437 protein-coding genes, 4 tRNA genes, 3 pseudogenes and 2 riboswitches (2 of these 446 cut by a window edge) are annotated in these 455,780 nt (G+C 57.8%); of the genes and pseudogenes, 236 read left to right on the top strand and 208 right to left on the bottom strand.

Annotated features, from left to right (window positions below):
* The 4 genes from C7534_RS02850 to C7534_RS02835 form a co-directional block, all read left to right on the top strand.
* Window positions 1–1,198: the 3' portion of a nuclease domain-containing protein gene (locus C7534_RS02850; protein WP_109784923.1), read on the top strand. The gene continues 407 nt to the left of window position 1, outside the view; the window shows 1,198 of its 1,605 coding nt (coding positions 408–1,605); the start codon falls outside the window, past its left edge; the stop codon is at window positions 1,196–1,198.
* Between the two features lie 116 nt (window positions 1,199–1,314).
* The gene (locus C7534_RS02845; protein ID WP_109784922.1) at window positions 1,315–2,664 is read left to right on the top strand and encodes an RES family NAD+ phosphorylase; all 1,350 of its coding nucleotides are present in this window, start codon (window positions 1,315–1,317) and stop codon (window positions 2,662–2,664) included.
* A 115-nt stretch (window positions 2,665–2,779) separates the two neighbouring features.
* The gene (locus C7534_RS02840; protein ID WP_256594736.1) at window positions 2,780–4,441 is read left to right on the top strand and encodes an ATP-dependent nuclease; all 1,662 of its coding nucleotides are present in this window, start codon (window positions 2,780–2,782) and stop codon (window positions 4,439–4,441) included.
* A complete protein-coding gene (locus tag C7534_RS02835; protein ID WP_109784920.1) occupies window positions 4,434–5,498 on the top strand; it encodes a UvrD-helicase domain-containing protein in 1,065 nt (354 codons plus the stop codon). The genes C7534_RS02840 and C7534_RS02835 overlap by 8 nt, the downstream gene beginning before the upstream one ends.
* Window positions 5,499–5,578: 80 nt before the next feature.
* Here the strand turns inward: C7534_RS02835 and C7534_RS02830 are convergent, their stop codons facing one another.
* The 4 genes from C7534_RS02830 to C7534_RS32790 form a co-directional block, all read right to left on the bottom strand.
* Window positions 5,579–6,529 (bottom strand): hypothetical protein, encoded by a 951-nt coding sequence (locus C7534_RS02830; RefSeq protein WP_109784919.1) that lies wholly within the window; start codon window positions 6,527–6,529, stop codon window positions 5,579–5,581.
* Between the two features lie 196 nt (window positions 6,530–6,725).
* Window positions 6,726–7,862: a GapS4b family protein gene (gene gapS4b / locus C7534_RS02825; RefSeq protein WP_109784918.1), complete on the bottom strand. Its 1,137-nt coding sequence runs from the start codon at window positions 7,860–7,862 to the stop codon at window positions 6,726–6,728.
* A gap of 4 nt (window positions 7,863–7,866) precedes the next feature.
* The gene (gene gapS4a, locus C7534_RS02820; protein WP_109784917.1) at window positions 7,867–8,790 is read right to left on the bottom strand and encodes a GapS4a family protein; all 924 of its coding nucleotides are present in this window, start codon (window positions 8,788–8,790) and stop codon (window positions 7,867–7,869) included.
* Between the two features lie 170 nt (window positions 8,791–8,960).
* The gene (locus tag C7534_RS32790; RefSeq protein ID WP_256594732.1) at window positions 8,961–9,455 is read right to left on the bottom strand and encodes a DMT family transporter; all 495 of its coding nucleotides are present in this window, start codon (window positions 9,453–9,455) and stop codon (window positions 8,961–8,963) included.
* A 158-nt stretch (window positions 9,456–9,613) separates the two neighbouring features.
* Between C7534_RS32790 and C7534_RS02810 the strand changes: the two genes are divergently transcribed.
* The 3 genes from C7534_RS02810 to C7534_RS32270 all read left to right on the top strand — a co-directional run bounded on the left by C7534_RS02810 (window position 9,614) and on the right by C7534_RS32270 (window position 11,649).
* Entirely contained in the window at window positions 9,614–9,994 is a 381-nt protein-coding gene (locus tag C7534_RS02810; protein WP_256594731.1) for a hypothetical protein, read from the top strand.
* Window positions 9,995–10,151: 157 nt separating this feature from the next.
* Entirely contained in the window at window positions 10,152–11,027 is an 876-nt protein-coding gene (locus C7534_RS02805) for a hypothetical protein (RefSeq protein ID WP_109784916.1), read from the top strand.
* 235 nt (window positions 11,028–11,262) lie between these two features.
* Window positions 11,263–11,649, top strand: coding sequence for a hypothetical protein (locus tag C7534_RS32270; protein WP_146206151.1), 387 nt, complete (start codon window positions 11,263–11,265; stop codon window positions 11,647–11,649).
* A gap of 34 nt (window positions 11,650–11,683) precedes the next feature.
* On the opposite strand, the gene C7534_RS02795 is transcribed toward C7534_RS32270, so the two are convergent.
* Window positions 11,684–12,697 (bottom strand): tyrosine-type recombinase/integrase, encoded by a 1,014-nt coding sequence (locus tag C7534_RS02795; RefSeq protein ID WP_109784914.1) that lies wholly within the window; start codon window positions 12,695–12,697, stop codon window positions 11,684–11,686.
* A 196-nt stretch (window positions 12,698–12,893) separates the two neighbouring features.
* On the opposite strand from C7534_RS02795, the gene C7534_RS02790 reads away from it, so the two are divergent.
* Window positions 12,894–13,928 carry a DNA-binding protein gene (locus C7534_RS02790; protein WP_109784913.1) on the top strand — a complete coding sequence of 345 codons (1,035 nt, stop codon included), beginning with the start codon at window positions 12,894–12,896 and terminating at the stop codon, window positions 13,926–13,928.
* A gap of 465 nt (window positions 13,929–14,393) precedes the next feature.
* Here the strand turns inward: C7534_RS02790 and C7534_RS02785 are convergent, their stop codons facing one another.
* Both C7534_RS02785 and C7534_RS02780 read right to left on the bottom strand, forming a co-directional pair.
* Window positions 14,394–17,015 carry an AAA family ATPase gene (locus tag C7534_RS02785; RefSeq protein ID WP_109784912.1) on the bottom strand — a complete coding sequence of 874 codons (2,622 nt, stop codon included), beginning with the start codon at window positions 17,013–17,015 and terminating at the stop codon, window positions 14,394–14,396.
* Between the two features lie 507 nt (window positions 17,016–17,522).
* Window positions 17,523–18,008: a helix-turn-helix domain-containing protein gene (locus C7534_RS02780; RefSeq protein WP_109784911.1), complete on the bottom strand. Its 486-nt coding sequence runs from the start codon at window positions 18,006–18,008 to the stop codon at window positions 17,523–17,525.
* Window positions 18,009–18,208: 200 nt separating this feature from the next.
* Here C7534_RS02780 and C7534_RS02775 point away from each other — a divergent pair, with 200 nt between their 5' ends.
* The 4 genes from C7534_RS02775 (at window position 18,209) to C7534_RS02755 (ending at window position 20,825) form a co-directional block, all read left to right on the top strand.
* Window positions 18,209–18,940, top strand: a complete 732-nt coding sequence (locus C7534_RS02775) for a metallophosphoesterase (RefSeq protein ID WP_109784971.1) — start codon at window positions 18,209–18,211, stop codon at window positions 18,938–18,940.
* 76 nt (window positions 18,941–19,016) lie between these two features.
* Entirely contained in the window at window positions 19,017–19,379 is a 363-nt protein-coding gene (locus C7534_RS02770) for a hypothetical protein (protein WP_109784910.1), read from the top strand.
* Window positions 19,380–19,497: 118 nt separating this feature from the next.
* A complete protein-coding gene (locus C7534_RS02765; RefSeq protein WP_109784909.1) occupies window positions 19,498–19,938 on the top strand; it encodes a DUF6957 family protein in 441 nt (146 codons plus the stop codon).
* A gap of 539 nt (window positions 19,939–20,477) precedes the next feature.
* Window positions 20,478–20,825 (top strand): hypothetical protein, encoded by a 348-nt coding sequence (locus tag C7534_RS02755; protein ID WP_109784907.1) that lies wholly within the window; start codon window positions 20,478–20,480, stop codon window positions 20,823–20,825.
* Between the two features lie 195 nt (window positions 20,826–21,020).
* Here the strand turns inward: C7534_RS02755 and C7534_RS02750 are convergent, their stop codons facing one another.
* Window positions 21,021–21,425 carry a hypothetical protein gene (locus C7534_RS02750; protein ID WP_109784906.1) on the bottom strand — a complete coding sequence of 135 codons (405 nt, stop codon included), beginning with the start codon at window positions 21,423–21,425 and terminating at the stop codon, window positions 21,021–21,023.
* Between the two features lie 555 nt (window positions 21,426–21,980).
* Between C7534_RS02750 and C7534_RS02745 the strand changes: the two genes are divergently transcribed.
* Window positions 21,981–22,328: a hypothetical protein gene (locus C7534_RS02745; protein WP_109784905.1), complete on the top strand. Its 348-nt coding sequence runs from the start codon at window positions 21,981–21,983 to the stop codon at window positions 22,326–22,328.
* Window positions 22,329–23,006: 678 nt separating this feature from the next.
* Window positions 23,007–23,933: a hypothetical protein gene (locus C7534_RS02740; protein WP_109784904.1), complete on the top strand. Its 927-nt coding sequence runs from the start codon at window positions 23,007–23,009 to the stop codon at window positions 23,931–23,933.
* Window positions 23,934–24,057: 124 nt separating this feature from the next.
* On the opposite strand, the pseudogene C7534_RS02735 reads toward C7534_RS02740, so the two are convergent.
* The 7 genes and pseudogenes from C7534_RS02735 to C7534_RS32260 form a co-directional block, all read right to left on the bottom strand.
* Window positions 24,058–24,312: pseudogene (locus C7534_RS02735) on the bottom strand (dihydrodipicolinate synthase family protein); the annotation flags it as partial.
* Window positions 24,313–24,696: 384 nt separating this feature from the next.
* The gene (locus tag C7534_RS02730; RefSeq protein WP_109784902.1) at window positions 24,697–25,776 is read right to left on the bottom strand and encodes a hypothetical protein; all 1,080 of its coding nucleotides are present in this window, start codon (window positions 25,774–25,776) and stop codon (window positions 24,697–24,699) included.
* Between the two features lie 1,361 nt (window positions 25,777–27,137).
* A complete protein-coding gene (locus C7534_RS02720) occupies window positions 27,138–28,451 on the bottom strand; it encodes a hypothetical protein (protein ID WP_109784900.1) in 1,314 nt (437 codons plus the stop codon).
* Window positions 28,452–28,898: 447 nt separating this feature from the next.
* Window positions 28,899–29,537, bottom strand: coding sequence for a hypothetical protein (locus tag C7534_RS32265; RefSeq protein WP_146206150.1), 639 nt, complete (start codon window positions 29,535–29,537; stop codon window positions 28,899–28,901).
* A gap of 324 nt (window positions 29,538–29,861) precedes the next feature.
* A complete protein-coding gene (locus C7534_RS02710; RefSeq protein ID WP_109784898.1) occupies window positions 29,862–30,197 on the bottom strand; it encodes a hypothetical protein in 336 nt (111 codons plus the stop codon).
* Window positions 30,198–30,480: 283 nt separating this feature from the next.
* Window positions 30,481–31,587: a hypothetical protein gene (locus tag C7534_RS02705; protein ID WP_109784897.1), complete on the bottom strand. Its 1,107-nt coding sequence runs from the start codon at window positions 31,585–31,587 to the stop codon at window positions 30,481–30,483.
* Entirely contained in the window at window positions 31,587–31,991 is a 405-nt protein-coding gene (locus tag C7534_RS32260) for a hypothetical protein (protein ID WP_146206149.1), read from the bottom strand. The genes C7534_RS02705 and C7534_RS32260 overlap by 1 nt, the downstream gene beginning before the upstream one ends.
* A 1,021-nt stretch (window positions 31,992–33,012) precedes the next feature.
* Between C7534_RS32260 and C7534_RS02695 the strand changes: the two genes are divergently transcribed.
* The gene (locus C7534_RS02695; RefSeq protein WP_109784895.1) at window positions 33,013–33,255 is read left to right on the top strand and encodes a hypothetical protein; all 243 of its coding nucleotides are present in this window, start codon (window positions 33,013–33,015) and stop codon (window positions 33,253–33,255) included.
* A 133-nt stretch (window positions 33,256–33,388) separates the two neighbouring features.
* Here the strand turns inward: C7534_RS02695 and C7534_RS02690 are convergent, their stop codons facing one another.
* The 3 genes and pseudogenes from C7534_RS02690 to C7534_RS02680 all read right to left on the bottom strand — a co-directional run.
* Window positions 33,389–33,820 (bottom strand): hypothetical protein, encoded by a 432-nt coding sequence (locus C7534_RS02690; RefSeq protein ID WP_146206148.1) that lies wholly within the window; start codon window positions 33,818–33,820, stop codon window positions 33,389–33,391.
* Window positions 33,821–33,904: 84 nt separating this feature from the next.
* Window positions 33,905–34,462 (bottom strand): lipocalin family protein, encoded by a 558-nt coding sequence (locus C7534_RS02685; protein ID WP_109784893.1) that lies wholly within the window; start codon window positions 34,460–34,462, stop codon window positions 33,905–33,907.
* A gap of 128 nt (window positions 34,463–34,590) precedes the next feature.
* Window positions 34,591–34,752 (bottom strand): annotated as a pseudogene (locus tag C7534_RS02680) (DUF4113 domain-containing protein); the annotation flags it as partial.
* 218 nt (window positions 34,753–34,970) lie between these two features.
* On the opposite strand from C7534_RS02680, the gene C7534_RS02675 reads away from it, so the two are divergent.
* Both C7534_RS02675 and C7534_RS02670 read left to right on the top strand, forming a co-directional pair.
* Window positions 34,971–35,270 (top strand): hypothetical protein, encoded by a 300-nt coding sequence (locus C7534_RS02675; RefSeq protein WP_109784891.1) that lies wholly within the window; start codon window positions 34,971–34,973, stop codon window positions 35,268–35,270.
* Between the two features lie 168 nt (window positions 35,271–35,438).
* Window positions 35,439–35,804 carry a histone-like nucleoid-structuring protein, MvaT/MvaU family gene (locus tag C7534_RS02670; RefSeq protein WP_109784890.1) on the top strand — a complete coding sequence of 122 codons (366 nt, stop codon included), beginning with the start codon at window positions 35,439–35,441 and terminating at the stop codon, window positions 35,802–35,804.
* A gap of 210 nt (window positions 35,805–36,014) precedes the next feature.
* Here the strand turns inward: C7534_RS02670 and C7534_RS02665 are convergent, their stop codons facing one another.
* A complete protein-coding gene (locus C7534_RS02665) occupies window positions 36,015–36,602 on the bottom strand; it encodes an NADPH-dependent F420 reductase (RefSeq protein ID WP_109784889.1) in 588 nt (195 codons plus the stop codon).
* Window positions 36,603–36,644: 42 nt separating this feature from the next.
* Window positions 36,645–37,253 carry an FMN-dependent NADH-azoreductase gene (locus C7534_RS02660; protein ID WP_083366169.1) on the bottom strand — a complete coding sequence of 203 codons (609 nt, stop codon included), beginning with the start codon at window positions 37,251–37,253 and terminating at the stop codon, window positions 36,645–36,647.
* A gap of 121 nt (window positions 37,254–37,374) precedes the next feature.
* Here C7534_RS02660 and C7534_RS02655 point away from each other — a divergent pair, with 121 nt between their 5' ends.
* On the top strand, window positions 37,375–38,274 hold the full coding sequence (locus C7534_RS02655) for a LysR family transcriptional regulator (RefSeq protein WP_083366168.1): 900 nt from the start codon (window positions 37,375–37,377) through the stop codon (window positions 38,272–38,274).
* Here the strand turns inward: C7534_RS02655 and C7534_RS02650 are convergent.
* Window positions 38,271–39,071, bottom strand: coding sequence for an ABC transporter ATP-binding protein (locus tag C7534_RS02650; RefSeq protein ID WP_109784888.1), 801 nt, complete (start codon window positions 39,069–39,071; stop codon window positions 38,271–38,273). The genes C7534_RS02655 and C7534_RS02650 overlap by 4 nt on opposite strands.
* Window positions 39,068–39,577: an iron chelate uptake ABC transporter family permease subunit gene (locus C7534_RS32785; RefSeq protein ID WP_109784887.1), complete on the bottom strand. Its 510-nt coding sequence runs from the start codon at window positions 39,575–39,577 to the stop codon at window positions 39,068–39,070. The genes C7534_RS02650 and C7534_RS32785 overlap by 4 nt, the downstream gene beginning before the upstream one ends.
* A gap of 78 nt (window positions 39,578–39,655) precedes the next feature.
* Between C7534_RS32785 and C7534_RS02640 the strand changes: the two genes are divergently transcribed.
* The 13 genes from C7534_RS02640 to C7534_RS02575 all read left to right on the top strand — a co-directional run bounded on the left by C7534_RS02640 (window position 39,656) and on the right by C7534_RS02575 (window position 54,344).
* The gene (locus tag C7534_RS02640) at window positions 39,656–40,171 is read left to right on the top strand and encodes an Hcp family type VI secretion system effector (protein ID WP_007919523.1); all 516 of its coding nucleotides are present in this window, start codon (window positions 39,656–39,658) and stop codon (window positions 40,169–40,171) included.
* 128 nt (window positions 40,172–40,299) lie between these two features.
* A complete protein-coding gene (locus C7534_RS02635) occupies window positions 40,300–43,206 on the top strand; it encodes a type VI secretion system Vgr family protein (RefSeq protein ID WP_109784886.1) in 2,907 nt (968 codons plus the stop codon).
* Complete coding sequence (locus tag C7534_RS02630; RefSeq protein WP_109784885.1) at window positions 43,203–47,909, top strand: RHS repeat-associated core domain-containing protein; 4,707 nt, start codon at window positions 43,203–43,205, stop codon at window positions 47,907–47,909. The genes C7534_RS02635 and C7534_RS02630 overlap by 4 nt, the downstream gene beginning before the upstream one ends.
* 16 nt (window positions 47,910–47,925) lie before the next feature.
* Window positions 47,926–48,540, top strand: a complete 615-nt coding sequence (locus C7534_RS02625) for an Imm43 family immunity protein (RefSeq protein WP_109784884.1) — start codon at window positions 47,926–47,928, stop codon at window positions 48,538–48,540.
* A 13-nt stretch (window positions 48,541–48,553) separates the two neighbouring features.
* Window positions 48,554–48,949, top strand: a complete 396-nt coding sequence (locus C7534_RS02620; protein ID WP_109784883.1) for a hypothetical protein — start codon at window positions 48,554–48,556, stop codon at window positions 48,947–48,949.
* 5 nt (window positions 48,950–48,954) lie between these two features.
* Window positions 48,955–49,419 (top strand): DUF4265 domain-containing protein, encoded by a 465-nt coding sequence (locus C7534_RS02615; protein WP_109784882.1) that lies wholly within the window; start codon window positions 48,955–48,957, stop codon window positions 49,417–49,419.
* A gap of 113 nt (window positions 49,420–49,532) precedes the next feature.
* Window positions 49,533–49,811, top strand: coding sequence for an immunity protein Imm33 domain-containing protein (locus C7534_RS02610; protein ID WP_109784881.1), 279 nt, complete (start codon window positions 49,533–49,535; stop codon window positions 49,809–49,811).
* Between the two features lie 21 nt (window positions 49,812–49,832).
* On the top strand, window positions 49,833–50,096 hold the full coding sequence (locus C7534_RS02605; protein ID WP_011333757.1) for a PAAR domain-containing protein: 264 nt from the start codon (window positions 49,833–49,835) through the stop codon (window positions 50,094–50,096).
* A 139-nt stretch (window positions 50,097–50,235) separates the two neighbouring features.
* Entirely contained in the window at window positions 50,236–51,231 is a 996-nt protein-coding gene (locus C7534_RS32255; protein ID WP_146206147.1) for an ankyrin repeat domain-containing protein, read from the top strand.
* A 53-nt stretch (window positions 51,232–51,284) separates the two neighbouring features.
* Window positions 51,285–51,680, top strand: coding sequence for a hypothetical protein (locus C7534_RS02595; RefSeq protein WP_109784879.1), 396 nt, complete (start codon window positions 51,285–51,287; stop codon window positions 51,678–51,680).
* 1,000 nt (window positions 51,681–52,680) lie between these two features.
* Complete coding sequence (locus C7534_RS02585) at window positions 52,681–53,298, top strand: Imm43 family immunity protein (protein ID WP_109784878.1); 618 nt, start codon at window positions 52,681–52,683, stop codon at window positions 53,296–53,298.
* A 31-nt stretch (window positions 53,299–53,329) separates the two neighbouring features.
* Window positions 53,330–53,593 carry a PAAR domain-containing protein gene (locus C7534_RS02580; protein ID WP_109784877.1) on the top strand — a complete coding sequence of 88 codons (264 nt, stop codon included), beginning with the start codon at window positions 53,330–53,332 and terminating at the stop codon, window positions 53,591–53,593.
* A 172-nt stretch (window positions 53,594–53,765) separates the two neighbouring features.
* The gene (locus C7534_RS02575) at window positions 53,766–54,344 is read left to right on the top strand and encodes a transglutaminase domain-containing protein (RefSeq protein ID WP_109784876.1); all 579 of its coding nucleotides are present in this window, start codon (window positions 53,766–53,768) and stop codon (window positions 54,342–54,344) included.
* A gap of 145 nt (window positions 54,345–54,489) precedes the next feature.
* Here the strand turns inward: C7534_RS02575 and C7534_RS02570 are convergent, their stop codons facing one another.
* The 4 genes from C7534_RS02570 to C7534_RS02555 all read right to left on the bottom strand — a co-directional run bounded on the left by C7534_RS02570 (window position 54,490) and on the right by C7534_RS02555 (window position 57,935).
* Complete coding sequence (locus C7534_RS02570; protein ID WP_109784875.1) at window positions 54,490–55,224, bottom strand: NADPH-dependent F420 reductase; 735 nt, start codon at window positions 55,222–55,224, stop codon at window positions 54,490–54,492.
* Window positions 55,225–55,443: 219 nt separating this feature from the next.
* Window positions 55,444–56,190, bottom strand: a complete 747-nt coding sequence (locus C7534_RS02565) for an NADPH-dependent F420 reductase (protein ID WP_109784874.1) — start codon at window positions 56,188–56,190, stop codon at window positions 55,444–55,446.
* A gap of 187 nt (window positions 56,191–56,377) precedes the next feature.
* The gene (locus C7534_RS02560) at window positions 56,378–56,743 is read right to left on the bottom strand and encodes a MarR family winged helix-turn-helix transcriptional regulator (protein ID WP_256594746.1); all 366 of its coding nucleotides are present in this window, start codon (window positions 56,741–56,743) and stop codon (window positions 56,378–56,380) included.
* Between the two features lie 433 nt (window positions 56,744–57,176).
* Complete coding sequence (locus tag C7534_RS02555; RefSeq protein ID WP_109784872.1) at window positions 57,177–57,935, bottom strand: SDR family oxidoreductase; 759 nt, start codon at window positions 57,933–57,935, stop codon at window positions 57,177–57,179.
* 99 nt (window positions 57,936–58,034) lie between these two features.
* Here C7534_RS02555 and C7534_RS02550 point away from each other — a divergent pair, with 99 nt between their 5' ends.
* Window positions 58,035–58,625 carry a TetR/AcrR family transcriptional regulator gene (locus C7534_RS02550; RefSeq protein WP_177412210.1) on the top strand — a complete coding sequence of 197 codons (591 nt, stop codon included), beginning with the start codon at window positions 58,035–58,037 and terminating at the stop codon, window positions 58,623–58,625.
* A 154-nt stretch (window positions 58,626–58,779) separates the two neighbouring features.
* On the opposite strand, the gene C7534_RS02545 is transcribed toward C7534_RS02550, so the two are convergent.
* The 4 genes from C7534_RS02545 to C7534_RS02530 form a co-directional block, all read right to left on the bottom strand.
* Window positions 58,780–59,766: a 2-hydroxyacid dehydrogenase gene (locus C7534_RS02545; protein WP_109784871.1), complete on the bottom strand. Its 987-nt coding sequence runs from the start codon at window positions 59,764–59,766 to the stop codon at window positions 58,780–58,782.
* Window positions 59,767–59,792: 26 nt separating this feature from the next.
* Window positions 59,793–60,665: an isocitrate lyase/PEP mutase family protein gene (locus C7534_RS02540; protein WP_109784870.1), complete on the bottom strand. Its 873-nt coding sequence runs from the start codon at window positions 60,663–60,665 to the stop codon at window positions 59,793–59,795.
* A gap of 119 nt (window positions 60,666–60,784) precedes the next feature.
* Entirely contained in the window at window positions 60,785–62,092 is a 1,308-nt protein-coding gene (gene dctA, locus C7534_RS02535) for a C4-dicarboxylate transporter DctA (RefSeq protein ID WP_109784869.1), read from the bottom strand.
* A gap of 102 nt (window positions 62,093–62,194) precedes the next feature.
* Window positions 62,195–63,364 carry a mandelate racemase/muconate lactonizing enzyme family protein gene (locus C7534_RS02530; protein WP_109784868.1) on the bottom strand — a complete coding sequence of 390 codons (1,170 nt, stop codon included), beginning with the start codon at window positions 63,362–63,364 and terminating at the stop codon, window positions 62,195–62,197.
* 99 nt (window positions 63,365–63,463) lie between these two features.
* Between C7534_RS02530 and C7534_RS02525 the strand changes: the two genes are divergently transcribed.
* From C7534_RS02525 to C7534_RS02505, 5 genes are all read left to right on the top strand, one after another.
* Window positions 63,464–64,357 (top strand): LysR family transcriptional regulator, encoded by an 894-nt coding sequence (locus tag C7534_RS02525; protein ID WP_109784867.1) that lies wholly within the window; start codon window positions 63,464–63,466, stop codon window positions 64,355–64,357.
* 126 nt (window positions 64,358–64,483) lie between these two features.
* Window positions 64,484–64,849 (top strand): histone-like nucleoid-structuring protein, MvaT/MvaU family, encoded by a 366-nt coding sequence (locus tag C7534_RS02520; protein WP_109784866.1) that lies wholly within the window; start codon window positions 64,484–64,486, stop codon window positions 64,847–64,849.
* Window positions 64,850–65,777: 928 nt separating this feature from the next.
* Entirely contained in the window at window positions 65,778–67,013 is a 1,236-nt protein-coding gene (locus C7534_RS02515) for an MFS transporter (protein ID WP_109784865.1), read from the top strand.
* 194 nt (window positions 67,014–67,207) lie between these two features.
* Window positions 67,208–67,849: a DUF4573 domain-containing protein gene (locus C7534_RS02510; protein WP_109784864.1), complete on the top strand. Its 642-nt coding sequence runs from the start codon at window positions 67,208–67,210 to the stop codon at window positions 67,847–67,849.
* A gap of 93 nt (window positions 67,850–67,942) precedes the next feature.
* Window positions 67,943–68,644 (top strand): hypothetical protein, encoded by a 702-nt coding sequence (locus C7534_RS02505; protein WP_109784863.1) that lies wholly within the window; start codon window positions 67,943–67,945, stop codon window positions 68,642–68,644.
* 130 nt (window positions 68,645–68,774) lie between these two features.
* Here C7534_RS02505 and C7534_RS02500 read toward each other — a convergent pair whose 3' ends face one another.
* Window positions 68,775–68,984, bottom strand: a complete 210-nt coding sequence (locus C7534_RS02500; protein WP_109784862.1) for a hypothetical protein — start codon at window positions 68,982–68,984, stop codon at window positions 68,775–68,777.
* Window positions 68,985–69,035: 51 nt separating this feature from the next.
* The gene (locus C7534_RS02495; RefSeq protein WP_109784861.1) at window positions 69,036–70,097 is read right to left on the bottom strand and encodes an SDR family oxidoreductase; all 1,062 of its coding nucleotides are present in this window, start codon (window positions 70,095–70,097) and stop codon (window positions 69,036–69,038) included.
* Between the two features lie 332 nt (window positions 70,098–70,429).
* Here C7534_RS02495 and C7534_RS02490 point away from each other — a divergent pair, with 332 nt between their 5' ends.
* Window positions 70,430–70,618, top strand: coding sequence for a hypothetical protein (locus C7534_RS02490; RefSeq protein WP_109784860.1), 189 nt, complete (start codon window positions 70,430–70,432; stop codon window positions 70,616–70,618).
* Between the two features lie 219 nt (window positions 70,619–70,837).
* Here C7534_RS02490 and C7534_RS02480 read toward each other — a convergent pair whose 3' ends face one another.
* Both C7534_RS02480 and C7534_RS02475 read right to left on the bottom strand, forming a co-directional pair.
* Window positions 70,838–71,029, bottom strand: a complete 192-nt coding sequence (locus C7534_RS02480; RefSeq protein ID WP_109784858.1) for an antitoxin Xre/MbcA/ParS toxin-binding domain-containing protein — start codon at window positions 71,027–71,029, stop codon at window positions 70,838–70,840.
* A 35-nt stretch (window positions 71,030–71,064) separates the two neighbouring features.
* Window positions 71,065–71,583, bottom strand: coding sequence for a hypothetical protein (locus C7534_RS02475; RefSeq protein ID WP_109784857.1), 519 nt, complete (start codon window positions 71,581–71,583; stop codon window positions 71,065–71,067).
* Window positions 71,584–71,706: 123 nt separating this feature from the next.
* Between C7534_RS02475 and C7534_RS02470 the strand changes: the two genes are divergently transcribed.
* From C7534_RS02470 to C7534_RS02440, 7 genes are all read left to right on the top strand, one after another.
* A complete protein-coding gene (locus C7534_RS02470) occupies window positions 71,707–72,015 on the top strand; it encodes a helix-turn-helix domain-containing protein (RefSeq protein ID WP_109784856.1) in 309 nt (102 codons plus the stop codon).
* 430 nt (window positions 72,016–72,445) lie between these two features.
* Entirely contained in the window at window positions 72,446–73,021 is a 576-nt protein-coding gene (locus C7534_RS02465) for an AAA family ATPase (RefSeq protein WP_335739946.1), read from the top strand.
* A 3-nt stretch (window positions 73,022–73,024) separates the two neighbouring features.
* A complete protein-coding gene (locus tag C7534_RS02460) occupies window positions 73,025–74,704 on the top strand; it encodes an adenylosuccinate synthetase (RefSeq protein WP_109784854.1) in 1,680 nt (559 codons plus the stop codon).
* 3 nt (window positions 74,705–74,707) lie between these two features.
* The gene (locus C7534_RS02455; protein ID WP_109784853.1) at window positions 74,708–75,358 is read left to right on the top strand and encodes a DUF7002 family protein; all 651 of its coding nucleotides are present in this window, start codon (window positions 74,708–74,710) and stop codon (window positions 75,356–75,358) included.
* 21 nt (window positions 75,359–75,379) lie between these two features.
* Complete coding sequence (locus C7534_RS02450; protein ID WP_109784852.1) at window positions 75,380–75,841, top strand: NUDIX hydrolase; 462 nt, start codon at window positions 75,380–75,382, stop codon at window positions 75,839–75,841.
* A 959-nt stretch (window positions 75,842–76,800) separates the two neighbouring features.
* Complete coding sequence (locus tag C7534_RS02445; RefSeq protein ID WP_109784851.1) at window positions 76,801–78,555, top strand: patatin-like phospholipase family protein; 1,755 nt, start codon at window positions 76,801–76,803, stop codon at window positions 78,553–78,555.
* Window positions 78,546–79,064, top strand: a complete 519-nt coding sequence (locus C7534_RS02440; RefSeq protein WP_109784850.1) for a hypothetical protein — start codon at window positions 78,546–78,548, stop codon at window positions 79,062–79,064. Before C7534_RS02445 ends, C7534_RS02440 begins: the two co-directional genes overlap by 10 nt.
* Window positions 79,065–79,714: 650 nt before the next feature.
* Here C7534_RS02440 and C7534_RS02430 read toward each other — a convergent pair.
* Together C7534_RS02430 and C7534_RS02420 are read right to left on the bottom strand one after the other, a co-directional pair.
* Window positions 79,715–80,701 (bottom strand): AAA family ATPase, encoded by a 987-nt coding sequence (locus tag C7534_RS02430; protein ID WP_109784849.1) that lies wholly within the window; start codon window positions 80,699–80,701, stop codon window positions 79,715–79,717.
* Between the two features lie 678 nt (window positions 80,702–81,379).
* Window positions 81,380–82,117: a hypothetical protein gene (locus tag C7534_RS02420; protein WP_109784847.1), complete on the bottom strand. Its 738-nt coding sequence runs from the start codon at window positions 82,115–82,117 to the stop codon at window positions 81,380–81,382.
* An 885-nt stretch (window positions 82,118–83,002) separates the two neighbouring features.
* Between C7534_RS02420 and C7534_RS02415 the strand changes: the two genes are divergently transcribed.
* Together C7534_RS02415 and C7534_RS02410 are read left to right on the top strand one after the other, a co-directional pair.
* Window positions 83,003–84,070 carry an AAA family ATPase gene (locus tag C7534_RS02415; RefSeq protein ID WP_109784846.1) on the top strand — a complete coding sequence of 356 codons (1,068 nt, stop codon included), beginning with the start codon at window positions 83,003–83,005 and terminating at the stop codon, window positions 84,068–84,070.
* A gap of 525 nt (window positions 84,071–84,595) precedes the next feature.
* Window positions 84,596–84,916: a hypothetical protein gene (locus tag C7534_RS02410; protein WP_256594721.1), complete on the top strand. Its 321-nt coding sequence runs from the start codon at window positions 84,596–84,598 to the stop codon at window positions 84,914–84,916.
* A 348-nt stretch (window positions 84,917–85,264) separates the two neighbouring features.
* Here C7534_RS02410 and C7534_RS02405 read toward each other — a convergent pair whose 3' ends face one another.
* Entirely contained in the window at window positions 85,265–85,729 is a 465-nt protein-coding gene (locus tag C7534_RS02405; protein ID WP_109784845.1) for a hypothetical protein, read from the bottom strand.
* A gap of 196 nt (window positions 85,730–85,925) precedes the next feature.
* Here C7534_RS02405 and C7534_RS02400 point away from each other — a divergent pair, with 196 nt between their 5' ends.
* The 3 genes from C7534_RS02400 to C7534_RS32775 all read left to right on the top strand — a co-directional run bounded on the left by C7534_RS02400 (window position 85,926) and on the right by C7534_RS32775 (window position 88,412).
* Window positions 85,926–86,903, top strand: coding sequence for a 5'-nucleotidase (locus C7534_RS02400; RefSeq protein ID WP_109784844.1), 978 nt, complete (start codon window positions 85,926–85,928; stop codon window positions 86,901–86,903).
* 99 nt (window positions 86,904–87,002) lie between these two features.
* On the top strand, window positions 87,003–87,659 hold the full coding sequence (locus C7534_RS02395; RefSeq protein ID WP_109784843.1) for a DUF3223 domain-containing protein: 657 nt from the start codon (window positions 87,003–87,005) through the stop codon (window positions 87,657–87,659).
* 618 nt (window positions 87,660–88,277) lie between these two features.
* Entirely contained in the window at window positions 88,278–88,412 is a 135-nt protein-coding gene (locus C7534_RS32775) for a hypothetical protein (RefSeq protein WP_335739947.1), read from the top strand.
* A 488-nt stretch (window positions 88,413–88,900) separates the two neighbouring features.
* Here C7534_RS32775 and C7534_RS32250 read toward each other — a convergent pair whose 3' ends face one another.
* Window positions 88,901–90,613, bottom strand: coding sequence for a hypothetical protein (locus C7534_RS32250; protein WP_218278068.1), 1,713 nt, complete (start codon window positions 90,611–90,613; stop codon window positions 88,901–88,903).
* Between the two features lie 898 nt (window positions 90,614–91,511).
* Window positions 91,512–92,021, bottom strand: a complete 510-nt coding sequence (locus C7534_RS02380; protein ID WP_109784841.1) for a cupin domain-containing protein — start codon at window positions 92,019–92,021, stop codon at window positions 91,512–91,514.
* Between the two features lie 212 nt (window positions 92,022–92,233).
* Here C7534_RS02380 and C7534_RS02375 point away from each other — a divergent pair, with 212 nt between their 5' ends.
* The 7 genes from C7534_RS02375 to ppk2 all read left to right on the top strand — a co-directional run bounded on the left by C7534_RS02375 (window position 92,234) and on the right by ppk2 (window position 98,576).
* Window positions 92,234–92,842 carry a trimeric intracellular cation channel family protein gene (locus C7534_RS02375; protein WP_109784840.1) on the top strand — a complete coding sequence of 203 codons (609 nt, stop codon included), beginning with the start codon at window positions 92,234–92,236 and terminating at the stop codon, window positions 92,840–92,842.
* 152 nt (window positions 92,843–92,994) lie between these two features.
* Window positions 92,995–94,026, top strand: a complete 1,032-nt coding sequence (ahr, locus tag C7534_RS02370) for an NADPH-dependent aldehyde reductase Ahr (protein WP_109784839.1) — start codon at window positions 92,995–92,997, stop codon at window positions 94,024–94,026.
* Between the two features lie 142 nt (window positions 94,027–94,168).
* A complete protein-coding gene (locus C7534_RS32245; RefSeq protein WP_146206145.1) occupies window positions 94,169–94,405 on the top strand; it encodes a hypothetical protein in 237 nt (78 codons plus the stop codon).
* The gene (locus tag C7534_RS02365; protein ID WP_109784838.1) at window positions 94,398–94,769 is read left to right on the top strand and encodes a DUF3302 domain-containing protein; all 372 of its coding nucleotides are present in this window, start codon (window positions 94,398–94,400) and stop codon (window positions 94,767–94,769) included. Before C7534_RS32245 ends, C7534_RS02365 begins: the two co-directional genes overlap by 8 nt.
* Before the next feature lie 3 nt (window positions 94,770–94,772).
* A complete protein-coding gene (locus C7534_RS02360) occupies window positions 94,773–95,732 on the top strand; it encodes an HlyD family secretion protein (RefSeq protein WP_109784837.1) in 960 nt (319 codons plus the stop codon).
* A 165-nt stretch (window positions 95,733–95,897) separates the two neighbouring features.
* Window positions 95,898–97,610, top strand: a complete 1,713-nt coding sequence (locus tag C7534_RS02355; protein WP_109784836.1) for a SulP family inorganic anion transporter — start codon at window positions 95,898–95,900, stop codon at window positions 97,608–97,610.
* Window positions 97,611–97,757: 147 nt separating this feature from the next.
* Window positions 97,758–98,576: a polyphosphate kinase 2 gene (gene ppk2, locus C7534_RS02350; protein ID WP_109784835.1), complete on the top strand. Its 819-nt coding sequence runs from the start codon at window positions 97,758–97,760 to the stop codon at window positions 98,574–98,576.
* A 22-nt stretch (window positions 98,577–98,598) separates the two neighbouring features.
* Here the strand turns inward: ppk2 and C7534_RS02345 are convergent, their stop codons facing one another.
* Entirely contained in the window at window positions 98,599–98,952 is a 354-nt protein-coding gene (locus tag C7534_RS02345; protein WP_046027279.1) for a potassium channel family protein, read from the bottom strand.
* Window positions 98,953–99,064: 112 nt separating this feature from the next.
* Between C7534_RS02345 and potE the strand changes: the two genes are divergently transcribed.
* From potE to C7534_RS02330, 3 genes are read left to right on the top strand one after another with little or no spacing between them, the layout of a single operon-like run.
* Window positions 99,065–100,405: a putrescine-ornithine antiporter gene (gene potE / locus C7534_RS02340; protein WP_046027280.1), complete on the top strand. Its 1,341-nt coding sequence runs from the start codon at window positions 99,065–99,067 to the stop codon at window positions 100,403–100,405.
* 48 nt (window positions 100,406–100,453) lie between these two features.
* Window positions 100,454–101,359, top strand: coding sequence for an amino acid ABC transporter substrate-binding protein (locus C7534_RS02335; protein ID WP_109784834.1), 906 nt, complete (start codon window positions 100,454–100,456; stop codon window positions 101,357–101,359).
* Between the two features lie 42 nt (window positions 101,360–101,401).
* Entirely contained in the window at window positions 101,402–101,590 is a 189-nt protein-coding gene (locus C7534_RS02330; RefSeq protein ID WP_046027282.1) for a hypothetical protein, read from the top strand.
* A 21-nt stretch (window positions 101,591–101,611) separates the two neighbouring features.
* On the opposite strand, the gene C7534_RS32490 is transcribed toward C7534_RS02330, so the two are convergent.
* The 4 genes from C7534_RS32490 to C7534_RS02315 all read right to left on the bottom strand — a co-directional run bounded on the left by C7534_RS32490 (window position 101,612) and on the right by C7534_RS02315 (window position 105,929).
* The gene (locus tag C7534_RS32490; RefSeq protein ID WP_158283913.1) at window positions 101,612–101,770 is read right to left on the bottom strand and encodes a hypothetical protein; all 159 of its coding nucleotides are present in this window, start codon (window positions 101,768–101,770) and stop codon (window positions 101,612–101,614) included.
* Between the two features lie 31 nt (window positions 101,771–101,801).
* Complete coding sequence (locus tag C7534_RS02325; protein ID WP_109784833.1) at window positions 101,802–103,412, bottom strand: mechanosensitive ion channel family protein; 1,611 nt, start codon at window positions 103,410–103,412, stop codon at window positions 101,802–101,804.
* A 266-nt stretch (window positions 103,413–103,678) separates the two neighbouring features.
* A complete protein-coding gene (locus tag C7534_RS02320) occupies window positions 103,679–103,879 on the bottom strand; it encodes a YbdD/YjiX family protein (RefSeq protein ID WP_046027284.1) in 201 nt (66 codons plus the stop codon).
* Window positions 103,869–105,929 (bottom strand): carbon starvation CstA family protein, encoded by a 2,061-nt coding sequence (locus C7534_RS02315; protein WP_046027285.1) that lies wholly within the window; start codon window positions 105,927–105,929, stop codon window positions 103,869–103,871. Before C7534_RS02315 ends, C7534_RS02320 begins: the two co-directional genes overlap by 11 nt.
* A gap of 387 nt (window positions 105,930–106,316) precedes the next feature.
* Between C7534_RS02315 and C7534_RS02310 the strand changes: the two genes are divergently transcribed.
* From C7534_RS02310 to C7534_RS02290, 5 genes are all read left to right on the top strand, one after another.
* Window positions 106,317–107,684, top strand: a complete 1,368-nt coding sequence (locus tag C7534_RS02310) for a cache domain-containing protein (protein WP_109784832.1) — start codon at window positions 106,317–106,319, stop codon at window positions 107,682–107,684.
* A gap of 33 nt (window positions 107,685–107,717) precedes the next feature.
* The gene (locus C7534_RS02305) at window positions 107,718–108,350 is read left to right on the top strand and encodes a response regulator (RefSeq protein WP_046027287.1); all 633 of its coding nucleotides are present in this window, start codon (window positions 107,718–107,720) and stop codon (window positions 108,348–108,350) included.
* Window positions 108,351–108,427: 77 nt separating this feature from the next.
* Window positions 108,428–109,984, top strand: a complete 1,557-nt coding sequence (locus tag C7534_RS02300) for an efflux transporter outer membrane subunit (protein ID WP_109784831.1) — start codon at window positions 108,428–108,430, stop codon at window positions 109,982–109,984.
* Window positions 109,977–111,104: an HlyD family secretion protein gene (locus C7534_RS02295; RefSeq protein ID WP_109784830.1), complete on the top strand. Its 1,128-nt coding sequence runs from the start codon at window positions 109,977–109,979 to the stop codon at window positions 111,102–111,104. Before C7534_RS02300 ends, C7534_RS02295 begins: the two co-directional genes overlap by 8 nt.
* Window positions 111,094–112,128 (top strand): DUF2955 domain-containing protein, encoded by a 1,035-nt coding sequence (locus tag C7534_RS02290; protein WP_109784829.1) that lies wholly within the window; start codon window positions 111,094–111,096, stop codon window positions 112,126–112,128. Before C7534_RS02295 ends, C7534_RS02290 begins: the two co-directional genes overlap by 11 nt.
* Here the strand turns inward: C7534_RS02290 and C7534_RS02285 are convergent.
* Complete coding sequence (locus tag C7534_RS02285) at window positions 112,113–112,568, bottom strand: YMGG-like glycine zipper-containing protein (RefSeq protein ID WP_109784968.1); 456 nt, start codon at window positions 112,566–112,568, stop codon at window positions 112,113–112,115. The two genes, C7534_RS02290 and C7534_RS02285, sit on opposite strands and share 16 nt — an antisense overlap.
* Window positions 112,569–112,772: 204 nt before the next feature.
* Between C7534_RS02285 and C7534_RS02280 the strand changes: the two genes are divergently transcribed.
* Complete coding sequence (locus C7534_RS02280; protein WP_109784828.1) at window positions 112,773–115,163, top strand: DUF3772 domain-containing protein; 2,391 nt, start codon at window positions 112,773–112,775, stop codon at window positions 115,161–115,163.
* Here C7534_RS02280 and C7534_RS02275 read toward each other — a convergent pair whose 3' ends face one another.
* Window positions 115,164–116,072 (bottom strand): helix-turn-helix domain-containing protein, encoded by a 909-nt coding sequence (locus tag C7534_RS02275; RefSeq protein WP_109784827.1) that lies wholly within the window; start codon window positions 116,070–116,072, stop codon window positions 115,164–115,166.
* A gap of 161 nt (window positions 116,073–116,233) precedes the next feature.
* Between C7534_RS02275 and C7534_RS02270 the strand changes: the two genes are divergently transcribed.
* The 3 genes from C7534_RS02270 to C7534_RS02260 all read left to right on the top strand — a co-directional run bounded on the left by C7534_RS02270 (window position 116,234) and on the right by C7534_RS02260 (window position 120,123).
* Window positions 116,234–117,592 carry a glutamine synthetase family protein gene (locus C7534_RS02270; protein ID WP_077430177.1) on the top strand — a complete coding sequence of 453 codons (1,359 nt, stop codon included), beginning with the start codon at window positions 116,234–116,236 and terminating at the stop codon, window positions 117,590–117,592.
* A gap of 144 nt (window positions 117,593–117,736) precedes the next feature.
* Complete coding sequence (locus C7534_RS02265) at window positions 117,737–118,825, top strand: polyamine ABC transporter substrate-binding protein (protein WP_109784826.1); 1,089 nt, start codon at window positions 117,737–117,739, stop codon at window positions 118,823–118,825.
* A complete protein-coding gene (locus tag C7534_RS02260; protein WP_046027295.1) occupies window positions 118,822–120,123 on the top strand; it encodes an NAD(P)/FAD-dependent oxidoreductase in 1,302 nt (433 codons plus the stop codon). The genes C7534_RS02265 and C7534_RS02260 overlap by 4 nt, the downstream gene beginning before the upstream one ends.
* Before the next feature lie 30 nt (window positions 120,124–120,153).
* Here the strand turns inward: C7534_RS02260 and C7534_RS02255 are convergent, their stop codons facing one another.
* Both C7534_RS02255 and C7534_RS02250 read right to left on the bottom strand, forming a co-directional pair.
* On the bottom strand, window positions 120,154–120,546 hold the full coding sequence (locus C7534_RS02255) for a tautomerase family protein (RefSeq protein ID WP_109784825.1): 393 nt from the start codon (window positions 120,544–120,546) through the stop codon (window positions 120,154–120,156).
* 41 nt (window positions 120,547–120,587) lie between these two features.
* Window positions 120,588–121,508, bottom strand: a complete 921-nt coding sequence (locus tag C7534_RS02250) for a DMT family transporter (RefSeq protein WP_109784824.1) — start codon at window positions 121,506–121,508, stop codon at window positions 120,588–120,590.
* A gap of 98 nt (window positions 121,509–121,606) precedes the next feature.
* On the opposite strand from C7534_RS02250, the gene C7534_RS02245 reads away from it, so the two are divergent.
* On the top strand, window positions 121,607–122,512 hold the full coding sequence (locus C7534_RS02245) for a LysR substrate-binding domain-containing protein (RefSeq protein ID WP_109784823.1): 906 nt from the start codon (window positions 121,607–121,609) through the stop codon (window positions 122,510–122,512).
* A gap of 4 nt (window positions 122,513–122,516) precedes the next feature.
* Here the strand turns inward: C7534_RS02245 and C7534_RS02240 are convergent, their stop codons facing one another.
* Window positions 122,517–122,996 (bottom strand): VOC family protein, encoded by a 480-nt coding sequence (locus C7534_RS02240; RefSeq protein WP_109784822.1) that lies wholly within the window; start codon window positions 122,994–122,996, stop codon window positions 122,517–122,519.
* 485 nt (window positions 122,997–123,481) lie between these two features.
* Between C7534_RS02240 and C7534_RS02235 the strand changes: the two genes are divergently transcribed.
* A complete protein-coding gene (locus C7534_RS02235; protein ID WP_109784821.1) occupies window positions 123,482–123,844 on the top strand; it encodes a DUF6124 family protein in 363 nt (120 codons plus the stop codon).
* Between the two features lie 131 nt (window positions 123,845–123,975).
* On the opposite strand, the gene C7534_RS02230 is transcribed toward C7534_RS02235, so the two are convergent.
* Window positions 123,976–124,602: a dihydrofolate reductase family protein gene (locus C7534_RS02230; protein ID WP_109784820.1), complete on the bottom strand. Its 627-nt coding sequence runs from the start codon at window positions 124,600–124,602 to the stop codon at window positions 123,976–123,978.
* 270 nt (window positions 124,603–124,872) lie between these two features.
* Here C7534_RS02230 and C7534_RS02225 point away from each other — a divergent pair, with 270 nt between their 5' ends.
* The 4 genes from C7534_RS02225 to C7534_RS02210 are packed head-to-tail and all read left to right on the top strand — an operon-like array spanning window position 124,873 to window position 128,354.
* Entirely contained in the window at window positions 124,873–125,469 is a 597-nt protein-coding gene (locus tag C7534_RS02225; RefSeq protein ID WP_109784819.1) for a paraquat-inducible protein A, read from the top strand.
* The gene (locus C7534_RS02220) at window positions 125,466–126,122 is read left to right on the top strand and encodes a paraquat-inducible protein A (RefSeq protein WP_109784818.1); all 657 of its coding nucleotides are present in this window, start codon (window positions 125,466–125,468) and stop codon (window positions 126,120–126,122) included. The genes C7534_RS02225 and C7534_RS02220 overlap by 4 nt, the downstream gene beginning before the upstream one ends.
* Window positions 126,103–127,764, top strand: coding sequence for a PqiB family protein (locus C7534_RS02215; protein ID WP_046027304.1), 1,662 nt, complete (start codon window positions 126,103–126,105; stop codon window positions 127,762–127,764). The genes C7534_RS02220 and C7534_RS02215 overlap by 20 nt, the downstream gene beginning before the upstream one ends.
* A gap of 29 nt (window positions 127,765–127,793) precedes the next feature.
* A complete protein-coding gene (locus C7534_RS02210; protein ID WP_077430185.1) occupies window positions 127,794–128,354 on the top strand; it encodes a PqiC family protein in 561 nt (186 codons plus the stop codon).
* Window positions 128,355–128,360: 6 nt separating this feature from the next.
* Here C7534_RS02210 and C7534_RS32770 read toward each other — a convergent pair.
* Window positions 128,361–128,540: pseudogene (locus tag C7534_RS32770) on the bottom strand (two-component sensor histidine kinase); the annotation flags it as partial.
* A 299-nt stretch (window positions 128,541–128,839) separates the two neighbouring features.
* Between C7534_RS32770 and C7534_RS02200 the strand changes: the two are divergent.
* From C7534_RS02200 to C7534_RS02175, 6 genes are all read left to right on the top strand, one after another.
* Window positions 128,840–129,514, top strand: coding sequence for a histidine phosphatase family protein (locus C7534_RS02200; RefSeq protein ID WP_109784817.1), 675 nt, complete (start codon window positions 128,840–128,842; stop codon window positions 129,512–129,514).
* A 309-nt stretch (window positions 129,515–129,823) separates the two neighbouring features.
* The gene (gene arnT, locus C7534_RS02195) at window positions 129,824–131,587 is read left to right on the top strand and encodes a lipid IV(A) 4-amino-4-deoxy-L-arabinosyltransferase (protein ID WP_109784816.1); all 1,764 of its coding nucleotides are present in this window, start codon (window positions 129,824–129,826) and stop codon (window positions 131,585–131,587) included.
* The gene (locus C7534_RS02190) at window positions 131,584–133,140 is read left to right on the top strand and encodes an ArnT family glycosyltransferase (protein WP_109784815.1); all 1,557 of its coding nucleotides are present in this window, start codon (window positions 131,584–131,586) and stop codon (window positions 133,138–133,140) included. Before arnT (C7534_RS02195) ends, C7534_RS02190 begins: the two co-directional genes overlap by 4 nt.
* Before the next feature lie 352 nt (window positions 133,141–133,492).
* Complete coding sequence (locus C7534_RS02185; RefSeq protein WP_109784814.1) at window positions 133,493–134,506, top strand: iron ABC transporter substrate-binding protein; 1,014 nt, start codon at window positions 133,493–133,495, stop codon at window positions 134,504–134,506.
* Between the two features lie 3 nt (window positions 134,507–134,509).
* Window positions 134,510–136,108 carry an ABC transporter permease gene (locus C7534_RS02180; RefSeq protein ID WP_109784813.1) on the top strand — a complete coding sequence of 533 codons (1,599 nt, stop codon included), beginning with the start codon at window positions 134,510–134,512 and terminating at the stop codon, window positions 136,106–136,108.
* Window positions 136,105–137,175, top strand: coding sequence for an ABC transporter ATP-binding protein (locus C7534_RS02175; RefSeq protein ID WP_109784812.1), 1,071 nt, complete (start codon window positions 136,105–136,107; stop codon window positions 137,173–137,175). Before C7534_RS02180 ends, C7534_RS02175 begins: the two co-directional genes overlap by 4 nt.
* A 10-nt stretch (window positions 137,176–137,185) precedes the next feature.
* Here C7534_RS02175 and C7534_RS02170 read toward each other — a convergent pair whose 3' ends face one another.
* Complete coding sequence (locus C7534_RS02170) at window positions 137,186–138,124, bottom strand: site-specific integrase (protein WP_408980989.1); 939 nt, start codon at window positions 138,122–138,124, stop codon at window positions 137,186–137,188.
* A 382-nt stretch (window positions 138,125–138,506) separates the two neighbouring features.
* Between C7534_RS02170 and arnB the strand changes: the two genes are divergently transcribed.
* The 13 genes from arnB (at window position 138,507) to C7534_RS02105 (ending at window position 153,424) form a co-directional block, all read left to right on the top strand.
* Window positions 138,507–139,655: a UDP-4-amino-4-deoxy-L-arabinose aminotransferase gene (gene arnB, locus C7534_RS02165; RefSeq protein WP_109784810.1), complete on the top strand. Its 1,149-nt coding sequence runs from the start codon at window positions 138,507–138,509 to the stop codon at window positions 139,653–139,655.
* Window positions 139,652–140,671: an undecaprenyl-phosphate 4-deoxy-4-formamido-L-arabinose transferase gene (gene arnC, locus C7534_RS02160; protein ID WP_109784809.1), complete on the top strand. Its 1,020-nt coding sequence runs from the start codon at window positions 139,652–139,654 to the stop codon at window positions 140,669–140,671. The genes arnB and arnC overlap by 4 nt, the downstream gene beginning before the upstream one ends.
* Window positions 140,668–142,659, top strand: coding sequence for a bifunctional UDP-4-amino-4-deoxy-L-arabinose formyltransferase/UDP-glucuronic acid oxidase ArnA (arnA, locus tag C7534_RS02155; protein WP_109784808.1), 1,992 nt, complete (start codon window positions 140,668–140,670; stop codon window positions 142,657–142,659). The genes arnC and arnA overlap by 4 nt, the downstream gene beginning before the upstream one ends.
* The gene (gene arnD / locus C7534_RS02150; protein ID WP_109784807.1) at window positions 142,659–143,543 is read left to right on the top strand and encodes a 4-deoxy-4-formamido-L-arabinose-phosphoundecaprenol deformylase; all 885 of its coding nucleotides are present in this window, start codon (window positions 142,659–142,661) and stop codon (window positions 143,541–143,543) included. The genes arnA and arnD overlap by 1 nt, the downstream gene beginning before the upstream one ends.
* Window positions 143,540–145,186 (top strand): lipid IV(A) 4-amino-4-deoxy-L-arabinosyltransferase, encoded by a 1,647-nt coding sequence (gene arnT, locus C7534_RS02145; protein WP_109784806.1) that lies wholly within the window; start codon window positions 143,540–143,542, stop codon window positions 145,184–145,186. The genes arnD and arnT (C7534_RS02145) overlap by 4 nt, the downstream gene beginning before the upstream one ends.
* Window positions 145,183–145,527, top strand: a complete 345-nt coding sequence (gene arnE / locus C7534_RS02140; RefSeq protein WP_109784805.1) for a 4-amino-4-deoxy-L-arabinose-phosphoundecaprenol flippase subunit ArnE — start codon at window positions 145,183–145,185, stop codon at window positions 145,525–145,527. The genes arnT (C7534_RS02145) and arnE overlap by 4 nt, the downstream gene beginning before the upstream one ends.
* The gene (arnF, locus tag C7534_RS02135) at window positions 145,524–145,925 is read left to right on the top strand and encodes a 4-amino-4-deoxy-L-arabinose-phosphoundecaprenol flippase subunit ArnF (protein WP_109784804.1); all 402 of its coding nucleotides are present in this window, start codon (window positions 145,524–145,526) and stop codon (window positions 145,923–145,925) included. The genes arnE and arnF overlap by 4 nt, the downstream gene beginning before the upstream one ends.
* A complete protein-coding gene (locus C7534_RS02130; RefSeq protein WP_109784803.1) occupies window positions 145,922–147,301 on the top strand; it encodes a UDP-glucose dehydrogenase family protein in 1,380 nt (459 codons plus the stop codon). Before arnF ends, C7534_RS02130 begins: the two co-directional genes overlap by 4 nt.
* A gap of 5 nt (window positions 147,302–147,306) precedes the next feature.
* A complete protein-coding gene (locus C7534_RS02125) occupies window positions 147,307–148,890 on the top strand; it encodes an ArnT family glycosyltransferase (RefSeq protein WP_109784802.1) in 1,584 nt (527 codons plus the stop codon).
* Between the two features lie 92 nt (window positions 148,891–148,982).
* Window positions 148,983–150,161 (top strand): MFS transporter, encoded by a 1,179-nt coding sequence (locus C7534_RS02120; protein WP_109784801.1) that lies wholly within the window; start codon window positions 148,983–148,985, stop codon window positions 150,159–150,161.
* Window positions 150,162–150,322: 161 nt separating this feature from the next.
* Window positions 150,323–151,030 carry an HPP family protein gene (locus tag C7534_RS02115; protein WP_109784800.1) on the top strand — a complete coding sequence of 236 codons (708 nt, stop codon included), beginning with the start codon at window positions 150,323–150,325 and terminating at the stop codon, window positions 151,028–151,030.
* A gap of 132 nt (window positions 151,031–151,162) precedes the next feature.
* Complete coding sequence (locus C7534_RS02110; RefSeq protein ID WP_109784799.1) at window positions 151,163–152,269, top strand: enoyl-CoA hydratase/isomerase family protein; 1,107 nt, start codon at window positions 151,163–151,165, stop codon at window positions 152,267–152,269.
* A 3-nt stretch (window positions 152,270–152,272) separates the two neighbouring features.
* Window positions 152,273–153,424 (top strand): acyl-CoA dehydrogenase family protein, encoded by a 1,152-nt coding sequence (locus C7534_RS02105; protein ID WP_077430194.1) that lies wholly within the window; start codon window positions 152,273–152,275, stop codon window positions 153,422–153,424.
* Window positions 153,425–153,510: 86 nt separating this feature from the next.
* Here C7534_RS02105 and C7534_RS02100 read toward each other — a convergent pair whose 3' ends face one another.
* The 6 genes from C7534_RS02100 to C7534_RS02075 all read right to left on the bottom strand — a co-directional run bounded on the left by C7534_RS02100 (window position 153,511) and on the right by C7534_RS02075 (window position 160,515).
* The gene (locus C7534_RS02100) at window positions 153,511–154,284 is read right to left on the bottom strand and encodes an enoyl-CoA hydratase (RefSeq protein WP_077430195.1); all 774 of its coding nucleotides are present in this window, start codon (window positions 154,282–154,284) and stop codon (window positions 153,511–153,513) included.
* A 13-nt stretch (window positions 154,285–154,297) separates the two neighbouring features.
* Window positions 154,298–155,425, bottom strand: coding sequence for an acyl-CoA dehydrogenase (locus C7534_RS02095; RefSeq protein ID WP_046027328.1), 1,128 nt, complete (start codon window positions 155,423–155,425; stop codon window positions 154,298–154,300).
* 174 nt (window positions 155,426–155,599) lie between these two features.
* Complete coding sequence (locus tag C7534_RS02090; RefSeq protein ID WP_109784798.1) at window positions 155,600–156,793, bottom strand: acetyl-CoA C-acyltransferase; 1,194 nt, start codon at window positions 156,791–156,793, stop codon at window positions 155,600–155,602.
* A gap of 11 nt (window positions 156,794–156,804) precedes the next feature.
* Entirely contained in the window at window positions 156,805–157,566 is a 762-nt protein-coding gene (locus tag C7534_RS02085; RefSeq protein ID WP_109784797.1) for an SDR family NAD(P)-dependent oxidoreductase, read from the bottom strand.
* Window positions 157,567–157,582: 16 nt separating this feature from the next.
* Window positions 157,583–159,247, bottom strand: a complete 1,665-nt coding sequence (locus C7534_RS02080; RefSeq protein WP_109784796.1) for an AMP-binding protein — start codon at window positions 159,245–159,247, stop codon at window positions 157,583–157,585.
* A 251-nt stretch (window positions 159,248–159,498) separates the two neighbouring features.
* Window positions 159,499–160,515 carry an AraC family transcriptional regulator gene (locus C7534_RS02075; protein WP_109784967.1) on the bottom strand — a complete coding sequence of 339 codons (1,017 nt, stop codon included), beginning with the start codon at window positions 160,513–160,515 and terminating at the stop codon, window positions 159,499–159,501.
* 275 nt (window positions 160,516–160,790) lie between these two features.
* On the opposite strand from C7534_RS02075, the gene efeU reads away from it, so the two are divergent.
* The 5 genes from efeU to C7534_RS02050 all read left to right on the top strand — a co-directional run bounded on the left by efeU (window position 160,791) and on the right by C7534_RS02050 (window position 166,406).
* The gene (gene efeU, locus C7534_RS02070) at window positions 160,791–161,630 is read left to right on the top strand and encodes an iron uptake transporter permease EfeU (protein ID WP_077430197.1); all 840 of its coding nucleotides are present in this window, start codon (window positions 160,791–160,793) and stop codon (window positions 161,628–161,630) included.
* 8 nt (window positions 161,631–161,638) lie between these two features.
* Entirely contained in the window at window positions 161,639–162,835 is a 1,197-nt protein-coding gene (gene efeO, locus C7534_RS02065) for an iron uptake system protein EfeO (RefSeq protein ID WP_109784795.1), read from the top strand.
* A gap of 17 nt (window positions 162,836–162,852) precedes the next feature.
* A complete protein-coding gene (gene efeB, locus C7534_RS02060) occupies window positions 162,853–164,136 on the top strand; it encodes an iron uptake transporter deferrochelatase/peroxidase subunit (RefSeq protein WP_109784794.1) in 1,284 nt (427 codons plus the stop codon).
* A gap of 23 nt (window positions 164,137–164,159) precedes the next feature.
* On the top strand, window positions 164,160–164,984 hold the full coding sequence (efeO, locus tag C7534_RS02055; RefSeq protein WP_109784793.1) for an iron uptake system protein EfeO: 825 nt from the start codon (window positions 164,160–164,162) through the stop codon (window positions 164,982–164,984).
* 207 nt (window positions 164,985–165,191) lie between these two features.
* Window positions 165,192–166,406, top strand: a complete 1,215-nt coding sequence (locus C7534_RS02050; protein WP_109784792.1) for an MFS transporter — start codon at window positions 165,192–165,194, stop codon at window positions 166,404–166,406.
* On the opposite strand, the gene pssA is transcribed toward C7534_RS02050, so the two are convergent.
* The gene (gene pssA / locus C7534_RS02045) at window positions 166,363–167,706 is read right to left on the bottom strand and encodes a CDP-diacylglycerol--serine O-phosphatidyltransferase (RefSeq protein ID WP_046027337.1); all 1,344 of its coding nucleotides are present in this window, start codon (window positions 167,704–167,706) and stop codon (window positions 166,363–166,365) included. The two genes, C7534_RS02050 and pssA, sit on opposite strands and share 44 nt — an antisense overlap.
* A 248-nt stretch (window positions 167,707–167,954) precedes the next feature.
* Here pssA and C7534_RS02040 point away from each other — a divergent pair, with 248 nt between their 5' ends.
* Both C7534_RS02040 and C7534_RS02035 read left to right on the top strand, forming a co-directional pair.
* The gene (locus C7534_RS02040; protein WP_109784791.1) at window positions 167,955–168,518 is read left to right on the top strand and encodes a TetR/AcrR family transcriptional regulator; all 564 of its coding nucleotides are present in this window, start codon (window positions 167,955–167,957) and stop codon (window positions 168,516–168,518) included.
* 57 nt (window positions 168,519–168,575) lie between these two features.
* Window positions 168,576–169,052 (top strand): nuclear transport factor 2 family protein, encoded by a 477-nt coding sequence (locus C7534_RS02035; protein ID WP_096511704.1) that lies wholly within the window; start codon window positions 168,576–168,578, stop codon window positions 169,050–169,052.
* 116 nt (window positions 169,053–169,168) lie between these two features.
* Here the strand turns inward: C7534_RS02035 and sfnG are convergent, their stop codons facing one another.
* Window positions 169,169–170,263: a dimethylsulfone monooxygenase SfnG gene (gene sfnG, locus C7534_RS02030; protein ID WP_109784790.1), complete on the bottom strand. Its 1,095-nt coding sequence runs from the start codon at window positions 170,261–170,263 to the stop codon at window positions 169,169–169,171.
* Between the two features lie 268 nt (window positions 170,264–170,531).
* On the opposite strand from sfnG, the gene C7534_RS02025 reads away from it, so the two are divergent.
* Entirely contained in the window at window positions 170,532–171,311 is a 780-nt protein-coding gene (locus C7534_RS02025) for a TSUP family transporter (RefSeq protein ID WP_109784789.1), read from the top strand.
* Here the strand turns inward: C7534_RS02025 and nudC are convergent.
* The 3 genes from nudC to C7534_RS02010 all read right to left on the bottom strand — a co-directional run bounded on the left by nudC (window position 171,279) and on the right by C7534_RS02010 (window position 173,860).
* Window positions 171,279–172,109, bottom strand: coding sequence for an NAD(+) diphosphatase (gene nudC / locus C7534_RS02020; RefSeq protein WP_109784788.1), 831 nt, complete (start codon window positions 172,107–172,109; stop codon window positions 171,279–171,281). The two genes, C7534_RS02025 and nudC, sit on opposite strands and share 33 nt — an antisense overlap.
* Before the next feature lie 6 nt (window positions 172,110–172,115).
* Window positions 172,116–172,928 (bottom strand): crotonase/enoyl-CoA hydratase family protein, encoded by an 813-nt coding sequence (locus tag C7534_RS02015; protein ID WP_109784787.1) that lies wholly within the window; start codon window positions 172,926–172,928, stop codon window positions 172,116–172,118.
* Window positions 172,929–173,089: 161 nt separating this feature from the next.
* On the bottom strand, window positions 173,090–173,860 hold the full coding sequence (locus C7534_RS02010; protein ID WP_109784786.1) for a class I SAM-dependent methyltransferase: 771 nt from the start codon (window positions 173,858–173,860) through the stop codon (window positions 173,090–173,092).
* Between the two features lie 159 nt (window positions 173,861–174,019).
* Between C7534_RS02010 and C7534_RS02005 the strand changes: the two genes are divergently transcribed.
* The 3 genes from C7534_RS02005 to C7534_RS01995 all read left to right on the top strand — a co-directional run bounded on the left by C7534_RS02005 (window position 174,020) and on the right by C7534_RS01995 (window position 175,878).
* Window positions 174,020–174,562, top strand: a complete 543-nt coding sequence (locus C7534_RS02005) for a tetratricopeptide repeat protein (protein ID WP_046027345.1) — start codon at window positions 174,020–174,022, stop codon at window positions 174,560–174,562.
* A 66-nt stretch (window positions 174,563–174,628) separates the two neighbouring features.
* Window positions 174,629–175,114 carry a sigma-70 family RNA polymerase sigma factor gene (locus tag C7534_RS02000; RefSeq protein WP_080942989.1) on the top strand — a complete coding sequence of 162 codons (486 nt, stop codon included), beginning with the start codon at window positions 174,629–174,631 and terminating at the stop codon, window positions 175,112–175,114.
* Window positions 175,111–175,878, top strand: coding sequence for an anti-sigma factor family protein (locus C7534_RS01995; protein ID WP_109784785.1), 768 nt, complete (start codon window positions 175,111–175,113; stop codon window positions 175,876–175,878). Before C7534_RS02000 ends, C7534_RS01995 begins: the two co-directional genes overlap by 4 nt.
* A 220-nt stretch (window positions 175,879–176,098) precedes the next feature.
* Here the strand turns inward: C7534_RS01995 and C7534_RS01990 are convergent, their stop codons facing one another.
* The gene (locus C7534_RS01990; protein WP_046027347.1) at window positions 176,099–177,400 is read right to left on the bottom strand and encodes an ATP-binding protein; all 1,302 of its coding nucleotides are present in this window, start codon (window positions 177,398–177,400) and stop codon (window positions 176,099–176,101) included.
* A 4-nt stretch (window positions 177,401–177,404) separates the two neighbouring features.
* A complete protein-coding gene (locus C7534_RS01985; protein ID WP_109784784.1) occupies window positions 177,405–178,106 on the bottom strand; it encodes a response regulator transcription factor in 702 nt (233 codons plus the stop codon).
* Window positions 178,107–178,328: 222 nt separating this feature from the next.
* Between C7534_RS01985 and C7534_RS01980 the strand changes: the two genes are divergently transcribed.
* From C7534_RS01980 to C7534_RS32240, 6 genes are all read left to right on the top strand, one after another.
* Window positions 178,329–179,486: an efflux RND transporter periplasmic adaptor subunit gene (locus C7534_RS01980; RefSeq protein ID WP_109784783.1), complete on the top strand. Its 1,158-nt coding sequence runs from the start codon at window positions 178,329–178,331 to the stop codon at window positions 179,484–179,486.
* 15 nt (window positions 179,487–179,501) lie between these two features.
* A complete protein-coding gene (locus C7534_RS01975; RefSeq protein WP_109784782.1) occupies window positions 179,502–182,591 on the top strand; it encodes an efflux RND transporter permease subunit in 3,090 nt (1,029 codons plus the stop codon).
* Between the two features lie 344 nt (window positions 182,592–182,935).
* Entirely contained in the window at window positions 182,936–183,571 is a 636-nt protein-coding gene (locus C7534_RS01965) for a DUF1345 domain-containing protein (protein WP_109784780.1), read from the top strand.
* 76 nt (window positions 183,572–183,647) lie between these two features.
* Window positions 183,648–184,487, top strand: a complete 840-nt coding sequence (locus C7534_RS01960; RefSeq protein WP_109784779.1) for an AraC family transcriptional regulator — start codon at window positions 183,648–183,650, stop codon at window positions 184,485–184,487.
* A gap of 51 nt (window positions 184,488–184,538) precedes the next feature.
* A complete protein-coding gene (locus tag C7534_RS01955) occupies window positions 184,539–185,156 on the top strand; it encodes a LysE family translocator (RefSeq protein WP_109784778.1) in 618 nt (205 codons plus the stop codon).
* 212 nt (window positions 185,157–185,368) lie between these two features.
* Entirely contained in the window at window positions 185,369–185,860 is a 492-nt protein-coding gene (locus C7534_RS32240) for a hypothetical protein (protein ID WP_146206144.1), read from the top strand.
* Between the two features lie 276 nt (window positions 185,861–186,136).
* On the opposite strand, the gene C7534_RS01950 is transcribed toward C7534_RS32240, so the two are convergent.
* The 7 genes from C7534_RS01950 to C7534_RS01915 form a co-directional block, all read right to left on the bottom strand.
* Entirely contained in the window at window positions 186,137–188,380 is a 2,244-nt protein-coding gene (locus C7534_RS01950; protein WP_109784777.1) for an autotransporter outer membrane beta-barrel domain-containing protein, read from the bottom strand.
* 227 nt (window positions 188,381–188,607) lie between these two features.
* On the bottom strand, window positions 188,608–190,599 hold the full coding sequence (locus C7534_RS01945; RefSeq protein ID WP_109784776.1) for a hypothetical protein: 1,992 nt from the start codon (window positions 190,597–190,599) through the stop codon (window positions 188,608–188,610).
* Window positions 190,600–190,701: 102 nt separating this feature from the next.
* Window positions 190,702–191,508, bottom strand: a complete 807-nt coding sequence (locus C7534_RS01940; protein WP_109784775.1) for a hypothetical protein — start codon at window positions 191,506–191,508, stop codon at window positions 190,702–190,704.
* 444 nt (window positions 191,509–191,952) lie between these two features.
* The gene (locus tag C7534_RS01935) at window positions 191,953–193,140 is read right to left on the bottom strand and encodes a pyridoxal phosphate-dependent aminotransferase (RefSeq protein ID WP_109784774.1); all 1,188 of its coding nucleotides are present in this window, start codon (window positions 193,138–193,140) and stop codon (window positions 191,953–191,955) included.
* 43 nt (window positions 193,141–193,183) lie between these two features.
* A complete protein-coding gene (locus C7534_RS01930) occupies window positions 193,184–194,809 on the bottom strand; it encodes a methyl-accepting chemotaxis protein (RefSeq protein WP_109784773.1) in 1,626 nt (541 codons plus the stop codon).
* Between the two features lie 312 nt (window positions 194,810–195,121).
* Window positions 195,122–196,258, bottom strand: a complete 1,137-nt coding sequence (locus C7534_RS01925; RefSeq protein WP_109784772.1) for a glycerate kinase — start codon at window positions 196,256–196,258, stop codon at window positions 195,122–195,124.
* A gap of 279 nt (window positions 196,259–196,537) precedes the next feature.
* Window positions 196,538–197,650: a sugar diacid recognition domain-containing protein gene (locus tag C7534_RS01915; RefSeq protein ID WP_109784770.1), complete on the bottom strand. Its 1,113-nt coding sequence runs from the start codon at window positions 197,648–197,650 to the stop codon at window positions 196,538–196,540.
* Between the two features lie 168 nt (window positions 197,651–197,818).
* Here C7534_RS01915 and C7534_RS01910 point away from each other — a divergent pair, with 168 nt between their 5' ends.
* A complete protein-coding gene (locus C7534_RS01910) occupies window positions 197,819–199,129 on the top strand; it encodes an MFS transporter (RefSeq protein WP_109784769.1) in 1,311 nt (436 codons plus the stop codon).
* A gap of 227 nt (window positions 199,130–199,356) precedes the next feature.
* Here C7534_RS01910 and C7534_RS01905 read toward each other — a convergent pair whose 3' ends face one another.
* Window positions 199,357–199,722 (bottom strand): DUF6124 family protein, encoded by a 366-nt coding sequence (locus C7534_RS01905; RefSeq protein ID WP_109784768.1) that lies wholly within the window; start codon window positions 199,720–199,722, stop codon window positions 199,357–199,359.
* Window positions 199,723–200,179: 457 nt separating this feature from the next.
* Here C7534_RS01905 and C7534_RS01900 point away from each other — a divergent pair, with 457 nt between their 5' ends.
* Complete coding sequence (locus C7534_RS01900) at window positions 200,180–201,193, top strand: aldo/keto reductase (protein ID WP_109784767.1); 1,014 nt, start codon at window positions 200,180–200,182, stop codon at window positions 201,191–201,193.
* Between the two features lie 194 nt (window positions 201,194–201,387).
* Entirely contained in the window at window positions 201,388–202,275 is an 888-nt protein-coding gene (rarD, locus tag C7534_RS01895) for an EamA family transporter RarD (RefSeq protein ID WP_109784766.1), read from the top strand.
* Between the two features lie 53 nt (window positions 202,276–202,328).
* On the opposite strand, the gene hppD is transcribed toward rarD, so the two are convergent.
* A complete protein-coding gene (gene hppD, locus C7534_RS01890) occupies window positions 202,329–203,405 on the bottom strand; it encodes a 4-hydroxyphenylpyruvate dioxygenase (protein WP_046027366.1) in 1,077 nt (358 codons plus the stop codon).
* A 249-nt stretch (window positions 203,406–203,654) separates the two neighbouring features.
* Window positions 203,655–204,593 (bottom strand): DMT family transporter, encoded by a 939-nt coding sequence (locus C7534_RS01885; RefSeq protein WP_109784765.1) that lies wholly within the window; start codon window positions 204,591–204,593, stop codon window positions 203,655–203,657.
* Between the two features lie 77 nt (window positions 204,594–204,670).
* Here C7534_RS01885 and C7534_RS01880 point away from each other — a divergent pair, with 77 nt between their 5' ends.
* The 3 genes from C7534_RS01880 (at window position 204,671) to C7534_RS01870 (ending at window position 207,794) form a co-directional block, all read left to right on the top strand.
* Window positions 204,671–205,543: a LysR family transcriptional regulator gene (locus C7534_RS01880; protein WP_109784764.1), complete on the top strand. Its 873-nt coding sequence runs from the start codon at window positions 204,671–204,673 to the stop codon at window positions 205,541–205,543.
* 115 nt (window positions 205,544–205,658) lie between these two features.
* Window positions 205,659–207,194 carry an EAL domain-containing protein gene (locus C7534_RS01875; RefSeq protein ID WP_109784763.1) on the top strand — a complete coding sequence of 512 codons (1,536 nt, stop codon included), beginning with the start codon at window positions 205,659–205,661 and terminating at the stop codon, window positions 207,192–207,194.
* Between the two features lie 234 nt (window positions 207,195–207,428).
* Window positions 207,429–207,794 carry a histone-like nucleoid-structuring protein, MvaT/MvaU family gene (locus tag C7534_RS01870; RefSeq protein WP_046027370.1) on the top strand — a complete coding sequence of 122 codons (366 nt, stop codon included), beginning with the start codon at window positions 207,429–207,431 and terminating at the stop codon, window positions 207,792–207,794.
* Window positions 207,795–207,970: 176 nt separating this feature from the next.
* Here the strand turns inward: C7534_RS01870 and C7534_RS01865 are convergent, their stop codons facing one another.
* Window positions 207,971–208,495, bottom strand: coding sequence for a DUF4946 domain-containing protein (locus C7534_RS01865; protein ID WP_109784762.1), 525 nt, complete (start codon window positions 208,493–208,495; stop codon window positions 207,971–207,973).
* Between the two features lie 146 nt (window positions 208,496–208,641).
* Between C7534_RS01865 and gloA the strand changes: the two genes are divergently transcribed.
* Window positions 208,642–209,163 (top strand): lactoylglutathione lyase, encoded by a 522-nt coding sequence (gene gloA, locus C7534_RS01860; RefSeq protein WP_109784761.1) that lies wholly within the window; start codon window positions 208,642–208,644, stop codon window positions 209,161–209,163.
* 71 nt (window positions 209,164–209,234) lie between these two features.
* On the opposite strand, the gene ahpF is transcribed toward gloA, so the two are convergent.
* The 3 genes from ahpF to C7534_RS01845 all read right to left on the bottom strand — a co-directional run bounded on the left by ahpF (window position 209,235) and on the right by C7534_RS01845 (window position 212,592).
* Complete coding sequence (gene ahpF / locus C7534_RS01855; protein ID WP_109784760.1) at window positions 209,235–210,800, bottom strand: alkyl hydroperoxide reductase subunit F; 1,566 nt, start codon at window positions 210,798–210,800, stop codon at window positions 209,235–209,237.
* Between the two features lie 139 nt (window positions 210,801–210,939).
* Window positions 210,940–211,503, bottom strand: coding sequence for an alkyl hydroperoxide reductase subunit C (ahpC, locus tag C7534_RS01850; RefSeq protein ID WP_007975937.1), 564 nt, complete (start codon window positions 211,501–211,503; stop codon window positions 210,940–210,942).
* Window positions 211,504–211,653: 150 nt separating this feature from the next.
* Window positions 211,654–212,592: a site-specific integrase gene (locus C7534_RS01845; protein WP_109784759.1), complete on the bottom strand. Its 939-nt coding sequence runs from the start codon at window positions 212,590–212,592 to the stop codon at window positions 211,654–211,656.
* Window positions 212,593–212,769: 177 nt separating this feature from the next.
* Here C7534_RS01845 and C7534_RS01840 point away from each other — a divergent pair, with 177 nt between their 5' ends.
* Window positions 212,770–213,780 (top strand): DNA-binding protein, encoded by a 1,011-nt coding sequence (locus C7534_RS01840; protein WP_109784758.1) that lies wholly within the window; start codon window positions 212,770–212,772, stop codon window positions 213,778–213,780.
* Here C7534_RS01840 and gorA read toward each other — a convergent pair.
* Together gorA and galU are read right to left on the bottom strand one after the other, a co-directional pair.
* On the bottom strand, window positions 213,777–215,135 hold the full coding sequence (gene gorA, locus C7534_RS01835; RefSeq protein ID WP_109784757.1) for a glutathione-disulfide reductase: 1,359 nt from the start codon (window positions 215,133–215,135) through the stop codon (window positions 213,777–213,779). The genes C7534_RS01840 and gorA overlap by 4 nt on opposite strands.
* Before the next feature lie 130 nt (window positions 215,136–215,265).
* Complete coding sequence (galU, locus tag C7534_RS01830) at window positions 215,266–216,105, bottom strand: UTP--glucose-1-phosphate uridylyltransferase GalU (RefSeq protein WP_046027377.1); 840 nt, start codon at window positions 216,103–216,105, stop codon at window positions 215,266–215,268.
* 281 nt (window positions 216,106–216,386) lie between these two features.
* Here galU and C7534_RS01825 point away from each other — a divergent pair, with 281 nt between their 5' ends.
* The gene (locus tag C7534_RS01825; protein ID WP_109784756.1) at window positions 216,387–216,578 is read left to right on the top strand and encodes a hypothetical protein; all 192 of its coding nucleotides are present in this window, start codon (window positions 216,387–216,389) and stop codon (window positions 216,576–216,578) included.
* 138 nt (window positions 216,579–216,716) lie between these two features.
* On the top strand, window positions 216,717–216,998 hold the full coding sequence (locus C7534_RS01820) for a hypothetical protein (protein WP_109784755.1): 282 nt from the start codon (window positions 216,717–216,719) through the stop codon (window positions 216,996–216,998).
* Between the two features lie 10 nt (window positions 216,999–217,008).
* Here C7534_RS01820 and C7534_RS01815 read toward each other — a convergent pair whose 3' ends face one another.
* Window positions 217,009–217,239 carry a hypothetical protein gene (locus C7534_RS01815; protein ID WP_046027380.1) on the bottom strand — a complete coding sequence of 77 codons (231 nt, stop codon included), beginning with the start codon at window positions 217,237–217,239 and terminating at the stop codon, window positions 217,009–217,011.
* 75 nt (window positions 217,240–217,314) lie between these two features.
* Window positions 217,315–217,671: a hypothetical protein gene (locus C7534_RS01810; protein ID WP_109784754.1), complete on the bottom strand. Its 357-nt coding sequence runs from the start codon at window positions 217,669–217,671 to the stop codon at window positions 217,315–217,317.
* Window positions 217,672–217,883: 212 nt separating this feature from the next.
* Between C7534_RS01810 and C7534_RS01805 the strand changes: the two genes are divergently transcribed.
* The 5 genes from C7534_RS01805 (at window position 217,884) to ada (ending at window position 221,008) form a co-directional block, all read left to right on the top strand.
* The gene (locus C7534_RS01805) at window positions 217,884–218,186 is read left to right on the top strand and encodes a DUF1883 domain-containing protein (protein WP_008065357.1); all 303 of its coding nucleotides are present in this window, start codon (window positions 217,884–217,886) and stop codon (window positions 218,184–218,186) included.
* 29 nt (window positions 218,187–218,215) lie between these two features.
* On the top strand, window positions 218,216–218,392 hold the full coding sequence (locus C7534_RS32485) for a hypothetical protein (RefSeq protein WP_158283912.1): 177 nt from the start codon (window positions 218,216–218,218) through the stop codon (window positions 218,390–218,392).
* Window positions 218,393–218,518: 126 nt separating this feature from the next.
* Window positions 218,519–219,187, top strand: coding sequence for a 2OG-Fe(II) oxygenase (locus C7534_RS01800; protein WP_109784753.1), 669 nt, complete (start codon window positions 218,519–218,521; stop codon window positions 219,185–219,187).
* A gap of 3 nt (window positions 219,188–219,190) precedes the next feature.
* Window positions 219,191–219,856, top strand: a complete 666-nt coding sequence (gene alkB / locus C7534_RS01795) for a DNA oxidative demethylase AlkB (RefSeq protein WP_109784752.1) — start codon at window positions 219,191–219,193, stop codon at window positions 219,854–219,856.
* An 87-nt stretch (window positions 219,857–219,943) separates the two neighbouring features.
* Window positions 219,944–221,008 (top strand): bifunctional DNA-binding transcriptional regulator/O6-methylguanine-DNA methyltransferase Ada, encoded by a 1,065-nt coding sequence (gene ada / locus C7534_RS01790; RefSeq protein ID WP_109784751.1) that lies wholly within the window; start codon window positions 219,944–219,946, stop codon window positions 221,006–221,008.
* On the opposite strand, the gene acuI is transcribed toward ada, so the two are convergent.
* Window positions 221,009–221,992 carry an acrylyl-CoA reductase (NADPH) gene (gene acuI, locus C7534_RS01785; RefSeq protein ID WP_109784750.1) on the bottom strand — a complete coding sequence of 328 codons (984 nt, stop codon included), beginning with the start codon at window positions 221,990–221,992 and terminating at the stop codon, window positions 221,009–221,011.
* 176 nt (window positions 221,993–222,168) lie between these two features.
* Here acuI and C7534_RS01780 point away from each other — a divergent pair, with 176 nt between their 5' ends.
* From C7534_RS01780 to C7534_RS01740, 9 genes are all read left to right on the top strand, one after another.
* Window positions 222,169–224,619: an autotransporter gene (locus C7534_RS01780; protein ID WP_109784749.1), complete on the top strand. Its 2,451-nt coding sequence runs from the start codon at window positions 222,169–222,171 to the stop codon at window positions 224,617–224,619.
* A 111-nt stretch (window positions 224,620–224,730) separates the two neighbouring features.
* A complete protein-coding gene (locus tag C7534_RS01775; RefSeq protein ID WP_109784748.1) occupies window positions 224,731–225,795 on the top strand; it encodes an NAD(P)H-dependent flavin oxidoreductase in 1,065 nt (354 codons plus the stop codon).
* Window positions 225,796–225,944: 149 nt separating this feature from the next.
* A complete protein-coding gene (gene modA / locus C7534_RS01770) occupies window positions 225,945–226,712 on the top strand; it encodes a molybdate ABC transporter substrate-binding protein (protein ID WP_109784747.1) in 768 nt (255 codons plus the stop codon).
* Window positions 226,713–227,393, top strand: coding sequence for a molybdate ABC transporter permease subunit (gene modB, locus C7534_RS01765; protein ID WP_109784746.1), 681 nt, complete (start codon window positions 226,713–226,715; stop codon window positions 227,391–227,393).
* A gap of 3 nt (window positions 227,394–227,396) precedes the next feature.
* On the top strand, window positions 227,397–228,476 hold the full coding sequence (gene modC, locus C7534_RS01760) for a molybdenum ABC transporter ATP-binding protein (RefSeq protein WP_109784745.1): 1,080 nt from the start codon (window positions 227,397–227,399) through the stop codon (window positions 228,474–228,476).
* A 77-nt stretch (window positions 228,477–228,553) separates the two neighbouring features.
* Window positions 228,554–229,594 carry a DNA topoisomerase IB gene (locus C7534_RS01755; RefSeq protein ID WP_109784744.1) on the top strand — a complete coding sequence of 347 codons (1,041 nt, stop codon included), beginning with the start codon at window positions 228,554–228,556 and terminating at the stop codon, window positions 229,592–229,594.
* Between the two features lie 72 nt (window positions 229,595–229,666).
* Window positions 229,667–229,888 carry a hypothetical protein gene (locus C7534_RS01750; RefSeq protein ID WP_046027392.1) on the top strand — a complete coding sequence of 74 codons (222 nt, stop codon included), beginning with the start codon at window positions 229,667–229,669 and terminating at the stop codon, window positions 229,886–229,888.
* A 132-nt stretch (window positions 229,889–230,020) separates the two neighbouring features.
* Window positions 230,021–230,251: a hypothetical protein gene (locus C7534_RS01745; RefSeq protein ID WP_007946177.1), complete on the top strand. Its 231-nt coding sequence runs from the start codon at window positions 230,021–230,023 to the stop codon at window positions 230,249–230,251.
* A gap of 205 nt (window positions 230,252–230,456) precedes the next feature.
* The gene (locus tag C7534_RS01740) at window positions 230,457–230,741 is read left to right on the top strand and encodes a hypothetical protein (protein WP_046027393.1); all 285 of its coding nucleotides are present in this window, start codon (window positions 230,457–230,459) and stop codon (window positions 230,739–230,741) included.
* A gap of 5 nt (window positions 230,742–230,746) precedes the next feature.
* On the opposite strand, the gene C7534_RS01735 is transcribed toward C7534_RS01740, so the two are convergent.
* Window positions 230,747–231,442, bottom strand: coding sequence for a TetR/AcrR family transcriptional regulator (locus tag C7534_RS01735; RefSeq protein WP_109784743.1), 696 nt, complete (start codon window positions 231,440–231,442; stop codon window positions 230,747–230,749).
* A gap of 178 nt (window positions 231,443–231,620) precedes the next feature.
* Between C7534_RS01735 and C7534_RS01730 the strand changes: the two genes are divergently transcribed.
* From C7534_RS01730 to C7534_RS01715, 4 genes are all read left to right on the top strand, one after another.
* Window positions 231,621–232,457, top strand: a complete 837-nt coding sequence (locus C7534_RS01730) for an NAD(P)H-binding protein (protein ID WP_109784742.1) — start codon at window positions 231,621–231,623, stop codon at window positions 232,455–232,457.
* 249 nt (window positions 232,458–232,706) lie between these two features.
* Window positions 232,707–234,491: a DUF1538 domain-containing protein gene (locus C7534_RS01725; protein WP_109784741.1), complete on the top strand. Its 1,785-nt coding sequence runs from the start codon at window positions 232,707–232,709 to the stop codon at window positions 234,489–234,491.
* Window positions 234,488–234,850, top strand: coding sequence for a P-II family nitrogen regulator (locus C7534_RS01720; protein WP_077430220.1), 363 nt, complete (start codon window positions 234,488–234,490; stop codon window positions 234,848–234,850). The genes C7534_RS01725 and C7534_RS01720 overlap by 4 nt, the downstream gene beginning before the upstream one ends.
* On the top strand, window positions 234,847–235,212 hold the full coding sequence (locus tag C7534_RS01715) for a hypothetical protein (RefSeq protein WP_109784740.1): 366 nt from the start codon (window positions 234,847–234,849) through the stop codon (window positions 235,210–235,212). The genes C7534_RS01720 and C7534_RS01715 overlap by 4 nt, the downstream gene beginning before the upstream one ends.
* 37 nt (window positions 235,213–235,249) lie before the next feature.
* On the opposite strand, the gene C7534_RS01710 is transcribed toward C7534_RS01715, so the two are convergent.
* The 5 genes from C7534_RS01710 to C7534_RS01690 form a co-directional block, all read right to left on the bottom strand.
* The gene (locus C7534_RS01710) at window positions 235,250–236,569 is read right to left on the bottom strand and encodes an outer membrane protein transport protein (protein WP_046027399.1); all 1,320 of its coding nucleotides are present in this window, start codon (window positions 236,567–236,569) and stop codon (window positions 235,250–235,252) included.
* A 163-nt stretch (window positions 236,570–236,732) separates the two neighbouring features.
* On the bottom strand, window positions 236,733–238,634 hold the full coding sequence (locus tag C7534_RS01705; RefSeq protein ID WP_109784739.1) for an acyl-CoA synthetase: 1,902 nt from the start codon (window positions 238,632–238,634) through the stop codon (window positions 236,733–236,735).
* Window positions 238,634–239,590 carry a fumarylacetoacetate hydrolase family protein gene (locus C7534_RS01700; RefSeq protein ID WP_109784738.1) on the bottom strand — a complete coding sequence of 319 codons (957 nt, stop codon included), beginning with the start codon at window positions 239,588–239,590 and terminating at the stop codon, window positions 238,634–238,636. Before C7534_RS01700 ends, C7534_RS01705 begins: the two co-directional genes overlap by 1 nt.
* Window positions 239,591–239,765: 175 nt before the next feature.
* Window positions 239,766–240,857 (bottom strand): VOC family protein, encoded by a 1,092-nt coding sequence (locus C7534_RS01695; RefSeq protein WP_109784737.1) that lies wholly within the window; start codon window positions 240,855–240,857, stop codon window positions 239,766–239,768.
* Between the two features lie 85 nt (window positions 240,858–240,942).
* Window positions 240,943–241,557: a TetR/AcrR family transcriptional regulator gene (locus C7534_RS01690; RefSeq protein WP_046027403.1), complete on the bottom strand. Its 615-nt coding sequence runs from the start codon at window positions 241,555–241,557 to the stop codon at window positions 240,943–240,945.
* A gap of 229 nt (window positions 241,558–241,786) precedes the next feature.
* Between C7534_RS01690 and C7534_RS01685 the strand changes: the two genes are divergently transcribed.
* Complete coding sequence (locus C7534_RS01685; protein ID WP_109784736.1) at window positions 241,787–243,052, top strand: NADH:flavin oxidoreductase/NADH oxidase family protein; 1,266 nt, start codon at window positions 241,787–241,789, stop codon at window positions 243,050–243,052.
* Here C7534_RS01685 and C7534_RS01680 read toward each other — a convergent pair.
* Together C7534_RS01680 and mhpA are read right to left on the bottom strand one after the other, a co-directional pair.
* Entirely contained in the window at window positions 243,041–243,688 is a 648-nt protein-coding gene (locus tag C7534_RS01680) for a TetR/AcrR family transcriptional regulator (RefSeq protein WP_046027405.1), read from the bottom strand. The genes C7534_RS01685 and C7534_RS01680 overlap by 12 nt on opposite strands.
* 2 nt (window positions 243,689–243,690) lie before the next feature.
* Window positions 243,691–245,349: a bifunctional 3-(3-hydroxy-phenyl)propionate/3-hydroxycinnamic acid hydroxylase MhpA gene (gene mhpA / locus C7534_RS01675; protein ID WP_109784735.1), complete on the bottom strand. Its 1,659-nt coding sequence runs from the start codon at window positions 245,347–245,349 to the stop codon at window positions 243,691–243,693.
* A gap of 360 nt (window positions 245,350–245,709) precedes the next feature.
* Here mhpA and C7534_RS01670 point away from each other — a divergent pair, with 360 nt between their 5' ends.
* The gene (locus tag C7534_RS01670; protein ID WP_109784734.1) at window positions 245,710–248,601 is read left to right on the top strand and encodes an ATP-binding protein; all 2,892 of its coding nucleotides are present in this window, start codon (window positions 245,710–245,712) and stop codon (window positions 248,599–248,601) included.
* On the opposite strand, the gene C7534_RS01665 is transcribed toward C7534_RS01670, so the two are convergent.
* Window positions 248,598–249,434: a hypothetical protein gene (locus C7534_RS01665; RefSeq protein WP_109784733.1), complete on the bottom strand. Its 837-nt coding sequence runs from the start codon at window positions 249,432–249,434 to the stop codon at window positions 248,598–248,600. The two genes, C7534_RS01670 and C7534_RS01665, sit on opposite strands and share 4 nt — an antisense overlap.
* A 234-nt stretch (window positions 249,435–249,668) precedes the next feature.
* Between C7534_RS01665 and C7534_RS01660 the strand changes: the two genes are divergently transcribed.
* The 4 genes from C7534_RS01660 (at window position 249,669) to C7534_RS01645 (ending at window position 255,766) form a co-directional block, all read left to right on the top strand.
* The gene (locus tag C7534_RS01660) at window positions 249,669–249,884 is read left to right on the top strand and encodes a hypothetical protein (RefSeq protein WP_077430226.1); all 216 of its coding nucleotides are present in this window, start codon (window positions 249,669–249,671) and stop codon (window positions 249,882–249,884) included.
* A 117-nt stretch (window positions 249,885–250,001) separates the two neighbouring features.
* Window positions 250,002–251,531 (top strand): TolC family protein, encoded by a 1,530-nt coding sequence (locus C7534_RS01655; RefSeq protein ID WP_109784732.1) that lies wholly within the window; start codon window positions 250,002–250,004, stop codon window positions 251,529–251,531.
* A gap of 30 nt (window positions 251,532–251,561) precedes the next feature.
* The gene (locus tag C7534_RS01650; protein WP_109784731.1) at window positions 251,562–252,674 is read left to right on the top strand and encodes an efflux RND transporter periplasmic adaptor subunit; all 1,113 of its coding nucleotides are present in this window, start codon (window positions 251,562–251,564) and stop codon (window positions 252,672–252,674) included.
* The gene (locus C7534_RS01645; RefSeq protein WP_109784730.1) at window positions 252,671–255,766 is read left to right on the top strand and encodes an efflux RND transporter permease subunit; all 3,096 of its coding nucleotides are present in this window, start codon (window positions 252,671–252,673) and stop codon (window positions 255,764–255,766) included. The genes C7534_RS01650 and C7534_RS01645 overlap by 4 nt, the downstream gene beginning before the upstream one ends.
* A gap of 418 nt (window positions 255,767–256,184) precedes the next feature.
* On the opposite strand, the gene C7534_RS01635 is transcribed toward C7534_RS01645, so the two are convergent.
* The 11 genes from C7534_RS01635 to C7534_RS01585 all read right to left on the bottom strand — a co-directional run bounded on the left by C7534_RS01635 (window position 256,185) and on the right by C7534_RS01585 (window position 265,166).
* Window positions 256,185–256,271, bottom strand: a tRNA-Leu gene (locus C7534_RS01635).
* Window positions 256,272–256,466: 195 nt separating this feature from the next.
* Window positions 256,467–256,540 (bottom strand) — tRNA-Cys (locus tag C7534_RS01630).
* A 232-nt stretch (window positions 256,541–256,772) separates the two neighbouring features.
* Window positions 256,773–257,213: a CBS domain-containing protein gene (locus C7534_RS01625; RefSeq protein ID WP_109784729.1), complete on the bottom strand. Its 441-nt coding sequence runs from the start codon at window positions 257,211–257,213 to the stop codon at window positions 256,773–256,775.
* A 39-nt stretch (window positions 257,214–257,252) separates the two neighbouring features.
* A complete protein-coding gene (gene nirD, locus C7534_RS01620; RefSeq protein WP_109784728.1) occupies window positions 257,253–257,630 on the bottom strand; it encodes a nitrite reductase small subunit NirD in 378 nt (125 codons plus the stop codon).
* Complete coding sequence (gene nirB, locus C7534_RS01615) at window positions 257,630–260,191, bottom strand: nitrite reductase large subunit NirB (RefSeq protein WP_109784727.1); 2,562 nt, start codon at window positions 260,189–260,191, stop codon at window positions 257,630–257,632. Before nirB ends, nirD begins: the two co-directional genes overlap by 1 nt.
* 445 nt (window positions 260,192–260,636) lie before the next feature.
* Window positions 260,637–260,712, bottom strand: a tRNA-Gly gene (locus tag C7534_RS01610).
* A gap of 63 nt (window positions 260,713–260,775) precedes the next feature.
* Window positions 260,776–261,336 (bottom strand): CDP-diacylglycerol--glycerol-3-phosphate 3-phosphatidyltransferase, encoded by a 561-nt coding sequence (gene pgsA, locus C7534_RS01605; RefSeq protein ID WP_046027416.1) that lies wholly within the window; start codon window positions 261,334–261,336, stop codon window positions 260,776–260,778.
* A 32-nt stretch (window positions 261,337–261,368) separates the two neighbouring features.
* A complete protein-coding gene (uvrC, locus tag C7534_RS01600; protein WP_109784726.1) occupies window positions 261,369–263,192 on the bottom strand; it encodes an excinuclease ABC subunit UvrC in 1,824 nt (607 codons plus the stop codon).
* Window positions 263,193–263,194: 2 nt separating this feature from the next.
* Entirely contained in the window at window positions 263,195–263,836 is a 642-nt protein-coding gene (gene gacA / locus C7534_RS01595) for a response regulator transcription factor GacA (RefSeq protein WP_008015884.1), read from the bottom strand.
* 127 nt (window positions 263,837–263,963) lie between these two features.
* Window positions 263,964–264,407, bottom strand: a complete 444-nt coding sequence (locus tag C7534_RS01590) for a GNAT family N-acetyltransferase (protein ID WP_109784725.1) — start codon at window positions 264,405–264,407, stop codon at window positions 263,964–263,966.
* Window positions 264,408–265,166: a carbon-nitrogen hydrolase family protein gene (locus C7534_RS01585; protein WP_109784724.1), complete on the bottom strand. Its 759-nt coding sequence runs from the start codon at window positions 265,164–265,166 to the stop codon at window positions 264,408–264,410.
* A gap of 162 nt (window positions 265,167–265,328) precedes the next feature.
* Here C7534_RS01585 and C7534_RS32760 point away from each other — a divergent pair, with 162 nt between their 5' ends.
* The 14 genes from C7534_RS32760 to C7534_RS01520 all read left to right on the top strand — a co-directional run bounded on the left by C7534_RS32760 (window position 265,329) and on the right by C7534_RS01520 (window position 283,388).
* Window positions 265,329–265,457, top strand: a complete 129-nt coding sequence (locus tag C7534_RS32760; protein ID WP_256594684.1) for a hypothetical protein — start codon at window positions 265,329–265,331, stop codon at window positions 265,455–265,457.
* A 336-nt stretch (window positions 265,458–265,793) separates the two neighbouring features.
* Window positions 265,794–266,873, top strand: coding sequence for a 3-deoxy-7-phosphoheptulonate synthase (locus C7534_RS01580; protein WP_109784723.1), 1,080 nt, complete (start codon window positions 265,794–265,796; stop codon window positions 266,871–266,873).
* A 410-nt stretch (window positions 266,874–267,283) separates the two neighbouring features.
* The gene (locus C7534_RS01575) at window positions 267,284–268,165 is read left to right on the top strand and encodes a lipase family alpha/beta hydrolase (RefSeq protein WP_109784722.1); all 882 of its coding nucleotides are present in this window, start codon (window positions 267,284–267,286) and stop codon (window positions 268,163–268,165) included.
* A 90-nt stretch (window positions 268,166–268,255) separates the two neighbouring features.
* A complete protein-coding gene (locus tag C7534_RS01570; RefSeq protein WP_046027422.1) occupies window positions 268,256–268,537 on the top strand; it encodes a peptidylprolyl isomerase in 282 nt (93 codons plus the stop codon).
* Window positions 268,538–268,673: 136 nt separating this feature from the next.
* Window positions 268,674–270,539, top strand: coding sequence for an extracellular solute-binding protein (locus tag C7534_RS01565; RefSeq protein WP_109784721.1), 1,866 nt, complete (start codon window positions 268,674–268,676; stop codon window positions 270,537–270,539).
* Entirely contained in the window at window positions 270,539–271,600 is a 1,062-nt protein-coding gene (locus C7534_RS01560) for a microcin C ABC transporter permease YejB (RefSeq protein ID WP_109784720.1), read from the top strand. Before C7534_RS01565 ends, C7534_RS01560 begins: the two co-directional genes overlap by 1 nt.
* Window positions 271,600–272,622, top strand: a complete 1,023-nt coding sequence (locus C7534_RS01555; RefSeq protein ID WP_046027425.1) for an ABC transporter permease — start codon at window positions 271,600–271,602, stop codon at window positions 272,620–272,622. The genes C7534_RS01560 and C7534_RS01555 overlap by 1 nt, the downstream gene beginning before the upstream one ends.
* A 14-nt stretch (window positions 272,623–272,636) precedes the next feature.
* Window positions 272,637–274,211 carry an ABC transporter ATP-binding protein gene (locus C7534_RS01550; protein ID WP_046027426.1) on the top strand — a complete coding sequence of 525 codons (1,575 nt, stop codon included), beginning with the start codon at window positions 272,637–272,639 and terminating at the stop codon, window positions 274,209–274,211.
* A gap of 147 nt (window positions 274,212–274,358) precedes the next feature.
* Window positions 274,359–275,774 (top strand): sigma-54 interaction domain-containing protein, encoded by a 1,416-nt coding sequence (locus tag C7534_RS01545; protein ID WP_109784719.1) that lies wholly within the window; start codon window positions 274,359–274,361, stop codon window positions 275,772–275,774.
* Between the two features lie 286 nt (window positions 275,775–276,060).
* Window positions 276,061–277,452, top strand: coding sequence for a GntP family permease (locus C7534_RS01540; protein ID WP_046027428.1), 1,392 nt, complete (start codon window positions 276,061–276,063; stop codon window positions 277,450–277,452).
* A gap of 7 nt (window positions 277,453–277,459) precedes the next feature.
* The gene (gene hbdH, locus C7534_RS01535) at window positions 277,460–278,233 is read left to right on the top strand and encodes a 3-hydroxybutyrate dehydrogenase (protein WP_077430237.1); all 774 of its coding nucleotides are present in this window, start codon (window positions 277,460–277,462) and stop codon (window positions 278,231–278,233) included.
* Window positions 278,234–278,365: 132 nt separating this feature from the next.
* Window positions 278,366–280,321: an acetoacetate--CoA ligase gene (locus C7534_RS01530; protein ID WP_109784718.1), complete on the top strand. Its 1,956-nt coding sequence runs from the start codon at window positions 278,366–278,368 to the stop codon at window positions 280,319–280,321.
* A gap of 188 nt (window positions 280,322–280,509) precedes the next feature.
* The gene (locus C7534_RS01525; protein WP_046027431.1) at window positions 280,510–283,047 is read left to right on the top strand and encodes a PAS domain-containing hybrid sensor histidine kinase/response regulator; all 2,538 of its coding nucleotides are present in this window, start codon (window positions 280,510–280,512) and stop codon (window positions 283,045–283,047) included.
* A gap of 65 nt (window positions 283,048–283,112) precedes the next feature.
* On the top strand, window positions 283,113–283,388 hold the full coding sequence (locus tag C7534_RS01520) for a peptidylprolyl isomerase (protein WP_007898282.1): 276 nt from the start codon (window positions 283,113–283,115) through the stop codon (window positions 283,386–283,388).
* A gap of 122 nt (window positions 283,389–283,510) precedes the next feature.
* Here the strand turns inward: C7534_RS01520 and C7534_RS01515 are convergent, their stop codons facing one another.
* From C7534_RS01515 to C7534_RS01465, 10 genes are all read right to left on the bottom strand, one after another.
* Entirely contained in the window at window positions 283,511–284,443 is a 933-nt protein-coding gene (locus tag C7534_RS01515) for a sugar kinase (RefSeq protein ID WP_077430240.1), read from the bottom strand.
* Window positions 284,444–284,574: 131 nt separating this feature from the next.
* Entirely contained in the window at window positions 284,575–285,792 is a 1,218-nt protein-coding gene (locus C7534_RS01510) for an amino acid deaminase (RefSeq protein WP_109784717.1), read from the bottom strand.
* A 39-nt stretch (window positions 285,793–285,831) separates the two neighbouring features.
* Entirely contained in the window at window positions 285,832–286,596 is a 765-nt protein-coding gene (locus tag C7534_RS01505) for an IclR family transcriptional regulator (RefSeq protein WP_077430241.1), read from the bottom strand.
* A gap of 157 nt (window positions 286,597–286,753) precedes the next feature.
* On the bottom strand, window positions 286,754–287,143 hold the full coding sequence (locus tag C7534_RS01500; protein ID WP_046027435.1) for a RidA family protein: 390 nt from the start codon (window positions 287,141–287,143) through the stop codon (window positions 286,754–286,756).
* 44 nt (window positions 287,144–287,187) lie between these two features.
* Window positions 287,188–287,979 (bottom strand): amino acid ABC transporter ATP-binding protein, encoded by a 792-nt coding sequence (locus C7534_RS01495; protein ID WP_109784716.1) that lies wholly within the window; start codon window positions 287,977–287,979, stop codon window positions 287,188–287,190.
* Entirely contained in the window at window positions 287,976–288,638 is a 663-nt protein-coding gene (locus tag C7534_RS01490; protein WP_109784715.1) for an amino acid ABC transporter permease, read from the bottom strand. Before C7534_RS01490 ends, C7534_RS01495 begins: the two co-directional genes overlap by 4 nt.
* Window positions 288,639–288,646: 8 nt before the next feature.
* The gene (locus tag C7534_RS01485) at window positions 288,647–289,309 is read right to left on the bottom strand and encodes an amino acid ABC transporter permease (RefSeq protein ID WP_109784714.1); all 663 of its coding nucleotides are present in this window, start codon (window positions 289,307–289,309) and stop codon (window positions 288,647–288,649) included.
* Between the two features lie 52 nt (window positions 289,310–289,361).
* Window positions 289,362–290,210 (bottom strand): transporter substrate-binding domain-containing protein, encoded by an 849-nt coding sequence (locus tag C7534_RS01480; protein WP_077430243.1) that lies wholly within the window; start codon window positions 290,208–290,210, stop codon window positions 289,362–289,364.
* Window positions 290,211–290,624: 414 nt separating this feature from the next.
* Entirely contained in the window at window positions 290,625–290,906 is a 282-nt protein-coding gene (locus C7534_RS01470) for a type II toxin-antitoxin system RelE family toxin (protein WP_077430244.1), read from the bottom strand.
* Window positions 290,896–291,144: a type II toxin-antitoxin system Phd/YefM family antitoxin gene (locus C7534_RS01465; protein WP_046027440.1), complete on the bottom strand. Its 249-nt coding sequence runs from the start codon at window positions 291,142–291,144 to the stop codon at window positions 290,896–290,898. Before C7534_RS01465 ends, C7534_RS01470 begins: the two co-directional genes overlap by 11 nt.
* A 332-nt stretch (window positions 291,145–291,476) precedes the next feature.
* Between C7534_RS01465 and C7534_RS01460 the strand changes: the two genes are divergently transcribed.
* Complete coding sequence (locus tag C7534_RS01460) at window positions 291,477–291,920, top strand: thioredoxin family protein (protein ID WP_109784713.1); 444 nt, start codon at window positions 291,477–291,479, stop codon at window positions 291,918–291,920.
* 66 nt (window positions 291,921–291,986) lie between these two features.
* Here the strand turns inward: C7534_RS01460 and C7534_RS01455 are convergent, their stop codons facing one another.
* Complete coding sequence (locus tag C7534_RS01455) at window positions 291,987–292,853, bottom strand: LysR family transcriptional regulator (protein WP_109784712.1); 867 nt, start codon at window positions 292,851–292,853, stop codon at window positions 291,987–291,989.
* Between the two features lie 103 nt (window positions 292,854–292,956).
* Here C7534_RS01455 and C7534_RS01450 point away from each other — a divergent pair, with 103 nt between their 5' ends.
* Both C7534_RS01450 and C7534_RS01445 read left to right on the top strand, forming a co-directional pair.
* The gene (locus tag C7534_RS01450; protein WP_109784711.1) at window positions 292,957–294,504 is read left to right on the top strand and encodes an MFS transporter; all 1,548 of its coding nucleotides are present in this window, start codon (window positions 292,957–292,959) and stop codon (window positions 294,502–294,504) included.
* Window positions 294,505–294,567: 63 nt separating this feature from the next.
* Window positions 294,568–294,825 carry a DUF2790 domain-containing protein gene (locus tag C7534_RS01445; protein WP_046027444.1) on the top strand — a complete coding sequence of 86 codons (258 nt, stop codon included), beginning with the start codon at window positions 294,568–294,570 and terminating at the stop codon, window positions 294,823–294,825.
* Here C7534_RS01445 and C7534_RS01440 read toward each other — a convergent pair.
* Window positions 294,816–295,226, bottom strand: coding sequence for a MerR family transcriptional regulator (locus C7534_RS01440; RefSeq protein WP_046027445.1), 411 nt, complete (start codon window positions 295,224–295,226; stop codon window positions 294,816–294,818). The two genes, C7534_RS01445 and C7534_RS01440, sit on opposite strands and share 10 nt — an antisense overlap.
* A 77-nt stretch (window positions 295,227–295,303) precedes the next feature.
* Between C7534_RS01440 and C7534_RS01435 the strand changes: the two genes are divergently transcribed.
* Entirely contained in the window at window positions 295,304–296,527 is a 1,224-nt protein-coding gene (locus C7534_RS01435) for an NADH:flavin oxidoreductase/NADH oxidase family protein (protein ID WP_046027446.1), read from the top strand.
* A 128-nt stretch (window positions 296,528–296,655) separates the two neighbouring features.
* Entirely contained in the window at window positions 296,656–297,720 is a 1,065-nt protein-coding gene (locus tag C7534_RS01430) for a ComEC/Rec2 family competence protein (protein ID WP_109784710.1), read from the top strand.
* A 59-nt stretch (window positions 297,721–297,779) separates the two neighbouring features.
* Here C7534_RS01430 and C7534_RS01425 read toward each other — a convergent pair whose 3' ends face one another.
* From C7534_RS01425 to cobW, 4 genes are all read right to left on the bottom strand, one after another.
* Window positions 297,780–298,472 (bottom strand): vWA domain-containing protein, encoded by a 693-nt coding sequence (locus C7534_RS01425; RefSeq protein WP_223524853.1) that lies wholly within the window; start codon window positions 298,470–298,472, stop codon window positions 297,780–297,782.
* Window positions 298,454–299,452 (bottom strand): ATP-binding protein, encoded by a 999-nt coding sequence (locus tag C7534_RS01420; RefSeq protein ID WP_109784709.1) that lies wholly within the window; start codon window positions 299,450–299,452, stop codon window positions 298,454–298,456. Before C7534_RS01420 ends, C7534_RS01425 begins: the two co-directional genes overlap by 19 nt.
* Before the next feature lie 142 nt (window positions 299,453–299,594).
* Window positions 299,595–303,452 (bottom strand): cobaltochelatase subunit CobN, encoded by a 3,858-nt coding sequence (cobN, locus tag C7534_RS01415; RefSeq protein ID WP_109784708.1) that lies wholly within the window; start codon window positions 303,450–303,452, stop codon window positions 299,595–299,597.
* Between the two features lie 3 nt (window positions 303,453–303,455).
* Window positions 303,456–304,523 (bottom strand): cobalamin biosynthesis protein CobW, encoded by a 1,068-nt coding sequence (cobW, locus tag C7534_RS01410; RefSeq protein ID WP_046027450.1) that lies wholly within the window; start codon window positions 304,521–304,523, stop codon window positions 303,456–303,458.
* A 103-nt stretch (window positions 304,524–304,626) separates the two neighbouring features.
* Window positions 304,627–304,838: riboswitch (cobalamin riboswitch) on the bottom strand.
* A gap of 177 nt (window positions 304,839–305,015) precedes the next feature.
* A riboswitch (cobalamin riboswitch) is annotated at window positions 305,016–305,243 on the top strand.
* A 122-nt stretch (window positions 305,244–305,365) separates the two neighbouring features.
* Here cobW and C7534_RS01405 point away from each other — a divergent pair.
* The 4 genes from C7534_RS01405 (at window position 305,366) to cobM (ending at window position 307,518) form a co-directional block, all read left to right on the top strand.
* Window positions 305,366–305,560, top strand: coding sequence for a CbtB domain-containing protein (locus C7534_RS01405; protein ID WP_046027452.1), 195 nt, complete (start codon window positions 305,366–305,368; stop codon window positions 305,558–305,560).
* Window positions 305,561–305,571: 11 nt separating this feature from the next.
* The gene (locus C7534_RS01400; RefSeq protein ID WP_077430253.1) at window positions 305,572–306,279 is read left to right on the top strand and encodes a CbtA family protein; all 708 of its coding nucleotides are present in this window, start codon (window positions 305,572–305,574) and stop codon (window positions 306,277–306,279) included.
* Window positions 306,276–306,689, top strand: coding sequence for a cobalamin biosynthesis protein (locus tag C7534_RS01395; protein WP_109784707.1), 414 nt, complete (start codon window positions 306,276–306,278; stop codon window positions 306,687–306,689). The genes C7534_RS01400 and C7534_RS01395 overlap by 4 nt, the downstream gene beginning before the upstream one ends.
* Window positions 306,690–306,771: 82 nt before the next feature.
* Window positions 306,772–307,518 carry a precorrin-4 C(11)-methyltransferase gene (gene cobM, locus C7534_RS01390; protein WP_109784706.1) on the top strand — a complete coding sequence of 249 codons (747 nt, stop codon included), beginning with the start codon at window positions 306,772–306,774 and terminating at the stop codon, window positions 307,516–307,518.
* Between the two features lie 170 nt (window positions 307,519–307,688).
* Here the strand turns inward: cobM and nfuA are convergent, their stop codons facing one another.
* Together nfuA and C7534_RS01375 are read right to left on the bottom strand one after the other, a co-directional pair.
* Window positions 307,689–308,273, bottom strand: coding sequence for a Fe-S biogenesis protein NfuA (gene nfuA / locus C7534_RS01385; RefSeq protein WP_046027456.1), 585 nt, complete (start codon window positions 308,271–308,273; stop codon window positions 307,689–307,691).
* Window positions 308,274–308,470: 197 nt separating this feature from the next.
* Window positions 308,471–310,768, bottom strand: a complete 2,298-nt coding sequence (locus tag C7534_RS01375) for a fatty acid cis/trans isomerase (RefSeq protein ID WP_109784705.1) — start codon at window positions 310,766–310,768, stop codon at window positions 308,471–308,473.
* Between the two features lie 155 nt (window positions 310,769–310,923).
* Between C7534_RS01375 and metH the strand changes: the two genes are divergently transcribed.
* Together metH and C7534_RS01365 are read left to right on the top strand one after the other, a co-directional pair.
* On the top strand, window positions 310,924–314,634 hold the full coding sequence (metH, locus tag C7534_RS01370) for a methionine synthase (protein ID WP_109784704.1): 3,711 nt from the start codon (window positions 310,924–310,926) through the stop codon (window positions 314,632–314,634).
* Window positions 314,635–314,764: 130 nt separating this feature from the next.
* Window positions 314,765–314,983 carry a DUF2970 domain-containing protein gene (locus C7534_RS01365; protein WP_046027459.1) on the top strand — a complete coding sequence of 73 codons (219 nt, stop codon included), beginning with the start codon at window positions 314,765–314,767 and terminating at the stop codon, window positions 314,981–314,983.
* Here C7534_RS01365 and C7534_RS01360 read toward each other — a convergent pair.
* Window positions 314,980–316,053, bottom strand: coding sequence for an ABC transporter substrate-binding protein (locus C7534_RS01360; RefSeq protein ID WP_046027460.1), 1,074 nt, complete (start codon window positions 316,051–316,053; stop codon window positions 314,980–314,982). The two genes, C7534_RS01365 and C7534_RS01360, sit on opposite strands and share 4 nt — an antisense overlap.
* Before the next feature lie 524 nt (window positions 316,054–316,577).
* Between C7534_RS01360 and C7534_RS01355 the strand changes: the two genes are divergently transcribed.
* Together C7534_RS01355 and C7534_RS01350 are read left to right on the top strand one after the other, a co-directional pair.
* Window positions 316,578–318,236 carry a nitrite/sulfite reductase gene (locus C7534_RS01355; protein ID WP_046027461.1) on the top strand — a complete coding sequence of 553 codons (1,659 nt, stop codon included), beginning with the start codon at window positions 316,578–316,580 and terminating at the stop codon, window positions 318,234–318,236.
* Window positions 318,220–318,714: a DUF934 domain-containing protein gene (locus C7534_RS01350; protein WP_046027462.1), complete on the top strand. Its 495-nt coding sequence runs from the start codon at window positions 318,220–318,222 to the stop codon at window positions 318,712–318,714. The genes C7534_RS01355 and C7534_RS01350 overlap by 17 nt, the downstream gene beginning before the upstream one ends.
* Before the next feature lie 52 nt (window positions 318,715–318,766).
* Here C7534_RS01350 and C7534_RS01345 read toward each other — a convergent pair whose 3' ends face one another.
* Both C7534_RS01345 and sohB read right to left on the bottom strand, forming a co-directional pair.
* Window positions 318,767–322,519 (bottom strand): dermonecrotic toxin domain-containing protein, encoded by a 3,753-nt coding sequence (locus tag C7534_RS01345; RefSeq protein WP_109784703.1) that lies wholly within the window; start codon window positions 322,517–322,519, stop codon window positions 318,767–318,769.
* Window positions 322,520–322,706: 187 nt separating this feature from the next.
* Window positions 322,707–323,729 (bottom strand): protease SohB, encoded by a 1,023-nt coding sequence (gene sohB, locus C7534_RS01340; RefSeq protein WP_046027464.1) that lies wholly within the window; start codon window positions 323,727–323,729, stop codon window positions 322,707–322,709.
* A 203-nt stretch (window positions 323,730–323,932) separates the two neighbouring features.
* Between sohB and C7534_RS01335 the strand changes: the two genes are divergently transcribed.
* From C7534_RS01335 to C7534_RS01310, 6 genes are all read left to right on the top strand, one after another.
* Window positions 323,933–324,643 (top strand): histidine phosphatase family protein, encoded by a 711-nt coding sequence (locus tag C7534_RS01335; protein WP_109784702.1) that lies wholly within the window; start codon window positions 323,933–323,935, stop codon window positions 324,641–324,643.
* A gap of 64 nt (window positions 324,644–324,707) precedes the next feature.
* Window positions 324,708–325,022 (top strand): SCP2 sterol-binding domain-containing protein, encoded by a 315-nt coding sequence (locus tag C7534_RS01330; protein ID WP_007976511.1) that lies wholly within the window; start codon window positions 324,708–324,710, stop codon window positions 325,020–325,022.
* 294 nt (window positions 325,023–325,316) lie between these two features.
* A complete protein-coding gene (locus C7534_RS01325) occupies window positions 325,317–327,164 on the top strand; it encodes an amidohydrolase (protein ID WP_109784966.1) in 1,848 nt (615 codons plus the stop codon).
* 64 nt (window positions 327,165–327,228) lie between these two features.
* Window positions 327,229–328,092, top strand: coding sequence for a LysR family transcriptional regulator (locus C7534_RS01320; RefSeq protein WP_046027466.1), 864 nt, complete (start codon window positions 327,229–327,231; stop codon window positions 328,090–328,092).
* A gap of 99 nt (window positions 328,093–328,191) precedes the next feature.
* Window positions 328,192–329,337 (top strand): sterol desaturase/SRPBCC family protein, encoded by a 1,146-nt coding sequence (locus tag C7534_RS01315; protein WP_077430257.1) that lies wholly within the window; start codon window positions 328,192–328,194, stop codon window positions 329,335–329,337.
* Entirely contained in the window at window positions 329,334–330,422 is a 1,089-nt protein-coding gene (locus tag C7534_RS01310; protein WP_046027468.1) for an SMP-30/gluconolactonase/LRE family protein, read from the top strand. Before C7534_RS01315 ends, C7534_RS01310 begins: the two co-directional genes overlap by 4 nt.
* 117 nt (window positions 330,423–330,539) lie before the next feature.
* Here the strand turns inward: C7534_RS01310 and C7534_RS01305 are convergent, their stop codons facing one another.
* From C7534_RS01305 to C7534_RS01270, 8 genes are all read right to left on the bottom strand, one after another.
* The gene (locus C7534_RS01305; RefSeq protein WP_046027469.1) at window positions 330,540–330,722 is read right to left on the bottom strand and encodes a hypothetical protein; all 183 of its coding nucleotides are present in this window, start codon (window positions 330,720–330,722) and stop codon (window positions 330,540–330,542) included.
* A 109-nt stretch (window positions 330,723–330,831) separates the two neighbouring features.
* The gene (locus C7534_RS01300) at window positions 330,832–331,074 is read right to left on the bottom strand and encodes a DUF465 domain-containing protein (protein ID WP_046027470.1); all 243 of its coding nucleotides are present in this window, start codon (window positions 331,072–331,074) and stop codon (window positions 330,832–330,834) included.
* A gap of 157 nt (window positions 331,075–331,231) precedes the next feature.
* Complete coding sequence (locus C7534_RS01295; protein WP_109784701.1) at window positions 331,232–333,343, bottom strand: hybrid sensor histidine kinase/response regulator; 2,112 nt, start codon at window positions 333,341–333,343, stop codon at window positions 331,232–331,234.
* Between the two features lie 128 nt (window positions 333,344–333,471).
* Window positions 333,472–336,549, bottom strand: coding sequence for an error-prone DNA polymerase (locus tag C7534_RS01290; RefSeq protein WP_109784700.1), 3,078 nt, complete (start codon window positions 336,547–336,549; stop codon window positions 333,472–333,474).
* Entirely contained in the window at window positions 336,546–337,961 is a 1,416-nt protein-coding gene (locus C7534_RS01285; RefSeq protein WP_109784699.1) for a Y-family DNA polymerase, read from the bottom strand. The genes C7534_RS01290 and C7534_RS01285 overlap by 4 nt, the downstream gene beginning before the upstream one ends.
* Window positions 337,962–337,968: 7 nt before the next feature.
* Complete coding sequence (gene imuA, locus C7534_RS01280; protein WP_109784698.1) at window positions 337,969–338,586, bottom strand: translesion DNA synthesis-associated protein ImuA; 618 nt, start codon at window positions 338,584–338,586, stop codon at window positions 337,969–337,971.
* Window positions 338,586–339,203, bottom strand: a complete 618-nt coding sequence (gene lexA, locus C7534_RS01275) for a transcriptional repressor LexA (RefSeq protein ID WP_109784697.1) — start codon at window positions 339,201–339,203, stop codon at window positions 338,586–338,588. Before lexA ends, imuA begins: the two co-directional genes overlap by 1 nt.
* A gap of 176 nt (window positions 339,204–339,379) precedes the next feature.
* Window positions 339,380–340,312 carry a LysR family transcriptional regulator gene (locus C7534_RS01270; RefSeq protein WP_046027480.1) on the bottom strand — a complete coding sequence of 311 codons (933 nt, stop codon included), beginning with the start codon at window positions 340,310–340,312 and terminating at the stop codon, window positions 339,380–339,382.
* A 103-nt stretch (window positions 340,313–340,415) separates the two neighbouring features.
* On the opposite strand from C7534_RS01270, the gene C7534_RS01265 reads away from it, so the two are divergent.
* Window positions 340,416–342,158: an amidohydrolase gene (locus C7534_RS01265; protein WP_109784696.1), complete on the top strand. Its 1,743-nt coding sequence runs from the start codon at window positions 340,416–340,418 to the stop codon at window positions 342,156–342,158.
* Between the two features lie 109 nt (window positions 342,159–342,267).
* Window positions 342,268–343,005, top strand: a complete 738-nt coding sequence (locus C7534_RS01260; RefSeq protein ID WP_109784695.1) for a TorF family putative porin — start codon at window positions 342,268–342,270, stop codon at window positions 343,003–343,005.
* A 106-nt stretch (window positions 343,006–343,111) separates the two neighbouring features.
* Here C7534_RS01260 and C7534_RS01250 read toward each other — a convergent pair whose 3' ends face one another.
* The 11 genes from C7534_RS01250 to C7534_RS01195 form a co-directional block, all read right to left on the bottom strand.
* Complete coding sequence (locus C7534_RS01250) at window positions 343,112–343,405, bottom strand: DUF971 domain-containing protein (protein ID WP_046027484.1); 294 nt, start codon at window positions 343,403–343,405, stop codon at window positions 343,112–343,114.
* Window positions 343,402–344,364, bottom strand: a complete 963-nt coding sequence (locus C7534_RS01245; RefSeq protein WP_109784694.1) for a HEAT repeat domain-containing protein — start codon at window positions 344,362–344,364, stop codon at window positions 343,402–343,404. Before C7534_RS01245 ends, C7534_RS01250 begins: the two co-directional genes overlap by 4 nt.
* Entirely contained in the window at window positions 344,361–345,209 is an 849-nt protein-coding gene (locus tag C7534_RS01240) for an ABC transporter ATP-binding protein (RefSeq protein WP_109784693.1), read from the bottom strand. The genes C7534_RS01245 and C7534_RS01240 overlap by 4 nt, the downstream gene beginning before the upstream one ends.
* The gene (locus C7534_RS01235) at window positions 345,209–345,991 is read right to left on the bottom strand and encodes an ABC transporter permease (protein WP_109784692.1); all 783 of its coding nucleotides are present in this window, start codon (window positions 345,989–345,991) and stop codon (window positions 345,209–345,211) included. The genes C7534_RS01240 and C7534_RS01235 overlap by 1 nt, the downstream gene beginning before the upstream one ends.
* 136 nt (window positions 345,992–346,127) lie before the next feature.
* The gene (locus C7534_RS01230) at window positions 346,128–347,552 is read right to left on the bottom strand and encodes an ABC transporter substrate-binding protein (RefSeq protein WP_177412208.1); all 1,425 of its coding nucleotides are present in this window, start codon (window positions 347,550–347,552) and stop codon (window positions 346,128–346,130) included.
* A gap of 216 nt (window positions 347,553–347,768) precedes the next feature.
* Window positions 347,769–348,014 (bottom strand): 4Fe-4S dicluster domain-containing protein, encoded by a 246-nt coding sequence (locus tag C7534_RS01225; RefSeq protein WP_007946457.1) that lies wholly within the window; start codon window positions 348,012–348,014, stop codon window positions 347,769–347,771.
* Window positions 348,015–348,039: 25 nt separating this feature from the next.
* The gene (locus tag C7534_RS01220; protein WP_109784690.1) at window positions 348,040–349,785 is read right to left on the bottom strand and encodes a fumarate reductase/succinate dehydrogenase flavoprotein subunit; all 1,746 of its coding nucleotides are present in this window, start codon (window positions 349,783–349,785) and stop codon (window positions 348,040–348,042) included.
* Window positions 349,782–350,534, bottom strand: coding sequence for a GntR family transcriptional regulator (locus C7534_RS01215; protein WP_109784689.1), 753 nt, complete (start codon window positions 350,532–350,534; stop codon window positions 349,782–349,784). Before C7534_RS01215 ends, C7534_RS01220 begins: the two co-directional genes overlap by 4 nt.
* A gap of 269 nt (window positions 350,535–350,803) precedes the next feature.
* Entirely contained in the window at window positions 350,804–351,772 is a 969-nt protein-coding gene (locus C7534_RS01210; RefSeq protein ID WP_077430260.1) for a Gfo/Idh/MocA family protein, read from the bottom strand.
* 16 nt (window positions 351,773–351,788) lie between these two features.
* Window positions 351,789–352,676, bottom strand: coding sequence for a Dyp-type peroxidase (locus C7534_RS01205; protein WP_046027496.1), 888 nt, complete (start codon window positions 352,674–352,676; stop codon window positions 351,789–351,791).
* Window positions 352,677–352,880: 204 nt separating this feature from the next.
* Window positions 352,881–353,927, bottom strand: coding sequence for an AraC family transcriptional regulator (locus C7534_RS01195; RefSeq protein ID WP_109784688.1), 1,047 nt, complete (start codon window positions 353,925–353,927; stop codon window positions 352,881–352,883).
* A 208-nt stretch (window positions 353,928–354,135) separates the two neighbouring features.
* On the opposite strand from C7534_RS01195, the gene C7534_RS01190 reads away from it, so the two are divergent.
* A complete protein-coding gene (locus C7534_RS01190) occupies window positions 354,136–355,080 on the top strand; it encodes a SphA family protein (RefSeq protein ID WP_046027499.1) in 945 nt (314 codons plus the stop codon).
* Window positions 355,081–355,230: 150 nt separating this feature from the next.
* On the opposite strand, the gene C7534_RS01185 is transcribed toward C7534_RS01190, so the two are convergent.
* From C7534_RS01185 to C7534_RS01175, 3 genes are all read right to left on the bottom strand, one after another.
* Window positions 355,231–356,439: a DSD1 family PLP-dependent enzyme gene (locus C7534_RS01185; RefSeq protein WP_177412214.1), complete on the bottom strand. Its 1,209-nt coding sequence runs from the start codon at window positions 356,437–356,439 to the stop codon at window positions 355,231–355,233.
* Window positions 356,440–356,513: 74 nt separating this feature from the next.
* Window positions 356,514–357,908, bottom strand: coding sequence for a D-arabinono-1,4-lactone oxidase (locus tag C7534_RS01180; RefSeq protein ID WP_109784686.1), 1,395 nt, complete (start codon window positions 357,906–357,908; stop codon window positions 356,514–356,516).
* 19 nt (window positions 357,909–357,927) lie between these two features.
* Complete coding sequence (locus C7534_RS01175; RefSeq protein ID WP_109784685.1) at window positions 357,928–358,317, bottom strand: c-type cytochrome; 390 nt, start codon at window positions 358,315–358,317, stop codon at window positions 357,928–357,930.
* 267 nt (window positions 358,318–358,584) lie between these two features.
* Between C7534_RS01175 and C7534_RS01170 the strand changes: the two genes are divergently transcribed.
* Window positions 358,585–360,210 (top strand): NADP-dependent glyceraldehyde-3-phosphate dehydrogenase, encoded by a 1,626-nt coding sequence (locus C7534_RS01170; RefSeq protein ID WP_077430263.1) that lies wholly within the window; start codon window positions 358,585–358,587, stop codon window positions 360,208–360,210.
* 41 nt (window positions 360,211–360,251) lie between these two features.
* Window positions 360,252–361,295, top strand: coding sequence for an FUSC family protein (locus C7534_RS01165; protein WP_109784684.1), 1,044 nt, complete (start codon window positions 360,252–360,254; stop codon window positions 361,293–361,295).
* Between the two features lie 3 nt (window positions 361,296–361,298).
* Here the strand turns inward: C7534_RS01165 and C7534_RS01160 are convergent, their stop codons facing one another.
* The gene (locus C7534_RS01160; RefSeq protein WP_109784683.1) at window positions 361,299–362,192 is read right to left on the bottom strand and encodes a DMT family transporter; all 894 of its coding nucleotides are present in this window, start codon (window positions 362,190–362,192) and stop codon (window positions 361,299–361,301) included.
* 133 nt (window positions 362,193–362,325) lie between these two features.
* Between C7534_RS01160 and C7534_RS01155 the strand changes: the two genes are divergently transcribed.
* Both C7534_RS01155 and C7534_RS01150 read left to right on the top strand, forming a co-directional pair.
* Window positions 362,326–362,763 carry an Lrp/AsnC family transcriptional regulator gene (locus tag C7534_RS01155; RefSeq protein ID WP_046027511.1) on the top strand — a complete coding sequence of 146 codons (438 nt, stop codon included), beginning with the start codon at window positions 362,326–362,328 and terminating at the stop codon, window positions 362,761–362,763.
* Window positions 362,764–362,819: 56 nt separating this feature from the next.
* A complete protein-coding gene (locus tag C7534_RS01150; protein ID WP_109784682.1) occupies window positions 362,820–363,149 on the top strand; it encodes a YceK/YidQ family lipoprotein in 330 nt (109 codons plus the stop codon).
* 59 nt (window positions 363,150–363,208) lie between these two features.
* Here the strand turns inward: C7534_RS01150 and C7534_RS01145 are convergent, their stop codons facing one another.
* Entirely contained in the window at window positions 363,209–363,880 is a 672-nt protein-coding gene (locus C7534_RS01145) for a Bax inhibitor-1/YccA family protein (RefSeq protein ID WP_027923729.1), read from the bottom strand.
* Between the two features lie 123 nt (window positions 363,881–364,003).
* Here C7534_RS01145 and C7534_RS01140 point away from each other — a divergent pair.
* Window positions 364,004–364,091: transfer RNA gene (locus C7534_RS01140), tRNA-Ser, on the top strand.
* 108 nt (window positions 364,092–364,199) lie between these two features.
* On the opposite strand, the gene C7534_RS01135 is transcribed toward C7534_RS01140, so the two are convergent.
* Complete coding sequence (locus tag C7534_RS01135; RefSeq protein ID WP_109784681.1) at window positions 364,200–364,637, bottom strand: GFA family protein; 438 nt, start codon at window positions 364,635–364,637, stop codon at window positions 364,200–364,202.
* Window positions 364,638–364,672: 35 nt separating this feature from the next.
* A complete protein-coding gene (locus C7534_RS01130) occupies window positions 364,673–365,593 on the bottom strand; it encodes a LysR substrate-binding domain-containing protein (RefSeq protein WP_109784680.1) in 921 nt (306 codons plus the stop codon).
* Window positions 365,594–365,756: 163 nt separating this feature from the next.
* Here C7534_RS01130 and C7534_RS01125 point away from each other — a divergent pair, with 163 nt between their 5' ends.
* From C7534_RS01125 to yghU, 3 genes are all read left to right on the top strand, one after another.
* Complete coding sequence (locus C7534_RS01125) at window positions 365,757–366,425, top strand: type 1 glutamine amidotransferase domain-containing protein (protein WP_109784679.1); 669 nt, start codon at window positions 365,757–365,759, stop codon at window positions 366,423–366,425.
* Window positions 366,426–366,515: 90 nt separating this feature from the next.
* Window positions 366,516–366,818, top strand: coding sequence for a DUF1330 domain-containing protein (locus C7534_RS01120; protein WP_109784678.1), 303 nt, complete (start codon window positions 366,516–366,518; stop codon window positions 366,816–366,818).
* Window positions 366,819–366,914: 96 nt separating this feature from the next.
* Window positions 366,915–367,754: a glutathione-dependent disulfide-bond oxidoreductase gene (gene yghU, locus C7534_RS01115; RefSeq protein WP_109784677.1), complete on the top strand. Its 840-nt coding sequence runs from the start codon at window positions 366,915–366,917 to the stop codon at window positions 367,752–367,754.
* Window positions 367,755–367,958: 204 nt separating this feature from the next.
* Here the strand turns inward: yghU and C7534_RS01110 are convergent, their stop codons facing one another.
* The 4 genes from C7534_RS01110 to C7534_RS01095 all read right to left on the bottom strand — a co-directional run bounded on the left by C7534_RS01110 (window position 367,959) and on the right by C7534_RS01095 (window position 371,920).
* Window positions 367,959–368,864, bottom strand: a complete 906-nt coding sequence (locus tag C7534_RS01110) for an alkaline phosphatase family protein (protein WP_109784676.1) — start codon at window positions 368,862–368,864, stop codon at window positions 367,959–367,961.
* A gap of 57 nt (window positions 368,865–368,921) precedes the next feature.
* Entirely contained in the window at window positions 368,922–369,044 is a 123-nt protein-coding gene (locus C7534_RS32750; RefSeq protein WP_256594678.1) for a hypothetical protein, read from the bottom strand.
* Between the two features lie 66 nt (window positions 369,045–369,110).
* On the bottom strand, window positions 369,111–369,734 hold the full coding sequence (locus C7534_RS01100; protein WP_109784674.1) for an NIPSNAP family protein: 624 nt from the start codon (window positions 369,732–369,734) through the stop codon (window positions 369,111–369,113).
* 185 nt (window positions 369,735–369,919) lie between these two features.
* Window positions 369,920–371,920: a peptidase U32 family protein gene (locus C7534_RS01095; RefSeq protein WP_109784673.1), complete on the bottom strand. Its 2,001-nt coding sequence runs from the start codon at window positions 371,918–371,920 to the stop codon at window positions 369,920–369,922.
* 1,067 nt (window positions 371,921–372,987) lie between these two features.
* Here C7534_RS01095 and C7534_RS01085 point away from each other — a divergent pair.
* The 6 genes from C7534_RS01085 to C7534_RS01060 all read left to right on the top strand — a co-directional run bounded on the left by C7534_RS01085 (window position 372,988) and on the right by C7534_RS01060 (window position 376,999).
* A complete protein-coding gene (locus C7534_RS01085; RefSeq protein WP_109784671.1) occupies window positions 372,988–373,752 on the top strand; it encodes a COG4705 family protein in 765 nt (254 codons plus the stop codon).
* A gap of 27 nt (window positions 373,753–373,779) precedes the next feature.
* Window positions 373,780–374,217, top strand: a complete 438-nt coding sequence (locus C7534_RS01080; RefSeq protein WP_109784670.1) for a hypothetical protein — start codon at window positions 373,780–373,782, stop codon at window positions 374,215–374,217.
* 106 nt (window positions 374,218–374,323) lie between these two features.
* The gene (locus tag C7534_RS01075; protein WP_109784669.1) at window positions 374,324–374,989 is read left to right on the top strand and encodes a response regulator transcription factor; all 666 of its coding nucleotides are present in this window, start codon (window positions 374,324–374,326) and stop codon (window positions 374,987–374,989) included.
* Window positions 374,965–376,320, top strand: coding sequence for an ATP-binding protein (locus C7534_RS01070; protein ID WP_109784668.1), 1,356 nt, complete (start codon window positions 374,965–374,967; stop codon window positions 376,318–376,320). Before C7534_RS01075 ends, C7534_RS01070 begins: the two co-directional genes overlap by 25 nt.
* A gap of 119 nt (window positions 376,321–376,439) precedes the next feature.
* Complete coding sequence (locus C7534_RS01065; protein WP_046027520.1) at window positions 376,440–376,649, top strand: hypothetical protein; 210 nt, start codon at window positions 376,440–376,442, stop codon at window positions 376,647–376,649.
* A gap of 116 nt (window positions 376,650–376,765) precedes the next feature.
* Entirely contained in the window at window positions 376,766–376,999 is a 234-nt protein-coding gene (locus tag C7534_RS01060; protein ID WP_046027521.1) for a DUF6555 family protein, read from the top strand.
* 25 nt (window positions 377,000–377,024) lie between these two features.
* Here C7534_RS01060 and C7534_RS01055 read toward each other — a convergent pair whose 3' ends face one another.
* A complete protein-coding gene (locus tag C7534_RS01055) occupies window positions 377,025–377,360 on the bottom strand; it encodes a hypothetical protein (protein WP_046027522.1) in 336 nt (111 codons plus the stop codon).
* Between the two features lie 91 nt (window positions 377,361–377,451).
* Window positions 377,452–377,652, bottom strand: coding sequence for a hypothetical protein (locus C7534_RS01050; protein ID WP_109784965.1), 201 nt, complete (start codon window positions 377,650–377,652; stop codon window positions 377,452–377,454).
* A 173-nt stretch (window positions 377,653–377,825) separates the two neighbouring features.
* Between C7534_RS01050 and C7534_RS01045 the strand changes: the two genes are divergently transcribed.
* Together C7534_RS01045 and osmE are read left to right on the top strand one after the other, a co-directional pair.
* Window positions 377,826–378,065, top strand: coding sequence for a hypothetical protein (locus C7534_RS01045; protein WP_109784667.1), 240 nt, complete (start codon window positions 377,826–377,828; stop codon window positions 378,063–378,065).
* Between the two features lie 13 nt (window positions 378,066–378,078).
* Window positions 378,079–378,426, top strand: a complete 348-nt coding sequence (gene osmE, locus C7534_RS01040) for an osmotically-inducible lipoprotein OsmE (RefSeq protein WP_109784666.1) — start codon at window positions 378,079–378,081, stop codon at window positions 378,424–378,426.
* A 23-nt stretch (window positions 378,427–378,449) separates the two neighbouring features.
* Here the strand turns inward: osmE and C7534_RS01035 are convergent, their stop codons facing one another.
* Together C7534_RS01035 and C7534_RS01030 are read right to left on the bottom strand one after the other, a co-directional pair.
* Window positions 378,450–378,797 carry a hypothetical protein gene (locus C7534_RS01035; protein WP_109784665.1) on the bottom strand — a complete coding sequence of 116 codons (348 nt, stop codon included), beginning with the start codon at window positions 378,795–378,797 and terminating at the stop codon, window positions 378,450–378,452.
* A 117-nt stretch (window positions 378,798–378,914) separates the two neighbouring features.
* Window positions 378,915–379,112 (bottom strand): SPOR domain-containing protein, encoded by a 198-nt coding sequence (locus C7534_RS01030; protein ID WP_077430272.1) that lies wholly within the window; start codon window positions 379,110–379,112, stop codon window positions 378,915–378,917.
* 210 nt (window positions 379,113–379,322) lie between these two features.
* On the opposite strand from C7534_RS01030, the gene C7534_RS01025 reads away from it, so the two are divergent.
* Window positions 379,323–379,685: an NUDIX hydrolase gene (locus C7534_RS01025; RefSeq protein ID WP_046027530.1), complete on the top strand. Its 363-nt coding sequence runs from the start codon at window positions 379,323–379,325 to the stop codon at window positions 379,683–379,685.
* A gap of 6 nt (window positions 379,686–379,691) precedes the next feature.
* Here the strand turns inward: C7534_RS01025 and C7534_RS01020 are convergent, their stop codons facing one another.
* From C7534_RS01020 to C7534_RS00980, 9 genes are all read right to left on the bottom strand, one after another.
* Window positions 379,692–380,384 carry an alpha/beta hydrolase gene (locus C7534_RS01020; RefSeq protein WP_046027532.1) on the bottom strand — a complete coding sequence of 231 codons (693 nt, stop codon included), beginning with the start codon at window positions 380,382–380,384 and terminating at the stop codon, window positions 379,692–379,694.
* A 41-nt stretch (window positions 380,385–380,425) separates the two neighbouring features.
* Entirely contained in the window at window positions 380,426–381,199 is a 774-nt protein-coding gene (locus C7534_RS01015; protein WP_077430273.1) for a 1,6-dihydroxycyclohexa-2,4-diene-1-carboxylate dehydrogenase, read from the bottom strand.
* 7 nt (window positions 381,200–381,206) lie between these two features.
* On the bottom strand, window positions 381,207–382,220 hold the full coding sequence (benC, locus tag C7534_RS01010) for a benzoate 1,2-dioxygenase electron transfer component BenC (RefSeq protein WP_109784664.1): 1,014 nt from the start codon (window positions 382,218–382,220) through the stop codon (window positions 381,207–381,209).
* A gap of 10 nt (window positions 382,221–382,230) precedes the next feature.
* Complete coding sequence (gene benB, locus C7534_RS01005) at window positions 382,231–382,719, bottom strand: benzoate 1,2-dioxygenase small subunit (protein WP_109784663.1); 489 nt, start codon at window positions 382,717–382,719, stop codon at window positions 382,231–382,233.
* Window positions 382,716–384,080 (bottom strand): benzoate 1,2-dioxygenase large subunit, encoded by a 1,365-nt coding sequence (benA, locus tag C7534_RS01000; RefSeq protein WP_109784662.1) that lies wholly within the window; start codon window positions 384,078–384,080, stop codon window positions 382,716–382,718. Before benA ends, benB begins: the two co-directional genes overlap by 4 nt.
* A gap of 324 nt (window positions 384,081–384,404) precedes the next feature.
* A complete protein-coding gene (locus C7534_RS00995) occupies window positions 384,405–385,364 on the bottom strand; it encodes an AraC family transcriptional regulator (protein ID WP_109784661.1) in 960 nt (319 codons plus the stop codon).
* Between the two features lie 176 nt (window positions 385,365–385,540).
* Window positions 385,541–386,470: a catechol 1,2-dioxygenase gene (gene catA / locus C7534_RS00990; protein WP_109784660.1), complete on the bottom strand. Its 930-nt coding sequence runs from the start codon at window positions 386,468–386,470 to the stop codon at window positions 385,541–385,543.
* A 51-nt stretch (window positions 386,471–386,521) separates the two neighbouring features.
* On the bottom strand, window positions 386,522–386,812 hold the full coding sequence (gene catC, locus C7534_RS00985) for a muconolactone Delta-isomerase (RefSeq protein WP_077430274.1): 291 nt from the start codon (window positions 386,810–386,812) through the stop codon (window positions 386,522–386,524).
* Between the two features lie 9 nt (window positions 386,813–386,821).
* Window positions 386,822–387,970: a muconate cycloisomerase family protein gene (locus C7534_RS00980; RefSeq protein WP_177412207.1), complete on the bottom strand. Its 1,149-nt coding sequence runs from the start codon at window positions 387,968–387,970 to the stop codon at window positions 386,822–386,824.
* A gap of 127 nt (window positions 387,971–388,097) precedes the next feature.
* Here C7534_RS00980 and C7534_RS00975 point away from each other — a divergent pair, with 127 nt between their 5' ends.
* Complete coding sequence (locus tag C7534_RS00975; RefSeq protein ID WP_046027550.1) at window positions 388,098–388,988, top strand: LysR family transcriptional regulator; 891 nt, start codon at window positions 388,098–388,100, stop codon at window positions 388,986–388,988.
* On the opposite strand, the gene C7534_RS00970 is transcribed toward C7534_RS00975, so the two are convergent.
* A complete protein-coding gene (locus C7534_RS00970; RefSeq protein ID WP_109784659.1) occupies window positions 388,985–389,884 on the bottom strand; it encodes a polysaccharide deacetylase family protein in 900 nt (299 codons plus the stop codon). The two genes, C7534_RS00975 and C7534_RS00970, sit on opposite strands and share 4 nt — an antisense overlap.
* Before the next feature lie 142 nt (window positions 389,885–390,026).
* The gene (locus C7534_RS00965) at window positions 390,027–390,974 is read right to left on the bottom strand and encodes an ABC transporter substrate-binding protein (protein ID WP_109784658.1); all 948 of its coding nucleotides are present in this window, start codon (window positions 390,972–390,974) and stop codon (window positions 390,027–390,029) included.
* A 287-nt stretch (window positions 390,975–391,261) separates the two neighbouring features.
* Between C7534_RS00965 and C7534_RS00960 the strand changes: the two genes are divergently transcribed.
* The 5 genes from C7534_RS00960 to C7534_RS00940 all read left to right on the top strand — a co-directional run bounded on the left by C7534_RS00960 (window position 391,262) and on the right by C7534_RS00940 (window position 395,096).
* Window positions 391,262–392,248: an aliphatic sulfonate ABC transporter substrate-binding protein gene (locus C7534_RS00960; protein WP_046027554.1), complete on the top strand. Its 987-nt coding sequence runs from the start codon at window positions 391,262–391,264 to the stop codon at window positions 392,246–392,248.
* A 10-nt stretch (window positions 392,249–392,258) separates the two neighbouring features.
* Complete coding sequence (locus C7534_RS00955; protein WP_046027555.1) at window positions 392,259–393,101, top strand: ABC transporter permease; 843 nt, start codon at window positions 392,259–392,261, stop codon at window positions 393,099–393,101.
* A gap of 3 nt (window positions 393,102–393,104) precedes the next feature.
* Window positions 393,105–393,818: an ABC transporter ATP-binding protein gene (locus C7534_RS00950; protein WP_109784657.1), complete on the top strand. Its 714-nt coding sequence runs from the start codon at window positions 393,105–393,107 to the stop codon at window positions 393,816–393,818.
* Between the two features lie 50 nt (window positions 393,819–393,868).
* On the top strand, window positions 393,869–394,549 hold the full coding sequence (locus C7534_RS00945; RefSeq protein ID WP_109784656.1) for an SOS response-associated peptidase: 681 nt from the start codon (window positions 393,869–393,871) through the stop codon (window positions 394,547–394,549).
* Between the two features lie 274 nt (window positions 394,550–394,823).
* Window positions 394,824–395,096, top strand: a complete 273-nt coding sequence (locus C7534_RS00940; RefSeq protein ID WP_109784655.1) for a hypothetical protein — start codon at window positions 394,824–394,826, stop codon at window positions 395,094–395,096.
* Between the two features lie 408 nt (window positions 395,097–395,504).
* Here the strand turns inward: C7534_RS00940 and C7534_RS32580 are convergent, their stop codons facing one another.
* The 3 genes from C7534_RS32580 to C7534_RS00930 are packed head-to-tail and all read right to left on the bottom strand — an operon-like array spanning window position 395,505 to window position 396,729.
* Window positions 395,505–395,657, bottom strand: a complete 153-nt coding sequence (locus C7534_RS32580) for a hypothetical protein (protein ID WP_177412206.1) — start codon at window positions 395,655–395,657, stop codon at window positions 395,505–395,507.
* A gap of 59 nt (window positions 395,658–395,716) precedes the next feature.
* Window positions 395,717–396,028 carry an AzlD domain-containing protein gene (locus C7534_RS00935; RefSeq protein WP_175649005.1) on the bottom strand — a complete coding sequence of 104 codons (312 nt, stop codon included), beginning with the start codon at window positions 396,026–396,028 and terminating at the stop codon, window positions 395,717–395,719.
* Window positions 396,028–396,729 (bottom strand): AzlC family ABC transporter permease, encoded by a 702-nt coding sequence (locus tag C7534_RS00930; RefSeq protein WP_046027560.1) that lies wholly within the window; start codon window positions 396,727–396,729, stop codon window positions 396,028–396,030. The genes C7534_RS00935 and C7534_RS00930 overlap by 1 nt, the downstream gene beginning before the upstream one ends.
* 186 nt (window positions 396,730–396,915) lie before the next feature.
* On the opposite strand from C7534_RS00930, the gene C7534_RS00925 reads away from it, so the two are divergent.
* The 3 genes from C7534_RS00925 to C7534_RS00915 all read left to right on the top strand — a co-directional run bounded on the left by C7534_RS00925 (window position 396,916) and on the right by C7534_RS00915 (window position 399,238).
* Entirely contained in the window at window positions 396,916–397,848 is a 933-nt protein-coding gene (locus C7534_RS00925) for a sensor domain-containing diguanylate cyclase (protein ID WP_109784654.1), read from the top strand.
* A gap of 74 nt (window positions 397,849–397,922) precedes the next feature.
* Window positions 397,923–398,297 (top strand): DUF2784 domain-containing protein, encoded by a 375-nt coding sequence (locus C7534_RS00920; protein ID WP_109784653.1) that lies wholly within the window; start codon window positions 397,923–397,925, stop codon window positions 398,295–398,297.
* Window positions 398,298–398,320: 23 nt separating this feature from the next.
* Window positions 398,321–399,238 carry a LysR family transcriptional regulator gene (locus tag C7534_RS00915; protein ID WP_109784652.1) on the top strand — a complete coding sequence of 306 codons (918 nt, stop codon included), beginning with the start codon at window positions 398,321–398,323 and terminating at the stop codon, window positions 399,236–399,238.
* On the opposite strand, the gene C7534_RS00910 is transcribed toward C7534_RS00915, so the two are convergent.
* Window positions 399,214–400,818 carry a sensor domain-containing diguanylate cyclase gene (locus C7534_RS00910; RefSeq protein WP_046027568.1) on the bottom strand — a complete coding sequence of 535 codons (1,605 nt, stop codon included), beginning with the start codon at window positions 400,816–400,818 and terminating at the stop codon, window positions 399,214–399,216. The genes C7534_RS00915 and C7534_RS00910 overlap by 25 nt on opposite strands.
* Window positions 400,819–400,932: 114 nt before the next feature.
* Window positions 400,933–401,463, bottom strand: a complete 531-nt coding sequence (locus tag C7534_RS00905; protein ID WP_077430280.1) for a DUF3087 domain-containing protein — start codon at window positions 401,461–401,463, stop codon at window positions 400,933–400,935.
* A gap of 216 nt (window positions 401,464–401,679) precedes the next feature.
* Between C7534_RS00905 and ppnN the strand changes: the two genes are divergently transcribed.
* Entirely contained in the window at window positions 401,680–403,053 is a 1,374-nt protein-coding gene (gene ppnN / locus C7534_RS00900) for a nucleotide 5'-monophosphate nucleosidase PpnN (RefSeq protein WP_046027571.1), read from the top strand.
* 65 nt (window positions 403,054–403,118) lie between these two features.
* Here the strand turns inward: ppnN and C7534_RS00895 are convergent, their stop codons facing one another.
* Together C7534_RS00895 and C7534_RS00890 are read right to left on the bottom strand one after the other, a co-directional pair.
* Window positions 403,119–404,177, bottom strand: coding sequence for an alpha/beta fold hydrolase (locus C7534_RS00895; protein WP_109784651.1), 1,059 nt, complete (start codon window positions 404,175–404,177; stop codon window positions 403,119–403,121).
* A 54-nt stretch (window positions 404,178–404,231) separates the two neighbouring features.
* Entirely contained in the window at window positions 404,232–404,492 is a 261-nt protein-coding gene (locus C7534_RS00890) for a DUF2790 domain-containing protein (protein WP_109784650.1), read from the bottom strand.
* 213 nt (window positions 404,493–404,705) lie between these two features.
* On the opposite strand from C7534_RS00890, the gene C7534_RS00885 reads away from it, so the two are divergent.
* From C7534_RS00885 to C7534_RS00875, 3 genes are all read left to right on the top strand, one after another.
* Window positions 404,706–405,449 (top strand): response regulator, encoded by a 744-nt coding sequence (locus tag C7534_RS00885; RefSeq protein ID WP_109784649.1) that lies wholly within the window; start codon window positions 404,706–404,708, stop codon window positions 405,447–405,449.
* A gap of 146 nt (window positions 405,450–405,595) precedes the next feature.
* Entirely contained in the window at window positions 405,596–406,330 is a 735-nt protein-coding gene (locus C7534_RS00880) for a substrate-binding periplasmic protein (protein WP_109784648.1), read from the top strand.
* 107 nt (window positions 406,331–406,437) lie between these two features.
* Window positions 406,438–406,662, top strand: coding sequence for a hypothetical protein (locus C7534_RS00875; protein WP_046027583.1), 225 nt, complete (start codon window positions 406,438–406,440; stop codon window positions 406,660–406,662).
* A gap of 226 nt (window positions 406,663–406,888) precedes the next feature.
* Here the strand turns inward: C7534_RS00875 and C7534_RS00870 are convergent, their stop codons facing one another.
* The 3 genes from C7534_RS00870 to C7534_RS00860 form a co-directional block, all read right to left on the bottom strand.
* A complete protein-coding gene (locus C7534_RS00870; RefSeq protein WP_109784647.1) occupies window positions 406,889–408,313 on the bottom strand; it encodes an FAD/NAD(P)-binding protein in 1,425 nt (474 codons plus the stop codon).
* A 118-nt stretch (window positions 408,314–408,431) separates the two neighbouring features.
* Complete coding sequence (locus C7534_RS00865; RefSeq protein ID WP_109784963.1) at window positions 408,432–409,835, bottom strand: LLM class flavin-dependent oxidoreductase; 1,404 nt, start codon at window positions 409,833–409,835, stop codon at window positions 408,432–408,434.
* A 184-nt stretch (window positions 409,836–410,019) separates the two neighbouring features.
* The gene (locus C7534_RS00860) at window positions 410,020–410,583 is read right to left on the bottom strand and encodes a helix-turn-helix domain-containing protein (RefSeq protein WP_109784646.1); all 564 of its coding nucleotides are present in this window, start codon (window positions 410,581–410,583) and stop codon (window positions 410,020–410,022) included.
* On the opposite strand from C7534_RS00860, the gene C7534_RS00855 reads away from it, so the two are divergent.
* From C7534_RS00855 to C7534_RS00825, 7 genes are all read left to right on the top strand, one after another.
* Window positions 410,578–411,603, top strand: coding sequence for a DMT family transporter (locus tag C7534_RS00855; RefSeq protein ID WP_046027589.1), 1,026 nt, complete (start codon window positions 410,578–410,580; stop codon window positions 411,601–411,603). The two genes, C7534_RS00860 and C7534_RS00855, sit on opposite strands and share 6 nt — an antisense overlap.
* A gap of 269 nt (window positions 411,604–411,872) precedes the next feature.
* Window positions 411,873–414,791, top strand: coding sequence for a monovalent cation/H+ antiporter subunit A (locus tag C7534_RS00850; protein ID WP_046027592.1), 2,919 nt, complete (start codon window positions 411,873–411,875; stop codon window positions 414,789–414,791).
* Window positions 414,791–415,135, top strand: a complete 345-nt coding sequence (locus C7534_RS00845) for a Na+/H+ antiporter subunit C (protein ID WP_007944721.1) — start codon at window positions 414,791–414,793, stop codon at window positions 415,133–415,135. Before C7534_RS00850 ends, C7534_RS00845 begins: the two co-directional genes overlap by 1 nt.
* Window positions 415,132–416,817 (top strand): monovalent cation/H+ antiporter subunit D, encoded by a 1,686-nt coding sequence (locus C7534_RS00840; RefSeq protein ID WP_109784645.1) that lies wholly within the window; start codon window positions 415,132–415,134, stop codon window positions 416,815–416,817. The genes C7534_RS00845 and C7534_RS00840 overlap by 4 nt, the downstream gene beginning before the upstream one ends.
* Window positions 416,814–417,302, top strand: a complete 489-nt coding sequence (locus C7534_RS00835; protein ID WP_046027595.1) for a Na+/H+ antiporter subunit E — start codon at window positions 416,814–416,816, stop codon at window positions 417,300–417,302. The genes C7534_RS00840 and C7534_RS00835 overlap by 4 nt, the downstream gene beginning before the upstream one ends.
* The gene (locus tag C7534_RS00830; protein ID WP_046027596.1) at window positions 417,299–417,577 is read left to right on the top strand and encodes a K+/H+ antiporter subunit F; all 279 of its coding nucleotides are present in this window, start codon (window positions 417,299–417,301) and stop codon (window positions 417,575–417,577) included. The genes C7534_RS00835 and C7534_RS00830 overlap by 4 nt, the downstream gene beginning before the upstream one ends.
* Window positions 417,574–417,936 (top strand): Na+/H+ antiporter subunit G, encoded by a 363-nt coding sequence (locus C7534_RS00825; protein WP_046027597.1) that lies wholly within the window; start codon window positions 417,574–417,576, stop codon window positions 417,934–417,936. The genes C7534_RS00830 and C7534_RS00825 overlap by 4 nt, the downstream gene beginning before the upstream one ends.
* Before the next feature lie 57 nt (window positions 417,937–417,993).
* On the opposite strand, the gene C7534_RS00820 is transcribed toward C7534_RS00825, so the two are convergent.
* The 4 genes from C7534_RS00820 to C7534_RS00805 all read right to left on the bottom strand — a co-directional run bounded on the left by C7534_RS00820 (window position 417,994) and on the right by C7534_RS00805 (window position 420,303).
* Window positions 417,994–418,431, bottom strand: a complete 438-nt coding sequence (locus C7534_RS00820; RefSeq protein WP_046027599.1) for a DUF3995 domain-containing protein — start codon at window positions 418,429–418,431, stop codon at window positions 417,994–417,996.
* 85 nt (window positions 418,432–418,516) lie between these two features.
* Complete coding sequence (locus C7534_RS00815) at window positions 418,517–419,533, bottom strand: ABC transporter substrate-binding protein (protein ID WP_109784644.1); 1,017 nt, start codon at window positions 419,531–419,533, stop codon at window positions 418,517–418,519.
* Window positions 419,534–419,650: 117 nt separating this feature from the next.
* Window positions 419,651–419,854: a hypothetical protein gene (locus C7534_RS00810; RefSeq protein WP_046027603.1), complete on the bottom strand. Its 204-nt coding sequence runs from the start codon at window positions 419,852–419,854 to the stop codon at window positions 419,651–419,653.
* Window positions 419,854–420,303 carry a hypothetical protein gene (locus C7534_RS00805; protein ID WP_175648946.1) on the bottom strand — a complete coding sequence of 150 codons (450 nt, stop codon included), beginning with the start codon at window positions 420,301–420,303 and terminating at the stop codon, window positions 419,854–419,856. Before C7534_RS00805 ends, C7534_RS00810 begins: the two co-directional genes overlap by 1 nt.
* On the opposite strand from C7534_RS00805, the gene C7534_RS32740 reads away from it, so the two are divergent.
* The 4 genes from C7534_RS32740 (at window position 420,298) to C7534_RS00790 (ending at window position 421,741) form a co-directional block, all read left to right on the top strand.
* Window positions 420,298–420,429, top strand: a complete 132-nt coding sequence (locus C7534_RS32740) for a hypothetical protein (RefSeq protein ID WP_256594669.1) — start codon at window positions 420,298–420,300, stop codon at window positions 420,427–420,429. The genes C7534_RS00805 and C7534_RS32740 overlap by 6 nt on opposite strands.
* A 304-nt stretch (window positions 420,430–420,733) precedes the next feature.
* Complete coding sequence (locus tag C7534_RS32735) at window positions 420,734–420,982, top strand: hypothetical protein (protein ID WP_077430288.1); 249 nt, start codon at window positions 420,734–420,736, stop codon at window positions 420,980–420,982.
* A 158-nt stretch (window positions 420,983–421,140) separates the two neighbouring features.
* Complete coding sequence (locus C7534_RS00795) at window positions 421,141–421,371, top strand: hypothetical protein (RefSeq protein WP_046027605.1); 231 nt, start codon at window positions 421,141–421,143, stop codon at window positions 421,369–421,371.
* A gap of 130 nt (window positions 421,372–421,501) precedes the next feature.
* Complete coding sequence (locus tag C7534_RS00790; protein WP_046027606.1) at window positions 421,502–421,741, top strand: DUF2789 domain-containing protein; 240 nt, start codon at window positions 421,502–421,504, stop codon at window positions 421,739–421,741.
* Between the two features lie 9 nt (window positions 421,742–421,750).
* Here C7534_RS00790 and C7534_RS00785 read toward each other — a convergent pair whose 3' ends face one another.
* The 3 genes from C7534_RS00785 to C7534_RS00775 all read right to left on the bottom strand — a co-directional run bounded on the left by C7534_RS00785 (window position 421,751) and on the right by C7534_RS00775 (window position 424,282).
* Window positions 421,751–421,954: a hypothetical protein gene (locus C7534_RS00785; protein WP_046027607.1), complete on the bottom strand. Its 204-nt coding sequence runs from the start codon at window positions 421,952–421,954 to the stop codon at window positions 421,751–421,753.
* A 120-nt stretch (window positions 421,955–422,074) separates the two neighbouring features.
* Window positions 422,075–423,298 carry a methyl-accepting chemotaxis protein gene (locus C7534_RS00780; protein ID WP_442963195.1) on the bottom strand — a complete coding sequence of 408 codons (1,224 nt, stop codon included), beginning with the start codon at window positions 423,296–423,298 and terminating at the stop codon, window positions 422,075–422,077.
* Between the two features lie 579 nt (window positions 423,299–423,877).
* A complete protein-coding gene (locus C7534_RS00775; protein WP_007907888.1) occupies window positions 423,878–424,282 on the bottom strand; it encodes a TraR/DksA family transcriptional regulator in 405 nt (134 codons plus the stop codon).
* A 364-nt stretch (window positions 424,283–424,646) separates the two neighbouring features.
* Between C7534_RS00775 and C7534_RS00770 the strand changes: the two genes are divergently transcribed.
* The 3 genes from C7534_RS00770 (at window position 424,647) to cax (ending at window position 427,854) form a co-directional block, all read left to right on the top strand.
* A complete protein-coding gene (locus tag C7534_RS00770) occupies window positions 424,647–425,258 on the top strand; it encodes a glutathione S-transferase (protein ID WP_046027609.1) in 612 nt (203 codons plus the stop codon).
* 25 nt (window positions 425,259–425,283) lie between these two features.
* Window positions 425,284–426,387: a DNA alkylation repair protein gene (locus C7534_RS00765; protein ID WP_109784642.1), complete on the top strand. Its 1,104-nt coding sequence runs from the start codon at window positions 425,284–425,286 to the stop codon at window positions 426,385–426,387.
* 393 nt (window positions 426,388–426,780) lie between these two features.
* Window positions 426,781–427,854: a calcium/proton exchanger gene (cax, locus tag C7534_RS00755; protein WP_077430291.1), complete on the top strand. Its 1,074-nt coding sequence runs from the start codon at window positions 426,781–426,783 to the stop codon at window positions 427,852–427,854.
* 30 nt (window positions 427,855–427,884) lie between these two features.
* On the opposite strand, the gene C7534_RS32235 is transcribed toward cax, so the two are convergent.
* The 11 genes from C7534_RS32235 to C7534_RS00705 all read right to left on the bottom strand — a co-directional run bounded on the left by C7534_RS32235 (window position 427,885) and on the right by C7534_RS00705 (window position 434,804).
* Complete coding sequence (locus C7534_RS32235) at window positions 427,885–428,292, bottom strand: hypothetical protein (protein ID WP_146206142.1); 408 nt, start codon at window positions 428,290–428,292, stop codon at window positions 427,885–427,887.
* A 395-nt stretch (window positions 428,293–428,687) separates the two neighbouring features.
* Window positions 428,688–428,894 (bottom strand): co-regulatory protein PtrA N-terminal domain-containing protein, encoded by a 207-nt coding sequence (locus C7534_RS00750; RefSeq protein ID WP_109784641.1) that lies wholly within the window; start codon window positions 428,892–428,894, stop codon window positions 428,688–428,690.
* 395 nt (window positions 428,895–429,289) lie between these two features.
* Entirely contained in the window at window positions 429,290–429,544 is a 255-nt protein-coding gene (locus C7534_RS00745) for a DUF2790 domain-containing protein (RefSeq protein WP_109784640.1), read from the bottom strand.
* 142 nt (window positions 429,545–429,686) lie between these two features.
* Entirely contained in the window at window positions 429,687–430,265 is a 579-nt protein-coding gene (gene gfa, locus C7534_RS00740; RefSeq protein ID WP_046027614.1) for an S-(hydroxymethyl)glutathione synthase, read from the bottom strand.
* A gap of 377 nt (window positions 430,266–430,642) precedes the next feature.
* The gene (locus C7534_RS00735) at window positions 430,643–430,822 is read right to left on the bottom strand and encodes a DUF1289 domain-containing protein (protein WP_077430293.1); all 180 of its coding nucleotides are present in this window, start codon (window positions 430,820–430,822) and stop codon (window positions 430,643–430,645) included.
* 2 nt (window positions 430,823–430,824) lie between these two features.
* Window positions 430,825–431,196: a hypothetical protein gene (locus C7534_RS00730; protein ID WP_109784639.1), complete on the bottom strand. Its 372-nt coding sequence runs from the start codon at window positions 431,194–431,196 to the stop codon at window positions 430,825–430,827.
* A gap of 39 nt (window positions 431,197–431,235) precedes the next feature.
* On the bottom strand, window positions 431,236–432,153 hold the full coding sequence (dmeF, locus tag C7534_RS00725; protein ID WP_109784638.1) for a CDF family Co(II)/Ni(II) efflux transporter DmeF: 918 nt from the start codon (window positions 432,151–432,153) through the stop codon (window positions 431,236–431,238).
* Window positions 432,154–432,173: 20 nt separating this feature from the next.
* Window positions 432,174–432,449 (bottom strand): metal/formaldehyde-sensitive transcriptional repressor, encoded by a 276-nt coding sequence (locus tag C7534_RS00720; RefSeq protein ID WP_046027619.1) that lies wholly within the window; start codon window positions 432,447–432,449, stop codon window positions 432,174–432,176.
* A gap of 230 nt (window positions 432,450–432,679) precedes the next feature.
* Window positions 432,680–433,042, bottom strand: coding sequence for a DUF6124 family protein (locus C7534_RS00715; protein WP_077430296.1), 363 nt, complete (start codon window positions 433,040–433,042; stop codon window positions 432,680–432,682).
* 585 nt (window positions 433,043–433,627) lie between these two features.
* On the bottom strand, window positions 433,628–433,843 hold the full coding sequence (locus C7534_RS00710; RefSeq protein WP_046027629.1) for a DUF4287 domain-containing protein: 216 nt from the start codon (window positions 433,841–433,843) through the stop codon (window positions 433,628–433,630).
* A gap of 76 nt (window positions 433,844–433,919) precedes the next feature.
* A complete protein-coding gene (locus tag C7534_RS00705; RefSeq protein WP_109784637.1) occupies window positions 433,920–434,804 on the bottom strand; it encodes a LysR family transcriptional regulator in 885 nt (294 codons plus the stop codon).
* A 121-nt stretch (window positions 434,805–434,925) separates the two neighbouring features.
* Between C7534_RS00705 and C7534_RS00700 the strand changes: the two genes are divergently transcribed.
* Window positions 434,926–436,575, top strand: a complete 1,650-nt coding sequence (locus C7534_RS00700; RefSeq protein WP_109784636.1) for a GMC family oxidoreductase — start codon at window positions 434,926–434,928, stop codon at window positions 436,573–436,575.
* Between the two features lie 79 nt (window positions 436,576–436,654).
* The gene (locus C7534_RS00695) at window positions 436,655–438,277 is read left to right on the top strand and encodes an MFS transporter (RefSeq protein ID WP_109784635.1); all 1,623 of its coding nucleotides are present in this window, start codon (window positions 436,655–436,657) and stop codon (window positions 438,275–438,277) included.
* Between the two features lie 55 nt (window positions 438,278–438,332).
* On the opposite strand, the gene C7534_RS00690 is transcribed toward C7534_RS00695, so the two are convergent.
* The gene (locus C7534_RS00690; protein ID WP_046027635.1) at window positions 438,333–438,701 is read right to left on the bottom strand and encodes a DUF427 domain-containing protein; all 369 of its coding nucleotides are present in this window, start codon (window positions 438,699–438,701) and stop codon (window positions 438,333–438,335) included.
* Between the two features lie 281 nt (window positions 438,702–438,982).
* Between C7534_RS00690 and C7534_RS00685 the strand changes: the two genes are divergently transcribed.
* The 4 genes from C7534_RS00685 to C7534_RS00670 all read left to right on the top strand — a co-directional run bounded on the left by C7534_RS00685 (window position 438,983) and on the right by C7534_RS00670 (window position 442,873).
* Window positions 438,983–440,926: a DNA topoisomerase III gene (locus C7534_RS00685; RefSeq protein ID WP_109784634.1), complete on the top strand. Its 1,944-nt coding sequence runs from the start codon at window positions 438,983–438,985 to the stop codon at window positions 440,924–440,926.
* Between the two features lie 153 nt (window positions 440,927–441,079).
* Complete coding sequence (locus C7534_RS00680; protein ID WP_109784633.1) at window positions 441,080–441,583, top strand: GNAT family N-acetyltransferase; 504 nt, start codon at window positions 441,080–441,082, stop codon at window positions 441,581–441,583.
* Between the two features lie 518 nt (window positions 441,584–442,101).
* Complete coding sequence (locus C7534_RS00675; protein ID WP_077432160.1) at window positions 442,102–442,431, top strand: hypothetical protein; 330 nt, start codon at window positions 442,102–442,104, stop codon at window positions 442,429–442,431.
* A gap of 142 nt (window positions 442,432–442,573) precedes the next feature.
* A complete protein-coding gene (locus C7534_RS00670; RefSeq protein ID WP_109784632.1) occupies window positions 442,574–442,873 on the top strand; it encodes a hypothetical protein in 300 nt (99 codons plus the stop codon).
* Here C7534_RS00670 and cynR read toward each other — a convergent pair.
* Window positions 442,859–443,764, bottom strand: coding sequence for a transcriptional regulator CynR (cynR, locus tag C7534_RS00665; protein WP_109784631.1), 906 nt, complete (start codon window positions 443,762–443,764; stop codon window positions 442,859–442,861). The genes C7534_RS00670 and cynR overlap by 15 nt on opposite strands.
* Window positions 443,765–443,884: 120 nt before the next feature.
* Between cynR and cynS the strand changes: the two genes are divergently transcribed.
* Together cynS and C7534_RS00655 are read left to right on the top strand one after the other, a co-directional pair.
* Window positions 443,885–444,352 (top strand): cyanase, encoded by a 468-nt coding sequence (gene cynS, locus C7534_RS00660; RefSeq protein ID WP_109784630.1) that lies wholly within the window; start codon window positions 443,885–443,887, stop codon window positions 444,350–444,352.
* Between the two features lie 144 nt (window positions 444,353–444,496).
* Window positions 444,497–445,156 (top strand): carbonic anhydrase, encoded by a 660-nt coding sequence (locus C7534_RS00655; RefSeq protein WP_109784629.1) that lies wholly within the window; start codon window positions 444,497–444,499, stop codon window positions 445,154–445,156.
* 60 nt (window positions 445,157–445,216) lie between these two features.
* On the opposite strand, the gene C7534_RS00650 is transcribed toward C7534_RS00655, so the two are convergent.
* Window positions 445,217–445,552 carry a BON domain-containing protein gene (locus tag C7534_RS00650; RefSeq protein WP_046027647.1) on the bottom strand — a complete coding sequence of 112 codons (336 nt, stop codon included), beginning with the start codon at window positions 445,550–445,552 and terminating at the stop codon, window positions 445,217–445,219.
* A gap of 58 nt (window positions 445,553–445,610) precedes the next feature.
* Complete coding sequence (locus tag C7534_RS00645) at window positions 445,611–447,113, bottom strand: aldehyde dehydrogenase family protein (RefSeq protein WP_109784628.1); 1,503 nt, start codon at window positions 447,111–447,113, stop codon at window positions 445,611–445,613.
* Between the two features lie 282 nt (window positions 447,114–447,395).
* Here C7534_RS00645 and C7534_RS00640 point away from each other — a divergent pair, with 282 nt between their 5' ends.
* The 3 genes from C7534_RS00640 to C7534_RS00630 are packed head-to-tail and all read left to right on the top strand — an operon-like array spanning window position 447,396 to window position 448,911.
* On the top strand, window positions 447,396–447,584 hold the full coding sequence (locus C7534_RS00640) for a hypothetical protein (protein WP_109784962.1): 189 nt from the start codon (window positions 447,396–447,398) through the stop codon (window positions 447,582–447,584).
* A 57-nt stretch (window positions 447,585–447,641) separates the two neighbouring features.
* On the top strand, window positions 447,642–448,157 hold the full coding sequence (locus C7534_RS00635; protein ID WP_046027652.1) for an HvfX family Cu-binding RiPP maturation protein: 516 nt from the start codon (window positions 447,642–447,644) through the stop codon (window positions 448,155–448,157).
* A gap of 55 nt (window positions 448,158–448,212) precedes the next feature.
* On the top strand, window positions 448,213–448,911 hold the full coding sequence (locus C7534_RS00630; protein ID WP_077430308.1) for a dienelactone hydrolase family protein: 699 nt from the start codon (window positions 448,213–448,215) through the stop codon (window positions 448,909–448,911).
* Window positions 448,912–448,964: 53 nt separating this feature from the next.
* Here C7534_RS00630 and C7534_RS00625 read toward each other — a convergent pair whose 3' ends face one another.
* The 6 genes from C7534_RS00625 to C7534_RS00600 all read right to left on the bottom strand — a co-directional run.
* Entirely contained in the window at window positions 448,965–449,327 is a 363-nt protein-coding gene (locus tag C7534_RS00625; RefSeq protein WP_046027655.1) for a copper-binding protein, read from the bottom strand.
* A complete protein-coding gene (locus C7534_RS00620; RefSeq protein WP_109784627.1) occupies window positions 449,324–452,482 on the bottom strand; it encodes an efflux RND transporter permease subunit in 3,159 nt (1,052 codons plus the stop codon). The genes C7534_RS00625 and C7534_RS00620 overlap by 4 nt, the downstream gene beginning before the upstream one ends.
* Window positions 452,479–453,699, bottom strand: coding sequence for an efflux RND transporter periplasmic adaptor subunit (locus tag C7534_RS00615; RefSeq protein WP_109784626.1), 1,221 nt, complete (start codon window positions 453,697–453,699; stop codon window positions 452,479–452,481). Before C7534_RS00615 ends, C7534_RS00620 begins: the two co-directional genes overlap by 4 nt.
* A complete protein-coding gene (locus C7534_RS00610; RefSeq protein ID WP_109784625.1) occupies window positions 453,696–454,952 on the bottom strand; it encodes a TolC family protein in 1,257 nt (418 codons plus the stop codon). Before C7534_RS00610 ends, C7534_RS00615 begins: the two co-directional genes overlap by 4 nt.
* Window positions 454,953–455,047: 95 nt before the next feature.
* A complete protein-coding gene (locus C7534_RS00605) occupies window positions 455,048–455,389 on the bottom strand; it encodes a hypothetical protein (protein WP_077430312.1) in 342 nt (113 codons plus the stop codon).
* A gap of 111 nt (window positions 455,390–455,500) precedes the next feature.
* On the bottom strand, window positions 455,501–455,780 hold the final stretch of the coding sequence (locus C7534_RS00600) for a nitrilase-related carbon-nitrogen hydrolase (RefSeq protein ID WP_109784624.1). 689 nt of this gene lie beyond the right edge of the window; only the last 280 of its 969 coding nucleotides appear in the window; its start codon lies beyond the right edge, outside the window; its stop codon occupies window positions 455,501–455,503.

The following is a 455,780-nucleotide window of genomic DNA, read 5'->3' as shown; positions in this document are numbered from 1 at the left end:
TTTGCAGTATGCGAGGCTGAGGCGCTATGGGGATCGGCTTCACCGCGCGCTCAAACAGATATCTCAGCGGCCGTTAACAACCTTGAAGAGCGATCGCACGTCGGTGAGTGCCCACACGGTCAAGCGGTTGGACTTCGCATCCGTGCATAAGGCACTCAGAGGGCCGACGGGACAGGCACTCTTGCATCCTGCTAGCACTCAGCGTCCGGCCTTGAATACTGTTCGCTTTGAGGTCAGCAGATCTTACGAGGAAGAGGACAATCCGGCCAATCAGGCCATTGGACTTGTTCTCTTCGATCTCCTTAGACGTTGTCGACAGGTGGTGAGGGGGCTTCAGCATGCAGCTGCCACTGAAGTGGTCTGCGATACCCGATCAGCGTTAACGCCAAGGCTCGTACGTCGAATCGCGTTCACCGAGTCGTTTGCTCGCAAGCTTGAACGGCTTCAACGAGCGAGACCTTTCTGCATCGTGACTGCCAGGCGTCTATCGGCTGCTGGATTGAATGCGATCTCTGCTCACCCTGCATACGCGCGAGCTTATCGGTTTGGTTGGTACGCGTTGCGTTCAGGTTGGTTTGGAAAGGATCCTGATGAGACGCTGTGGGTCAGCCCAACATGGGAGATTTATGAGCGGTGGTGCTTTGTGACGGTAGTCTCACAGCTGCAACGTCAGTTTCCTGAACTCGTCTGGAGTCGTGAATATCGATCGGTGGGTTTAAAAGAAATCGTGTGGCGGGGAATAGCGGCTGATGTGACCGTTGAGGCGTGTTACCAAGTCCGATGCCCAGCGATTGATCAACCTGCGCATCGCGGTTTTCAAAGCTTATCGCGAGAGCGATATCCGGACATCGTCGTGACGTTGGACTCGCCTTCGGCGAAGCGCTTCTTGGTTTTCGACGCGAAGTATCGCAGCGCCCGCGCCAGCGTCCTGGATGCAATGGAGTCAGCGCACATTTATCACGACAGTCTCCGGTGGAAGGGCATCAAGCCTGACGTTTCATTGCTGCTGATACCTAGGGCAGACAAAGTAACGGCGCTTGTCAGCCCGACCTACCATGCGGACTATGGGGTCGGAGCTTGGCAAATCGGGGCTGAATCAGAAGGGGAGGCACTGGGGATCGAGCTCAAACGTATTCTGAGTGCAATACCAATCGCGGCCGCTCCGGCGCGTACAATTGCAACTGGAACGGCGAAGTAATCGATTGCGTCCCCGGTAGCGCTCAACTCGCTGACGATCCCGCAACCCGAAATAAAGTCTTCGGCTCCCGGCGTATTGGTTGGCGAGGCCATCGTTCACAGGAAAATGGAGAATCCATGAGTAAGCTGGTATGCGTCGAATGCCTCTGTGACAGCTACTTGCAGGCGAGTTTTGCCGACAACGATGTCGACGAATGCGACTACTGCAACGAGGAGCGGCCGGTCGTACCGCTTGAAGAGCTGGTTCAGGAGCTCGAAGAAGCAATTAAGGCGTCATTTACCTATGCTGAGCAACCCCCTGCAGTTATTCATCATGGATACCCTGAGTTGGGGCATTCGATCTTTGATGTGCTACAAATCGTGCTCGGGGCTGATGACATGGATTTACTCAGCGATCTTGAAGAGGAGCTACGGGAGCAGTGGAGCGAGTGCGAAGATGATGACCCGTTCTTCATTGAACAGACGTATGCATCCTCGCAGCTGACTTCAGACTGGGCTCAGATGCAACGAAGTCTTCAGTTCGAATCCAGGTTGGTAAATCCCGCAGTGGGTCGGGTACTGGAGAAGATATTTTCTGGGATAGAGGAGCTTCACACCGCGAGCGAACCACGTTCAGCGATCACCCTTGCAGGCCCAGGCCAATGCCTCACTGCCTTCCAGCGGGCAAGAAAATTTGAGGACGAGGAGGGTATGTCTGCTGCTTTAATGCATCCTGAGAAGTATCTCGGCCCGACACCGAGAGGTAAAGGATCGGCAGGTCGAATGAACGCCGCAGGTATATCCGTTTTCTATGGCGCAACTGATGATCAGACGGCCATAGCAGAGGTTCGTCCGCCTGTTGGCAGTTGGGTTGTCACAGCCACCTTCGAGGTCATTCGGCCGTTGCGACTGTTGAACCTCGGTGACCTAGGTGGAATTCGCCCAGACGCCAATCTCAGCTACTTTGACCCAGTGCGCCAGGAGCAAGCCGAACGCTGCGCATTTCTTCGTGAACTGCAGCAACAAATGCTCATGCCAGTAATGCCTGAGAGCGCAGATCAGGGTTACTTGATAACCCAGGCGATCGCCGATTACCTTGCGACCAACGAAACCCTTAACTTGGACGGGATCCTCTTTCCATCTGTTCAGGTGCCCAAAGATGCATCGCCAGGTCTGAACGCCATCCTGTTTCATAAGGCCAGCGGGGTCGAGAAAACTGAGGATGAAGATGAACTTGATCAGGTGAGCCTGTGGGAGTCGGACGAAGATCAATGGATTTTCTACCCGCAGATCTGGGAGGGCAGCCCGCCTACCGAAGAGTCAGCCCGTGGCTTCATGGGTGATATACATGCGCCCGAGGCCAGTCTGCGGCTCGCTAGAGGCGGCATTACAATCCATAAAATCCAAGGTGTGAGCTTCACATATAAGTCTGATCCAGTTCGCTACGAGCCCTGGTCAGACGGGACACGTCATTACGGGATTCGATAATTTTCAGCGTCACTTAACCCTGAATAACCGTAACTATTTAGTCATCGGTGATTCGCCGCGGTGCGACTAGGTAAAGTGAGATCGACAGGTACAACCATTCGCCTATAGCATCCTAGTGGCATTGACTGAAACCGCCAATAAACCTGTATTTTTCGCCAAGGGAATGACGATCATGATCACCAGGATTCACATCCGCGGCTATCGCATCTACAAGGATTTCAACCTTCTCCCCAACCCCAAAATGAACATTTTGGTGGGCGGCAACGATGCGGGTAAATCAACCTTGATGGAAGCGGTCTCGCTGGCCCTGAACGGCCGGATCGGCGGTCGCAGCGTTCTCGAAGAATTGAACCCGCACTGGTTCAACACCGAGCTCGTTCAAGAGTTTGTAGCGCAACGAACCGCCGGCAAGAAACCCGCACTGCCTGAAATCCTGATCGAACTTTACCTTCGCGATGACGATGAATTGCAGGTGCTCTGTGGTGCCGTGAACACAGCCGTGCCAACTCATGCATGCCCGGGCGTCTTCTTGAGGATCTACCCCAACGAAGAGTATCAGGACATGCTGGATGACTGGCTAAAGGCACCCAATGCTCTGCTGCCCGTTGAGTACTACACGTGCGAATGGCGATCGTTCGCTGACCGGGAGCTAACCAAGCGCCCACGGGTACTGTCGGTGGCAACCATCGATTCCAGGACAGTCAAGTCCTCAGCAGGTGTGGACTATCACCTGCGTCAGATTCTGAGCGATCACTTGGAGACCACCGAGAAAGCTGAGATCTCGTTGGGCTTTCGTACGGTGAAAGCGTCGATGACTGAGGGGGCTCTGGCGACAGTGAATACACGGTTCGCGACATTGGGTGCATCTTTGCTGGCGGAGCCCATGGCATTGGCTATGGATCAGACGTCCCGCACGTCCTGGGAAAGCGTTATTACCCCTCACGTCGACAACGTGCCCTTCTCGATGGCCGGCCAGGGACAGCAGGCTGCGATCAAAATATCGCTCGCAATGAAGCGGCACTCGGCCAAAGTAAAGATCGTCATGATCGAAGAGCCGGAGAATCATCTCTCTCATACCAGCCTGTCGACGCTTCTTGACCGTGTGGAGAAGCTTGCATCTGATGACCAACAATTGTTTGTTTCCACGCACAGCACATACGTGCTGAATCGCCTTGGCCTAAATTCCCTGCACCTGCTGAATCGGAATCATGCCTCGAAGATCACTGTCCTTGATCCCGGCACCGTCCGGTACTTCCAGCGCCTGCCAGGTTACGACACGCTCCGCCTCGTTTTGGCTAAAAAGGTTGTCTTGGTGGAAGGGCCCTCTGACGAAATCATTTTCGAAAGGGTGTTCAACGACATTCATCGGTTAACACCCATGGCTGCCGGTGTCGATGTCATCAGTATGCGGGGGCTTGCGCTGGCCCGCTGTCTGGAGCTTTGTGCTGCCGTTGATAAGCCGGTCGCTGTGATGCGGGATAACGACGGCATTGAGCCGGCTGAACTTCGAGTGCCTGTCGAGAAGTGGCTGGACGGCAAGAAGCGAGAGCTTTTCATTGGCAAAGTGAGTGATGGCCGTACCCTCGAACCGCAAATGATCATAGCGAACGGTGAAGCTCATCTACGGGATGTGCTTGGGATCACGCCAAAAGCCGACCTTGTGACCTGGATGACACGAGAAAAGACTGAGGGAGCTTTGCTCATCGCTGAGTCCCCGAAAGCCCTAACCGCCCCGAATTACATGAAGGAAGCGGCGGAGTTCATCCAGAATGCCTAACCATTTAACGCTCGCAGTAGCTGGCGGACGAAAGACGCAGGGCCTTGTCGATTATTGCGGGAAAGCGACTGATCGAAAGATCGCTGTTCTGACCTTCACCCAGACGAACCAGCAAGAGATCAGGTCGCGCTTGGCAAGTCAGGCAGGCGACTGCAACACGCTGGAGGTTATGGGCTGGTACACCTTCCTGCTTCGTCATTTTGCCCAGCCTTTCCTGCGGTTCAAATTACCAAAAGATCGGGTCAAGGGCTTCGACTTCGAAGGGCGACCGTTCCAGTTTGCCAAAGGCAAAAGCAGGTTCATGGACTCAGGAAATCGGGTGTACGCCTGCGAACTCGGCAAGCTTGCCTTTGAGCTCATGGAGGCGACGCCGGCGCTCCTGCGAAGGCTCGAGTGCATTTACGACGAGATACTGATCGATGAAGTCCAAGATCTAGCCAGCTTCGATTGGGAAATCCTGGAAGTGCTGCTCGGCTCTAAAATCGATGTGCGGATGGTGGGAGATGTCAGGCAGGCTGTTTTGTCTACAAACCCCCGAGGCCAGAAGAACAAGAAATTTGGGTACGCCGCGTCGCTTGAATGGTTTAGAGATAGAGAGGCTAAGGGGTTACTCACCATTGCCTACGCGACCATCACCTACCGATGCAGAGCCGAGATTGCGACGTTTTCCGATAACATCTTTGACGCCACGTGGGGCTTCCCCGGCACTACCTCGGAGAACCTCGATGAGACTGAGCACGATGGCGTGTTCCTTCTCCATACGCAGCATGTCGATGAGTACGTCGGCCGATATAGACCGCAGTGCCTAAGGCATTCGGTCAGCTCGGCGAAGCACCTCAATCTGGATTTTCAGAACTTCAAAGGGGTGAAGGGTGCGACATTTGACCGAGTATTGCTCGCACCCACCGCCAACATCGAAAGCTTCATTAAGAAGGGCACACCTTTGGAAGCCACGGCTGCAGCAGCGTTTTATGTCGCGGCGACGCGAGCTCGACAAAGTCTGGCCATCGTTATCGACAAGGTTGGTATCTCCACGCTGCCGGTATGGGCTCCATAGCCTTAAAAATTGACGAGCTGGGGGTTCGCCAGGTTCTGCAGGACGTTGCAGAGCCGTCCGTGGCCGCGGGGTGAGACTCCCTACATATCGTATCTGGATGGTAGGGGGCAGTCGTAGTTAACATCGATCATGTCGAGATTCTTCAGATCGAAGTTTGCGTAGTCACGTTCATTCGACGTCCGTATTGCGGGTTGGCCGTAGAGAAACACGAACGCTGTCGGCTTGTCCTTCTCGGCGATCTTGGAAAGCCGCACTGCCATCAGGTTTTTGAGCTTGTAGTTTTCTATGAACGCGTCGGAGACGAAGCATGAGGTGATCAGGCTGTCTTCTCCTCGCTTGAAATTCTTTTTGAATTTAATACGGTAGCCATTATTGGCTTTCGTGCGGTCAACATATGCCCAGCCGTAGTAAATGATGGGGTGGTCGGGCAGGTCGTCCAGATCCTGCTCCCAGATGCATTTGAAGATGCTGGCGTAGGGCACGTCCTGCCCGGCAATGTTCAACCGCCGGAACTCAAGGGTCTCATCGCAACGGTATCGGATGTATCTGCTGACTACAGATCGAACCGAGTAAATGGGCCCGACTATGCCTGATTCCCCTAGCTTCGAGGTGTAGGGAAGGGTGCTTCTCGCACGCTTTTTCGCTATATGGACGTCCGCGTCAGGCTCGACCGAATGCTCGTCATAGTAGGAGGCAGGTCGCTCGAGCTTGAAGACGTCGACAATGGATTGGTCAACTGTTCTGCGTTCCTGCCCATCCAGTTCAACGGGCTCGAGCTCCAATTCGACAGGGGCGCCGTTGGCAATGCCACACGCTTCACTATGAGCACCGTAGACCTTGAAGTGCGGGACGACCCTCATGTTCTGGACGTCTTTGTCCAGATTCGCGCAGGTGACTTGGGCGGAGCAGTCAGCAGCCGGACATACGAATGCGCGCTTGTTTGTAATCACCCCTGACCAGAACAGATCGTAGGCGCGATCAGGGTCGACAAAATCGTCAGCCTCAATGCTGTAGGCCACATCCAATGACATAATTCACCAAGTCCTTTTGAGCTTTCTGAAAAGTGGTCGTTAGTATCGGCTATTGCCTCGTTAGTGAGCCAGAGTCTTGATGCGTGACCATGATCTAATGAATTCAGCAGGGACGTGGGCGGGTAGTCGCTACTCAGCGGAGGACGGCTAGCTCCTCACACTCCACCGGACAACAATGCCTCCGCTCAGACCAAGACTACGGGGCAACCGCACCGCGGGCAGGAATCGAGAGGGTCTTGAAGGTCTCGATTTTCTCGGATTCCAACTCCTTCAGTATCGTTTCCTTGGCGTCGTTCTTGTCGATAGACCTGCCCGTGTTATCAAAGCTGATCTGCTTGATCCTCAATTCAATCTCACTGTCTTTTTTCTGGGCCGCAGAAAATTCTGGGAAGCCAAGCGAGATCACGCAATCACCATCGAGGCCCGAGGTACTGAATCGGAATTTGGCATCGATCCTGTGCAGGAACAGGCTCGGGCGATAAGACACATCTGAAAGAAAGTCAGAGTGCTCAAGGCTGAAGCCCTTCAAGTCTAAGTTTCGAATCTTTTCCTTCATCCAGTCCAGGGCTGCCGGGAGGAGGATGTCTGGATCGGGGGAAATCCCGATATCGACGACCTCCTTAAAGGACAGTGCGATCAATTTGCTGTGCTGCGTGAGCCCTAACAGGTAATTGAACCTGTTCTGGTTGGTAAAATCGCAGAAACGAATCGAGGTTGCCTGCTCAGTTTCACTGATTTGCTTGACCGATTTGAAATGTGAAATTAGATGTCTCGACATCGCCTTGTTGGTTGTCTTCGTTTCCGGCGCAGTGTGCGTGAAGATCAGGATGAGCTCGTCCTGAGCCTTGTTTTTCTTGATCTCAATAGAGCCTTTGAAATTTTTGTGCGAGTCAGCCCAGCTTTTGGAGCGGTCAATCCGTTCCAGCAGGTAGTCCATCCGGATCGTGTCGAGGTCTTTGTTGACTGGATAGAACTCTGGCGTTCCCAAGACCTTGAAATTCACGAAGTCTAGATCCAGCAGCTTGTTGACATTTATGAGGGTAGGTATCGCATCCAGCAGGGTATCCTCACCTTGCCACTTGATTGTCTGGGTGGTGATCTTGGGGTTGTCTTCCTTGGTCGTGTAGGCGAGCTGAAGCTTACAAAACTCGCTGGGGCGAATCAGGGACAGGGTAAGGGCTGGGATGGAATGCTCTTTCTCTGAGCTGCTGATGAACACGCCTCGACTCTTCAGAACCGTTTTGATATCGCCAGCCCCGATGTAAGGCTGAGCCAGATAGGTGCGAAGCGCCTCACCTTGGGGAAGGATAGAGTCAATATTCTGATTACTCACTGCATCATCCCCTGAAATCGGCTTGATAGGATTCAAATTCGACGATTGAAGCGAACTCCTTGTTCGCGATCGAGAGCTTTGCGATGTCTGCAATTTCCTCATGATCTACGTAGTTGTAGTCAGGGAACGCGAGGGCCACCTTGTCGGGAAATTCCATGGCGATATCCATCGAAAACCCGATCAAGCGTTTTACCGCTTCGATGCTGAAGGGATCCTGGCAGCAGATGAGCAGCGATTTCCTTTCGTGCTCCTGGATGAAGAATGGGATCAAGCCACTGTTGAGGTATTCGGGAGGCAGTATCGTCCCGTTTGTGACCCTCTCTATGGGGCTCACGTTTTTCCCGGTGGACGGGTAGAGGAAGCGAACATTTTCTGCACCGAAGCGATTTTTTGCGTACGTGATGGTATCGAACAGGAAGCTCGCTCGGTGATTATCAATCACGTAGATCGTGCCGTAATTTGCGTTGTCCAGATTCCGCGAACCTGCGACCTGGCTGACCACGTCTGCGTCTGCGTCCGATGCGGCGCTGAACCAGCAAAGGATGCCTGCAATCGACTGACCACTCGCGCTTGGATAGCCTAGGTTCACCGATCTTTTCAAAGGTGAGCGGTTGAAGCATTCGACTGTCGTGGCAAGGTCGGAGAAATGGTCTTTGAATATTGTGCCAGGTGAAGTCGGGTAGGGGCCGGATGTGAATTTCGAAGAAATGACGAGGTGCTTGAGGACGCCATCTTCCAGTGGGGATAGGCAGCTGAAGACAAAATCGGCGCCATGAGTTTTTCTGGGATTGCCGGTTGTGCTGTGGGGGACAGGTTTGACGCAGTCGAACTCGTGTCCCTTGAGTGCTGCCTTCCAACCTATCAAGTTGAGCAGCGACTCAGTGATGTTTTCACCGCGCTCGCCCAGTTTCTTTGACCATTCGCCCATCACACGTCCCTTGAATAATGAATGTCTTGCAACCCTATGCCGCCAGAACGCTACGGAGGTTGAGGGATCATGTCTAGTGGCAATTTGTCAGCAAATCGACGATGGATTGTCTGGTTCCAGCGATAATGGCTAACCAGCAAGCTGATTCGGGTATCTTGCGCAGGCCTCCTCTAGCGCGGGCCAGTGCGCGTTCCCAGGTGCTCTGGCGAACCCCGAGTCCGATCCGTGCTGAGGCAAACATTTGGATTTTGATATCGAAAGGCAAATTTGGTCGCTCGCGGCCCAGGTCTACGGCGCAAGTCTTGAGTCAATGCGGATGTGTTCGGTGTCCCTTCCGTCGACGTGATCACGGATCTGAACTTTAACAAAGTGGTTGCGCGAAGCGGTCGCGTTACAGAGCTCAATACTACCCCCATGATCACAACCGCGGCGCCGATGACTTTGTCGGGTGTTAAGGCCTCATGCATGACTAGGCAGCCAAGTGCAATAGCACCTACTGGGCAGAGGGAGTAGGGCATCACTTTGTTCACCAGCAGTTTCTTGAGCAAGCCGTACCACAGTGAATAAGCCAAAAGTGATGATCCGACTGCGCTGTAGACCACACCGCAGGTTCGCCATTTGCAAAACGCGGTAAGCCTACAAATAGCGATCCTTGCAAGTGGCATCAATTTCGCCCGTTCCCCGCCGGCCCGCAGAAATTTGTATGGGGATGTGGATCATCTGCTGGGCTACCCGCGATAAGGTCGCCCAATGCCCGCAGTACACTTAAATTGGTGATAATGCAGGTTGCTCCGCGCAGTGGAGTCTACGAATCAGGAGCAGGATGATTATGGATCAAGGGATACTTCGCTCTCAGGGTGATTTTCCGAATAAACGCACGGTTGAGTACGCGACCGTCCTCGTTGACCTTGCGCACAAGCGGCTACCCGCAAATCTCCAGAATCCCCACTATGAGGATGATGACCTTGTCGCAGGGCTGTATGTATCTCCTGCAGGCCGGTTGACGTTCAACATCATGTACCTTGATGACCTCGCGCCGGCAGAGGAATTTGCGGCCCACATGGATCGCGTCTTTTCGGCTCGCAGCTACGCAGGGCGCTATGCCCTGAGAGTCGAGATCACGACAACCACGCAGACGGTTACTGCGACCAAAATGCGGGCCCCCTGCTCGGCTGCGGTGAGAAAACTGCTTGGAAGCCTCTAGGACTTGGCATACGACTCTAAGCCTTGTTAAGCCGCCGATACTGGGCGGTTACCTTAGAGCTCGGGCCCGATAGAATGAGCCCCATCCTTATCCCCCATCGCAGTGCCTCCAGAGCTGGTGCTTTTGGCAAAGCGACTTTCCAGAAGAAGGTATTTCCTTGTCCATACCCGCACTGTTCAAATCGAGGTCACAGCGGCGCCTGTTCCTGGGGTTTTCGATCAGTCTGACTGCGGTCTGCTCTGCAGGGACTTTCTTGATTGCCGCTCAGGCCGGAGAGCCCAAATGGTTCTGGTCAACGTTCAACGACTTTCTAGGCGCGATGGTCGCCAGCGGCGCCTTTGCAATTTTCTCTATGCTTTTTATTGAGTTTTTCCTCGACCCTGACACCGCTCATGAGCTGATCGTGGTTCCGCCGAAGGACATTGAGCATCAATTGCTGAGAATCGCGAGAGCCGCGAGTTCCTACAAAATCTATGTGCGTACCGGCAGATATTTTCGGAGCAAGGTTCTCCCGGAGCTTGTAGCAAAGGCTAGAGCCAGCAGACGTCCTATGACTCTTGAAATCGTCCTTCTTGATTTCCGGGACGAGCACCTATGTGAGAGGTACGCGCAGTTCCGCAAAGAGTGCTCCTTCGACAGCAAGCTTTGGAGTCCAGCCAGCGTACGTGCAGAGATACTGGCCACAGTGCACGCGGCGCTACAGGTCGCACGGGACAATCCGACACTTATGAATGTTGCTCTATACCTGAGCGATCGCCTTTCGACATTCAGAATTGAGGGGAGCCCCGAAGAAATTCTGGTGACCAGAGAAGATCCTAAGGACTCAGCCTATCGATACGACAGTGGCCAGCCTGAACATGCCGCGTATCTCACCGAGTTTCAGTGGATCCGGGATACGGCCATCCCCTTGAGCCTACCGTCTGGTGCCACGGACGATAGCTTGCTTAGGACTCTTTTCTGCTCATCAGTAACGCCCCAGGACGTTGAAAGTGCCGAAATGGCTCTGAAAGGCAAAGCACCGTATGGACGCTGAGTACGACCTAACCTCGGCGGAGTTAGCACTGTGGGAACTGCCAGAAGCTGCGGTGCTCGCTCACCTACGGAGCGCCATCCAAACCACGCCCATGACTTGCCTGCGGCACCCCCATGGTTTCTTCGTAATGCTGTTGAACAGAACTCCACAAGAGGAGTGGCGCGTGCATCTCTGGCCTGAAGGGGAGAGGATCATCTCCGGAATGCCCGCACGCATACACACTCATGAGAGTCACGTGAATAGCCGTCTCTTGAAAGGAAAGCTTACCAACGTCAACTACCACGTTCGAGAGGTAAGCACAGGAGGCCACCCACTGTATGAGGTTTCATATCGTGGTGACAAATATGTCAAAGGCACGACCAACCTGCTGCGTCGAACGGGCACCCGGCTGCACCTCGAGGAAGCGACACGGCTCGAATTGATTGCAGGTGACCGCTACATGGTCGAGCGGCATACCTTCCATGAAGCGATCGTACCTGCCAACGAGGTCACCATCACTTTGATTTGTCTGCATGGTCATGAGGCTGGGCTCGTCAAAGTGGTGGGCGTCGATGGTCACCCTGAAGAGATTCAGTTTGAGCGCACCGATGTTCACCCTCATGACCTGCTGTACGCTTTTTAATCCGCCCATGCACAAGTGCCAAAATCAGCACTTTTCAAATCTGCTGCTGTTCGCGCTTCTTGGGCTCGGCTCCGCGCTTGACCCCATCCGGCGCGGCCTGATGCGAAGCCTCCAATCGCGAGGGGGCAGCGCGCGCAGCCAAACCGCCAAACGACATACCGGCATCCACATACCGCAGCGCCGACTTCATATCCTTCCATCCCACATAGCTCATCAGCCCTTTGATATCCCAGCCATTGGCCGACGCCCAGGTTGCAAAGCCCCGACGCATCGAGTGAGTGCTGTAAAGCTCTTCGGGCAGTCCGGTCTCCTTGAAGATCCGGCGCAACATTGGAATTAGGCTATGAGGTTGGATGGCCTTGTCCGCAAGATTCCCCCATCGATCCAGGCGACGGAAGACAGGGCCCTTCGCGAGGCCTGCAACGGTAATCCAGTTGATATATGCCTCCACCGGGCAGAGCATCGTCAGCGCTGGCGTTTGGAAGGTCGTCCCTTCATGCTGGCGATCACCCTTGGTGTGAGCCAAGAAAAACGTGATGCCTTCACCGCTATGGGCTTTGGTGTTTTCTACCGTGAGCCTGGCCAGTTCATCCCCGCGGAACCCACGCCAGAATCCGATCAGCACTAGTGCCACCGAGCGGCGGTGGCGTAGGAGCGTTTTGTAGTCACCCCGATCGAGCGCGGCAGCCGCTTCTGCTTCCAACCATGTCACGGCTTTCTCGAGATGCGTGAGTAGGAGAGGGGCTGCCTGCTTGATCTGGGCGGGGTGAACTACCCGAATGCCCTTGATCATTTGGCGCACATTAGGTGTCTTGGTCGGATCTGGAAATCCCTGGGTAATGTGCCACTGCGCTAGCGCGGCCAGCCGCTGCTTTAGCGTGCTGATCGCATGCTTGTCAGCGTACTCGGCCAGATATCGAACGATGCAGTCCCCGGTGGTGGGCAGGTAGCCGCCCCACGTCACCTCGAAGTGCTCGATCGCTGCTCGGTAACTTTTGCGGGTGTTCTCCCTAGTGCCCGCCTTGAGGTACCGGTCGGCCTTGTCCATCGCCTTTTGCCTTCAAAATCTGAGTGATTCCAGCATTCCACACTTTAAGCGAGAGCTAAAAGCCTTTTTGAGGATAAAGAAGCCATAAGTCTCCATTATTTGCTCATAGAAATTGAAATTTTGTGACTACTTTCGTTACCTATTGTAATATGTAATTACATAAAACGTTATACGCTACGATATCGTAGGAGGCGGCATGGCACGCGGCGGTATCAACAAGGCAATCGTCCAGATAGCGCGAAACGCGCTGATCGCGCGGGGTGTAAATCCCAGCATCAACGCTGTGCGCGTCGAGCTTGGAAATACTGGCTCGATGACAACTATTGCCCGGTATCTAGGTGAGCTCGGAAAAGGGGAGTCGCGCCCAAAGGAGCGCCGCGAACGCTTGAGCGACGAGCTCACCGGGCTAGTCGGCCAATTGGTGGATCGATTGCTGGAAGAAGGTGCCGAAGAGGTGGCCGAGGCGCGAGCTGAGCTCGATAAACACCGAGCATCAGTCGATGAACAGCTGGCGCAGGCACAAGCTGCCATGGCGGATTTGCAGCGCCGGCACGATAGCCTTCAGGCCGCCCTCGGCGTCCAAGCAAGTGAATTGAGCACGAGCCAAAGCAGCTTGCAGTCTGAGCTCACGCGCAACGCTCGTCTGAGCCAGAGCTGTGCTGATCTCGAAATACGGGTACATGAGAAGGATGAGCAGATTCGCTCGCTGGAAGAAAAGCACCTGCATGCCCGTGACGCACTTGAGCACTACCGCACAGCCGTGAAGGATCAGCGCGAACAAGAACAGCGCCGGCATGAAGGCCAACTCCAGCAAATCCAGGTTGAGCATCGTCAGTTGCAACAGACTCTGTCGGTGAAACAGGACGACCTCAGCCGCCTGAATCGTGACAACGAGCGCCTGCTTAGCGACTCCCGCCAACAGGCCAAGGTAATGGCCACCCAAGACAACACCATCGCGCGACTGACCAGTGATCTCAATGCCTTGGCCATCGCGTCAGCTAGAGAAGAGGGGGCCAAAGAGCAGCTTATCGATCAGCTTGCCCAATCCCGCGAAGAATCCGCCTCTCTTCGCGAATCCGCCAGCCAGGCCGATGCACGAGCTAGGAATACGCAGGTGCTGCTGGAAACGACTCAGAGCGAGATCGAACAGTTGCGACATGAGCTGAAGCAACTTCAACATGAAACCAATCCATCACGGAGCGAACGAGCAGATGGTCAACGCCAAGAGTGATATGCGTAGGGATGAATCACGCGTTGCTGGATTTCGGGATGCCCTTCAGCGGCTCAGGGAATATGCGATTGCTGGACATCTGCAGCTACGGGGAAAGCGGTGCTCTGGTGAATACCTTTCGAAGGACGGAGCTGTGGCGAGTTTGCGCGAGAGATAAATCGACAATCATCGTGTCTGTTATGCCAGCCCCGATGCCAGTTAATACCCTCGGAATAACTTGGTAAGCCCTGTTCCCCAGGTAGGCGCAATCACAACGTCCATGTCGTGCTCGTTCATGACTGCTCGATCTCGGGTTGTATGAATTGCTTGAAAATAGGGCGGGGCTCGCAATCTACGTCTGAAGCAATTGCAAAGTCATCCGCTGGCTGAAAATCCAGGCGGTTACTTCATTGCATCAGCATTACCATTCTATGCCCTCAGCGAGCTTCTCTCTGATGTCCGGCACCAGAAGCGCCAAGTAGAGATTCACGGGCAAGAGGGGGCACCCGATTTCCTGGCGCGATTCGTCGCAGTACTGCGAGTTTCGATTTGGGTGCGCCATGTGTCCAAGGCCTGAATATCAGACAACAGTTCATCTGGATCCGGTACCGCTACGCCACCAACCATTGCCTTGTCATGAGCATAGTTGGAGCACTTGCTCATCCCGGCAGATACCTGCACATAATCATTGTCATCCACGGTGACTTCAGACAGACGCTGGGTTTCTATGCCTTTGCGGAATCGTAGAACAACGCGTCGTAAAAGCACTTCCTCGACGGCACGCTCCCATGCCATTCGAAGGAGGACGTATGCCTCGACGGTATGCTTGCGGTGCTCTTCCTCTTCACCCTGTCTGAACAGCTTCGCTATGTGTTGGTGGCGAGCCTTGAGCGATCCGATGCGCCCAGTCGTATTTTTGCCCTCAAAGGGCAATTCCGGTGTTGCGACACCATAACCTTCTGCACGCTGAGCGATGCTTTGCGTCAGCGCGGTTACGCCGGCCGAATCTGCTTGTTCCGCCAGAATGCAAAGAAAGTAGATGTCGTGCGTGAAAACCACTACCTGTCTGTGCGCTGCTTCTCTTACTAACCTAGCAGCAACACGCTCTCGACGCTGGTGATCCAGAGAGGAAACTGGATCATCCAAGATGATGCCTCCTGTGCTTTCACTCAGACCTACCTCAGCTAAAAACGACGCTAACGCAATGGCTCGCTGTTCACCTTCACTGAGTAAGTCTTTTGGATTTCGGCTCTGAGGCAGTTCCAGCTTGAGCTTATGCAGCATTTTTCCACGCCCTGATCGACTCTGGAGGGCAACCTGGAGACCTCCCACACCTAGCGCTTTGAACTCGGCATTAAGAGCGTCCTGGAGTGACGTGGATATTACGGTCTCACCAATCTGAGTGGCTTTGGTTGAGATGGAATTTGTCCGAAGCGCGGTGATGCATTTGGCCAAAATGGCCGTGTGGGTCATCCGGGAAATGGCGTTTATGACTGCGTCTTTTACCTTGCTCAGCAGCACGCGTGCTTCCAGTTCCGCGTACGTCTGCTGAAGTTGAATTCTTGCCACCTCGTCGGACGCCTGCTCAAGGTTGAGAGCTTGTTGATTGAGTTGGTTCACCAGTGCCTGTAATCCAGATGAGGGATTTGAAGGGGGAGGCGCGATACCTGTCCAGTTGTTGGACTTCACAGCGTCAACCAATTGGTCACGACGCTCCCCTAATGCACGCTCATATTCCCGACAGTCCGCCGCGACCTTTGGAGCCAGTACCTGGATTTCCGCATGCGTGGCCTCATCGAGTCCAATCGTCACATCCAGTATCGTAAGCGGTGTGTATTTCTCAACCATTGCTTTACGGCGGGCGCGCGACGTTTTTTCAGCTTCTTGTTGGATGAACTCCTCAAAGCGAGCCAGTCGCGCGGCGCCATCATTGAGGGTTTGTTGGCAGAGTGGACATGGGCTGTTCGGATCGAGCGATACGAAGTCCTGCCCTGGGTGGGATTCGAGAGCGAATTTACGAGCTGCGTCGAAAAGCTCCCGCCACGCATCTCCACCAGTGCCTGGTAGTAGGTTTTGCTGTTCTTTGAATTTTTTGGCGGCGAGTTCGGCCGCCGATTTTGCTAGGAGATAGCTCTCAACCGATTGCTTGAGGTCTTTTTCAAAATCCTGGTCAACCTGTAGCGATTTGTTCAAGGCAGTGCCGGCAACCCCAGATATACGTTGCGCCAGTCGCCTGATCTGGTTGGCTTTTTCTTTGGGATTATTTTCCTGAAGACTTTTTCCAATGGTTGTGTGCTGGGTGAGCTCGTCATCTGAAACGGTGCCGAGCGTTTGAACAGCGCTTGGATTGGTCTTCGCAGAAAGGGCAGCGATCATCCTTCCGACTTCCGTCTGGCCTTGCATCGGTGAGTAAGCGGAGAGGTCAACGGAGTACTGTTTTTGCTCCTGCTCAATCGCAGTTTTCAACTGTTGCTGCAGCGCGGCGAGTCGTTCGAAAACATCCAGGCCGTGAGGGACATAGGAGTAGTCAGCTTCGTTAACCAGGTATGCGTTTGCACAGCGAGAGTCAAAAATTGAAAGACTGGATAGTTCTGGCGGAGCAGGGTGGTTATCAATCCACATCACATCGCTACTGACACCATTTATGCTAATGCTAAAGGTGGCACGAGCATTAGCATCCGCTGGAAGTGGTTTATTTGCGTTCGGGTAGATGCTTTCTGTCTGATCCCGTGCTCGACATGCTCGTTTCAGTACGCGGGAGTACCCTGACTTACCTGAGCCATTCCCCCCGTAGATCACTGTCAGTCCCTGAGGCGCGAATGTCAGGCTGTGTTCTGATGCGATTGCGTTGACGTTCACCAGGTTTTTTACGGCATGCAGTTCGATGTGAGTAGTGGGCTTTATCTCCGCAGGAATCTGATCCTCACTCAGGGGCGAGGCTATACGTCCCTCCGGATCAGTGATTCCATAAGCCGACTTGAGAAGGGCGAGTACATCCTCAAAATCCTGTTGCGTTACAGTCTCCTGTCCCAGCAAGCGTCTCACACAATCCCCTTGCCAGGCAGGCAAGCCTTTTGACCACATCAATACTTCCTGAAGAACAGTCATGGAGCCTCCTTCTCGTGCCAGTGCATCCAGTTAGAAGGCGCCACCTATTTTTCGATGTGCGCGACTAGCGGGGTGCGGGAAGAGGGCTTCGCCACGCGCGTTCACAGCCTGCTCCGCATGGTTTTGGAGTGTAGCTGGCCAAAATGATGTCGCGTTGCGATTTCAGAGTTACGCAGGAGCGAATAAAAACTGAAAGATGAAGGGCATGAAAATGCTTATTTATGCATTCTCTTCACGCCCTCGAATCCAGTCATGGTAAGGAACAAACATTGAGCCGGATTATCGAACTTCGTTTCGAGCGCAATGCAAAAGGGGATCATGGCCAATCGCGGCAGCGCCACTCAGGTGGTCGACTTGAAGAGGCGCAAAGCCATTCCCAGACTGAACGGCTTACGAGTCCACCTGATTCTTGGGGGGAGTGAGTTACAACATGGAGCTGAAAGATCGAGTCCCTTGCGTATGCTCAGGGTCAGGGCTCGTATCAATAAGCTCCTAAGCGTGTTCACTTCATATTTTAGACTTCCCGTCCTGATCCGTCATTTTCCAAAGGTCATGAACCGTGGACTTTGGAAGCCCCAGCTTCTCCATCGTCGCTTTTTGCGTGAGACCTGCTCGCTTGCACTCTTGGACGGCGGCCATCTTGCGTAGCTGTTCACTGGCGCGCGATTTGAGTACACCGCTTTCCATACTCTCGGTCAGTTTCTTCGTACCGCCCATACTCTCGAATTCAGCGAGTTCTTTCTGAACTCGCTGAAGGACATCGGATGGCGAGACGTTATCGCGTGTTGCTACACACAGGGCAAGCAACGTAACGGGATCAAATTGAAGCGCCTTCGAAAGCTTTTCGAACTTGTTCAGCGTTGGTGATGATCTTGCATTTTCGATTTGCCAGAAGTGTTTGCGATCACTGACATCTCCCAGATCCTGCTGAGATAAGCCTCGTAACGCCCGAGCAGTCCGTAGTACGGCCGCAAACCCTTTGCTTAAGGACATCAGAGTCTCTCGAAAAACGAGGATGTAGCCATGTTGCTCAGTCCGGCGCGACGGTATATAGTCCTCCTGCCGGATTTTCCGGTAGGTCTACCAAGCTGTACAAACAAAGCAACAGCATCTGCGACTACTTCGCTGGCACGCATGTCCATACGCTGATACTGACCTTATCAATTTAGCTGTAAATCGAGATCAGGCCATTGATTAAACTTCACGTGCTGTCAGATCTGCACAGCGAATTTTCGTCCTATCAGCCCCTATCCAATGGCTATGACCTGGTGATCCTGGCCGGTGACATAGACTTGAAAGGACGGGGAGTGGAGTGGGCGAATGAGACGTTTGATTGCCCTGTAATTTACGTGTGTGGAAATCATGAGTTTTATAGAGGACACATAGATCACACCCTCCACAAGATGAGGGACGCCGCCTTGCCGCACGTTCACGTCCTGGAAAACGAGACCTTTATTTGGAATCAAACGCGGTTCCTTTGCACCACTGGCTGGACTGATTTTTCCTCGACTGAAAACGTGGCTGCGGCTACCCAAACAGCATGGGATTGGATGAATGATTTTCGTGTCATTCGCACTGGAGAAAACTATCGCCGGCTGCGCCCGTCCGACCTCATCAGCAGGAATCACGATTCCTTCGCTTGGCTGTCCAAGGAGCTCGGTGAGCCCTTCGATGGCAACACTGTCGTCGTGACGCACCACGCACCTATACCCGAAGTAATGGGAGATAAACATGAGGGGCATCTGATCGCTGCTTACTCAAACCGTTGGCACGCGCTTCTGGATAAAGCGGATCTATGGATTTTTGGGCATACACACCGCGCGGTTGATATCACGATGGGTAGATGTCGGGTGGTTTCGAATCCTCGAGGTTATCCAGGTGAGCGGACGGGTTTCAACCACGGCTTTGTAATTGATTTTCCGTGAGAAGCTTCACTCCACTGGAGAGTTATGGGGTTTTGGCGCAGCTTTGTGTTGATAGTTGAAGAGGGCTGGGAGATGTATGGAGCAGACAACGAAGCACGATCGTCAGCTGACAGTTCAAGCGAGCTACTTGATGACTGAGCGACAGCTCGTATCGTCTCTTCCGGCAGAGGTCGCGGCGGCGATGGAAAAGGAGTTTGGTGTGAGCATCACGGCGTTCCTCTTCGCAGCCGTCGACAGTCCACCCGTCATCATGGGAACAATTTATGGCGATACCACGGGCCGTTTCCGAGAGGGTGCGAGTATGCGAACGTCTCGCATAACGGGCGTCACCTTCATTGACGGTTATGCATTATTCCAAACCGTGGCAGGTAGCAGATACGTGATCGTCAGTTGGGCGTTTGGCGGCGGCAATCTCTACATGAATCGCATCTATCACTGAGCGAACTGCGGTACGGATACGCGGATCGAAAAGACTCTCGGGCTCTCCAGATGGCAACGGGTATAGGGAAAAAAATCCCTGTCTGGTACTCATGGGAAGAGCAGGTTAAAGCGAAATTATGAATACAAGCGTTACGGATATAGACCTGCTAGGCGATCTACTTTTTGGGCCTGCGCAGCCTCTTAGTGGATCAAATCTGAGCAACGATGAGTTGATCGAACTAGCCGCCGAGAGCTTCACAGAAAAGCCATTTTGCATCGTCAGACGATGGATGATTTTGGATGTGATGCTCCCAGAGTTTCAGGAGCGAGACATCAAAGCTCAGGGGCTTGAGGCAACGCGTTTGTACGCTCAATCATCTGAGTTCGACAGCGAAAACACTTACCTGCCTGGCGACAGCATTCTCAGTGATTTCCAATGTGAATTTGATGGCTTCATTTTTGAAAGCAAACACAGGATCTTCATCTTGACCGGCCGAGGCGCGCGCAAGCATGTGAGTTTGCCCACTGTCGAGGCATTGGCCGTTGACATAATGCGAGCAGAGAAAACCTATGGTTGAAGATCTATTGCCGATCCTGCGCGATCGCTATCCGGAGTTTTTCTCCCACGCACCCCTGCGCGAGATCGGATGTCTGCCAGGCTGGCGGGGTTTGCTAGATGAACTGTGTGGCGCGCTGACAACCTACCTGAAAGCTCACCCCGAGGTGCCTCAAGTGCGGGCGCGTCAGGTGAAGGAAAAGTTCGGGGGATTGCGGTTTTATTACTCGGGTGGTGATGCGACGTGCCGTGAGTTGATCGCTCGTGCAGAAGAAAGGTCGTTGGCTACCTGCGAGGTCTGTGGTCGGGCCGGGATGTTAGGAGGGGAGGACTGGCTCCGTGTCCGGTGCCTTGAGCACGTCAATTGGTTACCGCCAAGCGACTGCGCATGAACTTTCGGAAAGCTCCTTGTTGAATCCATGAAAACAGACCTTTGGGACACTGTGAATTCGCCTTCGCCAAGCATTGAACTTCACGACATCGTTCGGCCCAGTATGCCTTCTCACTCATTTCAATCTCTTGCCGAGATGTTGTGTATCGATGAAGAAAGGAAGGAATTTGATGTATAGGGAACGTGATTTAGCCATTTGGTGCTCAGTGTATGAGACATGCGGTGCCAATGAATTTGTGCGTTTGGTTGAAGAGGCGGTCGCCACCTACAGCCGTGTACCCATCTATGATTGGCCGACCCGAGTTGACGTATCCGAACTCGGGTTACCATGCGCTCAGGTATTGCAAAAGGTAGTGAGCGGTCGAGATTTATGTGCAAGCATTTCAGATAACTACATCGAGATCGGATCCCGCCTGACGAACCATCTTTCTCAGCACCTGCAACGGCATCTGGTGGACAATGAGATGGCTACCGACGACATGAAGGAGGATCAATTGTTCAGAGATTTAGGTCTATAGCAGAGCCGCTTGCTGACGCGTAGCCACACCTTCGATCCAATTTTGGTCATGCATGGCATGTACTTCAGTTCGCATCTGGAGGCTCAGCTAAAGCAGCCTTGCACTGCCAAGTCAGGTCGGCTTCCAAGACTCATTTTTTGGGTGCGACAGGCTGGCGGAGAGGAGGGGATGGTCACTCCAGAAAGCTAGCGGAAATTAGCAGAACCGGTGAGCCTCTAAACGCTTCATGTCTCGAACCCAGGTTCTCAGAAAACGACGCCAGTCATGGGCAAAGCTTCCTTCCGGAAAACGCTCAGCAATTGCATTGGCCGCTTCGAATCTGGTTCGCCAAACTTCCGGTATGTGCTGGTCTAAAACGATTACAAAGTGGTGCCCGTCGCTGCTTTCGTACGGCGTTTCCGGCACAAAGTCCCTCAACTCCTCGATTGTCATAAGCGCAGCAGCCCCATGAGATTGTTCGAGGTCTTGTCGATCAATTTCATCGAGAATGCTTAGGTGTAGTTTTGCGCGATCATCACCTGGTCGCAAGTCCTCCAGCCCCCACAAAGCGGCCCGCCTTGCACGCTCACGCTGCCACAGACTTTTCAAATCAATCGCCATCAAGTTTTCCTTAATACATCCACGTTCTGCACCGCGTCATCGGCAGGTGTGATTTCAACTGCTGCCACATCCTTCCTAGACGACCTGCGACGCTTCAACAGGGGGAGTAATTGTACGCTGTTAGATGTGTTGATCTGAACGCACACATTGCGCAATCTCCAAACAAAACGAGCGTGGAGGCCGTCGTGACTGCGTGAGGGTCGAGTCAAGAAAAATATATTTTCGAAGCGCCCCTTGAAAAATTTTTCGAGCGACGGATCTTTATATTTGAGGACAACAAAAAAGCAGCGATCTCAGCGCCCCACCTACCGGCGATCCTGCTGAGGGAACGGTGTGGGTTTTTTGCTTATTCAGTGCTTCTGCTTTTGGCCTTTTCTTGCCATTTATCCTGCTGACGCTGATGTGTGACTGCCCTGTGGGCGTAGCAAAGTCGGCACTTAGCGGCGTAAGCCGCTGCTATCCAGTTTGATTTCAAACAACGAGTCATTTTTTTAAAAAATACCCGTGTCGGACAAATTCGTGCGAGTCAGTCCGCAGATCAACTGGAGAGAGTAGATGGAAGACGAGATTGAGTTTAAGGTTTGGCTCTCGGCGCAGCAGGCATGTAGCAAGGTGTCGTTTGCGCGACTGCTTGAAGAGGCGGTCGCCAGCTTCAAGAGAGCCCCGGGGCTTGATCCTATCGTGCGGCTGCACGCGTCGGTGATCGGTGCTGAGAGCATCAGAATGCTACGTGATGTTCTGGAACGTTCTGATATCGATGCGGGCCCATTTGCGTCCCATGTTGAGCTTAGGTCTCGCCTGAGAATGCATTTACGCGATCATCTGCAATCGTACCTGATGAAGATCGGCCTTGCTTCTGACGCGATGAAAGCGGATCAGTTGGAACGGGATATGGGGCTGTAGGGCGGGGGCAGATACCATCAGCAGAGCATCAATCAGCCTCCGACAACTGGGATTCCGAAAATATGGTAAACGGCAAAGGGCTGTTAGTGCCTCAGTCTGATTGTTCGCAAAAAAAACCGTTAACTGATGTTTGAGTCGCTTAACGGTATCGATTTCGTGGCTCATCGCTGCGTGAATTAGTTGCCGGTGGCAGCGTCTAGAGGCAGCCAAAACTGGCTGTTTTCGGCCAGTAGGAGTCATTCGGTGATGACATCAAACCGTCGAGACGCGCCCACAAAGTCGGATGCGATTCCCTTTATCTTCATGAGGCGTTAAGGATGCACCATGACTCTCTGGAACTGAACACCTAGCTCAGCAACTTGAAGCCAAGACTAAAAAGGTTAATGACGTTCACTCCGTGGTTGCAGCGGCGAAACTGAGAGAGTCTGAATTAATACAGAAGCTCGCGAGCGCTGAAGTTGAACTTAAATTTTTTCACACAGAAAGCCAAGCGACTATCGCGGTTAGTAGCCTTAGTAGATTCAGCAGTTCGAGCAGTTTAATGGAGTGCATTTTCAAGTAGTCACTTAAGGACAGATTGTCATGACGAATTAGATAGCCACTGGGTTTGATTATTGAATTCTCGCTGCCGTCATGAGATGATTGCGAGCGCCCGAAGACAGTATATCGAGACCAGGCATGACGATAGTCGCATTCCATTATACCAGTGATGATTTATTTGCCATTTCAGATGGCTTGATCAGCAGAGGCGACGCCCGCGTCACAGAAGAAAACAAGAAAATTCTTTCATTTAAAACATGCTATAAAATTCCTAAAATCTCGCTAGGAAGGTTAAACTATTTTTCCGAGTATCTTGGTGGAGATTTCTATTTGGCTTATGCAGGGAACTATACATTAATATCAAATATTGTGAATGAGTTTACCGCCATAACCTCAAGGAAATTAGTGCTTTATCGCGATCAGGTTAGCGGTGCGCCCACGGTATACCAGCGCGAGGACGAAGGAGAGGGGCTTCGCAGCAGATCTTATTGGGATGACTTCAATTTTACCGATAGCGAGCTAGTTCCTGTCACGATCAATTTCCTGGCAAACATATTAGAGCGCGTAATGAGATCCTGTGCTCAGGATTTTGCTAGAAATGCAATGCAAAATCCCGACGTTGAGTTAATCCTTTTCGGCGAACAGATAGTACATTATCGTAGAAGCACTGGTGCACAAGTACTCAAGTGCAAGGGGCTTTCTGATGGAGCGCCGACCATAGAGCGTTTTTCCGTTATGCCCTGGAGTCTTGTGTGCATAGGGGATCCAGTAGTAATTCCGGAAGCTGTCTCTGCCATTGAAAGAGACTCAGAGTTTACCGTTCCAATTTCAGTGATAAATGAGTCTGGCATACAGTTCGAGAAAGAGCAGGCGGAGAGTCTTCACGTTTTTTTGAGGAAGCGCCTCAATGTCATCAAGAAAAACATCATTCCCTTAATCTTGAAAAATGCAGGATCTATAGGCGGCAGCTGTACAATTGCTCAGTCTGGTTGGGCTTCAAGAGTTGAAATGACCACTTTTAAGAATGAACAGCTTGAGTTTGAGCTCTCAAAGTTATTGGACTAATTCGACGTTAAAGATATATAAACTAATTTTTTGTTGTACTCGGCGTGAAGGTGTGAAAGTTTTGGTAATGAAGCGCAGGCTGCCATGGCTACGTGTTTATGAGCGTCCAAATGGCTCACCGGCCCAGTTGAGGGAGGGCATTTCCCGAGAGTCCCATGGTGACTTGGCTCGGGTGGGCGACTTCCAGCACAGCATCGAGAACCTCGACCTGGTCATCCTTGCTCATCGCCGCGGCTTCGCCAGTGGTACCGCATACGACCAGACCTCTCACACCTTCATTCAGGAGCCTCTTCGCTAAGCCTTGAAGGGCCTCGAAATCGACCTGATCCGAATGAAAGGGTGTAACCAGCGCAACCCAGATACCGTGGAAATTAGACATGCATTACTCCTCAGGAAGACCGATTAGGCGATGTCAGAGGAGGGGGGGATCAAGCGGGGAGGAGACCTAGCGCTGTCTGTCCTGTCAGCTCATCTGAAGGGGCAGCACCCCGGTCGAACAAGCGACTGTTTCTTGGATTTCTTGGCAATGGACACGCATGCCTGGGCGGGTAGGCCCCTGGCAGAAAGCATGCGGTCAGTAGTGAGAATCATGACTGATCCGTTGCGAAGATGTGTCATCGGATAATGCGCAGAGCTACAATACTTATTCAATGGGGGCGCTCTGAATCAGGGCGTGCCGTGCTGGAAGCCACTGCCCTGAGTCGAGCATACCCAGTATGTTGATACGGATACGCTCACGCCCTTGATCGAGAGGGGTAATGCCTTAGAAATGTTCATTTCTGAAGGGGGCTTTGATATGCGTGAGAATTTTCAATGCAGTGGCGTTCCCGTTACCGGCGTATCCCAATAGTATTTGGAAAGCCAATTTTGCAGGCTCATGGCTGAGGCCGACCTGGATTGAGTCCAGGTCATTCTCGAACGAGGTCTTTTGGGCGGCAAAAATTATTAGACAGCGGAGGCCATCCCTAATTATTTCTCTTAATGTTACCTCTATATCGCAGGATATCCCTGTCACCGATTCGGTTGAGCCGTGAGCAATCAAATTCCGAAGTTTCTTTCCCTTCTCTGCATCGTCTAAGAAGATTGCGATAGAAGCGGTGTTGGCGGTGCACGCGACCAAGGACGCAGCCTTACCTATACTAATCCTTGGTTTGGGCCTACTCTGCTTCCGATACTCGCCAAAAGTTGCTTCTAAGGCCGAAAACAAAAAAGCCAACTTCTCATCGTGCTCAAGGGAGTAGCCGTAGGAGCGGTCGAAGCTTCTGATGGCCAAACCAATAGTTGGATCATCAGTTACTTCATGCGCAGTCAAAGCTTCGATCATGACAGGCAGCAAAGACAGCGTCTTTGCGTCTAGCATATATTTATTTTTCAGATTGGCTTCAATCAGGCCTCTACCGTAGGTTCCGATGTGGCGCAGATTTCTGTCCTTCTTCCTGACGTACTGCACAGAAGAGGAAGGGTCTATGATCGTCCCTTCTTTGAGCAGTCTTAAGGCAGAAGTAAAGGCCTGAACGCTCTTCTTTTTTTGTAGAAGTATTGAATCAAGCTCGAATTTTAGCGGGATTTCCTTCGAAACTCGGCATGTAAGAAAGGTATGTAGGCCATGATCAAATTCAATTTTAAGCCGCGATGCCTCATCCGAACGCTCGAATAGCACCCATTGCATCCATGTAAATCTTTCAAGATGAATATCATTCAAAATAATCGGCATTTTAAATGGAATCTGCAAGCCTGGTATATGTATAGCGCAAAAAGCATCACTTGACTGCATTTCTCTATACCATTCTTCCTCCATGCTTCCGCTGGGAAAGATAGCAGGGGATATCGAATACTCAGCCATTTTGCAAATCCTTAGTCCAAGCTAGCACGGAGTTCGTCTAGAGCGATTTCAAAGTCTTGGCGCAATCTAAGGGAGGATAGGGCTGCCAAAGCTGACTTGCACAGTATTTGCCTTGCGTAATCGTACCACTGCGCATCAGTAAGCGACGTCTGCGACAAACTGACCTTCCAGTTCCGTCCATGAAGTGCATCGCTGCGCAGGCTGTACAGCTGCTCAATGTTGGATTTAAGGTGGGCGGAATTGCTCTCGGAGGCTGATAATAATTTGCATATACGGTTGGTGAACGTCGCGGTTATCCCGGATAAAACATTCTTTAACAAGAGACCCTCTAGTGCGATGACGCAGCTAACGATTCCGTCAATTGCGTGAAAGTCATCCGTTGCTGTCGATGTGAGTGTTCTCACCACTTGCTTGAATCCAGGGAATTCCAGCAGCCCCCTAGAGTCTTTGACAAGAGGGACTAGGGTAGCTGCCTCCTGTATCAAGGATGAGTCAACTAGTAATCTCTTAGGGCCATGAACAACGGCGGCCCGATCGAATATCCCTATGCACCGGCTAATGGATTTTCCAGATTTTGTATAACTTATCGACTTGCTCGGGGCCGGGATATTTGCACCAGTTGAAAGTACCATGGCAAGGTAAAGGTCCTGCATATCTCTGCGTGCATCTTCGCCAGAGTCTCGACTAGGTAAATTTTCCCAGACGAAAAATACAGGGGCAGTCCTCTCAAATGCGTAGCGAACATTGTGGGCCGCCTCGTTATCAAGCGACTCCCATTCCGAGTAGGTAAGGCTACGTATTACTCCTGTTAGGTACGGAATTTTAATCGCTGGCTCGACCAGGCCAATATAGGGGAGGTGCGCATAAAACCAGTTGAAATCGGATGACTTAATCCCTATGCCAAACATGCAATATGATTCCTCACAGGCCGCACTTCCATTCGCTTCTATACTCAATAGGTGGCGAAAAATAGGATTGTACCTTAGCACATCCGATATGAGCACCTAGGGTCGAACGCTTTCTAGGGAGTGGCAATCTATTTGAGCATGGTTGTTCTGGGCCAATAACCACCTCACATAATTAACTGACTGTCCTCTTCGGGGTGGAAACAGCCGGTCACCACTGACTGCTATCGATCCCAAGCGGACACCGATTCAAGGTTCTGTGGCTCGTACCGGCCTCGTCGCTGGCAAGGCGGCTCCCAAAGAAATACCATTTGACTCCAAAACTACGCTGCATCTTTGGGGGACGAGCTTGTTGGCGATGGCCGCGGAGCGGACCCGGCATCCTATTGTCCGCTTGGGGTCGATGCGCAGCGAGAAAGGCTTTGTATTCAAAATATTTAGATACCTCCCAATATCTCAGAAAAGATCAATGATGCTGTCAGCGCACCGACGTGCGTCATAGCTGATTTGACGATTGCCGCTGATATCCCCGATCTCATCTACAGTGGCCACCACGAACTCCTGGATAATTTTCTCTAGCGCTTCTTGCAGCGGTAATTCCTTGTTGAACGAAGCAAGCGTGCGCAGTTGTCTCATTTCGAGCTCATCGTCTGCTAGTTCGCCCTTCATGTTGCTCATCAAAACTCTAATGTAGAAGGCAAAGGTAAGTTGATCAGTGTTGTTTCCCATCGCTTCAGCGAGATGCAGCAGTTTGGCTAGTAGACTCCGGGAGCTAGTTGAGTTGTCCAGTGAGAGGAGCGCCTGGACACCTTCGCTCAGCGTGTAGGTTATCAGCCTCGGATCTACACGTCGGTTGGCTAGCTCAAGCCGGAGGTAGGTGATGCTGTAGATCAGAAACTCCATTGTGGCCACGTCGTTCATTAGGCCAATAACCTGGTTTCGATCGATGTAATCTTTCCTCAACCGCAGTACTGTCTTGGCCAAGAAGCCTTGGACCTCTCTTCGTAGCGCAGCAGATTTGCTGGACTTGTTATCGCTCAATACATCGCCGATGAAGTTGAACACGATGCTCACGTCTTTATCCGTCTGGATCGAGGTGATCAAATTGTCCTTTGGCCAGCGGCGAAATCGGGATGAGCTTTTCTCGTCGTCTACCGAAGCAGTGGCTGTCGGTTGTTCAGTCACGACTTCCACGCTTTCAAGCTCCACGATGGCTTCAGTCTGCTCGGGCGGGCGGGCGTGGAGCTGGGGGCTGGCTTCGATTAGTTCAGCGACGGCAGGTGTTCTTTGGGAGGCGGGTTTAGGGGAAGGCGAGATTTCAGCAGTCTGATCGGCAGGCACCGCAGCAGGCGTGATGATAGGCTCCGGTTTAACGGCATGTTTTGCTAGCTGCAAGTATTGTTCGACACTATCAAACAGGTGGACCAGCGTACCTCCCGAAGGCTGTGTTAGTTTAATCACCTGCCGCTCGTTAATGTAGAGCGTTGAGGTCATTAAGCTTTTCTTGACGAAGAGTGAGGATACCTTCGAAAGGGCATAGCGGAAGGGGTCACAGAAGTTTTCCTTCCCGCAGATCTCGTTCGCAGTGATGATGACGCCTACTTTTGCGTTACCAAAAACCGTCTCATCGATAAGCAATTGGATGTCGTCATATTTGACATCTGGGCAGTACGAAGCGATAGCGTTGTAAGCTTTGTCACGAGGTATGTGCGGCTTTTTGTGAATTTTTTCCGCGCGACCCAGTTCGCCAATAAACTCTAACATCGACATGTGCATGACTCCCTTCATATCCTGATTGCGCATAGACACTAGGCGCCGCGCATGAGTGGCCACATGCTACTATGCGCATTCACTGGATCCAAGCTAGAAGTATCCTTACTGAGAGCTTCATTCGTGAACGCCCGCCCAACTCAACAAGCGTGAATGAGGTCGGCATCCACTGATGCGGCAGCGACCGATCTCGCTCATCCGCTGTGTCGGCCAGCCGCGTCAGAACATTGAATCGCTCCTGATTTCGTCAACAATGAATGACCGCTATTGGCCGTTTGTAGCCCCTTACGACATGCAGGGATTCGACCCAAAGCTGACGGTGGCGACAGGCAACAATCGGCCAGTGATCTTCACACCCTCCGGGTGTTAAGCGGACACTAAAGCTCAGGCTAAGGGGCGCTATGCATACGTCGCGCAGCGTCCCTGGGAGCAAAAGGTTAGCAGCTATTACAGAAGTCCCCATTCAGTCCTGAACACCACATTCACACTGATGATCCTATCAGTGATCAGCGTTGCGAGCTTTGCCTCTAGCGCCGCAGTGAAGGTGGCAGTGAACGCGCTACCAGCAGCACTTCCGCCTGTTGCTATTGCCGCAGTAAGTGCGGCAATAGCACCTACGACAGCCGGGTCACGTAGAGCGATTTCTATCTGCTGCTCAATGTCGACTGGGTTTGCAATCGTGACGGTAAGCACTGGCTCGACACGTATCACCTCAGTACGGTATGCGTGTCCGCAGCACCATTTGTCCCAAGGTGTAATAGAGCACCACTTTACGCAATCAGCAGTAATTCTCGGTGGAGTTAAGGGATCGACCCAGCGACCGAGCGATCTCTCGTAGTAGGCGCGAGATTCAGCTGCGATCCGAACTTTATGTGCATAGAGGTTCAGCACGTCATCCTGACTCCCATGGACGTTAATTACGCCTTGAGATGAAGACTCTGTGACCTTTTCCAGGTCCAGGATAGCCGGCGATAGTTGACGAACTTGAACGGCATGGTCTCCATTCGAGTCAGAAACTACAACGGAGGCGAGCTCCTCGGTCGCGGGAAAGCTTGTATTGGCCACAAAGGGCGCAAGCGCTGGCAAGACGAAACCAGAGGGAGAATCGCTATAGAACGTATGAGTTGGAGGGTAAACTGCGAGGGGTGACCGTGCGAAGTAATTCCTGTAGCCATACGTTGGATTTTCACCTAAGCAATAAGGTGAGCAGTGTTGAAGATTTGGAGTGCGTCATAATTGGCGCTACCGAGGGATTTTGAACTCATGAACTCTCTCCTTCATTAGATAGCGCCGCATGCCGGGTTCATTGAGGTGGCGCAAAACTCAAGGTATCAAAGGCCAAAACTCAGCCGCCGTTTTGCCATCGCGAAACGAAGGCAAAACGGTTGATTGGAATAGCTGGTTAGGAATTTACAAAGTGAGATCTTTGGCTGTGCCCGCCATTGCCTCAACAGAGTTGTTAGCAGAGTGAATACGTACCCCTTGTACGTAAGACGGAGGGTCAGCCCAATTGACATACGCCGTAACAGGGGAGATAACTTGGTTGCTAATACCTGGCGGTGGGTCTGCAATAAAGTCAAAGTCTTGTATACCGTCAGTAGGGAAATCTATATAGAAACGGGGTTCTAGGCGAGGATTGCTCCATCCTGCTGTGGCCACTACGCCATCGGCTTTGATGTTCCACTGTGGCGGTGAAGACTTAAGAATGGCAATTCTCGCTGTTCCAGCTTTGAGGATAATTGACATGTTTTCTCTCCGATAACAGGCGCCGAAAATTGCCCCTCGGCGTGTGGGCTTTATGCCTTTCCATCAATAGACGATACCAGCCGCTTAATAGTTTTCGTTGTCTGCATCTGTTAGCGCTTCTTGCTCGCGCTTAACTCCCTGTTTGCGCATCGGTGTTGCGCCAGAAACACGACACAGGCGAGGAGTAAAGGTGGTATGACTTTTCGCTGCATTCGGCAGTCTAGCAGCGCGTACAAGTTCCGCTATTGACCGATTTCTGCCCGATACAAAGGGCCTCAAACAACTAAGAACGAAACGATGGATCTTCTCCTCGAAAAAACCAGTCATCCAGATAACAATAATCTGTAGGGTTTCGACAGTAACCATCCAAATACTTGATATCCTTCAATAGACCTATAATCGTAGCACAGTTTTCCGGGCAAACTTTCATCACGTTTTGATTTGGGAAAACAGCCGTTGCAACACGGTCGAATTTTTTATGCAGGATAAATTTTACAAATTCAGTTTTCGCACGCAAGCTTTGCATTATAAAAAAAGAGTGTTCTACACTTGCATCATCTAATATGTAACTATCGCCATTCGCCTCGCGTCGTACGTAACCACGTCCCACGACACCTAACCTTTTCGATATGTAATTAACAGCATGTAACGCTTGACGCTTATGGTTGCTAGTTTGCGTTAACATCACCCTTATTTCTCCTGGGTGAAAAAAATTCCGCCCCGAAATTGTTGATAAGGTGCTGGCCGCTCCCTCACTAAGGCGCACAAGGTGTGCATCGTTAGCGTGGAATGACTCCCAAAATGGTTGACCGTTAAAGGAACTGAGAACTTCACTGATATCAAAGACAGGAAGTGCCAACCCACGCCGGTCATAAACTAACAGATCATCAGTCTCGCGTAGATTATGTAACTCAACAAACTCTCGGCTGCCAATAAACTGGGATCGTTTTTCCCATTGATCAAATATTGTCGGGTTGTGAACCGATCCCTCGGCCCAAAATTCAGCATATCGGGAGGCAATAGAAAGACTCCACATTCCTTTGGGGGTCAAGCCAAGGTTGTCCATGCATATTGCTTGGCCACACTGAGGATTCAAGCCTCCCACACCATGGCGCACTAGCAGAAACTCATAGTATTGTGTGTATAGTACTCCCCATTTATGCAGGATTTCACAAAGAAACTCGGGGTTGATTTTTTCAAGAATTCGCACCCGGCTGTGCCTTATAGAATCGGTGGAGTGGTCATGAAACTTTAGAAACTCTCGTCTAACATCATCAATTCGGCTGATGTTCAACGAGAGCTTCAGCGCCTCCACATCTGCGAGAAATATCGCCCGCTCGTTTTTGAAATGGGGCTCTTGTTTGTTAAAAATACCATGAAACACATTCATTATCGGGTAGGCCAATGCCAGCCACACCAATCTCGGGTTGGCTTATATGTAAAGCCATCAAAGCCACCCTTTAATTCGATAGGCTGCGCAGGTTTTTGGTCAGCGATAAAGTTGCCGGCTAGTTCTTCGAAAACGCGTTCATAGACCTCCCCAATATCGCCTGTAAAGGTTATGTTGACAATTTCATGCGCTCGCCCTTCAAATTCGATATATTTACCTGTTGGGTTTACAGAGTCGATGGCCGTTTTAGGAATGCTGAGCTTGTGATTGGGTCGAATGGAATTTTCATTGCAAGGATATACGTCAACCTCAGCAGCTATCGCGCCTGTAGATACCACATAAGAAAAAGCGGTTTTACTTTGATCAGATAGAAAATCATCTAGTTTTTTTGGAGCGGTTGTCATGATGGTTGCCCTCAAAAATGTTGAGTAATTGCAAAGGCAACGCTAGATGTAATTCGTTAGATGTCAAGTCGACAGCATCCGCGCGATGTTCTCGCCTCCTAGCATGGTGGTGGAAGTGGCAGTCGCGGCGCAATTGTGGTTGCGTTATTTGTCAAGATGTCGCGTTAGAATCAATTGAAATATCATAATTCGCGTCTCTCTATAAAGCCCGCCCTCATGAATTGCATTTCATAAAGTTGTTTTAGGGGCGAGTCATATAGTTGAATTATCTACAGAAACGACAACAAGTATGTTGAAATTCAGCGTTACAATTGGCGCACTTGGGGAGCGAGCTATATCGATACCGGACATTCGTGAGCAGCGCCACTTGATCGGTAAGCGCATGGGTTGAACGGCTACCCATGGCATTGCGCAGGCAAAACGGTTGGCTAAACGTCTGTAAAAGGCTAGGGGTAGAGGACAGCTATCAGCCGAAAGCAGACCGGTCTTGAGCGTCTGCGTATGGCCGAAAGTTGTCTCAGAAATAGTCCGGCCTCGTGCAGAGTTTTTTAATGTGACAATCATGAATCCTCGCGGGCCGCACCACAGAGTCTTGCTCGTTTGGACATTTTGAAGCACTCTTCTGCCCCTGATGTTTTGAATGGACATTGATATGAATCAAACTTATTTGCACGGACACTGGGGGATATTCAAGAACCCCGCAGCGCAGGAGCCTATTGGGATTCTGATCGATGGAGCTGGGGTGCCTATCTCTCCAGGAGGGCCGATTTTCAGGTTGGCGGGCGATCACCTGGTAGACCCGCAAGGGGTGAGCGGAGCGCTCGCACCATTCCGGACAGTGGAATGGATAGTTAACCATGGTCAGAATGACCAGACCTATGTACTGAAACGGATTGGTTAGTTAGCCATACAAATCCAGCCCCGCGCTGGTTGTTTTGCCTCTGGAGCTAGCGGCTCTGTGTTCGGGCTGTTACGTTGATAGCTTGTCGGCAGTGGCCGGCAGACATAAGGAGTATCATCAATGAAGGTGAAGGATCTCATCAATCAGTTACAAAAGCTGGATCCGAATCTGCAGGTCCTTGCTGCTTGCGAAGATGAAGGCGTGGTAGTACAAGGCTATGTCGTGCGCCCCTTTGAAGTCACTGAAGTCTCTTCAGTCAGCGTTGAAATAGACTCGGACGACGAAGGTCGTCGCACCATGTGTTCAGTCCCAGTAGAGGATGGCCAGAAGTTTGCGGTCATCGAGATCACATCTGTTTTCTGATTCCGGATCTATGCAACGAAAACCCACTGATATGTTTTGTTGTTTCAGTTGGGCATGAAAAAACGTCGCCTGCGATTTGCTGTTTGCGCGTGCATGCCAAACGTGGGCGATTCCAAGCCCGCACCCATATTTATTAAGGCCAGGATTTGCATAGAGTTATAGGGGAGGGAGTCGCAGGCACGCTTTCCATGAGAGCCTTCACACTTTGGATGATTAGGCTGCCCAGTTGCCTGGTGTTGAATTGGTTGCCATTTGAATTAACAAGCGAGATGTTGAGACCTTTCGCCATTTCTCTCAGGGCTGGTTTTGTCGGTTGTATCGGTTGGCCGTCCCGGAATACAGCAATGGTGCCGGTCTCAAGCTCTCGTATGACATATCCGTAGTAGCTAACCTGGTTGACTGTCACCAGTTCGCTCTGAGGTTTCAATCTTTTCAAAAGGCGGCTCAATGGGATTGAGCGTTTTCCCTGGGTATCTGCGCTCATCATCAAAAGTGCATCCTGAAGAGATGCATCGAGCAGCGTTTCAACCTCCATGTCATCCGTATTGATTCGCAGAATAACCACCCTGTCCACCTCGGAAAGTGACCGAGGGTTGAAGGATATGTGACCTGTATGATCCATCTTTGCAGGATTAAGTAGCCTTGCCGACTAAGGCTTGGTCGGATCTGCCGAACGCCAGATCAGTTTGCTGGTGTCATACCCTTGTTGCTGAGCAATCTTTACCAGCTGTTCACGGTTGACGCCGTTAATTTCAGAGGCGCGTGAAAGCACCCACAGATATTCCCGGTTCGGGTGACCGACCAATGCGAACTGGTAGGCGGGGTCGTGGTAAAGCACCCAATACTCACCTTTGGTTATTCTCGGTGCGATTCGGCTGAACCAGTTATCAAATTGCACCCAGAGCTTGTCTGTCTTGCCTGGCTGCTGCGATTCGGCAATTCCGCTTACCTCTTTCCATTCGCCATCCTGTTCCCTGCAACGATTGGTGACGTCAATGCGGCCATCATCACGCAGACCGTACTGCGCTTCTGACTGTTGGCAATTGCGCTGAAAGAACATAGGTAATCTCGCCTGCTCGTACCAGGTGCCCTGGTATTTCTGCAGGTCGACTTGCATGGTGGTGGGAGGGGGCTCCTGGCGCGAGCCTGCGCACCCAGCCAGTGCCACACCCAAAAAGGAAAGCAGAACGATCTTGCGTATCGACATAGAGACCTCCAGGTTGTCAGAAGAAACGCACATGTCATTGGAGGTAGGGTGAGCGGGAAAAGTGCTATCGATTTGCAGTCGATACGATGGCCCGCTCATGTAAGTTGCCGTGCGCTTTCAACGACCTCTTACTTGGCCATTACCATCCACAGCTGATCAACCTTCGTCGTGTAGCTCTGACTCATCAACTCGCGGCGCATCGCCCAGTCAGGCGCCGCCGGCACGCTAGCTAACCGAACAACGCCCTTTCCCCAGCGGTCATTGATCACATCCAGTACGCTCACGACCTTAAGGTTTTTCCATGCGCGCCCATCTGAATGTAGAAGCAGTCAGATTAGTCATGGAATCCCCGTCGTCTATTTGTACTTTCCGGCCTCAATCGTTGATTCTCCCACCTCCATCCGGGACGTATTTCACCACTCTCTAGCCGGGTGAACTGCCGGCAGTTGGAACGACCCCCTGTACCCTGAAGTCTACCTGTAACTGTTTATAGGTAAGGTACAGAGCAATGGATAAGACAATCACAGTCGATCAACTGGCTACCACCGACCTAAGATCAATCAACGAGATATGGCTCGGCGAGACTCATACCCAGCTATGTCTTTGGCGTGGCGAACAAGTCTTCACCCACGAGATGATGAGCGAGGGCACCCACGATCAGAATGTCAGACGCTTGTGCTTGCAGTTGGTCAACCCTGACGATCAAGCCGCAGTTGCCAGCGTTGAGTTGATCGTGCGCGAACAGCTAAAAAATATGGGGAAGGAGGGCGAGTTTTATCCGGCAGAGGAGGCGGATACTCATCAATAAGAAAAGGAGCATCGGCCATTTACAAGTCATCAACCCAAGACCTGTTGTCGCTCGGAAACTGATATTTATATCGGTTGGCCGGGTGAAATACCTCAGGCGCAACTACCTGTAAGTGCGGGCCATGATTTATGGTGTAACCTTCTAGTCTCACTCCCATCGAGAATTGTTATGTCAAAACTCGCAGAATTCCGCCAGCTCGAAAAACACCTAGCTGAACAGCTGCAAGCACTCGAAGCCCTCAAGGGCGACGCAGGCCTTAAGAAAGAAATCGAATTCGAAACGAAGCTGCGCGATTTGCTCGCAAAATACAGCTACAGCCTTAAGGACGTGATCAATCTGCTTGATCCACAAGCCGGCCGTCGCGCTCCTGCCGTCGAGTCCAAAGTCGGCAGTCGCAAGCCTCGCCAGTTGAAGGTTTATAAAAATCCTCACACTGGTGAAGTCGTCGAAACCAAGGGTGGCAATCACAAAACGCTTAAAGATTGGAAAACGAAGCACGGCGCCGCGACTGTTGAGTCTTGGCTGACCAAGTGATTTTGGTTGAGTACAAAAGGGCCCGAGAGAGCCCTTTTTTATGGCGCAAATCACGGATGAGCGTGATACCACAACTTTTTCAAGGTAGTGAAACCGATGACTTAGGTGTGTACCAGACCCGTCTATCGAGCGTCTTTCTTAGACTACCTCCTCATGCTTAGTGCAACCCCACAGGTAGTTGCTCATGGCACATGAACCACAGCCGTCGAATCATTGATATTTGATGATGTTTTGCAGGATGAGTGGGCCGCCCAAGCCCAGCAGCTTTCCACCTTCATCAATCTCACCCAGTGATATCGGGGCAAAGCCCAACTGATCTACCAGTTGGGTAACGGTCGTGTTGGCTTCCTGATTTCGGCTCCAAACAAACATCACTTGCCGCCCTCCATCGTTCGCAGGATCCTTGGCTAACAGTGCCGCAGGGAGCTGATTGAAGGTTTTCACCACCCTCGCGCCAACAAAAGCGGTTGCGACGACGTCAGTGGAAGCGCGGTCGCCAAGTTCCTGAGGCGGCACGCCATAAGTGTTCATGGCATCGATGACGATCCTGTTCTTCCAGTTCGCGAATCGCTGGCCAATCTCTCGATGAGCGCCGAAAGGAATGGCGAGAATGACGATGTCTGCTTCCAGAGCCTGTTCAAGAGGCTGCGCCGTCACGGTGTTGCCCAATTCATTGATGAGCGGCGCGAGGCTTATTGGATCTCGGGTGTTAGCGATTGCGACGGGAATGCCGTTACGGGCGAATTGGCGGGCGAGGGCGGTGCCGACCTTGCCGGAACCGATGATGGAGTAAGTCATGCTCAAGTCCTCTATTGCGGGAAAAGGAAGTGCGGGTTGTGATCAGCCGGTGATGGCAGCGATATCTTCGAGAGCTTTAGCGATGGCGGCATCTTTGACCTGCGCATTGATAGCCAAGCCCTCAGCACGAATAACCTTCGTATCGCTGATACCCAGGAACCCCAGCAACCCGATCAGGTAGGTCTCTTGATGTTCCAAAGGCGCCGCAGGACTACCAGAGGAATACACGCCACCGCGAGAAGACGCGATGTAGGCCTGTTTGTTTTTCAACAGGCCTGCGGGGCCTTTGTCGGTGTATTGGAAGGTTTTGCCGACCAATGAGATTCGGTCAATCCACGCTTTAAGCGGAGTAGGGATCGTGAGGTTGTACATGGGCGTGCCGATGACAACGACGTCCGATTCGAGCAGTTCTTGCAGATACGCAGTGCCTTTGTAGAGATCTTCCGTGAGCATTGCATCGTCACTTCCCGCACCCTGCCAAGCGGCCAGATGCTTGCCGGAAAGGTGCAGGGCCGGGTCGAGCGCGAGATCTCGGTAGATCACATTGCTGTCAGGATGCAGGGCCTTCAACCGTCCAACAATGTTTGAGGACAACTGGCGACTCACTGAAGCGGCGCCGAGAATGCTGGAGTCGAGATGGAGAATTTGCATGGTTAAGTCACCTTTATCGTGTGGATTGAACGTCACGAGAACGATGAACTTTGAGGCTGCATCTGAATAGACGGTATATTGAGATGTAAAGTATCTGCCAATGAGATGGCTGGAGAATGAAATGCTCGATGGCGTATCGCTCGATCAACTGCGAACCTTTATCGCTGCGGTGGATGAAGGCAGTTTCTCGGCAGCAGCTAGAAAGCTAAACCGGGTTCAATCAGCCGTCAGTGGTTGGGTCGGAAGCCTGGAGGATCAGATTGGGGTCGTACTGTTCGACCGCTCTGGACGATTCCCCAAACTGACGCCTCAAGGCGCGCTATTACTCACGGATGCACGCAACATCGTCTCTGGAGTGGACACTTTGAAGGCACGGGCCAAACTCATGGCATCGGGCCTTGAGCCAGAGTTGTCGGTGGTGGTGGACGTATTTTTCCCCACCTCGGCAATTACCGCCGTGGTCAAAGAGTTCGCCGAACGTTTCCCGCTGACTCGATTGAAAATGTTTGTAGAAGGGCTAGGGGCAGGTTATCAACCGATATTGGATGGCCGTTGTAGCCTGGGTGTCCTGGCCACGCTGCCAATCAACTTTCCCTCCTTATCCAGCGAGCGAATTGGTGAGTTTTCACTGGTGATGGTGGCCGCCGCTAATCATCCGCTGTCCAGCCTGACGGGAAAATTATCCAAACGTGAATTGGCAAAGCACATCCAGCTGGTGCTGACAGACCGTTCGGAAATGCTGGGAGGGCAGGATTATGGCGTGATGTCGCCATTGACGTGGCGCTTGGCCGATCTATCGACCAAGTACGCGTTCCTGAAAGATGGTGTTGGCTGGGGCAGCATGCCGTTGCATATGATTGAACAAGACCTAGCGGCAGGCACATTAGTGATGCTGGATGTCGAGAGCATCCCCAGAGAAGGGGTAAAGATCGATTTTTCTGCAGTTCACTCGACCAATACATTGCCCGGGCCGGCAGGGCGCTGGCTGATTGATCGCATCAAGATCAGCCCGCTCAATTAGTATTGGCTGCCAACCTCGTTCGCAATCACAGACACCGGGTAGATCGCGGTGAATGCGCCGGCATCGACGCTCAGCGCCCTGCAATCAACCCCATACACCTGCGCGAGATTTTCTGGGGTTAATGTGGTTCTCGTTGGGCCGCAGCAATGCACGATGCCCTGATCAAGCATGAGCGTGTCGTCGGCGTATCGACTGGCCAGATTCATGTCATGGAAGATCGCCAGCGTGACGATTTTGTGCGTGCGTGTGTACTCGCTTACGGCATCAAGAATCTGCAATTGATTGGCCAGATCCAATGCCGATGTGGGCTCGTCCAGCAGGAGCAATTGCGGACTGCGAACGAGCGCAAGGGCAAGGGAAATCATCTGTCGTTCGCCCCCGGAAAGTCGCCCTGGCTGGCTCTCGGCGAAACGTTGCAATCCCATTAGCTCAAGCAGTTCGGCTGCCTTGTATCGCGCCTCTGCGCTGGTCTTCCAACTGCGCGCACTGCCTTGCTGAGCGAGTAGCAAGAGCTCGTAGGTGGACAGTCGTACGTCGAGATTTGCGAGATCCTGCGCGACGTAGCCAATCATCCTTGCGCGGGTGGCAGGAGACATCCCCAATAATGCCGTACCGTTGATGCTGGCAAAACCGAAAGCAGGCACCAGTCCGCACAATCCTTTCATGAAGGTCGACTTTCCCGCGCCGTTTGCACCCAGCAACGCCATTGTGTGGCCGGCGGCAACGTGCACGTTCAGTCCCTTGAGAATGGGCTTGCCGCGCAAAGTTACCCGGTAGTCGGAGGTAGAGAAACTCATCGGGACGTCAGCCTCCGGTCGCGCAGGATAAGAATGATGAAGAACGGCAGACCGATCAGTGAGGTGACCATGCCGATGGGTAACACGGCACCAGGGACGATCAATTTGCTTGCCAGAGAGGCCAGGGTCACGAAGATGATCCCGCAGGCAATGGTCACGCCGATGGTGAAGCGCTGATCCTCGCCCACCAGCAGTCTGGCCACATGCGGCGCGACAAGGCCCACAAAGCCGATCACACCCACCACCGATGTGACAGCGCCCGCCAGCAGCGCCGCCAGTACCAACATTTGAAAGTGCGCAACTTCTTGCGCACTTGCTCCTAAGATTTCGCTCGATAAACCGCTACAACCCAAGTAGATCGTAGTCTCCAGCCAAGTGCGCAACTTCTTGCACACCACTGCGCAACTTCTTGCGCACTTTTCGATTTTTTTCTGTGGATTTATCTCAGCACCTGCGAGGAAAACGCTCGCAAGCCCCGGTTTATAAGGCCCGAAAAAAGTTGGCATGTAATTTGATGGTAAATGGCCGCTTCTTAGGTGGTTTCACCTATGACTCACCCACTGATTCAGCAAGGAGAGCATCCCATGGCAACACCAGCGTACATGTCGGTTACCGGCGAAAAACAAGGCCTTATCACTGCCGGCGCCTTCACCGCCGACTCCGTTGGCAACACCTACCAGGAAGGCCACGAAGACCAGGTTATGGTTCAGGCTTTCAGCCACGACGTAATCATCCCGCGTGACCCACAATCCGGTCAGCCAACCGGTCAGCGCGTTCACAAGCCAGTTGTGATCACCAAGGTCTACGACAAGGCTTCGCCTCTGCTGCAAGCAGCTCTGACCTCCGGCGAGCGCATGAGCGAAATCGTTATCCAGTGGTTCCGTACTTCGGCTCAAGGTACTCAAGAGCACTACTACACCACCAAGCTGGAAGACGCGATCATCGTCGCCATCAACAACAAAATGCACAACTGCCAAGATCCAGGTAACTCGCACTTCACCCACCTTGAAGAAGTGCAGTTCACCTACCGCAAAATCACCTGGACTCACGAAGTATCCGGTACTTCGGGTTCCGATGACTGGCGTGCTCCAGTCGTTTAATCGCGGCTGATGGTTTTACTGCCTCGGCCGGTTTCGCCGGTCGAGGCACACTCACTACTTAAAGAATTTTTCGCCAATAGCCCTTCAACGGGCTGTTGCGCGTCGCAGCATTGCGCGAGGAACAAGGGATGTTCTCACCGGCCAACCAGCCTCATTTCAATCTGACCGTCGATGGCATCGACAGCGACTTTCAAGTGCTGTCGTTCACCGGTCGTGAGGCCCTCAACACCCCCTTCGAGTTCGAGCTGGAACTGGTCAGCGAAAAGGCTGCGATCAACCTCGAAAGCGTGCTGCACAAACTGGCGTTTCTTCAGCTGTCGCCGACCGGTACCGGCATTCACGGGCTGGTCTACAGCATCGCTCAGGGCGAGGCCGGCAAGCGTCTGACGCGCTACAAGATCTCCCTGCGCCCGCAACTGGCGTACCTCGTGCACCGGGTCAATCAGCGGATCTTCCAGCAGATGACCGTGCAGCAGATCATCAGCAAGGTGTTGGAAGAACACGGCATCCTCGCCAGCGATTATCACTTCCAGCTCAGCGCGATTTACCCCGAGCGCATCTACTGTGTGCAGTACGACGAGTCGGATCTCGACTTCATCCAGCGCCTGTGCGAGGAGGAGGGGATTCACTACCACTTTCAGCACACCGCCAGCGGCCACAAACTCATCTTCGGTGATGACCAGACGGTGTTCCCCAAACTGGCGCCCGTGGCCTATCAGCAAGACTCCGGGCTGGTCGCGGACAAACCGGTGGTCAAGCGTTTCGGCCTGCGTCTGGCCACCCGCACCAGCCGTACCACACGGCGCGATTACGACTTCGTCAAACCGAAGATCGAGCTGGAAAGCGATGCCAAAAGCAGCGCCCAACCAGATCTTGAGGACTACGACTACCCGGGCCGTTTCGTGGATCGCGACCGTGGCAAGCACCTGGCCAATCGGGCACTGGAACGTCATCGTAGCGATTATCGACTCGCCGAAGGCAACAGCGATCAGCCTATCCTGGTCAGCGGGCATTTCCTCGCCCTGACCGAACACGCCAATCCGACGTGGAATGACCTGTGGCTGCTCACCGAAATCTTCCACGAAGGCAAGCAGCCGCAGGTGCTGGAAGAGTCGGTGACCAGCGACACCACTGACCTGAAGGACGATTTCCACCAGGGCTATCGCAACCGCTTCAGCGCGATCCCGTGGGACGTCCCCTACCGTCCGCCGCTCGATCACCCGAAACCGAAAGTCCTCGGCACGCAAAGCGCCGTGGTCTGCGGCCCGGAAGGCGAGGAGATCTATTGCGATCAGTACGGCCGCGTAAAGGTGCAGTTCTTCTGGGATCGCGAGGGTAAGCACGACGACATGACCAGTTGCTGGATGCGCGTGGCATCCAACTGGGCGGCCGAGACCTTCGGCTCGATCAACATTCCACGGGTCGGCATGGAAGTGCTGATCACCTTTTTGGAAGGTGATCCCGATCAGCCGCTGATCACCGGTTGCCTTTACCACGGCGCGAATTTGCCGCCGTATAAGCTGCCGGACTTCAAGACCCTGGCCACGGTCAAGAGCAAGGAATACAAGGGCAGCCGCGCCAACGAACTGAGGATCGATGACACCACCAGCGAGATCAGCATCGCGTTGCGCAGTGATCACGGCGCGAGTGCGATCAACCTCGGCTACCTGACCCATCCGCGCCCGAGCGGCGGTCAGCCGCGCGGTGAAGGTTTTGAGTTAAGAACCGATCGCCATGGCGCGGTGCGTGCGGCGGCCGGTCTGCTGATCACCACCGAACCACGCCCGAACGAATCCAAGCACCACAAGGATCTGCCGGAAACCGCTGAACGCCTGGCCACGGCCAGCGATCAGCAGGACGGATTCGCCGTTCAAGCCAAAGAGCTTCAAGCACAAGAGGCCGGTGATCAGGACGACGTCGCCAAAGCGCTGCACGCCCAGCATCAAGGCGTGCTGGGCTCGGGCCCGGCGAACATGACAGCCAACGAATTCCCTGAATTCACCGAGCCGCATCTGGTGCTCGCCAGCCCGGCCGGCATCGCTCTGACCACGCCACGCTCCAGCCACATCGCCACTGGCGAACACTTGGCATTGAGCAGCACCGGCCACACCAGTCTCTCCATCGGCAAACGCCTGCTGGCCAGCGCCAGTCGCGGCATGCGCCTGTTCGTGCAGAGCATGGGCTGGCGTCTGGTCGCGGCCTCCGGCGACATCGATGTGCGCGCACTGAAGGACAGCATCAACCTGCTGGCCAAACTCAACATCACTGCCAATGCCGACCGCATCACCATCACCGCGAAAACCGAACTTGTGATCCAGGGCGGCGGCAGCGCCACGACCTACAACGCCGGCGGCATCACCCACGCCACCAGCGGCCCGTACACTGCGCACGCGGCGAACTTCGCCTACACCGGGGCGAAAAGTCTGGCCGGCGTGTTCCCGGAACCGCCGAAACCGGGCAAGGGCAATCTGGAATTATTTAACCAGTACGCCGGGCGTCAGGGCATCAAGGAGGGCGATTACGAAGTCATCGACGCTTTGGGCAAAAGCATAAAGGGCAAGCTCGACGCCAAGGGTTTTGCCAGCGTCTCTGGCGCCGCACCGGGGCCAGCGCGCGTGTTGTTCGGCAAGGATCCGGCGGACACCTGGAGCGATGGCAGTTATATCGGCAAGCCGGAATGGCCTTTGAATCCGCCGGGGGCCGAAGACGTGCCGAGTCAGGTGCAGGCGATGGTCGCGCAGGTATTGCCAACGAAGAACTGGGACATGCTGGAGAAGGGCAAGGACATGGCACAAACAGGGATGAGTGCGGTGCAGACCGCGCAGGGCGCAATGCAAACGGCGCAGCAGGTCAAAGGCGCAGTGCAGGGCGGAGTGGCCGGGTTGCCGAAACTGGCGAGTGCCGCCATGCCGAGTGCGTCGGGGATCCTCGGGGCGGCGAGCAAGGCAGGCAAGTTGCCGGGTTTGCCGGCGCCAACGTTGCCTAAACCTTCGCTTAAAACCACTGGGCTGATTGCAAGTGAGATGCTGTCATGACTACCGCAAGCGCAACTCAAAACCGCGAGTCACAGGTCGCGATCGTACCGTTGAATCAGATTCAAGTAGCGGATGTCGGACGCGATGCTGCCAAATTCGATGCATGGCTGCAGGAAGTCAGTGGTGGTTATGTAACGCTTGAGCGGATCAAGTATTTCGCCGGAGCCCTGCCGGTAGTCGGCAATATCATGGCGCTGATCGATGTCTTGAATGACATCGCCGTTTTATCTCGGAGTGAAAAGCGTGATCCACTGGATTGGGTCAGCCTTGGCATCGACCTAATCGGTGTAATTCCTGTACCCGCGAATATGGCTGCCGCTCGGATGAGCCTTCGACCGACGCTTTATCTGGTAAGGCAGGAAATGAAGGTCGCTGGCAAGGCCCTCTTGGGCGATGCGTTGATCAACGTGATTGCCGGTCACTTGAACGCGACCATTGTTGGTGAGATTGATCACTTCGTTAAGACGGCTCAATCCTCCTTGCCGGATCTGCTGGATAAAGCTGGACAAAAAGGCGAAGAGTTCCTGACGCAGATCGCCAAGGGACTGAACGCTGTTGTCGATTCTGATCTTGATTCGGGTGTTGACCTCAATCGAGCAGAGAAGCGAATGAGCGGTGTGGGAGGACAACTTCTACACGATCCCGGCAAGGCCATCAGCAATATTTTCGATGCAGCCTGGGACGTCTATAAGGCGGCGGGGAAAGGCGTAGTCAACAGCGCTACAAAGCATCTGTTGCCTAACGAAGCCAAGAAACTGGTTCACGATCAGACAACCAAACTGGTCGCCATGGGGCCGGAATTACGGGCTCAGCTGAAAAAACTAAGCAACCCGAATATGCCGTTTTCTATCGGTGCGCTTCTGATCGTGTTGGCCAAGGCTGTCGAAGCATGGAATCTGCGTAACAGGCGAGGTGTTGCTGGTCACGTGAAGGTCGGCGGTACGAGCCAAGCCAAGCACCGGGCCGGAGAGGGTAGAACTGAAGTCAGGAAGACCGAAGTACCGCCGAAGAAAAAGCCTAATGCCGAAAAAAATGGTACCTGTCCAGGTACTTGCGACAGCATCAGCTTTGCAGTTGGTTCTGAAAGTATTGCTCACACGGACTTCAATTTGGCCGGCCCGTTCCCGATCGAATGGACGCGTATCTACAGCTCCGATTTGGGTTCTTATGACCAAGGCGACTTGGGGGCACGATGGATCACTTCATTCACAACACGATTCGACCTTGTCGACGGTGCCTTGCAGTTCCATGATGCGGACGGCCGCAGCCACGACTTTCCGTTGCCCAAAGTCGATCTGTTTCATTATGACGCCATTGAAAATCTCACTGTTATCCGGGTAAGTGACGACAAACTGTTGCTCTGCCGTGGTTTTGAACGCAAGGAAACCTACGTACGTAGTGGTCAGCGGTTTTTGCTGGTCGGCGTAGAGTTGCGAAGCGGTGCCGGCATCATGCTGCATTACGAATACCGCCATGGTGATCGGACGGTTCTGTCCGATCTGATTACTTACGAGGGGGATCTAAGCAAAGTACATCTGCATCTTGGGACAATGATTGATGAGCAAGGACGTTTGACCGGACTGTGGGAGATTCGTGACGGAGAACCTCTGCGTCAGCTGTGTTCTTACGCTTACGATTCGATGAGCGATCTAGTACAGGCACAAGATGAGAATGGTGCGGTTTGGAGTTATCAGTATCAACATCACCTGATCACCCGTTACACCGACCGCACTGGCCGGGGTATGAATTTGCAATGGCAGGGCTACGGTGTCGACGCCAAGGCTGTTCGCGAATGGGCTGACGACGGCAGCTTCGATACGCGCTTGGAATGGGATGAAAACATTCGTCTGGTATACGTCACTGACGCGCTCGGTCACGAAACTTGGCACTATTTTGACAGCCTTGGTTATACCTACCGCATCCGGCATGCAGATGATCGCTCAGATTGGTTTTTCCGCGATGACGCCAAAAACGTGATCCGTCACGTCCGTGCCGATGGTCGCTCGGATCGTTACAGCTATGACGAACGAAGCAACCTTCTTGAGCATATCCGTACCGATGACACGGTAGTGCACTTTGCCTACGACGATCACGATCAACTGATCAAGATCAGCGATGCCGAGGGGGGCCAGTGGACAAGAGCCTATGACGACTCAGGCAATCTTGTTGAGAGCGTCGATCCACTGGGTAACAAGACTGAATACGCTTACAACCTGGCCGGGATGCCAACCGCAGTCAAAGATGCCAACGGCAATGAAAAGAAACTTTCCTATAACACTTCCGGGCAACTGGTGGAGTACGTCGACTGTTCAGGCAAGACCAGTGCCTGGGAGTACAACGATCGCGGGCAAATGGTTTGCTTCACAGATGCCGCCGGTCAGAGCACCGAGTACGAGTACAAAGCCGGGCAACTGATACTGATCAAGCATCCGGACAAGACCGAAGAGCGTTTTGAGCGCGATGCGGAAGGCCGTTTGCTGGCTCATGTCGATGGTCTAGATCGTTGCACGACATGGAAGTACAACGTGGCAGGATTGATTGCCGAACGGGTTGATGCGCTGGAGCATGCCGTTCGTTATCGCTGGGACAAACTCGGTCGTCTGGTTACGTTGGAAAACGAGAATGAGCGACGCGCCCACTTTAACTATGATCCGGTAGGCCGCTTACTGGAAGAAACAGCCTTTGATGGGCACTCAACCCGGTACTTGTATGAACCCGAAACCGGTCGACTTGCGAAAATCTACAACGGAGAGCATTGCGTTGAGGTTCGCTTTGACTCAATGAATCGTTTGGTTGAACGTCGAGCCATTTTGGGTGAACAGCAGCAGAGCGAGACTTTCAATTACGACGGCAATAGCAAGCTGATCATGGCTTGCAATGCCGACAGCCGCTTGCAGTGGTTTCATGATCCAGCGGGCAACATACTGCGCGAACACCAACATTATCTGGGCCTGGAAAGCCCGATGGTCGCCGTATGGCAGCACGAGTACGATGCGCTCAATCAACGGGTTGCAACCGTTCGCCCCGATGGACACCGTGTCAGCTGGCTGACTTACGGTAGCGGACACTTACTGGGCTTGCGTCTGGACGATCATGAGTTGGCCGGTTTCGAGCGCGATGACTTACATCGTGAAGTCGCCCGTCACCAGGGTAACCGCCTGCTGCAAACGCAGAAATGGGATCCCGCCGGACGACTGCAAGAGCAGGTGCTGGTACATAGCGATGACAAATCCGTGCTGCTCAAGCGCGACTTCAAATACGATGCTGCCGGTCAATTGACGGATATCAATGATAGTCGTCGAGGCCCATTGTCCTATCGCTATGATCCTGTAGGTCGTTTAATCAGTGCCGTTACGCGGCTTGGAGTCGAAACCTTTGCTTTCGATCCAGCCGGCAACCTTCTGGACGAAAAAGCCTTTGATATCCGCAGGCCCCTGGATCAGGAGCCCGTGCGCAGCAAACTTCTCGATAACTTGTTGCGTGAGTACGCAGGCACGCACTATGAGTACGACGAGCGCGGAAATCAGGTCAAGCGTTGGAGTAATGGCAGTGTGTGCGAGATGCGATGGGATCTGTTTGATCGCCTGGTGCATTTCGAGGATGACCGTCTGGCAGTTGATTATGCCTACGACCCACTCGGTCGTCGCTTACACAAAAACTCCCGAGCGCACTATAAGCATCGTCCAGAGGCCGGATCTCTGTGGAATCGTAATGAACATGCACGCAAACAACGTGAGTATGGTTGCGGCTTCACGATGTTCGGTTGGGACGGTGACAATCTGGCGTGGGAGAGCAGTCCCGCTCAGCTGGATGGTGATACCGGACGCACTGTTCATTATGTTTTTGAGCCCGGCACATTCAATCCAGTGGTACAGGCGCTAAGTCACCAGCCTATTCGTTTGGTGCCTCAACCCACTTACGGTGATGTTTACACTCCGGACGAGGATCCACTGTGGAATCACGCGCCTGTTCCTCAACCGTTTGATGCAGTTGCTTGGTACCAATGCGATCACCTCGGCACACCACAGGAACTGACCGACCAGCAGGGTGAAATGGCATGGAGCGCACAGTACAAGGTGTGGGGACAAGCAATTGAACAACGCTCATCCTCGGCCCAGCGACAAGGGTTGAATAACCCGATCCGCTTCCAAGGCCAGTATCACGATCATGAGACTGGGCTGCATTACAACCGCCATCGGTACTACGACCCTGGCGTCGGTCGCTTCGTGTCTCGCGATCCAATCGGATACGCTGGCGGTATCAACTTCTATCAGTATGCGATCAGCCCGACCCAGTGGGTCGATCCGAGTGGACTGTGCAGTAGCACGCTCAATCGGGCATTGGGTGGCAAAGCCCATGACAAAATGCAGGCACATCACCTCATCCCCGAGGAAGTATGGGGACGGCAAGCAAGCTTCTTCTCGGACATCGGGATGGGCGGAGAGCGGGATAAAAAGGAAAACGGCCTGTTGATGCCTGACAGTGCGGATCAGGCTAAGAAAACCAAGCGCGTTTTTTACCATTGCGGCTCGCATGGTAAGGTCTATAGCCCGATGGTTAACAACATGGTAACGACCGTCAGGAGCAAATATGAGGCTGGTGTCATCGACGAAGCACAGGCGCGAACTCAGATATCCGCGATACAGACAAGATTAAGAGCAAGCCTTTCGGTGCCTGGCACAAAACAACGCCGACTTAGATAAGCAAGGAGAAGGGTTTATGGAATATTACGTGCTTTCTCAAAAGGAAGAACCTGGTTGCCCGGCTGGCTTCTTACAGGCAGATCTCTACGATAAATTTTACTCAGATACCAAAGGTGTCGAGCATGGTTTTTTTCCTTGGTATGCGGAGAAAATCCATTACAAAACACACACGCCCTATCCAGAAGGTATGGTGCTTATTTCTAAAGATAAGTTCTATGATTTCGATATACGCAGTGTGGCGCGTTTCTACATAGTCAGTGATGATTTCATGTCTGTTTGTAGCGAGCTAGACGTAGGTGTTACTGACGCTGTGCCTATTCAAGTGGTTTCCAAAGGTGGGGAAACTATTTCATCAAAAAGCTACAATGCCGTACTTTTTGAAGAGTTGGATGCGCGCTCGGAGACTGATCCTGCTTCTACTTTCATAGAAGAGGATGGGTTGATTTTCAGGTTCAAAAAATTGGTATTACCTCCCGACTTAAAGCGTGATCTGTTCAAATTCAAGGGGTTGATTTCAGGAAGTAATACACTTATTTGCTCGCGCATATTCAAAGAGCTTGCAAAAGATATTAAAGGAGTAAATTTTACGCCTTTGGAAAGCGTGCTTTGGTCGGCCATCAAGCCAATTTGAGTGTGAAGGATGGATGCGTTTGCAATCATCAGTGAATTCCGGGCAGCTGGCTTACGGACTGCGGGCCTACATGAAGGTCAAGCAGCTCGTCATTACGATTAACCAGCGTGATTCTCAGGCACTGCAACGCGATTTTGGGATTTCTACCGCAGTGGCTGACGAAATTTACGAAGCCATTGACGATTACTTTGATAGAGGTACAAAGGTTTCAATTTGTCCGGAGATGGAGGCTTTTGAGTCGCGTGGAAAGCAACGGCCGTTTGTTGATATTTACGAAACAGACGATGGTGTGCTTGGGTTGGAATGTATCCTTTTTGCTGACGGAGAACCCAGCGAAGCGATACTCCATTTGGAGGTATCGGAAACAGATCCGCAGCTTTCTCTTTATTATAAGTACATCGGTTCTTAAGCTTTATGCTGATTGATGTATTTGCAGGCACCAGCGACGAAGATCCAGTATTCGAGGAACTTCCGGCTCGTCAGTTGGGTATTGCAACCCATGAGCTGCTGTCCTCACCAGGTCTGGCGCTCAATATGGCCCGAGGAGACGTCATCTTCATCGAGGACAGAAGCACTCATGCGGTAGTTCTTGAGCGAGGCGGCAATTTCTGCATCCACATCTACGCTGACCATATCCCTGTTGAGGATATCGCCGGGCTTGAAAGCGATGTCGGATGCGACCTGGGTGGCACGCTGGATGGGGTGTTTCAGAGAAATCTATCGTTGGCCGTACCTGCGGGCAACGGGATGGACAAGATCAATGAGTTTTTTGATCGGTTTCGCGATAGAACCGGGACTCAATGGTATTACGCGAACATCTATCAAAATCTGGATGACGATGATGACGAGACGCTTTTGAACTGGTGGCCTGAAGACTGACGATCCCAAGTCCGCAATCGAATGGCATCGGATCGACAAGAAGGAGTGGCTGTGAGCGAACATGAACGGGCATATCCCAACGCCGCGCAGAGCGCGATCTGCGAAAGTACGGGATGGCAGTATTTCCACCCGAAGAGATGGTTGCTATCGCCATCGAGTCGCTGGGAAAAACACCTGTCTACGGCACCAGAGTGGAGCTACCGGAAGGGGGGGATGTCAGTTGGTTCAGTCACTGCGGCACGCATTCGACAGCGATAGATTTTTACCAGCCTATTTGTATTGAGCATTTACCCGAAATGCTACCGCTGGTTATGAAGTATCTATGTTTGCCCACGGGCGCAAAATTCATCATCGATATCCAAGGGTACGAAGACGTTTGGATGGCTGAGTAACTTGGTCAAAGGAGTGACAACATGAAAGACGCAATCCGCTTGGGCGACTCCACTACACACGGTGGCAAGGTGCTCGAAGCTTTCTCCCGAACCGACCTCAACGGCAAGCCGATTGCCGGGGTCGGTCACAAGGTTAGCTGCCCGTTGTGCAAGGGGATTTTCCCGATTGCAGAGGGTAGTAGCACCTACACCGTCGATGGCACGCCCATCGCGCTCGACGGCATGAAAACCGCCTGTGGTGCCGCGCTGATTGCCAGCGGCCCAAAAGGTGCGGTTGTCAGCTGAGTCCACATTTTGTGAATGGATTGCCTATCTCCATGGCACGGACTCCCGTCGTCCGTTCTAAGGCAATTGAAGCGTGAATGAAGTCGTTCTTTTAGCATTATCTGAATGTACCTGCTAACTACCCAATCATGAGTTTTATATGCTGAATTCAAATTCTGTTTTTAAACGCCTGTGGATTGCATGTGTTACAGGTGTTTGCTTCTGTAGCACGAACGTAGCGCAAGCGAAGCCAGTTGACGCCTATAAGCAATTGGATACCGCTGTGCTTCAATACGCGTATTCAAAAGAACAGAAAGACCTGGATAGCGTAAACAAACTTCTTGCGGAAGGCGCGAAACCTGACGCTCTTATTCTATGGCATGCAGCTTATTACAGGAGTCCAGTGCTGGTAGACCGGCTTCTCGAGTTTTCTATCGATGTCAATCAACCAATCAGCGATAACGGTGAAACAATACTGTTATCCATATTGGGGCATATGGGTGATCCAGAAGACATGAAGGACTCAATACCCATTGTGCGGAGCCTAATCAAAGCAGGTGCCGACACCAATGTAATTGCTCAAGGCGGAACCAATACCCCACTTATTGCAGCCGTGGGCATAGAAAATCCGTCGTCGGTCGAAGTAACAAAGTTGCTGCTGCAGGCTGGTGCCGACGCCCGGATGCTGACGCCTCAGGGCTTTTCTCCATTGATCGGCAAAGGTGCGAACAATCTGGAATTGATCAAGCTGTTGATCGCTGCTGGTACTGATCCCTATGGCGTCAGCAAGGTGGGTTCTACACCGCTGCATTATGTTTGCGAGCGTGCCTATGCACTGAACGATCAGCCGGATCCACAAGCTGCGCAGCGGATTGCGCTGCTGCACAAGGCTGGCACTTCCGTTGATGCTTTTGCACCTCAACAGCAGGCATGGCCTGTTGGCACTCCATTGCTGGAAAGTGCAATTCGTAGCAACACGGATTGCACGAAGGCTTTGCTGGCTGCCGGCGCCGATAAAGATGCACCGGCTTTTCCTCCGGAATATGTGGCACAAGACCCGAGTGTTAAAGGTCAGACCGTCCGTCAAAACATACTCAAATCAGTAAAAGATGTACCGGATTTGTATTCCGAATCCATTATCACGTTGTTCCAGTAAAAACAATCAAGCCAAACAGAGCTCAATGCTCCCTGAAATTTAAAGGAATAAATATGAAGATCGCTTCTTTGATTCTCGTCATGGCAGCAGCTTTCGGTACCTGCTCTCTCGCCCACGCCGAAGGACAGGATGCCGCCACCCTGAAAGGGGTGTACGACAACGGTCGTAACATGTCAGGCCTGATCAAAAGCTGTGTCGATAAGGGGATCCTGAAAGCAGACAGCGGCGAGAACGCCAACAAGATGGTTGCATTCGTTGGCAACATGCCTGGTGATTTCGATAAGCGTGACGGCGACAGGAACGAAGAGTTTGGCCGTAAGGGGGAAGTGTTGGTGAACGGGGAATACAAGAGCCTGGAAAGCAATTTGCCACCGAACCTCACTCTCAAACAATGGTGTGAGCAGGCTGATCAAGGTATGCGCCAAGGACTGAAGCGTATGGGGCTCTAACCTAGACAGTTCAGCTTTGAATGACGCTCGCTGATCCCGAGCGTTTTTCGCTAGTCCAAAAACGTAGAGATTTTTGTCGCATGCCGCTTTACAAAATTGCGGCAGGGGAGATGGCATCGTTTCTACGGGCGGCGCCCGGCTGATTATGTGACGGTAGGATAGCTTCTGAAGTAAACGTCTGGGGTGCCCGAGGTATTACTGGCATAACGCTGAGGAATGTGGCGTTACTCCAGCTGGTTATAATCATAATATGAGCTTTTTGAGGGGTTATGGAAGCAACGTTAGCTGACATCGATAGAGATGGCTGGGAGTTGGACGACGCCGAAGCCATCCACAATTAATTCCCTACAAGCTTCTGGCTCCCACCGAGAGATGCTAGACATAGCCTCCAAGCACAACAGCTTGTTAAGCTGATTTTTAGAATCGTTGCCACCGATGAGCGCGGAGCAGAAGAAGTCTGCGTCGAGCGCATGTGGGTTATCGTCAAGGGTCGAGTCGGAAATCTGTATATAGGGCAGCTCGATAACGCCCCTTATTGCACTGATAGGATTCAGGCTGGTATGGAGGTCTGCTTTCTGCCAAATCACGTTATCTATATTTATAACAGCGGCAACCATAGGGAAGGTTCGTAGGGAGTGCGCGCACCTAGGTAGGCATACCCACTAGCACTCATTCGCCAGCGGTATCGGTAGGCGCATGAGCACGCCCTTCTAGTATGTGTCCAGAATCAAGCCCAAGCCCAAGCCCAAGCCCAAGCCCAAGCGCGATGCGACAGCCCGCTGCACCTGAGCCACGAAACCAAACATCCTCACAGAAGCTCCCAGTCTATAAGCCAATGGTTGAAAATGTGGTCGAAAAGTTCGTGATGATTATGATCTGGCGATATCGATAATGCACAGGCTCGCTCCCAGATTTCAGCAATCCCATCCAGACTAAGAGCGAGTTTGTCTGTGTCTGGAACAAAACAACGTAAAGTTCGATGAATAGGGAGTTGTGCGTCATGAATTATTATGTGCTTTCTCAAAAGGAAGAATCTGGCTGTCCTATAGGGATTATCTATGCGGATCTCTTCGATAAGTTTTACCCCGATACGAAGGGCGTTGAGTTTGGTTTTTTTCCCTGGTATGCAGAAAAGGGGAAGCCCGGGCCGCGTACGCCTTTTCCGGAGGGCATGGTACTTATTTCTAAAGATAAGAACTATGATTTCGATATTCGTAGCGTTTCGCGTTTTTTTTACATAGTAAGTGATGAGTTTTTGGCTGCATGTCATCGTCTGAATGTGAGTATTTTTGATAGCGTTAAAATCGATGTGCTTTCTGAGACGGGGGAATCGATATCTTCGAAAAGCTACAATGCTGTACTATTTGAGGAGTTGGATGTTCGGTCTAATTCTGATCCGGCGTCCACGTTTGTAGAGGAAAATGGCAGGCCTGTTAGGTTCAAGAAACTGATCCTTTCGGATGACTGGAAGCTAGATCTTTTCAAATATAGGAGACTCATTTCAGGCAGCGATAGCTTGATCTGCTCTCAGGCTTTCAAGGATCTGGCAGAAAACTTCAAAGGCATAGCATTTACTCCATTGGAGACTGTTCTCTGGTCGGGGATAAGACGAATCTGAAAAGGCCAGTTTCTACATCAGGAGGATTAAGTTGAAAGACGCGATCAGACTAGGTGACTCCACCACACATGGTGGCAAGGTGCTCGAAGCCTTCTCCCGAACCGACCTCAACGGCAAGCCAATTGCCGGGGTCGGTCACAAGGTCAGTTGCCCGTTATGCAAGGGGATTTTCCCGATTGCCGAGGGCAGTAGCACCTATACCGTCGATGGCACGCCCATCGCGCTGGACGGTATGAAAACCGCGTGTGGAGCGGCGCTGATTGCCAGTGGCCCTAAAGGCGCTGTGATCAGCTGAATCTCTAAGCTCCGTATGGGTTTCAGTGCTCCGAGCGCGGGTTCCTTTCGTACTCTGCAGGGCGCGCGCTCCGTAACCCATTTTCAATCTCACAAGCCTGTTGACTGGTACCTGCTATTACAGAAGCAATGGTTGGTCAGAACGAATCCAAATGACCAGCACGGTCGAATAAATGCCCAAGGGATCCTTTGTGCCTTCAACTTTAGTAAACATTATTATTCGCGACCGTGGCGCGGAGGCCTATTCCGAGTACGCAGAGTTCCAAATTACCGATCCCGATGTAATCGTTAGCGCCGCTCGGCAAACTCTCGATTCGATCCCTCCATCATTTGGTTCTTGCGTCATGATCAGTGCTGGTTTCACTGCCATTCTCAAATCTCAAGGGATACCCGCAGTTGTCGTTCTCGGAGACCTACTGATTAACGGCCAGTATGCTTTCGAATGCAGGGGGAACATTCCAGGGGCGACCTACGAGGGAGAGTTTATGGACGCCAAGTGGGACGGTCACGCTTGGGTAATGCTCGCAGGTGTGCTCTGCGATCTATCGATCTTCCGAAGCGCCTACGCCACAAAAACGCCAAGCAACCTCAAAACATTCATCAGCCAGGAGTTCGGTGAGGGCAAGGGAGCACTGATGTGTCCCCACGACCGTTTGCCGGTCGGCATGGAGTTTGTGCCCAAATTTGCTCTCAATGACGCTCAGATTCTGGGGATTCTGGATGGTTTGTCCAGGCAAGCACTTGAGAGCTAAGTGACGAAGCTCGAGGTGGAATTCACGGCTGAGCTGGGAGCTGAGTACGGCTAGAACCTAAAAGCGACGCTGACTTCACTGCGAGGCTAGCTACGCGATCAATAAGGGTGGGACACTAGATTCAGATCCCACCTAATCCGAAAAGTCAGGCCGTCATTGCCCGGTTGGTGGCAACAATTTGCTCGTGAGTAAACTGACTACCGGGAGTCATAAACTTGGCAATGAGTGCTTCGCGGTTTTGAGGCGCCCGTGACTTGTCTGCCGCTTTCAATGCCAATTTGAGTTCCGGCAAGGTCAGCTCAGTGCAGTAAGCAGGTGTACCTGGTTGCTGGCGCCATGAGTCTTCAAGGGGGCCTGAGGCGAGCGCGATAAAGCCCGTATCCTCAACAAGATCCTGCGCGATTGTTTCAGCTCTGGTATCTCCCCCAGCTACGGGTATGGCTATGCGCGATGAAGAACCGGCTGGTTGACCTTTATCGGCAAGGGTCGCAGCCAGTAGGGCGTTCCATGCCTTAACAACTGGGTGACCAATCTGTTCGCTTACCCAAACGCTCTCAGGCTTGCCGTCGTCAACTTCTTTGATTGCCCCGTCGCGTCCCGGATAATAATTGGACGTGTCAATGACGACGGTTGTCTCCGGCACATTGCTCAAGGTCTGTTTGAGATCAGGGTAGCTTGCGAAGGGGATCGAGAGGATAACGACGTCTACCTCAGACACCGCCTCTTCCTTAGTAACCGCATTTACGCCGATTTCATTGGCAAGATCCTGAATGCTCTGCGGGCCCTTCGAGTTTGCCAGTTTAACTTCGTGACCGCCCGCCGCGAGCTTACGGGCAAGGGTAGCCCCAATGTTACCTGCGCCGATAATTCCGATTTTCATTTAAATAACTCCTCGCATGTAAGCAAGATCAAAGTAATTACGTGAATGACTGCTGCTGGTTCGCCTTAGCGTTCAGTTGCCAAACAGTTGTTGTGAAAACGCTGGCCATGTGTGAGAGATTGAAAACCCATCAAGTCGCTTTAGACTTTTAATAGTCCGCGCTTCATATGTCTCTGTGTTCTGATAAAAGTTCGTCGAAGTGCTGTTATGACGACTACTTCATCCATATATCAACTTCGAAAGCTGAACAATGTAGTCGCGGCTTGGATTTGTTCCGATTGTGCCAAACCTTTCTTCATACACCGCGAAGAAAAGATCTTGACGCTTTCGAGCGCGCGCCAGATCCGCGTCTGTCAGTGCCTGCGGCAGGGACTCAAGCGTTACCTCAGTGCAATAGCAAGGAGTGCCGCACTGTTGTCTCCAAGATTCTGCTAACGAGCCAGCATGGTAGGCATCGAATCCGGAATCCTCGACCAGTGACATCGTCACGACACGGTCGTGATCACGATCCGCAGCGATAGGGACGGCAATGCGATCCGGGTCGCCAGCAGGCCTGCCCGCTTCATTTAGTGACGCTGAGTAAATTGTGTTCCAAGCCTTTGCGAGTGGGCGGCCAATTTGTTCCGATGCCCAGACACTGTCAGGCTGACCATTCTCGATGGCTTCCAATCGCTCGTCGCGCGCCGGTATATAGTTGGATGTGTCGATGATTACGCTTTCTTCAGGAAGCTCGGCAAGAAGCGTTTTAAGATCCGGAATTCGGATAAAAGGGATCGATAGAATCACGACGTCGGCGCCAACCAAAGCTTCTTCTTTCGTGACCGCCAGCGCGCCTGTGGAAAGCACGTCAGCATTAACAGTATTTGGCCCACGGGAATTAGCGACCCTTACTGTATGGCCGGCAGCGCTGAGCAGTTTTGCCAGTGTTCCCCCGATAAATCCGCTACCAATAATTCCGATGTTCATAGAGATTCCTCATCTTTGAAGCTTAGGTGTGCATGACATGTGGATCTGCGCGGGGAGCTTCTCGGCAAGGCATCCCCTTCGCTAACTCTTCTACAAGCGCATCGTGGCTCTGTGCGCTTGTGTCTAATCTGCAACTGCCAACCCGCTGCTTAAGCTCTGCCGTTGCTAGCCGCTTCTAGGGCAGGTACTAAGTGGTAGTCGGTCGCGCCAGACCCTCAAGTGTGCACCGAAGCTCCTCAAGATCTTCTGACGTGAGCTGGCAAGCAGTTCTGATCTTGTCGGTGATGCTGCGAAGCTCATCCTCCATGGCACGGCTAGGTTCTGTGAGATCAATAAGCACTCGACGTTCATCGGAGGAATCGCGTGTGCGTGTAATCACTCCAGCAGCTTCAAGCCTCTTTAGTAGCGGCGTAAGCGTGCCGGTCTCCATGTCCAGGCGATCACATAAATCGCTCACAGAAAGAGGCGACCCGTTCAAAAGCTCCAACGTGACCAGGTACTGCGAGAAGGTGAGGCCAAGCGGTTCGAGAAACGGTTTGTGTAATCGAACCATCCGGTTCGCAGCTGCGTTGAGCGCGAAGGAGAGTTCTGTGGCTACGCTGCGTGGTGCCGAATGCATATATATCGTCTACTATTGTGTAGTGTGCTACATAAATTATGCGTAGACCCACCGTGTGTCAACAGCTTCCGAGGTTGGCGGCTTTTTTTCAGATGAAGTACCACTGCGCGGCTACTTGATAATTCGTTCTAAGAGAAGACGAATCTGCGCGCGCGAGGACGTCGAGTAGCTTGGATCTGGTGCCATGCGCGCGGATGGTTGGGTGGGTATAAGGCGGTGATCAGCTTGACGCGATTGAGTGACCAACTCTTTCTTAATTTCTCAGTACGTGCGTCTGAGCATGCCAAGCGAGACGCGGTTGCACCGCCAGGGGCGCAGATATGATCTGCCCCCCTGGATGGAATCAGGTGTACCCACGAGGTAAACGTTACTCTGCCGGTGGCTTGTATCCCGCGAGCATTTTCAAGACATCACCATGTGATCCGCTCGCTTCTGCAAATCGTAATGGCTTCGCGCGTTCGACGACGAGTTCAGGCGGGGTCGGAGAAATCTTGAGCAGTTCGAAGACTTCATCCAAAAACTCCTCCAAGGGCATAGCGTTTTCGTCGTTTTCCTGTCCAAGCAATGTGGTACGTACCCCTGGTGGCGCAAGCTCGATCACTTCGACGGACGAATCCTCAAGTTGCACTCGAAGACTTTGAGTGAATGAGTGAACTGCCGCTTTGGTTGCGCTGTAGGTCGGTGTAGCTGGCAACGGTACAAAGGCCAACGCCGAGCTGACATTCACTATCGTTGCACTGGGTTGCTTGATCAGGTGGGGAGTAAATGCGTACACCATGCGAATCGTGCCAAGTAAGTTCGTCGTCACGATATCTTCGGCTGTGCTCACGCTTTCCGGATCAGTCAGATCCTCCCAGAGCATGATCCCCGCGTTGTTTATGAGAACGTTCAGATTCGGATGGCTAATCGCAAGCGCTTCGCTACTGCGCTGGATGGATTGTGGGTCGGAGACGTCCAGCACTACTGATTCAATACCTGGATGTTCCGACGCGATCTTGTCGAGCAGAGCTTTGCGACGTCCCGCTATGATGACCTTGTTGCCGGCAGTATGAAGCCTAAGTGCCAGACCAAGGCCGATGCCTGAGGTGCCGCCAGTAATCAGAATCGTGTTGCCAGTGCTGTTCATAGTAAACTCCAGAAACGATGAATAAGCGGACAGTTGTCCACTTTCAAACCGTACCGGACAACTGTCCGTTTAGCAATGCAGTGAAGGGAAATTTTGTTCATGACTCACGATTTGGTGATGCGTTCTGACGCCAAGAAAAACCGGGAACGGATTCTGGAGGTCGCAGTGGTAGAGCTGACTAGCGATCCTGCCGTTGCGCTGAGTACGATTGCGAAGAAGGCAGGGGTAGGGCAGGGCACGTTCTATCGTCACTTCCCTACCAGGGAGAAGTTGGTATTCGAGGTTTATCAGTTCGAAATGCAGCAGGTGGCCACGTTGGCAGAGGAGCTGCTGGCGACCAAACCACCTAAGGAAGCCCTCCGAGAGTGGATGGACTGCCTCGCTGAATATGCAATGACAAAGGCAGGACTCGCTGCTGCGATCCAACAAGCTGCTTCCGTTTACGAGTTCCCAGGGAAGTCGGGATACGCTCCTGTCCAAGGAGCTGCCGAATTGCTTTTGAGGGCAAATGAGAAGGCAGGAACGATTCGTAGCGGGATTACAAACGACGACTTTTTTCTAGCCATCGCTGGAATATGGCAAATGGATGCCCAGAGCGAATGGCGCTTACGTCTCGCCAGATTGATGAATTTGGTGATGGATGGTCTGTGCGCTGGCAGCCCCGAAAACCTGAAAAAGAATAACGCCTAGCATCAAAATCAGGACACGCGTCGGCGAAAACAGGAAACGGAGCGCAATCGGCAAATCGTCGATCTTTTTTAGAGCGCTTAAGCTTGAGTAGGTGCCACAAGGTATAAGCCGCGATCCATCCTGCGCGGAGTCCATACTGCCAGCGTCCTTGTCGTCACTGCGTCCATCTGTGCCCTAGCCCGTGAGTATTCACGAGGTCTCTCGGTTGTCGTCCTTCGAGACCCGTAAGCAAATTTTCCAGTGCACACAGTGCCATCGCATTGCGTGTATCGCTTGTTGCAGAGCCGATATGAGGCACAGTGACAACGTTCTTCAATTTGAAAAGACCTGAACTCACAAGCGGTTCTTTCACGTAAACATCTAAACCCGCTGCTCGTATCGTTTTCTCCTCAAGCGCTTGGAAGAGTGCGTCCTGATCAACCACAGGGCCGCGAGAAACGTTAATCAAAATACTCTCCGGGCCCATCAACGCTAGCTCCTTACGTCCGATGAGGTTTCTCGTGCCGTCCGTCAACGGCACGACCGGACAGACAAAATGAGACTCGCTTAAAAGCTTCTCTTGCGGGACGAACCGCGCACCGAGTTCTCTCTCAAGCTGCGGTTTACGATTGTTGCCGCTATAGAGGATGTTCATGCCAAAACCGAAACGCCCTCTGCGTGCGATGGCCTCTCCAATTTTGCCTAAACCGATAATGCCCAAGGTCTTTCCATGCACATCGCATCCGAAGTGGGATGCTTCGATGGTCTTTGTCCAATTGCCGGCTTTCGTCCAAGCATCAAGCTCAGGGATGCGTCTCGCTGTGGCCAGGATCAGGGCGAAAGCCAGATCAGCGGTGGTTTCGTTCAAGACATCTGGCGTATTGGTCAACATGACCCCTCGGCCATTGAGATAGCTGAGGTCATAGTTGTCGTAGCCAACCGAAATGCTGGAAATGATCTCAAGGTTTTTAGCCGATGCGAGCTCTGCTTCACCTAGGCGCCGATTGCCGCCGATCAATCCATGAGCGCTGGGAATGGCATCTTCGAACTGAGCATCCATGTCACCAAGCTCTGGACGCATGACGATGATGTTGTACGTATCTTTGTAAGGCTCAAGCAGCGTGGGTGAGACGCGGCTGAAGGCCAGGATTGTCTTTTTCATGACGTTTTATTTCACCTGTTTCAAACTCAATTCGAATCGTGTTCTGACTTCAAATAGGTCTTTGCGCACTCTCGGTAATTGTCCGAGAGCGTGTATTTAGAAAGCAGCTCAGGGAGGGATGACTCGCTCCCCTCTGTGCTGCTCTGTTCGCGCAGCGCCTCGTAAGTCGCTTTGATTGCGGACAGATAGGGTGCATGCCCATTGACCACAATCCGCACGTTGGCTGCACTCAGTTTCCCAACATCGCTCAGAGCAGGATTTCCATAATTGATCAGCATGATCGGCACGCTGAGGTGTGCTGTGAGTGCTTCCAAGTGTTGGAAGTCTTTCACTCCGACGAGGCAAATCGCGTCGGCCCCGGCTTTTTCATAAGCCGTAGTGCGTGCAATGGAATCTTCCAAGGTGGTAACGGCCACATTCGTTCGGGCGATGATGCTGAGCGCATCATCTGAACGGGCAAACCGCGCAGCGTAAATCTTGCTCGCGGCTTCTTCCCTCTCGATAAGCACATGCGACTGATCGTCGTACTTGGCCGGGAGGTGGGTGTCTTCTAGGGTTAGGGCAGCGACACCGGCTTTCTGCAGCTCGGTCACTGTTCGCATTACATTCAGCGCGTTTCCGAATCCATGGTCAGCGTCACCAATGATTGGGATTTGGCTGGCTCGTCCGACTCTGGAAACCTGCTCGACATACTCATCCAGGGTGAGCAGTGCAATGTCCGGTGCCCCGAGCACCTGAAGCGAGGCGACGGAACCACCTTGAATAGCGACCTCAAAGCCAAGGTCGGAAGCCATACGAACCGAGATCGGATCGAATACGGAAGCAGCCAATTTGCAGACGGTACCCTGGAGTAAATCACCAAACGCCTTGCGCAGTTCATGATGTGATCGCTCAATCATTTTTGGCTCCATCAAATTCTTACAAGTGAATCATTGGTCTCATTCGATTTGGGCGAGACGTGGAAGGCACTACCGGTCATAACCGTTTCTAAGGCCATATGACCGGCTCCATTTGCAGATTATTTTTGCGCCAGCAATGCCTTCCTGGCCGCTTTTTCGTGTTTCATGGCGGCGATTTCACGCTCGCAGGCCTCGACATCGAACGAGTTATCCCACTTGGCAATGGCGATGGTGCCAATGCCGTTACCGATCAGGTTGGTCACGGCCCGTGCTTCGTTCAGGAATCGGTCAATGCCCAGTAGCAAGACGAGGCCCACCAGAGGAATGGAGTGGATGGTTGTTAGCGTTGCCGCAAGGGTTATGAACCCGGCACCTGCGACGCCAGCGGAACCTTTTGAGGTCAGCAGGAAGACGCCCAACAGAATCATCTGATCCATAAACGTCAGTGGCGTATTGGTTGCCTGTGCGATAAAAATCGCCGCCATGGTGAGGTAAATGCAGGTGCCATCTGCATTGAAAGCATATCCAGTGGGTAGCACCATGCCTACCACTGACTTCTTGCAGCCCAGCTTTTCAAGTTTCACCATCATTCGCGGAAGCACGGCTTCGGTTGAGCAGGTGCCAAGCGTGATGAGAATTTCATCTTTGAAATAACGAAGAAATTGCATCAGCGGCATGCCCGACCATCTGGCAACCGTACCCAGCACTACCACGATGAAAATCAAGGTGGTGATGTAGAGCGCGACCAGCAACTGGCCGAGCGACAGCAAGGTACCAATGCCGTACTTGCCTATAGTGAAAGCCATCCCGGCGCCGGCACCAACGGGAGCAAGGCGCATCACCATTGCCACGATCTTGAAAAGCCCTTGCAGAAACAAGTCGATGGTATTGATCAGCGGTTTGCTGGTTTCGCCCATCTGAACGAGGGCTACGCCCATCAATACCGAAATCAGAATGACCTGAAGCATGACGCCATTGGAGAATGCGCCAATGAAAGTGCTTGGGATGATATTGAGAAAGAAATCGATGGTTCCGCCCTGTTCCGTGGCGGCTTGGCTGTACTTGGCGATAGCGCTGGCATCGAGCGTGGTAGCGTTGATATTCATCCCAGCGCCTGGCTTTGCGATGTTGGCCACAATAAGGCCGATAACTAGCGCAATGGTGGAAAGGATTTCAAAGTAGAGCAGCGCCTTGACGCCGATCCGTCCGACCTCCTTGATGCTGCCCATCTTGGCGATACCAACCACGACGGTACCGAAAATAATAGGCGCCAACAGCATTTTGATTAGTTTGATAAAGCCATCGGCAAAAGGTTGAAGCTTGGCTCCGAATTGCGGTTCAAAGTGACCAATCGCAGCGCCGATGACGATGCCGATCAGCACCTGCACATATAGCTGGCTGTACCAGCGGGACTTGGAAATTTCCACGGAAGCACCTCATTTTATTTTTGTGATGGGCATGTGGTTTGGCGTCAGCGGGTGACGCCTGAGTCTGCGGTCTCTTTAAAAGAAACCGCAGATCGAGGTTGATCAGCCTTCGCCTAGCTCGCGCATGACTGCGTACAAGGCGGACTTGGCTTCGAAGCCAACACCTGGAATATCTGGCAGGCCGACATAACCATTTTCCACCTTGATTCCGTCGGCGAAGCCGCCGAAAGGCTGGAACACGTCAGGGTAAGATTCGTTGCCGCCGAGGTGCAGACCGGCTGCGATGTTCAGGGACATCTGGTGACCGCCGTGCGGTACTACGCGGCGGGAAGACCAGCCCATCTCTTCCATCACTTTCAAGGTGCGCATGTACTCCACGAGCCCGTACGACAGCGCACAGTCGAACTGGAGGAAGTCGCGATCCGGACGCATGCCGCCGTGACGCAGCAAGTTACGAGCGTCCTGGTGGGAAAACAGGTTTTCCCCGGTCGCCATGGGCAGTTCATAGTGATTGGCAAGCTCAGCCTGAAGTGCGTAATCGAGCGGGTCGCCGATCTCCTCGTACCAGAAGAGGTTGTACTTCTTGATGGCTTCCGCGTAAGCAATACCGGTCTGAAGATCGAAGCGTCCGTTGGCATCGACCGCCAGTCGGCGACCGTCCCCAACTACTTCGAGTACTGCTTCGATGCGACGGATATCTTCGTCCAGTGGCACCGCACCGATCTTCATTTTGACGACGTCGTAGCCACCATCCAGATAGCTCTGCATTTCTGCTTTGAGTTTGGTCTGGTCTTTGCTTGGGTAGTAGTAGCCACCTGCTGCGTAGACCCAAACTTTGTCATCGGCCACGCCGTTACGGTAACGATCAGCCAGCAGACGATAGAGAGGTTTGCCTTCGATCTTGGCGACGGCATCCCATACAGCCATGTCGATGGTGCCAACTGCTACTGAGCGCTCACCGTGACCACCAGGCTTTTCGTTGGTCATCAGGGCTTTCCAGATGGCAAACGGATCCAGGTTGTTGTTTTCATGATCGACGAGCGTGTCTGGATCAGCTTCGGTAATACGCGCCAGGAAGCGATCACGCATCAAAGCGCCTTGGCCATAACGACCGTTGGAGTTGAAACCGTAGCCGATGACAGGTTTGCCATCGCGAATCACATCCGTGATAACAGCGACGACCGAGCAGGTCATTTTGGAGAAATCGATATAGGCGTTGGCAATTGGGGAGGCAATAGAAACAGTTTTTTCACGGATGTCTACGATACGCATGACGGGTTCCTCTTGTTGTTTGTGACCCCACGTTATGCGTTGCGATGACACCCGCCCAATGCTATTAATGCCGCGCCCTATGCACAGGAGGCATGGCCCTTGGAACTCGTTTGGCTAGAGGATTTTTCAGCACTCGCGGAATACGGAAGCTTTGTTCGGGCGGCTGAAGCGCGCCACGTAACTCAGCCTGCCTTCAGTCGTAGAGTCCGTTCTTTGGAGAACTGGATGGGCGTCGAATTGTTCGTACGCACTCCCCAAGGAGCGACCTTAACCGAGGCTGGAAGACAGATTTTGCCTAGCGCTCAAGAGGCCGCCAGACGTTTGTACCGGATGCGGTCTGAGGCTCAGGAAGTGGCAGGGATGGCCGCAAAAACACTGCAATTTGCAGCCACTCATTCCTTGTCATTCACCTTCTTCCCAAGATGGTTGAGAAGTGCGGAAAATGGCGCACCGATAGATGCAGTACGCCTGCATTCAGACAGCATGGCTGTTTGCGAACAGATGCTAATTCACGGTCAAGTTGAGTTTCTGCTTTGCCACCGCCACCCAGATGTGCCGCCTTTGCTAGCCCCTGACCAGTTCACTGGAAAGAAGATTGGGGAGGATGTACTCGTTCCACTGGCGAGCCCCTCTGCCAATTTCGGCACCTCCCCTGAAACACTGCCTTACTTGGCCTACACGCACGAATCGGGCCTTGGCCGAATCGTCGCTCACCGACTCCATGGCAAAGAAGACTATCTTCATCTCAAGCCTCTTTTCAGCAGCCATCTTGCTGCCGTTCTGATGTCAATGGCATTGGAGAGCAAAGGGGTCGCCTGGTTGCCTAAAAGCCTGACGGAACAGGAAATGACAGATGGACGTCTTGTTAGGGCTCTCGACGAGAGCTGGGATATTCCTCTGGAAATCCATCTCACGCGTCCGACTGCCCCCATTAGCCCCGCAGCAGAGGAATTCTGGGCCAGAGTAGGCAACGATAAGGCGCGTTCTGTATGACACGTGGCGCTGCTCAATAGGAATATACGCGGCAAGGCAAATAAGTGGCTGCAGTTAGTTCAGCCCTGTAAATTCAAGATATGATTTTGGTATAACCTTCTCACACAACACATATCGAGAACTTTCATGTCCAAACTTGCCGAATTCCGCCAGCTCGAAAAACACCTCGCCGAACAGCTCCAAGCGCTCGAAGCCTTAAAGGGCGATGCCGGCCTCAAGAAAGAAATCGAATTCGAAACCAAATTGCGCGATTTGCTCGCAAAATACGGCTACAGCCTCAAGGATGTGATCAACCTGCTAGATCCACAAGCTGGCCGTCGCGCTCCAGCTGTCGAGTCCAAGGCAGGAAGCCGCAAGCCTCGTCAATTGAAGGTTTATAAAAATCCGAACACTGGTGAAGTCGTCGAAACCAAGGGCGGTAACCACAAAACGCTTAAAGATTGGAAAACGAAGCACGGCGCCGCGACTGTTGAGTCTTGGCTGACCAAGTGATCTTTGTTTGAGTAGAAGAAGGCCCTTCGACGCAAGGTTAAAGGGCCTGCAATAAGATGCTCGCATCTATGACGCGTGGACTGCTATTGATAATGGATCAGGCAAACGCTCCTTCCGAATCATTGGCTTTCTTGTCATCGAAAGAATCATCAGCGCACCTGCCACGAGTAACCCATTCTGCAATGCCGAATGCCCAATTTTAGCTACCTGTCGTCTTGATCACGTATCTGCTATAGCCGTCTTCCTTGAGAACGATGCGCAGAGCCTGGTTCATCTCAGCGCCGGCTCAACCTGCGTGGCTAGCTGTTTTGCAGAGGAATACCTACGTCTTGCGGCGTTGGCAGCAAGCGAAATGCCTCAATCACCACCGTCCGAGCGATGGCTATAAAACAAAAATGTGATGGATACCCTTGACCTCCACACCGCCGAGGTGCACGTCCCGACAGGAGCGGAACATTTTTCGTGGCGACTAGCGCGAAGCGAATTGCCGAACTCACGCGGATTTCTCCGCCGGCAGCACGGTGATGAAGGGCCTACGCCGAATATTGAGCTGCATGTTAAACCCGGCCCCCTGAGCTCGACCTGTGCCGAGTGCTTCTTTAGTCTCGCTGTAATAGCGTCTTGTCGTATCACGGGCAACATGCGCACGATCGTTGCGCCTAAACCAAAGCGCAATTCCAGTATTTTCGATTTAAAAATTGAATAGTTTAAGAGTGCACTGATTTGGAAAGTGCGCACCATTTCGAACCGTCCAGAAAATTTTCTGAATAGATCTGGGGCCGGCCCCTCAAAAAATAAGAGCTAAATTGGTGCGGAAAAAAATACTTTGACAGGGTGATCGGCGTTGTTACAAATTGCGCCGGGAACACATCGGGCTGAGCGATGTGTTTCGATTAGAATTACTCCCGATACCTAAGGAAGGGTAGATATGGCTGAAGCGCCTTTTGAATTAATTGCTGAAGTTAAAAGTTCTCCTAGATTGCCACTAGGTCAACTGATATTGGCAATGGGGCTGATTTTAGTTGGTGCAGGGCAGACACTTCTCTATGCATTACTGGGGCCGGCTGCTCGTCAGATTGGGCTGTCCGATGTCCAAACGGGATCTATCGTCGCCATCTCCGCCTTTATACTTACTTTCGCTTCGCCCATTTGGGGGAGGGTGATCGATCGTTCAGGAAGTCGTCTCGTTTATTTGCTCGGTATGTTCAGTTACGCTGTGGGCTCATTGTGCTTTGCATTGGTTTTAAATGCTGGGATGAATTTAGCTTTCTCCGCACTAAGTGTGTTGGGTCTTTTGATTTTTGTTCGTGTTATTTACGCATCGATGACTGCCGGAATTCATCCAGCAGCGATGGCAAGCATTGCGATGGTCACTCCGAAAGAAAAGCGTCCGGCGAAGATGGGCCTAATGTCCGCTTGTTTTGGGTTGGGGTCGACACTGGGGCCGCTTTTGGGCGCCGGCCTTGGAGGATACGGATTGCTGTGCCCGCTGTACGTTGTTGCAGCTCTCGCCTTTTTGAACGTCCTGTTAGGTATGTTTTTGCTAGACAGGCCAAATAGAAATTTTTCACCTGAAGTTGTTCATGAAACCAATGCATTGAACCTTTTCGATTCTAGAGTCATGGGAGGGTTACTGGCTACTGTTCTGGTTTATGTAGGCTTTTCAGCCCTGCAACAGTCTATCGCCTTTCATGTCCAAGACACATTGCACTTGAATGCAGCTGAAACTGTAAAACAAACAGGAGTTGTGGTGTTTGGGCTTGCCGTAGCAATGGTTGCAACTCAGTTATTTATAATCCAGTATTTTAAACCGGGCCCCCTCAAAGCAATTTCTATCGGTGGTGCACTTGCATTTACTGGTCTTGCATCAATCGCGCTTGGCGCTGTCACGATTGAGCAGATTACGGTGGGAGCGTCTCTCGCAGGGGCTGGATTTGCGTTCTTATTTCCCGGTCTTCAAGGAAGCCTTTCGAGCTCTGTAAAAGAGTCGGAGCAAGGAAGTGTTGCTGGACTTTCATTTGGGGCAGCGGCGCTGGGATACGTGATCGGCCCATTAATCGGGACGTCGCTTCTTGCCGTGGGTTATGGAGCCACATACTGGTGTGCCGCCATACTTGTATTGATTGGCGTGCTGATCGCTATGGTTAAAGTTCGTAGCTACTGAGGTTTATTCTAGATCGCTGTCTACCTAGGTCGCGCCATTATAGGTTGCGATAAAGCGTCACGTTGTTCTTGAGAATTATAATAAGAGGATGTGTGTCCAAATACTTGGGTGCCAAATCTGTAGCATAGGTGAAGTTGTAAGGATGTGACCGTAATAGCAAGCGTGCTCTTTACTTAATAAGGATATCTAAACTCATGCAATCTATTAGTTCGATTCAGAATGGCGGTTCCCTCGCAAGAAATTTTGAAGTTGTGATGCGAGCGGCGGAAACCAAGCCAGCCAAGACAGCGGCGGAAACTAAGCCAGCCAAGGCAGCGGCGGAAACCAAGCCAGCCAAGGCAGCGGCGGAGACCAAGCCAGCTAAGGCAGCGGCAGAGACCAAGCCAGCCAAGGCAGCGGCAGAGACCAAGCCAGCCAAGGCAGCGGCGGAAACCAAGCCGGCTAAGGCAGCGGCAGAGACCAAGCCGGCCAAGGCAGCGGCGGAGACAAAGCCAGCCAAGGCAGCGGCGGAGACCAAGCCCGCTAAGGCTGCGGCGGAGACCAAGCCAGCTAAGGCAGCGGCAGAGACCAAGCCAGCCAAGGCAGCGGCGGAAACCAAGCCCGCTAAGGCAGCGGCAGAGACCAAGCCGGCCAAGGCAGCGGCGGAGACAAAGCCAGCCAAGGCAGCGGCGGAGACCAAGCCGGCTAAAGCAGCGGCGGAAACCAAGCCAGCCAAGGCAGCGGCAGAAACCAAGCCGGCCAAGGCAGCGGCGGAGACCAAGCCTGCTAAGGCAGCGGCGGAAACCAAACCAGCAAAAGCTGCTGCTGAACTTATGTCGGCTCGCGTAGCCGCATAAGTAAGCTCTTACGAATATCCGAGTAAACCAATTGTCTTGAACTTGCGACACCGCGCAAGTTTTCTTGCGCGGGTTTTATTTCTGAGGTGGTGAATGTCCAAGAAGGCCCAGTTTTTGAGTGAGCGAGTAACTAAACTTAAGTTTTCATATGAGGCGCTTGAGCCTATTCGTGCCTTGTATAAGGATTTTCTAAATGATTGTCTACCAGATGATATTGATATCGGGATTAAGGCTCATGAGGATTATAGCAAGGAGTTTGAGGGTGTAAGCATGCGGTGGTATTTTGCAAAGTCTGAACGAGCTATAGCTCTATTTCGGGAGGTGCTAGATGGCTGCGAGCTCCACGTAGTGCGAAATATAGTGGGCGATAAGGCTGAAAAAATGAGAGTGCTTCAGGCAAACATTATTGAAATAACAGGAAGCTATCCTACAGGCAGATGGCACTCCGACTTCACAGATGAAGGCTTGAAATTAAATCAAAGTGCAACCGTGCTCACGCCGCTGTTAGATTTTAAACCTCATTTCGGGGGATTAGAAACAACCGCTGTGCTTCGAGGCGAGTCGCTGGATTTTGATGAGCGCTCGACAGTTCATACGTACTCTGAGGGCGAAGCTATATTATTTGATGGCACCGGAACAATCCATCGCACTCAGTCTTACAAGGCTAGTTCAGAGGACAGGAGGGTACTTGTATGCTGGCAACTCGGTGAGATTGACGAGACAATGATTCCTGTGTTTGAGCGTATTGGCGAAAAAAATGGTGACCCAATGTTTATGCATGAACATTCTGTCTAATATCCATAGGGTGGCGATAGGAAAACTTTTGATTTCGGTGTGTTCAGCTCGGAAATACTCCATATCGATGACTGCACCTTTGAAGCTCGGGAGCTATCCCTGCTCACCATCCCTTCGGGCAAAGCCTGGCTTAAGAGGATTTTTTAAGCCGGGCTAAACCCTGTTTGATGTGCCCGGCGTTCTCACCGATGCCCCACAAAGCGCCGCGAACATTGTCTCCAACCTCAGAGCTCCCCTGGGCTTCGACATGAAGCGTTAACTCCATCAACGCCGCCTCTAAGGCGAGCTGATTCTGATACATCCTTTCCAGCACGTCGGACAACGAGTATTCGCCTGCCATTTTCCTTCTCCTTTCCTTGGAATCTTCTGAGAAAACCTGTTCTGAAACGACCTAGGGTATCAAGCGCATTTCGCGTAGTTTGTCGAACACGTCGAAAAATGCCTGATCGCTCGCCTGGTAGGCAGTGAAGCCCATGGTGCGACTTTTCGACATATCCGTCACCACTTCGATTGGTCGACCGAGATCAGCATCGGTGTGCCATGGGGATATCAAGCGCCCGATATCCGACTCTTTCAAACCGTGTTCCGCAACCATTTGCCTCCACACGGTTTGGTCGTCAGCCATCTGCTTCTCAAGAGGGGAGAGTGAAGCGGGATAATCGGCGGCAGGTAAGTCGAAGTATTCGGCAATTCGGCTCCACATCCATTTCCAACGAAATACATCGCCATTGGTGACGTTGAATGCCTGGTTAGCTGCAGCCGGCGTGGTGGCCGCCCACAGTTGTTGTTTCGCCAACTGCCGGGCATCCGTCATATCGGTAAGGCTGTCCCACTGCACTCTTGATCCTGGAAACACAAAAGGGCGATTGGTTTGTTTGCAAATCGAGGCATAGACGGCGAGGGTGGTTGCCATGTTCATCGCGTTGCCTACGGCTACCCCGGTGACGGTATGCGGACGATGAACACTCCAGGTGAAGCCGTCTTTTTCAGCAGCGGCGAAGAGCTCATCCTCTTGGGCATAATAGAAATTCTCGACATCCAGGCGACCCTGCTCTTCGCGGAACGGTGTTTGCGGAAGGCTGCCTTTTCCGTACGCTTCGAACGGGCCGAGGTAGTGTTTCAGGCCAGTGACCAACGCTACATGCTCAACGCTCTTGGCCGGGCGAATAGCCGCGAGCACATTACGTACCATGGCGGCATTAACGCGAATGTTCTCGGCCTCCGTTGCTCGCCGTGACCATGTGGTAATGAACACGTGAGTGGGTTTCAAATCCGCCAGCGCCTGTTCCAGCGAAGCAGGATCTTGGAGGTCTGCCGCGACAGGTATTACGCCTTGCACTTGCGCCGGATGCCTCGATAGCGCGGCGACCTGCCACTTGTTGTCGATGAGTAACTGAGTGATGGCGCTGCCGACGATGCCGCTGGCGCCCACGACCAAAGCTGTCTGGGTCATACGTTTCTCCTGGATTTAGGTTTGGGAGTCCACCTAAGCAACAGAGGTTCAACCTGAACCGGATCCGCATTGGCAACGCTCTCTCCCAAGCAGGTCATCCGAATCGAATCGTCGCTTGGGCAACAGTGACGAAGTGAGCGTTTAGGTGGAGGGGGAGGATCTCTCCAGCCTGATGACCAGAGCACCTTTGAAATCTAGGTAGGCATAGCCTCGACGAACAGAAGAGGCGACGCCGCTCTGTGTCACTGCCGAGCGGAGCCGCGCATGCGCCGGCTGGCGTGGTATGAAGAAGTGAGGTTGTATCTCTGATCTCACACTGGCAGGAGGCCGACATGAGGTTGCAGAGCGATATTGATGCGCTAGCCGCGATCGAGGAGGACGCGAAAGCAATGCTAAAACGGGTAGGGCTGCCCGACGACGAACAGAAACTTGAGGTCGTCGTTTTCCTTCGACAAATAATCGACCTGGCGACCTACATGGAGTCGGCTGACCGATTCATTGAGACGCCAAGTATCGCTTGAGTGGCTCTGTTTGAATCAGGAATGGTTTGTCTCGTGTGTCCGCTTCTGTAGATGCGATAAAAGGGCGTCTCTCAGATCGAACAGTGCCTCGCGCAGTCGCCGATCTTCACGAGCATCGCCCGAATCCGGTTCGAATGTTTGCGCATGCCGAAGCAAAGCCTCGGCGTCGTTTGTGTTGAGATCAAACGTGATCATGTCGATCCTCGACGAAGGAGTGCATTAACTGGCGAACCCATGACTGAGCCTATCGAGTTCTGCTTTCACAACTCCATATCCCAATTGACTGTGAGCCAGTTGCAACCGAGAGCATTCACCTGTTTGTGCTGTCGGCTGGCTCAGCCAATGATCGGCTTTTTCTTTGTTGCCAAAGACAAGCTCGGCTTGGTGTTGAATCTGCTCGACGTTGTTCACTTTTGCTCCTGGCACTCTATTGCGACTCGTTCATCTCATTTGGCGGTAGAGGCGGAAGCAGGGGTCTTGGCGCAATATTCACGGAACGCCTTGATGCCGCGCGTGATGACCAATATTGGCTTAAACATATAGCGATAGCTGAGGAACAAATTCAGCGCGATCCAGGCTAGCTGGTAGGACGAACCGTGAAAGCTTCGGTGGTTGGCGCTGTTTGTCCAGAAACCGTAGGCAACAAAAATCGTAAATATGGCGACCGTTAAAGGAAAGATGCCGAGCCTCCCTAGGGATACGCCAATGAAGGGAATAGTAACCACCGAGCGAACAGGCTCTCCTGCCACTTGCATTGCCCAGATTCTGTAGACCTTATCCTTACCCAGCTGTGCTGTCACTCGAACGCGATCACCCGCCTTGACGTGAGCGTCCAGCACATCTGGGATTTCGATCGGTTCGAGTTTTTTGCCGTCGATTTTCCAGAAATGGTAGCTCACCATGTCGCCGCCGAAGCCGCGCGATTTCTCATCGAGCCGGCCGTCTACGATCTGCATTTCCTTCATCTTGAGTTCCTGTCCTTGCGTCGCTGAGTGATGGCAAAAGGATATTTCTTCCAAATACTAAGGAATACTTAGTATGCGGTCAAAGCAAATCTAAGAATCTCTTAGCCTTTCGGCGATGAGAAAATGGGTACGTTCGGCAAGCGTTTGAAAGAGGCGCGCAAGCTTAGGGGCTTTTCACAGGAGCGTTTGGGGATCGAGGCGGGCATTGAGCCGGCCACGGCGTCAGCGCGGATGTCTCAGTACGAAAAGGGCGTTCACCAGCCTGGGGAAAGCATCGTGAAGCAGATCGCTGCAGTCATGAATCTGCCGGTGCCGTATTTTTACTGCGAGGACGATGAGACGGCGCATCTGCTGCAGTGTTTTCATTGCTTGAAAAAAGGTGAGCGAAGGCAGGTGGTCGATTTGGTTGAAAGTCTTGCTCTGCGGAACTGATGTTCACGATCAGAAATTATTTGATGAGTAGCTTCTAGGCACTGTGTTGCGGCCATAAGTTTCTTGGATATCGATCACTCACATAGGCTATATGCGCGACTTGAGTTACGCTAAATCGTAATCAGCCAGGTTTCTCTCGCATTAACCGCAACCAGAATCCCCTTAAGCCTAGGCACCATTGAAATACCGATGGACTTGGGGAGTCGTGTGCTCTTGTCCGCTACATTCCGACTCCAGCAACTTTAGCGATTCTGAAGTTGAAGTGATGCAGGATGCGATCGCTGAGATTTGATCTCATTGTTAGCGATGAAAACGCTGAATCAGGGCTGATAAAGGATTGTTTTCCTGAAGCGTGAATCCTCCGCATGGGCTGCTCCTGCTCTGAGTGAAAAAAAACATATCAACGTAGCCGGGCCAGCTACGCTTTAGCGTGAAATTGAATTCGCAAGACAGGGATTGTCATCACGTGAAGCGACTACTTCTTTTGAGCGGCCCGATGGCCAGTGGCAAGACGTCAGTTTCTGTCTCGCTACAAGAACACCATGGGTTTGTTCCGATCAGTAGTGGCTCCTTTCTGCGGGCTCAGTTGGCTTCCCGGAATGAGCCACTTGATCGTCATAGCCTGCAAGAACTCGGTGACTCTCTCGACAGGGCAACTGACTTTTCTTGGCTCATAGAGTCTGTCGCAAGTCCGGCCATCGAAGCCCGGCCAGATGTTGATAACTGGCTCCTGGATGCAGTCCGAAAACCACGGCAAGTGGAGTTGTTGAAGCTCCGTTTCGGGGATGTGGTGAGGCACGTGCACATCGTCGCGCCAGAGTCTGTTCTGGAGCAGAGATACGCTGCGCGGGGCACAAGTCTTCTCGAAGAGTATCGGGTGAGCGTACTGCACCCTAACGAGCAGAGTGCTCGTTCGCTTGCAAATTTTGCGGACAAAGTTCTAGACACTCAACAGCACACCTCATCGGAAATTGCGGATCAGATAATGGGCATCTGGGAGAAGTAGCGCATGGAAACTCGGCAGATTGTAGTGATCAGTGGCAAGACCTGTAGCGGCAAGAGTGGATTAGCCAGTTTGTTGGAAAAGCAGTTTGGCTTCGCCGTGGTTTGTGATCGTCGAGCCATTGAAGATGCCGAGTGGCGCCTTCGAATGGATCAGCCGGACATTCTTGATCGGCGACGTGATTTGGATACGGCAGCGCACGAGCAGTGGATGCTTCTGAAAACTCAGGCGATGTGCGCGAGTGAGAACGATGACCGACCATTAGTCGTCGATCACTTGGATACGCTGGCACAGGTGCTGCAGTTTCGACAGGCTTTCGGTGCCAACCTGGTACATGTGCACCTCTATGCCAGCGATCCCACGCTTCAGGGGCGTTACGCGAAGCGTGTTGAAGGGCAAACAAGCCCTCCAGCCTATGAGGACGTGAATCAGCTCAAGGATCCGGTTGAGATCGAAGCGCTCAAGCAGGATGCAGACGTTCGCATCTACACCGAACGCTCAGATTCCGAAGACACATTGGTGCGGGTCGCCGCTCGCTTGCACCTCTTCACACCGCCTGAAATTCGATGCGTGGATGTTCTGATTGGCGGGCAGTACGGAAGCGAGGGCAAAGGCAATATCGTCGCTTACCTAGCTCGTGAGTACGATGTCATGGTTCGCGTCGGTGGCCCCAACGCTGGACACACCGTGGCGAGTGCCGTCGGTACGTTTACCTATCATCATCTTCCCTCAGGGTCGCGTGAAGTGACTGCACGGCTACTCCTTGGCCCAGGCATGACTATCAGGTTGCCGGGACTTTTGAAGGAGATTGAAGCCTGCGGTATCGGCGAAGACCGGTTGTTCATCGATCCTCAAGCCACCATTATTGAAGATGAAGACATCGAGACGGAGAAGGAGGGGCATCTGGTGTCAACCATCGCCTCTACTGGAAGCGGAAGTGGGGCAGCGGCTGCGCGGCGTATTATGAGCAGAGGTAAAGCGATAAGGCTCGCGCGGGATGTTGATGAGCTTCGCCCTTACGTGGGGATTCCAGGAAAATATCACGGATGCACATCAGACAGACTGGAGGAAGCCTACCGCAACGGTAACTCCATTCTTCTTGAAGGAACCCAGGGGAGCGGGCTGAGTATTTTCCACGGTGACTATCCCCATGTGACGTCCAGGGACACGAATGTTGCAGGATGCCTCGCTGAAGCGGGGATATCACCCAGCAGGATCCGCAAGATCCTTATGGTGATTCGACCTATGCCTATCCGCGTTGGCGATCCGGATGGGGATCAGGGACATACTTCCGGGCTGCTCAAGCATCCGACGACTTTCGATGAGATTGCAAAGTTTGCAGATCTCGAAGCGGACGCTTTGAATGCTGCCGAGAAAACCTCCACCACTCACCGTGACCGTAAAGTTGGTTGGTTTGAATGGGATCAGTTTCGCAAAGCCTGCGCGCTGAATGCCCCGACCGACATAGTTCTGACTTTTGCGGATTACCTCAAGTCGACGAATCGTAATGCTCGTCGGTTCGAGCAGCTTGATTCTGACACGATCAAATTCGTGGAGGAGCTTGAGCGAGTGTCTCAAGCGCCTGTCTCGCTGATCAACACTCGCTTTACCAGAGACCCGGATCCCAGCGATTTACGTTCGCTGATCGATCGGCGCAACTGGACGGCGCGCTCTGGCAGGAGATAACAGATGGATCTTAATAAGCTGATCGAGCTTTACCCTCGGGTTTACCATATGGCTGAGCGCGGAGCTTGGGACAGTATTCGTACCCATGGGCTGATGAGCGCCACGGCAGTCCTTGATCATCTCGCCATCGAAGGGGGCGACCGCGCCCGGTTCGAGAGCGAGCACCGCAATCAGAAAATGGACGTGAGGGCAGGGCACCCTTCCAACATTGTGCTTCGTGATCAGAAGCCCATGCCTGAGGGCAGATTGATACAAGCCCTCACGGATGGCACAACACCACGGCAGTGGTATGAGTTGATCAACCACAAGGTCTTCTTTTGGGCCGAGGAACAAAGGCTGCATCGTCTGCTCGGCGCTCGCGATTACCGCAGGCTCGAACACGATGTTCTGACGCTGGATTCGGCGACTTTCATTCCGGCGTATGCCGAAGCCATTTGGCTGTGCCATATGAACTCGGGCAATACCTGGCCTATGCCGCATCGTCGCGGTATAGATAGCTTCCGTAGAATTCCAGATTATCCTGCGAAGCGTTCAGGCAAACCGATCAAACCCGTGGTCGAGCTGGTTGTTGATTACGCCGTCCCCAACATTGCTGAGTATGTAGTGGAGGTTCGGCGGATGCAGGGCAGTGAGGTCTTGAAGGTCATTGGTTAGTGCTCATCCATCGGGGGATTCATGCCGCGACGCCGTTTAGCCGCTCGCATATTGTTGATCAGCCCGGCTCATCGATTGCTACTTTTCAAGATCAATTACAAGACCGGCGCTTTGGCAGGGATGAGCTACTGGGCGACACCTGGCGGACAACTCAGACGCGATGAGTCTTTTGAGGAGGCGGCAGTGCGCGAGCTCCGGGAAGAGACCGGTGTTGGTGTCCAATCCGTTGGCCCATGCATCGCACGCAGAGAGTTCTTATGGCAAATGCCCGATGGGGAGTCTGTGCTCGCGGTCGAGAACTACTACGTGGTGCATGCCGGCGCCGAGAAGTGCTCCTCTGCCGCATGGAGTGATCAGGAGCGCAGGGTCGTGTGTGAGGTGAGGTGGTGGTCGCAAACCGAACTGTCGAGGTGTGACGAGGATATTTACCCGCCGGATCTGACAAGTCTGTTCGCCGAGGCATTGCTCACCGGCGGCGGGTGAACCCAGCGAATCACCTCGGTCAGTCGATTTGCCTCAGGTTACCGGCCTGCGCTCGTAAAGCGTTGCAGCAGATCGCGGCATCCTCAACCTACCGCTAGCCTACTTTTATTGTGAGGATGACGAGACGGCTCATCTGCTCCAGTGTTTTCACTGCCTGAAAAAAGATGATCGAAAACAGGTGGTCGATTTGGCTGAGAGTCTTGCTTTCAATCACTGATGTCTGGATCGGATAGAAGTTTTGTAGTCACTTTACCCCCACGCTGGTGGGGCAAGCAGATCACCCTGCTTTCGGTCTGCCATTGTAGGAAATAACGCTGCCGCCGGCCTGATCTATGATCTGCACCTAACCGCTGACTGGAGTAACCCTGTTGAGTCGCAAAAAGGCGGTGTCACTGGGAGCGTGAGGGGCTTCAATCGGTGGTTGATAACGCAAGAAAGCATGCCGAAGCAGGTTGTCCAGACTTTACGGAGAGTGATCCTGCTACCTTCGACGCGGACTTTGTTATCAATAAAAAGCGAGAGGGACTGAGTGTCGCGCAGGCGCTTGAGGCACTGGTCGCATTCAAGCGCAGTCCCAGGTCATAAGCTCACTCGCTACTAGCTGTAGGCGCAGGTTGCCATGACATCCATTCTGAAGCCCAACGTGAACATTTACGAGCAACACACCATTCAATAACGCCCATGCGCGCAATGTGTCCAGCAACTGAGTCAAGTTATCTGTCGGCAGAATAGCTCCTTTGAACTTGGTCGAAATTTGACAGGGTAACGGAAGCGTTTTAGAGGTGGGATCCAATATTTTCTGGTTTTTCTGGAGCGCTGTGCTGACTGTCGATAGAATGATGGCTGTTTGATCTCAAAAAGACAGCTCCCTGGCTAACCATACAGCCATTTTTCGCGTACGCAGCAATCCCATGTACGCGCACCTTAAAATGCGTTAGCAAAAGGTAATCTCGTTCAAAATGGTTGATAAAAACGAAGTGCAACACAGCATCAAGGAAATTTTTCTGGTTATGCAGGGTGGCGGCGCCAAAGGTGTTGCCCATGCAGGTGGGCTCATCGCAATCGAAGAAGAGATGCTGAGTATTAAGGGGATCGCTGGCACATCTGCAGGCTCCATTGCAGCAGCGCTAGTGGCAGCAGGGTACACAGGAAAGGAACTCGCAGATCCGAAGGCTCAGAAGCACCTGTTTCTGCGTCCGCCCTTTGGAACAGAGGAGGGGAGTTTGCCCTACAGCAAGCCTACCCAGCTTTTCACTCCACTAGGATGGTTCGTCCTCAGAATTCTCAAAACTATTCCTGGTGTGCCCAATCGGATTTTATCTCCGTTTTCGAACAGGTGGGCGTTGTACTGCTGGTGGATTTTAATATTCGTGGTGTCTGCTGGTGCATTAGGTTGGATGACGCTTTACGAACCAAAAGCCCTACGAGCTCTTCCGGCAATCATCTGGCAAAGTCTAAAGTTCGCCGCACCTTGGCTTTTGCTCGGGCTGGTTTTTCTTTTCGTGTGGGGGTTATGGGGCATCACGTCGGTTAGAAATGTCCGCAAGATAATCGATCGGGTGATTGCAAAAAAGCTGTCGGATCGGCTTAAGCTCGCCGGAATCAATAAAGACTGCAACATTACCTTTGCAGACATGGATCTAGTTGGATGTCCGCCACTCAAAATCATTGCCACCAACACCGCTACGGAGAGTTTGGAGCTATTTTGTGCTGAGCGCACGCCTGATGTGGCGGTTGCGGATGCCGTGGCAGCGTCTATATGTCTTCCGATCATCTTCAAGCCCAAGAGACTAATTTTTACTCGTAGAACACCGTTTGCTGACTTGAAGATGAAGGGCAAATTTCTTGATGGTGGGCTTGTTTCGAATCTTCCCGCGTGGGCGCTGGATGAGGAACGGTTGCTGCATCCTGGTGTTCCGACGATCGCTTTGAGTCTGTCGCCGCCTGCGCCGGTCAATAACAAATTCTGGTTCGCAGCGCTTACGGGCACTGTGGTCAATGGTTCGAGCGAGGTACATACTCGCACGCCAAACAAAATTCTTACCGTTGCGCTGGAAACCAATGCGACCTTGCTGGATTTCGACATGCCGGCGACTTCAGTTTACGCAGAGGTGGCTGCAGCTCAAGCGAGGGTCACGAAAGAGCTTTCCGTAGCTCTTCGTGGCCCGGTGGTGTTGCAGCAGGCTGTCAGTGAGCTGCATAAAGAGCTCCAAGCTATTCTCGACGCTTTCAGAAATCATTTGTACTACCCCAATCCTGGGAAAGATCGAATCCGCATTGGTATTAGTGTTCAGCGGGGGAACTCGATGAAGACGCTTTCTACGGCATTCACGGCTGGCTATCGTAAGGCTGATCCTGATGGGGAGCTAACTGTGTTACTAAAGGATAGTCATGCAGGAGCGGCGTGGGCAGATGGCGCGGTTATCGTGGATGACTTTGGCAGCGGCACGGCTCCACGCTTCCCTGTCTCACCGCGAGCATGGTCTGCAAAAACCTGGTTGCTTTGTTTACCAGTGACTGGCGCGACGAAACCTGAGCAGAAGGCGCGCCCCATTGTCATCACGATAGATAGCAATGTTGCGTTCAATCGCGCTTCTCCTAATTTCAATCAGCACTATCGTGAATTTTGTACTTTCATTACGGCATTGGTAGAGGGCTATACTGAAAGCATGGATCTGGCGCAATACGCCCAGGGGGCAAACACATGGCTTTGAAAATAAGTTTTTCGGACGGGGTTATCAAAGAGGTCTCCGATGCGGAACTCGCTCGCATCGGTGAACAACTCAAAGGAGTTGTGTCAGAGAATTTTGGTAAAAGTCGGGTTCGAGACATGATCAGTGATGGGCTTGAGCTCCGTCGCTTAGGCGATGTGCTTGAATCGGATATTGGGGGGGATGAACGTAGAAGGCTTGAGGTAACGTTCTACTCCTTAGCCGATAAGATCCGGCGAGAAAGCCAAGAACTCGCTGACAGACAAGAACGCGAGAGTCGGCCTCAGTGGGTCATCAATGGCTCATACAAGGGGGCTGAGGTTATGAAGCCAGAGCAGCACAGAACTGCTGATGGCTCTGTTTGTTGGGTCATTGATAGCCCTAAATCGACTCGATTCCAAGGCGCGACCGCTTATAGAGACGAGTCGGGTAGGCTATTGGGCGGTGGCCATGTGAAGGTCAAGCAGGGACGTTTGAAGCCCGACCCTGATTCATTGGCCATGGATCGTTAACTCCAGATCGAGCACAGCGTCCAGTTAGACTCCAACATCTTCTGAATAAGGGCCTTAGGTTATACCTGAGGCTCTTTTTTTCTGATGGAGCATCAGGTCGTGACCAGTTGCTCGAAAATATTCAAGGCCAGGAAATCATCACATCCATCACGGATGCAATTGGGCAGGATTTTTTCATTCCATCCTTCGGCATCGATTACATCTATCGACGTGCCTCGGCGGAGGCTGCTGGGCACGTGCAGGGCCGCCTAGGATTGCTGGTGATCATTTCAATAAACTCCAGTATCTCCCTCACTACTGGTGAGGTGCTGCGCCCCGGCATTCTCTGTTTCAATTCGATTCGAAGACCGTCGTGGTTTTTGAGGTTAAACGAGCTAGTGAGACTGAGCGACAGACCTTTACCGAGCTTGTAGGTTGCACTCTTTCAACCTCCCAGCCTGTCATTTCGTCTGGTGTCAATCACCGCGCCACCTACGCACAAGCGTCTGCCGAAGACTGCTACCGTTCGACCAAGTCACCCTCAAGATTGCCAGAGCAAGATAGATGGTCTACCCATATACCGGTGGAAACCACGGTTCCTATGGTTTTTATTGGGCGATATTTTGCTTGGACGCATACCGTCATGGGGCTAACTACCGAGACGTCTGCCGTCAGTAAACACCTTCTGCCAGATCGAGCAGCTTGCTCAATGGGGCGGTTTTTACACTCTGCATGACATCGAAGCTGTCCATGACCCCGCCACCCAGCAATTCGAGCAGGTGCTCAAACAGCTTGTAGTGGTGGTGCTTCTGATCAAGGTTTTGCCAATCGCTAAGGGCGTCTTGGGGAAGTACAGCACTTGCAGATACAGATTGGGGGATGAAGAAGGGGCAGAACATGTCTGAGGTTACGTCAAAGCCATCAGCGCGCGCCGTACTGGCGAAATCCATGCTCATGAAGGATGGGCGGTGCAGAAGCTGCACCGGGGCATGGAATACATTGCTGTCGATGAAAGCCTTGAGAGACCAGTTATCCATGCTGCTGCTGAACTCGCCAGGTACTACGTAGATCGCGGGCCGGAACTGTCCCAGAAAACCTGTAGGATTCACCTGAAGCCGGTCTTCAGATTTTTCCGGGGTAAAGAATGAATCACGAGCGACGCCGTTGCTCACGTCCACGATTACTATTTCGCCAGCAACTGGCTTGTAGGCCAAAATCTCATCCAGACTGAGTTCAGGGCAATTAATGCGGAGTGCTTCCAGTCGATTTTTGGTCGTTCTACCGGCTCGAACAGATAGAGGGTAATCCGCATAGATGTAAGTGCTTTTCAAGCGTAGGGATTTCGCGATGACGGCGAGGTTCCTTGACACTGTGGTCTTGCCTACTCCGCCTTTCAAATTGCTCACCGCAATGACTAGCCCTTCGCTGGGGAGCCGCACCCTGACATCATCCTGAGTCATCAGCTTTGAGCGCACCAGCTCGGCGAGCCATCCCATCAAGAAAGGGTCAACCGGCCTCGTTCCACTGAGCCAACGACTGATCGTTTCGGGGGCCGTTCGTTTGCCGTCTTCCCGAAGCCCGCTGACCTTCTCGGCTAACGCAACGCCGCTGAGATCGAGATATTTCATGGCTCGCTTGAGCAACACCGCATTCATCATGAATGATCCTTGGTCATTTTTATGATTTAAAAGAATGACCATAGGTCAACATTTCAAATGCTGCCAGTCGATGATGGCTCCGTGCGGAATTAAGAGGATGCCGGCGAGGGGGGGGAGTGTGATTGCGGATTTTATGGCGGATTTGGGGGAAGCTTGGAGTCCATCAATGAATACCATCAGAGAGCACCACGTCGGCAAATTCGGTTAGGCTCCTGTAGCTGTTCAGCTTTACCGGCGATGCTGTGGGTGTTAACCCTCTCCGGGATTTCACGGATCAGAGATTCATCGGCGTATGAATGCCCTGTGAGGATGTGGCCGTTGCGGAAAGCCCATCAGGGCTTAGAAGGCGGGAAGCGGACTGGTGGCCTCTTGCGCAGGTTGGACAGGGTGACATCCACTTTCAGCGACGTGGTACGCGTGGACTTTACTTGGACTTTGCCTCCAATGATGGGCTTATGAAGTGTAATCAGGGTAAGCGTGCCGGTTTCCTGTTCGACCTCGACGAAGACGTCCCAACCATGCTTATCAGCACTGCTTTTATTGGCGGTCACTCCATCGACGGAGCAGAAGCCCATAAAAAATCTGATCACCCGCTCCTATATCACCGATAAAATCCTCTGGCTTTCCGTCTTTACCAATCTGCTTTCCTCATCTGAATCGCTGGCTGAGGGCTTCCTGCTATCCCAATCGCGTAATCCCATCGGAGCTATACAGTTCCTTTCGCTCTTGATCCTGTTTTCTGCGTAGTTGCGGATGAAAGACATAGTCCGATGGCAAGGGTTTAAGAATCGTGAAGGTCAGAAGGGGGACAGAAATGAGGGCTAAACACAGGTAAAATGGCTCTTGATATCCCTTGGTGAGCCACAGGATCAGCGTCTCAGTGCCAGACACATAGCCTGTCAAAATATTCGTTGTGGTCAACAGCAGCAATCCGATGATGAGAGTCGAAGCTTGTCGTTGATCGTTCAGTCTGCGGATCCAGAGGGCCTTCTTTTCACGATAGATCGCCATCAAGAAGTCATCGCTTGTGCGTAATGCTTCCGTGTGCAAATAGCCGATTGATACTTGGCTGGGCCCGGCGTCGGGTTCGCTAAAAGCGCTCAAAAGGAAATCAGGCGAAAATTCGAATATAAATTTCCTCAGAAGCTCATAAAACAGTGGGATGACGAACGACACGGTGAGGCCGAATCCTGCCACTGCCAAGAGGAGGGCGCCTATCGATTCCCATATTTGTGTGCTGCCCGTCGTAACCGACAGCAAATTCTTGTGAAGAATCCAAGCTAGCACCGCATCGGCATACAGGGCGATGTAGATCAACTGGATACCCCATTTGAACTCCCAGGCCTTTTCTATCAAGCCAATGGAGAAAGCTTGACCGGCATCGACCTTGCTTTTGCCTTGAGCTTCTTCTGTCATTCCAATCTCCTTTAGATATATACATGTTGATGGGTGGTTCATCAGGAACCCGCTGTGAGCGACGTGCTCGCTGGCGTTGGCGTCGTTTAGGGGCGAAGTGTAATCACTCCAAGCAATGGGGATTTCTCTGAAAGTAGGTGGTTGGGCGCTTCAATCGACCCATTTTATTATGCGGACAGAGGCGCGCAGGAAGAACGGTGTGAGCGCCAAAATCCCCACATGTTCTTCTTCGCTGCTGCGACGTTGATCTCTACAGCGTCTACGATCGCTGCAGTTGGATGGCAGCTGTCGGCCTCTAGCTGCGACAGAGTCCGCTTTAAAATTTTTCAGGCCATCGCAAACCTCTCTTAACTTGAGCCCAAAGCATTTTCACGAAGTCGTTTAGCGGCGCTACCGAGCGATAGCTTAGCGCATCGTAATTTGCTGCTCGAAAGCACATCATCTTGCCAGTGTTTGTAAAAATGAATGGCTGCCAGCATGCGACTCACTTCTAAGTTGCTATAACGTTAGCCCTTACTGCCATCGTGATCAGAGTTAATCGGTGCTCTTACAATCCACCAGCTCCTAGTCGGTGTCGAGCCGACACGAGTAGGATTTTCTCACTGACATTGAGAAATCGTGCACTCCACAATGGCCGCCCCGCAGATTTCAGTTTTGAACTCAACCGGAACTCTCCTTCGGAAAAATAGCCGGATGATGGGTCGTACCCGATAAATGTCCGGAATTATCTACGCATTCCTTCTCACCCAATTCTTCGTTAGGCTCGTTTGCGCTGCTTGACCTTAAGGCGAATGCCTAGATGGTTTTTGTCAATAGGAGGGCGCTTCATCTGTTCGCATGGCCATTGCAAGTATAGGCTTGGTAGAAATCTAGAGGGGCAAAGCAATGAGTGATGTGATTAAGCCAGAAGAATTAAAGGCACTGAGATTGTCGAGAGGTTTATCGATCAAAGATGCAGCAGATTCAGTGGGACGAGACTATCGAACTTGGCAGGGATATGAGGCGTCGAGTGATTCAGAATCTAGGATAAAAATAAAACCTGAAGTCCTTGGTAAGTTTTTCCGGGCTCACAAAATATTTTGGCCCTGCGCGAAAGTTATCAGTGTTACGGCATATAAGGGAGGTGTGGGGAAAACGCCGATTACGGTTGTTGTGGCTGCAGCATTTGCATCAAAGGGCTTTAAGGTAGCTGTCGTCACCAATGATCCAGTATTCCGTAGCTCCAGCGAGAGCGAAAAGGCACACATGAAGGCTTCTGGTAAAGTCGCAGGTTCAGTCGACTTCTACGATGAGGCTGATATCGTCATGTATCAAGGTGAAACGCAATCAATCAGAGCGGTGGTGGAAAAAAATCAGCAAGACCAATATCGCTCGGTTTTCAGCGATGATATTGAAAGGCTGGCTCGCAAGGAAGTTTCTGATATCGAGTTTGATAATCTGAAGAAAAACTATGATCTTGTTTTTCTGGATATTAATCATAGTCTTCCTCAGACTCTGATAAATTCCGACATAATCGCTTTGTTAGTCGATGCTGCCTGTCCTTTTTCTTGCGCGAGCTCAAAAAGATACTGCAACAAAATTAGAGAGTTGAATAACGGGTCGTTAGGGGGCGTGCATGTCTTGCTGACAAATTTCACCCCTATACCTAAGCTGTGCGGTCTAACCGATAAAGAAACTCCAGAGCTAGAAGAGATGTTGGGATTGCTGGTGTGGCGTTCAGAGTTTGCCGTGAAAAACTATAAAAGACTGAAGGGGTTGGAAGTACCATTTTTGCGTTCAAAATTCTCTTCTGAACATGAATACCATATCGATCAGTATGACGAAGGCCGATCTTTCGATGATTCGTTTGGTTATTTTGATACCGTTTTGGATATTGCTCCTGACTCACTCGCTGCGATCGAAGTTCATGATGTCGCTGAAGAGCTTGAGGGGCTTTTATGGTTGCAAGGCTGAATGTTTTTTTGCGCCAAACAGAAGTGAAAGTAGCAAGCCAGGTTTAAGTTTCCAAGGTGCGGTGCTGAATCACATCGACCCTGTGATGATTTGAATGTTCTGTCTTGAAGGGAAATGCAAATTTAGTTGCCTGCTGCGCGAGTGACCTAATCAAAAAATTAAGTCTTCAATCCCGCCTGCTCGGTTAGGACATTTTAGTCAGGTGAATCCCAATGCTGGCATTTCTTGTAAAAAGCTCAAATCCTTCAATGTGATCTGGAAGCCTGACGGTTTGCCGCTTGGCCCCCCCAACAGGATATGCGCAGGAAGATCATGAAGGCATGACTTGATTAGTAGTAAAAAATCGCTCATCTTGTGTCCGTCGAGCGATTTACCCCTATATATGGGGCTTGGCACCGTTCCCCATTAGGGTAGGTAAAATTCAGCGAGTGATCACGCAACGTCGCCAAACATACTGTTACCACTCGCTCTCGAAGCCAAACGGTTGAACAACCTGACTTCAGTGCGCGCATTACATCGAACTGCGTGCTGTCGCGTCAAATTAATGTGACACGCGGTTCGATGCGCGTATTTGGTCAGGCCATTAATCTCAAATATAAAGGTATGACCATGAGCATCAACGCTAAACAAACAAGCTCGTCTATTGCTTCCCTGGCCTCCGCCGTTCTGCGCGAGCCTACAGCTTCCGAGGCGGCTCTTGAGCTAGCTGGTTCGGCGCTCTCTCAAGCATCTCCTGATAAACAAACTGGTGAGCGTATGCAGGAACTCGCTGGTCAGATCCTGAGTGAGGAGGGTCACAGTGAAACCGTCTTGAGCTTGGCAGGTTCTGTTCTTTCTCAATCGTAATCCTGCGTGGTTTTAATCGCCCCGTCTTGTGCGGGGCGTTTTGTTTTCATTTTCTTCAATCGACCACGGGTGAAAGAGCGACTTAGATCTCTGACCCTAAAGCACCAAAGCGCGGCTGAGACCTCTGATCCCGAAACAGCAAGGCCCGGATGCAGAGTTCCGAGGAAAACCAAGAGACAAGAGGCAACACCTTTTCACAAGAGCACCATCCGGCAGAATTCGAATCCAAGTTTTTAGGATTTGCCAAAACCCTCTTCATCATCAATTTCGCCGCAGACTTTGGCTTCAGGGCGCCTGACAGGTTATCTCCGCTCTCAAGGGCGTTGCCGTCAACATCAGTACCTCCTTCTATTCGCCTACATGTTCAGTGCTCGCACGCCTGCGATTTCGAAGGGGTAATTTCTTCACGAAGTCGCGAAACATCATGTTGAACGAATCGAAACCAGGCCAATAATTTTTATTTTCCTCGTCGTCATAGTCATAACCGAGTGCAAGTGCTTGGTCTTGATAGCCCAATAGCGGCCAAATAAGGTTGAAACGCTCCCGCCAAGTTTCAGCTCGCACAAGAGCACAGGCAGTCTTCCAGTCCAATGACGCCAGATTTATCAACGCATCGGAAACGTTGCTTTCATGGATAATTTCGTCCCACTCATCTACGAGCGCTCGCATTTTGTCGAACACACATAATATCCATCCGATCGTTTGGAATTTACACTCGCGCACTGACTGCGGAACCTCACCTAAGTCATTAAAAACCACAAAAGCCATTTTGATATTTTCTGAATGTTCAACGTGAATGGAATAAGACTCCATTGCACAACTCCTTTTTTATTGTTGTATGAACAAACTAACAGGGTAGATTTTTACTTTGCAAGATACTTTCGCTTGACAAGCATCAAATGTTATATATAAAAGTAAATACTTGAATCCTGCGCGTTAGCGATAGGCTGCTTGAATGACACAGATTGACTTAACCCTGATAAACCTGTTTTTTAGTTGAGTGATAAGAATGCCCTATGACCTGGAAAACCGTTTGGTAATAGGCGTGGCTTCCAGCGCCGTTTTCGACTTGGTGGCATCGGATGCCGTGTTTCAGAGTCAAGGAGAGGAGGAGTACCGCAAATTTCAGCAAGAAAACCTTCACATCCCCCTTCCAAAAGGGATAGCTTTTCCCTTCATTAAGCGTTTGCTGTCGGTGAATGACTTGAGCGTTGATCCAGAGGATCCGCTAGTAGAGGTCATTCTTCTTTCGCGAAATGATCCTGACACCGGGCTGCGCGTACTGAAGACAATCGAGCACTACGGGCTTGGGATGACTAGGGCGATTTTCATGCAAGGAAAATCCCCTTACGAGTACATACCGGCACTGAATATCGCTCTGTTTTTGTCTGGTGACAAAAAAGACGTGGAGGCTGCTATTAAGGCGGGTTATCCCGCAGGGCAGGTGCTCGACTCAAAGTTCGAAGACGACGACGCTGACAAAACCCTGCGTATCGCATTCGACTTTGACGGCGTACTAGCCGGCGATGAATCCGAAACGATCATGCAGGCCTCTGGCCTGTCAGTGTTTCATGCCCATGAAGTGAAGAACGTCATGGAGCCGCATAACCCTGGGCCGTTGAAGGAGTTCATGGTGCGGATTTCCAAGATCCAATCGGTCGAGGAGAGGCATAAAAAGCAAAACCCGAAGTACGAAAACCGTATTCGCGTTTCGATCGTCACGGCGCGAAATGCGCCGTCTCATGAGCGTGCGATGAATACCCTCAAGAGTTGGGGCGTCATGGCCAACGACGCTTTCTTTCTGGGTGGCATCGAGAAAGGCAAAATTCTGGCCGTGTTGAAACCGCACATTTTCTTCGATGACCAATCCGGGCATCTTAAATCGACCAGCGCGGTTGCTCCGTCTGTACACGTTCCTTTCGGCATTACCAACAATGTTACAACAGAGGATGTGATCGCGACTGAGGCTGATCAGGCAGTGGTGTAAGGCAACGACCTGAGGTTTATTGCGACTCCTCTGACGGGGGCTGCCCGCAGCGTCTGTGATTGCGACTCGGATTTACCGATGAGGTAGGGAGACTTCTGAATGTTCTGGTTGGGGCCGTTTGAGTACAAATCCAAAAAAGAGCTGCTGGATCGACTCAAAGACTACCTGCATAGCGCACCAACAGGCGTAATCACCAACAAGCTCGCAGTCAAAAAAATGCACCTACTCATAGCAATGCATTCTGAGGCGAACAGAAAAATTGGTGTCGGCATTGACCACTTCAAGATCGTGAGAAGTGTTTTGGGAGCGGGTAGGGGGATCAAACTCGTTCGCACCGATGGCAGTGAAGAAGGCTTCTCCTATAAACGCTGCATTACCGGTGTCGTCCAATCGCCACATGGCAAGGTGTGTGAGGCATTGAGGTTTGTTGTGCGCTCTCAATTGATCGCGTTTCGTGACGCGCTCGGAATTCCGGTGATGTGCTCGGTGAAAGGGGCGATCATCACAGATCGAAAGAATTTACACATCGATCACAAGGAACCGTTCTGGATTCTGCTGGAGCGATTTTGTCACGATCGCCAGGTCGATCTGACCACTCTTGAAACGTACGCAAATGGAGAGAATTTGGCGTTGGTCAATCAGAAGGTGTCTTCAGAGTTTGAGGAGTACCATCGTCTGCATGCTGCGCTTCAGCCATTTTTGAAGGCAGCCAATGTAGGAGGGCGGAGTGGGGGCAATATGGGAGCAAGGGTGTAGCTGATACAGAAGCCAAGTTTAGATCTACACTCAAGAGCGACAAACTCCCAAATTATCTGTCAGCTCACGGCAAGCGAAGTAGATCCTTGGAGAAAAACATATGAAACTTTATTCAATGGTAATTGATCACTCACCTATCGACATCGTGCCTGCTGACCAGAACTCTGGATCCCAGCCATACTTGACGGTCATAACTGATCAATTAAGCGGGACTATTGTTTACGTAAGTATTACTTCACCCAAGACTCCGGCAGAGGGAAACGATAGCGATCCCGACCTATAGTATTTGCTACACCCGCGACAAGGACGGGGATCTCCAGCGCCCGCGCGCCACTGTACTCAGGCTTTTCAGCGCTCCTGGGTTAGATGAGCAGACAACTCTAAAGCCGGGTTACCTGGCCCCTGCCAAGCTGACATGGAACTGCCCAGGGTAGGTGTGTCGCGCGGGGCATGATTTGGTAGTCTCGATCTTCTCTAGAGATATCACGTGAAGCAACCGCGCGGCCGAAACTGGTGGCCAGCTGCTGCGCGTCAGATATCACGCCGCTCAAGCGATAGAACGACACCCTCGATCAATTACTCGACCATCGAAGTGTTCGCGCCTTCACTGACCAGCCGCTGCCTGAAGGCACGATCGAGACGCTCGTCGCATCCGCGCAGTCGGCTTCTACCTCCTCGAATCTGCAAGTTTTGGGTGTCGTGGGCTGTTCAGGCTGGCGAGCGCAAGAATCGGTTATCGGCCCTTGCAGGTAATCAGGCCTGCATTCGCCACGCGCCGCTGTTCGTCGTGTGGCTTGCTGACCTCTCCACGGTTTCAAGAATTGCCTTCCTTACCTGGAAAGCCTGTTGATGGAGACGATTGCCGCAGCCCTGGCCGCCCAGAATGCCGTGGTAGCACTTGAATCGCTCGGCCTCGGTAGTGTGTACATCGGTGTAATCCGCAGCGACATCGAGGGCATGCCAAAGAGCTGGAATTGCTCCCCAGGCCTATCCAGTTTTCGGGCTATGCGCTTGGTAACCGACCGAATAAACGGCCGGCAAAGGTGAAGTCGAGATTGCCACAGAGCGCTGTTCTTCATCACGAAACCTACTCGGCCGCCGGCGAGGAGGGCGCGCTCGCTGAATGCGATGAGCGCCTGAGTGCGTTCTATCAGCGTGATGGCAGGGGTCGAGGAGGGGACTTATCCGGTCATCCACTACCGATGGACGTCTTGCACGACTCTTTTAGCTATCCTGCAGACCTAGTCCATCAGACCAGAAAAAATATTAAGCTTGACCGATTCAATCACCAATAACGAATTATAAACGTTATAGCACCAGTCCATGATTCGGCCTGCCCGAATACCACTTTCTTTATCGCCGCCAGAGATTCGGAACGGAGTCCAATCCGGATTTGGCAGTACGCCCGGATCTCCGACGCCCAGCCTTGTCTGCGGATAGTTACCAGTCCAGCTCGAAGGCGGTGCGAGACAAAACTCGTAAAACTCCCGAGCATCAAGCGGGGTCAACGAGTAGAAGCTTTTGTGTTTGACACACACTGACCACAGTAGCAGTTTCTCAAGCGCTATCAGTTTTAACCGATCCGCACTACATGATCGGTATGCCCGAAGTATCTCTAAAGATTCCAGTGCTATCTTGCAGCAATTAGCTGGAAAACACCTTGATACATACGCTTGCCCCTGAGTCGTTGAAAAAAGGAGCACTTCTCTTTGTTGCATACCAAATAATGGAGGCGGGCGCTCCTGAGTATGATAACCCGTGTCCAGATCCGCAGAATCTTGGTGATGGACGGCCCTACGTGATTTCGAAACCTGCTTACGCTCCCAACTCAATCGGTACTGGCGCGAGCTTTCGCTTCCGGAGGGAGCGGGGGCAGGTGCAGGTGCAGGTGTATCAAGCTGACTGATACGAAAACCCACTGCTCGATCAAGTAGTTCGCTAGGAGAGCGTCCCACTCCCGGCATTTTGGGCAGTCTCCACATTAGTTTGTCGAGTAAGGCTTCCGTGAGTATTGGATCGCCATCGTCCAAGGAAGGTATGGAGCTCAAGCCCAGACCATTCCTGTATCTGATTATCGAGTCTATGAGGGCCTGGGGTATCGCGATGTTGTAGTCTCGCATATCACCTCGCATGGTGAAGTGCGGATCGCTAGAACCCATCGATGAAAAGCACGCCATTGAAAAGTGACTGCGCTCTGAGCGCCACTCTTTAAAGCTGAGGCGAAGGTGATAGCAGACCGAAAACACGAACAAACTACGCTCAGAAACCTTGCTGGCTGGCGTCAGGTTTGCGAGGTATTGAAGGTACTGTTGGGCTTGGGAGTCATCCTGGCCACTGAACGGCGCTCGCGGTGCTTTATAAAACTCGGAGCTCGATAGCCTGGGCTGTACACCCAAGTCCGAGCTTAAATACTTGAAGAATCGGTTAGTCACGTATCCACGTGCCGGATCTGCTATCGACTGTAAGAATGGCTTCCAGTCCTCGTTATGGCGTTCGGTACCTTTATCGATGACAAACCTTTCATTCCGGCCGCCAATCCAAGCCACCGGTGGCCGCGCGCAGAAGGCGCTGAATGCCCTTAGATCCGGTGCGGAAAATTCGCTCAGTGGCTTCCTTGCGATGCAAATCGCCCAGAGGACGAATTTTTCTAGGAAAACCACGATGCGAGATTTACTGCGTATAGAGGAAGGAAGGCTATCGGCATAGCGGCAAAAATGCTCGTAGGTTTCGACTGCGCCTGTTTCGGCTGGGAACAAGGCCAGGTACCCCAAGATCAGGGTCGCTTGGGATGTGGAGCGCTCATCGGCTTCGGCACGATGTGCGGTTTCACCACGGTTTGTGAGGATTGATCTCGGGAACACCTTTACGTCCTTGAAGGGGGGCCGTTTGGAACGATGCACCGGCACCAATGTAGCTAAGTCAGCAGATTTGGCAATCCGGGAGGACGAACGCATCGCGAGGCGCAATATTTTTCCGTTTTGGCTCCGACAGAGACGCCCAGACGCAGAAAATGCGCTTTTAAGAAAAGTAGGAATTTTAGTGGGTTAGGTGTGACAGAGATTGGAGTCGGAATATTTTTCCGTTTTAGTTTCGACATTTCAGAACGGGAAAAAACGAGGGATTTCGTCGGCCGAGCCTCTAAACGTTCCGTTTTGATACCGACAGTGGCCAGCCCGCATCTCTGGTATCAGATGAGCTGTCGGGAGCAACACGTTGAAGAGGGAGCGTTTCCGGTGATGCGACAGAACTCCGCTTTTGTTTCAACGTTTACAGTAGGCTCCTGTGTAAAAGCAGAGCCATAATCCAGCATTGGGCGTCGGACCGTAAATACCAGCTCTCAATGCATCCTCATTTAAAGCTGTTTATTGAGGGGCGTGCAGTAATTAACCGGAAAAAACGCCCAAACCATCGTCATTTTTTTAACGAATATTTCACCCTATGAAATTGGCTGCAAAGCCCTCCACGTAAGGGCTAGAGAGAAATTGGTGTTCATATATGAGCATCTAGATAACCGGAAAAAACCATTAATCAACCGGAAAAATCGACCGGAACTGATCGGAGTTACGTTGACAGCGTTGTGAATCTCACCATTTTCAGCCGTTGGTTCCGGCTAATAAACGACAACGTAGGCTGTGCTTCATGCGAAAAAATATTTTTATTAACAATTTCAATAACATAGGTGACGGTAGGCCTTTCCGATTAATTAGCGACACTGACAACCGAGGGGAAAGCGGACGCTAGGGATACGGACATAATCTACGATTTAACATAATATACATTACACGTAACAACGTATTTCAGGATTAGCCTCGTTGCCCACAGATTTTGCAGCGCCAATTCACCTCCAGCCATTCATCCGTGCGTGAGCCTTTCTATCAACATCGAATGCTCGGCAAACTGTTCGCTGAGCTTTTGCCGATCACCCATTTCCATATCCGCAAAATCAAACCCTGGCGACACCGCTTCGCTGATCAGACCAAATCCCGCCAATCCGTCCGTAAGCCGCGAAGCTTTCCAAACGCCGCCCGGTACAGTCAATTGCAAACATTCTCCCGCGATGACATCGCTGCCCATCGTGACGGTTGTCAGAGTGCCGTCCGGAAAAATGAGCGTGTACTCAATGGCATCGCCCAGATGGTAGTAATGAACAATGTCGGACTGGTTCAGGTGGAAATGGCCAACCGGGGAATCTCTCGTTAACAGGTAATAAATGGACGTCATCCGGTAACGCTGGCCACCGGTTGTTGTGACGAGACTCTGATCATCGGATTGATAGGTTCTGCGGTAGTAGCCTCCTTCTACATGAGGCTCCAGATCGAGCGCCGTGATGACCTCATTGATGCGGGGTGATTTTCGAGTCATGCTGGTAACTCTCCTCACTACATTTCGATAGATAACAACATAATCGCGTACGTTAGCTACATAACTCGACTAAATAGCTCTTTGGTTGAGCTAACAGAAAATCTCTGTCATCCCGGTTTCAGTCGTGGCGCTTATCCAGGCTCGAAAATGCGCAAACCCACTAGACTATCGCCATAGCTCACCTGATGGGCAACCTGAGAACGGAGTAACGGATGCTTTATTTTCAGCAAATGTTGGGCACCGCCGTGTTCGCCATTACCGGGTTGCTGGCTATCCAAAGAGTCGGTGTCGATCTGTTCGGAGCCGTGGTTTTGGGGATCATCACCGCTATTGGTGGTGGCACCCTTCGCGACCTGTTGCTCGATCAACCGATTTTCTGGTTTGCAGACTTCAACTACATCTGGGTCGCATTGGTTACCTCACTGGTGGCTTTTTTTCTCACCAATAGATTGCATAAACGCTATCAGCTGCTGCTGTATCTCGATGGTTTTGCGGCCGCGCTGTTCGCAATAGTTGCCACTGAAAAAGTGCTGTCTTTGCAGCTCGCGGCACCTTTGGCAGTAATGATGGGCTTGCTGACCAGCATTGGCGGCGGCATCGCCCGTGATGTGCTGGCTGGCAGGGCTTCGTTGTTAATGTCACGCGAGATATACGCCACGCCAATCCTGCTGGGGTGCATCCTGTACGTCTTGCTGCGCGATACATTCCCCACGATTCAAATCGCCGGCTGGATCGCCTTGATATTCACCTCAGGGTTCAGGTTTCTCGTCATTTACTACGGGCTCCAGATGCCTGCTTTTTTCTCTACCAAACAGGGATAAGCCGGGCCGATAGCGGTGTAGACACCCGGTTGCAGCCCCCTGCCCCACGCGTCTGCCCCACCCATCGCTAACCGGGACAACGCCAAACGACCCGCTACACTTGCCTGTCGACGCCGCGCCTCCCGAGCGGCCTCCTGATTTGGAGGTATCCCATGAGCGACAGCACCGAACTCACGACATTCACCGGCTGGGCCGCAACGACAGCAGGCGCTCCACTGGAACGCTATAGCTATGATCCCGGCCCACTGGGAAGCGATGAGGTAGAAGTCGCCGTGGAGTATTGCGGCGTCTGCCATTCCGACCAGTCGATGATCGACAACGAATGGGGTATCAGCCACTACCCGTTTATCCCCGGTCACGAGGTGGTCGGCCGTATTGTTCGCATGGGCCCACAGGTACGCGGCCTCGAAATGGGACAACGGGTGGGCATTGGCTGGTTCAAGGGCAGTTGCATGCATTGTTCTTCGTGTATCGAAGGCTCTCACCAGCTCTGCAACACGGCCAAACCGACCATCATCGGCAGCAACGGAGGCTTCGCCGACCGCCTGCGGTCACACTGGGCCTGGGCTCTGCCGATTCCGGACGCGCTCGACCCGGCCAAGGCCGGTCCATTGTTCTGCGCCGGCTCGACGGTGTTCAACCCGCTGGTGGAGTTTGGCGTCAAGCCCACTGACCGGGTCGGTGTGGTCGGGATCGGGGGCCTTGGTCACCTGGCATTGCGCTTTCTTAATGCCTGGGGCTGCGAGGTCACGGCTTTTACCTCATCGCTGAGCAAGCAGGATGAAGCCAAGCGCCTTGGTGCGCACAACGTCATTGCCTCTACCGACAGTAATGCCCTGAAATCCATTGCCGGGACCCTGGATTTTCTCCTGGTCAGTGCCAGCGCAGACCTCGATTGGGCGGCCATGCTCGCCACCTTGCGGGGTAAAGGTCGCCTGCATTTTGTGGGCATAGTGCCCAGCGCCATTCCAGTGCATGTGTTCGACCTGATTCCCAGGCAAAAGAGCCTGTCTGGCTCGCCGGTCGGTTCGCCCAGCAACACCGCGACCATGCTGGAATTCTGCGCGCGTCATCAGATCCTGCCGCAGGTCGAGGTGTTTGCGATGAGCCAGGTCAACGAGGCCATCGACCATCTGCGCAGTGGCAAGGCGCGTTACCGCGTCGTGCTGGATGCCAGTAAATGACAATTACTATCGGTCGCATAAAACGACCTAGAACACCGCAACAATTAAGAAGATCCTTTCAATAGCTCGCCTGCAGGCTCTGTCATTGGCCATGTGCCAAGGCAAGCCTGCATTCGCGGACAATTGAATTGCCGGAGTTGTTATGGTTTTTTTTGAACTGATTCCTTTTACGGTGCGTGTGCGTGTGCGTGTGCGTGCCGTCGCAGATGCATTGCGGCGCATCGACAAGTCCATCCAACCGCGCGCCAAACAATACGTGCCGGTGCACGCAGCGCTTCTTTATTTACTTTCAGCTTTCAGGACTGCCCGCACTCATAAAATCCGTGACTACACTGAGCCCAATACATTGCTCGTGCCCGGAGGCGTCCGTCATGCTTGATTATTTCGCATTAGGCCTGTTGTTTTTTGTCGGGTTTGTCCTGTTTTACGGGGTCATCGCACTGCACGACATTCCTTACGAAATCGCCGTGCACCGAAATCACCCGCACCAGGATGCGATCCATGCAACCGGTTGGGTCAGCCTGTTCACCCTGCATGCCCTTTGGCCATTTCTGTGGATCTGGGCGATGGCGTACCGGGACGATCGGGGCTGGGGATTTGGTGATGGCAAGTCGACGCAGGTCCATGTCGTTCGTCTGGAGGAACAGGTTGCTGCCCTGAACAATCGGATTGAGCAACTGGAAGCGGCGACACGTACTGCGGGGCACATCCCGGCGTCGGACAATCGCGGTGAGGGAATCTAAGCCATGGATCTATTGCTCGTTTTGACCTATGCGGCCATCTGCGTGGCCATTTTCAAGATTTTCCGCATACCGCTGAACAAATGGACGGTCCCTACCGCAGTGCTTGGCGGGATCCTGCTGGTTGGCGCATTGATTTTCACGATGAACTACAACCACCCCTACTCCGAGGTGGCGCGCTCGTACTTCGTTTCGGTTCCAGTGATTCCGGTAGTCACTGGCCAGGTGATCGAGGTACCCGTCAAAGGTAATGAACCTCTGGAAAAAGGTGATGTGCTGTTTCGAATCGACCCCGCCCCGTTCGAATACCGGGTCAAGTCCATCAAAGCACAGTTGCTCGCGGCAAAAGCTGATCGTGCTCGAATCACTGAGTTGATCAAGCGTAACTTCGCCACTCAACGTGAACTGGACATCGTTGTTGCTCGCTCCGACGATTTAGACGCACAGCTGTCTATTGCGCAGTATGAACTGGACAACACTGTCGTTCGGGCCCCCAGCAAAGGCTTCGTGACCCATGTTTCCTTGCGCACGGGCATGATGGCCACCAAGCTCCCCTTGCGCCCTTCAATGATATTCATCCCGGAAGAAGGGCATTACTTTTCAGCATGGATGCGTCAGAACAGCCTGTTGCGCTTGTCAGTCGGCGATGAAGCGGAAGTAGCCTTCGACGGCATTCCCGGCAAAGTGTTCGAGGGGCGGGTTCAGAGTGTTATCTCCGTCATTGCAGAAGGACAAGTACAACCCTCTGGAACGCTGGTCAGCTTTACCGGCTCACCGCCAGCAGGCCGGGTACCGGTCATTATCGAAATAACCGACCCCGACTATGCTCAATACAGCAAACAAGTACCTGGCGGTGCCTATGGGCAGGCGGCGCTTTACAGCACGCACTTTCACCATGTCGCGGTGATGCGCAAAATTTTGCTGCGCATGGCTGCCTGGATGAACTACATCTTCCCATTCCATTGAGGAATTGGTGACGCCCTCTTTCAACAGGGGGCGTCACCCTCCTCCGTCTAGCCCGCACCGACTATCTTTTTAGTTTCAGTGACTGCACGCCACTGTTTGGCCGGCGCGTGGGCAACTGAATCCGGATTTACCACTGCTTGAATTGAATGACCGTTGGAGCACTTCATGATTCAGCAACGTAGCGATCAGGATGATCGGCTTTCAGGATCCCCCTTTCGGCGGGCCGCGAGCGCCCTGTTGCCGGAATGGGTTGGCCACTATCGGCCGGCCTGGTTCAAGGGTGATGTCATCGCCGGGCTGACCGCCGCGGCCGTGGTTATTCCCAAGGCCCTGGCGTACGCCACCATTGCAGGCCTGCCCGTGCAGGTCGGCCTCTATACCGTGCTGGTACCGATGGCGATCTATGCCGTACTCGGCAGTTCGCGACCGCTCAGCGTCAGTACCACCACAACCCTGGCCATCCTGGTTGCCTCCGCACTAGGGCATATCAGCCCTTCCGGCGATACCGCCACGCTGGTGGTTGCCTCCGCCACCCTGGCCCTGATGGTCGGCGCCATATTGGTCCTGGCGGGGATGTTGCGCCTGGGTTTTGTAGCCAATTTCATTTCCGACCCGGTGCTGGTGGGTTTCAAGGCGGGCATCGGGATTGTCATCGTGCTCGACCAGTTGCCCAAGCTGCTGGGCATCCACATCGAAAAAGCCGGTTTTTTGCACAACGTACTCGCCACCTTTCAGGGGCTGGGGCACGCCTCTTTGCCGACAGCGGCAGTCGGTGTGTTCATGGTGCTGATCCTGATAGGCATGAAGCACTTTACCCCACGATTGCCAGCGCCCCTGATTGCGGTCGCGCTCGGAATCGCCGGCATGAGCCTGCTGAACCTGGAGCATTTTGGTGTGTCGGCAGTCGGTGTGGTGCCGATCGGGTTACCGGCATTGACACTGCCCGATTGGTCGATGGTGTCCGACCTCTGGCCTTCGGCGATGGGGATTGCACTCATGAGCTTTACCGAGACCATCGCGGCAGGCCGCGCATTTGCGCGCAGTGACGAGCCCGCCTTGCAACCCAATCGAGAACTGGTAGCGACAGGTTTTGCCAACGTCGGTGGCGCGTTTCTCGGAGCGATGGCCGCCGGCGGAGGAACCACCCAAACAGCCGTCAACCGCCTCGCCGGTGCGCAATCACAACTGGCGGGCCTGATCACTGCCGGGCTCGCATTGGGGACGTGCCTGCTGCTCGCACCCTTCATTGGTTTGATGCCCAATGCCACGCTCGCCGCCGTTGTGATTGTGTATTCGATAGGCCTGATCCAGCCTTCGGAATTTCGCGACATTCTTTCGATACGCCGCACAGAATTCATCTGGGCGATTGTGGCAATGGTCGGGGTCATGTTACTCGGCACGCTGCAGGGTATCGTCGTGGCGATCATCGTTTCGTTGCTGGCGCTGGCCTATCAGCTCTCGGACCCGCCCGTACACATACTGGGGCGTAAACCCGGCACCAACATCTATCGCCCGTCATCCGCCGAGACCGAAGACGATGAACATTTTGAGGGGTTGCTGCTGCTGCGGCCTGAAGGTCGCCTCTTCTTTGCCAACGCCGAACGTCTCGGTTCGAAAATTCGCTCGTTGATCGCAGAGGCAGCGCCCAGCGTCGTGATTCTCGATCTGCGCAGCGTTTTCGACCTGGAATACACCGCCTTGAAAATGCTCACGTCAGCCGAACAGCGCTTGCGAGAAAGAGGCATCTCGTTGTGGCTGGTGGGCATGAGCCCAAGCGTATCCACGATGGTTGTCCATGCTCCGCTGGGCCAGGCATTGGGCGACTCACGGGTGTTCCTGAATCTGGAGCAGGCCGTTGCGCATTATCAGAAACAGTAATTGCACGCCTGCCCGCAGGCGTGCCTTGCATCAACGGTGTCCTTGAGAAATTGAACTACCCTTTATCCCAAACCGTACCGGTTTAGCCGTGTATTGGCCGCCGGTGCCTAGCCGTATTCATGTGCATAAAGAGGTTGAAGTATTGCGATGAAAAAACAAAATCTTAAAGTAACCGACTCCGCAGATAAAGAAGCCGCCGGGCTGAGCCGCAAAGACTACGAGGCACAGCTGAAGACTCTGCATGTCGAACTGGTCAAATTGCAGCAGTGGGTCGTCGCCACCGGGGCCAAGGTCGTGGTGGTTTTCGAAGGTCGTGACGGCGCCGGCAAGGGCGGCACGATCAAGGCGCTGACCGAACGTGTCAGCCCTCGGGTGTTTCGTGTCGTGGCGTTGCCAGCACCGAACGAACGAGAAAAAAGCCAGATGTACCTGCAGCGCTACATGCCGCACTTCCCGGCGGCAGGTGAAGTCGTGATCTTCGACCGCAGTTGGTACAACCGTGCGGGCGTGGAGCGGGTCATGGGTTTTTGCGACAAAAAGCAGGTGTCTGACTTTTTTGTGCTCGCGCCCATGTTCGAACGCCTGCTGGTCAATTCCGGCGTCCTGCTCTTCAAGTATTGGCTGGAAGTCAGCCCTGATGAGCAGTCCCGTCGACTCAAGGAGCGCATCACCGACGGCCGCAAAATCTGGAAGCTATCGCCGATGGACATCAAGTCCTACAACCGCTGGGACGACTACACCCGGGCACGTGACGAGATGTTCGAGGCCACCGACACCGAGTGGGCGCCTTGGCATGTTGCTCGTTCGGAAGACAAAAAATCGGTACGGCTGAACCTGCTGACCCACTTGCTGAAAAACATCCCGTACAAAAAAATCAAGCAAGAGAAAGTCACGCTGCCGAAACGCAAAATCGGCAGCTACAAGCCGATCAATTATCAATTCAAGTACATCGCAGAACCGTTCTGACGGTTCTGCGCGATGTGGCAGCCTACTCCCTGGATTGAGGTTCGGATTGGGCTGCCTCAGCCGTTGCTTCAATGGCCCGGATACTCACCGCCGCAAATATCGCCGTCATCAAAACGCCGTGGAAACCCAGCACGATGGCAAGGACACGCGAGCTCGCGAGTTTGGGGGCCAGGTCACCGTAGCCGATGGTCAGGCCGGTCACGAAGGCAAAGTAGATGCCGTCAAACGCCCCCCATCCTTCCAGGTGGCTGATGACCAGACCGAGCACTATGATCATCGTCAGCAGTATGGAAAAAATCGGCCAGACAACACGGAAGTAAAACCACACAGCTTTGTAGAACTCTCGACGAACATGCTTGGCATGACTGATGTTCATGTAATGGCTCCAGAGGTTTAACGGATTTAAAAGCGTGGCGTACCGACACCCAACAGCTTGGCACAAGCGCCAGACTTCGGGGCATTGCGTGGTGTGAAGAAAGGAGTTTTCGATGGCCGACTCAAGCAAAAAAATGAGCCTTGTGGGGCTCACCACGTTGGTGATGGTCAACATGATGGGTTCGGGCATCATCATGCTGCCCACGAGCATGGCGCAACTGGGGGCCATTTCATTGCTGTCATGGATCGTCACGGCAGTCGGGTCCATGGCCATTGCTTACTGCTTTTCCCAATGCGGCATTTACTGTCAGCGCCCGGGCGGGTTGTCCGCGTACACCGAAGAAGCGCATGGCAAGTCTGGGTTCTTCCTCTGTTCGTATCTGTATTTTCTTTCATTGGCCATTGCCAACGTCGCCGTCGCCATTTCCGCCGTGGGTTACATGACCTCATTCTTGCCTTGGCTGGGCAGCGGCGCGATTCCCCTGTTCATCGGCACCGTGGGCTTGCTGTGGCTGACCACTTTCGCCAATTTCGGTGGCCCCGGCATCACCGGCAAGATCGGTGCGATTACCGTATGGGGGGTGATCATTCCAGTGGCGGGCTTGAGCATCATCGGCTGGTTCTGGTTCAAGCCAGAGGTACTGATTGCCGCCTGGAACCCGAACAATCTGTCCAACGCCGAGGCGATCAGCAGTGCGATTCCGTTGACCCTGTGGGCGTTTCTGGGCATGGAGTCCGCCGCGCAGGCCTCCGATGCGGTGGAAAATCCCAAGCGTAACGTGCCGCTGGCCTGCCTGTTTGGCACGCTGGGCGCTGCGGTGGTCTACGTGCTGTCGACGACCGTCATCCAGGGCATCATCCCCAACGCCGAACTCGCCAACTCTTCGGCGCCCTTCGCGCTGGTCTACGCGCAGATGTTCAATCCAACGGTCGGCAACATCATCATGGCGCTGGCGGTGATGGCGTGTGTTGGCTCGCTGCTGGGCTGGCAGTTCACCCTGGCCCAAACGGCGAAAATGACCGCCGACCAAGGAATGTTCCCGAAACTGTTCAGCAAGCTCAACGCCCACAATGCGCCCCTCCTGGGCATGCTGGCGTGTGGTGTGTTGCAGACGCTGATGGCCTTGTCGACCATTTCACCCAATGCCGCCGCGCAGTTCGGCAAACTGGTCAATCTTGCCGCCGTGACCAACCTGATTCCCTACGTGACGGCGCTGACCGGATTGCTGGTCATGATGTACAAGGCGCGGGTTTCGCCTGCGGTCTATATGCGCAATACGCCCGTGCTGCTGATCGCGGTCGCCTATTCGTTGTACGCCCTGCACTCATGTGGCAAGGACGCCGTGTTCGGCGGCGCGCTGGTCCTGGTGTTTGGATATCCGCTTTATGGCGTGCTTGCCAAGCGCTTTGCCAGGCTGTCCGCATCCGCTCAAACCGGGGTCGATAATCCTTAGTCCTGATTTTCTGCACGGAACTGACATCTGAACACGGGGAATCGGGACATGAACGTACAACGAATCAAAACCACAGCACTGCGGTTCGCCTGCCTGCTGATCCTCGTGCCGCCACTGGCCGGTGCCAACACCCTGGAGCGCGTACGTTCAAGCAATACGTTAACCCTCGGCTATCTGCCCGACTTCGCCCCTTTCAGCGTTAAGGTGGGCGACAAGGCCCAGGGGTATGCCATCGAGCTTTGCGACAAGATCGCCAACAAGGTCAAGGCTGAACTGGGTTTGCCCGAATTGCAGGTGCGCTACCTACCCGTCACCGTCGCCGACGAGACCAGTGCCGTCAGCTCGGGCAATGTCGATATCCTCTGCACGCCCACACCACCCACACTTGAGCGCCGCAAAACGGTCAGTTATTCGGTGCCGATCTACACAGCAGGCCTCTCGGCGGTGGTGCATCAGGATGCACCGGCGACGCTGCTGGAGGTGCTCGACGGTCGGGTCGCGCATACCGGGCCGACCTGGCGAGCCACCGTCAACCGTGGCCTGGCCAACCAGACCTACGTCACCCTGGCGGGAGGCGTCACCGAGGCGTGGATTCGTCAGCAGATGCGCATGCTCGGCGTGGTCGCCAAATTGATCACGGTCGACTCCGCCGCTGCGGGCCTCGAATTGATTGCCGAAGGCAAGGCCGATGCGATGTTCTCCGAGCGGATGATGCTCAAGAACCTCATCGACAACCAATACCCCACGGGTAATCTGGTCCTGCTGGAACGCATTTTCGAGTACGCCCCGACGGCCATGACCGTGGAGCGTGGCGATGAGGATTTCCGCCTGCTGGTCGATACCACGCTGAGCGAAATGTACCGATCCGGGGAGATTGAACAGGCGTACGATAAGCACTTGGGAGGCGCCAGCGACACGCACAGAAAGTTGTTCAAGATCTATGCCCTGCCCTAGCGCCCGGCAATACATACGGTCTCATGTTATTGGAGAACGGCTGTGATCAAGCACTTCATCCCTCCTGTCATGGTCGCCCTCCTCATCGCGATCAGTGGCGCCTCCTGCCATGACCATGAAAAAGACGACACCGTAAACGCGGAGCAACATCCGCCGTTTACCGATGGCAACGGCAAGTACATCCCGCGCGAGCAACTCCAGCCCTCGACGATGCCTCGGCCTCGAATGTAAAAGGGCTACCGCCCATCCAAATTAATGCCAACTGGCCATCAGGGGCAACTCTTCGTCGCGCTCAATAATCCGCCCCGCTCGCACCACGCGTTTCACGCTCAGTGATTCATGTGATCGTTTAACGTCCACGATGCGCAGACCATTGGCCGGGGTGTTCGCCGCCACTTGATGGGCCCGCACGACAATCCTGCCAACTCTCTTTCAGACGGTATCAAGGTTCCTTCGGTTCTTGCGCGGGCGCCGTAAACCACTTGTCTCTGGGCACCCATTTTTCATCTTTTGGATCGCCCAGATAATGCGGCGACATGATCTGTACGCCGTGTTCGTTGAACACATCCTGAATATTGGCGTGCAGCATGCTGAGCAACACCGCGCGAGGTCGAGACTGACTGGGAATGGCCTGTGCCACCAGGCGATACTCGGGATAAAAGTCCGACAGCGCGGTTTGAAACACCTGCGCCGGCGGCACTTCAAGGACACCGGGGGTGCGTCTGGCGGCTTCCAGCAACATGGCCTCGACTTGCCGCCATGGCGTGTCGTACCCAATGGTGACGACGGTATCGACCACATAACCCGGACCTTGCACGGTGCGCGAATAGTTCTTGGTGACCGTGCCGGTGATCATCGAATTGGGCACGGTCAGCACTTCGCCCAGGCCGGTGCGAATGCGTGTGGTGAACATACCCAGCTCGGTCACCGTGCCTTCATATTCGCCGATGCGCACGAACTCACCGGGGCGCAGCGTGCGCGTGTAGGTCAGGATCAACCCCGCCGCCGCCTGGCCAACCACGCTGGAAGCCCCCAGCGAAATCATCAGGCCGATCAGCACGGACAAGCCTTTGAAGGCATCGGTGCCAGCGCCCGGCAGATAGGGATAGGCCATGGCCAGGGCGAACAGCCAGATTGCCAGTGATGTGAGGCGCTGGGTCGGTTGCAGGGTCTCGGCGTTCAACCAACTGAGGGTGCCGGGGGCGGCCATGCGACGCAGAACCCGGCGACTGAATGCGGTTGCACCCCGAGCGATAAAGTAGATGGCCAGCGCCACACCCAGACCGGGTATGGCACCGACGATCCCTTGCAGCAGGTACTCGGCGACTTCCAGCAGATAGTTGTTGAGGCTTTCGCCCCATGGCCGGGTGTAGGGGAAACGCGACAGGACAAACCCCAGCCACTCATACGTGAGCAGCAACACGACTGCCCAGCGCAACACCTCCAGCAAACGGGTGACCAGCGGATACAGGTAATTGGCGTCGACCAGTTGGACGCGCCCTACTTTCAATGCCTGGGTATGCCGGTCCATCAGCTCGGGCAGTTTCATCATCATGCGACGGCGCAGAGATGCCATGCCCCAGAGCAGCACAACATAGATGACCGTGGCCAAAGCCCCCACGGCCGCGGACCGGAGTATCAACTGCAAGCTGCGTGCTTCCTGGGTTTCGGCCACCACCAGACGCAGCTTTGCCGCCGCACTGTCGGCAGCCTCCTGGACCGAGGTGAATTCCACGTTGTCGACATCGTGAGGAGCAACGATAAACGCCCGCCGGGCCCCTAATAACACCAGGTAACTGTTCTGTATCGGGCTGACGGTAACGCTCAGATCATCGGTCTCGCCCAGCGCGTCGCTGATCACGACTTTGGCGCGTTTGACCCGTGCGGCCGGGGCCTCACCCAGGATCGTCGCGCGAAACACCATGATGCTGCGGTTGGCCACTTTAAGTTCAGCGGGGGGATCTACCACGTTGGGCGCGTCTTCAGCCCACAAGAGCACCGACCAGAACATCCCGAATACAGCCATCAAAATCGCGAGCGAACTGCTGCGCATGTGTCACTTCCTTACGTCACAAATTCAGGACTGAGGTTCGTGTGGCAGCGTAGTTCAGCGATGAACGGTTGTCAGATTTGGGCTCAGGGCGGTTGTTGTGCTTGCCAGTTGCGCGGCAAGAGCCCGGTCCATTGTTTGAAATGACGGCTGAACACCGAAACATCGGCGTAACCCGGATTCAGCGTGAACGGTGCAATGGATGTTTATCCGCGACCATTAAAAAACCCGGCCTCATCGGCCGGGTTTTTTATGTACTCACGTCGCTATCAACAGCAGCGCGTCTGTCCGTTCCCTCCCCCGTAACGGGCTTCCTGGCGTTCCCTGAAGAACACTTCGTAGCTCATCACCGGTTTATCCGGGTGTTTGTTCTGCATGTGCTCGACGTAGGTGTCGTAATCCGGCATGCCGACCATCAGGCGTGCGGCCTGACCAAGGTACTTACCGAGGCGACTCAGGTCATTGAACATGCGGAATGGCCTGGAATGGCGCTTCTTTATCCGTGCGTTCCTTGGTGCCCCAGGCGGCAATACCCACCTTGAGTGCAAAGAACAGAATGCTGAAGACCACGAACAGGAACAGCGCCGTCAGCGTTGCGTTGGTGTAGGCGTTGTAGATCACATGTTGCATCTGATCAATGCTCTTGGCCGGGGCCAGTACCTGACCGTTGGCCAGTGCATCGCTGTACTTCTTGGCCAGCGCCAGGAAACCGATGGCCGGGTTGGCATCGAACAGCTTGATGAAGCCCGCCGTCACCGTACAGATCAACAGCCAGACCGCCGGCAACATGGTGACCCAGACATAACGCTGACGCTTCATTTTGATTAGCACAACGGTGGCCAACATCAGCGCAATACCGGCCAGCATCTGGTTGGAGATACCGAACAACGGCCACAACGTGTTGATGCCGCCCAGTGGATCGATCACGCCTTGGTAGAGCAAGTAACCCCACATCGCCACACAACCGGCGGTGGCGATCAGGTTGGCGGTCCAGGAATCCGTGCGTTTGAGCGCCGGAACGAAGGAGCCGAGCAAGTCCTGGAGCATGAAGCGACCGGCACGAGTCCCGGCGTCTACCGCGGTCAGGATGAACAGCGCTTCAAACAGGATCGCGAAGTGGTACCAGAACGCCATGGTGTTTTCACCCGGCAGAACATGGTGCAGGATCTGCGCAATACCGACCGCCAGGGTCGGCGCACCACCGGCACGGGCCAGGATGGTGGTTTCGCCGATGTCCTTGGCCACCGCTTGCAGCGCATCAGGGGTAATGGCAAAACCCCAGCTGCTGACGGTTTGAGCGACCGAGACAACATCTGCGCCGACCAATGCCGCCGGGCTGTTCATCGCAAAGTACACACCCGGCTCGATCACCGAAGCCGCAACCATGGCCATGATCGCCACGAAGGACTCCATCAACATGCCGCCGTAACCGATGTAACGGGCATGCCCTTCACTGGCCAACAACTTCGGCGTGGTGCCGGAAGCAATCAGCGCATGGAATCCCGAGACCGCGCCACAAGCGATGGTGATGAACAGGAACGGGAACAGACCGCCCTTCCATACCGGGCCGGTGCCGTCGATGAACTGGGTCAGCGCGGGCATTTTCAGCTCGGGCATGGTCACCAGAATGCCGATCGCGAGGGCGACGATGGTGCCGATTTTCAGGAAGGTCGACAGGTAGTCACGTGGGGCCAGAATCAGCCACACCGGCAACACCGCGGCCACAAAACCGTAGCCGATCAACATCCAGGTGATCTGGATGCCAGTAAAGGTAAAGGCCTTGGCCCAGACCGGGTCGGCGGCAATCTGCCCGCCCAGCCAGATCGAGCCCAGCAGCAGCAACACGCCGACCACGGAGATTTCACCGATGCGACCCGGGCGGATGTAGCGCATGTAGATGCCCATGAACATCGCGATCGGGATGGTCGCCATCACCGTGAAAATGCCCCACGGGCTCTCGGCCAGGGCCTTCACGACGATCAGCGCCAGCACCGCGAGGATGATGATCATGATCAGGAAGCAGCCAAACAGCGCGATGGTGCCGGGGATGCGACCCATTTCTTCACGGACCATATCGCCCAGGGACCGACCGTTGCGGCGGGTCGACATGAACAACACCATGAAGTCCTGAACGGCACCGGCAAACACCACGCCGGCGATCAGCCAGAGTGTACCGGGCAGGTAACCCATCTGTGCCGCCAGTACCGGCCCGACCAGAGGCCCCGCGCCGGCAATGGCCGCGAAGTGGTGACCGAACAACACGTGTTTATTGGTCGGCACGTAATCCAGGCCATCATTATTGATGACCGCGGGCGTGGCACGATTGGGGTCCAGTTGCATCACTTTGGTCGCGATGAACAAGCTGTAGTAGCGGTAGGCAACAAGGTAGATAGCGACGGCTGCGACTACGATCCAGAGGGCGTTGATCGCTTCGCCGCGGCGCAGGGCCACGACACTTAGCGCAATCGCTCCCAGAACAGCCACGGCAAACCAGGCGAGGTGTTTAGCCAGACGGGGCATAGCGTGTCTCCTGCCGACAGTCAGTGGACTGCGGCGGTAATTTTTATAATTGTGTCCGCGGTGCAGAGCTGGCCCAATATCCCCGCATGCCGTCTACAAATAAATCCGCGTTACTACGTATGTGGTTTCTACGTAGTTCTACGTAGATACCACTGATCCTCTGTAGGCGTGAGACCGGCTTGCCGGCGATAGCGGTGTATCAGGCGACATTGATGTTGGAGGGTAGATCGCTATCGCCGGCAAGCCGGTCTCACTCCTACAAGGGTTTGTATTTCAGCTGACACACCCAGGCCGTCAGTCATTCCGTCCAGCAGCGCTACTGGCCCAGCGTATCTTTGGCCTATGATGCCGGGCCTTCGCCTTCCCTCGGTCCGGTCAGGAGCCAAGATGCAGCTCAAACACAAAATCGTCGCGCTCGGGATTCTGCCGCTGGTATTGGCCATCGCGGTGATCTGCGCGCTGCTGATTTCGATGAACCGCCAACTTGGCGATCAACAGGCGCAGTTGATCGAAGACAGCATTCTGGCCAGCAAACGGGCCGAACTTAAAAACTACGTGGAAATGGCGCAAAGCCTGATCGCGCCGCTGTACGACGACGGCCACGGTGACGCGAACGCCCAGCAACAAGTGCTGGCAGAACTGCGCAAGCTCAGCTTCGGCATCAATGGCTATTTTTTCGTCTACGACCGCGAAGGTCGCAGCCTGATGCACGCGCGCCAGACCGAACTGGTGGGCAAATACCTGTGGGACATGAAAGACCCGCACGGTTTGCCGGTGATTCAGGCGCTGCTGAAAAGTGCACAATCGGGCGAAGGTTTTCAGCGCTACGCCTGGAACAAACCGTCCTCCGGCCAAGTGACCGACAAGCTCGCTTACGTGGTGATGCTGGACCGTTGGGGCTGGATGATCGGCACCGGTATTTACCTTGAAGACGTTGAGCGCGCCACGCAGCAGGCCCGCGACGAAGTGGCCATGGGTATTCGCAAAACCATGCTGGCGATTGCCGTCGTGGCACTGGTGGCGGTGCTGTTTGTGTTCGCCAGCGGCATGACACTGAACGTCAGCGAGCATCGCCTGGCGGATAAAAAGTTGCAGCGCCTGACCCAGCGTATCGTCAGCCTGCAGGAAGAAGAGCGGTCTCGGGTGTCCCGTGAGCTGCACGACGGTATCAGCCAGTTGCTGGTTTCAATCAAGTTTCGTTTCGAGCTGGCCAGCCATCTGCTGGAAAATGAACAGGGACATGACAAGGGTTTGAGCACGTTAAAGGACGCCACCGAACGCCTGGGCGAAGCCATCGGTGAGGTCCGCAGCCTCTCGCACGACTTGCGCTCTTCCTTGCTCGACACCTTGGGCCTGCGCGCGGCCATCGGCCAGCTCGCCGCCGAATTCGAGCAACGCAGCGGTCTCAAAGTGACTTACGACGACAATGAGTTCGATTGTCACCTGGTCGATGGCGCGGCGGTTGCGCTGTTCCGGATCGTGCAAGAAGGCCTGACCAATATCGAACGCCACGCCCAGGCGAAAAACGTGTCCATTACCCTGCTCGGCGCGGGAGAATCGGTACGACTGAGCGTGGTGGATGACGGCATCGGTTTCAACGTCGCCCGGGTCGAACGTCGCCACGCGGGCATCGGCTTGCGTAACATCCGTGAACGTGTCGAGCATTTTGGCGGTCGTTTCGAACTGATATCGATGCCCGGAAGAAGTGAGCTGGACGTGCTGCTGCCAATGAAAGCGCCCGCAACGAAACGCTGACTCACCCCCAGACAACAAGAGTGAATACCCGCGATGAACCTGCCCTACCCGATCCGCGTTGCCCTGGTCGACGATCACGCCCTGGTCCGAGACGGAATCAAAGCGCTGCTGGCGGTCATGGCGCCCCTGGAAGTGGTCGGCGAAGCCGAGAGTGGCGCGCAGGCCATCGAGATGGTCGGGCGCTGCCAGCCGGACTTGTTGCTGGTCGACATCAGCTTGCGCGACATGAACGGGCTGGAGCTGACGCGTGTGTTGCGCAGCCAATACCCGTCACTGAAGGTGCTGGTGCTGAGCATGTACGACAATAACGAATACGTGAGCGAATCCGTTCGTGCCGGTGCCAGCGGCTACGTCCTGAAAAACTCACCGTCGCGGGAAATCATTGCGGCCATCGAAGCCATTGCCAGCGGCGGCACGTTCTACAGCGCCGAAATCGCGCAGCGGCTGATCGCCGATAAAAGCTCGGACAACGAGCTGACGCCGCGCGAAAGCCAGGTGTTGTACAAAATGGCTCAGGGGCTTAACAACAAGGAAATGGCCCGCGAACTGGACATCAGCGTGCGCACGGTCGAAACCCATCGTTTGAGCATCCGCCGCAAACTCAACATCGACAAACCTGCGGCGCTGGTCAAGTACGCGATCGATCACGGGATTATTTCCCGGTAAGAAAAAGCCAACGCCGGCCTCGACAATGCGCTCGGGCGTCTATGCTCCAGAGAACTTTCTTGGCTGGACTCTGGACAATGCCTCCAAGCCGATCCCCTTCGACACGCCCGGCCCACCTCATCCTCCTGGCAGCTCTGGGCCTGAGCGGCTGCATTCGTCTGGGACCGGACTTCCAGCCGCCGGCTGAGGAGTGGAGCAAAACATGGGACTCCCCTGCCCTTGAGCAATCCAGCCAACGCGGCACCAATCCGGATCTGCGACAGTGGTGGCACATTTTCCGCGACCCGGTGCTCGATAAACTGATTACGCAAGCGGATGCCTACAACTCCAGCCTTAGAATCGCCGGGTTGAACGTCATGGAGTCCCGCGCCCAACTGGGCATTGCGCAAAGCGGGCTGTACCCGCAACTGCAGCAAGCCAGCGCCGACAGCTTGTACGTCAAGCGTCACCAATACGGTGGCAACAACCCCAAGGACAATAATTTCTGGCAACACAGTGCCGCGTTTGACATCGGCTGGGAGCTCGACTTCTGGGGGCGTTTCAGTCGCGCCATCGAGTCGGCCGATGCCAGTTATTTTGCCGCCCAGGCCAACTACGAAGACGTTCTGGTATTGGTGCGCGCCCAGGTGGCGGATGCCTACTTTTCATTGCGCACCACGGACGCCCGTTTGCGCGTCGCGCGTGAAAACGCCAAGCAGCAAAAACGCAATTTCGAGATCACCGAAAAACTGTTCAACAGCGGCCAGGATGCTGAACTCGATCTGCAACAGGCCAAAACCCAGTACTTGGGCACGCTGGCCACTATTCCCGGCCTGCTGGACCAATTGCAACGTACGCGCAACGCCTTGGCGGTGCTGATCGGGCAACCGCCGGGCACGTTGCCACAGGTGGTCGACAACGAAAGCCTGATCCCGCTGGTTGATCGCGCCGTGCTGCAAGATGTGCCCGCCACCCTGCTGCTGCGTCGACCTGATGTACGAGCGGCTGAACTGAACGTCGCGGCGCAAGGGGCGCTGATTGGCGTGGCCGAAAGCGATTTCTATCCGTCGCTGACGCTGCTCGGCAGCATTGTCTGGTCGACCGATACGCTCCATGGCACGTCCAGCAGCCTGGACCTGGTTGGTGGCCCCAGTCTGCGCTGGAATGTGTTCGATCACGGGCAGATCGCCAACAACGTGCGCGTCCAGGACGCGCGGTTGCAGCAGTTGATCGAAGCCTACCGCGACAAGGTACGCCAAGCCGCACGCGAGGCCGATGATGCGGCCAACGGCCTGATCCAGTCACTGGAGAGCGAACGCATCCTGCGCGACGCCGGAGGGGCTGCCGAACGTTCGCTGGTGCTGGCCAGCGTCCAATTCCGCGAAGGTTACGCTGACTTTCAGCGGGTGCTGGACGCTCAACGCGCGTTGCTCCAACAACAGGACAATTACCTGCTCGCACGCGGTAATGCAGTCAGCAATGTCATCGCCCTGTACAAGGCCTTGGGCGGCGGTTGGTACTCCGCCCTGCCCCGTGTGGACCCGGCCACCCGCCAGCTGATGGAAAAACGCACTGATTGGGGCAACATGCTGGATGAGCCCAACGCCGCGCTGCCCGCTTACCCGCTGCCTGACAAGGAAACTAGCCATGAGTGAAGCCTCGCAGCCCTCCCCCGTCACCGCCGAACCGGTGGCGGCCGACCCGGTTAAAAAAGGCATCAAGTGGGTGTTGATACTGATCATCCTGAGCCTGGTCTGGTACTTGCTGGCCGACCGTTTCACGCCGTATACGCAACAAGCGCGCGTGGGCGCGCTGGTGATCCCGGTGGCATCGGAGGTCGCGGGTCGGGTGATCCGCGTGAACGTCCACAACAATCAGACCGTCAAGGCCGGCGACGTACTCTTCGAAGTGGACCCGGCCCCCTTCAAGATTGCCGTCGACCGTGCCCGCGCCGACCTTGAAACAACACGCCGGCAATTAGGCGCCAGCACCGCGGGGATTGCCTCGGCGCAAGCGACTCTGCGCACCGCACAGGCCAATGAAACCAAGGCACGTCAGGAGAATCAGCGCCTTGAAGGGTTGTACCGTGAAGACCCGGGGACCATCTCCGTACGCGTGCTCGAAATGTCACGCACCACCCGCGACGCGGCAATCAGTCAAACCGCCGCTGCCCGCGCCGAAGTAGAACGTGCCAAAGAAACGGAAGGCGGCGGCGAAGACGTCAACGCAAAATTGCGCAGCGCCGCTACGACCCTGTCAAAAGCCGAACTGGACCTGTCCAACACGCAGACACGCGCGCGTTCGGCAGGGTTGATCACCGACCTGCGTACCGATGTCGGGCAATTCGCCTCGGCGGGCGGCCCGGTCATGACCCTGATCACCATTCAGGACATCTGGATCACGGCCGACATGACCGAGAACAACCTTGGTCATGTCGGGCCCGACACGCCGGTGTCCATTGTGCTCGATTCGATGCCAGGCGAAGTTTACTCGGGCCACGTACGTAGCGTCGGTTATGGCATCAGCGTCGGACAGCCGACCCCGCCCGGCACCTTGCCCGGCATTCAAAACAGCCGGGACTGGCTACGCCCCGCACAACGGTTCCCAGTGATTATCGAGTTTTCCCAGGAGTCTATGAGCGCGCTGCTTGGCAGCGGTGGCATTCGTGCCGGTGGGCAGGCTGAAGTCATGGCCTTTACCAGCGAAGGCAGTCTGCTCAACCCGCTTGGCCGGGTCTATTTACGCCTGATGAGCTGGCTGTCTTATGCCTACTAAGCGTACCCCACGGGAGCAGCGTGCCTTACGGCTGGCCACTGGCACGGCATTGTGCCTGGCGGTCAGTTTCGGCCTGGCGTTGCCCATTCCGTTTCTTGCGCCTGTGCTGTGCCTGTTGCTCCTGGCCTCGGTCAATCGACCGTTACCCTTCAAGGCCGCGATCGTTCTGGCACTGGTCGCGATGCTGACCACCGGCATCGGCCTGCTGCTCATCCCGATCCTGCGCTATTACCCGCTAAGCGGCGTACTGCTGGTCGCGGTCAGCCTGTTTTTGGTGTTCCGCTGGGGACTCAGTGGCGGCAATAACCTGATCGTGACGTTGCTGGTGATGGGCCTGACCATGATCTCGTCGGCAGGCGTCGCCGAGTTCGACGCGGCGGCAATGGTCATTGGCGCGCTGGTCAAGGGTTTGTTAATGGCGGTGATGGTGATTGCGATCAGTCATTGGATGTTCCCCGAACCTGCCAATGCGCCATCGCCCCCGGCCGCCCCACCACCGGTAGGTGAAGAAGCCAGTCGGATTGCGTTGCGAGCAACCTTGATTGTCTTGCCAACATTTCTACTGGCAATGATCGACCCGGCGAGCTACCTGCCGATCATTTTGAAAGCGGTCGGCCTGGGTCAGCAATGCAACACGACCAGCGCCCGCAATGCCGGTCGCGAACTGGTCGGCGCGACCTTGCTCGGCGGTTTGTTGGCCATCCTGTTTTGGTGCGCACTGAGCCTGTTTGTGCACCTGTGGATGTTCTTCCTGTGGACCCTGCTGTTCGGCCTGATACTGGCGCGCAAGCTGTATGCCCTGAGCCCGAGCCGGTTTGGCCCGGGATTGTGGCTCAACACCTTTATCACGTTGATTATCCTGCTGGGCCAGTCAGTGCAGGACAGCGCCTTGGGCAAAGACGTCTACACCGCCTTCGCCGTGCGCATGGGGCTGTTCATGGCCGTCACGTTGTACGCGTACCTGATGGTTCGGTTGCTTGACCGTCCAGTACAAACACAAGCTCAAGCTCAAGGGTTGACCTGATAGCCCTTGCCTTGCAGGCAACTGGTATAGGCCGTCGAGGTGGTGGAGGCACTGGTTTTCTCATTTTCCCGACGTTCCTGACGCTGACGCGAACCACCCACCACGACGCCCGCCGCTGCCGCACCTTTGGCCTGGTTTTGGCGATATTCCTGCTTCACCTCGCTGTTGGCGTTGTCATAAAACTCATCATGCTGACGTCCACGTACATCAGCCGCGGCGGCCCCGGCTGTGGCCCCCACTGCCGCCCCTTTGACCCTGCCACCGGAAGAGGACGTGCTAGTGGACGCCGTCTGACTGGCAGCCACGCTATGGCACTCGTTAATGTCCAACTGGGTTTGTTGCGAACTCTGGCCTTTGGTCGGCACTACGGTTTCAGCCCAGCCCTGGGCTGACGAAACCGACAATGCGACACACAGGCTGATGGAAGACAACGTATGCATGATCACCTCCTGTGCGGCACCGAGCAGACCGTTGACCACGGGCCCCGCACTTTATTGAGCATCTTGAAGTGTAGATCAGCCATCACACCCGCCTGCGGGTGATTGAGGTCGGTTGCGGCCGGCCAACATGAAACTTTTCGATCGTTTTGGCCTGATGACCTAACCTCAAGGGTTGAGTGAGCCACAACGGGGCCGGGCACGCCTATGCGTCATGCATTGATGTCAGCGATTTTCGTCGCGCTTACGCTGCTGCTGCAAAGTGGCGCCGCGCTGTCCGCCACCGATCCTCCGGCGTCTGCAGTCATTACACCAGACCCTGCGGCGTCAGAGGTGTCACCCTCCGCATTGCAAGACCTGCAACTGCGCCTGGACCAGATTAAACAGCAAGTTTCCTTGGCCAATAACGTCATCATGATGTTCGGCCTGCAGGATTCCGTTCAGTTGTTTATCAATGACGTGGACAGGCTGCAATCAGCGCTGCTTCCCGAACAAAAGCAATTGCAAGCCCAGCTGGATGTATTGAGCGGCCCCGTCTCGCTCGGCGGTGTCGCAGTAGAGAAATCGGATATCACCACGCAAAGAACCGATCTGACCGAGCAGAAGAAAAAAGTCGATTTCAGCCTGCAAACCCTGGCAGCACTCAGAGCCAGCGCCCTCGATCTGATGACTCAAATTGCCGGCATTCGGCGCAGTCTGCTGGAAAGCGAAGTCACCCTTCGCAGCGGCAGCATCCTGGGGCTGGAGTTCTGGCAGCCGTTGATTCACCCCAACAGGGAAGATCGCCTGCGACTCAGGGGATTCATTCAACAGGTCAGCGACACCCTCGCGGCCGCCTGGCAACCCGGCGAACGCCTGTCGGCTGTCCTGCTGATCATGCTCGCCCTGGCCATCTGGTCCTGGGGGCGCAAAGTGGCTGATCGCGGGCTGACCTGGATTTGCATCCATCGCATACCGGCCGGGCGATTGCGTCGAAGCACGCTGGCACTGGCTTCAGTCGTGGCGACATTGTTGACCGCCATCTGTGCAGTGCAATTGTTATTTTATGCGCTCACGCGACAACTGCCACTGTCACCGATGATCCAGAGCTTTGCCGAGGAGCTCGAAAGGCTCATTTACACCTGCGTCCTGATCACTGGTTTAAGCCGGGCATTGCTGGCGAACCAGCATCCCTCCTGGCGACTGCCCTCTATCTCCGACTCCGTTGCAAAGGCCATCAAACCCTATCCCAGGGTGTTGGCCGCAGCCTTGCTCGGACTGGTATCGGCGGCCCAGATCACCAACGTAACCGGCATGAGCTCCTCCGCAATACTCTTTGGGCGGGGCCTGATCGCGTTGGTGGTCACGTTGATTCTTGTCCTCTTGTTCCGTCGTGCCAGCCATGCGCGCCGGCTCGCGGTGGCCTCAGGAGACACCACTGAAACGGGCACCGCCGTTGCCGGTCTGATTTATACCTGCACCATTGTTGCGTTGGTTGTTTCGATGTTCGCCCTGCTGATCGGCTATGTCTCGCTGGCACGGTTCATCACCTACGAGCTGGTCTGGGGGTTCGTCATCTTGTCAGGCTTTTACATGTTGATTCAGTTGCTCAGGGACAGCTGTGAGTACCTGTTTTCGCCCAAGACGCCCAGTGGGAAGTCGATCAAGCAATTGCTCGGAATTGGCGATGTTCGCCTTGAGCAAATGTCGATTATCTTGTCCGGGGCCGGTCGCGCAGGCTTGCTGCTGTTGGCGGTCATTTCGCTGTTTGTCGGCGGGGTTGGCACCACACTCGAGCAACTGGTGACCCAAATGCTGTCCATTCTTGGCGGCGATGGTTTGCGCAAGCTGAACATCATTCCCGGCCATTTGCTCAATGCAATCCTGGCGCTGATGGTCGGTGTGTACCTGATTCGAGCCTTTCGCCGCTGGCTGGATGACGAGTTCCTGCCCAAAACCGCCATGGACCCCGGCATGTGCGCCTCGTTGAGCACACTGTTCGCCAACATCGGTTATGCGTTGGTGATTCTGCTGACGTTGTCGTCACTGGGCATCAAGTGGACCAACCTGGCCTGGATTGTCAGTGCCCTGTCGGTGGGGATCGGTTTTGGCTTGCAGGAAATCGTCAAGAATTTCGTCTCCGGCCTGATCCTGTTGACCGAGCGTCCGGTCAAGGTCGGCGATCTGATCAGCATCAGCGGCGTCGAAGGTGACATCCGCCGAATCAACGTCAGGGCCACCGAAATCCAACTCAGCGACCGCTCGATTGTCATCGTGCCCAATTCCCAATTGATCTCGCAAAACCTGCGCAACGTCACCCTGGGCGGCAGTGCGCAAGGGGTGGCGAGCCTCGAGTTGATGTTCCCGCTGGATATCGACCCGGAGCAGGTACAAAACCTGCTGTACGACTGTTATCGCGAGAACGAAACCATCCTCGAAAAACCGGCGGTCTATGTGCGATTCAGCAAACTGTCGCCCGACGGCATCACCTTGACCGTGACCGGTTACGTCGCCAGCCCGAGAATTGTCGGCATCACCAAAAGCGACTTGCTGTTCGAGATTCTGAAACGTTTGGGTGCGGCGGGCATTGAACTGGCCAAACCGTCGTCCCCGGCTTGATCAGCGCTGGCTGCCGCGCTTGAGTGTTTCGCTCGGAAGCTCTTTGAACAGCGCCCGGTAACTGCTGGAAAAACGCCCCAGATGCCAGAACGACCAATTCATCGCGACTTCGGCGACGGTGGTGTCGTTGGGTGTGCTGACCAGCAATTCACGGTGTGCGCTGTTGAGCCGGCGCAGGCGCAACCAGTGGGTCGGCGTCATCCCGGTGAAGGCCTTGAAGGCATGTTGCAATTGGCGCAACGGAACCCCGGCGACCTGGGATAGCTCGAGCAGGTTGAGGGTTTCTTCCGGGGTATCGGCCGCCCACTCGCCGATGCGTTTCATGATCGTGCGTTCTTCGGTGCGACGCTGCAAGCCACCCCGGTCAAGACAAACACAGGCGTTGTCGAGGATGTACAAACAGTCCTCCAGCAACTGCTGCGTCAGGGCTTCCTTGCTCGGCGGGTCGAGGGTTTCTGCCAGTCGGGTCAGCGTGCCGCTCAACCAGCGGCTGAACAACGCGTTCTGTCCCGAGTTCAGCGGCGACATGAACAACCCTTCCAGCCGCGCCACGTTCAAACCGTGTCGCTGAACGAAGTCGGGACCGAACACCACGGCGATTTCCTGGTAGTTCTCCGGGGTGATCCAGATGTTGCGGCTTTCGCCATTGAGCACGTACAGCGCGTTGTCACTGCGATCGAAACAGAACGCCAGTGAACCTTCGGGCGCGCTGAAATTCTGCTCGACCCGGGTGTTCATCTGCTCTTCGTAAATCTCCACCCCGTGCAAGTCGAGATAGCGCACTCGCCCGGCGAAATGCCCGGGGGACATCTGCTGATAGTGCTGGACCCAACCCGGTGTAGCGCGGATTTGCTCGGCGACATCTTCGGTGTTGAACGCTTGAACCTGTATCGGACTGGACGCTGACATGGGTGACCTTACGCACTCGTTTGGTGCGTTTTGGTGCTGCTTAAAGTGGATAGATGGAACTGCAAGGCTCGCCCAAGATAGTCGTCAACGCGTCACAGGGGAAGAGTCCGGTGGATGAAACCGCTCTCCCCGACGTTAATAAAACCAATAATGAGGTCTTTATGAATGCCCCTTTCGATCAGCTGTTCACTTGGCTGAAAGATCACAAGATTACCGAAGTCGAATGTGTGGTCAGCGACTTGACCGGCATTGCACGCGGCAAAATTGCACCCACCAACAAGTTCCTGCATGAGCGAGGCATGCGCCTGCCGGAAAGTGTGCTTTTGCAAACGGTAACCGGGGACTTTGTCGACGACGACATTTACTACGACCTGCTCGACCCGGCCGACATCGACATGGTTTGCAAGCCGGTGGCCGACGCGGTTTACGTGATCCCATGGGCCATCGAGCCCACCGCGATCGTGATCCATGACACTTTCGACAAGTTCGGCAACCCGATCGAACTGTCGCCGCGCAACGTGCTGAAGAAAGTGTTGCAGCTATACACCGACAAAGGCTGGAAGCCAATTGTCGCGCCGGAAATGGAGTTCTACCTGACCCAGCGCTGCGAAGACCCGGACTTGCCGCTCAAAGCACCGATGGGCCGTTCGGGCCGAGCTGAAAGTGGTCGTCAGTCTTTCTCCATCGACGCCGCCAACGAATTCGACCCGCTGTTCGAAGACGTCTACGACTGGTGTGAACTGCAAGGCCTGGACCTCGACACGCTGATCCACGAAGACGGCCCGGCGCAGATGGAAATCAACTTCCGTCACGGCGACGCGCTGGACCTGGCCGACCAGATCACCGTGTTCAAGCGCACCATGCGTGAGGCCGCACTCAAGCACAACGTCGCGGCGACTTTCATGGCCAAGCCGATTGGCGACGAGCCCGGCAGCGCCATGCACATTCACCAAAGCGTGGTCGACATCGCCACCGGCAAACCGATCTTCGCCGATGCCGACGGCACCATGAGCGAGCTGTTCCTGCACCACATCGGCGGCTTGCAAAAGTACATCCCTAAAGTGCTGCCGATGTTCGCGCCCAACGTGAACTCGTTCCGCCGCTTCCTGCCAGACACCTCGGCACCGGTCAACGTCGAGTGGGGCGAAGAAAACCGCACTGTCGGCCTGCGTGTGCCGACTTCGTCACCCGATGCCATGCGCGTGGAAAACCGCTTGCCGGGCGCCGACGCCAACCCTTATCTGGCGATTGCCGCCAGCCTGTTGTGCGGTTATTTGGGAATGGTCGAGCGCATCGAACCAAGTGCTGCGGTGCAAGGGCGCGCCTATGAACGTCGCAACCTGCGCCTGCCGATCACCATTGAAGACGCCCTGACCCAGATGGAAGAGTGCGAAACCATCGAACGTTACCTGGGCAACAAGTTTGTCCGCGGATACGTCGCGGTGAAGCGTGCGGAACACGAGAACTTCAAGCGGGTGATCAGTTCCTGGGAACGCGAGTTCCTGCTGCTTAGCGTTTAAAACAACAAAAATCCAACCACTGATCGTTCCCACGCTCTGCGTGGGAATGCCTCTAGGGACGCTCCGCGTTCCAATGGGACGCAGAGCGTCCCGGGCTGCATTCCCACGCAGAGCGAGGGAACGATCACTCCAAGAGGTGTCGATATGCGTCTATTGAAATCCGTGGTCCCGGTCGCGCTGGCCGTCCTGTTCAGCGCCGTTGCGCAGGCTCAGCCACAGGTCAGCGTCTATAACTGGACCGATTACATCGGCGAAACCACCCTCGCCGACTTCCAGGCCAAAACCGGAATCAAGGTGATCTACGACGTCTTCGACTCCAACGAAACCCTGGAAGGCAAATTGCTCGCAGGCCGCACTGGCTACGACGTGGTGGTGCCGTCCAACCACTTTCTGGCACGCCAGGTCAAAGCCGGCGCGTTCCTGAAGCTGGACCGAGAACAACTGCCGAATTTCAAGAACCTCGACCCGAAACTGTTGGCGTTGCTTGAGAAAAACGACCCTGGAAACGCGCACTCTGTGCCGTACCTGTGGGGCACCAACGGCATCGGCTACAACGTCGACAAGGTCAAGCAAGTGCTGGGCATCGATCACATCGATTCCTGGGAGGTCCTGTTCGAACCGGAAAACATCAAGAAACTCAGCCAGTGCGGCGTGTCGATGATGGACTCGGCCGATGAAGTGTTCCCGGCCGTCCTCAATTACATGGGCATGGACCCGCGCAGCGAAAACCCTGAAGACTTCAAAAAGGCCGAAGCCAAGCTGCTGAGCATCCGCCCTTACATCACCTACTTCCATTCTTCCAAGTACGTATCGGACCTGGCCAACGGTGATATTTGCGTGGCCTTCGGCTACTCCGGTGATGTGTTCCAGGCGGCCAACCGGGCCAAGGAAGCCAAGAATGGCGTGAACATCGCGTACGCCATTCCCAAGGAAGGCAGCAACCTGTGGTTCGACTTGCTGGCCGTTCCTGCCGACGCGAGCAATCCAAAAGAAGCCCATGCGTTCATCAACAACCTGCTGGACCCGCAAGTGATTGCCAAGGTCAGCGCTTCGGTCGGTTACGCCAACCCGAACCCGGCCGCCAAGCCGTTCATGGACCCGGAGCTGGTGAACAATCCTGAGGTGTACCCGCCACAGGAAGTCCTCGACAAGCTCTATATTTCCACCACTCCACCCCAGTCGATCATGCGTCTGATGACCCGTTCGTGGAGCAAAGTGAAGTCCAACAAATGAATCAGTACACCAACGAACACGCCCATTCCTACTACGCTGCATCGGCTAATAGCCTGACGCCGCGCCCGGCGCTGGCCGAGGCGCTGACCGCCGATGTCTGCGTGATCGGCGGCGGTTTTACCGGCGTCAATACTGCCATCGAACTGGCCCAGCGAGGGCTCTCGGTGATCCTGCTGGAGGCCCGTCGAATTGGCTGGGGCGCCAGTGGACGCAATGGCGGCCAGTTGATTCGCGGCATCGGCCACGACGTCAGCGGGTTCGCCCGGCATGTCGGCGCCGAAGGTGTACGTTATCTGGAACGCGCCGGAGTTGAATCGGTACAGGTCGTGGGCAATCGGATTCGCGAACACGGCATCGATTGCGACCTGCGCTGGGGCTTCTGCGAACTGGCCAACACCCCGGCGCAGTTCGCCGGGCTGAAGGCCGAACACGCGCAACTGATCGAATCGGGTTACGCCCATGAAACCCGCCTGGTCGAACCCGGGCAGATCCGCGAGCACGTCGTCAATTCCGGCGTATATGCCGGCGGCCTGGTGGACATGGGGTCGGGGCACTTGCACCCGTTGAACCTGGTCCTGGGCGAAGCGAAACTGGCGGAGTCGCTTGGTGTACGGATCTTTGAACAGAGCCCGGTGCTGGAGTTGATCCATGGCAGCACCGTGCAGGTTCGGTGTGCCGGCGGCACGGTACGCGCCGCCAGCCTGGTGCTGGCCTGCAACGCGCACCTGGAGGAACTCGAACCCAAGCTCAGCGGCAAGGTGCTTCCTGCGGGCAGTTACATCATCGCCACCGAGCCCCTGTCGAAGGACGCTGCCGCCCAACTGATCCCGCATAACGTCGCCCTGTGCGATCAGAAGGTCGGCCTGGATTATTACCGGCTCTCGGCGGACCGGCGCTTGCTGTTCGGCGGTGCCTGCCACTATTCCGGGCGCGATCCGGCAGACATTGCCGCCTACATGCGCCCGCAAATGCTGAAGGTATTTCCGCAATTGGCCAATGTGCGGATCGACTACCAATGGGGCGGCATGATCGGCATCTCGGCCAATCGCTTCCCCCAGGTCGGACGCTTGAGCCAGCATCCGAACGTGTTCTACGCCCAGGGCTACTCCGGCCATGGCCTGAACGTCACGCACTGGTGCGCCAAGCTCTTGGGCGAAGCCATCCACGCAGGCCACAGCCAAGGCTTCGACGTATTCAGCGCCGTGCCGCACATGACTTTCCCCGGTGGCCGCGCCCTGCGTTCGCCACTGCTGGCGCTGGGCATGCTGTGGTACCGGATGCGCGAAATGTTGGGTTGACGGCGTATGGCGAGGGGCCTGCCCCCTCCGTCAGTCCACCGGGGCGTATTGCATCTCGCCATTGCCGAACGACCAGTCCTCGCGCTTCACATCCACCACACTGATCCAGATATCTTCCTTGCGCAGCCCTGTCCTTGCATGAATGCCCTGGGCAATCGCCTGGTAAAACGCTTTCTTGACCGCAACGGTTCGTCCCGCATTCCAGGTCACTTGAATGAACACGATCCCCGGGGTGTAAGAAAGGCCCAGGTACCCGGCCGACGGATAAACCAGCTCATCCTTGCGGTGGCGATTGATGATCTGGAACTTGTCATGTTCGGGAACATTGGCCGTCTGGACCATGGCCTCGTAAACCACATCGCTGATGGCGGCGACGGTTTCTTCGGAGGTATCAGCGGCGACATCGATTCTGGCTAAAGGCATGGTGGTTTCCTGCTGGGTTGAGATTGGATTGGGCGAGGTTTTTAAAGCGGTTTTAAAGAAGACGCGGTGGCTATCGGGCGCGGCGCAGACTTCCCGACTTGCAGTACATAGACCCCGACGATGATGCACACCAGTGCCAGCACATCATGGGCCTGCAACGGCTCATGGATCAGCAATGCACCAATGCCCAGCGCCACGACGGGCGGAATGTAGGTGACACCCGCCGCTTTGAGCGCGCCGAGGTGCTGCACCAGAAAGTAATACAACAGGAACGCCACGCCGGTGCCGATGACCCCGAGCCCGAACACCAGCCCACTCAAGGCGACAGGCTCGTGCGCAATGCGCTCGATCCCGTGAAGGTCAGTGGTCAACAAAAGCACCAGGAGCGCCAGGCCGATCTGGTACGTGGACAACGCCAGCGGCGACAGATCCTTGTCCATCAGGAACCGTCTGGCGTAGACGAATGAACAGCCCAGGCTCAGCGAGCCGCCGACCATGTAAAGCACGCCACGGATATCAACGCCGTTGCCGGCGCTGTTCCAAGGCTGGGCGATGAGCAGCACACCGACAAAACCGATCATCAGGCCCGTCACCGTCAAGCGGTTGATCGGTTCCTGGCGCAAAAAAACAAATGCCGTCAAAAAGGCGAAGAGCGGAATCGCACCGCTGAGCATGCCGGCGATGCCGGAAGGAAGCAGCGCCGCGCCCTTGGCAAACGCCAGGTAATACACGGTGGTGGCGAGCAATGACATGACGAAGAAATGGTGCAAGTGGCGCCAATGAAACCAGCGCAACGCACGGCGTGACAGTGCCAGGACAAGGATCGGAAGAAAGCCGAAGAGCACCCGTAACAGTACAATCTGCATCGGCGTAATCACCTCGGCAGCCCACTTCATGAAAATGAAATTGGTGCCCCAGATCAACCCGAGCAAAGCAAAGGCAGGATAGACAAATTTGTTCATGATGAACCTCTGCACGGGGAGTTGTTGTGCGAAGGTAAGGGCTAGGACCGAACTGAACAACCGATTAAAAAACCCATATGGAGTAGAAAAACTTCAGTATGAACGATATGCCTCCCCTCAAGGCCCTGGTCGCGTTCGATGCCGCGATGAAACACGCCAGCTTTACCGAAGCGGCGGCGGAGCTGCATGTCACCCCGGGCGCCGTGGGGCAGCAGATCCAGAAGCTCGAAGAATGGCTGGGCACGCCGCTGTTCATCCGGTCTGTGCGGCAAGTCCAGCCGACTCAAGCCGCATTGAACTACTGGGCCGCCGTGCAACCCGCGTTGCTGCGGCTCCAGCAAGCCAGCAACGAGCTGCGCCTGAGCAATGTGAATGAAGTGTGGTTGTCCATGCCGCCGACGCTGGCAGCGAAATGGTTCGCGCCAAGAATGGCCGACTTCTTGAGTTTCAGGCCCGACATTTCCCTGCACCTGAGTGCATCGACGGCCTTGATCGACTTTGAGCGGGATCGGGTTGATCTGGCGATTCGCTACTTTGACGGCAACGATCCGTCGCTGGACTCAACCTTGCTGTATCGGGATGAAGCCCGGCTCTATTGTTCGCCCGACTATGCCCGGAAACTCAAGCTGAAAGGCCCCGAAGACCTGATGCGCGCCACACTCCTGCAAACCACCCTGCTCCCGCACTGGACGCCATGGTTCAAACGGTTCAGCCAATTGACCGACGCGCAGGTGGCTGGCATCCCCAGTCAACATTTCGACCAGTCCATTCTGGCCATTGAAACGGCACGGCATGGACAGGGGGTCGTACTGAGCAGTGCGGTCCTGACAGAGTTGGAAATGCGCAACGGCTCGCTGTGCGAACCCTTTGAAATGCGCCTGCCGGTGTCCAGAGGCTATTACCTGGTTCACCACCGTCAGGCTGTATTACGTCCAGCCGCTGCGGTATTGAAGAAGTGGTTGATTGATCGGGCCAGCGCAGAGCAATCAACCACGTTAACGTAACCCGTTAACGCCCCACCGCCGCTTCAATCGCCGCGATATCGATCTTGCCCATCTGCATCATGGCCTCGAACGCTCGCTTGGCCACCGCTTGATCAGGATGGGTGATCGCAGCCGTCAAGACACGCGGGGTGATCTGCCACGACAACCCCCACTTATCCTGGCACCACCCGCAGACATTTTCCGTGCCGCCGTTGCCGACAATCGCGTTCCACAGGCGATCCGTTTCGGCTTGGTCATCGGTGGCGACCTGAAACGAAAAGGCCTGGTTATGCCGGATCCCCGATCCGCCGTTCAGGCCGAGACAAGGGATACCCATCACCGTGAATTCAACCGTCAAGACATCGCCCTGCTTACCCGCCGGATAGTCGCCCGGCGCGCGGTGGACGGCCCCCACTGAACTGTCGGGAAACGTCCGGGCATAGAAGGTCGCAGCGTCCAGCGCGGTGCCGTCGTACCAGAGACAAATCGTGTTTTTGCTGATCATCTTGGTTCTCCTGGATTGGAACTCGAAGGTACATTTTAGCGCCGCAGAAGATTGCGACCGAGTGCGCGCCTCCCCGACAGCCTGCGTCCCGGCGCGAGATTCCCCTTCGTGTCGCTGACGCTTAAACAACGAAGTTCCCGCCTGTTTAAACGAAGCCTCCTGTTACCACCCGAAGGCTACAACGCCTTGCGTCATCGCCTACGGGTAAGACAGAATCCGCCGGCTTGTGCGTCTAGGGCACGGGTTCTATCGTGGCTGGGTCACTGAAAAACAGTGATCGGGTTTGGTAGCCCGGTATGTCCAGGCGCATAGCGCCACCTTTTACAGAGATCGTTTTTATCTCTGTTTTTTATGGTGGCCATGCGTAGGGCTCCCTCGGGAGCGCCGGGTTCCTGGACCGGTCTACCAACCTGTGCATGGCCACCACCTTTCGTTTGGTAGCAAAGGGTGATGGCTCCTCAATAGTTCTTCCAGGAGTTTCATCTATGTTCAAACCAACACCCAACCCACCGGACACCGATCCGGCATCGCCCTACGAATCCCTCGATTCGAAAAAACTCCACGAAGCGGCCGAACGCGCCCTCGACCACTACCTCAACCCGGCTGCCCAGATCATGGCCAGCACCCACGAACCCGAACCGATGTTCCTCGCCAACCCCAAGTACGACACCGAATCCCTGCTGGTCAACGCCAGCGAATCACTGGGTTCGGCCACCACCATGCTCAGCAATCTTGCGGCGCTACTGGACAACTCAAACCGCAAGACCCTGCTGGGGATCACCCAAGTGGTGATGTTGGGGGAATTGGCGGTGAATCAGGCGCTGGATAAGGTTGAACTGAAGGAATAAGCACGATCCTCTGTGGCGAAGAACGGGTTCGTCGCCACAGAGAGAGATGTAGCCTGTTCTGGCGGCTATCGGCCAGAAGTGGTTACCCAGCGGGAGGAACAAAAGACCGCGAACCCGCAAGCATGGCCAATCTATTCACCTTCATCGAACGTTCCAGTGCGTACCTCCCCGTCTCGCACATACCGCGTGATCAGCACACCGCTGGACGTAATTATCGAGTTCACCAATGTGAAGGCCTCAGGTTGCGCCGTGTCGTCGAACAAGCGCTTGCCGCGTCCCAGAACCACGGGAAACGTCATCAGCCGAAGTTCGTCGACCAACCCGGCGGCGAGCAGTTGATGCACCAGATTGCCGCTGCCCTGCGTCAACAGGTCAGCGCCGTCGCGGTGCTTGAGCGTGCGGATCGCGTCGACAAGGTTTCCTTGCAATGCATGACTGTTGTGCCAATCCAGCGTCTCGGGGCGATGCGTGGCTACATGCTTGGGGACGCTGTTGAACAGGCTGGCGATGTCATGACTGTTGGAGTCGGCAGGTCTGTGGGGCCAGTACGCCGCGAATATGTCGTAAGTGCGCCGCCCCAGCAGCAACTCGAACGGCTGCGAAAACAGATCCTGTATCGCCTGGCCGGAGACTTTGTCGGCGTAAGGCACGATCCAGCCACCGAAGCGGAATTCGCCACTGGTGTCTTCTTCCGGCCCGCCCGGCGCTTGCATAACGCCATCCAGACTCATGAATGCGGCAACGGTGAGCTTGCGCATGGTCTTCTCCCGGTGAGTTCTCGTACAGGGAATGCCTGAGATCGGTGCGATGCGACAGATTCATTCCCTGTTTGTTAGTCGAACAAGGCGCGGTGAAATCGACATCGTAATAGCGGTAAATATGGAGTTCGACGAATTCGCTGTCTCGCGTGGGCAGCTGTTTCATGGCCATTAAGCTCCATCGTATCGACTTTCGATTTGCTCAATTGCGAGTCACTTCTATATTGAGGAGGTGCTCTGAACTTCCTGCCCTTTGTTGAGCCTTGGCCCATGGCAACTACTGATCAGCTGATCATCTGCGAGCACTGCGACTGTGTGTATGAAAAAGTCACGCTCGCCAAACACCAGAAAACCCTGTGTACGTGCTGCGGCGGCGTGCTCCAGCGCTATAACGGACTGACAGTGGAGCAACGCCTGGCGTTGACCTTCGCCGCGTTGATGCTGTGGGTTTTCGCCAATTTTTATCCGGTCATGAGCATCAGCCTCAAAGGCTTGAAAAACAGTGCAACGCTCTGGGATTCAGTCCTGGCCCTGAGCATGGGACCGATCACCTTCATTGCGATGGTCGCGGCGATTGCGATGATCATCGCACCGATTTTCCAGCTGTTGTTGCTCATCTGGGTCCTGGGTTTTGCCCTCTCACACCGTCGTTCACCCGGTTTTAAATTCTGCATGCGCTGGCTGGAGGCCCTCAGGCCCTGGAGCATGCTGGAAGTCTGCCTGCTGGGTGCAATGGTGGCGGTCATCAAACTCGCCGGATTGCTGGACGTACTGCCCGGCATCGGCCTGTTTGCGCTTGCCGTGCTGAGCCTGATGATGATCCGCATCGCCGGGCGCGATATCCGTGAATTATGGGACATTCTATGAATACCCCTCCGGTCGCCAGCGAACTCAACCTGTGCCTGTGTCACAGCTGCGGCCTGGCCTGCGACATGACCGGCGAGCCGCATGAATGTGAGCGCTGCGGTGCGCCCCTGCATCGGCGCAAAACCAACTCGCTGAACCGCACGTGGGCCTACATGTTCACCGCCCTGGCGTTTTACGTCCCGGCCAATCTGTTGCCGGTGATGAACACCAAGATGGTCGGTAACGGTGCCGACAGCACGATCATGAGCGGCGTACTTGAGTTCTGGGAGGCCGGCGCGTGGGACATCGCCCTGATCATTTTCATCGCCAGCATCGCGGTGCCGGGCATCAAGTTTTTGGCCCTGACGTTCCTGCTGTTGTCCGTACACCGCGACAGCCAGTGGGCACTCAAGGAACGGTCGCAGCTGTACCGCTTTGTGGAGGTCATCGGTTACTGGTCAATGCTCGATGTGATCGTCGTGGCACTGGTGGCCTCCCTGGTGAAGTTTCAGGCCCTGGCCGACATCGAACCGCGCCCGGGCATCCTGTTTTTTGGTTTGGTGGTGGTGTTCACCATGCTGTCGGCGATGAGTTTCGACCCGCGCCTGATCTGGGATTCAACGCGGGAAAACCCACAAAACGAGGAGGTCATGGATGAAGTCGCAAGCCACTGAAGGGCCACAGGCCCCCGGACAGGCCCCAATCAAGACTGGCCGCAGCGTTTCACTGGTCTGGATCGTTCCGATTGTCGCGGTATTGGTGGGTATTTCCCTGGTCGTCCACAGCATCTTGCAGGAAGGCCCGACTATCACGGTTACGTTCAAGACCGGTGATGGCCTGACGGCCAACAAGACCGAGGTCAAATACCGCAACGTGATCATCGGCCAAGTCTCGGACGTAGAACTGAGCAACGACCAGAAGAGTGTCAACGCCACGATCAAACTGGCCAAGCAGGCCGAAAGCTTCACCCGTGAAGACTCGCAATTCTGGGTCGTGCGTCCGCGCATCGGTGCCGGCGGTGTCTCAGGGATCGATACATTGCTGTCCGGTGATTACATCGGCGCCGACATCGGCCAGGCCAATGGCCGCGCGAAAAACTTCAAGGGCCTGGAAAACCCGCCGGCGATCACCTATGGCGAACCCGGCAAGCGTTTCACCTTGCACACCCAGGACCTGGGCTCGCTGGACATTGGCTCGCCGGTTTACTACCGCAAGATTCCGGTTGGCCAAGTGGTGGCCTATGGATTGGACCCGGATGGCAAAGGGGTGAACATCGACTTGTTCATCCATGCACCCAATGACCAGTACGTCACCGAAAACACCCGTTTCTGGAACGCCAGCGGTATCGACGTAAGCGTGGGTGCCAACGGTTTTGCGGTCAAGACCGAATCCTTGTCCTCGATGTTGGTAGGCGGTATTGCCTTTCGCGCGCCGGAGTACAGCCCTAACGATAAACCTGCCGCCGAAGAATATGCCTACGAACTGTTCGAGGACCAGCAAAGCGCCCTCGCGCCACCGAATGGCAAGCCGCAATTCCTGGCCCTGCGTTTCGATCAGGCCATGCGCGGGCTCAAGGTCGATGCGCCGGTGGAATTCCTGGGCATGGAGATCGGCAAGGTGGTATCGGTCAATCTGGATTTCGACGCGCAAAAGCGCACGTTCCCGGTCAATGTCGGCATCGTGATCTACCCGCAGCGTTTGGGGCAGGCCCACACCAAAATGATCAAGGCGCTCAATCATGACCCCAATGACGAAGCGGCCAGCGTTCGGATGATTGGCTCGTTTATCGAAAACGGCCTGCGCGCCCAGGCCCGTACCGGCAATCTGTTGACCGGTCAGTTGTACATTTCCCTGGACTTCTACCCTAAAACCGAAAAAGTGGCCTTCGATCCAAACGCACGCCCGGTCATGATTCCGACGTTGCCGGGTAGCCTTGAGCAATTGCAGGAAAAACTGGAGGCCATGGTCGACAAACTCAACAAACTGCCAATCGATCGTATTGCCGGCAACCTCGACAGCAACCTCGTGGAACTGCGCAAAGGCTTGGCGCAATTCAATACCAAGACCCTGCCCGGTGTGAGCACCACCCTGTCGGACGTCAGCACGACCCTGCAATCGGCCAATACGACGATAAAGTCGGCCGGTTCCACCATCGCCGAAGACTCGCCGCAACGGGTACAACTGGGAGAAACACTGGATGAACTGGGGCGCGCGGCAAGAGCGTTGCGTCAGCTGGCGGATTATTTGAGCAGGCATCCAGAATCGCTGATTCGTGGACGACCCGAAAATGCCTCGGCTAAGGACCTGAAACAATGACCGCGCCGCAGAACAAAGGAGCACGACGTATGGGTTTTTCGCCGAAGATCACCTTGATCACTGCGCTGATGCTGCTGGCGGCCTGCCGCAGTGAACCGGTTCATTACCACACGCTGATGCCGCAGCAAACCGGGGGCGCGGCGCACAGTAACGGGATGTACATCGAGTTTGATGCTGTCAGTGTGCCGGCTCAGGTCGACCGGACGCAGATAGTCATTCGCCAGGGAAACAGTGGCCTGGTCCTGCTGGAAACCGACTGGTGGGGCGCATCACTGTCTGAGGAATTACAAAGCGCACTGGCGGCTCAACTGATCAACGCCAACCCCCCACGCAAATTGTCGTTGCGGGTGGAGGTGCAGCGCTTTGATTCTGTTCCCGGCCAGTACGGGCTGATCGAGGCGACCTGGCGCTTGCGGGGCATCGGTGAAGGCAATGTTTCATCACTCACCTGCCATAGCACTTTGCAAACGCCTTCGGCGACAAGTATCGAAGACCTGGTTGCCGCCCAGCAGAACAATGTCAAACGCCTGGCGGCCGTGATCGGCCAGGCGGCCAGGGGGTCGCAACAGAGTTGCCCGTCCTCCGGTTGAAACCGATTACGCCGGCTTAAGCTCAACGGTGAAACAGCAGCCGTTGGGCTCAAGGCTGCCGAGCGTCACTTGCCATTGCTGTCGGCTACAGATCCGCTGCACCTGCGAAAGCCCTGATCCCAAGCCCGCTCCCCGACTTTCATCGTCGGGTATGAAAGGCTGGAACATCGCATGACGTTTTTCTTCCTCGGCAAAGCAACTGCGGCACTTCTGTAACAAGTTTCACACCGTACTTGATATTGACTTTCAAATACTCCGCGCAACTAGTTAGTTTGTAATAATGTTGTAGATCATCACACTAGAAGCATTTGCCCTTCGATCATCTGCGCAAAATTTTCACATCCGTTTCACCACGTTCACACGCCTCAGCCTTTAACGTACCGCTCATCATCCAGGTTTAGTAAAACTTGATTTGAAATTCGTCAGTTTTTTCTGCGGCCAAAGCAGCCTTATGTCCGGTGTTGCGAACAGTCAAGGGTAAGAACATGCTCAAAACGGTATCACCTGCCACCTCAGCGCCACGCCAGGGTTCGCGCCTCACCCGAGTGGTTGCGATCTCGGGCTCACTGTTGGTGGCTGCTCTCGTGACAGGTTTTGTCATGTGGCACACCTCGCCGACAAATCTGGGAAGCGCCGACGCCCAGGCCCATGCCGAACTGCTCAAGCATTGGCAGGCCGGAGAAGTGGTGGTGTTGGTGCGACACGCCGAGCGCTGTGACCGGTCGAGCAACCCGTGCCTGGGTCCTGCCGACGGCATTACCCGCCATGGCAGCGAAACAGCTACGGCGGTAGGTAAAGGCTTTATGGGCCTGGGCATGGCGCAGACCGATGTACTTGCAAGCCCGGTGACCCGCACCCAACAAACAGCGCACGCCATGTTCGGCAAAGATGCTGTCGCCCAAGAATGGCTGGCCAGTTGTGGCACCGCACTGCGTAACGATGTGGTTGCGCACAAGGTTGCCCATCGCAACAGCGTGCTGGTGACGCACAGTGGCTGTATCAGCGACTTTGAAAAAGAGACAGGTTTCAAACACGCTGCCGACAGTGAATACACCAGTTCATTGTTCGTCAGCATCGATGCACAAGGGCAACTCAAGGTGTTGGGCATCCTGCAACCTGAAGACTGGCCCTCGCTGGCGACTGCAGCAGCACGCAAGTAACGACTCGCCAGCCGGCAGTAACAATGGAAGGTGAACGGTGCATTTTAAGTGCACCCATGGAACCTTCCTTAGTTAAGTGCCCGACAGTGAAAGTTAATCTTTCTCAATGGACAGCTGAACGCTAGTTCACCTTTATTTTCGATTTTGTCAGGAACCATTCAACCAAGGAGGCTGATAGTTCCAGATCAAAGAAATCACTTACTCCGGCTGTATTTGTGCCTTCGGGCAATTTATTCCAGTGCTGTGCTTTCGCAGGATTGCGCCGAGCCCTGCACTGAATTCGGTAACGTCTCTAAGTCAGGTCGAGTCATGACGTCCCAAAACAATCCGTTGCGACACCCGGTCGGGGCACAGTCCTACCGTTATACCGGCACTTCAAACGCCGCCAATCGCTGGATTGTGCCCGGTCTGGTTCTCGCCTTTGTGGTGTTCTACCTGCTGCCCTTGATGACCCACGGCCTGTGGATCCCCGACGAGCCCCGTTATGCCCAGATCAGCCAGGAAATGCTCCTGAGCGGCAACTGGGTCGCGCCGCACTTCATGGGCATTCGCTACTTCGAAAAGCCCATCGCCGGGTACTGGATGATTGCCATCGGCCAGGCGGTTTTTGGTGACAACCTGTTTGGTGTGCGCATTGCTTCGGCGCTCAGTACCGGGCTAAGTGTCTGGTTGACGTACCTGATCGCCCGCAGGCTTTGGAGCGACCCGCGCAAAAGCGCGGCCTGCGCGTTGCTGTACATGAGTTTCGGGCTGATTGCCGGCCAGGCCGGTTACGCCAACCTCGATCCGCAATTCACCTTCTGGGTCAACCTGAGCCTGGTTGCGCTGTGGTTTGCCCTCGACGGTCAAACCCCACGAAGCAAGGTGGGTGCCTGGGCGATGCTGGGGTTCGCCTGTGGCATGGGCTTCATGACCAAGGGCTTTCTGGCCTGGTTGTTACCCGTGTTGATCGCCCTGCCCTACATGCTTTGGCAACGGCGCATGGGTGAACTGGTGCGTTACGGTTCGTTGGCCGTGCTGGTGGCGGTGGTGGTGTGCTTGCCTTGGGTGCTCGCCATTCACCACCGGGAGCCGGACTTCTGGCGCTTTTTCTTCTGGAACGAACACGTGCGCCGGTTCGCCGCCGATGATGCACAGCATGCGCGGCCATGGTGGTTCTATCTGCCCTTGCTGGTGGTGTCGAGCCTGCCATGGGCGGCGTTGCTACCGACCACGTTCATCAACGCCTGGAAGCACAAACGCCAGCCTGTCGTCGGTTTCCTGCTGCTTTGGCTGCTGTTGCCACTGGCTTTCTTCAGTTTGAGCAGCGGCAAACTGCCGACCTACATCATGCCGTGCCTATTGCCGCTGGCCCTGCTGATGGGGCACACGGTCATGGAGCTCCTGAACCAAGGGCGAGCGCGGTCGCTTCGCATCAATGCGGCGATCAACATCACCGTGGGCACTGTTGCCCTGATCGCCCTGCTCTATCTTCAGGTTTCCAAAGAGATCTACGAAAACACCGAGATGTTCAGCCTGTCGCTGGCGTTCATCGTGTTGCTCGGCTGGATCATCAGCAATTCATTACAAGCCCTGCGTCCACTGACTTTTTGGGCGATGCCGGCGATCGGCATCTGGATATTGATTGCGTTGTTGCCAGCCGCCATGCCGGCACAGGTCGTCAACAGCAAGATGCCGGACCAGTTCATTGCCGAACACCTCGATGCATTGGGCAAAACCAGTTCTTTGCTCAGTAACGATCTCGGTGCGGCCTCCGCGTTGTCCTGGCGTTTGAAGCGCCCGCAAGTCGATCTGTTCAATACCATCGGCGAGCTGAAGTACGGTCTCGGCGACCCGGCCATGGCTTCGCGCAAAGTGCCCCTGGACAACGTCGATGAGTGGATGACCGAGGCGCGCAAAAAAGGCTCGGTCGGTGTGGTGATGCGGGTCAACAGTGTCGCGGAAATCGAAGAAGTCGAGCGGTTGCCTATCGATGGCAAACGCTATCAGCGTGGCAATCTGCAGATCCTGATTTTTCCGCAAACCAGCCCTGACAAAGTTTCGCCACCAGCACCGACTGGAAACCCGTCATGAAGTTCTTGGCCAGTGACAGGGGCCGGTTAACGCTCCTGCTGGGTGCAACCGCGTTGATGCTGTTGCTGGGGCTGGGGACCCGGGAGTTGTGGGGCGCGGAAACACGCTGGGCCAACATCGCCTTACAGATGCTGCAAAGCGGTGACTATATTGATCCCTACCTCAAGGGCGGGGCCTACTACGACAAACCCCTGCCCTCCTATTGGTTGATCACCGCCTCCGCCTGGTTGACGGGTGGCCTGGACCCTTGGTCGTTGCGCCTCTCGTCAGTGATTGCGGCGTGGCTGAGCGTGTGGCTGGTGTACCTGATCGGCGAACGGCTGTATCGCAAAGGTACCGGTTTGATTGCCGGCTGGATGCTGGCGACCACCTTCTATTTTATCTTCTGGGCACGGGTTGCCACGGCTGACATTCTCACGGTGTGCGGCGTACTGGCGGCGGTGTGGTGGTACTGGCGGGGGCCCGACGACACACGGTTCAGCCGCTACCTGGTGTTTTGCCTGCTGCTGTCCTTGACCTCACTGTTCAAAGGTTTGATCGGCTTCATCCTGCCAGGGTTGTTGTTATTGCCTCATCTGTTGCAGGAGGGTCGCTGGAAACGCCACCTCAATTGGCGGCTGTGTGCAGCCCTGTCGGTTGCCGGCGTTTTCTACATGACACCGTTCATGTTGTCGCATGTGTATGGCACACCGACCTATGGCGAAAGTGGCTTGGGCTTGGTGTTGCGCGAAAATGTCGTCCGGTTCTTCCAGCCGTTCGATAACATCGGGCCGATTTACACCTACCTGCTTTACCTTCCCGTCTACACCTTGCCATGGGCGCCGTTCTGGTTGTTGGCGCTGTGGGTCTCTGCACGCAACTGGCGCAGTGTCGAACCCAATACACGTTGGCTGATCTGGGGGCTGGGGCTGCTGATGCTGTTTTTCACCGCCAGCGGAAGTCGACGCAGCTACTACGTATTGCCCCTCGTGCCCTTCGCCCAGTTACTGGGGGCTTGGTGGATCACCCGGCGCATGGCCGAACGCAACGCCGACAGTGCGTTTGGCAGTCGCGGGTTGAAGATCGGTTTCGGGGTGAGCGCAGTCGTATTGATGACTGTGCTCGGCGTGCTGTACCCCTGGACTAACAGCGGTGGCGGCGTGGTGGATTTCGGTGAGACGGTCAAGTTTGAAGCCAGCAAGCGGGCGCCGTTGGAGCACTGGCGCATGGTGATGATCGACGTCGACAACAAAGTGCCGATGTACCTGCAAACCGGTGGCGCACCGTTCTATTACGTGCAGGAAACCGAGGACTTCCCTCGCTCCGGCAACACCGCGACACTGATGGCCTGGCTGGATAACGCCAGCGGCCAACACTGGAATCCGCAGCGCACCATTGTGGTCGCGCAGTACCACAAGGGTGATGCGCTGCCGCTGAACTACCTGAGTGCCGACCACCAGGTCATCACCACCACGCCCACCAACGGCGAGCGGATGTTCCACGCCCGAGAGGAACAGAGCGTGGCGTTTATTCCCGAGTCGTCCACGACGAAAACTGAAACGACCGGCCCCTAGGCGTCCGCCGGGCCACTGAGCTATCCTTTCGCCACCTTCTGGTGTGGAGCGGCCGCCCGTCACAATCGGGGCGATTGCTCAAATCCCGATACGGCTGGTGCCCCCCCCCCCAACATCGCGCTTGATCTGCCTGACCTTGATCGATGACATCGTTTGACATCGATCAAGGGCAAGGGGCCAAAGGAATGCTAACCTGAATGGAAATGACATGTATTAACGGTTTCTTTGACGTTTTTTTCTCATTTAGCGCTCTACATTCCCTGCCGACTCAAAGCATGCAAATGATTCGCATTGATTGACAGGTGAATCGGCGTGCATGACTTCTAAAAAAGAACAGGAGCAGCCCCCCAGAATGACGCCCTCGATCCCTTCGTTCCTCAAATCCGCACTGCTAAGCACTGCACTGCTGGCCGCCGGGCACGTGTATGCCGCTGATACCGCCGGTATCGTGGTCTACAACGCCCAACACGAAAGCCTGACCAAGGCCTGGGTCGAGGGTTTCACTCAGGAAACAGGGATCCCGGTCACCTTGCGCAACGGCGACGACACCGAGATGGGCAACCAGATCGTACAGGAAGGCGCCGCCTCCCCGGCCGATGTGTTCCTGACCGAAAACTCCCCGGCCATGGTGCTGGTCGACAAGGCCGGGCTCCTTGCTCCGGTAGCGCCGACCACGCTGGAACAAGTCGAATCAGCTTATCGTCCGGCGCATGGCAAATGGATCGGGATCGCCGCGCGCTCCACGGTGTTCGTGTACAACCCGAGCATGCTGCCTGAAGCCGATTTGCCCAAGTCGCTGATGGACCTCGCCGGGCCAAACTGGAAAGGCCGTTGGGGCGCGTCGCCGGCCGGCGCCGACTTCCAGGCCATCGTCGCCGCCGTGCTCGAACTCAAGGGCGAAGCAGCTACCCTCGAATGGCTTAAAGGGTTGAAAGCCAACGCCACGATTTATCGCGGCAACAGCGCCGTACTCAAGGCAGTCAATGCCGGCCAGGTCGACAGCGGCGTGATTTACCACTATTACAGCTACGGCGATCAGGCCAAGACCGGCGAAAACAGCAAGAACACCGCCCTGTACTACTTCAAACATAAAGACCCGGGTGCCTTTGTCAGTGTTTCCGGTGGCGGCGTTCTGGCCTCCAGCAAACACAAGGAAGAAGCACAGGCGTTCCTGAAATGGATCACCGGTAAAGAAGGCCAGAAAGTCCTCGAAACCGGTAAGTCGTTCGAGTACGCCGTGGGTAAAAACGCACCCTCCAACCCTAAACTGGTGCCTTTGCAGCAGCTGGACGCGCCAGCAGTCGATGCCTCAAAACTCGACAGCAAAAAAGCCGTGGAGCTGATGACTCAGGCGGGATTGCTCTAATTGATGCCAGAAACCCTGCCAGGGGGTGTCGCCACGGCGATGCCCTCGAACTTGCGACGACGCGCCCGTGGTGTCTTCGCAGGTCGCGGCGGCGCGTGGGTGATCAGTTTGTCCATACTGGTCTCGCTCCTGTCGCTGTTACCGATTGCCTTCGTACTCGGTGTGTCGATCCAGACAGGCTGGGCGGCCATCGTGCCGCTGGTCTTTCGACCTCGGGTCGCTGAATTACTGTTCAACACCGTGCTGCTGGTGCTGATCACTATTCCTTTATGCATCATGCTGGGCCTGGCGCTGGCCTGGCTGACAGAACGCACCAACCTGCCGGGTCGACGCGGGTGGTCGCTGCTGGCGACGGCGCCGCTGGCCGTACCGGCGTTCGTACACAGCTATGCGTGGGTGAGCCTGGTGCCACCGATACATGGGCTGTTTGCCGGCGTCCTGGTCTCGGTCATCGCCTACTTCCCGTTCCTGTACCTGCCAATCGCCGCCACCTTGCGCCGGCTCGACCCGGCCATCGAAGACGTCGCCGAATCGCTGGGGCTCAAGCCCTGGGCGGTGTTCTTTCGTGTGGTGCTGCCGCAACTGCGTCTGGCCATTTGTGGCGGAGCGTTGTTGGTGGGCCTGCACTTGCTGGCCGAATATGGCCTGTACGCGATGATTCGCTTCGACACCTTCACCACCGCGATCTTCGACCAGTTCAAATCCACCTTCAACGGCCCGGCCGCCAACATGCTGGCCAGTGTGCTGGCCCTGTGTTGCCTGGCGATGCTGACCGCCGAATCCGCCGCTCGCGGAACGGCGCGTTATGCCCGGGTGGGGTCGGGAAGCGCGCGCGCACAGCGGGTTGTGCGCTTGGGTTCGCTAGCCAAAACACTTGGCCTGCTGCTGCAAATCATCACCTGCACGCTGGCACTGGGTGTGCCGTTGATCACGCTGGGCAAGTGGCTGATGGCGGGCGGCACACAGGTCTGGGAACTGGACGAATTGATGCCGGCACTGCAACAGACATTGCAGCTTGGCGCGGCGGGCGCGGTTCTGACGACCTGCGCTGCGATTCCGATTGCCTGGCTGTCAATTCGCTCGCCGGGACGGTTGCAACGGGTACTGGAAAGCTGCAACTACATCACCAGTTCGTTGCCGGGGATTGTCGTCGCGCTGGCCCTGGTGACCGTCACAATCCACTTTGCGCGGCCGATTTACCAGACTACGATCACCGTGCTGCTGGCGTATTTGCTGATGTTCTTGCCTCGGGCGCTGGTGAGTTTGCGCGCGGGTATTGCCCAGGCGCCGGTAGAGCTGGAAAACATCGCGCGCAGCCTCGGCCGCTCGCCCGGTCGGGCCTTGTGGCTGATCACCTTGCGCCTGGCCGCACCGGGTGCCGCCGCTGGAGCAGCGCTGGTGTTTCTGGCGATTACCAATGAACTCACCGCCACCCTGTTGCTCGCGCCCAATGGGACGCGCACCCTGGCCACCGGTTTCTGGGCCATGACCAGCGAAATCGACTATGCCGCGGCTGCGCCCTATGCGCTGTTGATGATCCTGCTGTCACTTCCGTTGACCGGGCTTCTTTATCACCAATCCAAACGAACGGCTGGCCGATGAACGCACTTGAACTGCATGCCATTTCCAAGTCCTATGGCGACCAAAAGGCGCTGGAGAGCATCAACCTGTCGGTGCCCAACGGCAGCCGAACGGTGATTGTCGGCCCGTCCGGTTCAGGCAAAACCACCCTGTTGCGGATGATTGCCGGCTTCGAGTTCCCGGACACGGGCCGTCTTTCAATCAATGGCCAGACACTCGTCGACGACACCCACGAGGTGCCGGCCCATCAGCGCCTGATCGGCTACGTCCCCCAGGACGGTGCCCTGTTCCCGCACATGACCGTGGCCGCCAATATCGGTTTCGGCCTGTCGAAAAAGGGCCACGAAAAAAACGAACGCATCGCTGAACTGATGGACAGTGTGGCGCTGGACAAGAGCATGGCCAACCGTTGGCCCCACGAACTCTCCGGCGGCCAGCAGCAACGTGTGGCCCTGGCGCGGGCGTTAGCCCAGCAGCCACGCTTGATGCTGCTCGATGAGCCTTTTTCCGCCCTCGATACCGGTCTTCGAAGCGCCATGCGCAAGATGGTCGCCCGACTGTTGTCCGATGCCGGTGTCACCACCATCCTGGTCACTCATGACCAAAGCGAAGCGTTGTCATTTGCCGATCAACTGGCCGTGATGCGTGATGGCCGGCTCGTGCAGTCAGGCCACCCGCTGGATCTCTATCGCTACCCCGACGATGAGCAAACCGCGCTGTTTCTCGGGGATGCCGTGGTCATGCCTGCCAGAATCGAAGCCGGCTGGGCCCATTGCGACCTCGGCCGGATACCGGTGAACAACCACCGCAACAACAAATCGGCGCAAATCATGCTGCGCCCCGAGCAACTGCAACTCGTCAGCATCCATCCCAGCCCCGACGAAGTGGCCGGGTGCCGCGCCGTGGTCACCGACCGGGACTTCAGTGGCAATACCTGCACATTAACCGTGGAATTGCAGACCCCGGTCTTGGGGGAACAGTCGGGTCGGTCATTAACGGTACGCAGTTCAGGTATGTACGCGCCGCCTGCCGGCAGCGCGGTGCATGTCTCGACCATCGGCCATGCCCACGTGTTCAGCGAGTCGTAACCGGCCTGTTTTAAAGATCAAAGCGATCCACTGCGCGTCGCCGCTCGTTGTCGTCGCGCACATCGTAATTGGCGGTCGTCTGGATATTGCTGTGATGCGCCAGTTTCTGGGCAATGGACAAATCGTGCTCCTCGATCACGCGAGTGATGAATGAGCGCCGAAAATCATGCGGCATGATCTTCACACCCACCTCGGCACCGCGCTGGCGCGCAATGTAATAGATCGCATGCTTGGTCACGCGCTCGCGGGTGATATGGCTGCCACGCCGGATCCGATTGAACAGAAACGGGTCGTCCACTTCGCCCTCCTTGAGCTGTGAACGACGAAACGCCAGCCAGGCCTCCAGTTTGGTGAAGGCCCAGGCGGGTGCGTACTTGATCAATTGCTTGTTGCCCTTGGCGGTGACCCGCAGGCTGCGCTCGGCAAAATCGACCTGTGACAGGTCCAGGTTCACCGACTCCGACTTGCGCATGCCCGAACCGTACAAAATCCCGATGATCGCTGCGTCCCGCAACCCTTGTGGCCGGGGATCGGCGGCACACACCGCCATCAACTCCTGGATCAGCGTGCGCCGCAAGTTACGCCCCTGGGACAACCGGGTGCCGGCAATCCCTTTGACCGAGCGCATTTTCAGCAGATGCTCCTGACTGATCAGGCTCATACGCCACGCCTCGTTCATCACCCCGCGCACCGCGTTAACGTACAGCGATGATGTATTGGGGGCGTAGCCGTCTTCGCGCAACGCAGCCACTAGCGCAATGACATTTTCCGGCTGCAGCTGATGCCAGGGGATCTCCTCGATGTTCACGTCTTCGAAACCCAGGCGATCCGCGGCATCCTGCAAAACATATCGCATGGTCAACTGACTGGAGGGCGCGAGCCGGGCCAGGTACAGGGTCAACGGATTGGTCTTTGTAGCAACAGGATGGGTAACAGGTAAGTCAATCAAACGAAACGGCCTTGTGAAAACGATGCAGTAAAGCAACTAAGGGTTGAAATATCCTTCATCTAAAATGGAGACTTCCGTAGGACTTTCCCTCTAAAAACCGCGATGAACGGCACGAGTCTGAACAGTGCCTGTATGACGCTCAGATAAACGAATTGCCAACCGGGTTTTCATGTTCCTTTCACGAAAATGCGCATACCCTCAACGAGTCGCGACTGTCCCTCACAGGGCTCCAACGTGCCGACCGGAACAAAAAAAGTCAATTGATGCGGTTTATCACGCAGTTTCGGTAACTGATTGAAGCAGCTAATTTTTTATCGTCTACGCTTGCCTTGGATCCAACACATCCGGTATTTATGTCCGTTCATTTCAGCCCGAGGTGCCCATGAGTCAGGCGTTTCTCCCCTTCTCCCGCCCGAGTATCGGCGATGAAGAAATTGCAGCCGTAGAGCAAGTATTGCGCTCCGGCTGGATCACTACCGGGCCGAAAAACCAGCAATTGGAAGAGCAATTCGCCAACTATGTTGGCTGCCGGCATGCCGTTGCACTTTCTTCGGCCACCGGTGGCATGCACATCACCTTGCTGGCACTGGGCATTGGTCCGGGCGACGAAGTCATTACCCCGTCCCAGACATGGGTGTCCACCGCCAACATGATCTGCCTGCTGGGCGCCACGCCAGTGTTCGTCGACGTTGACCGCGACACACTGATGAGTGATGCCACCAGCATCGAGGCGGCCATCACCCCGCGCACCAAGGCCATCATTCCGGTGCACTACGCCGGCGCTGCCTTCGATCTCGACCCGCTCTATGCGTTGGCCGACAAACACGGTATCGCCGTCATCGAAGACGCCGCCCACGCCGCCGGCACCTTCTACAAAGGTCGACACGTCGGTTCGACAGGCACGGCCATCTTCTCGTTCCATGCTATCAAGAATATGACCTGCGCCGAGGGTGCGATGTTCGTCACCGACGACGAAGCGCTGGCCAGCCGGGTGCGCATGCTCAAGTTTCATGGCCTCGGCGTCGATGCTTACGACCGCATGACTCACGGCCGCAAACCTCAGGCACAGGTGATGGAGCCGGGTTTCAAATACAACCTGGCCGACATCAATGCCGCCATCGCACTGGTACAGCTGGAGCGCCTGGACGACATCAACGCCAAACGCACCGAACTGGCACGCACGTACCTGCAACGCCTGGAAGGCAGCGCCGTGCAGCCGCTCGCGGTGCCGACCTACCCGCAACAACACGCCTGGCACCTGTTCATCCTGCGCATCGATCCCGAGCGCTGCGGGCTGGACCGTGAAGCGTTCATGAAGGGTTTGCAGGAGCAAAACATCGGCACCGGCATCCACTTTATAGCCACACACCTGCACACGTATTATCGTCAGCGTTTCCCGAACATTTATTTGCCCAACACCGAATGGAACTCGGCGCGGCTATGTTCGATTCCCTTGTTCCCGGACATGACCAACGATGATGTCAATCGTGTGGTCGATGCCATTGAAAACGTTATGGACAGAGCTCAGTGAAACCTTACCCAATCAATTGCGTATCGGTTGTTATCCCGGTCTACAACGAGCAAGACAGCCTGCCCGAGTTGCTTCGACGTACTGAAGCGGCGTGTGAGCAGTTGCACCATGAATACGAAATCGTGTTGGTGGATGACGGCAGCCGCGACGATTCGGCGCAAATCCTCGAGGACGCTGCCAATCGCGAAGGCAGCAAAGTGGTCGCGGTCATTCTCAACCGCAACTATGGCCAACACGCGGCGATCATGGCGGGCTTCGAGCATTGCAAAGGTGATGTCGTCATCACCCTCGATGCCGACCTGCAAAACCCGCCTGAAGAAATTCCGCGACTGGTGGCCCAGGCCGAACTCGGTTATGACGTGGTCGCCACGGTGCGCAACAACCGTCAGGACTCGGCCCTGCGCCGCTGGCCTTCGAAGCTGATCAACCTCGCCGTTCAGCGCTCGACCGGCGTTGCCATGAGCGATTACGGCTGCATGCTGCGTGCTTACCGCCGCACCATCGTCGACGCGATGCTGGCCTGCCGCGAACGCAGCACCTTCATCCCGATCCTGGCCAACAGTTTTGCCCGGCACACCACGGAAATCCTGGTGATGCATGCCGAACGTGAACACGGCGAATCCAAGTACAGCCCCATGCGCCTGGTCAACCTGATGTTCGACCTGATTACCTGCATGACCACCACGCCATTGCGCCTGCTGAGCATCATCGGCTTCGCCATGGCCGGTCTGGGTGTGCTGTTTGCCATGACATTGATTTTCTTGCGCCTGGTGTTTGGCGCTGAATGGGCCGGCGACGGTTCGTTTGTACTGTTTGCCGTGCTGTTCGTGTTCACCGGTGGGCAATTCATCGGTATGGGACTGTTGGGCGAGTACCTGGGACGCATGTACAGCGATGTCCGTGCCCGCCCTCGTTTCTTTGTCGAAAAAGTCTTGCGCAGCCAACCCGCCGCGCCCGCCCCCGTTGTCACCGTTGACGGTCTCACTTCCACTTCTTCAGATCAGGTTCTCTCATGAGTGCAAAAGCTGTTGTCTTCGCCTACCACGATATTGGCTGTGCCGGTATCGAATCCCTGCTTGCGTCCGGCATTGAAATTGCCGCCGTGTTTACTCATGCCGATGATCCCAAAGAAAACGCCTTCTACGGTTCCGTTGCCCAGTTGTGTGCGCGAAAAGGCATCCCGGTTCATGCCCCTGAAGACGCCAACCATCCGCTGTGGATCGAGCGCATCGCCAAACTCGACCCGGATTACCTGTTCTCGTTCTACTACCGCAACCTGCTGACCGAACCGCTGCTGGCCACCGCCCGCAAAGGCGCATTCAACCTGCACGGTTCGTTGCTGCCAAGCTACCGTGGCCGCGCGCCGGCCAACTGGGTACTGGTGAACGGTGAGACCGAAACCGGCGTGACCTTGCACCGTATGGTCAAGCGCGCCGACGCAGGCGCGATCATCGCCCAGCAAAAAGTTGCCATCGAGCGCAGCGATACCGCCCTGACCCTGCACGGCAAGTTGCGCCTGGCCGCCACCGACTTGCTGCGCGACACCCTGCCCGCCTTGCTGCAAGGCAAAGTCACCGAAACGGCCCAGGACGAATCCAAAGCCACGGTGTTTGGTCGCCGCACACCTGCCGATGGCAAGCTGTTCTGGAAAAAGCCGGCAGAAGAACTGTTCAACCTGGTCCGCGCCGTGACCCAACCTTACCCGGGCGCTTTCTGCGACGTGGGCGAGCACAAGCTGATCGTCTGGAATGCTGAAGTAGCCAAGGGCAATGAAGGCCTGGCGCCGGGTCGCGTCATCAGCGTCGACCCTCTGCGCATCGCTTGCGGCGAAGACTCGCTGGTGATCACCGCCGGTCAGCGCAATGACAACGGTCTTTACCTGAGCGGCCCGCAACTGGCCAACGAATTGGGCCTGGTCGACGGCTCCGTACTGCGCGGTGCCGAATCCGGTCGTGCACCACGCCGTACCCGCGTGCTGATCCTGGGCGTCAACGGCTTCATCGGCAATCACTTGTCCGAGCGCCTGCTGCGTGACGACCGCTATGAGGTTTATGGCCTGGACATCGGCTCGGACGCTATCGAGCGCCTGCGCAGCCACCCGAACTTCCACTTCGTCGAAGGCGATATCAGCATTCACTCCGAGTGGATCGAGTATCACATCAAGAAGTGCGACGTGGTCCTGCCGCTGGTGGCGATTGCCACGCCAATCGAATACACCCGCAACCCGCTGCGCGTATTCGAACTGGACTTCGAAGAAAACCTGAAACTGGTTCGCTACTGCGTCAAATACAACAAGCGCGTGATCTTCCCGTCGACCTCGGAAGTCTATGGCATGTGCCAGGACCCGAACTTCGACGAAGACACCTCCAACCTCGTCGTCGGCCCGATCAACAAGCAACGCTGGATCTACTCGGTCTCCAAGCAACTGCTTGACCGCGTGATCTGGGCCTACGGCCAGAAAGGCCTGAACTTCACCCTGTTCCGTCCATTCAACTGGATGGGTCCACGTCTGGACCGTCTGGATTCGGCTCGTATCGGCAGCTCCCGCGCCATTACCCAGCTGATCCTGAACCTGGTGGAAGGCACGCCGATTCGCCTGTTCGACGGCGGCGAGCAAAAACGCTGCTTCACCGACATTGCTGACGGTGTTGAAGCGCTGGCACGCATCATCGACAACGACAACGATGTCTGCAACGGCCAGATCATCAACATCGGCAACCCGGAAAACGAGGCCAGCATCCGTCAACTGGGCGAAGAGCTGCTGCGTCAGTTCGAAGCTCACCCGCTGCGCAGCAACTTCCCTCCGTTCGCCGGTTTCCGCGACATCGAGAGCAAGGCGTTCTACGGCACCGGTTACCAGGACGTGTCCCACCGCAAACCGAGCATCGCCAACGCCAAGCGCCTGCTGGACTGGACGCCAACGGTGGAAATGAGCGAGACCATTGGCAACACGCTGGACTTCTTCCTGCGTGAAGCCATGCTCGAAATCGCGGACAAGCGTTAATGCAGGCAGGCCTTCGAATCGATGTCGACACCTACCGAGGCACCCGTGAGGGGGTGCCCCGGCTGCTGGAACTCCTCGATGAAGCGCAAGTCAAGGCGACGTTTTTCTTCAGTGTCGGACCGGACAACATGGGGCGCCACTTGTGGCGCCTGATCCGTCCGCAATTCCTCTGGAAAATGCTCCGTTCCAATGCTGCCGGGCTGTACGGCTGGGATATTTTGCTGGCCGGCACCGCCTGGCCAGGCAAACCGATCGGCCGTGACCTGGGGCATTTGATGCGCCAGGCCCAGGCTGCCGGGCATGAAGTCGGCCTGCACGCTTGGGATCACCATGGCTGGCAGGCCAACGCCGGACGCTGGAGCGACGCACAGTTGATCGAACAGATCCGCCGGGGCGTCGACACGCTCAGCGACATCCTTGGGCAAAAGGTCGACTGTTCAGCCGCTGCCGGTTGGCGCGCGGACGAGCGTGTGATCGAAGCCAAAGAGACGTTCGGCTTTCGCTACAACAGCGATTGTCGCGGACAGAGTCTGTTTCAGCCGATCCTGGCCGGTGGTGGTTTAGGTGCACCTCAGATACCGGTGGACTTGCCGACCTTCGACGAGGTGGTCGGCCCGACGGTCGCCGCCAATGACTTCAACGCCTTCATTCTTGATCGCTTTACCCCTGAACAACTCAATGTCTACACCATTCATGCAGAAGTAGAAGGGATTCTGATGGCCAACGATTTCCGTCAGCTGCTGGCCGATGCACGCCAGCGTGACATTCATTTCCAGCCCTTGGGCGATCTGCTCCCGGACGCTCTCAACACCTTGCCCACAGGACGTGTGCTACGTGGTGCCCTTGACGGCCGCGAAGGCTGGCTGGGAGTGCAAGGCGCATGAGCAAACGCTGGGCTCTTCCCCTATTGCTGGTCCTTTTCGCCTTGGCGTATCTGCTGCCACTGGGTACCCATGGCTTGTGGATTCCAGACGAAACCCGCTACGCGCAGATCAGTCAGGACATGCTCCTGAGCGGCAATTGGGTATCGCCGCATTTCATGAGCGTGCGCTATTTCGAAAAACCGGCGGCTGGTTACTGGATGATCGCTGCCAGCCAGGCGCTGTTTGGTCAGAACCTGTTTGGCGTTCGGTTTGCCTCGGCGCTGAGCATGGGCCTGAGCGTGTTGCTGTGTTTCCTGATCGCCCGCCGACTGTGGAACGATCCGCGCAAGAGTTTTGCCTGCGCACTGCTGTACATGAGTTTCAGCGTCATCGCCGGTCATGCCGGGTATGCCAACCTGGATCCGCAATTCACCTTTTGGGTCAACCTGAGCGTGGTCGGCCTGTGGTTTGCCCTGGACAGCGTCGGCCGTCAGCGGCTGTTCGGCTGGGCAGTTCTGGGACTGGCCTGCGGCATGGGCTTCATGACCAAGGGGTTCCTCGCCTGGTTGCTGCCGGTGCTGGTGGCCCTGCCCTACATGATTTGGCAAAAACGCTGGAAAGAACTGCTGATCTACGGCCCGGTTGCGATTGTCGTGGCCATTGTGGTGAGCCTGCCGTGGGTGTTGGCCGTTCACTCGCAGGAGCCCGATTACTGGCGGTTCTTCTTCTGGCACGAGCACATTCGCCGCTTTGCCGGCGACGACGCTCAACATAGCGAGCCGTGGTGGTACTACCTGCCGCTGTTGGTCGCCTTCAGCTTGCCGTGGGTGGCGCTGTTGCCATCGGCGTTGAAACAGGCGTGGCAAACCCGCCGCCAGGCCAGCATCGGTTTCCTGTTGCTGTGGATGGTCATTCCGCTGGTGTTTTTCAGCATCAGCAAAGGCAAATTGCCGAGTTACATACTGCCGTGCCTGCTGCCCTTGGCCCTGCTGCTGGGGAACGCACTGGCCGACCGATTGAAGCTGGAACAGGGTCGCCTGCTGGGCATCAACGGCTTGCTGAACCTGGTGCTGGGCCTGGTCACCCTGATTGCCCTGGTCTACCTGCAACTGAAAAAGCCGCTGTATGACCATGAACTGCACAACCTGGTGTTGGTGTTCATCGGTTTGATTGGCTGGATCATGGCCAACCTGCTGCAAGCCTTTAGACCGTTGCAATGCTGGGCCGCACCGGCATTTGGCAGTCTGCTGCTGATCGGTTTGATTCCGGCCGGCTTGCCCAATTCGGTGGTCGCCAACAAGACGCCCGACCAATTCATCCTCCATCACATGGATGAGCTGGCACAGACCGACAAACTGTTGAGCAACGATCTCGGCGCCGCTTCCGCGCTGGCCTGGCGCATGAAGCACCCGGACGTGGCGCTGTACAACACGATAGGCGAATTGAAATACGGTCTTGCCTACCCTGACTCGGCACAGAAGCTGGTCACTGTCGGCCAGGTTCAGCAGTGGATGAGCGACGCCCGCCGAAGCGGCTCGGTCGGTGTGGTCATGCGGGTGAAGGGTGACGAGGAATTGCAGGAAATCGATCTGTTGCCCAAGGACGGTAAACGCTATGAACAAGGCAACCTCGTCATTCTGATTTTCCCTAAGGAGGCACCGTGAGCCTGCTGTTGGTACTGGTTGCGTGCCTACTGACATGCCTGGGACAGATTGCTCAGAAATACGCCGTAGAGAGCTGGCGTGGCCAGACCTCGGGATGGGCCGACAAGCTGCGCTCGCCGTGGTTGTGGCTGGCGCTTGTCTCGTTGGGGTTGGGCTTGCTGGTTTGGCTGCTGGTGTTGCAGCGCCTTGAAGTCGGCATTGCCTACCCGATGCTCAGCCTCAACTTTGTGTTGGTCACGCTGGTCGCCCGTTTTGTTTTCCATGAAACGATCGACCGCCAGCACTGGTTCGGGGTGGCACTGGTGATCGGTGGCGTGGTTCTGCTGGGGCAACACGCATGAGCCTGCGTCGCGGAATCACCTTCGCCATGGGCAGCGTGCTGCTGGTCAGCGCCGCGCAATTGGGCATGCGCTGGAGCATGACGCGCCTGCCGTCTCCGGAAAACGTGTTGTCTTCCAGCATCGATCTGGTCGCGGTGGCGGTCGTGCTGAGCGCGATTGTGGCCTACGCCCTCTCGATGCTCTGCTGGCTGGCCGCCCTGCGTGACGTGCCGCTGGGCCGGGCCTATTCGCTGCTGAGCATCAGCTACGCGCTGGTGTACTTGCTGGCCGCCAGCCTGCCAGTGTTCAACGAATCATTCAGTCTTTCAAAGACCGTCGGGGTGGCTTTGGTCATGCTCGGGGTCATCGTCATTAACTCTCGTTCAGTTCGCGCGCCCGAAATCAGGAGTGCTTCATGAAAATCAGTGTATTTGGTAGTGGTTACGTTGGTCTGGTGCAAGCGGCCGTCCTGGCTGAAGTCGGCCACGACGTGGTCTGCATGGACATTGACGAGAAAAAAGTCGAATTGCTGCAACAAGGCCATGTCAGCATTTTCGAACCGGGGCTGGCCAGCCTGGTGCGCGAAAGCCTGGACGCCAAACGCCTACAATTCACCAGCGATGAAAAATTCGCCGTGCAACATGGCCAGGTCCTGTTCATTGCGGTGGGTACACCGTCCCAGGACGATGGCTCGGCGGACCTGAGCTACGTGATGTCGGTGGGCGATGCGGTAGCACGCCATCGCGAACAGCCGGCGATTCTGGTGGAGAAATCCACGGTACCGGTAGGCACCGGCGACGCATTGCGCGCGCATATCGACAAATGTCTTGCGAAGATCGGCCGCGATTTGCAGTTCGATATCGTCTCCAACCCCGAATTTCTCAAAGAAGGCTCGGCCGTGGCCGACTGCCGGCGCCCGGACCGGATCATCATTGGCTGTGAACGTGACGAAGTCCGCGAAGTCATGCGCGACCTCTATGCACCGTTCAACCGCAACCACGACCGTGTCATGTTCATGGACCTGCGCAGCGCCGAGCTGACCAAGTACGCCGCCAACTGCATGCTGGCGACCAAGATCAGCTTCATCAACCAGATCGCCGAACTGGCCGAGCACCTGGGCGCCGACATCGAATCGGTGCGCCTGGGCATCGGCGCCGACTCGCGTATCGGTTACCACTTCATCTACCCCGGCTGCGGTTATGGCGGTTCGTGTTTCCCCAAAGACATGCGCGCGCTGATTCACAGCGCCCAGGAAGCGCACTGTTCCAGCGACCTGCTGCAAGCGGTGGAAGCCATCAACGAGCGCCAGAAGCACAAGCTGTTCGAACGGGTCAAGGCGTTCTATCGCGGTGATCTGCGGGGCAAGACCTTTGCCGTATGGGGCCTGGCGTTCAAACCCAACACCGATGACATGCGCGATGCGCCGAGCCGGGTACTGCTGGAATCGCTATGGGCTGCGGGCGCCAATGTGCGTGCTTTCGACCCGGAAGCCATGCAGGAAACTCAAAAGCTCTATCCGAATGAATCGAAGCTGATGCTCATGGGCACGCCGGAATCGGTATTGACCGGTGCCGACGCACTGATCGTCTGCACCGAATGGCAACAGTTCAAGGCGCCAGACTTCGACCTGATCCAGCAGCGCCTGAACGCACCAGTGATTTTCGACGGCCGTAACCTGTACGACGCAGACCGTATGGCACGCAACGGCTTCAAGTACTTCCCGATGGGCCGTGGCGAATCGCGCAACCTGCCGATTCCGTATCAGCAATGGTCCAGCAACGCCGTGGACGCGTAATCGCCATGTACCCACGCATCCGCCAACAGTCCCTGGCGTTCGGGCTGTTGGCGCTGTTGTTGTTCTGTGCCGGGATGTCTCACCAGGCGGCCATCGGTTTCGATTCGCGCTTTGTGCTGTTCGCCCAGGAGATGCTGCGCAACGGGCCGTCGTTTTTTCCGACGACCTATGGCCAGCCCTATGCCGATTACTCGGGGCTGTCGACCGTGTTTATCTGGCTGCTTTCCTTGCCTTTCGGGCAGGTCAACAGCCTGAGCGCATGGCTCCCGAGCGCTATCGCCGCAGCGGTCATCGTGACATTGATGTACCGCCTGCTGGCGCCCTATTCCACGCGTTGGGCGGTGTTGAGCATCGCCATGATGCTGCTGACCTTCACCTTCATTACCGAAGCCCGGGCCGTGTCCCTGGACTTGATGCTCGCAGCGGTAGCGTTTGCGGTGTTTTATCTGGGCTACGCCGCCGATCATTTTGGCGCGCCGCGTCGATGGGTGCTGATCTTTGCCTTGCTGGCGCTGGGTTTCTGGATTCGCGGGCCTATCGGCCTGGTGATTCCCACCGGCGTGCTCTGCAGCTATTTCCTGCTCGATCGCCAATGGCGCAGACTGTTTGTCTTCGGTCTGTTGGCATCGGTCCTGCTGGTGGCCTGCATTGGCGTGTTGCTATGGCTGGCGGATGTCAGTGGTGGCCCGGCGTTTTTGCAGGAAGTGATTCGCATGCAGTTCACGGGACGCATGGACGGCACCGAAGGCTCCAACGACGCGCTGTATTACTTCACCAGCTCGGTAGGCAACTATGCCCTGGCGTGGCCCTTGGCCGTACTTGTGCTGATTGCCGTCGTGCTGTCACGCCCGAGGGAGGCTGGCCCGGCATTGCGCCTGGTGCAGTACTGCGTCGCGGCCGGGTTGATCGTGATGATCGGCCTTTCCGTGCCTCAGGCAAAAAAGGCCCGCTACCTGCTGCCGATGCTGCCCATGGCGGCGATTGTGGCGGCGTACCCGTTTCAGGTTGCTCATGGGCGCTTGTTCCATTGGTTGCGGGGGTTGATCCAGAGTCTTTGGTTGCTGATGCCTGGCCTTCTGATTATTGGCTTGGTTGTCTTGCAGCGAAAATTTCCTGACCAGGTTGCGCATCACCCTTCGCTGTTTGTCGTTCTTGGCTTGCTGCAAGTGGTTGCCCTGGTGGCACTCAAGCGCCCGCAATGGCGAGCGCAGACATTGGCGCTTTGTGCGGTTCTGGCACTGTGGTCGTTTTATATCCTGCAATTCGAGCCTGTCCAGCGACAGCTCTACGACACCCGGACGTTCAGTCGCGAGGTGTTTGAACAGGTGCAGAAGGATCCGGCGCCGCTGGTTATGCACGGCATGGGTAAAGACGCCAAGGCCATCAAGTTCATGGTCAACATCAAACAGGACCTGCATCCGGTTTTCACTGAGTCGCCTCAGGAACTGGAAAGCCTCAAGGGACCTGCGTGGTTGATGATGGACCTGAACGTCTATAAATCGCTGCAAGGCACTGCATTCGGTGCGTTGCCACCGGTGCTGAGCGGTCGATTCGACAAGAATGATTTTGTGCTGCTGCATTTACAGTGAGGATTTCAGGCAGTCGCGCAATCGCGAGACTGCTAAAGTAGCGCCGACGATCGAGCTGAAACCGGCTTGATCGAATAGGGATATTCATCACCGTGGTCGCTTACTCTCCGCTTGTTCGCCGTCTTTTGATCTGCTCGCTGACCATCGTTGTCAGCCGCGCCATCACCAGCCCCTTGCTCACGCTGTTTGTGAGCGACAAGCTTGGCCTCAACCAACAAGACGTTGGTTTGCTGCTGGGTATCGCCGTGTTCGTCGCCACCCTGCTCTCTCTTTACGGCGGCTACATCATCGATCGCTTCGAGAAGCGTCGATTGCTGATCCTCGCCATGCTCTCCAGCGCTGTCGGCCTGGTGCTGCTGACCTTTGCTGAAAACCTGTACCTGACCACCCTCACATTAATTGTCACCGAAACTGCATCATCGTTATTCCTGATCGGCTCGAAGGCGATCCTCAGCGACAACCTGCCCGTGGGCCAGCGCGCCAAGGCATTTTCCTTGAGCTATACGTTGACCAACATGGGTTACGCGGTCGGGCCGATGCTCGGTGTGTTGATCGCCAGCGTTTGTGCCAGCGCGCCATTCCTGATTGCGGCGGCCATCGCTTTTTTCAGCATGTTCTTGATGACCGGCATTGCGAAAGACCCGGGCACGGCTCCCCTCATCGGTCAGGCCCAGAGTTTCCTCAAGACGCTGGTCACCCTGAAAAACGATCGCACCCTGATCATGTTCACCGGGGGCTGCTTGCTCAGCACGGTAGTGCATGGCCGCTTTACCTTTTATCTGTCGCAGTACCTTCTGGCGACCAGCAACCCAAAGCACACCATGGAAATCATGGCCGCCCTGCTCGCCTGCAATGCCATCAGCGTGATCCTGCTGCAATACCAGATCGGCCGGTTCCTCAAGCGCGAGCAATTGCGCTACTGGATTGTCGGTGGCACTGGCCTGTTCATTGTCGGGTTGATTGGCTTCAGCCTGGCTGACAGTCTGGTGTCGTGGTGCGTGGCGATGTTCATCTTCACCCTCGGCGAAATAATCATTTACCCCGCCGAATTCCTCTTCGTCGACACCCTCGCCCCGGAAGAACTGCGCGGCAGCTATTACGGCGCGCAGAACCTCGCAGCGCTCGGCGGCGCGTTGAGCCCGGTGATCTGCGGTTTCCTGCTGATGCACACGCCCGCACCCACGATGTTCTATGCCCTGGGCGCATTGGCCGCGATGGGCGGCGGCCTGTGTTTCATGAGTGGGCGACGCGGCTCCATACTGCAAAATTAGTGCACTGAAAGCTCATTAATATGAATTTGTCAGTGCCGGGAATGCGCGGCAAACTGTGTCCCGTTCCTCCCCCAATAGTGGGAACAACTTCAAGGGCTTTCTGGGTATCCCAGCCAAGCCTTTTTTTTTGCTCACGTTTTTGTCTTCGGATTGATTTCATCATGTTCGCTCGCTGGTTGCCCGCCGCCATCAACACCCGCCCCTCCGAATGGAGCCGCGCCGCCATCGGCATGGCCCTTGGGACGATGCTCAGCGTCTGGTTGTGCGGTCAGGTATTCGGCATGGAGGTAGCACTGCATTTGATCGGACCACTGGGCGCATCGGCGGTGTTGTTGTTCGCCGTCTCCTCCGGCGCCCTCGCCCAGCCATGGTCGATTCTGGGCGGCTACTTGAGCGCCGGTGTCGTTTCGTTATTGGTTGCGCACGTGCTCGGTCGCACGCTGGGCAGTGCTTGCCTTGCGGCCGGCATGGCGCTGGTGTTGATGTGCTGGCTGCGTTGCCTGCACCCACCAGCCGGCGCATTGGCCTTGCTCCTGGTGTTGGCCGACCCGGCCACCATTACCATGGACTGGAAAGCCCTCGGCCCGGTGATGCTCGGCGCCTGCGCCATGCTGTTCTGCGCCCTGGCCTACAACAACCTGACGCGCATTCGCTACCCAAAACGCGCCGCCGAACCGGTAGCCGTATTACCCGCCGGCCCTCCGTCCATCGACAGCCAGGCCATCACCGCCCAGGATCTGAAACTGGCCTTGGCGGACATGGACGCGTTCATCGACGTCACGCCTGAAGACCTCGAACAGCTTATCCATGCCAGCGAGTTGCACGCCAAACGACGCAGTATCAGTGAAGTGTTTTCCAGTCGGCCTTAGATGCCTCCCATGCATTAATGCAAAGACGACCTGCATTATTCCGGGTTGTACAGGGCAAATTTGCACTGGTACGATCCGGGATCGCTCGCGTGCGAGCATCCTATAAAGAACAATAAAAGCAGGGAGTTAGTGATGACTGCTCAGGTTTCTTCTCCGGGGACTGGCTCCATGGACCCCACGCAAAATGAAGTGCTGGCCGAGGTTCGCAACCACATTGGCCACCTGACCCTCAATCGCCCCGCCGGCCTCAACGCCCTGACCCTGGACATGGTGCGCAACCTGCAACGTCAGCTCGACGCCTGGGCGCTGGATTCACAGGTGCACGCGGTGGTTTTGCGCGGTGCTGGTGAAAAGGCTTTCTGTGCCGGCGGCGATATTCGCTCGCTGTATGACAGCTTCAAAAGCGGCGACACGTTGCATCAGGATTTTTTCGTCGAGGAATACGCTCTCGACCTCGCCATCCACCATTACAGCAAACCCGTACTGGCCTTGATGGACGGCTTTGTCCTCGGTGGCGGCATGGGTCTGGTGCAAGGCGCCGATCTGCGAGTGGTCACCGAGAAAAGTCGCCTGGCGATGCCGGAAGTGGGCATCGGTTATTTCCCGGATGTCGGCGGCAGCTACTTCCTGCCACGCATTCCGGGCGAGCTGGGGATATACCTCGGTGTCAGCGGTGTGCAGATTCGCGCCGCCGACGCGCTCTATTGCGGTCTGGCCGACTGGTATCTGGACAGCGCCAAACTGGCGTTGCTGGACGAAAAGCTCGATCAACTGAAGTGGCACGACACGCCACTCAAAGACCTCCAAAACCTGCTGGCCACACTCGCCGTGCAGCAATTACCCGACGCGCCGCTAAAAGCTTTGCGTCCGGCCATCGACCATTTCTTCGCCCTGCCCGATGTGCCGAGTATTGTTGAGCAACTGCGTACAGTGACGTTTGCCGACAGCCATGAGTGGGCACTCACCACCACCGACCTGCTGGACAGCCGTTCGCCGCTGGCCATGGGCGTGACGCTGGAAATGCTGCGCCGTGGTCGGCACTTGAGTCTGGAAAACTGCTTCGCCCTTGAGCTGCACCTGGACCGTCAATGGTTCGAGCGCGGCGACCTGATCGAAGGCGTGCGCGCGTTGCTGATCGACAAAGACAAGAGCCCGCGCTGGAACCCGCCGACCTTGCAGGCGCTGGACGCCGAGCACGTCGCGAGTTTTTTCAGCGGGTTTGATGAGAGCGGGAACTGAGCCATGCACGATATCGAATTGAGTGAAGAGCAAGTCATGATCCGCGACATGGCCCGGGACTTTGCCCGTGGCGAAATCGCGCCCCACGCCCAGGCCTGGGAAAAGGCTGGCTGGATTGACGATGGCCTGGTGGCGAAGATGGGTGAACTGGGCCTGCTGGGCATGGTGGTGCCCGAAGAATGGGGCGGCACCTACGTCGACTACGTCGCCTACGCCTTGGCGGTGGAAGAGATTTCCGCTGGCGACGGCGCGACCGGTGCGCTGATGAGCATCCACAACTCGGTAGGCTGCGGGCCGGTCTTCAATTACGGCACTGAAGAACAGAAACAGACGTGGTTGCCGGATCTGGCCAGCGGCCAGGCCATTGGCTGCTTCTGCCTGACCGAACCGCAAGCCGGTTCCGAAGCGCACAACCTGCGCACCCGCGCCGAACTGCGCGACGGTCAGTGGGTGATCAACGGCGCCAAGCAATTTGTCAGCAACGGCAAGCGGGCGAAACTGGCGATTGTGTTTGCCGTAACTGACCCGGACCTGGGCAAACGCGGCATTTCGGCCTTTCTGGTGCCGACCGACACCGCCGGTTTCATCGTCGATCGCACCGAACACAAGATGGGCATTCGTGCCTCGGACACCTGCGCGGTCACCCTGAATAACTGCACCATCCCCGAAGCGAACCTGCTGGGCGAACGCGGCAAAGGCCTGGCCATTGCCCTGTCCAACCTCGAAGGCGGCCGCATCGGAATTGCCGCGCAAGCGTTGGGCATTGCTCGTGCGGCGTTTGAAGCGGCGCTGGCGTATTCGCGGGATCGGGTGCAGTTCGGCAAAACGATCAATGAACACCAGAGCATCGCCAACATGCTCGCCGACATGCACATGCAATTGAACGCCGCCCGGTTGATGATCCTGCACGCCGCACGCCTGCGCACGGCCGGCAAACCCTGCCTGTCGGAGGCGTCACAAGCCAAGCTGTTTGCGTCGGAAATAGCGGAAAAGGTCTGCTCGTCCGCCATTCAGATTCATGGCGGTTATGGCTACCTGGAAGACTATCCGGTGGAGAAGTACTACCGGGATGCGCGAATTACGCAGATCTACGAAGGGTCGAGCGAGATTCAGCGGATGGTGATCGCCCGCGAGCTCAAAAACTATCTAGTGTGAAGATGATCGTTCCCACGCTCTGCGTGGGAACGATCAAACCTGTGGGAGCCGGGCTTGCCCGCGATGGCGTCAGCGAAAACGCCGCATTACTTACCGACGAACTGCGCCTCACGCTTGGCAATAAACGCCGCCATCCCTTCTTTCTGATCCTGCGTCGCAAACGCTGCATGGAACACGCGACGCTCAAAGCGCACGCCTTCGGACAGGCTCACTTCAAACGCGCGGTTCACGCTTTCCTTGACCATCATTGCAATCGGCAGCGACTTCTTCGCGATCAGCGCCGCGACTTTCAGGGCTTCTTCCAACAGTTCATCCGCCGGAACGATCCGTGCGACGATCCCGCAACGCTCCGCTTCCACGGCATCGATCAAACGCCCGCTCAGGCACATTTCCATGGCCTTGGCCTTGCCCACTGCGCGAGTCAGGCGTTGAGTGCCGCCCATGCCTGGCAGCACGCCGAGGTTGATTTCCGGCTGACCAAATTTGGCGTTGTCGCCGGCCAGGATGAAGTCGCACATCAGCGCCAATTCACAGCCACCACCCAAGGCAAAACCATTGACCGCCGCGATGATCGGCTTGCGGCGGTTGGCCACGCGGTCGCTGTCGCTGAACAGGTCGTCGATGTAAATCTGCGGGTAGGTCAGCTCGGCCATTTCCTTGATGTCGGCACCGGCGGCGAAGGCTTTTTTCGAGCCGGTCAGCACGATGCAGCCGATGTTCGAATCGGCTTCCAGGCCATCGAGAGCGTGGTTCAGTTCACTGACGATCTGCGCATTCAACGCGTTCAGCGCTTGCGGACGGTTCAGGGTAATCAGGCCAACGCGACCGTGGGTTTCCAGCAAAATCGTTTCGTAGCTCACAGGGGACTCCTTCTCAAAGATTGCGCGAAATAACCATGCGCTGAATATCGCTGGTGCCTTCGTAGATCTGGCACACCCGCACGTCGCGGTAGATCCGCTCCAGCGGGAAGTCATTCAAGTAACCGTAACCGCCGAGGGTTTGCAACGCCGAAGAGCAGACTTTTTCAGCCATTTCCGAGGCAAACAGTTTGGCCATGGAGGCTTCGACCAGTGCCGGTTTGCCGCTGTCCCTCAAAGCCGCTGCGTAATGCACCATCTGCCGGGCCACGGCAATTTGCGTGGCCATGTCGGCAAGGCGGAACGCGACAGCCTGATGTTCGATGATCGGTTTGCCGAAACTCTCGCGCTCACGGGCGTAGTCGCGGGCCGCTTCGAACGCTGCACGGGCCATGCCCACCGATTGCGAGGCGATGCCGACACGGCCGCCTTCAAGGTTGGCCAGGGCGATTCGGTAACCTTCACCCTCCTCACCCAAGCGGTTGGCCACCGGCACTTTGACGTCTTCAAACAGAATCTGGCACGTGTCGGACGCGTGCTGGCCGAGTTTGTCTTCGACCCGGGCGACTTTATAGCCTGGCGAATCGGTCGGCACGATCAATGCGGTAATACCGCGCTTGCCGGCACTTGGATCAGTCACGGCAAACACAATCACCACCCCGGCGTTCTGCCCGGAGGTGATGAACTGTTTGCAGCCGTTGAGCACGTAGTGATCGCCTTCCAGGCGCGCACGGGTTTTCAGGCCGCTGGCGTCGGAACCGGCCTGCGGTTCGGTCAGGGCAAAGGCACCCAGCATCGCTCCGCTGGCCAGGGGCTTGAGGAAGCGCTCTTTCTGGTCGTCGTTGCCGTAGTGCAGGATCGGCACGCAACCGACCGAGTTGTGCACGCTCATGATGGTCGAGCAGGCGCCGTCGCCGGCCGCGATTTCTTCCAGGGCCATGGCGTAGGCCAGGTAACCGGTGTCGCAACCGCCCCACTGCTCAGGCACCAGCATGCCAAAGAAGCCCAGGTCGGCCATCTCAGCGATGGCCTCCTTGGGGAAGCGGTGTTCGCGGTCCCACTCGGCGGCGAACGGTTTCAGCCGTTCCTCGGCGAATTGCCGGGCCATGTCGCGAATTTGTTGTTGGTCGTCATTGGGAATCATGGCAAATCCTTAATATAAGCCCTGTAGGAGCAGAGCTTGCTCGCGATGGCGATTTCAAGGCCCCCATCGCCGGCAAGCCGCGCTCCTACGTTACTTCTATGCCACCTGCCCCGTAGGAGCTGAGCTTGCTCGCGATGGCGGCCTCAAAGTCCCCATCGCCGGCAAGCCGTGCTCCTACAACAGGCACTCAACAGCCATGGCCGTGGCTTCACCGCCGCCGATGCAGATCGCAGCAACGCCACGCTTCAGACCTTTCTGGCGCAGGGCCGAGAGCAAGGTCACCAGGATCCGTGCGCCGGATGCGCCGATCGGGTGGCCCAAGGCGCACGCGCCGCCGTGAACGTTGACCTTCTCGTGCGGGATTTCCAGTTTGGCCATCGTCACCAGACTGACCACGGCGAAGGCTTCGTTGACTTCGAACAGCTCAACTTCATCCAGCGACCAGCCGGTTTTCTTCATCAGTTTTTTGATCGCGCCCACCGGCGCCACCGGGAACAGGCCCGGCGTATCGGCAAACGCGGCATGGCCGTGAATCACTGCCAGCGGTTTCAGCCCTTGTTTCTCGGCATCGGAACGGCGCATCAGCACCAATGCCGCCGCGCCGTCGGAAATGGAACTGGAGTTCGCTGCCGTCACCGTACCGCCATCGCGGAACGCCGGTTTCAATGATGCGATTTTGTCCAGCTTGGCTTTCGGTGGCTGCTCATCGTTGCTGATCAGCACCTGTTCTTTACCGACCATCACCGACACCGGGACGATCTCGGCGTTGAAGCTGCCGTCCTTGATTGCCTGTTGCGCACGGGTGGTCGACGCGACCGCAAACGCGTCCTGCGCCTCGCGGGTGAAGCCGTTGGTTTCGGCGCAATCCTCGGCGAAGGTGCCCATCAAGCGGCCCTTGTCGTAGGCATCTTCCAGGCCGTCGAGGAACATGTGATCAAGCACCCGACCGTGGCCCATGCGGTAACCGCTACGTGCGCGGTCCAGCAGGTACGGCGCGTTGGACATGCTTTCCATGCCGCCCGCCACCACCACGTCGGCGCTACCGGCCACCAACATGTCGTGGGCCAGAATCGCCGCTTCCATGCCCGAACCGCACATTTTGTTCAGCGTGGTGCAACGGGTCGATTTATCCAGCCCGGCGCCCAGCGCGGCTTGACGCGCTGGCGCCTGACCGAGGCCTGCGGACAGAACGCAGCCGAACAGCACTTCTTCTACCGATTCGGCGTTGATGCCGGCGCGCTCGACCGCCGCGCGGATCGCGACAGCGCCGAGTTGCGGTGCGCTCAGGCTTTTCAGTTCGCCCTGAAAACCGCCCATCGGGGTGCGGACGGCGCTGACGATAACGATGGGATCGTTGGCAATAGTCATGACAAATCTCCTTACTTGGCGGCCATGCGCAAGGCGCCGTCGAGACGGATCACCTCGCCGTTGAGCATGCTGTTTTCAATGATATGCCGGACCAGCGCGGCGTACTCGCCAGGCTTGCCCAGACGCGGCGGGAATGGCACGCCAGCGGCCAGCGAATCGCGGACTTCCTGGGTCATGCCGGCCATCATCGGTGTTTCGAAAATGCCTGGGGCGATGGTCATCACGCGGATACCAAAGCGCGCCAGTTCACGGGCGGCTGGCAGAGTCAGGCTGACAATGGCGCCCTTGGACGCGGCATAAGCGGCCTGGCCAATCTGGCCGTCATACGCCGCTGCCGACGCGGTATTGATGATCACACCGCGCTCGCCATCGGCATCCGCCTCGGTTTCGGCGATAGCGGCAGATGCCAGGCGCAGCATGTTGAAGCTGCCGATCAGGTTGACGTTGATCACTTGGCTGAAACTGGCGAGCCCATGCGGGCCGTTCTTGCCAAGGATCTTCTCGCCGCGCACGATGCCAGCGCAATTGACCAGGCCGTTGAGACCGCCAAAGGCTTTGACCGTCGCCTGCACTGCGGCTTCGGCGGCGGCTTCGTTGCTGATGTCGGCCACCACACTTTGCGCACCAAGACGTTGAGCCTGAGCCGCTACAGCCTCGGCATTCATGTCCACCAGCATCACTTTGGCGCCAGCCGCGACCAGCATTTCAGCTGTTGCCGCACCCAGGCCGGAAGCACCGCCGGTGACGAGAAAAACCTTGTTTTCGATCTGCATCATTGTTTCCTTGGATTCAAGCTGAAACGTTCTTCGCGGCGGCCTCTTGAGCCTTGGCGATTTCCTGGTTGCGCAAGATAAAGCGCTGCAATTTGCCGCTTGGGGTTTTCGGCAACTCGCTGACAAATTCGATTTCACGGGGGTAAGAATGCGCCGCCAGACGCTTGCGCACGTGTTGGCGCAGTTCTTCGGCCAGCTCCGGCGTGGCGCGGTATTGCGAGCAAATCACCACGAAGGCTTTGACCAGCTCGGTACGCTCCGGATCGGGTTTGCCGACCACGGCGGCCTCGACCACAGCCGGGTGTTCGATCAACGCGCTTTCCACGTCGAACGGGCCGACGCGGTAGCCGGACGTGGTGATCACGTCATCGCTGCGACCGACGAAACTGATGCTGCCGTCAGGGTTCCATTCCACGGTATCGCCGCTCAGGTAATAGTCGCCGACGAACGCTTTGGTCGGCGCGCCTTCGTAACCGTTGAACCAGCACATCGGCGACTGGCTGCGGTCGATGGCCAAAATGCCCGGCTGACCCACACCCAGCTCTTTGTACGCTTCGTCCAGCACCACGATGCGGTGGCCGGGTGAAGCAAAACCGGCGGCGCCGACGTGCACGGGATGTTCCAGTGCGTGGTGGTTGCACAGGACCATACCCAGTTCGGTCTGGCCGTAATGGTCGTGAATCACCACGCCAAGGTTATCGGCGAACCAACGGATGACTTCCGGGTTCAGCGGCTCTCCGGCGCTGCTGACGATGCGCAGCTTGCCCTTGATCGACTTGGCAAACTCGTCGCCGCCCGCGATCAGCAGACGGTACGCGGTCGGTGATCCGGTGAGGTTGGTGATGCCGTACTTGTTGATCACCCGGCAGGTGCTTTCGAGGGTAAACGGGCCATCGTAGAAGGTGATCGGATGCCCCATCGCCATCGGCCCGGTGACCCCGAAATAGATGCCATAGGCCCAACCCGGGTCGGCGACGTTCCAGAACGCGTCTTCAGGGCGCAAATCCACGGCGTCGCGGGTGTAGCTCTGGAACGCGACGATGGCCTTGAGCGGCACCGACAGCGCTTTCGAGGGACCGGTGGTGCCCGAGGTGAACATCAGCAGGAACGGGTCTTCGCCGGTCAGCAGCACCGGTTCGCAGTCTGCGGAAAAATTGGCCAGTTCGGCCCAGAAACTGAAATCGCCCTGCACGATGCCCGTGCCTTTAGGGCCACCGACCGTGACGATGGTCGGGCAGTCGGCGACTTCCGCGAGTTTCGAGCGATTGACCGCGTCGGTCACCACCACTTTGGCACCCGAGCTGCCGAGACGGTGTTCAATGGCTTTGGGGCCGAAAGCGGTAAACAGTGGCTGATACACCGCGCCGATGCGCCAGGTGGCGAAGACGGTGATCAATAGTTCGATATTACGTGGCAGGAGGCCGGCGACCTTGTCGCCCTTTTTCACCCCTTGGGCCAGCAGGAAATTGGCAAACCGTGCCGCTTTGTCCTGCAAGTCAGTGAAGGTGTACGAAGCGCTGGCGCCATCGCGCCCTTCCCAGAACAGCGCAATGCGCCCCGGCAAGGCGTGCCGGTCGCAACACTCGACGCAGGCGTTGAGCGCTTGCAAGGAACCACTGAGTGCGGCATCGACGGTGTGCTGATAATTGAACTGTGATGTGGCAAACAAGTAATCGCGCATTGCCAGAATCCCTCGGTATTTTTATTAGGTTGGGGGAACCGTATAAACCAGAGAAATACTCGCTCCGTGCGTAGAACGGGGCAATGGTCAAAGCCTTCAGATTGCGTGACTGGTTTGGCCAAAACTCAAGAGGTGTGCCGCCTGGGCGCACGCTTTCGCGGGCAAGCCACGCTCCCACATTTGCAATGCACTCCCCTGTGGGAGCGTGGCTTGCCCGCGATGGCGTCAGTCGATCCAATATGGGGACCGGATCAGTGCGCCTCGTTAAGGATCAAACTCCGGTAATGCCCCGGATTGGACCCCGACCACTTGCGAAACGCCTTGTAGAACGAACTCGTATCGGCAAACCCCAGCCGGGCCGCAATCTCGGCGAAGCTGATGTTCGGCTCTGCCAGCCAAACGATCGCCAGTTCCTTGCGCACGCTGTCCTTGAGCCCTTGGTAGGTCTGCCCTTCTTCCGCCAGACGTCGGCGCAAGGTCGAGGCGGACATGTGCAGTTGCTGCGCCAACGGTTCGGTTTCCGGCCAATGTTCTGCGGGCAAGTGCCGCAAATTCTGTTTGATGCGGCTCGCCAGGCTCTCAGGATCACGGTACTTGACCAGAATATTGGCCGGCGCGTGCGCCAGGAAACGCTTGAGTTCTTCCGGGCTGCGCTTGATCGGCAAGTCCAGGCACTCAGCCGAGAAAATCATCCGCGTGCGCGGCCGGTCGAAGCGCAGGTTTTCGGAGAACATCACCTGATAGTCGCCGCAAAAATCCGGCGCCGGGCAGCGCAATTCGATGGCCAGGATTGGAATCCGCCGCCCCGCGAGCCAACAGGCAACGCCGTGAACGATCATCCAGTAGGTGAAATAAGTGAAGGCACGACGCGGATCCTGATCGTCTTCCGCCAGCACGATTTCGGCCAGGCTTTGCTGGCGAACCAGCTGCGCGGGCATGTTTTCAAGCATCAGCGACAGAAAACCCAGGCCCGAGGTCAGCCCAGCGGCCAGGCTCGGCTGGACCATCGAGCAACGACACAGAAACTCAAGACTGCCGGATTTGAGCTTGCGCGGGTCCATGCCAAAAAACTCATCGTCACCGCGTCGCGCCAGCAGGCGCCAGAGTCGCGCATAGGCCGTCGCCGGAACTCGCGCGTCAGGGGTTTGCAACCATGCCGGATCGATGCCGACCTTGTTCAACACCTCATCGGTGGCCTGGCCCGGGGCGCAGCTTTGCAACAGCGCTTCGCGCACCAGTTGAATGGAGATGGTGTCTTTTTCCGACATTGAGCGCGGTGAGCCCTGTTGTTTTTTGAGTGCGGGCATCTTACCGCAGCACGCTTGAGCAAAGGAGATCCTGTGGGAGCGGGCTTGCCCGCGAAAGCGGTGGATATGCCGACATATGTATCGAAGGTGACGGCGTCATCGCGGGCAAGCCCGCTCCCACAGTGATGTTCAGGGCTGTTCAGCTTAGGTTCAGGTAAATGTCAATTATTGGCATATGGGAATGAATGTCATTATGTTACAAATTAGCACCCTAACTAATTGTGTCCCGGTGCTGAATGCTCGTCCCTTTCCTGATCATGCTGCGCGAAGGCATCGAAGCCGCGTTGATCGTTGGCATCATCGCCAGCTACCTCAAGCAAACCGGCCGGGGTCAGTGGATGCCCGCGGTGTGGATCGGTGTGTTCCTCGCTGCGGCGTTGGCCCTGCTGGTGGGGGGTGGTCTGGAGCTGGTCAGCGCCGAATTCCCGCAGAAACAACAAGAGCTGTTTGAAGGCGTGATCGGTCTGCTGGCCGTCGGCATTCTCAGTTCGATGGTGTTCTGGATGCGCAAAGTGGCGCGCTCGATCAAACATTCGCTGCAGGCGTCCCTCGATCACGCGCTGGCCGGCTCCAGACACCAGGTCATCGCCCTGATCGCCATGGTGTTTTTCGCCGTGGCCCGGGAAGGCCTGGAGACGGTGTTCTTCCTGCTGGCGGTGTTCCAACAGAGCGAGGGCCCGGCCGCGCCCATTGGCGCCCTGCTCGGCCTGATCCTGGCCATCGCCGTCGGTTTCCTCATCTACAGCGGCAGCATGCGCCTGAACCTTGGTGCATTTTTCCGCTGGACCGGGTTGTTCATCCTGTTCGTGGCCGCCGGCATTCTCTCCAATTCGGTGCAGGCGCTGCATGAAGCCGGGCTATGGAATCACCTGCAAACCGTGCTGTTCGACTTCAGCGCAACGCTGCCGATGGACGGCCCGTTGGGCTCGGTGCTGGCGGGCATGTTCGGCTATCAGGACGCCCCAACGGTCAGCACCCTCGGTGCCTACCTGATTTATCTGGTAGTGGCGTTGGTGATGTTTTTCGTCCCGGCCCCCACGCCCGCCAAACAGCCTTCTTCCGTTTCCAGTCAGTAAGGGCCTTCATGTCAAAGCCTATTCCCACAGCCGGCCCGTCCCGGGCCTTGCGTTGGGCAGTGGCCGGTTCGGTGATCGTGATGATCGCCGCCGGTGGCCTGTTCTATTACGCCTCGAAAATGGCCGCCGCCAAGCGCCAGGCCAACCATGACGACGTGGTGGTCAACATTCACCCGCACAGCTGCGAGCCCAATGCGCTGACGGTCCCGGCCGGCCGCACCCGTTTTCGCATCGTCAATCGTTCCGACCGGGCCGTTGAATGGGAAATCCTCGACGGTGTGCTGGTGCTCGAAGAGCGCGAAAACATCGCGCCGGGCCTGAGCCAGGTGATCAACGCCAACCTGTTGCCCGGCGACTACACCATCACTTGCGGTTTGCTCAGCAACCCGCGCGGCACCTTGCACGTGACCCCGACCGAGGCGTCCGAGGCCGCCGCAAAAGCCAAACCGTCGATGGTCGCGTTCGTTGGTCCGTTGTCAGAGTTTCGCGTGTACCTGAGCACGCAAGGCACGGCGTTGATCAAAGCCGTTACCGCGCTTGAGCAAGCCATCGAGGTCGGCGACCTAAGCCAGGCGCAATCCTTGTATGCGCCGGCCCGCGCTGCGTATCAACGCATCGCCCCGGCCGCCCAGCGCTTGGCCGAGCTGGATAACGCGATCAATGCCCGCGCCGACTATTTCCAAAAACGCGAGCAGGACCCGGCCTTCGTCGGCTTCCATCGCCTGGAATATGCGCTGTTCCAGCAACGTAGCCTCGATGGTTTGGCCCCGGTTGCCCAACGTCTGACCGCTGACGTCACCACGCTCAAGCAGCAACTGCTGGCCGAACCGCTGCCGCCGGAGCAACTGGTGAGCATTGTGGTGCGCAACCTCAATACCCTCGCTGATGTACGTGCCAGCAGCGGTGAAGAAGAACGCTACAGCCACACCGACCTGAACGGTTTTGCCGCCAACCTCGACGTCGCCCGCAAAGTTGTCGACTTGCTGCGCCCGATGCTGAGCATATCCGCCGCCGATTTACTGCCCACGCTCGACAGCGCCATCGTCGCCTTCGACACCGAACTTAACGGCCTCAAGGTCAACGATGGTTACGCCCGCTACGACAGCGTCAGCGCCGAACAGCGCAAAAAAATCGCCGAAAAGGCTCAGGCACTGGCCGACGCCCTCGATGCCATCGATCCCGCGCTTGGCCTCTCCGGCCTGTAAGCAGAAGACTTGAACCCATGAATGACTCAGAGCAATTCAACCTCCAGCGTCGACGGATATTGATGGGCATGGGCGCGGCCGGCGTGGCGTTGAGCTGTCCGGTCATGGCCGCCAGCCCCGCGCAGGTCACTGAAGCGCCGAGCAGCGACAAGACTGAAGACCGCCACGAATTCCACGGCAAACACCAGGCTGGCATCGTCACCCCACGTCCGGCATCCGGCATGCTGGTGTCGTTTGATGTGCTGGCCACTGACCGAGCCGACCTCGAACGGCTGTTTCGCACCCTCAACGAGCGCATCGCGTTCTTGATGAAGGGCGGCCCGGTAACCCAGGTCGATCCGAAACTGCCGCCAGTGGATTCCGGGATTCTTGGCCCGGTGGTCACACCGGACAACCTGACCATCACTGTGTCGGTGGGCGAGTCGTTGTTCGACGAGCGTTTCGGTCTGGCCAGCGTCAAACCCAAGCGACTGGCGCGCATGGTCGGTTTCCCCAACGATGCACTGGAGGCTGACTGCTGCCACGGCGACCTGAGCCTGCAGTTCTGCTCCAACACTACCGACACCAACATCCACGCCCTGCGCGACATCGTTAAAAACCTGCCGGACTTGCTCCTGGTGCGCTGGAAACAGGAAGGCAGCGTGCCGCCGCAAGCTCCGGCGAAACCGGGTGTTCCGGCGCAGAGCGCGCGCAATTTCCTGGGTTTTCGCGACGGCTCGGCCAACCCTGACTCCAACGATGCCAACGTCATGGACCGCACCGTCTGGGTCCGGCCCGGCAGCGATGAACCAGGCTGGGCAACCCATGGCAGCTATCAAGCGGTGCGGATCATCCGCAATTTCGTTGAGCGCTGGGACCGTACGCCGTTGCAAGAACAGGAAAGCATCCTCGGACGGGTCAAAAGCACCGGTGCGCCCATGGGTGGCGCCCATGAAACCGAAGTCCCGGACTACGCCAAGGACCCGCAAGGCAAGCTGACCAGACTCGACGCGCACATCCGGCTGGCCAACCCGCGCACCGCCGCCACCCAAGCCAATCTGATCCTGCGCCGGCCGTTCAACTACTCCAATGGCGTGAACAAAAACGGCCAGCTCGACATGGGCTTGTTGTTCATCTGCTACCAGGCCGATCTGGAAAAAGGCTTTATCACCGTGCAAACCCGTCTGAACGGCGAGCCGCTGGAGGAATACCTGAAACCCGTCGGCGGCGGCTACTTCTTCACCCTGCCAGGTGTCACCAGCGACCAGGACTTCATCGGTCGCTCGCTGCTTCATGCCACATCCTCAACAACAACCGCCTGACAACTCCCAACACGGAACCGCCCATGAAAAAGTTGCCACTCGCTTTACTGCTGACCCTTGGCTTGCTCAACACTCCGCTTTCGGCGTTCGCGACCACAGCGCCGATGGACCTGGTGGGGCCGGTTTCGGACTATAAGATTTACGTCACAGAGCAACTGGACGAATTGGCCAGCCACACCCAACAGTTCACCGACGCGGTGAAAAAAGGTGATCTGGCCACCGCGCAAAAGCTCTACGCCCCGACCCGCGTTTACTACGAGTCGATCGAGCCGATTGCCGAGCTGTTCAGTGACCTGGACGCGTCCATCGATTCGCGCGTAGACGACCACGAAAAAGGCGTGAAAGCCGACGACTTCACTGGCTTCCACCGCATCGAGTACTCGCTGTTCTCGGAAAAAAGCACCCAAGGCCTGGGCGATTTGGCCGACGGCCTGAACAAAGACGTCAAGGACCTGCAAACCCGCGTGGCCGGCCTGACCTTCCCGCCTGAGAAAGTCGTCGGTGGCGCGGCGGCGCTGCTCGAAGAAGTCGCGGCCACCAAGATCTCCGGTGAAGAAGACCGTTACAGCCACACCGACCTCTATGACTTCCAGGGCAACGTCGACGGCGCGAAGAAAATCGTCGACCTGTTCCGTCCGCAGATCGAGAAGCAAGACGCGGCATTCATCGCCAAAGTCGACAAGAACTTCGCGACCGTGGACATGATTCTGGCCAAGTACAAGACCCAGGATGGCGGTTTCGAAACTTACGACCAGGTGAAAGAGAATGACCGTAAAGCGTTGGTTGGGCCGGTGAATACCTTGGCTGAAGACCTGTCGACGTTGCGCGGTAAACTGGGTTTGAACTGATCGTTTTCTAGCGTCTGAGCGGGCCCCATCGCGGGCAAGCCCGCTCCCACAGAGGATCTTCGGTGTTCACAAGATCTGTGGGAGCGGCGGTGCGACGATTCGACTTGCCCGCGATGGCATTATCACTGCCACCGATACTCCTCCTGCCTTGCACATAACCCGCGCTACTATCCCCGCACACTCTAAAAGCTCACGGACGACTCCCCCATGACCACCCCTGCCTTCGATCTGCGCCCATTGATGGTCGCGAACATGGCCTGTTCCATGTCGATGATGGCGTTCGTCTCGCTGATCGGCCCGATTGCCCGCGTGCTGGGCCTGGCCACCTGGCAGGCTGGTGCGGCGGTGACGGTGTCCGGGGTGATCTGGATGCTGCTCGCCCGCCCTTGGGGCCAGGCCAGTGACCGCTATGGTCGACGACGAATATTGCTGATCGCCACCGCTGGCTTCACCCTCGCCTATTGGGCCTTGTGCCTGTTCATCGATGCTTCGTTGCGATTTCTACCCTCGGCGCTGCTGGGGTTCATCGGCGTGATGATCGGGCGCGGTTTGATCGGTGTGTTCTATGCGGCGATTCCGGTGGGTGGCAACGCGCTGATCGCCGACAACATCGAACCGCAACACCGCGCTAAAGCCATGGCCGCCTTGGGTGCCGCCAATGCGTGCGGCCTTGTAATCGGCCCGGCCATCGCCGCATTGCTGTCACGCTTCAGTTTGAGCCTGCCGTTCTACGCCATGGCCGTCCTGCCGCTGCTGGCTTTTCTGGTGTTGCACTTCAAGCTCAAAGGGCAAGAACTGCACCTGCGCCAGGCGCCGCGCAAGGTACACCTGAACGATCCACGCCTGCGCCGTCCCATGGCTGTCGCGTTTGTCGCGATGCTGTGTGTGTCGATTGCGCAGATCACCGTCGGTTTTTTCGCCCTCGACCGCCTCGGCATGAGCCCGGCCGACGCCGCGCAAACAGCAGGCATCGCCCTGACCATGGTCGGTTTCGCGTTGATCTGTGCGCAATTGGTGGTGCGCAGACTCGATTGGCCGCCATTGCGGTTGATCCGCGCCGGGGCGCTGGTGGCATCAGCAGGATTTGCCGGCAGCATCCTCGCGAATACGGCGTGGGGGTTGTGGCTGTGCTTTTTCGTGTCGGCGGGCGGGATGGGCTTGATCTTCCCGTCTTTTGCCGCGTTGGCCGCCAATGCGGTCGAGGCCTCGGAGCAAGGCGCGACGGCGGGCACCATCGGCGCGGCACAAGGGTTCGGCGTGGTGATCGGGCCGTTGGCGGCCACTCTGATTTACGACCTCGAACCCCGCCTGCCCTATCTGGTGGCCGCGGCGTTACTGCTGTTGGTGGCTTTGTGGCCAAAGCCCCGCGAACTGGAGCTTACAAAATGCGATACAGCAGACGCTCGATCCGCACCCGACTGACGCGGGTGAGAAACTTGGCCACCGCCGGCGGGTAATCCAGCAGCGTTTCAAGGTCCTGGTATCGCTCGATTCGCTGGGTATTCTGGAAAATCTGCACCAGTTCGCCAGCGCGCGACTCAAGCAATTCGCCTTTCGGGTCATCGATCAGCAGTGCGTTTTCCAGGTCAAGACGGAACGCCCGCGGGTTGAGGTTGTTGCCGGTCAGCAAGGTGTAGCGCTGGTCGATCCACATGCCTTTGAGGTGATAGGTGTTGTCGCCATCACGCCACAAATGCAAGTTCAATTTGCCGCTGTCGATACTGTGCTGATGCTTTTTGGCAAAGCGTCGCAGGCTGATCTCGTAGAGATACGGCAACGCGGCGATCACCTTGAACGGCTCACTCGGCGGAATGTAGAAGTCGTTGGCGGTCTTGTCACCGACCACAATATCGATCTTCACGCCCCGGCCCAGCGCCCGGTTTATTTCCCGAGTCACCGCCAGTGGCAGGTTGAAGTACGGCGTGCAGATGGTCAGTTGGTGCTGGGCGCTGGCGATCAACTCGCAAATCACCCGATTCAATGGATTGTTCTTGCCTACACCGAGTAACGGACTGACGGATAAACCACCTTTTTCCGTGGTGCCCGCCGTGGTGTCGTACGCGGCATGCTTGAGGCGGCTGCGCAAGTCACCGATATCGTGGCGCAGGCTGCGAGTGGTCGGCAGGTTCGGCAAATCGAGGCGATGCACGGCCTTGGAAGCGATGAAACCGTGCTGGACAAGGTGTTGCATCGAATTGGCCAGCGCCTGGTTTTCCAGTACGTGATAACGGTCAAAGCGGTATTTGTCGAACTTGTGCAGGTACACGTTGTTCAGGCTCGCACCGCTATAAATCACACAGTCATCGATCACAAAGCCCTTCAAATGCAGCACGCCGAACAGCTCACGCGTCTGCACCGGCACGCCATACACCGGCACTTCACTTGCGTGGGTACGCGTCGCTTCCTGATACCAGGCCGAGTTGCCCGGTTGCTTGCCGGCACCAATCAAACCGCGTTGGGCGCGCAACCAGTCAACCACCACGACCACGTCCAGTTCCGGACGCGCCAGTTTGGCGGCGTGCAAGGCATCGAGGATTTCCTGGCCCGCTTCATCTTGTTGCAGATACAGCGCAACGATATAGATGCGCCGGGTCGCTTGGGCGATTTTCTCCAGCAGGCAGCGACGAAACCCGGCAGCGCCAGACAGGATGGTGACGGCATCGGCGGTCAGCGGAAAACTGCGCAGTTTGGGCAGCAGAGAGCGTTTGAAAAGCGACGGCATAGGGCTCGCAATGGGTCAATTCCGAATAGTCACAGAGCTTACACCATGGATCAGTTTGGGTCTTGTTACGGTCTGTAATGCCGCCTCAGTTCGCTCCCGCGCTCTGGGTGGGAATGGCTCCGCGTTCGCTTCTAAATGCGACGCGGAGCGTCACCGGATGCATTCTCACGCAGAGCGTGGGAACGATCTTTAAACAGGCGTAAAATTTTTTGTTGACCATGAAGAATGATCGTTCTACTGTTCAGCACATGAACAAAATAACCAGCAACGACACACGCGACATCATTCTGGATGTCACCGAAAAGTTGATCTACAAAAGTGGTATCGCTGCCACTGGCATGGATCTTCTGGTGAAAACCGCCGGCGTCTCCAGAAAAAGTATTTACCGCTACTTCACCAACAAGGAGGAGCTGACCGTTGCGGCCCTGCAACGGCGCGACGTGCGCTGGATGCACTGGTACCGGACGGAAGTCGGCATGGCCGAGACCCCGGCAGACCGGTTGCTGAACCTGTTTACCGTGCTCAAGGCCTGGTTCGCCTCGGAAGGCTTCCGTGGCTGCGCTTTCATTAACACCAGTGGTGAAACCGGCGACCCGCAAGACCCGGTTCGCCTGGTTGCCAAAGAACATAAACAGAAGCTGCTCGACTACGTGCGCGAGCTCTGTACCGAACATGGCGCTGCCGACGCGGAAACACTGGCCAAACAGCTGCTGATCCTGATCGACGGTGCCATTACCGTAGCGCTTGTGATGGGTGATCACAGTGCCGCCGATAATGCGCAATGCATGGCGCGAAAGTTATTGGACCTGTAACCACTTTATATAAGCCTGACAACTTGGTTTAACTTTACTTTTACTGGGAGACATTAAATGTCTAACGCAGAAGTTCGTCCGCCATTGCCGCCCTTTACCCGTGAATCAGCCATCGAAAAAGTTCGCCTGGCCGAAGACGGCTGGAACTCACGCGATCCGGAACGGGTGTCGCTGGCCTATACGCTGGACACCAAATGGCGTAACCGCGCCGAGTTCGCCTACAACCGTGAAGAAGCCAAGGGTTTCCTGACCCGCAAATGGGCCAAGGAACTGGATTATCGCCTGATCAAGGAACTCTGGGCCTTCACCGGCAACCGCATCGCCGTCCGTTACGCCTATGAATGGCACGACGACTCGGGCAACTGGTTCCGTTCCTACGGCAACGAAAACTGGGAGTTCGATGAGAACGGTTTGATGGCTAACCGGTTCGCCTGCATCAACGACCTGCCGATAAAGGAAAGCGACCGCAAATTCCACTGGCCGCTGGGGCGTCGGCCGGATGATCACCCGGGGTTGTCGGACCTCGGCCTTTAAGTTCACCTAAATCCAACTGTAGGAGCCGGGCTTGCCCGCGATGGCGATGTCACAAGCAACTGAAGTGTTGAATGTGATGCCGCCATCGCGGGCAAGCCCGGCTCCTACAGGGGGAATTATGCGGCTGCGGTGGCTGGCCTGGATTGGGCCTTGGCTTCTAGCTCGCGCACCAACGGCAACACGCGCTGGCCGAAATATTCCACCTCTTCCTGAAAATGTAGAAACGCCGCCAGCACAAGATCCACCCCGACCGCCTTCAATGCCACAATCCGCTCGGCAATCTGCTGCGGTGTGCCGATCAGATTGGTCTTGAAGCCATCGTTGTACTGCACCAGATCCTCGAACGTCGACTTCGCCCAATTGCCCTCGCCTTCCGGCGATGCCCTGCCCGCTTGTTTCGCCGCATCGCCAAAGGCGTTCACCGCGTCTGGATCAGCCTGATCGATGATCTGCGCCAGCACTGCTCGCGCTTCTTCTTCCGTGTCCCGGGCGATGACAAACGCATTGACTCCGATTTTTACCGAATGGTGGTTGGCGGTGGCTTTGGCCCGGATATCGTCTACTTGGGCCTTGATGCCTTCCGGCGTATTACCGTTGGTGAAGTACCAGTCCGAGACCCGCGCAGCCATGTCTCGCGCCGCGCGAGAACTGCCGCCCTGGAAGATTTCCGGTTGGCCCAAGGGCTTGGGTTTGAGGCTGTAGTTGTCGAAACGGTAGAAATCCCCGCGAAAGGTGAAATTGTCCTGGCTCCAGATGCCCTTGAGCGAGCGGATGAACTCTTCGGAACGGCGATAACGCTCATCGTGCTCCAGCCAGTGTTCGCCTATCGCTTGAAACTCACCTTTGAACCAACCGCTGACGATGTTCACCGCGACTCGCCCATGGGTCAGTTGATCGATTGTGGCCAACTGCTTGGCCGCCAGCGCCGGTTGCCAGGGACCTGGCAGGATTGCAGCGATCACTTTCAATGTGGTGGTGGCCGCGAGCAGCGCATGGCTGAAGGCGACCGACTCATGCTGGTATTCGGCGCCGTAACCGGCAGTAAAGCGAATCTGGGTGAGCGCGTATTCGAACCCGGCTGACTCGGCCAATTGCGCGAGTTTGCGGTTGTAGTCGATGCCCCAGTGGGTGCGTTGTTCGATTTTACTGACCACCAGCCCGCCGCTGACGTTCGGTACCCAGTAGGCAAATTTGACGGCTTGCTGACTCATTGGCGTGTCCTCGGGATTCAGGGATGTCCCATGGACAGAGCAGCAAGCGTGCCAGGGCTGAAATCGCGGGTTTGTCGGGATATTCGGGGGGATTTTACTGTTAGTCCACATCCTGTTTGTCGGCGGGCTGTTGGCTGAGCAACAGTTTTAGTGGCTGTAGCGCCTGCTAACGAAGCGGCCTGACGGCTCGCCGCTAAGTCCGGATATGGGTAAGATACCGGCCCTTCCCCGCAGCCCTTTCCTGCACCCCGCCGAATAAGCCGACTCCATGCCTTTCGAACTCAGCGTTGACCTCACTACCCTGGCCATTCTGGCCGTCGTTGCCTTCATTGCCGGCTTCATCGACGCGATTGCCGGCGGTGGCGGCCTGCTGACCACGCCGGCACTGCTGACCGCCGGCCTGCCACCGCACCTGGTGCTGGGCACCAACAAGTTGAGTTCGACGTTCGGCTCGGCCACCGCCAGTTTCACCTTCTACCGGCGCAAGCTGTTCCATCCCCGGCAGTGGGTGCATGCCATCGTCGGCACCCTGGTCGGCGCATTGACCGGCGCCATCGTCGCGCATTACTTGCCCGCCGAATGGCTGAACAAAATGCTGCCGGTGATCGTGTTCGCTTGCGGCCTGTACCTGTTGTTTGGCGGCACACCGAAAGCACCGTTGGACAGCGATGCACCGATCAAGAAAAAGTGGCAATCGACCCAAGGCTTCAGCCTCGGTTTCTACGACGGCGTGGCGGGTCCAGGCACAGGTGCATTCTGGACCGTCAGCAGTCTGCTGATGTACCCCATCGACCTGGTAAAGGCCAGCGGCGTGGCGCGCAGCATGAACTTCGTCAGCAACATTGCGGCGCTGTCGGTGTTTGTGTTTTCCGGGCAGGTGGACTGGATCATCGGCCTGAGCATGGGCCTGTCGGTGATGGTCGGCGCATTCTTTGGTGCTCGCACCGCCATCAGCGGCGGCGCGAAATTCATTCGGCCGGTGTTCATCACCGTGGTACTGGGCTTGACCGTGCGGTTAGCCTGGCAGCACTGGTTCAGCGAGGCCTAAGCGCCGCGCCACATAGACATCGATCAGGTAACGGGCAATCGAGCGCGACGCCGGCAACGGCGGCAGCGCGTGGACATTGAACCACTGGGCGTCTTCGATTTCGTCCTCCTGACAGACAATCTCGCCACCGGCGTACTCGGCATGGAAGCCGAGCATCATCGAGTGCGGGAACGGCCAGCACTGGCTGCCCAGGTACTGGATGTTCTTGACCTCGATGCGCACTTCTTCGCGCACCTCGCGAATCAGGCAGTCTTCTGCCGACTCCCCCGGCTCGGCAAACCCCGCCAACGTGCTGTAGACCCCGCTGACAAAGCGTGGCGAACGGGCCAGCAAGACTTCATCGCCACGGGTGACCAGCACGATCATGCTCGGCGAGATCCGTGGGTAATAGCGCAAATCACAGGGCTCGCAATACATCGCCCGCTCACGCGGAACCTGCGTTGCCGCCTGCCCACAGTTGCCGCAGAAGCGATGCTCGCGATACCAGGTGCCAATTTGCGCGGCATAGCCGAGCACCTTGTACACCGTGTGATCGCCTTCCAGCATGAACGCCCGCAGGCCTTTCCAGTTGCAACCCGGCACGTCGCTGTGACTGCGCAATTCCAGCAGATAGACCGGCTCGCCGTCGAGATGGCCAATGCCGTGCTCGGCGAGAATCGACAAGTCCTGACGCTTGAGCCACTCACGCGGGAACAGCGCGCCATTGTCATCGAACAGAAAACCTTCGGGGCTACGGGCCACAGCCCAGCCGCCGGGTAGATCGGTGTCCAGTACTGCGGTGGTCCAGCGTGAAGTCATTTTTAATCAATCCAGAAATTCGGGTTTCTGTTTGCTCATATGGGCGGCCATCGCCACGCGCAAGTCGGTGGATTGCAGCATGGCGGCGTTCCAGGTGGCGACATATTCGAGGCCGTCGTCAATACGATGGTCGCGCATGTAGCTGATCATTTCCTTGGTGCCGGTGACGGCAATCGGCGACTTTGCGGCGATCTCGCGGGCAATGCCCATCACGCCATCCAACAGGCTGGCGTTGTCGCTGTAGACGCGATTGACCAGGCCTATGTTACGCGCTTCGTCGGCGCCAAAAGTGCGACCAGTGTAAGCCAGTTCACGCAGCATGCCGTCACCGATGATGCGCGGCAAGCGTTGCAAGGTGCCAACGTCGGCGGCCATGCCGATGTCGATTTCCTTGATCGAGAATTGTGCGTCTTCGGCGGCGTAACGCATGTCACACGCGGCAATCAGATCAATTGCGCCGCCCAGGCAATAACCCTGGATAGCCGCCAGTACCGGCTTGCGGCAATTATCGACGGCATTGAAAGAGGCTTGCAGGGCGAGAATCTTGCGGCGCAGCAGGCGCGCGTTGCGGCCGACGTCCTTGCCCAGTTCATTGGCCACGCCGGCCAGCATCATCAGGTCGATACCGGAGGAAAAATGCTTGCCGGCGCCGCTAAGGACCACGACGCGCGCTTCATCGGTGTCGTCGATCCACTGGAAAATCTCGATGATTTCGCTCCAGAACGCGGCGTTCATCGAATTGATTTTTTCCGGGCGGTTGATCTGCACATGGGCGATGTTGTCGGCGAGTTCGACGGTGAACGCGGTGTACTGAGTCATGGCAGGGATCCTTTACCGGGCAAAAAAAAGAGGCCCGGACTATAACAAGGCATCAGGGTGGACAGTAAGGCAGTGGTTCGGCCAAAAGCGGGACTGGCTTCTGGATCGCCAGTGACTGGGTGGGCTTCATCGCGGGCAAGCCGAATCGTCGCACCGCCCGCTTAACTGGCCTTCACCACCACAAACGCCGCCGTCTCATACGGAACCGTCACCACCTCTCGTCCACGCAATTGCGGCTCTGAAGCAATCAACGCACGAATCTGCTCATCCACTTTCGCCCGCTGGGCCTGCGGCAACGCCGCAATAAAACTGGTGGAGCGCACCCGATTGAAGATCACATCCTCAGGCGACCCCGTGTGTCCATGGTTGAAGTGCTGCACCTGCAATGGCCCGAACGCGGGATGTGGAAACGCCCGGCGCCAGGCGCCGGTGTAATAACGCGGCGTATCGCCTTCCAGCGCGTTGACGATCGCATCCAGTTTCGGCACCCAACTGACCTTGGTATCGCGCAGGTTCCACACCAGCCCCAGCTTGCCGCCCGACTTCAGGACCCGGGCTATTTCGGTCAGCGCCCGGGCGTTGGCGAACCAGTGAAAGGCCTGGGCGCAGACCACCACGTCCACACACGCATCCGGTAGCGGCAAATCCGTAGCGGTGCCGTTGACCGCCAGCACTTCGGGATAGGCCTGGGACAGCTTCTCCAGCATCTGCGCCACCGGTTCCACGGCAATCACCTGCGCTCCGGTCGCCAGCAACCGGCCGGTGAACTTGCCGGTGCCGGCGCCCAGGTCCACCACGCTTTTGTCGGCGCTCAAGCCCAACGTACCCGCCAGCCAGTCAGCGACCGCTGGCGGGTAGTCCGGGCGGCCGCGCACATAGGTTTCGGCGCTGGTTTTATAGCCCGCCGTCGCGTGATGAACGTGGTCTGTCATGGCAGTTCTCCCGGTGGACAACGAATGCTGTCGAGCATAGCGCCAAGGTTTGAGCTTTCGTTGCAATGTTCTCCAGAAAGAAATGAATAATTGTTCACGCTGCGGTGTTTTCAATTCATCACCCCACATTATCGTGATTCAAACCCTGGAGCCTTGCCCATGAACGTGCGTTTTGCTGTTTTCACCGCCCCGCTGCTGCTTGCCGGTTGCCTGACGGCAGCATTGACCAGTTCGCTCGCCCAGGCCCATGGCGAAGAAGACGCACCCGCCAGGCCCAACTGCCCGAAAGGCCAGGTGTTCGACTCCAGATCGCAAAAATGCCTCAAGCAAACCAGCAACCTCGTGCCGGACGCCGACCGAACCAGCTACGCTTATCGTCTGGCCAAGGACGGACGCTACGAGGAAGCCTTGGCCCTGCTCGACACCCTGAAAGAGCCGAACACCGCCATCGCCTTGAACTATCGGGGCTACGCCACGCGTAAACTGGGGCGCACCGACGAAGGCATCGGTTACTACCTGCAATCGGTCAAACTTGACCCGCAGTATGCGAAAGTGCGCGAGTACCTCGGCGAAGCGTACGTGATCAAGGGTCGACTGGACCTGGCCCAGGAACAGTTGCAGCACATCAAATCGATTTGCGGCAACACCTGTGAGGAGTATCAGGACCTGGCCGAAGCCATCAACGACTCATCGAAAACCTGACAACCGAGATAGACGGAGTTCGTCATCGCCAACGATCAAGCAATCAGGGCCGAACTGGGCCAGCACTTGGCGCGTTTGTGGCGCTATGGCTTGTTGCTGTCCCGGCAACGGCATGTGGCCGAAGACCTGGTGCAGGCGACTTGCGTGCGGGCGCTTGAGCGTGCCGGGCAGTTTATCCCGGGTACGCGTATGGACCGCTGGTTGTTGAGCATTCTTCACTCGATCTGGCTCAACGAAGTGCGCAACCGGCGCGTGCGTCAGGGCCAGGGATTGGTGGATGCCGACAGTCACTTGTCGTTTGACGGCGAACACGCGGCGCAAACCCATGTGCTCGCCGCTCAAGTGATCCGGCGTGTCGACGCGTTGCCAGAAGCACAACGCGAAACGGTGTACCTGGCGTATGTCGAAGGTTTGGCGTATCGCGAAGTCGCCGAGGTGCTGCAAGTGCCCATCGGCACGGTCATGAGCCGGCTGGCCGCGGCACGGGTGAAACTGGCCGAGTATCCGCCGCTGCACGCGGTACCGAACCCTTCCACGGGAGAACGTCGATGAACGAGCGTGGCATACCGTCGGATGAGCAACTGGTGGCGTACCTCGACGATCAACTCGATATCGAGCAACGCAGTCGCATTGACGCGGCCATCGCCGAGGATTCGACGCTCAACCTGCGCCTGCAATGGCTGGCCCGCAGCTGCCTGCCGTTCAAGGAAGCCTATGCCGAACTGGGCCAACAGGCGCCCCTGGATCGCTTACAGTCGATGCTCGACACCTTGCCTTCCCCTGAACGCCCGTCGATGAATCGTCGCTGGTTTCTCGCGGCAGCTGCCGGGTTGGTGCTCAGCAGCGTGGTGGCGGACCGTTTGTTCCTGGGCTGGCAATTGAGTCAGGAAAAAACCAATTGGCGCGGCCTGGTGGCGGACTACATGTCGCTTTACGTGCCGCAAACGCTGGAGCACCTGCCCAGCGATGAAGCCAGCCAAAGTGCGCAACTGCGCATCATCGACACGCGCCTGGGCCTGAACCTGACGCCGGCCCAACTGGTCCTGCCAAGGTCCGAGTTCAAGCGCGCGCAAATCCTCGAATATGACGGCGTGCCCATTGCGCAGATTACGTACCTGGATCCGGTGCACGGCCCGATTGCCTTGTGCGCCACCCGCTCCAACAGCGGCAGTCGCCACCTCGCCCATGAGCGCCGGCACGACATGAACGTGGTTTATTGGGCGGACATGGAGCATGCCTGGATGCTGATCGGACACAACCCGGCAGCCGAGCTGGAGGGCATGGCCACCGTGTTGCGAACCCGGCTTGGCGCATAGTTTTGTAGCCGCTGCCGAGCCCGCGAGGCTGCATTCGCCGTAGCAGCTGTCGAGCCTGCGAGGCTGCGTCCGACTGCGAAGCAGTCGTAAATCAGACGGTGCGGTGCTTCATAAAGAATGCTTGTGCAGGTTTTACGACCGCTACGCGGCCGGACGCAGCCTCGCAGGCTCGACAGCTGCTACGGCAGACGCAACTTTGCGGGCTCGACAGCTGCTAAATTCAGGATTGGGTCGGCAACCACAAACGAAAGCGCGCGCCACCCAGCGGCGACAGTTCGACGGTCAGTGTGCCGCCCTGCGCTTCCAGTGCCCGACGGCTGATCGCCAGCCCCAGGCCGAACCCGCCCGTCGCCCGGTCCCGACTTCGGTCCAGTCGATAAAACGGCTCAAAGACCCGCTCGCGCTCGTCATCAGGAATGCCGATGCCGTCGTCATCGACCCAGATTTCACAGCCCTTGGTACAGACCTGAACGCCAATTTGAATGCGTTTTTCGCAATAGCGCATGGCATTGCGCAGCAGGTTCTGAATTGCGCGAGCGGTCAGGCGCGGGTCGAGCGTGAAGCGTTCGAGCTGGCCTTGAAGCAGGACGTCTATCACGATGTGCGGCGACTCCAGTTCTTCATCGACGCTCCCCAGGATGCTGTCGATAAACTCGTCCAGCGACACTTCAACCCGCTCTGGCAGGCGAGCCGGGTTTTGCAGGCGGCTGTAGGAAAGTAACTCCAACACCAATTCATCGAGTTCGCGGATGTGTGCCACCAGGCCTTGCAAGCGCTCGCGGCTGGCGGCGGGCAAGTCGTCGGACAGCGCCAGCGCCAGGCCAAAATCCAGGCGGGTCAGCGGCGTGCGCAGTTCGTGGGAGACCGCGTTGAGCAAGTCGCGCTGCTGGTTGAGCAGGCTTTCGATGTCGCCGGCCATGGTGTCGAAGACATTGGCCAGGCTGCCGATGTTGGAGTGTCGGGAAATCAGTGTGCGTTCGCTCAGGTGGCCTTTGCCGAAACGTTCGGCGGTGCCTTTGAGGCGTTCCAGATCGCGCCAGTGCGGACGCAACCATAGCAACAGGCACGCCAGCATGGTTGCCCCGATCAGAACGTTGATGCTCCAGTACAGCAAGCTGACGTCCATCGGGTCCGGCGGCACGATCATTTGCACCACTGTCTGCTCGTTCAGGGGGGCCACGGCGAGCGTGCGCCAGCCCCAGTCGCCGATGCGCACCACGTTCTCGCCGCGCTGCAGGCGTTCGCGCTCAAACAGGGTAAATTCGGGATCATCATTGCGTGTCAGAACGATGTGCAGCGGGGCAAACTCCTTGTCCATCTCGACCGCCAAGGCCGGCCACTGCGCGTCGGGCACCGCATGGAACTGTTTGACGATGAGGGTCTGCAAACCTCGCGAATAGTCGAGGTTGTAGGTGATAAAGCGTTCATGGAAGACCTTGACCACGATATCTGGCACCAGATAGATCGCCGCGCTGAAGGAGACGATGGTTACCAGGTACAGGCGAAACAGAATTCTGAACATCGTTTCAGCATTCCCACTCGGAACGGCTGAACAGATAACCCTTGCCCCAGACAGTCTTGATCTTGCGCGCCTCGCCGGCGTGGTCGTCGAATTTGCGCCGCAACTTGGAAATCGCCACGTCCACCGAACGGTCTGTGCCGTTGAATTCGATACCGCGCAAACGCTGCAGGATCTGGTCGCGGCTCAGCACTTCGCCAGCATGCCGGGCCAGCACCACCAGCAGGTTGTACTCGCCGCTGGACAGTTCAACCAATTGCTCGCGCCAGGTCACGGTGCGCTCGGACAGGTCAATGCACAGGTTGCCCATGAGGATGCGGTCGTTGGCGGTTTGTGGATCGGCAAGGCTGCTGCGGCGCAGCAATGTACGCACCCGGGCCAGCAAAACCCGGGGCTCGCAGGGCTTGGTGACGTAGTCGTCGGCGCCCATTTCCAGGCCCAGCACCTGATCGTGACTGTCGTCGCGGGCGGTGAGCATGAGGATCGGCAGCGTGGCCGAATCCGCCCGCAGCAAGCGGCAGACTTGCAGGCCATCGAGGCCCGGCAACATCAAGTCGAGGATCACCAGGTCCGGCGGATTGACCCGCGCGCGCTCACGTACGTGGTCGCCACGACTGATCACACTGACCGAGTAGCCGTTGCGTTCCAGGTAGCTGGCAATCAGTTCGGAGAGGGCGGTGTCGTCTTCGACCAGGAGGATGTTGGGCATGGGTGTTTCCAGAAAGTGCAGTGGCTACTGTTAAGGCCTCATCGCGGGCAAGCCCGCGATGACGGCGTAACAGTCGCAAAAAATATCAAGTCGCCAAGGATATACGCCCTCACGCCCGCCCGAGCAAAACCCTTACACAATTTCACACAGCACCAACAAAGCTTCACCGCTACCCTCGTCGGCGCCCCGTAGGATGCGGGTGGTCATTATTGGGGTATTTCCATGTCAAAGAATCTGTTTGCCACGCTCGGCGTGTTTGCGCTGGCGCTGACGCTGAGCGCCTGCGACAAGTCCTCCAACGCCGAAGAACAGGCGCCGCTGGCCACCGTGCGGATCGAAACCATCGAAGCCCGGCCGTTGTCGATCACCAGCGAATTGAGCGGGCGGATTGCCGCGCCACGGATTGCCGAAGTCCGTGCCCGAGTCGCCGGCGTCGTGTTGCAACGCACCTTCAATGAAGGCAGCGATGTGAAAAAAGGCGACGTGTTGTTTCGCATTGATCCCGCACCGTTCAAGGCCGACCTGGACAGCGCCGAAGCGGCATTGCGCAAGGCCGAGGCCAACGCCTTCCAGGCCCGGCTGCAAGAGCAGCGGTATGCACAATTGATCGAAGGCAACGCCATCAGCGGCCAGGACTACGACAACGCCCGCGCCAGCGTCCGGCAAACCGCGGCCGACGTGGCCGCCAACAAAGCCGCCGTGGAACGGGCGAAACTGAACCTCGGCTACGCCACCGTCACCGCGCCGATTTCCGGGCGGGTCGGCCGCGCACTGGTGACCGAGGGCGCCCTGGTCGGCCAGAACGAAACCACGCCAATGGCGCTGATTCAGCAGCTAAACCCTATTCATGCCGACCTGACCCAGTCGACCCGCGAACTCAACGACCTGCGCCGGGCCTTCCGCTCCGGCCAGTTGCAGCAAGTCGGACAGGGCCAGGCCAGAGCGACATTGATCCAGGACGACGGCAGTCTCTATCCGCTGCCGGGCAAGCTGTTGTTCACCGACATTACCGTGGACCCGGGCACGGGCCAGATCATCTTGCGCAGCGAGTTTCCCAACCCGGACCTCGATTTGCTGCCGGGCAGTTTTGTGCGTGTGCGCCTGGAGCAGGCGGTGAACCAACAAGGCATCAGCGTGCCGCAACGGGCGATCCAGCGTGACAGCGCCGGTATTGCTCAAGTGTGGCTACTCGACGCCGAGCAACGCGTGGGTCTGCAACCGGTTGAACTGGGCGCGGTGCAGAACGATCGCTGGATCGTCACCGGAGGTCTCAAGCCCGGCGACCGCATCGTCATCGAAGGCCTGCAACACGCGCGCCCCGGCGAGCAAGTCCAGATCGACAACACCCCTCTTCCACTTGCCCAGGTTTCTGGTCAGTAAGCAGGACGCTTTTTTATGCCGCAGTTCTTTATCGATCGCCCGGTGTTCGCCTGGGTGGTTGCCCTGTTCATCCTGTTGGCCGGTGCGCTGGCCATTCCGCAGTTGCCGGTGGCGCAGTACCCCGACGTCGCGCCACCGCAAATCGAAATCTATGCCACGTACCCGGGTGCCTCGGCGCAAACCGTGGACGAAAGCGTGGTCAGCCTGATCGAGGAGGAGCTCAACGGCGCTGATCACCTGCTGTATTTCGAATCCCAGAGCAGTCTCGGCAGCGCCACGATCAAGGCGACCTTTCAACCGGGCACCGATCCGGAAATGGCTCAGGTCGATGTGCAAAACCGCCTGAAAGTCGTGGAATCACGTCTGCCGCAAGCGGTAAACCAGCAAGGTTTGCAGGTGGAGAAAGTCTCCGCCGGTTTCCTGTTGCTGATCACCCTTACTTCCAGCGACGGCAAGCTCGACGACGTGGCGCTCAGCGATTACCTGGCGCGTAACGTGATGAACGAGATCAAGCGTCTGGACGGTGTCGGCAAGGCTCAGTTGTATGGTGCCGAACGGGCGATGCGCATCTGGATCGATCCGCAGAAACTGATCGGCTTCAACTTGACTCCAGCCGATGTCAACGCTGCCATCGTGGCGCAGAACGCTCAGGTATCGGCCGGCAGTATCGGCGACTTGCCGACCCGCGCCACCCAGGAAATCACCGCGACCATTCTGGTCAAAGGCCAATTGTCGACACCGCAAGAGTTCGCCGACATCGTCCTCAAGGCCAATCCCGACGGCTCCACCGTGCGCATCGGCGATGTGGCACGGGTCGAGATCGGCAGCCAGGACTACAACTTCTCCACCCGCCTGAACGGCAAACCGTCGACCGCCGTCAGCGTGCAATTGGCACCGGGGGCCAATGCCCTGAGCACGGCAACGCTGGTGCGGGCGAAGATGGATGAACTGTCGCGCTATTTCCCGGCCGGGGTGGAATACAAGATCCCGTACGACACTTCGCCTTTCGTCAAAGTCTCGATCACCAAAGTGGTCTACACCCTCGGCGAAGCGATGTTGCTGGTGTTTGCGGTGATGTTCCTGTTCCTGCAAAACATCCGCTACACACTGATCCCGACCCTGGTGGTGCCGGTCGCGTTGATGGGCACGTTTGCGACCATGCTGGCGCTGGGTTTCTCGATCAACGTGCTGACTATGTTCGGCATGGTGCTGGCCATCGGCATTCTGGTGGACGATGCCATTGTGGTGGTGGAAAACGTCGAGCGGATCATGGCCACCGAGGGCCTGTCACCCAAGGAAGCGACGCGCAAGGCAATGACACAGATCACCGGCGCAATTATCGGCATTACGCTGGTGCTGGTGGCGGTGTTTATTCCGATGGCGTTCATGCAAGGCTCGGTCGGGGTGATTTACCAGCAGTTCTCGTTGTCGATGGCCACGTCGATTTTGTTCTCCGCGTTCCTTGCGCTGACGTTGACCCCGGCGCTGTGTGCGACGTTGCTCAAGCCGATTGCCAAGGGTGAGCATCACGAAAAGACCGGCTTCTTCGGTGGGTTCAATCGTGGCTTCGAACGGTTGACCGAACGTTATCAAGGCTGGGTCGCCTATGCGTTGAAACGCACCGGTCGATACCTGCTGATCTATGGCGTGTTGCTGATCGGTCTGGGCGTTTGTTTCAGTCGTTTGCCCTCCTCGTTCCTGCCGGTTGAAGACCAGGGGTACACCATCACCGACATTCAATTGCCGCCGGGCGCGAGCAAGAACCGGACGGTGCAGGTTGTTGAGCAGATTGAAGCGCATAACGCCACGGAACCGGGCATTGGCGACAGCACGATCATTCTCGGCTTCAGTTTTTCTGGTAGCGGGCAGAACGCGGCGCTGGCGTTTTCCACGCTCAAGGATTGGTCTGAACGCAGCAGTGACGACTCGGCGACTTCGATTGCCGACCGGGCCAATATCGCGTTGAGCCAGATCAAGGACGCCGTGGCTTTTTCGGTGCTGCCACCACCGGTTGACGGCCTGGGCACCTCCAGCGGTTTCGAGTTCCGCTTGCAGGACCGTGGCGGTCTCGGCCACACCACACTGATGCAGGCGCGCAGTGAATTGCTCGCCGCCGCCGAGAAAAGTCCGATCCTGATGAACGTGCGTGAAAGCGCTCTGGCTGAAGCGCCGCAGGTGCAACTGGAAGTCGACCGCAAACAGGCCAACGCACTGGGCGTGTCCTTTGCTGACATCGGCAACCTGCTGTCCACCGCCGTCGGCTCGGCCTACATCAATGACTTCCCCAACCAGGGCCGAATGCAACGGGTGGTGGTTCAGGCTGAAGGCGATCAGCGCAGCCAAGTGGCTGATCTGCTGAAAATGCACGTGCGCAACGACGCCGGAAAAATGGTGCCGCTGTCGGCCTTCGTCCAGGCCAAATGGACCCAGGGCCCGGCGCAACTGACTCGCTACAACGGTTACCCGGCGGTGGCCATTTCCGGCGAACCGGCGCCGGGCCACAGTACCGGCGAAGCCATGGCTGAAATCGAGCGGCTGGTGGCACAAGGGCCGGCGGGATTGGGTCAGGAATGGACAGGGTTGTCATTGCAGGAACGTTTGTCCGGCAGCCAGGCGCCCATTCTGCTTGGGCTGTCGCTGCTGATCGTGTTCCTGTGCCTGGCGGCGCTATACGAGAGCTGGTCAATTCCGACGTCGGTATTGTTGGTGGTGCCGCTGGGCGTGCTCGGCGCGGTATTGGCGGTGACCTTTCGCGGCATGCCCAACGATGTGTTCTTCAAGGTGGGGTTGATTACCATCATCGGCCTGTCGGCGAAAAACGCGATTCTGATCATCGAGTTCGCCAAGAGCCTGTACGACGAAGGCCATGACCTGGTCGACGCCACGTTGCAAGCGGCGCGGTTGCGTCTGCGGCCGATCGTCATGACGTCGCTGGCGTTTATTCTCGGTGTGGTGCCGCTGGCGATTGCCACGGGAGCCAGCTCGGCAAGCCAGCAAGCGATCGGTACCGGGGTGATTGGCGGGATGATCACGGCGACGCTGGCGGTGGTGTTCGTGCCGGTGTTTTTTGTGGTGGTGATGAAGTTAGTGAAAGGACGTACATGACACGCCTGTAATGGATATTACGACATTAAAAAAACGATTTAATATCTGCCATATTTGACAGTATCGAACAAAACCAATCTTTAATCTGGCTCCTGTCTCGCACGAAGACACCCCCGTCTTATCGAATCGGGAGTCAGTCATGAAAAGACAGTCCAATTGCCAGGGCGACGTGCATCGTCAATGATGGCTCGACCATCACGATTGAAAACGGCCGGTTCTCGATCACCAACTGAATACCCACCTGACTCGTGCCAGCCCTTTTGATCCCCCCAAAAGACCGGGTGCCTGTAAAAGCGCATTGACCTGGGCTATGGTGCTGAAAAGCCCTGAAGCATCGAGCCTCCATGCCCTTCCTCACCCACACCCACCCTCGCCTGTCCGCCGCTACTACGCTCGGCATCGCTGTTGGCATTCTGGTGCCGGCCGATTCGATCATCAGCAAAATCCTCATTGGCTGGAATGTCGCGGTCTGGACCTACCTGATCCTGATGGTTTGGCTCGCCGCCCGCACCCAGTCGCCAGACGTCAAGCGCATTGCCGAGATCGAAGACGAGAACGCCGGGTTGGTGCTGTTCGTGGTGTGCATCGCCGCCATTGCCAGCCTGGCTGCCATTACTTTCGAACTGTCCGGCAACAAGGAAACCACTCACAAGCTGCTGCATTATGCTTTCACCGCAATGACCGTGATCGGTTCATGGCTGCTGATCGGGGTGATTTTCTGCCTGCATTACGCCCGCCTGTTCTACACCTGGAGCGGCAAAGGCCTGGCGCTGCGCTTCGCTGAAGGCCTGGAAAACCCCAATTACTGGGACTTCCTGTATTTCTCGTTCACCATCAGCGCGGCGGTGCAGACCTCCGATGTCGGCGTGGCCACGCGAGAGCTGCGCAAGATCGTGTTGGCGCAGTCGCTGATCGGTTTTCTGTTCAACACGGCGATTCTCGGGTTCTCGATCAACATTGCCGCGGGACTGTTCAACTGATCCGCGCACAAACGTTCTAGTCAGCCTCCTTGGTGCGGGCGTTAAATACGTCGGCAATCCGCCCCACAGGTGCCGCATGAATTCTCACAACTGGATCGACCTGGCCCAGGATGCCGACACCGGCATCGAGACCTTGCGTGCGCATTTCGAGGGCCATGCCTACGATCCGCATTGGCATGACAGCTATCTGGTGGGTGTCACCGAGCAAGGGGTTCAGCAATTCAACTGCCGGCGGGCGAAGCATCAGAGCACGCCGGGCAAGGTGTTTTTGCTTGAACCGGGTGATATCCACGACGGTGAAGCACCGACCGAGGAAGGTTTCACCTATCGCATGCTCTACCTCGACCCGCAGTGGCTTGAGCGCGAACTCAGTGCGGTCTTCGAAAATGCCCCCGACAACAGTCAATTGAGTTTCGCCAATACCCTGGCCAGTGATCCGCGACTGGCCCGCGCCACTAGCCTGGCCTTCCAGACCCTGCATGGCGGCGAACTGAAGATCGTGCGCCAGACTGCCCTCGACGGTTTGCTCGAACGCCTGACCAGCCACCTGCACTGGCGCACCCGCTATGGCGAGGATCCACGCCTGCCGCTGGTCGCGCAAAAAGCCCGGGAGTACTTGCACGCCAATGCCCAAGATGACATTGGTCTCGATCAACTGGCCGCCAGCACTGGCGTTGATCGTTTTCGTCTGACTCGCGCGTTCAAGGCTGCTTATGGCTTGGCACCCCACGCCTATCTGGTGCAATTGCGCCTGTCAAAGGCCCGGCGGATGCTTGCTAGCGGCTTGCAACCGGTGGCGGTGGCAATGGCATTGGGATTTGCCGACCAGAGTCATCTGGGCCGCTGGTTTGTTCGGGCGTATGGATTGACGCCCGCAATGTACCGCAAGCGCTGCTCAAATCTTCCAGACGCGTGACCTAATGCTTGTGAAGATCGACGCATCGATCATTCACGGGAGTTCAAAGTCATGTTTTCCACCTTCCCCACCCTGGTGCCGTTTTTACTGTTTGCGTTTGTCGCGTCTATTACACCGGGACCGACCAACATTTTAGTGCTGAGCAATAGTGTCCGTTATGGATTCAAGGCGTCGTTGCCAATCATCTTTGGTGCATGCTCTAGCGCAGCGCTCATCGTTCTACTGATGGGGTGTGGGTTTGGCGAGTCCTTGAGCCGGGTTCCACTTTTGCAAATGGCTATGCAGTGGATTGGCGTTGCATGGCTCAGTTATCTGGCCTGGCAGATTTTTCACTCACCGTCCGAAACATTCGATACTAGCGTCCACAGCAACCACCCGCGAACAAGTTTTTGGTCCGCAGTGGGCCTGCAATGGATTAATGCGAAAGCCTGGACAATGGCCATGGCGGTCGTCAGCGTATTTGCCGGCAGCGGTCCTGACCGTTTTAATCACGTCATATGTTTGAGTCTGGTGTTTTTTTTGGTGGCCCTGCCTTGCCTGAGCACTTGGGCGCTCCTGGGCTCGGGAATGGCGCAACTAGCTCATTCTACAAAAACGACACGCAGCTTCTATCGAATCATGGGTTTGTTGTTATTTGGTTCAACATGCTTGAGCGCATGGGTCGTCTAATTCAATTTACTGCCTTATAGCGTTAATATTTAAAATGCAGTGGCGATATACAAAAACACGAAAAATCAATATCAACCACATCAAAGCCCACTTTGTAAACTGTCAGAGTTGACAGTTTACAAAGCCACTTCGATAGAGGTTTCATAGAGTATCCCGACAGTCTTCCTCAGATAACGGGATACCCTCTTGCCATGACAGTGGAGATCGCATTGATGAGTATCTTGAAAAATAGTATTAAACAATCCGTGGCTGCCGGCTCCTGCATCGGAACAATTGGTTCGGGTGTACCATTTAACGCAGGTTTGGTGGAGTTATCGGAAGGAACCTTCCCATTACCACATGGCGAAGCTCACGTTATGTTTGCCAGGCAGCGAGCCCCTTCGCCGGATTATTCGACAAAAGAAATTAAATTATCATTTTCCAAGGGCCTTGCAGCCGGGCGTTACAATCTGACGCGAGGTGCGTCTGAGGCACGCATTACCTATTTAGACAACACTAATCCGGACAATCCGGTCATTTACACCCAAAACGCCGGTACCGCGCAATTGGAGTATGAAAACGGAGTTTTTTCCGGAGAAGTAAGTGTGCTTGTTGAAAATAACGACGATGACCAACCGAGAACGCTAAATATTTTGATCACGTTCTCGGCCAGCCGAAATACAGTTCGATCCAACCGTCGCCGTGCAGCGTTAGTAGCGGCTTGATAAAGGAAATCCATCATACCGGGTGCAAACAAACCGACGATGTCCCAACAAACGCTCCGACGTGTTCGGGGCGGTTGTTTTTTACTGAAAATAGCCGGTTTTTTTATCCAGACCGGAAACAGACGGGCCAGGCTGCGTGATTATCATAGACGTAAGTCATAACGAAAAATGCTCCGCATTTTTCAATACGGAGCATTTTTTAATTGTCAAACAGACAGCCAGGTTTTTACACAGTCCATACAGTTTGATTTTTATTAATCGTCTATCTGGCTTTATTTACCACGCATAACGGAATCCGATGTTGATCCCGAAAGGCTGCTCAAAGTTTCGTCCGGTGCTGTAATCGAAATCCGCATGCATATTTAACTGCTTGGTCATGGCGACCGCCACACCGGCCCCCAACTCAAGTCGATTGCCAGAAAGATCATTGTTAAAGACATTATTGTTCACTTGGACTTCATTATTTTTTGCGAATTCGTGGGCCCACGCAGCACGAAGATAAGGTTGCACCACACTTCCTTGTTCCATTGCAATATTTTTACCCGCAGTCAGCCCCACTTTGCCCAGCAAGGAACGGGTGGGATCCCCTTCAGCTTGCAAATCGTTGTCCAGAGAATAATCCTTTCCTTCAATGACTACGGCCGACCATTGAGTAAATGGCTCAAGGAAATTACCGTTGGCGAATTCAATATGTCGGCCGAACTCGACGGAACCGCCAAAGCCTGTATTGTCATAATTGCCCTGTGCCCGGGCCCCATCGCTCAAGCCGACTTTCGCGTCGTTTCGAAACCTGTTGGCCTTCAGGACGCCATCGAAGTAGTAACCGCTTTTTGCGTCCAGCCAAGTGGTGTAAGTACCGAGGTAGTAACTGCTCACAGTTCCCGATGTGCCAGCGTCCAGATTCAGGTCGGATTTGCTATGACCTGCCATCACACCCACTAACCATTGACCATCGCCCACCGGCAGCGGCGCATCGGCGCCCAAGGTGAAACCTTGTTGGGTTTGTTGGTAGCCAACCCCGGAGCCATCGGCAATGTTGTACTTGTTGCCATAGGCACGAATCCAGCCTCCCGATTGACCGCCATTGAAGCGCAACTCACCCATTCGAGTCCGTAACGAGGTCAGTTCACCATACCAAGAGGGCAACGCGGTGTTGAACAACGCAAGCACCGAACGGGCGCCAGGACTGACGGTGCGGTTGGTCGGGTCCAGAATCCAGTCGTCACCATTTTTCGCCAGGCTGTAGGAAAACGCCCCAAGGTCTACGGCCTTGTCGATGAAGAACTGCGCATCCCCTCCTGCTGTATGGACAACTCGAATGGGTTCACCTGCCGCCGGATCGACCCCACTGCTGGAAATCAACAGTTCATGCGTGCCCGTCGCGTTCCCCGTTACATTCAGCAGATCGGTCTGACCGGTGCTGAAATCTGTACCCATCACAAACCGGCCATTGCCCGAAAGGTTGGTGACATTCAATTGAAAGAAAGAATCGGCAGGCCCCATCACTACCGTACCGCCGTTGAGGGTCAAGTTGTTGACCTGACTGTCACCCACCAACACCCACTGGGAGCTGTCATTGATGGTTGTATTGGCGACATTTTCCAGACGCCCAGTCAATACCGAGTTGTTCTGCAAGGTCAGTTGAGTCGTGCTGCCCTGTTCCGTCACGATATTGCCATTCAATGTGCTGCCGTTCACCGTCATGGACGTATTGGCGCCGCCTCTGACATCGAGCAGTGTGTCGTTCCCCGCTAACAGCTGCGAATTACTCACCGTGATAGTTGCAGTTGTCGCACCAGCGTTGGCGAAATTCACCAGGATCGCCGAACCGGTTTTACCCTGGACAAGGGTGTTTTCGAGTTGCAGCGCAGCAGGTTGCACGACGTTAGGGTCGAGGTTGATGAGCACGCCGTTTTGCCCCCCGATAATGTTGCTGCCCGTGGCTGTAGCCTGCCCACTCAGTAAACGAAGCCCGTAACTTGTAATGGCGGTTCCTTGTACGGTTGAATTAACAAGGCCGAGTTTGGAGAACGCACTGGCCAGAACGCCCCCCGTAACACCGCTGATGGTGCTACCGGTGACGGCCACGTTGGAGCCGGTTTGGGTGCTGACATTGCGTACCGCCTGCAACCCCACGCTATTACCCGTAATCGTACTGTTGTCGATTGTGCCGGTGCTGTTGCTGAGTAAAACAGCGGCCAAACCACTGACGCCGGATACCGTTGCGCCGCTCAGATTAACGACAGAATTATTGCGCACCGAAATCTGTTGGGTATTGCTGCCCGAGTTAACATTGAGTGTTGAATTGTCAGAAATAATGCCAAGCGTTTGCGCGCCATTGACCGTCAATGTTGCATTCTGGCTGAGGTTCCAGCTTTCAGGCGTACCGCCATTGATCGTCACATTCCCGCCCACGACAGGAGCGGCTGTAGCAAACGACATGAAAACCACAGGAAGTGTTGTAATCAACCAAGACCACTGCGTTGCTTGTTCAGGGAGGAATGATGCTTTGTCGCGCATAGTAGACACCTGCCTTGATAAACTGGAAAGCTGGTACTGAGTCACCAACTTATTGGGGGGCGCTAGGCTATATGGAGGCGGCTCAACGATCTGTAGGATTTATCCTTTTATTGCCAGGATTAAGTCCGTTAGAATTCTCTCTATCCGTAAAAATTACGGCATGGCAACGCGAACCGCGAGTGATGTGCTTCCACTCGCGGCCCTGCGTATGTCTTTGTTACCCAGGTTTATGGATTCGCTTCTTCGCAGTATTGCCCTTCACTATTAGTCAACAGTACGCGGTGAACGGCCGGCAAAGAATCAGGCGTCACACCACCACCAGAAAGTGTAATAGTGTAAGTCAACTTGCCATCGGCGCGATTCGCCGGTCTGAAGTGGGTATTATAATCACCGATTTCTATGTCAACACCGTCATCAGGATATACACCCGAAATAACATGATCGACGGTGACTTCAGTCCCTGGGATCAGAACTGGTGGTGAGTCAGCAGTATAGGCCGCCCACTTCAACGTAATAGTTTCACCGTCAACCGTATAGGCACTTTTCGGTACATTCACCATCAGGTTTCGCCGGAGCGTTCCGTCACCGCCAAAGTTCAATGTCGGGCAGCCAATCCGTCGCAGCGGACCTGCAAGGCCCAAAACCAAAGGCATCGGTGTTTCAATCAAATTGGCCTGAACATCGATATCCTTGGGAGGAGACCCCATCGAGTTGGGTCCCGTTAGCGTATACAGCACCCAATGTAGAATTTTTGTTCCGTTTGAGTGGCCGAGTATTGTTGCCCATGGCAACGTTGTTTGAAGGGTTGTGCCTTCCTGCCCATTTGTTAACTCAAGGGTGTCTATTCGTTCATTGTCATAATAGACATCAATTAAAATTCCTTCTTCCGTGGCGGGCGCGTCATAAAGATCAATGAAAATGGTGGCATCTTCACCATAATCTTCATCAAGAATTTGATCGACGTTTCCGTTTGCCGACTCCAGCCTCGGAGCATCAAGTAAAATATTGACAGGATCCGGTTCACCGGGATTGATCGGACCTGGATAAGAAATATCGACATTGATATTTATATCACTCTCTGCAATTTTACGAGCCCCTCTAAACATTTTATAGCTGATGTTCGTCACCACATCTCCATCAGTGACGCCATACACTTTTTTAATGACATCGAACTCAACGTCCCATACTAACGCAGTATTGATCCCTACTCTTTCCTCGCTAAGTTCCTCCGTGCCCCAAAAGGCGATAATCGTGTCCCCCGGCGCGTTGGATGTCGGTACTGTAATCTCAATTTGTACACCCACCCGGCAATCGGCGAGATCGATCCGGTCATCTCCACCAACACCACTTGCCAGCGGCACCAATGGCGGCAATATCGTGGTTGGATCACCAAGGAATTTTACTGTCCGTCTCGCCGGGTTTGATCGTTTGCTCCGATTCGTCGCCAAATCGGTCACGGTATAAACCATCGTATTTACGCCCTCTTCGGAGCCTGAAAATTTATCGATCGGAATAGTGACCGAAAAATTCGAAGGCAATGGACCTTCGAATGCAGGCAGGTCTCGATCGATATCTGGAGCCAGCCCCCAGTAAACCCTGATGTAATCGGTGTCTAACCAAGCGCTGTAAGACGCGGCCCGAATGAGTATCCCGGCCGGGTGCCTGTCGATAACCGTTTCATCGATAGGCACCCCTGGCCCGATGTCAGCAGGAAACGACGGTGCCCCGGGAGAACGGTCCGCTGCCGGGGTTTTCACTTTATAAGGAGGTGTAAAATCGATGGCAAACGTTGTCAGCTCGGAAGTCCCTTCATTCGTGGCACCGTACCAATAAACATATTGCACTTCGTATTCTGTAGGATCTTCAGGAGTGGCTGTTTCTACCAGGAAACTCACAGGGATTGTTCGTATCAGCGGCCATACTCGATTCGCCACCGGTCCCAGATCAAGGAAGGGTTCAATATCTTCCCAAGAGGGCTCGTCTTTACGACGAATCCTGAATTCGATCAAGTCATCCGGATCTTCAGGCTCTGAGGGCTGGGGAATGGAATATTCAAGAGGTGACCGTGCGTCAGCCACCGGTATGCGCAGGTCGGGCAATAGCGTTTGCGCAGTAATTGTAACAGCAGGTGGATCTGCAAGAATGCCGCCGATGCGCTGATGATTGTTTTGAAGCACCAGGGCTCTTGAAAGTGTGCCGCGTTCGACTTTAGCGTTCATTTACCGTCTCCATAGACCAACAATCGATAGCGCAACGCTCACACCATACAATGCGTTCAGTGCGCACCTGTTTTTTACTGCTTTATACACTTCGCCCTTTCATCAAGGTCCACAGGGAAGATCAGTTCCGGGTATGATTCTGTCTATTCTCACTAACCCCGCTGGAGCTCTTCCCTTTAATCTCCCCCCCCGATAAACACTGTATTTCACTATGGCCGACGATTTAATCATCATCGGCTTTATATGAACTTCATAGGGCAACACCACCACCGCGAAACTCTCTCGAAGTTCAGTGTCCGTCTGAATTGTTTTTGTGATTTTTTTATAAGTATTGGCAATAGGAGCACCGCTGCCGTTCAAACTATCGAACCCTTCCCACTCCACTTCAATTCGATCACCGATCGCGTATTCACTACCAAGAGGTGCAATTTCAACCGTCACACCACTCCATAAGGGTGGAACCGTTGAGCAATTCAAATATCCGTTTATCGTAGCATGGGGAAAGTGCGCTTCTACAAGGTCGTTTTTAATAGGTGCATGATCGATAGTCAGGTTACGACGAAAGGAATAAGAGTGATTATCAGCCGAATTAAGAAGTTCATACCACAACTCAGCGACGCCATCCCAACGTAAATACTCCGGCCCCAAATGAACAATAAACTCTGGCTGCAGATCCTGCGGGTAGTAGGTATTTACAATCGGAGCCAATACCTGACCTGCACGCTCAAAATACACCGTTAAAATATCGCGTTCACCGGGCTCGGTTGAAGGCTCAGGCCACAATGGAATCACGACATCAATGCCCGTTTGCAACAACTCCGAAGGGATATTGCCCTCCGGATCCACATCGGCGTCATAGACGCCGATGACTTTGGGTGTGTCGAAGATCAGTGGCGTGGCGGCTGGCATTTTTACCTCCGGCTAACTTCGAACTGTGAATTCATGTCTGGATAAATTAGGCGCCAAGTTAATACACTTGCCTACTGTCATATTTGACAGGTTCCAATACCGTTCGTCGGTTACCACTCACTTTTAATGTCACAGAACTTCAACCGTCGTTGAGGATTGGTGTTTTCCGAAAAGGGTTTCAGCGAGCTCACGCCTCCCGTGAAGCCTTCCAATAGACGGCGACCATCGAGAGTGTGGCAAAGTGCGTGTGAGTGTTTGTTCTAGCGGGGTGGGGGAATAAGGGACCGGTGCGTAACCTGGGTTTTTCGGAGCAGTTGGATGTTCGTAGGGCGGTCCTAGGGGGGGCGGTGAATGTTATGGCGTCTTCGCGGGCAAGCCCGCCCCCACAGCGGAATGCCGCACACCCTCGCTAGCGATGAGGCCATCAAACCCGGCAAAAACCTTTCAGGCTCGCCGCGCCCCCAGCAGGTCCACCGCACACAGCGCAATGCGCCGACACGCCTGAGCCAGTTTCACCTGATCGACCACCAAGCCGATCCGGATATGCCCCGCCGCACTCGGCCCGAACGCCTCCCCGGCCAGCACCGAAACGCCATAGCCTTCCAGCAACCGCTCGGCAAAGCCCTGGGCGCCGAGCCCGGTCTGGCGCACGTCCACCATCACAAACATGCCGCCATCCGGGCGGATCGGGCGCAGCCCCGGGCAATCGCTCAATGCCGCGCACACCAGATCGCGGCGCTGGCGATATTCTTCGCGCATCAGCGCCACTTCCGGCAGGTCTTCATCAAGCGCCACTTGCGCCGCGTTCTGGATGAAGTCCGGAATCCCGAACAGCATGCTCAACGACAGGTTCACAAGGTGCTCGGCCATGGGTTTGGGGCCAATCGCCCAGCCGACCCGCCAGCCGCTCATGGCGTGGGATTTGGACAGGCTGTTGATGGTCGCGGTGCGTTCGGCCATGCCCGGCAAACTCGCCGGGCTGGTGTGTTCGCCCTCGAACAACAGATCACTGTAGACCTCATCGCTGATCAGCCACAGGTCATGGCGCACGCATAACGCCGCGAGCGCTTGCCAGGTGGGCAACGGCAAACTCGCGCCGGACGGATTGTTGGGACTGTTGAGCAGGATGGCTCGGGTCTTCGGGCTGATCCGTGCCGCGACATCCGCCGGGTCGACGCGAAAGCCGTTTTCCGGTCGAACCGGCACCGGCACGACTGTCGCGGCGCAGGCGCCGAACACGCCTTCGTAGGTCACGTACATCGGTTCGGCGACGATCACTTCATCACCCGGATCGAGCAGGCATTGCGCGACCGAATACACCGCGCATTGCGCCCCCGGGAACACGATCACATGGTCGCCATCCACCGCTTGGCCGCTGCGCTGGCAATGGCGGCGCGCGATGCTGTTACGCAGCCCTCGACTGCCGCGCACCTCCGGGTAATGGGTGTCGCCGGCCTGCAAGCTGTCGATGGCGGCCTGGACAATGGGTTGTGGCGTGTCAAAGTCTGGATCGCCAATCGACAACAGCAGGACATCGACGCCCTGCTCGCGCATTTCCAGCGCTCGGTCATGAATCTGCCAGGCGGCGGCTCCGTCGCCGGCGATTCGTTGGGTCAAGGCTGAATAGCGCATGTGGTTCTCCTGTCGCGCGCGAACTTCCAGCCCTCACCCTATCTCAAATCACGAAACGCGCCACCATGGCATTCAAGTCCACCGCCAGGCGCGACAGCTCATGAGTAGCGGCGCTGGTCTGGTTGGCTCCGGCGGCAGACTGAGTGGCCAGGTCACGGATGTTCACCAGGTTGCGGTCGACTTCACGGGACACTTGCGCCTGCTCTTCCGAAGCGCTGGCGATCACCAGGTTGCGTTCGTTGATCAAATGAATCGACTGAGTGATCTGCTCCAGTGCGATGCCGGCGGCGCGGGCCATTTCCAGAGTGCTTTGGGTGCGCTGATTGCTTTGCTGCATCGACGAAACCGCTTCGCCGGTGCCGTTCTGAATGCCGGCGACCATTTTTTCGATCTCCTGAGTCGACTGCGCGGTGCGATGAGCCAGCGCCCGCACTTCGTCCGCGACCACGGCAAAACCCCGTCCGGCTTCACCGGCACGGGCAGCTTCGATGGCGGCGTTGAGCGCCAGCAGATTGGTTTGTTCGGCGATGGCGCGGATCACGTCCAGCACTTTGCCGATGTCACGACCCTGCGCGGCCAGGCCTTCAATCATCAGCGAAGTGTTTTGCACGTCATGGGTCATGGTCTGGATCGCGTCGACGGTTTCCACCACCCGGTCGCGCCCTTCGCGGGCGGCTTGAGTCGACTGGCTTGACGCTTCGGACGTGGACACGGCGTTGCGCGCCACTTCATCCACAGCGGCGGTCATTTCGTTGACGGCCGTGGCGGCTTGTTCGATTTCGTTGTTTTGCTGTTGCAGTCCGCGCGAGGCTTCTTGCGTCACGGTGCTCAGTTCTTCGGCAGCGGCACCCAATTGCGTGGCCGAACCGGCAATCTGTTCGATGGTTTTGCGCAGGTTGGCCTGCATCGTGGCCAAGGCACCGAGCAACCGCGCCGGTTCGTCGTTGCCGTCAATGTCGATAACTTTGGTCAGGTTGCCACCGGCGATGGTTTCGGCCGCCTGCACGGCGCGGTTCAGCGGGGTAACGATGCTGCGGGTCAGCAACCAGGCCAGCAACACCGTCAATACTGCTGCCATGATCGAGACGGCGACGATACCCGTAATGGCGCTGCTGTAATGTTCGCCCGCCTCGACACCCGCCGCCTTGGCGTAGCCGTTGTTGAGGGCCACCAGTTTGTTCAACTGCTCGCCCATCTGGTCGGTTCCGTCCTTGATCCGCGTATTGATCAGGGTACGCATCTCGTCGAGCTGGTTCTGGCGCGACAGCTCCATCATCTGGTTTTGCGCTTGCAGGTAGCCGTCCAGTGTTGCCATGAATGTCTTGTACAACGCCGCTTCTTCCGGCTGGGCAGGCAACGCTGCGTAACTGGCTTGGGCACTGTGCAATTTGTCGATGAGCACACCGATGCGTGTTTGCGCTTCCTGCAACGCGGCCGGTTCGCGGTTGGTCAGCACACGGAAAGAAAGGATGCGCAGTCGCAGGACGTTCTCGGTCATGTTGCCCAGGAAACTGACGCTGGGCAGCTGCGTGCTTTCCATATCAATGGAAGCCTGGCGGATGATCGACATGCGGTTGATGGCAAACACGCCCAGCGCGATGACGAGCAAGGCAATAAAGGAGAAACCCAGGAAAGCTCGAGGCGCGATGTTCAGATTACGCAGTGACATAGGATGATTCTCGGAAGATTGAGGCTACGAGCGTCCATGCTGTGATCGCTGACTGGCGGGCGTTGGCGCGCACCTTGTCAGCTTGGCGCCACTGTCGAATCGGGTGTTTAAGCGTCTATTGTGGGTATCGGCTGAAGATGAGGATTTTTGCGGGGATTGGAGAAATATATTTCGGGGGGGGCGAGTGCTTCAACCGTGAAACACAATCACCTGTAGCAGCTGCCGAAGGCTGCGTTCGATTGCGAAGCGGTCGCGCTGTTCAAATCCTGCGACTGCTGCGCAGTCGGACGCAGCCTCGCTACGAGCTTTGCGTCAGGCTTTGGCGATCCGCCAGACCCGGGCGATGTCACTGGCTCGATCCTGCAACAACCGAGGTGCCTCGGCGCACGCTTGTTCCAGCGTCATCGGCCCGCTCGCCAAGGCAAACGCGGCATCGATGCCATGTTCGTACAACGCCTGATACCCCTCACCCAAGGTGCCTGCGATCACGATCACCGGCACGCCCTGCTCCCGGGCAACGCGCGCCACGCCAAACGGCGTCTTGCCACGCAAGGTCTGGGCATCGAAGCGTCCTTCGCCGGTAATCACCAGATCGGCACCTTTAACGGCCTCGGCCAACCCGACCAACTCGGCGACCACTTCCACCCCGGCTTTAAATTGCGCACCGAGGAAGGCCTTGGCAGCAAACCCCAAGCCACCTGCCGCGCCACTGCCGGGTTCATCCTTGACATCATGACCCAGCGCATCGGCGCACAGATCGGCGAAGTGCCCGAGCGCGCTGTCCAGTTGCTGCACCTGCTCGGGCGATGCACCTTTTTGCGGGCCGAAAATCGCTGATGCGCCGTGAGGGCCACACAAGGGGTTGTTGACGTCAGCGGCAATGTCGAAGCGCACCCCGCTCAGACGCGAATCCATGTCGCTCAGATCAATGCGATCCAGTTGCGTCAACGCCAAGCCGCCCGGCGCCAGGGGCTGCCCCTGCGCATCCAGCAACTTCACACCCAGCGCCTGCATCGCCCCGGCGCCGCCGTCGTTGGTGGCACTGCCGCCAATCGCCAGAATCACCCGTTGCGCCCCGGCATCGAGCGCCGCGCGAATCAATTCACCGGTGCCGAACGTGCTGCTGGTGCACGCGTCACGCTGGCCTGGCGGGACCAGTTGCAGGCCGCTGGCTTCAGCCATTTCGATGATTGCGGTGTGGTTCTTCGGCAGCCAACCCCATGCGGCGTCGACCATCGCCCCGAGCGGCCCCCGTACATTCGTGCGGCGCAATTCGCCTTCGCACGCGGCCAGAATCGACTCGACCGTCCCCTCCCCGCCGTCAGCCATCGGGCACTTGATCAATTGCGCGTCTGGCCAGACCTCTGCCAGCCCCAGCGCAATGGCGTCGGCCACACCTTGGGCACTGAGGCTGTCCTTGAACGAATCGGGGGCGATGACGATTTTCATGCGAGTTCTCCAGTTCCAATGCGCTCCATGCTGCCAGTCGGCAGAAACAATAACGCCAGTCCGTTGCACAAGTGGCCATGGCGTTTATTGTTCATTTCCACAAAACCCACACAGTCACCGTAGCAGCTGCCGAGCCTGCGAGGCTGCGTTCGGCGGCGAAGCCGTCGTGAAATCATGCGCTGCGGTGTGTCAGGTAAATCATGCTTACCGGTTTTACGACTGCTGCGCAGCCGAACGCAGCCTCGCAGGCTCGGCAGCTGCTACAGGGTTTGTGTTAGGTCAGTCGGTTTGGGGCAGGAGCTGCACGCCGAGATAGAGCGCAAGCATGCCGTCCAGCTTGAGCGGATCAACGCCGCTCAACTCGGCGATTCGCTCCATTCGATAGCGCAAGCTGTTGCGATGAATGCCCAGCGCATCGGCACAGGCCTGGCTTTGGCCATCGTGATCACACCAACTGCGCAACGTCGCGAGCAACTGGCCGTTGCTGTCCTTGGCGATGACTTTGCGCAACGGCTTGAGCAACTCATCCAGTGCGTCGTCGTTACGATGGCGCCAGAGCATCACCGGCAATCGATAACGGGTCAGCGTCAGCAAACGTGATCGCGGCAATACATCTCGCCCATACGCCAGCAAGTCGCCGACCCGCCGGTAGCAGCGCCGCAACCCCGACAAGCCATCGGCCTGACCGCCCACGGCGATGCGCAGAATGTTCCAGCCCAGGCCATCGAGCTTTTCCAGCAACCGATCATTCTCAATGGTTTGCGCGGCCGGTCGGCACCACAGCAACGACGACTTGGCTGAACTGACGCACCAACTGTCCGGGTAACGCGTGCTCAGCCAGGCACTCAGCGCTTCAACGGTTTGCGTCGGGCCGTGCTCCATACCCAACTCAAACAGGTAAGGCACCCGGGTCATTTGCGGTTTGAGCCCCAATTGCTGTGCTTCATCCAGCAACCGAGGTGAGTCCCCCGCCTCGCTCAGCAACAATGCCAGCAGATCATCGCAACGCTGACGCCGCCATTGCTGCTCGGCCTGCTGATTGCGCTGGCCCACGAGCATTTCCGCGGTCATTCGCACCAGTTCGGCATAGGTGCGCAGCGCCTCGGGTTCGCCGGTAATGCCGAGCACACCAATCAAGCGCCCATCGAGCAACAGCGGCAGGTTGATGCCCGGCTGCACGCCCTTGAGATGAATCGCGGTCTGCGCGTCGATTTCCACCACTCGACCATTGGCCAGGACCAGTTGCGCGCCTTCGTGGCGGGTGTTGATGCGTTCGGGTTCGCCGCTGCCAAGAATCAATCCCTGGCTGTCCATGACGTTGACGTTGTACGGCAGGATGGCCATTGCCCGGTCGACGATGTCCTGGGCCAGGTCGTGATCGAGTTCGAACATAACGGGGATCCTTGAAAACGGGGTGGGACGGGTTGTTCACCCGCACAGGCCTTGGTCGCAAACCCTGTGCTCAGGCACAAAGACAACAACCCGGGGCGTGACCGAGACTCACTGGGCGATCAACGTTACCCTTGCATCGCAAAAAATCATAATAAAGAGAGAGCCGCCATGTCACAGAGCGCCGCCGCTACCCAGGCCATCGTTGACGAAAAAAACGCCGTCTACAAACGCATTACCCTGCGTTTGATCCCCTTCATTTTCATCTGCTACCTGTTCAACTACCTCGACCGGGTGAACGTTGGATTTGCCAAACTGCAGATGCTCGACGCGCTGAAATTCAGCGAAACCGTGTACGGCCTCGGTGCCGGTATTTTCTTTATCGGCTACGTGCTGTGTGGCGTGCCAAGCAACCTGGCCCTGACCAGGTTTGGCCCACGGCGCTGGATCGCGTTGATGATGATCGTCTGGGGCACGTTGTCGACCTGCCTGCTGTTCGTCACCACCCCGACCGAGTTCTACACCTTGCGCCTGTTCACCGGCGCGGCCGAAGCCGGGTTCTTCCCGGGCGTGGTGCTGTACCTCTCGCAGTGGTTCCCGACTTTCCGCCGTGGCCGCATCATGGCGCTGTTCATGTCGGCGATCCCGGTGTCCGGCCTGCTGGGCAGCCCGTTCTCCGGCTGGATCCTCAATCACTTTGGTGCAGGCCAGGGCGGCTTGGCCGGCTGGCAGTGGATGTTCCTGCTGCAAGGCATTCCGACCGTGATCCTCGGCGCCCTCGCCTATTTCCTGTTGAGCGACAGCTACGCCAACGCCAAATGGCTGACCCCGTTTGAGCGCTCGGTGCTGGAAGCGGATCACGCTGAAGACCTGGCCAACAAACCGAAAACCACCACCGATTCGTTGTCGGCGGTGTTCAAGAACCCGGCGATCTGGGCGTTCGGCTTGATTTACTTCTGCATTCAGAGCGGTGTCTACGCGATCAACTTCTGGCTGCCGTCGATCATCAAGAACCTGGGCTTCAGCGACAACATGGTGATTGGCTGGCTGAGCGCGATTCCGTACCTGTTGGCCGCCGTTTTCATGCTGATGGTCGGTCGCTCGGCGGATTTGCGCAAAGAACGCCGCTGGCACTTGGTGGTGCCGATGCTGATGGGTGCGGTCGGCCTGCTGATCGCGGTGAACTTTGCGACGACGCCGGCCATTGCGATTCTCGGCCTGACCATCGCCACCATGGGCGCCCTCACCGGCCTGCCGATGTTCTGGCCGGTGCCAACGGCGCTGCTGAGCGCGGGCGCGGCGGCGGGTGGCTTGGCGTTGATCAACTCGATGGGGCAGATGGCGGGTTTCCTCAGCCCGTACCTCGTGGGTTGGGTCAAGGACAGCACCGGTTCGACCGATGCGGCGTTGTACCTGCTGGCAGGCGTGATCGTGTGCGGCAGCTTGCTGGCGCTGCGCATGACGCGCACGTTGCGGGTGTAAGCCTGTTCTACATCGAAAAAAAACGGCCCTTTCGGCTAATGCCGATGAATTTGCAGTAACGCAATTTGTAGCAGCTGGCGCAGCCTGCGTTCGGCTGCGCAGCAGTCGTGAAATCAGACGATGCGGTGTTTCAGGAAGACCACATGTTCCGGTTTCACGACTGCTGCGCAGCCGAACGCAGGCTGCGCCAGCTGCTACAGATCGCGTAGTGGCTTAACTAATCGGTGTTAGACATGGGGGTCGACGTTGTCGAGCATCTGGTTCACCGCCAGTTCGCCCAGCATGACCGAGTTTTGAATGCCCAGCAGGGTGTGGCGCTGTGTTCCGTTCAATTGCCCGACGAAATCACTCAACATGACACTCGCTGACGCCAACGTCTCGCAGGCATTGACCAGCAGGGTTTCGTGATCGGTGTTGGAGCCTACGAAGTAGATCGTGCTGGGTTTGCGTGGGGTGTCTTTGGGGATGACCGGTTTGAGGTAGTAATCGAGGGCTCGGTCGGCGGCGGTGTTGAGCTTTTTGGAGTCGGTGGAATCGTAGGGGGAAACGTCGTCGGTGTCGGTTTCTGGTGGGTTGGGTGTGATCTTGAACATAGATGAAACTCCTTGCGTCGAATAAGGAGCCATCACTTTCGCTACCAAACGAAGAGGTGGTGGCCATACGCAGGTTGGTAGACCGGGACGCAAGGAGACCGGCGCGCCCGAAGACGCCCTGTGCATGACCACCATAAAGTCGAGACGAAAAACGCCACGAAATAGTGATGCTGCGAACCTTACGTAAATCCCGGGCTACCAAACCCGATCGCTGTTTTTCAGCGACGAGCAAACGATAGAACCCAGGCCCAAGGCGCACAAGCCGGCGGATTCTGGCGCAGTCGTAGGTAACGGCGCAAGGTTATGTAGCCTCCAGCCCCATCCATTCCGACCGTTTAAACATTGCTGTTTATTGCCAATGCGCCCACCGATTAATTGAGCGGATATTCCGATTGCTCCCGACGACGGTTCTGGTATTTGATTGAGGCCTTTCTCCCACCGGTAAAAGGATTTCCTCATGAGCTATCGCACGCTGGGTCATTCGGGTTTGCAGGTCTCTACCCTGACCCTGGGCACGATGATGTTCGGCGAACAGACCAGCACCGAAGATTCCCTGCGGATCATCGACAAGGCCTGGGACCAGGGCATCAATTTCATCGACACTGCGGACGTTTACACGGGCGGACGTTCGGAAGAAATCGTCGGCGAAGCGATTGCCGGCAATCGGCATGAATGGGTGCTGGCGACCAAGGTCGGCTTCGGCCCGGTGGACGGTGTGCCGAACCGCAGCGGCTTGAGCCGCAAACACCTGTTCAACGGCATCGACGCCAGCCTGACGCGTTTGGGCACCGACTATCTCGACATCTATTACCTGCACCGCGAAGACCACAACACGCCGTTGGAAGTGACCGTGTCAGCGATGGGCGATCTGATTCGCCAGGGCAAGGTCCGTTACTGGGGTTTGTCGAACTACCGTGGCTGGCGTATCGCCGAGGTGATTCGCGTGGCCGATCAACTGGGCGTCGACCGGCCAGTGATCAGTCAACCGCTGTACAACATCGTCAACCGCCAGGTGGAAACCGAGCAGATGACTGCCGCGCAAAACTACGGCCTGGGGGTGGTGCCTTACAGCCCGTTGGCGCGGGGTGTGCTCAGCGGCAAATACGCGCCGGACGTGAAGCCGGACGCCAACAGCCGTGCCGGGCGCGCCGACAAACGCATTCTGGAAACCGAATGGCGGGTTGAGTCGTTGCGCATTGCCCAGCAGATTCAGCAGTACACCCAGGAACGTGGCGTGGGGATTGTCGAGTTTGCGATCGCCTGGGTGTTGAACAACAGTGCGGTGACGTCGGCCATCGTTGGGCCCCGTACTGAAGAACAATGGGACGCCTACACCAAAGCGCAAGCGGTGAAGATTACGGCTGAGGATGAGGCGTTTATTGATTCGCTGGTGGTGCCTGGGCACTCGTCGACACCGGGGTTCAATGATGTGAGCCACTTTGTGTCGGGCCGTAAACCGCGCAATACCTGAAGAAACACAATCCACTGTAGGAGCATGGCTTGCCCGCGATGGTATCGACGCGGTCTAACTGACGCACCGCGTTGCCTGCATCGCGGGCAAGCCATGCTCCTACGGTTGATAGGTGTTGATCGGTAGATCAGTGTTTAGATTGAAAACCACGTATCCTCTGCGCCCCGTTTCACGTTCAACCTCGCGAGGGCAGTTTGTCTAAAGGTATCGCTTTATCGGTCACAGCCTCGGTGCTGTTTGCCGTCATGTATTACTACACCTCGTTGCTCACGCCCCTGAGTGGCGTGGAAATTTTCGGCTGGCGGATGCTGCTGACCGTGCCGTGCATGACCGTATTCATGGTGGTGTCCGGTGAATGGAAGCATGTGGTCGGGATTGCTCGGCGCGTCAAAGCGAATCCGAAACTGGCTGCCGGCCTGATCGCCTCCTCGACCCTGCTCGCGGTGCAACTCTGGCTGTTTATGTGGGCGCCGCTCAACGGCTACAGCCTTGACGTATCGCTGGGTTATTTCCTGCTGCCGCTGACCATGGTGCTCACTGGGCGGATCGCCTACGGTGAACGCCTCTCCTACCTACAAAAAATCGCCGTGTTTTTTGCCTGCCTCGGGGTGGCGAACGAGGTGTATCAAGTCGGTGGCTTTTCCTGGGCGACGTTGCTGGTGTGTATCGGCTATCCGACCTATTTTGTCGTGCGTAAACGCCTGGCAACGGACAACCTGGGCGGGTTATGGCTGGACATGGCGCTGACGCTGCCGGTGGCTTTCTGGTTCGTGCAGAGTGGTGAACAGGGCTTTGGTGTGTTCGATCAACATCCGTGGCTGTCACTGTTGATCCCGATTCTCGGGGTGATCAGCGCTTCAGCATTGGTGGTTTACATCATCGCCAGCCGCTTGTTGCCGTTCAGTCTTTTCGGGCTGTTGAGTTATGTCGAGCCGGTGCTGTTGCTGGGCGTGGCGCTGTTGCTCGGGGAAAGCATCAAGCCTGGAGAATGGCTGACGTACATTCCGATCTGGATGGCAGTCGTGGTGCTGGTGTTTGAAGGGTTCAAGCATCTGATGCGACAGAGCCGCAAACCAATGTAACTGAAATGAAAAAGCCCGATCAATTGATCGGGCTTTTTTACATCTACTGCGGTTTAGTCGGTGGACAGCACGCCACGACGAACCTGGTCACGCTCGATCGATTCAAACAGTGCCTTGAAGTTGCCTTCGCCGAAACCATCGTCGCCTTTACGCTGGATGAATTCGAAGAACACCGGGCCCATCAGGGTTTCCGAGAAGATCTGCAGCAGCAGTCGCTTGTCGCCCGACTCCGACGAACCGTCCAGCAAAATACCCCGCGCTTGCAGTTCGTTGACGGGCTCGCCGTGGTTCGGCAAACGGCCTTCGAGCATTTCGTAGTAGGTTTCCGGCGGCGCGGTCATGAAGCGCATGCCGATGCTTTTCAGGTGGTCCCACGTCTTGATCAGGTCCTCGCTGAGGAAGGCCACGTGCTGGATGCCTTCGCCGTTGAACTGCATCAGGAACTCTTCGATCTGCCCGGCGCCCTTGGACGATTCTTCGTTCAGCGGGATGCGGATCATGCCGTCCGGCGCGGTCATGGCCTTGGAAGTCAGACCGGTGTATTCGCCCTTGATGTCGAAGTAGCGAATTTCACGGAAGTTGAACAGCTTCTCGTAGAAGTTCGCCCAGTACGCCATGCGCCCGCGATACACGTTGTGAGTCAGGTGGTCGATGATTTTCAGGCCAGCGCCGACCGGGTTACGGTCCACGCCTTCGATGAACACAAAGTCGATGTCATAGATCGAGCTGCCTTCACCAAAACGGTCGATCAGGTACAGCGGCGCACCGCCAATACCTTTGATCGCCGGCAGGTGCAGTTCCATCGGGCCGGTTTCGATGTGGATCGGCTGGGCGCCGAGTTCCAGCGCACGCTTGTAGGCCTTTTGCGAATCCTTGACGCGGAACGCCATGCCGCACACCGACGGGCCGTGTTCGGCCGCGAAGTACGAAGCGACGCTGTTGGGTTCGTTGTTGAGGATCAGGTTGATTGCGCCCTGACGATACAGGTGCACGTCTTTGGAGCGGTGGGTCGCAACCTTGGTGAAGCCCATGATCTGGAAGATCGGCTCCAGGGTGTTTGGGGTCGGCGATGCGAATTCGATGAACTCAAAGCCCATCAGGCCCATTGGGTTTTCGTATAAATCTGCCATTTTGGCGCCTCATCATGCTTTTAGAATTAACAAATGTTAGTTGCTAGCAATGCTGAGACCGGCGGGTGGCGCACAGGAGATGCCCCGCACGCTGCGGGCGAGGAAGTCACCGTAGATCAATTGAAACCCGAAACTCTTCATTGTCGACCCAAGGCTCTGGCGGGCAAGGCTTCTGCTGCCAGAAGACGTTTATTATTGTATGCGTAAACCGATTCTACACAGCGTAAATCGGTTTGTCCGCCTTCTGTATCAAATCCCCTTTTTCCCTACTCGTGCAAGGGGTTTGTTGCAGAGGAAAATCCCCAGCAGGATCAGCCCTCCTCCCAGGCACATCGCCCACGTCAACGGCTCGCCCAGCAGCAACGCTCCAAAGATGACAGCGGTCAGCGGGTTCAAGGCAATGAACACGCCAGCGCGCGTCGCGCCAATCTGGCGGATGCCGTCGTAATACCCGATGTAGGCCAGCGCCGAGCCCAATACGCCGAGGTACATCAGGCTCAGCCATTGTTGCGGGCCGAGGCTCTGGAGCGCGCCGAGGCTCAATTGGCCACTTGCAGCACTCGTCACCCACAGCATCACCGTCCCCAGCAAGATCGAATAGGTCACGGTCTGCACCGGCCCCAAGGACTGATTCAGGCCTTTGGAAAACAACGAGTAAATGCCCCAGCCGAGCACACAGCCGAAAATCAACAGGTCACCGATCCAGGCATCGGCATGACCGGCCAGCCACTGCGGATTGCGGCTGACAATCACCACACTGGCGCCGCCAATACAGATGGCGATGCCGGCGACTTTCGCCCGACTCAATCGCTCCTTGAACAGCAACCACGAAGCCAGGCCGATCACAGCCGGGTTCAGCGCGACGATTAATGAGGCGCGCGAGGCATTGATGTAATGCAACCCGTAAAAGAAGCACAGGTTGTAGAAGAAGATCCCGAAGAACCCCAGTAGCGCCAGTTGCAGCCATTGCCGTGGGCTCGGCCGGGATAAAGGAATTCGGGCCAGCAGCAGAAACAGCAACAATGCTGCGCTGGCCAGCAAGAACCGAAGGCTGGCGGCGAACAACGGGTTGAGGCTGTCGGCCAGGAAACGCCCCGCAACGAATGTCCCACCCCAGATCATGGTGACGGCAGCAAGTTTCCAATAAACCGCGCTTTGGGATGGCGCTGTTTGCATAAAGGTCGTCATGAGAGAACAAAACCGGACTGAAGTAGATGGCGTATCATCAGACTAATGATCGATCATCGTAAAATGAGTAAACACTCATGACACTCAGTCAACTTGAAATCTTTTCGCTGGTTGCTGAACTGCGCGGCTTTACGGCGGCCGCCAATCGCCTGGGTATCTCCCAATCGGCGGTTTCTCATGCACTGAAGTCGCTGGAACAAGAGTTGGGCGTCGAACTGATGCGGCGTCATCAGTCCCAGGTGGAGTTGAGCGACATCGGCCAACAGCTTTTGCTGCGCGCCAGGGCAATGCTCGGCTTGGCCAATACCTTGCGCCAGGAAGCCGCGGATGCGCGCGGGATGAAACGCGGCACGTTGCGCATCGGCTCGTTTGGCCCGACCTCGTCGATCAAGCTGCTGCCGTTGATCCTGCAGCATTACCGCGCGGCTCACCCGGGCATCGAAGTCCATATAGACGAAGGCCCAGACCGCCAAGTGTTGCAATGGCTTGAGGAGCGACGCGTCGATATCGGTTTTGTGGTGTTGCCGCAGGAGCGTTTTGACACCTTTGCACTGATTGAGGACCAGATGGTTGCTCTGCTTCCAGCCAATCATGCGCTGGCAAGTCATGACGCTTTAAGCCTGAGCGACTTGTGCCACGACCCGTTCGTACTGACGGAAGCCGGGTCGTCGGAACTGGTGTCACGGATGTTCAACGCCGCCCGGCTGACACCGAACATCCGTTACCGCTGCTCACAATTGATCAGTACGCTGGACACGGTCAGTCGCGGCGATGCACTGACCGTCGTCGCTGAAGGCTCGCTACCTGAAGACAACTACTGTCGCTATGTGAAGAAACCGCTGTCGCCCCCCGTCATGCGCCATGTCGGGCTGGCGGTGCTTGATCAGCGCCAGTCTTCACCCGCCACGCTGGCGTTTATCAAACTGGCCACGCGCCTGAACGCCCGTTGAGCAGCACAAGCGTCAAGGGCCAACTATCATGGCCTCTACCTGCACTCTTTTTGGGAGGCGTGTTGTCGTCCTGCCAGCATTTGAGAGCCCTGATTCTTCGTGAGAGGTTTCGCGAATGCCATTGAGCGCCAAAAGTCGTCGCCCGTTCGGCAGCCACACTTTTGTGACACTGCTCTGCGGATTGCTCCCGGTGATATTGGGTTTTGCCATTCTGTATATGCAGGCTGAACGGGTGCTCCGGCAAAGTACCCAATCGACCGCAGACGAAGCGCTGCGCCAGTTCGAACTGATGCTCGACAATACTGCCCAATCCGCACGCGAGTTGCTGCCGCTGGCTGGCCAGGCCTGTAATGACGTCAAGTTGGCCCTGCGCGAACAAGTCACCCGTCGCCCGTTTGTGCGTTCCGCAAGCCTGGTGTTGGACGACAACCTCTATTGCAGCTCGTTGTTCGGCGACGCCCAAGAGAAGGTCAATGCCGGCGACTACACGCAAGGCTCACTGTGGCTGATGAATGGCAACCCGGTCACGCCCGATACCGCGTTGTTGGTGTATCGCCTGAGCAAGGGAAAACAGGGCGCACTGACGACCCTGGACGGCTACCACTTAAGTAACGTGCTGCGCCTGATTGGCCGCAAGACGTTGCTGTTACTGCAAGTCGGCCCGAACTGGCTGTCCACCGACGGCAAGGTCCACGTAGGCGCCCTGCCCGTTTTGCCTGTGGCCGAAAGCAAACTCACGTCCTCGCACTATGCCTTTACCGTCGCAGCCGGTTTCCCCGAGGGGGAAAACTGGCGGTACATGGCCAGTGAATACCCGCCACTGTTCAGCCTGTTGATTTTTTTTGGTGTGGTATCGGGCGCCATCGGACATGTCTTGCAAAAACGTACATGGTCGCCGACACACGAAATGCAGCGCGCGCTAAAGGCGCAAGAGTTTGTCCCGTATTTTCAGCCGGTGGTGCACGGCGATACGAAGAAATGGTCCGGCACTGAAGTGTTGATGCGCTGGAAACACCCGAAGGAAGGCATGGTGCGCCCTGATCTGTTCATCCCGTTTGCCGAACATTCCGGGTTGATCGTGCCCATGACCCGTTCGTTGATGCAACAGACGGCCCAATGCCTGGGGCCTGTTTCACAATCGTTCGATAGCCCCTTTCACATCGGTATCAATATCACCGCCAGCCACTGCAACGACCTGGAACTGGTCAAGGACTGCCGTGCGTTTCTAAGCGCCTTCGCACCCGGCTCCATTCACCTGGTACTGGAACTGACTGAGCGCGAACTGATCAAGCCGAGTGAGATTACGCTTGAGCTGTTCGAACAGCTTCATGCACTGGGTGTGATGATCGCCATTGACGACTTCGGTACCGGTCACTCGAGCCTGGTTTATCTGCGCCAGTTCAATGTGGACTTCCTGAAAATCGACCAGAGTTTTGTCGCGATGATCGGCATCGACGCCCTCTCGCGACACATTCTGGACACCATCATCGAACTCTCGGTCAAGCTCGACCTGGGAATTGTTGCCGAAGGTGTGGAAACCGAAGAACAAAGTGACTATCTGACCGCTCACGGTGTGAACTTCCTGCAAGGTTATCTGTTCGGCCAACCGATGCCCGGTGCCGAGTTCATTAACGCATTAACCCACCATTAACTAACGCCTCTAAAGCGACGAGACATCGACACCGCGCACCAATTTGAATCAAAAGACTACTGTTGTTACATGAAGAAAAAGTCAGGATTTACTCTTGAGCAATTAACTACTACAATTTTTCATGCCTGTGCAAGATTGGCAGGTGAGCCACTATCACCGAGTCGCTTCAAGGCTCTTGGCTTATAGCTTTGTTTGCGGTTGGTATCAGCCAAACACACTATTGGAGTAAAGATATTGTCCAGACTCGCTGAATTTCGTGCAGCTGAAAAGGCCCTTCAGGAACAGCTCAAGCAGCTGGAATCGCTGAAGAATGATGCCGGGCTCAAGAAAGAAATCGAATTCGAAGAAAAGCTCCAGGGGCTGATGAAAACCTACGGCAAAGGCCTGCGTGACATCATCGCCATTCTCGATCCGAACCCGGCAAAATCCGGTCTGCAACAAGCAAAAACACCTAAAACCCGCCGCGCTCGCGTGGTCAAGGTCTATCAGAACCCGCACACCGGCGAACTGATTGAAACCAAGGGTGGCAACCACCGAGGCCTGAAGGCCTGGAAGGAACAATACGGTGCCGCCACCGTTGATTCCTGGCTGCGCGGCTAACAGCTAGCGGTTATAAAAAAGCCCTGCCAATGCAGGGCTTTTTCATGAATACCCTCTAAATGCAACGATTAGTAGGGCTCAACTCGCAACTTGCCGATTAACTTTGCGCTTAATGCCTTTGGGTATCTAAAAATTTCGGTTCAAGCCAAAATCCGCTTCCACGTAAAATCCCGGCACTAAAGTTTCAAGCTGTTTCGTACCCCCTCAATTTCTTCCCGACTTGCCTTATAAGCCTCGGCCTGCCCCGCGAACGAAAGTACATAGGCTTTATCGTCGTCCACCGCACCCACCAATGTTTGCGACAGCACATGTCGCCCGTTTTGGGTGATGGTGCATGTAGTTTCCAGCGCCGACAGACGGCTCAATGTCGCGGGATGAATTTTGTTGCAGACACTTTGATAGCCGCTTTGAAAGAAGTCCTTCTGCACCGCCTTGCGCATCTCCAGCAGCACGCCTTGCACATTCACCTGATGACCGCTTTCAACCTGAGTCATGGTCAACTCCATGACCATCACTGGCGTGCCGCCTTCATCGTTTTTGACCGCACGCTGACGGGAAACAGCAGCGCTGGCACCCTCTTGCGCAAGGGGCTCGACCACCCAGCCACTTGGCCACGTCACTTGGGGCGCCTCTGCCTGTGCGCTGGCAACCGCAGACAAGATGCCCAACAGGACAAACATCGGCTTATAGAATCGAACCATTGCAATAAACACTCACGGATTGAACCGCAAAGTCTGAGCCTCGGCCGCTTGTCAGGCAATAGCAGACTGTTTGGGTTTGGTGTTGTCTGAGGCGTTGCGTATCATTGTCGCCATTCGTTAGCCCCACTTATTTTTCCGGAGGGCCCATGAGCCTGCACGAACTGAACACCTTCCCAGGCGTCACCGCCCAGCCTGACACCGCGACCCAGAAGTTCGTCTTCAACCACACCATGCTGCGGGTCAAGGACATCACCAAATCCCTGGATTTCTACACCCGCATCCTCGGTTTCACGCTGGTGGAAAAACGCGACTTCCCGGAAGCCGAGTTCAGCCTGTATTTCCTCGCCCTGGTTGACAAAAACCAGGTTCCGGCCGACGCCGCTGCTCGCACCGAGTGGATGAAATCGATCCCCGGCATTCTCGAACTGACCCACAACCACGGCACCGAGAACGACCCTGACTTCGCTTACCACAACGGCAACACCGACCCGCGTGGTTTCGGTCATATCTGCATCTCCGTGCAGGACATTCGTGCTGCCTGCGAGCGCTTCGAAGCACTGGGCTGCGATTTCCAGAAACGCCTCAATGACGGACGCATGAAGAGCCTGGCCTTTATCAAGGACCCGGATGCTTACTGGGTCGAGATCATTCAGCCCGCACCGCTGTAAATCCGCGTCTTCCCGAGGCACAAAAAAACCCCATGATCTCTCATGGGGTTTTGTGTTTTCAGCGTCGGCGTTTACGCTGGAGCCGAAGTCCGGATCAAGTGATCGAATGCGCTCAAGGAAGCCTTGGCGCCCTCGCCCACTGCGATCACGATCTGCTTGTACGGCACGGTGGTCACGTCACCGGCGGCAAATACGCCCGGCATCGAGGTTTCACCACGCGCATCCACAATGATCTCGCCACGAGGCGACAACTCGATGGTGCCCTTGAGCCAATCGGTGTTAGGCAGCAAACCGATCTGCACGAAGATGCCTTCGAGGTTGACCGTGTTGAACTCGCCTGAATCGCGATCCTTGTAGACCAGCCCCGTAACCTTCTGGCCATCACCTTTTACTTCGCTGGTCAGGGCGCTGGTGATAACGGTGACGTTAGGCAGGCTGAACAACTTGCGTTGCAACACCGCATCAGCGCGCAACTTGCTGTCGAATTCCAGCAGCGTAACTTGGCTGACGATACCGGCCAGATCGATAGCCGCCTCAACGCCTGAGTTACCGCCGCCAATTACCGCGACGCGCTTGCCTTTGAACAGCGGACCGTCGCAGTGCGGACAGAAACATACGCCTTTGGCCTTGTATTGCTGTTCGCCCGGCACACCCATTTCACGCCAGCGGGCGCCGGTGGCAAGGATCAGTGCCTTGGTTTTCAGCGTGGCTCCGCTTTCGAAACGAACCTCATGCAACTCACCGGGATTCTTCGCCGGGATCAGTGCCGTGGCCCGCTGCAGGTTCATGATATCGACGTCGTATTGCTTGACGTGTTCTTCGAGGGCGCTGGCCAGTTTCGGCCCCTCGGTTTCCTGCACGGAAATGAAGTTCTCGATGGCCATGGTGTCGAGCACCTGCCCACCAAACCGTTCTGCCGCGACGCCAGTGCGAATACCTTTACGCGCCGCATAGATCGCGGCCGAAGCACCGGCTGGCCCACCGCCGACCACCAGCACATCAAAGGCTTGTTTGGCGCTGATCTTCTCGGCTTGACGCTCGATACCGCTGGTGTCGAGTTTGGCGAGGATTTCTTCCAGGCCCATGCGGCCCTGGCCGAAGTTCACGCCGTTCAGGTACACACTGGGCACCGCCATGATCTGACGGTCATCGACTTCAGCCTGGAACAGTGCGCCGTCGATGGCGACGTGGCGGATGTTCGGGTTCAGCACGGCCATCAGGTTCAGCGCCTGAACGACGTCCGGGCAGTTCTGGCAGGACAGCGAGAAGTAAGTCTCGAAGCTGAATTCGCCTTTGAGCGAGCGGATCTGTTCGATCACTTCAACACTGGCTTTCGAAGGGTGGCCGCCGACTTGCAACAGTGCCAACACTAATGACGTGAATTCGTGGCCCATCGGGAGGCCGGCAAAACGCAGGCTGATATCGGCTCCTGGGCGATTGATCGAGAACGATGGCTTGCGTGCATCATCACCGTTATCGAGCAAAGTAATCTGGGTGGAAAGACTGGCAACGTCTTTCAACAGTTCGAGCATTTCCTGGGATTTCGCACCGTCGTCGAGGGAGGCAACGATCTCGATCGGCTGGGTGACCCGTTCCAGGTACGATTTCAACTGGGCTTTAAGATTGGCGTCCAACATACGGGCGATTTCCTTTCTGGTGTTTCATAAAAAGCAGACATAAAAAAACGCCCGAGCGAATCTCGCCCGGGCGTTTTTATTGGGCGGTGCAGCTTACTGAGTAGGTGCGGCGTACCGCCCTGATGAAGCGCTCACAGACTTAGATCTTGCCGACCAGGTCCAGGGACGGTGCCAGAGTGGCCTCGCCTTCTTTCCACTTGGCTGGGCAAACCTGGCCTGGGTGAGCAGCGACGTACTGGGCAGCCTTGATTTTGCGCAGCAGCTCGGAAGCGTCACGGCCAACGCCGCCATCGTTCAGCTCAACGATTTTGATCTGGCCTTCAGGGTTGATCACGAAGGTGCCACGGTCAGCCAGACCGGCTTCTTCGATCAGCACGTCGAAGTTGCGGGAGATGGCGTGAGTCGGGTCGCCGATCATGGTGTACTGGATTTTGCCGATGGCTGGCGAAGTGTTGTGCCAGGCAGCGTGGGCAAAATGGGTGTCGGTGGAAACGCTGTAGATCTCGACGCCCAGCTTCTGGAACGCGTCGTAGTTATCAGCCAGGTCTTCCAGTTCAGTCGGGCAAACGAAGGTGAAGTCAGCTGGGTAAAAGAAAACGACCGACCACTTGCCTTTCAGGTCAGCGTCCGAGACTTTTACGAAGTCGCCGTTTTTGAAGGCGTCAGCTTTGAACGGTTTAACTTGGCTGTTGATGATAGGCATCGATGACTCTCCGTCAGGGTTGAAAAGTTTGGTTGAGAAGTTGATGGGGTGAATCCTACCCAACCGATCCCCGGATGGCTCATTGGCAAACCTGATGTTGCTGATTTGTTTTCGCTATTAGCCGACGGTATTAATAGAAGAAAACGTGATCTACAGCGCCACTGGCTTTTCAGTGACCCGAGCCATTCCGAGAAACGGGCTGGCTTCAACATAGCGCATGGCGGACTTCATATCCTTCCAGCCCACGTAACTCATCAACGACTTCAAGTCCCAACCGCTCTGATGCGCCCAAGTGGCAAACCCGCGCCGCAAGGAGTGACTGGTGTAGTGCTCGGCGGGAATACCGGCACGTTCCAGCGCCTGACGCAGTAACGGGATGACGCTGTTGGCATGCAACCCCTCCTCGCTCAAGTGACCCCAGCGGTCAATGCCGCGAAACACAGGCCCGCGAACCAATGCCGCCTCGGTGATCCAGGCGATGTACGCCTGCACTGGACACAAGCGCTGCAAGGCAGGCGTCTGATAGGTTTTCCCAAGGTTTTCGCGATCGCTTTTGCTGCGCGGCAAATAGACGGTGATGCCCGAGCCGGCGCTGGCATGCACGTGCTCAATCTGTACGCGGCACAACTCATCGCTACGGAAACCACGCCAGAAGCCCAACAGGATCAGCGCCATGTCGCGCCGCGCCCTGAGCAGAGTCGGTTGGTCACCTTGAGATTTGGCGGTTTGTGCCTCCAGCTCAAGCCAGGCCACCACCTGTTCCAGATGCTGAAGCTGCAGGGGCTCGGCCTGTTTCTCTTGAGCCGGGTGCAACGCGCGGATGCCCTTGAACACTTTTTGCACCACCGGCGACTTGGTCGGGTCGGGAAACCCCTGGCTGTTGTGCCACTGCGCCAGTGCCGACAAACGCAGCTTCAACGTATTGATGGACAACACGCCCGCATGCGCCACGAGGTAGCGCGCAACGCTGTCGCTGGTAGCCGGCAAAAAACCGCCCCAGCTGACCTCGAAATGCTCGATGGCTGCCCGGTAGCTGCGACGGGTGTTGTCGCGCGTAGCGGCTTGTAGGTATCGATCCAGCTCGGTCATCGGCTCAATTCTCTAAACGTACCGCTTTGGCGGGTCTAATCGCGCTGTGCGGCTGATCACACGGGGTAATACCAGTATATCCCGCATGACAAACCGACATCATTTATCTTTATTTTTCAGATGGTACACTGCGTACTTTAGTGGCATGTACCACAGTACGAAATCGTAGGAGAACTCATGGCTCGTGGCGGCGTAAATAAAGCAGTGGTGCAAGCAGCACGTTTGGCGATCCTCGCCCGCGGCGAAAACCCAAGCATCGATGCAGTACGAATCGAAATGGGCAACACCGGCTCGAAAACCACCATTCACCGCTACCTGAAAGAACTGGATGACGGTCGCGAACGCGCCGAGCCTGCGCCAGAGCCTATCGATGATGAGCTGGCAGGCCTGGTTTCGCGCTTGGCACAACGCCTCAAGGAGAAGGCTCAGGAACCCATCGATCAGGCTCGCGAGCAGTTTGATCAGCAGCGAAAAACACTGGAAAGCCAGCTTACAGAGGCCCGGGAAACCAACGCCGAATTGCATCAGCAATATGAGATGCAAAGCCTGGCGCTGACACAGGAATCGGAATCGCTGCAAGAAACCCGCTCGATGCTGCAAACCGAACAAACCCGCAACGCCGGGCTGAATCAGGCACTGGCCGGCTTCGAATTGCGCCTGCAGGACAAGGACGAACAAATCCGCTCGCTGGAAGAGAAGCACCTGCACGCGCGCGAGGCATTGGAGCACTACCGCAACGCCGTCAAGGAACAGCGCGAACAGGAACAAAGCCGCCATGAAAGCCAGGTGCAGCAGATTCAGATGGAACTGCGTCAGTCGCAACAGAGTGCAATGGTGCGCCAGGACGAAATCACTCAACTGCACCGTGACAACGAGCGGCTTTTCACTGAAAACCGTGGCACCCAGAGAGAGCTGAACCTGTTGCAGGATCAACTCAAGCAAACCAACACGCGGCAAGACCAATTGTTGGAACAGGTCAATCGCATCGACAGCGAGCGCACCCTCCTCCAGGAACGCTTGCGCGTCGCCCTGTTGGAAGGTCAGGCGTTGAAGCAGAGTGTCGACGAGCAGTTGCAGGCGAATAAAGCGCTGGAAATCGAGTTGCTCAAGACTCAGGCGAGCCTGGATGAAAGCTTGCGTCTGGCGGCCGTCGTTGCGACAGCGCCAGACGCAACCAAGGACGATTAACCGGCGACAGGCGTACGCATGGTGACGAACTCTTCGGCGGCCGTCGGGTGCACGCCGATGGTTTCATCGAAATCGCGCTTGGTCGCTCCCGCTTTCAATGCAATTGCCAAACCCTGAACGATCTCACCGGCATCCGGGCCGACCATGTGGCAGCCCAGAACCTTATCGGTCTTGGCGTCGACCACCAGCTTCATCAGCGTGCGCTCCTGGCATTCCGTCAGGGTCAACTTCATCGGGCGGAAGCGGCTTTCGAAGATCACCACCTCGTGGCCGGCTTCGAGAGCATCTTCCTCGCTCAAGCCAACGGTGCCAATGTTCGGCAGACTGAACACGGCCGTCGGGATCATTTTGTAATCCACTGGGCGATATTGCTCGGGCTTGAACAAACGTCGCGCCACGGCCATGCCTTCGGCCAATGCAACCGGCGTCAGTTGAACACGACCAATCACATCACCCAGCGCCAGGATCGACGGCTCGGCTGTCTGATACTGATCATCAACTTCGACAAAGCCTTTCTTGTCGAGCTTGACGCCCGTGTTTTCCAGACCAAGGTTGTCGAGCATCGGGCGCCGGCCGGTCGCGTAGAACACACAATCGGCTTCCAGCTCGCGGCCATCCTTGAGCGTCACCTTCAGGCTGCCATCAGGCTGCTTGTCGATACGCTCGATGTCGGAATTGAACTGCAGGTCCATGCCGCGCTTGGTCAGCTCTTCCTGCAAATGCTTGCGTACCGCACCGTCGAAGCCGCGCAGGAACAGCTCACCGCGATACAGCAACGTGGTATTGGCGCCCAAGCCATGGAAAATACCCGCGAACTCAACAGCAATATAGCCACCGCCCACGACCAGAACGCGTTTCGGCAGTGCCTTGAGAAAGAAGGCCTGATTGGAACTGATTGCATGCTCGTGCCCCGGAATTTCCGGGATCTGCGGCCAGCCGCCGGTAGCAATCAGGATATTTTTAGCGGTGTGGCGCTCGCCATTGATCTCGACCGTGTTCGGGTCGACGATTTTGGCGTGACCTTCATGTAACGTCACGCCGCTGTTGACCAGCAAATTGCGGTAAATGCCATTCAGGCGATTGATCTCACGGTCCTTGTTGGCGATCAGCGTGGCCCAATCGAACTGAGCCTCACCCGGTGTCCAGCCGAAACCGGACGATTGCTCGAAGTCCTCGGCGAAGTGCGCACCGTAGACCAGCAACTTCTTCGGCACGCAGCCGACGTTCACACAGGTGCCGCCCAGGTAGCGGCTCTCGGCCATCGCCACTTTCGCGCCATATCCGGCGGCAAACCGCGCAGCCCGCACACCGCCGGAACCCGCGCCAATCACATACAAATCAAAATCGTAGGCCATTTTCAATCTCCTCGGCAGTCCACCAGCATACCCACAGACGCCCACCGGGCAAGCACTGCAAACGATATGGGGCCAGAAAATGAAAAAGCCACCCGAAGGTGGCTTTTCAATACAAGTGGGTCAGGCGCTATCAGTAAGCCTTGCCGGTCTTGTAGAAGTTCTCGAAGCAGAAGTTGGTCGCGTCAATGTAGCCTTCAGCGCCACCACAGTCGAAACGCTTGCCTTTGAACTTGTAGGCAATGACGCAACCGTCCTGCGCTTGCTTCATCAGGGCGTCAGTGATCTGGATCTCGCCACCCTTGCCTGGCTCGGTCTGTTCGATCAGGCTGAAAATGTCCGGTGTCATGATGTAACGGCCGATGATCGCCAGGTTCGAAGGTGCATCTTCAGGTTTTGGCTTCTCGACCATGTTGCGTACACGGTACAGGTCGTCACCAATCAGGTCGCCTGCAATCACACCGTATTTGCTGGTTTCCTGCGGATCTACTTCCATGATCGCGACGATGGTGCATCGATACTGCTTGTACAGCTTGACCATCTGCTTGAGCACGCCGTCACCTTCGAGGTTGACGCACAAGTCATCCGCCAGTACCACGGCGAACGGTTCGTCGCCGATCAGCGGACGACCGGTCAGGATGGCATGGCCCAGGCCTTTCATTTCGGTCTGGCGAGTGTAGGAGAAGGAGCACTCATCCAGCAGACGACGGATACCGACCAGGTATTTCTCTTTGTCGGTGCCCTTGATCTGGTTTTCCAGCTCGTAGCTGATGTCGAAGTGGTCTTCCAGGGCACGCTTGCCGCGACCGGTGACGATGGAAATTTCGGTCAAGCCGGCATCCAGAGCTTCTTCGACGCCGTACTGGATCAGTGGCTTGTTTACCACCGGCAGCATTTCTTTAGGCATGGCTTTAGTCGCTGGCAGGAAGCGAGTACCGTAACCGGCTGCTGGGAACAAGCATTTCTTGATCATATAAGTCCTTGAAAGGGCTGTGTGTACGAGTTTCGGCGCAGTCTAATCAGGCGGCGTGCACCTTACAATGCCCCGCACTGGCTAACCGATGCCATCATAGAGAAATATTCTGGCGGATAGTTCCGCAAATAGCCGAGCAGCCATTCTGCAGCCTCAATAGATAGCAGAGATCAGCGTACATTCAAACGAGATTGCGAACGCACCACCATACGCCCATCGGCACTCTCCCAGTGCATTTGGCGCTATCATGGCGCAATTGAACCAGCCAACGAGGCAGATAGATGTCGGAAGCAAAAAGCATCAACGGGTTCCTGATCATTCAGGCGAAAGACGGCCAATGGTGGATAAACAACTTCGGCGGCGGCGAGAATATCGCCGGGCCATTCCCTACCGAAGCGCTCGCGATTGAAGTGGCATCCGTATTGCAACTTGAACACCCAACCGTCAAACGCCGTGGTAAAGACAAGACTTGATCTGAACCGGTTTTTGACCAGGCCCTGCTTCGCGCAGGGCTTTTTTGTGATTGCCGGTACGAAAGTGGCCCTTCGCTATAACCTTTTGACGCCAGCGCTGTCACAGGCTTAGCCCACCCTTCTGACGACGATAACGACATGAATAGATTTTTGCCGCTGATTGCTGTGTTGACCCTGAGTGGCTGCGCCACCTCGGAAACCACGTATCTGAAGGACGGTAAGCAGGGACTGGCCATCGACTGCTCCGGCGAAGCCAACTCCTGGGCCACGTGCTACGAAAAAGCCGATACCTCCTGCGCTGGCACCGGCTACCGGATTGTCGGCACCGACGGCACACCGTCAACCAAGGAAAGCGACAAGACCCTGGGTGTCGACGTCGGCAATTTCAAGAACCGGAGCGTGGTTGTGGTGTGCAAGTAAGGCGCTGACGCTATATGTGAATTTCAGCAAATTTGATCCCGAGACCGCGCACGGTCTCGATCAAGTCGTCGAGACGACAGAAAGATTCGACTTCATCGTTATCGTCCACCAGAAAATAGCTGCGCCCAGCGCTTTTCTTGAAAAACACGATCCATTCCCCTGAATTCGCCGGATTCTGAATCACATGGGTGGCAGAGATGTGGCCCTCTGCATGGCGCTCCCGAACCTGCTCTCGCTTCATGCCCGACTCCAGAAATGACAATGCCGTCAAAGCAAAACCTTGACGGCATCAATGTTGATTGCGGCGAGTAGTCTATCAGCCGGAAATACAGGTATTGGCTGCTTTCTGCACGTCTTTTGGACGCACTGGCACATTGGACATCCGCTCATGCAGCTTGATGCTGCTACCACCGGAGCGTTCTTCAATGTCAAAGACAGCTGCCGGATCCGAGGAGAACTTCGCCGGAACAATCACGCGCATCCCGTCCTTGTGCGGCTCCACCTGTAGAGCGCCACGGCTCTCGGCCAGTTGTGTAACCAGGCACTGCGCGTACTCATGGGGCTTCTTGCCTGAGATCACGCTCATGGTCGGCAGCGTCTCGTTGATCTCCGAAACACTCGCGCAGCCACTCATGACCAACGCCACCGGCAGGACTAACACACCCCACTTCATACAAAACCTCCGATAAAGACCCTCGGACAGCGCAAATGCTGATTTTCTCCGAGGCGTACCGCTTTTATCGCTCATAGAATTCCGAATAACTGTTTTTAATTGTCAAAGCGGACCCCGACGACCCGATAATAACCTGTTCGGGCTGATAAACTGCGCCAATCGCCCATGCTATCGTTTTGATTTTGTAGAAAAAGCCCTTCTGGAGGCGCCCCATGAAATTTATCCACCAGCGCGAGCACCTCAATGAAGACGACATTGTCGTCATCCAGTGCTCCCAAACGTGCAACATCCGCTTGATGAACGACGCCAACTTCCGCAGCTTCAAAAATGGTGGTCGTCACACTTACCACGGCGGCGCATTCGACACCTTCCCGGCCCGGATCACCGCGCCGAGCACCGGTTTCTGGAACATCACCATCGACACGGTCAACCGCCGCCCGATCAGTGTTACACGTAAACCGACCCTGACTCACTCGATCAAGATCATCCGTCGCTCCAGCTCGAAACTGAGCTGAGCAACGTCCGCAGACGAAGAAAGGCAGACATGACCGTGGCTCAAACGACCAAGTACGTCATCAAATACAAACTCAACGGTGAACGCCGCTTCGAGTTTGCCCAGCTTGAAAACGGCACCGCCGAAGAAGCCAAGGCCGCGCTCGATGCCATTCATGGCCAGAGCGAGGACGTCATCAGCGAGATCAGCGTCAGCAAAGCGCTGTAATAGCCTGCGGAGCGACCACATGGATGTTGGCTCCCGCTTCTGAAATTTGACCGCAAGCGCCGGAGTGTTCGCCTCCTCCCCCCTGTTTAGACTGACTACCTCAACCTTGGGTCAAGGAGTCAGAATATGCTGGAGCAACAACTCGATGAGGATGGCTGGGCCATTATCAGATCGCTCCTCAGCGCCCCGGACTGCGACGAAATCAGCGCCTTTTATGGGGAGCCCGAACGCTTTCGTTCTCAGGTGATAATGGCTCGTCACGGGTTTGGTCGGGGCGAGTACAAGTACTTCAAATACCCTCTACCGGATCCCGTCGCCCGATTGCGCAGCGAGCTCTACCCCGGCCTGGTACCGATTGCCAATCGCTGGCACGAATGCATGGGGCTGCCGACGCGTTTCCCTGCATCGCATGAAGCTTTTTTGCAACGCTGCCATGCCGCCGGTCAGGAGCGCCCCACGCCCTTGTTGCTGCAATATGGCCCGCAGGACTACAACTGCCTGCATCAGGACCTGTACGGCGAACACGTTTTCCCGTTGCAAGTGGCGATTCTTCTGTCAGAACCGAATGAAGACTTTACCGGCGGCGAGTTCGTGCTGACCGAACAGCGCCCCCGAATGCAATCACGCCCTCAAGTCATTGACCTGAGAAAAGGCGATGCCGTGATCTTTGCCGTCAGCCAGCGGCCGGTCAAAGGTGTTCGCGGGTATTACCGAGTGAACATGCGCCACGGCGTGAGTCGCCTGCACAGCGGAAAACGGCATACCCTTGGAATCATCTTTCACGATGCGTTATGAGTCATGAGCCCAATTACCCTGGATTTGTTTGCTGACACCGAACCCGAGCAACCGCCCAAGCGCTTGCAGATCGGTGAACAATCCTGCGTCCTGCGCGGCTTCGCCCTGCCCTGGCTGGACCCGTTGCTGATCGCCCTGGAGGCAATCCTGGCAGCCGCGCCGTTTCGGCAGATGGTCACGCCCGGCGGCTTTACCATGTCAGTGGCCTTGAGCAGTTGCGGCACCTGGGGCTGGACCACCGACCGAAGCGGCTATCAATACACGCGCGACGACCCACAGACCGGAAACCCCTGGCCCGAGATGCCTGAGGTGTTTTTCGAACTGGCCCAAGCAGCGGCACGTGAAGCGGGATTTGCAGCGTTTGTTCCCGATTCCTGCCTGATCAACCGCTATGTTCCGGGGGCCAAAATGTCATTGCACCAGGACAAAGACGAAAACTCCTACGCAGCACCCATCGTGTCAGTGTCGCTGGGGTTGCCGGCGACCTTCCTCTTCGGAGGCTTCGAACGAGGCGATAAAAGCCAGCGCGTGCCGCTATTCCATGGCGACATCGTAGTCTGGGGTGGCGTGGACCGCTTGCGCTATCACGGCGTACTGCCGATCAAGGACGGGCATCATCCGAGGCTGGGCGAACAACGGATCAACTTCACGTTTCGCACTGCACGATGATGCGCTCGAATTTGACCGCAAGACCCGGAGTGCTGCGCCTCTTCTGTCTGATTAATCTGAATGAAACAGGTCAATGGAAATACCGACATGACAACTCATTCGACTAAAACAGTGACTGAAATCGATCCTCGCTGGGCCGCGGTCGTCGCCCGCGATCCTGCCGCGGACGGGCAATTTGTCTATGCCGTAAAAACCACCGGCATCTACTGCCGCCCCAGCAGCCTCGCACGTTTGCCAAAACCGCAGAATGTGGAGTTTTTCGACACGCCGGAGCAAGCGCAGGCGGCAGGCTATCGTCCGAGCAAACGAGCCGTTAAAGATCAAAGTGATGTCGCCGCTCAACACGCGGCCACGGTGGCCGCAGCCTGCCGGCACATCGAGTCTGCCGAAAATCTGCCTGCGCTCAATGAACTGGCCGACGCAGCGGGCCTGAGCAGTTTCCACTTCCATCGAGTGTTCAAAGCCGTCACCGGGCTGACACCCAAGGGCTACGCCACGGCCCATCGCTCGCGCAAGGTGCGCGAACGCCTGGCTGATGGGGGGACCGTCACCGACGCTCTGTATGAGGCCGGTTTCAACTCCAACAGTCGATTCTATGAAGCAGCCGATCACCTGTTAGGCATGAAGCCTGGAGACTACCGCGCTGCCGGACAGAACAACGACATCCGGTTTGCCGTCGGCCAGTGCTCCCTGGGGGCGATTCTGGTTGCTCAAAGTGAACGCGGCGTTTGCGCGATTTTGCTCGGGGACGACCCGCACCAGTTGGTCTGCGATCTGCAAGACAAGTTTCGCCGCGCGAACCTGATCGGTGCCGACCATGATTTCGAGCAATTGATCGCCAAGGTTGTAGGGTTTATTGAAACCCCGGCCATCGGCCTCGACTTGCCGCTAGACGTACGCGGCACGGCGTTCCAGGAACGTGTCTGGCAAGCCCTGCGTGAGATTCCCGCCGGCCGTACCGCCAGCTATGCCGACATCGCCCAACGCATCGGTTCGCCGAAGGCGGTGCGCGCCGTGGCCCAGGCATGTGGCGCGAACAGCCTGGCGGTGGCAATCCCTTGCCATCGCGTGGTACGCAGCGATGGCAACCTGTCGGGTTATCGCTGGGGGGTTGAGCGCAAGCGTCAGTTGCTGGAACGCGAGACGCGCTGATCAGCGATTCACATCGACCACCACCCGCCCGCGCAATTGCCCGGCAAGCAAGCGCGGTGCGGCATCGATGGCTTCACTCAAGCCGATTTCATGGCTGATCAGCGGCAACAACGAGAAGTCCAGGTCCTTGGCCAGTCGATTCCAGGCCAACACGCGTCTGGCCTTTGGCTGGGTCACGCTGTTGATCCCGGCCAAGGTCACACCGCGCAAAATGAACGGGGCGACAGAGGCCGGGAAGTCCATGCCTTGTGCCAGGCCACAGGCCGTTACCGTGCCATTCGCCTTCGTACTGGCACAGGCATTGGCCAATGTGTGGCTGCCGACCGAGTCGATGACCGCCGCCCAACGCTCTTTGGCCAGTGGTTTGCCGGGTTCGGACAACGTAGCGCGGTCGATGATTTCACTCGCACCCAGCTGTTTGAGGTAGTCGTGCTCGGACGTGCGCCCGGTGGATGCGACGACGCGATAGCCCAGCTTGCTCAGCAGCGCGATGGCGAAACTGCCGACACCGCCGTTGGCCCCGGTCACCAGCACTTCGCCTTGCTCGGGCGTCACGCCGTTATGCTCCAGCGCCAGGATGCTCAGCATGGCCGTGTAGCCTGCGGTGCCGATCGCCATGGCCTGAGCGGTGGTAAATTCCTTTGGCAACGGGATCAGCCAGTCACCGTTCAGACGTGCTTTCTGTGCCAGCCCGCCCCAATGCCCTTCGCCTACACCCCAGCCATTGAGTACGACTTGATCACCGACCTTGTAGTCCGGGTGATCACTGATTTCGACAGTACCTGCCAGATCAATCCCCGGCACCATCGGAAACTTTCGCACCACCGGACTGCTGCCGGTAATTGCCAATCCATCCTTGAAGTTCAGCGTGCTGTACGCCACGCGTACCGTTACATCGCCCTCGGGCAGTTGATCGTCATTGATCTCTTGCAGTGTGGCCCGGTAGCCGCTGTCGTCTTTGTCGATCAAAATGCCTTTGAACATCACTGCCTCTCAATGGAGTCAATCAGGTGGACCCTTGAAATACCACAAAGAAACATCTCGCCGTACAAGACTTTAAGCTAAAGCGTCTAAGTGCCGAGCGTTTCCAAGCGGTGCGACTATGCTGTTTTTCGCGGTACTGAAATACCCGAAAAGCTGTCTCGTCAATGGAGCTGACAATGCCTCACCCCCGCTTCCGTATCGTTCTGCTGATGCTCTGCCTGTTGTTTTTTACCTCGGTGCAGGCCGCACCGACGACCCATTCCGGGGCCCCTGCCAACGAGGCACCGTCGGCGCCGACCTGGCCTCAAGTTCTGACCAGCGGGGATACCAGGCTAACCGTTTACCAGCCACAGCTCGACAGTTGGGACGGTTACACCTTGCAGGCGCGGGCAGCGGTCGAGGCCACCGGCGCCGATGGAAAATCCACCTACGCAATTGTGCAATTCAGCGCCCATACACTGGTCGACAAAGCCACCCGCTGGGTTGCGCTCGATCAATACACCCTCATCAAAGCCGATTTTCCATCCAGCGCTGCGCAATCTGACACTTGGGTCGCGGCTCTGCAAAAAGACGCGACCGATCGCAAGAAAACCATTTCCCTCGATCAACTGGAAGCCGCTGTGGGGGTGCTTGCCGCCGAGAAAAAGTCCAGTGGCGAACCTATCGAGAACGCGCCGCCGGCAATCATCACCTCTGATGTACCGGCGATCCTGGTGTACATCGACGGGGAACCGGCTTATCGCCCGGTAGACGGCACTTCGCTGGAGCGGGTCATCAACACCCGCCCGCTGCTGCTCAAGGATGCTCAAGGCAAACACTACCTGCATGTATTTGATGGCTGGATGATCGCGGATCAGTTGGGCGGCCAATACACGCCGGTGCCATCGCCCTCGGCCGAACTGGAAACAGCCAGGAAAGCTGCGATCCAGAGCCGTCAGGTCGACCTGCTGACCGGTCAGAGTGATCCAAAGGACAAGATACCGACCCTGGCCAAGCCACCGATCCCGCAGATCCATATCGCCACCGCGCCGACCGAGCTGATCGTCACCGACGGTGCGCCCCAGTGGCAACCGATTCAAGGCACCCAACTGCTTTATGTCACCAACACTACCGGACACCTCTTCAAGGAAATCGGTGACCAGGACAGTTATGTGCTGATCTCCGGACGCTGGTTCAAGGCAACTGACATGAAGGGGCCATGGACCTTCGTCCCCGCCGACAAACTGCCCACCGACTTCGCCAACATTCCCGATGACAGCGCCAAGGAGAACGTGAAGGCCTCCGTCGCCGGCACGCCACAGGCCAAGGAAGCCGCCATTGCGGCCACCATCCCGCAAACCTCGGCGATCAACAAAAGCGCGGTCAAAATGAGTACGCCGCAGTTCGACGGAGAACCGCAACTCCAGGCCATCAGCGGCACGCCGCTGCAATACGTGGTGAACACAGCAACGCCAATCATCATGGTCAACGCCAACAGCTGGTATGCGGTCGAGAACGGCATCTGGTTCAACGCCAGCTCGGTTCAAGGCCCATGGCTGGTCGCCACTTCCGTGCCGTCGGTGATCTACTCGATTCCACCGAACTCACCGATGCACTACATCACTTACGTCAAAGTCTACGAGGCCAATGGCGACACCGTGGTGGTGGGTTATACGCCGGGGTATCAGGGCACCACAATTGATCCGGACAGCGGCGTGGTGGTTTATGGCACGGGTTATCCCTATACACCGTGGGTGGGCAGCGTCTGGTACGGGCCACCCGTAACCTACGGATTTGGCGTCGCCATGCGCTACACCCCTTGGACCGGCTGGACATTCGGCTTTGGTTTCGGCTGGAGTTGGGGTGGCAGCACCGTGGCCATGGGTTGGGGTTGGGGCGCCTATCCCTGGTGGGGAAATTACGGCTGGGGGTATGCCTGGGGCCCTCACCTTTATCCGGCGCCATTGCCTTGGGCCGGCGGCGCCTATGGCTATCACGGTGGCGCTGTTGCCTGGGGCCCCGGTGGCTGGGCCGGTACAACTGGCAACATCTACCGCCAATGGGGTGATCGAGCGTCAGTCAGTCGATACGGTGCCGGCTACAACGCCTGGACCGGCAATCGCTGGGCGGGTGAGGTTGGCTCTTCCTACAACTCACGGACCGGTGTCGCGGCAGCCGGTCAACGCGGCGCGGTGCACAACGTCTACACCGGCAATTATGCGGCGGGGCGCAGTGGCGTTGCTGTAGGGCCTGATGGCGGCGCGATCGCGGGGCAGCATGTAACAGTCGGCAATGCTCGTTACGGGACGCAGGTCGATGCCAACCGTGGTGCCGTTTACAACCCCAACACCGGAAATACCACCCAGTACGGCAGCATCAGCGGACGTAACTCAGGCGTAGGTCATGTCGGTGACAGCGTCTACGCCGGGCATGATGGCAACGTCTACAGAAAAACCGATGATGGCTGGCAGTCGATGGTCAGGGGCGGCGAAACTCGAGTCAACCCGGTGAACACCACGCAAATGCAAAGCCTGGATCGGGAGTCTGCCGCCCGCGACTTCGGCAACCAACGTTTTAACAACTACCACAGCTCCTCTCAGTTCATGAGTCATTCGTTTGGGGGCGGCGGTGGCCTGCATCGACGTTAAGCGCTGTTTTCCAGCCAGCCGGCCAAAAGTCGGCTGGCCCTGCGCCAGTCATTGCTGGTAAAAACCTGTTCTACCGTCCCTGCCCTGTTTTGATGTCGGAGAATCATTCCAATGAGCCAATGGCCAGACACCCGCATTCTTGACCTGCTTGGTATCGACGTGCCAATCATCCAGGCCCCCATGGCCGGCGCCAATGGATCGGCAATGGTCATCGCTGCGAGTAACGCCGGCGGTCTGGGCTCGATGCCTGCGGCCATGCTGAGCATCGAGCAACTGCGCGAGGAGCTGAAGACGATTCGCCAACACTGCCAGCGCCCATTCAACATCAACTATTTCTGCCATCAACCTCCGGCGCCTGATGAGCAGCGCGCCCGGGACTGGAAGCAACTGCTGGAACCTTACTACCGGGAGCTGGGCGTCGATTTCGAAGCACCGACGCCCGTTTCAAATCGAGCGCCGTTCGATGCCGCCGCCTGTGAGTTGGTCGAAGAGTTTCGCCCTGAAGTCGTGAGCTTTCACTTCGGCCTCCCGGAAAAATCCTTGCTGGATCGGGTAAAAGCCACCGGCGCGAAAATACTTTCCTCAGCCACTACCGTCGAAGAAGCTGTCTGGCTGGAACAGCATGGCTGCGACGCCATCATCGCCATGGGTTACGAGGCCGGTGGTCATCGCGGGATGTTCCTCAGCGAGGATCTGAGCAGCCAGGTGGGGACGTTCGCCTTGGTGCCTCAGATCGTTGATGCCGTGAAAGTACCGGTGATTGCTGCCGGCGGGATCAGTGATGCGCGAGGCGTTGCGGCCGCCTTCATGCTGGGCGCTTCGGCGGTACAGGTGGGCACTGCTTACTTGTTCACGCCAGAAGCCAAGGTCAGCAAGTCTCACTACACAGCGTTGCGCACGGCAAAAGAAAGCGAGACTGCCGTCACCAACATTTTCACGGGGCGCCCCGCCCGCGGAATTCTCAACCGGGTGATGCGCGAACTCGGGCCGATCAGCGATAAAGCGCCGACCTTCCCGCTCGCCGGTGGCGCGCTGATGCCGTTGCGAGCCAAGGACGAGGCAGACTTCAGCAACCTGTGGGCTGGCCAGGCGTTCCGATTGAGCGCTGAAATGACGACAGCAGAATTGACCCGACGCCTGGCAGAAGAAGCATTGGCCAAGCTGGCACGTCGATAATCCCAGCCCTGTAGCCGCCGCCAAAGGTTGCGGCAGCGGCACAGGTTTCTGCGACAAACCAACACGTTCCGTTTAAAGGCATTTCGCTATATATTCTTTTATATAGCGATTACCCCCATTGCTGCACTCGCCTACCACGGAGCCATTTGATGACCAGTCGTGCCTCACGTTTTGCCCCTTCCTGCCTCGCCAGCCTGATCGCAGTCTTTGCTTTCGGCTCCGCCCACGCGGACGAAGTCCAGGTCGCCGTTGCTGCCAACTTTACTGCCCCGATCCAGGCCATCGCTGCCGATTTCGAGAAAGACACCGGGCACAAACTGGTCGCCGCGTACGGTGCAACTGGCCAGTTCTACACCCAGATCAAGAATGGCGCGCCGTTCGAAGTGTTCCTCTCGGCAGATGACACCACACCGCAAAAACTCGAAACCGAAGGCGACACGGTCAAGGGTTCCCGCTTCACTTACGCCATTGGCACCCTGGCGTTGTGGTCGGCCAAAGATGGCTACGTCGATGCCAAGGGCGACGTGCTGAAAAAGAACGAATACGCACACCTGTCCATCGCCAACCCCAAAGCCGCGCCTTACGGCCTGGCCGCCACTCAAGTACTGGCCAAGCTGGGCCTGACCGACAAGGTCAAGGACAAGATCGTTGAAGGCCAGAACATCACCCAGGCTTATCAGTTCGTTTCCACCGGCAACGCCGAACTTGGCTTTGTAGCCTTGTCGCAGATCTACAAAGACGGCAAAGTCACCAGCGGTTCGGCGTGGATCGTACCCGCCGACATGCATGACCCGATCAAACAAGACGCGGTGATCCTCAACAAAGGCAAGGACAACCCGGCTGCCAAGGCGCTGGTTGATTACCTCAAGGGGCCGAAAGCTGCCGCTGTCATCAAATCCTACGGTTACCAACTCTAAATGACGCTGACGAGTGCCGACTTCGCCGCCATCTGGCTGACCCTCAAACTGGCGTCCCTGACGACAGCCATTCTGCTAGTCATCGGCACTCCGATTGCGTTATGGCTGTCGCGCACCCGCTCCTGGTTTCGCGGCCCGGTCGGGGCGATCGTCGCCCTGCCCCTGGTCCTGCCGCCCACGGTGATTGGTTTTTATTTGTTACTGGTGCTAGGGCCTCACGGCGTTGTTGGCCAGTTCACTCAATCGCTGGGGCTCGGCACCCTGACATTCAGTTTTGCGGGGCTGGTCGTCGGCTCGGTGCTTTATTCAATGCCGTTCGTGATTCAGCCGCTGCAAAACGCGTTCTCCGCCATCGGCACTCGTCCGCTGGAAGTCGCCGCAACCTTACGTGCCAATCCGTGGGACACCTTCTTCAGCGTGATCCTGCCGCTGGCGCGACCCGGTTTTATCACCGCGGCGATTCTCGGATTCGCCCACACCGTCGGCGAGTTCGGCGTGGTGCTGATGATCGGCGGCAACATTCCGGACAAGACCCGCGTGGTTTCAGTGCAAATCTACGATCACGTTGAAGCCATGGAATACACCCAGGCCCATTGGCTGGCCGGGGCGATGCTGGTGTTCTCCTTTGCAGTATTGCTGGCGCTGTACTCCAGCCGTAAAACCAAAGCGGGCTGGAGCTGATCGATGATCGATATGCGTCTGAAACTCAGCTATTCGGGGTTCGCCCTGGACGTGGACTTGCAAATGCCCGGCCGTGGAGTGACGGCACTTTACGGACACTCGGGCTCGGGAAAGACCACTTGCCTGCGCTGTATCGCGGGCCTGGAGCGAGCCCAACAGGGTTTCATCCGGGTCAACGATGAGGTCTGGCAGGACAGCGAAAAGAAGATTTTTGTCCCGCCGCATAAGCGCGCGCTGGGTTATGTCTTCCAGGAAGCCAGCCTGTTTTCGCATCTGTCGGTGTTGGCGAATCTGGAATTTGGCCTCAAGCGCATCCCGAAACAACAGCGTCGGGTCGACATGGGTCATGCCACGGAACTGCTGGGAATCGGCCATCTGTTGGAGCGTCACCCGCAGCACCTTTCCGGTGGCGAACGGCAGCGAGTCGGCATCGCCCGTGCGCTGCTCACCAGCCCGCAACTGTTGCTGATGGACGAACCGCTGGCAGCGCTCGACAGTCAGCGAAAAAACGAAATCCTGCCGTACCTGCAACGCCTGCACGATGAACTGGAAATCCCGGTGCTGTACGTCAGTCACTCGCAGGATGAGGTGGCCCGACTGGCGGACCATATCGTCCTGCTCAGTGAGGGCAAGGCACTGGCCAGCGGCCCCATCGGCGAAACCCTCGCGCGCCTCGATCTGCCAATGGCGTTGGGCGACGACGCGGGTGTGGTGATCGAGGGGCACGTGAGCGCGTATGACGCCCACTATCAGTTGTTGACCTTGCAGTTGCCTGATACCGACCTGGGCATTCGCGTAGCCCATGCACCTATGCCGCTTGGCCAGGCACTGCGTTGCAAAGTTCAAGCGCGCGATGTCAGCCTGAGCCTGCGTGGCATCGAGCAAAGCAGCATCCTCAATCGCTTGCCGGTAACAGTCATCAGTGAAGTCGGTGCCGATAATGCCGCCCACGTGCTGATCCGCCTGAACGCTGCGGGCACGCCTTTGCTGTCACGCATCACCCGCTATTCTCGCGACCAGTTGGGGGTGCATCCCGGACAGCAGCTCTGGGCACAAATCAAAGCGGTGGCTGTCCTGGCTTGAATCCGCTGGCACGACGGCGAATGGGTGCGGTCAATGGCTGTATTGCCCCCCTGATTTGTCGTCGAGGATGACGCGCCATGGCCGATACCGCGCTGCCAGATGTATTGCCACCCGACCTGCACTATGTCGATGACACGCAGCCCGGAATCACCCGCAAACTATTGCGTGGAAAATTCAGCTACTTCGACCCTTCCGCTCAACGCATTACAGACCCGGACGAAATCAAACGCCTCAATGCCCTTGCCGTGCCGCCGGCGTATACGGAGGTGTGGATTTGCGCCGACCCACGCGGCCATCTGCAAGCCACCGGTCGCGACGCTCGCGGTCGCAAGCAATACCGCTACCACCCGCGCTGGCGTGAAGTGCGTGATGCCGATAAATACTCGCGCCTGCGGGACTTTGGCCGGGCGTTGCCAACCTTGCGTAAACAGCTCGAAACGTTGCTGGCGGCGCCCGGCTTCAGCCGAGACAAAGTCATGGCCACTGTCATCACCTTGCTCGATGCGACATTGATCCGGGTCGGAAACACGCAATACGCCCGGGACAATCGCTCCTATGGCCTGACCACCCTGCGCAGCCGTCACGTTGAAGTCAACGGCAGTGCGATCCGGTTCCAGTTTCGCGGCAAGAGCGGTGTCGAGCACCAGATCACAGTGAAAGACCGGCGCCTGGCACGCATCATCAAGCGCTGTCAGGACATTCCCGGGCAAAACCTGTTTCAGTATCTGGATGAAAACGGCGAGCGGCACACCATCAGTTCCGCCGACGTCAACGCCTACCTGCAAACCCTCACGGGCGCCGATTTCACTGCCAAGGACTACCGCACCTGGGCGGGCAGTGTGCTGGCGTTGTCCGTGTTGCGCGACATGCCGTGGGAACCGGAGTCGGAAGCGAAACGGCAAGTCGTGGAGATGGTCAAAAACGTCGCCAGGCAACTGGGCAACACGCCTGCGGTGTGCCGAAAATGCTATATCCATCCGGCAGTGTTCGACGCCTTTTGGCTAGGAGCCTTGGCTGAACTGCCCCGACCCAGGTTGCGTAAAGGGCTCAGGCCAGAGGAAGTCGGGCTGGCAATGTTCCTTGAGCGAATGATCGCCACTGCTGAAGCGACGAACTGACCTGTCTATTTTTTGCACGATCACAAAGAACTTCTATAGTTGATCTGAACAAGAATTAGCTACGGTGACGCCATGGAAGACATTTTCGTTGTGAAGCGATGCAACAAGATCATCATTCATGGTCGCCGAGCCGGAGAAGCGGGTCACCCGCCACCCGACGCTGCCGTCTGGTATCGCATCGCCGACACTCGCACCCAGGGTTTCATCGGCGATGGCTACGATTCTGAAGCGGATGCCAGAAAAGAATGCCAACGGCTCAATGCCACGTCGCAACTGATGGTCCGTCAAGGTTGATGACCATTCACCCGTCTGCTGCGGGACTATACTGAGAAATAGCTGAAGGATCAGTGACCCCATCGGCAGACAGCTCGCACCCAGCGGGCTTTTTGCTGCCAATTGCCAGGTTCTTCAACGGAGGTGTTTGCCATGTCCGAAAAAGAGTCCATCACCACCCTCCTCACCCTGCTTGACTCCCGCCAGGCTCGCCTTGCTGCCGCGTGCAAGGAAATTGCCGACTGGGTCGATCATCAAGGAGGGCACCCTACAGCCCTCAGAATTCGTGACCGGCTGAACGACATCGAAAAAGACACGCCTCTGATTCGAAACACGCTGTCGTCGTTGAAACCTGTCGACCCGCCCCTCCCACGGTTCAGATGATTCGATCCGGACACGCGACGCGAGAACAGGGCCTGTTTCAGGGCACATGAACGGCGACCTCATCGTCACCGTGTTCGCCCCTGCCTGAGTATCTGCCGCTCCCCCAACCCGGCCTTGCGCTGGGCTTTTTTTGCTCGCAACACAGCGATCGAACGCTGTCGTTCGCCAGGGGTCAAACCATCACACGTCGCGAAGGAGACGTACCATGGTCACCCACTTCAAAGTCAGCGGGCATCTGGCCTGCGGTCACAAGGGCAGCAACCTCACTTCCACCCAGGAATTGAATCGGGTGAAATGCCGAAGCTGCCGAAACACCGATGCGTACAAGGAAGCGCGCAAGGCCCAGCGCAATGCAGCACGCCGTGCCGCACGCAAGACCAAAGCCACTCACACCGCCAATGATTGGCGTGCCGCCTGGGTCGAACGGCTCTCCGCCATGGCCGGGTTGCAAAGACTGCCTCGTGGTTTTGCCGGCCAACCTTTTGTTTAACAGGCTCAGTTGACAGCAGGGTCGACTTCGCTCGACCCGGTGCTGCCCAAAGCATCGCTTGCGGGTGCCATGATTTCCGCGAGCGACATGCGTTTGAACGCATCCACCAGTCGCCGCCCCTCTTCAGGTTCGCAGGTGATGGCCAACCGCATGGTCGCTTCACCCAGTTGCCAGATTAAAAAAGCGGCATCCGCAACGCGCTGCACATCACTGCCTGGAAATACCCGCAGCATCGCATCGGTCAGTAGCCGGCCCGCCACACGACTCTCTTCCAACTCCAGCGCCACCAATTGCTTGTCGGCCTGCATCCCCGACCAGATATCACGCATCGCGGGCTCTGCCTGAACAATGTCGAAGTATTGATCGAGCAGGTTCGCATAGGCCTCGCGCAACCCTGCCGCGTCCTGAACCGCTGCCAGTGCGGCTTCGATACACCGGCGACTCTCGGCGTTATAGCGCTCGGCCAGTGTGCGGATCACCGAGCTCTTGTCTGGAAAATACTGATAAAGCGACCCGATCGATATCTCCGAGCGCTCGGCAATTTCACTCATCTTTAACGAATCGCTGCCCTTGGTCGCGATCAGCTGCGTTGCCACGGCAAGGATTCGCTCCAGCCGCTCGCGACTACGTTGTTGCGTGGGATTACGTCGCGCTGGCTCTGAAATGGTTTTCTCGAGCCCGGTGGTGGCTTTCTTCGGCACTGGCGTGATTCTCGATTAATAAGGTGACAAGCGCTCACCTTAGCACCGCCTATCCACACACCCAAGAAGATGGCCATACGTCGGTTTCCGTTCTGACGTTGGTTGACGGCAGAACATGAGCATCTATCATCTTTTTAACGTGAGTATTACTCACATTAAATCGACAGAGATGAATGCGATGAACACCACCCAAAAAACCATCTTCATTCTCGGTGGCACGGGGAAAACAGGCCGGCGAATCCTCCAGCAATTGCAATCGGCTGGACGCCCGGTGCGCTCGGGTTCTCGTGGTGCAAATCCGCCCTTTGACTGGGAGGATCGAATCACCTGGGATGCGGCGCTTGATGGCGTTGATGCCGTTTACATCTCCTTTCAGCCGGACCTCGCCGTTCCTGGCGCCGTCGAAACGGTCCAGGCGTTTACCGACCTGGCCGTCAAACGTGGCGTGAGCAAACTGGTGCTGTTGTCCGGGCGCGGAGAAGCCGAAGCTGAACAAGCCGAACGCGTCATACAAAACAGCGGTGTCGACTGGACGATCTTGAGAGCCAGCTGGTTCTTCCAGAACTTCAGCGAAGCGCATTTTCTGGAGCCCATTCTTCAGGGCGAACTCGCCCTACCCGTCGGCAATATCGCGGAGCCCTTTGTCGACGTGGAGGATATTGCCGAGATTGCTGTCCAGGCGCTGACCGAACCTGGACACTCACGCCAGCTTTATGAGCTGACGGGCCCACAGGCGCTGACGTTCGCCGAGGCGGTCAATCAAATCGCTCAAGCGACCGGTCGCGATATCCGCTTCCTCGCCGTGCCGCCGCAAGCCTATAAAGAGGCCTTGGAACAGGAGCAATTTCCCGCCGGGTTAATCGACCTGGTGCTGTACCTCTTCACCACCGTGCTCGACGGGCGCAATACCCCCCTTGCCGATGGCGTCCAGCGCGCACTGGGCCGTCCGGCACGCGACTTTACCGATTATGTTCGGCGCACTGCAGCGACGGGTGTCTGGGCGAATGAAGGATGAGCAACACATTCGCTGCGCACTCAAAATGAGGTCAATACCTGTTCGGTCATGCCGACCTTGACGACACAGCTCGCAACACCCGGACACAAATGCGCAATCAGCACCTTGACCGAAGTCAAAACTTCACCTGCTCACCGTAGGCAAAATTGTTCGCGGCCGGAATAGCACATCGGCTGTTAACCCGCGCCGCGACAATACGAGAGCACCTGTTAGTCGTACACCGGTAGATCAACCTGAACAGATGAGCCTATGAAAGACTCCATTCGCTACGCCGACTACATGCATATGATCGGAGCCGGTCGCCGCGAAATCCCCATGCGTGAACTGGTGTCCGCCCCCGTTCGCGATGCCGATGGCCGCTGGCAGGCCGCGCCCCACAAAACGGCGAAATTACGAGCTGGCGAGATCGCCGCCATCCTCAAGCCTTATCTCAATGTCCGGCTGATGGAGCAGGTTCGCGCCGTGGTGCCCTTGGCCCTGTACCTGGTGCTGTTTCAGATCATCATCTTGCGCCAGTTGGTGGAGGATTCGCTGCTTGTCACGGGCGGCTTGTTCGCCGTGATCGTCGGGCTGATGTTGTTTATGGAAGGGCTGAAACTCGGCCTGATGCCTTTCGGCGAAATAATCGGCAGCAACCTTCCGCGCAAGTTATCCCTGCCTGTGGTGTTGCTGGTTACCCTGCTGCTGGGTATCGGGGTGACTTTCGCCGAACCCGCTATCGGCGCGCTGCGCGCCGCTGGGCAGAACGTTTCTGCGCAGCGCGCCCCCTACCTCTGGGCGATACTCAACCAATGGACCAGCGAACTGGTCCTGGTTGTGGGGGCCAGCGTCGGTCTGGCCGCTGTAACCGGTACGCTGCGCTTCCTCTACGGCTGGAGCTTGAAGCCGTTGATCTATTTATCGCTGGCGCCCGTGCTGTTGCTGACGGTGTACATGTCTAGTGACCCTGAGCTTGCGAAAGTTATCGGCTTGGCTTGGGATGCTGGCGCGGTCACCACCGGGCCGGTCACTGTACCGCTGGTGCTGGCGCTGGGCATCGGCATCGCGGCTGCCGCCGGCAAGGGCGGTTCCGGGCTGTCCGGGTTCGGTATTGTCACCTTGGCTTCGCTGTTTCCCGTCATCGGGGTAATGCTGCTGGGCCTGTACGTGGCGGCTATCTCCTCGCCGGCGGAAATCGTCGCCGCCGCGCAAGCCGCTACCGAGGCCGGACAACTGGCGGCACCCTGGCACGAAGTCAGCCCCGGACTGGAGATTGTTTCGGGACTGCGGGCCATCGTGCCTTTGGTGATATTCCTGATGGTTGTGCTGAAACTGCTGTTGCGCCAGAACCTGCCGCGGCGCGGCGAGATCCTTCTCGGTATCGCACTCACCGTGGTGGGCATGTGCGTGTTCAATCTCGGGTTGACCTACGGTCTGTCGAAGCTGGGAGGAAGCGCGGGGTCGCTGATTCCGGCGGCCTTCATGCAGACACCCGGCGCGGACAACTCCCCGCTCTATATCTATCAAGTGGGACTGGTGCTGGCCTTGGCGTTCGCCTGGGTGCTCGGGTACGGGGCAACCGTCGCCGAGCCTGCGCTGAATGCGCTCGGCGTCACCGCCGAAACCCTTACCAACGGTTTTATCCGCAAGCGCAGCCTGATACGTGCTGTATCGATAGGCGTCGCCTGCGGTATTGCCGTAGGTGTGGCCAAACTGGTGTTCGGCCTGCCACTGGTCTGGCTGGTGGTGCCGCCCTATTTAATCGCTGTGGTACTGACGGTTTTTTCGACCGAAGAGTTCGTCAATGTGGCCTGGGATAGCGCCGGTGTCACCACGGGGCCCATCACCGTGCCGCTCGTTCTGGCCATGGGGCTGGGGCTGGGCAATGCCACTAACGCAGTCGAGGGTTTCGGCATTCTTTGTATGGCATCCGTCGGTCCTGTCATCAGCGTCATGCTGCTCGGACAGTGGGCCCGTTTCCAGCTGTGGAGACAGACAAAGGCCGCCACACAACAGCCTGCAAATCAATTATTGAACACCGGAGAAGCGGGATGAAAGCTGAAGGGATTACCTACCTGACTGACGTTGCACTGATCACCTGCATTGTCCCCGTCGGGCGTGCCGACCTGGTGATCCGTGCGGCGCAGGGCATGGGCGCACCAGGCGCCATTGTCTACCACGCCCACGGTCTTGGCCCCCGTGAGCGGCACGGCCTGCTCAGCATCGCCATCGATGCGGAGAAAGAAGTGGTCAGTCTGCTGGTCGCGGCCGACTATCAAGACGCAGTACTCGAGGCCATCTACCACGCGGCCAACCTGGATGTTCCCGGTGCGGGCATGATCTATGCGACACCCGTGGAAAAAGTCGCCACCTACATTCCCCGCGAAATGCTGGAACAAGGGAGTGCCTCATGAGCGTGGCGGTTGCGGGTATTCCGGGCGGCGCGGCAAAACTCATTACCTGCGTGTTGCCCGACGATGGTACGGAACGCAGGCTGCTACTGCTGTTGCAAGAGGCGCATGGCATTACGCGCGCGGACAGCGTGAGTTGCCGCGGCGTGGCCGTACTGCAGGCCGCCAAAGCCCCCCGCAACGAGGTGCCGGAGGCGGTTCTCTCCCGGGTGGTCAACGTGGTGGTGGATGAAGCCCAGGCCGAGACGGTGTTCGACTTCATTTGCACACACGCCGGGATGACCGAGCCGGGCAGAGGCTCGGTGTACATGATTGCGTTAAATTTCGCGACGCCACTGGTGATGCCTACGGACGCAACGCAATAACGCAGCGCGAAGGTTGAGGACTCTTAGGTCAGGTCGCTTAGTACCGATAGGTAGCCTGCACTGAAACTCCATTCGCACTGTTGTCGTAGTTGGCACTGTATTCAGGTTGAACACCGGAGTTGTTCGGTTGCTTTACGGAAACTTTGGAATCCCAGAGATAACCATAAGCAAAGTCTATCGTCAGATCGGAATTCGGTGAGTAAGCACCCCCCAAAGTCACGGCTTGGCGATTCCCAACCGGAATGCGCACGCTGCGATCGGCATTTCTGATTGGCGACGGGTCATAGGCGTAGCCTGCGCGCAACAGCCATTGTTGGTTCAATTGATAGGAGGCGCCAACTGCGGTGCTCCACGTGTCGCGCCAGTTCATCTCTTCGATCACACTTCCCAGGCCGGCCGCCTGCCCCACGGGGGAAAGACCGCTGTTGATTGCCTCGACCTTCTGGATCCGGCTCCAACGTTTCCAAGTGGTCCCCAGATAGCCCGTCCAGCGACTATTGAAATGATGGGTGATAGACGTGTCCACGGATTCGGGCATAGTGAGGTCAATCTTGTTGTCATACTTTCCGTCCAGAGGGATCACGCTCGGGGAGCCAGAAACCTCAGTATGCCCTTCGAGTTCATAGTCCACCTTCGAGTGATAGTTGATCCCCCAACGGGTTGCCTCAGTAAAGTCAACCAAGATGCCTACGTTGTAGCCGAGTGCTGTGTCATCGCCTTTGATGGTGACCAGTGTGTCCTCGCCGTTGTTCAGAGCGCCGGTGGCCAGGTAGTTTTGAAGCTTTGCATTGAAGTGGTTTATGGTCGGTCCGCCACCAATGGACACGTAATCATTGATCCGCCAGGCAATGGTGGGCTGAAGGGTAATCTCCTTTGTCGTGCTATAGGAACCATGGTAGCGGCCTTGAAAAGTGCTCTCGTAATCATTGATCAGACCACTCGGAGCATAGAGACCCAGGCCAATCGAAAAACGATCGTCAAGTGGCGTCGACATATAAGCGAAGGGCACAACTCCCAACGGCACGGAGTCCCCTTTATTCGTTCCTGTGGCACTGCTCTGTGCATCACTGATGTCGTCGCTCACCGAAACGACCGCCGCACCACCGGAAATCTCAGTGCGCTTCAACTTGGTCAAACCTGCGGGATTTCCATAGATGGTGCTGGCGTCCAGCGCGGAAGATGACCTTCCCGCATAAGCAGTTCCCGCACTGCTTGCACTTTGTTCGTTTAAGGCAATGCCATTGGCGCTGGCAATAGTGGAGGCACTGAGTAGTGCGATGGCGCTGCTGAATTTAATCCAGACAGCACACTTACGCTGAGCAGAGAGACACGGGATCACGCGGCTATTCAGTTTCATTTTCCACCTCTTGTTTATTGTTTTTGTTGATTGCATGCAGGCAAGGCTTCGCCGTCCTGTGCACTTCTCAGTGCCGGCTGGAGTTGATCGATGGTGTGTAAAACACCCCGACTGAACAGCGCCAGGGCATAACTGCTGGACTTGCAGATTGCGAATCAGGAACTCAATTAATCCACTCGACTTGAAAGCTGTAACGCCCCAAAAGCGGAGCCAGGACTTCCTGGTCGGTGCCGGCCCTGACGCAGGCAACCTGCCCACGACGATTGTCCTGCACGACTTCAACAGCAATATCCGAAAGCCCCAGACGTTCGACTTCCTGCAGGACTACTTTGGCAATCTCCCGCTGCTGCAAAGCCGGCTTGAATATCTTGCCCACGGCCGTCAGTGGCAGCGCGTTGAGGATTTCAATGCGCTTGGGAACTGCTGCCCGCTCGCTGATGTTGTGATGTGCGAATATCTGGAGCTCTTCGGCGTTGCACACTTGTCCGGGGCGTAGTTGAACGTACGCAACCGGCACCTCGCCCGAGTAGGCATCGGGGCTGCCGATTGCAGCGGCCAAGGCGACGGCGGGATGCGTCTGAAGAGCCTCCTCGATTTGCTTGGGATCGATGTTGTGGCCACCACGGATGATCAGCTCCTTCTTGCGTCCGGTCAGCCAGAAGTAACCTTGCGCATCCTGGCGACCCAGATCGCCTGTATTCAGCCAGCGCTGACCGTCGATATCGATCCAGAGGCCCTGATTATGACGCTCCTCCAGATAACCCTCGAAGAGGTTCGGACCACTGATCGTGATGAGGCCGATCTCATCCACGTTGGCGTCGCGCAGGTACTCTCCCGAATCATTGAGCAGGACCGCGCGCATATTCTGGTAGGCGATCCGCATCCCGATGGAGCCGATATGGCGCTCGCCATGGGGTGGATTGATTGAAGAGACGCAGGCACCCTCGGTAAGACCGTAACCTTCAAGGATCCTCACCCCGGTGCGGCGCTCGAACTCCCGGAAAAGCTCAGCCGGCATCGGTGCGGCGCCACACATGGCAAAGCGAAGACTGGACAGATCCCGGCCCTGCCATTCATTTTGCAGAAGTGCGGCATAGACAGTTGGCACGCCGGAAAAGAGGTTGATGCCGAAGTGCTCGACCATCTCCCAGAATCGTGGGATCACCCCCTCGCCCCGATACCCCTGAGGCGTCCCGAGGATCACATGGTCGCCTTGAGTCCAAGGCATCAGCCCAGTCACCAGCTGGCCATTGACATGAAACAGCGGCAGGCCACAAAAAACAACCTGGCCACCACTGCGTGGCTGCAAGTGAGCCGCTACGGCCCATGCGTTGAATACTTCCGAGCCATGAGTACGCGCGGCGATCTTGGGGAGCCCGGTAGTGCCGCCCGTACAGATGTAGGAGGCGCACTCATCCTGACGAATTTGTCGACCGCTCTTCAGGTGTGTGTGCGGCTGAGTGTTCATCAGCGATTGCCAATCGTGGATCGCGATGCCGCTGTGTAAGTCTCGTTCCTTCAGCGCCACGGCTTTCAGAGCTCCACGTACAGGTTGCGCGACATAGGGCTCCATGCTGACCCAGACAACAGACTTGACCGTGGGCAACTGATTCAGCTGCGACGCCAATTTGGGCCACAGGTCACTGCCCGCCATCGGCGCGAGCGTCACCACCACGGATGCCTTCGCGGCATTCAACAAGCCAGCCAACTGCTTGGTTTCAAGCAGAGGATTAATCGCCATGGCAATCCCCGCCGCCTCCCCGCCCCATAGAGCGAAGTGGGTTTCCGGCAGGTTGGGCAGGATGAAGGCAATCACCTCGCCCGGTTTTATGCCCAGGTCATGGAAGGCATTTGCCGCGCGGGTGATATCCGCGAAAAGATGGGAGTAGTTCCACTTGTAGGTGCGTTTGAAATCGGCGGCATCGGCGAAGAAACTGAGCGCTGGTGCCTCGGGGGAGCGCTCGGCCGCCTGACGCAGAACTTCATAAGTGCTGCTAGCCAGGCCACGCTCCGACAAGGGGACGCGTTCGAGGCTTTCGATGTCATCCAGGGTCTGCACTACCATCAGGCTTCCCCCACGACGCGGTTGCGTTGTACGCCGAGGTCGATCACACCGTCGGCGCTGCGAATGCGCGCCTCGACCACGTCACCGACCTTGAGATACTGCGTCCGGCCTTCCTGCGCCTTGAGGAAAAGCTTCCACTTGGTGGCTTCGGGCAGCAGGGCTGCAATGCGCATTTTGGCAGGCGAAGGGATCGTCAGGGCACAGCCGGCAGGCGTACCGGTGGCGATCAGGTCTCCAACGGCGAGATCTTGCAAGGCGGAGAGTTCAGTCAAGGTTTCAGCGGGGCCGTAAACCAGATTGGCCGTGCTGTCGTTCTGTCGCACCTGGTCGTTGACTGTCAGGCGTAGCTGCAGTGCTTTCAGGTAATGCATGCTCTTGGCATCCAGAAGGCAGAGGTACGGGCCGACCGGGCCGAAAGTGCGGTAGCTCTTGCCTTTGTAAAACTGCATCTGGGGAATCTGAATGTCACGAGCCGAGTAGTCGTTGACAATGACGACGCCTGCTATGAACTCATGCAGATTGGCGTCTGTGACAGCAATAGCGCCGGTGATTGAGCGCTTCATCACAAGACCCAGTTCGATCTCGTAGTCAAGGAAGCGCACGTGGCGCGGTTTGATGAGGTCGCTGTCAGCCGCCACCAGGCAACTCGTCGCCTTGGTGAAGATCATATTGAATTTCTTCGCATCCGGGTCCATGCCCGACTCGATCATGTGCTGGCGGTAATTGGCACCCTGGCAGACGAACTGCTGGTTACGGGTTACCGGAGACAGCAGTTTTACTTCACCCTCCTCCAACTCCGAACCTTTCAGTTGAGCGAGGTCGTCGATACTGTTCTGGCGAATGAAGTCGCCGGTGGTTTCAAAGACACCGGGAACAACTGTGATACGGCCCTGGCGTAGCACGCCCCAATGGATACCATTCTGAAATTCAAAGCGGACTACGTGTACTGCAGACATTGAAGGCACTCCTGGAGCGGTGTTTTCCCCATGCTCGATGGCACGAGAATTCTGGTGTTGTTCTGAGGGCGGGCTGGTAACGCTGTAAACCATCGAGACGCCGGCGATCACAGCGCCGGCTTTGAGCACATCGCGCCGGCCATATCTGATTGAACGGCCTGACATGGCGACAGCTCTACCCGAACATCCGCATGAGTGTTACCAACTTTCGAATGGTCAGGTCCGGGCTGCGTCGCAGGTTGCGGATCAGCAGTAGCAGATTGGCCAGGCTCATCTTGGGTTTGGTAAAACTCTTGGGCATGCGCTGCCCCCACTGCGCCATTGCCTCGGGGCTGACCGGATGAATGCCCGTAGGCCGAGTGGCCGTGAAAAGATCCCCGTCGCAGTAGTGCTCGTGCTTGTCACCCCAAGGGTCTTGCCAGTAATCGAAGATCTGACTGCCCAGAATGTGTCGGCCGATACCCCATGAGTGCTCCCAGCCGCGGTCGCGCAAAACGCGCTGCCCCATACCCACGGCGTCTGCATCGACGACTTCATAGGCGCTATGGCTGTAGGTAGCCATGAACCCTTGGGCAATCGCGAGCGTATGGTGAGCTGCGGGGATGTCACCTAGGTCAAGGCGCATGAAGGCGACGATAGGTGTGCCATCGGGAAGTACCTGCACATCGCTGGGAATAAACCCGAAATGCTGCGTATACCAGGCACAGGTTGCTTGATAGTCGGCCACTTCAATGACGATGTGGCCAAGCTTGAGGACTTCAGGGGGAGCAATCGGCGGGCGCTGCGTGGCGTTGATTCGCGGTTGTTCCGTCGCCAGATTCCAGTTGAGAGGAGTTCTATGGGCCAGCGTCTTGCATGGCGTCTGGTCGCAGACGGCTTCCACAATGAACCCAGAAGGATCCGTCAGTCTGACGTAATACCCTTTACCAGGATGTTCCGATTTCTCGACCGATGACGCACCCGGGATTCGAGTGAGCTTTTCCAGTTCGTCCAGAGACTGCACGGCAAGTCCGAACCCGATGAAACGTGCATGTTCGGCCCGTTGGACACGGTAACAATATGCAGTGGCGTCAGTGGCCCGCATATAGAGCGTATCGGCCTCCTGCCGACTTACCGCCAGGCCGAAGTCAGTCAGGAACCGCGCCGCCTCATCCAAGTCCGGCCGCTGGAAGATCAGGTGCGTCAGATCCCGGGCCTTGACCGTCGGCTGAGGATGCCGGGCGGGCTGTTGCGTCGCCAACCGATGCAATTCGATTTTATTGTTCATTGTTCTTGTTTTCCGGTTTTTTAGGGCAAAGCTGTCCCGAACCCCTGAAAATTCAGGGGTTTATCCAGTCAAGTCAGTTACGGATTTAGTCGAGAGATGAAAGTGCCGGCAACTCCATGGTCGCCAACGCACGCGCCTCCTCTGACGGCACACCCAATGCCCGCAGTACCAGCTCGGCGGTATCAGAGCCCGCCTCGCGCCACGTCCGGTGACCTTCCAGTACCAGGAAAATCGAGCCGAGTACGCTGCTCGATATCAGCGTCAGTACCGAGAGCAATTGCTCCTGCGCAAACGTGTAGCGCCCAGTGGTAAGCCCGCTCAGGAGATCCCTGGTCGCCTGGCTGCTGAACATTTCGCGCAACGCAGAATTGCTCATGGCAAATTTATGGATGAACGCGCCCCACTGGGAGTCTTCGTGCGCTCGGCGAATGAAGAATCGAATGCCATTGGCCAGGCGATGAGCAGGATCCGTGAGGGAATTGAAGCTCTTGTTGACGCGTTCATGCATCTCCCTCGCGAGATGACTGGCAACCGCCTCGAACAGGCTTTCCATGCTGTCGATGTTGCTATAGACCGTTCCGCGCGCCACGCCTGCCTCTTGTGCGAGGTCGAGAATATTCACTTGTGAGGTGCCTTTTTCAGCGAACAGGCGAAAGGCGGCTTGATGAATGCGGCGTTGTGTTGGATTCAGGGATTCCACGGTTCTCTCTCCAGGATTACCTTATGGGTTGATTGAACACTCGTGTTCATTTTACGTCAACCATATTTTTTAGCATGTTGGTTTCTCTGTCTGAATAATGGGCTTAAACCTAAATAATCCGATTGTCTTGATCGATGATGCCGGGTCAGAAAAAGTGCTGCACATTGACACAACTGAACACGCATGTTCAATTATGTTGACTGACTTTTTATCAGCTGAAGGACAGAACATGACCGGCTCAAATCTCTTCAAACCGCTTCGATTGCCCAACGGCACGGTGATTCCAAACCGGATCGCCAAGGCTGCCATGGAGGAGAACCTTGCCAATCAGGATCACGCTCCAGGGGAAGCGCTGGTCAAGCTCTATCGGAGTTGGGCGGAGGGTGGTGCCGGTCTGATCATCACCGGCAACGTCATGGTTGACCGTCACGCCTTGACCGGCCCCGCTGGTGTAGTGCTTGAGGATGATCGGAACCTGGGCAAATTCAAGCTTTGGGCCGAGGCTTGCCGCAGCCGTGGGGCCCAGACCTGGATGCAAATCAATCATCCCGGACGGCAGCTGTTGGCTTCAATGGGGCAATCGGCAAGGGGGCCTTCCGCAGTGGCGGTCGATATCCCCGGACTTTCAAAAGCGTTTGTGCCGCCCAGGGCTTTAGAGGAGCAGGAGATCGAAGAACTGATCGAGCGCTATACCCAAGCGGCGGTGCTGGCCGAGCGCGCCGGATTCACCGGCGTGGAGGTTCATGCAGCGCATGGCTACCTGTTCAGCCAATTCCTTTCGCCCTTGACCAATCGGCGCGAAGACCGCTGGGGCGGTAGCCTGGAAAACCGCGCGCAAATTCTATTGAAAACCATCGACGCAATACGTCAGCGAGTGGCACCGATCTTTTGCGTCGCGGTGAAGCTCAACTCCGCGGATTTTCAGCGTGGCGGGTTCAATGCCGAGGACGCGGCTCGCGTGGTGGAAATGCTTAACGAGAAGGCGGTCGACCTGGTCGAATTGTCGGGTGGCAGCTACGAAAGCCCGGCCATGCAGGGACAGACCCGCGATGGCAGCCGCTTGGCGCGAGAAGCCTATTTTCTTGAGTTCGCGGAGAAAATAGGAGAAATAGCGTGCATGCCGCTGATGGTCACCGGCGGCGTGCGTAGAAAGGAGGTCGCCGAGCGAGTGGTGAGCGGCTCGGTGTCGATGGTCGGACTTGCTACTGCGTTGGCAATCGAGCCAGCCCTGCCGAAACAGTGGATGGCGGGTCGCGACATTAAAGTGGAGCCCATCGTCGTCCGATGGAAGAACAAGACGTTGGCGTCACTTGCCGTGGCGTCGGTGATCAAGAAGCAACTCGGCTTGCTGAGCCAAGGAAAACGGACAAACCCCGCGACGTCGCCACTCATGGCGTTGATCGGCAATCAGTTGAAGGCTCGTCGCCAGGCGAAGAGCTATCGGCGATGGATTGATCAAGCCTGGCAAAAGGATGACATCCGTTCAGACCGGTAGCGGCTTGCCGGCAATCTTCCTGGCTCTGGCAGGCGTGACGCCCAGAGCCTGGAGAACCATTTCGGCAACCCGCAGATCGTGCTCAGCCACCGCCCGCCCCTCGACAACCGAGCGCATGGCTCCGGTTGTGCACGACAAGACAATATCCAGAGCGACACCTTCGTCCTCGTAAGCAAACGTGCCCGCTCGCTGTCCCTCACGCAGATCGCCCAGTACATGGTCAGCCAGACGCGAGCGCATTGCCTGGTCGAAATGGATGATGCGCAGCAGCGCATTCGCCCATTGCTGGTCGGCCGCGGCCCGGCATACAAACATGCGCACGCCGATCGAAAGCCTCTGTGCGCCGCAGTGCACGTCCCTGCTCATGGCGGAAATGGCATCGGAGAACTCGGCGGCCATCGCGATGCCCACCGCCTCCAATACCTCGTCGCGAGTTCGAAAATAATTGTAGATGGTGCCGTTGGATACCGCTGCTTCCGCGGCGACCTCGAGCAATGCGATCTCCCCCACTTCCTTACGTGCGATAAGGCGTAATGCCGCGTCCACGAGACCGCGACGGGTGCGCTCACGTTTCTTGTGACCTCTCGTTAGAGGTTCTGGCGCGTCAGATTCTAAAGGAAGAGTGGGGGAATGCATTATCAAGCTCGCAATCTAATGGGCTGGTTGATGGTAATGGAAACGCTGTCCGGAGTGGCGTCTTTGCCGGCCAGCAAGCGCCTGCAGTCCTGAAGGAGATTGCCTGCCTCTGCGCCAGGGGCGTGGTGCATGATGATACGGTCGGGGCGAACCGCGACGAGCGTTCCCTTGGCAGCCAGCGGCAGGATCTCATGGTTCATGTCTTCGATGAAGTCACAGCTGCCGCCGGAGCGTTGGCCGCGAGCTCTGACCTCTAAAAAGTGACCTCCCATTTTTTCCCAGGAAACGATCTGATCAGGGGTCAGCAGTGACAACGGGTCAACACCGAATCCAACCAGGGTCAGGTTGTCTCCAAGCGCATCGTCGCTCAGTTTGATCTGCTTTTGCAGGTTGCGTATCCAGGTCTGGGGAAACAAGCTGCCACGCACCAGTTTATCGCCCCGGCGATGCTGTACGAACAGGCCGTGCTTGAAGGTGTTCTTCGGCTTGATGTCCAACTGTTCGAAGTACCTCCTGGTAGCGGGAGTCAACGCCAGCGTACGCATCAGGCCGTGGATAAAGAATGCGGCGATCTTGTTCTTGGGCATCACCAGGCGCCCCATGAGTTTCGCCAGATTGATCATCGCCTGGGCGTGGGGACGGCGTTCTACGTCATAGGTCTCAAGTATTGCAGGCGTGGCATGGCCGCGAAGGACCCAAGCCAGTTTCCAGGCAAGGTTGGAGCCATCCCGAAGTCCCGCGACGAGACCTTGCCCGACAAAAGGGGGCGTGATGTGCGCGGCGTCGCCGGCGAGAAAAACGCGCCCCTGGCTGAATCTGTTGCAGCAGCGAGCGTGGAATCGATACACCGCCTTGCGCTCGATTTCCAGTTCTTGCGGGTTGATCCATGGCGCGATCAGCCGGGCTATGCTTTCCGGGCTTTCCAGCTCTTCCCGGGACTCGCCGGATTGCAGCATGAACTCCCAACGCTCCCTGCCGCCGGGTGCCGGCATGTGCGGCGTTGGGCGCAGCGGATTACAAAGAAACTCAATGTGATCAATCGCTGACTTATGCCGGTTCTTGACGTCGACAATCAGCCAATCCTCCGCATAGGTCTGTCCTTCGAACTCCTGACCAATCAGCGCTCTGACCCTGGAACTGGCGCCGTCCGCACCGATCAGGTACTGGGCGCGGACAGTATGCGAGTGCCCATTTTGATCCCGTACGGTGGCGACCACGCCCTGCGCTTCTTCGACCAGACTCTCCAGCTCGAAACCACCCAGGCTGGTCACTGATTTCAACCGGGAAACCTGGCCACGCATCGCTCGTTCGAGGTCGGGTTGATAGAACGTCACAAGCTTGGGATGGCCGTCGATACACCCCTCGGTATTGGCTCGACCGAATTGCCCGAGTACCGGTGAGTGCATCTTCACTTCAGGGATGACGATTTTCTCGAAAGCGTCTTCCGACAAACCTGCGAGTTGCAGAATGCGTAGCGCCTCGTTGTCCAGGGCAATGGCACGAGGCATCAGTACGATTTCATGGAGCTTATCCAGCACCAGGGTCGTAACCCCGTAGCGGCCGAGCAGCGCCGCGATTGTTGCACCTACCGGGCCGTATCCGACGACCAGCACGTCAACGGCGGAGGGAGGCAATTCGGAATCTTTCTTGTTGTTGTTCATTTCGAGCCCTTGTTGTGATTGAAGTCGTGAGGCGCGCAGGTCTCATCGTCAGGCAGACTCAAGGTATGCAATATTGAGAGATATTTCAATATTGATGTTTTTGTCATTAATTTTTGAGATCATTGAAAAACCGTGATGTGACCGACCGGGCGAGCTGAGATAAAGGCGTCAGTGGCCGCGTTAAGGCGCGTGGCGTGAAGTTGCACGTGTGCCAGTTTCCGACCGACGACGCTTGGCTTCAGAGCCGATCAGCGTTGTCATGTCAGCAATGGACCAGGACGGCAGGAACATTTTTTTCAACGTTGAATCCCGTGCGAAACTTCAACGCACTACCCTGTTTCAAGTCTTTAGGAATCAACCGTGGCGCGTCCGCAGCCCCATCCGTCCCCTGCCCTGCTTGACTTTGGCGAGTTCGAACTCAACGAGACTAACGCTTGCCTGTTGCGTGATGGGCAAGCGGTGGCGTTGGCGCCGACCCCCTTTCTGTTGTTATGCGTGCTCGCCCGCCAGCCGGGGTCGTTGGTATCCAAAGACGCCTTGCTGGATGCCGTGTGGGGGCATCGGTTTGTCAGCGATTCTGTCCTGAAAACGGCCATCAGCGATCTGCGCAAAGTGTTGCGCGATGACCCCAAGCACCCTCGTTTTATCGAGACGGTGTCGCGGCGTGGCTATCGCTTCATCGCCGTATCGCCCCCTGCTGCTTCGATACCGCCTACTTCCATGGCAGTTACGGCGACCGACACACATCCGTTTCCGCCATTCATCGGTCGCATTGACGAGGCCTCGAGGCTGCGGCGGGCGTGGGAGCGAGCCGGTGTTGGCCAGCGTGCCGTGGTCTGGCTTGCTGGAGAACCGGGGATCGGCAAAACCACATTGATCGAACATTTCCTCGCCGGCCTTGGCGGCATCGCCTGCGCACGCGGCCATTGCATGGAGCACTTCGGCACCGGCGAGCCATACCTGCCGGTGCTGGAGGCATTAGCCGATCTGTGCCGCAACGACCCGAGCCTGCCGGCGTTGTTGCGCGATGTGGCACCCACCTGGCTGCTGCAATTGCCGTGGTTGAGTAGCACGCAGGAGCGAGACGCATTGCGGCGCGAGCTGGTCGGTGTCGGCCCGGAACGCATGCTGAGGGAATTCGGTGAACTATTGGACCGCTACACAGAGCTGCGCCCTCTCTTGCTGGTCACCGAAGACCTGCACTGGAGCGACCGGGCGACGGTCCAGCTCATCAACTACATGGCGCGACGACGAGGCCCCGCCCGGCTCATGTGGCTGTCGAGCTTCCGCCTTGCCGAAGTGGTAGCGCTCGACCATCCGCTCAGCTCATTGCGACACGAACTGCGACTGCAACGCTTGTGCGAGGAAGTGGTGCTCGACCCTTTTTCGGAAACCGAGGTCGCCGACTATGTGGCGCTGCGTTCAGCCTCACTGGCACGCGATGAAGCCTTCGTGCGCGCCCTGCACGAACGGACCGACGGCGTGCCGTTGTTCGTTTCCTCGATCATCAGTGAAGTGATGGATGCAAAAGAAGACGAAACCACCATCGAAGCTCGACTGACGGATCTGGCGGTTCCCGACAACCTGGCCGCCATCATTGATCACTACATCGCCAAGCTGGGTCCGGAGCAACGTGCACTCCTTTCGGCGGCTGCGGTGTGCGGGGCCGACTTCCGGGTTGAGACGGTTTCGCTAGCCCTGGGGCGCAATCTCTCTTCAGTGATCGGCGCCTGTGAAGAACTGATGCGTGAGCAGGTATGGCTCTCACATTCGCGGGCTCCCGATGTTGACGAGGCGGTAGAGCCTCCTTACTCGTTCCGGCACGCCCTGTTTCGCCAAGTGCTGTATGACCGCACGCCGCGTTCGTTGCGCATCGATCTCCATGGCCAGGTGGGCACTGCCCTCGAACGCGAGCGCTCGGCCGGTGTGTCGGTTGCGGCCTCGGAACTGGCGATGCACTTCGACCGTGCTCGGCTGCCGATGATCGCGCTGCGCTACTACGCCGAGGCCGCAGAAGCCGCGCTACAGCACTTCAGCCCGGACTTGTGCATCGGCCTCACTGAGCGCGCCCTGATCCTGCTTATGCATGCACCCAAAGGGGTGGAGCGCGATACGCTCGAAATTACCTTGGCCACGTTGCAGGGGGTTTCGGCCTTCCACATGTTCGGTGTCGGCAGCGAAGCCAAGGGGGCTTTCGAACGTGCGTACACACTGCTAGCGGATGTACCCGAGCACCCTATGCGCGGGCGCCTTCTGCACGGATTCGGCTATCTGCTCGGTTTGCGCGGCGATTATTCGCAGGCTTTGGAAGTGGCAGTGCGTGCTGAAGCGCTGTCCCGGAACGCAAACGATCAAGTGCTCATGCTGGCAGCATGCATCGTTCAGGGCGAGGTGCATCACCTCCAGGGTCGTACGAAAACGACTCGCCGCTGGTTAGAGCGCGCCCTCGCGATCGCCGAGCCGCTGGACATCGGGACCAACGAGATCTTTGCAGCGGATCCCCAAGTCATGCTGCACGGTATGCTGGCCATCGAGCTGGTGCGTTCTGGCCTGATTGAGCAAGGACGAACCCATATGCAGCGGGCACGAACCCGCGCACATGCGCTTCGACAACCCATGACATGGCTGGTCGCTGCATGGCAGGAGGTGTTGATCGAGGTACGACTGGGAAACCCTGAACGTGTGACAGTGTTGGCTGACGACATGCAGAAGCTCGTCGATGAAAATTCCCTCGCACTCGGGCGCACGGCTTGCCGCTGGTGGCGCGGCTGGGCCGACGCACGCAACGGTGCACCCCGCGACGGCTACCGAAATATCCGCGAGGCCTACGAGGAACATACCGGACTCGGCATGCGCTCCGGTGCCAGCGAAGTACTCGGCTACGCCGCCGAAGCGCGGCTACTGGCAGGCGATTACGACGCAGCGCACGTTGAATTGCAGGAAGCCTTCCGGGTGGGAGAGGAACTGGGCGAACGCGTATACCTGCCGCAGCTGTTGCTGCTGGAGGCCGCGATCGCGCGAGTTCAGGGTCGATCAGATGCCAGCAGCGTGGCGGTGCGGCGTGCGATTGAGGAGGCACGCGCCCAGGAAGCATCGTGGCTGGAGCTGCTCGCAAGGGTCGAGCTGTGTGAGCAACACGACGCTACCACTGAAGATCACCAGGCATTGGTGAGGCTGATTGACCAATTGCCCGAAACGCATGGGACTGAATTGGTAAAACGTGCGCGCGGCCTCATTATTTTCAGCCCCTAAAATTTGTCACCGCTATACAGATCAACCAATTCCTCTAAAGAACTAATTGTATTCTCCATAATCGTTAATTCTTTTTTAGCTTGAAGTTCCAACAACTCAACATCCGAAGTCAAACCCAGATCGTTCCGGATACCAATGAGAACTGAAACCTGAAACTCAGCAATGTCCTTGACGTTTGGCAACAAGCGCTTCAACAAATTAAGACGCTCTACTCTCACCCGTGTTTCAGCACCGTTCAGCGCCAGCCTTGCCTCTTCCGCCTCGTTAAAATAACGTTCATAAGACCCCATCACCGCGTCAATCATTTTCGAATCTGTAGGTGGCACTTCTTTCAACCTGTTGAGCTCAAGCAGCACTCGCTCGGACTCTGAAACTGCGCGTTCGCACTTTCTTTCCCAGCCATTTCTGTCACTGATAGCCTTACCAAGTACCGCTCTACTGAAGGCGGACTTCATCAAAAGATCGTTATATTTTGATACCAGCTCACCGACTAACGATGCCGTCACAGGCTCCGCCACTAGCTGAATCTGCGCGGCAACGGAAAAGAAATCGCTTAAACCAGGGCTAACGGTGAATGACTCATCCCTATCGGAAGGCTCGATTAATGAACTCAACGCTTTCGGCATTTTTTTCGCCGCATCCAGATAAACATCTCGCCTTAGCGACGCGGTACGCTCTTGAGACTTTATGGTCGCATCATGATTAAGTTGCATTTCCAACCGCGATTTATTGCTCCTGTTGGAAATAAGAACACCCCCGAGTGTCAGACCCGACGCTAACAAGCCAGACCAGACAACATCTGGAACTGATCGGATGAAATCAAAAAAATTCATTCCCTGATGCTCCTGGTAATGCCGTGTGAATGAACGGGCCTCAACGCCATGATCCGTCGAAATTCAATGTTCGAAAAGAGATCCCTGTAGCGTCATGAGTCAGTTTGGGGAACGATAGGTGACGACTGTTGTGGCAGACAGACGTTATCCGACCAAACCCTGACCTTTCGCTTACGACTCCTCCCAAGGGGCGGCTTACGCTGGCGTCGAACTTTCTCGATCCCCAGGTCTGCGATGAGCCTTAACCCTGAATCCAAATACCCGAGCCGACGCTCCTACGTCGTCAAATTGCGCAGTGATGCCGGACCGAAGGCCCTGATGGGCCGCCTCGAGAACCTGGTCACCGGGCGTCAGCGCGAGTTCTCGTCCGCCGAAGAGTTGCTGGAGTCAATTGGCTCTGATCTGGCGTCAGCAGACCGTGAACAGGCGATAGAAAGGGACGGCGAATGACCGTTCCGACATCGACATCACGTGTGCATGGCGACCGAACGGCGACGTTTCGCTGACTACTTCGCGCACAGAGGCCCCTACGCTGACGCCACCTCGAACTACACGAGTCCATTTCTAATGCTGCGACTTTCCACCCTCCCTCCGCTGCCTCGCCATACCGGTGGGATAACCTTGCAACGGACCCCATGCTCGACTGGGTTCGCCATGGCGGCAACCCTTGTCACTTCGATTGCCCTCGCCCTTTCCGGTTGCTCCACGCCGGTCGTCAAGCCATCAGTAGACGTGCCGAGCCACTTCGCCGCGAGTACGGCCTCCGAAATGGAGCCCGAGGCGGCGTGGTGGGAGGTCTACCACGACCCCTTACTGTCGGATCTGGTGCGCCGCGCCGCGCGTGAGAACCGCGACGTCAAGATGGCCGCCGAACGCTTGCGTGCAGCGCGAGCCGGAGAAACGGTCAGCCAATCCTGGCTGCTCCCGAGTGTCGGTGCATCGGTGTCCGGCAGCGACCGCAGCAGCGGCTTCAACTCGGCGGTAAAACAGGGCTATCCGGATACCAGGACCGCCAGTGCGGGTCTGGATGTCTCGTGGGAAATCGACCTGAGCGGCCGACTACGAGCCGGTGCAGCGGCGGCAGACGCCGATGCACTGGCCGCCGAACACAGCATGCGAGGCGTACGCCTGCTGGTGATGAGCGATGTCGTCAGCAACTATTTCACACTGGTCGGAGCACAGCGCCAGGTCGCGACGCTCCGCGCAATTTCGGCCATGCAGGATGAGACGCTGCGTCTGGTCTCCGCGCGTCAACAGGTGGGGCTGGCATCCGCCTTCGACGTCGAGCGTGCACAAACCGACGCCTTGTCGGCGCGGGCGCAGATTCCGCCGCTGGAAACCCAAGTGGCGGTGGCACGTCACCGTATCGCGGTGCTGATCGCCGACCAGTCTTTCAACACCACAAACATCCAGCCTCCGGGCGCAGACCTGGCCGATGTACCCGAGGCCAAGCCCGGTCAGCCCGCCGAGTTGCTGCAACGCCGACCGGACGTACTGGCGCTGATGGCACAGCTCGACGCCGCCAATGCCCGTCGCCAGCAAGCGAAAGCGGAGTGGTTCCCGCAACTCTTCCTCGGCGCGTCCTTCGGCCGCCAGGGTCTCAACCTGAACGGTGCCGATCTCGGCGCTGCGCGCTTCACCAACGTCGCGGGCCTGCTGGCGATGCCGCTCTTCAATGCGGGGCGCACACAAGCAATCAACGATGCGGCTGAAAGCGCTCAACAAGAGGCGCTGTTGCGCGCCGAAGACGGCATCGTGCGGGCGCTCGAGGATGTGGAAAACGCCTTGGTCACGCTGGCGCAGGAACGTCGCCGTTCCGGGTCACTGCAACTGGCCGCCGCGTCTGCGGAGACGGCACAGAATCGCGCTCAGTCGCTCTACACCCGCGGGCAGATCGACCTGTTGCCCCTGCTGGATTCGCAGCGTGCGCGCCTGACTGCACGCCTGAGTGCCAACGAAAGCAACACCCGACTGCTGCTCGACAGCGTGCAGCTTTACAAAGCACTGGGCGGGGGCTGGCAGGTGTTCGAACACCCCGCCAACCCGACCGCGTCCGCGTCCGCGTCCGCTAAAACCGACCGACCACCACTTTCCTGAGTTTTTGTCGTTTTCCAAAGAGGAACCGTCTTGAAGAATTCCCTTACTGCGGTCGGCGCCCTGGCCGTCGCCGTGATGCTTTGCGCGTGCAGCCCGGATCAGCCGTCCGTACCGGCCCCCAGAGCGGTACGTACCGTTGAAATCAACTACGACAATGCCCGCGACGTCAGTCGCTACACGGGCACCGTGCAATCGCGGCATGAAGTCGAGCAATCTTTTCGGGTGGGCGGCAAGGTGGCTCAACGCAAGGTTGATGTGGGTCAGTTGGTGCACGAAGGTGACATATTGGCTGTGCTGGACGACAGCGACTACCGCCTCGCGGAGGAAGCGTCGCAACAGCAGTGGGCGGCTGCCGTGGAGCAGACGCGTCAGGCGGAATCGGATCGCCAGCGCCTGACGGCCCTGAAGGCTGATGGCTCAGTCAGCGCAGCCGACGATGAGCGTGCGCACACCAATGCCCAGACCACACGTGCGACCGCCGAGGCCGAGGCACGTAAGCTTGAACTCGCACGCAATCGCCTCAAGTACACCGTGTTACGCGCCTCCCGCAGCGGCGTGGTCACGGCGGTACGCATCGAAGCGGGCCAGGTCGTTGCGGAGGGTCAGCCAGTGATCTCGGTGGCGAATCCGGACGAATCCGAGATCGTCATCGATGTGCCCGAAGATCAGCTGTCCACCTTCAAGGAGGCGCACTTCAAAGCCTCGCTGGCCAGCGCGCCGAACGAGACCTTCGATGTCACCCTGCGCGAGCTGTCGCCGCAGGCCGCCACGCAGACGCGCACCTATCGCGCCCGGCTCAAGCCGGTGCAGGCGCTGCCGCTGGGCGCCACGGCCACGGTCATGGCCGAGCGCGAGATGACCAGTGTCTCGGTCGCGGCGGTGCCCGCCACGGCACTGACGCAAAGCGGTGGCCAGCCATCGCTGTGGGTGGTCACGCCCGAGGGCAAGAATCCGCTGGGCACTGTCGAGCTGGTGCCTGTGGCGGTATTGGGCTATCGCAACGATGAAGTGCTCGTCTCCGGGCCACTGGCCGGCGCATTGGTCGTCACCGCCGGGGTGCAGAAGATGGCATCCGGACTGAAGGTCGCGCTTCCCGGCACGGCGATTGTTGACACGAACACCACGCAGCAGGCCGCCCGATGAACAATTTCAACCTCACCGACTGGGCGCTGCGCCATCGCGCCATCGTTCTGTTCATGCTCCTCATTGTCGCTGCGGCTGGCGCGTTCAGCTTCACCCGCCTCGGCCAGCTCGAAGATCCAAATTTTTCCGTACCCTCCATGACCGCCATGGTCATCTGGCCGGGCGCTACCGCCCAGCAGTTGCAGGACCAGGTCCTCAACCGCATGGAGAAAAAATTCGAGCAGATCGATAACTTCGAGAAGGTGGTCACCTACGCGCGGCAAGGCTACGCCGGCATGACACTCACCGTGCGCGACGGCACTTCCAAGGCTGACCAGCGCGAGGCCTGGTACCAGGCGCGCAAGAAACTCAACGACCTGAGCCTGGAGATGCCTGACGGCGTGATCGGCCCGATCCTGAACGACGAGTACGGCGACGTGTATGGCCTGATGTACGCAGTCAAGGGCGACGGCGTCGGCCACGCCGACCTGACGGACGCGGCCGAGGACATCAAGCGCCAGATGCTGAAGGTGCCGATGGTCAAGAAGATCGATGTCATCGGCAAGCAGGTCAAGCGTATCTACGTCGAGTTCTCGCACGAGCGCCTCGCAGCGCTGGGCATTACACCGCTGGCCATCGCCGAAAGCCTCAAGAGCCAGAACGCCATGCTGCCCGCTGGCCAGATTGACACCCGCGGCGACCGCGTCATGGTGCGCGTGAGTGGCCAGTTCACCAGCGATGAGGCTATCCGCAACGTGCCCATCTCCGCGGGCGGCCGGCTGATCAAGCTCGGTGACATCGCGACCGTTACACGTGGCTTCGAAGATCCGCCGACCTACACGGTCCGCCACAACGGCCAACCCGTGCTGATGCTCGGTATCACCATGACCAGCGAAGGCAACATCGTCGACCTTGGCAAGGCGATGGACACGGCCGTCGCGAAGATCCAGTCAGAACTTCCGCACGGCGTGGAGCTGGAGCTGGTGGCTGACCAGCCCACCACGGTGAAAGATGCAATCCTGGACTTCGGGCGCGCGTTGGCCGAGGCGCTGATCATCGTGATCGCGGTGAGCCTGGCCAGCCTGGGCTGGCGTGCCGGCCTCGTGGTCGCGGCCACGGTGCCGCTGGTGCTGGGCGGTGTGGCGCTGGTGATGCTGGCGATGGGCTGGAACCTCGAACGCATCTCGCTCGGGTCACTGATTATCGCGTTGGGACTGCTGGTGGATGACGCCATCATCGCCATCGAGATGATGGTGGCGAAGATGGAAACCGGCATGGACCGCGTGAAAGCGGCGGCCTTCTCCTATCAGTCCACCGCCATGCCGCGCCTGACCGGCGCACTCATCACCGTCGTGGGCTTCCTGCCAATCGGCCTCTCGAAGTCCACCACCGGCGAGTACGCGGGCGGCATTTTCTGGATCGTCGGTGCCGCGGTGCTGTTCTCGTGGATCTGTTCCGGCATCTTCACGCCGTACCTGGCGGTCAAGATGCTGCCCAACGACTTGGGCACGCACCAGCATGCTGATCCGCACGACACCAAGTTCTACCGCTGCCTGCGCCGCCTGATCGACGCCGCCATCGAGCGCCGCTGGGTGGTCATCGGTGCGACGGTGGGCGCTCTGGTGCTAGCCCTCGCTTGCATCAAGTTGGTGCCGCAGCAATTCTTCCCCAACAGTTCGCGCCCTGAGCTGGTCATTGATTTACGCGTCAAGGAAGGCGCCTCGTTCGCCGCAACGACAGAGCAGGTCAAGCACATGGAGGAGATCCTGGCGAAGGACGAGGACGTGCGTTTCTATACTGCCTACACCGGCGCTGGCGCGCCGCGCTTCTATCTCTCGCTCAACCCCGAGCTGCCGAACCCGGGCTTTGCCCAGTTCGTTGTGATGACCAAGGATCTGGATGCACGCGAGCGGGTACGTGCGCGGCTGGTGGCCTCGGCCGACCAACAATTCCCGCAGGCGTGGGTGCGCGTGACCCGGCTCGAGTTGGGGCCACCTGTCGGCTACCCGGTGCAATTCCGCGTGGTAGGCCCCGATACCCAGGTGGTGCGCCAGATCGCCCGCGACGTGGAGAAGGTAGTTGCGTCCAACCCGAAGGTGCGCGACCTCCAGCTCGACTGGAACGACCCTGTGCGCACGATGAAGGTGGAACTTGATCAGGACAAGGCGAGCGCGCTGGGCCTCACGCCGGCCGACGTGTCGCTGGCGACCCAGACCGTGATGAACGGCGCAACCCTGTCACAGCTGCGTGAGCGCGAGGACCTGATCGACATCGTGGCCCGTGCCGTGCCAGAGGAACGCTTGAACCTCGACACACTGAAAAACATCAACCTTTACACACGCCAGGGCACCGTGGTGCCTCTGTCGCAAGTCGCACAGGTGCGTTCTGAACTGGAAGAACCGGTACTGTGGCGCCGCAATCGCGACATGGCGATCACTGTGCGTGCCGACGTGAAGGATGGAGAGCAAGGTGTATCGGTGACGCAGGAAATCCAGCCACTGCTTAAGGGCATCGAAGCGAAACTGCCGTCGGGCTACCGCATCGACACGGGTGGAGCGGTTGAGGAAAGCGACAAGGCCAACAAGGCACTACTCGCGGTGGCACCGCTGATGCTGATCACCATCCTGCTGTTACTCATGCTGCAATTGCAGAACTTTTCCCGCATGTGGATGGTGATGCTAACCGCACCGCTGGGCCTGATTGGTGTTGTACCCGCGCTGCTGGTGTTTCAGTCACCGCTGGGCTTCGTCGCGATCCTGGGCATCATCGCTCTGGGTGGCATGATCATGCGGAACGCGGTGATCCTGATCGATCAGGTACAAATCGAGATCGCCGGGGGGCGCGACCCGTGGAATGCTGTGCTGGATGCGGCCATTTACCGGGCCCGACCGGTGATGCTGACGGCGCTGGCCACCGTACTTGCAATGATCCCGCTGACGCGCAGTGTGTTTTGGGGGCCAATGGCAATTGCGATCATGGGCGGCCTTACCGTGGCAACGCTACTGACGATCTTCTTCGTCCCGGCGTTGTACGCCGCATGGTTCAACGTGGGGCGCCAGATGGACGCTGACACCCAACCGGTGAGGGGGCACGCCGCGCTCGCTGCGGAGTAATGAGTACCGTAGCGTTATGCCCCTGATTTAGCCCCGCTACTCCGTGCCATAAACTCTGTTTTGCTGATTACAGTCGTCATGGAAAACGGTCAGCCGATGACGACCGGAATGCTCAGGAAACGATTTGATGATGCACGGGAGGACGCCAGCATTCCGAAAGCTGACTTTCAGATGCGCGACTGACGGGCAAAGACGGCGACGGACAAGGAGGAATTGACAGGGAATATACGCGTAGCACGAGATCAACCAGGGCATACCACTGTGGGCATGACCGAACAGTACATTCGGATGCACAAAGGCATGAAGGTCACTCCTACGAAATGACCAGCTGTAGCGAATTGCGGAGTAGAGATTGGTTTTTGCGGAGCAAAAAAATAAGGGCTTGCATGAGATTTCTCACGCAAGCCCTTGATATTCATGGTGCCCGAAGCCGGAATCGAACCGGCACGCCCTTACGAGCGGGGGATTTTAAGTCCCATGCGTCTACCAGTTTCGCCATTCGGGCGGTAGCGCGGTCAAGCAATCTGAAAGCTGGCAAGTAACGACCTGGCAGTTCTGACGCTTGTGCAGCAGAGGTGGAAATATATACATCCCACCCCCGTGAAGCAAGTTCGCAAATGCCCATTTCAAGACTAAATCTTGCGGGACAGCGCAAATAAAAAAGCTCCGTAAATCATCGATCTACGGAGCTTGTTTAAAGTGGAGGCCGAGGTCGGAATCGAACCGGCGTAGGTGGATTTGCAATCCACTGCATAACCATTTTGCTACTCGGCCTCAAGCATCTGATGTCATGTAGCACAACACCAAACGCGTACAAACTTGGAATTTGATTCTAGATCTAACTCCTTGAAAACATTGAGCTTTTTCAGCGGTCAGTGCTTTCGATGGCGTGAATTATGTACTGATTTCCAAGGACTGGCAACCCCTTGATTTCAAAAAAATTTTATCTGGCACTCTGACTGTTTCGACGAGGCTGCGCCCTGCTGTTCTGCCTCGCCTGGTCTGTTTAGTGCCCGCGAATGTAGTGTTCCAACTGTCGAATCAATTCCGCTTGCTCGACAATGGCTTCTTTGACCAGATCACCGATCGACAACAAACCGATCAACTCGCCGCCCTCCACTACCGGCAGATGGCGCAGATGACTGTCGGTCATGACCGTCATGCAACGCTCCACACTCTGTTGGCTGTCGGCGGTCACGACCGGGGCGCTCATGATGTCGCGCACAGGTGTACCGACTGAGGAACGGCCCTGCAGAACCACCTTGCGGGCATAGTCGCGCTCGCTGATCACGCCAACCACCTGCCCGTTTTCGATGACGGGCAGCGCGCCGACGTTTTTCTCGGACATCAGCTTCAACGCGTCCAGCACCATCTGATCAGGTGCAATGCTATGCACGTGCTGGTTTTGTACGACTTTCAGTTTCAGTAGCTGTGCGGCTGTTTTCATCAATGCCTCCGATACTGTTGGCAAACAGGTTGATATCCCTCAGGCCACGCCGACTTCGACCACGTCGCCGTTCAACCGCACTGGCCAGACACGCAGACGCTGTTGCGGGTACTCCAGGCAACTGCCGTCCTCCAGACGGAAATGCTGCTTGTAGATCGGTGAAGCAACGACCAGATCGCCCTTGATGCTGCCGATCAATCCACGGCCGATGACGTTCGCCCCGGACTGCGGATCATGGTTGTCGATGGCGTACAGGGTCTTGCCGTGTGCCGTCGGCAGGTAGAACAGCGCCACTTGCGCGCCGTCGAGCCATACGACGATGCCAGAATTGCTCACCAGGTCCTGGTGCTCGCACACCGTTTGCCAGACATCGGCGCTGGCCAGGGAATCGATGCGTTGGGTAGTGGGTGCGCTCATCATGCAATCTCCTCGGTAACCGGGATAAGGTTGAGTTCGGCGGCCATGATCGGGCGCCGCTGACCACGCTCCTGGACAAAATGAATATCCGGGTCGGGGCGTTTATCGTTGACGAAGGTACGGAATCGTTTGATTTTTTCCGGGTCCTTGAGCGCATTGGCCCACTCGCATTCGTAGCGATCGACCACCAGTTGCATCTGCGATTCGAGCTCGGCGCCAAGCCCGAGGCTGTCGTTGATGATCACGTCCTTGAGGTAATCGAGGCCGCCCTCCAGGCTTTCGCGCCACACCGAGGTTCGCTGCAGTTTGTCGGCGGTGCGGATGTAGAACATCAGGAAGCGGTCGATGTAGCGGATCAGGGTCGCATCGTCGAGGTCGGTGGCGAACAGCTCGGCATGCCGTGGGCGCATACCGCCGTTGCCGGCGATATAGAGGTTCCAGCCTTTTTCAGTGGCGATCACGCCCACGTCTTTGCTCTGGGCCTCGGCGCACTCGCGGGTGCAACCGGATACCGCGAATTTGAGCTTGTGCGGCGAGCGCAGGCCCTTGTAGCGGTCTTCGATCATCAGGGCCATTTTTACGCTGTCTTGCACGCCATAGCGGCACCAGGTACTGCCGACACAGGACTTCACCGTCCGGGTCGATTTGCCATAGGCATGCCCGGTCTCGAATCCGGCCTCGATCAGCTCGCCCCAGATATCCGGCAACTGATGCAATTGAGCACCGAACAGGTCGATCCGCTGGCCGCCGGTGATTTTGGTGTAGAGGTCATATTTTTTCGCCACCACCCCAATCGCGATCAATTTGTCCGCCGTGATTTCGCCACCGGGAATGCGCGGCACGACTGAATAGGTGCCGTTTTTCTGCATGTTGGCCATGAAGGTGTCGTTGGTGTCCTGCAACGGCACCAGCGAGGCGTCCATGATCGGCTGGTTCCAGCACGACGCGAGGATCGAGCCCACGGCCGGCTTGCAGACATCGCAACCCGTGTGGCCACGACCATGCTTGGCCAGCAGCTCTTCGAAAGTGATCACCCCTTCTACGCGCACCAGCGCATACAGCTCCTGACGCGTATAGGCGAAGTGTTCGCACAGGCTTTTATCGACACTGACGCCTCGGGCAATCAGCTCATGCTCGAAAACTTGCTTGAGCAAACCGGCGCACCCACCGCAACCGGTGCACGCTTTGGTTTGCGACTTGAGCAAACCGAGGTCAGTGCAGCCACCGTCGATGGCCGAACAAATGGAACCCTTGGTGACGTTATGGCAGGAACAGACTGTGGCCGATTCAGGCAACGCGCCCGGCCCCAGGGTCGGCGCCCCTTCGGACGACGGCAGAATCAGGCTGGCGGGTTCCGCCGGCAAGGCAATAGCGTTCTGCATGTATTGCAGCAGCGTGTCGTAATAGCTGTTATCACCGACCAATACGGCACCGAGTACGTGCTTGCCCGAAGCATCCACGACCAATCGACGGTAGCTGGCCGTGGTTTCGTCGATGAACTGATAGCTGCGCGCGCCGGGTGTGTTGCCGTGAGCGTCGCCGATGGAGCCGACATCAACACCCAGCAACTTGAGCTTGGTCGACATGTCGGCGCCCATGAACGGCTCAGCTACTTGGTCACACAAACGCGCCGCGACGCTGCGCGCCATTTGGTAGCCCGGGGCGACCAGTCCGAAAAGGCTGCCATTCCAGGACGCGCACTCGCCGATCGCGTAAATATTCGGGTCGCTGCTCAGGCATTCGTCATCAATGACCACGCCACCACGCGGACCGATGTCGAGCATGCACTGACGGGCGAGCGCATCTTGTGCGCGGATACCCGCCGAGAACACGATCAGGTCGGCCTCAAGAAATTCGTCGTTGGCGAAATTCATGCGATAGCGGTAATCCTCGCCCGCGCTGATCGATTGAGTGCCGCGCGACAGGTGCACACCGACGCCAAGCCGCTCGATCTGCGACTTCAGTGCAAGCCCACCCATTTCGTCCAACTGCACCGGCATCAAGCGCGGGGCGAACTCAACAACATGCGCTTCCAGACCCAGGCTCTTCAGGGCATTGGCGGCTTCGAGCCCCAACAGACCACCACCCACCACGACACCACGTCGCGCATTGACAGCGGCAGCACGGATCGCGTCGAGGTCTTCCAGGGTTCGATACACCAGGCGCGAATCGCCTTCAGCGCCCTCGATGGGCGGCACGAATGGACAAGACCCGGTGGCCAGGATCAATTTGTCGTAAGCAACACACCCTTGCGCGGTGATCACCTGGCGGCGGTCGCGGTCGATTTCCAGCACCGGCACACCCAGATGCAGCGTCACGCCCGGCGTCTGGTACAGCGAGGCGTCACCGAGGGCCAGCGACTCGGCATCGCGGCCGGAGAAGTACTCGGAAAGGTGCACGCGGTCGTAGGCGCGCATCGGCTCCTCGCTGAACACCTGTAGCCGGTAATGCTCAAGCGCGCCCCGCTCGATCAACTGTTCAACACAATGGTGTCCGACCATGCCATTGCCAATCACGATCAGCGTTTGCAATTTGTTCAACGCGGCAACATTGGAATTCATAAGAAGCACCCGGCTAGACGATTCAAAAAGCAAAAAAAAACGCCTGAAACCTTTCGGTTCCAGGCGTCTTTGCCTGTTCTTTTGCGGTGTTGATACCAGACGTCTATGCCTGATCCACCGATGTTGCCCGCGATTCGATCGTCGTTGACCGAGGGGGCTGCCCACTCGACTGTATTCACGGTGGGCCTGCCGGGTGTGTTGCAGCGTTTGTGCCACTTTTCGCGAAAGGGGCTTCAGCCGGGCGTTTCAGGCTTATAGACGCTCAATGGGCACGGATATGCATCCGGTACTTGCCTTCGCATAGTGCAGCGACAGGTGCTACGGCTTTATAAAAGTGCACGGAGGACGCCGACATCAGCCCTTCAACCCGAAGAACCAGCCGGCAGAACCACAAAAAACGCACAAACAAAAACGCCACTCTATTGAGTGGCGTTTTTGTGAATCTTGGAGCGGGAAACGAGACTCGAACTCGCGACCCCGACCTTGGCAAGGTCGTGCTCTACCAACTGAGCTATTCCCGCGTCTTGGTGTGGCGCATTCTATAGAAATCAGAAGCCCCGTCAACCCCTTGATTCAAAAAAGTTTTATTTCTTTTCAACGTCAGTCTTCAGATGCGGCCAGGCAGCCCGCAAGTACTGGACCATCGACCACAATGTCAGGCCCGCGGATACCATCAACAAGGCATAACCGATCAAGACCCAGAAGGAAAAATCTGACGGATTGGCCAGCAGGATCACCAGCGCAAGCATCTGCGCGGCGGTTTTCCATTTACCCAGGTTCGACACCGCGACATGCGCGCGGGCGCCGAGTTCAGCCATCCATTCGCGCAAGGCCGAGACGACAATCTCACGACCGATGATCACGGCGGCCGGCAGCGTGAGCCACAGGTTGCCGTGTTCCTGCACCAACAAGACCAGCGCGACGGCGACCATCAGCTTGTCAGCCACGGGATCAAGGAACGCCCCGAACGGAGTGCTTTGTTCCAGGCGTCGAGCCAGATAACCGTCCAGCCAGTCTGTGGCGGCGGCAAATGCGAACACCGAGGCGGAAGCCACGTAGCTCCATTGGTAAGGCAGGTAGAACAGTAAAATGAAGATCGGGATGAGCAGGACGCGTAGAACGGTAATCAGATTAGGGATATTCATCGGCACAACTGGCTACGAGGTGAGTTGGCATTCTACTCGCTGTGCAGATTTGCATAAATCAACTCTGCGAGCTTTTTACTGATCCCGGGGGCTTTGGCGATCTCTTCGATGCTGGCACGAGACAGCTCCTGCAATCCACCAAAATGTTTCAATAAATCGCGACGTCGAGTTGGTCCGACACCGGCAACGCCCTCAAGGGTGGACGTGCGGCGGGTTTTCCCACGACGGGCGCGGTGCCCGGTAATGGCGAATCGGTGAGCTTCGTCACGTATTTGCTGGATCAAATGCAGCGCGGGGGAATCGCCGCGCAAGGTGAATTCGTGGGCCGCATCGTTGAGGTACAGGGTTTCGAAACCAGCCTTGCGCGTCGCCCCTTTGGCCACGCCCAACAGGATCAGGTCCGGCACCGCCAGTTCATTGAGTACATCACGGGCCATCGACAGCTGGCCTTTGCCACCGTCCACTAACAATATGTCCGGCAGCTTGCCCTCCCCGTCCTTCAGCTTGCTGAAGCGACGGGTCAAAGCCTGATGCATCGCGGCATAGTCATCACCTGCCGTCACGCCTTCGATGTTGTAGCGGCGATAGTCCGACTTGATCGGACCTTCCGGACCAAACACCACGCAAGACGCCACGGTGGCTTCACCACTGGAATGGCTGATGTCGTAGCACTCCAGACGCTGCGGCGGTTCGTCCAGCTTCAATACCTCGGCCAAGGCATCGAAACGTTCGGCGACATGCTGACGGTTAGCCAGGCGTGCGCCCAATGCCTGTTCGGCATTGGTGACCGCCAATTGCTGCCAGCGTGCTCGTGTGCCACGCACCCGATGGCTGATGGTCAGTTCGCGACCGCGTAGCGCGTCGATGGCTTCGATCAGCGTCGGGAAGTCTTCATGAACCACGTTGACGATCAATTCACTCGGCAAGTCGCGCTCGGGGCTGGTGATGAAGTATTGGCCGAGAAAGGCAGCCATGACTTCGGATACGTCTTCGTCGATACCGGTTTGCGGGAAAAAGTTCTTGCTACCCAGTACCCGGCCGCCGCGAACGCTGATCAGGTGGACGCAAGCACCACCTGGGTTTACGAACGCCGCGATCACATCGATATCGCCGGTGCCGCCTTCCATGCTTTGCTGGTCCTGAACCCGACGCAACAACGATATCTGGTCGCGCAACTCGGCGGCCCGTTCGAACTCAAGGTTGATCGCCGCCTCTTCCATGCCCGCGGACAATTCGTCAGCCAGCGCATTGCTGCGGCCTTCAAGGAACATCACCGAGTGGCGAACGTCTTCGGCGTACACCTCAGGCTCCACCAGCCCTACGCACGGCGCCTTGCAACGTTTGATCTGGTATTGCAGGCAAGGACGCGTGCGGTTTTTGAAATAGCTGTCTTCACACTGACGGACAAAGAAGGTCTTTTGCAAAAGACTCAGGCTTTCGCGAATCGCTCCAGCGCTCGGGTACGGACCAAAATACTTGCCCTTGGCTTTTTTCGCACCGCGATGGATGCTCAAGCGAGGGAACTGGCCATCCGAAAGAAAGACGTAAGGATACGATTTGTCATCGCGCAGCAGGATGTTGTACGGCGGCCGCCATTCCTTGATCAGCGTCTGCTCAAGCAGCAGGGCTTCAGTTTCATTGGCGGTGATGGTGGTTTCGACCTGGGCGATGCGCGCCACCAGCGCTGCGGTCTTGGGCGCCAGACCGGATTTTCGGAAGTAGCTCGACAGGCGATTTTTCAGGTTCTTGGCTTTGCCGACATACAACAGGCGCGCATCGCTGTCGAACATGCGATACACACCGGGACGCCCACTGACCGTCGACAGAAAGGCGCTGGGATCGAAGACTTCAGTCATTGTCAGAGGCTGGCATCGACCATGCCGTGACGAACCGCCAACAGCGTCAACTCCACGTCACTGCTGATCGAAAGCTTCTCGAAAATGCGGTAACGGTAGGTGTTGACCGTTTTGGGCGACAGGCAAAGCTTGTCGGAAATGATCTGTACCTTCTGACAGCCGACAATCATCAGCGCGATCTGGATTTCGCGCTCGGACAATGCATCAAAGGGCGAATCATTGGTCGGCTGGAAAGATTTGATCGCCAATTGCTGGGCAATTTGCGGGCTGATATAGCGTTGACCAGCAAACACCAGGCGAATGGCCTGGACCATTTCCGGCAACCCGGCACCCTTGGTCAGATAACCTGCGGCACCGGCCTGCAACAACCGTGTAGGAAACGGATCTTCCTCACAGACGGTGACTGCGACGACTTTGATATCCGGATGACTGCGCAACAGTTTGCGCGTGGCTTCAAGACCGCCAATGCCGGGCATCTTGACGTCCATCAAGACCACATCGGGTTTCAGCTCACGCGCTTTCAGCAGGGATTCTTCCCCTGACTCAGCCTGGCCGACCACTTGCAGGCCATCGATGTCAGCCAGCATTCGTGTAATGCCTGTACGAACGAGATCATGGTCATCGACTACTAGCACCCTAATCAAGCAGACACCTCGCGAAATGGTCTTATTGGGTTGCCGGACACCTTAGCAAAAAGCAATGGGCAGACCTAGCGGCAAGCGTCATATAAAAAGTATCAATACGTCATGAAAGGCTTGTCGCCAGCGTGTTTCAGCGATGAAGTCCGCCGACATCCCGCTGCATTCTCAGGAAACACTCGTCTTGACCGACCACCTTCAGGCCTTTTCTCTCGTAAAGTTTTTTTGCCGGATTATTTTCAAAAACAGTCAAGCGCAAGGCCGGGCGTCGTTCCTCGCCTGCAATATCGAATACCTGATCGATTGCCCACGAACCTGCGCCCTGCCCCTGGAACGCTTCAAGGACCTGTAATTCACGGATGTACAAGGCCCTCGCATCGCGACTCAGGCTGACAAAACCCAGTACGGCATCATCGCGCACAATCAAGCGATTCTCACGCCCCGCCCAAGCGACATCAAACGCTTCATCCAGCCAAAGCAGATCGTACTGAATGTAATAGCGCAGCATGTTGGTGCAGGTGAGCGTACGCGCGAAGTCGAGATCCGCGGATAAGACCGCACGCCATTGGAACGCCATTCAAGCCTCCGAAACGTCTACGACACTGCCCTTCCAGCCGCCTGCATCACGGCGAGCCACCACCATCACGTTCCCGGCACTGCTCGCCGCCACGATGAGCGAACCGTCCGGCGCCCAGATTGCGCTGCGTCCGGCTGACTCCCAGCCTCCGGTCGCACCGCCATGGTTTGCCATCAGCACCGTCATTGAATGAGTGCCGGCGTAGCCTTTCAGGAGCGCCGAGTCCGGGGCATAGCCGCTTTCAGTGATCAGCACACCGGCGGCATAAAGGTCGGCACCCTGCTGCGCAGCAGCGGCAGCGTGACTGGCGTGAGAAAAATCCGCACACACCGCCAACGCGACGGTATCGCCACCAATGTTCAGCATCGATCCGCCATTGCCTGGCGCAAACGCTACTTCCTCGCCGGGGTGCAGATGCTGTTTGCTGTAAACCCCAAGCGAACCATCAGCGCCCAAAACCAGCGCACCAATCAGGACCGGCGAATCGTCCGACAGTCGAATCGGCATTCCGACGACACTGGTCACACCGACTTCGCGGGCGAAATCGCGCAATGGCTGCAGCTCTTTCGCATCAGGTACAACCGCAAGATCGGCCGCCACCCCCCGCTCATAGCCGGTCAATGACAGTTCCGGAAAGACCAGCAACTGAACGCCCTGCTCCGCGGCAACCTGCATGAAACGTTGATGCCAAACAATGTTGGCGGCGAGATCACCCGCGACGGAAATCGATTGTGCGGCGGCAATGGTCAATGGCGTCATGCTTCATCCTTGCGACGTTAGAGGGCGGGCAAAAAACCAAGTGTGTCATAAAGCGGCCCGTGCTCAAGCGATAGAAACCGCTGCCGGTGAGCGATAGCATTTTCTGATTGAAACCGCGCACCGGCCTCTAGTAAGCTCAGGCACATTCATCGGAGACAGACCATGTTCAACACCCTCTCACAGCTTGCAACGATCAGCGCCCTGCGCTCGGTGGCGGCTGCGCGAGTGAATGACGTCTGTGCTTCGGTCAGCTTTTATTTTGGGTATTGGTTTAGCCACTGGCGCGCCTGATACCCACACGGCGCCCACTTTAAACGGGTCGCCGCCAGAGTTTTCCAAACCCCCGGTCGGCCTCCCGACCGGGGGTTTTGTTTTTTCAGCCCCGAACATTTTTGCAGCACACCAGACAATTTGAGGATTCACGACATGAACTACGCCACTTATTACCGTTACGACAGTTTTTCCGCCTGGCGATTTAGCAGCCTCCGCTCGGGACAGCCTGCCGCCTCCGATCGGTCACCTACAGGTGGCAAGCACACACACGAAGCCAATCCGGCCAATTGTCGAACACCCCAGTAGGGCCGAGCGCGCGGGAACGAACCCGCCGCCAGCCCAGGAAGCCTGAATATGAACTCGTCCGTCTCTGCTCTGCCGCTGTCCACCTTGAGCCCTGCCAACGAAGCGCTGACCCTGCGTCTGCCCAGCTCGTTGCAACTCAAACAGCAATTGCCCCTCAGCAACGCCCTGACCCGGCAAGTCGCTGCCCACCGCGATGCGGTCCGCGCGATTCTCAACGGGGAAGATTCCCGTTTGCTGGTGATCGTCGGTCCTTGCTCGATTCATGACCCACAGTCCGCCCTCGAATACGCGGCCAATCTTGCCCGACTCGCCACCGATGTCAGCGATGAAATGCTGCTGGTGATGCGCGCCTACGTCGAAAAACCTCGCACCACGGTCGGCTGGAAAGGCCTGGCCTATGACCCGCATCTCGATGGCAGTGATGACATGGCCGGCGGTTTGACGCTGTCGCGTGAACTGATGCGTGAAATACTTCGTCTCGGCTTGCCGATTGCAACCGAACTGCTGCAACCCATGGCAGCCGGCTACTTTGACGACTTGCTGAGCTGGGTGGCGATTGGTGCCCGCACCACTGAATCGCAGATCCATCGAGAAATGGCCAGCGGCCTGAGCATGCCCGTCGGGTTCAAGAACGGCACCGACGGCGGCGTGGCCGTTGCCAGCGACGCCATGCGCTCCGCTGCGCATCCGCACCGCCATTTCGGCGTCGATAGCCAGGGACATCCCGCGATCATCCAGACGCCCGGCAACCCCGACACTCACCTCGTATTGCGCGGCGGACACCATGGGCCGAACTACGATCGCGACAGCGTCACCCAGGTGAACCGCGATTTGACCCGGCTCAAGATCCCGGCGCGAATCATGGTCGATTGCAGCCATGCCAACAGCGGAAAAGACCCGGCGCGGCAACCTGCGGTGTTCAACGATGTGCTCGAACAACGCCTGCAAGGCGACCGATCGCTGATCGGCATGATGATCGAGAGCCATTTGTTCGAAGGCTGCCAACCCCTGAGTCCATCGCTGCGCTATGGCGTTTCGGTCACCGATGGCTGTCTTGGCTGGGAAGGCACGGAACAGTTGTTGTGCCAGGCCGCCGACCGGCTTCGAGCGCAGCGCCAGAATCAATAAACGGCTAACGCACTTTCTGTAGCAGCTGGCGAAGCCTGCGTTCGGCTGCGCAGCAGTCGTGAAATCAGACGATGCGGTGTTTCAGGTAGACCGCAAACTCAGGTTTACGACTGCTGCGCAGCCGAACGCAGGCTTCGCCAGCTGCTACAGATTGCGTTATGGCATAAACAGGGACATTGCTGACAGGTAAAGGTGTTTCCTGAGTAGGCCATCGCGGAACAACGCGTTGTTACAGATAAATAGATGTCGAAATATTCCGAACAAGACCTCAAACACATTCGAACTTTCCTACTTTTTCTATACCTTTTTCATCAGCTTACAGCGGATTCTTCATACATCGCCGAACCGTTGGGGTGCTTTAGAGTGGGCCCATCTGCTCACCTCTGAACGACTGCGAAAAAGGAATCAACATGCTACGGAACGCTACCACCCAGTACCCTATCCTGCTGGTCCATGGGCTCTTCGGCTTTGATCGGATCGGCACAAACGAACTCTTCCATAACGTCAAGCAATCCCTGCGAAGTGCGGGGGCCAGGGTGTTCATCCCTCACCTCTCGGCTACCCATAGCAACGAAGCACGTGGTGACCAACTCTTGGCACAGATCAATCGGGTCCTGGAAGGAACCGGCGCCGGCAAGGTCAACTTGATCGGCCACAGCCAAGGGGCATTGGCGGCACGCTATGCGGCGGCCATAGCCCCCCATATGATTGCTTCGGTCACCTCGGTCAGTGGACCGAACCACGGCTCGGAACTGGCCGACTTCCTGCGCAAGGCGCTGACGCCCGGGCGGCTGCCGGAACATGTCGCAGCAACGATTGCGACGCTGTTCGCCGATTTTGTGTCGTTACTCAGCGGCAACGTGCACCTGCCACAAAACGCTGTCGCTGCGCTTAATGCTCTGACCACTGAAGGCGTAGGCGCTTTCAACGACAAGTTCCCTCAAGGGTTGCCGAGGACCTGGGGCGGCAAAGGGCGCGAACTGGTCAACGGCGTGCGGTACTACTCCTGGAGCGGAACGTTGCAGGGAAACAGGCTCGATGAGGGACTGGATGCGCTCGATCCGTTGCACGGGTTCCTCCGCGCCTTTTCCCAATACTTCACGACTGAAGCGGAGCAAAATGACGGCATGGTCGGCCGCTACAGTTCACATTTGGGAAAAGTGATCCGCTCCGACTATTCCCTGGATCATTTGAGCAGCCTGGGTCACACCGCCAGTCCTGGTCGCAAAGGCATCGACCCTGCGGCATTGTATGTCCAACATGCCGAGCGCCTGAGAAACGCCGGCCTTTGAACCGTACGGAACTTTTGACAAGAAATGGAGCACTGAATCCGGTAGTCTGCGCACTTTACTGTACGCAGATTATTGAAAGGAGTATTTCCCATGGCCAAAGCCACTGCCCGTCACATCCTGGTTGCCTCGGAAGCCAAGTGCAACGAACTCAAAGCCCAAATCGAAGGCGGCGCTGATTTCGCCGAAGTCGCCAAAGCCAACTCCACCTGCCCGTCCAGCCGTCAGGGCGGCGACCTGGGTTCGTTCGGTCCAGGCCAGATGGTCAAGGAATTCGACTCCGTCGTGTTCAGCGCTCCAATCAATGTCGTACAAGGCCCGGTGAAAACCCAATTTGGTTATCACCTGCTGGAAGTGACCAGTCGTCAGGACTGATCGATCCGCCAGGCTTTACGTGCAACGGCCCGCCAACTGGCGGGCCGTTCTGTTTCGGATACGTTTTTAGGCTGGCGAGGGACGCGCCGCTAGCGTACAAATTGTGCTTTTCGATCCTCCGGCTCTAAGGCTGACAATGCGACTGGCTTTCCCCACATTATTGTTCACTGCCGTGGCGCTGCTATTGGCCGCCGGTGTGAATGCTGCACCGCAACATGCGTTGACCGTGTACGGCGAACCCGCGAAGTATCCCGCCGGCTTCAGTCATTTTGCCTACACCAACCCACAGGCGCCCAAGGGCGGCACGATGCGACGTTCGGCAATCGAAATCGGTCATTTCGACCATATGCTGCCGTACATCGACAAGGGTATCGGCGTGACGCAAATTGACGGTTTGCTCTACTCGCCGCTGGCCCAGCGCTCGCTGGATGAGCCTTACACCGTATACGGCCTCGTCGCACAAAAGATGGAGCGCTCGGACGACGGCCTGTTTCTGCGCTTCTATCTCAACCCCAAGGCCCGCTTTGCCGATGGCAAACCGATCACGGCAGAAGACGTGCGCTACACCTTCGACTTGTTGATGACCCAAGGCAGCCTGCGCTATCGCACCCAATTCGCTGACGTCAAAGGCGTGGAAGTCGAGTCACCCCTGATCGTCCGGTTCGACTTCAAAAGCAATGAAAACCGCACCCTGCCCCTCGACATCGCAACACTGCCGGTGTTTCCCGAGCATTGGTGGAAGAGCCGCGACTTCGCCAATGGCGGCGGCTACGAGGCCCCTTTGGGCAGCGGCCCTTATAAAGTGAGCAAAGTCGATTCCGGTCGCAGCATCACTTTCGAGCGCGACGCCAATTGGTGGGGCAAAGACTTACCGGTCAGCCGTGGCCTGTACAACTTCGATCATTTCAGCATCGAGTACTTCGGCGACACCGACGTGGCGCGCCAGGTGTTGCGCGGCGGTGCTTATGACTACAACCGCGAATTCTCCGCCACCGGCTACTCCATCGGCTACGACAGCCCGGCCTTGAGCGACGGTCGCCTGCAAAAGGCGCACCTGGCAACCGACGCGCCGCAACCGGCCCAAGGGTTTGTCTTCAACCTGCAAAACCCGATGTTCCAGGATCGCCGCGTGCGTCAGGCCCTGGTCATGCTCTGGGATTTCGAATGGAGCAACCGGCAGATGATGCGTGACATGTACATTCGCCAGCAGAGTTTCTTTTCCAACACCGACCTGGCTGCGCGGCAACTGCCGGATAAAGCGGAACTGGCCATTCTTGAGCCGTTGCGCGGCCAGATCCCGGACGAGGTGTTCACCAAGGTCTTCGAAGCACCGAAAACCGATGGCAGCGGTGTGATTCGCGACAAGCAATTACAAGCACTGGACCTGCTCGGACAGGCCGGCTGGAAACCCGATGGCGATCAACTGGTCAACGCCGAAGGCGAGCCGCTGAGCTTCACTTTTCTGGTCAGCCAGAACGGCATGGACCGTTTGCTGCTGCCTTATAAGCGCACCTTGAAACAGATCGGTATCGACCTGAACATCCGCCGGATCGATTCGTCCCAATACGTGAATCGCCTGATGAGCCGCGACTACGACATGATCGTCACCGGCTACCCGGTCACCACCTCACCCGGCGGCGAGCTGTTCAATTACTTCGGCTCGATCTCGGCCAACGACCCCGGTGCCAACAACTACATGGTGCTGAAGAATCCGGCGGTCGATACCTTGATCACCGGACTGGTCCGCGCCACCACCCAGCCGGAAATGCTGCGCTACGCCCACGCACTCGACCGGGTACTGCAATGGAACTACTACTGGATTCCCAACTATTACCCACCGGGCACATCGACCGTCTGGTGGAACCGGTTCGGCCGGCCCAACGTGCAGGCCAGCAATGACGAAGCCATCGAGAGCTGGTGGGAAATAAGCACCACCGCGCTGACCAACCAGCAAATGACGGCTGAGCAAATCAGTCGTGGCAAACCCGGAGGGCCGCATTGATGTGGGCTTACACACTGCGGCGCTTGCTGCTGATCATCCCGACGCTGGTGATCATCCTGTTGGTCAACTTCATCATCGTCCAAGCCGCGCCGGGCGGTCCGGTGGAACAGGCGATTGCGCACCTGCAAGGCATCGGCGGCGCGACCGTCGGCGGCGGCGCCGGTGAACGCATGACCGGCACTTCGCGCGCCAGTCGCGGGCTCGACCCGCAACTGATCAAGGACATCGAAAAGCAATACGGTTTCGACAAACCCGCCCATGAGCGCCTGTGGCTGATGCTCACCAGTTACGCCAGGCTGGACTTCGGTAAAAGCTTTTTCCGGGGCGCCACGGTCACTGACCTGATCCTGGAAAAAATGCCGGTGACCATCTCCCTCGGCCTGTGGGCGACGCTGATCACTTATCTGGTGTCGATCCCCCTGGGCATCCGCAAGGCCGTGCACCACGGCAGCCATTTCGATATCTGGAGCAGCACCGCGATCATCATCGGTTACGCAATGCCGGCGTTCCTGTTCGCCATGTTCCTGATCGTGGTGTTTGCCGGAGGCACTTCGCTGAACTGGTTCCCGGTGCGCGGGCTGGTCTCGGACAATTTCGAGTCCCTGTCGACCGTGGGCAAAATCGCCGACTACTTCTGGCACCTGGTGTTGCCAGTCACATCGCTGGTCATTGGCGGATTTGCCACGCTGACCATCCTCACCAAGAACTCGTTCCTCAATGAAATCACCCGCCAGTACGTGATCACTGCCCGCGCCAAAGGCATGAGCGAGCGCCGGGTGCTTTATGGGCACGTGTTCCGCAATGCGATGCTGCTGGTGGTGTCGGGTATTCCGCAGGCATTCATCAGTGTGTTTTTCGCGGGCTCCTTGCTGATCGAAGTGATTTTCTCACTCGATGGCCTGGGCCGCATGAGCTATGAAGCCGCGGTCTCCCGAGACTATCCGGTGGTGTTCGGTTCGCTGTTTATCTTCACCTTGTTCGGGCTCTTGATAAAACTCGTCGGCGACCTCTGCTACACCCTGGTCGACCCGCGTATCGACTTCGCCGCGAGGAATGCCTGATGTTCAAGCTCTCGCCGTTGGGTCGACGCCGTTTTGAGCGCTTCAAGAAAAACCGCCGGGGCTGGTGGTCGCTGTGGTTGTTCATCGGTCTTTTTATGCTGACGCTGGGTGGCGAGTTGATCGCCAACGACAAGCCGCTGGTGGTCAGCTATCAGGGGCAATGGTATTTCCCGGTGTTCAAACGCCACACCGAGCAGGAGTTCGGTGGGCAATTGCCGTTCCAGGCGGATTACCGCAGCGACTATGTGCAAAAGCTGATCAAACAGGATGGCGGCTGGATGCTGTTCCCGCCGATCCCGTTCAGTGACGACACACCCAATTACGACCTCAACAAACCCGCGCCGAGCCCACCCTCGGATGTGAACTGGCTGGGCACCGACGATCAGGCCCGGGACGTATTGGCCCGGGTGATTTTCGGCGCCCGAGTGTCAATCCTGTTTGCGTTGATGCTGACCTTTGTCAGCGCCCTGATCGGCATTGCCGCCGGGGCGCTTCAAGGTTATTACGGCGGCTGGGTCGACTTGATCGGCCAGCGCTTGCTGGAAGTCTGGTCCGGGTTGCCGGTGCTGTACCTGCTGATCATTCTCTCGGGGTTTGTCGAACCGAATTTCTGGTGGCTGCTGGGGATCATGGCGCTGTTTTCCTGGCTGGCACTGGTCGACGTGGTGCGCGCCGAATTCCTTCGAGGGCGCAACCTGGAATACGTCAAAGCCGCCCGGGCGTTGGGCCTGACGGATCGCAAAGTGATCGTGCGGCACATTCTGCCCAACGCGATGAACGCGACCCTGAGTTACCTGCCGTTCATTCTCACCGGGGCGATTTCCACCCTGACGGCCCTGGATTTCCTGGGTTTCGGCATGCCAGCGGGCAGCGCATCGCTGGGCGAATTGATCGGCCAGGGCAAACAGAACCTGCAGGCGCCGTGGCTGGGATTGACGGCGTTTTTCACCCTGGCATTGATTCTTTCTTTACTGGTGTTTATCGGCGAGGCATTACGTGATGCTTTCGATCCGAGATCCTGACGCGGACTGTTGATATGAGTACCAACCTGATCGAAATCCGTGACCTCAGCGTCGCCTTCAGTGGTGAAACCGTGGTGCGCAAGCTGTGCCTGGACATCCGCCCCGGTGAATGCCTGGCGCTGGTCGGCGAGTCGGGGTCCGGTAAATCGGTGACCGCCCATTCGATCCTGCAACTGCTGCCCGAAACCGGCACCGAGTCCACCGGCAGCATTCGTTATCGCGGCAGGGAATTGCTCGGCGCGACGCCCAAAGTGCTGCGGGAACTGCGCGGCAACCGGATCGCGATGATTTTCCAGGAGCCGATGACGTCGCTCAATCCGCTGCACAGCATCGAAAAGCAGATCGGCGAAACCCTGCTTCTGCACAAAGGCCTGACCGGTAAACCGGCGCAAGCGCGGATCCTTGAGTTGCTGCACCTTGTCGGCATTCAAAAGCCCAAGGAGCGGCTCAAGGCCTACCCCCATCAACTCTCGGGCGGTCAGCGTCAGCGCGTGATGATTGCGATGGCCCTGGCCTGTGAGCCTGAGTTGCTGATCGCCGACGAACCGACCACGGCGCTGGACGTCACGGTGCAGCGCAAAATTCTGATCCTGCTCAAATCGCTGCAACACCGGCTCGGCATGTCGCTGCTGCTGATCAGCCATGACCTCAACCTGGTGCGCAGCATTGCCCAGCGTGTTTGCGTGATGAAGGCCGGGGAAATCGTCGAGCAGGCCACGTGCGAAACGATTTTTACCGAGCCAAAACACCCTTACAGCCGCATCCTGCTCAATGCCGAGCCGGAGGGTGAAGCCCTGCCCCGTGATGAGCGCGAGAACGTACTGGAAGTGGACAACCTGCGCGTGCAGTTCGCTCTCGGCGGTGGTTTGTTTCAGCGCAAGACTTACCTCAATGCCGTGGACGGCATCAGCCTCAACATCCAGCGCGGCAAGACGCTGGGCATCGTCGGCGAGTCCGGCTCGGGCAAGTCGACGCTCGGCCAGGCGATCCTGCGCTTGCTCGACTCCCAAGGCAGCATTCGCTTTCAGGGCGAGGCACTGGATGGCCTGACGCAAAAACAACTGCGACCGTGGCGCAAGAAAATGCAGGTGGTGTTCCAGGACCCTTATGGCAGCCTCAGCCCACGCATGTCGGTGGCACAGATCATCAGCGAAGGCCTTGAGGTACACAGCCAGTTGACCGACGAACAGTGCAAGGCCGAAGTGATTCGGGCACTGGAAGAAGTCGGCCTCGACCCGCAAAGTCGCCATCGCTATCCGCACGAATTTTCCGGCGGCCAACGTCAGCGCATCGCGATTGCCCGGGCGCTGGTGCTCAAACCGGCGCTGATCCTGCTGGACGAACCGACCTCGGCGCTGGACCGCACGGTACAAAAACAAGTGGTCGCCCTGCTCCGCCAGCTTCAGGAAAAACATGGCCTGACGTACCTGTTCATCAGTCACGACCTGGCGGTGGTGCGAGCCCTGGCCCATGACATGATTGTGATCAAGGACGGCAAAGTGGTGGAAAGCGGCGCCAGCCATGATGTGTTCGATTCGCCGCAGCATCCGTACACCAAAGAGCTTTTGGCGGCGGCGCATCCGCGGTAGGCATCATTTCAACAGGCAGTGAGACCGCGTCGCCCGCATCGCGAGCAAGCTCGGCTCCTACAGGTTGTACGGCGTTAGACCTGTGGGAGCCGGGCTTGCCCGCGATGAGGCCCGCCCCAGACACCACACTTTCTGGATATAAAACCCATGAACACCACCGAAAGCCTCAAGGATTACCAACGGGTCCGTCTGCTGGCGATCCGTTCGCTGTTCGAGATCATCGAGCAGTCCAGTGAAGGCACGGTGATTGTCGACCGCGATGCGAACATCGTGTGGATGAACGAGCGTTACGCCCGGCGTTTCGGTCTGGAATCGGCGCAAGGCGCCATCGGCAAGGCCTGCGAAAGCGTGATCCCCGGCAGTCTTTTGCGTGAAGTGGTGCGCACCGGGCGCCCGATTTTGTTGGACATGCAGGACACGCCGAAAGAGCCGCTGGTGGTCATGCGCCTGCCGATCCATGACGATGCCGGTGTGGTGATCGGCGCGATCGGTTTTGCCCTGTTCGACGAATTGCGCAGCCTGTCGCCGATGCTCAAGCGCTACATGAGCATGCAGGAAGAACTGGCGTCCACCCGCTCGCTGCTGCGGGCGCGGCAAACCAAATACAATTTCGCCCACTTCATCGGCACCAGCGCCGCCAGCCTGGAAGTCAAACGCCGGGCCCGGCGCAGCGCCAGTGCCGACTCGCCGGTGTTGCTGCTCGGAGAAACCGGCACCGGCAAGGAACTGCTGGCGCAGGCGATCCATGGTGCTTCGCCGCGTGCACATAAAGCCTTCGTCAGCATCAACAGCGCGGCGATTCCCGAATCGTTGCTGGAAGCGGAATTCTTCGGCACCGCCCCCGGCGCCTTCACCGGTGCCGACCGCAAGGGCCGCGCCGGAAAATTGCAGATCGCCCAGGGCGGCACCTTGTTTCTCGATGAAATCGGCGACATGCCGCTGCCGCTGCAAAGCAAATTGCTACGGGTTTTGCAGGAAAAGGAATTCGAGCCGGTCGGTTCCAACGAAGTGATCCAGAGTGATGTGCGGGTGATTGCCGCGACCTCCACGGACCTTGAGGCCGCGATCAAACGCGGCGAGTTTCGCGCGGATTTGTACTACCGCCTCAACGTGCTGCCCATCCACGTGCCGCCGCTGCGTGAACGCCTCGATGACCTGCCGGCACTCAGCGAAGCGATTCTTGAGGAACTGCGCAGTCAGCACGAACTGAACCGCGAGGCGCTGGAGGTGTTGGGCCAGCACGCATGGCCGGGGAACATTCGAGAACTGCGCAACGTCCTGGAGCGGGCGGCGTTGCTCAGTGATGATCTGCTGCTGGATGCCGACGAGATTCGTGCGGCGATTGGCACCTTCACGCCGGTGGAGCGAGTGGCACCGCTGATGATTGAGCCGGTTGCGCACGAGACGTTTAGCCAGGCTCGGGAGCGGTTTGACCGGCAGTTGATTGAGTCCGCACTCGCGCAATGCGGGGGCAAGGTGATTGAAACTGCGGCGCGGCTGGGGTTGGGTCGGTCGACGTTGTACAAGAAGATGGTGGCGCTCGGGATTGACGAGTCTCTATAAAGAGACACGAATCTCAATTATTAGACAGACCTTCGCGGGCAAGCCCGCTCCCACAGGGTCAGCTATTTTTCAGGAGAACGCCGTCAAACTGTGGGAGCGGGCTTGCCCGCGGTGAGGCCATCACTGCCAAACAAGTCTCAATGTAGAGACAAGCCCTCCAGATACCCGCACCATTTCCGGCACACCCCCTTGTATTTCAAGGCCTCTAGCCTCTGGCACGAATCTCGCTATAGGCCTTTTCCACAACAGATCTACCCTACAAAAATAACAATCCAGGAGACACACCATGAGTGTGATCATTGCCTTGGCAGCGCTCGCGCTGTTGATGCTGGCTGCTTACCGTGGCTATAGCGTTATCCTTTTTGCTCCGATTGCCGCCCTCGGCGCCGTCCTGCTCACTGACCCTTCCGCCGTCGCCCCAGCCTTTACCGGGGTGTTCATGGAGAAAATGGTCGGCTTCATCAAACTGTATTTCCCGGTGTTCCTGCTCGGCGCGGTGTTCGGCAAACTGATCGAGTTGTCCGGCTTCTCGCGCTCCATCGTCGCCGCTGCTATTCGCCTGCTCGGCACGCGCCAGGCGATGTTGGTGATTGTGCTGGTCTGCGCTCTGCTGACATACGGTGGCGTGTCGCTGTTTGTGGTGGTCTTCGCGGTGTATCCGTTTGCCGCCGAAATGTTCCGCCAGAGCAACATCCCCAAGCGTTTGATCCCGGCAACCATCGCCCTCGGCGCGTTCTCGTTCACCATGGACGCCCTGCCCGGCACCCCGCAAATACAGAACATCATCCCCAGCACCTTCTTCAACACGACCGCGTGGGCGGCGCCGTGGTTGGGTGTGATCGGCGCGATCTTCGTGTTCTGCGCGGGCATGCTGTTTCTTCAGCGCCAGCGCAACAAGGCTCAGCTTGCCGGTGAAGGTTATGGCACCGAACTGCGCAACGAGCCGGAAACTGCTGCCGACATCAAGCTGCCCAACCCGTGGATCGCCCTGTCGCCGCTACTGGCCGTCGGCATCATGAACCTGCTGTTTACCCAGTGGATTCCGCAGTGGTACGGCAAGACCCACAGCCTCGCGCTGCCGGGTATGGCGGCGCCGGTGACCACCGATATCGCCAAGCTCACCGCGATTTGGGCGGTTCAGGCAGCCTTGCTGGTCGGCATCATCATGGTGCTGGTGTTCGGCTTCCAGGCGATTCGCGGCAAGTTGGCTGAAGGCAGCCGAAGTGCAGTCAGCGGTTCGTTGCTCGCGGCGATGAACACCGCTTCGGAATACGGCTTCGGCGCGGTGATCGCCTCGTTGCCAGGCTTCCTGGTGCTGGCCGACTGGCTCAAGAGCATCCCCAACCCGCTGGTCAATGAAGCGATTACCGTGACCTTGCTGGCCGGCATCACCGGTTCTGCGTCGGGCGGCATGAGCATTGCGCTGGCGGCCATGGCCAATGACTTCATCGCCGCTGCCCATGCAGCCAACATTCCGCTGGAAGTGCTGCACCGTGTGGCCGCGATGGCCAGTGGCGGCATGGACACCTTGCCGCACAACGGCGCCGTGATCACGTTGCTGGCGGTCACCGGCCTGACGCACCGCGAGGCCTACAAAGACATTTTCTGTATTACGCTGATCAAGACCCTGGCGGTCTTCGTGGTCATCGGCACTTTCTACGCCACTGGCATTGTGTGAGGTATTCATGACGACTCTTACAGGCAAAACCGCGCTGGTCACCGGTTCTACCAGCGGCATCGGCCTGGGCATCGCGCTCAGCCTGGCCAAGGCTGGCGCGAACGTGGTGCTCAATGGTTTCGGCGACGCCTCCAAGGTGATTGCCGAAGTCCAGCAGTTCGGCGGCAAGGTCGGTCATCATCCGGCCGACGTCAGCGACCCGGCGCAGATTGCCGACATGGTCGCTTATGCCGACCGTGAGTTCGGTGGCATCGACATTCTGGTCAACAACGCTGGCATCCAGCATGTGGCGCCGGTGGAAGAGTTTCCGGTGGAACGCTGGGATTCGATTATCGCGATCAACCTGTCGTCGGTGTTTCACAGCACCCGCCTGTGCCTGCCGCGCATGCGGGCCAAGAATTGGGGGCGGATCATCAACATCGCCTCGGTGCATGGCCAGGTCGGGTCGACGGGCAAGGCTGCGTACGTCGCCGCCAAGCATGGAGTGATCGGCTTGACCAAAGTGGTCGGCCTGGAAACCGCGACGACCCACGTCACCTGTAACGCGATTTGCCCGGGATGGGTGCTGACGCCGCTGGTGCAGAAGCAGATTGATGACCGCGCCGCGACCGGAATTGATCCGCAACAGGCGCAGCATGATTTACTGGCCGAGAAGCAGCCGTCGCTGGAGTTCGTGACGCCGCCGCAACTGGGTGAACTGGTGCTGTTTTTGTGCAGCGAAGCCGGCAGCCAGGTACGTGGCGCGGCGTGGAATATTGATGGCGGGTGGTTGGCGCAGTAACCCACCCTGATCGTTCCCACGCTCTGCGTGGGAATGCAGCCCGGGACGCTCTGCGTCCCAAGTGCCGAACGCGGAGCGTCCGTTGAGGCATTCCCACGCGGAGCGTGGGAACGAGAGAAGAAGAGGCAAATCATGTCCGACATCCTCTGGCAACCCAGCGCCGAGCGAATCGCCAAGACGCGCATGGACGCCTTTCGGCGTTCCATCAGTCAGCGACACCACATCCATATCGATGACTACCCCGCCCTGCACCAATGGTCCATCGATCATCGCGAAGACTTCTGGCAAGCCATCGTCGACTTCTTCGACGTCCGTTTTCACGATCAGCCGGATGCGGTGCTCGTCGAGGGCGCGCAAATGCCCAGCGCCCAGTGGTTCCCCGGCGCCACTCTGAATTTTGCCGAACACCTGCTGCGCCGTCGCGACGATGCCATCGCGGTGATTGCCATTGGCGAGAATGGCCAGCGCGAACACCTGACATGGGCGGAACTGGCCGAGCACGTTGCCGGGTTCCAACACAGCCTGATCGCTGCGGGTGTCGGCCTCGGTGATCGCGTAACGGCGTGCATGCCCAACACCTGGCAAACGCTGGTGGCCATGCTCGGCACCACGAGCCTGGGGGCGATCTGGTCCTGTTCGTCGCCGGATTTTGGCACCCAGGGCGTGATCGACCGTTTCGGCCAGATCGAACCGAAAGTACTGGTCACCTGCGCCGGTTACCACTATGCCGGCAAGGACATCGACCAGACCGGCAAAATCAATGAAATCCTGGAACGCCTGCCGTCGTTGCAGCAGTTGATCGTGGTGCCTTTTGCAAAGCCGCAGGCACACATCGTGGACTTCCACACCCCGGCCAATGTCACGCTCTGGGAGGATTTCTACGACGTCGGCGGTGAACCGGATTTCGTCCCCGTACCCTTCGCTCATCCGCTGTACATCCTCTATTCCAGCGGCACCACTGGCGTGCCGAAATGCATCGTCCACAGCACCGGTGGCGTACTGCTGCAACACGTCAAGGAACACGGCTTGCATTGTGATCTGGGCGCCGGCGACCGCCTGTTCTACTACACAACTTGCGGCTGGATGATGTGGAATTGGCTGGTCTCGGCGCTGGCGGTGGGTAGCGCCGTTGTCCTGTACGACGGCTCACCCTTCCATCCGGACCCGCAACGCTTGATCGACCTGATCGACGACGAGTGCATCAGCGTCTTCGGCACCAGCCCCAAGTACCTCGCGACCCTGGAAAGCAACGGCGTCAAACCGCGCGAAAGTCACGACCTGAGCAGCCTGAAAACCCTGCTCTGCACCGGCTCCGCGCTGTCACCGCAGAGTTACGATTACGTCTATCGCGACTTCAAGACTGACCTGTGCCTGGCCTCGATGTCCGGAGGTACCGACATCGTTTCGTGCTTCGTGAACAGCAATCCGTTTCAACCGGTATGCCGTGGCGAGATTCAGGGCAAAAGCCTGGGCATGGCGGTCGAAGTCTGGAACGACGACGGCAAGCCTGTGATTGGCGAAAAAGGTGAATTGGTGTGCACCCGGCACTTTCCGGCGATGCCCATCGGTTTCTGGAATGACCCGCAGCAGGAGAAGCTTCACACCTCGTATTTCAGCCAGTTCCCGGGTGTCTGGGCCCAAGGCGATTACGCCGAACAACTGCCGCACGGCGCGATGATGATCCATGGCCGTTCGGACGCGGTGCTTAACCCTGGCGGCGTGCGCATCGGTACGGCGGAGATTTACCGCCAGGTGGAAAAAGTCCCGCAAGTGCTGGACAGCGTGGCCATTGGTCAACAATGGCAGGGTGACGTGCGGGTGGTGCTGTTTGTGCGCGTGCGTGAGGGCGTTGAACTCGATGAAGCGCTGCAACAGCAGATTCGTCAGGTCATTCGAGACAACACCACGCCGCGGCATGTGCCGGCGAAGATCGTCGCGGTGACCGATATTCCACGAACCATCAGCGGCAAGGTCGTCGAGTTGGCGGTACGCAATGTGGTGCATGGGCAAAAGGTCAAAAACACCGATGCACTGGCCAATCCCGAGGCGCTGGAACAGTTCCGAAACCGCCCCGAACTGCAGGATTGAAAATGTTTCCCTGTGGGTCAGCGTCATTACAGTTGGCCCGCGGGGCTGACAGCGCATCGATTTCCATGGCAAAAAGCGCCCGCAAAGCATTCAATGCAAAAATAATGACCCCAAACGGGCCATCCAGCGTCTACCCCTCTACGAGAAAAGTAGACGCCGCCACACCGGCTTAAACGCAGGACGACTTGATGAACGCATTCCCCATCGGCAGCGATGCCCAGGCCTTGATTGCCAGGCTGGACTGGACACGCACCCCATTGGGCGCGGCCGGCACCTGGCCACAGAGCCTGCGCACCGCCGTGGATATCGTGATCCACTCACCGATGCCAATGCTGTTGCTGTGGGGTCCGCAACTGACACAGATTTACAACGATGGCTTCGCCCTCCTCGCCGGCAGCAAGCATCCACACGCTTTCGGACAGCCGACGCATCAAATCTGGCCAGATCTCCAGGACTTTACCGACCCGATTTACAGCGCTGTCCTACAGGGCCAGGTACGCACCTACAGCGAACAGCGCTTTACCTTGCAGCGTGACGGTGCGGATTCCGACTTCTGGCTGGATTTGACCTACAGCCCGATCCGCGATGAAAGCGCCGAGGTCGCCGGAATCCTGGTCACCGCCATTGAAACCAACGAACGCCGCCGTATCGCGCTGGAGCTTGAACAGCGCTCGGCCGCGAGCCTCAAGGCCCAGCGCGAAACCGAGCAACGCCTGCAACTGGCTTTGGCCGCCACCGACGCGGTCGGCACCTGGGATTGGGACATCGGCGAAGACCGTTTCCTCGCCGATGCCCATTTCGCCCAACTGCACGGCGTCAACCCGGAACTGGCCGGGCAGTTACCCATCAGCGAGTACTTGCACGGCGTGCACCCCGAAGACCGGGCGATGATCGCGCGCAGCATCAAGCACTGCATCACCCATGGCACCGAGTACGCCGAGGAGTATCGCCTGCTGCAACCCGACGGCCAGTTGCGCTGGGTGTTTGCCCGGGGTCGTTGCTATAAGGATCACCATGGCCGGCCGATGCGTTTTCTCGGGGCGGCGCTGGACCTTACCGAGCGCAAACACACCGAACAGGCGCTGCGCCAAAGCCAGACCGAGCTGCAACTGATCATCAATGCCATGCCGATCCTGATCAGCTACGTCGACAGTGAAGAGCGTTTTCGCCTGAACAATTCCGCCTACCTGGACTGGTACGGCCTGACGCCCCAAGAGCTCTTTGGCAAAACCATTCGTGAAGTGCTGGGTGACGAGGCCTATGCGTTGCGCGCCGAATACATCGGCGAAGCCCTGAAGGGCAAGCCCTGCAGTTTCAGTATCAGCACGCCACACCGTGACGGCAGCCTGCGCCAGGCGCTGATGAATTACCTGCCGCGCCACGGTGCGGACGGCGCGGTGAATGGTTTCTACATTTTTGTAATCGACGAAACCGAGCGCAAGCAGACCGAGGAAGCCTTGCGCAACCTCAACGAAACCCTGGAAGAGCGCGTCGCCGCCCGCACACAGCAGTTGGCCGAAGCCAACCAGCGTCTGCAGAACGAGATGGTCGAACGCGAGCGTGCCGAGGACGCCTTGCGTCATGCACAGAAAATGGAGGCCGTCGGCCAACTCACCGGCGGTATCGCCCATGACTTCAACAACATGCTCACCGGGATCATCGGCAGTCTCGACCTGATGCAGCGCTACATCGCCGACGGGCGTACTGCCGAGATTGGCCGTTTTACCGAAGCCGCCGTGTCCTCGGCCAACCGCGCCGCCGCGCTGACCCATCGCCTGCTGGCGTTCTCCCGTCGCCAGTCACTGGATCGCAAGCCGCTCAATGCCAACGAGCTGGTGCGTTCGCTGGAGGATTTGCTCAGCCGGACCAAGGGCGACCACATCGAGCTCAAACTGCAACTGGCCGATGAAGTCTGGTCGATCAGCACCGACGTCAGCCAACTGGAAAATGCCCTGCTCAACCTGGTGATCAACGCCCGCGATGCGATGCCCGGTGGCGGCGAACTGCTGATCGAAACGGCGAATGTTTACCTCGACGGCAGCGACATCACCACGGTGGAACCGGTCAAGGCCGGGGACTACGTGATGATCGCCGTCAGCGACAACGGCACCGGCATGACGCCGTCGGTATTGGCCAAGGCGTTCGACCCGTTCTTCACCACCAAGCCCATCGGCCAGGGCACCGGCCTGGGGTTGTCGATGATTTACGGCTTCGCCCAGCAATCGGGCGGGCATGTCAGCCTGTTCAGCTTGCCGGGCCAGGGCACCAGCGTGCGCCTGTATTTGCCACGCCTGCACGCCATGGAACCGCAGGACGTGCTGACGCCGGTGACGGGCGAGGCACCCGCAGCGATTGCCGGGGAAACCGTGGTGTTGGTGGAAGATGATCCGGCGGTGCGCATGCTGGTGCTCGACCTGCTCAAAGAGCTGGGTTACCACGCTTACGAAGCCGAAGATGCGACAACGGCCCTGCCCTTGCTGGAGTCTGATTTGCGGGTCGACCTGCTGGTGACCGATGTCGGGCTGCCGGGCATGAACGGGCGGCAACTGGCAGAAATCGCCCGCCAGCATCGCCCGGGACTGAAAGTGCTGTTCATGACCGGTTACGCGGAAACAGCCGCCGAACGCCAGGGGTTCCTCGAAGAAGGCATGGACATGGTCGCCAAGCCTTTTTCCATTGATCTGCTGGCCAACAAGATTCGCACGATGATCGGCCAACCGGACTGAGTTAAGGCATAATCGCGCGCCCCGCTGGTACCAACATAGCCACCACCGTTGCAAGGTATGCCCCAATGAAAGCTCAAGCCCGCCATATTCTGGTGAAAACCTCGGAAGAAGCCGAGCAGCTCAAACAACGCATCGCCAAGGGCGAAGCCTTCGATGTGCTGGCCAAAAAGTACTCCACCTGCCCGTCCGGCAAGCGCGGCGGCGACCTGGGTGAAGTTCGGCCGGGGCAGATGGTCGGGGTCATTGATGCGGTGATTTTCAAGAAACCGCTGCGGGTGGTGCATGGGCCAATCAAGAGCAAGTTCGGGTATCACCTGGTGCAGGTGTTTTACCGGGATTGATCGGTTGGCTGTTGGGCCCCATCGCGGGCAAGCCCGCTCCCACAGGTTTTGTGAACACCGAAGATCCACTGTCGGAGCGAGCCTGCTCGCGAACCGATGGCGCAGCCAGTGGCCATCCACCGCTATCTTGGGATCAACGCCCCCGGCACCTGAATCACCCGGCTCGCCAATCGATGCCCCGCCTCCGCCGCCTCGGCCGGGCTCCCGCCCTTGAGTCGGCTGGCCAGATACGCCGCACTGAACGAATCCCCCGCCGCCGTGGTGTCTACAACGCGCTCGACCTTCTGCGCCGGCACCTCGAACATCTCGCCGTCGCAACGAATCAAACAGGCCTCGGCGCCACGCTTGAGCACCACTTCCGGCGTACCGATCTGCTCGTAAGCCTCGAACACCGCCTCGCCGCTGGAGAAATGAAACAGCGCCTGCTCGTCCTCAAGGGTCAGCAACGCCAGGTCCACATACGGCAAAACACTGCGATACGCCGCGCGAGCTTCTTCGACTGAAGTCCACAGCCGTGGCCGATAATTGTTGTCGAAGACGATCCGCGCATCTCGCTGACGGGCCTCAATCAACGTTTCCAGCAACTTTTCCCGACCTTGCACACCGAGCACCGCCAAGGTAATGCCGCTGAAATACAGCACATCGTAATCCGGCAGCGCCGCCAGGATCGGCGCGGCCGCTGGCGTGGTGAAGCAATCGCGCACGGCGGCTTCGTTGCGCCAGTAGAGGAAACGGCGCTCACCGGCGGCATCGGTCTGGATGCAATACAAACCGGGCAAGCGACCGGGCAAACGCTGGACCATGCCCAAGCCGATGTCTTCGCTGGCCCAGTGCTGGCACATCGCATCGCTGAAACTGTCGTCGCCCAGGGCCGTGACGTAGTCGACGATACCGCGCTCGCCCAGTTCACGGGCCAGGTAGACGGCGGTGTTCAGGGTATCGCCGCCGAAGCTTTGTTGGAGGCTGCCGTCGGCGCGATGTTGCAGCTCGATCATGCATTCGCCGATCAGGGCGATGCGTGGGGCATCTGGCCCCAGGGTGTTGATGGTGTGCATTGTGTGGGGTCTCTGGTGTTTCTTTGTTGTCTGGGCGGGCCTCATCGCGAGCAAGCTCCGCTCCTACAGGGATCGTCTAACCCCTGTAGGAGCCGGGCTTGCCCGCGATTGCCGCACCTCGGTATCAAGCCTTAGAAACAGGTTTCCATGGTTTCGATGACATTCAGCTGTTCATCCACCAGACACCCGGTACGCCACTTGTCGAACGTCAGGCACGGGTGCGAGGTGCCGAACGAAATGATGTCGCCCACCCGCAATTCAACCCCCGGCGCGACGGTCATGAACGCGTGTTGATCCATCACCGCTGTCACCTTGCAGGTGCTGACGTCATCGCCGTTGGCCGGGATCACCCCGGCCTTGTAACGCAGCAGCGGCACCGGCAAACCGGCGTCATAGGCCACATCGCGCTTGCCCAGGGCAATCACCGCAAAACCCGGTTCCGGCATCGACTGCACGTGCGCCCAGACTTCCAGTGCCGGGCGCAGGCCTTCGTGCAGGTCGCTGCGACGGTCGAGCACGCAGCACTGCGCTTCTTTGTAGATGCCATGATCGTGCGCCACGTAGCTGCCGGGACGCAGCACGCTGAGGAAACGGCCGCCGGCGTTTTGCGCTTCGAACTCCTCGGCAATCAAGTCATACCAAGCCGATCCCGAAGCGGTGATGATCGGCTTGGTAATCGCAAATGCGCCACTGTCCTGCAACTGCACGGCCAAGCGCACCAATGACCCGGCGAAATCACGAATGCCGGTGACCGCATGATCACCATGGATCACGCCTTCGTAGCCTTCGATACCGGTCAGTGCCAACGCCGGTTGTGCGTTGATCGCTTTGGCCAGTGCGAGAACTTCGTCTTCCGTGCGGCAACCGCAACGACCACCCACCACGCCGTATTCGATCATCACGTTCAGGCGCACACCGCGCGAGGCGAAGAACGCCCCGAGGTCGGCGACGTTGTCCGGGTGATCGACCATGCAATGGAAATCAAAGGTCGGGTCTGCCAGCAAATCGGCGATCAGCGCCATGTTCGGCGTGCCCACCAATTGGTTGGCCATCAGCACCCGGCGCACACCATGGGCATAAGCCGCACGGGTTTGCGTAGCGCTGGCCAGGGTGATGCCCCACGCGCCGGCGTCCAGTTGGCGGCGAAACAGCGCCGGGGTCATGCTGGTTTTGCCGTGAGGCGCGAGTTCGGCACCGCTGTTGCTGACAAACGTCTGCATCCACCGAATGTTGTGCTCCAGCGCTTCGCGGTGCAGCACCAGCGCCGGCAGGCTGACGTCGCGTACCAGATTGGCGCCGGCCTGGGCAAAGCCCTTTTCCACGGCGGCAGTATTTTGGGCAGTAGACATGGTCGAACTCCTCACATTCGCGGCCGCAGGCAGCCGCTGTTATTCGTTGATACGCCGGGCCAGGCTGTTGGCGCTGTCGATCAGCACCTGGCGATAAGCGTCGTAATTGTTCTTGGCATCGTCCCGTGGAGCGACGATGCACAAGGTCGCGATGGCAACGCCGGTCGGGTCTTTGACCGGAGCGGCGAAGCAGTGGGTAAAGGTGTCGGCGACACTATCGAAAGAGAAGAAGCCCTCGATACCGGCCTGACGGATCTCCTGGAGAAACTGCTCCAGCGCCAGACGCTCGCCGTTGGGCAGGATGAAGTCGTCGTGGTCGATCAAGTCGACGATTTCCTGGTCACTCAAGTGCGTCAGCAGAAGGCGCCCGGACGCCGTCCACGGAATCGGCGCGTTCTCGCCGATGTCCGAAGAAATGCGGAAATGCCGCTCGCCTTCCTTCATCAGCGCCACCGTGTATTTGCGCCCGTTGAGCAGGCACATCTGGGCGGTTTCATGGGTCTGGCTGACGATCTCCTGCAAGGCATGATCAGCCTCGCGGGTCAGGTCGAAATGACGCAAATGCGCCTGTCCCAGGAAGTACAGCTGACGGCCGAGGTAAACGTGACCGTCCTTGCCCACGGCCTCCAGAACCCGACGTTCCAGCAGCGAGGCCACCAGTTCGTAGACCGTGGATTTCGGACTGCCGATGCCGCTGGCGATTTCGTTCGGGCGCAGGGGTTTGCCGATTTCCTTGAGGAAGTCGAGGATATCGAACGCCCGGTCCAGCCCGCGTGCCCGGCGCTTGATGGTGTCTTCGGTCATGTCAGTGGTTCCCATTCAAATTCGCCGGGGAGTTTACCCAGAGTCCCGCGGTTACCGTTAGGCCGCCATCGCTGGCAAGCCAGCTCCCACAGGGATTGTGTGAACACTGGAGATCCAATGTGGGAGCGTGGCTTGCCCGCGATGAAGTCACCTCGGTTCAGGCCTTTTTCTTGTACGCGATGCAGTCGATCTCAACCTTGCAGTCGACCATCATGTTCGCCTGCACACACGCGCGCGCCGGGGCGTGCTCGGGGCTGAAGTACTCGGAAAACACTTTGTTGAAGCTCCAGAAATCCCGTGGGTCTTCCAGCCATACGCCCGTGCGCACCACGTCTTCCAGGCCATAACCGGCCTCTTCGAGAATCGCGATCAGGTTTTTCATGGTCTGGTGAGTCTGCTCGACAATGCCACCCACAATGATTTCGCCATCCAGCGCCGGCACCTGGCCAGACACATGCAGCCAGCCATCGGCTTCAACGGCGCGTGCAAAAGGACGGGGCTGGCCGCCACCGGCGGTGCTGCCGGTGCCGTAACGAGTAATGCTCATGAGTGTTTCTCCTGATTGAGAAGTGAAAATGCTTCTGAAAAAAATCAGAAACGCGTGTTCTTGAGAAATTCCGCCAGACGCGGCGATTGCGGGCGTTCGAACAGCTCCTTGGGTGGCCCCTGCTCTTCAATGCGCCCCTGATTCATGAAAACGATCTTGTCCGAAACTTCGAATGCAAAACGCATTTCGTGGGTGACCAGCAACATGGTCATGCCTTCGTCGGCCAGGCCCTTGATCACGTTCAGCACCTCGCCGACCAGCTCAGGGTCGAGCGCCGAGGTGACTTCATCAAACAGCATCAGGCTCGGGTTCATCGCAATCGCCCGGGCAATCGCCACGCGCTGTTGCTGACCGCCGGACAACTGACCGGGATAGTGATCACGGCGCTCCAGCAAACCGACGCGCTCCAGCCATTTTTCCGCCAGCGCGACCGCTTCGTCCTTGTGCAGCTTCTTGACCTTGAGCAAACCCAGCGTGACGTTCTGCAACGCCGTAAGGTGCGGGAACAGGTTGAACTGCTGGAACGCCATGCCGGTCATTGCACGATGACGGGCGATGACTTTTTCCGCATGGCGCACACGCTTGCCGTTGACCTCGTCATAACCGATGGACTCGCCATCGAGCATGATCTGCCCACCCTGAAACTCTTCGAGCATGTTCACGCAACGCAACAGTGTGGTTTTGCCCGAGCCGCTGGAGCCGATCAGTGTGACGACGTTGCCGCGCTGCATGCTCAGGTCTACGCCCTTGAGCACTTCGAGCTTGCCGTACTGTTTGTGCAGCCCGCGAATGTCCAGCAGGGCCTGGCCGTTTTGTATGTTGGAAGTTTGAGTCATGGCAAGGCCACCCGCTTTTCAATGTGCCGGCCGAGTAATTCGATGCCGTAGTTGATGACGAAAAACAGAAATCCGGCGAACAGGTAAAACTCCAGGGTCATGAAGGTCCGGGCGATGATCTGCTGCGTGCTGAGCAGCAACTCGGCCACACCGATCACCGACAACAGGGTCGACGCCTTGACGATCTCGGTCGATGAGTTGACCCAGGTCGGCAGGATTTGCCGCAGCGCCTGAGGCAACAGCACATACCCGAGGGCCTGATAAAACGTCAGGCCGATGGCTTTGCTCGCTTCCATCTGCCCGCTGGGTAATGCCTGCAACGCACCGCGCACGATTTCGGCGACGTGGGAGCCGCAAAACAGCGTCAGACCCAAGGCACCGGCCTGAAACGCGCTGATCTGCCAACCCAGTGCCGGCGCCATATAGAAGCAGGCCAGCACCAACACAAATACCGGCGTCCCGCGAATCAGGTCGACATAAAAACGAAACGGCGCGCGCATCCAGAACTTGCCGTAGGTCAGCACCAGGCCGGCGACAATGCCGACCATCGTGCCCAGCAAAATGGCCAGTGCCGACACCTGCACGCTGGTCAAAAAGCCTTGCCACAACACTTCGCGGGCCACCCATAACTCATTCAACCAACTGGGGGATTCGTACATGGGGCCTCCTATCGGCGGATCGCCAGACGCTGTTCGAGGTAACGCAGCATCATGGCAATGAGGTAGCAGGCCGCAACATAGAGCGCCGTGGTCACCAGCCAGGTTTCAATCACCCGGTAGCTCTCGACATTGATCTTGCGCGCGTAATAGGTCAGCTCCGGCACGGCAATCGCCGCGGCCAGAGAGGTGTCCTTGAACAGCGAGATGAAGTTGTTCGACAAGGCCGGCAGCACATTGCGCAACATCACCGGTACGGTGACGTACGCCTTGACCTGCCACTCGCCCAGGCCAATGGCCAACCCGGCCTCGCGTAGCCCCTTGGGAATACTCAGCAAGCCACCCCGGAACACTTCGGTCAGATACGCCCCGGCATACAGCGACAACGTGATGATGAACGACGGGATCTTGTCCAGGCGAATGCCCAGGCTCGGCAAGGCAAAGTAGATCAACAGAATCAATACCAGAATCGGCGTATTGCGGATCACCGTCACATACACCGACGCCAGCACCCGCAATGCGCGGTGCTTCGAAAGCAAAGCAAACGCCATCATCAGGCCGATCACACAGCCGATGGCGATCGACACCAGTGCCAGTTCGAGGCCCAGACCGAGCCCCGCCAGCAAGGTGTCGAAATCGCGCCACACGGCGGCAAAATTCAACTGATAGTTCATGGTCAGCAGTACCTTGAGCGGGGCGCGTTACAGGCGCCCCGCTCTCACGGGATCATTTGAATTCGACAGGGAAACCGATGGCCGGCGACGGCAGCTCGACACCAAACCACTGTTTGAACGACGCCGCGTAGGTCGGGAACTCCACGCCGGTCATGGCTTCATGCAAGGTGGTGTTGACGAAGTTCAGCCAGTCCTGATCGCCACGTTTGACTGCGCAGGCGTAGGTTTGCGGGCTCCAGGCGTAAGTCGGGCTGCGATAGCGGCCAGGGTTCTGCACCATCAGGTATTTGACCGACGACTGATCGGTGGCGGCGGCATCGGCACGGCCGGAGTTCACGGCCTGGTACATCAAATCCACACTGTCGTACTGATCGACCTTGGCCTTGGGCAGTGCCTGGTGCACCAACTCCTCGGCGTACACGTTCTGCAACACCGCCACGGTCACGCTGTCGCCAGCGGCCTTGAGGTCTTCGATTTCCTTGTACTTGCTGTTCGCCGGCAACAGCAGGCCGACGCCTTCGCGGTAGTACGGCAAGGTGAACGCCACCTGCTGCGCACGGCTGGCGGTCACGGTAATGAACTGGCAACTGATGTCGACCTTGTCGGTCAGCAGATTGGGAATCCGCGCATCGGAAGACTGCACCACGAACTCGACCTTGGTCGGGTCGTTGAACAACCCCTTGGCAATCATCCGCCCGATATCGATATCGAACCCCTGCAACTTGCCATCCGCTCCCTGGAAGTGCCACGGCGCATTGGTGCTGCCCGTGCCCACAATCAATTTCCCGCGGGCCAGCACGCTATCGAGCTTGCTGTCTGCTGCCTGGGCCATGCCCATGACAGAGGCAGACGCGGCGAAAAGGAAAACACACGCTTTAAACAAGGAAGGTCGGCGATGCATGGCAAGCACTCCAGGGTGATGTTTATTCCGCTATACCGGACATGAGTATGTAACAGCGGAATAGACAGCAGAAAGTGTGCCACAGGTTGTGGAGGGAATGTTGGGGAGATTGAAAAGTGTTTTGAATCAAATGGATGTGCGAAAGCACGGCAAGAGTGTTACGGAACGCACGATCAAGGGAGCGCTACCGTTGGCCACAGTTGGCGGGTATCTGGTTCACATCTGGGATGTCGGTGAGCCAAAACGGTGCTGACTAATAATGCATTCTTTCTTGGAGGAATCGAGAAGGGCAAAGTATTGCGTGCCCTACACTCCACATTTTCTTCCACGATCAATCAGGGCATCTGGCATCTACGAGTACAGAGTCTCCGTCGGCGCACATCCCTTTCGGAATAAGCCTTCAGACTGCTCCCGTCAGCGATCGCCTGCATTTTTGTAAACATCGCCCCGTTCTCGTTTCCCCACGGCGATGACAGTCACTATCAACACCTCGTCCTTCACTCGATAAACCATCCTGTATCCAGCACCACGTAGCTTGATCTTGTAAGCATTTCCAAGCCCGCTTAGCCGGTCTGCGGGAACATGCGGATTAAGCAGTCGCTCCTGAAGCTTCCTTTTGAACTGCTCCCTTAGGTTGCCCCCCAGCTTTTGCCATTCTTTCCACGCTTTTTCAGAGAATTCCAGCTCATAGGTCATCAATTGAAACCTTTATGGTGGGATCGTTCTCTCGTTCTTTGCAAAGAGCGATTAACTCCAAATCTTCCAAACGACTCATCATCGCTTCGTACTCCTTGGCGGGAACGCAATAGAAAGCCGGCTCATTACGGTTGAGGATCGCAACAGATAAACCACCACCGGCAGCAACCGTACCCATCGGGTTTTTTTTCAGCTCGGAGATGCTCGCCACGACTTGCGAAAGCACGATATGTGTCATGAATTTGTTCCTATGAGTGCTTTTAGAGACGCTAAAAATAGCACTCTAAAGCGCATCTGAGCTCCATCCTTTTGAGAGAAATTTCACGCCCCCAAGGCAAGGGTGTCTCATTACAGATCCTGAACAGTGCTTGTTCTCGATTGCACAAAAAGTATCACGTCATACGCATCTGGATTTCTGAGATCTCCGTCGGGAGAATCGTGTAATACCGTGCGCAACTTCCGAGACAACGTAAGAAGTTTCCCACCTGTAATTTCTGACAGTAGACCCACCCCACTTCCCTCCTTTACCGTCGACAAACCCTCGATGGTCGTTGTGAAAAGGAGATTTCAATGAGCTCGACAACCCACCTGACATCGCTGGCCCCGGTGTATCGCAAGGCACTGAAAACCTGGCGTCCTGTGATCCTGTATTTCGGTAACGAACACTGCCCGGCCTGTGAATGGGCGGAACCGATCTTTCGCCAGGTTGCCGAGCGCTATCGCCATCACGCGAATATCTACGTGTTGAACACCAGCGAATCACCTCGGCATCCGAACGTTACGGGTACGCCGACGGTGCTGTTTTTCAAGGACGGGAGATTGAGGAAGAAACTCAAGGGCATTGGCTCTCAGGAGACCCTGGAGCAGGATTTCGCCCACCACGTCGGCAGGCTCAGGCCGCGATATGTGCGCCAGGCGCCGAGTCACGATCTGGCATGGTTGCGCCAGACGTTGCGCAGATTGTGTACCGTGCCTCGGGCCTTTGAGCGGTTGAATCGTCGAGCCGGGTGTTAAGGCTTGGCAATAGTGGTGTTTGACAGGACGCTATCGCGTGCAAGCTTGCTCGCGAAATTGTCGTGCTCAGGAATGTTTGACCTGCTCGATGTACCTCACCACCGCCGCCGATTTCTCGAAGCGACGATAAATCAGCGACAGCCAGGACGTCGCTTCACAGCCGCTTATCTTGCGATACAGGACGCCGGGCAAACCGACGTGGCCGACCACCGATTCCGGCACGACTGCCACGCCCTGCCCCAACGACACCAAGGCAATCACGGCCACCAACCCGCCCGGTTGCGCCCCCAGGGTCGGCGAAAAGCCGCCTTGGGCGGCCACTTGCAAGGTGCCGGTGATTTGTTCCGGCAGGATGAACGTCTCGTTTTGTAAATGTTGCGGGCCGATGTCCGGCAAACGGCACAGCCAGGACTCGGCCGAGACCGCGAGCACAAAACCTTCTGCGTTGAGGCGGATCTCGTCCAGCCCCTCTGGCAGCGTCATGGGCGAACGGACGTAACCCATGTCAAATCGACCATCGAGCACCATGGCCGGCAACGTGGCCATGGGGCTTTCCCGTACATTCAGACTCACGTCGGGGCATTCGCGGCTGAAGGCTTGCACCTGTTTTTGCAGCACGCCGCCGAACACCGCCGAGGCCACGTAACCCAGTTCGATATGACCAATATCGCCACGCCCCGCCCGCTGTGCGTTGCGCTGTGCACATTCGAATTGGCGCACGGTGGCTTCGGCCTCGATCACCAGCGCCGCGCCCGCCTCGGTCAGCTTCACGTCACGCTGCTGGCGCAAGAACAACCGAGCCCCCAGTTCGCTTTCCATGTCCTGGATCTGTCGGCTCAAGGTCGGCGGCGCGATGCCCAAATGTTCGGCGGCGCGGGTGAAATTGCGCTGCCGGGCAACGGCCAGAAAATAGCGAAAATGGCGAATTTCCATTAGTGCGTTAGCCCAAAGGTAATGAATTGACGGTCCATGCCTAACAAAGCAAGCCCCTGCTGGCGATAAGCTGCATGGCCCCTCACAGTAAAGAGCTCCGGTCATGCCCGTCAAACCCAAGGTCAGCCCGCGACTGACGTTACTCACAGCCTCAGGTGTCTGCTCGCTGATCGTGCTGGACACCAACATCGTCGCGGTCACGTTGCCGACCATCGCACGGGACCTGGGCGCAAACTTTGCCGACATCGAATGGGTCGTCAGCGCCTACATGCTGGCGTTCGCCGCCCTGCTACTGCCGGCGGGCAGCATTGCCGACCGCTTTGGCCGGCAGAAAACCCTGCTCTGGGGCCTGGGCATTTTCATTCTTGCGTCCCTCGGGTGCGGTGCGGCGCCCAACGCGTTGTTCCTCGATATTGCGCGGGCGATCAAAGGCGTCGGCGCGGCACTGTTGTTGACCTCGGCACTGGCCTCCATTGGCCACACCTTTCACGATGAAGTCGAGCGGGCCAAAGCCTGGGCGTTCTGGGGGGCGTGCATGGGGGTGGCGATGACCGCGGCGCCGACGGTCGGCGGGCTGATCACCGAATACATCGGCTGGCGCTGGATTTTTTACCTCAACCTGCCCATTGGCGTGTTCTTGATGGTCATGGTCTGGCGCACCGTGCCGGAATCCAGAGACACCCAATCCGCACGCCTCGATCCCTGGGGCAGCCTGGCATTCAGTGCGAGTTTGTTGTGCCTGATCTGGGGGTTGATCGAGGCTAACCGGATTGGCTGGAACAACCCGACCACTTACGTCCGGCTCATCGGCGGCGCGTTATTGTTGGGGCTGTTCGTGGCGATTGAGCGGATGCAACAGCGTCCGATGGTAGACCTGCAATTGTTCAAGCATCCGCGTTTTATCGGCGCACTGCTCGGCATGTTTGCCTACGCCGGTTGCGCTCAAGTGATGATGACCTTGCTGCCGTTTTACCTGCAAAACGGTTTAGGCTTTTCGGCGATTGCGTCGGGGCTGGGGATGCTGCCGTTTGCGTTGACCATGCTGATCTGCCCACGCATCGGAGCGCGACTGGCCGGCCGTTATTCGCCTGCCACCTTGATGGCGGCCGGGTTGACGCTCGTCGGCAGCGGCAACTTGCTCAGTGCCTGGGCGGTCAGCAGTGGCGGCTATCTGCCCTTTGCCCTGGCGATTGCCGTGACCGGCGCGGGTGCCGGGCTGCTCAATGGCGACACGCAAAAGAACATCATGGCGTGCGTACCCCGCGAGCGCACTGGCATGGCGTCGGGCATGAGCACCACCATGCGTTTCAGCGCCATCGTGCTGGCCATCGGTGTCTACGGCGCGCTGCTCTCCAGTCATACCGAACTGTTGTTGCGCGACAGCCTTTCCACTCAAGGCGTGGTGTGGCTCAGCCAGGCACAAGGCATTGCTTCGCGGGTAGTTGCCGGTGACATGGCGGCGGCCATGAACCTGCTACCGCAAACTGCACGCTCAGTGGTCGAGCCATTGGCGCGTCAGGCCTTTGTCGGCGGCTTCAGCCTGTTGCTCTGCGTCGCCGGGTTGGTGGCGTTGCTGTGTGCCTTGGTGGTGGGCACGCTGATGCGCAATCCGATTCCGGTGCAAAAAAACTTCTCCCTGAGCCTGGAATAAACCCGTACGGGGTTCGTCGTACTGCCACTGAAATTGATCAGTAGCCACTACGAGAGCCCCATCATGAAAAGCCTTCTGTCCGCGCTGTGTCTGATTGCCCTGAGCGGCACTGCCGCCGCTGCTTCTGCCGACAACGCCAGCCCCTCGAACGTCGAGGACTACAGCTATTCGAAATCGCTGAACATTGCCAGGGTCATCAACATCACCAACGGCGATTATTGCGGCATCGGCCCACGGGAGATGACCTATGTCGACACCACGGGCGCCACTCATGTCCTGCGCTACCAGGCTTACGGTGATTCATGCATCGATCAGAACTGATGCTTGAGCGACGCCAGCACCCTCTCGGCATTCGCATCACAGGCTATCCCTTCGGGTCGCACTTCGATGCTTTCGATCACCCCCAGCAACTTCGCCTTGCTCTGGGCCAGGTGAAGTTGCATTTCTTCGATCTGCTCGACTTTTCGCACAAGCCCCGCCACCAGTTCATCGCGCTTGAACTCGCCCGTTACGGTGTCAGGTAATAACTGCTTCAGCTCTTCGAGGCTGAACCCCGCCTGTTGGGCACACTGAATAATCATCAGTGTTTGCAGAGCCTGCTCTGAGTATCGCCGGTAGCCATTGGCCGAGCGCGCCACCTGACTGATCAACCCTTGAGCTTCGTAAAACCGGATTCGCGAAGCGTTCAAGCCGCTTAACTGCGCCAATTCACCAATTTTCATCACGGCCTCATTTGCCTGCTTGACATTAAAGTTAACTTTAAGCTTAGCCTCTACGCTTCACTGATGAGGAGTCAAGCATGTCGCCCTTCCAAGCGTTAAATCTGCCCAACGGCCAGACCGTCGGTAATCGTATCGCCAAAGCCGCGATGGAAGAAAACCTCGCCGATACCGACCAAGCGCCGTCACGCGCCTTGTTTCAGCTGTATCAGGCCTGGGCCGAGGGCGAAGCCGGCCTGTTGCTGACTGGCAATGTCATGATCGATCGCCGCGCCATGACCGGCCCCGGTGGCGTGGTGCTGGAAGACGAACGGCATATCGAACAGTTCCGTCAGTGGGCAACCATTGGCCGGGCCGGTGGTGCGCATTTCTGGGTGCAATTGAACCATCCCGGCCGCCAGACCATGGCCAACCTCGGCCAACAAGCCTTGGCGCCGTCGGCGGTGGCGCTGGACCTGGGGGGCTTTTCGAAGATGTTTGCCGAGCCCAAACCCATGTCCGAGGCCAATATCAGCGAGGTGATCACCCGCTTCGCCACCAGCGCAGCTCTCGCCGAAAAGGCCGGGTTCACTGGCGTGCAGATCCATGCGGCGCACGGTTACCTGCTCAGCCAGTTCCTCTCGCCGCTGACCAATCAGCGGACCGACCGTTGGGGCGGATCACTGGAAAATCGCGCGCGTTTGCTGCTGGACGTGGTCCGCGCCGTTCGCGAGGCGGTATCGCCGCAGTTTTGTGTGGCAGTGAAACTCAATTCCGCCGACTTCCAGCGTGGCGGTTTTGATGCCGACGATGCCCGTCAGGTGATCCGGTGGCTCAATGAGCAACGCATCGACCTGCTGGAACTCTCCGGCGGCAGCTACGAAGCCCCCGCGATGCAAGGTGAAGCCCGCGACGGCCGGACCTTGGCGCGCGAAGCCTACTTTCTGGAAATGGCCGGTGAACTGGCCAGTGTGGCGAACATGCCGGTGATGGTAACCGGCGGCATCCGGCGTCTGGCTATCGTGGAGCAGGTGCTCGACAGCGGCATCGCCATGGCCGGCATTGGCACGGCGATGGCCGTCGAACCGCAATTGGTCAAACAGTGGCGCCAAGGTCAGAACAGTCACCCGCAGTTGCCGCCGATCCGCTGGAAACGCAAACCATTGGCCGCGCTGGCGAACATGGCGGTGGTGAAGTTTCAGCTCAAGCGACTCAGCCGCGGGCGTAAGCCTCAGCCGCAGGTATCGGCGCTGTGGGCATTGATTCTTGACCAGTTGTACATCAGCCGACGGACTCGCCAGTATCGTCAGGCGATGAGTAAGTAACCTGAGCTAGACACGATGATGGCATATTAGTATCGCCTCTCTGCCCGCCCGGGACGATACTTTGCACTCCCAATATCGCAATCCGGAAGACGAGGCGCATCATTTGCCATGGAAGCCGAGTGTTCACAATGCTAACTGTAATAAACGTAGGTCAAGGCGACGCCTTTATTCTGAATCCAGGACAAGGTTGTGATTTAAGCGATCCACCGCTTCTAATAGACACAGGTCCCGCCAAGGCGAATATTGAAAACATACTGAGCCCAGGTATTTATCGGTTACTAATCACCCACTCACACGAAGATCATATCGGTGGGGTTCCGCGACTATTAAAGTCAAAAAAAATAGAAATTTTCCACACTTATATCCCCTACTATCTTCCTGAAATAACAAAAATATACGGCTATCTAAAAAAACACACCACTGAAAAACTTAAACAGCCGAACTGGAAGTTGATCAGCACCTTGCACCCGCAGTTGGTCGCACAGGGAGATACTTTGTGCACCCACGCAACCATATTGAACCCCCCTCGCCACCCCGAAAAAATTTTCGACGACTTCCCAACCTCCGAAACGTCCATCGAACAAGCGCTGACTATACTTTCGGAATATGGAATAGAGCTTCCGAGAGAAGAAATAATTAACTATGTCTCACCACTGGTTTTGCAACGCCACATCGAAAGCCAATTGGAGTATGGGTTCTTTGCGCGAAAATTCGTGCATTTATTTTTCATCACGCTCAGTGAGTCACTCGCCGGCGCCTCAAAAAACAATATAGATTACTACGTCTCCCGGCACGTAAAGTTGAACTCCAACCGAGCCAGCATTGTATTCAAACACCAGCACGACAGCGGCGACTGGTTATTTACAGGTGATGCAGACAACTCGGTATTTGAACGGCTGATCGAAGAAAAAACCGACATATCTGCGAGATTTCTAAAAGTCCCACATCATGGCAGTAGAGAAAATATTTCCAACAACGCAATGCTCGCCATTAAACCTGATCATGCAATTATCAGCCATAACAACCGAAAATTCGGCACTTCGAATGCCCCACACCCACACAACGAAGTAATCGATTTGCTCGATCGACACCGAGTTAATTGCTACTACACTAACGAAGTAGTAAAAAAATCCGTAACCATCAAAACCCAAGCTACCGGTTCCATTTTGGATGGGCTGATTAACTTTATTTAGATCTGCGAGTCCCCACACCACTGATCGCCCATCAGTGGTGTCGCCCCGAACATTTACCCTCAGAAAACAATGGGGGATTCCGGGATATCGATATGCAAATAAGTGGCACACAAGTCACTTGCCAACCGTTTAGCCCGGTTTAGTCGAATCGCTCCTCTTTCGATATCCACCAGCAAAATGGGACAATCCAGAGCAGGCAGAACTGACCACTCTTTCAATCGTCCATCGGTCAGCAGCAACACTCGCTGCTGCTCCGCTGGGAAGCGTTTTTTCCGTGCCACCAGCCAACGCCCTGCCTCTTCCAGCGCCGCCAACACTGGCGTGCCGCCGCTTGCACCCAGCCCGTCAAGCCAGGTACGCAAACCGCTGGAGGCTTTCAAGCCTTGCACCTGCCATTTCGGCACATTGCCGCTGGCCGTCAGCAACGCCAGTCGCGCACGTTGGCGATAGGCATCGTCGAACAATTGCGCCAGCAAACCCTTGGCATCGCTTAATGCTTGATGACGCCGCGTCGAGGCCGACGCATCGACGATCACCAGCCACAATTCATGGGCGCTTCGCGTGCGCAGATGGAACAGTACATCGCTGCATTGACGTGGCCGGCCGTTGAGCAAGGTTCCGGGCCAATTGATCGAGCCGCTGCGTGCGGCGTGACGCTTGCCTTGCTTGCCGTTGTCCAGCCGTCCTGCGCGGGGTCTGGCATTCGCCCCCGCATCAGATCGAGGGCGAATGCCTAAGGCTTTTTTGGCCAGCTCGGCACTTCACGGCGGGCGCCGACCGGCGACGCCTGGGCCGGCATGTCTCCCCATTGGCCCTGGCCTTCGCTCGGGTTGGGAGGTTGCGCAGACGGTGACTGACTGGATTGCGGTGCCGGCGGTGTTTGCTCGCGGCGACGATGACGCAAGGCGAAGTCGGCGACGGCGTCGATATCGTCCTCGGTGATCGCGTTCGCCCCTTGCCATGCGGCATGGGCGCGGGCGGCGCGCAGCCAGACCAGGTCGGCGCGCAAGCCATCGACCCCGGCGGCAAAGCAGCGCTCCGTAATCAGTGCGAGCGCTTGATCGTCGAGGGGGATGCTCGCCAACAGACTACGGGCCTTCTCGCAGCGTTCGCGCAGCGCCTGCTGTTGATGTTCCCACTGCGCGCAGAACTGTTGCGGATCGCTGTCGAAATCCAGTCGTCGACGGATGATCTGACCACGCTCGGTCGGTGCGGTATGGCCGCTGAGCGCAACGTTAAGGCCAAAGCGATCGAGCAGTTGTGGACGCAACTCGCCCTCTTCCGGGTTCATGGTGCCGATCAGTACGAATTTCGCCGAATGCCGATGGGAAATGCCGTCGCGTTCGATCAGGTTGGTGCCGCTGGCGGCGACGTCAAGCAACAGGTCCACGAGGTGATCAGGCAGCAGATTGACCTCATCGACATAGAGCACGCCGCCGTCAGCCTTGGCCAGTACGCCGGGGGAAAATTGCGCACGGCCATCGCTCAGCGCCGCATCCAGGTCGAGGGTGCCGACCAGTCGTTCCTCGGTTGCACCCAGCGGCAGCGTGACGAATTGACCGCTGGCGAGCAGATCTGCCAGACCACGGGCCAGGGTCGATTTGGCCATGCCGCGAGGGCCTTCGATGAGTACGCCACCGATTTTCGGGTCGATGGCGGTCAGGTACAGGGCGAGCTTCAAGTCGTCGGCGCCGACCACGGCGGATAACGGGAAATGCGGGGTGTCGGTCATGTCGGGTCTCGTGTGTGGTCGGTGATGTGATCGTTCCCACGCTCCGCGTGGGAATGCAGCATGGGACGCTCTGCGTCCCCAGAGCCGAACGCGGAGCGTCCGTTGAGGCATTCCCACGCAGAGCGTGGGAACGATCATGCCCTCATGAATCTTCTTCTATATCCAACAACAAATTCTCCAGCGCCTCGCGATACTCGCCCGGTTCCTTCCACATCCCTCGCTGCTGCGCTTCCAGCATCCGTTCGGTCATGTCTCGCAACGCATGCGGGTTGTGATCGCGAACGAAATCGCGAGTTGCCGGATCGAGCAAATAAGCGTCGGCCAGTAACGCGTACTGGTGATCGTCAATCAGTTGCGTAGTGGCGTCGAACGCAAACAGGTTGTCGACCGTCGCCGCCAGTTCAAACGCGCCTTTGTAGCCGTGACGCTTGACCCCGTCGATCCACTTTGGATTGGCCGCCCGGGAACGAATCACCCGGTTCAGCTCTTCCTTCAAGGTGCGGATTTTCGGCAAGTCCGGTTGACTGTGATCGCCGTGGTAACTGGCCGCGGCTTCACCGCTGAGGCTTTCTACGGCGGCGAGCATGCCGCCCTGGAACTGGTAATAATCGTTGGAATCGAGCAAGTCGTGCTCGCGATTGTCCTGGTTTTGCAGCACCGCTTGCACCTGGCTCAGGCGCTGGGCGAATTGTTCGCGAGCGGCGGTACCTTCGTCCGAGCCGCCATAAGCATAGCCGCCCCAGTTCAGGTATACCTCGGCCAGATCTTCGCGGCTTTGCCACAGACGCCCGTCGATGGCGCCCTGCACGCCGGCACCATACGCACCGGGTTTGGCCCCGAAAATTCGCCAACCGGCCTGACGATTCGCAGCGTCTTCATCCAGCCCCGATTGCATCAACGCTTCACGTTCGGCACGCACTTTGGCCGCCAACGGGTTCAGGTCGTCGGGCTCATCCAGCGCGGCGACCGCTTGCACCGCGGCGTCGAACAAGCGGATCAGGTTGGCAAAGGCATCGCGGAAAAAACCGGAGACGCGCAAGGTAACGTCCACACGCGGGCGGTCGAGCAAGCTCAGCGGCAGAATCTCGAAATCGTCGACCCGCTGACTGCCGGTCGCCCAGACCGGACGCACGCCCATCAGCGCCATGGCTTGGGCAATGTCGTCGCCGCCGGTGCGCATGGTCGCGGTGCCCCACACGGACAAACCGAGTTGGCGCAGATGATCGCCGTGGTCTTGCAGATGTCGTTCAAGGATCAGGTTGGCCGACTGGAAACCGATGCGCCACGCGGTGGTGGTCGGCAGGTTGCGCACGTCCACCGAATAGAAGTTGCGCCCGGTAGGCAGCACGTCCAGACGGCCGCGGCTGGGTGCGCCGCTGGGGCCGGCGGGAACGAAGCGGCCCTTCAGGGCGTCGAGCAGACCGCGCATTTCGGCTGGGCCGCAGGCGTCAAGGCGTGGTGCGACGACTTCGCGCAGGCTGTCGAGGATGGCTTGCACTTCTGCCCAGCGCGGAACCTGTGGGAGCGAGCTTGCTCGCGATAGCGGTGGGTCAATCGACATCAATGTTGAATGTTCAACCGCATCGCGAGCAAGCTCGCTCCCACAGAGTCCGCGCTCGGTGCTCAATGTTTGCGAGATGAGTTGTGCGGCGAACAATTCCAGTCGTTCACGGGTATCGCCCGCCGTACGCCAGAGTTCATCGTTCATCAGTTGCAGTTCAATTGGACGAGGCCCGGTCCACGGCTCGGCCAGCGCACAATCCAGCGGATCGAAACCCAACTCAAACGCTTTGGCCAACGCTCGCAGCAAACTGGATTGCGCACCACGACCATCGCCACGGGGAATCCGCAGCAAGGCCAGCAAGGTGTCGATGCGCAAGCGCCCGGTCGGTGACTCGCCAAAGATGTGCAGGCCATCGCGAATCTGCGATTCCTTCAAATCGCACAGATAGGTGTCCAGACGCGGCAACCAGATCGCTGCGTCGGCATCGCTGTCGAGTTTTTCGTCCAGTTGCAGTTCGCGATCAATGTGCGTGTCGCGCACCAGTTGCAGGATGTCGCGCTGCAATTCCCGAGCACGACGCGGATCGAGCAGTTGCGCTTCGTAATACTCGTCGGCCAGCAATTCGAGATTGCGCAGTGGTCCGTAGGTTTCAGCGCGGGTCAGCGGCGGCATCAGGTGATCGATGATCACCGCTTGAGTGCGGCGCTTGGCCTGCGCGCCCTCGCCCGGGTCATTGACGATAAACGGATAAATGTTCGGCAGCGGCCCGAGCAATGCGTCCGGCCAGCAGTTTTCCGAGAGCCCGACACCTTTGCCCGGCAACCATTCGAGGTTGCCGTGCTTGCCGACGTGAATCACGCCGTGGGCCCCGTAGGTGTTGCGCAGCCAGAAGTAGAACGCCAGATAACCGTGCGGCGGCACCAGGTCCGGGTCGTGATACACCGCGCTCGGGTCCACCTGATAACCACGCGCCGGCTGAATGCCGACGAAGGTCAGGCCGAAGCGCAGGCCGGCGATCATCATTCGTCCGCCACGGCACATCGGATCGCTTTCGGGCGTGCCCCAGCGTTCCAGCACGGCTTGGCGGTTGGCCTCGGGCAAGGCGTCGAACATCTGCCGGTATTCGTCCAGCGTGAGGCTTTGATGGCAGGGACGCTGATCCAGGGTATCGAGGTCGTTGCTGACCCCGCCGAGTAATTGCTGGATCAACGCCGTTCCGCTGTCCGGTAACTCGGCCGACAGCGGATAACCCTCGACCTGCAGCGCACGCAAGATATTCAACGCGGCGGCCGGGGTATCGAGGCCGACGCCATTGCCGATGCGCCCATCCCGGGTCGGGTAGTTGGCGAGAATCAGGGCGATACGTTTTTCGCTGTTCGCCAGCCGCGCCAGATCGATCCAGCGCCGCGCCAGTTCGGCGACGAAATCCATGCGTTCGGGTTGAGGACGATAGCAAACGACGTCCGACTGACTGCGCTCGCTGCGCCACGCCAAGTCCTTGAAGCTGATCGGGCGGCTGATGATGCGGCCGTCCAGTTCCGGCAATGCGATGTGCATCGCCAGGTCACGCGGGCCGAGGCCTTGCTCACTGGCGCGCCATCCGGGCTCGTTGTCTTGGGCGCAAATCGCCTGAATCACCGGGATGTTGCGGCGAAACGGTCGCAGGTGCGGCGCTTCGGGGCTGGATTGGGCGAAACTGGTGGTGTTCAAAATCACCCCCGCCTCGACTTCATCCAGCCAATCCTCGACCACCGTCAGGCAGCCGGGCTCTTTCAAACTGGCCACGGCAATCGGCAAGGGATTTAACCCCGCCGCCTGCAAACGCTGGCAGAAAACATCGATAAAACCGGTATTGGCCGCCTGCAAATGCGAGCGGTAAAACAACACCGCCGCCACCGGTTGATCGGCGTGCCAATCGGCTTGCCAGTCTTTCAGGGCTGCGGGGCTTTTTTTCGGATGGTAAATCGCCGTGCGCGGCAGGGTTTGGGGCTCGGCCCAGGCGTAATCGCGGCCAAGCCATTGAGTGGCCAGGCAGCGGAAAAAATCCAGGGCATTGCCCATGCCGCCCTGACGCAAAAACTGCCAGAGCCGGTCGCGATCGCCGGCCGCCACGGTGCTCAGGTCGCTGAGTTCCGGGTCCGGGCGATCATCACCCGGCACCAGAATCAGTTGCACGTCCCGCTGGGAAAGCTCCACCAGCCGCTCGATGCCGTAACGCCAATAGGCGATGCCGCCGTGCAGCGAAATCAGAATCACCTTGGCGTGCCGCAGCACTTCGTCGACATACAGGTCGACCGAGGCATGGTTTTGCACCTGCATCGGGTTGGCCAGGCGCACGCTGGGATAATCATCGGGCAATTGCTGCGCGGCTTCTGCGAGCAGCGCCAGGCTGGAATCGCCGCTGCACAGGATCACCAGCTCGGCGGGGGTTTGTCCAAGGTCGGCGATGTTGTCGTCCGACACGAAACCGCCGGGCTGGGTCCTGAGCAGGTGCATGGCTTAAACGCTGAGCGCGGCGCGCAACTGCGCTTCGAGTTGCGCGGCGTCCAGGTCTTGACCGATCAACACCAAGCGCGTGGTCCGCGCCTCATCGGCGCCCCACTGACGGTCAAAGTGCTTGTCGAAACGCGTGCCCACGCCCTGAATCAGCAAACGCATCGGTTTGTTGGGGATCGCGGCGAAGCCTTTCACACGCAGGATGCCGTGCTTGACCACCAGTTGGGTCAGCGCATCCAGCAGCAGGCTTTCGTCGGCTTGCGGCAGTTCGAGGGAGATCGAGTCAAACGCATCGTGATCGTGGTCGTCATGGTCATCACCGTCGTGGTGATGGTCGTGATGGCTGTGACGGCTGTCAATGTGCTCTTCGGAGCCGGCACCGAGGCCGATCAGCACGTCCAGCGGTAGGCGACCGCTGCTGGCTTCGATGACTTTGACCGCCGGCGGCAATTCTTCAGCGACTTCAAGGCGCACGCGGGCCAGGTCTTCAGGGCTGATCAGGTCGGCCTTGTTGAGGATCACCAGGTCGGCGCTGGCCAATTGGTCGGCGAACAGCTCGTGCAGCGGCGATTCATGGTCCAGGTTCGGGTCGAGTTTACGCTGGGCGTCGACCTGATCCGGGAACGCGGCAAAGGTGCCGGCGGCCACGGCCGGGCTGTCGACGACGGTAATGACCGCGTCGACGGTGCAGGCACTGCGGATTTCCGGCCATTGGAAGGCTTGAACCAACGGTTTTGGCAGGGCCAGGCCCGAGGTTTCGATGAGGATGTGATCGAGGTCGCCGCGACGGGCAACCAGTTCGCGCATCACCGGGAAGAATTCTTCCTGAACCGTGCAGCACAGGCAGCCGTTGGCCAACTCATAAACGCGACCGTTGGCTTCTTCTTCGGTGCAGCCGATGGAGCACTGCTTGAGGATTTCGCCGTCAATGCCCAGCTCGCCAAACTCGTTGACGATCACCGCGATGCGACGGCCCTGAGCGTTGTCGAGCATGTGCCGCAGCAGCGTGGTTTTGCCCGAGCCGAGGAAACCGGTAACGATGGTGACGGGGAGTTTGGCCAGTGTTTTCATCGGATGCCCTTTGGCTTTGGTGGCGGGCATACGGGACGACGACCGGCAGCGCGCACGCGCATGCCTGAAGAGTTCGCCACCGGATCACCCCGCCCGGTTGAAAGTGAGAATCTGTGTCGAGGCAGGTCTCCTGGCTGACGGCTGGCCAGTCGATTGACTGGCGGTTGCTGCGCCTTCCCGCTCGCGCCATGGCTGGCGCATGCAGTGGCATGGCAGAAACTGAACCGTTCACAGTTGCGGGGGCAGCCGCGGCATTGACCGCGTTCCCTTCTTAGCTTCGACAAACGCCGAAGAACCTCGAAAGCGCAAGGCTACGCATCGCTTGGGAGCGGGTCAATGTCTTGTGGCGGCCATCAGGACGCTTTCGCGGGCAAGCCTTGCTCCTACAGGATTAGGGCGGTCTTGTAGGCGCAAGGCTTGCCCGCGATAGCGTCGACACAAAGGCGAGTTGAGAACCCTTGCCAATTGACGGCCAACCCCCGCCCATGCTCTCCTACACGCCTTGTTACGGGTGCCCTTCACAGGGTGAAACGGGAAACCGGTGAATCATGTGCTTTACTCAAAGCCATGTCAGTCCGGTGCTGCCCCCGCAACGGTAAGCGAGCGAAGCATCAAATCCACTGTGCCAGCAGTTCGGCATGGGAAGGTGATGTTTGCAGGCCACGGCGAAAGCCAACGCCCCTCGTGAGCCCGGAGACCGGCCCGCAACACACAGTGACCCTTACGGTCACGGAACAACAAACCCGCGGTGGGCGGGCGCTGTTTGAACGTCTGCGAGCCCGAATCGCAGGGGTTTTCCATGCGCTCTATTCACCCGCTGACAGACCAGAGGGAAGCGCGCCATGTCGATCATCACCAGCACCGGCTCCAGCAGCACCGCCAGCACCACCACAACCCTGACCCAACGCCTGACCGCCGCCGTGTGTGCGTCGATCCTGGGCGCGTGCCTTGTCTATTTCGCCGGTTTCTCGCACATAGAAGCGGTGCACAACGCCGCGCACGATACCCGTCACAGCTCTGCGTTCCCGTGCCATTGAGACCTGCCCAAATGATCAAGCGTATTGCGCAAACCGCAGGTTTCACCGGGTTGCTGGCCGCCCTGTTGCTGACCCTGCTGCAAAGTTTCTGGGTGGCACCGCTGATCCTTCAGGCCGAAACCTACGAAAAAGCCGAGCCGGCAGTGGTTCAACCCCATGAACACGCCGACGGCGCCATGGCCGCTCATACCCACGACGCCGAAGCCTGGGAGCCGGAAGACGGCTGGCAGCGCGTGCTGTCGACCACCGGCGGCAACCTGGTGGTCGCGGTCGGTTTTGCCCTGATGCTTGCCGGTCTCTATACCCTGCGGGCGCCAAACAGCACCGCACAAGGTCTGCTCTGGGGCTTGGCCGGTTACGCGACGTTCGTCCTCGCACCGACCCTCGGCCTGCCACCTGAATTGCCGGGCACTGCCGCAGCCGATCTGGCACAACGGCAGATCTGGTGGATCGGCACGGCGGCGTCCACAGCAGCCGGCATCGCCCTGATCGTGTTCAGCCGTCATTGGCTGATGAAAGTGCTGGGCGCGGCGATTCTGGCCACTCCACATGTCATCGGCGCACCTCAGCCGGAAGTGCATTCGATGCTCGCGCCGGAAGCCCTGGAAGCGCAGTTCAAAATCGCTTCGCAGCTGACCAACGTGGCGTTCTGGCTGGCCTTGGGCCTGATCAGTGCCTGGTTGTTCCGACGCAAAAACGATGGCCAATACCACGCATGACAGAGACCCGCACAGCGCCGACGTTAGTGGTCGGCCTGGGCTGCCAGCGCGGCTGCCCCGCCAGCACGCTGCGGGCATTGCTTGATCAGGCGTTACAGGCTCATCAAGTCGGACTTCACGAAATAAAGGCCCTGGCCAGCATCGACCTGAAACGCGACGAGTCGGGTCTGGTCGAGCTGGCCGCACAACTCGAGTTGCCGTTGTTGTTTTTCAGCAGTGAACAATTGGCCTGCTATCACACCAAACTCACCCATCGTTCAGACATCGCCTTCGAGCGCACGGGCTGTTATGGCGTAGCGGAAAGTGCTGCCCTGGCATTGGCCGAACAATTGGCCCAGGCGCCAGCGAAGTTGCTGATATCCCGACAAAAATACGCTCAGGCGACCCTGGCATTGGCCGGCGCTGCGTAAAATCCCTGGTAATCGCGCATTCGATCATGAGCAATCTTCATCTGAAGCCGTTGCCCTGCCCCTTTTCTCACAGGAACCGACGATGACCGTCTACTTCATTGGCGCAGGCCCCGGCGACCCGGAACTGATCACGGTCAAAGGCCAACGGCTGATTCGCAGCTGCCCGGTGATCATCTATGCCGGCTCCCTGGTGCCCGTGGCCGTGCTGGAAGGCCATCGCGCCGAACAGGTGGTCAACAGCGCCGAATTACACCTGGAACAGATCATCGAACTGATCAAAACCGCCCACGCCAAGGGCCAGGACGTGGCACGGGTGCATTCCGGCGATCCGAGCCTGTATGGCGCGATTGGCGAACAGATTCGCTACCTGCGTGAGCTCGACATTCCGTTTGAAATCGTACCGGGCGTAACGGCGACAGCGGCGTGCGCGGCGCTTTTAGGGGCGGAACTGACCCTGCCGGACATTTCGCAAAGCGTGATTTTGACCCGCTACGCGGACAAGACAGCCATGCCGGCTGGCGAAGAACTGGGCAGCCTGGCGCAACATGGGGCGACCATGGCCATTCATTTGGGCGTCAATCACCTGGAGAAAATCCTCGCTGAACTGCTGCCGCATTACGGCGCGGACTGCCCGATCGCGGTGATCCACCGGGCGACCTGGCCGGATCAGGATTGGGTAGTGGGGACACTTGAGGACATTGCCGGGAAGGTTGAAGCGAAGGGATTTCGGCGCACGGCGTTGATTTTGGTCGGGCGGGTATTGGGGAGTGACCAGTTCAGCGCCTCGTCGCTGTATCGCGCGGGGCATGCGCATCTCTATCGCCCATAGGGCCTCTTCGCGAGCAAGCCCGCTCCCACATTTGATCTTCGTCGTACACAAAATTTGTTTTCGCGGGAGATTCAATGTGGGAGCGGGCTTGCTCGCGAAGGGGCCAGCGAACTCCACCCATAAAAAAACGGCACTCACGGGTGCCGTTTTTTCATTTCGCAGCGAACACCTTAGTAGTAGGCGTTTTCTTTCTGCGTGTGGTCGGTGACGTCACGAACACCCTTGAGCTCAGGAATACGCTCAAGCAACGTGCGCTCGATGCCTTCCTTCAGGGTCACGTCCGCCTGGCCACAGCCCTGGCAACCACCGCCGAATTTCAGAACGGCGATACCGTCTTCAACGACATCGATCAGGCTGACCTGACCGCCGTGGCTCGCCAGCCCCGGGTTGATCTCGGTTTGCAGGTAGTAATTGATACGCTCGTTAACCGGGCTGTCGGCATTGACCATCGGCACTTTGGCGTTTGGCGCCTTGATGGTCAGTTGGCCGCCCATGCGGTCGGTGGCGTAGTCGACCACCGCATCGTCCAGGAAGGCTTCACTGAAGTGATCGATGTAAGCGGTGAAGCTTTTGAGCCCCAGCGCCGTGTCTTCAAGTTTTTCTTCGCCCGGCTTGCAGTAGGCAATGCAGGTTTCGGCGTACTGGGTGCCAGGCTGGGTGATAAAGACGCGGATACCGATACCCGGGGTGTTCTGCTTGGAAAGCAGGTCAGCCAGGTAATCATGGGCGGCGTCGGTAATGGTTATAGCGGTCATGGAAACTCCTCGCAGGCTTGGGCGCAGTTTACGCCAATCATCGCGCCGCACAAAGTCCTAGTATTTTTGTCAGGAAAGAAATGGTGATCCCTTGTAGGAGCGGGCTTGCCCGCGAACGCGTCAGGTCATTCAACATTTATGTTGAATGTGACGACCTCTTCGCGGGCAAGCCCGCTCCCACAGGGAATTGCAGTGGCTCAGAGATTCTCGTAGCGATTCATATCCAGCACGCCCTCTTCCACCGGGTCGGTTTCGTGGACGTAACGGCTGAGGTCGTGGAAATAGAACCAGAATTGCGGATGACTGCGACGAATCCCCCACCGTTCGACGATTTTCTCGAAATCATCCGTGTCTTTGGCGTTTTCCATTGCAGCGACGAACGCCGGGACCTGGTCGGCCGGAATGTTGAACATAAAGTTCGGGTAACTGCTGAGTACACCCGGGTAAATGGTCAACGTGTCGAGCCCCGGCTGGTAGCGCAAAGATTCACCGAGCAGGAACGCCACATTGCTGTGCGCACGGTTGCGCAACAGGCTGTAGGCCACGCGTTTGCCGCTCGTCGTTTCGATACGCAACATCGTTGCTTCCGGCAACTGGTCGATGACCCTCAAGCCGGCTGCCGGGCGCGAAGTCAGGCGACTCAATACTTGTTCGGCGTCCTGCAAGTCCGGGTCGATATTCGGCCGCGAGCAATACGCACCATTGCACCGGTTGATCGGATCGGGGTTGGCATTGAGTTCGCCGTAACGGGCCAGCAACTGCATGGCGAAATCGCGCTTGGGGTCTTTCTCGTCGAGTTTCAGCGCGGTCGGTTTGTCGTCATCGATGGACTCATAGTCCAGCCACATCTTGAACTTGCCGCTGTTCTGGTACCAATCGTCGAGGTAGCCGTCCCGTGAGTCGGCCGGCATCAGGCGCAGGAAGTTCTGTTCGGCGCCGTTACGGATCAGGTCAAAGTACAGGCGGGTCTGGGCCTGGTGGGAAACGTTGCCGAACACGTCGAAGTTCACCGCCAATTGGTAGTAGGTGCGCTCCAGCAGCGGAAAATCGAACAGCCACATGGTTTGCGGCACATCGCCGATCAAGCCTTTGTTCACCGACGCACTGTCGAAGTGGCGGAAGATCGTCAGTAACGCGTTGTCATTCCCCGCCCACAAGGTCGACCAGCTAGGCGCCGGTGCGTCGGCGTAATTGTCCCGGCGCAGCGCTTCGTATTCGTTACGCTTGTCGCGGTAGCCATGCCACAGGCTCAAGACGCTACCGACATCGTCATTCTGACCCGGCATGGCCAGTAACGGTGTGGCCTGGCCGCGGTAATTCGGGTCGGTGATATAGAGGTCGTGCTCAGGGGCCTGGAACAGCGCCCAGAAGTTGTCGCGAATCACATCCGTGGCGATCTGCCCACGGCAAACCGGGCCACGAATGAACGTGCGCACGAAGTATTCGGCGTTATCGAGCATGAACTGGTAGCGCGCCTGCGCCGGAATAGCTTCGAAGGTATCGAACGGATTGGCCCGCCGTTCCGGCCCGTAGCCTGGCAAGGCGTTGACCTGCCAGTTGCCGCTATAGAACAGGCTTTTGACCCGCGCCATCTTCGCCGCACTCAGCGGATAGGTGATGTGGGTTTTCTGCACAATCACACCCTGCACCGGCCACAAGCGGTAATACACCTGAGTACCCGGGTCATCATTCGGACGGCGTGTGTTGATCAGGTCAATCGGCTGACCGGTGGGCGTACGCGAGCGCACCCACTGGAAAAAGTGCCCTGGCTCGCCGTCCTTGAAATAGAGATGGGCAAGAAACCAGTGCTCGAACAACCAGCGGGCCACCAGACTTTGCCGGGAGCCGGGGGCGTTGAGCAGGTTTTCCCACTGCACCACCTGCAACGCTTCTTTCGCGCTCGGCACCAGCCCCTGTTCATCAATCGGCGCACCCGAGGCCAGCCAGCGCTGCAGCGTCTGGTATTGCTGGTCGGTCAGGCCGGTGACCGCCAGCGGCATGCCTTCTTTGGGATGTGAACGGGCATAGCCGTCGAACTCCGCTGGCATGGCGCAGCTGTTTTCCCGGTTCAGACCCAGCACGATCTCGTCCGGCAATTTGGCATTGGGCTGCAAGGGGGTTTTATGGCCCAGCTCAAGCATCCGCGCCATCAACGCAGCCTGACTGCCTTGAGCGTCCAGCACGGGGAAGAAGCCCTTCTGCTGCCAGGCATGCTTGCCAAAGGCATCGTAAAACAGGCGGGTCGGTGCTGCGGCCGTTCGGCGATCGCCATCGTAGACCGGCACTTTGGTCGCGCCACGTGCCGCCCCTTCGCCACTGCCCAGGTTGAGCTGACAGGCGGAATCGTTGCAGGCATGGCAGGCCACGCACTTTTCAGTAAAGATCGGTTGGATGTCCCGGCTGTAGGAAATAGCGGTGGAAATGGCCGGACCTTGCGCCGCGGCGTCCCAGCTTAGAAGCAGCATAAAAATGCTGGTGATGACGCGATACGACATATCCCTGGTCCCAATCTTGAAAAATCGCCGCGATTCTACCGGGCAGGCACCCTGTCCAACATGAACGATATTCATGCAAAATCGGGGCATGCTCTAAAAGCGCACAGGTTTGCTATGATCCGGCCCCTTCGTCATGGTCTTTCCGAGTAGTCCAAATGTCCGATCGCAGTGTTCGCCTTCAAGCTCTCAAGCACGCCCTCAAAGAGCGCATCCTGATTCTCGATGGCGGCATGGGCACGATGATCCAGAGCTACAAGCTCGAAGAGCAGGATTACCGTGGCAAACGTTTTGCTGACTGGCCAAGCGATGTCAAAGGCAACAACGACCTTCTGGTGCTGACTCGCCCGGATGTGATTGGTGGCATCGAAAAAGCCTACCTGGACGCCGGCGCCGACATCCTGGAAACCAACACCTTCAATGCCACCCAGATTTCCCTGGCCGACTACGGCATGCAGGGCCTGGCGTACGAGTTAAACGTAGAAGGCGCACGCCTGGCCCGCAAGGTGGCCGACGCCAAGACCCTCGAAACCCCGGACAAGCCGCGCTTCGTCGCCGGCGTACTGGGCCCGACCAGCCGTACCTGTTCGTTGTCGCCAGACGTGAACAACCCTGGCTACCGCAACGTGACCTTTGATGAGTTGGTGGTGAACTACACCGAGTCCACCAAAGGCCTGATCGAAGGCGGCGCCGACCTGATCCTGATCGAAACCATCTTCGACACCCTGAACGCCAAAGCCGCGATCTTCGCCGTGCAAGGTGTGTTCGAAGAGTTGGGCATCGAGTTGCCGATCATGATCTCCGGCACCATTACCGATGCTTCTGGCCGAACCCTGTCCGGGCAAACCACCGAAGCGTTCTGGAACTCCGTGGCGCACGCCAAGCCCATCTCGGTCGGTCTGAACTGCGCCCTCGGCGCCCGCGAACTGCGCCCGTACCTGGAAGAGCTGTCGAACAAGGCCAGCACCCACGTTTCCGCGCACCCGAACGCCGGCCTGCCGAACGAATTCGGTGAGTACGACGAGTTGCCGGTGGACACCGCCAAGGTCATCGAAGAGTTCGCTCAAAGTGGCTTCCTGAATATCGTCGGCGGCTGCTGCGGCACCACCCCGGGCCACATCGAAGCCATCGCCAAAGCCGTGGCCGGTTACGCACCGCGTGAAATTCCGGAGATCCCCAAGGCCTGCCGTCTGTCGGGCCTGGAACCGTTCACCATTGATCGCAGCTCGTTGTTCGTCAACGTCGGCGAGCGGACCAACATCACCGGCTCCGCAAAATTTGCCCGCCTGATCCGTGAAGACAACTACACCGAAGCCCTGGAAGTCGCCCTGCAGCAGGTCGAAGCCGGCGCGCAGGTGATTGACATCAACATGGACGAAGGGATGCTCGATTCGAAGAAGGCCATGGTGACCTTCCTCAATCTGATTGCCGGCGAGCCAGACATCTCCCGCGTACCGATCATGATCGACTCCTCCAAATGGGAAGTGATCGAAGCCGGCCTGAAATGCATTCAGGGCAAGGGCATCGTCAACTCGATCAGCATGAAAGAAGGCGTCGAGCAGTTCATTCATCACGCCAAGCTGTGCAAGCGCTACGGCGCCGCGGTGGTCGTAATGGCGTTCGACGAAGCCGGCCAGGCCGACACCGAAGCGCGTAAAAAGGAAATCTGCAAACGTTCCTACGACATTCTGGTCAACGAAGTGGGCTTCCCGCCGGAAGACATCATTTTCGACCCGAACATTTTCGCCGTGGCCACCGGTATCGAAGAACACAACAACTACGCTGTGGACTTCATCAATGCCTGCGCCTACATCCGCGACGAACTGCCGTATGCCCTGACCTCGGGCGGCGTGTCCAACGTGTCGTTCTCGTTCCGTGGCAACAACCCGGTGCGCGAGGCGATTCACTCGGTGTTCCTGCTGTATGCGATCCGCAACGGCCTGACCATGGGTATCGTCAACGCCGGCCAGCTGGAGATCTACGACCAGATCCCGCAAGAGCTGCGCGATGCCGTCGAAGACGTGATCCTCAACCGCACCCCGGAAGGCACCGACGCCCTCCTCGCCATCGCCGACAAATACAAAGGCGACGGCAGCGTCAAGGAAGCCGAGACCGAAGAATGGCGCGGCTGGCCGGTCAACAAGCGTCTGGAGCATGCGCTGGTCAAGGGCATCACCACCCACATCGTGGAAGACACCGAAGAATCTCGCCAATCGTTCGCCCGCCCGATCGAAGTGATCGAAGGCCCGCTGATGTCCGGCATGAACATCGTCGGCGACCTGTTCGGCGCCGGCAAAATGTTCCTGCCCCAGGTGGTGAAATCCGCCCGTGTCATGAAGCAGGCCGTGGCGCACTTGATCCCGTTCATCGAACTGGAAAAAGGCGACAAGCCAGAAGCCAAGGGCAAGATCCTGATGGCCACGGTAAAAGGCGACGTGCACGACATCGGCAAGAACATCGTTGGCGTGGTACTGGGCTGTAACGGCTACGACATCGTCGACCTCGGCGTGATGGTCCCAGCGGAAAAAATCCTGCAAGTGGCCAAAGAGCAGAAGTGCGACATCATCGGCCTGTCCGGCCTGATCACGCCTTCGCTGGATGAAATGGTCCACGTCGCGCGCGAAATGCAGCGCCAGGACTTCTACCTGCCGTTGATGATCGGGGGCGCGACCACCTCCAAAGCCCACACGGCGGTAAAAATCGAACCCAAGTACAGCAACGACGCGGTGATCTACGTGACGGACGCCTCCCGCGCCGTGGGCGTGGCGACACAATTGCTGTCCAAGGAACTGAAACCGGCATTCGTCGAGAAAACCCGCCTGGAATACATCGACGTTCGCGAACGCACGGCCAACCGCAGTGCCCGCACCGAACGCCTGAGCTACCCGGCAGCCATTGCCAAGAAGCCGCAGTTCGACTGGAGCACTTACGCGCCGGTCAAACCGACGTTCACCGGCTCCAAAGTGCTGGACAATATCGACCTCAAAGTCCTGGCCGAATACATCGACTGGACGCCGTTTTTCATCTCCTGGGACCTGGCCGGCAAATTCCCGCGCATTCTCGAAGACGAAGTGGTTGGCGAAGCGGCTACCTCGCTGTACGCCGATGCCCAGGAAATGCTCGCCAAGTTGATTGACGAAAAGCTGATCAGTGCCCGCGCAGTGTTTGGCTTCTGGCCGGCCAACCAGGTGCGTGAAGATGACATTGAAGTCTACGGCGATGACGGCAAGGCGATTGCCAAGCTGCATCACCTGCGCCAGCAAATCATCAAGACCGACGGCAAACCGAACTTCTCGCTGGCCGACTTTGTCGCGCCCAAAGACAGTGAAGTGACCGACTACGTGGGCGGTTTCATCACCACCGCGGGCATTGGCGCCGAAGAAGTGGCCAAGGCTTATCAAGACGCGGGCGACGATTACAACTCGATCATGGTCAAGGCACTGGCCGACCGTTTGGCCGAGGCCTGCGCCGAATGGCTGCACCAACAGGTCCGTAAAGACTATTGGGGTTATGCCAAGGACGAGACGCTCGACAACGAGGCGCTGATCAAAGAGCAATACACCGGCATCCGCCCGGCACCCGGCTACCCGGCCTGCCCGGATCACACCGAAAAATCCACGTTGTTCAAACTGCTGGACCCGGAAGCCGAAGAGCTGAAGGCCGGTCGCAGCGGTGTGTTCCTGACCGAGCACTACGCGATGTTCCCGGCAGCGGCGGTCAGTGGCTGGTACTTCGCTCACCCGCAGGCGCAGTACTTTGCCGTGGGCAAGATCGACAAGGATCAGGTGCAGAGCTACACCTCGCGCAAAGGCCAGGAATTGAGCGTCACCGAACGCTGGTTGGCACCTAACCTCGGTTACGACAACTAAGTCAGCTACCTGGCCACAATACTGTGGCCAGCAGTGATTCCCTTGTGGGAGCGAGCCTGCTCGCTCCCACAGTTGTTTGTGTCCGCCGTAGGTCTATGCTTATGGCTCAAACATAAATGACGGGGGATGTATGGACGATCCAGTCGACAACAAGCCGCCAACCTTCTGGCAAATGCTGCACAGCGTCATGGCAGCAGCGTTCGGGGTGCAGAGCGGGAAGAACCGGGCCCGGGATTTCACTCACGGCAAACCGAGTCATTTCGTGATTCTGGGGATTTTGTTCACAACGGTGTTCGCGCTGATCCTGTACGGCATCGTGCAACTGGTGGTGCATCTGGCCGGGGTCTAGCGCATCAGTGTTTGCAGGGTGAACGGGTAGCGGTAGGACGTCGGTCGCCCTTTGGCTGAGAGTCGACGGAAGTTCACGCCGTAGTCCGGCGTTGCCCCCATGGCCAGCATTCGCTTGGCTTGCGCCTTGTCGATCAGTTGCAACAACGGTATCTGTCGGTCACGGCCGCCGTACCGGTCGAGGTCGACGCCCCTGTCATAATCATGCAACTGCACCAACGCCCAGCCACCCAACGTGAAGTGACCGCCCAACAGCACGCTCAGACGACCGTCAATCATCGCCTGCAACGCGACGGGAGACGCAGAGATTGCGCTGAACAACGCATCTTTGCCGGGTTTTCCACCGGTTTCCTCGAACGCCTGCATCGCGCCAAACGCCATCTCGTCATTGGCTGACCACACCAGGGATACCTTGGGGTAACGCCGGAACAACAGCTTCGCCTGCTCATAGGCCCGCTCCCGGTTCCAGCCGCTGTAAACCAATTGGCGCAAACGCACTTCAGGGTGTTCGGCCAAGGCGCGCATCATCCCTTGCTCGCGCAGTTGCGCCGAGGGGGTAATTTTCAGCCCCGAGAACGCCAGCAACTCGATGGGCTGGCCGGGCACTGCCCGCGGGTGCTGGCGGATCAGTTCCTTGAGCATCAGGTAACCGCCCTCCTCGTCGTTAGGCACCAGACTGCCCACTTGGTCCTCACGCTCACCCAGCAGGCTCTGCTGATTGGCCGTCAGCGACGCATTAACCATGAACAGCTTTACCCCGCTGCCTTGAGCCAGGCGCAGGATTTGCGGGGCGACGTACTGTTCATTGGCGAAAACCAGGTAGTCCGGGCGATCAGGACCCTGGAGGGCCAGCCGGGCTTGCGCCACCGTGAGTTCAGGCATGCGCTGGGCATACAGAATTTTCAGGTCAATGCCCAAGTCTTTGGCGGCGGCTTGCATGAATTGAACGTAGCTGATCCAGAAGGCTTCCTGGGTGGTGCCGGGGCTCAGGAACAGCACCGACTCTGCACGCGCAGTCGGACCGTAAATCGCGCCAAACGCCAGCAGGAAGGTGTAGAAAAACTTCAACATTTAACGTCCGAGCCCCCGGAAATTCCGCCGCGCATTATAGCCAGTGAAGTTCCGTAAAACGGGGTTTATTACGGCTTTTGTCCGACAATCGTCGGGTAGGGGCCCGGACGGGGTCGTTTATTGATGACTGACCCAGAATACCGCCGTGCCCACGACCAGGATGATCAGAAACAAGATCGCCCAAGCATCGACCGTACTGTCAGGCTTTGTAGCTTTGGTAGGGTTGCTCATTGCATCGCCTCTTGTCGGTTTTATCGGTGATTGCACAAAGACTCGACCACAGTAAAGACGACGATTGCCCGCACCACAAATAAGGGTTTTGCAACAACGATTCTCATTAGGCGATTTGGTTCTTTACATATACTTAAACATCACTTTTGCGCATAACTGCAAACTGGTATCTTGCCCCGGCTCCGTGGGGAGTGCGCGGCCGTGCGCGCAGAATTGCAGAGGCTCTTTCGGACTCCGGCAAGCACAAAAACGCAGCTGTATCCGAGCGACCCAAGCCTGAGAACAGGACCTATATGTACGTATACGACGAATACGATCAGCGGATCATCGAGGACCGCGTCAAGCAGTTCCGTGATCAGACCCGACGCTATCTGGCAGGCGAGCTGAGCGAAGAAGAGTTCCGCCCCCTGCGCCTGCAAAATGGGCTTTACATCCAGCGATTCGCGCCGATGTTGCGAGTGGCGGTGCCTTACGGCCAACTGACTTCGCGTCAGATCCGCATGATGGCCAAGATTGCCCGCGACTATGACAAGGGCTATGCCCACATCAGTACCCGGCAGAACGTTCAGTTCAACTGGCCGGCCGTGGAAGACATTCCGGACATTCTGGCTGAACTGGCGACCGTGCAGATGCACGCGATCCAGACCAGCGGCAACTGCCTGCGCAACGTCACCACCGACCAGTTCGCCGGTGTTGCCGCCGATGAATTGATCGATCCGCGTCCATGGTGCGAGATCGTCCGTCAGTGGACCACGTTCCACCCGGAATTTGCCTACCTGCCGCGTAAATTCAAGATCGCTGTCAACGGTTCGACGTCCGACCGTGCCGCCATCGAAGTCCATGACATCGGCCTTGAGCCGGTACACAACGCCGCTGGCGAGCTGGGTTTCCGTGTGCTGGTCGGCGGTGGCCTGGGCCGTACGCCGGTGGTGGGCGCGTTCATCAATGAGTTCCTGCCGTGGCAAGACCTGTTGAGCTACCTCGACGCCATCCTGCGGGTCTACAACCGTTATGGCCGTCGCGACAACAAGTACAAGGCGCGGATCAAGATTCTGGTGAAGGCACTGACACCTGAAGTCTTCGCACAGAAAGTCGATGCGGAAATGGAACACCTTCGCGGTGGCCAGACCACGCTGACCGAAGCCGAAGTACATCGTGTTGCCAAACACTTCGTCGACCCGGACTACAAGGCCCTGGACAACCAGGCCGCCGAACTGGCCGAACTCGACCAGCAACACCCTGGTTTCGCACGCTGGCGCACCCGCAATACACTGGCGCACAAGAAGCCGGGTTATGTCGCCGTGACCCTGTCCCTGAAGCCAACCGGTGTTGCACCGGGCGACATCACCGACAAGCAGCTCGACGCTGTGGCCGACCTGGCCGACCGTTACAGCTTCGGTCAGCTGCGTACCTCGCACGAACAAAACATCATTCTGGCCGACGTGGAACAGTCCCGACTGTTCGCGATGTGGGGCGAGTTGCGCGAGCAAGGTTTCGCCACGCCGAACATTGGCTTGCTGACCGACATCATCTGCTGCCCGGGTGGCGACTTCTGCTCGCTGGCCAACGCCAAGTCGATCCCGATTGCCGAATCGATCCAGCGCCGCTTCGACGACCTGGACTACCTGTTCGACATCGGTGAACTGGACCTGAACATCTCCGGTTGCATGAACGCCTGTGGTCACCACCACGTCGGCCACATCGGCATCCTCGGGGTGGACAAGAAAGGCGAAGAGTTCTACCAGGTGTCCCTTGGTGGCAGTGCCAGCCGTGACGCCAGCCTGGGTAAAATCCTTGGCCCGTCCTTTGCCCAGGAAGCCATGCCTGACGTGATCGAAAAACTGATCGACGTGTACATCGAACAACGTACCGAAGACGAGCGTTTCATCGACACCTATCAGCGTATTGGCATCGACCTCTTCAAGGAGCGCGTCTATGCAGCGAATCATTAAGAACAACGAGGTCGTCGACGAAACCTGGCACCTGCTGCCCAAGGATTTCAACATCGACGAGATCAGCAACTGCGACGACCTCATCGTCCCCCTGCAGCTGTGGCGCGAACACAGCCGCATGCTCAAGGCCCGCGATGGCGGCCTGGGCGTCTGGCTGGATGCCGATGAAGAAGCCGAAGAAATTGGTGAAGACGTGGAGCAGTTCAAGGTCATCGCCTTGAACTTCCCGGCCTTCACCGACGGCCGCAACTACTCCAACGCCCGCCTGCTGCGTGACCGTTACGGTTTCAAAGGCGAACTGCGGGCGATTGGTGATGTACTGCGCGACCAGTTGTTCTACCTGCATCGCTGCGGTTTTGATGCGTTTGCAATTCGTCCCGACAAAGATCCGTACGAAGCCCTTGAAGGTCTCAAGGACTTCTCGGTGACCTATCAGGCCGCCACCGACGAACCGCTGCCGCTGTTCCGTCGCCGCTGATGGTCAAACCTTGAACCCCTTTCAGGGGTTCAAGGCTCCTTCCTGTAATGAGTCAAAGACTGGCCCGCTCCTCCAGCGCGTTGAAAGCTGCCATCGGATGATCGAACCGCCCGCTGCTGCGACTTAGTCGATTCCACATTTCGTCCGAAGTACCCGCCTCCTCCAACAATCGCCAGACCCTTGTCTGTAGCGACAAGTAACTGATTTGAAAGTCGGCCGTCAGACTCAATCTGTCCATGACGGCTAAAAACCGAGTGCCAGAAGGCTTGCCCGCCAGTTGCTGCCAAAGCGCAAGCCGGGACTGTTGCAACGCTGCGTCACAGTCTCGTAGCCATACTGTCGGCGATCCATAGTCGGCACCGGGCGCGCCCAGCCATAAATTGATTCCTGTTGCCTCTCGATGACTGATCAGCCGGCGAAGCGTGTCTTCGTCGGTCAGCGGATTCCCCCATAGCAGCACGCGATCGTCTGCAACCGCCTGGTTTATGACCGCGGGAGGAACTCGGGTGATCTGGTTGTCACGTAAATCCAGGGACGTCAGATAAGGCTCATCCTTGATACCGATCGGGCATCGGCTGATGTAGGTATTTCTCAGGTTGAGCTGACGTAGATCGTTCAAGTCCAACACCAAAGGGGGCACACCCAGCGGGTTGTCGCTCAAGTCCAGCGATTGCAGGCGAGTCAGGTTACGCAGCCGGGACGCGGCGCTTTCACTGAAAACCAACTGTGTAGCACTCAGGTTCAGCGAGCGAAGGTGTTTCAATTGTTCGATGGCGGGCGGCAGCGAGTGACCTGTATCTCCCGCCACGAAGTAGTGACGCAAGTCCACGTTTTCCAGATTCAATATCTCAAGGTTTGGAAAGCCCTCGAGAAACCCGTTCAAGCTGTCTTCCTCGGTCAGATGGAAGCCCTTCATCAACAACTCGGTCACGTCGTCGAACCGCACATTCAACGCAGGCAATCGGTGATAATTTTCAAAGTTCATATCCAGCGTGGTATTTGGGGAGCCACCACGCTTTTGCCATACGGCGACCAGTTCTTCAGAGAGTTCCGTCCTCAGGGTTCGCTCGTCCTCCATTTCGTCCATCAGCAGCTGGACGTTGTAGGTCGAGATTTGTGCAGGGCTAAAGCCCTGCGCCGCCTCATCGCCAGCAACCAGAAAAGGAAGGTCCATGTCATCGACATCCTGGGGAACCTGATCTATCCAACCGCTCAAATCCGTGTTGAGTTGCTGTAATTGCTGGTTTAACCCATCGATGTAGGCTTGCGCAGCATTACCCGCTCGTTGCAGGGCTTCATCGGCCTGCGCAACGGTGAAGTCGGGATAAATATCCATGAGTTGCAACCTCATCATCTCGTGGGTCAGGGCGGTGCCTTGGGAGGTCGACGGATAACCTCCACCCCTCAGCCCCCGAGCCTCGAACGACAGCCCGCTGTCCATGCGTTGCAACCCGAGCAGGGTTTGCGACCGAGGCAGCGCCACCGCGCCGATCTTGAGTCGTAGCTCATTGGCGGGGTCATCGGATATCAGGTGCAGGGACGAGCGTTCGTCTTCTGACAGGGCTCCGAGGATCGCCTCATAGAGGTCAGATTGCCTGCCTTGCTGCTGATAGCGATCTCCATCCCTGATGATGCTTCGACAGTGAGCGTCATCGAGCGAACCACTGCGATCCAGCACCTGGCCGGCAGGCGAACGGTCAAGAATGTCTATTCGAAGATCTCTGGGCCATCCCGGCAGATGCTGGAGCGAATGCAGTGCCAGCGTGTCTGTCTCGGGATTGTGGAACGAGCGAAGGTAAAAGCCTTCGTAGGCACGATTGAGCCGGACATGTTGTTGATACTGCCGGGCCTTGCTGTCCAGACGCTTGATCACCTGCCTGACCTCGACAGCATCTGGCGCCTTGCGGACATCTACGCCGTAGCGGTCGAGCATTTGCTCAATGGCGCTTTTTGGCAGCCCTGGATACTCCCGCTGAAACAGCCGGACCCACTCATGCTCCGATTGCTGCAGTGAGGCATAACGACTGCTGAATAACCCGGTTTTCCCGGCCCCAGCCAATTCCTGATCGAGTTTGAAGCGACTGATCGTGTCGGCCAGCAATGGCGTCGGGGGCCGACCGGTGTGTATCAAGCGCAGCAGGTCGTCATCGACCGCACTGACCTTGCCGATCTGCGTCAGCACTTCATCGCTGAATGACGCCACCGAGGGGCCGATGCCGCGGATCAGTTCCAGCCGCGACAGACCGGAAGGCGCTGCCACACTTTCCTGCGTCGAGGTGACGACGATGTGTTCACCTCGTGAAAGCGTCTCGGACGCTGCGCCTTCAACTCGGGCATCCCGCCCCGCGCCTGCCAGCGGCAGCGCATTGAGCAAGCCAAATACCGTGCGGGTGATGCCCTCTTTGCGCTGGCTCGACGTCTCACCGTTCACGGCTTGATCCAGCCCATAACCGGCGTCTATGAGCCCGGCCAGCGCCAGTAACCCCTCTCCCCCCGGCACAAACAGGGCCAAAGGCCCGAACCGGTTTATCCATTGCACCACCGGTTCGACAACCGCGCTCAAATTGTCGCGGTTGACTTGCGCGTCGTCCCGGATGGTTTTGACGCTTTCCCGGGCGGCCTGCTTCATGGTCAAAACCAGCTGTGCAAACGGATCGGTCGCGGGTGGCTGATCGTCGAAACCGATGTACTCGGCGGGATCCCAATAACCATCATTGTTGAAGAACCCGGCATTGCTGGTCAGCCAGTGCTTTCGGGGGTAAATCCCCATGCCGTCCAGCGCCGTCAGTACGCCGGCGTGGAACGTGCCGTCCTGTCGGTCATCGTCGGCAAAATGGGCAGCCAGCGCCTGCTTCGTGTTACCGGCATGGCTCTGTTTCACCACCCATTGGTGCAACTGCGAAACGTCGGCGAAGTCATGCAAGGGTGAAGAGTTGCCCGGGATGTACATCAACACCCGGGGGCTGGCGGCGACACGAAAGGTCCAGATGTCGATTGCGGTGTAGCGATAGAGTGTTAATCGGCTGGCCGTGACCCGAGGTGGAATTCGGGTCGGCGCTCGAAGCGCTTCGATTGTCAGCGTTTCCCACGCCTGATCCACCGGCAAACCTGCGGCCTGAAAAGCGAGCGCCAGGCCTTTTTCACTCAGGCGTTGTTCATGCCGCTGCAGCCAGGCGCACATGAGAAATGCGGCTTTGACCGATGTCCTCAACGCATAGGGTTTCGGCGCAAAGAGCGTCTCGTCGGACGGCCAGGCCTTATCGAGATAGGCCTTGTACAAACCCGGCAAATCCAGCTCCCAAACCCACTGTTTGAAGTCGGCGGGTTTTAAGCGGATTTGCGTTGCCGGCCCATAGGTTTGCGCCTTTGTTTGGCGATAAATGCCTTCATAAGTCTGGTGATTGCCGCTGCCGTGGTCAGCGAATTCATCGACATTCTGCACGATCCGGACAGACGGCCCGATGTCCGGTGGTGTGTATAGGCCGAACGCGGTTTCCGCGAAACGTCCGTCACCCACGGTCTGATAATTGGACAGCAGCGCCTGTAACAGCGTCTGCGAATGTGCCACTTGCCCCTGTTGAATGCCGTCCTGGGCAGGATGCCCCTTGTAGTTGTAATCGAGCGTAACCAGCAAGGCTGTCTGCGGATCAATGTCCGCTCCCCACTTTTCCTTGATCAAGTGTGCGCCAAATTGATCAGGGGTTTGCGGCAGTGCGATGTTCACGGCGGCGGCGAGTTCGCCACGCATTCGTAACATTGGCGACGGGCTCGGGCCAGCATCGTTTTGGTCAGGGTGGTCGGTCATGTGCAATCCGTTGCAATCATTTGGAACACCACCCTACCCAGCCTTCAATCAATCGGATGCAGGAGCAAGTCGACAGCCGGCTTAGGAGATTTCGTCACCTCAGGAAGGAATTTGCACGGATCTGAAGCAAAAAAAAACCGGGACTTGAGCCCCGGTTTTTTTGTTTAAAACGATGATGAGATGTCGATTACCAAAAGCGTTGCTGAGTCAAACGGCTCCACCAGGTCAGCAAAACACGATCGACCGAACCGCTGGCCGCCATGCCGATGCGCTCTTGCAAACTTTTGCGCTCGGAATAGTGCAGATGAAAGAGCTCCGCATTTTTTGCCCGCTCGGCAAGGTATTCATCGCTGGTTTTGAGTTCGTCGACCAGTTGTTTGTCGAGGGCCGCGACACCGAGCCAGATTTCACCGGTGGCCACTTCATCAATGGCCAGTTGCGGGCGATAGCGCGCGACGAAGTTCTTGAACAACTGATGGGTAATGTCCAGGTCTTCCTGGAATTTTTCGCGGCCCTTCTCGGTGTTTTCGCCAAACACAGTCAGGGTGCGTTTGTATTCACCGGCGGTCAGCACTTCGAAGTCGATGTCGTGCTTTTTGAGCAGGCGATTGACGTTGGGCAGTTGGGCCACCACGCCAATGGAGCCGAGAATCGCGAATGGCGCACTAATGATCTTCTCGCCGATGCAGGCCATCATGTAGCCGCCGCTGGCCGCGACTTTGTCGATGCAGATGGTCAATGGCACGCCAGCATTGCGGATGCGCGCCAGTTGCGAGGACGCCAGGCCGTAGCTGTGAACCATGCCGCCACCGCTTTCCAGGCGCAGCACCACTTCATCCTTGGGCGTGGCAAGGGTCAGCAGCGCGGTAATTTCGTGGCGCAGATTCTCGGTGGCCGACGCTTTGATATCACCGTCGAAATCCAGCACGAACACGCGCTGTTTGGTCTCGGGGGTTTTCTTTTGCTTTTTCTCGGATTTGGACTGGGACTTGCGAAGGGCCTTGAGCTGGTCCTTGTCGAGCAAGGTTTGCTCCAGGCGTTCGCGCAACCCTTTATAGAAATCATTGAGCTTGCTGACTTGCAAATGACCGGCCGACTTGCGCCGCCCCTTGCTGCGCAACGCCGCAAAACTGGCCAGGACCACCAGAATGGCGATCACCAGTGTCACGGTCTTGGCCAGAAAACTGGCGTACTCAGACAAAAACTCCACAGTGACTCCTTCATTACTAAGCGCGGCTTGAACACGCGCGGGATACCTCCAGCATACCCATGCGCCAGCCCGGCGACCAGCCGTGCAACCTCTGGTAACAGGCCCGTAACGGCCATTTCAAACAAGCGTATGTTTTTTCATTGACAGCTCCGCGCCATCCTCATAACCTCGCCAAACCTTCAACGTACCGGGACGACGCGGACGTGGGCAGTATCTATTTGATTCGACATGGCCAGGCCTCCTTTGGTGCAGACGACTATGACGTCCTGTCGCCGACCGGTATTCGCCAGGCGGAAATCCTCGGCCAACACCTGGCCGAGCTGGGTATCAGCTTCGATCGCTGCCTCTCGGGCGACCTGCGCCGTCAGCAGCACACTGCCAATAGCGCGCTGGAACAGTACGCCGCAGTGGGCCTGCCGGTGCCGACCCTGGAAATCGATTCCGCCTTCAACGAGTTCGACGCCGACGCGGTCATTCGCGCGCTGCTGCCGGCCATGTTGGAAGACGAACCCGAGGCTCTGGACGTCCTGCGCAATGCCGCGCAAAACCGCGCCGAATTCCAGCGCATCTTTGCCCTGATCATCGAACGCTGGCTCACCGGCACCTATGACACACCGGGCCTGGAAAGCTGGCTGGGCTTCGTTGAACGCGTACAGGCCGGTTTGCAGCGAATCCTGGAAAGCGCCGACAGCACCCAGAAAATCGCCGTATTTACCTCCGGTGGCACCATCACCGCCCTGCTCCACCTCATTACCCAAATGCCGGCCAGGCAGGCATTTGAGCTGAACTGGCAAATCGTCAACACCTCGCTCAACCACTTGAAGTTCCGTGGTCGCGAGGTGGCACTGGCTTCCTTCAACAGTCATGCGCACCTGCAGTTGTTGAAGGCCCCGGAACTCATCACGTTTCGCTGAGTCCGGATTATTGTGACCCTGGCTGTAATCACCCAGCTCTAATTACCCAAGAAAGGATCGAACCATGACCTCCGTAGCTGATGCCGTACAAGCAATGAAAGCCAAGTTCAACCCAGCCGCTGCTGCCGGTCTGGACCTGGTTTTCGGTTTCCGCATCGACGACACCAAGAACTTCTCGCTGATCGTCAAAAACAGCACCTGCGAGCTGCAAGAAGGCGAAAACCCTGACGCCCAGGTCACTCTGGTCATGGACGGCGAAACCCTGGAAGGCATCGTTGACGGTTCGACCGACGGCATGCAAGCGTTCATGGGCGGCAAATTGCGCGCTGAAGGCGACATGATGCTGGCGATGAAACTGTCCGAGCTGTTCCCGAGCTAAGACTGCGCTCCCGACCTTCGGGAGCCCGTCTCGCTACCAACGAATCCCGTCCCTTGTGGCGGGATTCGTCGTTTTCCGCCCCGAGAAAACGGCTACCTGCGCATTCACCGTCTATATTCCTTGTGGCCGCATGCGTCAGGCAGTGGCTGATTGCCCCTCGACCCAATTGCGCGGAGCACGGCCATGACCCCGCCTGACGACTCTGACGGTTTTAACCGCCGACGTGTACTGCAAGGCCTTTCGGCAGGCGCTGTCGGTGCCTGGATCAGCCCGTTATTCGCAGGGAGTAAAACCATGCCCGACGCCCCGGCCGACCTCATTCTGTACAACGGACGCCTGCACACCGTCGATCGCAAAAAACCCCAGGCCAGCGCCGTCGCGATCAAGGACGGGCGCTTCGTGGTGGTCGGCAGCGATGCACAGGCCATGGCCCTGCAAGGCCCCGGTACGCACATCGTCGACCTGCATGGTCGCACGGTGATTCCCGGTCTCAATGACTCGCACCTGCACTTGATCCGTGGCGGCCTCAATTACAACCTCGAACTGCGCTGGGAAGGCGTGCCGTCACTGGTCGATGCCTTGCGCATGCTCAAGGACCAGGCCGATCGCACCCCCACGCAGCAATGGGTACGGGTGGTCGGGGGCTGGAATGAATTTCAGTTCGCCGAGAAACGCCTGCCGACGATTGATGAACTGAACAAAGCGGCGCCGGACACACCCGTGTTCGTCCTGCACCTCTACGATCGCGCCCTGCTCAACCGCGCCGCGCTGAAAGTGGTCGGTTACACCCGCGACACTCCGAACCCGCCTGGCGGTGAAATTGTTCGTGATGCCAACGGTGATCCCACTGGCATGCTGATCGCCCGGCCCAACGCGATGATTCTCTACTCCACCCTGGCCAAGGGGCCCAAGCTGCCGCTGGAGTATCAGGTCAACTCGACCCGCCAGTTCATGCGCGAACTCAATCGCCTCGGCGTCACCAGCGCCATCGACGCCGGCGGCGGTTATCAAAATTATCCGGACGACTATCACGTCATTCAGCAATTGGCCAAAGACCAGCAGCTCACGGTGCGCATTGCTTACAACCTGTTCACCCAGAAACCCAAGGAAGAACTGACCGACTTCAAAAACTGGACTAGCACTTCGCACTACGGCCAGGGTGACGATTTCCTGCGGCACAATGGTGCCGGGGAGATGCTAGTGTTTTCGGCGGCGGACTTTGAAGACTTCCTCGAACCGCGCCCGGATCTACCGCAAACCATGGAGCAGGAACTGGAACCGGTGGTCCGGCATCTGGTGGAACAGCGTTGGCCGTTCCGCCTGCACGCGACGTACAACGAATCCATCAGCCGCATGCTCGACGTGTTCGAGAAGGTCAACCGTGATATTCCTTTCAATGGTTTGCCATGGTTTTTCGATCATGCGGAAACCATCACCCCGCAGAACATCGAACGGGTAAAAGCCTTGGGCGGCGGCATTGCGATCCAGGACCGCATGGCCTTCCAGGGTGAATACTTCGTCGACCGTTACGGCGCCAAGGCCGCTGAACATACGCCACCGATTGCACGCATGCTGGCTGAAGGCATCCCGGTCGGCGCGGGTACCGACGCCACGCGCGTATCGAGCTACAACCCGTGGACCTCACTGTATTGGCTGGTCAGCGGCCGCACCGTCGGCGGACTTGAGTTGTATCCCCAAAGCTTGAGCCGCGATACGGCACTTGAGCTCTTTACCCACGGCAGCGCCTGGTTCTCCTCGGAACAAGGCAAGAAGGGGCAAATCAAAGTCGGGCAATTGGCCGACCTGATTGCGTTGTCGGCGGACTACTTCCACATCGAAGATGAAGCGATCAAATGGATCGAGTCGGTGCTGACCATTGTCGACGGCAAGATTGTGTATGGCGTCCAGGAGTTCGAAAAACTCGGGCCACCGCCGATCCCGGTGGTGCCTGAATGGTCACCCGTCACCAAGGTGCCGGGGCACTGGAAACCCGTGGCACCGCTGGCGGCGCAAGTGCATCAATGTGTTGGCGCTTGTGCAGTGCATGCCCATAGCCATGAACGTGCCCGACTGTCGAGTGCGCCGGTCAGCGACTTTCAGGGATTCTGGGGAGCGTTTGGCTGTTCGTGTTTTGCGTTTTAAGCGCAGACTCGCCACCGGTGAGGTGTAAACCTACAATGGCCGCACCTTCCCCGTCGGCCGCCCCATGGACATTGATCTCGCCCGCACCTTTCTGGAAATCGTCCGCCACGGCAGCCTCGCCGCGGCGGCCGAGAAGCTTCATGTCACCCAGACCGCGATCACCGCACGCGTGCAGAAACTTGAAAGCCAGCTCGGTAGCACGCTGTTTGTGCGCAACCGTGCCGGCGCGCGCCTGACGCCCAATGGCGAGGCCTTTGTGGTGTACGCCAATCAACTGGTCGAAACCTGGGAAGCGGCGCGCCGGGACTTGCCCTTGCCTGAAGGCTACCGCGATGTGCTGCACATCGGTGGCGAGGTCAGTCTGTGCAACCCATTGATGCTCAGTTGGGCCGGCGAGCTGCGCGAGAAAATTCCCAGCCACGCCCTGCGCATGGAAATCCGCGACGGCGAAAACCTTCTACGTCAGCTGGAACTGGGCGTGCTCGATGCGGCGCTGGTCTATCAGCCAGAGTACTGGCCGCGCCTGCAAGTCGAGCAGGTACTGGAAGAAAAACTGGTGCTGGTGCGCTTGGCGGGCAAGCCCGATCCCTACGTGTACATCGACTGGGGCCCGGATTTCCGTCGCCAGCACGATGCGGCCCTGCCGGAAAAAGCCAAAGCCGCCCTGAGCTTCAACCTCGGCCCGCTCGGTTTGCAGTACATCCTGGAAAACGGTGGCAGCGGCTACTTCCGCACGCGCGTGGTCCAGAGCTATCTGGAAAGCGGTGTACTGGAAATCGTGCCCAAGTCCCCGGAGTTCAGCTACCCGACCTACCTGGTGTATTCGCGCGATCGTGACTCGGCAACCCTGCAACAGGCATTCGATTTGCTGCGCGAAGTGATCCAGTCCGATGAAGACTGGTCGCAGCGCTGGAATCCGCTGACCTGAACACACCGGATCATGGCGTTTGTGTCCTGTAGGTTGCTCCAGCCTCTGCGGGCAGATCAACTAATCTGCTGGTTATAACAATAACCAGAGGTGACCGCAGTGAGGCAGACCACCCAGGCATTCCGAAGCCGCTATCGCGCCGACATTCATCCGCTGTACAACCCCTGGCTGCACGGCGTCTTTGTGCTGGTGTTCGGATTGCTGGCCATCGGCGGATTCTGGAGCACCGTGCATCAGGTCAAGCCGCTGGAATGGCTGGCGGTTCCGATTACGCTGTTGTTTTTCAACCTCGGTGTGTATGGGGTGCACCGACATCTGGGCCATCACAAAAAGCGCTTTGCGCGGATGTTCTACGCCCGCCATGCCGGCGACCACCACAGCTTTTTCGCCCCCGGGCACATGACCTATGACAGTGCCCGGGATTGGCGGGTGATCCTGTTTCCAGCCTGGCTGATCGTGGTGCACACCGTCGTCATCACCCTGCCCCTTTGGTGGCTGCTGGCGCAGTTCGACAGCAACGTCGCCGGTCTGGTCGGCGGTTGTCTGGTCCTGGGTTACCTGACCTATGAAGTGTTTCACGCCTGCGAGCACTTGCCGCCCGGCAACCCGATCACGCGTCTGCCGTGGATTCGCCAGATGCGCCGCCTGCATGAACTGCATCACCGCCGCGAGCTGATGCAGGAGCGCAATTTCAACATCGTGTTTCCGCTGATGGATTACCTGTTCGGCACCCTCTACTGGGAACCGGACCAGCCCTCCCTGCCCTTTTCGAGAACGCCCATGACGCGCATGCAGCACCAGATCGCTATCGCTGGAAATCCGATGGACGTGCTCGCCTATGCCAGCACCGTTACCCGTTGGCCGGAGTGGCATCCGTCTTCCCTCAAGGTTGACGGTCCGGCCGGCCCGCTGCACGCTGGATCGCGGTTTGAGGAAGACATCCGGGCCGGGGGTCGCGACGGGCATTTGAGTTGGGAGGTCAACGAATACCTGCCGGGACGCCGCTGGAGTGCCTGGGCACAAGGCGATCACGGCTTGTCGCTGACGGTGACTTACGAATGCGCAGCGGACGGTGACGACACGCAATTTATCCGCACGCTGGATTATCAATTCGCCGGCCTCGGAATGCGCATTGCCAATCACTTGCTGCTCAAACGGCGCATCGAACGTGAATCCGCCGAATCGATGCTGGCCTTGCGAGAGATGGCGCAAAAACAGCTGACCGCCGCCGGAGCCCACGCGTGAGCAGAATCAAGTTTCGACATGGACTGTTGCTGTTACTCATTGCCCTTGGCGCCTTCCTGTTGCTGTGGCCAACCAAGGTAAAACCGGTCGCCTGGAACCCGCCACCGGCCCCTTCCCTTACCAGCGGCGTCTACGCTGACAATCAGCGCCTCAAAGGCGTGGAGCGTGTCGGTCCGGCCGACATTGCGGGGCCGGAAGCCCTGTTGCTCGAGGGCGATACGCTGATCACCGGCTTGCATGACGGTAAGTTGATTCGTACGAGCATCGACGGCAAAGACACCAATGTGCTGGCCGATACCGGTGGCAGACCCTTGGGCCTGGCGCGCCACCCCAATGGTTTGCTGGTGATCGCGGACGCCGTTAAAGGGCTGCTGTCCCTGGACGCTCAAGGCCGGTTGATCCCGCTGTCCACTACGGCGGGCGGCGTGCCTTTTGGTTTTACCGATGACGTAACCATCGACAAGTCCGGGCATTACGCCTATTTCAGCGACGCTTCCAGCCGCTGGGGCTACGGCAAGGATGGCGAGGCGATCATCGAGCACGGAGGCGATGGCCGTTTGCTGCGGTATGACTTTCAGACCGGGAAAACCGACGTGCTGCTGGACAAGCTCGAATTTGCCAACGGTGTGACACTGGGGCCGGACGACGCTTTTGTACTGGTCAACGAAACCGGCGCCTACCGTATCAGCCGCTTTTGGCTGACCGGGCCGAAAGCCGGCACGCATGACCTGTTTATCGACAACCTGCCAGGGCTGCCGGACAACCTCGCGTTCAACGGCCAGAACCGCTTCTGGGTAGCGCTCTATGCACCGCGCAATGCGCTGCTCGACCGCACGGCGCCTCACCCTCACGTGCGCAAAATGATTGTCCGGGCGATGACGCTGCTGCCTAAACCGGTGGAAAAGCGCGCCTTCGCCCTGGGGCTGGATCTGGACGGCAAGGTGATTGCCAACCTGCAGGACGCCAGCAGCGGTAACTATTCACCGATCACGACGGTGCGCGAGTATGGGGACTGGCTGTACTTCGGCTCGCTGAAGGCGACAAACATGGTGCGACTGCCGCTCACCACTGCCCTCCAGAAATAACAAAAATCAAAATGTGGGAGCCGGGCTTGGCCGCGATGGCGGCCAGCCTGATACATCAATGTCGCCAGTGCCGTCGCCATCGCGGGCAAGCCCGGCTCCCACAGGGGTTTGTGTGGGTTATTCGGAATCTGGGGCGTCAGCGGTTTCGTCGTGCTTGCGCGCAGTGTCGTCATCCTCTTCATTCGGATGGGTCGTGATGCGGTTCGGGCTCAACGGCTGGGGATGCGTCGGAATCGGGTCATAGCCGCCCTGCTCTTCGCTGGGGTATTTGGCTTTGCCGGGGATAGGGGGACGGGTCATAAGGCACCTCTCAGGGAGTCGATAACGATGACTACTGACTTTCGAGGTGCCGGTTTTTACGTCGTTCCAAATTTTGCGTCACCGGTCGTCGGTGGCTCGATTCGGCGCCTCAGGACTTCGCCTGCAATTGTGCGACGATCTTGTCCTTGACCTGCACGCGCTTCTCCTTGAGCTTCTTCAGCACATCATCGCTGGGCGCATCGGATGTCGCGGTCTCGGCCTTCACCACATCGGCGTCCGCCTGGGAATATTTGTTGATCAGCGAATCCAGTAACGGATCCTTGGTGCGTTTTTGCTGGATCTCTTCCTTTGAAAGCTTTAAGTCCTGATACAGGTCATGGGACACCGGCATGGAACACCTCCGTTTGATGATCGGTAGCAAACGCGATCAATTGCGCTTACCAACTATCAGAATGGCCTCGGATACCGGGTTCTGTCGACCACCTGTCAGACCAGCGGTGCCCGTTCGTCGTCCTGTCGCAAATACGGTAAAGCTTGAGCAAAGGAGTTCAACCATTAAGGACGGTGCGAACCATTCGGGTAAGCGCTTGGGGCCCGTAGGGCTTGCTCAGCAAATGCGTGTCGGGGCTGAGTAGGTGGTTGCGCGAGATAATGTCGCGGGTATGGCCCGAGGCGAACAACACCGCCACCGGGGGAATTTGCACTTTGGCCCACGCGGCCAGGTCCGCGCTTTTGATCAGGCCAGGCATGACCACGTCAGTGAAAATCAACTCCACGGCCGCCCCCTCCAGCAATATCTGCATCGCCTGGTCGCCGTTGGCGGCCGTCAAGACGTGGTAACCCTCTTCGCACAACAACTCCACCGCCGAGGCGCGTACCGCTTCGTTGTCTTCAACCACCAGAATGGTTTCATGGCCGCCGCGGTGCTGCGCATCAAGCGGCGTCGTTTCGCTGGGCAACGGGCGCAGGCTGCGTGGGAAATACAACTGAACCCGAGTGCCCTGCCCCTCAGTGCTGGAAATCTCGATGTGCCCGCCGCTCTGTTTGACGAAACCGAACACCATGCTCAACCCCAGCCCCGTTCCCTGGCCATCTGCCTTGGTGGTGAAAAACGGCTCGAAGGCCTGGGCAAGCACCTGCGGTGGCATGCCGATACCGGCGTCTGTCACCGAAACGCAGACGTAGTCGCCGGCAACAATGCCCTTGCCCGCACAAAACGTTGAGTCGAGGACGATGTGTTCGGCACTCAGACCGATGGTCCCCTCACCTTTCATGGCGTCACGGGCATTGATTGCCAGATTGAGAATGGCGTTCTCCAGTTGATTGCGATCAACAAAGATGTGCCAGGGATCCTGCGGGGCACTGACGTTGATCTGAATGGTTTCCCCCAACGCCCGCTGCAACAGCTCCGCGAGGCCGTCGAAAATCTGCCGTGGATGGCACACAGCGGGTGACAGTGGCTGGCGACGGGCGAACGCGAGCAATTGCGAAGACAATTTTGCGCCACGTTCGACGGCGGCAATCGAGGCATTGACCCGGCGCTGTACGTTGGCATTGTCCGGTTCATGCCGCGCCAGCAAGTGCAGGTTGCCGGCGATCACCTGCAACAAATTATTGAAGTCGTGGGCGACGCCACCGGTGAGACCGCCGATGGCTTCGAGTTTCTGTGATTGGCGAAGTTGCTCTTCGGCGGCCAGCCGCGCGTCGACTTCATCCGCCACACGTTGCTCCAGGTTACGCGTGAACCTGAGCAACGAATCTTCGGCAGTCTTGCGTTCATGGATGTCGATCAAGACGCCGGGAAAGCGGAACGGCTCGCCCTGCTCATTGAACTCGCAACCGCCGCTCGCCTGCACCCACAGGTAACTGCCGTCCGGGCGCAGGACACGATATTCGGCATTGAACGACTCACCGGTTTCTACCGATTTATTAACCTGCTCCTTTACCCAACCGAGATCGTCGGGATGGATCTGCGCTTCGGCAACCTCCGTGGGCAGGTTGCTCAGGTCCTGATCGGCGGGATAGCAGAAGGTGCGGGCAAAGCGCTCGTCGCCAGACAGCTTGTTGGCCTTGATGTCCCAGACGAACGAACCCAGCAAGGCTCCGGCATTGAGCGCCAGGCGAACCCGTTCGTTGTCGGCGCGATAGGCATCTTCGGCAGCCTGGCGGCGGCGTTCGGACATCACATGGCCCGTGGTCTCGACCACCATCGCCATGACACCGGCCGGCTTGCCACTATCGTCGGCCACCGGGCTGTAATAGAGGTCCAGCCAGACGTCTTCGGGAACGCCGTCGCGCAGCAACACCAGTTCTTTATTGCTATAGGACAAGGTGCCGCCCGCCAGGCAGGTATTGACCACATGCCGATTGAACTCGGCGACTTCCGGCCAGCCCATTTCCACCGGGGAACCCAACAGATAGGGATGGCGGCCACCGGCGAATCGGGAGTAGGCATCGTTGTAGATCATGTACCCGGTGCGGCCCCACAGCATCACCATCGGCAGGGGTGAAGCCAGCATCAATTGCACAGAACTGCACAGGCTTGCGGGCCAGGTGTCGAGGCTGCCCAGTTCGGTCTGGCACCAGTCGAAGGCGCGAATACGCCCGGCCATTTCACCGTTCCAGCCAGCACACCCGTGGCTTTCGTCTAGAAACTGCATCGATTGGCTCTATCCCGGTCATTGACACCCGTTTGTTTCGAGCATTGCGCACGCAATTCGTTTCATAGAGGTATAGCTGATTCAAATCCTCCGGGCACTTGTGGCGAGGATGCCCCTCTAGCCAAAGGTCAGCGGAAATCCCGGCTGTGCACGGTGATGCCGTCGAGCAATGCACTCAGGTCGCTCAAGCGTCCGGCAATCAGGTGGCGGACCTCGCCTTCCTTTTCCCAGCGGCCATCGACCTTGAGCAGCTGCGAGCCGACCAGCACCTGGCGTTGCCGCTCGGCCAGGTCGCGCCAGACCACCACGTTGACATTGCCGAACTCGTCTTCCAGGGTCACGAACGTCACGCCACTGGCAGTGCCTGGCCGTTGCCGCCCCGTCACCAGGCCCGCGATGCTGACCGGCCGCCCGTGTTCCACCGCCATCAGCTCTTGCGAACTGCGGCAGCGCCGGGCTTTCAGTTCACCGCGCAGCAACGCCAGCGGATGCGGCCCCAGAGTGGTGCCGACACTGGCGTAATCCGCTTGCAGGTCTTCGCCGACCGTGGGTTTGGGCAATGCCACCGCGTCCTCCTCCTGACTTGGCAGGCCGGCAAACAAACCGAGTTGCTTTTGCACCCCCGCCACCTCCCAGCGAGCACGATGCCGGTCACCGGCCAACCCCCGCAACGCACCGGCATCGGCCAGTTGTTCCTGGGCGCGGGCATCGAGCCGTGCGCGCTGACCAAGGTCGGCGATGTCGACAAACAGCCCACGCGAGCGGGCCACTTCAATACGCTGGGCATCGTCTTCGCGAAAGCCCTTGATCATCCGCAACCCCATGCGAATCGCCGGTTGCGCGCCGATGATCGGCTCCAGGCTGCAATCCCAGTCACTGGCGCGCACATCCACCGGGCGAATCTGCAAATGATGCCGGCGCGCGTCTTGCAGAATCTGATCCGGGCTGTAGAACCCCATTGGCCAGCTGTTGATCAGCGCACAGGCGAAGGCCGCCGGCTCATGGCATTTCAACCAGCAACTGGCGTAAGTCAGCAAGGCGAAACTGGCGGCGTGGGACTCGGGAAACCCGTAGCTGCCAAACCCCTTGATCTGTTCGAATATCTGCGCGGCGAATTCGGCCGTGTAGCCGTTTTTCTTCATCCCGGCGGCCAGTCGATCCTTGTGCGGCTCCAACCCGCCATGGCGCTTCCAGGCGGCCATGGAACGCCGCAACTGATCGGCCTCGCCGGGGCTGTAGTCGGCGGCGACGATGGCGATCTGCATGACCTGTTCCTGGAACAGCGGCACGCCAAGGGTGCGTTTGAGCACCTCCTTCAATTCTTCGAAGGGATAGCTTTCGGGCTCTTCCTTGTTTCGACGGCGCAGATACGGATGGACCATTCCGCCCTGGATAGGGCCGGGGCGAACGATCGCCACCTCGATCACCAGATCATAGAACTTGCGCGGTTTGAGCCGGGGCAACATCGACATCTGTGCCCGGGATTCGATCTGGAAGACACCGATGGTGTCGGCACGGCCAATCATGTCGTAGGTGGCCGGGTCCTCGGACGGGATCGTCGCCAGGCTCAGGTCAAGGCCTCGATGGCGACGCAGCAGATCGAAACAACGGCGGATCGCGCTCAGCATCCCCAGCGCCAGAATATCCACTTTGAGCAACCCGACCGCGTCCAGGTCGTCCTTGTCCCACTGAATGATCGTGCGCTCGGCCATGGCGGCGTTTTCCACCGGCACGAGGCTGTCCAACGGTTGCTCAGAAATGACGAAGCCACCGGGGTGCTGGGACAAGTGCCGGGGGAAACCGATCAACTGTTGTGTCAGGCTCAGGACTCGACGCAGCACCGGGCTTTCGGGGTCGAACCCGCCTTCGAGCAGGCGCTCCACGGGCGGCGTTGCATCACTCCAGTGACCGCAGCAATCGGCCAGGGCGTTGATCTGATCCGGCGGCAACCCCAACGCCTTGGCCACGTCACGCACCGCGCCGGCCGCGTGATAGGTGCTGACCACCGCCGTCAACGCCGCGCGCGTACGGCCGTAACGCGCAAACACGTACTGCAAGACTTCTTCGCGACGTTCGTGCTCGAAGTCCACATCAATGTCCGGCGGCTCGTTGCGCTCCTTGGAGAGAAAACGCTCGAACAGCATGTTCATCCGGTCCGGGTCGATCTCGGTGATGCCCAAGGCGAAACACACCGCCGAGTTGGCCGCCGAGCCCCGGCCCTGACAGAGAATTTTTTCGCGCCGGGCGAAAGCGACGATGTCCTGAACCGTCAGGAAATAGCTTTCGTAGCCCAGTTCGGCGATCAGCTTCAGTTCCTTATCGATCAGCCCGCGCACCTTCTCGCTCGCCCCTTCGGGCCAGCGTTCGCGAAGGCCGCGCTCGGTCAGTTCGCGCAGCCAGGACGCGGCGCTGTGCCCTTGCGGCACCAACTCCCGGGGATACTGATAGCGCAACTGGCCAAGGTCGAAGGTACAGCGCCGGGCAATGGTCAGCGTTTCATCGAGCAAGGCTGGCGGGTAGATCGATTGCAACACATCAAGGCTGCGCACATGCCGCTCGCCATTGGGGTGAAGCCGCAACCCGGCCTCGGCCACCGACAGGTGATGACGGATGGCCGTCATGGTGTCCTGCAAGGCGCGGCGGCCACGGGTGTGCATGTGCACATCGCCGCTGGCCACCGCAGGGATCCGCAACTCCCGCGCCAGGGTCAACAGCGCCTCCAGGCGCCGGGTATCGTCCTGGCCGCAATGCAACTGGACGCTCAGCCACAGGCGTTCGGCGAAGGTCTGTTGCAGCCAGAGGCCCGGTTCGACGTCATCGACAGCGTCTGGCACCCACAACGCCAACAGCCCCGGCATCGGTTCGCTGAAGTCTTCGCGCAGCACTTGGTACTGGCCTTTCTGCGTGCGGCGGCGCGCCCGGGTAATCAGGCGACACAGGGTCTGATACCCCTCAAGGCTCTCCACCAGCAGCACCAGTTTCGGGCCGCCGTCGATGCGGATTTCGCTGCCAATAATCAGCGGCAGCTCCACCGACTTGGCGGCTTGCCAGGCGCGGACGGTGCCGGCCAGCGTGCATTCATCGGTAATCGCCAACGCTTGATAGCCGTGCTTTTTGGCGCGTTGAAAGAGTTCAAGGGCACTGGAAGCCCCGCGCTGGAAGCTGAAGTTCGACAGGCAGTGCAACTCGGCATAGTCGATGCTCATGCAAACCAGCCTTGCAGCCACAGAGGACCGCTCTCGCCGACCGCACGATAAGCCCAACCCTGCTGGCCGGAACGGGTTTCGATCAGGTAGTAGTCGCGGCGCACGTCGTCACCGTCCCACCAGCCCGACTCGATGCGTTCCGGGCCCATGAGGATGCGCGTCGAACCTTCGTGGATCGCCTGCGGTTCCGTCAGCAACCAGCCCGGACGCAGCACACCTGGCAACCCTGTGCAGCGTTGGTTGTCGGCCCGCGCCTGCCACGCGCACTCCGGCCGGTGGTCGGCCTGAAAGCGCAAGCCCTGCACCGCGTCATCCCCAAGCCGCGCACGCAAGCGTTCGCGCAATTGCTCCCACGGCAAGGACTGCTGCGGCCGGTCGTCGAACAGTTCCTGGCGCTGGGGGACGAAGCTGGGCAAGTCTTCGGCGCACAACCGAAAACCGCGCACCGGGGCGTCGACCTGCACCTGCTCCAGCCGCCCCCGGGCCAGTTCGAAGAGCATCGCCGGATCGCGCTCAGCGCTGAGCAGGCCTACCTTGATCACCGAGTCCGGCAAACCGGCGTGTTCCAGGTGCAGGTCGAAACGCTGCACACCGCTGTCCCGACCGCAGAGAAATGCCGACAGATCGCCGGTCAATCGGCGTAACGGAAACAGCAGCGCCTGATGCGACTGCACGTCGAAGTTGAGCTCGATGCGCACGTCGAAACGGTCCGGCGGCAGGTAGAACGCCAGGGCCAAGCGCCGTTCACCGAACAGCGCGTCCAGGTGCTTGAGCACCTGGGCTTCGAAACGCCGGGCCAGACTTTGTCGTGGCAGCGCCTGCACCTGACTCAAGGTGCGCAAGCCCATGCGCGACAACGCCGTGGCCACTGCGGGCTCCAAGGCGATGCGGTCGACGGGCAATTGCCCGAGATGGTGCTGCAAGGCGTCGTTGTCCGGCACCACCAGCCCGTCATACACGTTGGCCAGTACCCGCGCGGCCACCGGGTTGGGCGCCGCGACAATCCGATGGCGAAAACCCAGCTCGCCGAGCTCGGCGCGCAACCGCGCCTCAAACGTTGGCCAGGGCCCGAACAGCCCCAGGCTGGATTCGATTTCAAACACCACGGCACGCGGGTAATGGACGCTCACCTGGGAGCTGAACCGATAGGCCCACGCCGCCAGAAACTGTTGCCAGTGCTCGATCTCGGCGGCGTCGTATTCGGCCGTGGCAAAGCCTTTGCTCAAGGCTTGCGCGGCGGTCATCGACTGGCCTGGGCGCAGGCCCAATGCCCGCGCCGAGGCGTTGACCGCTTGCAACACCCGACGCTGCGCCGGGCCGGTCAGCAGGGCCAGCGGCGCCTCGGGATTGGGGCGCTGACGCAGCACCGCGTCCAGCGCCAATTGCGGGAAGAGAATACAGACCCAGCGCATGGCAACCTCAATGCCCCACGGGGAAGGCAATCGGCGCCGAGCGCGCCAGCCCGCCCCGGCACTTGAGCACGCGCAATTGCGCGGGGTTGGCGTCGATGGCGATGCGCAGGGCGGCGGGCGACGGGTTGATCGCTTCATGGAGCGAGCGGTAGGCAAACGCCAGGGTCGAACCGGTTTCCGCCGCCACCTGCAAGCGACGCAACGCCCGGTCATCGGCCTTGTGCGGCCAGCACAATACGGCGCCGCAACTGCCTGAACGCAGGCATTGCTCCGCGGCCCACAAGGCATCGCGCTCGCTGGCCTGGATGATCGACAACTGGCGCAGATCGACCCCGGCGTTCTGCCACGCTTGTGGATACGGCACATACGGCGGCGCCACCAGCACGATGCGCTCGCCCGCCGCCGACAACCGCGCCAGCGCTGGCCACACCAGTTGCAATTCACCCACCCCCTGCCCGGCCAGGAGGATTTCGGTCAGCGCCGCTTCCGGCCAGCCTCCGGTGGGCAGCGCCGCATCCAGCGCGGCATGCCCGGTGGGTTGCGGGCTGACGGCCGGTGGCGCAGGCCGGCCCTTCCAGACCTGGCCGCCATTGAACAGCGTATCCAGCGCAACGACGGCGCCCATCACCCTTGCCTCACCAGACCGCAGAACACCCCTTCGATGGCGAGATCCTGACCGGGCTGCACGATGATCGGCTGATACGCCGGGTTGCGTGGCAACAGGCGAACCGTGTCGCCGACCCGCTCGAAACGCTTGATGGTGACTTCACCGTCCAGCCGCGCCACGACGATCTGGCCGTTGATCGCCTCGGGGTTGCGCCGCACGCCCACCAGATCGCCATCGAGAATGCCGTCCCCGATCATCGAATCGCCCTGAACCCGCAGCATGTAATCCGGCACCCGCGAAAAGATTGCCGGGTCGAGCAGCAAACGGCTGTGCACCTCGGCGTCGGCACCGATGGGCGCACCGGCCGCCACCCGGCCGAGTACCGGAATGTCCAGCAACTCGGGGCGCGCCGGTTGCCCGAGCAGGCGAATGCCACGGGCCTGATGCGGGTTGACCTCGATGAAACCGGCCTCGGTCAGCGCCAGCACATGCTTGCGCGCCACGCTGCGAGAGGCAAAACCGAACGCCTCGCTGATTTCAGCAAGGCTCGGGGACTGACCGTGCTCCGCGATTCGGTCGCGGATAAACGTCAGGATGGCGGTACGACGGGGAGTAAGGTTTGTCATGGAGTACATTTGTACTCTTTTGGCATTTCCATGACAAGGACTTGTAGGCGCCGTGTAGGAATTATGTGTAGGAGCCCTGTAGCAGCTGTCGAGTGAAACGAGGCTGCGATTGGGTCTGTAGAAGATCGCAGCCTCGTTTCACTCGACAGCTGCTACAGGGGCCCGGTCAGTGTGTAAATGAAAACTCAACTGCCGCCGTCTTCATTCAAGCCGCGAGACGCCAGAAAACCTGCGATGTAGTCGATAAACGCCAAGACCTTCGCGGTTGCCCGGCGGTGGCTCGGGTACACCGCCAGAATGTGCGGGCCAAAGCTGTCCGGGTCGATGTCATAGTCGGCCATCAGCCGCACCAGCCGGCCGTCGGCAAGGTATGGCGCGGCGCTCCACAACGGCGTGTGCAGCAAACCGCGCCCGGCCAGCGCGTTGGCCAGCAACAGGTCGTAATTGTCGCTGCGCAGTCGCGGTGAAACCGGTTGAGGCAGGCTCAGACGCTGCCCGTCGCGTTCGACCCACCAGAATTCGCGACTGAGCAACGGATGGCGGTACAACAGCCATTCGTGGTCATCCAGGGTTTGTGGGGTGACAGGCAGCGTTTTACGCGCCAGATAAGCCGGGCTGCCACACAGGGCCAGGCGATTACTGCCGACAACGCGAGCAATCAGCCCCGGCAAGTCGTCGTGGCCTTCGCGCAAGGCGAGGTCGTAACCGCTTTCCAACAAATTGACGAACTCATCGCACAAGTCCACTTGCAGATTGATCTGCGGGTATTGCTCCAGAAAGCCGCCACACACTTGATCGAGAAACGCCTGTCCATAGGCCAGCGGCGCGGTGATTTTCAGATTGCCGCGCAGGCCATGCTGCAATTGCTCGATTTCCTCACCCGCCTCCTCCAGCCGCTGCAACACCTGGCGCGCGGTTTCCAGATAAAGCCGCCCGGACTCGGTCAACAGAATCCGTCGAGTGCTGCGCTCGAACAACCGGGCGCCGAGCTCGGCTTCCAGGTGATTGACCGCTTTGGTCAGGGCCGACGGGGTTTTACCCAGCTGCTCGGCGGCACGGCTGAAGCTGCCGAGTTGCGCCGTGACCACGAACATTTTCAACGCACCCAGCTTGTCCATACTTTTTCCATTCCGGCAAAAACGTTTTTCGTGAGGAAGGCGTTCTGCTGCGCACAAGCAGCCACTAATCTGGCCATCAGACGCAATAACAAGGAAACATTCAATGAAAAGATTCATCCCGAATCTATTGATGGCCGCAGTGAGTTTTGCCTCGATGGAAGCCATGGCAGCCACCGACCTGGTGCTGATCAATGGCAAGATTTTCACCGCTGACCGCACCCAACCGAAGGTGCAGGCGCTGGCAGTACAAGACGGCAAGGTGCTGCAAGTGGGCAGCGATGCGCAGATCAAAGCCTTGATCACACCGGAAACAAAAGTGGTGGATCTGGGCGGTAAAACCCTGATGCCCGGTCTGATCGACACCCATTCCCATGCGATTTTCGGCGGCCTGGAAATGGTCGTGGCCAACATGGAAGACGAGGTGGTCGAGCTCGACGAACTGGAAAAACGCCTGCGCGGCTGGCGTGACGACGGTAAGGCCAAACACGGCGATGTACTGACCGTGGCCGGCATGAGCTCGGTTTACTGGGCGCAGGCCGAGGCCCTGGGCAAAAAATTCAACACCGGTGAATGGGCTGATGTGCCCGTGGTGTTCACCGGCAGCGACCACCACACGGCCTGGGCCAACGACTTCATGCTCAAGCGCGCCGGCGTCGATGCCGCGTTGCTCAAGTCATTGCCCGCCGCCGAAGTCGACACCATTGGCAAGCGCGCCGATGGCACCCCCAACGGTTTCCTGGTGGACGCCGGGTGGGACCGGGTGTCCTCGAAAATGCCGGTGCCGAGCACCGCCGATATGCTCAAAGCCGCCCAATCGGCCGTGCGCTACAACAACAGCTTCGGCATCACGGCGTGGATGGACCCCGCCGCCAATGCCGCGCCCGGCGAACCGCTGTTCGCACTCAAACCCACGGAAAAAACCGTTGGCGTGCTCCCGGCCTATAAGGCGCTGGCCGAAAGCGGTGACATGAGCGTCCACGTGGCCGCCCTGCTGGTGGCCAACTCGAAAAGCGTGCCGGCCGATCTCGATACGCTGGACAAGGTTCGCCAGCAATTCCAGGGCATCCCGAACCTGACCCTGCCGGGCGTGAAGATTTTCGCCGACGGCGTGATCGAATTCCCGGCCCAGAGCGCGGCAATGATCGACCCTTACAGCAACTCGCACAAACAAGGTGAATTGCTGATCGATCCGAAGCATTTCGGCGAACTGGTCAGCGCCATCGACCAGCGCGGCTGGCTGGTGCACATCCATGCGATCGGCGATCGCGCGGTGCGTGAGGCGCTGAACGGCATCGCTCAGGCACGCAAGGATCGCCAGAGCGGCGTGACGCACTCGATCACGCACTTGCAAATCGTCAATCCGAAAGAGTTTGCACGGTTCAAACCGCTCAACGTCATCGCCTCGATGCAACTGCTGTGGGCCTCGGCCGACGACTACACCACGGACATGATCAAGCCTTACGTCAGCGCCCTCGCCTTCCGTTACCAATACCCGGCGCATTCGCTGCTCAAACAAGGCGCGACGATTTCGGGCGCCAGTGACTGGCCGGTGTCCTCGCCCAACCCGTGGAACGCCATGGCCCAGGCCATCACCCGCGTCGGTCCGCTGGGTGTACTGAATGCCAAAGAAGCCGTCGACCGCGAAACGATGTTCTACGCCTACACCGCAAACGCGGCGCGCACCATTGGCTTGGAGAAACAAATCGGTTCGCTGACCCCAGGCAAGCAGGCTGACTTCATCGTGCTGGACCGTGACGTTTTCACCGTCGACAACAAGGCCCTGCACGACACAAAAGTGCTGCAAACCTGGTTTGCCGGCCGCGAAGTCTACGCCCCCACCCTCTAATAAAAATCCACGGTCACCCCTGCCCGACCCCGCGCTCAACGCCGGGGCACGGCGCAGCTTTGCGTAAAAAAACTGCCCATAAAACAATCACAACATCGGGACTTTATTCATGAAAGCTTTCACCCTGTTCGCCCTCGGATCCCTGAGCCTGCTGCCATTGAGCAGCCAGGCCATTGTCCTCAATGATGACTTTTCCGTACTGGTGGACCTGACCCTGGCGAGCGATTACCGCACCCGCGGCATTTCACAAACTCAGAATGATCCCGCTGTGCAGGCCGGCGTGACCCTCACTCACAGCACGGGTTTATACGTGGGGGCCTGGAGTTCGAACGTCGACTTCGGTGGCGGCCTGAAAACCCGCCAGGAAATCGACTACTACGCCGGCTGGTTTTGGGAAGCCACCGAAGACGTCAATCTGGACATCGGTTACCTCAAGTACTCATACCCGAAAGAAAGCCAGTTCAACCAGAGCGAGGTCTACAGCATTCTCAGCGTCTACGGGGTGAAGTTCGGCGCCTACTATTCCGACGATGCGCCAGGCATCGAAAGCGAGCAGAACTCGCTGTACACCTATGTCGGTTACGAAACCCAATTGCCATACGACACGGGCCTGAAACTGCGCTACGGCAACATGGACTTCAAGGACCCGCACCTGTACTCAAGCTCGGGCCACGCCGAAGATTCGTACCGCGAATGGGAAGTCAAACTGACCCACGAACTGGCCGGCGTGATGCTGGGCTTGAGCTACGTCGACACCGACCTGTCGAAAAGCCAATGCGCCAGCAACTGGGGGTTTGACGACGTGTGCAGTGCGACCGTAGTGGCGAGTGTCAGCAAGTCCTTCTGACTGCGCACATCCCCCCTGTGGGAGCGGGCTTGCCCGCGATGAGGCCATTACATTCACCATCTATACCGAATGTCAGTCCGCCATCGCGGGCAAGCCCGCTCCCACATTAAATTTCAATAGACTCGCAAATGAGTTGTGCCAGGTAGGGCCACGGGTAGATGCCGCGTTCGTGGCCGTCGCTGAACACCAGTTGCAGGCCATAACCCTGGGCATTGAGTTCAACCACACGAATGCGCGGATCAACCTTTACCGTCAGCCCTTGCAGCCGAAACGCCCGGCACTGCGAGCACGGGCATTGGCGCCGCAACTCGGCATGTCCCAGCCACTGTTCACGCCCATCCGGCCAGTTCAATCGCAGCTGCTGTTTCCCCTGGGAATTGACCACGGCCAACGGGTTCATTGCAGTTGACTCAAGGCGATGCGCACGGCTTTGCGTACTTCCGGGTCGCCGTCGTCTTGCGCGGCCTGCAAGGCGGCGATGGCGCCTTTGTCGTTCAATTCGCCAAGGGCCAGCGCCGCTTCCTTGCGCAGGTTGCTGATGCGGTGGCCGAGGGATTCGATCAGTGCGTCGAGGGCCGGGGCGTAACGCAAGCGGCCGAGGCTGCGGGTGGCACGCAGGCGGACTTGCCAGTAATCATCGCTCAAGGCTTCGACCAAGGCGTCGCCAGCATCCCTGTGACCGACTTTGCCCAGCGTGGTCGCGGCTTCTTCGCGCACTTGCCAGGCGTCGTCCTGTAATGCCTGGCGCAACGCCGGCAGCACTTGCGCGTCGGATGCCAAACCGAGGGCCCCGGTGGCGGCGCGGCGAACTTCGGTGTCCGGGTCCTGACTGGCCAATCGGGCCAGGGCCGGCAAGGCATCGAGTTGCTTGAGCCAGCCGAGTACGCCGACCGCTTCGCGCCGGACACTGGCGTCCTCATCGTTCAACGCCACGATTGCAGCACCGGCGGCATCAGGAAACCGCAACTCACGCAACGCCCTGAACGCGGCAATGCGCACGCTGATCGCGGCATGCGCCGTCCATGGCAGAATCACCCGGCCCGCTGCTTCGCTTTTGAGCAAACTGAGGCTTTGTGCAGCGGCCGATTGCACGGTCAACGAGGGATCGGTCAGCGCCTGACACAGCGCTTCGACCACGGGTTCTTCCTCCCAGGCTTCGAGCAAGCGGGCGGCCTCGGCGCGGACTTCTTCGGTGGGGTCTTCGGCCAGTCGATTCACCAGCCACAGTAAGCCATCCGGTTCTTCAAGGTCGGCCAGTTCAATCAGCGCGATGCGGCGCACGCCGGGATCGTCATCGGTCAGGCGCGGTTGCAGGGCAAGGATGTCGTCGTTATCGGTTACATCGAATAGAGAGGTCATAGGGCAAATCGCGGCAGTTTGTTTTCAGGAGGGAGTCCGAGAGGGTTCAGGCGCGGTAGCTGCCGACCGTCTTCGTGACGCAGTAATTCGAGGCAATGGCGCTTCAAGCGGGAAAATTCGGGGCTAGTCACCAGTTCGGTGGTGCGTGGCCGAGGAAAGTCGAGACGCACGTCTTCGATGATGCGGCCCGGTCGAGTGCTCATGACCAGCAGGCGATCGGCGAGGAACAGCGCTTCGTCGATGTCGTGGGTGACGAACACCACGGTGGTGCGGATCCGCGTCCAGATGTCCAGCAGCAGTTCCTGCATGTTCAGCCGAGTCAGCGCGTCGAGCGCACCGAAGGGTTCGTCCATCAGCAACAGGCGCGGGCGATTGATCAGCACCCGGGCGATTTCCACCCGTTGCTGCATACCGCCGGAGAGCTGATCCGGCCAGCGTTCGGCAAAACCTTCCAGCCCCACCAACGCAAGAATTTCATCGGCGGCGCGATGCCGTTCGGCCTTGCCGATGCCACGCATTTTCAGGCCGAAGGCGACGTTGTCACGCACGGTTCGCCAAGGAAACAACGTGTGATGCTGGAACACCATGCCGCGCTGCGGCGACGGGCCCGACACTGGCGCACCATCGACCTTGAGACTGCCGGCACGCGGTTGCAGGTGCCCGGCCAGTGCGCCGAGCAATGTCGACTTGCCGCAACCGGACGGCCCGAGAATGCACACGAACTGCCCGACTTCAATCTGGCAATCCAGACCTTGCACGGCTTCGAAAGCGTGTGCGCCGTCGCCGAGAACGATAGACAACTGGCGGATGTCGATCCGCCCTTCCGGGGTTTGCATCACGCTCATCAGGCTTTTCCTCGTGGTCGGTGCCAAGGCGTGAACAGCCCGCCGAGGCGTTTGATCAGCAGGCTGCTGCCCATCCCCAACACACCGATCAGCAACATCCCGACCACGATGTCGGCATAGTTCTGGATGGTGTACGACTCCCAGGTGTAATAGCCGATGCCGTATTGGCCGGAGATCATTTCGGCGGTGACCAGGCAAAACCATGAAGTGCCCATGCCGATGGCCAGGCCTGTGATGATGCTTGGCGCGGCGCCGGGCAGGATTACTTCCAGCAGGATCGCCCGCCGCCCTGCCCCCAGGCTTCGGGCCGAGGCGATCAGGCGTGGGTCGACGCCTTCGACGCCATGCACGGTGTTGAGCAGAATCGGAAACAACGCCCCGGTGAAGGTGATGAAGACCATCGACAGTTCCGAGGACGGGAACATCAGGATCGCCAATGGAATCCAGGCAACGGCGGGAATCGGGCGCAGGACCTCCAAGGGTGGCAGCAGCACATCTTCGGCCCATTTCGAGCGGCCGATGGCCAGACCCAGGGCGATGCCGACGATCAGCGCGGCGAGGTAACCGGCGAAGACCCGGCTGAGGCTGCTGCTCAGGTGTTGGGCGAATTTGCCGGAGTCGCCGAGGCTCAAGGCAGCGTTAATGACTGCCAAGGGTGTTGGCACATTGGCGAAGGTGACCAGGCCAAGGTTCCAGTGGCCACTGGCGGCGAGTTGCCAGAACAGCAGGCACACCAACAGTGAAATGGCCCTGGGGAGCCAGCGCAAATAGGATCCGTACACAATAATTCCTCTCCATCGAGATCCCTGTGGGAGCGGGCTTGCCCGCGATGAGGCCTGATCAGTCAACATTGACGTTGTCTAACCCACCGCTATCGCGGGCAAGCCCGCTCCCACAGGGAATTGCACTGTTCTGAAATTAGCGTGCGGCAACGGCCTGGGTGGTGGCTTCGCTGAAGTCGAGGACTTTGCCGCCCTGGGCCGTGGCGAACTGCTGGGCTTGGCCTTTGAGCAGGAAGGCGCTCAGCTGCCCTTGCGCATCACTGGCAAACCACGCCTGATCCGCCAGCAACTTGATCCCGCTGTCGCTCGCCTGGGCATACACCGCGCGGATGTTTTTGCCTTCCTGCTTGAGGCTGGCCAAGGCGCTGAATGCCGCTTGCGCCGAGGCGTATTGGCGGACTTTCGGCTCGCCGCGCACCCAGATTTCCGCCACATGGCTGACGTCAGTGATCGCCTTCCCGTTCGCTGCATCCACGGCTTTCAGAGGTGTCTGCGCGTAGTTGGCCAGTTGCGCGGTGTAGTCGAGGTTCGACGCCTTGAACGCGGCGCGGATGTATTGATCGTCGATAAAGGTGTTTAGATCGAGACCGCGATCCGCCTTCTTCAACAGCTTGAGGGTGTCGATAGCAGTGCCTACCGCCTGACGGTATTCCGGCTTCCAGCTCAGGTCGCGGGTCTGCACGCCCAACGGCCCGTGGAACAGGTAATTGACCTCGGCATCGACCCCGGTGACTTGGGCGATCAACTCGCTGTACTTCTCCGGTTCAGCGGCGAGCAACTGATTGGCCTCGATGCTCGCCCGCAGATAAGCGACGACAATTTCCGGGTATTTTTTGGCATACGCCTGATCCACCAGCGCGCCATGGAACGTCGGTGCATTGGCCTGGGCACCGTCGTAAATCTTGCGGGCGAAACCACGGCTCGGGAACAGTTCGGCGAACGGCACGAAGTCCGCATGTGCGTCGATCTTCCCGGCCTGCAACGCCGAGCCTGCGACTTCTGGCGGCTGGGCGATGATGTTCACGTCTTTGAGCGGGTCCCAACCCTGAGCGGCCACCGCGCGGAGCAACATGCCATGGGCCGTCGAGGCGAACGGAACCGAGATGGTCTTGCCCTTCAACTCCGCCAACGACTGCACGCCCGAGGCGCTCGGCACCACGATGCCGTTGCCGCTGCCCTTGATACTGCCCGAGAGCACGCTGATAAACAGGCTGTGCTTGCCGGCGGTTTCGAACGCCACGCCGTTGAACGAGCCAGGGAAATCGGCCATGGCGCCGAAGTCGAGTTTTCCGGCGACCATCTCGTTAGTCAGCGGTGCGCCACTGGTGAAGTTCTTCCACTCGACCTCGTATTTCGCGTCTTTGTACTGGCCGTCGTGGGGCAGGTATTTGTCGAGCAGCCCGAGTTCACGAATCAACAGTCCGCCAGCGGCGCAATTGATCGTGGTGTCCTGGGTGCCAATGGCAATGCGGATGGTTTCGGCCGACGCCGACAGGGTGAATGAGGCCAGTACCAGACCGGCTAAAGCTGCACGCAACATAAGTGTTTCCCCTCGAATCATTTATAGGATGTTCGTCTCCGCCACGATCAGGGCGTGGTGGGAAACGAGGGGTGGTTTGAAGCTGGCGTCCGGTGTTGCCGGATGGCTTTTTGTTGTCTGTGGCGGCCTCATCGCGGGCAAGCCCGGCTCCCACAGTGATTTGTGCTGAATCCAAAATTTTGCAGACACCAAAGAAACCTGTGGGAGCCGGGCTTGCCCGCGATGGCGTCCGACCATTCAGCGCAACAGGTAAGGAATTTCAACTTTCACAGCGCCAGTCGGACAGTCCTTTTCGCACGGCATGCAGTACCAGCATTCGTCGAAGGCCATGTAGGCTTTTTGCGTGGCCGGGTTGATCGCCAGCAGGTCCATCGGGCAGACGTCGACGCACACGGTGCAGCCTTTGTGGGCGATGCAAAGATCCTCATCGACCGTGACGGGCGCGTTGGAGCGGAAGAAGATTTCCTGGGGTTGATAGGCCATTTTCGGTCTCTCTCTTGTGTTTAGCTCAGGCCGCAAAGGCGCCCACGCGCAGCCGGTCGTAGGCCTGCATTTCATCGACGTCCAGCGCGATGATGTAAGGTTCGACGGCTTTCTTGAAACTGCTCATCAAGCCGTTTTCATCCTTCTTCAGGTGGCAATGGCAGAACCAGTCGCTGTCATTGCGTTGCGGGTGATCGACGCGATAGTGGTAAAGCCCCCAGCGGCTTTCAGCGCGGAACAGCGAGGCCCTTGCGGCCATTTCGGCGCAGTCGCGGATCATGCTGACTTCCATGGCGCGCATCAGTTCGTGGGCGTTGTGGGCTTTGATCTGATCGAGATCGCGCTGGATATCACTGAAGCGTTGCAGGCCGATCTGCATTTTCTTGGTCACTTTCGGCGGTTGCAGGTAGTCGTTCACAAAGCGCCGCATCTTGTACTCGACTTGCGCGGGTGGCAGACCGTGTTCGCGGTCCAGCGGTGCGTAAACCCTTTGTTTCTCCGTCTCGATTTGTTGGGCATCGACGGCTGAGAACTCGCGCCCGGCGACGAAATCCGCCGCGTTGGTGCCGGCAAACCAACCGTAAGTGAACGCACCGAGCATGTAGTTGTGCGGCACTGCCGCCATGTCACCCGCCGAGTACAACCCCTTCACCGAAGTCTCCGCCCGTTCGTTGACCCACACGCCCGACGCCGAATGCCCGCTGCAAAAACCGATCTCGGAAATGTGCATCTCGACCATCTGCGTGCGGTAGTCAGTGCCACGATTGGCGTGGAACTGGCCGCGACTCGGGCGTTCGTTGCTGTGCAGGATCTCTTCGATGTTCTGGATGGTTTCCTCGGCCAGGTGATCGAGTTTGAGGAACACCGGGCCGTTGCCGCTTTCGAGTTCCTGGTGGAATTCCCACATCATCTGGCCGCTCCAGTAGTCGCACTCGATGAAGCGCTCGCCCTTGTTATTCGCGGTGTAGCCGCCCAACGGACCGGTGACGTACGCGCAGGCAGGGCCGTTGTAATCCTTGATCAGCGGGTTGATCTGGAAGCATTCCAGGTTCGCCAGTTCGGCCCCGGCGTGATACGCCATGGCATAACCGTCGCCGGCATTGGTCGGGTTTTCGTAGGTGCCCATCAGGTAGCCCGAGGCCGGCAAACCCAGACGTCCGGCGGCGCCGCAGCACAGGATCACCGCTTTGGCCTTGATCACATGGAAGTCGGCGGTGCGGCAGTCGAACCCCATCACGCCGTTGACCGCGCCCTCTTCATCCGTCAGCAATCGGGTGCAGACCAGGCGATTGGTGATGCTCACCCGTGCGCGTTTCAACTGGCGATACAAAACCTTTTTGATGTCATGCCCTTCCGGCATCGGCAGCACGTAGGCGCCCATGTGATGGACTTTTTTCACCGCGTAGTCGCCGGTTTCGTCCTTTTCGAACTTCACGCCCCAGCGGTCTAGCTGCTCGATGGTTTCAAAACTGTGCGTGGCATAGGCGTACACCGCCGCCTGATTGACGATGCCGTCATTGGCGATGGTGATTTCCTTGGTGTACTGCTCCGGCGTCGAGTGGCCGGGAACGATCGCGTTATTCAGGCCGTCCATGCCCATGCTGATCGCGCCGCTGCGTTTGACGTTGGCCTTGTCGATCAACAACACGCGCAGATCGCGGTTGCGTTCCTTGGCCTTGATCGCCGCCATCGGTCCTGCGGTGCCGCCGCCGATCACGACGATGTCGTATTCCTGTTCGAGGGTGCTTCTGGTTGTAGAGCTGCGCGTCATGCCTGTGCCCCTTTTTGCCGGTCGATTCGCAAGCGGTACTGGAAGGCATCGCCGCGGTAGTAAAGGTGTTCGAAGTCCACCGGCCGACCGTTTGCATCGTGGGTCAGTCGTTCGATGCGCATGATGGGCGAGCCCGGTTCGACGTTCAGTGCACGGGTCAGATCGCTGTCGGCCAAGACGGCATCAATGGCCAGGTCGGCGTGACCGAGGGCCAGGCCGCAGTCGTTTTCGAGGATCAGGAAAATGTCGCGGGTGACCAGATCAGCCTTCTCCAGGCGTTCGCCGAGGGCTCTGGGCAGGTAGGTGATTTCCAGCGAAATCGGTTCGCGGTTGATCAAACGAACCCGTTTGATCTGCGCCACGATTTCACCTTCGGCCACCTCTAAACGCTCGGCGACGAGTTTGTCGGCGGCGATGAATTTGAAGCTGCGCAGGCGGTTGATCACCTCATAGCCGCGACCGGTCATGGATTCGGCCAGGCCTTGCAGGGTGCTGACGTTCTGGAAGGTTTTCGGTTTGGCGACGAAGGTGCCTTTGCCGTGGATCTTGAAGATCAGCCCTTCCTTTTGCAGATCCCCCAGGGCCTGGCGCACGGTGATGCGGCTGACTTTGAACAACGAGCCGAGCTCGCTTTCGGAAGGCATCTGGCTGTCTTGCGGGTATTCACCGTCGAGGATGCGAGCGCGCAATATGTCCCGCAGTTGGGTGTGCAACGGGATGCTGCTCAGGGATAGAACGTTATCAGTCATGGCAGATCACTTGTTATAACGAGTTATAACGTGATCTTAGAGAGCCTGCAGGAGGGTTGAGAAATACTGTTTGAGCATAAGGTTAGATGCGTTGGACACACCCGAACCTCTGTAGCAGCTGCCGAGCACCGCGAGGCTGCGTCCGGCTGCGTAGCAGTCGTGAAATCTGATGACTCAGTGTGTCTGGCTAACCTTGCATGCAGGGTTTGCGACTGCTGCGCAGCCGGACGCAGCCTCGCGGTGCTCGGCAGCTGCTACATCGACTTGGTTCAGGTGCGCTTGAGGATCTGGTCCATCACCCAATCGGTTTTCAACGCTTCCCCGGCGACTGCCGGGTGCTGCGTGTCACCCCGAATGTGCGCGTTCATGCCCAGCACGTGGTGCCACTGGATGTGTTCGTGATGGTCGATGCTCAGGCTGAGTTGCTCATCCGCATCAAGTTGCACCGGGTGCTCATCGAACACCGAGAAACGGATCCGCCCCCGGCTGCCGATCAGCTCGACGCGATCCTCGCGCCGATCCGCCACGAAGTTCCAGCAACCCATGCCCGTCGCCCCCGAGGCAAACCGCCAACTGGCGCTGACCGCATCTTCGGCGGCATACAACCCGGCCTGTCGCGCGGTGAAACCGGCAACGTCGGTGATGTCACCGAGCAGGTACTGAAACAGGTCAAACCCGTGGCTGGCGAGGTCGGCGAAGTAGCCGCCACCGGCAACACGCGGGTCCGTGCGCCAGTTGTCCGTGCCGGCCAAATCAACCGGCGACGCTGCTTTGGTGAGTGTCCAGGTCAGGTGCCGGACCTCACCGATTCGCCCCGCATCCAGCCACTGCCGCACTTGCTGAAAGCGCGGCAACGAGCGTCGGTAGTAGGAAACGAACAGGTGCAATCCGGCGTCGGCAAAGACCTTTTGCATCTCGCGACTTTGCCCGGCATTCAGCGACATCGGTTTTTCGACGCAGCAATGTTTGCCGGCAGCGGCCACCAACAGGCTGTAGGCGTGATGACTGTCGGGCGGCGTGGCGATGTACACCGCGTCCACCTCGGGATCGTCGATCAGTGCTTGCGCGTCGGTGTACACCCGGGCGATGCCATGGCGCGTGGCGTAATCCGTCACCGCGTCCAGGCGCCGCCCCATCACCGCCATCAGCGCTGAACCGGGGGCCTTGTAAAAGGCTGGCCCGCTCTTGCGCTCGGCGACACTGCCGCAACCGATCATGCCCCAACGCACCACGTCCATCATCACGTCCCGAGGGTTAGCCGATGCGCAAGGCGCGCAGGTCCAGGCGACCGTCCTTGAGCGGCGGGCACCAGTAGTAGCCGCCCGTGATCGGGCGACTGATGCGGTACAAGCCGTCGGTGATGCCGTCTTCCAGACCGCTCATGCGCCGCAGTTGCGCTTCAAAGGCGTCGAGGGAAAAGCCAAACGCGAGGAACATCAGGCCTGCGCGATCACCTTCGATCCATGGCATTGAACGACGGACCACAAACGCCTCGGGCGCGAAGCTTTCCTGGGCGGTGCGCTTGACGTGGGCCGAGACCGGCGCGTCGTCGAGTTCTTCGTTGTCGCTCAAACGACGGCCCATGATGTTGTCTTTCTCATGGGACGGCATCGCGTGGAAGCCCTTGAGGTCATGCTGCCACTGCTGGATCGCGGCAAAGCTGCCACCGACCAGGCCCTCAGCGCCCTCGCCCAACAGGGCGGCGGCGACGGCGGCTTCATCGTGCGGGTTTTCGGTGCCGTCTTCGTAACCGGTCAGGTCGTGGCCGCTCATGTGGCGAAAGGTTTCGTTCATCTGCACCAGGCGCAAGGCCGGCGCCAGAGCGGCTTCGATGGCCTGGCTGCGATTGAGCAATTCGCCACGGTCGACGCCGTGCAGCCAGCACCACAATGCGTGTTGCGTCGACGGGTTATCGACGCCAACACCGGTCAACGCCGGAAAGGCTCGCAGGCCGTCAACCTGCGCGTGCAACGCCTTGACCAGCGATTCGCCGAAACCGACGACAGCCGATTTCCCGTCCACCAGTTGCATCAAGTTGTCGAGCGCGACTGGCAATGCTTCGGCGCATTCGAGGGCGAAGAACATATGGCGGGCTTGAGGCGGAACGGGGGTGGCGAGAATGCCCGGCTGGTAATAACTCATATGAACTCCTTGAAAAGAGCATGGAGTTTAACCGGGGATGAGCATTTATGTGCAGTCTCGTGTAGCAGCTGACGAGCAGCGCGAGGCTGCGTTCGGCTGCGAAGCAGTCGTAATTCCTCTGTGCAAGGTGTGCCTGACACACCGCACTGCCTGGTTTCACGACTGCTTCGCAGCCGAACGCAGCCTCGCGCTGCTCGTCAGCTGCTACAGGGGGTCGAGTATCGGGGTTTCGTTGCGGAACGCGCTCGGGCTCATGCCCGTCCAGCGCTTGAAGGCGCGACGAAAGCTGCGCACGTCGCTGTAGCCGACTTCCTCGGTAATGCGTTCGATGGACATGTCCGGGTTGGCCAGCAGGCTCATGGTGCGGGCCTGGCGTACTTGTTCCAGCAGCGTTTCGAAGGTCAGCGCGTGTTCGGTGAGGCGGCGGCGCAAGGTGCGGCTGCTCATGTTCAGGTCGCTGGCGATTTTCTCGATGTGGCTGCCCTCGGTCAGGTCCCGGGCAATCGCCCGTTCCACCGCTTGGATCAAGTCCATTTTCTGGTGCACTTGCGCCGCTTCCAGTTCGAGCAATTGCACCGCCTGACGCAGGGCCAGGGAATGGTGATTGGGCAAGTGAACATCCAGCCAATGCGCAGCGATCACCATACGGTTTTGCAGACAACCAAAGCGCACATCCGGCCCCAGCAGGCGCGAATACTCGCCGAGATAGTCCGGCGCGGCGTGCATGAACTCCACCGCCATCGGCTTGAAATCCGCCCCGACCAGCGCCCGGCCATACACCAGCAAACTGGCGAAAAACTCCTCGACCGCAAACAGCTGCACGTCGGCGAACGGCAAGCGGCATTCGACGTCGACAAATACCCGGTCACCCGCCTCCTCCACGCTCGACACGACAATGCCGCCAGAGGTGTGCTGATGCCGAATGCCCAGCTCAAAGGCATCTCGCAAGGTCTTGCACAGCGACAGCACATGCCCCAGCAACCCCAGCGTGCCGAGCACATTTTGCGCACCCACCCACAACCCCAGCCCTTGATTGGGCAAAGCCTTGAGCGCGCGTTGAATCATCGCCACGGCCTGGCGATAGGAAATCCGTTGTGCCGGGTCCTGAAGATCTTCAAAGGTGAAACCCAGCCCTCGGCACAGGTTGTCGGGGTTGACGCCCTGTTGCTGCGCGACTTCGGCCAGGGCTTGCAGGAGAAACGGCGACACCAGCGCCAGTTCAAAGGTGGGATCGATCACTTTCATTTGCATGGGGCTATACATTCCGGGTCGAGCTGCATTCTTATTTTTGTTACCGGTTATGTCGAAGGAAGTTAGCACAGGGTTCAAAGGCTGTCCGCAGAAGCCCCCCTAAATGGCCGCCAATACCCTGCCTTGTACGGCGCAGACAGCTTATTTCTATGTTGCGGCCCTCGTATGGACGCTGGACAGCCCGCTAACAATAATAATGAGTACCCCCATGATCCTGACCCGCACGACACTTCCCCTACTGGTCATTAGCCTGGCCGGCGTCTGTGCCCTTCAACCGGCACTGGCCACCGAGGCTGGCGTGGACAACATCGGCCCCGGCACCGACGGTTTTTTCATGTTGCCGCTGTCGCCCGACAGCCTTCCGGACAACATGCTGGCGTTCAACCTCTACTACAACCACTACACCTCCACGAAGCTGAACATCAGCTCGCTCGGCGGCAAGGTGCCGGACGTTGATATCGAATCCACGGCGGTCATTCCGCGCCTCGATTACCTCAGCCCATTGCGGGTATTTGGCGGCCGGCTGGCGGGCTATATCGCACAGCCGTGGCTCAAGCAGGAAGTCGCGGTGTTCGGCTTGCACGACACCCGCGAGGGCATGGGCGACACCACGGTCGCGCCGATCATTCTCTGGGACATGGGCCCGAACCTGACCCTGGGCGCGGCCGTGGAAGTCACCGTGCCCACCGGCGAATACAGCGTTGATCGCCTGGCCAACACCAGCAACAACTTCTACACCTACAAACCGTTGTTCTCCTTCACTTGGCTGCCGACGGACAGAACCGAGGTGTCGATGAAGACCACGTACAGTTTCAACGGTAAAAACAAAGACACCGATTACAAGTCAGGGCAGATTTTCCACTTCGACTATTCCGCCAGTTTCAAAATCACCGACGACCTGATGCTCGGGTTGAATGGCTACTACCTCAAGCAAACCACCGACGACAAACAGTTCGGCCACACCGTGCAATTCAATGGCCAGGACGTAAACGACGGGGTACGCGGGCAGGTGTTTGCGATTGGTCCGGCGTTGCACTGGACCTTTCTTAAGTACGCCAGCGCGGAGATTCGCTGGGCCAAGGAGTTTGATGTGGAAAACCGGCCTGAAGGGGAAATGCTGTGGGCCAAAGTCAGTATCCCTTATGCGTTCTGACAACTGATCGTTCCCGCACAACTGATCGTCCCCACGCTCTGCGTGGGCATGCAGCCCGGGACGCTCTGCGTCCCAACCAAGCGGACGCGGAGCGTCCATTGAGGCATTCCCACGCAGAGCGTGGGAACGATCAGTTATACGGAGAAATCTTCAGGAATACACAGGCCAGGTGTCGACGATCCGACCACCCCGCACCGCCAGCAAATCCCCAAACTGCAACAACACCGACTCCGTCTGGGTCGGGCGCAAAAACACCTGATCCTCAACCCCAAGCCCCACCGCTGCCGAACCATTGACCATTTCCTGATTCGAGCTGCGGCCATACACCCCGTTACTCTGCAACCCCGAGGGCGACTCGAACTCCGCCATCCAGTTGCCGCCATAGATAAAAAAAGTCTCGCGCTGATTGGTGTCCCACCAGGAAAACAGCCTGGACTTGTCATCCAGCGCCGGAATCTCCACCGCCCCGGTGCTTTTCAAAACGGGCGTGGCGATGTACGCCGCAGGCACATGCTCCACCAGTGACGGCAGGTCATAGTGAGTGGGCTTGAGCATCGCCGTGCCCACCGACACTTCAGTGCTGAGCTGTTCGTGTTCATGCATGCGATAGCTCGGGCTGCCGGCCGTATTGAGGGTCAGCCCGTCGTGCCACAAACCGGGGTATTGCTGACGGGTGAAGTCGACGCAGCGGTTGTAAATCACCATCACCTTGGCAAACAGTTCTTCGGGCGAGCCCAGAATCCCCGGCACGCCCATGCCCACGAACGGGTCGTAGCCCATGAACCCGGCAAACACCAGGTGCTGCGGGTTCTGGCTGATCAGCGTCAGCATCTGCCCGAGTACCCCCACCTCACTGACACCACCGCGATGCAGCCCGACATCCAGCTCGATGTTCACCCGCAATCGCGTACCCAAGCCTTGGGCCAGCGCCAGGTATTGCTGCAAGCGTTCCGGCGTATCGAGCAACCACTGCAATTGCTTCGCCGGGTCGAAAGGCCCCTTGTGCGACTGATAAAACAGCTGGGCCGAACGCGCCGGCAGCGGCTTGCCCAACAGAATGTCGGCCTCGGGAAACTGCACCGCGTCATGGTTGAGAAACGGTTGATGAAACGACATCAAGCGTTGCGTGCCGGCGCGCTTGGCGATGTAGGCCAGCAGCCCCGGCGCCGGCAGTGACTTTTCCACCAGTCGCAGGTGCTTGCCACCACGTTTGACCGACAGCATCACCGCATCGATGTTGTGATCGAGTCGGTCAAGGTCGATCAACATCACCGGGCGCATGGGCCCGTGATCCTTGAGTTCGGTGTTCAGCGCACGGAAATAATCACTGTACGGCGCGCCCCGATCACCCGGCCGCAACCAGGTGCCGACACCTGCCAACAACACGCCGACACCGGCGGCTCCCATCAAAAAATGACGCCGATTGACTGCCATCAGTTCACCCCCAGAATCGATGACAAATGCGCATTGAGGAATTTGCCGCTGGGGTCCAGTTCCTGCCGGACCTGAATAAAGTCCGGCCAACGCGGGTACAGCGGCTGCAGGGTTTTCGCGTTGAGGGTGTGCAACTTGCCCCAGTGCGGCCGGCCGTTGTACTTCCAGAAAATCGGTTCGACGGCGGCAAAGAAATTGTGATGATCCATCTGGTAATGCTGATGGACCGAAATCGAGCAACTGTCGCGTCCCTCGAACATGCTCAAGGGAATGTCGTCGGCTTTGACGTAGCGGTACTCAATCGGAAACCAGGTGCGCAGGTCTTTGTCCTGAATCAGCTTGAGAATCTCGCGCAGGCACGCCGGGCCGTGTTCGGCCGGCACCGAATATTCCATTTCGTTGAAACGCACCGTGCGCACGTTGGCGTAGATGTCGAACGAGTCGCCTACCCGGTCATCGAAACTGGCGAGGTGACGCAGGTTATTGAGCATCGTGCGGCGCAGGTCCGGGAAGTCGCTGCCGTACTTGTCGATCTTCTCGATCAAGGTCACGAACTCGTTGCCGCCCTCCTCATCCGCCGGGATCGGCGGTGTGGCCGGGTCGGTGGTTTCGTTCAGGGCGATCGACAAGGCGTAGTCGGAATGGGTCACGACAAGCATTTCCCAGTGCTGGTTTTCCCGGGTGTTTTTGTCGAGGTCTTCCAGCAACTCTTCGGTCTTGGCGATCCATTGGCGCTCCCTTAACCGATACGCCGGGCGGTTTTGCAGGCGAATTTTCGTGGCCACCCCAAGCGCGCCGAGCGACACCCGCGCAGCGCTGAACACCTCTGGATGACGCGTGCTGTCGCAGTCCAGAACCTCGCCCGTGGCGGTCACCAATTGCAGGCCACAGACGTGGGCTGAATAGGATTGAAAGTTCTTGCCGGTGCCGTGGGTCGAGGTGGAGATCGCGCCCGCGAGGGTCTGGTAATCGATGTCAGCCATGTTTTGCAGGGCCTGGCCGATGTCTTTGAGCGGTGTGCCCATGCGCGACATCGGGGTGCCGGCGGCGAACTCGGCTTGCAGCGTTTTCGCGTCGTGATCGAGCAAACCGGTGAAATAACTCAGCGACAGCAAGGTGCCGTCGGTGGGCACCAAGGCGCTGAACGAATGCGCCGAACCCACCGGGCGAATCTTGCCGGGCGCCTGGCGCACCACTTGCGTCAGCTCATCCAGATTCTTTGGCGCCAACCGCGCCGCCGGCAGGCAACTCTGGCCCCCCGACCAGTTGCGCCAGGGAATCAGCCGCGGCGCGCGCAGCAGTTCGGCCAGCGCAGGCGTTGAGCCGAGCGCAGTGAAAGTGCCAATGACGCTCGCCCGTTGCAACAACTGACGCCGTGTCAGGTCCATCGTCATGAATCGCACCCTGCCGTTCTTATTGTTGGATTTGCTGGCCGGACATAAAGGCAATCAGCGCCAGGAACTGTTCTTGCGAACACTGCATGCACATCCCCATCGGCGGCATGCCGTTGAAGCCGTTGATCGCGTGATCGAGCAGCGTGTCGGCGCCTTGCAAGACTCGCGGTTCCCAGGCTTTCGTGTCGCCGGTCAGCGGCGCCCCGGCCGCCGGGTTGGCGTGGCACAGCTTGCAGCTGTTGTCGTAGACCTGCGCCAGCTCGGCGTCGGCGGGCCTGGCGGTGGCCGCTTCGCTGCGGGTTGCCGGGTTTTTCGGCTCTTCGCCACACCCCGCAAGCAACACCGCGAAGACGCCCCCCACCAAGGCAAAACAAAGGCTAGGCTTTTCAGTGAATCGGCTTGCCCGCATGGCGGTCCTCTCATGGGGTGCCCGGACAGCCGGGTGCACCTTTTTTATTGTGATCAAGCACGGGTCAACACTAAGGCACCCCGCGTGGGTGGGTTGAGGGCATTGGGGGCCAACAAAGGGGGCTTCTGAGGCCATGACCGAACACGTTGGTAAATTCGCGGTTAATCACGCTGTGCGGCAAAACGCTGAGATGAGTCATGACAAGCGAGGCCGAGGTCTGCTAAAACGATTCATCACTGCATCACCCAATCCAGAGGGGGTAGCGACATGACCACAGCCAACATTCTCGACAACCTGTTCCCGAGCCACGCCGACATCCCGGAAAAGTACCGGCTAGACGGCCAGACCGAGCAACGTGAGTACCTGGTCGATGGCGAACTGAGAACCTGGAACGGGCCGTTGGCCCAAGTCCGCAGCCCGGTGTACCTGAGTGGCGCCAATGGCGACGAGCAAGTGATCCTCGGCAGCACGCCGTTGCTTGACGCCGACACCGCGCTGGTCGCCCTGGACGCCGCCGTCCGTGCGTATGACCGTGGTCAAGGCCTGTGGCCGACCATGCGTGTGGCCGAGCGCATCCAGCACGTCGAAGCCTTTTTAGGACGCATGCGCCAACAGCGTGACGCGGTGGTCAAGTTGCTGATGTGGGAGATCGGCAAGAACCTCAAGGACTCGGAAAAAGAGTTCGACCGCACCTGCGACTACATTGTCGACACCATCAATGCACTCAAGGAACTCGACCGCCGCTCCAGCCGTTTTGAACTGGAACAGGACACCCTCGGCCAGATCCGCCGCGTCCCGCTCGGCGTTGCACTGTGCATGGGCCCTTACAACTACCCGCTCAATGAAACCTTCACCACGCTGATTCCGGCGCTGATCATGGGCAATACCGTGGTGTTCAAACCGGCCAAGCTTGGCGTGTTGCTGATTCGTCCGCTGCTGGAAGCGTTCCGCGACAGCTTCCCGGCCGGCGTGATCAACGTGATCTACGGCAGCGGCCGCGAGACTGTCAGCGCCCTGATGGCCAGCGGCAAGATCGACATATTTGCCTTCATCGGCACCAACAAGGCCGCCAGCGACCTGAAAAAGCTCCACCCCAAACCACACCGTTTGCGTGCGGCGTTGGGCCTCGACGCGAAAAACCCTGGCATCGTCTTGCCGGAGGTCGATCTGGACAACGCGGTGAGCGAAGCGGTGACCGGCTCGCTGTCGTTCAACGGTCAGCGCTGCACCGCGCTGAAAATTCTCTTTGTGCATGAGGACGTGGTCGAGGCGTTCATCGAAAAATTCAACGCCAAACTCGCCAGCCTCAAACCCGGCATGCCGTGGGACAGCGGCGTGGCACTGACGCCGTTGCCGGAGTCGGGCAAAGTCGATTACCTGCATTCGCTGGTGGCGGACGCCGAAAGCAAAGGGGCCAAGGTGGTCAACCCCAATGGCGGTCAAGCCCGCGCGTCGTTCTTCTACCCGGCGGTGCTGTACCCGGTGACGACGCAAATGCGCGTCTATCAGGAAGAACAGTTCGGCCCGGTCATCCCGATTGTGCCGTACCGTCATCTGGACACCGTCATCGATTACGTCCTGGAGTCAGACTTCGGCCAGCAACTGAGTATTTTCGGCACTAACCCGGTTGCGGTTGGTCGGCTGGTGGACACGTTCGCCAACCAGGTCGGGCGCATCAACCTCAACGCGCAATGCCAGCGCGGCCCGGACACCTTCCCGTTCAACGGCCGCAAGAACTCCGCCGAAGGCACGCTGTCGGTGCATGATGCGTTGCGGGTATTTTCGATCCGCACGCTGGTGGCCACCAAGTTCCAGGAAACCAACAAAGACTTGATCAGCGAGATCATCAGCGGACGGAGTTCGAGTTTCCTGACCACCGATTACATTTTCTGAGGACACCGAGCCTGAGTACGTTCAGCCATCGACTGCCACCGCTGTTGCGCCGACTGCTACGGCCGTTGCTGGACCCGTATCGGCGCTATCGCCACGCCAGACTGATCCATGCAGTGCGGGTATCGCTCGGGTTGCTGGCGACGATTTTGCTGACCACCGGCATCCATCTGCCCCACGGCGAATGGGCGTCGGTGACGATGCTGGTGGTGATCGGGGGTTTGCAGCATCACGGCAACATCGGAAAAAAAGCCGCCGAGCGGGCCATTGGTACCTTGATCGGGGCGGGCGTCGGCCTGGTGCTGGTCGCGCAACAGGCCTGGCTCGGGATGCCCTGGCTGACCTATTTTGCAATGTCAGTGGTGTGCGGATTTTTTTCGTATCACGCTATCGGCAAGGGCGGTTACACGGCGTTGCTGGCGGCGATCACCGTGTTTATCGTCGCGGGGCACGGTGACAACCCAGTCACGGATGGCCTGTGGCGCGGGGTCGACATTCTGATCGGCATCGCCTTGGCGTTGGCGTTTTCCTTCGCGCTGCCGCTGTATGCGGTGTTTTCCTGGCGCTACAACCTGGCCGATGCCCTGCGCGATTGCGCGACGATCTACGGGCGCATCATCAATGGCCAACCGGTCAGCGATGACGAACACCTCAAACTCATGGGTCGCCTGAACTCGGTGATGGTGCAATTGCGTTCGCTGATGCCGTCGGTGTCCAAGGAAGTGAAGATTTCCATGACCGAACTGGACGCTATTCAGCGCAACTTGCGGATGTGTGTCAGTACCCTGGAAATCCTCGGCAACACCCGACCGGATGCCAGCGAACCGAATGCCGTGGCGCAGTTGCAATCGGCGATGACCGAGGAACATCGGCACATTCGCGTGCAACTGATCGGCATGGCGCGGGCCTTGAAAACCGGCGCATCCCAACGTCTGAGCCGCCCCGTCGACCTGCCAACTGCGTCAAGTCTTGAGGCACCGGTTTACAGCCCGTTGGACGGTTACCGTTTGTTGACCCGCCAGTTCGCCGCCAACATCGGCGAGATGCGCCAGCGCCTGGCAAAAACGGCCCCGCGCTGGAACATCTGACACCTACTGCGCCGCCAACTTACGCTGTTTGAAGCCCCAGCCCTGCTGCATTCCGGCGGCGGCCAGCAGAATCGCCACCACGCCAACCCATTGCAGCGGCTCCAGGCGATGGCCGAAGGCAAACCAGTCAACAAAAATCGCTGCAATCGGGTAGATGAACGACAACGCCCCGGTCAGTGCGGTCGGCAGTTTTTGGATCGCGCCGTACAACAGCACATACATCACGCCGGTGTGAACGATGCCCAGCGTCACCAGGCTCGCCCAGGCAGCAGGCGCTTGCGGCAGCGCTGAAAAGTGCGCGAACGGTGCCAGCAACAGCACACCAGTGCAGACCTGGATCAACGCGATCAGATGCGGCGGCGTACCGGTCAGGCGTTTGATGATCAGCGCGGCAATCGCGTAAAGGAAGGCCGCGCCCAATGCCAGGCCGATCCCCATCAGGTAATCATTGCCGTCCTCGCCCGACCCGCCATGAGCACTGACAATCGCCAGCATCCCGAGAAACGAAATGCCCAGCCAGAACAGTTTCTGCAGGGTGATTTTTTCATTGAGGAACAACGCGGCCAGGCCCACCAACATGAACGGCTGAACGTTGTACACCGCCGTACCAATGGCAATCGAGGCGCGCGAATACGAGGCAAACAACAGCACCCAGTTGCCGACGATCGCTACGCCACTGAGCACGGCCAACAGGAACGTGGTGCGGGTCAGAATGCCGGGGCGCAGGAAGCCGAAAGCCGCGCAAATCAGCAGCAAGGTGCCGGCGCCAAACAGGCAACGCCAGAACACCACTTCCAGCACCGGTTGCCCGGACACCAGCACGAACCAGCCGATGGTCCCGGAGATCAGCATGGCGGCGCTCATCTCGAATGAGCCGCGACGTATTGTTTTGTCCATCATCAGACTCCTGTGTTTGAGCGCAAAGTATGCCAATCCATCCGTGGGCTTCTCCAGCGCAAAAAACAGGCTAGACTCGGTTTCTGCCTTTTTTATCAAGGCGTTTTTGTTTAATTGCCTTACGAGGGTTGCCATGACCGACGACATCGACCAAGTGCTGATCACGGCATTGATGGAGGACTCCCGGCGCTCACTCAAGGCCTTGGCGAACATCAGCGGCCTGTCCTCGCCCAGCGTCGCGGAGCGTCTGCGCCGCCTTGAAGAACGGGGTGTGCTCAAAGGCTACACCGTTGAAATCGACCCGAAATGCTTCGGTTATCAACTCCAGGCCATCGTGCGGATTCGCCCGCTGCCGGGACAGTTGCAAGAGGTGGAGCGGCAAATTCAGGCCATTCCAGAGTTCACCGAGTGCGACAAAGTCACCGGCGACGACTGCTTCATCGCGCGCCTGCACGTGCGCTCGATGGAACAACTGGACACCCTGCTCGACCGCCTCAACACCCACGCCGAAACCAACACGGCGATCGTCAAGAAAACCCCGGTGAAACGCCGGTTGCCACCGATGGCCTGAGTGAAGTTTGCGCCCGACTGGCGTAGATTGGGGTTTTCCGGCGAAGGATTGGCGGCATGAAAATTCAGGCAACGCTACTGGCAGCGCTAATGCTGGCGGGGTGCGGCACGATTCAATCGGCCTTGCGCGGTGACGAAGTGGCGGCAAACAGTCTCAAGGAACAGAAGAGCTATTGCGGCGCCATTCCGCGGATCTACAGCGGTGTCAGCTATGATTTTTGCAGTTTGAATGCGCCGCTGAAAAAGGGGCTGGATGCACAAGATCACACCGATGCTCCAGCCATTGTGTTGATCGACGTGGTCATGTCCGGCGCGCTCGACACTTTGCTACTGCCCTACACCATCTACCGCCAACAGACCGATGGCAGCATTATCATTGCCGAGTAGCCCTGAATTTCAGGCAATAAAAAACCCGCCTAAGCGGGTTTTTTACTCAAGGCCTTCGATCAATCATCGCGGCTCATGATGCCGAACAGCTGCAACAAGCTGATGAACAGGTTGTAGATCGATACATACAGGCTGATGGTCGCCATGATGTAGTTACGCTCGCCGCCATGAATGATAGCGCTGGTCTGGAACAGAATGCAGACCGAGGAGAACAGCACGAAACCTGCGCTGATCGCCAATTGCAGGCCGCTGATCTGGAAGAAGAAGCTCGCCAGCGTCGCACCCAGCAGTACGAAGAAGCCTGCCGTGATGAAACCGCCCAGGAAGCTCATGTCCTTGCGGGTAATCAGCACGTAGGCCGACAGACCACCAAACACCAGCGCCGTCATCGCGAACGCCGAACTGACCACTTCAGCGCCGCCCTGCATTCCCAGGTAACGGTTGAGGATCGGGCCAAGCAGGAAACCCATGAACCCTGTCAGGGCAAAGGCAGAAACCAGGCCCCAGGCCGAATCACGGAGTTTGTTGGTGAGGAAGAAAAGGCCATAGAAACCGATCAGCACCACGAAAACGTTCGGGTAACCGACACGCATCTGCTGAGCGACAAACGCCATCACGCCGCTGAATGCGAGGGTGAGAGCGAGCAAGCCGTATGTGTTGCGCAGGACGCGGCTAACCTCTAGCTGCTCAGCCTGCACGCTGTTATTAACTGCGTAATCCTGTTCGCGCATGGCGACACTCCTGTTGGTTTGAAACGTTCAGTCGCAAAGATCATAACAGACGCTCTGTAACAAGCTACGTAGAGAGTTTGACAGTGTGTTTCATTCAGGTATTATGGCGCCCGCAACGCAAACGGAGGTGTGGCCGAGTGGTTTAAGGCAACGGTCTTGAAAACCGTCGACTGTAACAGGTCCATGAGTTCGAATCCCATCGCCTCCGCCATATTTGTACCGACAAAGCCCTGATTATTCAGGGCTTTGTCGTTTCTGGCTTTTGACAAAACGTCGCAGCCCATGCTTCAGCCCATACCTTGAATACAGTTTCAACACACTATCGAGTGTGATTCACCTGAAGTTCACGCTGAAGAAACTCAAGTGAATCCGGGGCTGCATGATGACTGTTCGCCGAGCGTTGTTCATCCCATGACATTGCGTCATCGGTGCAGAAATCTCCAACACACGCCATGCTCAATTCGGCATCGAGAAGACCCAGCGGAATCCAGAAGTAGTGTGTCTCGCGAAGCGCATTGGGTACGGTTGAGCCACATCGTGAGCAAAAGTCATTTCTGTACCCACTGGGTTTGCGCCAACTGCTGATCACATGCTGCCCCTCTTCCCATCGAAAATCGCAAGCGTGGACCAGCGTAGCGAGATTATGGCCGACCCCGGTTTGCTTGCGGCACAGAGAGCAATGGCAGCGATAAAAGAATCGCGGTTCAACCGCTATGGAAAATCGTACAGCCCCGCACAAACATTGCCCTGATGCCATGTGTATCTCCTTGAAAGCACAATAATTCGGTATTTTTACCGGATCGAGCCTTGGTTTCGCGACAAGTCAGCTGCCGTTTCTACAAGCAATTGCCGAAACCATCGGTGGGCTGGGTCATTGCGATAACGAACGTGCCAGGCGATGTCCACCGGAAAGGTGCCAAGATCGACGGGCGACGGCACCACTTTAAGCCGTGGGTCTTTGGCAATTTGATTGCAAATGAGCCGAGGCAGCGTCGCACAGTAATCGGTGACCGCAATGATTTCCGGTACCGCGAGGAAATGCGTCACTGAAATGGCCAGTTCGCGCCGCAAACCCTGGCGTTCAAGCGCCTGGAAAAGCCCCACTTTCAGTCGACCCGGCGGCAGCACGTTGACATGCCGCATCTGCTCATACTGCTCTCGCGACAGACTGTCTCCGACAACGGGATGGTCGATACGCACGACACACGCCAGAGCATCTTCCATCAAATGCTGAACCACCAGATTGTCGGGCGGATCGACAATGCGACCTAACGCCATGTCCGCCGTGCCCGAGATCACGCCCGTTTCATTCAGGTCATTGCCATACGACGTCAGGGACACCTTTATCCCCGGCGCCTGCTCGTGGAGTCTGGCGACGATGCTCGGCATGAGCACGATCTCGACATAGGTGTTGGGCGCAAGGTTGAACTGCCGGGTGGACGTCGCGGGATCAAAGTGCTGCCGCCCGATGAGGACGTCATCAAGCCTGGCCAGCGTCTCGACGATCACGGGCGCAATCTCTTCGGCGAACTGAGTGGGCTTGATGCCGTATCGCTCACGGATGAAGAGCGGGTCCTTGAGCGTATCGCGCAGCCGATTCAGTGAATTCGACAAAGCAGGCTGCGTAATGCCAAGGCGTGCGGCGGCCCGCGTCACACTGCGTTCCTCCATGAGTGCTACAAAAATCGGCAACAGGTTGAGGTCGTATCGCATGGCTTATAACGCCTTGTGAATATCTAAAATCAGCTAAGTAAATTTCTCGAATATCTGGGCGTGGGGCAACGTTAGCCCATCCAAAGGGATTCACCAAATCCTCGCGGCAAGTGTGTCGTCACAACCCCCGAGACAAACGTCTCCTGATCGCCCCGGAGTTCACATGACTATCAAACACGTGCTGTTCATTCTGACCAACACCGCCGAAATCGGCCCGAACCACCGCCCTACCGGTTACTTCTTCCCTGAAGTCGCTCACCCCTACGAGGTGTTCGCCGAAGCGGGCGTGGCGGTTGAATACGCTTCGCCACTGGGCGGCACACCACCGGAAGACGGTTATGACGAAAGCGATCCGGCGCAGCTCGCTTTCCGTAACAGCCTGGCAATCCGTCGCATGGCGAACAGCCGCAAGCTGTCGGAAGTAGATGTGCTCGACTACGACGCCATCTTTTTCCCTGGTGGTCTGGGCCCGATGGTCGATTTCGCCAACGACCCGGATGTGAAGCGCGCCGTCGAGCGTGCCTGGAACGGCGGCAAGATCGTGGCAGCCGTGTGCCATGGCCCGACGGCATTGCTGGGTGCCAGGCTGGAAGACGGCACCCCGCTGGTTCGCGGCCGCAAGTTGACCTCCTTCTCCAACGACGAAGAATCCGGATACGCACAAGCTGACGTGCCGTTCCTGCTTGAAGATGCGCTTCGCGCCGAGGGTGCCGAGTATTCGTCGGCTGACGTTTGGCAGGAAAAAGTCGTGATCGACGGCCGTCTGCTGACGGGCCAGAACCCGGCATCGGGTGGCCCTTTGGCCAAAGCGATTGTCGAAGCGCTGCGCTGAGTATCGCCAGGAAACACGCGGGGCCTGCCAGGGCAACACGGCAGCGCCCAGCTCCCCCAAATCCGCCTGAATGGCATTGAGGAATCGCGCATGTCCGCCTACGTTATTTTCATCCGCGAAGAAACCACCGACGCTGAACAATTGCAGCAGTACGCCCAGAAGGCGCCTGTCGCCCGCACAGGTCACGACATCAGCCGCCTGGCGTTCTATGGCCAACTCGATGTGCTGGAAGGCCCATCGCCTGAAGGCGTGGCGATCCTGCGTTTTCCCGACATGGCCGCCGCACGCGCCTGGTACGACAGTCCCGCCTACCAGGAGGCGCGTCAGCATCGCCTGCAGGGTGCGAAGTTCCGGATGCTGCTGGTGGAAGGCAGCGACGTGACACCCGCCTGATCGATGGCCACAGGTGGATGACATCCCGGCTGCCTTCTGCCATGGTCAAAAAAGCGGTTTATGTGATCACAGCAAGCTAACGACAGGGTTCGTCTCATGAGTAAAGCGTCCTACGTTCCTCCGAAGGTCTGGAAAAACACCGCGCCCTCCGGTGGCCAATTCGCCAGCATCAACCGACCGATAGCCGGACCGACCCATGACAAGGTGTTGCCAGTCGGCAAGCATCCGTTGCAGCTGTATTCCCTGGCGACGCCCAACGGCGTGAAGGTGACCATCCTGCTAGAGGAGTTGTTGGCTCTCGGACATGCCGATGCGGAATACGACGCCTGGCTGATCCGCATCAACGAGGGAGATCAATTCTCCAGCGGTTTTGTCGAGATCAACCCGAACTCGAAAATCCCGGCGCTGCTGGACCGCAGCACAGAGCCGGCTATCCGCGTATTCGAGTCCGGCTCGATTCTGCTGTACCTGGCGGAAAAATTCGGCGCATTCCTGCCCACCGATCCGTCAGGTCGCACCGGAACTTTGAATTGGCTGTTCTGGCAGATGGGGGCTGCGCCTTACTTGGGTGGCGGCTTCGGGCACTTCTATGCCTACGCGCCGGAGAAACTCGAGTACCCGATCAACCGCTTCACAATGGAGGCCAAGCGTCAACTGGATGTTCTCGATCGTCGACTTGGCGAAAGCCAATACCTGGCCGGTGATCACTACACCATCGCCGATATCGCGGTCTGGCCCTGGTATGGCCAACTGGTGCGGGACAAGGTGTACTCGGCTGCCGAGTTTCTTTCTGCGCACGAATACACCCACGTACAACGCTGGGCGGAGGCGATCGCCAACCGGCCTGCAGTCATCCGTGGACAGCGCGTCAACCGGACGTGGGGCGATGAGGCGAGCCAGGTGCCTGAACGGCATCAGGCTAGCGATTTGGACTGAACACCCGGTGCACCGCCAACCTCTGACACCCGAACAGGGCTACCACCGAAACCAGGCGGGCTGTCGATGCAACATTTGACTGTCTGCCAGGGGGTGCTGCGCTTCGTGGCAGGCAGATAAGGGCCAAGAACGGCCAGTCACCAAGAGCCACTGTGGAGTCCAGGCATTGATCGGGGATGTCTACCGGAGTGGCTAGTCCAACCCTCATTGGACGAAGTCCAGCGAGACCTGACCAATATCAACCAGACTGCTGATCTTCACTGCAGGATAACCAGACGGCGATATTGCCAGTAGCGGCGCCCAGCGCTCGGCATCTGAATAGCGACCGTGACTATTGCCGACACCTCCATGATCGCTTGCGAAAATGACCAAACGCTGAGGCGTTGCACCCTGGGTGGAGGGTGGCGCAAATGCCTTCTCCCAAAGGCGACGAATGCGCGAGTCTGTTTCTCGCACGGCGGCAGCGTAACCCGGGTCAGACGGGTCAAAAGAACCGTTATGGCCCGCTTTATCTACAGCATCGAGATGAATGAAGGCCAGTTCTGGCTGGCATGCTCGCCAAGTGGTCAATACTTCTTGCTCGATCGCTGCATCGTCCTGACGCAGAAACGCTGCATGGTGTATCTCCGGCAAAGACCGCAGTCGCCCCTGGACCAAGTCATACAGCGGCTTCCAGGAGGTCATCAGAACGCTGCGACTATCGGCCTTGCTGCCCTGAAGACGCTCAAACACGGTTTGGACTTTGATGGGGCCTGCGCTGCTGTTATCAACAATGCCATGTGCGGTTGCCCAGCTTGCGGTGAGCACACTGACCCAGCCGGGTGCGGAATAGGTCTGTTGCGTTCGACCGTTGCTGACATCGATTTTCCCCCAAGCCAGCCCATGAGACTCAGCCAATCGGAACAGGAAGGGGGTCAGTGCCGGGCTAACCGCGTCGGCACGCAAGCCGTCGATACCGATGATGACAACCTGCCGCACGGGCACTTGCGGCGCGGCATTGCATTGCCCTTGCTCGTCGCTACGTGAACAACCAAGCAGGCTTATCGCGCACAGCGCTACCAGCAGCTTGAGCCCCGAGCACAGAGTGAGTTTCTGAGTATTGAAAACCATTGTTAAATATCGCCAACAAAATGCATGAACGGAGTACGCCGGGGGCCCGGCACAGAATCAGGGCAGCGAAACCGCGACAGTCTCAATGCTGTAGAAGGTCTGCGCCTCCACCAGCCCCTGATAAAGCACCGACTCGTCACAAAGACGTTGCGAGTCGTCTTCTCCGCTGATTGTAGGCATCTTGAGAAACTTCTTAGCGGAGATATTCGCGATCTGGTCTTCGATCAGCCCATAACCGCACACGCTTTATTGCAATGGCGAAAAGGCCGCGGGCAGATAAATCGTCGAGCGCATGTCACGCAGTTGCGGACCAGAATTCTCGGGTGGCCAGACACCGTCCTCCACGGCTTGAGTCCGCACTTGCAGGCGCTGTTCCAGGGTTGACCATGGCCAGATGTGCAGGTAGCGCGGCAAGGCACCGTCGGTGGCATAAAACGCCGCATACACTGGCGAATACTGCTCGGCCGTACGCGGTTCCACGGCCTTTATCCAGCCATCGAGTGTCGGTTGCAGCCCGGAACTGACCAGGTCATACACGCGCATTTCGTAATACGGCCCGTGTTTTCCGGCGCTCAGGGGATTGAGGAACGGGAACAAGCTGTAGTTTTCGATTCGCAGGTCGGTGATATAGGCGTTGATACCGAATGCTTCGCCTTCCAACAGGAAGCGCTCGCGCTCCGCTTGCCGAAGACTTTCGTCGGCATAGCCGCGCAGCACGGCAATTTGATTCAGTTGGCCGATTTCCGACGCCCAACACCCCATCAGCGTGCCGCCCACCCCGGGCTTGGCCAGCGCGGCCTCAATGCAACCCAGCGCATCTGCAACGGTTCGCACACGCACCGTAATAGTAATCAGTTCAAACAATCGCATGACGTGCTCCGCTCATTCATTGCCATTAGCCTAACCCGGAGCCTCCAAGGCGAATATTGAGCCGAACCCCTTGGGGTACGGCGATCACCTTAGTGTTCTAGGTAGTTTCTTTATGGCAACAGTCAGCGGACAAGCCTCACGCAGCAAGTACGCCCATCACTCGATGCGGCGTACTTGCCTGGCACTCAATGCGGCGCGCGGGGGATGGTCTTGAGCAGGTCTTCGGGACTGATGTAACCAACGACCGGTTCCGCGACACTGCCCGGCAGTGGCAGGTCAAGGATGTGGCCCTTGATCTTGCCGATGACGTGCATTTCGCAAGGTTTGCAGTCGAACTTCAGCGTCAGCACTTCGTCACCGTGCACCAGTTGCATTGGCGCGACCTTGGTGCGCACACCGGTGACGCCTTTGGCTTGCTTGGGGCACAGATTGAAGGAGAAACGCAGGCAGTGCTTGGTGATCATCACCGGCACTTCCCCGGTTTCTTCATGGGCCTCAAACGCTGCGTCGATCAACTTGACGCCATGGCGGTGATAGAAGTCCCGGGCCTTCTGGTTGTAGACGTTGGCCAGGAAGGACAAGTGCGACTCCGGATACACCGGCGGCGGAGTGGTTTCGGCCTTGCGATGACCTCTCGGGTGCGCAAGCAGACGGGCCACGGTCAACGCCTCAATCACTTCGCGGCGCAAGGCCTTGAGTTGCGAGTTGGGAATGAAGAACGCCTCGGGTGCAATCAACTCGATGGCGGTGGCGTGATAGTCAGTGGTGCCCAGTTGACCGAGCAGATCGCGCAGTTGCTCCAATGCCTGTTCCGGTTTGTTGGCCAGACCGAACGGACCGTCCAGCGACAAGCTGGCGCTGACACCCTCCTCGCTCGTGGCGGTCAGTTGCAGGCGCTGCGCATCAAGACGCGCAACCCAACTCAAACCGATACGACGCTCGGCAGAGGTCTTCTGCAAGGCTTGCTGCCAGTTATGGTCAAGGTTGCGGCTCAGTGGATGGTTGGGGCGTAACTTGAACATCCCATCCGGCATCTCGTTGGGTTCGACACGGTAGCGATAGCGCTTCTGGCCCTCTTCGAGGAACTCACCCTTAGGCTCGGCGATGTTGGCGCGAAAGCCCACCACCTCGCGCTTGATCTGCACATTGAGGCCGTCGCCATTGGACAGCGGCTCAAAGGTCACCACCTGCAAATCACGCTTGCCCACCTTCTCCACCACGCCCACCGACAAGCCAGTGAAGGTCGGTGAATCGAAGGCGCCGATGTCGATCTTGCGCTCACTGACGAAGTAGTCGGTGCTGCCACGGTGGAAAGTCTTGTCCGGGTCGGGCACGAAGAAGTGTGCGGTGCGGCCGCTGGATGCCCGCGCCAGGTCCGGACGATCTTCAAGCACGTCGTCCAGACGCTGACGGTAATAGGCTGTGATGTTCTTCACATACCCCATGTCCTTGTAGCGCCCTTCGATCTTGAACGAGCGAACACCGGCTTCGACCAACGCACGGATGTTGGCGCTCTGATTGTTGTCTTTCATCGAGAGCAAGTGTTTTTCGTAGGCGACGACGCGGCCCTGGTCATCTTTGAGGGTATAAGGCAAACGACAGGCCTGGGAGCAGTCGCCACGGTTGGCGCTACGACCGTTCTGTGCGTGGGAAATATTGCACTGCCCGGAGAACGCCACACACAACGCGCCGTGAATGAAGAATTCGATCGCCGCATCGGTCTCGTCGGCGATGGCGCGAATCTCTTGCAAGTTCAGCTCGCGGGCCAGCACCAGTTGAGAGAAGCCAGCCTGGTCCAGGAACTTTGCCCGTGCCAGTGTCCGAATGTCGGTCTGGGTACTGGCGTGCAGTTCGATCGGCGGGATATCCAGCTCCATCACGCCCAGATCCTGAACGATCAACGCGTCGACGCCCGCATCGTACAACTGGTGGATCAGCTTGCGCGCCGGCTCCAGTTCGTTGTCATGCAGGATCGTGTTGATCGTGGTGAACACGCGGGCGTGGTAGCGACGGGCGAACTCCACGAGTTGGGCAATATCGCTGACTTCGTTGCAGGCGTTATGGCGAGCGCCGAAGCTCGGGCCACCGATGTACACGGCGTCGGCACCATGCAGGATGGCCTCGCGAGCAATGTTCACGTCACGGGCGGGGCTGAGCAGTTCCAGGTGATGCTTGGGCAGAGACATATTTTTTATCTGGTTTGTCACGGTCGAGGTGCGCATTGTAGCGGCCAAAAGCGGGATGGGCACGCGTCAAGGGTTTCGGTGCTGACAGGCAGTTGTCAGCTGTTATTCACGAGCGCCCTGGCCACAGCGGTTGGCGGAGCAAGACCAGCCTGCCCGTGGGGCCTCATGCGCCCTACCCCGACATGCCCAACGTACCGAACCTGCACGACATAACCCCAAACTTTGTGGATGCTGATCGGGAATTCATCAAAAACAGGCACGATGATCCCAAGGCAATCAAAATGAGTTTCGATTACGAAGGGTTGCTCATCGGATTCCCGCAACGTCGCTTGATTTAGTGGCAAGTAGCCGCTACTTCTTAAAGTACTGAAACGCTACTACGACAGGGGAAAGCCGATGCCTAGATTCGTTGTTGTTCCCTCAATACCAAAGGAAACAGGATCAGCACGCAGCGGATCACGCTTCTATTGCACCACCGCTCCTATAGATTTCGACATCTACGACAACGAAGGTAAGTGCAGGCTAAAAATCTGCTATCCGACCCGGATGGAAGCCAACGCAGAATGCGAACGGCTGAACGCTGAACTCATTGAAACCCAGCAGGCTGAATATTCGAGGGTCAGCTCGTCATGGTCTTCGACGGCATGATCGGGAGACCTGTCGCAGGCATCGGATGCGTTCGATACCAGTGGTGGCCCCGTCTGCGCTAAAAAACCCACTTCAAGAGAACATGAGAAGCGATCCAGGGAGATGCCGCGGCTACCCCCCATGCAATCAGTGCAGAGACGGACAAGTACGCTGCAAAAAACTTGATGATTGCTGGCCTTCCCATTGCACCTCCCTCCTATAACCGCTCAGAAGCTGCATTTTTTGACTCAGTTGAATGCTCGCGGTTCCATGCCGTATGTCGTGGGGCTTACATCGCCGTCCTGACGCGTTCTGGATCCAAATCAGACCCACCACGACGCAATGCCCGTCAGTTCGGCGCCCTCCTCAGTCTGCGCTAAGTTTCGTTGCGTACCTTCTCCCCTGCGCACTTTCAGCGCTGCTCAGGAGAGGCTATCCACATGAATTCCGCCACAGCCGGTTGGCTCAATAAAGTGCCCGAGGTGACGCTGTCGTTTTGGGTGATCAAGATTTTGTCCACGACCGTGGGTGAAACCGGCGCGGACTTTCTTGCCGTGGACGCCGGTTTCGGCGCGGGCTGGACCAGCATCGGCATGGCGACATTGCTGGCGATTGCGCTGTTCTGGCAAATGCGCACCAAAGCCTATACGCCATGGATCTACTGGCTCACCGTGGTGCTGGTGAGCATCGTCGGTACGCAGATTACCGACATTCTGACCGACGTCCTGGACGTCAGCCTCTACACCAGCACAGCGGTGTTTTCCGTATTGCTGGCGGTCAATTTTCTGGTCTGGTACCGGATCGAGCGCAGCCTGTCGATTCGTGAAATTGTCACGCCACGGCGGGAGTTGTTCTATTGGGCGACGGTGCTCTGCACATTTGCCCTGGGGACGGCGGCCGGCGACCTGGCCACTGAAGCCCTGGGTCTGGGTTTCACCCTCGGCATCGTCATCTTCGGTGCGCTGATCGCTGCCACACTGGCAGCCTGGCGCATGGGCGGCAATGTGGTGCTGACCTTCTGGATTGCCTACATCCTGACCCGACCTTTCGGCGCCTCCCTGGGCGACTTGCTGACGCAATCCAAAACCTATGGCGGCCTCGGCATGGGGGCTACCTGGACCAGTGCGATCTTCCTGAGCGTCATCCTCCTGCTGGTGATTGCCGCCCAGATCAGCGTCGGCACGCGTAAATCAGTGACTCAGTAACGTTTAAACGCCAATCAAGGAATCTTCATGCGCCACTTTCAAACCCTTATTCGTCACGCCGCGATCGTCTCGTCCATCTGCCTGCTGAGCCTGGCCAGCGGTTGCTCCAAACCTGCTGACAAACCCAATACAGGCGCCGCTTCCAGTTCGATGAGCAGCACAAGCCAGTCAGGCACCCAACTGGGTGACCTGTCAGAGTTTCGTAACATCGCCGCCGACGTGACCGCCCTTGTCGACAAAAATGACCTGCCTGGGGCCAAAGCCCGGATCAAGGACCTGGAAACGTCCTGGGACTCTGCCGAGGCCGGCATCAAGCCTCGGGCCGCCAGCGATTGGCATGTCGTGGATAAAGCCATTGACCATGCACTCGACGCCTTGCGCGCCAGCAGCCCGAAACAGGCGGAATGCAAAGCCACAATGGATGATTTAATGAAGGCCTTCGACTCGATGAAAGGCAAGGCCTGACCGGGCCCGCTAGCCGCAGTCATCCGGCGGCGGACAAACCCTGGTGCAGGTGCTTCAATACAGGCGCGACGGTCATGACCGCCGCGCCTTTTTTACGGAGCAGGACATGCGGATATTGCTGGTCGAAGACGACCCGATGATAGGCGATGCCATTCAGGGCGCCCTGAATGATGCGAGCTATGCCGTCGACTGGGTGAAAAACGGTCTCACCGCGCTCACGGCGCTGGAGGCTCAAAAATATGACCTGGTGCTGCTGGACCTCGGTTTGCCGGGCAAGGACGGGCTGGATGTACTCGACAGCATCCGTGGCCGCAAAAACCCGGTGCCGTTGCTGATCATCACCGCGCGCGACAACCTCGAAGATCGCCTGCGCGGCCTCGACGGTGGCGCTGACGATTATCTGGTCAAACCCTTCGAATTGTCAGAGTTGCTGGCCAGGATGCGCGCGGTATTGCGGCGCAACGGTGGCAACGCCCTGTCCGTGCTCGACAACGGCGTGGTGGCACTGGACCTGATATCCAAGCAAGCCAGCACCGAACAGGACCGCGATGTCCAGCTGTCCAGCCGTGAGTTCGCCCTGTTGCAAGCCCTGTTGATTCGGCCCGGCGCGATTCTCTCGCGTAGCGAGCTCGAAGACCGCCTCTATGGTTGGGGCAACGAAGTGGAAAGCAACGCGGTGGAATTTCTGATTCACGCGTTGCGGCGCAAGCTTGGCAACCATGTCATCAAGAACGTCAGGGGAATGGGATGGATGGTTTCAAAAAGCGCTTGAGTGATTCGGTACAACTGCGGCTGTCCGTCACGCTGTCGCTGGCCATCCTGATCGTTGCTGTCGTGGCCGGGGTTTTTGCGTTCGTCTCGGCGTTCGACGAGGCCCACGAAATGCAGGACGACACCTTGCGTCAGGTGGCCGTGCTGGTTGATCGCCAACACATGACCCCGCGCTATCCCGTGGGCAATAAGGTCGACGATGACAACGAAGAATCCAGGGTAATCGTGCAATACCTGGCCGACGGCAGCAAAGCCCTCGGCAACGATGACGCCACGCTGCCGCTGCCCTTCCCCACGACATTGGCCGATGGCCTGTCGACGTTGAATGTCGCAGGCGAGGATTTTCGTGTCCTGGTCAAGACCACCACCCAGGGCGAACGTATTGTCGTCGCTCAGGAAACCGGTATCCGCGACAAGGAGGCTCGCGAAAGCGCCTGGCGCAGTCTGCTGCCGTTTTTGATCCTGTTTCCGGTGCTGTTGCTGGTGGTCGGCGATCTGGTGCGCAAGCTGTTCCGCCCGATTGCCACGCTCTCGACCGAAATCGACCAGCGCGACGAGCAGGCCCTGCACCCTATCGACGAACACCATTTGCCAACGGAAGTCCGTCCTTTCGTGGTGGCCATCAATCGCTTGCTCGAGCGCGTCGCGCAGTCGATGGACGCCCAGCGCCGCTTTGTCGCCGACGCCGCCCATGAACTGCGCTCCCCCATGACCGCCCTGTCCTTGCAAGCCGAGCGACTGGCCGCCACCGACATGCCGGCACCCGCCCGCGAGCGTTTGTTGCCCTTGTCACTGGGCATCGATCGCAGCCGAAAACTGATCGATCAACTGCTGACGCTGGCCACTGCACAATCAGACTCCCATCGAGCGCAGTCCGCCGTTTGCGTGCATGAAATCTATCGGCGGGTACTGGAAGATTTATTGCCACTGGCAGAGCGAAAGCACCTCGACATCGGTGTGGAGAGCATTGAAGACGTACAGGTGATTATCAACGAAACGGATCTGGTGATCCTGGTGAAGAATCTGGTGGACAACGCCATCCGTTATACCCCCGACGGCGGGCGTATCGACCTGTCGGTTGAGCGTGTGCAAGGGCTGGTGATGTTGCAGGTCAAGGACTCGGGGCCGGGAATTTCCCTGCTGGAACAAACGCGGGTATTCGATCCGTTTTATCGCAGCCTGGGGACCGATGAAGCGGGTTCCGGGTTGGGGTTGTCGATCGTCAAGGCGATAGCAGACCGCACGGGCGCGCGGGTTCAGATGGGGTATACGGATGAGATAAACAAAAACGGATTGTGTGTGTCGGTATGGCTGAGCGCCGGCAAACAATAGGAAGGGAACGCACCATTACAGTGCGACTGTAGTGGCAAAAAACCGAATCCTCTACTAAGGTCTCTACGCAATCAAATGCCCCTGCTTATGGATTGGGGCGACTGATCAAGGAGAGATTGATGACGTCCGTTCGCAACGCCGAAAAAACCTATCGCGCCTGGTCGAGCCCGATCCTGCTGGAGCTCAAGGCGCGAGAACACCAAATGGATCCCGCCTCGCGCCAGGCACTCGAAAACATTCTGGTTGAAAGACGACTGATAGACCTCGGTCATCCTACAGGCACGGATCGACGTAAAACCGGGCGCACTCAACAGGACAAACCTCAGTGACCCGCGTGCGTCTCGCTGAGTCCCTGTCCGTTTTTGTTCGCGCAATCAGAAGTCCGAATCCGAAGGGAACTGGCACTACGCCATTAATGTCGTAGTGACTGCACCTGGAGAATTGGATGACTCGCACTCGCTACTTTCAAATCACGTACTGCCTCAATGATGAGCGGCATACTTTTGTGCAGTCGGACACGCACATGCACCCCGCAGACGCTTGGTATTACGCCTGCCTGCATTCAGGGATTGGGCTTTCGTATGGGCAAAATCACGATCAACAAAACGACGCGGCGCTTCGAAGCCATGCGCAAGCAAAAGGTTTGACCGACGTCAGCTGGGTAAAATTACCCGGTTGACGAGACCGGAACGCGCCCTTTCAACTTACAAACAGTTCTTCACTGCCTTGCGCATCGCGTCGGACTTGGCCCAAGGTGGCCCCTGATACAGCGAAACCCGGCTGCCGTCCTTGTACTTGACGATGTCCAGCACTTCATCCGCCGTGATGATGCTCGGCGCCTTGATTCGGTAGCCGTTGGAAATGCCGACCTGAGTCGTATTCGAAACTTCTTTCTGCCACACCGGCAAGATGCACGCGGCCAGCTCTTTTGGCGGCTTCTTACTGTATTTGCTGACGTTCGGTTCACCCGGCACCACCGACGCCGGCAATGAACAACCCGCCAGCATTGCCAGCGTTACTCCCCCAATCAACATCCGCATGACGCATCCTTATCCCGTAAAAACGCGAAATGTAACGCTTCGCCGTCCGGACATCCATCTATTGCACACAACTTAATGCGCGGCATTGTTTTCATTGGGGTACTGGATAGGTTCTTTCGTTCAGATAGGCCATCCACCGTTCATACGCCTCATGCTGCCATTGCGTGACCCGATCCCACTCCGGGCCGCTGAACTGGTGAGCCGAAATCAGCTTCATCATCTCAGTGGTGGCGGCATCCAGATCAACAATCAACTCCTGGGCGTGAAATCTGAAATCGTCGGTCTTGCTCATTGGGGGTGGCCTCGCCCTGGTGAAATGGCACTGACCTTCGTACGACATCCACCTGGGCCTCTTGCCCTCATTTTCCCGACCAATGGACCCACCTTCTGCCTCACGGACGAACAAACGCCGCATCGGGCCAAATCGGACTAATCTTTCTTGGCGAGACATTGCGGGAGGTCGTCATGTGGCTCAACGAAGATGAAAATGAACTTCGCCGTGCCCTGCAAGGCATTGCGTCGGATTTGAGGTGGTCGGCGGTAGAACTGCTGCGAATTGAAAAACAGCTGCGCCTGGCCGGTAATGACGTAGATGCGGAAGCGATTCTCAGGTTGTGTGCGTTGTTTCAGGGTGATGAGGAACGACTGGCGGGCTATGCCGAAGAAGTCAAAGCGAAGGTGATCAGCCGGACGAAAGCCCACTGACAGGAGCGTTGCAATGAACAAGCCTTTGTTCACGCTGGTGGTTGTACTGGCGGTGGGTGGCTGCAGCACCGAGGAACACATCTACGGTGCCCAACCGCTGGTCGCCAAGGTCGAGACGGGAATGAACAAGGATCAAGTGCAGAAAATTGGCGGTCAGCCTGCCTCGATTACCGACCGCACGGTGGTACCTGGCACCTGTTTTGATTACCGGTTAACGCAGGCTGGCCAGCATCAACCGTACAGCATCAGTTTCGATGGCAACGGCCAGGTCGACCACAAAAGCTTTATGACCTGTGCGGAGTGGAGTCACGCCCAAGAGAGGGCGAGGGAACCTACCCGCTCGGGTGGCGGCGGCTACTGATCGAACGTGGACTGCCAAACCTGCTAGCCGGAAACCGGCTTGTTACAGGTATCGCGCCATTTATCGGCGAAGGCATTGATTGCCTCGTTCTTTTGCTCTTGAGAACTGCGAACGGGCAGGCTGTATGCGTCGTTGATTAACATGGCGCCCAATTTGTCATGGTCCGGGTTGCCCGATTTTACTGCCAGCAAACTGGCCTTTGACTCATCATTCTGACGAGACTGCATGATCGATCCGGCCAATATACGGAAGACATCGCACACGTGCGGAGTCGTTTGTATTTCGCCGAGAGTCTGCGCTTGAGCCGCGTTCGTGCAAGCCAAACCGAGTGCAGACAACACGAGCAGCGACATCCAGCGCCCTTTCAACATGGGTTCTTCCTTGGAGTGAAAGCGGCCACCCTATCACTCAAATGTCGCGTTTCAAATCCTCCATCCTCGGTTCCGTGACAAAAAAAGCCCCGGGATTCCGGGGCTTCAAATGGGCTGTCATTCGGATTTCTGACTTGGCGCTCGTGTCGCTCTTGCCCTATAGGCGGGAAGCGACGCGGCATACGCCAGTGCTTCTTCCCGGCTGCTAAAAGCTCCCAGCCGATCACCTTGGGTGCACACCCGCCAGGGGCCGTTGTTCACACTGAGTACTTCATAACCGTTCATGCGCATTTTATTCAGCATCGGAACGCTCATGGTCACCTCCTGTTCGGCAGTGAGAATTGACGATTGACCTGATTACCTTACACCTGACCTTTGTCCAGGTGCCAACCAGACGTCGCGCCAGTTTTCCAGCACCCGATGGCACTTTACGCGAAGGCCATCGCTCTAACCCTTGAAACAGGGGGCTCGGCCCGAATGTTGCATTTTGATGTCTTTTTTGTGACAGCGACTATCAGGTAACGAATGAAAGTACGTGCAACGGTTATTTGCGAGCAGGATCGGCATGTTCTGCTGGTGCGCAAACCCAGGTGTCGCTGGAGCTTGCCCGGCGGAAAAGTCGAGCCCGGCGAAACGACAGGCGGCGCCGCCCTGCGTGAACTTGAGGAAGAAACCGGCCTTGGCGCCGACCACCTGCTGTACCTCATGGAACTGGAGTCCGGCAGCACCCGCCACCATGTCTATGAAGCATCGGCACCGAACCTTGAGCAGGCCCGGCCACAAAATGAAATCGTCGACTGCATCTGGCATCCACTGGAGACGGTCGACAACCTGAGCACCAGCGATGCCACTCGCCAGATCATCAAAGCATTTCGGCGTCGCCTGTAAGCGTATTCAGGCCAGGGCCGTCGCGGCCTTGTCGATGAACGCGGCAACCTCGACCGGCATTGAGGCCAGCGACGCATGACCGGCGTTCAAGGTCAGGATCTCCCTGGCATTCAGCCGTCCAGCCATCCATTGCTGATTTTGCGGCGCGATCATCCGGTCATCGCTGGAGACCTGATACCACGACGGTTTGTTCTTCCAGGCCACGGTGCTGATGGTGTCGCCGAAGGTGCTGGCCAGCGGTGCTTTCTGGGTGATACCCATCACCAGGCCTTCGGACGCAGGTAAGTCCTGGCAAAAACTCTCGTGATACAACTCCGGCTTGACCCACAAATACCCATCGCTGTCAGGGGCCAGGTTCGCCGCCGCAGCCGGTGGATGCTGGTGAGTGATGCTGCCGGGACTTTCACCAGCGTCCGGGGCGAAGGCTGCGATGTACACCAGCCCCACCACGTTCGGCTGATCGCCCGCCTCGGTGATTACGGCGCCGCCATAGGAATGCCCCACCAGCAACACCGGCCCCGGCACCTGGGCGACCATTTTGCGGGTGCGCTCTGCATCGTCAGCCAGGGAAGTCAGCGGCATCTCGACCGCGCGGATGTTCGTGTAACCCTTTCTCAGCAGTTCAGCGATGACCTTGTTCCAGTGGGCTGCGCCACCCCAAAAACCGTGTACTAGCACAATCGTGGGTCTGTCACTCATGACGATGACTCCTGTTCATGGGTAGGTTTTAGTGAGCCGCGTCAGCCCTGGTCGCCGCCGCCGACCGGCATGATCATGCCGGTGATGTACGACGCCTCGTCGCTGGCCAGAAACAGAATAGCCCCGGCCTGTTCATCCAGCGTGCCGTAGCGCTTCATCAAACTGCTGTCGAGCGTCTGTTCGACGATCTGCTGATACCAGACCTTTTCTTCCGCACTTTGCTCGGCATTGTTGCGGGCAATGACCCGAGGTGGCGCTTCGGTACCGCCGGGCGCGGTCGCGTTGACCCGAACCCCGCGACCGGCGGTTTCGAACGCCAGGCAGGCGGTCAGTGCATTCACCCCCCCTTTCGCCGCGCCATACGGCACGCGGTTGATGCTGCGCGTGGCAATCGAGGAAACGTTGACGATGGCGCCACTGCCCTGCTCCAGCATGAACGGCAGTGCCGCATGACAGCACCACAGCGTCGGGAACAGCGAACGCCGGACTTCTGCCTCGATCTGCTGCTCTTCGTAGTGCTCGAACGGCTTGGCCCAAATCGTCCCGCCGACGTTGTTGACCAGCACGTCCAAGCGCCCGAAACGCTCGACGGCGGTGCGCATCACACGGCTGCATTCACCGTATTGCTCAAGGTCAGCGGTCAGGGCCAGCACCTGACTGCCCTGCCCCAACTGCTGCTGTACTTCGAAGACATGCTCGGAGCGGTCGACCAGGATCAACCGCGCCCCTTCGGCGGCCATGCGTTCGGCCACCCGCCGACCGATGCCTTGCGCAGCACCGGTAATCAGCACGACTTTTTCGTGAAATCTGTTCATGACGACCTCAGGCCGCGCTGGCGGCAAACTTCTCATAATAAAAATTCGCCGGCTGGATGCCTTGTTCGCGAATGAATTGACTGACCGCCTCGACCATCGGCGGCGGGCCGCACAGGTAGACGTCGACGTCGCCCTCGTTCAAATGCCGGGGCTCGATGTGCTGCGTCACGTAGCCCTTGAGTGGGTGCTGACTGTCGGGATTGGCCACGCAGGCGCTGTAACTGAAGTTCGGGATGCGTGCGGCAAACGCTTCTAGGCGATCAAGCTCCACCAGATCGAAATCGTTGGTCACGCCGTAGATCAAATGCAGCGGATATTCACTGCCCTGCTCGGCGATTTTTTCCAGCATCGCCGTGAACGGCGCCAGCCCTGTACCGCCGGCCAGCAGCAACAACGGGCGGCGGATGTCGCGCAGGTAGAAGCTGCCCAATGGCCCGGCCAGGCTCATGCTGTCGCCGGCCTTGGCCATGTTGGTGAGGAAACTGCTCATCAGGCCACCGGGCACGTTGCGAATCAGGAAACTGACCTCGCCGTCGCGCTGCAACGAGCTGAACGAATAGGCCCGCGTCTGCTCGCTGCCCGGAATCCCGAGGTTGACGTATTGCCCCGGCAGAAACGCCAGTTTGCTCAACGCTTCACCCTTGATCGACAACGCGATGGTGCTGTCGGACAACTGCCGAACAGCGCTGATCGTGGCGTCGTAGCTGGCCTGGCGGGTGCGGCAAACCTGCGAAGACGTCGGCACCCGCACCACGCAATCGCTCTGGGCGCGCATCTGGCAGGTCAGGACAAAACCTTGCTCCGCCTCTTCAGGGCTGAGGGCGTCTTCGATGTAGTCCTCGCCCAAGTCATAACGACCCGCTTCGGCAAAGCACTTGCAGGTGCCGCAGGCGCCATCGCGGCAGTCCAGCGGAATATTGATGCCTTGGCGGTACGCCGCATCGGCCACGGTTTCGCCGGCATTGGCGTCGATGAACCGGGTGACGCCGTCTTCAAAATTGAACGCAATGGAATGAGTCATGACGGGCGCCTCACAAGTGGTAGACATCGATAACCTGGCGAACGTAATCGTTCTTCAAGATCACTTTCTTGGCCTTGATCAGCGGGTTCTGACCGCGCACATCAAGGGTGTAGAAACTGCTGCCGAAATAGCTGTCGACGGTCTTGTAGCGAAAGCTCAGGGTGTGCCAGTTGAAGCGCACCTTGCACAGGCCATCCGCCTGATCGAGCAGCTCGATGTTGCTGAGGTTGTGCGAGGTGCGGGTGTCCGGAATGCTCGCACTGGAACGTTCGGTCTTGATGCGGAAGATGCGGTCCTCAAGGCCGGTGCGGTTGCCGTACCAGATCAGCGAGATTTCCCGCTGGGGGTCTTCGGTCAACTCATCGTTGTCGTCCCAGGACGGCATCCAGAACGAGGCATCGGCGGCGTACAGTTCCAGCCAGTCGTCCCACTGTTTGTCATCGAGGTAGCGTGCTTCGCGATAAAGAAAATCGCGCACGGCGTCGTAGGTGATGGTCATTGCACGGCCTCCACGGCAATCAATTCGCTCTGTTCGGTGGCCAGGGCCTTGAGCATCGTGTCCTGCCAATATGTGTGTTGCAGCACAAACAGGCCTTCGTCTTCGGTGCGCACGCCGCTGAGCAGCGGATGCAGGTCGATCTCTTTGGCCGCCTCGTCTGCGCCTTCGATCCAGTGTTCGGCGCCCCGGGACATGTCATTCCAGGTGGTGACGCTGCCCTGGTAGCTGGTCTGGCACGAGCGAAACTCCTCCAGATCATCCGGGGTGGCCATGCCGCTGACATTGAAGAAATCTTCGTACTGGCGAATCCGGCTCGACCGGGCGTGGTCGCTCTCACCTTTGGGGGCGATGCAGTAAATGGTGATTTCCGTGCGGTTGACCGAAATCGGCCGGGCGATGCGGATTTGCGAACTGAACTGGTCCATCAGGTACACGTTGGGGTACAGGCACAGGTTGCGAGAGTTCTCGATCATCCAGTCCGCGCGGGCCTGGCCGAAGTCCTGGGCCAACTCATCACGGCGCTCGTACAGCGGACGGTCTTCGGGGTTGGACCAACGGGTCCAGAGCAACATATGGCCCTTGTCGAAGGAGTAGAAACCACCGCCCTGCTTGGCCCAGGTGCCGGCACTCATGGTCGGATTGCTGTCACCGGCCTCGCGCTGCTTGCGCTGGTTTTGGGTAGCTGCGTAGTTCCAGTGCACGGAGCTGACGTGGTAACCGTCGGCGCCGTTTTCGGCGGTGAGTTTCCAGTTGCCTTCGTAGATGTAGCTCGAAGAACCGCGCAGCACTTCCAGGCCATCGGTGGACTGGTCGACGATCATGTCGATGATTTTTGCTGACTCGCCCAAGTGCTCGACCAGCGGCACGACATCCGCGTTGAGGCTGCCAAACAGGAAACCGCGATAGGACTCGAACCGCGCGACTTTGGTCAGGTCGTGGGAGCCTTCGCAATTGAAGCTCGCCGGGTAGCCAGCCGCCGCCGGGTCTTTGACCTTGAGCAACTTGCCGGAGTTATTGAAGGTCCAGCCGTGGAAGGGGCAGGTGTAGGAGCTTTTGTTGCCGGTTTTGTGCCGGCACAGCGTCGCACCGCGATGGCTGCAGGCATTGATAAAGGCATTGAGCACACCGTCCTTGTTGCGCGCGATGAAGATCGACTGGCGCCCCATGGTGGTGGTGTAGAAATCGTTGACGTTGGGGATCTGACTGTCGTGGGCCAGGTACAGCCAGTTGCCTTCGAAGATGTGTTTCATCTCCAGATCGAACAACCGGGGGTCGGTGAACATCTCGCGCTTGCAGCGATAGATGCCGTTTTCCTTGTCATCTTCAAGCAGGGATTGAAGGTATTCGGGTCGCAGGGACATGGCCGCCGCCTCCATTGTTTTTATTCAGGCAGGGCCATGCTAGGACGGGGGGATGGGGCGGACTATCCGTTGGGTGCAGACGTGTATCCGTTTAGTGCAGCATTGAATGCACAGATTCATGTAGCAGCTGCCGAGCTTGCGAGGCTGCGTGTAGCAGCTGTCGAGCTTGCGAGGCTGCGTTCGAGTGCGCAGCACTCGCAGAATGCTTCCCACGATATTTCAGCCAGACCGCATTGCTCCTCGGCGAGCGCTGCGCACTCGAACGCAGCCTCGCAAGCTCGACAGCTGCTACAAGCTCGGCTGTTACGAGGGTTTGGCGGTCTGTCAATACCGGCGTTTGAGGGTGTCGGACGGCAACTCGCCGAACTGTTTGCGGTAGTTGTCGGAGAACCGCCCCAAGTGAAGAAAGCCATAATCCATGGCCACTTCCGTAACGTTGCGCACGTTGCAGGTCGGATCACTCAGGCACAGGTGGATGCGTTCGAGTTTCTTCTGCCGGATGTAGTGTTGCGGTGAAGTGCCCGCGTTGCGTTCGAACAACCCATACAACGACCGCAGGCTCATCCGCGCCTGGCGTGCCAGCTCTTCACTGTCGATGTCTTGTTTGAGGTGGCGTGCGATGTAATCGGCAATCGCCTCGAACGTGACCGACGGCGCACTCGGGCTGGTGCGAATCACGTTGGTTTTCATCAGGCTGAGCATCTTGCTGACGATGATCTGCGCGTAATGCTCCTGCACCCGGGGAATCTGTTCGGTGGCCTCGGCTTCCTGGCAAATCATTGCCAGCAGGCTGACAAAACCTTCCAGCTCATCGAGCTGATAAAGGTTCTCCAGAAACCGCACGCCCTGCCCCGGATAACGCCAGCGCTGTTCATCGCACACGGACTCGAACAAGCGGGTGGGAACTTTGAGGATGAATTTTTCGCAATCGTCGGAGTAGGTAAGATCGACCGGCTCATCGGGGTTGATCAGCAACAGCTCACCCGGCGCAAAGTAATGGTCCTCGCCCCTTCCGCGCGAAAGGCAGTTGCCCCGCAGCAGCACTTGCAGGTGATAAATGCTGTCGAGCGCGCCCGACGTCACGCGCACGCTGGCGCCGTAACTGATGCGGCACAGGTCCAGGCTGGCGAATTTGCGGTGATCGAGGCTGGCCAGCGGTCGGCCGACCCTGGGCATCAGGATGCAATGGTTGCCGACATGCTGATTGACGTAACCCGAGACCGCATAAGGGTCGGCATGGTCGAATACTCTGCTGCGCTGACTCAACAGTTGCGCGTGCATCATCGGGTCACTCTCGTTGTTGTTATCGGCGGTGTCAGTTCCATTCTAGAACATTGACTGAAAATCCCTGTGGGAGCCGAGCTTGCTCGCGATGACAGAGTGCCAATCAACATAGATGTTGAATGTTAAACCGCTATCGCGAGCAAGCTCGGCTCCCACAGGGTAGGAGTACCGCGCTATCAATCTTCCAGTGCGCGAACCCGTTCGTGACGTTGTTGCTCTTCGGGCTGGGCGGTCGACTGCAGCGTGAAATCGAACTCGATTTCAGCAAACCGCCCGCTGACGCCATGCGCTGCGGCGCGTTGCTGGTCGTCGCTGAACGTGATGTGGGCGATCAGCTCGTCACGGGTGGCGTAGGCGAAATCGTCGTGCAGGTATTGATCGCCATCGAGGTTGATCTGGGTGGTCAGGTGGCGGTGATCCGGTGCCGAGATGAAGAAGTGCACGTGTGCTGGACGCTGGCCGTGACGGCCCAGTTGATCGAGCAGTTGCTGGGTCGGACCGTCCGGCGGGCAGCCGTAACCCGACGGCACAATGCTGCGGAAACGATAGCGACCTTCGGCATCGGTAACGATCCGGCGGCGCAAGTTGAACTCCGATTGCGCGGTATCGAAATACGAGTAAGTGCCGCCGGTATTGGCATGCCAAACGTCGACCACGGCACCGGCCAATGGCTCGCCAGCGGTATTGAACACGCGCCCTTGCATGAACAGCGTGACACCTGGATCGAGACCGTCATCGAGTCGCGCTTCGCCTTCGGACAACGGCGCGCCGGCTACGTACAGCGGACCTTCGATGGTCCGTGGCGTGCCGCCGGACTTGCCGGCCTGCTCATCCTCGGCATCCATCAGCAGATCGAGGTAATGCTCCAGGCCCAACCCGGCCACCAACAGCCCTGCTTCCTGACGCGCACCCAGCACGTTGAGGTAGTTGACGGCTTTCCAGAATTCTTCCGGAGTCACCGCCAGGTCTTCGATGATGTTCACCGAGTCACGCAGGATGCGGTAAATCAGGGCTTTGACGCGCGGGTTGCCGGCATCATTGAGCAGGCCGCTGGCGTCTTCAAGAAATTTCTGGGCGTTGGCAGTGTGGGAAATCTTGACGTTCATGGTGGTTCCTCATCTTGTAATTATTAGCGTAGCGAACTGAACAGGCTGGGTTCAGCGGTCATCCTCGCGGATGGAAGACGGGTGCCGGCACATTGCGTCGATCTCGATCGCCATGTAGGGAAACAGCGGCAGTTGCATCAGCAGGTCGTGCAATTCCTGGACGCTGTCGACATCGAAAACGCTGTAGTTGGCGTAGTGCCCGGCGATGCGCCACAGGTGACGCCACTTGCCCTGCTCTTGCAGGCGCTGGGCCAGGGCTTTTTCGTCAGCCTTGAGTTTGGCGGCTGCTTCGGGGTTCATGTCGACCGGTAGATTCACGGTCATTTTTACGTGGAATAGCATGATCTCTCCTCAGGCTTGATGAACGGAAGTGGATGTTTTGTCGCGACGGAAAAACGCCAGGCGTTCTTCGTCCAGGCTCAGGCCCAGACCTGGTGTTTGCGGCACATGCAGTTCGAAATCGCGATACACCAACGGCTCGCTGAGAATGTCTTCGGTCAGCAGCAACGGGCCGAACAGTTCAGTGTCCCAGGCCAGTTTATTCAGCGTGACAAAGGCATGGGCCGAGGCCAGCGTACCGATGCCGCCTTCCAGCATGGTGCCGCCGTACAGGGCGATGCCCGCTGCTTCGGCGATCGCGGCGGTACGCAGCACGGCACGGGGGCCGCCGTTCTTGGCGATCTTCAAGGCAAACACCGAGGCCGCGCCTTCGCGCGCCAGGTTGAAAGCGTCTTCCACGCATTCAATGGATTCGTCCGCCATGATCGGCGCCGGGCTCATCGCATTCAGGCGCGCCATGCCAGCACGGTTGTTGCGCGAGATCGGCTGTTCGATCAGGTCGATGCCGTTGGTGCCGAGGATCCGGCAAGCGCGCACTGCGACCGCTTCGTCCCAGGCCTGATTGACATCGACCCGCACGCTGGCGCGATCACCCAGGGCTTTTTTGATCGCGATGACGTGCGCCAGGTCGCGGTTGACTTCACCGGCACCGATTTTCAGTTTGAAAATTCGATGGCGGCGCAAGTCGAGCATTTTTTCCGCTTCGGCGATGTCTTTTTCGGTGTCGCCGCTGGCCAGGGTCCAGGCCACCGGCAAGGCATCACGCACCCGCCCGCCCAGCAGTTCGCTGACCGGCAGGCCGAGGCGTTTGCCCAGTGCATCGAGCAAGGCGGTTTCGATCCCGGATTTGGCAAAGGTATTGCCGCGGATGCTGCGCTCCAGACGCAACATGGCGGCATTCACATTACCGCTGTCCTGACCGATCAGCAGGGGCGCGAAGTGTTTGTCGATGTTGGTCTTGATGCTGTCCGGGCTTTCGTTGCCATAGGCCAGGCCACCGATGGTGGTGGACTCACCGATCCCTTCGATGCCATCGGCGCAGCGCACGCGAATGATCACCAGGGTCTGATTCTGCATCGTGTGCATCGCCAGCTTGTGCGGGCGGATAGTCGGCAGATCGACGATGATCGTCTCGATCGATTCAATGGCTGTTGCACGCATGTCGATACCCATCAGGTTCTTAAAGTTCTGGAACCGATTCTCGTACGGCTTTTTTGGCGACGCCAATATAGAATTGGTCTGACTTGATACCTTTAAGGTATGCAAACGACTGACGTCTGGAGGCCTCATGGAACTGCGTCACCTGCGCTATTTTCAGGTATTGGCTCAAACCCTCAATTTCACCCGCGCCGCTGAACTGCTGCACATCGCCCAGCCGCCCCTGAGCCGGCAGATCCAGCAGCTGGAAGACGAACTCGGGGTGTTGTTGCTGGAACGTGGCCGACCGCTGAAGCTGACGGAGGCCGGGCGGTTTTTCCATGAGCACTCCACCGCCCTGCTTGAGCAACTGAACAAGGTCTGCGACAACACGCGACGGATCGGCCTGGGGGAAAAGACCTGGCTGGGCATCGGCTTCGCGCCTTCGACCCTTTACGGAGTGCTGCCGGAACTGATCCGCCGTTTACGCAGCGGCGAGCCTCTGGAGCTTGAATTGGGGCTGTCGGAAATGACCACGTTGCAACAGGTGCAGGCGCTCAAGGCCGGGCGTATCGATATCGGCTTCGGCCGTATTCGCATCGACGACCCGGCGATCATTCAAACCGTGCTCACCCAAGACCGGCTGGTCGCCGCCCTGCCCGCCGGCCATCCCCTGCTGGCCGGGCCGATCAGCCTTCGCGAACTGGCGAAGGAGCCCTTTGTGCTGTACCCCGGCAACCCGCGCCCCAGCTATGCCGACCATGTGATTGCGCTGTTCGAATCCTATGGCGTGAGCATTCACGTGGCGCAATGGACCAACGAACTGCAAACGGCAATCGGACTGGTGGGGGCCGGGATCGGCGTCACGCTGGTCCCCGCCTCGGTGCAGTTGCTGCACCGCGACGACATTGGCTTTACCCCATTGCTGGAAGACAACGCCACGTCACCGATCATTCTCAGTCGGCGGGTGGGCGATGTTTCACCGGGGTTGAGTCACTGTTTGAAGGTGATCGAGGAGCTGCAACCGCAGGCCAGGTTTTAATGGGAGTTTTTGTCCCAGAACCAGTTCCAGAAACCCGGCAGTTCTACTGGCTGCGAACTGTCCTTGACGGTGCGCGCCATCGCCGCTTGCAGCACCGCGTCGCGATCGTCGTAAAACGGCTTCTGCGCCAGTGGCACGCCGGTGGCCCTGGCGCTGTCGATCAGGATTTGCAGGTATTCGCGCGCGTGCCGGGCGGTGTAGCGATTGAGGTCGTGGAAGGTCACCACCACCGGAATCACCCCGTCCACAGTCGGCAACTGGCCCAACGCGATGCGCTCGCGCACTTCGGACATCGAACGCAGCATGTGCGAGCGGCGTCGGGGGCTGGCGTTGAATCCCCAGATTTTGCCGTCATTGGCGCTCAAATCGGTCAGCAACACGTGCATGCCGTGCTGCTGATAGGCCGCGAAGACGCGTTTGTCGTAATTCCAGAACGGCGGACGCACCAACGTCGGTGGCGCGCCGGTGATGGCGGCGATGTCAGCACTGCCTTTGCTCAGCGACTGCTCCAGTTCTTGCGGGGTCAGCGAACGGTGATTGGTGTGCCAATGAGTAGCGGTGTGAAAACCCAGCACGTGCCCCTCTTCATGCTCGCGATGCATCAGCGCCCGCCCGATGTCACTGTCGCCGGCCCTCGGCGCACCGGTCTGCACGAAAAACACCGCTTTGATACCGGGCTGCAGAGGATTGTCCTTCAGGCTGTCGAGGACCGTCGCGGTAGGGTTCCAGAAACTCGACGCGCTGGGACCGTCGTCATAGGTCAGCAGAAAACGAATTGGCGCCTGCGCCTGTAGACGTTGTTCCGTCTGCGGGGTCAGCTCGATGGGGGCAGCGATGCAGCCCGCCAGCCCGATGGCAATGGCGAGTGCACAAAATGCGTTGAACAGTTGTTTCATGTTTTGCCTTGGGTCAGACCGTGACGGTCAACACTTCAAACGGCAAAGTCCTTCGCCCGTTCTTCCTTCGCCGGCCCGCCAATGGCGCGGGCCGAGGTTGGATCAGGGTACACAGTGTTTGGTTCCGCAGCCCCCTCTTCGCTTATTGCACCAATGCCTGCTGGAACGAGTGGTCGATGATCGGGGCGGTCGCCAGTTCCGTCGGCAGCGCCTTGACCTTGAACAGGAAGTCCGCCGTGCTCTGCAAATCCGCCGCCGCTTGTTGATCCACCGGGCCAACGGTCATGTGCGCCTGACGCAACCAATGGCGAGACACGTCCTGATCCAGATTGGCCTTTTTCGCCCACAGATCGGCGTACTCGTCGGTATGGCTGTCGACCCAGGCCCGGGCTTTTTTCAGGCGCACCAGGAAGTCGGCGATGGCGGCGTGCTTACTGTCGATGGCCGGTGTCGACGCGGCGATGGCGCTCAAGCCGGGCATCAGGTTTTTAGCGGTCAGAATCGGTCGCGCGCCGGAGAACAGAATCTGTTGGGAAATGTACGGTTCCCATACCGGGAACGCGTCGATGCTGCCTTGAGGCAACGCCGCGGCGGCGTCAATCGGCATCAGTTTGATGAAGTCGACGTAGTCTTCCGGCAGGTCGGCTTTCTCCAGTGCGCGCAGGGTCAACTGCTGGCTCCAGGCGCCGGGCCAGTAAGCGACTTTCTTGCCCTTGAGATCCGCGATGCTATGAACCGGTGAATCCTTGGGCACGAGCAAGGCAATGGTGTCCGGGTTCTGCCGCGACACACCGATCAGTTTCACCGGCGCCTGTTTGGCCGCCAGGAACAGAAAGCCGGAATCACCGAGAAACCCCACGTCCAGCGCGCCAGTGTTCAGCGCTTCGGCCAATGGCGCAGCCGCCTGGAAGTGCTTCCAGTCGACGGTGTAGGGCGCGCCCTCCAATACACCCGAGGCCTCAACCGAGGCACGCACGTTGTAGTAATTCTGATCGCCGATATGCAGGACCACCGGCTCGGCGGCATAGGTGATCGGGGCGGCAAACAGTGCGCTGGTCAATAGACCACGCACGAATCGGGACAGGTTCATCAAAGGCTCCAGAGTGCTATTTCTTATAGACCCTACCGCTATTACAAGAGCCTTTATAAATTCGATTTAGGCATAAGTTAATGACCAGAAACAAACAGTGTCGGCCCTGCAACAGCACCTCAACAGACTGTTTGCCCAGCGACATCCTTCACACCGTTGATGAGCGAAAACCCTCGAGAAACCAGTAGCCCCGGAACATGGCACAGAGCCTGCAATATTCCTTTTACGCAGGAAGCGACTCTACATAATAAATTTTTGGATATAACCAGCCTTGCCCGGAGCAGCCCATGAAACCGACCTTCCGCTTTCCCGCCTTCAAGTCTCTGCTGGGGGCCTGCGCACTGGCCCTGAGTCTGCAACCGCTGGCCCAGGCAGCCGAAACGCCACCGGCCGAAGTGCATCTGGATTACGCCTATTACTCGCCGGTGAGTCTGGTGCTCAAGCACTTCGGTTTCCTCGAAAAGGCCCTGCCACAGACCAAGGTCAGTTGGGTCCTGAGTCAGGGCAGTAACCGTTCGCTGGAATACCTCAACAGCGGCGGCGTCGATTTCGCTTCATCCGCCAGCCTGGCCGCCGTGCTCAGCCGCGCCAATGGCAGCCCGATCAAGTCGGTTTACGTCTACAGCCGGGCCGAGTGGACAGCCTTGGTGGTGCGCAAGGATTCGCCGTACAAAACCGTGGCCGATCTCAAAGGCAAGAAAATCGCTGCCACCAAAGGCACCGACCCCTACCTGTTCACCTTGCGCAGCCTGCAACAGGCGGGCTTGAGCAAGGACGATGTCGAACTGGTGCATTTGCAGCACCCGGACGGTCGCATCGCATTGGAGAAAGGTGACGTCGACGCTTGGGCCGGGCTTGATCCGCACATGGCCGCCAGCGAAGTTCAGGCCGGTTCGCGCCTGCTGTATCGCAATACGCAATTCAACAGTTATGGCGTGGTCAGCGTGACGGACACCTATGCCAAGGAGCATCCGCACACCATCGATACCGTGCTGGATGCCTATGAACAAGCCCGCGTCTGGGCGGTAAAAAACCCTGACGAACTGGCGAAGTTACTGGCCAGCGAATCCGGCCTGCCACTGGAAGTGGCCAAGCTGCAACTGTCGCGCACCGACCTGAGCAGCCCGCAATTGACCGCCAGGGATGTGATCGCCTCTAAAGCCGCGGCACCGATACTCGTGTCCGAAGAATTGGTTCGCCGTGGGGTCAACGTCGATCAGGTCATCGATCAACTGATCGATACCGGTTTCAAAGAAACCGTGGCCCGTCAGTAACGGGGGGCTCATGACCAGCAAAAGCAAACACCTGCCACTCGAACGGCTCCCATCGCGCCGCGCCAGCGTGTCCCTGAACAACGCCTGGCGCCTGCGCCTCAAGGGTCTGGCGTTGCCGGTGCTGATCGTTCTGTTTCTGGAATTCGTCGTGCGTATCGGCTGGTTGCCGTCATACCAAATGCCGGCCCCGAGCGAGGTCGCGTTGACCCTCGCAGACTTGGCCGACGGTGCGCTGTGGAAGCACATCAGCGCCAGTCTGCTGCGGGTGCTACTCGGTTTCGCTATCGGCGCCAGCCTGGCGTTGGGGTTCGCCGCATGGGTGGGGTTGAGCCGTGAAGCCGAGGCGTATCTGGAACCGACGTTTGCAGGTTTGCGCTCGATTCCGAGTCTGGCCTGGGTGCCGCTGTTGTTGCTCTGGCTAGGCATCGACGAGACCTCGAAAATCGTCCTGATCGCGATCGGCGCATTCTTTCCGGTGTACCTGAACGGCGTCGCGGCCATCCGCGACATTGATCGCAAACTGGTGGAAGTGGGGCAAATGTATGGCTTCAGTCGCCGTCGGCTGGTCCGGCGAATTCTCCTGCCCGCCGCCCTGCCCGGTCTGTTCACCGGGTTGCGCAGCGGCATGAGCCTGGCGTGGATGTTTCTGGTGGCGGCCGAATTGATCGCGGCCACCAAAGGCCTGGGCTATCTGCTCAGTGATGGTCGTGAGACATCGCGCCCGGACATCGTACTGGCCGCCATCATCGTGTTGGCGCTGCTGGGTAAGCTCAGTGACGGCCTCCTCGCCAGCCTGGAGAAACGTTTCCTGGCCTGGCGCGACACTTTTAATGGCCAAAGCGCCGAGGACTGAGCCATGACCCGACACCTGCTGGACATTCGAATCGAGCGTAAAACCTTCGCCACCACCACCGTCCTTAAAAACATTCACCTGCAATTGCGGCCCAGGGAAACCGTCAGCCTGCTCGGCCCCAGCGGTTGCGGCAAAAGCACTTTGCTGCGCATCGCCGCCGGGCTGGAAAAGGACTTCCAGGGCGAAGTGCGTCACAGCGCCGGGGAAGTGGCCTTCGTCTTCCAGGAACCCCGGCTGATGCCTTGGCTGACGGTCGAGCAAAACATCGGTTTCAGCGCCGATTCCCATTACGACAAAGCCTGGGTCGCGCAACTGATCGAAGAAGTCGGCCTTGGCGGTTTCGCCCAGGCACTGCCCAAAGCCCTGTCCGGGGGCATGGCTCAGCGAGTCGCGATAGCGCGGGGGTTGTATTCGCGACCGCAGGTTTTACTGTTGGACGAACCCTTCAGCGCGGTGGACGCCTTTACGCGCATGAAGCTGCAGGATCTGTTGCTGCAACTTGCCGAGCGTCACGCCATTGCCCTGTTGCTGGTGACCCACGATGTCGATGAAGCGCTCTATCTCAGCGACCGGGTACTGATATTGGACAATCGCCCCAGCAGCGTCCGGCAGGAATTGGCCGTGGAACTGCCTCATCCACGGGATCGGCGCGATTCGCTGCTGGCGGGTTTGAAGGCGTTGTCATTGACCGAACTGCAGCGTGCCCATGTGATCTGAAGGCTAAGCTGAGCATTCCCGCCAGTGCTTTCCAACCGCAGGGTCAGCCGATGTGTGGACGACTGTCGCAATACCGTGGCATTCATGATTTTGTCGCCGTGCTGAGTATTCCCGACGCGATGATCAATCACGTCGGGAACGAACCCTTGGCGCGCTATAACGCGGCGCCCACCACCCAACTCGCCCTGCTGCACCTTGAGCCTGACGGATTGCACGCCGATCCGGTGCGCTGGGGATGGCGGCCGCACTGGGCAAAAGATCGCGCGGCGCCAATCAACGCGCGGGTTGAGAAAGTCGCTCACGGGCCGTTCTTCCGCGCAATCTGGCCACACCGGGCGATTGTGCCGATCGACAACTGGTTTGAATGGGTCGATGCCGGGGATTCGACGCGATTGCCATGGTTGATTCGCCGACGCGATTGCGCGCCGATTTGCTGCGCGGCCATTGGTCAGTTTCCCGGCGCTGGCAACGAGCCGCGCAGCGACGACGGTTTTGTCATCATCACGGCGGACAGCGCGGGCGGCATGCTCGACATACATGACCGGCGACCGGTGGTGTTGTCCCCGGAGCTGGCACGGGAATGGCTCGATCCGGCCACACCCAGGGAACGTGCCGAGCAGATGGTGCTTTTACAGGGTGAACCTAGCGAAACGTTTGAGTGGTACAGGGTCGACAAAGCTGTCGGGAATGTCAGGAATCAAGGTTGTTCATTGATTAATAAGCTTATTTAAACTGACCGCCCAGGCAGTTTTGTCTATATAGGCAAGTTTTAACTAAACCTATGCCCGGCATAAACGTTACACAGACTGTTTCATATTAGAAACACTTCCCGTTGTATGCCTTATTGTCCCAATTACCGCTTGTCTGACAATCCATTCGCCATACATACATTTAGAAACACTAAAGCTAGGATGCGCGCCGCGTTTCCCGTGGCACCGCCCAGTTGACCAAACAGTCAACAAAGAAGGAAATCCTTAAATATCAACAAGCCTGCAGAGAACTAAGTTGCGCGACGATCTTGTAATCAATCAAGTCAGCAGCCTGGAGTGTGTGTACCTGTCGATGACGGAACGCTATCAACTTGACTGCTTTATCGGGCAATACATACAGACCCGAAACCTGCGCTCTACCCCCAATATCGACGACATACTGCGTTCAACCCTCTCGAACTACGCCGGCCAACCGCCGGTCATGCTCAACGAGCTGAATGCATGGATCGACAAGGCCTTGGGCTATCGGGCTTCCCACCCGGATTTTCCGTGTCTGGAAGACCTTTGAAATGATGCCCGGTCCCGCTCAGCAGAAGAGCTGAACGAACCGCACAGCGTTGCACTCTCAGTAGTAGAGGCCTACGGGCCTCCTTCTTTCGTGGACGCGATTCATTCGGCCTCCGCCCATGCCTATCCACAGTCCGAACGAAAGATCGCGGCACACGCCACCCTTGAAACGGCTCGCTTGATGGCTCAGCAACTGGGCATCACGCACATACGCTGGAACGAGGCGGTGTGATTCATCCAGGCACAATCCGTAGCAGCTGGCGTAGCCTGCGTCCGGCTGCGTAGCAGTCGTCAATCCTGAATGCACGGATTTTCTGAAACACCGCGGCGTCAGATTTTACGACTGCTACGCAGCCGGACGCAGGCTTCGCCAGCTGCTACAAGGTTAGGCGTGTCTTGGAGGGATCAGTCAGGGCTTAAGCGGACGCTCTTCATCGCGGTCCGACAGCTCACGACTGTCATCATGTTTCCAGTCCTGCCGCGAACGTTCCTGACGCTTGATCTCTTCCTCCGAGGGTTCATCTTCATCTTCAAAATCCGGACTTTTTTGATTGTTAGCCATGCGCACCTCTCTTCCTGTGAAGGGATTCATTAAGCGTAGAACAAATTCGGACGTTCGATTCAGAGCCACCAGCGCAGCAAAAAGAAAAACCCCATGCTCAGGAGCATGCTGAGCAAGGTATTACGGGTGTAAAGCACCAGCCCCACCGCCACCAGCGAACTGATCAGGTACGGGTTGTCCCATTGCAGATTCAGCTGTTTGTCAGGCATGAACACGATGGGCCCGCAGATCGCGGTCAACATGCCCGGCACTGCAAAACCGAGGAACTGCCGGGCATTGCTGCTCAACCGCACCGGCAGCCGGGGTTCAAGAAACACGTAGCGGTTGAGAAACACCAGCACGCCCATTCCGAAAATTACCGCCCAAACGATCATGCTGTGCGTCCCACGTAGAGTTTGTTGCAGATAAAACCGGCGGTCATGCCTGCCAATCCCGACAGCACCAGCGCCGAGCCCCATTGCCAGTAGCTGAACAACACCGAACAGAACAGCGACACCGCGACACACACCACGGTTGGCACATTGCGCACCACCGGCGTGATCAAGGCGATGAAGGTGGCGGCGATGGAGAAGTCGAGGCCCAAATGCTCCAGCCCCGGAATGCTGCTGCCCAGCACGATGCCCGCAAGCGTGAACAGGTTCCAGGCGATGTAAAACGTCAGCCCTACCCCCAACGCGTACCAGCGATTGAATTGCTGCTTGTCGTGCTGACTGGTCAAGGCGAACAGTTCGTCAGTCAGTAAAAAGCCCAGCCCTACCCGCCAACGCCCCGGCAACGGGGAAATCACCGAACGCATGCTCATGCCGTACAGCAAATGTTGAGAAGTCAGCAATAAAGTGGTCAGCAATATCGAAAAGATCCCGGCGCCACCCTTGAGCATGCCGATGGCGACCAGTTGCGCGGCACCGGCAAACACAATGCTCGACAAGCCCTGGCCTTGCAGCGGCGTGAGATTGGCCTCGATGGCCATGGACCCGGCCAGCAACCCCCAAGGCGCGGTGGCCAGGGACAGCGGCATGATCGCCGCGGCACCACGAAGAAACGCACTGCGTGGCATGAGTAAATTCGACATAACGCCCTACAACCGGTGAAAGACCTGAGACTGTGCCAGCCGCCGCGCCCGAAGGCTTGAACAATCTTGCGCATTTGCGCGGTGAGCGTGTGCAGCGAAGGTGTTCCATTCATCGGCTTGGCGCTTGCTTCGCCTCGATAGTAGCAACATGATGGCGCTGAATATTCCCCAGAGACCAGGCCCTTCATGAGCTCACTCGAACCCGCCAGTGCCGTCTATAAAACCCTGCTTGAGTCGACCAATGCGATCCCCTGGCGAATCGACTGGAACACCATGACGTTCAGCTATATCGGCCCTCAGATCGAGGCGCTGCTGGGTTGGAAGCAGGACAGTTGGGTGACGGTCAATGATTGGGTCGAGCGCATGCACCCGGATGATCGCGATTACGTGGTGGAGTTCTGTGTCTCGCAATCACGGGCCGGGGTCGATCATGAGGCGGATTATCGGGCGCTGACGCAAAGCGGCGACTACGTGTGGATACGCGACGTGGTGCACGTGGTGCGCAAGGACGGAGAAGTCGAGGCACTGGTGGGCTTCATGTTCGACATCAGCGAACGCAAGAAAACCGAGGAGCACTTGAGCCGACTGCAAAAGCAACTCGAAGAGTATTCCTTCCAGGACGGCCTCACCGGCATCGCCAACCGACGCATGTTCGATACGGTGATGGCGCGCGAATGGGGCCATGCCCAGCGCACAGGCCTGCCGCTTTCGTTGCTGATCCTGGACATCGACTACTTCAAGCAATTCAACGACCACTACGGCCACATCAAGGGTGATGAATGCTTGCGCCAGGTCGCCCAGACGTTGTCCCAGGCCGCCAATCGACCGCGTGATTTCATCGCCCGGATCGGCGGTGAAGAATTTGTCTGGCTACTCCCGGAAACCGATGCTGAATCGGCAAGGCTCGTGGCGCGCAAATGCCTGCACCTGATTCGTCAGCAGCACATTGCCCATGAATATTCCCCGGTGGCGCCACTGTTGACCGTGAGCCTGGGTGTCGGCACCACCGTCGCCCCGCTGCAGGCGAACGCACTGGCGTTCATCGAGCAGGTCGACAAGTTGCTCTATCGAGCCAAACACAACGGCAGGATGCGCGCCGAATTCGCTGATTTTCGCTGAGCACACTCCCCATAGAGCAGCCGCCAGCGCCCGAGTACCATGGAGCCATTCGCATAACGGGTCAGGGAGTCGACATGCTGTACCGGATCGCCGCCGATGGGCTGGTGCTGCTTCATTTGCTGTTCATTCTGTTCGTCCTGTTCGGCGGCTTGCTGGTGCTCAAATGGCGGCCGTTGATCTGGGCGCACCTGCCCGCCGCGGCGTGGGGCGTGACGGTAGAAGTCATGCACCTGACCTGCCCGCTGACCCAATGGGAAAATCTGATGCGCCAGGCGGCCGGGCAAACCGGTTACGGCGGCGGTTTTATCGAACACTACGTGTGGCCGGTCATTTACCCGGCCGGCCTGACGCCCACCCTTCAACTGGCGCTGGGTAGCGTGGTGCTGGCGATCAACGTGCTGGTTTATCTTCGGCTGATCCGGCGCTGGAAACTGCGCCGGGCCGCCTGAAACAAACGCCGAGGATTGAATCCATGTTGTCGCTTGAAGACCTGACATTGCTCCAAGCCATCCGCGAGACCGGCAGCCTGTCGCGGGCCGCCGCTCACCTGGGCAAGGCACCATCGACCGTGTCCTATGCGGCGCGGCAACTGGAAGAGCGCTTCGACGCGCTGCTTTTCGATCGCCGTCGTTATCGCTTGCAGCTCACCCCGGCCGGCGAATTACTGGTGAACGAGGCGGCGCGGTTGATGCAGGACGTGTCCCGGCTGACCCAACGGGTCCAGCAAGTGGCCAACGGCTGGGAAAGCCGGCTGTGGATTGTCACCGACGAACTGCTCGAATTCGAAACCCTGATTCCGGTGATCCACGAGTTCGATGCGCTGGCGTCCGGCGTGCCGCTGCGCATCACCCAGGAAGTGCTCAAAGGTGTCTGGGAAGCCCTGCGTGAAGGCCGCGCCGACTTGATCATTGGCGCCACTAACGAACCACCGGCAATCCCGACCTTGCGCTGGATGCAACTGGGGGAAATGGAGTGGGTGTTCGCGGTGTCGCCCAAACACCCGCTGGCCAAGGCCAAGGAGCCGATTTCACGGGCGATGGTGGCGCAACATCGGGCGATTGTGGTGGCCGATTCGTCCCGGGTCACCGAAGGCAGCACCTACGGTGTGACTGGCGGCCAACCGGTTTTGGCCGTGCCGACCATGCGTGCCAAAATTCTTGCTCAATGCGATGGACTGGGCGTCGGCTGGTTACCCCGGCATCGGGTGGGCTCGCTACTGAAAAACGGCACGCTGATTGAGAAGCTGATGGCTGACCCGCGCGAGCCAAACATTCTGTATGCCGGCTGGCGTGGCGATCATGACGGTCGTGCATTGGGCTGGTGGCTGGAAAAACTCAAGCAGTCGTACCTTTGCACCCAGCTCGTTCAGGGCAGTGACCGGTTTGTCTGAACGCCGTCGGCAATCACGCTCATGTTCCGCCCGCTGGCCTTGGCCACATACAGCGCCTTGTCCGCGGCGCTGACCAAATCGTCGGGCTGATCCTGTGAAGCCGGGTTGAAGGCACACACACCAATGCTGACCGTTATCCGGCCCTCGACGCCTTCGCTGTGCTCGATGCCCGCGCTCAGGACCGCGAGGCGTATTTTTTCGGCCACCAGAAACGCGCCTACATAGTCAGTACCCGGCAGCACCACCGTGAACTCCTCACCGCCATAACGAGCCGCAAGGTCACCGGGACGCTTGATATTGTCCTTGATGATCGCGCTGACCCTGCGCAAACACTCATCGCCGGCGACATGGCCGTAGCGGTCGTTGAAACTCTTGAAGTGATCAACGTCGATCATCTGCAGCGCAAGTGGGGTCAGCGTGCGCCGGGCACGGCCCATTTCCGCGAGGATAAACACGTCGAACTGACGCCGGTTGGACAGCCCGGTCAATGCGTCCTCAAGAGCCAGCAACTCAAGGCTGCGATTGACCTCGATGAGCTTCTCCCGCGCATCGAGCAAGACACTCTGGACATGATGTTGCTGCTTCATGAAGCGAATGAGGCGGTAACCGAGCGCGCCCAGAAATGCCAGCAGCGACAACATGATCCCGGCGCTGAGCGCTGTCTCGCCACGCCAGCCGGCCAGCACTTCCTTCTTGTCCAGCGCGGCGAAGATGATCAGTGGATAGCCGTCGACACGGCGATACCCCGTCACCCGTTCGACTCCATCCACAGAAGACTTGACCGTCGCGGTGCCGGCATCGCTTTTGGGTAACAACTCGGTAAACAGCGGCCCCTTGGCGACACTGCTGCCAATGTCGGCCTCATTGAATGGCCGGCGAACAATGATGCTGGCGTCATCGGCAATCAGGTTGATGACCCCGTTGTTGCCCATGTCGATGTTGTCGTACAGGTCCAGGAAATGACTGAGATAAATCGTCGCCAGGGCCACACCGGCGAACCGGCCATCGGCATGATTGACCCGGCGAGAGACGGTCATGATCCATTCACCGCTCGAGCGACTTTTTATCGACCGACCGATGTGCGGGCCACGGTCAGGATGATCACGATGGAAGATGAAATATTCACGGTCGGAATTATTGGCATTGGTCCCTTCCGCACCATTGGAATTGGCGATCCAGTTCCCGTGTTCGTCATAGACAAACAGGCCATGAAGTTGCTTCAGCTCATCACGCTCGGCGCTGAGCAATCGCTGCAACCTGGGCAATTGCTGCGCGTCGATGCCTTCGTGTTCGAGGCGGTCTACCAAGGCAAAGAGCAGCGTATCGGCCTGTTTGATCGACGATTGCGCCTGCGACGCCAGAGTCTGGGCCAGGTTGGACATCGCCACTTCTTTGTCATGCAGGTGGTATTGGCGCGAGGTCCAGGCTTCCCAGATCACAATCGCCGTCATCGACAGGCACACCGCCACGAGCAGCACCACCGCGTATCGGACCTTGAGCCGTGACTCGAGCTGACCGGGCGCCCCGGGCGTGGCGGGCTGGGGGCTTTCAATCGGATCTTTAATGGACGAGTACCCCATGACAATCCCTGACTGGTGATGACAAGGCGACTTTTCCTGTTCGCCCATCGCAACAACACGATAGGTGATTTACTGACCGCGTGACGGGGTTTGTGGCGGGAATCCGCCCTGAGGTCATGACTTGCCGGACTGTTTCACCGCCTCAAGCCAGGCCGGATCCAGTCGGGTTTGTTCGGTATCGATGCCCAATGCTTGCATGCGCGCCTTGTGCTCATCCATCTCACGAGTCAACTGGCCGTGGTCGCTGGAGTTGCCGTCCAACTCATGCATCTGGTGCAAACCCAGGTGGTAGAAACGCAGCAGTTTCATGGCCACTGGATCACCGGTTGCCACCGCTGCGGTGACCTGATGCATGATGTTGGTCACGCTCATCAGGCTGCGCTTGAGCTGCCAGCCGTAGACCGCCGCGGCCATCCATGGCTGGCTCCAGAGTTTGCCGCGCATCAGCGCCACTATCAGCAGCACCGCGACGAAAACGCCGCCGACGTTAAATCGCAGGTTGTCGCCACCGGGTTCACCGAACAACGCCACCGCGGCCGTGGACAGCCCCATCGCCAGCGCCAGGAAAATCAGGGCAATTATCACCGTACTGCGTCGCGTCTGTTGTCGATAGGTTTGGGCATTCTTCGGCTGGATTTCGAACATCGCGACAGGGTTCCTTGGGGGCATGAACAAAAAGACTGCGGCGCATTATCGCCTCTGCGCGGGATTTAGCTATGCTGGGGCTCCTTTTCATCTTTTCATCGTCAAACGGGGAACATGGCGATACAGCTCGGTTCGTGCCATCTTCATCCATGGATACACACTATTCAGATGCCATTCCCGCCGTTCAGTGAATGACATCGTTTTAAGGATCTTTGAATGACCCAACGACAAGTAATCAACGCCTCGGTCAGCCCAAAAGGTAGCCTGGAAACCCTCTCCCAACGCGAAGTCCAACAACTGAGCGAAGCCGGTTCCGGCAGCACCTACAACATTTTCCGCCAGTGCGCCCTGGCCATCCTCAATACCGGCGCCCATGTCGACAACGCCAAGACCATCCTCGAAGCCTACAAGGATTTTGAAATCCGCATCCACCAGCAGGACCGCGGCGTACGCCTGGAACTGTTGAATGCCCCGGCCGACGCCTTCGTCGACGGCGAAATGATCGCCAGCACCCGCGAAATGCTCTTCAGCGCCCTGCGTGACATCGTCTACACCGAAAACGAACTCGACAGCCAGCGCATCGACCTGAGCACTTCCCAGGGCATCAGCGACTACGTGTTCCATCTGTTGCGCAACGCCCGCACCCTGCGCCCCGGCGTCGAACCGAAGATCGTGGTCTGCTGGGGCGGCCACTCGATCAACACCGAAGAATACAAATACACCAAGAAAGTCGGCCACGAACTGGGCCTGCGCAGCCTCGACATCTGCACCGGTTGCGGCCCCGGCGTGATGAAAGGCCCGATGAAAGGCGCGACCATCGCCCACGCCAAACAGCGTATCCACGGCGGTCGCTATCTGGGCTTGACCGAGCCGGGCATCATCGCCGCCGAAGCGCCGAACCCGATCGTCAATGAGCTGGTGATCCTGCCGGACATCGAAAAACGTCTGGAAGCGTTCGTGCGCGTCGGCCACGGCATCATCATTTTCCCCGGCGGTGCAGGCACGGCCGAAGAGTTCCTGTACCTGCTCGGCATCCTGATGCACCCGGACAACGAAGGCCTGCCCTTCCCGGTCATTCTCACCGGGCCGAAACATGCCGCACCGTATCTGGAACAACTGGACGCGTTTGTCGGCGCCACGCTGGGTGACGCGGCGAAGAAACATTACGAGATCATCATCGACGATCCGGCTGAAGTCGCACGGCAGATGACGCAGGGGCTCAAAGCGGTCAAACAGTTCCGTCGCGAGCGCAATGACGCGTTCCATTTCAACTGGCTGCTGAAAATCGACGAAGGCTTCCAGCGCCCGTTTGACCCGACCCACGAAAACATGGCCAACCTGAAACTGAGCCTGACCCTGCCGGCCCACGAACTGGCCGCCAACCTGCGTCGCGCGTTCTCCGGCATTGTCGCCGGTAACGTCAAGGACAAAGGCATCCGCCTGATCGAACAACACGGGCCGTACCAGATCCGGGGCGATGCGGCGATCATGCGTCCGCTGGATCAACTGCTCAAAGCCTTCGTCGCCCAGCACCGCATGAAGCTGCCGGGCGGCGCGGCGTATGTGCCGTGTTATCAGGTCGTGGCATAACCTCGACCTGACCAACACTATTTACCCCTGTAGGAGCAAGCTCACTCCTACAGGGGTTAACGTGGCTACAGGTGATCAGCGTCAATCACCGCTTTGGCAAAGGCTTGCGGATCTTCCTGTGGCAGGTTGTGGCCGATGCCGCCGGTGATGAGCCGGTACTCATACTTGCCGGTAAAACGCTTGGCATAATCCTCGGCTGCCGGGTGCGGTGCGCCGTTGGCGTCACCTTCCATCGTAATGGTGGGCACCGTGATGGACGGAGCCTTGGCCAGGCGTTGCTCCAGTGCTTCGTATTGCGGCTCTCCCTGAACCATGCCCAACCGCCAGCGATAGTTGAAAATCGTGATCGCGACATGGTCCGGGTTGTCCAGGGCAGCGGCGCTGCGGTCGTAGGTCGCGTCGTCGAATTTCCATTTCGGGGACGCCAGTTCCCAGATCAACCTGGCGAAGTCGTGACGATTTTTTTCGTAGCCGGCCTGGCCGCGCTCGGTCGCGAAATAGAACTGATACCACCATTGCAACTCGGCCTTGGGCGGTAACGGGTTCTTGCCCGTGGCCTGATTGCCGATCAGATAACCACTGACCGAGACCAGCGCCTTGACCCGCTCCGGCCACAACGCCGACACGATGTCTGCCGAACGCGCGCCCCAATCGTAGCCGCCAAGCACGGCCTGTTTGATGTTCAGGGCATCCATGAAGTCGATGACGTCGCTCGCCAGCGCGGAAGGCTGGCCATTGCGCAAGGTCTTGTCGGACAGGAACTGCGTGTCGCCATACCCCCGCGCATACGGGATCAGCACTCGGTAGCCCTTGGCCGCCAGCAATGGCGCCACTTCGCTATAGCTGTGAATGTCGTAGGGCCAACCGTGCAGGAGAATCACCACCGGGCCATTGGCGGGGCCGACCTCGGCGTAAGCCACGTCCAGCAAGCCAGCCTTGACATGTTTCAGCGCGCCGAAGGTGTCCTTCTTGGCCACCGCCGAGTCTGCGGTGGCCGTGGTGCTGGTTTGGGCGCTGGCCGCACCGAGAACACCGAACTGCATCAGCGCAAAGGCGAGCACCGCGGGTCCCATCAAACGGCGGCCTCGTGATTCGGTTTTATTGCCCGACACATTCATCTTCATGGTGATTTCCCTATAAGTCATTCAACGATTGTTTTGGACGACGTAGTGGGCCGATCAACCGCCCTGATTGGCGCAGTCCGCGAGTTTGCTGTAATCGAGAACCTTGTGCGTGCCGCTGGAATCAAGGTAGTTCAGGCGAGCATTGACAATGCCGCAACCACTGCCGGAGTCTTCAGTGGACAGCACTTTCTTGATATCCAGATGCGCGCCGTGAGCAGTGACCTGCGCCTGGGTTTGATCATCGGCATGGGCTGAAAACGCAGCGATGTTCAGGACAGCGAAGAAGCTGGCGGCAACGAGTGTGTTCCAGTTCATGGTGATTTCCTCAGGGCTGCGATAGGCGGTGGTGGTGAGGCAAGTCGTCTTGTCTCGATGGAGCCCATTCAACCGCCCCAAGGTATCTGCCATGTGTCGTCAAAACGGCGTTATTAAGGCGTAAGGTGTCAAACAGCGCGCCCGATACAGTGCGATACAAATCTGCATGGCGCCGTGTAGCACGCAGCGAACTAATAAGAAGAGGTTTGTGCAATGGACCATGTGAACCACATCCTGATCGTCGATGACGATCGGGAGATCCGCGAGCTGGTGGGCAATTACCTGAAGAAAAACGGCCTGCGCACCACAGTGGTTGCCGATGGCCGGCAGATGCGCAGTTTTCTGGAAGCCAATCAGGTGGACCTGATTGTACTGGACCTCATGATGCCCGGCGATGACGGCCTGGTGTTGTGCCGAGAATTACGCGCCGGCAAACACAAAGCCACACCGATTTTGATGCTCACTGCGCGCAACGACGAAACCGATCGCATCCTCGGCCTGGAAATGGGCGCCGACGATTACCTGACCAAACCCTTCGCCGCCCGCGAGTTATTGGCGCGGATCAATGCGGTATTGCGCCGCACGCGAATGTTGCCGCCGAACCTGCTCATCACCGAAACCGGCCGGCTGCTCGGTTTCGGCCGCTGGCGCCTCGATACCACAGCCCGCCACTTGCTGGACGAAGACGACACGCTGGTGGCCCTCAGTGGCGCGGAATACCGTTTGCTACGCGTCTTCCTCGATCACCCGCAGCGGGTACTCAGCCGCGACCAATTGCTCAACCTGACCCAAGGCCGCGACGCCGACCTGTTCGACCGTTCCATCGACTTGCTGGTGAGCCGTTTGCGTCAACGCTTGCTGGATGATTCACGCGAGCCGACCTACATCAAGACCGTGCGCAGCGAAGGCTACGTGTTCTCGTACCCGGTGGAATTGCTTGGCGCAGAATCTTCCTAGGGGTTTTGTATATAGAAACTGGCGAAACATACGCAAATCCCACAGCCTTTAAATCCTACGATCTGACACAAAAGCCCCGGCAATTCCTCGGGACAGTGCCACCCGCTCGTACTAAGCTGCGCGATTCATTTCATCAGGGACGATTTATGAAGCGCATTGCCGGTTGCTTGCTGCTGTTGCTGAGTGTTGGCGCAGTCGCAGCAGACCTGAAACTGCTCACCGACAACCACCCACCGTTGCACTTTCAGCAAGGCGACACACTGGTGGGTTTTGGTGTGGATGTTGTGCAGGCGTTGGCACAATGCACGGGCGACTCGGTGCATTTGCAGCAAGTCCCTTTGCTGCGGGCCTTGCGCGATGCCGGGACCGAGCCCGCCACCGGGGTGTTCACTATCTTTCGCACCGCCGAGCGCGAAGGCCTGTACCAGTGGGTCGGCCCGCTGATGGAGGTGGAAACGGCCCTCTACGCCACCGACAGCACCCTGCCCCCTGTCCGCGCCCTGAGCGAGACCGCCAGCCTGGGCCGAATCGCCGTCCCGCGAAAATGGCTGGCCTACAGCTACTTGCAACAGCAAGGCCTGAACAACCTGTACGGCGTCGAAACGCCCGAACAAATGATGCGCCTGGCGAGTCTGGGCCGTGCAGAATTTGTGGTGGCCGATACCCTGTCCATCACGGCGATGGCGCGAGAAGTCGGGCTGGCGCCCAGTCGGCTGCACTACCAGATGCCCCTGATGAAGCAAAGTACGTACATCGCGTTTTCACCGCAGACCGATGCGGCTCAAGTGGCGCGCTGGCAACTGGCGCTGGACGAGATGAGGAGCGACGGACGCCTGGAACATATCAAGCAGCGCTGGCTGATCGACCGCACGCCTCGCTGACAACGGATCAGCGCGCTCGATAACGACTATGCCCAAGGGTGTTTTTTCATGGCCGGGCTCCAGCACTACAGTGGCGACATCTTCTTCCCACGCTCTGGAGTAATCCCATGAAAAGCCTCATCGGTCTTGGTTTCGCCCTCTCGGTTCTTGGCGCAACGTCCGCTATCGCCGCCCCCCACGCCACCTCGCAGGTTGTCGCGGCAGTGAAAGTCAGCCAACCGGCCACCCTCAATGTGAACACTGTCGAAGTCGATAAAAAGGACAGCCAGCCGACCACGTTGTACGTCGCTGAAAACCGCCCTGAGTTCGGTTCGAAATATCAGCGTTATTGATCAACAGCTTTGCGCCGCTTACACACAAAAAACCCCGGGCAGACCCAATCTACCCGGGGTTTTTCCTGGAAACACACCGGCTCCTGTAGCAGCTGCCGAGCCCGCGAGGCTGCGTCCGGCCGCGCAGCGGTCGTAAACCCTACTCACTCGGTTTGACTGAAACACCGCATCGCCTGATTTTACGACCGCTGCGCGGCCGGACGCAGCCTCGCAGGCTCGGCAGCTCCTACGTCAGTCGTGCGGCGAGGGCCTTGGCTTGTAGTGCGACGTCGGTGACCGCCGTGCTTTCCCACCACATGCCGCGCAACGGGGGGCCCATGGCGAACAGGCGAGTGGCAACCTGACCACCGGCATCCAGCACGGCGCCGTCTGCAGCCGCTGCAATCCCCAAGGCCAACGGCCCCGGTCGGATCAACCCGCGCGCCAACAGTTGTTGTGGCAACGGTCGAGCAACCCGGCGCCAGTCATATTCGATGCCGCTGGAATTGATCAACGCTGCGCCCTGAACCACACAGGTGCCCTCTTCGCCACGGCGACGAATGCGGATGCTGACGCCGCCCTGCGACACGGGCTCAAGGCCCTTGAACGACGCCGCCTGAATCCGCAACCGCCCTTCCCTGTGCAACCGTTCCACCAAGGCAGCGCTCAGCGGTGGCGAGCGATGGTGATGACTTTCCCACCACGGCCGAACATGCCGCACAAATTGCCGACGCTGGCGGTCCGTCGCCTGATTCCACAACCGGCCAATGTGTGCACGCACGGTGTCGAGTGGTGCTTGCCAGTCGATGCCTTCAGCGATGGCCTGCCGGCAGTGCCGGCGCAGTTCACGCACTAACTGCCGAGGTGTGCGAATGCTCTGGTCCTCGGCCAGGAAATCCACCCAGGCCGGCGGTTGGCGACGCACATGCGGCAGCAAGCCGTGACGCGAAAACACTTCGATCGGCCCACGATGCCCAGCCTGCTCCAGCGACACCACGGCATCGACCATGGTCAGGCCGGAACCGATGATCAGCACTGTGGACTGCGGATCGAGCTGGCGCATGGCGGCCACATCCCACGGATCCAGCGCCGCGGCGTTCAAACCGCTGGACTCGGTCTGCGGTGTGCGCGCCGCGGGAAACATCCCCGTCGCCAACACCGCATAAGCGCCCTGCAAGCGTTGACCGTCACTCAATGTCAGCCGTACAGAATCATTGCCTGCTTGCAGATCAATCACCTCGGCCTGCACATGCTCGACCGTCGAGCCATTCAACGCCCCGACGGCTTGCGCCTCGGCCAGGCGTTGTTGCACGTACATGCCGAACAGGCCGCGTGGCGGGAACAACTCACTGATCGGCACAGGTTGCTCGGCCGATTCCGGCCAGCCACCGGCGGCGATGTGTTCGGTCAGCCATTGCGTCAGGTCATCGGCGTTGTCCGGGTCGACACTCATGCGCGCCGCGTTGCCGTTCAGCGTATGGCCCAACTCGACCGCACTATAGGCTTCACCCCGCCCCAGTTCGGCGCGAGGCTCGATCACCAGCACCGAGCGCCGGCCAGGCAAGCGCAACAACTGCGCGGCCAGCATCGCGCCACTGAGGCCGCCGCCGATAATCAGAATGTCTGCATGGCGGATGGCGTCGTTGGCCTGTCCGCTTTGGATTTCGCTCATTCCATACTCACCGGTCAATGACTCCCTGAATAAAAATCCACTGTCTGCCACCTTAATGTTTTGCCCTCCAGCACACAAACACCCCTCCTTGCAGGAGTGAGCCTGCTCATGATGGCGGCTAAGCAGATACCACCTTCTTCTCCTGCTGCCGCAACGCCGCCAGATCCCGATAACCCGCTGCAGGATGAACGTCTGCCAAACGCGGCCCCTCCCCAAACAATTTTTCACGCAAGGTCCCCGGCGCATAGTCGGTCTTGTACACCCCACGCTTCTGCAACTCCGGCACCAGCAACTCCACCGCGTCGATAAAGGTTTCGTGGGTCAGTGCATAGGCCAGGTTGAAACCGTCCACGTCGGTCTCCTCCACCCACTCTTGCAGAAGATCGGCGACTGTCTCGGGGCTGCCGACAAACAATGGCCCGAACCCGCCAATGCCGACCCAGTCCGCCAGTTCATTGGGCGTCCAGACCTTGTTCGGATCCGCCGTGGAAAACGCCTCCACCGCCGATTGAATGGCATTGGTGTGCACATGCTTGAGCGGTTCATCCGGTTTGAACTGGCTGAAGTCGATGCCGGTCCAGCCGGAAATCAGCGCCATGGCACCTTCGTAGCTGACCCAGGTTTTGTACTCCTCGAACTTGGCTTTGGCCTTCGCGTCGGTTTCGCCAAGGATCACCGTTTGCAGGTTGAAGATCAGGATCTTGCGCGGATCGCGCCCAGCCTCGGCGGCACGGCGACGAATGTCTGCCACGGTTTTCTTGAGCAGCACTTTCGACGGTGCGGCGACGAAGACGCATTCGGCATGCTCGGCCGCAAATTGTTTGCCACGACTCGATGCTCCCGCTTGGTAAAGCACCGGTGTGCGCTGCGGCGAAGGTTCACAAAGGTGAATGCCCGGCACCTGGAAATGTTTGCCAACGTGGCGGATCTCGTGAATTTTGCGCGGGTCGCTGAAGACCCGCCGCTCGCGATCGCGCAGAATCGCGCCCTCTTCCCAACTGCCTTCCCAGAGTTTGTAGCAAACCTCCAGGTATTCCTCGGCGAAGTCGTAGCGGGCGTCGTGTTCGGTCTGGTTTTTCTGGCCAATATTCTTGGCGCCGCTTTCCAGATACGAGGTGACGATGTTCCAGCCGGCCCGGCCCTTGGTCAGGTGGTCGAGCGTCGACAGGCGCCGGGCGAATGGATACGGGTGCTCGAAAGACAACGACGCGGTCAGGCCGAACCCCAGATGCTCGGTGACCAGCGCCATTGGCGGAATCAGTTGCAGCGGATCGTTGACCGGCACCTGCGCGGCCTGCCGGATCGCCGCGTCACCATTGCCGTTGTAAACGTCGTAGATGCCGAGCACATCGGCAATGAACAGACCGTCGAACTTGCCACGCTCAAGGATCTTCGCCAGATCGGTCCAGTATTCGAGATCCTTGTACTGCCACGAACGATCGCGCGGGTGAGCCCACAAGCCCGGCGACTGGTGGCCGACGCAGTTCATGTCAAACGCGTTCAGGCGAATTTCGCGGGGGATGCTTGGGGGGTTGGCGGGGGTTGTCATGGACCGGCTCCGGGTTTCTGGTGAATGCTCTGTTCGCATTTGCAGAAGTCATGCCTGAACATGATTGCAAGTTATTTCAACAGGTTGAGATGCTTTCCAAGAAATAACATCAGCTTTAAAAGAGCAAAGTGTCTATCCACTGTTGATGAGCCAACAGTCAAATCACCACGTTGCGCACAAACCGCGCCGCCACCGGCCCGTCATTGCGATAGGCATGGGGCTGGTTGCTGGCGAACATAAAGAACTCACCAGCAGCAATGTGCTGCGGGGTGTCACCCAACATTAGGGTCAGGCAGCCTTCGAACACGTAGATCTGTTCGCTCCAGCCTTCGGCGTCCGGTTGCGACGGGTAAATTTCCCCCGGTTGCAGGCACCATTCCCATTGTTCCACTTCGCGGGTGGCGGTGGCCTTGGACAGTAAAACGGCTTTGCTGCCGGGGATTACTCCGGCCCACGCCACTTCGTTGATGCGGCTCGTGTCACGGGCGTCCGGGGCCTGGATGAGGTCGCTGAACCTCACGTCCAGTGCCTCGGCCACGCGGTCGAGGGTGGTCAGGCTGACGTTGTTGTCGCCGGCTTCGATGGCCACCAGCATCCGGCGGCTGACCCCGGACTTTTCGGCCAGCACGGTCTGGCTCATGTCAGCGGCGTGGCGCAAGCGCCGGACGTTCTGGCTGACGTGCTGGAGGACCGAAGCCCGCGGGGTGGAATCTTTGTGCACTATATTGCTCACTTGGTGGGGTTGGGCAGTATACTGCGCAACATTCGGCGCATTGTGCGTCGCCCTCAAGTAGCGCGCAAGGTCATGACGTCAGTGAACTCTTCTCCCACCTCCCCCCGCGTCTCACGGTTCAGCAAAGCCGAGTGCGTGCTGGTGCTGATCACCATGGTCTGGGGCGGAACCTTTTTGTTGGTGCAGCATGCGATGACCGTCAGTGGACCGATGTTTTTCGTCGGTCTGCGCTTTGCCGCTGCCGCGAGTCTGGTCGCGCTGTTCTCCTGGCGACACCTGCGGGCACTGACCCTGTTCGAACTCAAGGCCGGGGCGTTTATCGGGGTGGCGATCATGCTCGGTTATGGCTTGCAGACGGTGGGTTTGCAGAGCATTCCCAGCAGTCAGTCGGCGTTTATTACCGCGTTGTACGTACCCTTCGTGCCGTTGCTGCAATGGTTGGTACTGGGGCGGCGTCCGGGGCTGATGCCAAGCATCGGGATCATGCTGGCGTTTACCGGGTTGATGCTGCTGTCGGGACCCGCCGGCGCTTCGTTCAATTTCAGCCCTGGCGAAATCGCTACGCTGATCAGCGCCATCGCGATTGCCGCAGAAATCATCCTGATCAGCACCTATGCCGGTCAGGTCGATGTGCGTCGAGTGACCGTGGTGCAATTGGCGACCACGTCGGTGTTGTCGTTCTTGATGGTGGTGCCGACCCAGGAACACATTCCGGACTTCTCATGGCTGCTGTTGTGCAGCGCGCTGGGCCTTGGCGCTGCGAGCGCGGCGATTCAGGTGGCGATGAACTGGGCGCAGAAGAGTGTCTCGCCGACACGCGCGACCTTGATTTATGCCGGGGAGCCGGTGTGGGCCGGGATTGTCGGGCGAATTGCCGGGGAGCGGCTGCCGGCGATTGCACTGGTGGGTGCCGGTTTGATCGTGGCGGCGGTGATTGTGAGTGAGTTGAAGACCAAGGGTAAAGGTGCTGCGGCGGCGGAGGAGTTGGAGCGGGAAACACAGGGTTAAACCGCGAGATCTGTGGCGTCTGATAATAGCTATCGCGAGCAAGCTCGCTCCCACATGGGTTCTGCGTTGTGCCACCAGAGTGTGAACACAACTGGCCCCTGTGTGCGAGCTTGCTCGCGATGGGGCCAGAAGGGTTTAAACCGGCCCGTTGAAACAATGTGAATCAGGCTTTTTCCGTCTACCGTGTAGGATTCTGCGACAGCTTCCCGTTTGGTGATCCGGGAGCTGGCACGTATGATGCTTCACAAACTCCCGCAGATTAGAAGCCTATGTCCCTGATAGTTCTACTGCTTCTGCCATTTATTGGCAGCTGTCTGGCAGCCGTCCTGCCGCACAACGCACGCAATACAGCCCCCTTGCTCGCGGGCCTGATCGCACTGATCGGCACCGTCCAGGTCGCGTTCCTGTACCCGCAAATCGCCCATGGCGGCGTAATCCGCGAAGAATTCTTCTGGCTGCCAAGCCTCGGCCTGAACTTCGTCTTGCGCATGGACGGGTTCGCGTGGCTGTTCTCGATGCTGGTGCTGGGCATCGGCACACTGGTCTCGCTGTACGCACGCTATTACATGTCGCCGGACGATCCGGTGCCGCGGTTCTTCGCATTTTTCCTGGCGTTCATGGGCGCCATGCTCGGGCTGGTGATTTCCGGCAACCTGATCCAGATCGTGTTTTTCTGGGAGCTGACCAGCCTCTTCTCGTTCCTGCTGATCGGCTACTGGCATCACCGTGCCGACGCACGACGCGGCGCCTACATGGCGTTGATGGTCACCGGCGCGGGTGGTTTGTGCCTACTGGCGGGGGTCATGCTGCTCGGCCATGTGGTCGGCAGCTATGACCTGGACAAGGTCCTGGCCGCCGGCGATCTGATTCGCGCACATGCCCTCTACCCGCTTCTGTTACCCCTGATCCTGATCGGCGCCTTGAGCAAAAGTGCGCAATTCCCTTTCCACTTCTGGTTGCCCCACGCGATGGCGGCGCCGACACCGGTCTCGGCCTATCTGCACTCGGCGACCATGGTCAAGGCCGGGGTGTTTCTGCTGGCGCGACTTTGGCCTTCGTTATCCGGCAGCGAAGAATGGTTCTACATCGTCAGCGGCGCCGGTGCCTGCACCCTGTTGCTGGGTGCGTATTGCGCGATGTTCCAGAACGACCTCAAAGGGTTGCTGGCCTACTCGACCATCAGCCATCTGGGCCTGATCACCCTGCTGCTGGGCTTGAACAGCCCGCTGGCCGCCGTGGCCGCGGTGTTCCACATTCTTAACCACGCCACCTTCAAGGCCTCGTTGTTCATGGCCGCCGGGATCATTGACCACGAAAGCGGCACCCGCGACATCCGCAAACTCAGCGGCCTGATCAAGCTCATCCCGTTCACCGCCACCCTGGCCATGGTCGCCAGCGCCTCGATGGCCGGCGTGCCGCTGCTCAACGGTTTCCTCTCCAAAGAAATGTTCTTTGCCGAAACCGTGTTCATCAATGCCACGGCGTGGATCGAGTGGAGCCTGCCAATCGTCGCGACCATCGCCGGCACATTCAGTGTCGCCTACTCATTACGCTTCACCGTCGATGTGTTCTTCGGCCCGACCGCCACCGATCTGCCGCACACCCCGCACGAGCCGCCACGCTGGATGCGCGCACCTGTTGAGTTGCTGGTGTTCACGTGCCTGGTCGTGGGGATGTTCCCGGCGCAAGTGGTCGGTTCCATACTGGCCGCCGCAGCCCTGCCAGTAGTAGGCGGGACGCTGCCGGAGTACAGCCTGGCGATCTGGCACGGCTTGAATGCGCCAATGATCATGAGCCTGATCGCCATGTCCGGCGGCATCGTGCTCTATCTGCTGCTGCGCAATCAGTTCAAGCGCGGGCGCTTCAAATACCCGCCGGTCATTGGCCGGTTGAATGGCAAGCGCCTGTTCGAACGCAGCCTGGTGATCATGATGCGCCTGGCCCGCCGTCTGGTGCGCCGGATCAGCACCCATCGCCTGCAAACCCAATTGTTCCTGATGGTCCTCGCTGCCGTGTTGGCCGGCTTGATTCCGATGCTCCACAGCAGCCTGAGTTGGGGGGATCGACCGAAAATTCCGGGCTCTATCGTGTTCGTGACCCTGTGGCTGCTGGCGATTGCCTGCGCCCTCGGCGCGGCGTGGCAGGCCAAGTATCACCGGCTCGCGGCCCTGACCATGGTCAGCGTCTGCGGCCTGATGACCTGCGTGACCTTCGTCTGGTTCTCCGCGCCAGACCTGGCACTGACGCAACTGGCCGTCGAAGTGGTGACCACCGTGCTGATCCTGCTCGGTTTGCGCTGGCTGCCACGGCGGATCGAAGAGGTGTCGCCACTGCCAAGCAGCCTGCGCAAGGCGCGCATCCGGCGTATCCGCGACTTGCTGTTGTCGACCGTGGTCGGTGGCGGCATGGCCTTGCTGGCCTACGCGATGCTGACGCGTCAGACGCCTAACGATATTTCCTCGTTTTACCTCAGCCGTGCCCTGCCCGAAGGTGGCGGCAGCAACGTGGTCAACGTGATGCTGGTGGATTTTCGTGGCTTCGACACCCTCGGTGAAATCACTGTGCTGGTGGCAGTGGCCCTGACCGTGTTCGCCCTGCTGCGACGCTTCCGCCCGCCCAAGGAAAGCCTGCAATTGCCAGCCCAGCAACGCTTGCTGGCACCGGACGTGGTCACCGACCTGGTCAACCCGCGCCACGCCAGCGACACCGCGCTGGGCTTCATGATGGTCCCGGCAGTGCTGGTGCGTCTGCTGCTGCCGATTGCGCTGGTGGTGTCGTTCTACTTGTTCATGCGTGGACACAATCAACCGGGGGGCGGTTTTGTCGCGGGGCTGGTGATGTCGGTCGCGTTCATCCTGCAATACATGGTCGCCGGCACGCAGTGGGTCGAGGCGCAAATGAGCCTGCGACCGCTGCGCTGGATGGGCATCGGGTTGCTGTTTGCCACGGTCACGGGGCTTGGGGCCATGGCGGTCGGCTATCCGTTCCTGACCACCCACACCTGGCATTTCACCCTGCCGGTACTGGGTGACATTCACATTGCCAGCGCGCTGTTCTTCGACATCGGCGTGTATGGCGTGGTGGTCGGTTCGACGCTGTTGATCCTCACCGCCCTCGCTCACCAATCGGTTCGCGGCCACAAAACCGCAGCCCAGCCCAAACCCGTCGCCACACAAGGAGCCGTCTGATGGAAGAAGTCATCGCAATCGCCATCGGCGTTCTCGCGGCGTCCGGCGTCTGGCTGATCCTGCGGCCGCGAACCTTTCAGGTGGTGATGGGCCTGTGCCTGCTGTCCTATGGCGTCAACCTGTTCATTTTCAGCATGGGCAGCCTGTTCATCGGCAGGGAGCCGATCATCAAGGACGGCGTGCCGCAGGACTTGCTGCACTACACCGATCCACTGCCGCAAGCACTGGTGCTGACCGCGATTGTGATCAGCTTCGCCATGACCGCGTTGTTTCTGGTGGTGCTGCTCGCATCCCGGGGCTTGACCGGGACCGACCATGTCGATGGCCGGGAGCCTAAAGAATGAATCCAATGACGCACCTGATCGCCGCCCCGATCCTGCTACCGCTGCTGACTGCCGCCATCATGTTGATGCTCGGCGAAAAACACCGTCCGCTGAAAGCCAGGATCAACCTGTTCTCCAGCCTTCTGGGCCTGGGGATTTCGGTGTTGCTGCTGCAATGGACACAGACCACCGGCGTTCCCGGCTCTATCGGTGTGTACCTGCCGGGCAACTGGCAGGTGCCATTCGGCCTGGTGCTGGTGGTTGATCGCCTGTCAGCGTTGATGCTGGTGCTGACCGGGATCATCGGCGTCAGCGCCTTGCTGTTCGCCATGGCCCGCTGGGACGGCGCCGGTTCCAGCTTCCACGCGCTGTTCCAGATTCAATTGATGGGGCTGTACGGCGCGTTCCTGACCGCCGACCTGTTCAACCTGTTCGTGTTTTTCGAAGTGCTGCTGGCCGCTTCCTACGGTTTGATGCTCCACGGTTCGGGTCGACCGCGAGTGTCGGCGGGGTTGCATTACATCTCGATCAACCTGTTGGCGTCGTCGCTGTTCCTGATTGGCGCGGCGCTGATTTACGGCGTCACCGGCACCCTGAACATGGCCGACCTGGCGTTGAAAATCCCGCTGGTGCCACAAGCCGATCGCGGCTTGCTGCATGCCGGCGCGGGGATTCTCGCGGTGGCGTTCCTGGCCAAGGCCGGGATGTGGCCGCTGAACTTCTGGCTGGTACCGGCCTACTCCTCGGTCAGCGCGCCAGTAGCGGCCATGTTCGCGATCATGACCAAGGTCGGCGTCTACACCCTGCTGCGTCTGTGGACGTTGCTGTTCTCCGGCCAGGCCGGGGCATCGGCCTACTTTGGCGGTGACTGGCTGATCTACGGCGGCATGGCAACAATCGTCTGCGCAGCGCTGGCGATTCTGGCGGCCCAACGCCTGGAGCGCATGGCCAGTTTGAGCATTCTGGTGTCGGCAGGGATTCTGCTGTCAGCCGTCGGCTTCGCCCAGCCGAACCTGATCGCCGCGGCGCTGTTTTACCTGGTCAGCTCGACCCTGGCGCTGAGCGCGCTGTTCCTGCTGGCCGAGTTGATCGAACGTTCCCGTTCGGTCAATGAAGCGCCGCTGTTCGATGACGCCGACCTGATCGCACGACCGAGGCTGTCCGAGCAACCGCCCAAAGGCTTCAACCTCGATGACGATCAGAAAGCCGTGGTCGGCCAGGTGATTCCCTGGACCATGGCCTTCCTCGGCTTGAGCTTCATTGCCTGCGCGCTGCTGATCATCGGCATGCCGCCGCTCTCCGGTTTCATCGGCAAGCTCAGCCTGCTCAACGCCCTCCTCAACCCGCTGGGCTTGGGCAATGGCGCTGGCGAACCGGTGTCGAACGCTGCATGGGGGTTGCTCGCACTGTTGATTCTGTCAGGGCTCGCCTCACTGATCGCCTTCTCGCGCCTGGGCATCCAGCGCTTCTGGACCCCGCAAGAACGTCCATCGCCGCTGCTGCACCGTTTGGAAAGCGTGCCGATCATCATTCTCCTGGGGCTGAGTATTGCGCTGACCTTCAAGGCTGAACCGCTGCTGCGTTACACCCAGGCGGCCGCCGATGCCTTGAACAACCCGCAGCAATACGTGATGGCCGTGCTCGGCACACGCGTAGTGCCAAGCCCGGAAGCCAAAGCGGCAATGTTGGAGGTGCAACCGTGAAACGCCTGTTTCCTGCCCCTTGGCTATCGCTGGCGTTAGGGGTGTTGTGGCTGGTGCTGAACCAGTCGATGAGCCCCGGCAATCTGTTGCTCGGCGCGATGCTGGGCTTCTGCGCACCGTTGATGATGCGCCGATTGCGACCGCTGCCGATTCGTATCCGTCGCCCCGGCGTCATCTTGCGCTTGCTCCTGGTGGTCGGTCGAGACGTGCTGGCGTCCAACCTCGCCGTGGCCTGGGGCGTGCTGAACGCCGGTCGCCGCGCGCCACGCTCACGCTTCATCAAAGTGCCGCTGGACCTGCGCGACGCCAACGGCCTCGCCGCACTCTCGGCGATCTGCACCGTGGTCCCGGGCACCGTTTGGTCGGAACTGGCGCTGGATCGCAGCATCCTGTTGCTGCATGTGTTCGATCTGGATGACGAAGCCGTGTTCATCCAGCACTTCAAGGCAACCTACGAGCGCCCCTTGATGGAGATCTTCGAATGAGCCCACTGCTGTCGAACGCCGTCCTGCTGAGCCTGTTCATGTTTTCCGTGGCGATGATTCTGACGCTGATCCGTCTGTTCAAGGGCCCCTCAGCCCAGGACCGGGTTCTGGCCCTGGACTATCTGTACATCATCGCGATGCTGATGATGCTGACGCTGGGCATTCGTTATGCCAGTGATACCTACTTCGAGGCGGCGTTGTTGATCGCCCTGTTCGGTTTCGTCGGCTCGTTTGCCCTGGCGAAATTCCTGCTGCGTGGCGAGGTGATCGAATGAATGGCGAACTGTCGCTGTGGGTCGAGATTCCAGTGGCGATCCTGCTGTTGCTCAGCAGTCTGTTTGCGCTGGTCGGCGCCATTGGCCTGGTGCGGATGAAGGATTACTTCCAGCGCATGCACCCGCCAGCGTTGGCCTCGACATTGGGGGCATGGTGTGTGGCACTGGCGTCGATCATTTACTTTTCGGCGCTCAAATCGACACCAGTGGTGCATGCCTGGCTGATTCCAATCCTGTTGGCGATAACCGTACCGGTGACCACCTTGCTGCTGGCGCGCGCGGCGTTGTTCCGCAAGCGCATGGCCGGCGACGATGTGCCGGCCGAGGTGAGTAGTCGGCGCACGGATGGCAGAAGCTAAGGTTACACGCTGAATCACCCGGATTGGCCTGCCCGGCCATGCGCCAATCCGGGCACTTCAAACCCAGGCAACCGTCAGCAACCCGGCCCCCAACACCACGCACAGTGGTGAATAGACCCAGGTATCGAGCCGGGCAAACGTCGAATTCTTGACCTCTTTGAAGAACCCCACCAGTTCCGAATCGCCAATCGCCCGGGCGAACATCAGTATCGCAATGGCACTGAGCACCCATTGCAGCCACTTGTCATGCACCGCCGGCAAACAAAGCCCGACCCGCAGACACACCAGCATGGCGATCAGTAACAGCGCCCCCGCCACCAGCAACGTCACGATTCCCGACGGCTTGAACGCAGGCCTTGATTGCGCGCCGCCCTCCCCGGGCACTCGCGGCACCGCCGCCTCGCTGCCCAGCTTGCCGCCCGAGGCCCAATACACGTGGACCAGGCTGATTATCAGAAAAATTGAAGCCATCCATTGTGCGACCAGCAGATTCATCTTCGGGCATCCATCCAGAGGGAGCGAACGTGCTCCGGGCGGTGATAGCGATACTCGGTGAAATACAAACGTGTGCGGCACAGACTTACTTCAGTTCGGCGGAGACCTTGTCAGCCACCTGCTTTGGCACCCAAGCCTGCCAGATATCCGGATGCGTCTTCATGAACGCTTCCGCTGCCTGGCGTGGCGGGGTGTGTTTTTCGCTCATATCGGCCAGTGCCTTGTTCAGTGCATCGATGGGGAAATCGACCTTGCTGAAGAACTCGACGATCTGCGGGTACTGTTTCTGGAACGGCGTGGACACGCCAATGGACAGCTTCGAGGGCAGCGAACGCGTCGGCTGCGGGTTTGGATTGTCGGCGTCGGTCAGGGTTTTCCAGGCTTCGGCGTCGAAGGGGGGTTCTTCCAGTTGAATCAACTTGAAGCGTCCGAGCAATGGCGTCGGTGACCAGTAATAGAACAGCACCGGCTTGCCCCGATGGATCGATGAAGTGATTTCTGCGTCCAGCGCGGCCCCGGAACCGCTGCGAAAGTTCACGTAGCTGTCGTTCAGGCCATAGGCGGTGAGCTTCTGCTTGTTGACCACTTCCGACGTCCAGCCGATCGGGCTGTTGAGGAAGCGCCCCTTGCCCGGGCTTTCCGGGTCGCTGAACACGTCTTTATATTTAGGCAGGTCGCTGACACTGCGCAAATCCGGCGCTAACGCCTTGATGCCTTTGGCCGGGTCACCCTTGACCACATACTCCGGGACCCACCAGCCTTCGGTTGCGCCCTTGACCGTATCGCCCAGGCTCGCGACCTTGCCTTCAGCCTCCGCCTTGACCCAGACCGGGCTGCGACCGGCCCATTCTTCACCTATGACCTGAATGTCATTGTTGGCCAGTGCAGTCTCCAGGGTAATGGTGGTTCCCGGCAGGGTATCGGTCGGCAACCCGTAGCCCTTCTCGACGATGATCCGCAGGATATCGGTGATCAGGCTGCCACTTTCCCAATTCAGGTCGGCGAAGTGGATCGGTGCCTGGGCCGCGAATATCGGGACGGGAGATGTTAACAATCCGACGCTGGCCAGGGACGCCGCCAGCAACCGTCGAAATCCTCTCATGCTTTTGCACCTCGTGCTGTTCACAGCAATAGCAGGATGGCCTGATAAACGACCACAAGTCTCAAAATATTCAGTCAATTGACTGTAGTAGAGGATCCTGATTTCGAGGGGTGCGAATTACGTTTCGGAAGATTCCTGCAAACGGGCCAGCTCTCTTCTGACCATGCTGGCGTACGCCGCCGGACGCAGCGTATAGATCTGTGACGCCACCCAACTCAGCCAGGCTCCCTGCAGAACTGCCTTCTGCTCGAACAGCCGCAGGGCTTCAGTGTGGGCACTGGCCTGGTTCTGTTCATGGAAATCGGCGCGGGTCACCGACATCACTCACTGGCCTTGAACGTCACCAGTTCGCCCTTGCGCCACTTGGCGGCTTTGGCAGTCACGGCTTTCAGGGTCTTGGTCAGGCCTTCCTGCAATTGTTGATGAGCGGCGAACACCATCACCACGCTATGACCTTCCTTGAACACAATCGCCTGACCGTCGGGCGTGGTGACAAATGCGTAATCACCCAATCCATACACCGTCAGTTTGATTTCGCGGAACTTGATGTCCAGCTTGCCGCCTTCGCGACTGGGTAGAACAGACGCGCTGAAATGATCACCGACCTTCAGTTTGAGCCCTGGCTTATCGTCCACCACCAGCGCTTCTTCAGTGTCGATCTCGGCAATGTAAATGCCTTCGGCGTTCTGTTCGGTGATGTAGACGAAACGAGATTGAAACTGTTTGACCAACTTTGCGCGCAAATCACCCAGCACGAACAAAGCATGCATATCGAGATTACTTACTGCCAAGGAAACATCCCCACATCTGAAATTGATGCCGCACGCAAAAAAAGCGCACGGCAGAAAATAGCGGCCATGCCGATGGTCTTTCAAAAAACCGGGTTGAAATCCTGATCCTGGCTGAGGGCTCATGCATCGCGAGGTCAGCGAGCCTACTGGAATATCGCTCGCGCCGTCTTCCGTCAAAGTCGTCAGATGTTGAAGGAAATTGCCCTTCTTACCGCCAGAGGAAACCGGATTACCAACTGTAAGGAAAAAACGCTTCAAGAAAAGCACTTTTCCGACATATCAGCCGCAAAAAATTGCTTTAGATGAACACCATTCGCCAACCCGTGGTGGCGATTCTAGAGCAGCGACGCTCACAGAGACTACCCATAACGACGTACATACGTCGGTAAAATAAAGAAAAGGACTTCATATGTGCACGATGACTCACTTTGCAACCGCCCAGCCACCTTACGCTCACAACGCCTCGCCGCTGCATCAGGGGTTGCTCGAAGCACCTCGGTTTCACCCAGAAGAGCCTGCCCGACCAAGGTTTCAGGTGGTTCCGGCAGGTATTGCATTCTTCCACATAAAGGAAACCGCCACAGGACGCGTCAGAGGTTTCCGCGGCGATCATAACCAGGCGTGTGCACTTGCTCGTTCACTTGAATCACGCGAATGAAGCGTCCACCGAATTCATTTCAATAGACGTTTCGTCAAACGCTCGACTTAACTCAGCCGCCGGCGGGCAACAACTGCCATACTGCCCGCCCCATGAAACCCGTTCCCACGTCGGACGGCGTTCAAAACAACAAAACATTTCCAAGGGAAGGCTGCTACGTGACGGAATTTGATATCGGCGAGTTTATGATCCGGGGTGAAGCCAGAGAGATCGATGGCGAATTCCAGGCAGTGATTGTCATGCGCGCCAAACCGAAATTGACCACGGTGACGTATCACCAGGTCGAGAAAGATCGCTGGTTCAAAACAGCGGAAGTCGCCGCTATCGCCGCTCAGGAATCGGCCAAGGAACTGAAGGCTGCCGTCGATGCGGGGGCATTGAAAGCCTGATCATCGAATTTGCCGTCTATGCTCTTTCCTGCTTTGGCACAGCCATCGAACTCCTGAAGCGCGGCCTCCTCAGATGCAATGAAGCTGCCCTTCAGATCTCGCACTCGACGCGGCCCGCAAGGAGATGAACATGGATTCACCCACACACGACTTGAAAGGCTTGTTCGACCAACTCGGCCTGGACTCCAGCCAGAAGGCCATCGATGATTTCATCGCCAGCCATTCACCGTTGGCCGACGACAAGAAAATGATCGACGCCGAGTTCTGGACCCCGCAACAAGCCGGCTTTCTGAAAGAGCAACTGCGCGAAGACGCCGATTGGGCGCGGGTGGTCGATGACTTGAACTTGCGCTTGCACCAGCTTCACTAGCTCGCGCAATCAATGCAGGCTGTCAGGTGATTCAGCGCTCAATTGCGCCAACCAGGCAGCCCTGCACTCTTCGGCCTCATCGCGGCTGGAAAACGCCGTCCCCCGGCGCTCACCGTTGAGCAGTACAACCCAACAGACACTCTGCCCCATCGCGCGCAAACAGGCGGGCACACCGCTACCAATCATGACGGCGACATCCACTTTGCTTTGCATGCTGGCCTCTAGAATTTCATTAGCAACCTAACTACATAGGCATGTTAATGAGTTCATTCGCGAGGAAACAGCAACGAGCTTGTATAGCTTCGTTGCCAAAATCGTAACAATCGCCCCCTTTCAGCGAGGAACTTGGGGCTTGTAACCCAAGCGCAAACCGCCCCAATGCCGGCCCTTGACCATGATCGGCACCGAAAGATCGTGCATCAATTCACCTGTGTCGCGGGTATACGTCTGCAACAGCACTGGCTTTTGATGGCTGCCACAACGGATACCGGTGCGGTCGGCGAATTTGCGTTTGGTGCGGTTTTGCAGCGTATCGACCTGCACGTCGCCGGTCAGCGACTGGCTGAAGACCTTGTTATGCGTCGGCACATATCCCTGTTGAGTGCAGGCGATGGCAAACACCAAGCCTTCATGAAGCGGCAATAACGGTTCCTGTATCGCCGGCAAGACTTGATCGGTATAGCGGTCGAAGCGGGTCTGGAACTTGGGCGGGCTGGTGTTCGGGATCGCCTGGTAATTGCGATCAAACAGGTCATCGAGGCTGACTCGCCCCTGGCTGATGTCCGCTTCAAAGCGCGCCGCAATCTGCATCGCGCCCTCGCGGGCCAAGTCATAGACCCGCTGGTGATAGTCATCCAGCCCGACTTCGGCCAGGCGCTCGCTGATGGACTCAGCCTGACCTTCCATCTGCACGGCGGCCTGGGCCAGGCGCTGGGTCTGTTGGTCGCTGATCGCCAGATCGCTGCGCATCTGCTCGATCGCATGAAACAGGCTGTCGAGTTGTTCGCGATTGGTGTCCGCGCCCCGGGCGATTTCCCCGACCTGGCTTTCGACGCCAGCGGCCAATCGCGCAATGTTTTCCAGGTGCTGCCCCGTGTGCTCGACTTGCTCGACACCCGTGTCGAGGTCGCTGGACAGTTGGCGGATCTGCTCCACGACCTGAGCCGTGCGTTGCTGGATATCGGCAACCATCTCGCCGACTTCGCCGGTCGCCGTCGCGGTTCGCGCCGCCAGGCCACGCACTTCATCGGCCACCACTGCGAACCCGCGACCATGTTCCCCGGCCCGCGCCGCTTCGATTGCGGCGTTCAACGCCAACAGATTGGTCTGGTTGGCAATGGACTGGATCACCAGCGTCACCCGCTGGATATCGTCACTGCGCAGGCTCAGGGCCTCGATCAGCTCGCGACTGTTGCTGGCGCGCTGGCTGAGTTGATGCATTCGGGCGATGGACTCAACCAGCTCTTTACGCCCCGCTGCGCCGCTTTGATGCGCTTCGCTGGCGGCGTCGAGGGCGTCGCGGCTGAGTTTGGAGGTGACTTGTTCGGTAGCGATCATCACTTCGGCGTTGCTGACAATTTGCGCCGCCGCGTTGAGCTGCGATTGCAGTTTGTCCGCCAGTTGCTTGACCGAATAGGCCACACCGGCCGCCGACAACGCGTTATGACTGGTGGTGTAGGAAAGATCGCGAGTCAATTCGCTGATGGCGCTGGCACTGTCCGCGGGGTTGTCTTGCGGGTTAGCGCGCGAGCGCAGGCGAGGCAACCAGATAATCAACACGGCCAAGGGCAGGCCAAGGTAAAGCGACCCGTAACCCAATGTCATGCCACACAACAAAAGCATCAGGGCGATGCTTTGCAGGGTCGGCGTCAGCCAAGGGTTTTTCGGCAAAAGCACTGGCGCAGGCGCTGCCGCCGCCAGAGATCCGTCTCTCGTCATCTTCGTCACCCCACGATCTTCTAATTGTTGTCTTCGCATTTAACGCCACTACAACGCCATTATCTATGGTCCATTAGTAGTGGGTATTGCAGCAGATCAATAGAGGGGCACGAGTTTTCTACGGACGAAAAAAAGCATCGCGGGCCAGCCTTGCTCCTTCAGGAGTGAGGCTCGCCCGCGATGCGTGGCGCTACGAAATCAGGCCTGACGCTGGTGCTTGTCGATCTGTTCGTGACGCTCTTGAGCTTCGATGCAGTACTTGGTGGTCGGGCTGATCAGCAAGCGCTTCAGGCCAATGGCCTCGCCGCTGTCGTCGCACCAGCCGAAGCTGTCTTCTTTGATGCGTTCCAGAGCCTGTTCCAACTGAGGCAGCATGCGCTGGTCGCGATCGATCGCGTTTACCAGCCAGGTGCGCTCTTCTTCAACAGAAGCTGCATCTGCCGGATCGGCCGGAGTGTCCAGGCTCTCGATGGCGATGCGGTTCTGTTCGATGCGCTCATGGGTTTCGACTTTCATGTTCTGCAACAGCTCGGAGAAAAAAGCATGTTGCTCAGCATTCATGTAGTCATCCGCCGGCATGGCCAGCAACTTGTCCTTTGTCATTGATATCTCTATAAAAAAACGTGCATTAAGGCGAATTAGGGAGCGTTCCGGCTGACCGGGTGAGGCCATCGGAAAGGCGCCGTTTAATTCCAAGCGCCACCCGGCACTCAATTTACGAGGGGCGGCAGTCTAAGGCCGACGTGAGGCCCCAGCAACTGAAAAGTCAGCGAATTTGTCCGACAAGGTGTGCAAAGTGCTCTATAGCAACCGTTGCGGCGGTTATCGGAGTGCGTTTATAGCAAGAAATTCCGTCGAGCGGCTGTATATAGAAGACAAACGGCTGCGCCAGCCCCACCCGTTTGCAGCTAGCGCAAGCTCAGCTAAGGTTGTCCGTCCCGAAATGGCCTTTAAAAGGAATGCATTAATGAAGCTGATCGGCATGCTGGATTCGCCTTATGTACGGCGTGTGGCCATTTGCGCCCAACACCTGGGTATCGACCTGGAGCACCAATCGGTATCGGTGTTCCGGCACTTCGAGCAGTTCCAGCAGATCAACCCGGTGGTCAAGGCGCCGACGCTGGTGTTGGACGATGGTGATGTGTTGATGGATTCGACCCTGATCATCGACTACCTGGAAGCCTTGGCCGGCCCTGGCAAAAGCCTGATGCCCAGCGACCTCAAGCAACGGCTGCGCGCACTGCGCGTGACCGGCCTGGCGTTGGCGGCCTGCGAGAAGTCAGTGCAGCTCTATTACGAACGCAACCTGCGCCCCGTCGATATTCAATTTCAACCATGGGTGGAACGCGTCGAAGGCCAATTGGCGGCGGCCTATGCGGCACTTGAGCGCGAATTGGAAAAACAGCCGCTGGCTGGCGGCGCCTCGATTGCACAGGACGGCATCACAGTAGCGGTCGCCTGGAGCTTCACCAACCTGGTGGTGCCGGATCAGGTCGATGCCGCGCGCTTCCCGCAGATCGCGAAATTCACGGCACAGGCGGAAACGCTTGAGGCATTTATCAATACCCCGATAACCTGAGCCGCCCAGCCCACCGGACTCTCCCATGACCGCCGTCGAACAGACCGCCCCGGCGCTGAAGGAAATCTTCAACGCCGAGCGCCTCAAGCACATCGCGACCGAAATGACGGCGGTTTACCCCCGGTTCAACACCAAAGCCTTCTTGAAGATGGCCAACGAAGGCCTTGCCGACCTGTCGATCATGCAACGCATGGCCCGGGTCAGCGAATGCCTGTACGCGGTGCTGCCGCTGGGATATGACGAGTCCCTTGAAGTATTGCGCACCCTCGCCCCACGCCTCAACAGCAGCTTCGTCAGCATCTCGTTGCCGCACTACGTGGCGATGTATGGCGCTCATGATTTCGAGCAGTCGATGGATGCGCTTAAGTATTTCACCGCGTTTGGGTCTTCGGAATTTGCGATCCGGCACTTTCTGCGCAGCGACCTTCAGCGTTCATTAACGCTGATGCAGCAATGGTCGCTCGATGACAACGAACACGTGCGGCGCCTGGCCAGCGAAGGTTGCCGCCCGCGTTTGCCGTGGTCATTCCGACTCGAACAGATCCAGGCCGATCCGACACTGGCTGCGTCGATCCTCGACAACCTAAAGGCTGATGAAAGCCTGTATGTGCGCAAGTCCGTGGCCAACCACCTCAATGACATCACCAAGGATCATCCCGACTGGGTGCTGGACCTGATTGAAGGGTGGCCGCTGGATAACAAGCACACAGCGTGGATTGCCAAACATGCGTTGCGCAGTCTGATCAAACAGGGCAATCAGCGAGCGTTGGCCGTCATTGGCGCCAGCGGCAAGGCTGAGGTCGAGATGGTCGGGGTTAAAGTTGAACCGGCAGTGATTCGTCTGGGGGAGAAAATCTCCCTCTCGTTCACTATGAAATCCACGGTGTCAGAGAGTCAGCGACTGGTAATCGATTACGCGATTGATTACGTCAAAGCCAACGGCGGTACATCGGCGAAGGTGTTCAAGCTCAAGGCGTTGACGTTGCCGGGCAAGGCCACAGAGTTCGTCAGTCGCTCTCAGCAGATCAAAGAGCTCACTACTCGCAAACACTATGTGGGCAAACACACGGTGCACATTCTGGTGAACGGCGAACGCCTGGCCAGCACCTCATTCGAAATCCTCGCTTAGCTTGTAGCAGCTCGTCCGCTGTAGCAGCTGCCGAGCTCGCGAGGCTGCGTTCGGCAGCGCAGTTGTCGTGAAATCAGGCCGCGCGGTGTTTCAGAAAGACCGCGTATGCAGGTTTTGCGACTGCTACGCAGCCGAACGCAGCCTCGCAGGCTCGACAGCTGCTACAGCTGCTACAGCTGCTACAGCGGACATAGCGCTGCTACAAACTATCAATACATCCGTCCCGTTAGTTGATGCCTGAGTTATCCAGAACCATTTCCAATACCTCGCTGACCCGACTTGGCGGCCCGACGTCAACTTCACAAAGTTTTTAGACGAGATGACGTTTGCCGACCATCCTTACGAGACTTCCGTCCCCATGGATCACTTCGCATCAGCGCGAGGAAGACTTCGATGCTCAACTGGATGCTGGTTTTCGTTCCCATCGCCATTGTCGTGGAATATGTCGCAGCAGACTTCCACCTGCTGGTCTTCCTGATGGCGGCCCTGGCCATAGTGCCGCTCGCAGGTTGGTTGGGACGGGCTACCGAGCATCTGGCGGAACGCTCCGGCGAGGGCGTTGGCGGGCTGCTGAATGCGACGTTCGGCAACGCGACCGAGCTGATCATTGCCCTGAGCGCCTTGCGCGCGGGTCTCTTTGATGTGGTGAAGGCGTCTATCGTCGGGTCCATCGTCGGCAACATCCTGCTGGTGTTGGGCGTGGCCATGCTGGCTGGCGGGTGTCGTCACCATGAACAGCAATACAACATCTCCGGGGCGCGCTCCCAGGCTACCCTGCTGACCCTGGCTACCATCGCGCTGATTCTCCCGGCTGCCTACAACGCCGTCATCACGCCCCGAAATCCACAGGGTCTGCAGTCGCTGAGTCTGTACATCTCGCTGATTTTGCTGGTGGTATACGGCTTGTTCCTGGTGTATTCGCTGGTCACCCACAAAAGCCTGTTTTCCGGTACATCCAACACCGAGCAAAGCCCGGATCAACCGCGTCCCTGGTCAACGCGCAAAGCGTTGCTGGTGCTTGGCGGGTCGACGGTACTGATCGCGTGGATCAGCGAGATTCTGGTCGGCGCCATCGAACCCAGTGCTCATCAGCTCGGCCTGAGCAACCTCTTTGTCGGTGTATTTGTCGTGGCCATCCTCGGCAATGCCGCCGAGCATGTCTCAGCCGTCTCGGCCGCCATGAAAAACCGCATGGACCTTGCGCTGTCGATCGCGATCGGCTCCAGCGTCCAGGTGGCCCTGCTGGTCGCTCCCATTCTGGTATTGGCCAGCCATTTCATTGGTCCGACGCCCATGGGGTTGGCCTTTTCCGCAGGGTTGGTGCTGAGCGTCCTGTTGGCGGTGCTGATTACCGGGCAGGTCGCCGGCGATGGCCGTTCGGACTGGCTCAAAGGTGTGCAATTGCTGGCGGTGTACCTGATCCTTGGCCTGGCGTTTTTCTTCACACCTGATGCGTCCATTCCATAAAGCGGCCCCTATACCTCTAGCCTGTAGTCCTTAAAATAGCCGGGTGATTTCATTCAAGACCCGATCCTGGGCTTGAGGACTTGGCCTGTGGCGATAAGCCACTGCGAAAAAAGCAACGCCTTCGTAGTCACAGCGAATCGAAAAAGTCATACCTTCACGCAACCCAAAGACTGATCGGTCCCCTGCATCAACAAAATATCTCGCTTTTGTAAGAGCCGCTCTGGCGTGCTTCAGGCAGTCAGACTGGCTAAACGAGTGTTGCAGCCAACTAGTAGTGACACGCACAGACGAAGTCTCGCTGTCATCGATAGGTGGCTGAGTAATGACTTTAGTAGGTGCAGTAATGTTATCGTCGCTGGCGCAAGCGGCCAGTCCCATTGAAATAACACCCAGTAAAAAACCCAAACGAAGTTTCGAATGCTTAAGTGCGTTTCGCATCGTGGGGCGTTCCTGTGACGATCTGCAATGAACGAAGTGGCAGTTACTAACGTAATAGCGGGTTTCTGCTATTTTGCTACCTATGTTCAGTGAATACGACCAATGGTCCTATGTAGGCCGGTCATTTTGTTCTCGAAATCCATGCTGACTAACTGAGCGTTTTCAGATTCAACGTATAAGCGATAGCTTCAAGCCGACATTCGTTTTTGACACAGTCTGGGCCGATTGCTGCCTGTCGCGAAGGCAGCAAACGACTGTGGATTCGACTGGACGATGCAACACACCGGATGTTGTGTGAACGGAGTCTCGGTTAAACCGACACTAGCAGCACCTTGCGTGCTGCATCTGAGACTTGAGACTGTACATCTCTGTCAGTCGGGGACGCGCTGCACAGATTAGCTTTTGGCCTGATTGATCGTCCTGACTTTACTTTCAGCTACAGCGCCTTCAGCCTTCTGTTTCTGTGCAACCTGGAAGGCTTCCATCGAGATTTTCCGGGCCGCCTCCATGCGTGTGAAGGTGCGATCACCGCCACCTGTGGCCATAGCCAGAGAAGAAGCGGTCAGCGTGGCGACTACCAAGAGAGCTTTCATGGATTTCATTTGGGTATCCTCAAGTGAGACTTTGTAAACAGCTAACAGTGGGCACTACTGGCCAAAACCGAACCGCCTTATTCAACTTGATTTCATCACGTAAATATTCCACGGCGGACAAAGAGAACACATGACCTGTTGGTGACAACAGCGAATCAACATGGCTCTCAGCACAACTTGATTGGAGCTTGCCGTTACTGACTACAATTAAGGCCCAGTAATTTCCACTCATTAATCTTGCAGTATTGTGCCACCAAATTAATGGAAAGCTTCGCGAATGAACTTTTACTCATTCGATTATTTTCATTTCGAGATAACAAAAACCTGATTCGCACTGAGTGCATATGAGGTTTAACTTCCGCTTCTGGGTACAGGCGAGGCTCAGACCACTTTCGGCGAGCGGATCAGGCAATGCTGGTGGAGTTGGCCGGGCTTGCGCCCCATTCAAGGAAACGGATTTTGTGAACCTCGCCCTCGCTATCTGCGTAGACCAGGGTCACCGGTACCAGGCCAGTCTTGTCGGAAGTATCGGTACTTTGCAGTACCCTCTGCACATCGATTTCCATCCCGTAGTGGTATTCGACAGCTGAGATATGCGCAACGGGGTCTTGCAGGTCATTCTGGGCAAATACACTTGGCGCGATAGCCAATGCCTGCATTTACCAAGGCCGCCAGATGCTGGAAAAGCTTCGAAAACAACGGCTGGCGAGCCGGGGGGAAAATGTCAGGAATTGACCGTTATCTGCCTGATGCAGTGAATCGGAGCCGCGGTCCGCAAAAGAAACCGCGGCGACCGAACAATCAGGCGGCGGGGAGCAAGCCTTTCTGTTTGGCGACATGAGTCGCCATTGCGTCCATCAAATCCGGGGACAGGCAGTCATAGGGTTCCAGGCCGATCGAGCGCAAGCGCTCGCGGATAGCCTTCATTTGCGCTGGCGGTGTGCCGGTTTCGATGATGGAGGACACGAACGCCGCGAATCCTGGCGCAGCCCATCCGCGCTGTGGCGAAAGCTCGGTGTGGACGAAATCCAGGCCATAAAACGCATGGTTCTTGTTCTCGATGCGCCCAAAGAGATGGGCGTGACATTGCTTGCAGGCGTGGCGCTGGATGGTGGCGGACTCGTCGACAATCGCCAGTTTTTCGCCGTGGGCAATGACGCTGACCTTATCTCGAGGCACCACGGCGATGACGGCGAATGTCGCGTTTTGTGGTTTCCAGCATTTGCTGCAGCCGCACGCGTGGTTATGCAGGGTTTGTGCGTCGATCTTGACCTCGACCTTGTCGGTCGCACACAGGCATTGCAGGGTGCCACCTGTGAAATTCGCGGCGGCAGGTTGGATACCGTTGTCCAGTGCTGGGTGAAGTTGCAAGGTGCTCATGCTGGCGTCTCCGATTCAGGGTGTCAGACAAAAGTGCCTGGGGCCGTGCCCCAGACCGGTAGTTCATCGGAACTCGATGACAGCGCGGATCGATTGGCCTTTTTGTATCAGATCGAACCGCGACGGATTTCGAAAAGGACACAGTGCATAAACGACTGACCTCCTTCGGTGCGACCGGTCGATTACCCAGATCAAGAATAGTCTGCGATGACGCCTCGAGCACGGCCAGGCCCAGCTAACGGTAGAGGCAACAGGTGCTTACAGGAAAACCGCGTTTGCCGATGGCGAGGACTACGTCCTCGAACGCAGCCTGGCGGACTCGGCAGAGGCTACAAATGCAGGCACTGATTAACCTCCCACTGTGCGGGCGGGTCCGATCAGAATGTTTTCTTCAGCCCTTTCAAGCGCACTTTCGCCCTTTGCACAGCGGCCATTTTTTCAGGCCGCTTCATGCGCTTCCACTTTTTGATGTCTTCCTTGCTTCGCCCGCAACTCACGCACAGATCCCCACTCAGTTGACATACCGAGATGCAGGGATTTTCGATTTCTTTAGCCATTGTCAGTCCCCCTTGGCCGCACGTGATTGAGCCAGGCGCTTTTGCCAATCGCCACCGTGAGTGCGTTGGCACTCTTCCTCGGAGTCGAAACGGACACTGTGGTCTGAAAGGTTCAGGTCGATATTGGCCTCATTCAACGCGATAGCCGTCAGCTCAAAGATGCGCGTCTTGGTGTCAGCCAGGGCGAGTTTTTTATCGGCCAAGGTTTCAAATACCCAGATGACCTTCAGGGTCTCAGCCAACGCGTTCAGGTCAGCGGTGTGAGTGAGCCAGGCAAACCCTTTGATTTCACCTTTTGCTGTTTCGCACGCGTCGGTGAGCGTGGTTATCAACCGGCGTTCGATCCGCGCCAGTTCACGTTTCCCTGGGGGCATTGCGGGTTCCTTTGGAGACAATTAAGGGGAGGCGCTGAATCAGACCGGTCGAAATTCGACCGTCAGATGGCTGACTTCGTGAACCGGCTTGAGACGTTCACGAATGCTGTCGGCGTTCGCAGTGGCCTCACCAAGGACGCTGACGATGGCCGCATGGGCTTGCGGTCCGACCCGCCAGACGTGCAAGTCGGTGATGGTGGCATCCCCCGGTTTCTCAACCAGTTCGCGAATTTCCTCGGCAACGTGCGCATCGGTCTGATCCAGCAGTACACCTGCGGTGACCCCCATCAATGTCCATGCCCAACGCGCAATAACGATGGCGCCGACGATGCCCATGACCGGGTCCAGCCACACCCAACCGAGATACCGGCCAGCGAGCAGTGCAGCGATGGCCAGAACCGAAGTCAGCGCGTCCGCGATGACGTGGACGTAGGCCGATTTCAGGTTGTTGTCGTTCCCGTGATGAGCATGGGCATGATCATCATGATCGTGGCCATGACTGTGTCCGTGGCCCAGCAGCAGGGCACTGACAATGTTGACGATCAAACCGGCAATCGCGATGAGCGTAGCGGTGCCGAACTGAACGTCCGTAGGCTGCAAGAGGCGCATGACAGACTCAACGCCAATTCCCAGGGAAACCATACCGAGAATCAGCGCCGAGGCGAACCCGCCCAAGTCTCCAACCTTTCCAGTACCGAAACTGTAGCGCTGGCTGGAAGCGTGGCGTTTTGCGTAACCGTAGGCGGCCGCCGCAATGCCCAATGCGCCGGCATGGGTTGCCATATGGAAGCCATCGGCCAGTAACGCCATCGAGCCCGTGATATAGCCGGCGGTGATCTCACCAACCATCATCACAACGGTCAGTGCCACAACCCAAAGCGTACGCTTGGCATTTTCGTCGTGCGCTGAGCCAAGGAACATATGGTCGTGTGTGTAGTTGATACGGGAGCTACTCATGAGTGGGTACCTGGATGCGTTCACTTCGAGTAACGGCGAATGGCTTCAAGAAGCTCTTCGACGCCCTTGTTTCGCTCCTCTTCACTGAGTGCAGGGTTCGCGACGTGCTCCCGGGCGTGGTCCTCTATGATTTCCTCCATCAGCCCGTTGATGGCTCCGCGGGTGGCGGCCACCAGGTGCAGCGTTTTGGCGCAATCGAGATCCGATTCCAATGCCCGTTCAACGGCCTGGATTTGTCCGGCGATACGTTTTACGCGCTTGAGCAGTTCGTCTTTGTTGGCTGCGATGTGACCCATTTGATACCCCCCCCACCTATGCATTGCGCATGATAGGCATACCCCCTATACCTATGCAAATCGTCTGATGCACAGACCACCTGAGGGTTGGAGCGAGAGGGTCTTGAATGCCCGATAACAGCCGCTACTGATCCGGCTTTTCCAAAACGTTGATACTTCACGCATACCGATGCGGACGTGCTACCTCCCTGCGTGGCAACGGGCTAACCGTTCGCCACGCGGGATTTTTCTTACGCCGTCGGCTCCACGTTATCCAACGCTTGATTCACCGCCAGTTCCCCCAACATCACCACTTGCGTAATCCCCAGCAGGGTCTTGCGGTTTGAGTTGTCCAATAACGCCGCAAGATTGCTGAGCATGGTGGTCGCCGAGCCCAATGATTCGCTGGCGTTGGCCAGCAGGGATTCGGTGTCGCACTTAGGGTTGGCGAGGAACATCGGTTCGGGTTCGTGGGTGCTGGCCATGATTTGGGCGGCCGGGTTGAGGTAGTGGTCGAGGGCGCGCTCGGCGGCTTCGTGGAGTTTTTTGGAATCGAGGGATTCGTAGGGGGATGCCGGATCGGTTTCCGGTGGGTTTGGCGTTGGTTTGATCATAGATGGAACCTCTAGCGCGAATACTGAAGGAGCCATCACCCTCGCTACCAAACGAAGGGTGGTGGCCATACGCAGGTTGGTAGACCGGTCGCACTAGAACCCGGCGCCCACGAATGGGCCCCACGCATGACCACCATGAAAGCAAAGTCTTAAAAACGACTGTGCAAGGTGACGCCATACATCTAGGCAAAAACCGGGCTACCAAACCCGATCACTGATTTTCAGTGACCCAGCAACGATAGAAGCCCTGTCCTAGACGCACAAGCCGGCGGATTCTGTCTTACCTGTGGGCAGCGGCGCAAGGCGTTGTAGCCTTTGGGTGGTAACAGGAGGCTTCGTTTAAACAGTCAGGATTTTTGTTGTTTAAGCGTAAGTGAAACAGAGGATTCTCTCGCTGCGTCAGCCGATCGAAATCCATGGGGGAGCGACCTTGCTCCGGGCGGCGTACCGACGATATCGGTGTGTCAGCGGCATCGATGTTGAATGGGCCTCCGTCATCGCGAGCAAGCTCGGCTCCCACAGGGTTTGGTGTTTTGTCTGAAGGGTGTTGGGAGGGCATGAACATGCCCTGCCCGCCCGGCTCAGTCACTTCTTGCCGGCCGCTAAATAATGCGCAACCAAAGCATTGGCATGCCCATGCCCCATACCGTGCTCAGCCTTCAGCCAGGCCACCATTTCCATGTGCTTCTTGCCACTCACTGCCCCAAGCAAATCCAGCCAGTGGCTGATGGGCTGTCCATACTTTTTCTCAATGGACGGGAAGTACGACGCGGGCCCTTTTACTGTTGTCTCATCGGTCATGCTGCAAGCTCCCTTTATCACGACGGAGTGTCGGATAACGCTCCTTGTCGTCATCCATTGGCTGGACGCAAAAACATTAGCCCAACAACAACGCCTGCTCAACTTCACACAACTCCACCACGTAATCCCACAGCACGCGCAGCCGCACCGATTTGTGCAGCTCGCGCCGCGTACTGATCCAGTAGCTGCGCTGGATGCTCTCCTCCGGCAGCAACGGCACGAGTTCCGGATCTGCGCTGGCCATGTAGCACGGCAACACCGCAATCCCCAACCCAGAACGCGCTGCCTGTTGCTGGGCGATGACGCTGGTGCTGTGGAACACCACCTGGGGATTGCGGCAGAAGCTGTTGAGGAACATCAGTTCCTGGCTGAACAGCAGGTCGTCGACATAGCCGATCCAGGCGTGACGAGCGAGGTCTTCGCGGCTGTGCAAGGGCGGTGCGCGGTCAAGATAGGCTTGGCTGGCGTACAGCGCCAGGCGATAGTCGGTGAGTTTGCGGGTGACCAGCATGTCGGCGGACGGGCGTTCGAGGTGGATGCTGATCTCGGCTTCGCGGTTGAGGATGCTGACGAAGCGCGGCACCGCCACCAGCTCCACTTCCAGCCCCGGGTAGCGTTCGAATAAACCGTTCATGCGGCTGGCCAGGAACATGATGCCCAGCCCTTCCGTCACCCCGACGCGAATCTTGCCCAGCGGTGCCGTGGACTGGGTGATTTCTTCCTGGGCCAGCAGCGCGACGTTTTCCATCGCTTCGGCGTGTTTGAGCAGCGCTTCGCCGGCCGGCGTCAATTCGTAACCCTGCGCATGCTGGACGAACAGCGCCGTGCCGAGGCTCTTTTCGATGGCCTCGATGTGCCGCGCGACCGTGGCGTGGGTGGTGTTCAAACGGCGCGCGGCGGTGAGCAAACGCCCGCTGCGCTGCAATTCAAGAAAAAACCGCAAGTCATTCCAGTCAAACATGATCCGTCCTTGAAGTGATGCTGTTTAAAAACGCACAGCGGCTGCGCAAAAACTAACATTCTTTTGACGAAAGCTAACAACTAGGATGACCGACAACAAGAACAACAAGACGAGGTCAGGGATGTCGACTTCCCCAGATGAATACGACTACATCGTGGTCGGTGCCGGGCCGGCCGGTTGTTTGTTGGCCAATCGACTGTCGGCCAACCCGCAACACAGGGTCTTGCTGCTCGAAGCCGGCGGCCGCGATAACTACGCGTGGATTCACATCCCCGTGGGTTACCTGTTCTGCATCGGCAACCCGCGCACCGACTGGTGCTTCAAAACCGAGGCGCAACCCGGCCTGCAGGGGCGGACGCTGAGTTACCCACGCGGCAAGGTCCTCGGCGGGTGTTCCTCGATCAACGGCATGATCTACATGCGTGGCCAGGCGGGCGACTATGATCGCTGGGCCGCTGACGGCAATCCGGGCTGGAGCTGGAACGACGTATTGCCGCTATTCAAGAAGAGCGAAAACCATTTTGCCGGCGATTCGGAATTTCACGGTGCCGCTGGCGACTGGCGGGTCGAACGTCAGCGGTTGTCGTGGCCGATTCTGGATGCCTTCCGCAGCGCTGCCGAGCAAAGCGGTATCGCCAGCATCGACGATTTCAACCAGGGCGATAACGAAGGCTGCGGTTACTTTCAGGTCAATCAGAAGGCCGGAATCCGCTGGAACGCGGCCAAGGCGTTTCTCAAACCGATCCGCCACCGTGCCAACCTGACGGTGCTGACCGACGTTGAGGTCGACCGTGTGCTGCTGGAAAACGGCCGCGCCTGCGCCGTCCTCACACGCTGGCAAGGCCAGGCGAAAACCTTCAAGGCACGTAGGGAAATCGTCTTGTGTGCCGGCTCCGTCGGCTCACCGGGCATCCTCCAGCGCTCGGGGATTGGCCCTCGCCCGCTGCTGCAAAAACTGGGGATCGACGTTGCCCATGAGCTGCCGGGCGTGGGCGGTAACCTGCAGGATCACCTGCAACTGCGACTGATCTATAAGTTGGAAAACGCGCGCACGCTAAATCAGATCGCCGGCAGCGTGTGGGGCAAGATGGGCATGGGCCTGCGCTATTTGTATGACCGCAGCGGCCCGCTCTCCATGGCGCCGAGTCAACTGGGGGCCTTCGCCCGCTCGGGGCCGGAACAGACCTCGGCGAATCTCGAATACCACGTGCAACCCTTGTCGCTGGAACGCTTCGGCGAACCGTTGCACCCCTTCCCCGCCTTTACCGCCTCTGTCTGTGATTTGCGGCCGCAAAGCCGTGGCCGAGTGGACATTCGTTCAGCCGACCCACAGCAAGCGCCGCTGATCCAGCCCAACTATCTGAGCCACCCAGAGGATCTGCGCGTCGCCGCCGACGCCATTCGCCTGACCCGCCGCATCGTCGCCGCACCGGCCCTGCAGGCCTTCAATCCGGTCGAGTACTTGCCCGGCGATCGTTTGCAGACCGAGGAAGAATTGCACCAGGCCGCCGCGCAAATCGGCACCACCATTTTTCACCCGGTCGGCACGTGCCGGATGGGCAACGACGCAGACGCAGTGGTCGACGCCGAACTGCGTGTCCACGGCGTTCCCGGTCTGCGCATTGCCGATGCGTCGATCATGCCGCGCATCACCTCCGGCAATACCTGTTCGCCAACGTTGATGATTGCCGAAAAAGCCGCGCAGTTGATGCTCGACTCACCCACAAGGAGTTTTGCCCCGAACGAAACCGCACTGACCGCAGTCTCTTGATCAAGGAATAGCGGCGCCAGCCCACAAGACCGGCGCCGACAGTGGAACAACAAAAACAATCACTGTGAGGGATACCGATATGTCAGAACATGTTCAGCCAATGGAAGCCATACCCGTCGCGGCCATCAGCCACGGCACCCGCAAAGTCATCTTCGCGTCGTCGCTCGGGACGGTCTTCGAGTGGTACGACTTTTTCCTCTATGGCGCCCTTGCGGCGGTGATCAGTAAACAGTTTTTCGCCGGGGTGAATGACACCACGGCGTTCATTTTTGCGCTGATGGCTTTTGCTGCAGGCTTCATCGTGCGGCCCTTCGGTGCGCTGGTATTTGGGCGACTGGGAGACATGATCGGGCGTAAATACACGTTCCTCGCGACCATTGTGCTCATGGGCCTGGCGACCTTCTGCGTCGGCTTGCTGCCGACCTACGCGAGCATCGGCATCGCCGCGCCGATCATCCTCGTGGTGCTGCGCATGCTTCAGGGCCTGGCCCTGGGTGGTGAATATGGCGGCGCTGCCACCTATGTCGCGGAGCACGCGCCGATGGGCAAACGCGGTTTCCACACCAGTTGGATTCAGTCCACGGCGACCCTCGGTTTGCTGCTGTCGCTGCTGGTAGTGCTCGGTTGCCGCTACTTCACGGGCGATCAGTTCGAAGTGTGGGGCTGGCGGATTCCGTTCCTGTTTTCGATCATTTTGCTGGGCATCTCGACCTGGATCCGCTTGAGCCTGCATGAGTCGCCTGCTTTCGTGAAAATGAAAGAAGAAGGCAAACTCTGCAAGTCGCCGCTGCGCGATTCCTTCGGCAAGTGGGAAAACCTCAAGGTCGTGTTGATCGCCCTGTTCAGCATCAATGCCGGGCAAGCGGTGACCTTCTATGCCGCGCAGTTTTACGTGCTGTTTTTCCTCACACAATTCCTGAAGATGGACCCGGCCGTGGCCAACGGCTTGCTGATCGTCAGCGTGATCATCGGCGCGCCGTTCTTCATCTTTTTTGGTTGGCTGTCGGACAAGGTCGGGCGCAAACCGGTATTGATGATCGGCCTGTTGCTGGCCACCGCGCTGTATTTCCCGATCTTCAAATCCCTGGCGCATTACGCCAACCCGGCCATTGACCAGGCCAGCCGCCAGGCGCCGATCACCGTCATGGCCGACCCGGCCACTTGCACCTTCCAGTTCGACCCCGTGGGCAAGGCGAAATTTGATAGCCCGTGCGACAAGGTCAAAACCTTCCTGGTCAAACAAGGCCTGCCCTACGCCAGCGCAGCCGCACCCGCCGGCAGTGGCGTGCAGGTGAGCATCGGCGAGGTACAAATCGACGGTTACGACGAAGCCGCCCTGCGTGGCGCGGTGACACTGGCTGGCTATCCGTCCCAAGCCGATATGCAGCAAATCAACAAACCGATGATCGTCGCGTTGATCGTGGCGCTGATCATCATCTCTGCCATGTGCTACGGCCCGCTGGCGGCATTGATGGTCGAACTGTTTCCCACGCGCATCCGCTACACCTCGATGTCCCTGCCCTATCACATCGGCAACGGCTGGTTTGGCGGGTTCCTGCCGACGGTGTCGTTTGCGTTGGTGGTCTACACCGGCGACATCTTCTACGGGCTTTGGTACCCGGTGGTGATTACCGCGGTGAGCCTGGTGGTGGGGATGATTTGCTTGCGTGAAACCAAGAACGTGGACCTGGACAAAAACTGACAGGTCGTTGTGGCGAGGGTGCTGGTGCCCTCGCCACGCGTGGCTTTGTTACCCTTCAGACCTCGGAGTCGAGCAATTCAAACTTCACCTGATCCGGATAGAACGCCACGTACTCGCGAATCTGCGCCACCGAGATCTTGGGATTTTCGTAACTCCACACGGCGTTAGCGCCTTCATGCCCCGGCACCTGCAAACTGAAATAGCTGGCATCGCCCTTGTAGGGGCAATAGCTGGTGTGATCGGTGCGCGCGTAATACTTTTCGTCGATGTCCTCTCGCGGCACGTAGTACACCGGCGGGTAATTGGCTTCCAGCAGCACCAGTGCGCGTGCAGACGCGGCCACCTGGATGCCATGAAACTTCACCAACAGGCAGCCTGGCTGCTCTGCGATGGTGATGACAGGACTGGGACCGGAGCTTTTCATGGAATACGTTCCTCATGACGGTGATGAACCTGTGGGAGCGTGCGGTGCGGCGATCCGACTTGCCCGATGGATCGCACAGCAGCCCCAAAACCTGAGACCACGACTTTCAGGTATAACCCAAAATTCATCATTGCTCCTGCCTCGCAGCCAAACGGGGCATTTTGACTGCCGCAAACAAACGCAACAGCTTTAGCTGTACATCCATACAGATAATGATTGCTCCATCGCTCATCACCCGCCATTCTGTGCGCCTCTTGCACATTTGATGAACGATGGTGGTTATGCGGCTGTACCTCTGTGAAAAACCTTCCCAGGCCAAAGACATTGCAGCAGTGCTCGGCGCCAAGCGCCGGGGCGACGGCTGCTGGCTGGGAACAGACGTCACGGTGACCTGGTGCATCGGTCATCTGCTGGAAACCGCACCGCCGGACGCCTACGACGCGCGCTACAAACGCTGGGTATTGGCGGACCTGCCGATCATTCCCGATAAATGGAAGATGACCGTCAAGCCGCGCACCGCCAGCCAGTACAAAGCCGTGAAACGCTTGCTCGGCGAGGCCGATGAACTGGTGATCGCCACCGACGCCGACCGTGAAGGCGAAATGATCGCCCGCGAACTGGTCGAGCACTGCCGCTATCGCGGGCCGATCCGCCGGCTGTGGCTGTCGGCGCTGGACGATGCGTCAATCCGCAAGGCACTGGCCGCCTTGAAGCCTGGGGCGGAGACCTTCAGCCTTTATCATTCGGCGTTGGGCCGCTCCCGGGCCGACTGGTTGATCGGGATGAACATGAGCCGGTTGTTTACGCTGCTGGGCCGCCAATCCGGTTATCAGGGTGTCTTGCCGGTGGGTCGGGTACAAACACCGACCCTGAGGCTGGTCGTGGATCGTGATCGCAGCATTGCCGACTTCGTCCCCGTGGCCTATTGGGCCATCGACGTGCAACTGCTGCACGATGGCACGGCGCTCACTGCACAGTGGCGCGCGGCATCCGACGCTTGCGACGATCAGGATCGCTGCCTGAATCAGTCTCTGGCACAGAGCGCAGCCCAGGCCATTGGCAACGCCGCTAGCGCACGGGTAATAAAGCTGCGCACCGAACGCATGCGTGAAGTCGCGCCTTTGCCCTTTGATCTGGGCACCTTGCAGGAAGTCTGTTCAAAGAAGCTCGGGCTCGGCGCCCAGGAAACCCTCGATATTGCCCAGGCGCTCTACGAAACCCACAAGGTCATCACCTACCCGCGCAGTGATTGCGGTTTCCTGCCGATGAGTCAGCACAGCGAGGCCCCGGGCATCCTCGCCGCCCTGCGACAAGCCGATCCAACCCTGAACGCGCTGAACGATTACCTTGAACCCCAGCGGCGCTCACGGGCCTGGAACGATGCCAAGGTCACGGCGCACCACGGCATCATTCCAACGGCCGCGGCGAAGAATCTTGATCGGTTGGTGGGCAAGCAACGGGCGGTCTACACGCTGATCCGTGCCCGCTATCTGGCGCAGTTCCTGCCCAATCATGAATACGATCGCACCCAGGCTGACTTCGACTGCGCCGGTGAAGCCTTGCGCGCCGTCGGCAAACAGATCGTCGAGCCCGGCTGGAAGCGTGCGCTGCCGGAGGCCCTCGCCCCCGCCAAGGGCCGAGAGGTGCCGGCGCCGCAAACCCTGCCGGCATTGGCCGAAGGGCTTGATTGCGCCGTGGCCGACGTGAAGCTCAAGGACCTCTGGACGCAACCACCCAAACCGTTCACTGAAGGCGACCTGATCAAGGCCATGAAGAACGTCGCCAAACTGGTGGAGGATCCGCTGCTCAAGCAGAAACTCAAGGACACCACCGGTATCGGCACCGAGGCGACACGCGCGTCGATCATCCAGGGCTTGCTCGACCGGGGTTATCTGATCAAGAACGGCAAGGCCCTGGCCGCCACCCCGGCGGCCTTCAGCCTGATCGATGCCGTGCCGCGCGCCATTGCCGACCCCGGCACCACGGCGATCTGGGAGCAGGCGCTGGACATGGTGCAGAGCGGCGAAATGAGCCTGGAAGAATTCGTCACCAAACAGGCGGCATGGATGAGCAAGCAAGTCGCGCGTTGCGCCGGTCTGAGCCTGACCATCAGCGGGCCGGCAAGCCCGGCCGGGCGTGGTGCCGCACCGTGGAAGAACAAGCGCAAACCGGCGAAACGCAAACCGTCCACGGGCACCAAACGCACGGCGAAACCGGCAAGTTAAGGTTGATGGCACTTCAAATGGATCGTGATGGTCTAGTGTTCTTCAAACCCGTCGACAGCCCCACTTTCACGCGCTGAAGAAAGGCGCAAAGTACAACTTCTCACCACATTGCATGATTCACGGACAGCCCTGCTCAACCTGGAGCGCTCCGACATGTCTTCGATAGAACTGCACGCCGCAAAGCGCGACGAACTGGACACCATCGAAAATCTGATGCAGTTCTATGTGTACGACTTCAGCGAATGGCTGCCACTGAAACTGGGTGAACATGGTTTTTTCAACATCCAGCCCAAACCGGGTTATTGGCGCACCCCCGCGACCCGGCCGTTTTTGATCAGAGTCGACGGTGAGCTTGCCGGTTTCGTGAGCGTGGACGGCGACACCCACCTCGAGGGTGCCGAATACAACATCGGCTACTTCTTTGTCAGTCGGCGTTTCCGTGGCCAAGGTGTCGCGAAGTTTGTCGTTTCCACCCTCTTGAGCCAGTTCCCCGGTCAATGGCAGATTTTCCATCTGGATGCGAACCCGCCCGCACGGCGGTTCTGGGCCAAAGTGATCCCTGATCTCGCAGGCGGCCAATTCACCCTGCATCAGCGGTCTGTAGACGGTTATCCCTGCACCTTCTACCGTTTCCAGTGTCCGTCGCCGTCACCCTGACGGGCTTCTCCTACAGACTTTTCTCATTCCAATCCGTTTTGTCAGACAATATGTAGTGACTGAAAATAATCACTACATAACTGTTGACGCCTCCGATTTGCCCTTGCATGATGCAGACATCTCCCCGATCGGGAGTACCGCAACATGTTTGAGCAAGCTCGTCTGACCGCCGAGCTGTTTTTCCCGGATACACGCTGCCCACAAGGCAGATTGAAGAAGCTGACCTGGCCCGAACGTCCAGTACAAGGACGAGAAGCGCTAGCGATCAATCCTCATGAAGCTTGTGGCCGACCCTGAAAAGTCGGCAATGGCCAGAAGGTATTCGCTGCTTCTCTTCGTTGTGACGCTTTTGCGTAGCAGTTATTCAACACGACTACATGCAACAGATGCGCGACCTCGTTGAATTCAACGGCCGACCGCTGACGTCCTGGTTTCGGTGCCAGGGATCAACTAACCGATGGGCTACTTGTATTAGCGAATCAACTTTGAAAGATCACCAAATGGTCAAGGGGCATATTATGAATCTGAACAACCAACCCACTATCGATGAACTGGCTCGTATGTTCGCTGCGCAAAAAGACAGCCACGACAGCCACATCCTGTGGATCAGCAAATCGGGCCAGGTTCATATCGACTGCCTGTCGCCTCATGCTCACGAAGCGGAGTTCGATCAGAACAACCAGAACCTGCTGGCCCGACTGAAGATGTACCGTCGCGGCCATGGCTATGTCGGCAAGAAAGCCGCAGCCGACAAGGACTTCATCGGTAATGTTCTGCAAACGCTGAAACAGGCCTGGGCATCGCTGCAAAACCAGAACGAAGTTCGGGTGATTGATCGGTTCTACTGATACTCCCCACGGTTCTATCCAGCGTCTCTAAATTAAAAGGCCCCGCTCGTCATATCGAGCGGGGCCTTTTTTTGTTTGTCGTGTGCGCCGTAAATGAAGCTATGGTTATCGGTATGCGCTGCTGGATTTATGGAGGCTTGCAATGAAAAACCCCCTGACATTCCTGCTGTTTCCGGTTGCAATTGCCGCACTTGCAAACACCACCCCCGGCATCCCGCCATTCGATGCGGACTGCCCCGCAAACGTTACGGTTCATGCGGATCAGGATGGTCCGGTACTGATTAACAACAAAGAAGCCGAAACCAAAGCCGTCGATGATCGCCACTTCGAAACCACGGGTTCGGGTGTCACGATTTCAATCAGCCTTGCCGAAGACGATTCCGTCGTCGTGTCTGCCACCAGCAAAAGCGGCAAAGTCATGTGCCAGTCAGTGGAAGATTGAGGTCGTTGACGCCAGCGCAGGCGTCCCCAACACCAGATTCATGAACGCCACCGACGCCGCACTGTGGTAGTTGTTTTTACGACGAAGCATCGCCGCCCCACGGGTAGGCGCCGCCCCCAGCAATGGAATCTTGCGCAGCGCGCGCTCCTGGCTGGCGATGGCCTCCGGGAGGATGGTGGCAATGGCCGTGTGCCGAATGACCTCCAGCAACGTGCTGACAGAATTGACCTCAATCACCACCTTGGGGGTGATCTGTTCCTGAGCAAAATACTCATTGATGCGGGTGCGGGTGACGAAGTCCGGGGTCAACAGCGCAAACGCCAGTTGAGCGAGCTCTTCAGCAGGCAATGCGACCTGGCTGTCATACAACGGGTGCCCCTGCCCCACCATCACGCCCAGCGTCTCGGTAAAGGCCGGAATCGACTCGATGTCGGCATTTCTGACGTCATTGAACGCGATGGCGATATCCAGCGAGTCATCCGCCAACCCCGCCTCGATGTCGTCCATCGACAACTCGAAAATCTCCAGATGGATATTCGGATACCGCGCCACGTAATCGCGCACCAACGGCCCCACCAGATACGCCATGAACGTGGGCGTCATGGCCAGGCGCAAGGTGCCGCGAGACAAGTCCTTCACGTCATGCAGCGCACGTTTTCCGGCGTCCAGCTCAACCAATACGCGGCGGGCGCACTCGATATAGGCCTCTCCTGCATCGGTCGGCTTGACGGTGCGCGAGGTGCGGTCGAACAGGCTGACCCCCAGGGTTTCTTCAAGCTGGCGGATTTGCTGCGACAGGGTCGGCTGGGAAACATGCAGCGCCTCGGCGGCCCGGGTGAAACCGCCGTGGTCGGCGACGGCCAGCAAGTAACGCAAATGTCGTAGCAGCATGGCTCTTCATCTATAGGCAGGACTTATGCAAAGCATTGTATATCGATCTTGGACGCTATGAGTCAATCGGCAGAAGATGGCTTCACACCCAAGCGACACCACGCCGACAGGAGAATCACCATGCAACAGTCCCACGCTTACAACGACCCGAGTCTGGCCCTGACCACCTCGATTCTCGATGCCAAGGCCCGCAAAAATCTGTCCTGGCAGGACCTGACTGACGGCACCGGCCTGGGCCTGGCCTATGTCACCGCCGCCCTTCTCGGCCAGCATCCATTGCCGGAAACCGCTGCCAAAGTGATTGGCGAAAAACTCGACCTGGACGCCGACACCGTGGCCCGCCTGCAGATCATTCCGCTGCGCGGCAGCCTCACGGGTGTCCCGACCGACCCGACCATCTACCGCTTTTACGAAATGATCCAGATCTACGGCACCACCCTCAAAGCCCTGGTTCATGAGCAATTTGGCGACGGCATCATCAGCGCGATCAACTTCAAGCTCGACATGAAGAAAGTCGAAGACCCGGAAGGTGGCTCCCGAGCGGTGATCACCCTCGACGGCAAGTTCCTGCCACTGCGCCCGTTCTAACCAACACCCTAACCCCGTAGCAGCTGCCGAGCCCGCGAGGCTGCGTCCGAAGACGCAGTCTTCGCCAATCCCGGCGACTGCTTCGCAGCCGAACGCAGCCTCGCAGGCTCGACAGCTGCTACACACAATAGTGAGGACATCACCATGAAAGCGCTCATCGACGGCTTTTTGAAGTTTCAGAACGAAGCCTTTCCACAACGCACCGATTTGTTCAAACACCTGGCCACCACCCAGCATCCCGGCACGTTGTTCATCACCTGTTCCGACAGCCGTGTCGTCCCCGAACTGCTGACCCAGCAGGAACCCGGTGAATTGTTCGTCATCCGCAACGCCGGCAACATCGTGCCGTCATACAGCCCGCACCCCGGCGGTGTGTCAGCCACGGTTGAATATGCGGTTGCGGTGCTCGGTGTCAGCGACATTGTGATCTGTGGGCATTCGGATTGCGGCGCCATGACCGCCATCGCCTCGTGTAAATGCATGGATCACCTGCCGGCGGTCAGCGGCTGGTTGCAGCACGCCGAGTCGGCAAAAGTCATCAACCAATCCCGCCCTCACGCCACTGACGCGGCGAAGGTGAGTTCAATGGTCCGGGAAAACGTCATCGCGCAACTGGCCAATATCCAGACGCACCCGAGCGTGCGCCTGGCGCAAGAAAAAGGCCTGTTGAATTTGCATGGCTGGGTCTACGACATCGAGACCGGTTCGATTGACGCTCTGGAAGCCAGCAGCCGCACTTTCGTGTCGCTGGCAGAACATCCCGCTACCTGCGCTGTTTACGGCAAAACTGTACAAGCCGCCTGATGCGCCTCCCCTGCGCAGCGCTCCTGGCTTACAGGAGCGCTGCTGATGGGATCATCAGGCTCATTTGTCATCCGGTGGCCGACGCTCACTGCGTTCTTCGGCGTCAGGTGGTTCGGGAAAACTGCCGGGTGTGAATACGTGAGTCAGCAACTCCCTGGCATCGACATCGACAACCCCCTGAACCGAACGAGTCAGTGCAACGACCTTTTCACATTGCCGATGGGTAGTGACCCGGCCACTCAACGCCACCGTGCCCGCATGGGTTTTGACGTGAATTTGCAGTCCCAGGGTTGGATCGTCCATGGCCAGGACCGATTTCACCCGGGTCGTCAGCCATGCATCGTGGGCGACCGACTCCAGGTGATGAGAATATTGCTCGAAGGAACGAAGTTTCATGGTGTATCCCTCTTTCAGAACGAAGGAGCAAACACCTTAATTATAGTGTGCCCCTCGCCTAGCGTTTGACCGACAAAGCGGTCTGCGTCATGCGACTACGAACCGTGAACACCCCGTCTCCCGAGAGAATCGCGCTGCGCGCAAACAGCCGGCCGCTTTCCCAGTTCGAAAGCCCCAACTCCGGCTTGTTCAAGGCGTACTGCCCGTCGACCCAACGCGTGATGCCGTTACCGACAAACGGAGCATTGACCGCGTTGTAGAAACGCTCATGCGCCGCGTCATTCTCACTGATCAACGACACCGTGAACTGCGGGCTGTAGCGATTGAACAAGGCAATGGCACGGTCCAGGTCATCGACGATCATCAAGCTGGCTTCCGGGGTTTCTTCCCATTCCCACTCGCGACCCAATTGATCCTCCGGCAGTGGCTCGGCCATCGCCTCGGTCCGGTAACCTTCGGCGCGCAATACTTCGACGCTCGCACTCAACCAGTGCGTCGGCAAGCACGACTCGCTGCCTTCGACGATGTGCAATTTGCAGCCCTGGGCCCGCGCGCTGCCGGCTTGTTGCAATGCATCGAGAAACAACGGCACCAGATCGGCGGCGCGGTCGCGCTGGATCAGGCAGACGTTCATCGTGTTGCAGACCTTGCGGTCCAGAGAATTGCGCACCACGGCGGCGAAACGCGTCGCGTCGGCGTCCTTGTCAGCGATCAGCCAGGCGCCACCAGTGCCATGCAGGCTGACGGCGGTGCCCGCCTGTTGAGCGATGCTGCCCAATTGACTGACCGCACGCCCTGAACCTCGGGCCACGGCCAGGGACAGACGCCGGTCAGCGAACATCGCCCAACCGGCCGCATGATTGACGCTTTCGACCAGCGATACCGCGCCGACCGGCAACCCGGCGTCGCTCAATGCCGGATTCAATGCATGGGTGACGATCGCCTGGGCGGTGCCCAACGCATCGCTGCCAATGCGCAGCACGGCGGTGTTACCGGTGCGCAAGACACCGGCGGCGTCGGCAAACACATTCGGTCGGCCTTCGAAGACAAACGCGACGATGCCCAGCGGCGACACCACTTGTTCGACTTTCCAGCCGTCATGTTCAACGCAACTGATCACTTTGCCGCGTGAGGCCGGCGCATCGCGCCAGGCCCGCAGGCCGGCGATCATGTCGCGGCGCATGCGCTCATCGGCCAGCAAACGCGTGGTGGAACGCCCGCGGGCCTTGGCCCGTTCGATGTCGGCGAGGTTGGCGGCCGCGATCAAGTCCCAGCATTGCGGGGTTTCCAGACGCTGGGCAAAGAGGTCGAAGAAGGTGCTGATCGCTTGATCCGACACCGCTGACATCGCGGTGAATGCGGCTTCTGCTCGCTCGATCGCCACGCTGGCCGCTTGCTGGTCGGCCACCGGAATCAGCAACAATTCGCCGCTGACCTGCTCCACCAGCAGGTGGTCCCCGGGCTGAAACCGCGCGGCCAGTTCGGGGCTGACGACCGTGACACGATTACCGGCAAAAGGAATCGGCGTGCCAGCGACTAGACGTTCGAGCGCAAGAGACATGAAGCGGTTTCACCATGCAGGGGGGCGGCCGGAAAATGTATAGGAAATTGCCCGGAGCGTCACGCGCCGGACCGGCCGGCACCACACAACCTCAAACCCACCACAAATCCCCTGTGTGTTGTGGCTATGTATCAGTGTGTGTACAGCCAGCCTCCTGACACACCTCGCCCATAAAACCCCGCTGCAACGACACATCGCAGATACACCCGCTTGATGAACTACGCCAGTCGATTGGCCACGCCGATCAAAGCGCTCAACTCACTCAAGCTACGGAGTATCACCATGTTCAAACTCTCGACTTCTTCCCTGACCCTCGGCCTGCTCATCGCGGGTGGCCTGGCCCTGTCGAACGTCGCTTCGGCGTCCGAATCCGAAGCGTTCAGCATGAAACAACTGACGCACGGCTACAGCCAGGCTCATGCCGACACGTCGGAAAAACCCGCCGAAGGCAAGTGCGGCGCCAGCGAGTAACCCATCGCGCGGGGCACGCCGTTGCCCCGCATTCCTGACCAGACGGAAATCATGCCAATGAACACTTCAATTTCTTCGGCCGTGAAAGGCCTGCACCTGAACCTCGACCGTGCCGGCAGCTGGCTCGCGCCCCTGACCTTGCGGTTGTTCATCGCCTGGGAATTTTTTGAGTCCGGCCTTGAAAAATGGAACGGCGAAAACTGGTTTGCCGATATCCAGGACCGTTTTCCGTTTCCATTCGACCAGTTGCCGGCCACGCTGAATTGGGAACTGTCGATGTGGGTCGAGCTGATTGGCGCACTCGCCATTCTGGCGGGCCTTGGCACGCGGATATCGGCGATCAGTCTGATGGTGGTCACGGTTGTCGCCACCGCTGCCGTTCACTGGCCGGCCGATTGGTCTACATTGAGTGAGCTTGCCCAGGGTTACGCCATCAGCAACAAAGGTCACGGCAACTTCAAACTGCCGCTGATCTACCTCGCCGCCCTGATGCCATTGTTGCTCTCGGGTGCCGGCAAGCTGAGCCTCGATACGCTGCTGGCGCGATTTTTCTGGCGCCGTCACAATCGTTGAGATGCTACCGTGGCAAGCTTCACCCTACACCTCACTTGCGTAGACAGGAGCCACCATGAGCGTAACCACCCAATGGATCGAGATCGACAGCGACGACGGTAAATTCGGCGCTTACCTGGCCATTCCGCATACTCAAAATGGCCCTGGAATCGTATTGATCCAGGAGATCTTCGGTGTCAACGAGCACATCCGCTCGGTCGCCGAACAATACGCCGCTGATGGTTATCTGGTGATCGTGCCGGACCTGTTCTGGCGCAGCGGCCATCGCATCGAATTGACCTACGACGAAGCCGGCTGGAAGCGCGCCGTCGAGTTGATGAACGCCACCGACATCACCCAGGCGCAGGCCGACATCAAACTGGCCATCGACGCCCTCGATGCGCAACCAGGTCTGGACGGCGGCATCGCCTCCATCGGTTATTGCTTCGGTGGTTTGTTGTCCTACCTCACCGCCACCAATGGCTATGTGGATGTGGCGGTTGCCTATTACGGCGGCGGTATCCAGAATCACCTGGACCGCGCCGATGACATCGAAGTGCCGCTGTTGATGCACTTCGGTGAAGCAGACAGCCATATTTCGCTGGAAGCCGTGGAGACAATCGCCGAGCGTTTCGACACCAACGATAACGTGGAAATTGTCGTGTACCCGGAAGCTGAACACGGCTTCAACTGCTCGCACCGCGACAGCTATAACCAGCGCGCAGCGGCTGAGGCGCATGGCAATACGTTGATTTTCCTGGGTCAGGAGCTCTGACGCAAACGAACCGGTGGTGCGGATGACCTTCGCACCACCGGGCTCGCCACGCGCTACTTCGCTACATCGATCGATACGATCGTCGCCGTCGCCCCTTCAAGCTGAAACTCGAAGTTCACCTGGTCCCCCACCTTCACCGCAGCCAATTGCGCCTCTGTAGCCTTGAACCCCATGGTCATCGGCGGCCACTTCACCGCGGGTACGGCACCGTGGGCGATGGTTACCGTGTGCTTGGCACTGTCGATTGACTTCACGGTACCCGCCGCCTTGGCAACCGGTGCTTGCGCTGTTTGCGCCTTCATCGGCTGACCGTCCATGGCCATGTCATCCATCTTCATGCCGGGCATATCCGCTGCGTGGGCAGAAAGAGAAAGAGCAATCACCGTGCTTGTTACTGCGATCAGAGTCAGTTTCATTGGGCGTTTCCTTGAGCTTTAGGGTTTTTTGACAGGAGCGGACGACGGCGCATCAAGCGATACGCCGCCGGAATCACAAACAGTGACAGCAAGGGCGCGGTGATCATGCCGCCGACCATGGGCGCGGCGATGCGACTCATGACCTCGCTGCCGGTGCCACTGCCCAGCAGAATCGGCAACAGGCCGGCAATGATCACGGCCACGGTCATGGCCTTGGGTCGAACCCGCTGCACTGCACCTTCACGAATCGCTGCCACCAACCCGTGTTCTGTCCGGTCGCCAGCGTCTTCGCGCTCAGCCCAGGCATTTTTCAGGTACAGCAGCATGATCACGCCAAACTCGGCAGACACCCCGGCCAGCGCAATGAAGCCAACGCCGGTGGCCACCGAAAGATTGAACCCCAGCCCATAGAGGAACCACGCTCCGCCCACGAGTGCAAAAGGCAGCGTGGCCATAATCAGCAAGGCCTCGTCGAAACGGGCAAAGGTCAGATAAAGCAGGACAAAAATGATCAGCAGCGTGGCCGGCACCACCAGTTTTAGCCGCGCATTGGCCCGCTCCAGAAACTCGAACTGCCCGGAGTAGCTCAGGCTCATGCCGGGCTGCAACGTCACCTGTTCAGCAACGGCCCGGCGCAAATCGGCGACCACTGACGCAATGTCCCGCCCACGCACATCGATGTACACCCAACCGGAGGGCCGGGCGTTTTCGCTCTTGAGCATCGGAGGCCCATCCGTGACCTTGATTTTCGCCACCGTGCCGAGGGTGATCTGACTGCCCAGAGGCGTGTAGATCGGCAATTGCTCCAGTGAGCCAAGGGAATCACGCCACTCTCGCGGATAACGCACATTGATCGGGAACCGCGCGCGCCCCTCGATGGTTTCTCCTACGTTTTCACCCCCGATGGCACCCGCCACGATCGATTGCACGTCGGCGATGTTCAGCCCATAACGAGCGGCCGCCTTACGGTCGATGTCCACATCGATGTAACGCCCGCCGGTCAATCGTTCGGCCAGCGCAGAGCTGACACCCGACACCCCTTTGGCGACCCGCTCCACGCCTTGCGTGACAGCATCGATTTGCGCCAGGTCATTGCCCGCAACTTTGACCCCGATGGGGCTTTTGATGCCGGTGGCGAGCATGTCGATGCGGTTGCGAATCGGCGGAATCCAGATATTGGTCAGCCCCGGCACACGGACCACGCGATCCAATTCTTCCACGAGTTTTTCCGGGGTCATACCGGGGCGCCACTGATCCTGGGGCTTGAACTGAATGGTGGTTTCGAACATCTCCAGCGGGGCCGGATCGGTGGCGGTCTCGGCGCGCCCGGCCTTGCCGAACACGTGCTCGACTTCCGGGACGGTCTTGATCAGGCGATCGGTTTGTTGCAGCAGTTGCGCAGCTTTCTGTACTGACAACCCCGGCAATGCGGAGGGCATGTACAGCAAGTCGCCTTCGTCCAGCGGCGGCAGGAACTCGCCTCCCAGGCGCGACATCGGCCACACCGCGCTGACCAACACCAGCAACGCCGCCAGCAGTGTGATCTTTGGCCGGCGCAACACCGCGTCCAGCGCCGGTTGGTAGAGCCTGATCAACCAACGGTTGAGCGGGTTTTGTTGTTCATTGGGGATCCGTCCCCGTATCCAGTAACCCATCAACACCGGCACCAATGTTACCGACAGCCCTGCCGCAGCCGCCATGGCATAGGTTTTGGTGAACGCCAACGGACCGAACAGACGCCCCTCCTGCGCCTCCAGTGTGAACACCGGAATGAACGACAGCGTGATGATCAGCAGGCAAAAGAACAGCGCCGGCCCCACTTCCACCGCCGCATCGATCATCACCTGCCAGTGCCGCTCACCCGTCAGGGTTTCGCCCGGATGAGCCGTGTGCCAGGCTTCGATTTTCTTGTGGGCGTTTTCGATCATCACCACGGCAGCATCGACCATGGCGCCAATGGCGATGGCGATCCCGCCCAGGGACATGATGTTGGCGTTGATCCCTTGATGGCGCATCACGATGAAGGCGATCAACACCCCCACCGGCAACGAGATGATCGCCACCAGCGCGGAGCGCAAGTGCCAGAGGAAAATCCCGCACACCAGGGCCACGACGATGAATTCTTCGATCAACTTGTGGCTGAGATTTTCCACGGCGCGATCGATCAATTTACTGCGGTCGTACGTGGTGACGATCTCCACACCCGCGGGCAAGCTGCTTTTTAGCGCATCCAGCCTGGCCTTGACCGCAGCGATGGTTTCGCTGGCGTTCTTGCCGCTGCGCAAAATCACCACGCCGCCGACGGTCTCGCCTTCGCCGTCGAGTTCCGCCAGGCCACGGCGCATTTCCGGTCCCTGTTGAACGGTTGCCACATCGCCAAGGGTGACGGGCACGCTCCCCACACCGAGCTTGAGAGGAATGGCCCGAAAGTCATCGAGGGTTTTCAGATAGCCCGAAGCCCGCACGATAAATTCGGTCTCGGCCAACTCCAGCACGGCGCCACCGGTTTCCTGATTGGCCTTGCCAATGGCGTCGGTGATTTGCGCCTGAGTAATCCCCAGACTGGCCATTTTCAAAGGCTCGAGTTGCACCTGATACTGTTTGACCATGCCACCGACCGTGGCGACTTCGGCGACATTGGGCAAGGTCTTGAGTTCGAACTTGAGGAACCAGTCCTGCAAGGCCCGCAGTTGCGCCAGATCGTGACCACCGCTGCGATCCACCAACGCGTATTGAAAGATCCAGCCAACCCCGGTGGCGTCCGGTCCCAGCGCGGGTTTGGCGCTGGCGGGCAGACGACTCTGCACCTGACTCAGGTATTCCAGCACCCGTGAACGTGCCCAGTACAGGTCGGTTCCATCCTCAAACAACACGTACACAAAGCTGTCACCGAAAAAGGAATAGCCGCGAACGGTCTTCGCCCCCGGCACCGACAACATGGTCGTTGCCAGTGGGTAGGTCACCTGGTTCTCGACAATTTGCGGCGCCTGGCCGGCATACGGTGTGCGAATGATCACTTGGACATCGGACAGGTCCGGCAACGCATCGATGGGTGTGCTCTGTACCGACCACACGCCCCACGCCGTGACGAACAGCGTCGCCAGCAGCACCAGGAAACGGTTGGCCACGGACCAGCGGATCAGTGCGGCAATCATGGCTGGCCTCCGCTTTTTTCCAGCGGCTGCACGACAATGCCTTTGAGGCTGGCTTCGGAGTCGAGCAGAAACTGCCCCGACGTGACCACCTGCTGGCCCTCCTCCAACCCCTTGAGCACGGCCGTTTGGCCGTCGCTTTCCGGCCCGGCTTGCACTTCCACCGGACGGTAGTGCCCGCCCTCTTCGGCCAGCATCACCAGCACCCGCCGGCCCGTACGAATCAAGGCTTCACTCGGCACCTGCAACGTGGTGTCGGTGGCGCCTTGCAAACGCACCTGCACCGTCAACCCGGGACGCAAGCGTCCCTCGCTGTTAGGCAGTTCAATGCGCACACTGACCGTGCGGCTGTCCGCAGTGACTTGCGGCAGGATCGCACTGACCGTCCCGTGCAGCACCGCCTGCGGGAACCCCGCCAGCCGGGCTTCCACGGTTTGACCGGTCTGGATTGACCCTGCGGCCGATTCCGGCACCGCCACCGTCAGCCAGACGCTGTTCAGGCCATTGACCCGGGCCAGTGTTTCTCCGGCGGCCAGGGTCATGCCGACGCGCACGTTCAGTTCCTGTAGCGCCCCGGCAATCGGCGTGGTGATCGTTTGGCTCGACTGTACCTTTGCATTGCGTTCAACCTGGTCAATCAACGCGGCCGGCATCCCCGTCAGGCGCAGACGTTGCCGGGCGGCAGCCAACAGACCGGGATCACCCAGGCGTTTGAGCGCCAGAAACTCCTCTTGGGCGCCAGCCCATTCCGGCACCAGAATGTCCGCCAATGGCGCCCCCGCCTTGAGCACATCGCCCGGCGCACGGGCGTAAACCCGTTCGACGAAACCCGGCGTACGCGCTTGAATCACCGCCACATCCCGCTCGTTGTAAGCCAGCACACCGGCAGCCTCAAGGCTCGATGACTGAGTGCCGCGACTGACTGTCGCCAGCCGCAGACCGAGATTCTGCGTCACACTCGGGTCGATCTGGAGGGAGGCCGTATTGGCCGTGTCGTCGGCGTAGCGCGGCACCAGCTCCATTTCCATGAAAGGCGACTTGCCGGGCTTGTCGAATTTCTGCTGCGGGTACATCGGGTCGTACCAGTACAAAGCCTTGCGCTCGTCCCCGGCCATGGTGCCTTGATTCGTCGTTGCAGATTGATGAGCGAACCAATAACCGCCAAGACCGCCCAGCGCGATAGCGCCTGCAAACCCTGCCACGCTTTTTATGCGGCTCATTGGCCAGTCTCCCCGTAGGCGAAATACAGCCGGGCGCTGGTCAGCGCTTTCTGTTCGTTGATGTCGATCTGCTTCAAGCGGGCCTCGATCAGTTCACGCCGGGAAGCGACAACCGCTGACACATCGCTTTTGCCCGCCCGGTAACTGGCGAGGGTCAACTCGGCTTTTTCCGTGGCCAGCGGCAACACACTTTCCTGTGTGCGACGCACCGCGCGGTCCAGGCGTTCGTACTCGGCCAATTGCGCCTCCAGTTGCTGGGTGTGTTCGCGAGTCAACGCCTCACGCTCGGCTTCAAGTTGATTGAGCTCGGCCCGTTTGGCAGCGATCTTCGGGTTCTGCCGCGTCTCGGGAAACAGCGGCAGGTCGAAGGTGAATTGCACACTGACCATGTCGCCGAACTCACGCCCGCGCTTCTGGTAATCGAGCTCCCAGCTCCAGTCGGATTGCTTCTCGGCTTCGGCTTCGCGGACTTTGGCTTGCGCTTGCCGGGTCATGGGCGCGAACGCTGCCAACTCCGGGTGATGCTCGAGTTTGTGCACATAACCCGAGGTATCGATGGGCCATTGCGGCCAGTTGCCGGTGGGTTGCTCATTGGCCGCAGGACCGATCCAGCGCTTGAGCGCCGCACGCGCCTGGGCTCGCTGTAACGTCAATTGGTCCTGCTGCTCTTCCAGTTGCACCGCTTCCTGCCTGGGCGTCACGGCATCGGCCGGTTGCGCACGACCGCTGGCAATCTGCGCGCGAACGATGTCGGCCAGCAGACGGTTCTCGCGATAAAATTCCTGGAACAGCGCGTGTTTCAGCTCGACGGCATAACTGTCGATCCAGGCCAGCGCCGTGGCCTGACGCACAGTTTGGCGCTCGACCCGCCCTTGCGCAGCGGCCAGGTCTACAGCCGCTTCGGCGACTTCGGTGCGCGCCCGGCGCTTGTCGCCACTGGGCATTTCCTGCATCACACCGACCATTTGCATGGTCATGAAGTCGTGGTCCAGCGTGCCCCGATCAGGGCCGCCGACCGGAAAGTTTTGCACCCCCAGCAACAGCTTCGGGTCGGGCAATTCACCGGCAGGAATCGCGGCGCTTCGGGCCGCCTGGAGTTTTTCTGCTTGAGCGGTGAGCGACGGCGCGTTGTTATCGGCCAGCCGCAAGGCTTCATCGAGGGTCAGTGGGGCAGCGACGCACGGCAACGCCAATACACTTGCCGCCAGGGCCGCCGCGAGCGGCCACCCCGTACGAAAGCACATGAGTTTCATGTCTTGAATTCCTGTCATGATCCGCGGCGCGCTTTAACAGGCGCGCAGCAACGCCATCCCGCACAGGCGGAATGGGGCTCAACGTGGAACAGGAATTAGGCGCGAGGGGGTCGCCATACCCCGGACGGGGTCTGGACAGGCAGCGCATCCGCGAAGAATGTGGCTATCACAGGGCTGAACAGATTAACGGGAGGTTTGATGATCGAGACTTGCAGAAGGGCACCGGTCTTGCACTCCTGACCCGGCTTGCAAGGTTTGCCATGGTCTGGCGCGGTGCTCATGTCCTGGCAGCAGTCCATGCCCATGTCACCCATCATCGACATGTCCATGGTTTTCATCGGACAAGGTTCTGCAGGTGCGGAAACGCCCGCCATTCCACTCAGGGGAAGCGCGAGGCTGATCAGGAAAATCAGGCAAAACCGCAGATAGCGTTTCATGGGGCTGGAGTCTAGCGCAGGCCACTGCGGGTTCAAATACCGGACAACAAAAAATGGCGTAACCGGAGCTGCACGCGATGACAGCCCCGGCACGCCAGTACGTTTACCTGGTCACACCTCTTCCACTGGTGCAGCCACCGCCAACGTCGGCTGGGCATTGCGTTCATGAACATGGCGATGCGGTGTGCGGTCGATGTTCAGGCTGAGGATTTCCGGACGGCTGTAGTGACCGCGACCATCCATTTGACGTTTACGGATCTCGATCTCGAACAAATCGATGTCAGCGATGACTTCGCCCTCGCCTTCGGTCAACGCGCCGATGACTTCGCCTTGCGGATCGATGATCGCGGTGTAGCAACCGCCGGAAATCGGACCGATCTCGCAGCCGGTG

The sequence above is a fragment of the Pseudomonas sp. OV226 genome (genome assembly GCF_003148705.1).
Lineage (GTDB): Bacteria > Pseudomonadota > Gammaproteobacteria > Pseudomonadales > Pseudomonadaceae > Aquipseudomonas.
This window is presented reverse-complemented; position numbering and strand designations above follow the sequence as displayed.

What these genes read in the sequence shown, in the direction of transcription:
- C7534_RS02845 (WP_109784922.1), top strand. Translation starts at nt 1,315, where the DNA reads ATGAGTAAGCTGGTATGCGTCGAATGCCTCTGTGACAGCTACTTGCAG.
- C7534_RS02835 (WP_109784920.1), top strand. Translation starts at nt 4,434, where the DNA reads ATGCCTAACCATTTAACGCTCGCAGTAGCTGGCGGACGAAAGACGCAG.
- C7534_RS02830 (WP_109784919.1), bottom strand. Translation starts at nt 6,529, where the DNA reads ATGTCATTGGATGTGGCCTACAGCATTGAGGCTGACGATTTTGTCGAC.
- gapS4a (WP_109784917.1), bottom strand. Translation starts at nt 8,790, where the DNA reads ATGGGCGAATGGTCAAAGAAACTGGGCGAGCGCGGTGAAAACATCACT.
- C7534_RS32790 (WP_256594732.1), bottom strand. Translation starts at nt 9,455, where the DNA reads ATGCCACTTGCAAGGATCGCTATTTGTAGGCTTACCGCGTTTTGCAAA.
- C7534_RS02810 (WP_256594731.1), top strand. Translation starts at nt 9,614, where the DNA reads ATGATTATGGATCAAGGGATACTTCGCTCTCAGGGTGATTTTCCGAAT.
- C7534_RS02795 (WP_109784914.1), bottom strand. Translation starts at nt 12,697, where the DNA reads ATGGACAAGGCCGACCGGTACCTCAAGGCGGGCACTAGGGAGAACACC.
- C7534_RS02790 (WP_109784913.1), top strand. Translation starts at nt 12,894, where the DNA reads ATGGCACGCGGCGGTATCAACAAGGCAATCGTCCAGATAGCGCGAAAC.
- C7534_RS02785 (WP_109784912.1), bottom strand. Translation starts at nt 17,015, where the DNA reads ATGACTGTTCTTCAGGAAGTATTGATGTGGTCAAAAGGCTTGCCTGCC.
- C7534_RS02780 (WP_109784911.1), bottom strand. Translation starts at nt 18,008, where the DNA reads ATGTCCTTAAGCAAAGGGTTTGCGGCCGTACTACGGACTGCTCGGGCG.
- C7534_RS02770 (WP_109784910.1), top strand. Translation starts at nt 19,017, where the DNA reads ATGGAGCAGACAACGAAGCACGATCGTCAGCTGACAGTTCAAGCGAGC.
- C7534_RS02765 (WP_109784909.1), top strand. Translation starts at nt 19,498, where the DNA reads ATGAATACAAGCGTTACGGATATAGACCTGCTAGGCGATCTACTTTTT.
- C7534_RS02755 (WP_109784907.1), top strand. Translation starts at nt 20,478, where the DNA reads ATGTATAGGGAACGTGATTTAGCCATTTGGTGCTCAGTGTATGAGACA.
- C7534_RS02750 (WP_109784906.1), bottom strand. Translation starts at nt 21,425, where the DNA reads ATGGCGATTGATTTGAAAAGTCTGTGGCAGCGTGAGCGTGCAAGGCGG.
- C7534_RS02745 (WP_109784905.1), top strand. Translation starts at nt 21,981, where the DNA reads ATGGAAGACGAGATTGAGTTTAAGGTTTGGCTCTCGGCGCAGCAGGCA.
- C7534_RS02740 (WP_109784904.1), top strand. Translation starts at nt 23,007, where the DNA reads ATGACGATAGTCGCATTCCATTATACCAGTGATGATTTATTTGCCATT.
- C7534_RS02730 (WP_109784902.1), bottom strand. Translation starts at nt 25,776, where the DNA reads ATGGCTGAGTATTCGATATCCCCTGCTATCTTTCCCAGCGGAAGCATG.
- C7534_RS02720 (WP_109784900.1), bottom strand. Translation starts at nt 28,451, where the DNA reads ATGTCGATGTTAGAGTTTATTGGCGAACTGGGTCGCGCGGAAAAAATT.
- C7534_RS02710 (WP_109784898.1), bottom strand. Translation starts at nt 30,197, where the DNA reads ATGTCAATTATCCTCAAAGCTGGAACAGCGAGAATTGCCATTCTTAAG.
- C7534_RS02705 (WP_109784897.1), bottom strand. Translation starts at nt 31,587, where the DNA reads ATGAATGTGTTTCATGGTATTTTTAACAAACAAGAGCCCCATTTCAAA.
- C7534_RS32260 (WP_146206149.1), bottom strand. Translation starts at nt 31,991, where the DNA reads ATGACAACCGCTCCAAAAAAACTAGATGATTTTCTATCTGATCAAAGT.
- C7534_RS02695 (WP_109784895.1), top strand. Translation starts at nt 33,013, where the DNA reads ATGAAGGTGAAGGATCTCATCAATCAGTTACAAAAGCTGGATCCGAAT.
- C7534_RS02685 (WP_109784893.1), bottom strand. Translation starts at nt 34,462, where the DNA reads ATGTCGATACGCAAGATCGTTCTGCTTTCCTTTTTGGGTGTGGCACTG.
- C7534_RS02675 (WP_109784891.1), top strand. Translation starts at nt 34,971, where the DNA reads ATGGATAAGACAATCACAGTCGATCAACTGGCTACCACCGACCTAAGA.
- C7534_RS02670 (WP_109784890.1), top strand. Translation starts at nt 35,439, where the DNA reads ATGTCAAAACTCGCAGAATTCCGCCAGCTCGAAAAACACCTAGCTGAA.
- C7534_RS02665 (WP_109784889.1), bottom strand. Translation starts at nt 36,602, where the DNA reads ATGACTTACTCCATCATCGGTTCCGGCAAGGTCGGCACCGCCCTCGCC.
- C7534_RS02660 (WP_083366169.1), bottom strand. Translation starts at nt 37,253, where the DNA reads ATGCAAATTCTCCATCTCGACTCCAGCATTCTCGGCGCCGCTTCAGTG.
- C7534_RS02655 (WP_083366168.1), top strand. Translation starts at nt 37,375, where the DNA reads ATGCTCGATGGCGTATCGCTCGATCAACTGCGAACCTTTATCGCTGCG.
- C7534_RS02650 (WP_109784888.1), bottom strand. Translation starts at nt 39,071, where the DNA reads ATGAGTTTCTCTACCTCCGACTACCGGGTAACTTTGCGCGGCAAGCCC.
- C7534_RS32785 (WP_109784887.1), bottom strand. Translation starts at nt 39,577, where the DNA reads ATGCCAACTTTTTTCGGGCCTTATAAACCGGGGCTTGCGAGCGTTTTC.
- C7534_RS02640 (WP_007919523.1), top strand. Translation starts at nt 39,656, where the DNA reads ATGGCAACACCAGCGTACATGTCGGTTACCGGCGAAAAACAAGGCCTT.
- C7534_RS02635 (WP_109784886.1), top strand. Translation starts at nt 40,300, where the DNA reads ATGTTCTCACCGGCCAACCAGCCTCATTTCAATCTGACCGTCGATGGC.
- C7534_RS02630 (WP_109784885.1), top strand. Translation starts at nt 43,203, where the DNA reads ATGACTACCGCAAGCGCAACTCAAAACCGCGAGTCACAGGTCGCGATC.
- C7534_RS02625 (WP_109784884.1), top strand. Translation starts at nt 47,926, where the DNA reads ATGGAATATTACGTGCTTTCTCAAAAGGAAGAACCTGGTTGCCCGGCT.
- C7534_RS02620 (WP_109784883.1), top strand. Translation starts at nt 48,554, where the DNA reads ATGCGTTTGCAATCATCAGTGAATTCCGGGCAGCTGGCTTACGGACTG.
- C7534_RS02615 (WP_109784882.1), top strand. Translation starts at nt 48,955, where the DNA reads ATGCTGATTGATGTATTTGCAGGCACCAGCGACGAAGATCCAGTATTC.
- C7534_RS02610 (WP_109784881.1), top strand. Translation starts at nt 49,533, where the DNA reads ATGGCAGTATTTCCACCCGAAGAGATGGTTGCTATCGCCATCGAGTCG.
- C7534_RS02605 (WP_011333757.1), top strand. Translation starts at nt 49,833, where the DNA reads ATGAAAGACGCAATCCGCTTGGGCGACTCCACTACACACGGTGGCAAG.
- C7534_RS32255 (WP_146206147.1), top strand. Translation starts at nt 50,236, where the DNA reads ATGCTGAATTCAAATTCTGTTTTTAAACGCCTGTGGATTGCATGTGTT.
- C7534_RS02595 (WP_109784879.1), top strand. Translation starts at nt 51,285, where the DNA reads ATGAAGATCGCTTCTTTGATTCTCGTCATGGCAGCAGCTTTCGGTACC.
- C7534_RS02585 (WP_109784878.1), top strand. Translation starts at nt 52,681, where the DNA reads ATGAATTATTATGTGCTTTCTCAAAAGGAAGAATCTGGCTGTCCTATA.
- C7534_RS02575 (WP_109784876.1), top strand. Translation starts at nt 53,766, where the DNA reads ATGCCCAAGGGATCCTTTGTGCCTTCAACTTTAGTAAACATTATTATT.
- C7534_RS02570 (WP_109784875.1), bottom strand. Translation starts at nt 55,224, where the DNA reads ATGAAAATCGGAATTATCGGCGCAGGTAACATTGGGGCTACCCTTGCC.
- C7534_RS02565 (WP_109784874.1), bottom strand. Translation starts at nt 56,190, where the DNA reads ATGAACATCGGAATTATTGGTAGCGGATTTATCGGGGGAACACTGGCA.
- C7534_RS02560 (WP_256594746.1), bottom strand. Translation starts at nt 56,743, where the DNA reads ATGGTTCGATTACACAAACCGTTTCTCGAACCGCTTGGCCTCACCTTC.
- C7534_RS02555 (WP_109784872.1), bottom strand. Translation starts at nt 57,935, where the DNA reads ATGAACAGCACTGGCAACACGATTCTGATTACTGGCGGCACCTCAGGC.
- C7534_RS02550 (WP_177412210.1), top strand. Translation starts at nt 58,035, where the DNA reads ATGACTCACGATTTGGTGATGCGTTCTGACGCCAAGAAAAACCGGGAA.
- C7534_RS02545 (WP_109784871.1), bottom strand. Translation starts at nt 59,766, where the DNA reads ATGAAAAAGACAATCCTGGCCTTCAGCCGCGTCTCACCCACGCTGCTT.
- C7534_RS02540 (WP_109784870.1), bottom strand. Translation starts at nt 60,665, where the DNA reads ATGATTGAGCGATCACATCATGAACTGCGCAAGGCGTTTGGTGATTTA.
- C7534_RS02530 (WP_109784868.1), bottom strand. Translation starts at nt 63,364, where the DNA reads ATGCGTATCGTAGACATCCGTGAAAAAACTGTTTCTATTGCCTCCCCA.
- C7534_RS02520 (WP_109784866.1), top strand. Translation starts at nt 64,484, where the DNA reads ATGTCCAAACTTGCCGAATTCCGCCAGCTCGAAAAACACCTCGCCGAA.
- C7534_RS02515 (WP_109784865.1), top strand. Translation starts at nt 65,778, where the DNA reads ATGGCTGAAGCGCCTTTTGAATTAATTGCTGAAGTTAAAAGTTCTCCT.
- C7534_RS02510 (WP_109784864.1), top strand. Translation starts at nt 67,208, where the DNA reads ATGCAATCTATTAGTTCGATTCAGAATGGCGGTTCCCTCGCAAGAAAT.
- C7534_RS02505 (WP_109784863.1), top strand. Translation starts at nt 67,943, where the DNA reads ATGTCCAAGAAGGCCCAGTTTTTGAGTGAGCGAGTAACTAAACTTAAG.
- C7534_RS02500 (WP_109784862.1), bottom strand. Translation starts at nt 68,984, where the DNA reads ATGGCAGGCGAATACTCGTTGTCCGACGTGCTGGAAAGGATGTATCAG.
- C7534_RS02495 (WP_109784861.1), bottom strand. Translation starts at nt 70,097, where the DNA reads ATGACCCAGACAGCTTTGGTCGTGGGCGCCAGCGGCATCGTCGGCAGC.
- C7534_RS02490 (WP_109784860.1), top strand. Translation starts at nt 70,430, where the DNA reads ATGAGGTTGCAGAGCGATATTGATGCGCTAGCCGCGATCGAGGAGGAC.
- C7534_RS02475 (WP_109784857.1), bottom strand. Translation starts at nt 71,583, where the DNA reads ATGAAGGAAATGCAGATCGTAGACGGCCGGCTCGATGAGAAATCGCGC.
- C7534_RS02470 (WP_109784856.1), top strand. Translation starts at nt 71,707, where the DNA reads ATGGGTACGTTCGGCAAGCGTTTGAAAGAGGCGCGCAAGCTTAGGGGC.
- C7534_RS02460 (WP_109784854.1), top strand. Translation starts at nt 73,025, where the DNA reads ATGGAAACTCGGCAGATTGTAGTGATCAGTGGCAAGACCTGTAGCGGC.
- C7534_RS02455 (WP_109784853.1), top strand. Translation starts at nt 74,708, where the DNA reads ATGGATCTTAATAAGCTGATCGAGCTTTACCCTCGGGTTTACCATATG.
- C7534_RS02450 (WP_109784852.1), top strand. Translation starts at nt 75,380, where the DNA reads ATGCCGCGACGCCGTTTAGCCGCTCGCATATTGTTGATCAGCCCGGCT.
- C7534_RS02445 (WP_109784851.1), top strand. Translation starts at nt 76,801, where the DNA reads ATGGTTGATAAAAACGAAGTGCAACACAGCATCAAGGAAATTTTTCTG.
- C7534_RS02440 (WP_109784850.1), top strand. Translation starts at nt 78,546, where the DNA reads ATGGCTTTGAAAATAAGTTTTTCGGACGGGGTTATCAAAGAGGTCTCC.
- C7534_RS02430 (WP_109784849.1), bottom strand. Translation starts at nt 80,701, where the DNA reads ATGATGAATGCGGTGTTGCTCAAGCGAGCCATGAAATATCTCGATCTC.
- C7534_RS02420 (WP_109784847.1), bottom strand. Translation starts at nt 82,117, where the DNA reads ATGACAGAAGAAGCTCAAGGCAAAAGCAAGGTCGATGCCGGTCAAGCT.
- C7534_RS02415 (WP_109784846.1), top strand. Translation starts at nt 83,003, where the DNA reads ATGAGTGATGTGATTAAGCCAGAAGAATTAAAGGCACTGAGATTGTCG.
- C7534_RS02405 (WP_109784845.1), bottom strand. Translation starts at nt 85,729, where the DNA reads ATGGAGTCTTATTCCATTCACGTTGAACATTCAGAAAATATCAAAATG.
- C7534_RS02400 (WP_109784844.1), top strand. Translation starts at nt 85,926, where the DNA reads ATGCCCTATGACCTGGAAAACCGTTTGGTAATAGGCGTGGCTTCCAGC.
- C7534_RS02395 (WP_109784843.1), top strand. Translation starts at nt 87,003, where the DNA reads ATGTTCTGGTTGGGGCCGTTTGAGTACAAATCCAAAAAAGAGCTGCTG.
- C7534_RS32250 (WP_218278068.1), bottom strand. Translation starts at nt 90,613, where the DNA reads ATGCGTTCGTCCTCCCGGATTGCCAAATCTGCTGACTTAGCTACATTG.
- C7534_RS02380 (WP_109784841.1), bottom strand. Translation starts at nt 92,021, where the DNA reads ATGACTCGAAAATCACCCCGCATCAATGAGGTCATCACGGCGCTCGAT.
- C7534_RS02375 (WP_109784840.1), top strand. Translation starts at nt 92,234, where the DNA reads ATGCTTTATTTTCAGCAAATGTTGGGCACCGCCGTGTTCGCCATTACC.
- ahr (WP_109784839.1), top strand. Translation starts at nt 92,995, where the DNA reads ATGAGCGACAGCACCGAACTCACGACATTCACCGGCTGGGCCGCAACG.
- C7534_RS32245 (WP_146206145.1), top strand. Translation starts at nt 94,169, where the DNA reads ATGGTTTTTTTTGAACTGATTCCTTTTACGGTGCGTGTGCGTGTGCGT.
- C7534_RS02365 (WP_109784838.1), top strand. Translation starts at nt 94,398, where the DNA reads ATGCTTGATTATTTCGCATTAGGCCTGTTGTTTTTTGTCGGGTTTGTC.
- C7534_RS02360 (WP_109784837.1), top strand. Translation starts at nt 94,773, where the DNA reads ATGGATCTATTGCTCGTTTTGACCTATGCGGCCATCTGCGTGGCCATT.
- C7534_RS02355 (WP_109784836.1), top strand. Translation starts at nt 95,898, where the DNA reads ATGATTCAGCAACGTAGCGATCAGGATGATCGGCTTTCAGGATCCCCC.
- ppk2 (WP_109784835.1), top strand. Translation starts at nt 97,758, where the DNA reads ATGAAAAAACAAAATCTTAAAGTAACCGACTCCGCAGATAAAGAAGCC.
- C7534_RS02345 (WP_046027279.1), bottom strand. Translation starts at nt 98,952, where the DNA reads ATGAACATCAGTCATGCCAAGCATGTTCGTCGAGAGTTCTACAAAGCT.
- potE (WP_046027280.1), top strand. Translation starts at nt 99,065, where the DNA reads ATGGCCGACTCAAGCAAAAAAATGAGCCTTGTGGGGCTCACCACGTTG.
- C7534_RS02335 (WP_109784834.1), top strand. Translation starts at nt 100,454, where the DNA reads ATGAACGTACAACGAATCAAAACCACAGCACTGCGGTTCGCCTGCCTG.
- C7534_RS02325 (WP_109784833.1), bottom strand. Translation starts at nt 103,412, where the DNA reads ATGCGCAGCAGTTCGCTCGCGATTTTGATGGCTGTATTCGGGATGTTC.
- C7534_RS02320 (WP_046027284.1), bottom strand. Translation starts at nt 103,879, where the DNA reads ATGTTCAATGACCTGAGTCGCCTCGGTAAGTACCTTGGTCAGGCCGCA.
- C7534_RS02315 (WP_046027285.1), bottom strand. Translation starts at nt 105,929, where the DNA reads ATGCCCCGTCTGGCTAAACACCTCGCCTGGTTTGCCGTGGCTGTTCTG.
- C7534_RS02310 (WP_109784832.1), top strand. Translation starts at nt 106,317, where the DNA reads ATGCAGCTCAAACACAAAATCGTCGCGCTCGGGATTCTGCCGCTGGTA.
- C7534_RS02305 (WP_046027287.1), top strand. Translation starts at nt 107,718, where the DNA reads ATGAACCTGCCCTACCCGATCCGCGTTGCCCTGGTCGACGATCACGCC.
- C7534_RS02300 (WP_109784831.1), top strand. Translation starts at nt 108,428, where the DNA reads ATGCCTCCAAGCCGATCCCCTTCGACACGCCCGGCCCACCTCATCCTC.
- C7534_RS02295 (WP_109784830.1), top strand. Translation starts at nt 109,977, where the DNA reads ATGAGTGAAGCCTCGCAGCCCTCCCCCGTCACCGCCGAACCGGTGGCG.
- C7534_RS02290 (WP_109784829.1), top strand. Translation starts at nt 111,094, where the DNA reads ATGCCTACTAAGCGTACCCCACGGGAGCAGCGTGCCTTACGGCTGGCC.
- C7534_RS02285 (WP_109784968.1), bottom strand. Translation starts at nt 112,568, where the DNA reads ATGCATACGTTGTCTTCCATCAGCCTGTGTGTCGCATTGTCGGTTTCG.
- C7534_RS02280 (WP_109784828.1), top strand. Translation starts at nt 112,773, where the DNA reads ATGCGTCATGCATTGATGTCAGCGATTTTCGTCGCGCTTACGCTGCTG.
- C7534_RS02275 (WP_109784827.1), bottom strand. Translation starts at nt 116,072, where the DNA reads ATGTCAGCGTCCAGTCCGATACAGGTTCAAGCGTTCAACACCGAAGAT.
- C7534_RS02270 (WP_077430177.1), top strand. Translation starts at nt 116,234, where the DNA reads ATGAATGCCCCTTTCGATCAGCTGTTCACTTGGCTGAAAGATCACAAG.
- C7534_RS02265 (WP_109784826.1), top strand. Translation starts at nt 117,737, where the DNA reads ATGCGTCTATTGAAATCCGTGGTCCCGGTCGCGCTGGCCGTCCTGTTC.
- C7534_RS02260 (WP_046027295.1), top strand. Translation starts at nt 118,822, where the DNA reads ATGAATCAGTACACCAACGAACACGCCCATTCCTACTACGCTGCATCG.
- C7534_RS02255 (WP_109784825.1), bottom strand. Translation starts at nt 120,546, where the DNA reads ATGCCTTTAGCCAGAATCGATGTCGCCGCTGATACCTCCGAAGAAACC.
- C7534_RS02250 (WP_109784824.1), bottom strand. Translation starts at nt 121,508, where the DNA reads ATGAACAAATTTGTCTATCCTGCCTTTGCTTTGCTCGGGTTGATCTGG.
- C7534_RS02245 (WP_109784823.1), top strand. Translation starts at nt 121,607, where the DNA reads ATGAACGATATGCCTCCCCTCAAGGCCCTGGTCGCGTTCGATGCCGCG.
- C7534_RS02240 (WP_109784822.1), bottom strand. Translation starts at nt 122,996, where the DNA reads ATGATCAGCAAAAACACGATTTGTCTCTGGTACGACGGCACCGCGCTG.
- C7534_RS02235 (WP_109784821.1), top strand. Translation starts at nt 123,482, where the DNA reads ATGTTCAAACCAACACCCAACCCACCGGACACCGATCCGGCATCGCCC.
- C7534_RS02230 (WP_109784820.1), bottom strand. Translation starts at nt 124,602, where the DNA reads ATGCGCAAGCTCACCGTTGCCGCATTCATGAGTCTGGATGGCGTTATG.
- C7534_RS02225 (WP_109784819.1), top strand. Translation starts at nt 124,873, where the DNA reads ATGGCAACTACTGATCAGCTGATCATCTGCGAGCACTGCGACTGTGTG.
- C7534_RS02220 (WP_109784818.1), top strand. Translation starts at nt 125,466, where the DNA reads ATGAATACCCCTCCGGTCGCCAGCGAACTCAACCTGTGCCTGTGTCAC.
- C7534_RS02215 (WP_046027304.1), top strand. Translation starts at nt 126,103, where the DNA reads ATGAAGTCGCAAGCCACTGAAGGGCCACAGGCCCCCGGACAGGCCCCA.
- C7534_RS02210 (WP_077430185.1), top strand. Translation starts at nt 127,794, where the DNA reads ATGGGTTTTTCGCCGAAGATCACCTTGATCACTGCGCTGATGCTGCTG.
- C7534_RS02200 (WP_109784817.1), top strand. Translation starts at nt 128,840, where the DNA reads ATGCTCAAAACGGTATCACCTGCCACCTCAGCGCCACGCCAGGGTTCG.
- arnT (WP_109784816.1), top strand. Translation starts at nt 129,824, where the DNA reads ATGACGTCCCAAAACAATCCGTTGCGACACCCGGTCGGGGCACAGTCC.
- C7534_RS02190 (WP_109784815.1), top strand. Translation starts at nt 131,584, where the DNA reads ATGAAGTTCTTGGCCAGTGACAGGGGCCGGTTAACGCTCCTGCTGGGT.
- C7534_RS02185 (WP_109784814.1), top strand. Translation starts at nt 133,493, where the DNA reads ATGACGCCCTCGATCCCTTCGTTCCTCAAATCCGCACTGCTAAGCACT.
- C7534_RS02180 (WP_109784813.1), top strand. Translation starts at nt 134,510, where the DNA reads ATGCCAGAAACCCTGCCAGGGGGTGTCGCCACGGCGATGCCCTCGAAC.
- C7534_RS02175 (WP_109784812.1), top strand. Translation starts at nt 136,105, where the DNA reads ATGAACGCACTTGAACTGCATGCCATTTCCAAGTCCTATGGCGACCAA.
- arnB (WP_109784810.1), top strand. Translation starts at nt 138,507, where the DNA reads ATGAGTCAGGCGTTTCTCCCCTTCTCCCGCCCGAGTATCGGCGATGAA.
- arnA (WP_109784808.1), top strand. Translation starts at nt 140,668, where the DNA reads ATGAGTGCAAAAGCTGTTGTCTTCGCCTACCACGATATTGGCTGTGCC.
- arnD (WP_109784807.1), top strand. Translation starts at nt 142,659, where the DNA reads ATGCAGGCAGGCCTTCGAATCGATGTCGACACCTACCGAGGCACCCGT.
- arnT (WP_109784806.1), top strand. Translation starts at nt 143,540, where the DNA reads ATGAGCAAACGCTGGGCTCTTCCCCTATTGCTGGTCCTTTTCGCCTTG.
- arnF (WP_109784804.1), top strand. Translation starts at nt 145,524, where the DNA reads ATGAGCCTGCGTCGCGGAATCACCTTCGCCATGGGCAGCGTGCTGCTG.
- C7534_RS02130 (WP_109784803.1), top strand. Translation starts at nt 145,922, where the DNA reads ATGAAAATCAGTGTATTTGGTAGTGGTTACGTTGGTCTGGTGCAAGCG.
- C7534_RS02125 (WP_109784802.1), top strand. Translation starts at nt 147,307, where the DNA reads ATGTACCCACGCATCCGCCAACAGTCCCTGGCGTTCGGGCTGTTGGCG.
- C7534_RS02115 (WP_109784800.1), top strand. Translation starts at nt 150,323, where the DNA reads ATGTTCGCTCGCTGGTTGCCCGCCGCCATCAACACCCGCCCCTCCGAA.
- C7534_RS02110 (WP_109784799.1), top strand. Translation starts at nt 151,163, where the DNA reads ATGACTGCTCAGGTTTCTTCTCCGGGGACTGGCTCCATGGACCCCACG.
- C7534_RS02105 (WP_077430194.1), top strand. Translation starts at nt 152,273, where the DNA reads ATGCACGATATCGAATTGAGTGAAGAGCAAGTCATGATCCGCGACATG.
- C7534_RS02095 (WP_046027328.1), bottom strand. Translation starts at nt 155,425, where the DNA reads ATGATTCCCAATGACGACCAACAACAAATTCGCGACATGGCCCGGCAA.
- C7534_RS02090 (WP_109784798.1), bottom strand. Translation starts at nt 156,793, where the DNA reads ATGACTATTGCCAACGATCCCATCGTTATCGTCAGCGCCGTCCGCACC.
- C7534_RS02085 (WP_109784797.1), bottom strand. Translation starts at nt 157,566, where the DNA reads ATGCAGATCGAAAACAAGGTTTTTCTCGTCACCGGCGGTGCTTCCGGC.
- C7534_RS02080 (WP_109784796.1), bottom strand. Translation starts at nt 159,247, where the DNA reads ATGCGCGATTACTTGTTTGCCACATCACAGTTCAATTATCAGCACACC.
- C7534_RS02075 (WP_109784967.1), bottom strand. Translation starts at nt 160,515, where the DNA reads ATGTCGGAAAAAGACACCATCTCCATTCAACTGGTGCGCGAAGCGCTG.
- efeU (WP_077430197.1), top strand. Translation starts at nt 160,791, where the DNA reads ATGCTCGTCCCTTTCCTGATCATGCTGCGCGAAGGCATCGAAGCCGCG.
- efeO (WP_109784795.1), top strand. Translation starts at nt 161,639, where the DNA reads ATGTCAAAGCCTATTCCCACAGCCGGCCCGTCCCGGGCCTTGCGTTGG.
- efeB (WP_109784794.1), top strand. Translation starts at nt 162,853, where the DNA reads ATGAATGACTCAGAGCAATTCAACCTCCAGCGTCGACGGATATTGATG.
- efeO (WP_109784793.1), top strand. Translation starts at nt 164,160, where the DNA reads ATGAAAAAGTTGCCACTCGCTTTACTGCTGACCCTTGGCTTGCTCAAC.
- C7534_RS02050 (WP_109784792.1), top strand. Translation starts at nt 165,192, where the DNA reads ATGACCACCCCTGCCTTCGATCTGCGCCCATTGATGGTCGCGAACATG.
- pssA (WP_046027337.1), bottom strand. Translation starts at nt 167,706, where the DNA reads ATGCCGTCGCTTTTCAAACGCTCTCTGCTGCCCAAACTGCGCAGTTTT.
- C7534_RS02040 (WP_109784791.1), top strand. Translation starts at nt 167,955, where the DNA reads ATGAACAAAATAACCAGCAACGACACACGCGACATCATTCTGGATGTC.
- C7534_RS02035 (WP_096511704.1), top strand. Translation starts at nt 168,576, where the DNA reads ATGTCTAACGCAGAAGTTCGTCCGCCATTGCCGCCCTTTACCCGTGAA.
- sfnG (WP_109784790.1), bottom strand. Translation starts at nt 170,263, where the DNA reads ATGAGTCAGCAAGCCGTCAAATTTGCCTACTGGGTACCGAACGTCAGC.
- C7534_RS02025 (WP_109784789.1), top strand. Translation starts at nt 170,532, where the DNA reads ATGCCTTTCGAACTCAGCGTTGACCTCACTACCCTGGCCATTCTGGCC.
- nudC (WP_109784788.1), bottom strand. Translation starts at nt 172,109, where the DNA reads ATGACTTCACGCTGGACCACCGCAGTACTGGACACCGATCTACCCGGC.
- C7534_RS02015 (WP_109784787.1), bottom strand. Translation starts at nt 172,928, where the DNA reads ATGACTCAGTACACCGCGTTCACCGTCGAACTCGCCGACAACATCGCC.
- C7534_RS02010 (WP_109784786.1), bottom strand. Translation starts at nt 173,860, where the DNA reads ATGACAGACCACGTTCATCACGCGACGGCGGGCTATAAAACCAGCGCC.
- C7534_RS02005 (WP_046027345.1), top strand. Translation starts at nt 174,020, where the DNA reads ATGAACGTGCGTTTTGCTGTTTTCACCGCCCCGCTGCTGCTTGCCGGT.
- C7534_RS01995 (WP_109784785.1), top strand. Translation starts at nt 175,111, where the DNA reads ATGAACGAGCGTGGCATACCGTCGGATGAGCAACTGGTGGCGTACCTC.
- C7534_RS01990 (WP_046027347.1), bottom strand. Translation starts at nt 177,400, where the DNA reads ATGTTCAGAATTCTGTTTCGCCTGTACCTGGTAACCATCGTCTCCTTC.
- C7534_RS01985 (WP_109784784.1), bottom strand. Translation starts at nt 178,106, where the DNA reads ATGCCCAACATCCTCCTGGTCGAAGACGACACCGCCCTCTCCGAACTG.
- C7534_RS01980 (WP_109784783.1), top strand. Translation starts at nt 178,329, where the DNA reads ATGTCAAAGAATCTGTTTGCCACGCTCGGCGTGTTTGCGCTGGCGCTG.
- C7534_RS01975 (WP_109784782.1), top strand. Translation starts at nt 179,502, where the DNA reads ATGCCGCAGTTCTTTATCGATCGCCCGGTGTTCGCCTGGGTGGTTGCC.
- C7534_RS01965 (WP_109784780.1), top strand. Translation starts at nt 182,936, where the DNA reads ATGCCCTTCCTCACCCACACCCACCCTCGCCTGTCCGCCGCTACTACG.
- C7534_RS01960 (WP_109784779.1), top strand. Translation starts at nt 183,648, where the DNA reads ATGAATTCTCACAACTGGATCGACCTGGCCCAGGATGCCGACACCGGC.
- C7534_RS01955 (WP_109784778.1), top strand. Translation starts at nt 184,539, where the DNA reads ATGTTTTCCACCTTCCCCACCCTGGTGCCGTTTTTACTGTTTGCGTTT.
- C7534_RS32240 (WP_146206144.1), top strand. Translation starts at nt 185,369, where the DNA reads ATGAGTATCTTGAAAAATAGTATTAAACAATCCGTGGCTGCCGGCTCC.
- C7534_RS01950 (WP_109784777.1), bottom strand. Translation starts at nt 188,380, where the DNA reads ATGCGCGACAAAGCATCATTCCTCCCTGAACAAGCAACGCAGTGGTCT.
- C7534_RS01945 (WP_109784776.1), bottom strand. Translation starts at nt 190,599, where the DNA reads ATGAACGCTAAAGTCGAACGCGGCACACTTTCAAGAGCCCTGGTGCTT.
- C7534_RS01940 (WP_109784775.1), bottom strand. Translation starts at nt 191,508, where the DNA reads ATGCCAGCCGCCACGCCACTGATCTTCGACACACCCAAAGTCATCGGC.
- C7534_RS01935 (WP_109784774.1), bottom strand. Translation starts at nt 193,140, where the DNA reads ATGCGCTATTCAGCCTTGACCCAACGAATCGCCGGCGACGGAGCCGCC.
- C7534_RS01930 (WP_109784773.1), bottom strand. Translation starts at nt 194,809, where the DNA reads ATGTCACTGCGTAATCTGAACATCGCGCCTCGAGCTTTCCTGGGTTTC.
- C7534_RS01925 (WP_109784772.1), bottom strand. Translation starts at nt 196,258, where the DNA reads ATGAAAATCGTCATCGCCCCCGATTCGTTCAAGGACAGCCTCAGTGCC.
- C7534_RS01915 (WP_109784770.1), bottom strand. Translation starts at nt 197,650, where the DNA reads ATGTTCGAACTCGATCACGACCTGGCCCAGGACATCGTCGACCGGGCA.
- C7534_RS01910 (WP_109784769.1), top strand. Translation starts at nt 197,819, where the DNA reads ATGTCACAGAGCGCCGCCGCTACCCAGGCCATCGTTGACGAAAAAAAC.
- C7534_RS01905 (WP_109784768.1), bottom strand. Translation starts at nt 199,722, where the DNA reads ATGTTCAAGATCACACCCAACCCACCAGAAACCGACACCGACGACGTT.
- C7534_RS01900 (WP_109784767.1), top strand. Translation starts at nt 200,180, where the DNA reads ATGAGCTATCGCACGCTGGGTCATTCGGGTTTGCAGGTCTCTACCCTG.
- hppD (WP_046027366.1), bottom strand. Translation starts at nt 203,405, where the DNA reads ATGGCAGATTTATACGAAAACCCAATGGGCCTGATGGGCTTTGAGTTC.
- C7534_RS01885 (WP_109784765.1), bottom strand. Translation starts at nt 204,593, where the DNA reads ATGACGACCTTTATGCAAACAGCGCCATCCCAAAGCGCGGTTTATTGG.
- C7534_RS01880 (WP_109784764.1), top strand. Translation starts at nt 204,671, where the DNA reads ATGACACTCAGTCAACTTGAAATCTTTTCGCTGGTTGCTGAACTGCGC.
- C7534_RS01875 (WP_109784763.1), top strand. Translation starts at nt 205,659, where the DNA reads ATGCCATTGAGCGCCAAAAGTCGTCGCCCGTTCGGCAGCCACACTTTT.
- C7534_RS01865 (WP_109784762.1), bottom strand. Translation starts at nt 208,495, where the DNA reads ATGGTTCGATTCTATAAGCCGATGTTTGTCCTGTTGGGCATCTTGTCT.
- gloA (WP_109784761.1), top strand. Translation starts at nt 208,642, where the DNA reads ATGAGCCTGCACGAACTGAACACCTTCCCAGGCGTCACCGCCCAGCCT.
- ahpF (WP_109784760.1), bottom strand. Translation starts at nt 210,800, where the DNA reads ATGTTGGACGCCAATCTTAAAGCCCAGTTGAAATCGTACCTGGAACGG.
- ahpC (WP_007975937.1), bottom strand. Translation starts at nt 211,503, where the DNA reads ATGCCTATCATCAACAGCCAAGTTAAACCGTTCAAAGCTGACGCCTTC.
- C7534_RS01845 (WP_109784759.1), bottom strand. Translation starts at nt 212,592, where the DNA reads ATGACCGAGCTGGATCGATACCTACAAGCCGCTACGCGCGACAACACC.
- C7534_RS01840 (WP_109784758.1), top strand. Translation starts at nt 212,770, where the DNA reads ATGGCTCGTGGCGGCGTAAATAAAGCAGTGGTGCAAGCAGCACGTTTG.
- gorA (WP_109784757.1), bottom strand. Translation starts at nt 215,135, where the DNA reads ATGGCCTACGATTTTGATTTGTATGTGATTGGCGCGGGTTCCGGCGGT.
- galU (WP_046027377.1), bottom strand. Translation starts at nt 216,105, where the DNA reads ATGATCAAGAAATGCTTGTTCCCAGCAGCCGGTTACGGTACTCGCTTC.
- C7534_RS01825 (WP_109784756.1), top strand. Translation starts at nt 216,387, where the DNA reads ATGTCGGAAGCAAAAAGCATCAACGGGTTCCTGATCATTCAGGCGAAA.
- C7534_RS01820 (WP_109784755.1), top strand. Translation starts at nt 216,717, where the DNA reads ATGAATAGATTTTTGCCGCTGATTGCTGTGTTGACCCTGAGTGGCTGC.
- C7534_RS01815 (WP_046027380.1), bottom strand. Translation starts at nt 217,239, where the DNA reads ATGAAGCGAGAGCAGGTTCGGGAGCGCCATGCAGAGGGCCACATCTCT.
- C7534_RS01810 (WP_109784754.1), bottom strand. Translation starts at nt 217,671, where the DNA reads ATGAAGTGGGGTGTGTTAGTCCTGCCGGTGGCGTTGGTCATGAGTGGC.
- C7534_RS01805 (WP_008065357.1), top strand. Translation starts at nt 217,884, where the DNA reads ATGAAATTTATCCACCAGCGCGAGCACCTCAATGAAGACGACATTGTC.
- C7534_RS32485 (WP_158283912.1), top strand. Translation starts at nt 218,216, where the DNA reads ATGACCGTGGCTCAAACGACCAAGTACGTCATCAAATACAAACTCAAC.
- C7534_RS01800 (WP_109784753.1), top strand. Translation starts at nt 218,519, where the DNA reads ATGCTGGAGCAACAACTCGATGAGGATGGCTGGGCCATTATCAGATCG.
- alkB (WP_109784752.1), top strand. Translation starts at nt 219,191, where the DNA reads ATGAGCCCAATTACCCTGGATTTGTTTGCTGACACCGAACCCGAGCAA.
- ada (WP_109784751.1), top strand. Translation starts at nt 219,944, where the DNA reads ATGACAACTCATTCGACTAAAACAGTGACTGAAATCGATCCTCGCTGG.
- acuI (WP_109784750.1), bottom strand. Translation starts at nt 221,992, where the DNA reads ATGTTCAAAGGCATTTTGATCGACAAAGACGACAGCGGCTACCGGGCC.
- C7534_RS01780 (WP_109784749.1), top strand. Translation starts at nt 222,169, where the DNA reads ATGCCTCACCCCCGCTTCCGTATCGTTCTGCTGATGCTCTGCCTGTTG.
- C7534_RS01775 (WP_109784748.1), top strand. Translation starts at nt 224,731, where the DNA reads ATGAGCCAATGGCCAGACACCCGCATTCTTGACCTGCTTGGTATCGAC.
- modA (WP_109784747.1), top strand. Translation starts at nt 225,945, where the DNA reads ATGACCAGTCGTGCCTCACGTTTTGCCCCTTCCTGCCTCGCCAGCCTG.
- modB (WP_109784746.1), top strand. Translation starts at nt 226,713, where the DNA reads ATGACGCTGACGAGTGCCGACTTCGCCGCCATCTGGCTGACCCTCAAA.
- modC (WP_109784745.1), top strand. Translation starts at nt 227,397, where the DNA reads ATGATCGATATGCGTCTGAAACTCAGCTATTCGGGGTTCGCCCTGGAC.
- C7534_RS01755 (WP_109784744.1), top strand. Translation starts at nt 228,554, where the DNA reads ATGGCCGATACCGCGCTGCCAGATGTATTGCCACCCGACCTGCACTAT.
- C7534_RS01750 (WP_046027392.1), top strand. Translation starts at nt 229,667, where the DNA reads ATGGAAGACATTTTCGTTGTGAAGCGATGCAACAAGATCATCATTCAT.
- C7534_RS01745 (WP_007946177.1), top strand. Translation starts at nt 230,021, where the DNA reads ATGTCCGAAAAAGAGTCCATCACCACCCTCCTCACCCTGCTTGACTCC.
- C7534_RS01740 (WP_046027393.1), top strand. Translation starts at nt 230,457, where the DNA reads ATGGTCACCCACTTCAAAGTCAGCGGGCATCTGGCCTGCGGTCACAAG.
- C7534_RS01730 (WP_109784742.1), top strand. Translation starts at nt 231,621, where the DNA reads ATGAACACCACCCAAAAAACCATCTTCATTCTCGGTGGCACGGGGAAA.
- C7534_RS01725 (WP_109784741.1), top strand. Translation starts at nt 232,707, where the DNA reads ATGAAAGACTCCATTCGCTACGCCGACTACATGCATATGATCGGAGCC.
- C7534_RS01720 (WP_077430220.1), top strand. Translation starts at nt 234,488, where the DNA reads ATGAAAGCTGAAGGGATTACCTACCTGACTGACGTTGCACTGATCACC.
- C7534_RS01715 (WP_109784740.1), top strand. Translation starts at nt 234,847, where the DNA reads ATGAGCGTGGCGGTTGCGGGTATTCCGGGCGGCGCGGCAAAACTCATT.
- C7534_RS01710 (WP_046027399.1), bottom strand. Translation starts at nt 236,569, where the DNA reads ATGAAACTGAATAGCCGCGTGATCCCGTGTCTCTCTGCTCAGCGTAAG.
- C7534_RS01705 (WP_109784739.1), bottom strand. Translation starts at nt 238,634, where the DNA reads ATGGTAGTGCAGACCCTGGATGACATCGAAAGCCTCGAACGCGTCCCC.
- C7534_RS01700 (WP_109784738.1), bottom strand. Translation starts at nt 239,590, where the DNA reads ATGTCTGCAGTACACGTAGTCCGCTTTGAATTTCAGAATGGTATCCAT.
- C7534_RS01695 (WP_109784737.1), bottom strand. Translation starts at nt 240,857, where the DNA reads ATGAACAATAAAATCGAATTGCATCGGTTGGCGACGCAACAGCCCGCC.
- C7534_RS01685 (WP_109784736.1), top strand. Translation starts at nt 241,787, where the DNA reads ATGACCGGCTCAAATCTCTTCAAACCGCTTCGATTGCCCAACGGCACG.
- C7534_RS01680 (WP_046027405.1), bottom strand. Translation starts at nt 243,688, where the DNA reads ATGCATTCCCCCACTCTTCCTTTAGAATCTGACGCGCCAGAACCTCTA.
- mhpA (WP_109784735.1), bottom strand. Translation starts at nt 245,349, where the DNA reads ATGAACAACAACAAGAAAGATTCCGAATTGCCTCCCTCCGCCGTTGAC.
- C7534_RS01665 (WP_109784733.1), bottom strand. Translation starts at nt 249,434, where the DNA reads ATGAATTTTTTTGATTTCATCCGATCAGTTCCAGATGTTGTCTGGTCT.
- C7534_RS01660 (WP_077430226.1), top strand. Translation starts at nt 249,669, where the DNA reads ATGAGCCTTAACCCTGAATCCAAATACCCGAGCCGACGCTCCTACGTC.
- C7534_RS01655 (WP_109784732.1), top strand. Translation starts at nt 250,002, where the DNA reads ATGCTGCGACTTTCCACCCTCCCTCCGCTGCCTCGCCATACCGGTGGG.
- C7534_RS01645 (WP_109784730.1), top strand. Translation starts at nt 252,671, where the DNA reads ATGAACAATTTCAACCTCACCGACTGGGCGCTGCGCCATCGCGCCATC.
- C7534_RS01625 (WP_109784729.1), bottom strand. Translation starts at nt 257,213, where the DNA reads ATGAAAACAGCCGCACAGCTACTGAAACTGAAAGTCGTACAAAACCAG.
- nirD (WP_109784728.1), bottom strand. Translation starts at nt 257,630, where the DNA reads ATGAGCGCACCCACTACCCAACGCATCGATTCCCTGGCCAGCGCCGAT.
- nirB (WP_109784727.1), bottom strand. Translation starts at nt 260,191, where the DNA reads ATGAATTCCAATGTTGCCGCGTTGAACAAATTGCAAACGCTGATCGTG.
- pgsA (WP_046027416.1), bottom strand. Translation starts at nt 261,336, where the DNA reads ATGAATATCCCTAATCTGATTACCGTTCTACGCGTCCTGCTCATCCCG.
- uvrC (WP_109784726.1), bottom strand. Translation starts at nt 263,192, where the DNA reads ATGACTGAAGTCTTCGATCCCAGCGCCTTTCTGTCGACGGTCAGTGGG.
- C7534_RS01590 (WP_109784725.1), bottom strand. Translation starts at nt 264,407, where the DNA reads ATGGCGTTCCAATGGCGTGCGGTCTTATCCGCGGATCTCGACTTCGCG.
- C7534_RS01585 (WP_109784724.1), bottom strand. Translation starts at nt 265,166, where the DNA reads ATGACGCCATTGACCATTGCCGCCGCACAATCGATTTCCGTCGCGGGT.
- C7534_RS32760 (WP_256594684.1), top strand. Translation starts at nt 265,329, where the DNA reads ATGTTCAACACCCTCTCACAGCTTGCAACGATCAGCGCCCTGCGCTCG.
- C7534_RS01580 (WP_109784723.1), top strand. Translation starts at nt 265,794, where the DNA reads ATGAACTCGTCCGTCTCTGCTCTGCCGCTGTCCACCTTGAGCCCTGCC.
- C7534_RS01575 (WP_109784722.1), top strand. Translation starts at nt 267,284, where the DNA reads ATGCTACGGAACGCTACCACCCAGTACCCTATCCTGCTGGTCCATGGG.
- C7534_RS01570 (WP_046027422.1), top strand. Translation starts at nt 268,256, where the DNA reads ATGGCCAAAGCCACTGCCCGTCACATCCTGGTTGCCTCGGAAGCCAAG.
- C7534_RS01565 (WP_109784721.1), top strand. Translation starts at nt 268,674, where the DNA reads ATGCGACTGGCTTTCCCCACATTATTGTTCACTGCCGTGGCGCTGCTA.
- C7534_RS01560 (WP_109784720.1), top strand. Translation starts at nt 270,539, where the DNA reads ATGTGGGCTTACACACTGCGGCGCTTGCTGCTGATCATCCCGACGCTG.
- C7534_RS01555 (WP_046027425.1), top strand. Translation starts at nt 271,600, where the DNA reads ATGTTCAAGCTCTCGCCGTTGGGTCGACGCCGTTTTGAGCGCTTCAAG.
- C7534_RS01550 (WP_046027426.1), top strand. Translation starts at nt 272,637, where the DNA reads ATGAGTACCAACCTGATCGAAATCCGTGACCTCAGCGTCGCCTTCAGT.
- C7534_RS01545 (WP_109784719.1), top strand. Translation starts at nt 274,359, where the DNA reads ATGAACACCACCGAAAGCCTCAAGGATTACCAACGGGTCCGTCTGCTG.
- C7534_RS01540 (WP_046027428.1), top strand. Translation starts at nt 276,061, where the DNA reads ATGAGTGTGATCATTGCCTTGGCAGCGCTCGCGCTGTTGATGCTGGCT.
- hbdH (WP_077430237.1), top strand. Translation starts at nt 277,460, where the DNA reads ATGACGACTCTTACAGGCAAAACCGCGCTGGTCACCGGTTCTACCAGC.
- C7534_RS01530 (WP_109784718.1), top strand. Translation starts at nt 278,366, where the DNA reads ATGTCCGACATCCTCTGGCAACCCAGCGCCGAGCGAATCGCCAAGACG.
- C7534_RS01525 (WP_046027431.1), top strand. Translation starts at nt 280,510, where the DNA reads ATGAACGCATTCCCCATCGGCAGCGATGCCCAGGCCTTGATTGCCAGG.
- C7534_RS01520 (WP_007898282.1), top strand. Translation starts at nt 283,113, where the DNA reads ATGAAAGCTCAAGCCCGCCATATTCTGGTGAAAACCTCGGAAGAAGCC.
- C7534_RS01515 (WP_077430240.1), bottom strand. Translation starts at nt 284,443, where the DNA reads ATGCACACCATCAACACCCTGGGGCCAGATGCCCCACGCATCGCCCTG.
- C7534_RS01510 (WP_109784717.1), bottom strand. Translation starts at nt 285,792, where the DNA reads ATGTCTACTGCCCAAAATACTGCCGCCGTGGAAAAGGGCTTTGCCCAG.
- C7534_RS01505 (WP_077430241.1), bottom strand. Translation starts at nt 286,596, where the DNA reads ATGACCGAAGACACCATCAAGCGCCGGGCACGCGGGCTGGACCGGGCG.
- C7534_RS01500 (WP_046027435.1), bottom strand. Translation starts at nt 287,143, where the DNA reads ATGAGCATTACTCGTTACGGCACCGGCAGCACCGCCGGTGGCGGCCAG.
- C7534_RS01495 (WP_109784716.1), bottom strand. Translation starts at nt 287,979, where the DNA reads ATGACTCAAACTTCCAACATACAAAACGGCCAGGCCCTGCTGGACATT.
- C7534_RS01490 (WP_109784715.1), bottom strand. Translation starts at nt 288,638, where the DNA reads ATGTACGAATCCCCCAGTTGGTTGAATGAGTTATGGGTGGCCCGCGAA.
- C7534_RS01485 (WP_109784714.1), bottom strand. Translation starts at nt 289,309, where the DNA reads ATGAACTATCAGTTGAATTTTGCCGCCGTGTGGCGCGATTTCGACACC.
- C7534_RS01480 (WP_077430243.1), bottom strand. Translation starts at nt 290,210, where the DNA reads ATGCATCGCCGACCTTCCTTGTTTAAAGCGTGTGTTTTCCTTTTCGCC.
- C7534_RS01470 (WP_077430244.1), bottom strand. Translation starts at nt 290,906, where the DNA reads ATGACCTATGAGCTGGAATTCTCTGAAAAAGCGTGGAAAGAATGGCAA.
- C7534_RS01465 (WP_046027440.1), bottom strand. Translation starts at nt 291,144, where the DNA reads ATGACACATATCGTGCTTTCGCAAGTCGTGGCGAGCATCTCCGAGCTG.
- C7534_RS01460 (WP_109784713.1), top strand. Translation starts at nt 291,477, where the DNA reads ATGAGCTCGACAACCCACCTGACATCGCTGGCCCCGGTGTATCGCAAG.
- C7534_RS01455 (WP_109784712.1), bottom strand. Translation starts at nt 292,853, where the DNA reads ATGGAAATTCGCCATTTTCGCTATTTTCTGGCCGTTGCCCGGCAGCGC.
- C7534_RS01450 (WP_109784711.1), top strand. Translation starts at nt 292,957, where the DNA reads ATGCCCGTCAAACCCAAGGTCAGCCCGCGACTGACGTTACTCACAGCC.
- C7534_RS01445 (WP_046027444.1), top strand. Translation starts at nt 294,568, where the DNA reads ATGAAAAGCCTTCTGTCCGCGCTGTGTCTGATTGCCCTGAGCGGCACT.
- C7534_RS01440 (WP_046027445.1), bottom strand. Translation starts at nt 295,226, where the DNA reads ATGAAAATTGGTGAATTGGCGCAGTTAAGCGGCTTGAACGCTTCGCGA.
- C7534_RS01435 (WP_046027446.1), top strand. Translation starts at nt 295,304, where the DNA reads ATGTCGCCCTTCCAAGCGTTAAATCTGCCCAACGGCCAGACCGTCGGT.
- C7534_RS01430 (WP_109784710.1), top strand. Translation starts at nt 296,656, where the DNA reads ATGCTAACTGTAATAAACGTAGGTCAAGGCGACGCCTTTATTCTGAAT.
- C7534_RS01420 (WP_109784709.1), bottom strand. Translation starts at nt 299,452, where the DNA reads ATGACCGACACCCCGCATTTCCCGTTATCCGCCGTGGTCGGCGCCGAC.
- cobN (WP_109784708.1), bottom strand. Translation starts at nt 303,452, where the DNA reads ATGCACCTGCTCAGGACCCAGCCCGGCGGTTTCGTGTCGGACGACAAC.
- cobW (WP_046027450.1), bottom strand. Translation starts at nt 304,523, where the DNA reads ATGAAAACACTGGCCAAACTCCCCGTCACCATCGTTACCGGTTTCCTC.
- C7534_RS01405 (WP_046027452.1), top strand. Translation starts at nt 305,366, where the DNA reads ATGTCGATCATCACCAGCACCGGCTCCAGCAGCACCGCCAGCACCACC.
- C7534_RS01400 (WP_077430253.1), top strand. Translation starts at nt 305,572, where the DNA reads ATGATCAAGCGTATTGCGCAAACCGCAGGTTTCACCGGGTTGCTGGCC.
- C7534_RS01395 (WP_109784707.1), top strand. Translation starts at nt 306,276, where the DNA reads ATGACAGAGACCCGCACAGCGCCGACGTTAGTGGTCGGCCTGGGCTGC.
- cobM (WP_109784706.1), top strand. Translation starts at nt 306,772, where the DNA reads ATGACCGTCTACTTCATTGGCGCAGGCCCCGGCGACCCGGAACTGATC.
- nfuA (WP_046027456.1), bottom strand. Translation starts at nt 308,273, where the DNA reads ATGACCGCTATAACCATTACCGACGCCGCCCATGATTACCTGGCTGAC.
- C7534_RS01375 (WP_109784705.1), bottom strand. Translation starts at nt 310,768, where the DNA reads ATGTCGTATCGCGTCATCACCAGCATTTTTATGCTGCTTCTAAGCTGG.
- metH (WP_109784704.1), top strand. Translation starts at nt 310,924, where the DNA reads ATGTCCGATCGCAGTGTTCGCCTTCAAGCTCTCAAGCACGCCCTCAAA.
- C7534_RS01365 (WP_046027459.1), top strand. Translation starts at nt 314,765, where the DNA reads ATGGACGATCCAGTCGACAACAAGCCGCCAACCTTCTGGCAAATGCTG.
- C7534_RS01360 (WP_046027460.1), bottom strand. Translation starts at nt 316,053, where the DNA reads ATGTTGAAGTTTTTCTACACCTTCCTGCTGGCGTTTGGCGCGATTTAC.
- C7534_RS01355 (WP_046027461.1), top strand. Translation starts at nt 316,578, where the DNA reads ATGTACGTATACGACGAATACGATCAGCGGATCATCGAGGACCGCGTC.
- C7534_RS01350 (WP_046027462.1), top strand. Translation starts at nt 318,220, where the DNA reads ATGCAGCGAATCATTAAGAACAACGAGGTCGTCGACGAAACCTGGCAC.
- C7534_RS01345 (WP_109784703.1), bottom strand. Translation starts at nt 322,519, where the DNA reads ATGACCGACCACCCTGACCAAAACGATGCTGGCCCGAGCCCGTCGCCA.
- C7534_RS01330 (WP_007976511.1), top strand. Translation starts at nt 324,708, where the DNA reads ATGACCTCCGTAGCTGATGCCGTACAAGCAATGAAAGCCAAGTTCAAC.
- C7534_RS01325 (WP_109784966.1), top strand. Translation starts at nt 325,317, where the DNA reads ATGCCCGACGCCCCGGCCGACCTCATTCTGTACAACGGACGCCTGCAC.
- C7534_RS01320 (WP_046027466.1), top strand. Translation starts at nt 327,229, where the DNA reads ATGGACATTGATCTCGCCCGCACCTTTCTGGAAATCGTCCGCCACGGC.
- C7534_RS01305 (WP_046027469.1), bottom strand. Translation starts at nt 330,722, where the DNA reads ATGACCCGTCCCCCTATCCCCGGCAAAGCCAAATACCCCAGCGAAGAG.
- C7534_RS01300 (WP_046027470.1), bottom strand. Translation starts at nt 331,074, where the DNA reads ATGCCGGTGTCCCATGACCTGTATCAGGACTTAAAGCTTTCAAAGGAA.
- C7534_RS01295 (WP_109784701.1), bottom strand. Translation starts at nt 333,343, where the DNA reads ATGCAGTTTCTAGACGAAAGCCACGGGTGTGCTGGCTGGAACGGTGAA.
- C7534_RS01290 (WP_109784700.1), bottom strand. Translation starts at nt 336,549, where the DNA reads ATGAGCATCGACTATGCCGAGTTGCACTGCCTGTCGAACTTCAGCTTC.
- C7534_RS01285 (WP_109784699.1), bottom strand. Translation starts at nt 337,961, where the DNA reads ATGCGCTGGGTCTGTATTCTCTTCCCGCAATTGGCGCTGGACGCGGTG.
- imuA (WP_109784698.1), bottom strand. Translation starts at nt 338,586, where the DNA reads ATGGGCGCCGTCGTTGCGCTGGATACGCTGTTCAATGGCGGCCAGGTC.
- lexA (WP_109784697.1), bottom strand. Translation starts at nt 339,203, where the DNA reads ATGTACTCCATGACAAACCTTACTCCCCGTCGTACCGCCATCCTGACG.
- C7534_RS01270 (WP_046027480.1), bottom strand. Translation starts at nt 340,312, where the DNA reads ATGGACAAGCTGGGTGCGTTGAAAATGTTCGTGGTCACGGCGCAACTC.
- C7534_RS01265 (WP_109784696.1), top strand. Translation starts at nt 340,416, where the DNA reads ATGAAAAGATTCATCCCGAATCTATTGATGGCCGCAGTGAGTTTTGCC.
- C7534_RS01260 (WP_109784695.1), top strand. Translation starts at nt 342,268, where the DNA reads ATGAAAGCTTTCACCCTGTTCGCCCTCGGATCCCTGAGCCTGCTGCCA.
- C7534_RS01250 (WP_046027484.1), bottom strand. Translation starts at nt 343,405, where the DNA reads ATGAACCCGTTGGCCGTGGTCAATTCCCAGGGGAAACAGCAGCTGCGA.
- C7534_RS01245 (WP_109784694.1), bottom strand. Translation starts at nt 344,364, where the DNA reads ATGACCTCTCTATTCGATGTAACCGATAACGACGACATCCTTGCCCTG.
- C7534_RS01240 (WP_109784693.1), bottom strand. Translation starts at nt 345,209, where the DNA reads ATGAGCGTGATGCAAACCCCGGAAGGGCGGATCGACATCCGCCAGTTG.
- C7534_RS01230 (WP_177412208.1), bottom strand. Translation starts at nt 347,552, where the DNA reads ATGATTCGAGGGGAAACACTTATGTTGCGTGCAGCTTTAGCCGGTCTG.
- C7534_RS01225 (WP_007946457.1), bottom strand. Translation starts at nt 348,014, where the DNA reads ATGGCCTATCAACCCCAGGAAATCTTCTTCCGCTCCAACGCGCCCGTC.
- C7534_RS01220 (WP_109784690.1), bottom strand. Translation starts at nt 349,785, where the DNA reads ATGACGCGCAGCTCTACAACCAGAAGCACCCTCGAACAGGAATACGAC.
- C7534_RS01215 (WP_109784689.1), bottom strand. Translation starts at nt 350,534, where the DNA reads ATGACTGATAACGTTCTATCCCTGAGCAGCATCCCGTTGCACACCCAA.
- C7534_RS01210 (WP_077430260.1), bottom strand. Translation starts at nt 351,772, where the DNA reads ATGGACGTGGTGCGTTGGGGCATGATCGGTTGCGGCAGTGTCGCCGAG.
- C7534_RS01205 (WP_046027496.1), bottom strand. Translation starts at nt 352,676, where the DNA reads ATGAGTTATTACCAGCCGGGCATTCTCGCCACCCCCGTTCCGCCTCAA.
- C7534_RS01195 (WP_109784688.1), bottom strand. Translation starts at nt 353,927, where the DNA reads ATGCAAATGAAAGTGATCGATCCCACCTTTGAACTGGCGCTGGTGTCG.
- C7534_RS01190 (WP_046027499.1), top strand. Translation starts at nt 354,136, where the DNA reads ATGATCCTGACCCGCACGACACTTCCCCTACTGGTCATTAGCCTGGCC.
- C7534_RS01180 (WP_109784686.1), bottom strand. Translation starts at nt 357,908, where the DNA reads ATGACGATGGACCTGACACGGCGTCAGTTGTTGCAACGGGCGAGCGTC.
- C7534_RS01175 (WP_109784685.1), bottom strand. Translation starts at nt 358,317, where the DNA reads ATGCGGGCAAGCCGATTCACTGAAAAGCCTAGCCTTTGTTTTGCCTTG.
- C7534_RS01170 (WP_077430263.1), top strand. Translation starts at nt 358,585, where the DNA reads ATGACCACAGCCAACATTCTCGACAACCTGTTCCCGAGCCACGCCGAC.
- C7534_RS01160 (WP_109784683.1), bottom strand. Translation starts at nt 362,192, where the DNA reads ATGGACAAAACAATACGTCGCGGCTCATTCGAGATGAGCGCCGCCATG.
- C7534_RS01155 (WP_046027511.1), top strand. Translation starts at nt 362,326, where the DNA reads ATGACCGACGACATCGACCAAGTGCTGATCACGGCATTGATGGAGGAC.
- C7534_RS01150 (WP_109784682.1), top strand. Translation starts at nt 362,820, where the DNA reads ATGAAAATTCAGGCAACGCTACTGGCAGCGCTAATGCTGGCGGGGTGC.
- C7534_RS01145 (WP_027923729.1), bottom strand. Translation starts at nt 363,880, where the DNA reads ATGCGCGAACAGGATTACGCAGTTAATAACAGCGTGCAGGCTGAGCAG.
- C7534_RS01135 (WP_109784681.1), bottom strand. Translation starts at nt 364,637, where the DNA reads ATGGCATCAGGGCAATGTTTGTGCGGGGCTGTACGATTTTCCATAGCG.
- C7534_RS01130 (WP_109784680.1), bottom strand. Translation starts at nt 365,593, where the DNA reads ATGCGATACGACCTCAACCTGTTGCCGATTTTTGTAGCACTCATGGAG.
- C7534_RS01125 (WP_109784679.1), top strand. Translation starts at nt 365,757, where the DNA reads ATGACTATCAAACACGTGCTGTTCATTCTGACCAACACCGCCGAAATC.
- C7534_RS01120 (WP_109784678.1), top strand. Translation starts at nt 366,516, where the DNA reads ATGTCCGCCTACGTTATTTTCATCCGCGAAGAAACCACCGACGCTGAA.
- yghU (WP_109784677.1), top strand. Translation starts at nt 366,915, where the DNA reads ATGAGTAAAGCGTCCTACGTTCCTCCGAAGGTCTGGAAAAACACCGCG.
- C7534_RS01110 (WP_109784676.1), bottom strand. Translation starts at nt 368,864, where the DNA reads ATGGTTTTCAATACTCAGAAACTCACTCTGTGCTCGGGGCTCAAGCTG.
- C7534_RS32750 (WP_256594678.1), bottom strand. Translation starts at nt 369,044, where the DNA reads ATGCCTACAATCAGCGGAGAAGACGACTCGCAACGTCTTTGTGACGAG.
- C7534_RS01100 (WP_109784674.1), bottom strand. Translation starts at nt 369,734, where the DNA reads ATGCGATTGTTTGAACTGATTACTATTACGGTGCGTGTGCGAACCGTT.
- C7534_RS01095 (WP_109784673.1), bottom strand. Translation starts at nt 371,920, where the DNA reads ATGTCTCTGCCCAAGCATCACCTGGAACTGCTCAGCCCCGCCCGTGAC.
- C7534_RS01085 (WP_109784671.1), top strand. Translation starts at nt 372,988, where the DNA reads ATGAATTCCGCCACAGCCGGTTGGCTCAATAAAGTGCCCGAGGTGACG.
- C7534_RS01080 (WP_109784670.1), top strand. Translation starts at nt 373,780, where the DNA reads ATGCGCCACTTTCAAACCCTTATTCGTCACGCCGCGATCGTCTCGTCC.
- C7534_RS01075 (WP_109784669.1), top strand. Translation starts at nt 374,324, where the DNA reads ATGCGGATATTGCTGGTCGAAGACGACCCGATGATAGGCGATGCCATT.
- C7534_RS01070 (WP_109784668.1), top strand. Translation starts at nt 374,965, where the DNA reads ATGGATGGTTTCAAAAAGCGCTTGAGTGATTCGGTACAACTGCGGCTG.
- C7534_RS01065 (WP_046027520.1), top strand. Translation starts at nt 376,440, where the DNA reads ATGACGTCCGTTCGCAACGCCGAAAAAACCTATCGCGCCTGGTCGAGC.
- C7534_RS01060 (WP_046027521.1), top strand. Translation starts at nt 376,766, where the DNA reads ATGACTCGCACTCGCTACTTTCAAATCACGTACTGCCTCAATGATGAG.
- C7534_RS01055 (WP_046027522.1), bottom strand. Translation starts at nt 377,360, where the DNA reads ATGCGGATGTTGATTGGGGGAGTAACGCTGGCAATGCTGGCGGGTTGT.
- C7534_RS01050 (WP_109784965.1), bottom strand. Translation starts at nt 377,652, where the DNA reads ATGAGCAAGACCGACGATTTCAGATTTCACGCCCAGGAGTTGATTGTT.
- C7534_RS01045 (WP_109784667.1), top strand. Translation starts at nt 377,826, where the DNA reads ATGTGGCTCAACGAAGATGAAAATGAACTTCGCCGTGCCCTGCAAGGC.
- osmE (WP_109784666.1), top strand. Translation starts at nt 378,079, where the DNA reads ATGAACAAGCCTTTGTTCACGCTGGTGGTTGTACTGGCGGTGGGTGGC.
- C7534_RS01035 (WP_109784665.1), bottom strand. Translation starts at nt 378,797, where the DNA reads ATGTTGAAAGGGCGCTGGATGTCGCTGCTCGTGTTGTCTGCACTCGGT.
- C7534_RS01030 (WP_077430272.1), bottom strand. Translation starts at nt 379,112, where the DNA reads ATGAGCGTTCCGATGCTGAATAAAATGCGCATGAACGGTTATGAAGTA.
- C7534_RS01025 (WP_046027530.1), top strand. Translation starts at nt 379,323, where the DNA reads ATGAAAGTACGTGCAACGGTTATTTGCGAGCAGGATCGGCATGTTCTG.
- C7534_RS01020 (WP_046027532.1), bottom strand. Translation starts at nt 380,384, where the DNA reads ATGAGTGACAGACCCACGATTGTGCTAGTACACGGTTTTTGGGGTGGC.
- C7534_RS01015 (WP_077430273.1), bottom strand. Translation starts at nt 381,199, where the DNA reads ATGAACAGATTTCACGAAAAAGTCGTGCTGATTACCGGTGCTGCGCAA.
- benC (WP_109784664.1), bottom strand. Translation starts at nt 382,220, where the DNA reads ATGACTCATTCCATTGCGTTCAATTTTGAAGACGGCGTCACCCGGTTC.
- benB (WP_109784663.1), bottom strand. Translation starts at nt 382,719, where the DNA reads ATGACCATCACCTACGACGCCGTGCGCGATTTTCTTTATCGCGAAGCA.
- benA (WP_109784662.1), bottom strand. Translation starts at nt 384,080, where the DNA reads ATGTCCCTGCGACCCGAATACCTTCAATCCCTGCTTGAAGATGACAAG.
- C7534_RS00995 (WP_109784661.1), bottom strand. Translation starts at nt 385,364, where the DNA reads ATGATGCACGCGCAACTGTTGAGTCAGCGCAGCAGAGTATTCGACCAT.
- catA (WP_109784660.1), bottom strand. Translation starts at nt 386,470, where the DNA reads ATGAACGTCAAGATTTCCCACACTGCCAACGCCCAGAAATTTCTTGAA.
- catC (WP_077430274.1), bottom strand. Translation starts at nt 386,812, where the DNA reads ATGCTATTCCACGTAAAAATGACCGTGAATCTACCGGTCGACATGAAC.
- C7534_RS00980 (WP_177412207.1), bottom strand. Translation starts at nt 387,970, where the DNA reads ATGCGTGCAACAGCCATTGAATCGATCGAGACGATCATCGTCGATCTG.
- C7534_RS00975 (WP_046027550.1), top strand. Translation starts at nt 388,098, where the DNA reads ATGGAACTGCGTCACCTGCGCTATTTTCAGGTATTGGCTCAAACCCTC.
- C7534_RS00970 (WP_109784659.1), bottom strand. Translation starts at nt 389,884, where the DNA reads ATGAAACAACTGTTCAACGCATTTTGTGCACTCGCCATTGCCATCGGG.
- C7534_RS00965 (WP_109784658.1), bottom strand. Translation starts at nt 390,974, where the DNA reads ATGAACCTGTCCCGATTCGTGCGTGGTCTATTGACCAGCGCACTGTTT.
- C7534_RS00960 (WP_046027554.1), top strand. Translation starts at nt 391,262, where the DNA reads ATGAAACCGACCTTCCGCTTTCCCGCCTTCAAGTCTCTGCTGGGGGCC.
- C7534_RS00955 (WP_046027555.1), top strand. Translation starts at nt 392,259, where the DNA reads ATGACCAGCAAAAGCAAACACCTGCCACTCGAACGGCTCCCATCGCGC.
- C7534_RS00950 (WP_109784657.1), top strand. Translation starts at nt 393,105, where the DNA reads ATGACCCGACACCTGCTGGACATTCGAATCGAGCGTAAAACCTTCGCC.
- C7534_RS00945 (WP_109784656.1), top strand. Translation starts at nt 393,869, where the DNA reads ATGTGTGGACGACTGTCGCAATACCGTGGCATTCATGATTTTGTCGCC.
- C7534_RS32580 (WP_177412206.1), bottom strand. Translation starts at nt 395,657, where the DNA reads ATGGCTAACAATCAAAAAAGTCCGGATTTTGAAGATGAAGATGAACCC.
- C7534_RS00930 (WP_046027560.1), bottom strand. Translation starts at nt 396,729, where the DNA reads ATGTCGAATTTACTCATGCCACGCAGTGCGTTTCTTCGTGGTGCCGCG.
- C7534_RS00925 (WP_109784654.1), top strand. Translation starts at nt 396,916, where the DNA reads ATGAGCTCACTCGAACCCGCCAGTGCCGTCTATAAAACCCTGCTTGAG.
- C7534_RS00920 (WP_109784653.1), top strand. Translation starts at nt 397,923, where the DNA reads ATGCTGTACCGGATCGCCGCCGATGGGCTGGTGCTGCTTCATTTGCTG.
- C7534_RS00915 (WP_109784652.1), top strand. Translation starts at nt 398,321, where the DNA reads ATGTTGTCGCTTGAAGACCTGACATTGCTCCAAGCCATCCGCGAGACC.
- C7534_RS00910 (WP_046027568.1), bottom strand. Translation starts at nt 400,818, where the DNA reads ATGGGGTACTCGTCCATTAAAGATCCGATTGAAAGCCCCCAGCCCGCC.
- C7534_RS00905 (WP_077430280.1), bottom strand. Translation starts at nt 401,463, where the DNA reads ATGTTCGAAATCCAGCCGAAGAATGCCCAAACCTATCGACAACAGACG.
- ppnN (WP_046027571.1), top strand. Translation starts at nt 401,680, where the DNA reads ATGACCCAACGACAAGTAATCAACGCCTCGGTCAGCCCAAAAGGTAGC.
- C7534_RS00895 (WP_109784651.1), bottom strand. Translation starts at nt 404,177, where the DNA reads ATGAAGATGAATGTGTCGGGCAATAAAACCGAATCACGAGGCCGCCGT.
- C7534_RS00890 (WP_109784650.1), bottom strand. Translation starts at nt 404,492, where the DNA reads ATGAACTGGAACACACTCGTTGCCGCCAGCTTCTTCGCTGTCCTGAAC.
- C7534_RS00885 (WP_109784649.1), top strand. Translation starts at nt 404,706, where the DNA reads ATGGACCATGTGAACCACATCCTGATCGTCGATGACGATCGGGAGATC.
- C7534_RS00880 (WP_109784648.1), top strand. Translation starts at nt 405,596, where the DNA reads ATGAAGCGCATTGCCGGTTGCTTGCTGCTGTTGCTGAGTGTTGGCGCA.
- C7534_RS00875 (WP_046027583.1), top strand. Translation starts at nt 406,438, where the DNA reads ATGAAAAGCCTCATCGGTCTTGGTTTCGCCCTCTCGGTTCTTGGCGCA.
- C7534_RS00870 (WP_109784647.1), bottom strand. Translation starts at nt 408,313, where the DNA reads ATGAGCGAAATCCAAAGCGGACAGGCCAACGACGCCATCCGCCATGCA.
- C7534_RS00850 (WP_046027592.1), top strand. Translation starts at nt 411,873, where the DNA reads ATGTCCCTGATAGTTCTACTGCTTCTGCCATTTATTGGCAGCTGTCTG.
- C7534_RS00845 (WP_007944721.1), top strand. Translation starts at nt 414,791, where the DNA reads ATGGAAGAAGTCATCGCAATCGCCATCGGCGTTCTCGCGGCGTCCGGC.
- C7534_RS00840 (WP_109784645.1), top strand. Translation starts at nt 415,132, where the DNA reads ATGAATCCAATGACGCACCTGATCGCCGCCCCGATCCTGCTACCGCTG.
- C7534_RS00830 (WP_046027596.1), top strand. Translation starts at nt 417,299, where the DNA reads ATGAGCCCACTGCTGTCGAACGCCGTCCTGCTGAGCCTGTTCATGTTT.
- C7534_RS00825 (WP_046027597.1), top strand. Translation starts at nt 417,574, where the DNA reads ATGAATGGCGAACTGTCGCTGTGGGTCGAGATTCCAGTGGCGATCCTG.
- C7534_RS00820 (WP_046027599.1), bottom strand. Translation starts at nt 418,431, where the DNA reads ATGAATCTGCTGGTCGCACAATGGATGGCTTCAATTTTTCTGATAATC.
- C7534_RS00815 (WP_109784644.1), bottom strand. Translation starts at nt 419,533, where the DNA reads ATGAGAGGATTTCGACGGTTGCTGGCGGCGTCCCTGGCCAGCGTCGGA.
- C7534_RS00810 (WP_046027603.1), bottom strand. Translation starts at nt 419,854, where the DNA reads ATGTCGGTGACCCGCGCCGATTTCCATGAACAGAACCAGGCCAGTGCC.
- C7534_RS32740 (WP_256594669.1), top strand. Translation starts at nt 420,298, where the DNA reads ATGCATATCGAGATTACTTACTGCCAAGGAAACATCCCCACATCTGAA.
- C7534_RS00805 (WP_175648946.1), bottom strand. Translation starts at nt 420,303, where the DNA reads ATGCATGCTTTGTTCGTGCTGGGTGATTTGCGCGCAAAGTTGGTCAAA.
- C7534_RS32735 (WP_077430288.1), top strand. Translation starts at nt 420,734, where the DNA reads ATGTGCACGATGACTCACTTTGCAACCGCCCAGCCACCTTACGCTCAC.
- C7534_RS00790 (WP_046027606.1), top strand. Translation starts at nt 421,502, where the DNA reads ATGGATTCACCCACACACGACTTGAAAGGCTTGTTCGACCAACTCGGC.
- C7534_RS00785 (WP_046027607.1), bottom strand. Translation starts at nt 421,954, where the DNA reads ATGCAAAGCAAAGTGGATGTCGCCGTCATGATTGGTAGCGGTGTGCCC.
- C7534_RS00780 (WP_442963195.1), bottom strand. Translation starts at nt 423,298, where the DNA reads ATGATCGCTACCGAACAAGTCACCTCCAAACTCAGCCGCGACGCCCTC.
- C7534_RS00775 (WP_007907888.1), bottom strand. Translation starts at nt 424,282, where the DNA reads ATGACAAAGGACAAGTTGCTGGCCATGCCGGCGGATGACTACATGAAT.
- C7534_RS00770 (WP_046027609.1), top strand. Translation starts at nt 424,647, where the DNA reads ATGAAGCTGATCGGCATGCTGGATTCGCCTTATGTACGGCGTGTGGCC.
- C7534_RS00765 (WP_109784642.1), top strand. Translation starts at nt 425,284, where the DNA reads ATGACCGCCGTCGAACAGACCGCCCCGGCGCTGAAGGAAATCTTCAAC.
- cax (WP_077430291.1), top strand. Translation starts at nt 426,781, where the DNA reads ATGCTCAACTGGATGCTGGTTTTCGTTCCCATCGCCATTGTCGTGGAA.
- C7534_RS32235 (WP_146206142.1), bottom strand. Translation starts at nt 428,292, where the DNA reads ATGCGAAACGCACTTAAGCATTCGAAACTTCGTTTGGGTTTTTTACTG.
- C7534_RS00750 (WP_109784641.1), bottom strand. Translation starts at nt 428,894, where the DNA reads ATGAAATCCATGAAAGCTCTCTTGGTAGTCGCCACGCTGACCGCTTCT.
- C7534_RS00745 (WP_109784640.1), bottom strand. Translation starts at nt 429,544, where the DNA reads ATGCAGGCATTGGCTATCGCGCCAAGTGTATTTGCCCAGAATGACCTG.
- gfa (WP_046027614.1), bottom strand. Translation starts at nt 430,265, where the DNA reads ATGAGCACCTTGCAACTTCACCCAGCACTGGACAACGGTATCCAACCT.
- C7534_RS00735 (WP_077430293.1), bottom strand. Translation starts at nt 430,822, where the DNA reads ATGGCTAAAGAAATCGAAAATCCCTGCATCTCGGTATGTCAACTGAGT.
- C7534_RS00730 (WP_109784639.1), bottom strand. Translation starts at nt 431,196, where the DNA reads ATGCCCCCAGGGAAACGTGAACTGGCGCGGATCGAACGCCGGTTGATA.
- dmeF (WP_109784638.1), bottom strand. Translation starts at nt 432,153, where the DNA reads ATGAGTAGCTCCCGTATCAACTACACACACGACCATATGTTCCTTGGC.
- C7534_RS00720 (WP_046027619.1), bottom strand. Translation starts at nt 432,449, where the DNA reads ATGGGTCACATCGCAGCCAACAAAGACGAACTGCTCAAGCGCGTAAAA.
- C7534_RS00715 (WP_077430296.1), bottom strand. Translation starts at nt 433,042, where the DNA reads ATGATCAAACCAACGCCAAACCCACCGGAAACCGATCCGGCATCCCCC.
- C7534_RS00710 (WP_046027629.1), bottom strand. Translation starts at nt 433,843, where the DNA reads ATGACCGATGAGACAACAGTAAAAGGGCCCGCGTCGTACTTCCCGTCC.
- C7534_RS00705 (WP_109784637.1), bottom strand. Translation starts at nt 434,804, where the DNA reads ATGTTTGACTGGAATGACTTGCGGTTTTTTCTTGAATTGCAGCGCAGC.
- C7534_RS00700 (WP_109784636.1), top strand. Translation starts at nt 434,926, where the DNA reads ATGTCGACTTCCCCAGATGAATACGACTACATCGTGGTCGGTGCCGGG.
- C7534_RS00695 (WP_109784635.1), top strand. Translation starts at nt 436,655, where the DNA reads ATGTCAGAACATGTTCAGCCAATGGAAGCCATACCCGTCGCGGCCATC.
- C7534_RS00690 (WP_046027635.1), bottom strand. Translation starts at nt 438,701, where the DNA reads ATGAAAAGCTCCGGTCCCAGTCCTGTCATCACCATCGCAGAGCAGCCA.
- C7534_RS00685 (WP_109784634.1), top strand. Translation starts at nt 438,983, where the DNA reads ATGCGGCTGTACCTCTGTGAAAAACCTTCCCAGGCCAAAGACATTGCA.
- C7534_RS00680 (WP_109784633.1), top strand. Translation starts at nt 441,080, where the DNA reads ATGTCTTCGATAGAACTGCACGCCGCAAAGCGCGACGAACTGGACACC.
- C7534_RS00675 (WP_077432160.1), top strand. Translation starts at nt 442,102, where the DNA reads ATGAATCTGAACAACCAACCCACTATCGATGAACTGGCTCGTATGTTC.
- C7534_RS00670 (WP_109784632.1), top strand. Translation starts at nt 442,574, where the DNA reads ATGAAAAACCCCCTGACATTCCTGCTGTTTCCGGTTGCAATTGCCGCA.
- cynR (WP_109784631.1), bottom strand. Translation starts at nt 443,764, where the DNA reads ATGCTGCTACGACATTTGCGTTACTTGCTGGCCGTCGCCGACCACGGC.
- cynS (WP_109784630.1), top strand. Translation starts at nt 443,885, where the DNA reads ATGCAACAGTCCCACGCTTACAACGACCCGAGTCTGGCCCTGACCACC.
- C7534_RS00655 (WP_109784629.1), top strand. Translation starts at nt 444,497, where the DNA reads ATGAAAGCGCTCATCGACGGCTTTTTGAAGTTTCAGAACGAAGCCTTT.
- C7534_RS00650 (WP_046027647.1), bottom strand. Translation starts at nt 445,552, where the DNA reads ATGAAACTTCGTTCCTTCGAGCAATATTCTCATCACCTGGAGTCGGTC.
- C7534_RS00645 (WP_109784628.1), bottom strand. Translation starts at nt 447,113, where the DNA reads ATGTCTCTTGCGCTCGAACGTCTAGTCGCTGGCACGCCGATTCCTTTT.
- C7534_RS00640 (WP_109784962.1), top strand. Translation starts at nt 447,396, where the DNA reads ATGTTCAAACTCTCGACTTCTTCCCTGACCCTCGGCCTGCTCATCGCG.
- C7534_RS00635 (WP_046027652.1), top strand. Translation starts at nt 447,642, where the DNA reads ATGAACACTTCAATTTCTTCGGCCGTGAAAGGCCTGCACCTGAACCTC.
- C7534_RS00630 (WP_077430308.1), top strand. Translation starts at nt 448,213, where the DNA reads ATGAGCGTAACCACCCAATGGATCGAGATCGACAGCGACGACGGTAAA.
- C7534_RS00625 (WP_046027655.1), bottom strand. Translation starts at nt 449,327, where the DNA reads ATGAAACTGACTCTGATCGCAGTAACAAGCACGGTGATTGCTCTTTCT.
- C7534_RS00620 (WP_109784627.1), bottom strand. Translation starts at nt 452,482, where the DNA reads ATGATTGCCGCACTGATCCGCTGGTCCGTGGCCAACCGTTTCCTGGTG.
- C7534_RS00615 (WP_109784626.1), bottom strand. Translation starts at nt 453,699, where the DNA reads ATGAGCCGCATAAAAAGCGTGGCAGGGTTTGCAGGCGCTATCGCGCTG.
- C7534_RS00610 (WP_109784625.1), bottom strand. Translation starts at nt 454,952, where the DNA reads ATGAAACTCATGTGCTTTCGTACGGGGTGGCCGCTCGCGGCGGCCCTG.
- C7534_RS00605 (WP_077430312.1), bottom strand. Translation starts at nt 455,389, where the DNA reads ATGAAACGCTATCTGCGGTTTTGCCTGATTTTCCTGATCAGCCTCGCG.